The organism is Pseudomonas sp. LAM2023 (genome assembly GCF_016620375.1).
In the GTDB taxonomy this organism is placed as follows: Bacteria; Pseudomonadota; Gammaproteobacteria; order Pseudomonadales; family Pseudomonadaceae; genus Aquipseudomonas; species Aquipseudomonas anuradhapurensis.
In genome coordinates, this window is record NZ_JAENHV010000009.1 from 225,346 (window position 1) to 686,718 (window position 461,373).

The following is a 461,373-nucleotide window of genomic DNA, read 5'->3' on the forward strand; positions in this document are numbered from 1 at the left end:
GGTTCTTGCCGATCTCCCACATCAGCAGCTTGACCACTGCTTCGCGCTGCTCACGCATGCGCGCCAGGAACGCCTCGACATGCTGGATGCGCTCGGCCACGCGCAGGGTGGGCCAGGCGCCGCGGCCTTTGTCGTAGGCCTGTACGGCGGCATCGAGAGCGGTGAGCGCGGTATCGGCGTCGAGCAGCGGCGCGCTGCCCAGCACCACCTGGTGTTCTTCGTTGCCATCCTTGAGCCAGACCGGGCTGCGCACCGTGGCCAGGGGGCCGTCCCAGCGCCTGAGCTCGCCGTTCACCAGGTAGTCGCGTTGTTCCAGGGGGGCTTCCAGGCGCCAGGATTGCGGGATGTTTTCGGCACTGGGGAAGAGTGAATCGAGCAGACGGTCCATGGGTACTGCACCTCACATTACTGGGCGGGTTTAGAGCCGGGTGAAACGCTTCAGCTGCGAGCATGCACCGGCTGCCGGAAAAACACCAGTCTGGCCTAACCTGGCCATCAATGCCTGCCTGTTGTACAGGCAGGCGCGCAGGGCCATGTCAAAGCGGGAGGTTGAACAGGTTGTATGGCGGGTGCGTCAACCATTCCTGGCGCAGGGCCGGGTCTGCGTCGATCAACGCCAGGCGCCGCCAGAACTCGGCACGAGCATGTTGCGGATGGGACAGGAACGGTTCGCCTTCGAGCAACGGCCTGAGATCGCGACGATACTGCAGGGGTAACCGTTGCCACAGGGCCGCTTCGGCCGGGCCGGTCTGCTCGAAGAATTCCAGGTAGTCACCTGCGTTTACCAGCAGGTCCACCTGGTGCGTGGCGTTGTAGGCTTCGATCTGCGCAAGCACCGGGGCGCCCAGCCAGTCGCTTTCCAGGCGCAGCGCGTCTGCGACCGGCCGTGGCACGTTGAAACCCTCCGGCAACCGCAGCAGCTGATTGTCGCCAATGTCGAGGATGATCGGCTCGGTGACCAGCTCCAGGCCGCGCGGCAATTCGCTGAGCGTACAGTTGTTCAGGAACAGCGTTTTCAGATAAGCCAGCCCGCGCAGGTCCGGGGCCTGCAGCAAGGGGTTGCCCGACAGGTCCAGCACAACCAGGCCGAAGCAGCTGTCCAGGGTTTGCTGGGCCTGGGCATCCCAGGTGATACGGTTGCCTTCCATATCCAGCCAGCTTAGCTGGGCAGGGTTGCTCAGGCGCGGCAGTGTGTCGAAGCGGCAGTCAGTCAGCAGCAAGCGCTGCAGGTTGGGGAAGCGTTGGAAGAATCCGCCCGGCAACTGGCTGAGCGAACGGTTATAGCTCAAGGACAGGTGCTCGACATGGCTGAAGTCATTGGGTAGTGGCAGGCTGGCCAGGGCCTGGTTGTCCAGTTCCAGGCCGGACAGGTCCAGGCTGTGCAGGCGGCCACCGCCTTCCAGCGCTACGGTCGAGAGCCGTTGCCAGGCGTTGAGGATGGGGCGGATGGCCCGCTGCCTCTGGTGCGTGCGCTGTGGGTCGGGCCGGGCCCACTCCCGCAGGTCGCGGCGCAGGCTATCCAGACGCTGCTGCAGGTCGCGCAGCCGCTGGGTGGGGGAGCGAAGGTCATCGAGGTACGGGTTGTCCTCATCGTTGCCGAGCCAGTTTTCGAATTCCTGATCGCTGGCATCGGGGTACAGGCGGCGGTAGGCCCCGGCCAGCGACCCTGCCAGGCGCGGCTGATGGGGTTCGGGGGCAAGGGGCCGGCCGCCGTACAGGGCGCCCTTGGGCCTGCGCAGCAACGCGCGGTGCCCCCACAGCCGCTGTGCCAGTGTCGCCCTGTGCTGGTCGGCCCAGGCCAGCACACGCTGGCGTAGCGTGCTGCCATCTTCGGTGAGCAAACCCAGGGTCTGGCGTTGCGCGGCTGGCAGGGCCTGTTCTACCGCGCGGCACAGGTCGTGATCACGCAGTGCGGGTGCAGGGCGATCACCGAGATAGGCCTCATAGCCGTCGACGGTCTTGATCACACGGTACAGGGTAGTGGCCCGGTCGCTGCCGACCTGGTCCAGGCGGACGCCTGCTGGGCTGGCGCCGCACAACTCCAGGCGCACATCCCCAGGCCAGCCCGGCATGGCATCCAGTGCGCTGAACAACAGGCGTTCGCTGGCGCTGTTGGCCCGGGCTGGCTGAAGCAGGCCCTCCAGCGCGCGTACCAGCGGTAGCTCGCTGTGCACCTGCTCCAGCGATTGGCGAACCCGCACAGGCAACTGGCTGCGCTGTTGCCAGGCGAGCAGTTCGGCCTCATCCAGCGGTGCCAGCAAGCGCCTGGCCAGGGCAGGGGACAGCCGCGGGTAGGTATCGAGCAATTTCTGCGTCGGTGGAGTAATGGCTGCGTCACCGTTGTACAGCCGCTCGAACAAGCCAGGCGGGGCCTTGCCAGCCAAAACCTCGACCTCGGCTTGTGCCGCCATGCGTTGCAGCGCATCGAGCAACAGTGGCGGCGTGGCCAGGCCTTCCAGGTGCACCCGGCGCAACTGCGCGGCATCGATGCCACAAAGCCGTCCAGCCTGCGCCAACTGGTCTGGGGTGAAGGCGCGGTAGGCATCGCCCAGCCGGCGCGCCAGCTGGGCAAATGGCCACAGCTCGGGGTGCTCATGCTGGCCACGCCAGGCGCCTTGGCCATTATGCGTCAGCGGTGGCTGCCAGGCATCCGGTGTATCGGGGTGAACCACCCGCCATTGCTGCAGGTCATTGTCGAACCGTTGTTCGAACAGATGGCCGTCCATGCGGATGAAATGGCGGCCCTCGTACAGGTATTGGCCAAGTGGATTGGCCTGCAGGTGTTCGGGCAGAACCTGGGCACTGCGGTAGGGGGTGAGGTCTTCATTCCAGAGCCGGTAGCGCCCGTCGCGGCCGCGTACCTGCTGCAGGCTTTCCATCAATGGGCTGTTGAACAGCTTGGGGACCACCTTGGCAGCTGTCGCGAAGCCGCCAATCAGCGCCAGGTTCAGGCCGACCGCCTCCAGGTGGCGCAGCGCCAGGTGCCGGTCGCCTTCCTGCCAGGCCTCATAGCCCTCGAAGGCTTCGCCGAGCAACTGGCATGCGGTAACGGCCAGCATCAGGGTGCCTACCCCTGGAATGAAGAAACCGGCGATATTCAGTGCATCCAGGCCAAGGCTTTCCCATGCCTCCAGGCGCCTGGCCCGCGCGCTGGCATCGGCCGCGGCTGTCGGCACCGCCAGCAGGCTGGCTTCGTGCTTGAGACGGTCCAGGTGCAGGTCCTGGTAGTGGCCGAAAGGCTCGGCCGTGATCGCCAGGCGCGTGGGGCGCAGGTCGGCCTGTGCGGCACGCTGCCAGGTGCGGTCGGGGGCGCTGTTGCCGGTAGCGTCGAGGTTCTGCTGCAGCAGGTCGAGGAAGTGCGCGCGCTGGTCCTGGCTGATGTAGGCGCTGAAGGCCTGGCGGGCATCGGCTTCCAGCAGCAAGGTCGCCAGTGCATCGTGCACCGCCTCCAGGTTGCTGCACTGTCGCAGGGCTGGGTCATGGCCGGGCAGGTACAGGGCCAACCCTGCGCGGCCAGTATCGATCAGCATGACTTCGTGCAGGGTGATGCCGAACAGCGCCAGCTGCCAGCACTTCACCTCGCCACCCTGCAGCAGTTGCTCGACCTGATCACGCGTGCTGCCGTCGACCAGGTGCCGCAGGTAGGCAAGGTCGGCGGCCAGGCGCAGGCGGTTTTTCTGCACCTTGATGGCCAGCGCTCGGGTGGTGGGCCGGGCGAAGTGTTGTTCAAGGTGGGCCTGGTACGCACCCCCCAGGTCCAGTTCACGGCATAACGTGGCGAACGCGCTGGGGGCCAGCGGCAGGCGCTCCACCCGGTAGCGCTCGGACTTCAGCGGAAAGTGGGCCACAGGTACCTGCATACCCAATGTGACCGAACCTTGTACCTCGACTGCCGTCACCTGGATGTTGCCGCTCAAGGCAATGGCACTCTCGGCAGTGAACGCCTCGTCGTCGGCGAAGTTCTGCAGGGCGGCCTGGAGCAGGTTATGGCGCTGGTGGCGATAGAGATAGCGCATGCCGCCCCAATGCCAGGTGCGTTCGACCCGCAGTAACTCGGTGCTGCGCAGGGCCTGAATGCCATGGTGGGCAAGGCGGCCCTGCAGCAATGGCTCAGCGAATTCAGTGATCTGTTTCAGGCCTTGCAGTGAGTGGGCCAGGGCTGCTTGCGCGTGGAGCAGGCGCGTGCTGCTGGCGCGCACGGCCTGGCGCAGGTCTGGGGGGGAATTGGCGAACCAGTCCTGTGCCTGCCACGGGGCGACCTGGGTACGCGGTAACGTGGCCCACTGTTCGGGCGTTGCCTGGCGGGCCCACTGCGGTAGTTGCGCTTCGAGCACGGTCTGATGAGGGTTGTTGGCGGGCATGGCGATGCTCCTTCTCTGTAAGAGAAGGCATCAAACGTGATTTCTCGCTGGCCAAGTGGTAACGGGGTAACGCGCGAGCGCAGGGCCACAGAAGGTGTTCCGCGGATGCGCTGTTCATGCAGGAAATTTGACGCCATGAAACGTTGCAGCAGCCCGAACAGGCGTCAGGAAATGCAATCGAAGTGCCGCTTGCGAAACGCTTTGGGCACACCTTAAATTGTTAATCGATAGCACACTTTGTGGATAAAACGCGCAAATCCATAACCAGTCGTTGCTGAGCAGTGGTCCTTTTCCGATAGACCAAAGAGCACATCGAAGGACGTCGAAGAAGAAATGAAAGCGACCTTGACGGCTTTGGCGCGAAAACACTTGTCGCCCTCGATACGCTACGAAATCAGACACCTGGCCAGCAAACTGCGTGAAGGATTGGCGCGTGCCTGCTTCTGGCGCTGGGAAGTGGCCAGGTTCCGCTTGCAGCAGGAAAGCCCTTACGAGATTGTCTATGTCGGGCGCAAGCAGCAGAGAGAAATGGCCAAGCTGCTGATTGCCGGCAAGGGCCAGGGCAGCAATGCAATCATCGACAGCGCTTGCGCGACCACGGCAGCTGATCACCGGGTGGTGGTCAGCGAAATGCCGACGGCCGGGGCATTGTCGGTGCCTCATTACCTGAGCGCTGTGGTGCCGCTGGGCCGTCCGCTGGAGGACATCACGGCGCGCTACGACAGCGAGCTAAGACGCAGTATCCGCAAGCATCGCCCACTGTACCGCATGCGCCAGGCCCTGACGGACGAGGAAATCGCCATGGCTGACCGCGACCTTCTGCGCCCCTATGCCAGCGCCAGGCAGGGTATTCATGCAGCACAGTTCCCTACGCCGGAAGTGTTTCGCATTGCCAGAAGTGTCGGCCGGCTCGACCTGATCACGTTGAACGATGACGTGATTGGCTGCCACCTGGGCTGCGAAGTGGTGCGCGGCGGCAAGCGTTATTGGAGCACGTTGCGTTTCGGCTATTGCGAGGCGGTGTTTTCCGATGCCCGCAAGTTGCGCGAGGTGAACTCGATCACCACCTTCATGGCGCTGGAATGGGCCCTGGAGAAGGGCTTCGATTACTACGACATTGGCCTTTGCCTGGCGCGCCCGGATGACGGGCTGCTGAAATGGAAGCGCCGCCGCGGCGGCGACATCGACTCGCTTGGCAACCATGCCTGTCTGTTTGTTCGCTTACCGAGGACCGGCACCGCGAAGTTCCTCTGGGACACTCCGATGTTCGCCATCGAAGGCGACAAGCTCACGCTGCATCTGGGGTTGCCCGAAGGCCCGAGTGACGCGGAAGTCGCCAGCCGCTACCAGGAAATGGTGTTTGGCGGCCTGCACAAGATCTACCTCTACGGTCGCAGCGGTGCAGGCGAGCCATTCATGGAGAGCTTACGCAGCCGCTATGCCAGCCTGCAGTCACCGCCCAGCATGGAGCGGATCATGTGCAGTTGAAGGGCTGCCAGGGAGGCGTTGATCTGGCGCGCAACACCAGGTCTCTGGCCTCGTCAGCAAGGGAGGACGCCTCATGGGCAGCGACATCTCGCAGTGCAGTGCATCACCGCCGGCCAGGCAGCATACCTGGACCTTGGCCGCCTACCAGTACATGTTGCGCAAACGGCTGGGCAGGTGCAGCGTCATCGACCTGAAGAGCGTCGCGGCCAACAGCTGGGACATCGCGCCCGGTGAAGTCACGGTCTCGCCCCCGGCCATTTACCTGCCAGGCCAACTGGAGCGGGTGACCGGGTGGGAAGGCCAGCGGTTCTATCCGTACGTGCACCCGGGGCCGACCATGCGCGGCGGCATCAGCATGCAGCAGGGGCCGACCCGCGGCTACCTGATCAAGGATGTGTGGCTGGTAGAAGGGGCACTGTACAAGGGCAATGCCAGCCACTGGCTGTCGCTGAAGCCCAGCACTTTCCCGACCATCAGCGTGGACCACGAAGTTGATCGCGCGGCAATCTACTGCACGCAGAACGGTAATACCTGGTTCGGCAACTGGCTGACGGAGGATTGCCCGACCTACGCGTTGGCCTGCAACGAGGGCATACCGGTGACCACGGCACCTTCGGCCAGATTCCCGCTGTATCCCCAGGTGCCGGCCTATGAAGACTGGCTGGAGATGAGACCGCTGCGCTTGCGCAGTGCGTTCTTCCGGGAACTGGTGCTGTTCGATGATCTGTCCAACAACCGCAGCCGACATGCTCGCTACCGGGCCATGGGCGAAAAGTTGCTGGCGCATGTGGCGCATGCTTCCCACCCTGGTGTGTTCCTGCTGCGCGGTAGTGACGGTGACTTGCGCCTGTTGCGCAATGAGCTGGCGCTGGCCGAGCATTTGAGAGCAACCCGCGGCTTTCGCATTGTCAATCCGCTGAAGTGCGATGTACCCACTATCGTGGCGGCCTGTGCCGGGGCGAGGGTGGTGATGGGGGTGGAGGGTAGTCAGCTGGTGCACGGCGTGAACGTACTGCAACCCGGCGGCTGCCTGCTGACCTTGCAGCCGCCGAACCGGTTCGTCAGCTACTACAAGTACCTCACGGATCGTGACGACCAACATTTCGGCTTTGTGGTGGGGACACCGGAAGGCGATGGTTTTACGATTGATATTGGCGAAGTGGAACGAACACTCGACCTGTTTCCCCGGCATACTGTGTAGTATCCGGATGCATGACAGCGGCGAGCGGGGCGAGGGATGATCGAAGTATCAAGGTTCTGGCGTGATCCGGCGTTGCCCTTCGTCGAAGCGCGACGGGTAGGGGATGGGCGCCAGGTGTGTTACGCCGCGCACTCTCATGAAAGCTTTTCCCTCGGAGTGATCACCGGCGGGCGCAGCACCTACCTGAACGGTGACCGGCAGCTCGAGGTGGCAGCGGGTACCACGGTGCTGATGAACCCAGGCGTGGTGCATGCCTGCAACCCCATTGCCGGGGAAGCATGGTCGTACCTGATGCTGTTCGTCGACATGCCCTGGTTGCAGGCGCAGGGGTTTGCCTTGCCGGCCCAGGCCTGGAGTCGCTCGCCGGAATTGTACCGGCGGCTGTTACAGTTGTTTGCCGACCTGTTCGATGCCAGCGTGCCAGACCGCGAACACCGCCTGGCGGCGCTGTTTGCCGCGTTGCCGGGCCTGCTCGGCGGCCATAGCGGTGTGCCCGAGGAGGGCAACCCGCGGTTGGCCGCCGCGGCTGCATTCATCCGTGCCCATCGCAGCGACCCGCTGAGCCTGGAAGACATCTGCGCCGCCTGCGGTCTGTCACGCTCCTACCTGATCCGCGCATTCCGCCAGCGCTTCGGCCTGACGCCGCATGGCTACCTGCTCGACCAGCGCGTGCAACTGGCCAGGGCGCAGCTGCGCGAGGGCCGGGCGATTGCCGAGGTGGCGCAGGAAGCCGGGTTTGCCGACCAGGCACACCTGCAGCGGGCGTTCAAGCAGCACCTGGCGGCGACCCCCGGGCATTACCGCAATGCCGCCCCTTGCTGGCCTTGAAGGACCAGGTAGACCGCGCTACCCACCAACAACACGGCCAAGCCCCGATTCAGCCGGCGCAGTTGCCGTGGGTTGTCCAGATACTGCCGGATCACGCTGCCTGCCCACGCCCAGCTGCCCACCGAAAGGAAACAGATCGGCCCGTAGATCCAGGCAAACAGCCACAGCAAGTGCTGCTCGCCGCCGGTGTAGGCGCCAACCCCGGACACCGCTGCCAGCCAGGCCTTGGGATTGAGCCATTGCATTGCCGCGCCGTGCCACGCCGAAGGTGCGCGCAGCGGCTGCTTGCTGTCCAATTGCCCATCGTCGCCAGCCAGTTTCCAAGCCATGTACAGCAGGAACGCCACACCGCCCCAGTGCAACAGCAGGCCCAGTACCGGCCAGCGCAGCAGCAACTGGTGCAGGCCCAGGCCGACCAGCACCAGCAGCAGACAGAAGCCCAGCGTGGCGCCGGCCACGTGGGCCAGGCTGGCGCGCAGGCCATGGCGGGCACCGCTGCCCAGCGCGACGATGTTGACCGGGCCGGGGGAGATCGAAGCCGCCAGTGCGAAGGCGGCCATGGACAGGGACAGGCTCATGAGGAAATCCGTTTGGTTGGGAGAAGGCTTCATCCTCGGGTATCGACGGCCGGTGGTATTGAAGAAAAATACCCAACGTCGGGCCAGCGGTTTGCAGCGATCAGTGGTTACAGGTTTTGTAATAGTTTTCCGATATCAAGCGCAGCTGCCCAGTCTGTACGATCTCATTTCCTATTTGCTATCAAGGTCCCTATGAGCACCTTCGCGGAGCCCCCCAGTCCCCGGCTTTTACAGCCCTTCTTTCCTCGTCCTCGTGACGCTGCCCACCTGAGTATCCGCTAATGGAATGGCTAGCCGACCCCACGGCCTGGCTGGGCCTGTTGACGCTTATCGTCCTCGAATTGGTGCTGGGCATCGACAACCTGGTGTTCATCGCCATCCTGGCCGACAAGCTGCCGCCGCATCAGCGCGACCGTGCACGGGTGATCGGCCTGAGCCTGGCGCTGATCATGCGTCTGGGCCTGTTGGCCAGCATTTCCTGGATGGTCACCTTGACCGCGCCGTTGTTCGACGTGTTCGACAAGAGCTTCTCCGGCCGTGACCTGATCATGCTGTTCGGCGGCGTGTTCCTGCTGTTCAAGGCCACCATGGAGCTGCATGAACGCCTGGAAGGTCATGTGGCCCAGGCCAGCGGCGCGGTACGCCATGCCGCGTTCTGGCCGATCGTGGCGCAGATCGTGGTGCTCGACGCGGTGTTCTCGCTGGACGCGGTCATCACCGCTGTGGGCATGGTTGAACAGCTGTCGGTGATGATGATCGCGGTGATCTTCTCGATCGGCATCATGATTGTCGCCAGCAAGCCGCTGACCCGCTTCGTCAACGCCCACCCCACGGTGATCATGCTGTGCCTGGGCTTCCTGATGATGATCGGCTTCAGCCTGACCGCCGAAGGCCTCGGCTTCCATATCCCGAAGGGCTACCTGTACGCGGCGATCGGCTTCTCCATCCTGATCGAGCTGTTCAACCAGCTGGCCCGTGCCCGCCGCAAGCGCAGCCTGCAGCAGCATCGGCCATTGCGTGAGCGTACTGCGCATGCCGTGCTGCGCCTGCTGGGTGGCCGCCGGGTCGAGGCTGACGAGGTGGGCGAAGAAATCGCCGACCTGGTCGACGGCGGTGGGGAACAGGTCGTGTTCGACCGCCGTGAGCGGGTGATGATCAGCGGCGTGCTGAACCTGGCCGAGCGGCCGATCCGCACGGTGATGACGGCACGCGCCGAGGTCGATGTGATCGACCTGGCGCAGCCGGCCGACGCCATTGCCCAGGCCCTGGCCAATTCGCCGTACTCGCGCCTGCCGTTGATCCGCGATGGGCGCGTGGACGAGCCACTGGGCTTCGTGCACAAGAAGGAACTGCTCAAGGAACTGCTGTCGGGCAACCAGCCGGACCTGGAGGGCATGGCACGGGCGCCATTGAACCTGCTGGAAAGCTTCAGCATCCTCAACGCCCTGGAACAGATGCGTGGCCAGTCCACCCACATTGCCTTCGTGGTCAACGAGTTCGGTGACTTTACCGGCCTGCTGACCATGACCGACATCCTCGAGTCGATCGCCGGTGAATTGCCCGATGCCAGCGAGGTTGAAGGGCCGGGCATCGTCGAGGACGGTGAGGGCTTCGTGGTCAGCGGTGCGGTGAACCTGAGCCAGGTACAGGCACGCACGGGGTTCAGCGCCCGCGCCACCGAGGACTACCAGACCCTCGCGGGCCTGGTCATGAGCCTGCTTGACCGCCTGCCGGTGGTTGGCGACCGCCTGGCCTGGAACGGCTGGACGCTGGTCGTGGAGGCGGTTGAAGAACGGCGTGTGCGCCAGGTTCGGCTTACACCGAACGACGCCGTTGACGCAGCAGGTGCCTGAACCCTTCGAGGATCAGCACCAGTACCGCGGCCCAGATCGGCAGGTAGGTCAGCCACTGGTCCGGGCCGATGGTCTCGCCGAGCAGCAGCGCCACGCCCACCAGCAGCACGGGTTCGACATAGCTGAGCAGGCCGAACAGGCTGAAGGGCAGCAAGCGGCTGGCCAGCACATAGGCAATCAGCGCCGAGGCGCTGATTGCTCCGAGAATCGGGATCAGCGCATACAACCCGGGGTATGCCTGCAGGTCAGCCGTGGACAGCGGGCCCTGGATCACGAAATACAACGCCCACGGCAACAGCAGGCACATGTCGCACCACAGGCCACCGAGGTGGTCTGTGCGGCACCGCCGGCGCAACACGAAGTAGATCGGGTAGCCGATCGTCACCACCAGGGTTTCCCAGGCAAAACTGCCATGCTGGAACAGTTCGTGGCCTACGCCCAGCGCGGCACACGCCACCGCCACCTTTTGCAGGCGTGACAGCCGCTCGCCGTAGACCAGCCGCCCGGTCAGGACCATGGCCAGCGGTAGCAGGAAGTAGCCCATCGACACTTCCAGGCTGCGCCCGTGCAGGGGCGCCCAGAGGAACAGCCACAGCTGCACACCCATCAGCCACGATGTGCCGAGCATGCCCAGCGCCAGCAGCGGCGTGCGTCTTACCCGGGCGAGCAGTTCGGCAACCCGTTTCCAGTCCTGCGAGACCAGCATGAACAGCGTGAGGCAAGGCAAGGTCAGCAGCGTGCGCCAGCCGAAGATTTCCTCGCCGTCGAGTGGGGTGAGCAGCGAGGTATAGAAGTACATCACGGCGAACAGACAGGACGCCATGACCGACGAGAGAATGCCTTTTGACACGAATGCCTCGAATTGGGAGTTGAGCGGCTGGATCAGCCGCGCATGATCTCAGGGGGCGCAGCTTGCGGCAACCGCGATGCGCTCGCATGTGCGGCCAGCGCTTCGAGGAACGCGGCCGCCGGCATGGGCCTGGCGTACAGGTAGCCTTGCTGGTAGTCCACGTGGTGACGGGCCAGGTAGTCGCGCTGGGCTTCGGTTTCCACACCCTCGGCGACAATGCCCAGCCCCAGCTTGGCCGATAGCTCGATGATGGTGTCGAGGATATGCACCGACAGCGCGTCGCCACCGATCATGGCGACGAAGCTCTGGTCGATTTTCAGGTAGTCGACCTTGAACTGGCGCAAGTAGTTGAGGCTGGACTGGCCGGTACCGAAGTCGTCGAGGGCGATTTTCACGCCCATGGCGTCCAGCTTCTCGAACAGTTCCAGGGTCACCGGGGTGGCCTCGATCAGCTTGCGCTCGGTCAGCTCCAGGGTAAGCACCACCCGGCCAGGTGGGAAGTGCTGGAGGAAGGTACGGCAGTCATCCAGCAGGCTGAAGTCGCGACAATGGTCGGCGGTGATGTTGATGCCGATATGGAAACCGTCCTCCAGTAGCCCCGCATACGGCGCCAGGTTGCGCGCAGTGTGAGTCATCAGCGCGCGCGTCATGGCGACGATCTGCCCACTGTGTTCGGCGTAGGGGATGAACAGGTCGGGCCTCACCAGACCTTCCTGCGGATGGTTCCAGCGCATCAGCACTTCGGCGCCGGCCCAACGGTAATCACCCTTGCGCACGACCGGCTGGAAGAACGGCAGGAACTCGTCGGCCTCCAGGGCCCGGCGCAGCTCGGCACGGGGCGAGGTGATGCGGCGTATCTGCCAGCGGCATACCAGGGCGGACACCGCGCCCAGCACCAGCAGCAGGCCGAACAGGGCGGGGTAGTGGCTGCGCCATAGCTCGCCTGGCCTGTCGCTGCCATAACCACCCTGCACGCTGAACGGGTAACGCGTCGAGCCCACCTGCACATTCGCCTTGGCGGCGGCGGGGGGCTGGCCCTTGTGCACGATGCCATCCTTGCCCAGCCAGGCATTGCCCACGCGGATCTGCAGCGTTTCGTCGGGGCCGATCAGGCGCAGCGCCGTGAGCAGGTGCTCACCATCGACCGTGCTGATCGCGCCCTGGTCATCGTCGCTGGCCCGATAGACCAGCAGTGGATGGCCCGGGGTGACCGAGTTGCCATCCATCAGCCACAGCTTGCCGTCGGCATAATTACCAGCGTTGACGGGCTCGTCGAAGTCACCGAACAGCGAGGTGCAATAAAGGGTGTTGTGCCGGAACAGGTTGGTCGAGCGGACGAAGGCGTTGCGCGTGACCTCGGCGCGCAATCTGAGCTGGACCTGCTCGCACGGGCTGCCGGCAAGCGGCAGCAGGGAGTCGGCAGCACTGGACAGGTTGTCGAGAATACGTTCGACATGCGCCACCACCTGGCGAGTGGTGGCTTGGCTGCTGGCCTGCATTTCGCGTTCGATCTGCCAGTTCATCACGGCCAGGCCGCACACCACCGGCAGCACGCCGACGACCCAGGGCAGCAGGGTGCGCCAGGTCAGGCCGGCGCGGCGTTTGGCTGTAAGGGGCATGCTGGCTAATCTGCAAGAATAAAACCAGAGGATAGCCGTTTGTCGGCAGGCATGAGCAACTAAAAACGCGACAAACCAATTTACGCCCTGTAGAATCGATTTACGAATACAACAATAAGGTCCTTCAATGCCGAAGGATCAAGCCCGCCGAGAATGGGTCCATATGACATACCATGGGTTCAAGCTGATCATAGGTGATTTCCTCGCCCGCAGCGTGCGTGGAATCCCCTGCTCACCGCCGTTTCCGTCCGACATCCCACGCAATCATTAATTTTTCGCTGCAGATGAGGACACGAACATGGCTGATATCTTCGACAATCCAATGGGCCTGATGGGCTTCGAATTCATCGAGCTGGCTTCGCCGGCGCCTGGCGTACTCGAGCCGGTATTCCAGATGCTGGGCTTCACCAAGGTGGCTACCCACCGTTCCAAGGATGTGCACCTGTATCGCCAGGGCGGCATCAACCTGATCCTGAACAACGAACCCAAGAGCATCGCCTCGTACTTCGCCGCCGAACACGGCCCATCAGTGTGTGGCATGGCGTTCCGCGTGCGCAACGCCCATGAGGCCTATGCCCGTGCCCTGGAACTCGGCGCCCAGCCAGTGGAAATCGAAACCGGCCCGATGGAGCTGCGCCTGCCGGCCATCAAGGGTATCGGCGGAGCACCGTTGTACCTGATCGACCGCTTCGAAGAGGGCAGCTCGATCTACGATATCGACTTCAAGTTCATCGAAGGCGTGGACCGTAACCCGGTGGGTGCCGGCCTGAAGATCATCGATCACCTCACCCACAACGTTTATCGCGGGCGCATGGCGTACTGGGCCGGCTTCTACGAGAAATTGTTCAACTTCCGCGAGATTCGCTACTTCGACATCAAGGGCGAATACACCGGCCTGACATCCAAGGCCATGACCGCACCGGATGGCATGATCCGCATTCCCCTGAACGAAGAGTCTTCGAAGGGCGCCGGGCAGATCGAAGAGTTCCTGATGCAGTTCAACGGCGAAGGCATCCAGCACGTGGCCTTCCTCACCGATGACCTGCTCAAGACCTGGGATGCCCTGAAAGGCCTCGGCATGCGCTTCATGACGGCACCGCCGCAAACCTACTACGAAATGCTTGAGGAGCGCCTGCCTGGCCATGGCGAGCCAGTCGATGAACTGAAGGCGCGGGGCATTTTGCTGGATGGCGCCTCGCAACCTGGCGACAAGCGCTTGCTGTTGCAGATTTTTTCGGAAACTCTGCTCGGCCCGGTGTTCTTCGAGTTCATCCAGCGTAAGGGGGATGATGGCTTTGGTGAGGGCAACTTCAAGGCACTGTTCGAGTCCATCGAGCGTGACCAGGTACGCCGTGGTGTGCTGAGCACCGACTGATAGCCCAAGGGTTACCGCCGTCATGAATCGATGGCGGCGGTATCTGCCTTTCTCTTGTGCGTTCTGGGCAGGCCCAGGTATGTAATGAACATGCTGGCGACCCCGACCAGTACCAGCGAGGGGAGTACCTGATGCAGGGAAAGGCGGAACTCCTGGGCGGTATACCCATTGCCGTAGCCCCCGATCACCACGTAGCCATATTTTTCCGATACTGCTCGGTGGTTGTATTCGGCTTGCGAGGGACGTTGTGGGTCGCGGCTGTCGCCGTCGCTCCAGATGTACTGGTCGTTGAATTCCACCAGCAAGGTCAGGCCGTCCTGGAAACCGCGTAGTTCGTCGCGCAACAGTCGACCATAGGCGGTTGCGATTACACCGGGATCGCTGTGCGGTTTCTGGATCTTGATAATCGCCGCGTTGGGCGACGAAGGGGCGTCGAATACCAGCATCGCCCGCTGACCGGACTCGGAAAATGCGGAGATATACTCCAAGGGGTCCATGTCGGTCGCACAATACGCCTGTTTCCCGCGGGTCAGCGCCAACGAGCGAAGGTGTGGGCTGCTGGTGACGCTCTGGTCCAGCGCATCCAGCACTTCGGCACAGGGTTTGCCGGCCAGCGGCAGGATTGTCTCCAGGCTGGCCTCCATGCGGCCCAGCGCCTGGTCGATGCTGAAAACCGCCTCCTGAACGGAAATCTGGGCGTTCTCTTCAAGTTTCCTTTCCAGTTGGTAATTCATCATCAGCAACCCGGATAGCACGGGTATGACGCCGATGGCCAGAATCAGCAACAGTTTTCGCCAATTGATAGTTTGAATCATGATATTTGCCATAGGCGTGCCGCTCCGTTGACCCTTGCTGTTCGGGGTGAACAGGTCAGCATCGATCCTATGTGCTTGATGACAGGTCGGCTGTAGGCGACAAGTGTTGCAGCTTTACAGAAAAGCCGAAGCTCGTTGTCAGCTTCAACTCTGCTTCAGTTTCGCTAACACCTTTTCGGCCAGCAGGGCGGTGGAGGCCGGGTTCTGCCCGGTAATCAGCCGATCATCGACCACCACGTACGGCATCCACGGGTCCTCATGCTTGCTGTAGTGGCCGCCACGGGCACCCAGCTCGTTTTCCGTCAGGAACGGGACCACCTTGTCCAGCTCGGCGAGCTTTTCCTCGGTGTTGGAGAAGCCGGTTACCTTGCGCTCCTTCAGCAACAGGCTGTGGTCGCTGAGCTTGATGTTCAGCAGGCCGGCAACTCCGTGGCAGACTGCGGCGACAATGCCGCCGTTCTCATATACCTGGCGCGCCAGCTCCTGCAGCGCCTGGTTATCGGCAAAATCGTACATCACCCCATGGCCGCCGGTGTAGTAGATGACGCAGTATTCGGTGGCCTTCACCCGCCCAGGGCTCAAGGTGCTGCCCAGGCGCGACATGAAGCGTTTGTCGTCATACCACTGCCAGTCGAGGTCGGGGGCCATCTGCAGGCTGTGCGGGTCGACGGGGACGTAGCCGCCCAGCGGGCTGACATAATCGACCTTGTAGCCGGCGCTTTCGACTTTTTCGACAAAGTGCACGGCTTCCCCCAGCCACAATCCGGTTGCCCGCTTGAGGGTCGGATACTTGGCCGTATTGGTCAGCACCACCAGCATTTTCTTGCTCATGACCACGCTCCCGTCGGCAACCTGAGTGGGCCGTTGCTCCCTGGCCCCAGGGGAAACCTAATGAGCATAGCCGTCCTGTGCACGTGCGCCATAGCGCCTGGTGCATGCTGTGCTACCTTGAACGAAAACAATCATGCATCCTTGAGCTCAGCGGGAGTAAGGATAATTGGTCGCAAACGCTACGCCGCACGAACCTGCGTCGCAGGTCATCCTGCAACCGCCTGTTGCGCCATTGGCCGAAACGATGGCCGAGCGGATTTCGCAGTTCGATTGGGGGCGTACGTCGCTTGGGCCCTGGCCGCGCTGGCCGGCATCGCTGCGTATCGCCGTCGACATGATGCACTTGTCACCATTCCCATGTGCCGTGGCCTGGGGGCCGGATCTCAACGTGGTCCACAATGATGCCTACCGGGCGTTGCGGCCTGTTGCCCCGGATGCGTTGGGCATGGCCTTCGATGCATTGTGGAGCGATGTCTGGCCGCACATGGGGCCTTGGGTGTTCAAGGCCCTGGAGGGGCGCTCGAGTTTCGTCGAGGATCCCCCGCTGCGTATCGCCTGCAATGCCGGTACCGAGGCACTTTGGTGTGCGTTCGGCTATGCCCCGTTGCACGATGAGCTGGGCAGTGTGGCGGGGTTCCTGCACACCGTGATCGAGACCGCCACCGACGTCGAGGTCCACCGTCATTGGCGCGAACAGGCACGCAGTTTCGAATTGCAGATCGAGCGGCATGTGGCTGAGCGCGAGCAGTTCTGGCAGCTGTCGCGTGACGCGATGATGACCGTTACTCCCGAACTGAGGATGTGTGCCGCCAACCCCGCCTGGTACCGCATCCTGGGCTGGAGCGAGGAGCAAGTGCGCGATGCGCTGGTGCTGGACCTGGTGCATCCGGCCGACCGGGCAGAGGTGCAGGTGGCCGTCAGCGGGCTCCTGCAGTACCGCAACACCGAGCAGATAGAGACCCGCCTGCGCCACCGCGACGGCCATTATCACTGGTTTCGCTGGAGCGCGCGTTTCGATGGCAGCCTGCTGACTGCGGTCGGCCGGGACATCACCGAGGACCGTGAGGAAGCCGCTCGTCAATCCGAAGCACTGCTGCGCAACCACCAGCGCCTGGAGGTGGTTGGCCAGTTGGCCGGGGGCATCGGCCATGAAATGAACAATTTGCTGTCCGGCATCGGCCATGAAATGAACAATTTGCTGTCCGGTATCGGCCATGAAATGAACAATTTGCTGTCCGGTATCGGCGGTAGCCTCGAACTGTTGCAGCGCCGCTTTCAGGAAGGGCGCCTGGAACGGGTCGAGGCCTATGTGGAAGTGGCGCGCGATTCGGTGCAGCGCGCCATGGAGCTGACCCATCGCCTGCTGGCATTTTCGCGCCATCAGCCGCTGGCGCCGAAGCCGCTGGATTTCAACCGGCAGCTGCGCCTGAGTGAGCCGCTGCTGCTCAGGGCACTGGGCGCAGAGATGTGCCTGCACTGGCAGCTGGATGTTACACCGTGGGCGGTATGCCTCGATGTCGTCCAACTCGAAAATGCCTTGATCAACCTCTGCACCAATGCGCGCGAAGCCTGTCTGGAGCGGGGCAATGTCACAGTGCGTAGCGTCAACAGGCGGCTGACGGCCTGGTTCCCTGACGAACAGGGTCTGCCGCCGGGCGACTATGTCGCCTTGCATGTCGAGGATGATGGTCATGGCATGGCGGCAGCGGACATTGCCAGGGCCTTTGAGCCGTTTTTCACCAGCAAACCCATCGGGCGTGGGTCCGGGCTTGGCTTGTCGATGGTGTATGGCTTCGTCGGCCAGTCGGGGGGCTATGCCTGGATCGAATCGGCGCCGAACCAGGGCACCCGGGTCTCCATGCTGTTTCCAAGGTGCCGTGAGCCGGTTCCCGAGGTGCCTCGGGTGGTACAGCGCGCACAACGTATGTCACGCGGCGAGCGCTTGCTCCTGGTTGATGACGAGCTGGGCTTGCGCGCGGTCATGCGCGAGTACCTGGCCGAGCGTGGTTTCGACATCACTGAGGCCGGCGACGCCAATACTGCGCTGGAGCGCTTCCGCCATGACGGCCTGTTCGACCTGGTGATTACCGACATCGGTCTGCTGGGTGGTTTCAGTGGGCGACAAGTGGCCAAGGCCATGCGCATGCAGCTTCCACAGCAGAAGATCCTGTTCATCACCGGGTACGCAGACCAGCAGATCGAGGCGCAGTTGCTCGAACAGCCAGGCACGGCATTGATGAACAAACCGTTTTCGTTGGCGGACCTGGCGGACGAGGCACTGCGCCTGCTCGATGAGTAAAACAATCAGCTCAGGGCCGTCCCAGAATCTGGTTTACCAGCGTCTGCAATGCCTGCAGTTCGAACGGTTTGCCCAGCAGGTGCATGCCTGCTTCCAGGAACCCGTCCCGGGCCATGGCCGTTTCCGCGTAGCCGGTAATGAACAGAACCGACAAGCTCGGGCGCAGGTTACGGGCAATCTCGGCCAGTTGACGGCCGTTCATGCCCGGCAGGCCGACATCAGTGAGCAGCAGGTCAACGTGTCGGGTCGAGCGCAGTACCTTCAGCCCGTCACTGGCATTCGCGGCACTGTGGCAGGCGCAGCCATTTTCGCGCAGGGCCTGGCACAGCAATTGGCGCACATCCGGATCATCTTCGACCACCAGCACGCGACGGCCCCGACCATTCTGCACGGGCAGCATCGGCTCATCCGACGCCTGGGCTTGGCCCAGGTGGCGCGGCAGGTACAGTTCAACCTGGGTCCCTTGGCCGATCTGGCTATGCAGGGTGACATGTCCGCGTGACTGCTTGCTGAAACCGTACACCATCGACAAGCCCAGGCCGATACCCTGGCCGATCGCCTTGGTACTGAAGAACGGCTCGAAAGCGTGCTCCAGCGTCCTCTGCGCCATGCCCTGGCCGTCATCGATGACACGCAGGCGCACATAGTCACCGGCACACAGGGCACCGTCAGTGACATGCCCGGCACCAATAGACTGGTTACTCGCCTCGATGCGCAGGTGGCCACCACTGGGCATGGCTTCGCAGGCATTGAGTAGCAGGTTGTCGAGGGCTTCCTGTAATTGCGCGCCATCGGCTTCGACAGGCCACAAGCTCTGGGCGATGTCCACCTGCAGCGTCACGGCTGGGCTCACGCAGGCCATCAGGCGCTTCGATTGGAGCAGAGCGTGCAGGTCGACGCGCTGGCTGTGCAGCGATTGCCGGGAAGAGAACGCCAGTAGCCGGTGGGTCAGCCGGCTGGCGCGTGACACCGCTTCGCGGCCCATGCGCAGCATGGTGTCCACGCCGTCGCTGCGGCCTTGCTGCAGGCGTCGCTCGATCAGTTCGAGACTGCCGCCGATGCTGGTGAGCAGGTTGTTGAAATCATGTGCGACCCCTCCGGCCAATTGCCCGATGGCTTCCATTTTACGCGCTTGGTGGCGGGCGAACTCGCTACGCTCTCGGGCCTCGCCGGGCGTTATGCCCTGAGCTTGCAGGCGTAGCTGCAGGTCAAGCAATTGGTCGCGTACCAGGTACTGTCGGCGTCGGTTGCGCAGCGCGAACTGGGCCATCTGCAGCAGCTGAGCGTCTTCGAACGGTACAGCCAGCCGCATCAGATTGCCTTGCGGAAGGTGACACGAAGCCGTGACGCTGCGATCGCCCTGGGTGAGCAGCACGATGGGCAGGTCCGACCAGTTGGGTTGCTGGTCGAGGAACGCTTGCAGCAACGGACTCGGGCCTGGGTCGAAGACTTGCTCGGCAATGAACGCCAGGCCTGCGCCTTCAGCCAGTCCCGCCTGCAGTTGGGCCAGGTCCAGCGCGCACAGGTTATCGATGCCGGCACCGGCGAGCAACCGAGCGATGTCTGCGGCTAACGGCGACGGCGCCAGGATCAAGGCACGTTCGTCCAGCGCCAACGAACTGGCCAAAACGTTACTCCGATAAGGGTGGTCCGATACCCACTGGACCGTGGCCACGGTCTGGGGGTTCAACCCAGTTGCAACATTGCCTACAGGCCCTGTTGCAACACAGGGTCGTCCGGGTTCTGCTGTTCCAGTTCCGCCAGCAGCACCTGCACATTCTGCAACTGGCCGGTTTCTTTCCAGTACTGGATGAGCAACACTCGTGCCCGGCGATTGGCCGGCTGCCGGTTGATCACGGTTTCCAGTTGTTTTTGCGCCGCATCGTACTGTTCCAGTTCATGCAGGGTGATCGCCAGGGTGTAGCGGTAGTCGGTGTTGTCCGGGTCCAGCTCGACCGCACGGGACAAGGCCAGCAGGGCGTATTCACGCTGTTCGTGGCGGTTGAGCCAGAGGCCTAGCTCGTACTGCAAGAACGCCGAGTCGGGGCTGAGAGCCAGGGCCTTGGCCAGGACTTGCCGCGAGGCATCGTGATGACCCTGGCGTTCCAGCAGGCGGACCTGGGTCGCCAATGCATCGAGGTTGCCGGGGGCTACCGCCAGGGCGCGCTGCAGGGCCGCGGCGGCGTGCGTGTAGTCGTTTTCGTGCAGGTACAGGCGCGCCAGGTGTACTTGGGCGTCAGTATCCTCGGGCTGTTCCTCCAGGGCCTGTTGATACTGTTCGAGGGTGGCCTGCAGCGGGCCGAAATACAGGCCGATGGCTTCCGGGTCGAGGCCTAGCAGGGCGTCCACGGCGGCAAAGCGCACGCTTTGCTCGTCGTCATCCAGCAGCGGGCCGAGCACCAGGCTACGCTGCGCCGCAGGCAGCAGACGGCGGATGCTGGCGATGGCCGCCCGCCGTACCAGAGGGTCGCCGTGGTCGAGGTCCTGGCGGGCAAGTTTCAATGCCTGCGGCGAAGGATAGTTGGGCAATTCGGCGTACAAGGCGGCACGCCGAACCGCAGGCAGATCATTGCGTTGCAGCTGCTGGTACAGCACCCGCGCAGCGCCGGGCTGGCCTTCGTGGGCCTGGCGCAAGGCCTTGGCATAGCTGTGTGCAGGCAAGGGTGGCGGGGCTGGCTGGTCGTCGCGCCACAAGTATCCGAACAGGGCCGATACCAGGATCAACAGCAGCAGGGCGATCAGGTAGCGGTTGCGTCTGGGCATCGGACGATCCGTGGCGGCGGGAAGGGCAGAGCTTGGGGCAGGTGGGGGGGAAATGCAACCGGGTGGGGGCTGTCAGGTGCCTGGCTCGAGTTTAGCGGTGGGGCGGAAATCGAGCGCCCGATATACCCCCCGGACCATAAAAAAGCCCCGCGGGCCTTCGCCTGCGGGGCAAACGGTTGGGGGAGGTGCCAACCAAAGGAGTCGTTGAAACAGGTCGAATCAGCGGGCGCTGGCGACGGTCTCCGGTTGCCAGCCGCCGCCCAGGGCCTTGTAGATCGAGACGATGCCGCGGTACAGCTCGACCTCGCCCTGGGCTTGCGCATCTTCCGCACTGAGCCGCTCACGCTCGGCATCGAGCAGCACCAGGTAATCCACCGTACCTTCGCGGTAACGAATCGAAGCCAGCTCCGCTGCCTTGCGGCTGGCATCGCTCTGGCGCATCAGCGACAACAGCCGCTGTTGGGTCTTGTCGTAATCGCTGAAGGCATTGGCCGATTCTTCCAGGGCCAGCAACACCTGCTGTTCATAGTTGGCCAGCGCCCCTTCGGCATCGGCCTTGGCACCGCGCAGGCGGGCCCGCACGCTGCCCAGGTCGAAGGCCGCCCAGGTGATGCTCGGGCCCAGTGCCCAGGCGTTGGCCGCCGAGGAACCGATCTGCGAGCCGCGGGCGGCAGTAAAGCCAAGGAAGCCGCTGAGGCTGACGCGGGGGAACAAGTCGGCCGTGGCTACGCCGACATTGGCCGTGGCCGCCGCCAACTGGCGCTCGGCGCTACGGATGTCCGGGCGACGACGCAGCAGCTCTCCCGGGTCTCCCACCGGCAGAGCCTTGGCGATCGCCGGCAAGGCCTTGGGCGACAGATCGACGCTGAGCGCTTCGGGGCGTTGGCCAAGCAGGGTGGCGATACGGTGCCGGGCGCGGGCCTGTTCCGCCTGCAGTTGCGGCACCGTGGCTTCGACCCCGGCCAGGCGCGCATCGGCACGCACCACGTCGAGGTCATTGCCGACCCCGGCGTCACGCAGGGTTTCGGTGATGGCCCGCGATTCCTGTTGGGTCTTGAGGTTGGCCAGGGCAATTTTCTCGCGCAACTGCGCGCCGCGCAGCTGGCCGTAGGCATCGACCAGCTCGGCGATCAGGCTGACCTGCAACTGCTGCAGGTCGGCTGCCGCCACCGCTTCCTGGGCTTCGCTGGCCTCGATCTGGCGCTGGATGCGGCCGAACAGGTCAAGCTCCCAGGCCATGTCCAGGCCCAGGTCGTAGCGCTCGCTGTTCACCCGTTGCGTGGTCTGGCCGGGGATCTGGCCCTTGCCGATTTCACTGCTGGCGCGGCTGGTGACTACCGGGAACTGATCGTTCTCGGCGTCTTCAAGGATCGAGCGGGCCGATTTCAGCCGGGCGAAGGCCACGCGCAGGTCACGGTTGCCGTCCAGCGAAGCCTGCACCAACTGGTTCAGTACCGGGTCGTCGAACTGCTTCCACCACAGGCTTTCGAAGCGGCTACGGTCGTAGGCCTTGGCCTGTACGTCGCTGCTCAGCTGCGCGGGTTCGGTGGCCGGAGCCTGGTAGTCCGGGCCTACCGCGCAGGCCGCCAGGGCCAGCGCCAACAGGCTCGGGGTCAGGGGTTTGAGCAGGTTCATGCATGGCTCTCCAGCGAGTGAACGCGTTCGGCCTTGCGGGCCTGGCGGCGTTCGACGAAACGGCGGATCAGGAAGAAGAACACCGGGGTCAGGAACAGGCCGAACACGGTCACGCCGATCATCCCCGAGAACACCGCCACACCCATGGCATGGCGCATTTCCGAGCCGGCACCGGAGGAGAACACCAGCGGTACCACACCCATGATGAAGGCAATCGAGGTCATCAGGATCGGCCGCAGACGCAAGCGGCAGGCTTCCAGCACCGCGGCCAGCGGATCGAGGCCTTCGGCCTGCTTGTCCTTGGCGAACTCGACGATCAGGATCGCGTTCTTGCACGCCAGGCCGACCAGTACGATCAGGCCGATCTGGGTGAAGATGTTGTTGTCACCGCCGGAAATGATCACCCCGGTAATCGCCGACAGCAGGGTCATCGGCACGATCAGGATCACCGCCAGCGGCAGGCTCCAGCTTTCGTACTGAGCGGCCAGTACCAGGAACGCCAGCAGTACGCACAGCGGGAAGACGAACAGCGCGGTGTTGCCCGCCAGGATCTGCTGGTAGGTCAGGTCGGTCCATTCGAAGGTCATGCCGTTGGGCAATTCCTCTTTCAGCAGCTTCTCGATTGCCGCTTCGGCCTGGCCGGAGCTGTAACCTGGAGCCGCAGCGCCGTTGATTTCCGCAGTGATGAAGCCGTTGTAGTGCATGACCCGGTCCGGCCCGGAGGTGTCGCTGACCTTGAGGAAGGTCGCCAGCGGGATCATCTCGCCAAGGTTGTTGCGCACCTTCAACTGGCCGATCTGTTCGGCATCGAGGCGGAATTGCTGCTCGGCCTGGACATTGACCTGGTACGTGCGCCCAAAGCGGTTGAAGTCGTTGGTGTACAACGAGCCCAGGTAGACCTGCAGGGTGTCGAAGATGTCGGTGATCGCCACGCCGTGGGTCTTGGCCTTTTCCCGGTCGATGGCGGCATCCACCTGCGGCACGTTGACCTGGTAGCTGGTGAACAGGCCCGCCAGCTCCGGTACGTTGCGGCTCTTGGCGATGATGTTCTGGGTTTCCTTGTACAGCGCTTCGTAGCCCAGGTTGCCGCGGTCCTCGATCTGCAGGCGGAAGCCGCCGATGGTGCCCAGGCCTTGTACTGGCGGTGGCGGGAAGATCGCGATGTAGGCGTCCTGGATATCGGCGAACTGGGCATTCAGCGCGGCGGCGATCGCGGCGGCCGACTGGCTCGGGTCCTTGCGCTCGTCAAACGGCTTGAGCGGGGTGAACACGATGCCGCTGTTGGGGCTGTTGGTGAAGCCGTTGATCGACAGGCCAGGGAAGGCTACCGAGTCGGCCACGCCAGGTTGCTTCAGGGCGATCTCGCTCATGCGCTTGATCACCGCCTCGGTGCGGTCGAGGCTGGCCGCGTCAGGCAACTGGGCGAACGCTACCAGGTACTGCTTGTCCTGCGCCGGCACGAATCCGGTCGGGGTGGACGAGAAGCCCAGGTAGGTCAGGCCCATCAGGCCGGCATACACGAACAGGGCGATACCGCTGGAGCGGATGACCCGGCGCACGCCACCGACGTAGCGGTTGGAAGCACGGTCGAAGAAGCGGTTGAACGGCGCGAACAGCCAGCTGCCCAGCAGCCTTTCCAGGAACCGCGAGAAACGGTCCTTGGGCGCATGGTGATCCTTGAGCAGCACCGCTGCGAGGGCCGGCGACAGGGTCAGCGAGTTGAAGGCCGAGATCACCGTGGAGATCGCGATGGTCAGGGCGAACTGCTTGTAGAACTGCCCGGTGAGGCCGGAGATGAACGCGGCGGGCACGAACACGGCGCACAGGACCAGGGCGGTGGCGATGATCGGGCCGGTCACCTCGCTCATGGCCTTTTGCGTGGCATCCAGCGGTTTCAGGCCCAGGCCGATGTTGCGCTCGACGTTTTCCACCACCACGATGGCGTCGTCGACCACGATACCGATGGCCAGGACCAGGCCGAACAATGACAGCGCGTTGAGCGAGAAGCCGAACAGGTGCATGACCGCGAAGGTACCGATCAGCGAGACCGGCACGGCCAGCAGCGGGATGATCGAGGCGCGCCAGGTCTGCAGGAACAGGATCACCACCAGCACCACCAGCACCAGCGCTTCGAACAGGGTGTGCACGACCGCTTCGATCGAGCCACGGACGAACACGGTCGGGTCATAGACGATGCTGTAGTCCATGCCTTCGGGGAAGTCCTTCTTCAGCTCGGCCATTTTTGCCCGCACTTCGTCGGAAATCTCGATGGCATTGGAGCCTGGGCGCTGGAAGATCGGGATGGCCACCGCCGGCTGGTTGTTCAGCAGCGAGCGCAGGGCGTACTGGCTGGAGCCGAGTTCGACCCGGGCGATGTCCTTCAGGCGGGTGATTTCGCCATCGGCGCCGGCACGGATGATGATGTTCTCGAACTCTTCCTCGTTGACCAGGCGGCCCTGGGTGTTGATCGACAGCTGGAAGCTGGTCGAGCCCGGGGCGGGTGGGGCGCCCAGCTGGCCGGCGGCCACCTGGCGGTTCTGCTCGCGGATCGCCGCCACTACGTCGCTGGCAGTGAGGTTGCGCGAAGCGGTCTTGTTCGGGTCGAGCCACACGCGCAGCGAGTAGTCACCCATGCCGAACAGTTGTACGTCGCCCACGCCGCCCAGGCGCGCCAGCTCATCCTTGATGTTGAGGATGGCGTAGTTGGACAGGTAGAGCATGTCGTAACGGTTGTCCGGCGAGGTCAGGTGCACGACCATGGTCAGGTCGGGCGAGGCCTTGTCGACGGTGATACCGATGCGGGTCACTTCCTCGGGCAGCTTGGGCTGGGTACGGGTGACACGGTTCTGTACCTGCACCTGGGCATTGTCCAGGTCGGTGCCCAGGGCGAAGGTGATGGTCAGCGTCAGTTTGCCGTCAGCGGTGGATTGGGAAGACATGTACAGCATGTTCTCCACACCGGTGATGGCCTGCTCCAGCGGTGCCGCGACGGTTTCGCCGATGACCTTGGGGTTGGCGCCGGGGAAGTTGGCACGTACCACCACGGTCGGCGGCACGACTTCGGGGTATTCGCTGATCGGCAGCTGGAACAGCGAGATCGAACCCGCGATCAGCAGCACCAGCGACAGCACCGCGGCGAAGATCGGCCGGGTAATGAAGAATTTCGAAAAGTTCATCGGTGTGGTCCCTTAACCGCGTGGCGCCGGGGCGCTGGCGACTTTCACGTTGTTGCCCGCCACCTTCGGCGTCGGGTTGCTGGCCTCCAGCGCCTGGCGCTGCTGGGCGAGGGCGGCGAGGGTCTGTTCGCTGGCCATCGGGGTCTCTTCCGGGGTGACCGGCGAACCTGGGCGGACGCGCTGCAGGCCCTTGACCACGATACGGTCGTCCTTGCCCAGGCCGCTGCGCACGATGCGCAGGCCTTCCAGCTTCGGCCCCAGCTCCACGGCGCGGTAGGCGGCCTTGTTGTCCTTGTCCATCACCAGCACGAACTTCTTGCCAAGGTCGGTGCCCACGGCTTCGTCATTGATCAGCACGGCTTGGTACTGGGCGCTGCCGACGAGCTTCAGGCGCGCGTACAGGCCCGGGGTGAACTGGCCGTCGCTGTTGTCGAACACTGCGCGACCACGGATGGTGCCGGTGCGCGGGTTGACCTGGTTGTCGACGAAGTTCATCTGGCCCAGATGCGGGTTACCGGTTTCGTTGGTCAGGCCCAGGTACACCGGCGTGCTCTGGCCACGCTGGCCTTCGCGGGCCAGCTGGGTGTACTTGAGGTACACGCGCTCGTCGGCGTCGAAGTAGGCGTAGACCTTGTCGGTAGACACCACGCTGGTCAGCGGGGTGACATCGGCAGTGACGATGTTGCCGGCAGTGAACTGGGCACGGCTGATCCGGCCGCTGATGGGCGCGGTGACGCGGGTGAAGCTGAGGTTGAGGCGTGCCAGGTCAAGCTGGGCCTGGATCGCATCAACCCCGGCGCGGGCTTCGGCGGCGGCGCTGCTGCGCGATTCGGCAAGCTCCGCGGAGATGGCGTTGCTGTCCCGCAGGCGCTCGCCGCGGCGCGCTTCGTTGGCACTGCGGATGGCAGTGGCCTTGGCCTGCTGCAGTTGCGCTTCGAGGCGGCGGACCTCGGCCTGGAACGGGCGTGGGTCAATCTGGAACAGCAGGTCGCCTTTCTTGACCTGGGCGCCTTCGGTGAATGCCACCAGGTCGATCTGGCCGGACACCCGTGGGCGTACTTCGACGGTTTCCGGGGCCTCGAGGCGGCCGGTGAACTCGTCCCATTCGTTGATCGGTTGCTCGATTACCTTGGCCACACTGACCTTCGGCGCGGTGGGAGCCTGCACAGCGTCGGGGGTTCGGCCGCAAGCGCTGATCACCACCACTGCCAGGGCAGCGAGGGGAAAGCGCAAGGGTTTGAGTGATTGTTCCATGGAGAACTCCGCCAATGTATTAGTAGTGGGCGGAGTGTGAGTGTCTTGCGCGCGAGGCACGAATCGAACGAGACGAAGGTTATTATCACGCTGAATGATATCTGCGGACGATTCATCGACGGCGGCCATGGCGCGGCTGCCAGGCCGCGTGCCAGGGCGCCCTGCTGCGTGCAGTCAGGGCGCCGGCGCCTGGGTGCATTAGCCGGGTTCAGCGCGGCCACTGCAACCTGAGGCAGCCGGCAAATCGGCGCGTCAACGCTGACTGTCGCCGGTGCCCTGGCGCCCGGTGCCTTCCGAGCCACTGCCATCCATTCCCGGCAAGTCGCGGTTGTCGTTCTGCTTCGCCGGCGGGCTGTCGGGGTCGTTGCCCTTGATGCGCGGGTCGGTGTCCCGTGGCATGGGCTTCTCGATCGGGTTGAGGGTGCTGTCCACGCCCGGTTTCGGGGCCGGGTTGTGCGGGTCGTCGGGGTAGGTGGGGCCGGTACCGGCCGCCAGGGCCAGCGGCGTAGCGAGCAGGGCGATCAGCAGGATGCTTGGACGGTGCATGGCAGGCTCCTTTGCTTCGGGTAGGGCTGATACTTCCTTTCGGCCCTACCCGAAACGTCAGGGTGCCATTACCCCGATCAACGGTTACACCACCAGTGACAGCAACAGGATGAAGATGATGCCGACGATCGACAGGATGGTCTCCATCATGCTCCAGGTCTTGAAGGTTTCCGCCACGGTCATGTTGAAGTACTGCTTCACCAGCCAGAAGCCGGCGTCATTGACATGCGACAGGATCAGCGAGCCGGCACCGGTGGCCAGCACCAGCAACTCACGGTTCACCCCTGGCACCAGGTCGATTACTGGCGCAACGATACCGGCGCCAGTGATGGTGGCGACCGTGGCAGAACCCGTGGCGATGCGGATTACCGCAGCCACCAGCCAGGCCAGCAGGATCGGCGAAATCTCGGCCTGCACGGCCATCTGCCCGATCACGTTGCCCACGCCGGTATCGACCAGCATCTGCTTGAAACCACCGCCGGCACCGACGATCAGCACGATCGCGGCGGTCGGTGCCAGGCTCTGGTCGAGCATCTTCATGATCTGCTGGCGGTTGAAGCCACGGGCCGCGCCGAAGGTATAGAAGGCCAGCAGCAGGGCTGCGAGCAGGGCGGTGATGGGGTGGCCGATCAGGTCCATCCACTGGCGCACGATGTGCTCGGCGGGCAGCACCACGTCGGCGAAGGTCTTCAGCAGCATCAGCACCACTGGCAGCAGCACGGTGACCAAGGTGATGGTGAAGCTCGGCAGGTTGCCCTGGTCGGATTCCTTGGCGATCTGGTCCATCAGCTCCTGCGACGGGCTGCCCGGGATGTAGCGGGAGATGAAGTTACCGAACAGCGGGCCGGCGATGATGGCGGTCGGCAGGGCCACGATCAGGCCATAGAAGATGGTCTTGCCGATGTCGGCATGGAAGATGCCGATGGCCAGCAGCGGGCCCGGGTGCGGCGGGACCAGGCCGTGCACCACCGACAGGCCGGCCAGCAGCGGAATGCCGATCTTGATCAGCGACACCCCAGAGCGCCGGGCAACGATGAATACCAGCGGGATCAGCAGCACGAAGCCGATCTCGAAGAACAGCGGGATGCCCACCAGGAAGGCGGCGAACATCATGGCCCAGTGCACGTTCTTCTTGCCGAAGGCGCGAATCAGCGTTTGCGCGATCTGGTCGGCGCCGCCGGAGTCGGCCATCAGCTTGCCAAGCATGGTGCCCAGGGCGAGCACGATGCCGACGAAGCCCAGCACGCCACCAAAACCGTCCTGGAACGATTTCATCACCTTGGCCACCGGCATGCCGGAGGTCAGGCCAAGGAAGCCGGCCGCGAGGGTCAGGGCGACGAAGGGGTGGACTTTGAAGTGGGTGATCAGCAGGATCAGCCCGACGATGGTGACCAGCGCGTCGAGCAGCAGGAAGGTATCAGTAGCCAGTCCGAACATGGTTTGAAGGCCTCGGTATTATCGTTGTTTTGGCGTAGATTTTTGAAACTTTGCCCGCAGGTACGGGTCGGGTAGCGCTGTCTTTGCCAGGCCGATGAAGCCGCCGTCAGGCGGTTTGTGCCAGGCTCCGCTCACCGCGCTGCTTTAGCCAGCTGTCCACCGCCTCTGCAAGCGCATCGACCGGCTGGGTAGCGTCAAGTGCCAGGGTCAGGGGTTCGCCGCGGGGTGATTCGAGGGCGGCGAATTGGCTGTCAATGAGGCTTGCCGGCATGAAATGCCCAGGGCGAGCCAGCACGCGTTTTTCCGCCTCGGCGGGCGACAGTTCAAGGAACACGAACACCAGCCCGGGCATGGCCTGGCGCAGGGTTTCGCGGTAGCGGCGCTTGAGCGCCGAGCAGGTCAGGATCGGCCGCTCGCCCGCCTGGGTGGTCGCCTGCAGTTCCTGGCCGAGGCGCACCAGCCAGCCGGCACGGTCGCTGTCGTCCAGGGGAATGCCAGCGCTCATCTTGCGGATATTTTCGGCAGGGTGGAAAGCGTCGCCTTCGATCAGGCGGCCACCGCTTCGGGCGGCGATGGCAGCACCGATGCAGCTTTTGCCGCAACCGGCCACGCCCATCACCACGATGGCAGACAGGGGAGAATTCATCAGTACCTCCTGCGGGTGAGATAGCGCTGTCTCGTCGTCGACGAACAGACACCTCCCCGGTGTTATTGATCTTGTCCTTACGCAGTATGGACGCCCGGCGGCGAGCCGATGATGGCTGCGACCAAAGATTACATTGCCTGCATCCTGAGACAGCGCTACCTTAGTGGCCGTTCCCCTTCCTTGCAAGTAGTAAAATTACAACATTCATGTCCCGCACCGGCTCTCGTACCACAGGTCGTCCTACCCTGGCTGAAGTTGCCAGACATTCCGGGGTTTCCCCGATTACTGCATCGCGCGCCCTGCGTGGCGTCAGCACGGTTGCCCCGGAGCTGGTGGAGAAGGTCCTTGCCGCAGCGGCGAGCCTGGGCTATGTGGCGAACCCGGCAGCCCGTGCCCTGGCCTCGGCCCGCAGCCAGTCGGTGGTGGTGTTGATCCCGTCGTTGTCCAACCAGCTGTTCATCGACACCCTGGAAGCCATCCACGATGTCATGCGCCCGCGTGGCTTGGAGGTACTGATCGGCAACTACCACTATGATGTGGCCGAGGAAGAAAACCTGATCCGCAATTACCTGGCCTACCAGCCTTGCGGCATGCTGCTGACCGGTTTCGAGCGCAGCGAGGCGTCGCGGCAAATGCTGGCGGCCAGTGGTGTGCCTTGTGTGCACATGATGGAACTGAACGGCGATGCCGGGGCATTGTCGGTCGGTTTTTCCCAGCAGCAGGCCGGCCGCGCTGCGGCGCGCCATTTGATCGAACGCGGGCGCAAGCGCCTGGCGTTCATTGCTGCGCAGCTCGACCCACGGGTGATGCAGCGCGCCGAAGGCTTCCGCCAGGCGCTGGCCGAGGCCGGCTTGCAGGCGGCCGAGCTGGAAGTGCTGGCGCCGGAACCGTCTTCCATCGCCCTCGGTAGCGCGCTGTTCAGCCAATTGCTGCAACAGGCGCCGGATGTCGACGGCATCTTCTTCTGCAACGACGACCTGGCCCAGGGCGCGGTGCTGCAGGCGTTGCGCCAGGGGGTGGAAGTGCCGCGGCAGGTGGCGATGGTCGGTTTCAACGACCTGCCGGCTTCGGCGCACATGGTGCCGCGGCTGACCTCGATTCGCACGCCCAGGGCCGCCGTGGGGCGTGGTGCGGCACAGGCGCTGCTGGCGTTGCTGGATGGCAAGCGGGTGGCGAACGCCCAGCAGGACCTTGGCTTCGAACTGATGGTGCGGGAAAGTTCCTGATTCGCCTCTGGCTAAGTGCTGCGTTCGGTAACGCGCCTGTTGCGTGTACGCGCTGATAGCACTGTGCTTGCATGGCCCCGACGGCGATCTATGCTCAGGACACCGCGCATACAGGAGGCCGTCGCCATGTTCGATTTTCATCGCCAATCCGATCTGGTCGAGATCCAGCGCAGCCATAAGGCGTTGGCCGGTTTGCAGGCCAAGCTGGCGGCAATCAGCCGCGCCATGGCCATGATCGAATTCGCTCCCGACGGCACCATCCTCGACGCCAACGAGCGTTTCTCTCAGGCCATGGGCTACAGCGCCGACGAATTGCGTGGCAAGCACCACCGGCTGTTCTGCGATCCTGACTACGCAAAAAGCGCTGAATACCAGCAATTGTGGCGTGAACTGGGGCAGGGCAAAGCCATCAGCGGTACCTTCGAGCGCATCGACAAGGCGGGCCGCGAGGTCTGGCTGGAGGCCAGCTACATGCCAGTACTGGACGAGCAGCAGCAGGTCAGCAGCGTGATCAAGGTCGCGGCCGATATCAGCCAGCGGGTGGTCGAGGAACACGAAAGCGAAAGCTTGCTCAAGGCTATCAGCCGGTCGATGGCGGTGATCGAGTTCACCCCGCAAGGCCGGGTGATCACGGCCAACCAGAACTTTCTCGACACCATGGGCTATCGCCTGGAAGAGGTGGTCGGCCGCCATCACGGGCTGTTCTGCCTGGCGCAGGAGCGCGAGTCGGCCGGCTACCGCGAGTTCTGGGCGTCGCTCAACCGCGGCGAATACCATTCGCACCGCTTCGAGCGCGTCGACAAGCACGGCCGGACGGTCTATCTGGAGGCTTCCTACAACCCGATCTTCGACAGCAAGGGCCGCTTGTACAAGGTCGTCAAGTTCGCCCGCGACATCACCCGCCAGGTCAGTACCCAGCAAAGCGCTGCCGATGCCGCCCATGCCAGCTCGGTGCAGACCGATGCCTGCGCACGCAAGGGCACCCAGGTGGTGCAGCAAGCCGTGCAGGTGATTGAACAGATTTCCCAGGAGCTCAACGACGCCGCTCGCAGCATCGACGCGGTGAGCAAACAGTCGGATGTGATCGGCCAGATCGTGCTGACCATCCGCGGGATTGCCGACCAGACCAACCTGCTGGCGTTGAATGCGGCGATCGAGGCGGCCCGCGCCGGCGAGCACGGGCGCGGTTTCGCCGTGGTAGCCGATGAAGTGCGCAGCCTGGCGGCGCGGACCAGCAAGGCCACCCTGGACATTGTCGATGTGGTGCGGCAGAACCATGACCTGTCATTGTTGGCCGTGGCCAGTATGCAGTCCAGCCTGACCCGCACCGGGCATGGCGTGGCCCTGGCCAACGAGGCCGGCACGGTGATCATGGAAATTCAGCAGGGCTCCCGGCACGTGGTGGATGCCATCAGCCAGATCAGTTCGACGCTGCAATTGCACTGAGCGCATCGCCCAGTTCGCCTTGCAGGGCCTGCAAGCTGTGTTCCAGGTGCAGGCGTAGTTCCGCCGTTGGCAGGCCCTGGTCGTGGGCCTGTTCGATGGCTTCGCAGGCTTTGACCAGTGTGCGCATCCTGAGCATCTTCGCGCCGCCCTTGATCCGGTGGGCCAGGGCGCGCACAGCCTCGGCGGGGGCGTCTGCGGCCAGTGCGCGCAACGCGGCCAGGTCTTCGCTGACACTTTGCGACAGCTGTTCCAGCAAATGCCGCGTCAGTTGTTCATCGTCCTGGGTCAGGTGGCGCAGCTCGCCCAGGTCGAACCCGCTGACGGGGCTTGCCGGCGGCTGTTGCCCGGGCTGGGCCTGGGGTAAATGGGTCTTGAGCGTACGCAGGCCGATCGGTTTGAACAGGCATTCGTCCATGCCGCTGGCCAGGCAGCGGGCGCGCTCCTCTGCCTGGGCGTTGGCGGTCACGCCGAGAATCCGGCAAGGTGCCAGGCCGCGCTCGCCCTCGAGGCTGCGGATACGGCGGGTCAACTGGTGGCCGTCCATGACCGGCATGCTGCAATCGGTAATCACCAGGTCGAAGTGCGCGGCTTGCCAACGTGCCAACGCGATTTCGCCGTTTTCGGCCAATGTCACGCTGTGCCCCAGGCTGTGCAACTGGCGCTCCAGCAACAGCAGGTTGGCGGGGTAGTCGTCGACCACCAGTATGTTCAGCGGGCCGCTGCTGCTTTCCAGTGGCGGAGCTTGCTGTTCGGCCTGGATCGGTGCTGCACCGGCGGGCAGTTGCAGCTTGACCTGCACCTTGGTGCCCACACCTTCGACGCTCTGCAAGCTCAAGCTACCGCCCATCAACTCGACCAAGGTGCGGCTGATGACCAGGCCCAGGCCCGCGCCCTGACGGGCCCGGGGGCCGTCGGCCTGGACGAAGGCATTGAACAGCCGGGCTTGGTCGGCAGGGCTGATGCCGATGCCGGTGTCGCGCACCGTCAGTTCCACCGTCAGTTGGTCGCTGTCGCAGGCCAAGAGCAGCAGGCTGGCCTGGACCTCGCCGCGGTCGGTGAACTTGATGGCGTTGCTGATCAGGTTGGACAACACCTGCTTGAGGCGCAGCGGATCAGCCAGGACCCAGAGCGGCGCAGCAGGCAGTTCGCTGTGCAGATGCAGACCTTTGGCCCGCGCATTGCCTTCGAACACCCGTACACAGGCCCGTATCAGCTCGACCAGGTTGGTGGGCACAGGCTGCAGCGTGATGTGCCCGGATTCGATACGTGAGATGTCGAGAATATCGCCAATCAGCTCAAGCAAGCCGATGGCCGAATCGTGCGCGGTCTGCAGTGTCTGGGTGTCGCAGTGGCCGCTGCGGCTGTCCTCCAGGGCCAACTCGAGCAAGCCGATCACCGCATTCATCGGGGTACGGATTTCATGGCTCATGGTGGCCAGGAAGGTACTTTTGGTCTGGCTTGCCTGTTCGGCGTCGTCCTTGGCCTGACGCAGTTGCTCCAGCAGGCCTCGGCTGAGTGCCAACTGCGCTTGCAGGGCATGCTGGGCCTCGGTGCGCTGGTTGATCAGTTTGCGCAGGTAGCTGTTCCAGAACACCACCCCGGCCAGCAGCAAGGCCGACAGCACCAGTACCTGCAGGGCCAGGGTGCGGTAGTCGCGCCAGGGGCTGTCGCTGACCAGAGTACTGGTGCGCCAGCGGTTGATCAGCTGGTCCAGCTCGTCCGGGGGGATGCTTAGCAGGGCCTTGTCGAGGATCGCCTGCAGCTGCGGCTGGTCTGCGGCCACGGCAAAGGCCGCGACGGCTGGGTCGTCGTCGAGCACACTGGCGATGCGCAAGCGGTCCTTGAACACATGGCTGATGTAGTAGGCGGCATTGATATGGCTGCTCAGGGCGACGTCGGCGTCACCGTTGGCCACGGCTTCCATCAGGCCGAGCGGGTTATCCACTTCGACCAGCGTGGCCTGGGGGTAGCGCCGCTGCAACATGGCCCGTTGCGGCGAGCCGCGGACCAAGGCAATGCGCTGGCCCTGCAGCGTGTTGGCCTGGGTGGGTGAAGCGGGTTTGTTGCGGGTGACCAATACCCGCGGGCTGACCAGGTAGGGGCGGGTATAGCGCAGTTGTTTCGAACGGTCCGCACCGTAACCCAGGGCACCGATCATCTGTGCATCGCCGTGCATCAGGCGTTCGATCATTGCGTGCGCCGAAGGGCTTTCGACCGGCTTGAAGCGCAGCCCCGTGCGCAGCGATATCTGCTTGAGCAAATCGAGGGTGATGCCGCTGGGGTGATTTTGGGTATCGTTGAAGGTCAGTGGTGCCAGCGAGGTATTGACCAGTACACTGACATTGGGGTTGGCGGCGATCCAGGCCTCCTCTTCGTCGGTGAGGGCGGCGAGGTGGCGTTGCAGCAGCAGGCTGGTATTGCCGCTGCTCCAACGGCGCAGGATGTTCAGGCGCTCGCTTTCGCTGATGCGCGCCAGCGCCTCGTCGACCAGCCGATGCAGGCGTGGGTTGTCGTTGGCCAGGGCGAAGGCAAACGCCCCGGGCGCGACCTGACAGAAGTGGTCGATCTTCAACAGGCCCTGGTAGCTCTTGCCAATCGTGAAATCGGTACTGATGGCATCGCCGAGGTAGGCATCGGCCTCACCCAGTTCCACGGCAGCCAGGCCCGCGAGGGTGGAGCGATACAGGCTCAATTGCGCCTTGGGGTACAGGGCCCGGACACTGCTGGCGGGCAGGTAGTGGTCGACCATGGCCAGGCGCAGGCCAGCGAGATCGGAGCCGCTCTTCAAGCGCTGCCCCTCGCGGGTGACGATTACCGGCAGGTCATCAGCGTAGGGGGCGCTCAGGCTGAGCTGGGCATCGGCTGCCTCGAATGCGTTGGAACTGCCCAACAGGTCGATACGGCCATCGCGCAGTGCAGCGATGGCTTCGTGGCGGCTGTCGAAACGGCGCACTTCGATATCGACACCCAGCTGTTCGCCAATGATGCCTGCATAATCGGCGCTGAGGCCTTCATAGTCACGTTGGCTGACATTGATTTCCAGCGGTGGATAGTCGGGCCGCGAACTGCCCAGCAGCAGGCGCTGGCGTTGCTGCAACCATTGCCGGTCGTCGCTGGAGAGCGCCAGTGGTGCGGCGGCGCTGACCGAGCGGGCCAGCAACTGGCGGGGCTCGCTGTCGGCCAGCAGCGCACTGGAACTGGCCAGGGCGCTGACCAGAAGGGCGCTTGCCAGCAGGCGCTTCATGGCAAGGGCACGCTCACTGGACGCTGTTGCGTTTGGCCAGGTCGACCATTTCCACCAGGGATTCGGTCTTGAGCTTTTCCATGATGCGGCCCCGGTAGGTGCTGATGGTCTTGGCACTGAGGTTCATGCAAGTGCCGATGTTCTTGTTGTTCTCGCCGCGCGCCAGGCGCCGCAGCACTTCCATTTCACGGTTGGAGAGGCTGGCCAGGCGCACCGACTCGCTTTCCAGGGAGTTGCTGTTGACCGACATCGTGGGAAGGTCGAGTAGCCCTTGACCAAGGCCTTGAGGGCAAACAGCAATGCATCGTGGTCTTCTTCCTTGGTGACGAAGGCACCGATCCCTGCGTCCAGGCAGCGCCGCACGTACAGGTCGGTCGCCTGCCCGGTCAGGACCATGATCTTGGGCACGGGCTCCAGGCATTGCAGGCGTTTGATCACTTCCATGCCATCCAGGCCGGGCAGGCCGATATCGAGAATGACCACATCCGGGCGCAGTTCGCGCGCGACCTGCGCCACTTCACTGCCATTGCCGACCTCACCGACGACATCGAAGCGCTCGCGCTCGAGCAGTAGGCGCAAGGACAGCCGGACGATGGGATGGTCGTCAACGATCAGCACGGTTGTCATGAAGGAAACTCCTGTCGGGATGTGGTCCGCTTCCTGGAACACTCAGGAATACGTCTGAACAAGGGGGTTTATCGGAAGCGCTGCACGATACGACCATTCCCGAAGTTTGGTAATGCCGAGTATAGATGTGTTGAAAGTCCCAGTACTTGTTGTTGAAAATTCCTACAAATATGGGAAACATCACCCTACCAAAGCGGTGATGTCCACTTGTTGAGGCTGGTCAAGCGCAGGCGCCATGCGCCTTGTTCACCCGCAGGGTCGAGGCAGGGTTGTTGGCCAGTGCCTGGCCGACCCGCGTCGGGCGGACCACCAGCTGGCCGGTGCAGTTCGGGCAATGCCCGTGGAAACGGGTTTCGGCACAGGTGCGGCAGAACGTGCATTCGAACGAGCAGATCAACGCATCGGGGCTGTCACCCGGCAGGTTGGTATCGCAGCACTCGCAGTTGGGGCGTAGATCCAGCATTGGCATGACTCCTGTCGCAGGTCGGAACATGGAGTCTGCTATGCCTGCGGCGGACCTGGCAATGCTCAGTTCCCCGGGCGATACAGATGGGCGTGTCCGGCACGGTACAGGGCCGACTCGGCGAACGGTGTGTCGCCCAGGACATGCCCGACCAGGATCAGCGAGGTACGCTGAAAGTCCTTCGCTGCTACACGCTCAATGATATCGCCCAGGGTGCCACGCACCCAATCCTGGTCTGGCCAGGTGGCGCGATGCACCACCGCCACCGGGCACTGTGCGCCGTAGTGCGGCAGCAGTTCATCGACAATGCGCGGCAGGTGCCGGACCCCCAGGTGAATCGCCAGCGTGCTGCCATGCCGCGCCAGGTCGGCCAGTTGCTCGCCGGGTGGCATTGGCGAGCTGTCGCCATAGCGGGTCAGGATGACCGTCTGGGCGACTTGTGGCAGGGTCAGTTCGCAGCCGAGCAGGGCGGCGCTGGCCGCTGTGGCAGTGACCCCGGGAACGATCTGGTAGTCGATGCCCAGCGCCTGCAGCTGGCGAATCTGCTCGCCGATCGCGCCATACAGGCTGGGGTCGCCGCTGTGCACCCGGGCCACGTCCTGGCCTTGCTCGTGCGCGCTGCGCATGGCGGCGATGATTTGCTCCAGGTGCAGTTCGGCGCTGTTGATCACGGTCTCGGCCTGATGCCCCTCGAGCACCGCCGCAGGGACCAGCGAGCCGGCATAGATGATCACCGGGCATTGGCGGATCAGCCGTTGCCCCTTGACTGTGATCAGTTCCGGGTCGCCGGGGCCGGCGCCGATGAAATAGACCGTCATGGAAAGTCCTTGCAGAAAAGTGCCGGTGAAATCTTCAACAGGCCAGGGCGAGGGTCGCCGGGCCCAGTACCTGACGCGTCAGCAGCAACCTGGCGGTGCCACTTCGCTGGCTGGCCAACGCCAGGGCTGCGCTTTCTGCCACGCCCCAGCAGCCGCTGTGGGCATGGGCCGCAGCAGAGTGGTGGCTGAGCTGCGCCTGGTAGGCGTGTAGTTGCGCGGTAGGGTACAGCACCAAGGGCACGGCGAGGTGTTCGGCCAGCTGTTGCAGGCCGGGTTCGTCGGCCTTCAGGCTGATGCTGGCGATGCCATGCAGGTCGGCCAGTGCCAAGCGCTGAGTGCTCAGGGCCTGGCGGAGCAACGCTTCCAAGGCCTCCGCCGGGCAACCCCGGCGGCAGCCGAAGCCGGCATAGAAGGCCGCCATCAGGCCTGCTTGGCGCGGCGGAACAGCCAGGCGCTGAGCAGGCCCAAGGCCAGCCAGAAGGCGGCGTTGGTCAGCCACGAGGCGAGCTTGAACTGGGTTTCCAGCGCTTCGGGAGCCAGGCTTTCATGCACCTCGGGCTGTGGCGCGCCAATCACATGCGGGACCACCAGCAGGGCAACGCCCAGCACTTTCAGCAGCCAGTGGCGGGCGAACACCAGCAAGGCCAGGCCCAGGGCGGTAGCGCTGGCCGTGCCGATCCACCAGGCCTGGCGTTGGCCCAGGTCGGCGGCAGCGGTGCCTGGCAGCTCCGGCGGCAGGCCCAGGGTCGGGGCCAGGCAGAACACGGCGAAACCGGCCAGGCCCCAAAGTGCACCGGTGCCGATACGCCGCGGTTCGCGCAGGCTGTAAAGGGCGGCCAGGATCAGGGCAAAGCCGACTGCAACCACCAGGTTGCCGCCGGTGGTCGACAGCACGCGTTGCCAGCCGTCTTCCGGTGACCAGGCTTCGGCGCTGTGCTCATGGGCCGGCACCTCGCTGCCATGCTCGTGGTGAGCCACTGGTACCGACGACTCGTAGGTTTCCGCCTCGAGAATCAGCGGGGCGACCCAGAAGCTTTGCAGCAGGGTCAGCAACAAGGCCGCTAGCAGCCCGCTGAAGCCCGCGGTTCGGGCAATGCGCATGATCATCAGGCGTTCTCAGTGGCAGGGGAAGGCGGCGCTGTGGCGGGTGTCGTGAGCGGCGTTGTGCACGGCCTCGATGTGTGAGAAACCGGCGAAGTACACCAGGCACAGGCCCAGCAGGCTAGCGCCGACGGCGATGACGACACGCTGGCTGAGCGTGACGGGGGTGGCAAGGCTGTGTGGCTTGGCGCTGGTGACGGGCATGACGCGTTCCTCTGCTGTTTGGGCAACGGGCAAGCGCGGCAGCCCTGGGCGTATCTGCCCAGGGGGATGCAACAGCGCCCGCCCACCGCGGGGTGTTCATGAACGCCAGGCCGGTCTCCGGGCTTGCGAGGAGGAGCCAGGCTCCTGGAAAGCATCGCCTTCCCATGCCCGACTACAGGGCACAGTGGTATTGACGCTTCGCTCGCTTACCGTTGCGGGGGCAGCACCGGCTTTGTCCGGCCCTGCTGGAGGGCCTGTGACGCACCGGTTTCCCGTTTCACCCCTAAGGGGCACCTGAACGCGAGGTGTAAGAAGACCATGGGGCGGGCCTGGCGTCAATTGCCAAATGCCTCTGGGACCGTGTATTGACCAGCGTTGTGCTGGTGTCGCGAAGGGCTGCAAGGCAGCCCCGGGAATGTTCGGATGGCTGATCAGCCACGCGCAAATGCCGCCAGCTTGTCGCCATCCAGGCGATAGCGCACCCACTCATCCTGTGCCTCGGCCCCCAGCGATCGGTAGAACCCGATCGCCGGCTCGTTCCAGTCCAGTACGCTCCATTCAAGCCGTCCGCAGTGGTTGGCTACCGCTTCGCGGGCAATGTGCCGCAACAGTTGCCGACCGGCACCGTCGCCGCGTTGTTCAGGGGTCACGTACAGGTCCTCGAGATAGATACCGTTGCGCCCCAGCCAGGTCGAATAGCTGTAGAAATACACGGCAAAGCCGATTGCCCGGCCATCGCGCTCGCAGATCAGGCTGTGCACCGTGCTGCCTTCGCCGAACAGGCTGTGCTCGATATCGGCGACGCTGGCGATGACCTCGTGGCGGGCACGTTCGTACTCGGCCAGTTCGGTGATGAAGGCCAGGATCTGCTCGGCATCGGTGCGTACGGCAGGGCGAATGGTGACGGTCATGGTAAAGGCTTCCTTGGGCTCGTGGTGGCGGTACAGTAATGTGTATCTGAATAATTTATTGGAACTGTACCAGTCGCGAAGAACACAACTCCGCTAGTGTGGCAGCACCGATGAAGAAAATGGAATGCCCGCCATGCTTGCCTCTGCCGACCTGCTGACCGCCTTTGTGCTGTTCGCCTTCGTATCCTCGATCACGCCAGGGCCCAACAACACCATGCTGCTGGCGTCGGGGGTGAATTTTGGCGTGCGCCGCTCGATTCCGCACGCCATGGGCATCAGTGTCGGGTTCATGCTCATGGTGTTGGCCGTCGGCCTGGGCCTGGGTGAGGTGTTCAAGGCCTGGCCGATGCTGTACACGGTATTGCGCTACAGCGGCGCTGCCTACCTGCTGTACCTGGCGTGGAAGATCGCCACCTCCGGGCCGGTCGGCACGGCCTCGACCAGCGCCGGTAAACCGCTGGGGTTCTGGGGGGCTGCGGCATTTCAATGGGTCAACCCCAAGGCCTGGGTGATGGCGGTGGGGGCCATTACCACCTACACGCCGGCACAGGGCTATGTGGCCAACGTGATTGTCATTGCCGCCTTGTTCGCCCTGGTCAACCTGCCCAGCGTAGGGGTGTGGGTGATGTTCGGCAGCGCCCTGCGCAAGCTGTTGCAGAACCCGCGCTGGCTGATGCTGTTCAATGTCCTGATGGCCTTGCTGCTGGTGATTTCACTGTACCCGCTGCTGTTTGTAGAATCGGCATTTTCCTGACCCCGCGAGTACAGTAAGCCGATGCAGTTGATCCCCTGGTCCCATGAATGCACCGAAGGCTTCACCCTGCGTGGCTGGCGCACCCCGGCCAGTGGCCGGCCGTTGCTGCATTTCTTGCATGGCAACGGCTTTTGCTGCCTGGCTTATCAGCCGTTGCTGCTGCGGCTGGGCGAGCATTTCGACCTGTGGCTCAGCGATGTCCAGGGCCATGGCGACAGCGACCATGGTGGAACGTTTCGTGGCTGGAACCGTACCGCTGAGATGGCGGTGGAGGCTTTCGCAGCCGGGCGGGGCGAGTATGGTGACGTACCGCGATTTGCCGTGGGGCACAGCTTCGGGGGCGTGCTCACGGGCTTGATCCTGGCCAGTGAGCCGCAACTGTTCAGCCGTGCCGTGCTGCTTGATCCGGTGTTGTTCAGCCAGCGCATGCTCGGAGTAATGGGCGCGGCCGCATTGCTTGGCCTGCACCGGCGCCACGCGCTCGCACGCAAGGCCGCCAGCCGCCGCAGCCACTGGCCTGATCGAGAGACGGCGCTGGCTTCGCTGCACGGCCGCGGTATTTTCAAGGGGTGGACCGATGCAGCGTTGCAAGCCTATGTCGAGCATGCCATCGGTGATTGCGGTGAAGCGGTGGTACTCAAGTGCCGGCCCAGCCGCGAAGTGGAAATATTCAGCTCATTCCCGCGTCGCCTTTGGGCCAGCCTGGCGGCGATCCGCACACCCACGCAGGTCTTGTATGGCGAGCACACCTATCCCTTCGTGCCACATTCGGTCAAGCGCCTGACCGCGCTCAATCCTCAGGTGAGCGGCAAGCAGGTTGCTGGTGGGCACTGCTTCATGCAGGAATATCCCGAGGCTTGTGCCGATGCCGTGCGGGCCTTCCTGCTGTAGCAGCGGTCGGGATAGTGTTCCCAGACAGCACTGGGCAGGACCGCGTGCGCAACCTTGGGTTGCCCGAGCCGACGAACATGACTCGTCAGACCCCGCTACAGTGATTGATATCGCGGTACCCGGAGCATCCGATAGCGCATGCCGTGTCCTTCTGATTGTCCTTTGGGTAGAACGCTGCATGTCATTTCTGTCGGCTACTGCTTGATTGGCGTCGTTGGTAAGGTGATTCCAGCCAAGAGAGGAGCCTTCTCATGAAACGTATACTGGGTATCCACCGCAGCCCCCACGCCCATTGGGTGGGTGATGGCTTCCCGGTGCGTAGCCTGTTCACCTACGACAACCTGGCCAGCCAGATCAGCCCGTTCCTGTTGCTGGATTATGCCGGCCCTCATTCGTTCACCCCGACCAGCGCGCGGCGCGGCGTCGGTCAGCATCCTCACCGTGGCTTCGAGACCGTGACCATTGTCTACCAGGGCGAGCTGGAACACCGTGACTCCACTGGCGCTGGTGGCTTGATCGGCCCCGGTGACGTGCAATGGATGACCGCTGCCAACGGTATCCTCCATGAGGAGTTCCATTCCGCAGGTTTCGCCCGTAGCGGCGGTATGCTGGAAATGGTTCAGCTGTGGGTCAACCTGCCGGCGCGTGACAAGCGTGCAGCCGCCGGTTACCAGACGCTGCTGGCCAAGGACATCCCGGTGGTGACGCTGGACGGCGAGGGCGGTAGCCTGCGGGTGATCGCCGGTGACTATGTTGGGCACTCGGGGCCGGCGCGAACCTTTACGGCCATGGATGTCTGGGACTTGCGCCTGAATGCCGGTGCCAATCTACGCCTGCCGGTGGCCGCCGGGCGCAACGCGGCGCTGGTGGTGTTGCGCGGCACTGTGCGAATCAACCATGAGCGTGAAGCTGGCCCGGCCAGCCTGGTGTTGCTTGATCGGTCGGGTGAGGATGTTGTCGTCGAGGCACTGGATGGCGCCAGCGTGCTGCTGCTCAGCGGTGAGCCGATCGATGAGCCGATCGTGGGCTATGGTCCGTTCGTGATGAACAGTCAGGCGGAGATTGCCGAGTCGTTCGATGATTTCCATGCCGGGCGGTTCGGGCAGATGCACGAGGCGCGGGGCCCGGCAAAACCTTGATGGATGGACCGGTACCGTTGACAAGGCCGGTACACGCAACGCATTTGCTGGCATGATGCGGCCATGCCCAAGCTCACTTGCCTGCACAGGGTGCACCGATCGCTGCCCGGCGCCAGCCACCACACCCTGTGGCTTCGCTACCGTGCCCCTTACCATTGGCCGTCGACCCTGGCGTTCCTTGCCGCCCGCTGTATCGCCGGTGTCGAGACCTGTCTGGACGGCACTTACAGCCGAACCTTGGTGGCTGCCGGTCGGCATGCGGTTGTGCACGCTACGCCTTCGGCTAGGCAGTGCCTGCGCATCCGTGTTGAAGGCGTTCCGGCCCGGGCGCTGCCAGGTCTGATCGCCAGGTTGAGACGGGTCTTCGACCTGGATGCCGACCCCGCGCAGATCAACGCCGGGCTTGCCCGCGATCCGCTGATGGCCCGCTTGCTGCACAAGCGTCCGGGCCTGCGCGTGCCACAAGGCTGGGACGCTTGTGAGCAAGCCATGCGCACGGTGCTCGGCCAGCAGGTCAGCGTGGCCGGGGCCATGACCCTGGCCGGCCGCCTGGTGCAACGCTACGGTGAAGCCCTGCGCCTGGCCGTGCCGGGTTTGAGTCACGTTTTCCCGGCGCTGCCGGTATTGGCCGCTGCACAGTTCGAAGACATGGGCATGCCGCGTGCACGCGCAGCGACCCTGGCCACGCTGGCCAACGCCTTGCTCGCCGAGCCCGGACTGCTGCGGCGCGGGCAGCCGCTCGATGTGCTGCTGGGCAACCTGTACCGGCTCAAGGGTATCGGCCCTTGGAGTGCGCACTATCTGGCGCTGCGCCAGGTCGGCGCGGTCGATGCCTTGCCGTTGGGTGACGTGGCCTTGGTCAAGGCGTTGCGCAGGCTGGAAGGCGATCAAGCGCAGCTCGCCGAACGGGCTCTGGCCTGGCGGCCATGGCGGGCCTATGCAGCGCAGCACCTGTGGGCATCGTTGGGGACTGACGAGACCGCTCGTCGTTAAGTCTGCCATTACAACTGAACACTCGGCGCGCCCCGACAATCTTCCACTAAGGTGCTAAAGGATTCCCGCATGATCATTGCCTGGGCGCTATGGATGTTTACCCCAGCATGCGCAATATCAATTGGCACCCTGCCTGACAAAAGCGTACTCACACACAACAGGCCATCCACAGAGAGGGTCATACCATGTCGTTGATAGGAGTTTCGATGCTGGAGATGCGGCAGATGATCGAGCAGGCCTGCCTGCCCGACCGCTGTGAAGTCAGCTGCCCGGACGGCGCCAACCTGATCATCCGCCTGGGTCAGGGCCAGAGTCTCGATGAGGGCGTGACCCTGAGCGGAGTTCCGCTGCAAAGCCTTAACAGTTGCCGCGACCTGGTCAACCTGGTTGGGCAACTGCACGCGCTGCGTGACAGTCAACCCACACCCCTCAAGGCGATTGCCTGAGGGGGCATTTGCGCTCCGGTCAGCCCAGGCTGGCCGGACGCACATATTCTGGCATCAGGCCGTTGAACCAGAACAGGATCATCGCCACCAGGATGGTCACCAGCAGCAACAGACCTAGCCCCCACACACAGGTCGCGAACAGCAGGGCCTGTTCTTTCTTCAGTCGCAGGAAGGTCTGCAACCCGCCATACAGCAACACACTGGCATACGCCGACGCTGCCAAAAGCGCGACCACTGCCAGCCAGCGGATCGGCAGCAGGCCGACCGCCCCGGCAAAGAACCATGGCGTTGCGCAGTAGGCGGCAAAGCCGATGCACTGGTTGAGGCTGGGCTGGGCATCGAAACCTCGCGACATCCAGCGAATCATCACTCCCATCAGCATGACCCCGACCACCGTGGTGGCGTAGAGCAAGGCGGCCAGCTGCGCGGCACTGGCCAGGCTCAGGCGCACCCGCTCCTCGGCCGCCAGGCTCCAGCCGAACGTGGTGGTGCCGACGAACAGGCAGACGGCAGGGATCAACGCCAGGGCCAGCAGACGTGGCAGGTATTGCTGCGGGCGGTCTTCTTCGGCCCGGCGGATGTCCAGCCAGGCGTCGGCGGGGTGGGTGAAGAGCTTGAGCAACGGGCTGTTCATGACATTCTCCGGCAGGCGTGGGCTCTTTTGTATGGAGACGCGCCGTGCCCGGCAGGTTCAGCCGGGTTGGCCACCGTTGATCGGCTTCACTGCAGTTCCAGCAGCAGGTTCAGCCCGCCATCCCCGCACTTGCCCTGGTCGCGGACCACGCCGTGGTAGCTACGCCCATCCCAGACAAACGCCACGCTGTGGGCGCGCTCCACCTTGTCGGGCAAGGGCGGGCAGATGTGCAGGCGCAGGCCTGGGCGACCTTGCAGGTTGAGGGCGGCAATCTGGCACTGGCATTCCATGCTCTGCGCGACCGGGCCGAACAGGGTGTCGCGCACGTAATCGAGCTGCAGGGAGGCATTGGGCGCGCGGCAGGGCATTTTCATGGTCGCGCTGCTCCGGTGCAAAGGCGGCTGGCAGAGTACAGGTAGGGCATGGCGGGCTCCCGGCTGAAAATGGCATGGCCTATCTTTTGAAGCTTGCCAGGCCAAGATGTTCAACCTGTTTCATGCGCGTTCATCCAGTTTGCGCCGATGCTGCAGCCCAGGCCCGGTTCAGCGCCCGGCCTTGCGCAGGGTCAGGTTGATGCGCCGTTCACCCAGGCGCGGATGCACGCCGGGCTTGATCGGCAGCACGCCATGGAAGCGCAAGCGGTCTGTGCCACCCCAAACCAGTACATCGCCATGGCTCAGGGCGATGCGCCGGGTCTTGTCGGCGCGCTGCAAGCCACCGAACAGGAACACCGCCGGCAAACCCAGCGACAGTGACACGATCGGCTGGCCGAAGTCCTGCTCATCGCGGTCCTGGTGCAGGCTGAGGCGGGTACCGGGGAGGTAATGATTGACCAGGCAGGCATCCGGCACGAAACCGTCGAAGCCGGCCAGGGCCGCCGCGCGGTTGGCCAAGGCAAGCAGTACCGCGGGCAGGGCGGGCCAGGGTTGGCCGCTGAGCGGGTCGCAGTGGCTGTAACGGTAGCCCTGTTCATCGCTGACCCAACCCAGCGTGCCGCAGTTGCTGAGCGCTACGGCCATGCGCAGGCCACCCGGGGTGTACATGTGCCGGAACGGCGCGGCACGCAATACCGGGCGCAGGGCGTCGAGCACAGGCTCGACTTCAGCCAGGGCGAAGCCGGGCAGCAGCACGGTGTGGCTGGCCAGGCGTTGCGCCTGGGTGCCGAACAGGTCGAGGTCGGACTGGATCATTGGCTGAAGTATCGGGCCGGGTAGCAGCCATTGTACTGCGCTTGATGGGGCTGGCCTATTCATGCCCACCCCGCTGCAAACGATACATTATCGATAGTTTGCCATTTATTCATTATTATCAATCTCTTATTAGATTCTCTTAATGTTGAAGATCATTATCTGCACGGCCTGTCGACCAACGGCAGGTTGACGAACGCGCACAGTTTTGCTGTATTGAAACCGGTTTCATCGCTACCACAACAATCATAAGGAACAGCCCATGACCGACGCGCCTGCCCATGCCCGTGAACGAGTCACCATCAGCGAAGTCGCACGTGTCGCGGGCGTTTCCAAGGCCACCGTCTCGCGTTATATCGGTGGCGATCGGCAGTTGCTGGCCGAAGCCACTGCCAAGCGCCTGGAGCAGGTCATCGAGCGCCTCGGTTACCGCCCCAACCAGATGGCTCGTGGCTTGAAGCGCGGTCAGACGCGGCTGGTCGGCATGCTGGTAGCCGATATCCTCAATCCCTATTCGGTGGCCGTTATGCACGGCGTGGAAACCGCCTGCCGCCAGCACGGCTACAGCCTGGTGGTATGCAACACCAACCGCGACGACGAGCAGGAACGTCACCACTTGGTGGCATTGCAGTCGTACAACGTCGAAGGGCTGATCGTGAACACCCTCGGCCATCACCCCGGTGAACTGCTCAATCTGCAGCGCGACATCCCCATGGTGCTGGTCGACCGCCAACTGCCCGAGCTGAATGTCGACCTGGTGGGGCTGGACAATGCCGACGCGGTCGAGCAGGCCCTGGACCACCTGCAAGCCCAAGGCTACCGCGATATCCTTGCGGTCACCGAGCCGCTGGATGGCACCAGCTCACGCCTGGAGCGGGTTCAGGCGTTTGCCGCGTCGATCGGCCGTCGCCCTGGCATGCGCCAGCAGGTGCTGGAGAGCACCCCTGCCTTGAATGGCCAGCTGGCTTCGTTTCTCGCCGGTAATGGCCATGGCCCGCAGGCCATCTTCACTTTCAACGGCATCGCCACCCTGGCCGTGACCCGGGCCCTGCACGACGCCGGCTGCAATCTGTTCGCGGACGTCGGGCTGATTGCCCTGGACGACCTCGACTGGTACCCCTTGGTCGGCAGCGGCATCACCGCACTGGCCCAGCCCACCGAGCGTATCGGCGTGGCAGCATTCGACAGCCTGCTGGCTCGTCTGCGCGGCGGTAACGGTGCGGCCAGGCGCATCGACTTCAAGGCCAACCTGATCATCCGCGGTTCAACTCCCCGACAGTAACCAACGGCAGGTGACTGCCTGCTGGTGCCGTCAAAAAATGAAACCGGTTTCACAAGGACAACAACAATGTACGCGAACCCCGTTTCCATCAGCCTCTCCAGTTACGGTGCCGATTTTGTCAGGCAGCGTGGCCAGGAGCAGTTCCTTGACCTGCTGGCTGCCGCTGGCGTTAGCCGGGTGGAATTGCGCGAGGAACTGTTTACCTGTGCACCGGATACTGCAGCGCTGGCTGCGGCCATTGCCACGCTGCGCCTGGACTGCGTGTATTCCACACCACTTGAACTGTGGACGGCGCGAGGCCTGCCTGACCCACAACTGGTGCACAAGCTGGCAACCGCACACGCCCTTGGCGCGGTGGCACTCAAGGTTTCCCTGGGGCACTACCGGGAAGGTTGCGATATCGCGGCCCTGGCACGGCTGTTGCCAGGGCCCGGGCCGGTGTTGCTGGTGGAGAACGACCAGACCGTGCAGGGTGGCAGAATCCAGCCGCTGCAGCAGTTTTTCCAGCGTGCGGAAGACCATGGGCTGAGCCTGGGCATGACGTTCGACATTGGTAACTGGCAGTGGCAGGGCGAGCCTGCCCGGCAGGCCGCACGCCTGCTCGGCCGCTGGGTGCGTTACGTGCATTGCAAAGCCGTGCAGCGCCTGGCCGATGGCCGCCTGGTTGCCGTACCACCCCAGGCCGCGGACCTGCAGGAATGGGTTGCGCTGCTGGCCGAGTTCGTCCCCGGTGTGGTGCGCGCTGTCGAATATCCCTTGGCCGGCGATGATCTGCTGGTGCTGACCCGCACCCACGTGCGCAACTTGTCGGCGCTGGGGCGGCGTGCAACAGCGCACGAGGAGCCGAGCCATGCATGAACATGACGTGCTGTGTTTCGGTGAGACCATGGCCATGTTCGTCGCCGAGCAGACCGGTGACCTGGCCAGCGTCGACCAGTTCGGCAAACGCATCGCCGGTGCTGACAGCAACGTGGCCATCGGCCTGGCGCGGCTTGGCTTCAAGGTCCGCTGGCTGAGCCGGGTGGGTGACGATTCGCTGGGCCGTTTCGTGCTCGACAGCCTGCGCCGCGAAGGCCTGGATTGTTCGGGCGTGGAAGTCGATGCCAGCTATCCCACCGGCTTCCAGCTCAAGGCCCGCTGCGACGATGGCAGTGATCCGGCAGTGGAGTACTTCCGTCGTGGCTCGGCGGCCAGCCGACTGTCGCCGGCAATGATTCGCCCGGGCTGGCTGCAGGCTCGCCACCTGCACGCCACCGGGATCCCGCTGGCTCTGTCGGAAGGTTCTCGGGCGCTGTCCCATGCCCTGGTGGATGGCATGCGCGCCGCCGGGCGCAGCATTTCCTTCGATCCCAACCTGCGTCCCTCGCTGTGGCCTGACCAGGGCAGCATGGTGCGCGAAATCAATGCCCTGGCGGCCAAGGCTGACTGGGTGTTGCCAGGCCTGGAGGAGGGCCGGCTGCTGACCGGCCAGCAGACTCCGGCAGACATCGCGGCGTTCTACCTCGACCTGGGGGTGAACCGGGTGGTGATCAAGCTGGGCGAGGCGGGTGCCTACTTCCGCGGTGCCGAAGGCGAAGGCCTGGTCGCGCCGGTGCCGGTCAGCCGCGTAGTGGACACCGTCGGAGCCGGCGATGCCTTCGCTGTCGGCGTGCTCAGCGCGCTTCTGGAAGGCCTGCCCATGGCCGAGGCGGTGGCGCGTGGCAACTGGTGCGGCAGCCGCGCCGTGCAGTCGCGGGGCGACATGGAAGGGCTGCCGCTGCGCCATGAACTGGAGGCCCACGACCTGCGCAGAAGTGCCTGAACAGCTCATACCTCGAATCACCTGTTGCAACAAAAACAACAAGCTCAGGAGAAACACCCATGCAAAAGCACAACCTGGCCTCGCGCCGCTGGTGGTACATCATCCCGATCGTCTTCGTCACCTATAGCCTGGCGTACCTGGACCGCGCCAATTACGGCTTCGCCGCCGCTTCCGGGATGGCCGAAGACCTGCACATCACGCCCGTACTGTCGTCGCTGCTGGGGGCGCTGTTCTTCCTCGGCTACTTCTTCTTCCAGGTACCCGGCGCTATCTATGCCGAGAAGCGCAGTGTGAAGAAGCTGATCTTCGTCTGCCTGATCCTCTGGGGCGGCCTGGCCACGCTCACCGGTATGGTCAGCAACGTATACATGCTGGTCGGCATCCGTTTCCTGCTCGGGGTAGTGGAGGCGGCAGTGATGCCGGCGATGCTGGTGTACCTGTGCCACTGGTTCACCCGTGCCGAGCGTTCGCGTGCCAATACCTTCCTGATGCTTGGCAACCCGGTGACCATCCTGTGGATGTCGGTGGTGTCGGGCTATCTGATCAAGCATTACGACTGGCGCTGGATGTTCATCATCGAAGGCCTGCCTGCGGTGGTCTGGGCGTTCTGCTGGTGGCGCCTGGTCGACGACCGCCCGGCCCAGGTGGACTGGCTGAGCGAGCAGGAAAAGACCGCCCTGCAGCAGGCGCTGGCCGCCGAGCAGCAAGGCATCAGGCCGGTGAAGAACTACCGCGAGGCGTTCCGTTCGCCGCAAGTGATCATCCTCGCGCTGCAGTATTTCTGCTGGAGCATCGGCGTATACGGCTTCGTGCTGTGGCTGCCGTCGATCCTCAAGCAGGCGGCCAAGGTCGATATCGTACAGGCCGGCTGGCTGGCGTCAGTGCCGTACCTGGCGGCGGTATTGGCCATGGTTGGCGTGTCGTGGGCCTCTGACCGCCTGCAGAAGCGCAAGCGCTTCGTCTGGCCGCCGCTGCTGATCGCCGCCGTGGCCTTCTATGGCTCGTACGCCTTGGGTAGCCAGCACTTCTGGCTATCGTACGCGCTGCTGGTGCTGGCCGGCGCCTGCATGTACGCACCCTATGGGCCGTTCTTCGCGATCGTGCCGGAAATCCTCCCGGCCAATGTCGCTGGCGGCGCCATGGCGCTGATCAACAGCATGGGGGCGCTGGGCTCGTTCGGCGGTTCGTGGCTGGTGGGCTACCTCAATGGCGCCACTGGTGGGCCCGGTGCCTCTTACCTGTTCATGTGTGGCGCGCTGCTTGCCGCAGTGGCGCTGACCGCCGCACTGGACACTTCCCAGACGTCCGGCCGAGCCAAGCGCGGCGGTTCGCGTCTGGCCATGAGCCAATAGGAAACCTGCGATGAAGAAGCGAATCGTGTTGTACAAACGCCTGTCCGACGACCTGATGGCGCGCCTGCAGGCGCGCGTCGAGGTGACCCAGGTGGATATCAACCAGCCCGACGGCCTGGCCCGCCTGCGCGATGCCTTGCCGACGGCGCACGGGCTGCTGGGGGCCAGCCTGCGGCTGGACGCTGGCCTGCTCGACCTGGCACCACTGCTGGAAGTGGTTGCCAGCGTTTCGGTCGGTGTGGACAACTATGACATTGCCGAGCTGAGCCGGCGTGGGGTGATGCTGACCAACACCCCCGACGTGCTCACCGAGACCACCGCCGACACTGGCTTTGCCTTGATCCTCGCCACGGCCAGGCGGGTTGTGGAACTGGCGAACTGGGTTCGCGCCGGCCATTGGCAGGGGAGTCTGGGCGCAGCGCATTTCGGTTGTGATGTGCATGGCAAGACACTGGGCATCGTCGGGATGGGCCGCATTGGCGAGGCCTTGGCCCGGCGCGCCGCGGCTGGCTTCGGTATGCGTGTGCTGTATCACAGCCAGCGGGCCAAGCCCCAGGTGGAGGCGCGTTATGCTGCGCGTCAATGCAGCCTGGACGAGCTGTTGCAGCAGGCAGACTTCGTATGCCTGACCGTGCCGCTGAGCGCCGCCACCGAAGGCCTGATCGGTGCACGGGAGCTGGCGCTGATGAAGCCTGATGCCATCCTGGTGAACATTTCTCGCGGGCGGGTGGTGGATGAGGTCGCGCTGACTCAAGCACTGCGCGAGCGGCGCATACGCGGCGCCGGGCTGGATGTGTTCGTGCAGGAGCCGTTACCGCTGGACTCGCCACTGCTGCAGCTCGACAACGTGGTGGCGACCCCGCATCTTGGCTCGGCGACCGAGGAAACCCGCCAAGCCATGGCACGTTGCGCGGTGGACAACCTGCTCAGCGCCCTGGCGGGTGAGCGGCCAGCGAATCTGGTCAATGAGCTGCGCAGGGCTTGAGCGCAACGGGCCGCCATGCGGCCCATCGCCAGCAAGCCAGGCTCCCACAGGTACCGCACCGGCCTCGAGTGGAGCGCGCTCGAAGTGGGGGCTGGCTTACCGGCAGTTGCCCGCCTTGTGATAACCAGCCGCCTGCGCCTCACCCTCGGTAGCGAACGTGACCTGGTTCTTCGCCGTAACCTGGGCATACCCCGGGCAGCCGTTGGCCAGGTGATAAACGTGGCTGTTGCGGTTGCCAAGCACTGGCCCCAGCGACCCGCCGCTGGCCAGGCTCGGCTTGGCTTCGGCCTTGGCGGGCTTGGCCGTTACCGCCTGCACCACGCCGCTACCCACCGGCTTGTAGTCGGCTGTCCATTTGCGCTCCCCGGTCACGAACGGGTTGCTGTGCCCCATGATCGCAGCAATGCGGCGATCGCGCTCTTTTTCCCAGGCCGACACCGGGTATTGCCTGTCCCAGGCCATCAGCACCTGTTGCTGCTGGCGCGACAGGTTCAGCTTGTAGCGGTCGTACATGTAGAACGTCGTGCGCGCGACCAGCCCCTTGACTTCGTCCCGTGGCTCGGCAGCACGCTGCACGAAATCGACCTTGGTGCTGCACTGCCCGTATTGCCCGGCATTGCCATTGACCATGGCGTAGTTGAAGTTGCTGCGGTCACCGTTGACCTCGCCCACCGCCGGGTACAGGTTGAACAGGTCGGCTTCCATGGCGCGAAACACCGGGTCGTCGTCCACGCAGTGTTCGCGGCCGCCATTCTTCCAGCATTGGCGCTGGTTGCCGAAGGTGTAGGCGGGCACGATGTGCTCCCACTCGGTGCGTTCGGCGCGATTTTGCTGCTTGCGTGCCTGGTAGCCGCATGAGGCGGTATCGATACGCCCGCCGGACTTGCCCACCCAGGTCCACTTGCAGCCGCAGTACAGCTCGCCCATGGCGCTGCTGGCCTGGTCCATGTAGACCTTCTGCTTGGCCACTACCTTGGCTTCGGTGAAGGTCGCTGGCGGATTGGCCAGCGCAGGAAGGTTGAAGGAAAACAGTAAGGTTATGGCGTAAAGCAGTGATTTCATGGGGAAAACATATTTCAGGGAGGGGCTGGCATTGTAATGGTTTCGCCGAGGCTGACCAGCCCGCTGAACTTAATGCCCGCCTTTCATCCGCCGCGCCGCCAGGTAGATCAGCAGGCCGACCAAGGCGGCCGCCGCGCCGATGTAGCCGGTGCTGGTCCAGCCCATGCCGGCGCTGATCGCCATGCCACCCAACCATGGCCCAAGGGCATTGGCCAGGTTGAAGGCCGCATGGTTCGATGCTGCCGCGAGGCTCGGCGCTTGATGAGCGATGTCCATCAGGCGGATCTGCAGCGGTGCTGCCAAGGCAATCATGGTCCCGACCAGGCCAATGCCGAGCAGCAGGCTCCACAGTGCCTGGGCAGCGAAGGTGAAGAACAGCAACACGGCCATCGACCACATAAGCACCAGACCCACGGCGCGGAACTGCAGGCGATCGAACAGCTTGCCGCCAGCCAGGTTGCCGACGATGCCGCCTACGCCGAACGCAGCCAGGCCGAACGGAATCCACTGCGGCGACACCCGGGTCACCTGCAACATGGTCGGCGCCAGGTAGCTGAACACGCAGAACATACCGGCAAAGCCGATCGCGGCGATGGCCAGCGCCATCCATACCTGCGGCAGGGTAAAGGCTTGCAGTTCCTTGCGCGGGTCGCTGCGCACTTCATCGTGGCGCTGGGGCACGAAACGCCAGACCAGCGCCAGGGTGCACAGGGCGATAATGCCCACCAGCACGAATGCCGAACGCCAGCCGAAATACTGGCCCAGTAACGTGGCGACCGGGTTGCCGAGCAGCATGGCCAACGTCAGCCCCAGCATTACCCGTGCCACAGCCCCGGCCCGTTGGTTGTTCGCCACCATGCTCGAGGCAACCACCGCCGCGATACCGAAATAGGCACCATGGGGCAGGCCACTGATGAAGCGGAAAGCGACCAGGCCGCCGAACGAGGGGGCGAAGGCGGTCGCCAAGTTGCCGAGGGCATACAGTGCCATCAATAACAGCAACATGTGCTTGCGTAGCAGCCGGGCACCGAGAATGGCCAGTGTCGGGGCGCCGACCACTACCCCCAATGCATAGGCGCTGATAGCGTGGCCTACCTGGGGCTCACTCAGCTGCAGGTTGCTGGCGATGTCCGGCATCAGGCCCATGATGGCGAACTCGCCGGTGCCGATGGCAAAGCTGCCCAGCGCCATGGAGGCTTCCATTTTCACGACGGTACTTTTGTGCGGGAGAGGCGCTGATTCCTGAACTGACATCTGAATCCTTGTTGAAACATGCTGAAACGTTCAAGTCGGGGATCATAGTCAATTCAGGGCGGCAACGTCGATGAAATGCGCGGCTTGCCACTGACTTGAGCCGCGCAAGGGCCGGGCCGGCCTCAGCGCTCGAGGTAATGGGTTTGCGCGGCAAAGTCGATGAAGCGCTTGCTGGCCAGCGACAGGTATTCCCCCGAGCGCCAGCACAAGCGGAAGCTCATCAGCTGCGCTGGCCGGAACGGCACGCCGACGATGCCTGGCGTGCGCTGCTGCACCGAGCGCAGCAGGGTGGCCACACCCATGTTGTCCAGTGCGGCCTGCACCACCAGCGAGACGAAGTTGCTCTGCAGTGCCACCTGGTACGTGATGCCGTGTTCAGCGAAGAACGCGTCCAGCAGGTGGCGCTGCACGAAGGTGCGGTCGAACACCACCATATCGGTATTGCGCAGATCCTCGGCGGTGAGGAAGGCCTTGTCGGCATACGGGTGATCAGGGTGCATGCACGCCAGCATCTCGTCGCTGCCCAGCAGGATCGATTCCTTGTCGGGCGGCACGCGCCTGGACTCCAGCAGCGCCAGGTCGATTTCCCGTTGTTCCAGGCGCTGGCCAATGTCCTCGGCGCTGCCTTCGAATACGGTCATGGCGATGCCCGGGTACAACCGGCGGAAGGCGTTCATCAACCCGGGTACATAGTGCAGGCCGAACATTGGCGGGATACCCAGGCGGACTTCGCCGCGTTTGAGGTCGGCCATGTCGCGCAGTTCTTGTCGGGCCACGTCCATTTCGCGCAAGGCCGAGGCAATCCGTGGCAGGAACCGTTCGCCCTCGGCGGTGAGAATGACTTTGCGGGTTGTGCGGTTGAACAGGGTCACGCCCAATTCTTCTTCCAGGCGGGTAACGGCCATGCTCAGCGCCGGCTGGGCGATGTGCAGGTGCTGCGCGGCCTTGGTGAAGCTGCCCTGGCGAACGATTTCGACGCAGCAACGCAATGCCTTGAGATTCATTGTGGGGGACTACCAATCAGAGGAGTTGCATTCATAACGGACTGTGATGTCAGGCATCATAACAATATATTTATTATTATTAACCAGAGGGCCTACGATGCGCGCCACTGAGACATCCTGCAACATCTCAGTCACGCAGCTTGATAAATCTGCAATCCCACGAAGATTTTGAGGTAGTACCCTAAATGGCCAAGGCCGCCGATGTCGTTGTGCAATGCCTGGAAAACGAAGGTGTCGAGTATGTATTCGGCATTCCAGGTGAGGAAAACCTCGATTTGCTGGAATCCCTGCGCAAGTCGAAGATCAAACTGGTACTTACCCGTCACGAGCAGTCCGCAGGTTTCATGGCTGCCACCTACGGTCGCCTGACCGGCAAGACCGGCGTCAGCCTGTCCACCCTCGGCCCCGGCGCCACCAACCTGGTTACCGCCAGCGCCTATGCCTACCTGGGCGGCATGCCGATGATGATGATCACCGGCCAGAAGCCGATCAAGAAGTCCAAGCAGGGTCGTTTCCAGATCATCGACGTGTGCGGCATGATGGACCCCATCACCAAGTACACCCACCAGTTCGCCTCGGCCGACAACATCCCGGCCCGCATGCGCGAAGCCTTCCGCCTGGCTGAAGAAGAAAAGCCGGGTGCAGTCCACCTGGAACTGCCGGAAGACATCGCCGCCGAGCAGACCGACGCACTGCCGATTCCGCCAAGCCTGCACCGCCGCCCGCTGGCCGAGCACGTGGCCATCGAGGCTGCCGTGCGGAAGCTGCAGAACGCGCGCAACCCGATCCTGGTGATCGGTGCCGGCGCCAACCGCAAGATGACCGCCAAGGTCCTCAAGCAGTTGATCGACAAGACCGGTATTCCGTTCATCACCACCCAGATGGGTAAAGGTGTGGTCGACGAACGCCACCCGCGCTTCCTCGGCAACGCTGCGCTGTCGTCCGGTGACTTCGTCCACCGTGCGATCGAAGCGGCCGACCTGATCGTCAACATCGGCCACGACGTGATCGAGAAGCCGCCATTCTTCATGGTCCGTGGCGGCACCGAGGTCATCCACATCAACTTCCGCTCCGCTGAAGTGGATGCCGTGTACTTCCCGCAGGTGGAAGTGATCGGTGACATCGCCAACGCCGTCTGGCAGATCGGCGAAGCGCTGAGCGACACCTCGCACTGGGACTTCACCCGCCTGATGGCCATCCGTGAAGCCAACGAAGCGCAGATTGCCGAAGGCGCCGACGACAACCGCTTCCCGGTCTACCCGCAGCGCCTGGTGGCCGACATCCGTCGCGTGCTGCCGTCCGAAGGCATCGTCGCCCTGGACAACGGCATCTACAAGATCTGGTTCGCCCGCAACTACAAGGCGCACAAGCCCAATACCGTGCTGCTGGACAACGCCCTGGCGACCATGGGCGCCGGCCTGCCATCAGCGATGGCGGCGCACCTGGTGCACCCGGACCGCCCGGTGATTTCGGTGTGCGGTGACGGCGGCTTCATGATGAACAGCCAGGAGCTGGAAACTGCAGTACGCTTAGGGATGCACATCACCGTGGTGATCCTGCGTGACGACGGCTACGGCATGATCCGCTGGAAGCAGGCCAACATGGGCTTCACCGATTTCGGCCTGGACTATGGCAACCCGGACTTCGTCAAGTACGCCGAAGCCTATGGTGCCAACGGCCACCGCGTGGAAAGCGCCGACGGCCTGCTGCCGCTGCTCGAGCACTGCATCAAGACCCCGGGCGTACACGTGATCGACTGCCCGGTCGATTACAGCGAGAACGACCGCATCCTCAACAGCGAGCTGCGTGAACGCGCGCTGGCGGTGTAACGCCTGACAGGAGCGGCGCCAACTCGACACTGGCGCCGTTCCCCCTGCCTTGTAAACCCGCTATTCCCTCGCCCTGTTCAAACCCTTGCACCGATGCCGGAGTATCCTACGCTCTGAGAGAGCAGGGGAGCCTTGCAGCCATGCCTCGATCAATGGTCTCATCCTGCGCCTGAACCGACTGGTATCGAGCAATGACCCGCCCGCTGTTTGTTTCCCTCGATGGGCCCAAGGGTACCGGCAAGACCACGCTGCTTGAGGCCGTTACCAGAGCCTTGAGGGCAGCCAATCAAACCGTCATCCGGCTTAGCGAGAAGAAAAACGACCCCTGCCGGAGAGAAACCATGGCCCTCGTCAACCAGCTGGCCAGGCATCCCCGCCGGGACCTGGAGTTGAGCGTGTGCGAGCGCCTTGCCGAAAGCCGTGCCTGGATTTCCCGGCAGGTGCTGCCGGCGCAACCACCGGGCAGCATCATTCTGATTGATCGCTGGTATCCCTCGGACGCCGCATTCCGCCGCACAGTACCGTTCGACGAGATCCTACGGCTGAACATCGCACGAAGTGTGCGTGTGCCGGACTTGCATGTCGGGGTTGTCACCGCCGCTGCTACCTCATGGGCACGGGCGGCGGCTCGCACGCGAGGGTTGGGCAGTACGGTAATGCACCGCCTGGACGAGCAGGTGGCTTGTACCGAGGCGTTCGAACGTGCGGTTGTGGAGCATGGCTGGGTACTGTGCCGTAATGAAGGGCCGATCGAGCAGGCAACGCGGCAGATCGTGGCCGAGATCACCGCCTGCATCAATCGTCTCGCCTGATCTTGGCCCCATTTCTGTTGCAGGGAGAAATACGATGGCAATTGATTCGCTGGCGTTCACACCATGGTCCGCGCTGGCCGGTGGTGTGTTGATCGGGCTCGGCGCAGGCCTGTTCGCAGTGCTGAACGGCCGTATCGCCGGGATCAGCGGTTTGCTCGGTTCATTGTTGCAAGGTGGGCAAGGGCGCGGCGAGAAGCTGGCCTTTGTTCTGGGGTTGCTGGCTGCACCGCTGCTGTGGGGGATGTTCGCCACAGTGCCTGTCCCCCGATTCACCGCGGCAGCCGGCACGCTCGTGGTGGCTGGGCTGCTGGTCGGGCTTGGCACGCGCTACGGCAGCGGCTGTACCAGCGGCCATGGTGTCTGTGGCCTGTCGCGGCTGTCTCCCCGTTCAGCCGTGGCAACGCTGTGCTTCATGGCCAGTGGTTTCGCCACGGTGTATGTCGTCCGACACCTCGTACAAGGGGCCTGACATGCGTGCTCTCAGTGGGTTTATCGCCGGGCTGCTGTTCGGCGTAGGGTTGCTGCTGGCCGGGATGGCCAACCCGGCCAAGGTCCTTGCTTTCCTCGACATCGCCGGGCAGTGGGACCCTTCGCTGGCGCTGGTGATGATCGGCGCTATTGCTGCGGCATGGTTGCCGATGCGCTGGGCGCGCGGGCATTCGACGGCATTGCTGGGTGGGCCGATGCAGCTGCCTGACCGACGTGACGTGGATCGTCGTCTTGTTGGTGGCAGCCTGGTGTTCGGCATAGGCTGGGGGCTTGCCGGCATGTGCCCGGGGCCTGCGTTGGTGCTGCTGCCGGGAGGGTACTGGCAGGCGTGGCTGTTCGTGGCAGCGATGCTGGGCGGCATGGCTGTGTTCGAGTGGCTGCAGGTGCGCAGGCGGATGTAGATGTGCTCGCACGGTTCTGGTCCAACCAGGCCCGTATCGCCGACTGTCGAGTTGGTATTACCTGAGTCGCAGAAACGTGGGCTTTACCGAAGCCAACCGCAGGCCGGGACCTTCCGCTCCCGGTTGAGAGCGGATGGTGCCAGCCGGTTGCCACCCAGTGCGTATGGCGCGTCATTCCGTTCGGCCTGGTGACGGCCTGGCCGTGAATGGGGGCGGGTGGCCTGCGGGGCCAGTTCAGGCAACCGGGATCGGGTTGTCGACCAACGCCTGGTTGAACTGGTCGATCAGCGCGTGCTCGTTGATCCCCTGGTTGGCGCGCAGCGCGACCACTCGGTCCACCAGCACCTCGGTTGTTGCACTCTCGAGCTTGACCAGGGTTTCCTCAATGAAGGCATCGAGCGGCATGGCACGTTCATCGCCGCTTTTGTGGACCAGGTCGGTATCGACCCAAGGCGGGGCGATTTCCAGCACGTTCACGCTGGTGTCGCGCAGGCTGAAGCGCTGCGACAGGGAATAGGAGTGCAGCGCAGCCTTGGTCGCCGAATACAGTGCGGTGGCCGCCAGTGGCAAGTAGGCCAGCACCGAGCTGTTATTGATGATGTAGGCATCAGGCTGGCGTTTCAGATGCTCTACGAAAGCAGCGCTGACACGCACCGGGCCGAGCAGATTGGTCTGCAGCAGGCTCACTGCCTGGGCGTCGTCGTAGTCGCCCGATGCCGGGTTGTCGAAGGGCATGATACCGGCGTTGTTGATGATCACGTTCAGCGAAGGGTGGCGGCGGATGACTTCCTGGGCGACTTGCTTGATCTGCTGCGGGTCGTTGATGTCGAGCCTCACGGTATCGATACCGGGGTTGGCCTGGGCGATCTCGTCCAGCAGTGCCTGGCGGCGGCCCGCCACGATCACCTGGTTGCCACGCTGATGGAATGCCTCGGCCAGGGCACGACCGATACCCGAGGTGCCGCCGGTAATGAAAATGGTGTTGGCGCTGAGTTTCATGGGTGGGTTTCCTGTCCGGTCGATCAATTGGTGGCGTAGCGCGGGGCCAGCCGGTTGCTGGACAACTGGCTGAACAGGGCCTGACGGCTGGCTTCGTAGCGCTCGAACGCCTCGAGGTCATGCAGCGAAGGGATGGAGATCAGCTTGCCGGCGTCGAAATCCTGCAGGGCGCCGTCCACCAGGTCTTCGGCCGACATCACGATAGCGGGGTCCAGGTTTTCGACCGGCAAGCCGCCGATCTGCCAGAAGTCGGTCGCGGTGGCGCCGGGCAGTACCGCCTGGATCCTGATGCCTTGGTCGGCAAGTTCCCTGTGCAGGGAATGGCTGAAAGCGGTGACATAGGCCTTGCTGCCGCCATACACGCCATTGAGCCGCTCGGGGGCGAGGCTCACCACCGACGAAATGTTGATCACCGCACCTTGGCGGCGAGCGACAAAACCCGGGACTGCTGCGTAGGTCAGGCGGGTGAGGGCGGTGACGTTGAGGGTGATCATTTCGGCCATGCGCTCGACATCGCTGTCCAGCAGGCTGGTATGGGTGCCGATGCCGGCGTTGTTCACCAGCAGGCTGATACTGGCGTCTTCGCGCAGCTTGCGTTCTACCTTGGCCAGGTCATCCGCATTGGCCAGGTCTGCCGGAAACACTTCTACATTCTGTCGGGTTGCGGTGGTAAGGCGGCTGGCCAGGTCGTTCAGGCGCTCCCGGTTGCGCGCCACCAGTACCAGGTCGTAGCCGCGACGGGCCAGGCGTTCTGCGTAGATCGAACCGATTCCGGTGGACGCGCCGGTGATGAGCGCGGTGCCTTTGAATTGCTGCGTCATGGTCATGCTCCAGTGGTGGGTTGCGGTGTGCAGCCATGATGACAAGGCTTACGCTTGTCTCAAACGACGTATATGGTACGCTTTCGGGACATTGCAGCAGGAGTTTGGTGATGCACCGGGTCGGCTATTTGATGACCGAAGGCTTCCAGGTCATGTCCCTGGCGACGCAAGCCGTGTTCGAGTTTGCCAATATCGTCACGGGCGAAGCGGTCTACAGGATTCAGAACTTTTCCATTCACGGCGGCACCGTGCGCTCTTCCCTGGGCATGCACATCGATACGCTGCCCTTGGGTGCTCCAGGCCTGGCTGACACTTGGATGGTCACCGGTACCCTGACGCCCTTGACTGCCCCTGACGAGGCCGTGCTGGCCAGCGTGCGCGCTTTTGTCGAAGGCGCCCGGCGTACCGCTGGCCTGTGCACCGGCACCTTCGTCCTGGCCCATGCGGGAGTGCTGCAGGGGCGACGAGCGACGACGCACTGGGCCTATGCAAAAAAGCTGCGTGAAATGTATCCGCAGGTCGAGGTGGAGGAAGACCGCATTTTCATCGTAGATGGGCCGGTCTGGACCTCTGCCGGCATGACTGCCGCCCTGGACATGGCGCTGGGTATGGTAGAGAAAGACCTGGGCGCAGAGGTAGCCAGATCGGTGGCGCACAAGCTGGTCATGCACCAACGCCGCTCAGGCGGGCAATCCCAGCATTCCGAGCTGCTTGCGCTGTCGCCACGCTCGGACCGTATCCAGGCCGCGCTGGATTATGCCCGCAGGCACCTGAACCGTTCATTGAGCGTCGAGGAACTGGCCGGGGTAGTGCATCTGAGCCCGCGTCAGTTTACCCGGGTGTTCACCGCCGAAACCGGGCAATCACCGGCCAAGGCCGTGGAAAGCCTGCGCCTGGAGGCCGCTCGGTTGCTGATCGAGCAGAGCCGGCACAGCCTCGATGTGGTCGCCAGGGAGACTGGCTTCAGGGACCGTCGGCACCTGCGCGAGGTATTCATCCGCGGCTTCGGCGTGCCGCCGCAAGCGGTGCGCAGGGATGCCAGGCGGGTAGTTGCTGCATGAAGAACAGAGCCTAAAGGCTCTTCAACACCGAACCAGGAGCGTGCACATGGCAGCTGACGAGCAGAACAAGCTGTATTTCGAAGACCTTGCGGTAGGTGCGTCCTTTGCCAGCGAGTCCTATGAAATGACCACCGAGCGCATTTTGCAGTTCGCCTCCGAGTTCGACCCACAACCGTTCCATACCGATGCCGAGGCAGCGCAGGCGAGTTTTTTCAATGGCCTTGCGGCCAGCGGGTGGCACACGGCGGCGGTGACCATGCGCTTGCTGGTTGAAAGCGTTCCGCTGACTGGCGGGCTGATCGGTGCAGGCAGCGAGATCAGCTGGCCGCGGGCCGTGCGTCCGGGCGATTGGTTGCGGGTCAGGACGACGGTGAAGGAACTGATCACTTCCAAGTCCAGGCCAGAGCGGGGCATGGCGGTGCTGGAAAGCGAAACCTGCAACCAGGACGGTGCCGTCTGCCAGCGCAGCGTGGCCAGGGTGCTGGTGTTTCGCCGCGAACCAGAATTGCTACCAGAATCTGGAGCTGCTCAGTGACAGCGTCGGGCTGCCCTTCACCAGTAGGGCGCAAGGGTGTAGCGCTGGAGCTGGTCGAGTTTCGCAGGCTTGCCGTCCTTGCGACGCCTCCTTGGCAGATACTGGCGCAAACACTCGGTAGGTGGGCCAACAGCGACTTGGGGCACAAGCCCTTATAACATTTTTTCCAACCCAATCGTGCTGCTGAGCCATGAGTTGAAACGTCGCCACCATCCCCCCGGCTCCTTGTACAACGTATGTTGTTTGCCATTGTCTTCGGTGACCCAGACCAGATCGTCATTTTCCAGCCGGACGTGATAACTGAGAGCCGGTGTCATCCCTTCGAGGGCCAATCTGCGCACCTGCCCGGCGAGCGCTGGATCATCGACCAGAACCCCCACCTCGGTGTTCCACAGCAATGAGCGTGAGTCGAAATTGAACGAACCGATAAACGCTTTATGCTGGTCGAAAACCATCGCCTTGGTGTGCAGGCTGGAGTCGGAACTACTGGCGGAACCCTTATGCCAGAGGCGCGGCCTTTCCTGGTCATGGTCACCCGATTGGCGGCGTAATTCGAACAACTGCACACCATGCTCCAGCAAGGTTTTGCGATAAGGCGCGTAAGCACCCTGGGTGGCGGGCACGTCGTTGGCTTCCAGTGAGTTGGTGAGCAAGCTGATCGACACCCCAGCGTCGGCACGGCGGGTCAAGTACAGCACTCCCGGTTGGCCGGGCACCATGTAGGCCGAGACCAGGATCAGCTCCTTGTTGACCCCGTTAAGCTCGGGTTCCAGCTGGGTGGCCAATAGTAAGTACGGGGCGGGTTCGCCACTTGACAGGACTTTGGTCGGTGCATCCCACATCGCTTTGTTCCAGGCCCAAATCAACCCCCGTCGCCAGTTGTTCAGGCGTGGCTGCGTGATATACCTCATCAGTTTGCTATACAGCGCAGGGTTCTGTTTGCGCGTTTCCTCGAGCGATTCGTCGAGCTGGGCCCGAAGTTTGGTCAGGTCCGGGGCCTTCGGTTTGATTGTAGTGAACTGCTCGATGGGCTTGCTCAGGACACTGTTCCAGTACTGGTCAAAGCACTGTCCCAACTGTTGTGCAACAGGGCCGACACTGAGCATGTCGATATCAGTGAAGTTCCTGTTGGGCTCGGCATCGAAGTACTCGTCGCCCAGATTGCGTCCTCCGACGATGGCCACGCTGTTGTCCACCAGCCACAGTTTATTGTGCATACGCCGGTGCTGCTGCGACAGGTTGAACAACCGGCCCAGTGTACGTGTCACCACGGTACTGCGGCCCAAGTGCAGCGGGTTGAACACACGGATCTGTATGTGCTGATGCGCCGCCATGGTTGCGATTATGCGCCCCAGGTCATCACTGGCGGTGTCATCGAGCAAGATTCTCACGCGGACGCCGCGATCGGCGGCGGCGAGCAATTCGCGCATCAGTATCCGTGTAGTGAAACCGTCGTGGACGATGTAGTACTGCAAATCGATGCTGCTTTGCGCGTTGCGAATCAGTTCGGCGCGGGCGGCGAAAGCCTCGGCACTATCGGGAAACAAGCGAAAGCCCGATTGACCTTGATGGGGCGCAACCTGGGCCTGGATCGAACGACCGAACGCCGAATCGTCCGCCGGCAGGGCCTGGCTCGGTTCGAGCGCGACTTCGGGTGTCGTACAGCCGCCAGACAGCAGTATGAGCAACAGTAGCAGGGGCTGGTTGGTTATCACGGAGCGTACCCGGCTGATGGTGATGAAGGTATCGGATTCCGAAGAATGGCCATTCCCTTACCACCAGCATTGGGCCGTCACGACCGTGTGCAATGGTTCTTCGATCTGCGCTGTTGTTTGAAAAGCTTAGTTCAACCCGTGGTGGTTGCTGTGCTGGCGCTGGGCAACAGTCTAGTGGTGGACGACCGGGGGCCAAGCGCCACCCGGGCAGCCCGGCGCAAGTCAGCCAGGCCGGGCTGGCGCTCGCTTATCGGCTGGGGTTGGCTAGGTTCTGTGTGAAAAGTCTTGAGACGAAGGTCAGGCAAGGCGAAAACAGCCGAGGAAGCGGAGTTTACGGGTTGTAAATGAGCATTCCGAGGCTGTTTTCAACGCAGCATCACCGAGTATCAAGGCTTTTCACACAGAGCCTAGGGCAAAGTGTCTGGAAAGAGCGGGAGTGTAGGCTACTCAGCACGTTCAAGGCTCGGCTGCTGCGGCCTGTCATTCGCCGCCAAGGGTTTTGTACAAAGTCGCCCGGCTCGGTGTTCTTGCAAGTGAAGGCTGGGCGGAATTCTACAATGTCGCTACCCTTGGGCCCTCACGCCCAGGTCAAGAATTGTCCACTGTGAAGAAAATAGTTCGGGTTGATGATCTTCAGGTTTTCGTCACCACAGCGTCTGCAGGGAGTTTCTCGGCAGCGGCCAGGTTGCTGGATATCTCGCCGGCACTGGCCAGCGGGGCTGTCCAGCGTCTGGAGGGCAGCCTGGGCGCCAGGCTGTTCGTGCGCTCCACGCGGCGTTTGCGCCTATCGGACGATGGCGAGCGATACCTGGCCCATGCTCGCCAGGCCCTGGAGGCACTGGGTAACGGTGAGGTTGCCCTGACCGAAGGGCGCGATGAAATCGCCGGGGTCCTGCGCCTGTCCATGCCTTCGGATATCGGCAGAAATGTGCTCCTGCCCTGGCTTGACGAGTTCCAGCAATTGCATCCGAGGTTGCAAATGCAACTGCGGGTCAGCGATCAGGTGGCTGACCTTGTTGGCCAGCAACTGGATGCGAGTATCAGGTACGGGCAGCTTGCAGATTCCAGCCTTGTCTCGCTGATGCTCGTTGCGAACAATCGCCGAACGGTGTGCGCTTCACCCGGCTATATCGCTCGACATGGCGCGCCAGCCACTCTGGAAGATCTGGCCAGGCACAACTGCCTGCGCTATGTGATGGGCGAACAGACCTACGAGCGATGGAGCTTCGATACGCACGATGGGCTCAGGACCATGCCGGTGATCGGTGACCGCGTCAGCGACGACGCCGACATCGTAAGGCGCTGGGGCGTTGCAGGGTTTGGCATCGTCTACAAATCCAGGCTGGACGTTCTGGCGGACCTGCGCGCAGGGCGCCTGATCGAGCTGTTCCCTGGTGACTGCGGTCAACCCGCACCCTTGCAACTGGTATGCGCTCACCGAACAGCGCTCACGCCGGCTGTCCAAGCGCTGAGAGCGTTCCTGACGGAGCGTTTCGAGCAGGTCCTGGCGGGTGGCGGAGGGGGCTGACGGGGTGCTGGCCCCGTCACGCCATGCCGTGCTCTCAATACGTCCGTGCGGGCCCGGCGTCGATCTTCACGCGCATCAGGCTGTAGGGCTTCACGCGTTTGTCTTGTCCGTCGTTGAAGCCTGCTGACCGATGCAGTTGATTGGCGGTGAAGTAAAGGTAACCATCCGGGCCGATGGACAAGGTGTCCGGCCAAAGCACCCGGGAATCCTCGACCAGGGTCTGCCAGCTGCCATCGGCGTGGCGTTTGCGAATAGCGTTATGTTCGTAATCGCCAGCATAGACAGCGCCATTGGCATCGGCCTCGAGTCCGTCCGAAGCACCTTTCTCACCGAGGTCGACAACCGCTCGTTCGAGCTCGGCGTCGCTTAATGATGGATCGCGCAGCAACTGCGTGGGCACCGAGTAAAGATGTCGACTCGACAACGGGCAGAAATAAAGGGTCCGGCCGTCACTGGAAAGTGCGATACCGTCCGAAGCCACGGTCAACAGGCCAGCCTCGCCGCTGGCGTTACGTATGACCAGCGCCGGTTTGCCTTCCACGACCGGAACGAATGCAGGGTCCGCCGAAGTGGACTTGGCACCGCTCAGACGTCGTACAGCATTGCCGCTGGCAAGATCGACGACAATGATCCCGCCCGGGCCGCTGATCGAAGAGTCCGTTATATACGCCGTACCTTCATCGCCCACCCGAAAGTCGAAGCGGACATCGTTCACATAGGTACTCGGCAGGATGACCGAGTCGGGGAAAACCACCGTCTTCACAGGCTTGTTGGTGGCCAGGTCGATGGCGACCAGCTTCGCGCCACCCCGTGTGGGTTGGGCGAACTTCGGCGCGGCCGTGTCGAGAATCCAGACGCGGCCTCTGCCATCGGCCACCACGCTTTGCACACTGATGAAGTTTTTAGCCGGATGCGCAAGATCAGCCACGTTGGTCTGCAAGTCAGGGTAGGGCACCAGGCGCCCTTGAGCGACTTCTGCCACCGTGTACGGAACATCATCACCCCATCTTGGGAAGTTCACGAATATCCGCCCCGTTTCGCTCACCGTCACGCCGGTCGGCATTGCCCCGTTGAAGGCGTAGACGCGTTCGAGGCGTGCCCCGGTGCCGCTAGCACTGGCTGCGACCGCCACACCATTGAAGGTGACAGCCAGTGCCAGGCCAGCCATCTTGAACCATGTGTTCATTGTCCAGTCCTTGTGTGGATGAATGATCAGAAGCCTTCCAGGACAATCTTGCCTTTCGCCTTGCCGCTTTCGATCAGCGCGTGGGCCCGTTTGAGGTTGCTGGCACTGATGCTGCCGAAGTGCTCGCCGACGGTAGTCCGGATTACCCCGTCATCGATCAGTGACGATATCTTCTCCAGCAGTTGGTGCTGCTTGATCATGTCTTCGGTCTGGTACAACGAGCGGGTGAACATGAGCTCCCAGTGCACCGACAGCGATTTGCGCTTGAACGGCACCACGTCCAGCTGCGCTGGGTCGTCGATCAGTGCGAGCTTGCCCTGCGGGCGCAGTACTTCGACGATCTGCGTGAGATAACTGTCGGTGTGGGTCAGGCTTATCACGTAATCCACAGCGTGGAGCCCGAGTTGCTGCAGTTGCGGGGCAATGGCTGCCGAATGATCGATGACGTGATGCGCGCCGAGCTCAGTGACCCATGCCCGGGTTTCAGGGCGCGAAGCGCTGCCGATCACCTGCAGCTGGGTGAGCTTGCGGGCGAGCTGCAGCAGGATCGAGCCGACACCGCCGCTGGCGCCGATGATCAGCAGGCTCTGACCGGCACCGCCATTTTCCTCTACACCCAGGCGGTCGAACAGCAGCTCCCAGGCGGTGATGGAGGTCAGCGGCAAGGCGGCGGCGCTGGCGTTGTCCAGCGTACGCGGCTTGTGCCCGACGATGCGCTCGTCGACCAGGTGAAATTCGCTGTAGGTACCAGGGCGGTCGATGGCGCCGGCATAGAACACTTCGTCGCCAGGCTGGAACAACGATACCCCGGCGCCGACTTCGCGAACGATACCGACTGCATCCCAACCCAACACTTGAGGACAGTCGCCGCCACGGCTGGCTCTGACCTTGGTGTCGACCGGGTTGACCGCGATGGCCTTGACTTCGACCAGCAGATCCCTGGCGCCCGGTGTCGGCTTGGGCAGTTCGTTCTCGAACAGCGACTGCGGATCTTCAATCGGAAGGCCTGGGGTGTCGTAGACGATGGCTTTCATTCGGAGGTGTCCTTGCAGGTGAGAAGTGGTGACAGGCTAGCCGTTGGGCGTTTTCTGAAAAACAAGGCGATTGCCGGAAGACTTTCCGCGTTTTGCTGAAGATCTGAATGCTGGCGCCCTCGTTGATTCGCAGCGTCCAGGCCTCTGGTTCGGGCTCGCTGTGCTGCTGGGGATATGTGAGGCGGCATCCAGTTGATCATGTCGCCAGCCGCGTGCGTTATCACCTTTCGGGATGGTAGCCACCGATGGCCATCGCAGCTCTTAGGGCCGCCAGGTGAGTCAAGCCCTGCGGAAGGTTGCCCAGATACTGCCCCGTCTGCGGATCGACCATCTCCGAGTAGATGCCTACCCCGTGTGCTAGCCCTTTCAAAGCGTCTGAATAGGCGGCCACCGCGCGATCCTGGTCACCCAGAATGGCCCAGGCTTCGATCAACCAGAATGTGCAGGCCAGGAAGCAACCTTCCTCTCCCTGTGCATCGGTGTAGCGATAGTGGAAAGCGCCGGCTTTTAGATCATGGTCGAGGGCGTCCAGCGTGCTGCGTAGACGTTTCTTGCTGGGGTAGCCGAACCTGACGGCCAATGCCAGCGAGGCGTCCAGCCGCTCGCTGTCTGGATGGAAAACATAGGCCTGGCGTTCCTCATTCCAGCAGTGCACCTCAATCCATTCCTGGATACGCTGCCGCTCGCGATCCCAGCGTTCCCGGCAGGTGGTGGGAAGATGGCCTCCATCTGCCAGTTCGATGGCTCGGCTCAATGCTTGCCAGCAACTGATCTTGGACATCGTGTAGTGCTGCTTTTCCGGCAATTCCCAGATACCGGCGTCCTGCTGGCGCCAACCGTCGGCGCACTGGTCGGCAAGGCCTGAGAGGAGCATGGCGCTCGGGGCATCGAGAATGTTGCCGCTGTCGATGAAGCAGCGCGCTGTTTCGAAGATGTCACCGAACACCCCGTGTTGAAGTTGGTCGCGGGCGTCGTTGCCGACAACGGGTGGCGAGTTCTTGTAGCCAGGCAGAGCGACCGGGCGCAGGCAATCACCGATTGCACCGTCGAGGGTATAGAACACCCGCGGCCCATGTTCATCCAGCCGGCGCAATAGCCAGGTAAAAGCAGCCTTGGCTTCTGGCTGAGCGCCGATGCCCAGAAACGCTTCGATGGTGTAGCCGGCATCGCGTATCCAGGCGAAGCGGTAGTCGTAGTTCTTGCCGCCGCCAATCCGTTCGGGAAGGGACGAGGTCGCTGCCGCCATGATCGAACCACTCGGAGAGGACAGCAGCAGTTTGAGGGCCAGCGCATTTCGGATGACCTGGGCCTGATACGGGCCGTCGTAGAGCAGCCCCCTTGACCATTGGCACCACTCCCGATGCGAGCCGTCGATGCGTTCATCGATCAGGGCCAATGGCGGTACCACCAGCGGCTCATCACGCCCCGCGATGATTGCGACCACCGAGCGTTGCCCCGCAGCAAGGTGAAGTACAGCACGGACGCCCATGTCGTCCTTGCGTTGGATGTGCACATGATGGTCGTGCAGGAACATGCCGAGTATTCGGCCCGCATGAAAAACGCAGGCATTGTCATTCGGCGCCACGTAGGGGCTTACCGTGTCGGCTTGGGTTCCGAAGTCGATGGCGATCTCGAAGTCGACCCTACCCTCGATACCTTCGATGCGCCTGGCAAGTTCGCCCCAGGGCAAACGCCCGGCAGGGCCACTGTTCAAGGACTCGGTCAGCCGCGCACGACCGTCGTCGGTCGTGAAGAGTGTCTCGAGGACGTTGCTGCCTGGCAGGTAGCGCCGCTCAGCAACGAACGGCTGGTTGGGGGTAATGGAAAAGTAGCCTCCTGTTTGGGGAGCCAGCAGCTTGTCGAACAGGGGGGGGGAGTCCATGTGCGGCACACACCACCAGTCGATGGAACCGTCCAGACCAGTCAGTGCCACAGAGCGCCCATCGCCGAGCGCAGCATACTGCTCCAGGGGCAACCATCCACCCTCATCTCGCTGAGCTGCACCCTGTTGAGCCTCTACCGGTTCTCTTTCCATCGGTGTGCCTTTGATATCACCTGTTCCGATTCCGACACGGCGATCCGGCGTCTGGTTCGCCTTAGAGGAAAATGAACTTTGTCCGCGCTTGGGCTTCCCTTGTTCAAAGGCTGAAATTCGGAGCGCAAGATGAAGAAAGAGAGTGATAGGCAGAAGGCAGGCGCGCAGACGAAGCCGCATGGGGAAGAGGAACGAGACAACGATGCCCATCGTCCGGATGGATCCACGGGTACAGCCCATGATTCGACAGCGCAGAAAACGGCCCGTGATCACGTTCAGCACAAACGCTGATACTGCCATGCAAAAGCGAAAGGCTCGCCAGCCCGGCGAGCCTTTCGCCAAGGATCGTCGCTAAAGGATCGGTTTGCCGCCAGTCACTGCGTAACGTGAGCCACTGATGTAACTGGCCTCGTCGGAGCCCAGCAGCACGTAGATCGGCGCGACTTCGACCGGCTGCCCCGGTCGCCCCATCGGATAGCTGGAGCCAAAATTCCTGACGGCCTCGTCCGGCATGGTTGCCGGAATCAAAGGCGTCCAGATAGGGCCTGGCGCGACGCTGTTGACCCGAATGCCTTTCTTGCCAAGCAGCTGAGCCAGGCCAGCAGTGAAGTTGGCAATGGCCCCTTTGGTCGCGGCGTAGGCCAGCAGGCTGGGGGACGGATCGTCGGAATTGACCGAGCTCGTATTGATGATCGAACTGCCCTTGGGCATGGAAGGCAGTGCCGCCTGGCAGATACGGAAGATGGCGGTGATATTGGTATCGAAGGTCTTCACCCATTCATCATCGTCAATCTCTTCCAGGGACTCATGGGCCATCTGAAACGCCGCGTTGTTGACCAGGATGTCGATACGCCCGAACTGGTTCACTGTCTTTTCGACGATGTCGTAGCAGTGCTGTTTCTGCGCCAGGTCTCCGGGTAAAAGCAGGCATTGACGGCCTGCGGCTTCGACCCAGCGTGCGGTTTCTTGCGCGTCTTCATGTTCATTCAGATAAGCGATGGCGACGTCGGCACCTTCACGGGCATAGGCAATCGCTACTGCCCGTCCGATGCCGCTGTCTGCTCCGGTAATCAGTGCAATCTTGCCTTCGAGGCGATTGTGGCCGGTGTACGACTGCTCACCACAATCCGGGTGGGGCTCCATCTTGCGCTGTGAGCCAGGGACACTCTGAGGCTGAGAAGGAAACGGCGGGGTAGGGAAGTCTCGCATGGTAGAAGCTCCTGCAGTTGAGAACATTCATACCGGTTCGAGAGGCCTGGCCCCGGCGTGTTGGTTTCAATCTGCAGTTGGTACGACGAGCGGTGCGGGACATCATTCCAACTGAATTCCACGTCCCATCGCCTGTTCTACCGCACTCAGGTCCAAACTCATCCCGTAGCTCGGAGGCCAATTCTCATAACCCTGGATGTTCAGCATGGGCACAACAAGCTTCGCCTTACGAGACTGCAGGCACGTCGTACATTCCTGTCGCTGCCGCCATCAGCGTATCCGCGCGGGGTAAGGCGTCAGCGCCAGGCGAGCGCTGCCATCGCCATGCTGATTCAAAGAATATTGTGTTGTTCTATGGGACAGCGACGAAGGTGGCGATAATGGGGGCGATTCCCAGGGGCCATGCCATGCTGATCATCTCCAATAACGTACATCTGCCAGATGCCGAAATCGAACTGACCTACATCCGCGCGCAAGGCGCGGGTGGGCAGAATGTCAACAAGGTGTCCAGCGCTGTGCACCTGCGCTTCGACATCCCGGCCTCATCCTTGCCCGAGTTCTACAAGGAGCGGCTGCTGGCGCTGCGTGACAGTCGCATCACTGGCGACGGCGTGTTGATCATCAAGGCGCAGCAGTACCGCACCCAGGAGCAGAACCGGGCCGACGCATTGGCGCGTCTTGCCGAGTTGATCATCGCTGCCGGCAAGACCGAGAAGAAACGCCGCCCCACCAAACCGACCCTCGGCTCGAAGACCCGCCGCCTCGAGGGGAAAGCCAGGCGCAGCACGGTCAAGGCGGGGCGGGGGAAGGTGGATTTCTAATCCGCATCGACTTCATGTGAAGCAACTTTTGCCTGAAGTTCTTCGTTGCCTATGAGACCGAGCACCGCCCGCGCGGCGCTCGGTCTCATAGGCGCTACATACCCCAAGGCGAACATTTGTCCAGGCTCAGAGCACCTTGAACCCATGGGTGCCATCACGCTCGAGTTGGGCTATCAGCCCAAACTCCCAATCCCAGATAGCCCCTGTATCGCCTCGTGGGGATTGTCCATGCCCTCGTACGGGCGTCGGTAGCGATCGCAGCGTGGAACGGCAAGCCGCGTTTTGCCGGTTTCCAGCGGTTGCCCGGCAGCGATCCAGCGTGCGGTACCGCCTTCGAGCAAAGCCTTTATGAGCCGGCGCAGAATTAGTCAGCGTATGTATAGGCTGCCTGCTGACCGGAACACCGATCCGCAGGCTTACCGACACCTGGCTCTGGAAACAACCGTAACGGCCTGCTTTCTCGCCCTCGCCTAGGCCATCAAGGAATTGAGCACTGCCTGCAAGCGCTCTGCTGTGAAAAGTGTGCAAGGCTGCATCGGTTCCCGCACTTCGTTGACGATCAGCCCCTGCATGCCCAACGCAGCTTTCACGACTGCTGGATTCGGTTCGATGAAGGCTGTCTGAATCCACGGTAAAAGTCGATTGAACGTGGCCCGGGCTGCGAAGACGTCATTTCTGTTCACCTCCTGCATCATCTTGACGAAGAGATCTGGGCGGATGTGTGCTGAAACAGCAATCGCACCGGCACCGCCCAGAGCGAGGTTGTTGAAGATCTGGATATCCTCGCCTGTCAGCACCTCGGCATGGCCATCGCTGATCAGTGCCAGTGTGGTCTCGATATCCCCACTGCAATCCTTCACAGCGGCAATTTTTGGATGGTGCACGATCCTTCTCAGCGTCTCTCGGTCAATCCTCACACCTGTCCGGTAGGGGATGTCGTAAAGCACTACGGGGACTGATGAGGCATCAGCGACTTTTTGGAAGAACGACTCGATGCCTTGTTGTGATGGGCGGATGTAGTAGGGGGCTGGAACCAGGACGCCGGCGATATCACGGCTCTGAATCGATTGCTGGAACGCCAGGACTTCCCGCAGGTTGTTACCCGATAGCCCCATGATCACTTGGCCAGGCTCGGCGACCTGCAGAACTGCATCCAGTACCGCGAGTTGCTCATCTCTGCTCATGGCTGCGGCTTCGCCCGTGGTACCGCATACCACGAGGCCTCTCACACCATCAGCGAGGAGCTTCTTGGCCAAGCCCTGGAGGGCGTGGAAATCGACCTGTCCCGAATGGAATGGTGTGACCAGTGCAACCCAGATACCGTGAAAATTAGACATGCATTTCTCCTCAGGCAGACCGATTGGTCGACGTCAGAGGAGGGGATGGGAATCAAGCGGGGAGGAGACCTTTCGCTATCTGTCCTGTCAGCTCATCTGACGGGACAGCGCCCCGGTCAAATGAGCGGCTGTTTCTTGGATTTTTTGGCAACGGACATGCATGCGCATGCCTGGGCAGAGAGGCCCTTGGCAGTCAGCATGTGGTCAGCGGTGAGCGTCATGGGTGATCCGTTGCGAAGATTCACGATCGGATAGTGCGCAAGGCAACGACGTTTCGTCAACAGGCAATATCAGGCAAGAGTGTTATAGGTCAACCAGACGGTACTAATCTCGTCGTACATCTGCTTTACGGGAAGAGGCCTGTGTGTACCGTCCCAGCAGTTTTCCAGCTCGATAGCGTTAACCTTTTCCCCGCAAAACGGCACAAAAGCAGTGTGCGCCCGCGCTCAGCACGGCGCAGCAGCTGTGCGGCCAGCCCCTTTGAACATGATCAGAAAAGTCATGACCTGGATCGCTGAGAACGAGAACAAGTTTGAGATCCTTGTCCGCAAGCACGTGACAGAAAGCTTCAACTACGCTGACGGCAGCAAGCTTGCAGGAGTGAATGCTGCGATGTTCTTCGGTCAGCCTGGTAGTCGAGTCGAGGTACGGCTAGCTGAAGTGCGTATGGTGTGAGGACTGGTGATGGATAGCGAGCTGAACGGAGGTTTGTGAAACCGAGTGAAGGCAGGAGAGACAGGTGACGATGGGTAAATGGTTGATTTTTCAAAAACGGGTGTAAACGTTGAAATAAAATCGGACGCCCACAATCCCTTTTAAAAACAATATGTTAACCCTTCCTGTCGCTATATCGGCGGAAAAACGAAGTCTTTTTTCCGGGCTTATCCCGCATAAGAGTCTGTCTTCCGGTCTTATGTCACACGGGTTCGATGTACTCCTGAGCCCGCAGTGTGATTCCAGGTGCGCAGGTGTTTCATGGATTGGTTGGATAGCCTAATGGGCGTACCGATAAAACTCTACGATCCAAGACGTCTTTCTCAGGGGATCCCATTGCACTCGAAAGCCCGTGAACCGGGAGGAAAGTGGTGATGTGTATGGCGCCAACACCAGATAAGCCGTTGAAGATTGTTAGCGCTTGGTAGCCCGCAAGCCCTGAAACCTGGGACGTAACCGAAATGACAAGGTGTGCGCCTTCTACTCGCCCAGCACGGTGCGTTCAAGAATGAACAACAAGAACGCAGTACCTACACCAGATTCGTCACAACTCTTCCCTCGTTCCGCCCACCGCAGGTAGCTACCAGGAACCAATCGTCGTCCCAAGCCGAGAAACACACCGGCCCCAACGGCAGATCCACAAGCGCACTTTTATGCGTATGTCGCAATACGACAGGTATGGGAAATGCCATTCCCGTCCAAGATGTGCTCCAACGACCGAATATTTACGTTCGGAGGTTAGACGGTTTAGGAATGAAAAAGGCGAGCTTTATGTTCAGGACTTAATCATTCGGGTTAAATATATATTGAATGTGCGTGAATTTCGTGATTTTTAACTTGATGATCTCTATAAGCTTTTTTTAGTTGGAGTTTTTTTGTAATTTCTGAAGAAATGTCAATATATCTAATACTCAACTTACTCCTGGCCTTGCCACCGCTTGGAAGCTGCCTAGCCGAAATTTGCGTGCATCTACCACTCCACTATCCTCACCTGTCAAATCATCGGATTAGTACCGGATAAGATGGATAAAGAACTCAACCTGCCTGCAGCGCCTAGCGATTCGGAAGAAAAAGCAAAGGTAAGAGTACCCAGAGACTGGAAAGAGTCAGGAGTACCTCCTGGAGGTGAGTACATTCCCTACCAGGAAAGAACTTATGACGCGCGCGAGCAAGAAGTGGCTAAAGAGCGCGCATCCGTTTTTGACCAGGTCATTGAGCGGTTTAACGGGATGACCGTCAAGCGAGGCATGGAAGTTCTTGGCCTCGGCCACTCTCAATTTTATAACTTGCTGCGCAAGCACAGAAAAGAAGAAAGTATCCAGCGAAACAAGAAAGGCAGGGTTATAGGAAGTTGCTGGGCCAGTGATGCACAAATCGCTGCTCTTGAAGAAGCCTACGAGAAGAAATTTGAAGGCCCCAAGGCATCCCTCAGTAAGCTCCACCAGTGGGCGCGGGAGTACTTCAAGGGAGAGGGTGAAAATGTCACGCGCTATAGGGCCAGGCAATTCTTAATGTCCAAGCCGGAAAGAGAGGTTTATTTCAAGCGGTACGGGAAAGAAAAGACGGATCATAAATATGGATTCAAGCCTCACAAGTTTGTGATCGATGGGCTTTTGCACAGAGTATCGATGGATCACACGATGGTCGACATCTTGTTGGTCGACGAGCAGAACAGAAATATTATCATCGGTAGGCCATGGGTAACGATGTTAATCTGCGATAAGTCGAGAGTGATCTTAGGTTTTTTTCTTAGTCTAGATCCCCCTAACCTTGATACCGTCGCTGCCGCCCTTGCTTTTGCAGTGATGAACAAAGATTTTCATCTATTCCGCTTCTTGACTAATCCGAATGAGTATCCATTCTTTGGTATTCCATTTGTTATATTTACCGACAATGCCGCTGAGTTTACAAGTGAAAAGTTCATTGAGCAGTGCAAGGCGTGGGGTATGGATTGGGAACACCGCCCTATAGGGAAAAAATGGTATGGAGGCATTATAGAACGCTTGATTGGCACGTTTATGACGACAGAAGTCCACTTCCTTCCCGGCGCAACCGGGAGTAACGTCGTTCAGCGAGAGGACTTCAATAGCGAATATAATGCAACGATGGATTATGAGCAGTTCGCTGTATGGTTCCTAAATCAAGTAACTGTTTATCATGGCAAAATCCACTCGTCGCTAAAATGCACTCCGCGTGAAGCTTGGAATCATTACGTTAATCAAGGTCTTTATGATCATGATCGTGTCATTGCATCAAACGATCAAATGAGGTTTTTGATTGATTTCTCACCGACAAGCTTCGATCACAAGGTGCATCCCTACGGAATAAATTTTGCTGGCCGTAGATACGCATGTTACGAGCTTGCCCCCTACGTGGGTCAGCGTTTTGATATCAAGTACCTTCGGCACGATCTGAGCTACGTCTGGGTCAAGCTCCCAGGCAAATTTCTGAAAGTTCCTTGTAGTTATAATCGGGTGGGGCTAGCTAACACTTGGGATTCCTACTCGAACCATAAACAACTTTCGAAGCGTAAAGCACTACTCAAAGACCTGCCCCCTGGCACTGTCGACGATGAGTTCGCGCACGCTGCTCTTGCCAATCAGACAGTGATCGTTCAAGAGGCCGTTGACCTTAAAACTGCTTTCATGGCCAATCTACCGCCTAAAGGTCTGCCCGCTCCACAGAGCACTCTAATCCCTGCAACCGAAGCAGTAACCAATGAACCCGTTGAGGACTGGCTTATCGAAGACACGCAAGACTTTATCCCGACAATCTTAACCCAGGACGAAAACGCTCACGATGTTTTTGTGCCGCGCATCATAAGAGAGCATTCAGATCAGCCTGATTTTCTTCCTGTAATTATATTTGATAAGCATAAAGACTAACTTGGAGAGCTATGATGGCTTACGAACATATCAAGCACGATCTTAGAAATAACGCTGATCTGCCTGCGAAGGAGCGAATTAAGATATGTCGACATGATATATGGATTGATACGCCTCGCTACGCGCCTCTTTTCGAAAGCTTGAGGAACATGCTCTATACCGATAACCAGATCCAGTCCGCTAGCATTTTCATCCATGGGGATGGAGGCGACGGTAAAACGGCCTTATTCAACCGGCTTAAGGCTCTCGGTGAGCTTGAAGGTAAAAGGTTCGTGTTTATTACACTTACCGAAAACGTTAACCGTTTTAAATTACACGATGCATTGTGCGATGTCTTCGATGTTCCGATTGGCAAGCGTGGCACTGCGGTCAATCGTGTTAAGCTCATCATACAGAAGATAAAGGCCCTTGGAATCGGCGCGATCGTTGTTGATGAGTTGTCTGATTGCATGCTCGAAGCGTATTCCCATAAAAAATCTATATTGTCGCTGCTTCGTGGACTCGCAGAGGGTGATGGTAAGCTCTGTGTTATTGCGTTCGGGAACTCAGTTGCGAGTGAAATCATCTCACTGGATCGAATAATTGATCGGCGATTCGTGCCGTGGCATCTGAAGCCTTGGAAACTTGATCAGGATTTTGTGGATTTCATTGCTACATACGAGACCTACCTTCCACTCAAATTGCCCTCTAACCTTGCAAGCCCTAAGCTGCGAACGCTTATTCATGTGAACTCACACGGGATCCTTGACAATATCGTCAAAATTATCAAGTCCACTGCTATGGATGCAATCAAGCATGGGACGGAGCAGATTACGCCGAGTCAGTTCCAGAATCTTGAACCGATGACCAGGCTCTATGGTTACAAACTGCACCATCCCAAGGATAAGGAGGTTTCAGAATGACATTGGCGCCTTTCCAAGCCGTTGCTGTGAAAAGTGTAGTTTCTGCGCTGAAGGACGGTAGCGTGGTATGCCATTTGATGTCTGATCCTGGCAATGGTCTGACCACCTGCACCAATGCCGTTCTGAGCCAAATTACCGGCTCTACAGTCTTTGTTGGGGATCACGTAGACCTTGCGGGACTGGATTTGCTGGGTCAGTTCTATGAAGAGATACACGTTGATTTTGAGTTTCAGCCACAGTCGGGTGTTCCTGCATTGGTTACTGAGCTTTGCGCCATGAAAGGAGATCCGACCATATTCATCCACGACTTCGAAAAATTTGCCCTCACGGCGCTTGCCAAAGAAAAGTCATTGAAGCAACTGGGATGGCTGCTGAAGGCGCTTCCTGATAGTAGTTTTGTCATCGTCAGCAGTCCTGACTATCAGGCTGAGATGGTCGGACTGTGTCGAGCTCACGAGCGTGCCTACTCGCCTGTTGAGTTAGGGTCATTCGCGGATCGGACAGAGTTTACAGCCTTTTTTGAAGCATTGATTGATCAGAAGTCAGGACTGGGACGAGCAGCTGACAAGCTGTTGCTGCATGACATTTATCATCGACGAAACGGCAATTTGGCGTGGACGATGCTGGAGCTCTTCCATCCAGGCTATCGCAGTCAACGGGAGTCATCCCTTCAATGAATGCTCCTGATGTCCCCATTTTTGATGGTGAGGCTTTCTCTTACTGGGTTTACAGGCAAAGCCTATGTTCCCAGCATACATTGCTCGATAGGAGCAGGCTTGCGGAGCTTTGGCATGCGTGCGTACAGTCAGAAGACTTTGACCCTGACTTTACGCACGATGCCAAATTCTCACGAGCGGCGTGCGAAATGCTGGATATTCCAAGGGAGGAGCAGGCAAAGATCTTCCAGCCGAATAGTCAATGGGTTATACCTCGATACTTCAGACGCAGCTTTTGCTACAGCTGCATGAAGGAGCACATTGCGAATTTTTCACTCCCTTCATACAGGAAAGAGTGGTGCTCTGTTGGTGTGGTCGTATGTCAAATTCACAAGTGTTCCCTGCTCGATGCAAGTGGTATTGTTGCTTCAAGTCCGAGTATGGCCATGCGCATCCTCAAGGCATATTCCGAGGATCCTTCTCAATGCGTTGCTGCGTCTCGTAGCCATGATGCTGACGAACAATTTACTGCGCTTTATAAGACTCAACTATTTTTTCAAACCTTGGAAGCTTCTCAGCAGCAAGCTGATCAAAACGGAATGTGGTCATGCAGTGAGCCGCATACGGGACTGCCACGCCTTTTGCTGTCAATTTTTTTGTATCCACGATTTGGCTTGGTGAATCGTTTTATAGCTTCTCGAAGCTCATATCGTATTACTACCCTATTTCAACAGACTCTTAACGCTGGGCCATTGGTTGCAGGAATAGCTCAAAGATGGGCTGGCATGCTGATGCTCGGATGGCTATTTGAGCTATTTACACCCCGCGAGAGCACTGATGTTGAATCGTTCATCGAGCGCGCAGGTGCTATAGCAGGATTTCATGATGCACGCAGCTTGGGAGCAGCATGTAATGTGTTCAATAGCCTGCACAGTGACGTTATAGCTAGACGACTGCGCGAGTGGATGCCAAATCCTAGTCCTGCTCTGTTGCAACAATTCATCGAAGGATTTTCTGAGGTATCTATTCGGTCGTGAGTATAGAATGTTTGGGAGCTGTCATGCCAGTAAAATACTCCTATATAGGGAATGTGACACTACCTTTGGGTGTTGTCGGTGTTGGAGTTGGTGGTTTGAATCATGAGGCTTGGCTTTCGTGTACCATTTCCCTGCCAACGATACACGTCTTCCAGTACTCGATACATTGGGGCTCAAAGGCTGCGCGGGCTGAAGTCCTTCACAAAGCATGTACAGCTATTGGGTTGATCCCAGCAGTTAAACATAGCGGTTCAAACTGGCTATTGAATCGTCAGGATATCTACTCGCCCTGGCCAGCCGGTGAAGCATATCGTTCAATAAGAGAATTTTCGGATTTCATTCTCTTTGAGTTCTATCAATGGGGGCCAGGCATGTTTGGCTCTCGCGCAGCGTTCTATCAGGCAAGCATACATAAAATTCACCTGAGGGTCGCTGCGGCTCTCGCGAAATCTCATGGTATCCGAATGGGAGCTAGTTAGAGCATAGTGTCAATCGATTAATCAATCACTTGGCTTCAAGTAACATCCCAATGCGCAACAGCGGGTAGACTTACGAGACCAGCGTTTGGCTGTCACACGCTTTGATTCCACACATTCCAGTCGAACAGACGTTTATCGCGAGAGATAGCGTCTCGCCCCCAGTCTGTGGCATATAGCCAGTAACATTGCGTTTGGCCAGGACTCCACGAAGCCAACACTGGCCAAAAGAGGCCAGCAGAAGCGAGAAGTGGCCAATAGCGCCGACAGAAGCCAGGCTTAGGGAGAAGTGGGGATGTATCTTTCAGCGCTGTCGATCCGTAATTTCCGCCAGTTTGGCGATCTGACTCCGGGTTTCACCCTCCACTTCAACGAGGGCGTCACTGCGCTTGTAGGCGAGAATGATGCTGGGAAGACTGCGGTGATCGACGCCATCCGGCATGTCCTGCAAACCCGGGATTCAGACTTCCTGCGACTAGAGCTCGAGGACTTCCATGTCGGGAGTGACGGCGAGCCTGCGACCGACATTACTATGGTTTGCACGCTGGCAGGGCTGACCACACTGGAACTTGGAGCCTTCGCCGAATACGTCACGTTTTCACGCGGGGAGGGGCTGCTCCAAGTGCACTGGTCGGCGCGTCGACTCGCGATGCCGACAGCGTCGCGTCGCTGGGTGGACATCCAGGTTCGCTGTGGTGAGCGGGGAGAAGGGCCTGCCTTGGACATCGGCGCGCGCCAGTTGCTGGCAACCGCATACCTGAAGCCATTGCGAGATGCCGAACGGGAGATGTCACCGGGTCGCAACTCGCGCTTGTCCCAAGTCCTGTCGAGCTTCCCGGGTATAGACGCCGGTGAGCCCTATGTCGATATTGCTCCACCGGCGTCGGCAGCTGAAGCCACTGGCCTGAGCATTGCGGGCATGGGTGATTACATGCGCGAGCTGGTCAGAGGACATCAAGCCATCAAGGTTGCCCAGGCGACAATCAACGACCGCTATCTGGAGCCTCTCTCTTTAGCAGGACAGCCGCTTCATAGCCATCTTGGCTTCGGCGATACCGGCAGTGAAACCACAAAGCTCAAGCAGATCCTTGAGCGCCTCGAGTTGGGATTGCTGGACAAGGGATCGGGGAGTGCGAGGGGGAGCTATGGTTTGGGCTCGAATAACCTGTTGTTCATGGCCTGCGAACTCTTGCTGCTCGGCAAGGAACCGGATGGGTTGCCGTTGCTGCTGATCGAGGAGCCGGAGGCGCATCTTCACCCACAGCGCCAACTTAGACTGATGGAGTTCCTGGAGCGCGCATCGCAGCCTCTCCCCCAACAGCAAGACCAAACCCAAGCACACGAACAAACCCGGGCGCACGGACAGACCCAAGCGGAACCAGCGCATACACGTCCCGTGCAGGTGATCCTCACCACACATAGTCCCAACCTGAGCTCCAAGATTGCCTTGGAGAATCTGGTGCTCATACATGGTCAGCGTGCCTTCTCTATGGCACAGGAGCGAACCCGGCTGTCAGCTGACGACTATCGCTTCCTGAGTCGTTTTCTGGATGTCACCAAGGCAAGCCTGTTCTTTGCGAAAGGGCTGCTCATCGTTGAAGGGGATGCAGAGGCGATCCTGCTGCCGGCACTGGCCAGGCTGCTTGGGCGTGACTTGACCGAGCATGGTGTTTCAATCGTCAATGTAGGTGGCGTTGGCTTACGCCGTTACGCACACATCATGCAGCGAGCTGATGCTACAGAGGGAATAATCCAGATCCCAACGGCCTGCATCACCGATATGGATGTGATGCCAGATTGCGCGCCGGCCATCATGGGGCTGGATCCGCACAAGCTCAACGCCAAGGGTAAACCGGCGCGTCGTCAATGGCGGATGCTCAGTGACTTTGGCGCTACCGAGATTGAGCGCGAACCGAAGCTTGCGGCTCATCGTCAGAAACGGACACGTGGCGATGGTCAAAACGTGAAGACCTTCGTGGCCGATCATTGGACGCTCGAGTATGACCTGGCTGTCGAAGGGCTTATGGATTGGGTACACCGTGCCGCCGCCTTGGCCTTGCATGATGTAAAAATGAACGAAAAGAAGCTGACGCGACAGAAAGTCCTCGAGAGGGCGACGAAGGCGCTGGCGGCACTTAAGTCTCAGTATCTCACCAATGAAGAGCGTGCCACCGAGGTTTACCGGCAGGTTGATTCGGGCTCCAAGTCGATTACCGCCCAGCATCTGGTCGACCTGCTGCAGTCGGCATTTGATGAAGGTGAGCTCGACCAGGCAAGCTTGCGTGCAGCGTTACCGCCCTACGTGGTTGAAGCGATCGAATACGCGACAAGAGGCCAGATCATGCCGTCGGCGCCGGAGCAGCCGGCCACAAACATCGCGGAGACGCCGCTAGAGGCGCTTGAAGCAGGGGAGTTGGCGTAATGCGGCTCCAGGATCTTGTGCCTCCAGTCACGGATGCAGACATCGAGTGGGTGAGCGCGCTTTTGTCGTTGCGCGACCTGGATGAACCTCGGAGGGAGTTCCTCAAGCGTCTCGATACGCTTGATGTGGCAGCATGCCCGGGTAGCGGCAAGACCACCCTGGTGGTGGCTAAACTCGCCATCCTTGGTCGTCACTGGCGCAGTCGAACGCAGGGGATCTGCGTGCTATCGCACACCAATGCGGCGCGCGAGGAAATCGAGAGCCGGCTGGGCGCTACAGAGGTTGGCCAGAGGCTGCTGCGATACCCACATTTCATCGACACCATCCACGGTTTTGTCATGCGGTTTCTGGCCTCACCTTGGCTGAGATCGAACGGTCATGCGTTGGTTATGGTTGATGATGAGGCGACCGGGCGTGCCAGGGGACGGGCGTTGGGGCGCGAGCGAAGAAGTATGGAGAGCTGGCTTGGTAACAAAGACAAAACGCTTGCTGATCTTCGTCTTCAAACCGCTGATTTTTCGGATCCGCTTGGAGGCGTGCATTACATTTGTTCGCCCAAAGCTCCATCACACGGAAAACTAGGCAGGGCTATGGGCGCTGCCGCGTCGGAAGGCTATTTTTGCTACGACGAGGTTTTCACACTCGGCCAGGCCATGATCGAGCAAGAGCCGAATGTTGCTGAGTCGCTGCAAGCCCGGTTCCCCTGCGTGCTCATCGACGAGATGCAAGACACGGACGTGGAGCAGAACCGCCTCTTGAACCACGTATTCCCACTCGATGCAGTGAATACAGTCGTGGTCAGGGTGGGGGATCCCAACCAGCAGATCTTTGAGGGCGACGGCGAGTCCGATGGTGCCTTCCCTCATGGCGCGACGATCGATATCTCCACGAGCTTCCGATTCAACCAGGCCATTGCCACCCTGGCGAACAGCTTTGCAGTCGCTCCAATTATTGGGGGATTGATCGGTCGGGGCAGGACGGGTGATGGCTGTCCAAACACGATCTTTGTCTTCCCTGACGACGATACAAGCGGAGTTCTCGGTGCGTTTGCGAGACTGGTTTCTCGTTGCCTACCTGTTGCCGAACGTAAGGATGGGGTGCATGCAGTCGGTGCCGTCCACCGATTGAAGAGGTACAACGACGACCAATTCCCAAAAGCTCTGGAGCACTATTGGAGCGCCTACCGTTCGGATGCTAATAGCTCGACGTATGCGCCTAAGACGTTCGTTGAGGGTATTCGTAGGGCGAGGGCACACCTGGCCATCAGCGGTCACGCGTACGAAAGCGTTGAGATGATCGCCAAGTGCCTGCTTCATCTCGCTGAACGTAGTGGGTTGAGGAAACCTGTCCAGATCAGGACAAGGCTTCACCGCTACATAGAGCGAAGCTTGGCATCTAACGCGAAGCTTATGAAAGCCTACCAACGAGGCATCTACCTCTATTTGTTCTTCCCACATCCGCTGCGAGAGAAACGGTGGGTTGAGACTCATGTTGGGCTTCTCAAGCGTCTGATCGAGGAGCTGCACCCTGGGGAGGAAATTTCACTGAACTCCGAGGTAGAAGCCTACTTGGCGTGGACAGAGCCAGGCGATACGGTATATGCCGAGTCCGAGGTTCCTCGCAAGACCATCAACACATACCGATTCGAGGATGGCGGGGACGACACCGTCGACATCCAGCTGGCGTCCATGCACTCCGTCAAGGGGAAGACTCATTCGGCGACGCTGATCTTGGAAACGTTCAGTGGTCAGCATGTCTTGGAGATGATGTTGCCCTGGCTCGAGGGTAAGCCGCTGGTGAAGAAAGAACACCTGGTGACTTACCGGAAGAACAGGATGCTCATGTACGTTGGCATGACGCGACCCACGCATCTGCTGTGCCTGGCTATTCGAAGCAGCGCGCTGGGTGACGGGGAGGCGAGAGCTGAGCGAAGGGCCGCGCTGGAGGCGCAGGGTTGGGTAATCAAAGAACTCTTTGCGCGAGGTACTCTGTAAGCCGCGCCGGTGGCGCTTGTAGCAATCTGGAAGGCACTCGAATGTAGCGCGACACTCTAATGTGCAGGCCTGATCACGCTAAGAAAAGGGTTGGACGCTGACTGCGACAGTGAGCATCCAGCCCATTGAGCACGATCGCAGGTGTTACGCTGCGATAGTATGACCGAGCTTGTCGGTCAGCAACTCGTAAAACTTCACGCGGGTACGTGGGTTCTCAAGCTCCTCACAGGCTTCGTCCAGTGCCTGAATGGCGTCCTCGTGCGTGATCTTCTTTTTCTCGATCAGCGGTTTGAGCTTTTCAGTGTAGATGTAGCTCAACTCGTTGTAGTCATCGCACTGAGCACACGACACAAGTTTTGCGTCCCGCTTGCCGCCCGGATTCTCGTCCTTGTAGTGGTACTTGCTGTTGATATCACTGATGGTCTTAGCCTTGGCCATGTCTTTTATTCCTGGGCCGGGCGATCCTGGGAAGTCCTTATCGCAACCGGTCAGACAGAAATGGTGGCTGTTTGCCGGTATTCAAGGAGCAGAAACAACTGGTTACCACTATGACAGTTTGGTGTTCGATCACTATGGAATGGAAGGAGGGAGGCACAGGAGTGCAGCATTCGTGGATGCAGGCCACCATTGAGATGGCGCACACCGTAGCTGTCTTACAGATCAGACTAAAATTCAAGGAAATTCGGGAAGCTCACCATTTTGAAGGAATTCCATCACATCAGCATCCTCCAGCAAGGAGCGATATACGACAGCGTCCCAGCTGTTTACCCCTTTCCCAACTTGCAGCTGATATGCGCTTTGGATGGCTGTAGCAACTGTAATCATGCCGGCCTCTCGGGTATCGCTCGCCATACGAATGACATTCAAGTAGCTACTCTCGAAATACTCCTTGAAACGCTCCCAAAAACTGATCCCGTCCAAATGTGACGCCACTAGGTCTTGCAGACCCCGGGGTAGGTCGTTCCGGATTTCAAAAGTAATCACGGGTGTGAGATAGGGAGCTTGTAGCATTATCGAATAGAGGGGCCTATTAACTTCATCGTAGTACGGATGCAAAAAACTTCTAGTGCCAGCAGCATTCTGGTAGTCCGCAAGCTTTTCACCCTGGCACCAGTCGCATGCGGGCACAAGATTAAGCAGGTTAATGGCAAACTCTGGATATGTGGTTTTCGGTAAGCAGTGATCAAGTGTCCTCGGTCTTCCAAGCTCACCGCACACAGGGCAAGCGAGAAGCTTGTTTTTCTTTCTCAGTTTTTCCAGCTCATTGTATGGGTATTTGTCTTCTGCAGGGTCGTAAAGTCCTATCAGTGATTTTTTTCGTGCGGTCTCTTCGTTATCGGTATCTACGTAATCTCTCAGCGACAAGGGCGGCATGCCGGATGGGCAGCCCTTTTGGTCGTCGTACTGTTGGTACCGAGCAGTAAGGTCTGGCGCTATTCGACCATAAAACTTCTTGTACTTCACGCGCTCGCCTAGTACAAGCTTCAAGACGTCGATGCTATTGTCTTCGGGTTTCGGGATTTTAGCGACCATCAGACACGCTCGAGTTGAGGATTTTGATAGTCATTTCTTCATTAAGCTCGTCTTTGAGCTTTTCTAGCAGTTTTTTGGGGCTTCCAGCTTCTTCAATGGCACTTTCGATCCACTGTGCGAACGGCTTGGCGACTTTACTATCACCGAAAACATAAGACGAGATTCGCTGCATGTTTCCACCAAAAGTCTCAAATGGTGGGTGATCAATCTCCAAGCCATGCTGTCCATTGCGATAAACATGCATGCAGTTCGCTGGGATTTCACGAGCAATGGCAAGTGAGTGTGTCGCAAGAATCGCTTTTGAATTGAATGCAGTCAGCACCTTTTTGAGCAGTGTGATGAACTCGACCTCGAATGTCGGATGCAGGAAAAGCTCTGGCTCGTCTACGATGATCAAGCTCTCCGCTTTGATTTGGCCTACGATATTTATGACCATGTAGACGAATAGACGCTGACCGGAACTGAGGTCTAACCTTTCAGTGCCATTCAAGAAGATAATTCCAGCTTTAGTATTGATTACATTGAATAGCTCATCCTTGAGCTTTAGCAGCCTCGGGTGAGAAATTGGTGTAATCTGAATGTAGTTGTTGCCAGCTTCGTCCTGAAGTAGAAGGGACTTCAGGAAAAGAGGAAGCTCAGCCTTTGGGTTTATCTCTACTGCAATTTTTTCAAAATTGAGTGCGGGCTGCAACACATCCACAATGGTTTGAAATTTGGATGTCCAGGTGCTGAGAAAACCGAAAGCATCGTCGTCGGCTAAAGCTTTGAACATCGAGTCGACCGAATCGCTAGCGGGCAGGTTGCGGCTGATGGTGCTCTGTCGCTTGCCCAATGTGGACATTGAGCTCCTTCGGAAACCGAAATATTTATATGCGGTTTTGTCTTTTAAGGTGGTATTAGACAAATCTAATACGAAATCTTCGAAAGGGCTGTAAGAAATCAAGATCAACCTTGAAATATTCGGGTTGATATCGAACGGCTGGTGCTTGGACTTAATAAGCTGTCTTTGCGAGCCGGCAGCCATTCCTAGCCAGTAAGCTACAAGATTTTTAAGTGTATGAGATTTGCCGACTCCGTTCGGCCCGATCAGGACGTTGATGTCGTAGGGAAGGGTGTTGGAGTTAAATTTGAATCTGACTGGCGTAACGGCTTCTGCGCCGCGACCTGGCAAGTTCAATGTGAAATCTTTGATTGATTGAGAATTCCCAGAAAATGCTTTCCACCCATCATAGAAAGATTTCCGCGCACCGGCTTCTCGCAGCGGAGAACTAGCAAAATTTTCCACTTCGGTCAGTTTTTTTGCAGCTTCGTCTTGAGTGATATTTAAGAGATAGCCTGCGTCTCGAATTAATAACAGGGCTTCACGAGCGTCCTGCATGCCCAGCTTCGTGATGAGCGCGTCGTAAAACTCAATGTCGCTCGGGACAGACACGTAGTTTGTATCTGGAATCGGGAAATAGCCATCCCAGCCTTCCTTTCGTAAGGCGTTCAGCTTAACTGGTGAATTAGTGTCGTCTTCTATCAGTAGCTTGAGATTGAAGTCAAAAATTCGTTCGCCATTGTAATAGAAGGCCGCGTTGAGGGTAGTACGTACCGAATAATCATCCCAATTGTTATAGCAGAGTGCTAATAGTGTTCTTTCGGTTTTTGTTGCGGGTGGGATTCTGTTCCAATCAGTGCCAGAGTGAAAATAAACTTTCAAAAAACACCTTCCGTGAAAATGTTGAGGCGGCATAAGAATGCCTCCCGCCCGCGAGGATTCATTGCCTGGATAGATGGCAGGCGCAGTGCAATGGTTCGCCTAGTAAGCCCTGTCTATTTGACTTCTGACGCTGGCTTGGCGCTTATGAGAAAGTGCGATTATATCTTCTTTCGCACGTCTGTGAATGGTCTTGCAGCAATAAAATAAATATATTTTATGGCGGCAATTTATTGGCGTTTTCGATGCTTCGGGTTGGGGTGCTAGTGCAAGGCGAGCAGCATTTCGAAACTTTTCTGCGCAGCGACAAGTGTTTTCTGGCTGCGCATCGCAAAAATTAGCTCCGCGGGATTAGAGGTGTGCTGATTTTTTTCAGAGGTACAAGTTGGATTTTGCAATCCTGATCATCTGCGCTCCATCAATCAAAGCGTAGAAGCTTATGTGGCAGAGGAGCTTGATGGTGAGGTTAGGTGTTCAGAAAATATGAACAGCTCGTAATACAAATCGCCAATCAATCAAGCTCCGAAATAGTTATGAGATTCAGAGGTCGTAAATACCCATTACCAATGCCTCCCCACCGTCTGCTTAGAAACCCCGAGCTCCCGAGCCACCTCGGCCCTGGTCAACCCTTGACCCTTCAGGCGCTGCACCTCTTCCCGACGCTCATTGGCCGCTGCCACCCGGGAGTGTGTCCTGGACTCAGGTTTGATCGCGAGCGGGGCTATTGACCCACCCAGGGTAGCCACCTCTTTTGACACCTGCTTCAGGAGATCTGTGGGCCGGACAACCTCATCTGCTCCATAGGCCAGCGCGAGGAGGGTGAGGGGATGCACACCAAGCTGCCGCGCGATCTCGTCAAGCTTTTCAACAGTGACACCACGCTCACTGCGCTCGACGCGACTGAGGTGGCCTGCGGTTACGCCTTCCTCAAGATCAGTCAGAAGTACTTGCTGTTGCTGGCGAACGTGGGTCAACGCTGCGGCGATCGCTTGCCTGAGCATTCGGGGGTATCCCTAAAATCCGACTGTATGCCCGGTTTGCGCAGTTCCATTCAATGTCGTATAGTCAAATGAGTGGAACTGTTGCGATTTGCTGCGCGTCCGCGAGGGCAGGTTGGCCCGCCCAAACGCAAGCCAGGGGCAATCTCAATATATCGCTTAATCGAAGACACGGGGCTGGAGTCAGCCCTGCGGGTAGCTGTATGAAAATTTTGGTCTATTCCGATTTACACACCGAATTCGAGGCGTTCACACCGCCGGCCACGGACGCTGAGCTGGTCATCCTGGCCGGTGACATAGGCACCAAAGCACGGGGTGTAAAGTGGGCCAACGAGACGTTCAGTTGCCCGGTCATTTACACCTGTGGAAATCACGAATTCTATGGTGGTCACCTGGATAAAACGCTCGAAAAAATGAAGGCGGTCGCAGCACCACACGTGCACGTCTTGGAGAACGAATGCTGGATTTGGAAACAAACCCGGTTCCTGGGCGCGACAACGTGGACTGACTTTTCATCAACGGGCTCAAGGGATCTTGGGATGCGAACGGCCCATGAGCGAATGAATGACTTTATGGCCATTCGCGTCGATACCAGCGACCGCCGCTTAACGCCTGCAGATCTGGTCGCGCGCAATGCAGCATCGCGCGCCTGGCTTGCCCAGCAGCTAAGCACTCCGTTTCCTGGGCGTACGGTAGTGGTAACACACCATGCCCCGCTGATCGGTTTAGTTGGTGGGCCGCGTGAGCACCTGATGGCAGCCTACGCCAATCATTGGCCGGATCTCGTTGCGCAGGCAGATCTTTGGGTCTTTGGTCACACACATCACCCGGTCGACCTCGTGAAGTATGGCTGCCGTGTGGTGTCGAATCCGAGGGGCTATCCCGGTGAGGGGCTGAAGTTCCACCCTGGGTTCGAGGTTGAGATCTGATGGATGAGCGTCGATGAAGCATTGAGAAGCTTGCGTGAGAATTTGGTATGTGGTGGTGCACTCCTTGTGCGCCGCAGATGATAGCGACGTCTAAAGGCGTCGGATCAGATGACAGGAAAGGTGGGACAGTGGAAGCAGCACAGTTGGCGTATTTTCTACTCGACGGCGCAGAGCATGTGGAGGGGCTGCCATTGCCGGACGATGAATTGATTGGCTTGGCGAAGCGGCGCTCGGGGGATCGACCTTTTTGTGTGATCCGCAATTGGATCATCCTCGATGTAATGGTATCGGCCAGCGACGAAAAGTCATTGGAAGCTCATGGGCTTCAACCGACCGTGATGTTGGGGCGGGAAATTGTTTTCGACAGTCGCAACCAGGGCTCACGACCTGGAGGGCTCAGATCGAGCTTCCAGTATTCATTCGTCGAATCGGTGTTCGCGAGCAAGGACACGCTTTACTACCTCGCAGGGCCTGGATTTCGCAAGCACACGAGTCTAACGGCAGTGCTGACCCTGGATAACGTTGGGTAGCGTTTTACCCGAGACGTGACTGGAAGAAGCGACTCACCCTACGATACACGGAGCACGGGTACCTGATGAGGATTCTGATCTACTCAGACTTGCACTTGGAGTTTGTTGGCTTTGAGCCACCTCTGGTAGAGGCTGATCTGGTCGTGTTAGCTGGCGACATATCGGTGCGTTGTCGCGGGGTGACGTGGGCAAATGAGACGTTTAAGTGCCAGGTGATTTACGTCTGCGGCAACCACGAGTTTTACAAGGGGCACATTGATCGAACGCTTTCCAAGATGCGAGACGCAGCTGCGACGCATGTCCACATCCTGGACAACCAAAGCCTCGTCGTTGGGGACACTCGGTTTCTGGTGGCTACTGGGTGGACAGACTTCACCTCGACTGGGGACTACAGAGCAGCGATGAGGGAATGTGCGCAATGGATGAACGACTTCAAGCGAATCCGAATCGGAGACGGCTATCGCAAACTGAGACCCGCCGACCTCATTGCCCGGAACATCGCTTCCCGCGAGTTCCTCGTTTCCGAACTCGCTAAGCCGTTTGACGGCAAGACGGTAGTTGTTACACACCACTGCCCGATAACTGAGGTCGCCGGGGATGGCCATGTAGGGCACCTAGCCGCGGCTTACTCCAACCAATGGCACGATATGCTTGAGCTGGCGGATGCGTGGTTCTTTGGTCATACGCACAATGCTGTTGATACAGAGATCTCAGGCTGCCGACTCGTCTCGAATCCCAAGGGGTATCCTGGTGAGCGAACAGGATTCGCTCCTGATTTCTTGATAGAGATCTGACTATGAGTTGCCTGGTTAAAGTGTCCTGCGTAGTGGCATAACCACGCGAGTATGAAAGCGCCAGGGCGCCTCCGTCGGTGTTTCGTCCTAGCTAGCAAGACTCAGATGTGGCATATAGCCGCTATCGAAACGTGCGTATCTTTCAGAGGGGCGCATATAGATTGGTGGCTAGGTAGTCCGCCCGCAGCGTGACACGGACGGCCGGGATTGGGATCAAGGTAGATGCTTGAGCATTGGAAACGTCAATTGGAGCGTTTGTGGACTGCATTGGACGCGGGAATCTGTCAAGCGATCAAGGCATACCATAGACCTCCGCTGCCCAAGAGCGATGAGACTTTTTTCGAGCCGTTGACACCCGTCCGCTTGAACGAAAAGATTTCGGGCAGGTATGAGCGAGAGCTAAGGCGCGCGCTTGAGAACCCAGACATCCTAAACATCGCAGTCACTGGCAGTTACGGCGCCGGCAAGAGCAGTGTCTTGAAGACGTTCTTCGAGAATTACCCTTGCTACAAGCACACCTATGTTTCCTTGGCGACTTTTACCAAGACCGATCCAGTCGAAGCGCCCGGCCCTATAGAAAAGTCCGATGCACCGCCCGAAGTACCTACAGGTGCAGCAGCATTTGAGCCTAAGGCTGACAAGGATAAGGAAGGCAAGGGTGAGAAGGCGGACAAGGATAGCCTCATCAATCGCATCGAAGAGACGATTGTTCAGCAACTGCTGTACGCCGTGCCGGCGAGTAAGGTTCCCAAAACACGTCTGAAGCGCATTACGCAGATCTCAAATTTTCATTTGTGTCGACGCACCGGCGCAATGGCAGCAATCGCCGTCTGCGCGTTGAGATTTTACAGCCCTACGATAGCCAATAACTCGAGCGTCGCTTCGAGCTGGCTACTTGAGAAGCTCTTGTTGATCCCCGAGCCTTTGGCCATGGTCGTCCTGGCTGCTGGATGTGTCTGGTTGCTTCACACCGCTCTGAAGCTCCTGTCGTTATTCAGCATCGATGGGTTAACGCTCAAGGGGGGCAAGCTTGAGGCTACCCAGCATGGCTCGGTGCTTCACAAAAATGTGGATGAGATCGTCTACTGCTTTGAGCGCAGCGACGTCGATGTGGTGGTGATCGAGGATCTGGATAGGTTCGATGTCCAGGAAATCTTTTTCCGGCTGAGGGAAATCAATTTCATCATCCGCAACTCTCCTCAGGTGAAGCGGCCTGTCCGCTTTGTGTACGCAATTCGGGATGAAATGTTTGCCGTGGGTGACAAGACCAAGTTTTTCGACCTCATCATTCCGATCATCCCAGTTGTACATGGGGATAACTCCAACGAGCTCCTTTCCAAGTTGCTTGGCAAAGATAGGATTTCAAGCGATCGGCTGCCCCATCGGCTACATGAGCGGCTCATTGACAATGTCGGCTACTACATTGATGACATGCGGCTGATCAAGAACCTCGTCAACGAGTACACGATCTATGAGAGCCTGCTTGTCTCAGGTGAAGTGAAGCTCGATCTGAACAAGCTCTTTGCTATGGTTGCGATTCGGAATCTGTATCCCGGCGCCTTTGCAGGCCTGGTGAAGCGACGGGGTAAACTCTATTCAATTTTCGAAGGGTACCCCGCATGGGTGGCTGAGCAGTTCAAGTCAAAGACCGTAGAGGTTGATGCTCTGACGGTTCGCCGCGTAGCCCGCCAGCACGATTATGCGAACGATGTGTTAGAGCTGCGTACCCGCGTCTGGTATGAGGTAATAAGACGTGGAGGAGCGTGGAGTGCGAACACCCTGCTGCTAGATGGTTCCTCCTACATAACGCTGAACGAAATCATCGAAGACGACGGCTTTTCGCGATTTGAAGCGGCCAGAAACGCTGTGCCATTGCTGCAACAGAATCCCTCCATCCAAGGGAGCACACAGCAACCCGGTGTGATTCTTGCTGAGATGAATTACAAAGCACGCGCTAAGGTGCTGGATGATTCGTTGACCGAGCTTGATGCTCAGATTGCCAAGCTGGAGCGTGAGATTCGTCACCTCAAAGCGGTACCTTTCAGGATTGCTGTCAAAAAGGCTTATAGCGGTGTAGTTAGGGAAAAGCTAACTGACTTCAAGATGGTGATTTTCCTCGTGCTCAAGGGCTACCTGGAGACCGATTACGCAGACTACCTCGGGTATTTTTACGAAGGCTCGCTGACCCAGGCTGATAAAAACTTCATGCTCGCGCTCGGTCGTGATGAGTTGCTTGAGATCCGCACCGAGGTTGAAAAGCCTGAACGCGTCGTCAGAGCGCTCGACCATGAGTCTTTGAGCCAAGGGCGTGGGATATTGGTCAACCTGATCAACGAGCTGCTCAAGCCAAGACCTCTGGAGCGAGAGGAACGGGAAGAACGAGCAGAGAAGCTCGCGGTGATACTCAAAGGGGGCCATGAGGAGCCCGAGCGACTGGGAGAAGCGGTTGAGATTTTTGTCGACGCTGAGAAGGGTAACGAGCTTGTGCGAGCGTTGCATACTGCAGATGGCCAGCTGATTCTTAAAGTGCTGAGCGGACAGCGGTTTACTACGGACGGGGCAAGGGCCCGCTGGCTCTATCATGTCCTAGATACCCTGACAGCTGACGAGGTGGCCAAGCTGGACGAGGACGGCATACTCTCAACTTGGGTTGAAGAGCTCGAGGACATATCAGCCTGGATCCCGCGCATGAGCGCGAGTGAGAGTGGTTGGCAATGGTTACGAAGCAAACCCGTCCAGTTTTCGAATATTAGCAAGGAGATCAGCCCGGATGACCTCAAAGCGCTGGTCACGTGGCGCTGCTTGAAGCTAGATCTTCGCATGCTACGACTCCTTTGCCAGGTTGCTGATGGGAATGTTGAGGACGAAGCTGTTAGTTACGAAAGGCTAGTTCAGCTGGATGTTCCGAATCTCAAAGAGCAACTCGACGAGGACATCGTTGCTATCGTCGAGCAGCTCATGCAGCAGGAAGGGATGCTGGATGAGTCGTCCGATACATTACGGGCTCTGTTAGAGCTGCTCAGTACACAGCCATACAAGATGCGTGCACTGTTCAGCCGTACCCAGTGTTCATTGCGGGGCCTCGAAGAACCTCTGCGGGAGGTTTGGCTTCTGGCTATGGCGGATGATCGTATCGATCTCCAAGGTATGCCCCGTGCAGTTTGGACAGTATTCAGTGAGATCTTGAATGGAGGTGAGGGGGCATCAGCCGAAGACCAAGACCTCAATGCAGAGGCGGTATTCCTAGACTACATCCAGCGGAACGCCGAAGAACTTGCTCATGACCTATGGAATCAGTCAGACCAGCAGATCAATCTGCAGCGATACCTTCTGTGCAACGAGCGGGTGAAGGCTGAAACATTGTCCAGCCTGTTCGCCTCCATAAAGATTGATCTCTCCATCTTTGATTCATCGATACCCGCTTCGAGGTGGGCGTTCATCTCTGAGGCTGAATGTGTGCCCTACAGCCGAATCGGTCTGGACATCTTCAGGAGTCATGCACCTCATCTCGAGCTAGCTTACCTTCTGAAACGCTGGGCAGCGGCGAGGCACATGCTGGACTTTGCTGACATTCCGATCGATTTAACCATCGGCCTTAGCAAGTCTGGAGTTCCGTCCATAGAAGAGGTTATGCAGCTATGGTCAGTGGTTTCTGCCGATGTTTTTGCGAATAATTCCGAGGCAGCTGTCGAACTCGCAAATGCATGTTCGCGAGCGAGCGAGGAAGGAACGCGGTTCCCTGACAGCTATCTGCCTGTCTTGATACTGATGGCCGGAAATCAGTTCCTCAGTCAGCAAAACCGTATCGACGTGATGATCCACACGCTGGTCATGGGCTGTGATTGGTTGACCATCGCAGTTGGCTTGCCACATCTAGGGGCTGAGTTTGCGGCCCTTGCTGGACAACGGCGCGTGATAAATCTGCCCGCGTCGGGTGAGAACGTGAAATTGATTGATGCTCTGAAGCGCCGTGGCTTCGTCCGCACCAGAACTCTCGATACGTTGATTTTTGTCTGCCGGAAGAAAAGCACCTATTAAGGGGGAGGGGCGACGCCCCGCCTTAGGTAGGATAGGCTCTCAACTCTGGCATCTACTCACATCTACACCAAGGACAACATTGGCATGGTGATAAAGGAAAACATTGGCCCACACAGCGGAGCAGTCATAAATGATCTGACGTTTGATCAGGCCTTTGACCTGGCCACCCAGGAGCCTGATCGGCAATACCATACTGGCGGGAACGCCACGCCTTTTACGGTTCAAGCACGCATCACCACGAAAGGTGAACATCGTGGTAGCCGTGTGATTATTTTCCGCTCCGACGACCAAGAGCGTGCCCGCGCCTATCCTTGCTGCTGGGGTGCGAGAACCAATTGCAACAGCACTCACATCGAGCCTTACACCGCTCAAATGAGGCTTTAGGCCGAAATACGTATCAAGTACCTTGCGGCCCAAGATAGGGCCGCAATCAGAACCGACCCTTCCTCAGGGTCAGCCCCTTCCTTTGGCAGCATCTTCGAAGGTGGACACAAGCTGTTTTGCGAGGTTGATAAAGCCAACGACATCTTCAGGAGACGCCTCGAACTCCTCTTCATGAGCTGCTTTGGCTCGCATCAAACGCAACGTCATAAAGGTCTGCTCGAGAGATAGTGGCAACGCACCAAAATTCACTAACTCTCTGAACATCATGACATCGCTAGGCCTCATGTTTTTCCTCGCGCCCCTGTGCGCCGATGTCGTAGTGGTGTAAGCCTTGTACAGCCTGAACAGGGCGTTCTCTACCTTGATCCAGGCGCTGATTACACTACCGCGTGGATGGATTACAGCCTCTTCAGCATCAGCTGGCTTGACCGGTTCTTCAGGGGTGTCTGGCTGGATGGCTGGATCGGCGGTGGCTTCTGCTTCTCGGAGCAAATCTCCAAATTCTGCCTCGGAGTTGCCCGCCTTGAATCGTTTTAGGCGCCCTAACAGCAAGGCGATCTCTTGCTTGAAGTAGTAAGCGACTACTACCGCCGCGATTGGCCATGCAATGCTTGCGAGAATTTTGGCCAGTGAATCCAGCAGGGTAGCAACCGCGCTCACGATAGCTGTGTACCCACTCGATTGCTCCTGGTTACTTCCCTTTACAGGTGAATCGGTTTTCTTGGCCGTTTCTGGTTGTGGCGTGCAAAAAACCAAAGCAGTGGAAACGTGTTGCTCGACCGGTTTATCGAAATCAACTGACCCGGGAGTAATCGATGGCGATGCTGTTGCTGTTCGAGGAGATACAGAACGGTGAGTTGGACACTCGACAGTGTCCGAGGCTAGGACGCTTTGGACGGCTAGGGAGAGCGCGACGCTTAGCAGTAAGGCAAGGCGGGATGTCAAAAGCACTGTCTTTGCGATGTGAGTAAGGGAGTGATTTTGGAAGGTATCATTTCGCCAGCTTCGGGGATAGGGGCTGTGGGGGCGTGATGGGGCGTTGCACAGTTATCTAATGCTCAGGGGGGCTTGATTGCAGGCAGACCCTGGGGTGCTCTGGTATCCTTCACTTGATCAAACGCCGTTCGGCTATGTAAGACTCACTGTCGCGGCTTGGCCAAGACTGCGGACATTGCTTGCGCTTTCGAAACGAAGGATGGCGCGTCGGCAGTTACTGAGCACTGTGTGGTCAAGACGACGAGTTGACAGTCATGAATCTAGCGAACTCAGCCAGCGACCACATCCTGATGCGGTGTTCGGTGTACTCGACTGTCGCGAAGAACGGCAACAACTCCGGCGCCTCCGGGACATCGACAGCCAGGTTGATGAAGGTGCTCACCCCGTAAATCCGGGACATCATCACCAGCACGTGCCTCCCCTCCGGCGTGAAGACCGCACTCAGCGCAAATACATGCTGGTCTGCTGGTACGTGGTTAAAAATGGCGGTCATGCCCGCCTGGGTCACCGGAACCATCTGAATCGCCGGATGGCCTTCGAGAATTGCTGATTTCACGGGATCGAAGGCTGTGTGCCGTATGTAGGCACCGCCGAGGTAGAAGGCGGCAATGTTGAGTCCGATTTTTGCGATCACTCGCTCCATCACACCTAGGCGCATAGTCATACGGACGTTGACTAATGGATTGACTACAGTGCCTTCGATGCAGTTTTCCAACCGGATTTGTTGGCAGGCAAGACGATAGAATGCAACCGCTTGCTCTATCGTCACGCCTCCCAGTTTCACCACCACCTGGCCTCGCGATGTCCGGAAAATGGTTGCCAGTGCAGGGGTTTCACGACTGGGCTGGGTTGAGGCTTCCTCAATCCAGAGTGCGTTGCTCGGCGGCTTGGCCAAGCGCTGGCTTGTTGGAGATCGTGTGTATTGGCCATCGCAATGGCATAGGGTGTACACCTCGAAAGGGTACTCCCCAGCATCTGGCAGTTTACGAATACAGAGCAAAGGGGAGGAGGCCAGTAGCTCAGTCAGTCGGGACACGAACGCTGTCAGGTCTTCGATGCATTCTGCCGTGCTGGCAAACTCTTTGTCATCGATCATGGTCAGTTGCGGAAGGACGATAGGTTTGCCGTGCTGACCAAAGTCAATTTCGTTCGGATGGCCATACTTGTTGATGATTTGCTTGAGCTGCGCTTCGACCTTTGGAGGACAGGTTTCTTTGCCGCGCTTGCGACCGCTTGGCTGCATAAATGATCGCGCGATAGCGACCGGAGAACTGCGCATGAACTCGCGCTCTAGAGGGGCGAACACCTTCGTGTTGCAGTTAGCACATACCGTATCCCTCAAGAGAAACCGCTTATCGTCTCCGCCAAGGCCGGCGCAAATCATGTGCTCATCCGAGAAAGGGCCGCTGCTTCCACAGTACATGCAAGTAGATGCTTCAATGCTTGGCACGGCTACCATCCAGCTTTCTCCCTATGTGATCGCGGTAGATCATGGCCGCTTTGCGGGTCTGTATGCACTATGCTGCTTCGAAGCTTCCATCGACAACCCACTTCATTGGCAGATCTGGAGAGACACGCATGAAGAGGGATTATTTAAAGATCTACGAGGACAGCTTGCCACTCTCAGAGCTGGCCATCGCAGCTATGCGGCGTCTGCACGAAGCTGAAGCTGCAGGCCTACCGGATGTCGAAGTAGCGCGGCTTCGGGCGGAAGCCGAGAGCTTGTTTCAGGCAGTATCCGATTACCAGCTGCGCGCGATGGGCTTACCATCTCCGACCCTTCAGTAGTAAGCATGCCTTTAACCGACACGTGCGCGGTACCAATCAGGCGCCCAAACCATGATCCATGCGATCCAGCATTACATGCACCTGGACGGAGACGCCTTTACTCTCCGCGTGCTGGCGCGGCGAATGCCTCCTAGCGCTTTCAAGGGCTTATCAAGCCAGGCTTCTGATTTAGCTTAGGAATCAAACACGCGCTCCGCGTGAGCATGGATCTGTGCGATGGGGTTCGCTTCTGCGTTCATGATTCGTCTCGCCAGCTTATCCGTCTTCGTCACGCACCCAGCAGGGTAGCGCCTCCGTATACTGTGTTGCACCCACAACCCTGGAGGCCAGAACGTGCTGGTCGAGCTGGATCTCAATTTCAACGATTTGGAAGCGTTGCTTCGGCATGCGCAAGAATTTCAGCCGGCCTCGGGTGACGCCCGAGAAGACCGCCGCTTGCGCGATGCTCTGGATACCTTGGTGGATGCGCTGGAGCAAGGTGCTACAGGTGGCGAACCTGAAGCTGGATGTCTTTAGGCCATTATTGATGCACACTGGCGTTTAAATCGGGATCAGCAGGCGTGCGTGGCGCGGTACATCGAAACGTTAGGTGGATGGCTTTTGACTCACGATGAGACATGCCGTGTCTGGCATCAGGCTGCTCGGGTACTCGATGGGCGATTGACTAACGAGCTTGAGCACCTGCTGGACGCTTATGTCAGAGCTCCGGGACTAGACCAGCCCATGCGGCTGCACGCATCGCACATTTCACCGGCGAGCTTTAGCGCGCTCTGCTCGGCATTGCAAAAACGACGACTGAATGTGCGAGCAGTGGAGAGAGGCTGTTACGTTGAGCTGCGCTCCGGTCTGTCTGACTACCTAGCTGAACGGCTGCTGCAGAGCTTGGTAAGTGCGAGCCAAGGTAGCGAGTCAATGGATGAGCAGCAGCTCGCGGTTGACCTCAACCTCTGACCCTAAACTCAGCGACGATTGATGCGCCTTGGAGCGCCTATTCTGACCTGGCGTGATCCAACACGTTTGCTCTAGACGGAGCTATCCGTGACCATCAACTCAAGAGCGGCGCCGATCTCAATATAGTAGCGAGCGAATAATCTTTGAACCCAAAGGGAAAAGCAGCGGCAGCTGAAGCTGCCGAATTGGCGGTCTCCCCCCTGAGCCCGAGGGGCTCAGCTTAGGTGAGTTGTTCATGAAGCCTCGCAGCTAGGCAAAATCCAAAAAGCAAATGCACAGAAGCGAAAGCGGCTGAGAACAGCGTGTCACGGTGAAAATGGAGGGGGTAGGGGGATCGCTGCTTTTTCATTGGTCTCAAATATATAACTCCGTTTCTTTTTTTAAAATGACAGAGTGGCCCCTCCAGTTTGGGTGGTAAATATGACGTGCGTCACATAAATTCATGCATTTATTGGGTGTCATTGGGTCGGAGTGCTCTGTGAAATTGAGACGCGTGCGCCTAGTGGGTCAGGCTGATTGCGGCTTCGCGTGGAGGAAATCCGACCATGAAAAAAGGCCCCGCAGGGCCTTTTAGGTGCAACAGCAGGACGGTCAGGCTACCCAGCTCTCCACTTCGTCGCTACCCCACTTGGCTTTCCATTCCTTGAGGGTGCGGTGGTTGCCGCCTTTGGTCTCAACAATCTCGCCGTTATGGGGATTGCGATAGGTTTTCACCTGGCGTGGTTTGCGATGGCCCTTGGATTCTGCAGCGGCAGGGGGGCGGCGGCTCACCGATTGCGGGTCAAGAATATCGATCACGTTGCGAAGGCTGTAACCAAACTCACCAAGGAGGCTGCGCAGTTTGGTTTCAAATTCAATTTCTTTTTTCAAGCTCTCATCATTCTTCAGCGACTCGAGTTCAGCGAGCTGTGCTGCAAGTTGCTGCTCGAGAGCGCGGTATTGGGCTAAGCGGGACATTGTGACACCTCACTGACGGAATGGGACTATTTTAGAGAAAGTGATCTAAAAATGTAAAATAACATTTGAGAAAGTTTGAGCGCATTCTGATGCACTGGAGCATGGCTGTAGCGCTGGTCAGCCGCGCTTGGCTAGGATGCTCTATCTATAACGACTATGTAGATGTGTATAGGTTGGATTCGAGCCCTGTCAGCGGGGTGCCGGTGCTAGCGGCGCGCTCAGCTTTGATGTTGCCCGGGTGGTGGCATGCTTGCCTGACAACTTTTTGATGCTAGGATTCGTGCTCGCAGAGAGAGGCCAAGTCGCTGTGGAAGCTCACTGGCATCACGAGGTGAGGGCTGCCTTGCTTATGCCGATTTGGCGACCAGTTTTCCAGTGAGGTAATCCATCGATGAAGGGAATGCTTGATAAGCAAATCTGGTTGGAACAGTTTAACAAAAGCCGTGATGATCAGGCTACTGCCAAGAATATGCTCTCTAACTTGGTTTATATTGATCATGATAGTCTAAAGTTTGTTCTGGATAGGCAGATCCATGAGTGCATGATGGCGGGCGGAATTTCAGCTATTTTTGTTGAAAGGGAGCTTCCCAAAACAAAGGGCCGTCATCCTCCCGCGATGTATAAGGAAGTCAAGGTGAGGAGGCCGGGCTTTCGTGAGTATAGGGTCAGGGCTGAAGGGGCCGCCCAGCAGGTAGTACAATCCTTACGGTACAATCGCCAGGAAGTAGGCAGTGAAGGCATCATCGCACAGCATATGTCTTCACTTTGTAAAGCACACAAAACGGAGCTAATGTTTCAGCCGTCGGCGGATGAAATACGCAAGTTCAAAGCCAGGCGAATTGTTGTGGTTACGGACTTCATTGGGAGTGGTGAGCGCATAAACCGAATGTTGAGTTCGTTCTGGCGAGTCAGGTCGATCAGGAGTTGGGTATCCTCCAAACTCGTGAAGATGGTTGTTGTCTGTGTCTCCGGTACTGATAAAGGGCTTGCCAGAGTAAGACGCCACCCTTCAAGGCCTGGAGTTATTTTACAGTATGAATGCCCAACTATTTTCAATTCATTCTCCCGCGAAGAATCGGCTGCAGTTCTCGATCTATGCTCTCGTTACGGTAGCTTTGACAAGGCGCCATTGGGATACGGCGAAGTAGGAGCACTAATTGCGTTTGAGCATTCGGCACCCAATAATATGCCCGCTGTATTTGCGCGTGAAAACAAAAGCAGGACTTCGCCGTGGAGGCCTTTATTTCCTGAGAGACGAACCGAAGTGTTATGGCGAGGAAATATAGCGATTGAAGAGTTAATGCAGGAGGCTTTTGGGGTGCTGGATCTTGAAGTAATTACGAAGCTGAAGCTCTATAAGGATATAAACTGGCGCCTAAGGAAGGCTTTATTAATAGCCGCTGCCATCTATAAAGGGCGGCGCGAGATGACTCAGATAATCGCTTTGACTAACATGTCAGTAGCTTCCATTTCCGAAGCAGTGAAGGATGCTCGGGACTTCGACTGGATTACATCAAAAAATCGCATGACGGATAGTGGGCGCAAGCTGGTTTCAAGCCTCTGCGCAGCGCCAGCTTCAAAGGTGGTGACAGCAGCTCCGCTGGTCGAGTACTATCCGTCCCAGCTGAGGGCTCCAACTTAGCGAAATCTAGAATCCTCTAGACTCTAGAGGCTGTAGGAAGCAGGTTATGCTATCCATAGGAAGAACCCCCGCTGAACAGGAGGTTGAGCGCCTCGCTCTTACGCTGGTGTATGCCTTGCGGTCTCGAGGCGCTCATCCGCCTGGGCGGAATCTAAGGTAGATGAATCGCTGGAGCCCTCAGCGCTATAAAAGCGCCGGATTAAACCAAAACGTCGATAAGGGCGTTTTGGACAATGCACTGCGTACCGCGCAACTGCTACATGCAAACTTTCCATTACTGCCCCCTATCTTGACATTGAGGCACTTGGCCCATGAAACAGGCGTGTCCTACGGATTTCTGAGAGGCGTGGCCGCCAGGAGTGAGCGAGTTGAGCCTTACAAGGTTTTCAAGCTGAAGAAAAATGTTGTTAGCTTCGGCGCAAACCGATTCAGGTATATTTGTGCTCCTCATCCTTCGTTGCTGAAAGTGCAGCGGTGGATCCATAAAAATATTCTGATGCACGTTCACTCGCATCCGGCCAGTTACGCCTACAAGGAAAAAACATCCCCGCGCGATGCTGCAGCCATGCACGCTGGATGCAAGTGGATGATCAAGCTGGATGCTACGAATTTCTTTGAGTCGATCTTGGAACCTGACGTTTATTGCGTATTCCGAGAGATGGGCTATCAAGCGCTTGTAGCCTTTGAACTGGCTCGCATTTGTACACGAGTGCGTCCTACGGGCAATCCGGTTAAAACTGATCGTTTCAAGGACGGGATGGGCAACCTACCGTACAAGAATGTTGCGATTGGTCACCTTCCGCAAGGAGCAGCAACCAGTCCTTTGTTGTCGAATCTTGTAGCCCGCACGCTTGATCATTCGCTTGCTGAGTTTGCAAATAGCAAAGATCTCGCCTATACGCGATATGCGGATGATCTTACGTTTTCCTCCTTCGGTACGTTTAACCGAGATGGCGCTGAAAATATTGTTCGCGAAATTTATGAAATCATGCGAGCACATGGGCTGTGGCCAAATAAAAGTAAAACTAAAATTATCCCGCCTGGCGCGAGAAAGGTTGTCTTAGGCCTATTGGTGGATGGGCATGTGCCTAAGCTGACAAAAGAGTTCAAAGCTGAGGTGCGCACTCATATCCATTTTATGCTAAGACCGGATGTTGGCGTGTCTAACCATCGCAAGGCTCGTAAGTTCGATAGCTCGTGGGGACTGAAAAACTTCATCTTTGGCAAGCTTGCTTATGCTCAAGCAATCGAGCCTATTTGGACGTCACGTATGCGAGACCTCTTTATGAAAATCGATTGGGATAGTTAGAAAGTGTGCATCCCTCACCTGGGTAACCTGCGGCGTATCGAGCCAATCGATTGCCCCGCAGCGATTAGCTTCCGGATAGGGTAAGAGAGTTCTTGCCCAGGCATGTAGCTGCGCTGCTTAGGCTTCAGCCCAGAGGCTCCTGGCTGGCCTAGATCCCGCCGGCGCTTCTCGGGGTTCTTGTAGTAAGTCCCCATTTTACTACCGCAATGCGCCGCAGGGCCGCGGTCAACTGCGCTCTTCGAGGTCTTTTCAAAATATTGCCTTCGCCCGCCTGCAGCAAGGGATTTCTGCTAGCCGCGGGATGAGCGTAGCTACTGCCCACCTGATTGGGAGGTGTCGCTTTGGACACGGCCTTGCGGGGTCTGATTAAAATAGATGATGGGGAGTGAGATGCTCCCCATAGTCGCGCAAATTCAGTTTTCGCGCTTTGCCTTTTTCGGCTTATAGATATTCACAATGTCCGGCATCGTTGAAACACCATTGAGAAGTACCTGCTGAACGACGATGTAGCAAGCTGCAGCCATTTCTGCGTCCTCGCTTGAGAAGCTACCTCCTTCAAGGCCGTGGGCAATTATGTTTCTGTCTGCTGTGCATTGTTTAGTCAGGCGCGTGAGATCGTTCCACACGGGCAACGATATGAGCTTGTCAGTGTTGAAGGCGTGCTTGCCAGCGACTTTTACTTTCTCAGGCAGCGTGGAACGCTCAAGCTTGTTGGCTTCTTCCTCAGTGCAGCCCTGTTTTACTTTGTCGATGATTGACCGGACTATCGCCTCGACGGCAGAAAAATACATGAAGAAAGCCAGTTTGTAATTTCCCTCTTGATGCAAGAGGTAACCCTCGATAGCAAGTGCCTCATGAAGAGCAAGCGCGTCGTAATCCTCTTTCTCAATCGCTTCAATTTTTACGAGGCATTCGGCGTCCATGTCCATTTCTGCATAGCTGCCGGTGAGGACACCTCGCAGATAGATTTTTGCCCGGCGCTGATCAAGGCTTTTTAACGAGTAGCTGATGCCGCGACCGTCGTTAAAGTCTGTGATGAAGTTCTCGTCATCACGATATCCATATTCCTCTAAGTCTGCTTTGAGTAAAAATGGGTATTCTTCATGGAGGTCAAGCTTGTCTTCAACCACATACTCCTTGTCGACATGCTTGTCATGTTTGATCAGATCCGTATCTGGATGAAGATTGATAGGACGCTCTACAGTGTACGGCCTGAGCGTACTGATGGTGCTAATAGGGAGGGCGCTATGCTTTGAAATCAGCTTGAGTAGGTCGTTCATGCTCAGTCCTTGGCTGTGATTGAATGCCGCCATTGATAGCGTGCAGTTCGATTTATCGTACTAGGACTTTACAGTTTTGAGGAGGAGCTATCAAACAATTGGGCTAAGAGAGGAGCTAGGCGTTAGATGCTGAAAAGCTTTTTGAGAAATCTCTCTATCACTGTCACGTAAGGGCCTGGCAATGATTTGCCTGATGAGAGGGATATTTTCATGTCTCTCAGCATTTTTGTAAAATGGTATTCTGATTGACATGCGGCAGCTAGATGGGCGAGCGATGCACTCGCGTGGAATGGGCATGAATCGCCCCTGGTTCCCTAGACACTCTCCAAGCTCAGAAAATAGCGTTTCTCATACTCTACCGGCGACAGCTGCATAGCACTGCTGTGTCGACGCTTGGGGTTATAGAACATCTCGATGTAATCGAAAATATCACTTCGGGCTTCGTCACGCGTTGCGTAGATCTTTCGTCGGATTCGCTCCCGCTTCAAAAGCTGGAAAAAGCTCTCGGCTACGGCATTGTCGTGACAGTTTCCCCTTCGGCTCATGCTACTGATCACATTGTTGGCTTTCAGGAAGCTTTGCCAATCTGAGCTACTGAACTGACTGCCTTGGTCTGAGTGAATCATCACTCGCTGCTGTGGCTTGCGTCGCCACACGGCCATCAGCATGGCGTCGATGGCTAGGTCGCTGCTCATCCTGGGCTTCATTGACCAACCAATGACTTGGCGAGAGAACAGATCCAGCACTACCGCCAGATACAGCCACCCTTCGTAGGTGCGGATGTAGGTGATATCGGTCACCCAGACCTTATTCGGCTCACTGACCTTGAACTGCCTGGCCAGATGGTTGGGCGATGCCGCTTTTGGTTTTCCGCCATAAAACCCAGTACGACGGCGATAGCCCGTTTGCGAACGCAGCCCCTCTGCCTGCATCAAGCGACCGACTCGATTTCGCCCACAGATCTCTCCTAGCTCTCGCAGGTCATCGTGAATCTTGCGATAGCCATACACGCCGCCGCTTTCTAACCAGGCCTGCTTGATCAAGCCAAGCAGGCGCTGATCTTCTTTGGCTCGGGCAGATTGAGGCTCGGCCAGCCAAGCGTAGTAGCCGCTGGGATGCACCTTGAGGGTTTGGCAAAGGCGACGCACTGGGTAATCCGTCGAGTGCTTGTTGATGAAGGCGTACTTCAGCCGCACTCCTTGGCAAAGTACGCGGCGGCCTTCTTTAATATGTCTCGCTCTTCTGTCACCCGCTTGAGTTCAGCGCGCAGCTTGCGCAGTTCAGCCTGCTGATCATTGTCTTGCTGACGCTGCTCTTGGGGCTTGCTGTAGACCTTGATCCAGGCGTAAAGGCTGTGCACGGACATGCCCAGGCGCTGGGCGACCTCGGCGACAGGTTTGCCTTTTTCGGTCACTTGCTTGACCGCTTCGATCTTGAATTCTTCAGGGTAACGCTGACGACTCATGGCACCTCCTATTTGGGCCTCATTATGAGGCTTGGAGGTGTCTACGAAACCAGGGGCGATTCAATCTCGCACACTCGTGTATCACACAGAGGGTCTGTGTTCTGTTCAAATGCTGGCGAGTTCTGGCCGCTACCTTTACTTTCGTATTAGCTGATCGGGTGAGCGAAAGATCGTGAAGCGCAACGTGTCGTGGAATAAAGGTTGCGACACAGCTTGGGCCGCTATTCACAATCGGAGCGCGGCTAACCGGCTACCAAGAGAGGCAGGCGCTGCCGGATGTCGGCGATGAGCCGCCGACCTTCTGCCTCCATCAGATCGCCATAATTGGCGATGGCGCCACACTCTCGACACGTGAGGATGGCCTTCTTCTTCAACCTCTGTGGTTTCACAAGGTCTTGCCCACCGCATTTGAGACATCTCAAACTGACGCTCACAGCTTTCCTCTCCATGGATGTTGATCAGGATCCTTCCGTCGCCGTGCTGTTCGCTAAACACGGTGCGGTACATGGAGTGCCGTAGTGTGCTGAACGTTCACTTCGAGACGAGGCTACCTCGCCCAGTCCGCTCGTGGAGGATGCCATTCCGGCCCTGCTGGATTGTGCGGCGTATCCACATAGCCCATAGCCATCCAATGGCGATGCTCGTTGTTCTTTGCAAAACCTTACCGAATGCCGCAAGCGGATGGCATATGGCTATCGCTTTGCCTACAATCCGGGCTTGCCTCTCATCGCGATGGATCCGCGTAGTCGACGATTCGATCGCCTCAGAAAATGGATTTAGCTCATGTGGCACGATAACGAAACCACGACGGACTACCTGAATTTTGGGGTGGTCGCTGACGCTTGCGCGAGCCTTTTGAGACAGAGTGCCGGCGAGCCCATCTCGATCGGCGTTTCTGGCGGCTGGGGTGCGGGCAAATCCTCCTTGGTGAAGATGATTGCTTCGCGCCTGGAAAATCTACCAGCTGCTGGCGCAATCCCTGCTACTGCAGGCCAAGCAGGTGCTGCAGACACTCCTCAGAACACCCGCTACGTCGTCATCACGTTCAACCCCTGGCTTTACCAAGATTTTGAGAGCGCTCGCAGTGCATTGCTGCAAATCGTCGGCGATGAGGTGCTCAAGTTAGCCAAAGGTGATCAAACCCTCTGGAACAAAGCTGTCGACCTGATGCGCAGGATCAACTTGCTCAAGCTGGTACAGGTCAGCACTGAGGCCGCGCTCACTATCAAGACCGGGTTGCCCATAGGCTCAGTGGGTAAAGCAGTCGTGAAGGCCATGGGCTGGTTCAAATCCTCACCAGGGGATGCTGGAGATGACCAGGCGGCTGGCGCAAAAGGCGCAGAGGCTGAGGACGGCGATGACGAAGGGGCTGCAAACTATTTTGGTCTCAAATCGCTCGGCATTTTGAACCCGGCTAATCCGATGTCTCTTCCGAACGAGATTCAGGCATTCCGCGATGCGCTGGAGCAGTTGCTCGGGGAGCTCGGGGTGACCTTGGTGGTGTTTGTCGACGACCTGGACAGGTGTCTGCCTGAAACGGCTATCTCGACGCTGGAGTCGATCCGGCTTTTGCTGTTCCTAAAGCGCACGGCATTCGTGATCGCAGCCGACAATGACTTTATTCGCGGGGCGGTCAAGAAGCACTTCGAGGGTACCGATATCAACGACGATATCGCGACCAACTACTTTGACAAGCTTATTCAGGTACCCCTGCACGTGCCTCGTTTGGGTGTAAACGAGGCCAAAGCTTACCTGGTGCTGCTATTACTCGAGCGCGAGGCCAGGGCTGGGTCGTTCGCGCAAGACAAGTTTGAGAATGCCAAACAGCTCATCCCGAAAAGGCTGAGTCAAAGCTGGCAGGGTGAGACGATCACCAGCGATTTTTTATTTGAGCTCGTCGATGGTGAACTCAGACTGCAGGAACTCATGCAGCTTGCTGAAGGTCTGGCACCGCTGATGTTCAACTCCACCGCCATCAGCGCCAACCCTCGACTGATGAAGCGCTTCCTGAACACGGTGTTTCTGCGTCAGTCACTGGCAGCGCCCCAAGGGATCACGTTGGATGTCCCAGCGTTGGCCAAGTGGCACCTGCTTGAACGCTGCAATGAAGACCTCGCCAAAACGCTGTCCTCCTTGGTGAATTCGGACAATGACGGCGAGGTCGCCATTCTCTTGGAAGCTGAGTCTCTTGCCGCCGGCGGCGGAGAACTGCCTGAGAATTTCCCGGATGAGTTTTTTGTCAGGGAGTGGCTGCAACTAGCCCCTGCGTTGGGGGCTAGGGACTTGCGCCCACTGCTTCACCTCAGTCGCGACTCGGCAACCCGAGACTTCGGCGATGACAACATGACACCTGCTTCGCGACAGCTCCGGGACATGCTGAAGACAGCCTCAGGCGGCAACGAACCGTTGACCAATGCAATCCGTGCCCTGGATACCACGCAGGCTGAACTCGCGATGGTCAAGGCTTGGCAGGGCACCGCTACGTCTCGCACTTGGAAAGGCAAATCCGAGTTGGTCATGCTGATCGAACCTTGCAAAGTGCACCCATCTTTGGGCAAGCGAGCATCTATTTTGCTTGCCCAAGCGCCATCGAAAGCGGTCGGGCCGGGAATCATTCCGTCGCTTGCCAACCAACCATGGGCAACTGATGTACTGAAGTCTTGGAAGGACAACCCCGAGGTCGGCAAGAACACGAAAAACGCAATCGATTTGGCGCTAAGGAAGGCAAACTGATGGGTACCTCAACCTCAAGCAGTGGTGGTAAAGCAGGCTCACCCTTCGACCCAGAATGGCTGGATCAAGGGGATGGCAGTGCCACGGGAACAGGGCCTGGTGACGATGCCACCGATGCGGGTGACTCCGAAGGTGTGCCTGATGGCCAAGACGGTAATGCCGAGACAGCCCAGGAATGCGATGTAGCCCCTGATCGTCGTTTCATGCCGGCCCGCGCCAAACTGGGTAAGTACCTGTCAGGGGGCGGCAGAGATGCACTTCGCGGCGCCGCCAGCAGCATGATCAACAAAGGCATGGGGGGTTCGGCTCGAGCAGCGCGCACCATGGGCGGTGCCGCTCAAGGTGCCGGGCGTCTCGGGGAGTTCTTGGGTGCCGTCCGTGATGGCGCCACGCAGCAAGCCATTGACTGGCGACAGCGCGTACGTGGACAAAACCTTTCGGCAGCTGATCTTGCGCTGGAGCTCATCAAGGAAGTCTTGCCCGATACGGGCAGCATGGATGAGGAGTCGCTGCGTAATGCTGCTTCAGACGCGCTGGGACAGTTGTATGAGCTAGACCCAAACGTCGATATTTTCTCTCTGACCGATGAGCAAATTGCCTCGGTAATCGGGTTCACAATCGGCAACGAGGTGTGCAACCGGATGGATGAGCAGTTAGGACAGGCCTACGAAAAATTGAAGTATTCACCGGTTCAGGTGCAAGAGCTACGAAACGATATCCGGGAATGGGTGCAAGGGGAGGTAGAGCGGATTATGGAAGGCCTTGCAGGACTGAGACTGGACTGCCAGACGCTGGCGCAAACTGTTCTTACGAGCGCCCTGGAGGTCTTTGCCGAATGATCAAGGTAATTTGTGCCCGCGCAGACCTGCTGCCCGCTGAACTACAACCGGGTGAACGCGCCTTTTCGTACTTCAAGTCTGCCCGACGTGATGGCGTTGGTACCATCGCCAAAGGCTGGCATGGCTCTCTCAAGCGCAAGGGTTTCCGGCCTAGTCCTGCAACTTGGGATTTCGTTCAGCTCTGCCTGGCTGTATGCGCCACTGATCTCTGTAGCATGCGCAAGACCAGCGCCGATGGTTGGACGCGAACAATTGAGCTGAGTGTAGGCCTCCACGAGCCACTTCGATGGGAACCTTACAAAACCGAACTGGAGCAGTTGCTCAAGGTACTGACGGGAGACTACTGGAGGCTAAACTTCACTGGCGCCGGCATGCCACCACCTGAAGGGACATTCGTTGCAAAACCTCAGGACTGTGTTTCGTTGCTATCCGGAGGGCTGGATAGCTTGATCGGTGGACTTGATCTAGTCGCTCAGGGGCGACGCCCCTTGTTTGTCTCTCAGCTGGCGCATGAGGACTCGCAGCGCCAGCGCGCTTATGCGCAGCTGTTAGGCGGCGATGGCGCCCACTACCAGTGGAGTCACGGCATTAGCTTCAAAGGCCCCAAAGAACCTTCAACGCGTGCCCGATCGTTGGCGTTTTATGCCTTTGCCGTACTTGCGGCATCGCGATTGAACGACCCTCGCCCTACGTTGTTCATTCCTGAGAACGGATTTATCTGTGTGAATCCGCCGCTTGTTCCGGGTCGCGTATCGAGCTTGAGCACCCGCACTACACATCCACTGTTCATCAGCAAGCTTCAGCAGGTGCTGGATGGTGTAGGTGTCCATGTCCAGCTGGAATTGCCCTATCGGTTCAAGACCAAGGGCGAAATGATGAACGACTGCCTTGACCCGGTGCGTCTTCGCCAGTTGGCATCAGATACTACAAGCTGCGGTCGATTCCGCACCTACAACCGCACGCACTGCGGGCGTTGCGTGCCTTGTATGATTCGTCGCGCTGCGTTCACCGCATGGACAGGCGGAAATGACGGCACCAGGTATGTGTATCCAAGCCTGGTTGGAAGCGACAAGTCGAGTGGCCCTGATGATCCGATGGCTGTAGCCTTGGCCATCTTGACGACCAGGTCGAAGGGCATAGACAGGTTCTTGGGTGCATCGCTCGCGTTTGCCTCTGTCGAGGAGCGTCCGCAGTATCGCTCAGTGCTCACGAATGGTATTCAAGAGCTTGAAGCTTTGCTGATTGGAGACGGCGTACTTTGATGGATTTCCACTGCCACCTCGACCTGTACCCGAATGCCCGCGATGTTTATGCGCAGGCACGCGACAGGAATGAGTTCACGTGGCTTGTCACCACGAGCCCCCGTGCATTCACTGCAACGAGCAAAGTGCTCGGTGGCAGCGACAAGGTGCTGATCACCCCCGGATTGCACCCGGAGATCGTCGGCACCCGTCACGCGGAGCTCGACATGCTGCTTGAGCAGATCAGGCAGGTAAGGGCAGTGGGAGAGGTCGGCCTGGACGGTTCCAAGCGCTTCCAAACCAGCTACGACGTGCAACGCAAAGTGTTCGTCGCCGTCGTGGCACAGTGCGCTGCCCTCGGCGGTCGCGTGCTGAGCATCCATTCACGCCAGGCCGTGAAGGATGTGCTGGCGGTTCTGGACGATCATCCTGGTTACGGGACTGCGGTGCTGCACTGGTTTACAGGATCCGCCTCAGAGCTCAAGGCTGCGGCAGGACAAGGCTGTTGGTTCAGCATTGGCCCTGCAGCCTTCAACTCAGCAGCGGGCCAGGCCCTGGCCAAGAAACTCCCACGCGATCGGGTCGTCCCCGAAAGCGATGGGCCATTTGCTCAGGTTGATGGCGCCAGCGTCATGCCCTGGAGTGCAGTCCAGACCGCTCAGTTGCTGGCAGCCGCTTGGGACGTTACGCCTGCTGAGGCCATGCATGTTCTGGAGTCGAATTCGCGCAGGCTAATCAGCCTCATCCACTCGGAAAGCTGAACCGCGGTAACGAGGGTGTTATTCAGAACTCAAGGACAGAACCTAATGATGGAACAGCTGAACAGAGCCAAGCGCTATCTGAGTAGGATCGAGCGTTTGTACGCAGGCGTCTTCTCTTCACTTGGCCATGATGAAGAGGCATATTTCGATGATGTCCTTTCGTTCTTCATACATTGTCACCACGTCAGGGACTGGGCACTCCACCAAGACAGGACATCTATGAAAGCCCGAGATATCGATGCGTTCATCGATCTCAATGAGCCGCTTAGAATTTGTGCCGATCTAGCGAATGGCTCCAAGCACTGCAAGCTCACGCGCACACCACGTTCCAGCCATCAGCCTACGATTTCAGAACCACAGACACATTACTCTACGTGGCTCGTAGGTAATGGAGGTGGACAGGTGCTGCAGTGCAGCTACAGCGTCGAGAGCAACGGCCAGCCATTCGACGTTCAAGAGCTTGCCCGAGAGTGCATCATCTTGTGGGAACAGTTCCTGACTGCTCCCTGACGGATGGATTGATTCACTGAGCTCGTTGGCCAAGAAGTTGAAACACCACAGCTGCCACATTTCTCGCATCATCGGTACCGCGATGGTAGGTACCATCCCACACCAATCCTAGTGGCTCGACAGTGGGCTTCAGACCACCAGGCCATTCCCCATGCACCTGCTCAAACCAGTCCTTCACGTTAAAGTAGGGAATGCTTTCGAGGAGGCTACTGACCTGATTGATTGTTCCGTCGGCGTATCTGCGTCGCATCATACTTGCCCCAAGACAGCCAAGCAGCGCCGGTGTAGCCGCTCGCGAAATCATTGAGTCGCTGCATGGCCTCGGCAAAGTCAGGAGCAGTATCAATGTCACTCTGTTCAATGGTCGTGAGGTGCTTGCAAAACGGCGTGAGCTGGGGGTGTAGGCGGGGGCGGACGAAGCTCTGGAACATGACCACCATGCGACGCTGTTGTTGATCAATAACGACTAGACCAAGCTCGATGGTTTCCATCTTATCAGGGATACGTGCGACTGATGTGTCCGAAGTCGCGCTGCGAGATATGTCGCTTGCTCCGAATAGCTTTGAGGACTGTGGCGAACGACGTTTTCAGCGTCATATGCAGTACCTGTGCTTACCCAATTGTCATGCCCTCAGTGATTTCCACGTTTCGGCTCAACCTCAGTGAGAAGGGGCCCTCAAGCGCGTGCTAGAGCGGGAAACACTCTATCACGAGGCTTCAAACTGCAGCCTCCGCGCTACCAGGTATCTCAGCATGGAACGCTCCATCGCATCGAGGAGCTGTTTATTCATACAGTATATGTCGCTAAGCTCGAAAGGTGAACATTTGTACTCCATTCTGTTGACGAGTTCCGCCATGACACACCACGAAGACATCGCTGACGATAGCTTTGCCTTTTTTTCACGAGAGGAGTTGCTGGAGCAGCAGTGCCTGCTACTTGAGAGTGAGCTGGCGGTCATGGGCGAAGAGCTGAGCGCCAGCCGCGAGAAAATCGCCACGCTGGTGTTGATGTGGACGGGAGTCAGAAATGAGGTTCGCCAGGCTGAGGCCGAGCTGTCTCAGGCGAAGAACCAGCTTCAGACAAGCGCTGGCGCGTGCTGACGTGTATGACTGGGCCGTTAGGCACTGGAGGGAGGAGCACCTCTTGATAACATTTGCATTGGAGTAAAGTGATTGGTGCTTGGGCATCTGCGACTGCTTTAGTCCGAGCAGTAGCCCTAAACAACACTGCAACTCTCCACAAGCCTTTCCAATTTGTGCATCCCAAGGATGAGCGGCTACGCTTGACCGCACTGGGCCATCAGTCAGGTGCACAATGCGGATCGAGCGCTTACTGGTAAGGAATTTTCGGGGTATCAAGAACCTCGATTGGTCGCTGCAGGGGCAATCCATTTGCTGCCTTATCGGCGTCGGCGACAGCGCCAAGACCACGGTTCTAGATGCTGCAGAAGCTGCTTTGTCTCCGCGCTGGATCACCTTCAACGAAGCTGATTTCCATGAGGTCGACACAAGCCAAGAGATCCTGGTTGAGGTCACGATTAGCGAGCTTTCGAATACGCTGCTCTCCGACGGCAGGTTCGGGCTGTACCTACGTGGCCTTGCCACTGATGGTAACATCAATGATGAGCCGGAGGATGCTGATCAGCCGGTACTGACGGTTCGTCTGTCTGTCGACGCCACGATGGAGCCCGTCTGGTCGCTTGTTTGTGATCGTTATCCTGTCCCCAGGATACTGTCCAACAGGGACAGGGCGATGTTCTGCCTCGTCCGCCTGGCTGGCGATGAGGCAAGGCACCTTACGTGGGCTCAGGGCTCCGTGCTTTCAAAGATCACTGGCGCGAACGATGAAACCGCTCAGTTGCTTGCCCAGGCTTATCGGACGGCCAGGACAAGCGCCAACTTGAAGTCGGTGCCTGAGCTTTCTCAGGCGGCCAGCGAGGCCGAAAAAGCCGCGCGTAAGCTCGGTGCATATGTCAGCTCCGAGTACGGCCCTGACTTGGAGCTGGGCCGAGGTGGATTCAACGCAGGTTCAATTGCCCTGCATGATGGCGTGGTGCCCCTCCGGCTTGCAGGTCTAGGTACGCGACGGCTGGCCACGTTGGCCGTCCAACGTTCTGCGATCAGTGAAGGTGCCATCGTGCTGGTTGATGAGCTTGAGCAGGGCCTTGAGCCGCATCGCGTCATGGGGGCAATGGCACAGCTACGAAAGTGGCAAGCAGAAGCAGAGGCGAGTTACCTCCCCAGAGGACAGATCCTCATGACGACCCACTCAGATGTCGTCATTGGCGAGCTCCCACCACCGGCGCTGTTCGTGGCACACCGAACACCCCAGTCCTCTTCCGAAATCAAACAGGCCAGCAAAGGAGGGGAATTATCACGGATCATGAAGCACGCGCCCCGTGCCTTGTTCGCCCGACGGATCCTGATTTGCGAGGGGGCCACTGAGCTAGGGCTCATGCTCGGATTACGAGACACCTATGCAGGCAGGCATGCCGATGTGCCGATCGAACAACTAGGCGGCGCCATTATTAATGGACAGGGTGCTGCGGCCCCACCCTTGGCCGCAGCTCTGGCAGGGCTGGGCTACCAGGTCGCATTGTTCAGAGACTCGGACAGAGTGTTGGATCAAAGGTGGGCCGCGTATCTCGCGAGCGTGCAGGTGCGCGTGCTTGAGTATGTAAACGCTCTTAATACTGAGCAGGCCGTGTTTCTGGCGGCTTCTGACCGCAGTGTGGAAGATCTCTTTGGCGTCGTTGTAGAGGGTATCAGTGAGCCAACCCTGCTTGATCATCTACGTGGTGCGTTCCCCGGGGTTACGGTCGATGAAGACTTTGGTGCCTGGGGCCCAGAAGGTAGCGGTTGGGCACATCGACAAACCTTGGCGGCCCTGGCGATCGATAAGCGATGGTTAAAAAACGAAGAGCGCGGTCGAGCAATAGCGCCTGTAGTGCTGAAAATCATCCAGGAAAATCCTGGCTCACCGCTGGCGCAGTGTCTCCTAAGTATTGAGCAGTGGTTCTATGTCGACGCCTGAAGCCATTCTCGCGCTGAGTCGCCAAGCCGTCATCGCCCCAGCCGGACATGGCAAGACAGAACTCATCGCCAAGACTGCAGCCCTGGGACAGCGAACATTGGTATTGACTCATACCCACGCCGGTGTCCATGCAATAAGGGCAAGGCTCAAGCGCCTGCTTGTTCCAAGCCAGGCTGTCTCGGTGGACACCATCGCTTCTTGGGCATGCCGCTACGTACAAGCTTTCCCGCGCCGTGCGAATCAGCCCCCGCTCAATCCCAGGGGGCGGGACTGGGATGCCGTCTATCTGGGCGCTTTAGCGATGCTCACTAGCCCGGTTGTCCAGCGAGTGATCCGGGCCTCATATGATCGGATCCTGATCGATGAGTATCAGGACTGCGAGCAACACCAGCACGCGATTGCGATGCAGCTATCGTCCATCGTCCCCACGGTGATCTTTGGGGATCCGATGCAAGGTATTTTCGAGTTCGTATCCTCCAGGATCAGTTGGGCTGGCAGTGTTGAAAACTACTTCAGCCACGCCTACGAGCTGCAGGTGCCGCATCGCTGGGCAAACAGCAATCCAGCTCTAGGCGATTGGATTGCACAAACCAGGCTGAAGCTTCAGAACGGTCAGGCTATCGATCTGCGCGACGGGCCGCTGACGTATGTACAGAGCAGTGATCCGTTCGACATGAGCCTGTTCTTCGATGGTATGAATGAGCGCGTCGGTTCGACCGCCGCCATTTACTGCTGGCGCAATACATGCAACGAGCTCGCGAAGGTAACGCGTGGTGCCTATCAGTCCATTGAGGAAATTGCAGCGCAGCGACTGATCGATTTCGCGTTGGCATGGGACGCGGCGCAGGAAAATCCCCACATGCGCGGTCAGGCGCTAAGGACGTTGCTGGAAGACGTCATGACCCATGCTCCGACGACGGCGGTTACCCTGGACGCAACGCTGCCAGCTGCTTGGCACCATCTCTGTCAGACGGGCCTGGCACGTGATGCGCTTGAGGTGATCAGGCTAGAGCGAGCGCAAGTCACCGCCCGCGCTTTCCGTGGTGAGTTGCTTGGTGATGCGAGGCGGGCGATCAGCGATGTGGCCGCCAGTAGGCATAGCAGTATGGTCGCAGCGTGCGAAGCAGTAAGGCACCGCTTGAGCATTGTGGGCAGGGCGCCTGTTGCTCGAACGATATCGACCCCGCTGTTGCTCAAAGGGTTGGAGTTTGATCATGTTCTGATCCCGGATGCTAACCACTTCGTCAGGCAGCAATTCGCTGCAGCAAAGCTGTTTTACGTGGCCATCTCCAGGGCTAGGCATTCGCTCACCATTTCCTCCCGCAGCCCGATACTCCAGTTTCCGGTGCCGAACTTGTAAAGCCCGGTGACATCACCGCTTGATGCCTAGAGAGGTGGAACGCAACCACTCTTCGGTATGGCCGACGGCTGCCGCCTGACTCCATCTCTATTAATGAAGAGTGCCACATGATTTTCGCTGCAGTGGTTAGTAGCACTGAAGCTAGAGACGTCATGCCATAATGCCGGCACCCACAAGGACGATCCAGGCCCTGCCATGATTCCCGCACTCGATCCCGCTAAAGTCTCACTATTCCAGCGTTTGAACATTACACCTCCAACCACCTGGGCTGGCGCATCACCGCACGACTGGGCGGAGTCTGTGCAGCCCGGACTGGGCAGCTTGCATGGCCTGTCCAAGATCCCACTATCCCGTTCGGCATTGAGAGCGCTTTGGGCAAATACCTCAGCCTCGGTCGAAACCTGCTTTTTAAGCACGATGGCTTGGGGAGGGATGCAGCGGGGTAACGGTCGGCGGATCTGGGCTGCGCGCGAAAACTGCCTAGCGGTCTGTACCGATGTGCGGGCAGGGCGGCATACCCCCGCCTCAGGATTTCAGGCGTTCTCACTGCTCAGGGACAAGAAAAGCCTGCCAGGCATGGGGCCCGCCTACTTCACCAAGATTCTGTTTTTTGCTGCGCCATCGCAGAACGCTTACATCCTGGATCAATGGACAGCGCGAAGCATGCACCTACTGAGTGGCCAGGGTGCGTACCCAGCGGTACGTAAGGATTACACCTCGGCAGCGAAAGCTCAGAGACTCAAAGCCCCTGAAGTGCTTCGTGTAATCGTCGACGATAAAGTGACATCAGCTGATTATGTGGACTACTGCAATCAGGTGAATGGACTGGCGGCGAGCCTCGGATGGCCTGCTCACCAAGTCGAGGAACGGCTGTTCAGCAGCGGAGGAAAGGTACCTCACCCATGGCGAGCTGAGGTGATGGCTGGTTGGACTGGGCCAACCTGGAACTTCTACCCTTAAGGAATTGCCTGACAGGCGTCATCGAGAAAACCCGCGAACCTTTGCTGTTAAGGTTCGCGGGCGGAGCTCAGGACAACAATCATGTACCGAAGCATGACCTGCTTGTTTACACATCACGAAGATGTAGGTGGCTAACCTTCCAGCCTCCGGACGAGTCCCCCGAACTGCTGCGCCGGCTCGACATAGCGTAAGGCGGACTTGAGGTCGCTCCAGCCCACGTATTCCATCAACGTCTTCGTGTCCCAGCCCGAACTCGCCGCCCAGGTGGCAAAGCCCCTGCGCATCGAATGCGCACTGTAGATCTCGGAGGGAAGACCGCACCGCTCCAGCGTCCCCCTTAGCAATGGAATCAAGCTGTGAGCTGCAAGGGCTGTCTCACTGAGATTGCCCCACCGATCAATCCCCCTGAACACAGGGCCTCGCACAATGCCGGCAGCTTCAATCCAGTTCAGGTAGGCCTCAACAGGGCACAGCGTGTTGAGTGAGGGCGTTTTGTATTCGCGCCCAACGTTCTGTCGATCGCTCTTGCTGTGGGCCAGGTAGAACCTGATCCCCACGTAACGCTCCGCGTGAGTGTTCTCGACTGTCAGCCTGGACAGCTCATCACCTCGAAAGCCTCGCCAGAAACCGATCGTGAGCAGTGCTATGTCCCGGGTCGACTTCAACACGCCCTGCATATCGCCATTGGCTCGCGCATCAACCGCTTCCCGCTCCAGGAAAGCAACGGCCTTTTCCAGCTGCGTTAAGGGCAGGGGAGCCGCCTGCTTTTGCTGGACGGGATGAAGCATACGGATGCCCTTGAGGAGCTGTCGCACCTTAGGCGCCTTGGTTGGATCGGGGAACCCATGGGTCTGGTGCCAGTTAGCCAATGCAGCTAGGCGCTGCTTCAGCGTGCTGATGGCCAACTGATCGGCGTACTCAGCGATGTAGCGCACGACAGATTCGGCCGTAGTGGGCAAGAAGCCGCCCCACGCCACCTCGAAGTGGTTGATCGCAGCTGCGTAGCTCTTTGAGGTGTTAACCCGAACGCTGGCTTCTAAATACCGATCCGCCTTGCTCATGCCCCTACCTTGCAATGGTGCGCCAGCAGGCCACCGTCGCGCTATCTAGCCCTGAATACTGCATTACCACCCATTTTACCCCCCATCAGATAGCTGACAAGAGATAATGCTCGATTATGTCTTATCAGATTTCATGGATATCAACGCATTCATTGATGATAAAATTGCACGTAATTACATGACACGTAACACAGTACGAAATAGTAGGAGCTGAGATGGCTAGAGGCGGCATAAATCTGGTTCTGGTGCGCAAGGCGCGCGAGGCACTGCTGTCCAGAGGGCAAAACCCCAGTATCGATGCAGTCCGCATTGAGCTGGGAAATACCGGCTCGAAAACAACAATTCAGCGCTATTTGAAGGAAATAGAAGCTTTTGATTCGCGCCCAGCGTCTTCTCCTGCGCGCTTGAGTGACGAGCTAAACGCGATCGTGGGGTCGCTACTTCAGCGCCTGCTTGAGGAAGGAAACGAAGCGCTTGCTCAGGAGCGCGTCGCGTTTGCGCACGAGCGCAAGCAGCTGGAAGAGGGCAAGTGGGCACTGGAAGTACAGCTTGAGAAAAGCCAGCAAGAAGCCTCCAGACTCCAGTTGGCTCTTCAGGCTCAGGGCGAAGAGCTTAAGACCACTCAATCCACCTTACAGTCAGAGATCACACGCAACGCCCGGATCAGCCAAAGCTGCACCGATCTGGAAGTGCGCGTACAAGAGAAAGATCAACAGATCCGTTCACTGGAAGAAAAACACACGCATGCCCGGGATGCCCTCGAGCACTACCGAACTGCAGCGAAAGACCAACGTGACCAGGATGAGCGCCGGCACGAGTCTCAGCTTCATCAGGTACAGCAAGAGCTCACGCTGCTGCAGCAGACTTTGATAGTAAAACAGGACGAGCTGACTCGAATGATTCGGGATAACGAGCGTTTGATCGGAGAAAGCCGCCAGCAAGCTCGGGAAGGGGCACAGCACCGAGATACCATCGAACGCCTGAGGGCAGATATCGGCATCGCCAATGCCGCTACCGCACGTGCCGAGGGCGCTCGAGAATTGCTCCAACAGCAGATGTCGACACTTGCCACTGCCTCCGACGAGTTGCGCGCTACCATCACGTCCCTGGAGATCCGTGACAAGCAAACGGCACAGCTGCTCGATCAGGCCAAGGCTGAGAATGAAGCGCTACGCACCGCGGCGTCAGCTCAGTAGCGCGAAGGGAAGAGGAGAATTAGGCGGGCGACACGAAGCGCTCAATTGCTTCTTCGAAGTCAAACAATTCGCCCCCGCCGCCTGAAGAGACAAATTCAATTACTCGACCGCTTGGGCCCATGCGAACCTTAAACTGCACGTCCTGATCGGCACCACCGGCAGCCCCCATCAGCAGCCTTAGTTTCTCGATGGCCAACGGGTGAGTGATCCAGCCAAGCGGCGCCACATTTACAAACGCTGCCAATTTATCTTTGAGCTCCGTGCGGGACGCATAGCTGTGCGGGCCAAGCTTGAAGGACACTTCTTGACCCATGGCACCGGCGCTTTCCGTTGCGCGATACAACTCTTGTATCTCGCGGTGCTCGTAGGTGCGATTCCACACCCTGAAGCCTCGCTCAGCGCACCGCTTGACCCAGGCACTTTCAGCGGTCAATGCCGACTCCTTGGATTCACAGAACTCGACAGCCTTAAACGCAGGCTCGCGGCCTGTCGCTAAAATTTCAGCCATCTTGGCTGCTGCTCGCTTGCTTCTTTTTGCAGCGGGTAGGTCAGCCTGTCTTTGAGCGCTGCGCAGATGCGCGATTTTGCGTCGTTCAAAGTCGTTGGTCTCACCAACGTAGAAGGGCTCATCGGTCTCAGGATCGATGATCAGATACACAATGTGCTGCTTCGCTATAGAAAGCTCTTCCAGCGCTGGTTGCGACACTGGCGCAGACGGGGTCGGCTCAAATTCGGATCGGAAGTGATAAACCACTGAGCGGAGAGACTGAGGCCCGGTGGAGGCCTGCCGGTACCACTCTTCAGCCAGCGGGAGTGTGCTGAAACCCCTGTAAGAAGCGCCTGGGAAGCCATCAGTGGAAAGGCGTGCCCCCCCGTCCCACTTGTCAAAAATCCCTGGCTTCCTTCCTTTTACAACTGCGTAGAAACGGGGCTTCTTAGCCATCTTGGCCTACCTTATTCCTGTGTTGCGACACTCTCGGGATGCCCCTCATAGCTCAGACCAGTTCACCTGCGGCAGCCCCAATCCGGGGATTCAGGGCTCAGGTGCCTCGCAAATGGTATTTGAGCATAAATCTGCGCCATCACCTTCGCGTTCTCGTAAAAAGGTTCATCGACGCGGAGGTGCTCAATTGTATCAGAGAGAGAGATGGCCCCCCGAATCCCGCACTCAATGAACGGGACGATCTGCCGATTGCCTAGCTTACCCCGACACTCATCCCACCCTATGATCTGCGGGTAGGCTTGCGCCCTCAAAAACAGGATCACCAACGGCTTTGCAGCCTCGGCATGAGCCCATTAAGGTCGCTTGTGATGCGAGGAATCGCATCCATGTGTCTACTCAAATGATTGCCATCCTCTGAGACGCTCCACCAACGGCGCTTCGCGCCAGCAACCTAGACCGGTACCTGAATCGAAGATTGCAGGCGGAGAATGCCATTGCCCATGCTTTCTTTAAATCCAGTCCGGCTTGCGCTTATGCTCCTGAGCATCATGTTCGATGGCTTCTGCAGAGAGGTGATAGAGCCGGACGGGTTGGATTTCCGGGTGCTCATAAACGCTGTAATTTCGGTTTGCTGCAGATTAGCCAGGCCACTGAGGCATCGGTGTGCAAGCCAACCATCTGTTAGCCCCTGTTCCAGATGTCGTTGACCGTTGACCTTGGAATACCGAGCGCTTCTGCCACCTCACGCTTGGATTGGCCGGCAGCTTTTGCATCCAAAACCGCTTTGACCTTTGCAGGATCTGTCCGACGCCCAGGACTGTGCGTAACGACATCGCCGTCCCGGTAATGCTGCTCGATATGCTCTTCGATTCCAAGATCGGTAATTTTCCGCATCTGGGTTTGCAAATAAGCCATGTATTGATCAGCAGAAGTGCCTTTCTCCAGCCGAGAGGCGTAGGCAAGCAGTGCCACCGGATCGATATCCAGGCGCTCGGCTAGCGTCTCAAGCGTGGAAATGGTGGCGCTGGCCTTCGCATTTTCGAGGTTATGAATATGACGTGCCTCAACCGACCCGGAGAACTGCTCTTGCGACAAGCCACGCGCAACGCGGACAAGCCGAAGCACGGCGGCAAGGGGGCGCATCAATGGCATGACGATTCCTCAAAACTGAGGATGGAGCCACATTGCCACCTACGGAACTATGCAATATAGTGCCATTTACCGCATGGCATTAGGCCATGCGCCACGTGCTTGGCGGATTACAGGGTAGTCGTCTGCAAAGCCGCCGCGCCAACCGCTCGCATGGCACGGCCCGTGTTTAAAAGACCCCTTTTCAAGGTGCCCGCCTGTGTCACAACGGCCAGGCAGGGTTTCGTTTGGGCGTCATTGAGCCGAGTTGGCTCAGGACGCCAAGTCAATGGAGTGGAAACATGTCCGACGTCAGCTTCGTAACCGGGAAATTAGAAGTTGTAGGCCCATCGAGCGATAAGCCTGACGGCTCTGAGTACACCTACCTTAGATTCACGCTGAAGGCAGGCGGTACCAAATTGATGAAGAAAATTGGGGTAGGGCAGTTGGTGGAGTCCTACCTGCGACCGGGCATGGAGGGCAAGTTTTTCTTTGTAAAACTCGGTCGTCTCGGCCACATCCTGTTCGCGATCCAGACAACGGACGGGCAAAAAATCTATGAGGAAAACGGCTTCGCAAGCTGGATCAGAAAAATGCGCTGGAGCGCCTTCGTACTCGCATTGCTCTTCCTGCCTCTGAGCTTCGTCGGATTGCTGATGGGTGGGTACCTAGGGGTCATCGTCCCCGTTGGTTTCATCTACGTCATCTGGAAACTGTCCGTAGCCTTTCCCAAGGTGTTAAAGGAGAGCTACCTCCGCTTCCAACTCAACCAGCTCGGCTTCAGTTGAGCGACCAGAGCTTCGCTCACAGCATTCGCTCACGTCCTTTCAGCCCGCACCACTGAATTGATGGCGCCACGGTGAACACAAATCACCAGGAGTACGGATGTACTCCTGGTGCAATTCGCTACAATGCCAGCGGCTGAAGCAGTGCCGCAGCTAGCCCCTTGCTTCAGCCATTCGGACGCTTCGTGAAACTGACTGAGAAGAGGTGCAAGGATGTATTGGCTAGGGCCGTTCGAGTATCCCTCGAAGCAAGCGTTGCTCGATGGATTAAAAGAGTTTCTACGTAAAGCGCCGCTGGGGAGGATCCGCAACTCAGAAGCCATCCAAAAACTCCACCTACTGCTGGCGCTGCATCCTGACGCTGAACGGAAGATCGGTGTTGGAGTCGATCATTTTCTCATCGCGAGGAACACTCTCGCCGGGCGTGGATTGAGGCTGGTGCGCACTGATGGAAGCGAGGACAGTTTTTCGTACAAGAAATGCATCACCGGCGTAGCGCAGTCTGCACACGGCAAGGTTTGTGAGGCGTTAAGATTCGCTGTCAGGCCTCAGCTTGATTCATTCCGAGCTCGGCTGACCTACCCAGTGGAATGCGCCATCAGTCACGAAATGATTGTTCATCCCAATGATCTCCACGTCGATCACAGCGAGCCTTTCTGGCAACTGCTTGCTCATTTCTGCAGAACGCACCAAATCGATTTGTCCTCGCTGGAGACAACAGGGAATGGAATGAACCTGGCTCTGGTCGATCATTCAATCTCAGACGCCTTCGTGGAGTATCATCTTAAGCATGCGCACCTCCAACCCAGTCGCAAATCTGCAAACCTGCTCAAGGGTGGCGCACTCCCTGAGCGTGTCGACCAGGTATGAACGTTGACTTGGGTTAGCTTCAGCGATCTGACTGCAGATTTTCCGCACTCCAGATAACACTGAGTAACCTTGCTTGTAGTGACGCTCGGATGAGGTCAAACGCCTTCATCGGGCGTTTCATTTCTGCATCAGGGAAGTGACTGTGAGCTTCATCAGGCAGTTGCCAGGGTACCCGAGCCGATTAGCTAGGTCATCGCGGTCAGTCCCATCCTCGGGACAGTAGCTCGGTCGATGGGCACAGGGCTGTCGGCAATAGGGAGGTTTTTAATCTACATCTCAGCTCAGCTCGCCAACTGCTCCGGCTTAATTAGCGTACCGGCGGGTTCATGAGCTCAGAATGATGGCGGATAGCCATGTCATCAATGTACGATCCACGCTTGGTCACAGACATGGATAGCTGCTAATGGAGCTTCTGGCACTAATTGTAGGCATAACAGCCTGCGCGTTCCTGGTTCAAAGCATCAGGGCAAAGGGGAAGATCAGCCAGCTGAGAATGGAGCTGACGGCCAGGCAAAACGATCTCAAGCTTACCGAGGAAGAATCTGCTGCGTTGAAGCTGAGTCTGGATCGAGCGCTGACTGAGCTAGATCGTTTCAAGGACATTCTTGATGCCGAAGCGGAAGCAGCAAGGATCCTTGATGAGACCAAAGCGGAGCGTGACCAGCTTCTCCTGCTAGCCAAGTCGAAAGTGGATCTGGCTGAAAGACGTCTGAAGCAGGCTATAGCTGACGCTGAAGTACAAGCAGCTCAAATCCTGGGCAAAACCAAATCGGAACGTGAGCGGCTATTGCAGCAGGCCCAGGCGAAAGTGGATCTGGCCGAAAGCCGTCTGCAGCAGGCCGTAGCAGATGCCGCGAAGATAGTTGCCGATGCCCAGGTGCGCGCCGAGCAGGTGGCTGGAGATGCCCTGGCTGCTATGGGCAAAGCCAAGCACTATGCTGATGCCGCCCAGGCCATGAAGAACGTTGTGGATGGGTATGGCGATGCTTACATCGTTCCGACCTACAACCTTCTGGACGACCTGGCAGAGGAGTTTGGTTTCACCGAGGCCGGCCAGAAGCTCAAAGCGGCCCGAGACTTCACACGCGTGATGGTCAAGACGGGAAGAGCCGCGGCATGTGATTACGTAGAGGCGAACCGTCGCGACACTGCTGTGCGGTTCGTGGTGGATGCGTTCAATGGCAAGGTCGATTCCATCCTTTCTCGCTCCAAGTCCGACAATCACGGCAAGCTCGAGCAAGAGATTCGCGATGCTGCTGCCCTGGTCAACCTCAACGGCGCTCCATTCCGCAATGCTCGAGTCAACGAAGAATATCTGGCTGCACGTTTGGAGGAGCTGCGTTGGGCGGTGACGGCGAAGCTGCTCAAAGACCAGGATCGTGAAGAGCAACGTCAACTGCGCGAGCAAATCCGCGAAGAGGAAAAGGCGCGCCGGGAGTATGAGCGAGCGATAAAGGAGGCCGCCAAAGAAGAGGCCGCCTTGCGCAAAGCCCTGGAGAAAGCTCAAGAGCAAGTGGCTGCGGCTAGCGCCGCCGAGCGAGCCGAATTCGAGACGCGGCTGGCGCTGCTTCAGGAACAACTGCAGGCCGCAGAAGACAAGAACCAACGCGCGCTTTCCATGGCTCAACAGACTCGCGCTGGCCACGTGTACGTCATTTCCAACATCGGCTCGTTCGGTGAGCAGGTGTTCAAAATCGGCATGACCCGTCGTCTTGAACCGTTGGATCGTGTGCGTGAACTCGGCGATGCGAGCGTTCCCTTCGAGTTTGACGTTCACGCCATGATCTTCAGTGATGACGCACCTGGCCTTGAAAAACAGCTCCACCGTCACTTCCTGCGAGAGCAGGTGAACAAGGTCAACCCGCGTAAGGAGTTCTTCCGCATCGGCCTGCCGGCGATACGCGCGGAGCTCGAGAAATTGGGCGTCGAAACTCAATGGACGATGAGCGCTAAGGCGCTTGAGTTCAAAGAGACCCAGCGCATCGAGCAGCAGATAATCGAAAACCCTGCCATCGCAGCGGAGTGGACACGTCATCAGCTTGAGGTAGAGGAGGCTATCGAGCAGTCAGAAGAAGAGGCCTTGGCTTCGGCCTAAATCGTCGTCGCGAAACTGGGAAATGTTTCAACGCATCCGAGCCAGGCAGCAAATTGATGATGCCTGGCATCAACACACAGGAGTTGTAAGTGGCTAAGTTTTTCTGGGTCGTAACCATCATCATGTCGCTCTTCGGCGGGCTGTTCGCTTTCGTAGGAATCTACACCGCTAATGGGGCTCCACAGGAGGCTGCCTCGGCAGCGGTTGGGCTTGCCTGCGCAGTGATCCCATACTGCATTGCTCGCGCGTTCACCGAGATGCGCTCGCTCGATTGAACTTCCTGGTTCCCCAACTGTTCGCCAAGTCGGCCTGCCCGCTCGTTGCTTTCAGCCTACAGAGATAGTTAATCCATCATGTGGCGGCGATCACCCCTCTCTCTTGGGAGTGCCCTAGAAAAGCGGGCCGCTAGATAAACCTACCGCTCGCTAGCGGCCTCCACCATCCTGAAGGCGACGCACTGGGTAATCCGTCGAGTGCTTCTTGATGAAGGCGTACTTCAGCTGCACTCCCAGGCAAAGTACGCGGCGGCCTTCGTTAAGATGCCTCTCATTCCCGTCACACGCTTGAGTCCGGCGCGTAGGAGTGTTGCCCGATCTCACTGGCTCGCTGTGTCGGCAGCCGTGTCAGCACATCTTTGAGATAGGCATACGAATCATGCCCATTCATGCGCGCCGACTGGATCAAACGTATGATCGCAGCCGCCCGTTTTCCACTGCGCAGCGACCCGGCAAACAGCCAGTTTTAGCGCCCGAGTGCTCATGGCCGTATCTAGTTCTCGACTTGGTTGTTATCGATGGGCACAGCTCCATTGTCCAGGTAGCGCGTTAGCGCTACCCAGCGTTTGAGGCTGTAGTCGATTTGATGTGCGCGAAGAGACACCGTAAGAACGACTCGCTACAATCTGGATTTCTCATGATGGCCTAAAGCAATTACCGCAGACGGGCCCGGCACTAGCAAATCTACGGGGGAAACATGGATCTGGTTGTTCCACGAAACCGGTCACTCGAAGACCTGTTGTCGAATGCATCAAGCGCTGATTTGGACGTATTGGCTGACCTCATTACCGATAACGGCAAGGGCAGGGTAGCTCTTGACAGCAAGGTCAAGGCCACCATTCTCAATCGCAAGGCGCAGGGTAAGCTGCAATCGATTCCTGATGTGCTTGAGGCCGAAATCCGTTCGTTTGGCAGCAACAGCATCGCCACGTTCTTCAGATCGAGTGGAGTCGCATACATTGAACTCGCGACGGATGTGGCGAAAAAGCTGGATGGAAAACCCGGTTCATCTGACGACATCTATGCCATTGAAGAAATGATCATCAGCCTGGCAGTCAAGAAATACATCGGGGACGTGGCGGCGGTGGACTACCAGGATATCGCAAAGCTTTCGGCGTACATCGCTCAGATCGTGAAAGGCTTGATTTCCGCCGCGGGCGCTATTGGCGGCATTGCGGCCACAGGTGGAGCTGCGGGCGTGGCTGGGGCCGTGGGTGGTCGCCTGCTTTCGCTGGCAGCCCCTCCATTGGCGATTGGCGCTGCTGGCGCTGCGATCTACCAAGCCACGTCACCGGCATTTCGCATCACCACTCCCGCGGTGCTTCAGGTGGCCAAAATTCGTAGGGCCCGATATGAAGCAGATTTCGCAACCTATTCGGAGAAACTACGCACATGTCTGTGATAAATGAAGAACTGCTGCGCTCCCTTCCAAACCTTCCGGATATCCTAGCCAAGCTCAAAAGCGGGGAGTATGAGTTATTTGGCGGTGTGGTTCGCCATGCCAAAGGGACTGAGAGAGGCGGGCAGATCGTTGGGCACCTTCTCTTCCCAGGAGATAGCCAACAAACCCAAGCGCAACTCCAACAGCTCCAGGACACCCTCTCGAATGGGTTGGGTTCGCTTCAAACCGGGATGGATCACCTGCAGCAGAGCATGAGCGTGCTGCAAGGCTTGCAGACAGCCAATCTGGTTATGACCGGCCTGAACCTCGCGGTGACCACAGCAGGGTTTGTGATCGTATGTCAAAAGCTGAACAAGATCAGCTCACAGATCCAGGCTCAATCTCAGACTATTGCTGAGACATGGAAATTGGTCAGCGAGGCTCACGAGCGTGGCCAGCTAGCGGATGAAGCGCAGTTTCGATCGTTGCTGCTTTCCGCCCGGCAGTTCTGTGAAGAGGGAGACGTCCAGCAGCTCAAAGCGCTCATCCCTGCTTTCCACAAGGAGTATCAATTCACGAAGCTCATTCTTGAGCGGCACGCCGCTATACCTGCAAGCACCGTTCAGCGCCTGAGTGACATCAAGTTGCTGCAAGATCGCCTAGTTAACCTTGGCCTTGCGTTGTCACACGTTCAGGCTAAATCAGGCGCGGTGAAATACGCTCATGAGTCGCTAGCCCAGCTAGAGGCGGATATCCGGACGTTGAATACTAACCGCATTGAGGGTTTGACCAGCGACCGCGCCGCCGCGTCCGCGATCTCCCAAAAGCAATTCGCCGATGTGACAGACTTCTTGCAGCACGGGAAGCAGATGATGCCCGCGCTGGCCTACCAGGCCGAGGTCATTACCCTGGAAACCCAGCACCCAGGCTTACTGCAGAAGGCATCCACCTCGAGAGAGATCATGTTCCTGGCGGCCTGAGTCGTATCAACCTTAGAGCAAGGTTTGCAGCACCGTCGAGTCGAATGCGATGGTGTTCGTTAGAACACCATCTGTTTGCCACCAAGCTAGTGGCGTGGATCAGCTACCACGTCTTACTGAATCGCCCTTGGTTTTCTATCCGAGCCCAAAGTGAGGCAGTTGCACAGGCATAGCCCGCAGCAGAAATCGAATCCCTCCGCCTTGAGGCTGATCATCTCTACCAGACCGTGATCGACTACCAATTGCACAAGGCCGGCACCTTAGGTGAGCCGATACATTGGCAAGAGAGGCTCCAGTGGTGATCAGTCATGACTCGTCGCAGAGCAATGAGATCGCGGCGGAGGAGGCGCAATGTACAAAGACGTCACGCTCACCGTTCAAGAGCTATTTGAGAGAGTTTGGAAAAAACCAGTTGTGCATTTGGCGCGAGAAATAGGTGTTTCGGACGTGGCCTTCAGCAAGGCCTGCAGGAAAGCGGGAATCCAACTCCCGAAACCCGGCCACTGGGTAAAAGCAGAAGTGAAAAGGCCTGGCAAACCGGCGCCACCCACCTCGAACGGTTCAATAACGTTTCGGGTGTTAGATCGTTCGCTGTTTCAGCCGCAACCACCCAGTGCGGAAAGGCCATCACCCAAGCCCTCGAAGCTTCTGATCCCAAGCAAGCTGAGCAACCCCCATCCACTCGTTCAGAAATGGCTGCAGGCAGTCAAACAAGCCAGGGTTGTGGAAGGCCCCCTTGAACTTAGGCAAACACATGTTCTGAACACGCGCATATCTCGTGAGATGGTCGACCGCTCAGCACTCCTGTTGGACACCCTGATCAAGCACACGGAGCAGTGCCACTGTGCGTGGACGGTGGATGAGTACCGCACTGCTGTTACGCTTGAAGAAGAGACCTTCTATGTGACCTTACGAGAAAGGATCACCAAAACGCTTCCTTCCTCGCTATTAGATTCCAAGCGCCGTGGATCCTGGGAGCTCATGCTTCCACTGGGTTGGCGTGATCAGATTGTGTATGCCTCAACCGGTGAATTGACGCTTTCTATCCGGGAGCATCCCGACTATGGATGCCAGAGAACCTGGTCGGATAGCAAAACCTGCCAGCTCGAGGGCAAGCTCCACCTGTTCGTTGAGGGCCACATCAAGCTAATCAGCTGGATTAGGGCTGTAAGGTTGAGCGATGAGGCGCAGCAGCGGGAGTTCTTGGAGGAGGACAGTGTTCGTCGTGAAGTGCACATGGTGGAAGAGCGTCAACGAGCCCTGCAAAAACGCTTGCTTGAGAACATGGAGAGATGGGAGCGAGCGGAGCGCCTACGCCGTTTCATCAACGCGGTGGCCGTCGGCGCCGGTGCTTTTACTGAAGAGGAGCGGCGCCAGGCTGATGCGTGGGCAGAGTGGGCGAGGGCGCAGGTAGATTCAATCGATCCTGTCCTGCAATCAGATACAACATCTCTGGAAATGTGAGCACAGCGGCTGTGCTTAGAAACAAAGAGTACAAATGTACTCATCATGCGGCGGAGGTACTCGACGACCAGTTCATGACGCCTGGTTGGGCTTCTCATGAAAGGTGCCATGTCGTGGTGCCTAACGCCTGCGCCACCTCGTGCATTTTTCAGCTTACGATGTGGTATCTAAATGTCTCTTATCCCCGAAGGGGCTGTCCGCCGCAATGGATCACTTCATGCTGGCCGCAACCTACTCAGCGATGCCAGTTCGCACCGCGTCGACAAATACTCGTCCCTAGAAGACCATGCGGGTGATGCGGAAGCCGGCGGGTGCGCCCGGACACTCCAGGCCTAGGTACATCGGTGCGCCTAAGGTGCGAGGCGGTTATGCTTTTCTCAAGATCAGTCAGCAATACCTGCGTTTGCTGGCGAGCGCGACTTTGCAGCGATCAGCCTCGCTGAGTGAGTATTCGCGGTCAACCGTATGATCCACTCTAGGCCACGTTTGCGTGATTCCACTCGGTATCGTATAGTCAAATGAATGGAACTGATGGGAATGGCTTTGCTTTAACAGCTGATAAGCCGGTTCATTGCGTAGGCGAGGGGAACTCGTAATCGGAGCAGCAATGAAATTTGAGGAGCTGATTCAACGTCAGGCCGAGCGGGTGTTCGGTAGCAAAGCCAAAGCCGACGTTTGGTTGACTCACCCACGGGTCGAATTCGGTGGTTTAACAGCTCTGAAGTATGTACGCAATGAGGCTGAATATCTGAAGGTGAAGGCTTTGCTCGACCGGATTGATCACGGATATGGCTGCTGATGGAAACGATGCTTTGGCTTGGTGGATCCTAGGGGCTCAGAGCCACGCGATGATCCACCACGAGGTAACACTTCCACGGATTGAAAAATAAGCAGATGAGGCCAGCCGACTTGCCTAATGATCCAACTATTGAGCCTGCCCTTGTTACGCTTTCTCACGAGCAAGACAGGGCTAGAAGCCATGACTGGGCCCGATTTTGCTTGCGCCATCGGGGAGTTGAAGAAACCTTAGATACTGGCTGCACCCATGCTGAGCTTCCCCAAGTTGATGGGGTTACGCAAATTCGAGTAGCGGTCAGTTTCACTGGCGGCAAGCAAATGCGTTGTACGCTGTTTTTCGTATCTCCGGGCGTGGCCGATCCTCTCCCTGTGACATTTTCCCAGAGCAAGACAATCGCGGATTTGAGGGGAGGGCATTGCTTGCTGGTGCCTATATCTGAGGATATGGAATGGACTGACAATGTGTGGCCCAGGTCACTGCAGGAGCTAGAAGGGCTCATTTCTGATTCCACCGGGTGCCCCCGCTTCTTTGAGAATTGGGTTGATGAGAAAAGCCGCGAATCCAATAAATTGCTGATGGTAGTGGCCGTTAGAAGCGATTGTTGCTATGGGTACCTGTTAGGTTCACCAAAAATTGCAGGGTACACTGGGACTCGGGTAGTCCCTGTTTTCTTTGATCGTATTGGTGTGCTGGCACTAGACTTCCCCGTGCCGTTTGAGCTGGCAGTCAGTAGCAAAAATCTCGAGGCGCTTCTCAAGCATGCGCGTAGCTTCCAGCCTCATTCTGGAGACGCCCAGGAAGATATCCGTTTGCGCCAAGCCCTTAATGAGCTGGCTGATGCCTTGGAAAAGGGTGCTAGCCAATCTCGGCAGGTTTGAGATCTGCGCGGTTTATTCGTGTTGCCGAGAAGATAGCCTCTAGCGCACTCGGAGACACAACGTGGCGCGATTGTGTTGTCCGAGCCCGGTAAGTATTTCTAACCTGTAATGGGTCAATGTCAATCGTCATGCGGTTGTACAGGCGCATGCTCCACAGTATCCTGAAATAAAATAATAATAAAAAGGAGCGCCCAAATGCCCGAGTTTAAAATCCTCATCGAAGTTATCGGTGACAGGCTGAATGTTCGGCATACCATAGAGAAACGCGACACTGAAAAGCTCTCCAAATTTCAGGCCTTAGGTCTTCTTTATCACATGATTGATTCAGTCACTCAGCTCGATGCGGGGCTCGAACATTCAGCCGTAGTGGTTGCCCGAGAAATTTTTAGCAGGGAAGGTTGGGAGGACGAAGTCATAGAGCTGTTACTCGCAGCTCAGAACTGGGAAGACCGGATGATCGCTGCATGGAACGCTGTGGACGAGGATGCCAGGAAGGCGGCGCTCTCGTTGGATTACCAGTCCTTCCAGAACTATTGGCCTAGTCTGGATTTCTGCCTACCGGGGTGGGACGTTGCGGTAAATTCAAGCTCTGTCTCGGCGGCCCGCCGGGAAAGCCAGAAAGCCACCGGAACTACATTACACTAGTGAACCTTGAACCTGTGTCGTTAAATGAGGCGGTTGGCCACCATTGGAGGCTTGGGTAAGCAAACCGGGAGCCGCCCGGGATGAGCGCATCGATCAATCCCCGGGCCCTATAGGGACTATGAGCCCATATCGCAGGAGATGAAGGCTGATGGATATGATGCGTTTTCACGACCTTTATCTGCGCCTGTACACCGAAGACCTTCAGACTAACGGCAAGGAATTGCTCGACCAGTTCTTTGCTCTTTGGAGCGAGGCAGAGGAGAGCGGGATTGACCTGGACAGCCTCAATGAAGAGGCCGACGACTGCTTCCATCGTATCGCCGAAACCCGGCTATTTCCGTTGGCTGTTTGTAAGTGGGTCGGAGAGCTGGGGCATAAGGGCATCAGCAGGCAGTTGCTTCATCATGTGAGCGTGCGCTACCTGCAGCACTCAGAATTGCTCAGGTTTCTGTTGCCTGAGGAGGCGGAGCAATCTGCCCTGAAGGCGGCCAGCCGCATGTGCGTAATGAGTGTGCCGGTACCTGTATCCCTCGGTTGGATTCTCAGCCTTAATGAAGAACTACCCGCCAGTTCGCGGCTCACCAGCATTACCAGAATGGTTGTGGGGCTCCTGACTTCTGAGTATCCGGGCACATGCATGCGCCTTCTTAAGTCGGAAAAATCACCGTTCGCGCAGTCACGGGTGGCGCAGGAAGCCTTGCAGCGGCTTGTCGCTGCAGATGCCACCCTGGATAACCTTCGTTATCTGACCGAGCTTGAGATGCCACCTGCGATGGAGCGCAGTTTCCGATATTTACGCCGCGACGAGAGCCGATCGGTGACAGACCAGGCGCATGAGCATGCATTGTTCGGCACGGTCACAGCAAAACACTTCAAATACGCAACCAGGATCGCCATGGAGTACGTAGGGAATGACGAAGCTGGCGACATGACCATTCCAATGTTCACGCACGAAATGAGTTTCGAGTTGCCGCAGACATGGGTCGCCGACCCACTGCGCTACGCGCTGATGATGAACGCTCTCTGGAACGGATCTGACGAATGAGTATCCAGCTCGTGCTCTCTCATTACCTCTCTGGACTTCGCGAGCGAGAAGAGCTGGACGCGCTTCTGCCCGATCTACTGATGGCCATGGGGCACTGGGTCGAAAGCAGCCCTCAGGTTGGCGTCAATCAGGGCGGGGTCGATGTTCTGTCTACCCTTACCGACGCTGACGGAGCTGTGGAAGCATTCCTGTACGTGATCAAATTTGGCAACGTAAGCCGCAGTGACTTCTACAGCGGTCAACAGGCGATCCAGCCCAGCGTGCGCCAGGCTGCCTCGGAATACATCCAGAATCGATTGCCGGCGAAACTGCGACGGTGCAAGAAAACGATCGTCATTGTGTCCAATGGTGAGCTTAAGCAAGACGCACAGTCAGACTACGCCGCGCTCACCAAAGAAGTCGCCGAGATCAACCCGCTGTGCTCGCTGGATTTTTGGGGCATCAATCGACTCAGTCCGCTCATTGAGCAGCATCTGTTTGATGATGCCTTGCTTCTAGACAGGGGCAAATCCGATCTCAGAGCCGCCCTGGCTGGTCTGGAAGACACGCAAGCGTCCTTCAGTCGCTTCATCAGGTTTGTTGAGGACTGTGTAGCAGCGCCTGAGGGGGCCGCTGAGGGCTCAGCGAACACACGAAAAAAACGGTTTCTGAAACGCGCTGCCGCTGCGGCCATGGGCTGGGCTGTGCTTCTGGTGTGGGGCCAGACTGAAAATAATCAGAAGCCTGGTGTGCTCGCCGGCGAATATCTTCTGCTACGGCTGTGGAGCGAGGCGATAACGCTCGACGTCCAGCAGGACAAACAGTTCCTCAAGCGCTTTGAGACCCTTGCGAGGCTTCACCTGAGCGCGCTGAATCGGTATTACGATCGCATATTCCCCTCGCTTCTCAACCTTCGCAGGGTTCTTCGGTACCGCCCAGATCACGTGCTGTACATGGATTTGGCGTGCGAGGAGCTCGGGCGCTTGGGTACGGCCTCACTCTTGGCCCAGGCGATTAATGCCGGCGAGTCGGAGCGCGCCCTGCTTCATGCGCAACTGATCAGCTTCATAAGCGTACATCAAGGCTGTCGGATGCCGGTCTACGATGGTCAGGCGATCGACATGTCACTGGCAATGGCTGCTCTGTTCGCTAAAGGCGATACAGCAAACATCAGAGCGGTCTTGGGCGAATGCGTCGACCGCTTCAGTGCGGCGCTCCGAGAGAGGCACTTTATGCCGGTCGACACTGATGACCTGGAAGACGCTATGGCGCTTCACAATGGTAAGGAAGGACATCACGGTCGCTTCTTCAAAACCACGACTTGGATACCGCTTCTGGGTACCGTTGCAGCAATGCTGGACGACCAGAAAAGCCTTCACAAGCTGTCGACCCGAATTGTTCCCCAACTGAAGGGGGTGACCATGGAGCGCTGGTACCCAAGCATTGGATTGCAAACACTCACAGGCTCAAGAACGGCACTAAATACGGTTGGCGTTTCCCGGGCCATTTCAGAGTTTCGCAATACGCCGGAGGAGGAGGTCAGTGCGTCATTGCACCTGCCGCCACACAGCGCGGCGCCCAATGAGTTCGAGTGGCACAACACGCCGTGGGATGTGCTGATCGCTATCTCCGCCAGAATCCATCGTCATCCATTGCCAACCTGGTACCTGCAGAAATGTACTGCCAGCCAGGCTACTGCCTGAACCGAGCCGTAAACCCTTGCGAGTGGAAGGGGGATCCAGCGGCTTGCGAGAGGGCGGGGACGTCAAAGGAGTACAAATGTTGCCTCTGCGCGCTTCTAAGATGAGGGGGTGCGCAGGGCCAACTCCTACTATTTGGTTAACCTTAGAAGCACCTTGGAAGCACCTCTTCCACGGACGTGCCAGCGTTGTGAAAATCTCGGCCCGCAACCGTTTTCCAGGAGCTGTTCGAATGGGGTCGGGCTGGTCACCGAGAGCGAGGCTGATAATTTGCCGAGGACTTGATGGTCTCCCTGCGTGATTCTCGCCAGAAAGCTCGACTCCAGTAGGGCTGCAGCCCCCGACCCGAGGCGCTGTAGCCGTCGTGTAGCTCGACACAACAGCAGTACTCGCAGCCCTATGCCTTATCTACTGCCGATGCACCACCAGGAAATGCGATGCTTGATCAATTTATTTCGGCGCATCCGCAGAAGATATATTAATTATTCGCACGCATCCTAGCTCTCTAGCTCTCTAGCCCAGCATTTAAAATAATACGAGCAAGCAATCTAAGGCTTTTAACAATATATATGTAAAGCGAGCCGACCGTTCGTCGCTTGCTGCGAGCAAAATTAATGAGGATGACTACGCTCGAAAAAAACACAGGAGATGGATTATGAAAATGATGACGCGGAAAGAGTTTCTAGAGTGGTTCTCCGGCAAGGTAGATTGTTACGAGCATGCAAACGATCCGACCACTTCGGGGGTGCCATTCACTACAGCCCTCGAGCGTTGGAGGGTGGCAAAATCGATGCACCAGCCGAATAAAGTTAATGGGCGTCATTCTGTCAAGCCGAGAAGAGGAGTTCTTTGATGTTGAAAACTATCGCTTCTTCATTACAGGTTAAAGGTTTAGTCATAGATGAATGTGAAACCGTAGCACTACGACCGACCTTTATATCGCTTTTGGATACTGCGAACGTTAGCAGTGCCGTGTTCAATGCTGCTTATCAGAGAGGGGTTTCGCTTGAGCAGATCGACCGTATTTGGCGATTGGCTGATGACCAACTTGAAAATGTCAAGCTTTTCGAGCTTTTTAGTTCCATGGCCATACGCACTGACATACGTTGGTTAGAATGGGCCGGTCGTAGCATGGTGGGTCAGCGTGATACGATGAACGGTGGAGAAAAGTGCATCCCCTTTAGGATTTTAGGCGAAATTTTGCACAAGACGTTGCTGGCCCAGCGCGAGGGCACCTTGCCTATCCCCGACTTTACTCAAGACGTAAGTTGGTCGAGTTTTACTTTTGAATTGCTGGCTTTGATCACTTCCCGCGGACTTACGGATGAGGCGCTGACGGCAACATCGCTCGAGTTCGAACTTGGGCTTTGATTTCTTTCTCAACGACTTAGAGAGCCATCAATGAAAAAAACCACTATAGAATGTGAAGAATTTCGTTTTGCCAGCACAACACCAAAGCGGATTGTACTTCAGCTTTCACTGCAGTACTATCGCCGACGCACCGTTGCGGCATATGGACTGCATGACAGCACGGAAGTCGCAGGGGCACTTGGTCTATCCGCTTCTTTAAACTGCCTGACATTTACTTCTATTTTGACAAGTACACCAAGACCATCCTTGAGTATCACCTCAAGCCACTCGACGAAGGGCAAAAACACGTGCGCACGCGCTTTATTTAGTGATCATTGAAAACATTAAGAAGCTTATGATTATTCTCAATCAATTTTCTGTAAGCTGATTTACACCAGCCCCTTATTCTAGCTGTTCGTAAGATTGACTTTTCCCAAGAATCCTCAAACACATGAAAGGGAGTCCAATAACTATTGATCGCCAATCGTGAGATCGAGTTAAACCTGGGTTGGGCACTCCCGCCGCGCCATGATGCTGGTGGACTCATACAGAACCTCAAAAAGTCTTTGGCATCATTCTTGGTGAGAGCGCTAATAGGTTTGTCAGTGAAGTAAATCGCCCAAAGTAGCCACTTCTCCAGAGCGGCTAGCTTCAATCGCTCCTTATTCAATCGAGCGTACGAGCGGATCATATCTAAGGCCTCCAGTGCCCGCCCCCTCAAGTGAGATGGAAAGTTTTTGTCCACATAGCTGTCCGCGAGTTCCGACGATATTATCAGGGTTTCACGTATGTCCAAGGCGAACAGGGGAGGAGGTGAGGGCGCATTTTCAGGATATGCACGGGCTCCTGAGTATTCAGGCAGCAACTTTGCTTGAGCAATCGACTTTCTTTCCCAGTGCACTCTACCCAAGCGATTCGCCTCGACTCTATTACGATTACGCCGAGCCTCATGCGGGTTGGTATTTGTCCGATATCTAATAGCTCTTTTAAGGATAATCGCTGGCGAGTAAGGTAACTCTTGCATCCAAGGCAATCTTGTAATGAAGCGCTTAAAATTATTAGTTGACCACAGCGGCTCGACCTCGCTGCATGATGGAATTAGTGGAAGTCGCATATAGGTGCGATATCGTTTTATATAGAATATTAGCGGTAACGGCACTTCCAGGCTGTAAGAGCTTTGAACGCCTCGCATTAAGAATTTTGCTTTATCAGCATCCGAAAACCTGAAGCAGGCCATACAAAAAATCTCGCAATTCGAAATAAGCTCCAGCGCGGGGATATTCAAATAGAAGCATGTCGCATAAAGGAACAGGCTTCGTTCCATTCGCTCGTTAGACCTATGAAAGGTGGCCACATATTCTAAATACCGCTCCGCATTTATCTCATCCTGCTCAACATATGGATCCTGTAACTCTACCCAGTGTTCGGAAGGACTAATTCTCAGCTGAAACTCTAGCTGCGGTGAAATTTCACTCATGAATCTATTCAACCTGTAAACATAACTGCTTAACGCGATGTTTATCGGTCGAACAAATGGCCTCCAATAAGGGTTGTGCTCTAATGCTGATTGCCTTTCCGTAAACCTGGGGGCGCGCGCTCCACACCAACCGTGAGGTGGGGAATTGCAAAATTCAGAAAACTCTCTCAAATCGGATAGGCTTAACTCTTTTAGGGATTTCTGCGCTACGCATAATATCCACAATACGTATTTTTCAAGGAACCTACCAGCTACATCACCGGCGCTGTTATGGAGTGAGAAACGATTGATGTGCTGGGCAAACAGCCTATAGGTCTCGAATGCATCAATTTCTTCGGGAAAAGTGCCAAGATACGCCCACACAAGCCGCTCCTCATCCAGGACACTAGCAGGATCGCTACCATTTATAGAAGCGAACTGAAACGGAACTCCAGACTCGCTGAGGATCGATCTAGGTGACTGGTTCATAAGAATAGATGCGTAGGCGGAATAGTGATGGAGACTTGAATTAATAGCTCAGCAATCAAGTCCGCGCAAGAGCCATATCCAAACGAAATCGGCACCGCCTTGCAAATAGTGCGTAAGCACCGCCTGGCGCGAAGAACGTTCGATGATTTTTCCGATTTTATTCCGACAGGTGATTTTTTTGAATTGAATGGCTACGTCTAAGAATTCCGCAAACTCAGCAGTTTAGATGGCCGTAGGCTGACGCCACGAATCTTTCTTCTGATTTTATTCCGAATGGTAGGTTAAGGCGCTCACAGGATCCGGCAATTTCGACGGAATCAGCAAAAGCGTCCTCAGTTCAACGAGTTAGCGAAATCTGCCGTCCGATCTGATTTCAACGGCTGACCTGGCCTCAAGGAGAATTGACCTTAAGCGCGGGACGTAAGGGTGCACGGGAACTGAGATTCCGGTCACTTCAGCGGATTCCACTTTGATTTCAACGGTTACAACGGGGTTTTGTTAAAATCTCAACGGAGGTTAGTGAAAGCGGACACCTGTGAGCAGGAGCACCAATATACATCATTTAACATAATACTCATTATGCGCAAATTCATATTTCCCACATTGGCCGCTACCCAGGTACATTTGAACGCTGGAAACCCTCGTGAACGTCCCACCTTCACAGTCAAGGATGCCCAGTCCATGCCGTATCATCCATCCGCCAATCAGATCATCAGTCTCTACGATCGCCACGCATCGATCTGGAATGACCTGCGCTCCGATCATTTCGTTGATCGCAAATGGATCGAACGCTTCCGCTCGTTACTGCCACCAACAGCAATCGTGCTGGATCTGGGCTGCGGCTCAGGTCAACCTGTGGCACGCCATCTGATCGACGCCGGCCTGTCTGTTGTCGGTGTAGATTCGTCCACGCAAATGCTCGCCTTGTGCAGAAAACGTTTCCCAACGCAGGAATGGATTCATCAGGACATGCGCACGCTAGCGCTCGGTCGGCAGTTTCTCGGCATTCTGGCCTGGAACAGCTTGTTCCATCTCAAGCCCGACGATCAACGCCAGATGTTTCTTATATTCCAGCGCCACGCTGCACCTGGTGCGTTGCTGATGTTTACCAGTGGGCCCGCACATGGCGAAGCCTTGGGTGAATTACAGGGTGAAACGCTCTATCACGCCAGCCTGGATCCTGAGGAATACACCGCTCGATTGAACGACCACGGTTTCGGAGTGCTGGAGCACATCGTGGAGGATGCGGAATGTGGCGGACAAACGGTTTGGCTGGCCCGTCGCCTGCTTCGCTGATATGCATTTCAGATATAACTACACTAAATGTTCATTTAGCGTAGTTATATCTGAGCAGTCCCTACAACAGCCCGCCAAAACGCTTGTAGAACCCTTCATTCACATCCGGCAACGGCCCATCAGCCGTCTCCAACGCCGCGTTCAGCCACTCTTCAGCCTTGGCGAACACCAGGCGATACAGGTTACGGCACAACTGCCGCGCGGCCCTTCCCTCCCAATCCCCTGGCAGCAGTTCGTCCGGCAGTTGCGGATCGCGTAGCAACAGTCGGCGGTATTCGTGAATCAGCAGCGTACGGGCCAGGAAGCAGTCCTGCGCATCGAGTTGTTGCTGTTCTTTCAAGCCTTGCCATAGTGGCCGGAACAGCTGAATGAATTCACTGTACTGCTGCCCCAGTTCGTCGATACGCCAGCTTTCCCGGACCTGGGCGCGCATGGCCTTGGAGGCAAGCACTTCCTGAGTGTGGGTTTCGAAGACAATGCTGTCGTCAGCGGCATCCAGCTCGCGCAAGGTGGCCGTCAGGTCGACGCGGTCTGCCCGTGGGCAACCCAGCAGGTTTGGCGCCATGGCACCAAACCCCTGCCACTCCAGTTCTTCACGCAACGCTTTGCGCTTGCCTGCCTCGAGTTGCGACAGCAATACCAAGGTCCAGGCGCCGTCCCAGGCAGGTTGGCTGGGGCTGTAGACCCTTTTGAAAGCTTTCTCGAAGCGCCGCCGGCCAGTACCCGTCAGGCTGTAATAGCTGCGCCGGCCAACCTTCTCGGCGGTCAGCCAGCCTTCCTTGGTCAGGCGGAAGATCGACGTGCGAATCAGCCGCTCGTTGATGCCGACCGGCTCCAGCAGGTTGATCAGGCTGCCCAGCCAGACGGTGCCGCCGTGGGGCTCGATGGCGTCGCCGTACAAAGTGATGATCAGCGAACTGGCGCGGATCGGCGTCTGTTCCTGGAAGCGGGTGATCAGGTTGTTCAGTGGGGCGAGATTGCTCATGGGCGAACTGTGCGCGGATAAAGCACCGACTATACCTGTGCGGCGGACCGTCTGACCATGGCGTGACGCTGCCAGGCTCATGCCGGTGCCATACCTTTGGGCCTGACACCGGTGTCTTCCATGCGTGGGCGCTCGGGCTCGGCTTCGTTCAGTGGCAGACATTCAACCATGGTATTCATGCAGCGCTGTGCCAGGTGTTGGTACTCGGCGGTGCCGCGCTGCTTCCAGGCCAGCTCCTGTTCGCTCAGCGAGCGTTTGACCTGGGCTGGCGCGCCCATCACCAGGCTTTGTGCTGCGCATTCGAAACCCGCTTTGACGAATGCGGTGGCCGCGACGATGCAGCGTGGTCCCACTCGGGCACCGTCCATGACCACGGCGTTCATGCCAATCAAGGCGTCTTCACCGATCCGGCAGCCGTGCAACACGGCGCCGTGCCCGACGTGTCCGTTACGTTCGACCACCGTGTCACCGCCGGGAAAGCCATGCATCACACAGGTGTCCTGCAGGTTGGCACCCTCCTCCAGCACGATGCGGCCGAAATCCCCTCGCAGCGATGCCAGTGGGCCCACATAGCAGCGGGGGCCGATGATCACGTCGCCAATCAGCACGGCGCTGGGGTGCACATAGGCTGTGGGATGAACCACGGGCGTCAGGCCGTCCAGTCGGTAGCAAGGCATGGCAAAAGCTCCTGAAGTGATAAGACATTCTGTTAGATCTTGTATCGCATTATGTCGGCCGTCAATTACTCAGTTGATGTATCACTTTTTCTACCGAAACTTACCTTCGGAAACCGTCCGAATTGGGGTTGTAGCCCGCGCTGCACATCGTTATTGCGCCTCTGCAGAGCCGCTATCGTGTTCGTCTTACACCCTAAAAGGATACATCATCGTCATTATGATGTTGCGTAAATGTATCAAATGATGCATATACTGGTGCCACCTGGACGTGACCCCCGCATTACGTCCCTGCAGACAATTCCAAGAAATGCCGGCCCCACGATGTGCCGTGCGTGCAGCCAGAGGAACCCGACATGCCGCGATATCTCGCCGTGCAGGCGCCCGAACAGGGTATCCAGCTCATCACCCTGCAGCGGCCCGAGGCCCTGAACGCCCTGTGCACCGAGTTGCTGGCAGAACTGGCCGCTGCACTCAGGGCGGCTGAGCACGATGAACTGACCCGCGTGGTAATCATCACCGGTGATCGCAAGGCGTTCGCCGCGGGCGCCGATATCCGCGAGATGGCCGAGCGCGATCTGGTGGGCATTCTCAATGACCCGCGCGTTGCGCACTGGCAAGGCATCGCTGCTTTCAGCAAGCCACTGATCGCGGCGGTCGACGGCTATGCCCTGGGCGGTGGGTGTGAGCTGATGATGTGCGCCGACATCGTCATCGCCGGCACCGATGCGCGCTTCGGCCAGCCGGAAATCAACCTCGGCATCATCCCAGGCGCCGGCGGCACCCAACGCCTGCTGCGCGCCGTAGGCAAGCCGCTGGCCATGCAAATGGTCCTGACTGGCGAGACCATCACCGCTCGCCACGCCCTGCAGGCGGGCCTGGTCAGCGAAGTCACCCAGCCCGAATTGACTGTAGAACGCGCCATGCAGGTCGCCCGCAGCATCGCCGCCAAGGCGCCGCTGGCGGTGCGCCTGGCCAAGGAAGCGCTGCTGAAGGCCGCGGACACCGACCTGGCCAGCGGCCTGCGCTTCGAGCGTCATGCCTTCACCTTGCTGGCCGGCACCGCTGACCGCGACGAAGGCATTCGCGCCTTCCAGGAAAAACGCCAGGCCCGCTTCCAGGGCCGCTGATCATCCTTCCCTAGCCTGACGAAGCGAGTCTGTCATGACCTTCCAGCACATCCTGTTTTCCATCGAGGACGGCGTCGCCCTCCTCTCCTTGAACCGCCCCGAACAGCTGAACAGCTTTAATGCCGCCATGCATCTGGAAGTGCGCGAAGCGCTCAAGCAGGTGCGCCAGAGCAGTGATGCACGGGTGCTGCTGTTTACGGCTGAGGGCCGCGGCTTCTGTGCCGGCCAGGACCTGTCCGAGCGCAATGTCGCACCCGGCGCCGAGATGCCGGACCTGGGCGAATCAATCGAACGCTTCTACAACCCGCTGGTGCGTACCCTGCGGGACTTGCCCTTGCCGGTGGTCTGCGCGGTCAATGGCGTGGCAGCCGGCGCCGGTGCCAATATCCCGCTGGCCTGCGACCTGGTGCTGGCGGCCCGGTCGGCAAGCTTCATCCAGGCTTTCTGCAAGATCGGCCTGGTGCCGGACTCCGGGGGTACCTGGCTGCTGCCGCGCCTTGTCGGCATGGCACGGGCCAAGGCCCTGGCCCTGCTGGGCGAACGCCTCGGCGCGGAACAGGCTCAGCAATGGGGGCTGATCCATCGCGTGGTGGATGATGCTGCCCTGCGCGACGAGGCCCTCACCTTCGCCCGCCAGCTCGCCACCCAGCCAACCTATGGCCTGGCCCTGATCAAGCGCGCCCTCAACGCCAGCTTCGACAATGGTTTCGATGAGCAGCTGGAGCTGGAACGCGACCTGCAACGCCTGGCCGGGCGCAGCGAGGACTACCGTGAAGGCGTGAGTGCCTTCATCGACAAACGTACGCCGGTATTCAAGGGGCGTTGAGCATGAGTGCACTTGCAAGCAATACGCCGGTGGCGGTGATCGGCGCGGGCGCGATGGGGGCTGGCATCGCCCAGGTCGCGGCACAGGCCGGCCACCCGGTCAGACTCTACGACAACCGCCCTGGCGCTGCTGTGCAGGCGGTGGCCGGTATCGATCGGCAACTTGCCCGGCTGGTGGAAAAAGGCACCTTGCAGCCCGTCGAACGGGAAGCGATCAGCGCCCGGCTGTGCCCGGTGGAGCGTATTGAAGCCTTGGCCGATGCACGCCTGGTGATCGAGGCCATCGTCGAGAACCTGCACGTCAAGCAAGCGTTGTTCAGCCAGCTGGAAGCCCTGTGTGCTGCCGACTGCATCCTTGCCAGCAACACCTCGTCGCTGTCCATCACCAGCCTCGCCGCCGGGCTGCAACGCCCGCAACAGCTGGTCGGCATGCACTTCTTCAACCCCGCACCGCTGATGGCGCTGGTTGAAGTGGTCTCGGGCCTGGCTACTGCCCCGGCCGTTGCCGCGTGCATTCATGCCACCGCCAAGGCCTGGGGCAAGCAGCCGGTGCATGCGCGCTCCACGCCGGGTTTCATCGTCAACCGCGTGGCGCGGCCATTCTACGCGGAAAGCCTGCGTCTGCTGCAGGAAGGCGCAGCCGATTGCGCAACGCTGGACGCGCTATTACGGGATGCCGGCGGTTTCCGCATGGGCGCGTTCGAGCTGACCGACCTGATTGGCCAAGACGTTAATTACGCGGTCACCTGCTCGGTATTCGAAGCATTTTATGGTGATTCCCGCTTCCAGCCTTCGTTGGTGCAAAAAGAACTGGTCGACGCCGGTCGCCTCGGTCGAAAGAGCGGCCAGGGCTTCTATAGCTATGCCGAGGGGGCCGTGCGTCCGCAGCCGCTTGAGCTGCACAGCCCTGCCTCAGCCGAGGCCTGCGTCGTCGAAGGCCATCTCGGGGTGCTGCAGCCGCTGGTCGAGCGCTTGCGCCGAAGCGGCATCACCGTGACCCAGCGTGCCGGTAGCGGCCTGATTCAGGCAGGCGAAGCCACCATCGCGCTGTCAGATGGCCGCCTGGCCAGCCAGCGTGCGCGGGAGGACGGCCTGCGTAACCTGGTGCTGCTGGACTTGGCACTGGACTACGGTACCGCCACACGCATTGCCATCAGCTGGTCGGCGGACACCAGCGACAACGCCCGTGACCAGGCGGTGGCCTTGCTGCAGCGTGCCGGCCTGCGGATTACCCCTGTCGCCGACCTGCCGGGCCTGGTGGTGCTGCGTACCGTGGCTATGCTCGCCAACGAGGCCGCCGATGCGGTATTGCAAGGCGTCGGCAGCGCCGCCGACATCGACCTGGCCATGCGCGCGGGCGTCAACTACCCCTGCGGCCCGTTGGCCTGGGCCACTCATCTCGGCATCCGCCAGACCCTGCGTGTGCTCGACAACTTGCAGCGCAGCTACGGCGAGAGCCGCTACCGCCCTTCCCTGCTGTTACGCCGCTGCGAAGCCAAAGGAGGCACCCTGCATGACTGAAGTCGAGCTGGCACAAGCCTGTGCCGATGCCATGTACGCCCGCGACCTGGCCACCCAGGGCCTGGGCATCCAGCTGCTGGCCGCTGGCCCCGGCCAGGCATCCCTGCGCATGCCGGTACGCGCCGACATGATCCAGGGCCATGGTACCTGCCACGGCGGCTACCTGTTCGCCTTGGCCGATTCGGCATTTGCTTTCGCCTGCAACAGTTACGACCAGGCCACTGTCGCCCAAGGCTGCAGCATCGATTACCTGGCCCCGGCACTGCGCGATGACCTGCTCACCGCCCAGGCCAGCGAGATCAGCCGCAAGGGCCGCACTGGCCTGTACCAGGTCCGCATCGAGAACCAGCGCGGTGAGTTGCTGGCGATGTTCCATGGCAAATCCTACAAAGTGCGCGGCACCGTGCTGGCGCAGGAGACGCAAGATGACTGAACACACCCTGGCCGACGCCTTGATCATCGACGCCGTACGCACCCCCATTGGCCGATATGCCGGAGCCTTGAGCAGTGTGCGGGCCGATGACCTGGCGGCCATCCCGCTCAAGGCGCTTATCCGCCGCCACCCGCAACTGGAGTGGAAAGCCATCGACGACGTGATCCTCGGTTGTGCCAACCAGGCTGGCGAGGACAACCGCAACGTGGCGCACATGGCCAGCCTGCTGGCCGGGCTGCCCATCGAGGTGCCCGGCACCACCATCAACCGCCTGTGCGGTTCCGGCCTCGACGCCATTGGCACTGCTGCGCGCGCCCTGCGCTGCGGCGAAGCCGGGTTGATGCTGGCCGGCGGCGTGGAGTCGATGTCGCGTGCGCCGTTCGTCATGGGCAAGCCGGAGCAGGCGTTCGGGCGCGCGGCCGAGCTGTTCGACACCACCATCGGCTGGCGTTTCGTCAACCCGTTGCTCAAGGCGGCCTTCGGCACCGATTCCATGCCGGAAACCGCCGAGAACGTTGCCCAGCAGTTCGGCATTTCCCGCACCGACCAGGACGCGTTCGCCCTGCGCAGCCAGCACAAGGCCGCCGCAGCCCAAGCGCGTGGCCGCCTGGCACGGGAAATCGTGCCGGTCGAGGTCGCACAACGCAAAGGCCCGGCCAAAGTGGTCGAGCACGACGAGCACCCGCGTGGTGATACCACCCTGGAGCAACTGGCCAGGCTTGGCACCCCGTTCCGTGAAGGTGGCAGCGTCACCGCCGGCAATGCCTCCGGGGTCAACGACGGCGCCTGTGCGCTGTTGCTGGCCAGCGGCACCGCCGCCCGTCGCCATGGCCTCAAGGCCCGAGGGCGCATCGTCGGCATGGCTGTGGCCGGGGTCGAACCGCGGCTGATGGGCATGGGACCGGTACCGGCTACCCGCAAGGTCCTCGAGCTGACCGGGCTGTCGTTGGCCGACATGGATGTCATCGAACTCAACGAGGCCTTTGCTGCCCAGGGCCTGGCGGTGCTGCGCGAGCTGGGCCTGGCCGATGACGACAAGCGGGTCAACCCCAACGGCGGAGCCATCGCCCTGGGCCATCCGCTGGGCATGAGCGGCGCACGCCTGGTCACCACTGCCCTGCACGAGCTGGAGGAAACCGCCGGGCGCTACGCCCTGTGCACCATGTGCATTGGTGTAGGGCAAGGCATCGCGATGGTCATCGAGCGCCTTTGAGCGGCTCCGACCATCGGCCCGTTACCGAACCGAATGCAGCCGTATATGCTGCGTCCATGACACTCACCGCGCACCTGCAACCGCTGCCGCGCGGCGTACAAGAACAATTCGAGTGAAGCCATGAACATGTACCATGATGCCGATCGTGCCCAGCTGGACCCGATGGAAACCGCCAGCGTCGACGCCCTGCGCCACCACCAGCTGGAGCGCCTGCGCTGGAGCCTGAAGCACGCCTACGACAACGTCCCGCTGTACCGCCAGCGCTTTGCCGAGTGCGGCGCCCACCCTGATGATCTCGAGTGCCTCGAAGACCTGGCGAAGTTCCCCTTCACTGGCAAGAACGACCTGCGCGACAACTACCCCTACGGCATGTTCGCCGTGCCCCAGCAGGAGGTGGTGCGCCTGCACGCCTCCAGCGGCACGACCGGCAAGCCGACGGTGGTCGGTTACACCCAGAACGACATCGATACCTGGGCCAACGTGGTGGCTCGCTCGATCCGCGCTGCTGGCGGCCGCAAGGGCGACAAGGTGCATGTGTCCTATGGCTATGGCCTATTTACCGGCGGGCTGGGGGCGCATTATGGTGCCGAGCGCCTGGGCTGCACGGTGATTCCCATGTCTGGCGGCCAGACCGAGAAGCAGGTGCAGCTGATCCGCGACTTCCAGCCCGATATCATCATGGTCACCCCGTCCTACATGCTCAACCTGGCCGACGAGATCGAGCGCCAGGGCATCGACCCGCACGCGCTCAAGCTGCGCCTGGGCATTTTTGGTGCCGAGCCCTGGACCGACGAGCTGCGTCGCTCGATCGAACAGCGCCTGGGCATCGATGCCCTCGACATCTATGGCCTGTCAGAAATCATGGGCCCGGGGGTGGCGATGGAATGCCTCGAGACCAAGGACGGCCCGACCATCTGGGAAGACCACTTCTACCCCGAGATCATCGATCCGGTCACTGGCCAGGTGTTGCCAGATGGCGAGCTGGGCGAACTGGTATTCACCTCGCTGAGCAAGGAAGCGTTGCCCATGGTGCGCTACCGCACCCGCGACCTGACCCGGTTGTTGCCCGGCACTGCCCGGCCGATGCGGCGGATCGGCAAGATCACCGGTCGCAGCGACGACATGCTCATCATTCGCGGGGTCAATGTGTTCCCGACCCAGATCGAGGAGCAAGTACTAAAAATAAAACAGCTGTCTGAGCTTTATGAAATATATCTGTATCGCAATGGAAATCTGGACAGCGTGGAAGTGCATGTGGAGTTGCGTGCGGAGTGCCAACACCTTGATGAAGGCCAGCGCAAGTTGCTGGTTGGCGAGTTGACCCGGCAGATCAAGACCTACATCGGCATCAGCACCCAGGTACGCCTGCAGCCCTGCGGCACGCTCAAGCGGTCCGAAGGCAAGGCTTGTCACGTATTCGACAAACGGTTGGCCAGCTGATTCATTCAGCTGCCTGTTTGGCCCCGGCATCGTCCGGGGCTTTTTTTGCCTGGAGTTTGCTGGGGGCGCTTTGCGCCCCTTTCGCGACGCAAGGCCGCTCCTACAGCAGATTGCGTTTCTGTGTAGGAGCGGCCTTGCGTCGCGAAAGGGCTGCAAAGCAGCCCCCTCGGCCAGCAAAGCGATACATAAATCTTATTTGATACACGCAAATATGTTTGACGATTAGTTTTGTATCGCTTACAAATGACTCATGCCTTAGCAGGAGTCGCAGCACATGTACGCACAGCTAGTGGAAACCGGAGTCAAGCGCGTCAAGTCGCTGGAAGAGATGTCGCCCGAAGAGCGCAACTTCCAGGAAAAGATCGACGCCGAAATCAAGATCGAAGCCAAGAACTGGATGCCCGAGGCCTACCGCCAGACCCTGATCCGGCAGATCTCCCAACATGCCCATTCGGAAATCGTCGGCATGCTCCCCGAAGGCAACTGGGTGACCCGCGCCCCCAGCCTCAAGCGCAAGCTGCAGCTGATGGCCAAGATCCAGGACGAAGCCGGCCACGGCCTGTACCTGTACAGCGCCATGGAAACCCTGGGCGCCGACCGCGACGAAGAAGTCGCCAAGCTGCACAGCGGCAGGGCCAAGTATTCGAGCATCTTCAACTACCCCACCCTCAGCTGGGCCGACATGGGCGCGGTGGGCTGGCTGGTGGATGGCGCCGCCATCGTCAACCAGGTGGTGCTGCAGCGCACCTCCTATGGCCCTTATTCGCGCGCCATGATTCGCATCTGCAAGGAAGAGAGCTTCCACCAGCGCCAGGGCTACGAAATGCTCCTGACCATGATGCGCCACGGCACCCAGGCCCAGCGCGACATGGTCCAGGACGCCATCAATCGCCTGTGGTGGCCGGCGCTGATGATGTTCGGCCCCAGCGACGAACATTCCCCCAACAGCGCCCAGTCCATGGCCTGGAAAATCAAGCGCCAGACCAACGACGAGCTGCGCCAGCGCTTCATCGACCAGACCGTGCCGCAGCTCGAGCTGCTCGGCTGTACCGCCCCCGACCCCGAGCTGAAGTGGAACGCCGAACGCGGCCACTACGATTTCGGCGAGATCCAGTGGGACGAATTCTACGAAGTGATCAAGGGCAATGGCCCGTGCAACCAGGAACGTATCGCCACCCGGCGCAAGGCTATCGAGGACGGCGCCTGGGTACGCGAGGCGGCGGTGGCCTACGCACGCAAGCAACAGAACAAGAACGCCGCCTGAGCGGCGATTGATGCGGAGATCGAAAATGTCTGTCTGGACCCTCTACGAAGTGTTCGTGCGCAGCAAGCACGGCCTTAACCACAAGCATGTCGGCAGCGTGCACGCTGCCGATGCGGCCATGGCCATCGAGAACGCCCGCGAGCTGTATACCCGCCGCAGCGAGGGGGTAAGCCTGTGGGTGGTACCCTCGGCCCTGATCACCGCCTCCTCCCCCGACGACAAAGACCCGCTGTTCGCCCCGGCGGACGACAAGGTCTATCGCCATGCCAGCTTCTACGAACTGCCCGACGAAGTCGGGCACATGTGAGGTTGGCCATGCACAAGCACGATCTGATTCCCTACCTGCTGCTGCTCGGCGACAGTGCCCTGGTGCAGGGCCAGCGCCTCTGCGAATGGTGTGGCCGGGCCCCGGCCATCGAAGAAGAACTGGCCCTGATGAACGTGGGCCTCGACCTGGTCGGCCAGGCGCGCAACTGGCTGGAATATGCCGCCGAGCTGCTGGATGACGGCCGCGACGCCGATGCCCTCGTCTTCCGTCGCGACGAGCGGGCCTACCGCAACCTGCTGCTGGTCGAGCAACCCAATGGCGATTTCGCCGTGACCATGACCAAGCAGTTCCTTTATGACACCTGGCATTTCGCTGTGCTCCAGGGCCTGGCCGGTTCTCGCGACGAGCGAATTGCCGGTATCGCTGGCAAAGCCCTGAAAGAAGTCACCTACCACCTGCGCCGTTCCAGCGAATGGGTACAGCGCCTGGGTGGCGGCACCGAAGAAAGCCGCCAGCGCATGCTTTCCGCCATCCCGGCCCTGTGGCGCTTCACCGTTGAACTCACGGCCGGCAGCGACAACGAGGTACGACTGGCCCATGCAGGTATCGCCGCCGATCCGGCCAGCGTCGGCGCAGGCTGGCTGAAGCAGGTTGGCGAAGTCTTCGCTTCAGTCGAGCTGCCGCTGCCCAAAGCTGCCAGCCAGTTCTACCTGGATGGCCGCAGAGGTCTTCACACCGAGCACCTTGGTCTGCTGCTGGCCGAGATGCAGTTCCTGCCAAGGGCCTACCCCGATGCAACCTGGTGAGCTGATTGCCGGCGACCGTGGCGCCCGCGCAGCACGCGCGGACGACCTGGCACGTGCCTGGGCGGTGCTGGCCCAGGTCATGGACCCGGAAGTGCCGGTGGTCAGCGTGGTCGACCTGGGCATCGTCCGTGGCCTCGACTGGCGTGCTGGCCATCTGCACCTGGTAGTGACGCCGACCTACTCCGGCTGCCCGGCCACCGAGGTGATCGAGGCGGATATTTGCCTGGCGTTGGAGCAGGCGGGTTTCCCGGCGCCTGCGCTGGAGCGCCGGCTGACGCCGGCCTGGACGACCGACTGGATCAGCGAACTGGGCCGCGAACGCCTGCGAGCCTATGGCATCGCCCCGCCGCAAGCCAGTAGCAGCAAGCGCAGCCTGCTCGGCGAGGCGCCCCAGGTGTGCTGCCCGCAGTGCGGCAGCGCCCAGACCGAATTGCTCAGCCAGTTCGGCTCCACCGCTTGCAAGGCACTGTACCGCTGCCGCGAGTGCCTGGAGCCGTTCGACTATTTCAAATGCCTTTGAGCCGTGGAGAACGCCATGAGCCCGTTTCACAGCCTGACCATCAAGCAAGTGCGCAACGAGACCCGTGATGCGGTATCGATTGCCTTCGACGTGCCCGAGCACCTGTGCGAGACGTTCCGCTTCACCCAGGGCCAGTACCTGGTCATGCGTACCCAGCTGGACAACGAAGAAGTCCGCCGCTCCTATTCCATCTGCAGCGCCGTGCAGGACGGCGAGCTGCGCGTGGCGGTCAAGCGCGTGCCTGGCGGACGTTTCTCGGCGTTTGCCAATGACGTGCTCAAGGCCGGCCAGCAGCTGGACGTGATGCCGCCGTCGGGCAGCTTCTTCGTGCCGCTGGACACGGCTCGCCAGGGCAACTACCTGGGGGTCGCCGCCGGCAGCGGCATTACCCCGATCCTGTCGATCATCGCCACCACCCTGGCCAGCGAGCCGCACAGCCGCTTCACCCTGCTGTACGGCAACCGCTCCAGCTCCGGGGCGCTGTTCCGCGACAAGCTCGAAGACCTGAAGAACCGTTACCTCGACCGCCTGAACCTGATTTTCGTGTTCAGCCGCGAACAGCAGGATGTCGACCTGTACAACGGCCGCATCAATGCCGACAAGTGCGGCCAGCTGTTCTCGCGCTGGCTGGATGTAGCCAGCCTGGATGCGGCGTTCATCTGTGGCCCTCAGGCGATGACCGAGACCGTACGCGACAGCCTCAAGGCCAATGGCATGGCCAAGGACCGCATCCACTTCGAACTGTTTACCGCCGCCGGCAGCGAAGCCCGACGCGAGGCCCGCGAAGCGGCGCGCCAGGTGGACTCGGCGCTCAGTCACATCACCGTGATCAGCGACGGCCGCGCACTTACCTTCGACCTGCCACGCAACACCCAGAACGTGCTTGACGCCGGCAATGCCATCGGCGCCGAGCTGCCGTACTCGTGCAAGGCTGGGGTGTGTTCCACCTGCAAGTGCCGGGTCATCGAAGGCGAGGTGGAAATGGACAGCAACCATGCCTTGGAGGATTACGAAGTGGCGGCCGGGTACGTGCTGTCGTGCCAGACCTACCCGGTAAGCGACAAGGTGGTGCTCGACTTCGACCAGCTGTAGGCCCAAGCCCCTCTCAGGCTGCTGACGCGGTTTGTGTGGGAGCAGCCTCGTGTCGCGAAAGGGCCGTAACGCGGCCCCAGGATCCCGGCCCTGATCATGGATTGCCGGGGCTGCTGCGCAGCCCTTTCGCGACACAAGGCCGCTCCTACAAAGGCCGCTCCAACAACAATGCAACACCCGCGTGACCTCAACAAAACAATTACAACACCCAGAGATCGCAACCCATGACCCCCGAACGCATCGAAAGCATCGTCAACCACCCCGACTTCCAGCACCTGGTGCGGCGCAAACGCCGCCTCAACGGCGGCCTGACGCTGGCCATGCTGGTGACCTACTATGGCTTCGTCCTGCTGGTGGCGTTTTCCCCCAGCACCCTCGGCCAGTCCCTCCGCGGTGGCGTGACTACCGTCGGCATGCTGGTGGGCGTGCTGATGGTACTGCTGTCCTTCGGACTGACCGGCATCTACGTGCATCGTGCCAACAACGTGCTCGACCCGCTCAACGACAAGGTCAAGCAGGAGTGCGCACAATGAACTGGACAGCCATCTCGATGTTCATGGTGTTCGTCTGCTTCACCCTGCTGGTCACCCGCTGGGCTGCGCTGCGCACCCGCTCGGCCAGTGACTTCTATACCGCCGGCGGAGGCCTGAGCGGCATGCAGAACGGCCTGGCCATCGCCGGCGACATGATCAGCGCCGCCTCGTTCCTGGGCATTTCGGCGATGATGTTCATGAACGGCTACGACGGCCTGCTGTACGCGCTGGGCGTGCTCGCCGGCTGGCCGATCATCCTGTTCCTGATTGCCGAACGCCTGCGCAACCTGGGCAAGTACACCTTCGCCGACGTGGTCAGCTACCGCCTGGCACAGACCCCGGTGCGCCTCACCTCGGCGTTCGGCACCCTGGTGGTGGCGCTGATGTACCTGGTGGCGCAGATGGTCGGCGCCGGCAAGCTGATCGAACTGCTGTTCGGCATCAGCTACCTGTATGCGGTAATGCTGGTCGGCGTGCTGATGGTCGCCTACGTCACCTTCGGTGGCATGCTCGCCACCACCTGGGTGCAGATCATCAAGGCGGTGATGCTGCTGTCGGGCACCAGCTTCATGGCATTCATGGTGCTCAGGCACTTCGGCTTCAGCACCGAGGCGATGTTCGCCAGTGCCGTGGCCGTGCATGCCAAGGGCCAGGCGATCATGGCCCCGGGCGGTTTGCTGTCCAACCCGGTGGATGCCATTTCGCTGGGGTTGGGCATGATGTTCGGCACGGCCGGCCTGCCGCATATCCTGATGCGCTTCTTTACCGTCAGCGATGCCAAGGAAGCGCGCAAGAGCGTGTTCTATGCCACCGGCTTCATCGGCTATTTCTACTTGCTGCTGATTGTCATCGGCTTTGGCGCCATCGTCAAGGTCGGCACCGAGCCCACCTACCGCGATGCCACCGGCGCGATCATCGGCGGTGGCAACATGGTCGCCGTGCACCTGGCCCAGGCGGTGGGCGGCAACCTGTTCCTCGGTTTCATCTCCGCCGTGGCCTTCGCCACCATCCTCGCCGTGGTTGCCGGCCTGGCGTTGTCCGGGGCTTCGGCCGTATCCCACGACCTGTATGCCTGCGTGATGCGCCAGGGCAAGGCCAGCGAGCAGGATGAAATGCGTGTGTCGCGCCTCGCCACCCTGTTGATCGGTTTGCTGGCGGTGATCCTCGGCCTGCTGTTCGAGTCGCAGAACATCGCCTTCCTCTCCGGCCTAGTGTTGGCGGTGGCGGCCTCGGTCAACTTCCCGGTACTGCTGCTTTCGATGTTCTGGAAAGGCCTGACCACCCGTGGCGCAGTGTGCGGCAGCATGGCCGGGCTGGTCTCGGCAGTGCTGCTGGTAGTGCTGGGCCCGGCGGTGTGGGTCAATGTGCTGCATCACGAAAAGGCACTGGTCCCCTACAGCAACCCCGCGCTGTTCTCCATGAGCCTGGCGTTCCTCGGCGCCTGGGCGTTCTCGGTCACCGACAATTCCGCACGCGCCAGCCAGGAACGTGGCCGCTACCTGGCGCAGTTCATCCGTTCCATGACCGGTATCGGCGCTGCCGGCGCCAGCAAGCACTGACTCCAAGGAAGAACAACCATGTCGGGTAAAACAACAACAATGAACCGTACACACTTCATGTCGGCCGCCTGGCTGGCCACCCTGGCCCTGCCGCTGCCGGCGCTGGCCGACTTCGTCGGTGACAGCCACGCCCGGCTGGAGCTGCGCAACCACTACCTCAACCGCGACTTCCGCCAGAGCAACGCGGCGCAGGCCAAGGCCGAGGAATGGGGCCAGGGCTTCACCGCCAAGCTGGAATCGGGCTTCACCGAGGGCACGCTCGGCTTTGGCATCGATGCCATGGGGCAACTGGGTATCAAGCTCGACTCCAGCCGCGACCGTCGCAACACTGGCCTGCTGCCCTTTGGCCCGAACAGCCATGAGCCGGTCGACGACTACAGTGAACTGGGCCTGACCGGCAAACTGCGGCTGGCCAAGAGCACCCTGCGCCTGGGCACCCTGCAACCGATCCTGCCAGTGGTGGTGTACAACGACACCCGCCTGCTGGCCTCCACCTTCCAGGGCGGCCTGCTGACCAGCCAGGACCTCGCCGGCCTGACCTTCAACGCCGGCCGCCTGAGCAAGGCCAACCTGCGTGACTCCTCGGGCCGCGATGACATCGGCTACGGCGCCGCCAGCAGCGACCATCTCGACTTCGGCGGCGGCAGCTATGCCATCACCCCGCAAACCAGCGTCAGCTACTACTACGCCAAGCTCGAGGATATCTATCGCCAGCAGTTCGTCGGCCTGGTCGATACCCGCTCGCTGGGCGAGGGCCTGAGCCTGCGCAGCGACTTGCGCTACTTCGACAGCCGCGAAGACGGCGCCGAGCGTGCCGGCACCATCGACAACCGCAACTTCAACGCCATGTTCACCCTCGGTGTGCGGGCCCACAAGTTCACCGCCACCTGGCAACAGATGTCCGGTGACAGCGCGTTCCCGTTCGTCAACGGTGGCGACCCGTTCACCGTCAACCTGGTTACCTACAACACCTTCACCCGCGCCGGCCTGGATTCCTGGCAACTGCGCTACGACTACGACTTCGTCGCCCTGGGCATTCCCGGCCTGAGCTTCATGACCCGCTACACCGACGGCCGCCACGCCGAAACCGCCACGCTCAGCAACGGCCGTGAGCGCGAGCGCGACACCGACATCACCTACGTCATCCAGAGCGGCCCGTTCAAGGACGTCAGCCTGCGCTGGCGCAACGTCACCTTCCGCTCTGGCAATGGCCTGACCAACGCCGTGGACGAAAACCGCCTGATTATCGGCTACACCCTGGCGCTGTGGTAACAGCGCCCTCCCCACCTCTGAACAGCATGGAGAACAGTATGTCTGCCGCCCCTACCCTGCAAAGCTTCATCGCCGGCCGCTGGCTCGGCCAGCACGGCGCCCAGGCCTTGCGCAGCGCCCTCGACGGCCACGTGCTCGCCTATAGCCATGAGGAACGCCCGGACTTCGCCGAGGCCGTGGATTTCGCCCGGGCCCGTGGCCTGGCCAGCCTGATGGGCATGGACTTCCAGCAGCGCGCTGCGCGCCTGAAAGCCCTCGCCTTGTACCTGGCCGAGCGCAAGGAGCAGCTCTACGCCCTGTCCCACCACAGCGGCGCCACCCGTGCCGACAGCTGGATCGACATCGAAGGTGGCAATGCCACGCTGTTCTCGTACGCCGGCATCGGCAGCCGCGAATTACCGTCGGGCAACCTGGTGCACGAAGGCCCGGCCATGCCGTTGGGCAAGCAAGGCCACTTCGCCGGCAGCCATATCCTGGTGCCGCGCGCCGGCGTGGCGGTGCACATCAACGCCTTCAACTTCCCCATCTGGGGCATGCTGGAGAAATTCGCCCCTACCTTCCTGGCCGGCATGCCCTGCATCGTCAAGCCGGCGACCTCGACCAGCTACCTGACCGAAGCCGTGGTGCGCCTGATGCATGCCTCTGGCCTGTTGCCGGAAGGCAGCCTGCAACTGGTAATCGGCAGTACCGGCGACCTGCTCGACCGCCTGCAGGGCCAGGACGTGGTGACCTTCACCGGTTCTGCCGACACCGCCGCGAAGCTGCGCGTCACGCCTAACCTGGTGCGCAACTCGGTGCCGTTCAGCGCCGAAGCCGACTCGTTGAACTGCGCCATCCTCGGCCCGGACGTGACCCCGGACAGCGAGGAATTCGAGCTGTACATCAAGGAAGTGGTGCGGGAAATGACCACCAAGGCCGGGCAGAAGTGCACCGCCATCCGCCGCGCCATCGTCCCGGCCAAGCACATCGATGCGGTTGCCACGCGCCTGCGCGAGCGGCTCGCCAAGGTGGTGGTCGGCGACCCTTCGCTGGAAGGCGTGCGCATGGGCGCCCTGGCCTCTCATGACCAGCAGCACGACGTGGCCGAGCGCGTGCGCAGCCTGTTGCACAGTTGCGACCAGCTGTTCGGCGCCAGTGACGGCTTTGCGCCACGTGGCGAGGGTGTGGCCGAAGGTGCGTTCTTCGCCCCGACCCTGCTGCAGGCGCGCGACCCGCATGCCGAGGGTGGTGCCCACGATATCGAAGCGTTCGGCCCGGTCAGCACCCTGATGGCCTATGACGACCTCGACGAAGCCCTGGTGCTGGCCGCCCGTGGCAAAGGCAGCCTGGTGGCCACCCTGGTCACCGCCGAGCGCAGCATCGCCGCCAAGGCCATCCCGGCCGCCGCTGCCTGGCATGGCCGGCTGCTGGTGCTCGACCGCGAAGCGGCCAAGGAATCCACCGGCCACGGCTCGCCATTACCGCAACTCAAGCACGGTGGCCCGGGCCGCGCCGGCGGTGGCGAAGAGCTGGGTGGCCTGCGTGCGGTCAAGCACTACTTGCAACGCGCTGCGGTGCAGGGATCGCCAAGCATGCTCACAGCGGTTACCGGCGAGTACGTGCGCGGTGGCGCAGTGATCGAAAGCGAAGTGCACCCGTTCCGCCGTTACTTCGAGCAACTGCGCATCGGCGAATCGCTGCTCACCCACCGCCGCACCGTGACCGAAGCCGACCTGGTCAACTTCGGCTGCCTGTCGGGCGACCACTTCTACATGCATTTCGACGAGATCGCCGCCAGGGAATCGCAGTTCGGCAAGCGTATCGCCCACGGTTACTTCGTGTTGTCGGCGGCAGCCGGGCTGTTCGTGTCCCCGGGTGCAGGGCCGGTATTGGCCAACTACGGCCTGGATACCCTGCGCTTCATCAACCCGGTGGGCATCGGCGATACCATCCAGGCGCGGCTGACCTGCAAGCGCAAGATCGACCAGGGCAAGACCAGCCCGCTGGGGCAACCGCAGGGTGTGGTGGCATGGGACGTCGAGGTCACCAACCAGCTGGGCGAGCTGGTGGCGAGCTACGACATTCTGACCCTGGTGTTGAAAATGCCGGGGGCATGACCGCTGCCATTGGTCGGCCTTTGCCTCGACGCGACCGATCGGTCCCGACGTCGGCGGGTTCTGATGGCATGAGGGGTGGTCAATGGCTTCGCCTCTCACTCCTGTGTTGGCCCGCCAGCCTGGCGGGCCTTTTTTACCGAAACGGAGGCCGAGGGCATGAACGACAAGCAGTGGACGGGCGGCGGCAATGCGCAGGATGACTGGCCGGAACTGGATCCGGACGCGCGCAACGACAAGGTGGACGACCCCGATACCGACCCGAACCTGACGGATGATGACCAGAACCGGCCTGGGGTGCCTGCCAGCGATCCTGAATCCGGGGCCTGAGCTGCCCGGGTGGCGGCGAAATCGGGTCAGGCAGTGGTAACAGGGTCTTCCAGCGACTGGCCAGGCTTGCTGCCGGAGGCTCGCCAGCTGACCTCTGTCACCCCATAGCGTTCGGCCATGGGTTTGCTCACCTTGCGGATCTTCTCGCGGCCGAACTTGGGGATGATGCCGATACCGGCGTCGCAGCTGGCCCAATGCCAGGCTTCGGCATTGTCCATACGTTCCAGGCGGATGATGAAGCTGCGCGGTTTGCCGTGTAACCGGTAGTCGATGATGTACAACTGCGGATTAGGCATCGCGTGGCCCTCCTCTTTTCCATGGATGACTTCGTGTTGAGTCGAGCGCGCCGCGAAGATTCAAAAAGATTGTGAAACGCTTCGCAACAAAGGTGGCCCAGCGCAATGTGCGCCGGGCCACCGCCGCTGTTGCCAGCCGCTGCGTTACTGGTTGCGGCCGCCGCCGTGGCTGTTCTGGCCACCTTTGCGGCCTGCTTCCGAGGCGCGTTCGCGGTCATTGGCGAAATTGCCGCCGGAGGCCTGGCCACCTTTCTGCCCGGCGCGGGACGCTTTTTCGCGGTCGTTGGCGAAATTGCCCGGGTTGGTTTCCTTGGTGCCGCCACGTTGGCTGGTTTGATCTTGATCGCGAGCCATGTCGTTTCTCCTTGCGGTTGGAATGGTAGTCACGGTCGTATACCGTGCCCTTACTCCGAGCCCAGGCGGCGCTGGGCGCTCACTCCAATGCGTGGTTTGTGGACGAGTGGCGCCAAATGACTGGCAGGTCGCAAATTGGCGCACTGCCTTTTGGCTCTCTGTCCAACCCCTCGCGATTGCCGCGCCAGCCTGCCTATAATGGCCTTTCACAAGCCCGGCGATGCGTCGATGGGCCGTCTGTCAGGTCTGTACAAGGCACCGCCATGAAGTCGTCTGCTAACCAGCCCGCCTCGCCGCAAAACCCCAACCTGAGCCCAAGCCATCTGGACTTCCCCGTGGTCGGCATAGGCGCCTCGGCAGGTGGCCTCGAGGCCTTGTGCACGTTGTTCCGGCAAATGCCGGCCGATTCTGGCATGGCCTTCGTCATCGTCCTGCACCTGTCTCCCGATCACCAGAGTGTGGCGGACCGCATCATCCAGGAAACCACCGCGATGCCGGTGCGCCAGGTGACCGAGCCAGTGCCGATCGAGCGCAACCATGTGTACGTGATATCGCCCGCCAACCGCTTGTCGACCAATGACGGTTACCTGCGGGTGACCCCAGCCAACCGGCGGCGCGGCGACCACGTGGCCATCGACCTGTTCTTTCGCGACCTGGCTGACGTGCACAAGGACCATGCCTTTTGCGTGGTGCTGTCCGGTAGCGGTGCCGACGGCGCGGTCGGGCTGTCGCGCATCAAGGAGCAAGGCGGCGTCACGCTGGTGCAGGCGCCCGATGACGCACAGTACGACAGCATGCCCCGCGCGGCCATAGACACCGGTATGGTCGATATCGTCCTGCCGGCCGCGGAAATCCCCCAGAAACTGCTGGAGCTATGGCAGAACGCTAGCCAGGTAAAGCTGCCGCGGATCGATGACGATACCCTGCCACCCGCGCTGGGCAGTCGCGCAGGCGACCCGCAGGCCTCCGAGCCGCTGCTGGAGGAGATTCTCCTGCAGTTGCGCAGTGTCACCGGGCATGACTTCCAGCATTACAAGCGCGCCACCGTGCTGCGGCGCATCGAGCGCCGGCTGCACGTGACCGGGCAGGCCGACCTTGGCGCCTACCTGCGCTACCTGGAAGACCACCGCGAAGAGGCCACGGCCTTGTTGGCCGACATGCTGATCGGTGTCACCAACTTCTTCCGTGACCGCGAGGCCTTCGAGGCGCTGGAACGCCATGTGCTGCCGCAGCTGGTCAGCGAGCCCGAGCCAACCGAGGGCGCTGGCGAAATACGCATCTGGTCGGCCGGCTGCTCCACCGGCGAAGAAGCCTACAGCCTGGCCATGCTCGCCTGCGAGCAACTGGCCGTGGAACAGCGAGCCAGCCAAGTCCAGGTGTTTGCCACCGACCTCGATGAGCGTGCCATCAGCATTGCCCGGGGTGGTTCGTATCCGGAGGCGATCGTCACCGACGTGCCACCCTCGCGGCTGCGCCAGTTCTTCGTCAAGGAAGACCAGCACTACCGGGTACGCAAGGAAATTCGCGAGAAAGTCCTGTTCGCCCGGCACAACCTGCTGTCCGACCCGCCGTTCTCGCAGATCGGCCTGATCGTCTGCCGCAACCTGCTGATCTACCTCGACCGCGAGATCCAGCAGGACATTCTGCAGATGTTCCATTTCGCCTTGCGGCCCGGGGGGTTCCTGTTCCTGGGCTCAGCCGAGTCTGCCGACCTGGCCAGTGAACTGTTCGCCGTGGTCGACAAGCGCAACCGTATCTACCGAGCCCGCGACGTCAGCACCCTGGGCCGCCGCTCGGGCCGCCAGTTGCCGGGGCCGGACCTCACCAGCCCGCCCCAGGTCGCACGCGGGCAGGACAAGCCCGGGCGCAAACCCGTCTACGCCGAAGTGCACCACCGGGCCTTGGCGCGCCGGAACCCGCCCAGCCTGATCATCGACGGCGAAGGTACGATCCTGCACCTGAGCGAGGGCGTTGGCCGCTTCATGCAACTGGCCGGCGGTGAACTCAGTCGTAACCTGTTGAGCCTGGTGCTGCCGAGCTTGCGCCTGGCCCTGCGCAGCACCTTGTTCCAGGCCCGCCAGGGTACCGAGGCGGTGACCTCGCGGCCGGTGGAACTCGGCGAAGGTGCCGACCGGGTGCAGGTGGAAATCACCGTGCAGCCGCACAAGGACCAAGTGAGCGCTGGCGAATACCTGCTGGTGGTTTTCGAAGAGCGCGCAGCCGGCCCGTCGTTGCCCATTGCCGAGTCGCTTCGCCAGACCGACAGCATGGTCTTGCACAACCTCGAGCACGAGCTGCAGCGCACCCGCCTGCAATTGCAGGAAACCATCGAACAATGGGAAATCTCCAGCCAGGAACTGACCGCCTCCAATGAAGAAATGCAGGCCATCAACGAAGAACTGCGCTCTGCCAGCGAAGAGCTGGGCACCAGCAAGGAAGAGCTGCAGTCGATCAACGAGGAATTGCTGACGGTCAACTTCGAGCTGAAGAACAAGGTCGAGGAAACCGACAAGGTCAACGATTACCTCAGCAACCTGATCGCCAGTACCGATATCGCCACGGTGTTCGTCGACCGCAACCTGCATATCCGCTGGTTCACCCCGCGTGCCACCGACTTGTTCAACATGCTGCCGGTCGACACCGGCCGCTCGCTGCTCGACATCACCCATCGCCTCGACTACCCCGCGCTGGCCGAGGATGCCCGTACCGTGGCCCAGGGCGAACACATCATCGAACGCGAGGTCGGCGGCCACGACCAACGCTGGTATCTGGCGCGGTTGCTGCCGTACCGCTCGAGCGAGCAGGACAGCGATGGCACGGTGCTGACCTTCATCGACATCAGCAAGAGCCGGGCGGCGGAGGAACGCGTGCGCCTGGGTGAGGAGCGCATGCGCGTGGTGGCCGAAAGCACCCACGATTTCGCCATCATCCTGCTCGACGAACAGGGCCTGATCACCGACTGGAACACTGGCGCCAGCCTGATGTTCGGCCACAGCAAGGCGGATGTGCTGGGCCAGCATTACCGCTTGATCTTCACCGAAGAGGACCGTGCGCGCGGCGTTCCCGAACAGGAACTGCATGCCGCCCGGGTCAATGAGCGCGACCAGGACGAGCGCTGGCATGTGCGCAAGGATGGCAGCCGCTTCTACTCCAGCGGCGAGATATCCCAGCTCAAGGGCAGCACCCTGCGCGGCTTCGTGAAGATCGCCCGCGACCTCACGGGGCACAAGCGCCGGCATGACGAGCAGAGCAAGCAACTGGCCGAGTCGCAGAGCAGCAGCCACATGAAGGACGAGTTTTTCGCCATCATGTCCCACGAACTCAAGCACCCGCTCAACCTGATCCAGCTCAATGCGGAAATCCTCCGGCGCTTGCCGACGATCGCCCACAGCGCAGCGGCGAGCAAGGCTGTGGCCAGCATCCGCGAGGCGGTCAACAGCCAGGCGCGAATCATCGACGACTTGCTCGATGTCGCCCGTATTCGTACCGGCAAGCTGAAGCTCAAGACCGAAGCGGTGGATATCCGCGCCATCCTGCAGGGCATCCATGCACTGGTGCAGAGTGAACAACCTGCCTGCAATGTGCTCCTGGAGCTGCCGGCTGACGGCTTGCCCTTGATTATCGAAGGCGACAGCACGCGGCTGGAACAGGTGGTCTGGAACCTGCTGAACAACGCGCTCAAGTTCAGCCCGCCGGGTGGCCTTGTCCGCTTGGTATTGAGCCATGATCAAGCGCAGGTATGGCTGCGCGTCATTGACCAGGGGGTTGGCCTGACAGCAGATAGCCTGGAGCACATTTTCGACCTGTTCAGCCAGGCCGCACCGCAAGTGGGCGACCATCCGCGCGAAGGCCTGGGTATTGGCCTGTCCCTGGTTCGCCAGTTGGTCGAAGCCCACGGTGGTAGGGTGAGTGCTGATTCGGCAGGCATCGGCCAGGGCTGCACCTTCACCGTCAGCCTGCCCTGCTCGGACAGCGGTCAGCGCCCCGCCGTGGCGCCAGCGGATGCGACAACCGATGGCCGCTTGAGCGGCATCCGGGTCCTGTTGGTCGACGATTCGCCAGACGTGCTGGAAGTGATGCAGCAGTTGTTGGAAATGGAGTGCGCCGAGGTCAGTGCGTTCAGCGATCCACGCCAGGCGCTGGAAGCAGCCGCGGCCGCCAGCTACGACATCATTCTGTCTGACATCGGCATGCCGGTCATGGACGGCCACGCCCTGATCAAAGCCTTGCGTAGCCTGAGCCACTTGCAGCACACCCCGGCGATCGCCTTGACGGGCTACGGCGCCAGCGCCGACCAGCACAAGTCACGCCAGTCGGGCTTCGACCGGCATTTGAACAAGCCGGTCGGTTACGACGAACTGGTCGAGGCGATCGAGGCCCTGTACGGGTCCTTGCCCTACTGACCACCCATCTTGTTCTGTTCATATAAACACAACGTTCATTGCGCGCCTGGTGACTAATTCCGTATAGGAATAGCTTCACCAGGAGGTCGCATGAAACCGGTCAAAGCACGCGCAACCGTTATTTGCCGTCACGCCAAGCACGCCCATAAATGGCTCTGGGTCAGAAAACCCAAAGCCCCGTGGACCCTGCCAGGCGGCAAAGTCGAGCCCGGCGAAACGCCAGTGCAGGCGGCCGAGCGCGAGCTGCTTGAAGAAACTGGCTTGCAAGCCGAAACAATGACCTTGTTGATGCGCCACGAAACCCCAGAGCGCATGCATTATGTCTTCGAAGCCGAGTTCGCCGACGCGCCCCACCCCACCGCCCAGCACGAAATTGCCGACTGCTGCTTCGCCCATATCGACCAGGTGCCGATGCTCAAGGATGACATCAAGCTGCTGATCCGCTCGCTGCTGGCCTGTGACCAGGCCACAGCCGCTTCCATTCGCTAGCGCATGGCACCGGCGCAGCCGGTGCCGTTGTTCAGGCCGTGGCCTAGTCAGGCGTGCACGCTCCACTGGCAGGCATCGGCTTCGATGGGCAGTTCGTCTATGGCGTGGATCATGCCGCTCTCCAGCGCCTCGCGCGGGCCCAGAATGCGCGGATAGGCCATCAGGTAACGGGGCACGTCCAGCACCTCGCTGCTGCCCTCGGTCCGCTCGGCGACAATCTGCGCGTACAGGCGCAAATCGTAATCCAGGCTCATGGCGTATTCGGCCATGCGCGAATGGTCCACCGAACCGTGCAGGGTCCAGTGGAACGGATGGAACAGGAACTTGCTGTGGGCGCAGGCGGTACGGTGCTCGCCGGCCAGGAACAGAATGTTACCCATCGACTCCACGGTCCCCAGGTTATGCGTGTGCAGGGGGATCGGCAGCCCGCGCAGGAAGTTGTACAAGGTGAAGCCATAGCTGCATTCACCACCCATGGTGGCGATGTTCAGCTGCAGCAGCTCGGCGCCCTGTTGCAGGGCTTTGGCACAGGTGCCGATGAGATTGCCACAGGTGGAAGAATTGATCGGGCCGGTAAAGTGGATGATGTGTCTGGGCATGCTTGCCTCCAGGTGTCAGCGGTGTTCATTCCAGTGAAATGGGCAGGCCTTCAGTCTGCGGGCGGGTCACTGCGCTGCACGCGACCCTCCTCGCGCTCGCCCATGCGTTGGTACTGCTTGCGCAGCGCATGCAGTTCGGCAGGGTCCATGTCCTCCAGGTCGAGCAGCGCCTTGTGCGCGCGTCTGGTCGTGCGCAGCAGTTCGTTGATCTTGATGTGCAGTTCGTCGTTGTCGCGGTTTTGCGTGTTCTGGATGAGGAACACCATCAGGAACGTGATGATGGTGGTCGAGGTGTTGATCACCAGTTGCCAGGTGTCGTTGTAATCAAACAACGGCCCGGTCAAGGCCCAGGCCATTATCAGCAATAGGGCAATGGCGAAACTCAGCGGGCGGCCGGTCCAGTTCGCCAGCCATTGCGCGAAACGGTCGAATTTCATGGCATCGCTCCTCACCGTAACCACAGCGGGGGCAGCATCCACCACCCTCAGGCTGCTAAAGGGTGGAATCGCCGCTGGCGGCAAAGTTCAATCCGGCGCTGGCTGCGCCGTCGATCAATCCTGCTTGAACCCTCGCACGGCTGCACCGGTCGCAACTGATGAACTGGTGCAACAAGCAATTAGGAGGCAGCGTGAGCGAAGTGCGCATTGGCATTTCAGGATGGCGCTACGGCCCCTGGCGCAAGGACTTCTACCCCAAGGGCTTACCCCAGGACGACGAGCTGGCGTTTGCTTCGCGGGCAGTGAATACCATCGAGATCAATGGGTCGTTCTATAGCTTGCAGACACCAGAGCGCTATCGCAGCTGGGCTCAGGCGACCCCGGAAGATTTCGTCTTCTCGGTCAAGGCACCGCGCTACATCACCCATATACGGCGCCTGAAGAATATCGAACAGCCGCTGGCCAACTTCTTTGCATCCGGCCCTCTGCTGCTCGGGGACAAGCTGGGGCCGTTCCTGTGGCAGTTCCCGCCCAGCATGAAGTTCGATGAAGCGCTGTTCCAGGCGTTTCTCGAACGGCTGCCGCACGACCGCGCCGCTGCGCGTCGGTGTGCCGAAGGATGTGCCGAGCGCCTGCAAGGCAACGGCGGCACCGCCATCGAGGGCAACCGGCGCCTGCGCCATGCGGTGGAAATACGCCATGAGAGTTTCCTCTGCGAAGCCTTCGTGCACCTGCTGCGCAAGCATCAGGTGGCGCTGGTGGTGGCCGACAGTGCCGGTAAATGGCCGTACGTGGAAGACGTGACTGCCGACTTCGTCTACATGCGCCTGCATGGCGACGTCGAGTTGTACAGCAGCGGTTATACGTCACGCGCGTTGCGCCGCTGGAAAGAGCGCATCGTGCACTGGAGCGAAGGCCGCCAGGCCGAGGACGCCGAGCTGATCGTGCCCGGGCCGCCGCCAAGTCATCGGCCGCGTGACGTCTATTGCTATTTCGACAATGACCAGAAGGTGCACGCTCCCTATGACGCCCGACGCCTGCTGGAAAAGCTCCATCTGGATCACCACCTGATGACTGAACCCGGCGTGGAACCCGAGGTGGACCTGTGAACAAGACCTTGCCCACCCCCCGTTGCATCATCGACAAGATCACCGCCGTGCATCGGCTGAACGTGCTTACGCTCAACGTGCACAAGGGGTTCACCTTCTTCAACCGGCGTTTCATTCTGCCCGAGCTGCGCGAAGCCGTACGCGCCACCGGCGCCGACCTGGTGTTCCTGCAGGAAGTGCACGGCAGCCACCAGCAGCATGCCATCCGTCACCCGGCATGGCCGGACACGCCGCAATACGAATTCCTGGCCGACAGCATGTGGCCGCAGTTCGCCTATGGACGCAACGCCGTCTACCCGCATGGCGATCACGGCAATGCGCTGCTGTCGAAGTTCCCGATTACCCGCTTCGACAACCTGGACGTTTCTGTCCACGGCAACGAACAGCGCGGCCTGCTGCATTGTCAACTGGAGGTGCCCGGGCATGAACAGGTGCATGCCGTGTGCGTGCACCTCGGCCTGCGCGAGGCGCATCGGCAGAGCCAGGTGAAACTGTTGCTGGAATTGCTCGACCGTCTGCCAGCACACGCGCCGGTGATCATCGCCGGTGACTTCAATGACTGGCGGCTCAAGGCTGATGCGGTGCTGTCCCGGCGCCTGGTCGAAGCCTTTGGCGAGCGGTTCGGTACCCCAGCCCGCAGTTTTCCTGCGCGCATGCCGCTATTGCGGCTGGATCGCATCTACTTGCGCAATGCCATGCCCTGCAAGGCGCAAGTGCTGTCCAGCTACCCGTGGTCGCACCTGTCCGACCACGCGCCCCTGGCTGCGGAGATCACGCTGTGAAAAGACCCTGGGTGGATGGCAACAGCGTAGAGCTGTTGATCAACGGCGAAGCGTTCTACCCCCGTGTATTCGAGGCCATCGGCCAGGCGCGGGAAGAAGTCCTGCTGGAAACTTTCATCATCTTCGACGACAAGGTCGGCCAACAGCTGCAACGGGTGCTGATCGATGCGGCACGTCGCGGTGTGCGGGTGGAGGTAGTGGCCGATGGCTACGGTACCGCCGACCTGCCGGGCAGCTTCATTGCCGCGATGACCGATGCCGGGGTCAGCTTTCACCTGTTCGATCCGCAGCCGCGCCTGGCGGGCATGCGCACCAACCTGTTCCGGCGCCTGCACCGCAAGATCGTGGTCATCGACGGCGAACGGGCGTTTATCGGCGGTATCAACTACAGCGCAGACCACCTGGGCGATTTCGGGCCCATGGCCAAGCAGGACTATGCCGTGGAAGTCACCGGCCCGGTGGTGGCGCAGGTGCATGCCGTCAGCCGTCGCCTGATGTCGCCGGTGCTCGAACCGCCCAGCGAGGTACGCCCGGTCACCGCTCCCACCGGTGATATCACTGCGGTACTGGTCGAGCGTGACAACGGGCAGCGCAGTAATGCCATCGAAGCGTATTACCTGGAAGCCTTGCGCAATGCGCGCCGACGCGTCGTGGTGGCCAATGCCTACTTCTTCCCCGGTTATCGGCTGTTGCGCGAGCTGCGCAATGCCGCCCGGCGTGGTGTCGAGGTTTCCCTGATCATGCAGGGTCAGCCGGACATGCGCTGGGTCCGGGCGCTTTCCCGGCTGCTGTACAACTACCTGCTGCGCGATGGCGTGCGCATTCATGAATATTGCGAAAGGCCCCTGCACGGCAAGGTTGCCCTGGTGGACGACGAGTGGTCCACGGTCGGCTCCAGCAACCTCGACCCGTTGAGCCTGGCCTTCAATCTCGAGGCCAACCTGTTCATCCGCGACCGCCGCTTCAACCAGCAGTTGCATCAGCACCTGACTTCGTTGGCCAACGAACAATGCAAGCCCGTCACCCTCGAGCGCATGGTACGTGGCTACTGGTGGCGGGCGCCGTTGATATTCCTGTGCTTCCACGTGATCCGCCATTTCCCGCGCATTGCCGGCTGGCTACCCGCGCACCGCAAGCGCCTGAAGTCGTTGCAGCCGGAAGTCGAGACCCAAGGCAACCTGCACGAGGGCAATACCTGATGGAGCGAAAGCGTTGGCATACCTGGGCAAAGCGCCTGTTCACCCTGCTGTTCCTGGTGCTCATCCCGGTGCTGCTGTTTACCCTGGCACGCAACCTGGACTGGAACGAAGTGCGGCAGTCCTTGCTCGGCTACAAGCCTGGCAGCCTGGCGATCGGGCTGGCAATGGCGCTGTGCAGCTTCCTGATCTTTGCCAGCTATGACCTGCTGGCGCGCAGCTACACCGGCCATACCCTGCCCGCCCGGCAGGTGCTGCCGGTGGCCTTCGTGTGCTATGCCTTCAACCTCAATTTCACCACCTGGGTCGGCGGCGTGGCCTTGCGTTACCGGCTGTACAGCCGGCTCGGGCTGGATACGCCTACCATCACCCGCATCCTCACTCTCGGCCTGCTGACCAACTGGATGGGCTACATGCTGCTTGCCGGCGGTGTGTTCGCCTTGCGCCTGGTGGAGCTGCCGTCCAGTTGGCCGGTCGGCACCGGCGGGCTGCAGCTGATCGGCTTCGTGCTGCTGGCCATCACCTTGGCCTACCTGCTGGCCTGTGGTTTGGCCAAGAAGCGCACCTGGCAATGGCGCGACCATGAGCTGACCCTGCCTTCGCTGCGCCTGGCGTCATGCCAGGTGGCGCTCGGTGCCAGCAACTGGGCGATGATGGCGTTGCTGATCGACTGGCTATTACCTGAGCAGGCGTTCTACCCGTCGGTCCTTGGCGTGCTGCTGATCAGCTGCGTGGCGGGCGTGGTGGCGCACATCCCGGCCGGGCTGGGCGTGCTGGAAACCGTTTTCCTCGGCTTGCTCCATGGCCAGTTCGGCCAAGGCAGCCTGGTGGCGGCCCTGCTGGCGTACCGCACCTTGTATTACCTGATCCCGCTGGTGCTGGCGGTGATGACCTACCTGATTCTGGAAAAGCGCGCCAAGGCCATGCGCCGGCGCGAAAAAACAGCTTGAATGTCGACGACGGCCCAGGGGCCGGGAGGTGACCATGCGTATTGCCTGGGTGACATTGATAGTCATGAGCCTGGTCAGCGGCAGGGTGCTGGCAGAGGCCTGCGACGTGATGACCCGATCGTCCAGCGAAGCGGTGCGGCCGGTGGAGCAGCACACCTGCTACACCTACGGCAACATGCCGCCTGAAGCGATCAACTGGTCGTGCAGCAACCAGAGCAAGGACATGCTCAGTGCGGAGAAGCACAAAGTGGCGCGTTGCGCCGACGGTAGCGTGGGCAGCTGCATTGCCCCGCTGACCCAGGAAGCCTTGGCCAACCCCAAGGCAGCGGGGAATGACCAGCCCTCCACCCGTCCGGGCCTGCCCAAGGATGCACGGGTGGTGACCTACTACTACGATACCCCGAGCCTGGGCCAGGCACGCTCGGACTGCGAGCGCAGTAACGGTATCTGGCAGACCCATTGAAGCCATGTTGCCGGCTGCCTTGCGTTCCTTCGCGGGCCTTCCCGCGAAGGAACGCAAAGCAGTCCCCGCAATTGGGCTTGTCACGGCGAAATCGGATCACTCGCCGGAAAGGTTTCGTCCAGGGCGTTGTCCACATTGCTCTCCTTCGGCTGCGCGGCCTGCGCGCAGTTGCAGCCAGGCATGCGGCACGGTTCACCGTTGCGGTGCCCGGTAGCACAGGCCTCACAGCAGTAGGCCTTGCCATCCTGGGGGGCGGCGTCCACCGTACAGGTACATTCGCTACAGGCGCATCGTAATTCGCTCATGGCTTGCCCTCCTCGTCTTCGTCGATTACATCATCACTCCACGGCTGGCCATCCAGCGGCGCGGAGCGGGCCAGCTCGGCTTCATCGAGTCCGATGCCGCCGCCAATCTCCCCGGCGTCAACATGGCGCAGGGACTTGTCGGCCGGGCCGCCATGGCCTGGCTCGTGCGGGTCACGCGCCCCAGATTCGTCCAGCAGGGTGTCCGGGCTGAGGTCGTCGTAAGTCACGTTGTCTTCGTGCAAGCTGTCGCTCAGCGTCTCGCCACCGGTCATGCCACTTTGCGCAACGCGGCGGGCCGGGAACTCCTGGGCGACTTCCTGCGGCGGTCGCTCATCACCCGCTCGCCCTTCGCGATCGTCGAGGCGGTCACTGAAGTCCAGCTCGTGCACACTGCCCATGCGGTCTTCGGTATCGTCGATTTCGGTCGGCGTGTAGGGTTTGGGATCATCAGGTCTGGACATCGATAGTCTTCCTCCGTTGGCTTACTCACGGTCGACTCCGCCAAGCGCCGGAAGATTCAGAGTTTCTTGTATACCTGCAGCGGCTTTTTTTTGAACTCCCCCTGCTTCAGCTGTCTCCCAACGATAAGACAGCGAATTGCCCCGGAGCCTGCCATGGCCAAGCCCCTCGAGGAATACGCACGCAAACGCGATTTCAACGCCACGCCCGAACCCAGTGGCAAGCAGAAGCGCACCCAGCGCGCCCACGCCCTGCAGTTCTGCATCCAGAAGCACGATGCCAGCCACCTGCATTATGATTTCCGCCTGGAACTGGACGGCACGCTGAAAAGCTGGGCCATCCCGAAAGGCCCATCGCTCGACCCCAAGGTGCGCCGCCTGGCCGTGCACGTCGAAGACCATCCGCTGGACTACGCCGACTTCGAAGGCCACATCCCCGAAGGGCATTATGGTGCCGGCGATGTGATTGTCTGGGATCGCGGCATCTGGGAGCCGGAGGGGGACGCCCGCGAGGCCTATGCCAAAGGCAAGCTGCGTTTCCGCCTGCAGGGCGAAAAGCTCAGCGGGGTATGGAACCTGTTCCGCACGCACATGGCCGGCAAGAAGGAGCAGTGGATGCTGGTCAAGTCCCACGACAGCCAGGCGCGCAGCGAAAGCGAATACAGCATCGTCGACGCGCAGCCAGATAGCGTGCTCAGCGACCGTACCCTGCTACCCAAGCGCAGCAGCGGCAAGCCGGCCAAGGCCAAGCCTGCGGCCGGCAAACGCTCGGCCACTGGCAAGGCAGCGCCGCTGCCAGAGCTGTTGCAGCCGCAGCTGGCCACGCTGGTCGACTCGCCACCGGCGGGTGACTGGCGCTACGAAGTGAAGTTCGACGGCTACCGCATCCTGGCGCGCATCGAAGGCGATGACATTCGCCTGTTCACCCGCAACGGCCATGACTGGAGCGCCAAGATGCCGCGCCAGGTGGCTGCGCTGCGCCAGCTTGGGGTCGATTCGGCCTGGCTGGATGGCGAGATGGTAGTGAACAACGAGCAAGGGGTGGCAGACTTCCAGGCGCTGCAGAACGCATTCGATACCGATCACGACGAACAGATCACCTATTACCTGTTCGACCTGCCCTTTCTCGGCGGCCGTGACCTGCGCCAGGTGCCGCTGCAGGACCGCCGCGACACGCTGCGCCAGCTGCTCGAAGCGAATGAAGCCGACAACCTGGTGTTTTCTGCCGATTTCGACCAGCCGGTGGAGTCGTTGCTGGACAGTGCCTGCCGCCTGGACCTGGAGGGCTTGATCGGCAAACGCGTGGACAGCACCTACGTCGGCCGGCGTAGTGCTGACTGGATCAAGCTCAAGTGCAAGAAACGCCAGGAGTTCGTGATCGTCGGCTTTACCGAGCCGAAAGGTAGCCGCAACGGCTTCGGAGCGCTGCTGCTGGCGCTGCATGACAACGACAGCGGTGAGTTGCGCTACGCCGGCAAGGTCGGCACCGGCTTCAGCGCCACCACGCTGGACAGCATCCATGCGCGGCTCAAACCGCTCGAAATCGCCAAGCCCGCCCTGGCCAAGCCGCCTGGCGGGGCCGAGGCACGCGGCGTGCACTGGCTGAAGCCACAGTTGCTGGCGGAAGTCGCCTACGCGCAGATGACCCGCGAAGGGATCGTGCGCCATTCGGTATTTCACGGCCTGCGCGACGACAAACCTGCCACCGCCATTGACCTGGAGCGTGCCATGCCCGGCAAGACCCTGCCCAAATCCAAGCCCGCCAAGGCCACGGAGCACTTCGGTGACTTGCGCCTGACCCACCCCGAGCGCGTCATCGACGCCAGCAGCGGCGCCACCAAGCGCGACGTGGCGGAATATTACGCCGAGGTCAGCCAGTGGATCCTGCCGCAGCTCAAGGACCGCCCGGTGGCCTTGGTGCGCGCCCCTGACGGGTTGGCGGGCGAGCTGTTCTTCCAGAAAAATGCCGGCCAGCTGCACATCCCCAACGTGCTCAGCTACGACAAAGCCGAGGCAGGCCAGGCGGCGATGATCATCAATCGCCCCGACACCTTGCTGGGCGCGGTGCAGATGAACATGCTCGAACTGCACACCTGGAACGGCACCGACAAGGATTTCGACAAGCCCGACCGCTTCGTCCTCGACCTCGACCCGGACCCCGCCCTGCCCTGGAAAGCCATGCTGGAGGCTACCCAGCTGACCCTGACCCTGCTCGACGAGCTGGGCCTGAAGGTGTTTCTGAAGACCAGCGGCGGCAAAGGTATCCATGTGGTCGTGCCGCTGACGCGCAAAGCCAGTTGGGACGAGGTGAAAGACTTCAGCCACGCCATCGTCAATTACCTGGCCAGGCTGTTCCCGGAGCGCCTGAGCGCCGTGTCCGGGCCGAAAAACCGCGTGGGCCGCATCTTCATCGACTACCTGCGCAACGGCAAGGGCGCCACCACTGCCTGCGCCTATTCGCTGCGGGCGCGCGAGGGGTTGCCGGTTTCGGTACCGATCTGGCGTGAAGAGCTCACCCAGCTCAAGGGCGCCAACCAATGGAACATCAACAACCTGCGCGAACGCCTGGCAGAGGTCGACGATCCTTGGGCAGACATGGGCAAGGTACGCCAGTCCATCACCGCACGGATGCGCAAGCTGCTGGGCCAGTAAGGGCTGGCCCGGCAGCTTGCACGGATAAAGGCCTTCAGGACGCCTTGCGCGTCCGTTTGGCGGGCTTCTTTTCTGGCGCTGGCTTTTTCTTGCCTGCCGCGCCGCCCTTGCCGCCAAGGCTGCGCTTGAGCAGCTCGGTAAGGTCGATGATGTCCGCGCCTTTCTCGCTCCCGCTGGCCTCGCCTGTTTCCACCGTTTCGATCTTGCCTTTGCTGGCCTTTTCTTCCACCAGGTCGAGAATGGTCTGGCGGAAGGCGTCATGATAGTCGTCAGGCGACCAGGCGCCGGTCATGTCCTCGACCAGCCGTTTGGCCATGTCCAGTTCGCGCTTGTCCACCTTGGCTTCGGTAACGCTGCTGTCCAGCTCCAGCGTTTCCAGGCCACGCACCTCTTCCGGCCAGCGCAGGGTGATCATCACCAGCGCCTCCTCCAGCGGCCGCAGCAAGGCCAGATGCTGACGGGTATGCAGCACCACCGTGGCCAGCGCCACCTTGCCGGTGCTGGCCAGGGTCTCGCGCAGCAGCGCATACACCTTGCCACCTCGCCGGTCCGGGCTGAGGTAGTACGGCGTGTCGAAATGCTGCAGAGGGATATCGCCGGCGTCGACGAACGAAAAGATATCGATGGTCTGGGTCGCCTCGGGGCGCGCCTTGCGGATCTCTTCTTCGCTGATCACCACATAGCGGCCTTTTTCGTACTCGACCCCTTTGACGATGTTCTCCTTGTCGATGTCCTTGCCGGTGACCTTGTTCACCCGCTTGTAGCCCACCGGCTCCATGCTGCGCTTGTCGAGCCAGTCGAAGTCGACGCGCTCGGTGCGCACTGCGGTATTGAGGGCCACAGGGATGTGCACGAGGCCAAAGCTGATGGCGCCTTTCCAGATTGCCCTTGCCATGAATCTGCCCCCAGGTTGCCTGCCGATACCACAAGTGACTGCACCGAGCCGCGAAGGTTTAGCCGGCCAGCCCTATGGCAACGGGTTGCCGCCGGTGACGCCGAACACCTCGCCGGTGATGTAGCTGGACTCCTGGCTGGCCAGCAGGACATACACCGGCGCGCACTCGGCCGGCTGGCCCGGGCGCTTCATCGGCGTTTGTGCGCCGAATTCGGGGATTTTCTCCGGTGGCTGGCCGCCGCTGGGCTGCAGTACGGTCCAGATCGGCCCCGGGGCCACGGCGTTGACCCGGATGCCGCGTTCGATCACCTGCTTGGCCAAGGCCTTGGTAAAGGCGACGATGGCGGCCTTGGTGGTGGCATAGTCGAGCAAGGTGGCCGACGGCTGGTAGGACTGGATCGAGGCCGTGTTGATGATGGTAGCGCCCGCCGGCATCAGCGGCACCGCCGCCTGGCACAGCCAGAACAGCGCGTAGACGTTGGTTTTCAGGGTATGGTCGAACTGCTCGTGGGTGATCTGGCTGATGTCCTTGCGCGCCTCCTGCTTGCCGGCGACGTTGACCAGGATGTCCAGGCCACCGAGCTGTTCGTGGGCCTGCTCGACCAGCTCCTTGCAGAACTGCTCGTCCTTGAGATCGCCGGCAATCGCGACCACCTTGCGGCCTTCGGCTTCGATCAGCTTGATCACTTCGCGGGCATCGGGTTGTTCGATGGGCATGTAGTTCAGCGCAATGTCGGCCCCCTCGCGGGCGAAGGCAATGGCAACTGCGCGGCCGATACCCGAATCTGCGCCGGTGATCAGTGCCTTGCGCCCGGCCAGGCGGCCGAAGCCCTTGTAGCTGGCTTCGCCGTGGTCGGGCTTGGGCTGCATGTTGACGTCCAGGCCCGGCGCAGGCTGGCCCTGGGCCGGGAACGGTGGGTGCGGGTACTGGGTCAGCGGGTTCTGCATGCTGAACTGGTCGTGGGGTTTGTTGGGCATGGGGGGCCACTCCTCTGCTGAAACCGGGCTGGCCCGTAACAGGGCCGATACCGGTTTCGAGAAGCCCCCCTGGGCGATGGTTTGCTCCAGCTGGCAACACCGCCGACCAGCGGTCACGCTGGGTTGAACAGCACCCGCTGGAATGCCTCTGCGGCCAGGTGTACCTGCACCGCCCAGTCGCCGGCCGCATCGCTGCCGGCATCGTCGGAGATGTATTTCAGGCAGACAAAGGGAATGCCCTCGCTGCGTGCGATCAAGGCCAGCACATAGGCCTCCATGTCGACCACGTCGTACGGTGCGTCGCCGTGGTTGATCTCGAAGCTGTCGCCGCTGCCGCAGGTTTCCACGGGCAGGCCGGGGATCACCACGCCGTGCTCCAGCAGCACCGGGATATCCGACAGCGGCGTTTCGTAACGGGCGAAGCCCAGCGGGGTCACGTCCATGTCACGTTGCACGAAGCGGGTGCAGCACACCACTGCGCCCTTGCCGTGCCGCAGGCTGCCAGCCGACCCGAGGTTGACGATCAGCCTGGGCCTGTTGGCGGCGATAGCCCGCGTCAGGGCGATGGCGGCATTGACCTTGCCGATGCCGGTGAACACGCTGTTCATCCCGGCGAACACGCTCCCCGCCTCGGCCTCGAGGGCGAAGACGAACAAGGTGTCAGCCAGGGAAATATCAGGGAATTGCTGGGTCAAGATCATCGTGCGGAGTATCCGGATGGCTGGCAAATGGCGCCGCCATTGTCGTTCAACCCTGCGCGAATGCAAGTGCCGTGGGGGGGTGAAGAGGATATTTGCCGCCCTCCTCCAGCACCTGGTCCACGACCAGGCGTAGCGCTTGCGGTGTCGTCCTGCCGCTGGCTCGGGCGCCCTCGAAACAGGCCAGCTGGCGATCGGCGCTGGTCCCGTGCTCCAGGATCCATCGTGCCCGCAGCAATGCACGCTCGGCATCGGCCGTGTCGACGGGAAACGCAGCATGCAGCTGGGCCAGCCAGCCGCGAGCGGAAACGCCCTGTTGCTGCTGCTGGCCGATGAAGGTGCCGTGGCGGCCGTGGCGCATGGCGCGCCAGTAGTTTTCCTGGGCGACCCAGCGCAGCTCGCGGGTCAGCGGTTCGGGGTCGTGCCCCCAGCGTACGCAGTGCTCGACCATATGCCGGAACAACCCGGCGATGCACAGCACATCTTCCAGGTCCGGGCACGCATCACAGATGCGCAGCTCAACGGTCGGGTAGCGCCGCGACGGGCGCACGGCCCACCAGAAGTCACCATCCTTGGCCAGCGACCCGGTACGTTGCAGCAAGGCCCGGTAGCGCTCGTAGGCGGACCAGTCAGGCAGAGGCTCGGGCAAGCCCATGTGCGGCCACTCGCCACAGATCACCCGGCGGTAGCTCAGGTAGCCCGTACCCTGGCCGCACCATAACGGCGACGAAGTGCTCAGTACCAGCAGCAGCGGCAGCCACGGCAGCAGGCGATTGATCAGCTGCATCCGGTCGCAACCTGCCGGCACACCGACATGCACATGCAGGCCATTGACCAGGCTGCGTCGCGCCACGTGCTGGTAGTCATCGAACAACTGCCGGTAATGCGCCGCAGAGGCTGCTTTCTGCTTCTGCCACGGGGCAAACGGATGGCTGGCCGCGCCGTATAGGCCCATGCCTTCCTCGGCCAGGGCCTGGCCAAGGCGCTGACGGCTCTGGGCGAGGTATTCCCGTGCCTGGTGCGTGTTATCGAATACCGGGGACACCACTTCGATCTGGCTACGGAACATTTCCTGGGCAAATTGCTCGCCCAGCAGCTCGCGGCAGCGCCTGACCACCCCCGGCGAAGGGGTGGCCGGAACCCGACCGCTGGCAAGGTCGACTAGCAGGTATTCTTCTTCGATGCCGAAGGTGCAAGGCGCTGGCATATCGGCTCAGCCGCTGCGGGTGACGGTGAGTGTGACTGCGGCGATGCGCTCGACCTGTTCGTAGCCGCGCTCGCCCAATTGCTCACCGAACACGTCCGGGTCGACCTCGCGGTAGACCCACGACCACCCAGGCCCCGCCAGGCGCAGGCGGATGGCTTCGAGCAAGGGGTCCCTGCCTTCAATGATCGCTACACCGGTATACAGCAACAGTGAGCCACCGGGGGCAAGCCGCTCGCGGGCCTGTTCGACGATGCGCAACGACAGCTCGGCGCCCAGCGCGCCACCACCGTGACGGTAGGTGCGCTCTTGCACATCGAGCATGTACGGCGGGTTGGTGATGATCAGGTCGAACAGGCCGGTAATGCCGTCGAGCAGGTCACTTGGCTCCACCGAGACATTGCTCACGCCTGCCAGGGCCGCATTGATCGCTGTGTAGCGCAGCGCAAGCGGATTGATGTCCACGGCGGTAACCTGGGCGTGCGGTACCGCCTGGGCCACCAGCAAGGCACCGACACCGGTGCCGCAGCCAATGTCCACGGCATGCTCGACGCGCTTCGGGGTGCGTTGCAGGTGGTCGTGGATCACCTGGGCGAAACGGTAGCTGTCCGGGCCGAAGAACACCGCGTCGCTGGCGTCGGTGGGGTACGCCGAGTGCACCAGCAGCAAGTCTTCGAGGGTGGCCCAGCGGACCGTACTCACCAACCACTCGCCACGCGTCGCCAATACCTGCGCCTGGCGTAGCTGGTCCAGCTCGTCGGCGGAAACCAGCGAGGGCGGAAACGGGCGGCTCCAGCCGAACACATCGCGCAGTGTCCTGGCCCGCTCCGCCCCTGGGCGGGCGTTGACCCGGGCGTGGGTGGCCGGTGTGACACAGGTGAAGCGGTAGCCGTCGGCACGCAGGCGCTTGCCCAATTGCAGCAACGCCTGGTCTGCCTGGATCTGTTGTGGGTCAAGCTGCATCAGCGCGGTTCCTCCTGGGCCAGGCCGGTGGCACGCAGGTAGCCCTGGGTCGCCAGCAATCCTTCCGGTGTGGCATGACGGTTGCCGGCCATGTTGTCGATCAAGGTCTCGATGTCAGTTTCCTGTGCCGTACCCTGCAGTGGTGTATCCAGCTGCAATGGCTCCTCCCAGCTGCCAGGCATCACCCGTGAACCAGGGGCTTGCCAGCCCGCGGCGATCCAGTCGTGCCACAGCTGTTTCTCGTAGGCGGTGAACACGCCGTACATGGGCGCCGACGGGCCTTCGACAAGGCGCCACCAGCGGCTGTTGGCGGGGGCCTCTCCCCGGCGGATCCAGCCCTGCGCCTGCAAGGCTTCGAGGAACGCCGGCATGCCGCCTGGCTCGGCCAGCCACTGGTTGACCGTGCGTTTCTGCAGGCGGCAATGATCGGAATGCATGAACTGGCCGAAATGCCGCTTGTGCTCCAGGGCCATCAGCAGCTCCGCCTGCAGGTCGAAACTGTCGATCAGGCTGGGGGTATCCACCCCCAGGTCATTCAGGCGATAGCCCTGGCGTACACGTTGGTAGAACCTGCACAGGTCGTCTGCCGGACACAGCTGGCGTAGCGCCTGGATGGACAGGTGGGCATGCCCGCTGGCGGCATTGTCGATGGTCACGTGCAGCTGGAAGTAATGGCCGTCGATGCCCAGTTCTGCCAGTTCGTAGGTGGTGATCAGCAAATGCAGCGGCGGTTGTTCGTAGCCCAGGTTGTAGCCGATGACCTCGGGCAGAAACGCGTCGGCATGGTGCCCCAGGGCCAGTTGCAAGGCCCCTTGCAGGTAGCGTTGGTCATCCAGTTCGGGTAGGTCCAGACAGCCCAGCCGGCTCAGCAGGCGTTGATAGATCAGCACGTGGTTGCAGCGCGGATCACCGCTGCCCAGCTCTTCCAGGTAAGTGCGGATCAGGCCATGGTAGCGCGGGTCACGCCAATGGCGCAGGGTGCCGTGCAGCCACGCGCCATCCACCGCCTTGGTGGGCGCGACCTGCTGCAGGAACCACAGCGCCTGGGCGCGATTGGCGAAGTAGCGCCGTGGGCTGCCCTGGCGGCGTTGCGCCAGGTAGGCGGCGTAGGCTGCAGCGACCGCGGCAGCATGCCGGGCACTCCAGGCTTCCAGCTGTGCTGGGTCAGCAGGCAAGTCGTCCGGCAAACCTTGCACCTGAGCCAACTGTTCGTTCAACCATGCGGCGCTGACCGCATCCGCACCGCCCAGCAGTGCGTGGTAACGGTCGTACAGGCTTGGCCCATTGGTCGAGGCCGGTACCATCGCGGCGGTCTTGCAGGTCATGACCGTCATGCCGTATTCCTTGTGCGCGTGTTATTGGCTGGGTTTCTGCCCGGGCATCGGCTCAGGGCCTGGCGCAGGTTGTGAAGCAGGCTTGTCGTCGGGTTGCTGCATCTGCAGGGACGGTTTGCTTTGGTCGGCATCTTTCGCCGGGTGGTCTTTGTCGCGGTCGAAACAGCCGCCGACCAGGGTGAAGGCGCCCATCAGGGCTATCAGGGGGAGCAATCGCATGGGGCACTCCTTTTTGCGCAAAATCGCAGTGCCAGGCTAACCCGGCACTGCGTAGCCTCACTTACGAACGGCCGCCTTTGCGGCTCGATTCACTGCTGCGGCCGCCACCGGAATGCTGGCCGCCCTTGCGTCCAGCTTCGGAGGCTTTCTCGCGGTCATTGGCAAAGTTGCCTGGGTTCTTGTTACCACCCTGGCTGCCTTGTTGATTGCCGGTACGGCTGTTCTCTTTGTTGGCCATGGTCTTAAACCTCGTATGACTTCGGAATGCACGGCATTACCTGCCGTACACCTGTTCGGAGTTCGGTCATATCGAGGGATTCGGTTTATTGCGAAGCGTTCGGACCAGCGGCATTAAATAAGCGGCAACGCCATATTTGGCGCGCCACAGAGTCGCACGGAGGGGCCTGCTGAATGGGCAGCGCAGCGGCAGCCTTGCGCCACCGCAGAGCCCCTGGCGAATGTGCCAAGGGCGGGATGTTCAGCTGTCAGGCCGACAGCAACAGGCGCAGGTCGACACCGGTGTCGGTCATCGGTGGGCACCAGTAATAGCCACCAGTGAGCGGCCGGCTGAAGCGGTACAGGCCGTCAATGATGCCGTCCTCCAGGCCGCTCATGCGTCGCAGCTGCACCTCGAAGGCGTCGAAGCTGCGGCCCAGCGCGACGAAGGCCAGGCCCGCGCCACGGGTGTCTGCCCAGGACACCGAGCGACGTACCATGAACGCCTCCGGCGCGAAGCTCTCCTGGGCGGTTCGCTTGACGTGTGCAGACTCCGGCGCGTCATCCAGTTCTTCGTTGTCGCTCAGGCGGCGGCCGATGATGTCGTCCTGTGCGTGCTGGGGCAGCGACTTGAAGTACTGCAAGTCGTGCTTCCACAGCTGGAATGCCGCAAAGCACGACCCGTCGAGGCCAGGCTGCGCAGCCTTGAGGATGGCCGCCTCGACGGCGGCCTCATCACGTGGGTTTTCGGTACCGTCTTCATAACCGGTGAGGTCACGCCCGCCCTGGTGGAGAAAACCGTCCACCTGGTCCACCAGGCTGAATGCCGGGCTCAACAGCTGTTCCAGGGCCTGGGCCCGCAGGTACAGGTCGCCACGCTCTTCCCCGCGCAGCCACAGCCACAGGGCATGCTGGGTGCTGGGGTTTTCCACCACGGCGTCCAGTTGCGGGAAAGGCTTCAGGCCATCGACCTGGCTGCCCAGGGCTTTTGCCAACGGTGCACCGACGCCCAGCGTCAGGCGCACGCCGTCGACATGGCCCGCCAGCGCATCCAGGGCTGCCGGCAGCGCTTCCAGTGCTTCGATGGCAAAGAACAGGTGGCGGGCGTGAACCGGCACCGGTGTGGCAAGCAGACCTTGCTGAAACGGCATGACAGGCTAATCCTCGGTAAAACCGGGAATGCTACTGCGCCGGCAGGCGTGCTGCAACGCGACATGTGGCCCCGCCGGCTGCTGACATCTAGCATCTGGCAACAAATGGTTACCAAAGCTGGCGCTTTGCGCTTAGCGCTCGATCAGCCGCGGCCTACACTTCTGGCGATCGTTCGCCCAGGGGGCCCGCCATGACTGCTTCACCCTTGCTCACTGCCGTTCTGCCGCTGGCCCTGGGCATCATCATGCTCGGCCTCGGCTTGTCGCTGACCCTGGCCGATTTCGCCCGCGTGGTGAAATATCCCAAGCCGGTGCTGGTCGGCCTGGCCTGCCAGATCCTGCTGCTGCCACTGGTGTGCTTCCTGATTGCCAACGGCTTTGCCCTGGCGCCAGCGCTGGCGGTGGGGCTGATGCTACTGGCCGCCTCGCCAGGTGGCACCACCGCCAACCTGTTCAGCCACCTGGCGCACGGCGACGTGGCATTGAACATCACCCTGACTGCGGTCAACTCGCTGATCGCGATCCTGACCATGCCATTACTGGTGAACCTGTCGCTGAGCTGGTTCATGGCCTCGGACCAGGCTATCCCGCTGCAGTTCGCCAAGGTCATGCAGGTGTTTGCCATCGTGCTGCTGCCCGTGGCGCTGGGCATGCTGGTTCGTCATTTCGCGCCCGCGTTTGCCGCACGCATGGAAAAGCCGATGAAGCTGGTAGCGGCGCTGTTCCTGGCCTTCACCATCGTGTTGGCCCTGGCCAAGGACTGGCAGACAGTGCTCGAGTACGCGCCGCTGGTGGGCCTGGCCGCACTGCTGTTCAACCTGCTGAGCCTGGCCACGGGCTACTGGGTGCCGCGCCTGATGGCGATTCCCAAACGCCAGGCGATTGCCATCGGCATGGAGATCGGCATCCACAACGGCACCTTGGCGATTGCCCTGGCGTTGAGCCCTTCACTGCTGAACAACGCGACCATGGCCGTACCGGCGGCGCTGTATAGCCTGATCATGTTCTTCACGGCGGCGGGGTTCGGCTGGTGGGTCAGCCGCGGGCATGTGGCGCTACAGGCCAAGGGTGAGGCAGTGAATTGAAGGCATTGCCGCAGGCAAGGCCAGTCGCGATTGTCACGGCTGGCTGCGCCTGCTGCGCAACTGCTGTTTCAAAACCCGCAACGGCGGTGCATAGAAGAACCCGAACGATACACTCCCGGTGCGTCCCTTCACCGCATGGTGCAAGCGGTGCGCGCGGTGCAGGCGCTTGAGGTAGCGGTTGACCGGGCGTGGCTTACGTGGCCAGTGCCGATGAAACAACCCGTCATGGGCCACGACATACAGTACCCCGTAGCCCGCCACGCCAGCGCCAACCCACTGCAATGGCGCATAACTGCCCTTGCCCAGGGCAACCAGCGCCGTGGCGATCAACCCCAGGGCCAGCAGGTACAGGTCGTTGGTTTCCAGCATGCCCAGTTGTGGCTCATGGTGCGAGCGGTGCAGCCACCAACCCCAGCCATGCATGATGTACTTGTGGGCCAACGTGCCAACACCCTCCATGGCCACCAGGGTGCCGAACAGCACGGCAAGATTGAACAGCATGGAACAGTCCGGTGGATGGCGAATGAAGGCGCAAGGGTACCGATTGCCTGGCATTTTTTCCATGCAGGCGTGACCGGTTGCTGGTGCTGGCTGATGAAGCCATTGTCACGTTTCAGCCCTTGACCGGCTGCGCGCTTCGGATTAAGACGTAGCGCTTTGCAAGGAGTGAGTCCATGCCCATCCGCCCTACCCTCGAGCGCGATATCCAATGGCTGCCGGCGGTAGAACGCTCGGCTGCCCAGGCTTTCGCTGACTGGCCGGCACTGGCGTGGCTGGCGCAGGCCGATGTGCTGGACGTTGATGCGCACCGCGCATTCGTCGCCGCAGGCGCCAGCTGGGTTGCCGACGACCTGCAAGGGCATGTGCTCGGTTTCGCCTGTGCCCGGTTCGAGCGGCAGGCGCTGCACCTGTGCGAGATTTCGGTGGAACGCCAGGCCCAGGGGCAAGGCGTCGGCCGCGCCTTGCTGCGGCAGGTGGTGGATGCCGCGCGCCAGGCGGGTGCCCGCGAGCTGACCTTGACCACGTTTGCCGATGTGCCGTGGAATGCGCCGTTCTACGCACGTTTCGGCTTCGAAAGAATTGACGAGGAACGGCTGGATACACGCCTGCGTGGCATCCTTGCCGATGAGCTTGCCCATGGCCTCGTCGGGCGCTGCGCGATGCGCCTGGGTCTAGGGCGATGAGCCCGGGCGCGCAACGCGCCCCTGCCGCTCGCCAGCAGGCTCAGGAATCCGCACTTGCCCAGCTGTCCTGCGCCACGCAGTACCTGTCCCGGCCTTGACGTTTGGCCTCATACAAAGCCGCATCCGCTGCCGCCATCAGCCGCTCGGCGGTCACCTCCTCCCGCGCCGGATCCCCCGTGGCGATGCCGGCACTGCACGATAACCGCCCCAACGGGCTGCCTGCATGCTCCAGCATCTGCCGGCGCAACAGCTGCTGTACCTCGTCCACTAGCAGTTCCGCCCCGCGGGCATCGGTGTCGGGCAGCAGCAGGGTGAACTCCTCGCCACCGTAGCGCACTGCCAGGTCGGCCGGCCGTTTCAGCGCCTGTTGCAGCACTTCGCCAAAGCGCCGCAGGCACTGGTCGCCCGCCGGGTGGCCATAGCGGTCGTTGTAGGCCTTGAAGTAGTCCAGGTCGAGCATCACCAGGGTCAGCGAATAGCCCTGGCGCCGCGCCCGACGCAGTTCCGCTTCGAACACCGCATCCAGCCGCCGGCGGTTGCCCAGCCCGGTCAGGCTATCGGTCAAGGCCAGCGACTTGAGCGTCTGGTGCGCCTGGTGCAGCGCCCGCTCGATGAAAATACGCTCGCGCAACTGGCGCAGTACCACACCACCAAATGCCGCCAGCCCTAACAGCAAAAGCAGCAGCACGGCCATTGATTTGATCGCATCGTGCCGCCAGGGTGCGACGATCGACTCGCGCGACAAGCCGGCCTCCACCACCAACGGATAGCTCGCCAGCGCGCGATAGGCATACAGCCGTGGCGTGCCGTCTACCACCGCAACCGCTTCTACCAGCCCCTCTGCGGCGTAGGGCAGATGGTTGCGGAATATCTCGCTCTTGGCCAGGCTGCTCCCCACTACCCTCTCGACGAAAGGCCGCCGAACCAGGATGGTGCCGTCGCGCAGGGCCAGTACCAGCGCGCCGCGTTCGTCGATCTTGAAGTCGCCGTAGTAATGCACGAACCAGTCCACCTTGATGGTGCCCAGCAATACCCCGGCGAAGCTGCCGTCGGCATGTTCCAGACGCCGGGAAATGGGAATGATCAAGTCAGCCGTGGAGCGGCTGCGCACCACCGAGCCGATGTGTACGCCACGGTCGCTGTGGGTGCGGTGGTAGATGAAGTAGTCACGGTCGGCATTGTTGGCCTTGGGCGGTATTGCTGCCTGGTCGGTAACGATCCAGTTGCCCTCGGCGTCATACACGAACAATCCATGCAGCTGCGGCATGATGTTCTTTTGCTGTACCAGCAAGGCATGCAAGCGCGGCCGGTCGATATGCCCGAAGCCATCGCCTTCCAGGCGCTCGGCCAGGGCTGCGGTGATGGCATCCACCTGGCGGATGGCATCTTCAGCATGTTGCGCCGTGGCCCTGGCCAGGTTGGTGACCATGTTCTCGGCATTGGTAAAGGCATAGCGGTAGTCGCGCCAGATGCGCCAGCCTTCGACCACGACGAAAGCCAGCATCACCATCAGCATGAACGCCAGAACCAGACGGAACAGCGCCACGGCACGGCCCTCACCGGTTATGGCGAAAAGCCCCTCTTCGTCCTTATTCCTGGCTGCGTACATTGAAATCCCTGGCCACCCCGCGCTTGCCGCTGTTCACTATAGTTGACCAGCATGTGGACACCGCCGACGAGGAAAAAGATTAAACCTTTGCCCTGCTTTCACCCTCAACCGTACGCGACACTGAGGTCGCGTCACGGTTTAAGGAGTGAAGCATGAGCAATCTCTTCATCAAGCGCGTCGGTTTTTCCATGGTGCTGGGCCTGGCATCGGTACATGCCCTGGCGGCGAGTTCCGATGACTTTGTCGAGGCGGCCACCGAGTCCGGCATTGCCGAAGTGGTTACCGGTAAGCTGGCCCAGGAGAAAAGCCAGAACACCGAGATCAAGACATTCGCCCAGCAAATGGTCACTGACCACACCCAGGCCAACCAGAAACTCGGTGACATCGCTCGCAAGCTGGACATTTCCGTACCCGATGAAGCGGCGATCACTGACAAGGTCAAGAAAATGATCCTGGAATGGCGCGAGGAGTCCTTCGACAAGGCCTACATCAACAACCAGGTGGATGCTCACGAAAAGGCGGTGGAACTGTTCAAGAAAGAGGCCGCCTCGTCTGACAAGGCCGAACTGAAGGCCTTCGCCAGCGAAACCCTGCCCAAGCTCGAACAGCATCTGGAGCACGCCAAGGCACTTCAGGCCAAGCACGGCAAGTGAGGCCCGCCATGAGTAACGATGCATTGAAGGCCGAGGTTCTGACCCGCCTGCTGCACGCCCACCCTCAAGGGCTCGGCAAGGAGGTGCTGGACAACTACCGCGGCGAGAAAGCGGTGGCCGGTATGCTCAAGACCTTGCAGGAGGCCGGTTTGATCCAGGACGGCAGTGTGGCGGTCGGCAGCGACCACCAGATCAGTGTCAACTACCCGATCAAGCTGTCGGCGGCGGGTGTGGAGGCTGCCAGGCAAGCCGACACTTGAGTGTTGCTTGCCTGGCCCGCCCTGTCGCCGGTAAGCCAGTGCCCCATCGGCCGCGCCTGGTATCAGAGGCGGCCGATGGGGTGGCTGGTTTGCCGGCGATGGCTGCTAGCCAGAGCCTATGGTTTTTTCTCAACGTCTCTGGGGGGCTTGGCCGGCCCTTGCGGGTCGACTTGCGGGTCTTCTGCATCCGGTGAATCCGGGTCGAAACCCAGGTCGACCTTCTTATCGGCCTGCTCGGACGAGTGAGGCCCCTCTTTGCGTTCGGGTGGCGATTCGGGCATGGCACTATCTCCAGGGAATGTATAGGGAAGAAAGCACCCACCCGAAAAAGTTTGATCAATCTGCAGCCTGGGGCAGTTGCGCCTTGCACTGTGCCAGTGCTTCATCACGTTCCTTCAACTGCTCATCAAGGCGCTGCAGTTGCCGCGCCATTTCGGCGCACTGGTCGCGGCGCTGCTCCAGGCTCTGCGCCTGAGCCTCCAGCTGCCGACGCATCTCCTCGCTGGCACCCTGCGCCTGGGCCAGGATCGTGCGCAGGCCCTGGATCTGCGCATCACGCTGCTCCAGTAGTTGTTCCTGCGCCCTGCAGGCACCGGAGGCCTGGCGGTGTTCCCCGAGCAACCGCTCGTTATCGCGGTGCAGGCGGGTCAGTTCGTCCTGCTTGACGACCATGCCCTGCTGCAACTGGCGCACTTCCACCTGCAACTGCTGCAGTTGCGCTTCGTGGCGGCGTTGTTCCTGTTCGCGCTGTTCGCGGCTGGCATTGCGGTAGTGCTCCAGCGCGTCGCGGGCATGGCGGTGCTTGTCCTCCAGCGACTTCACTTGCTCGTCCTTGTCCGCCAGGCGCACCTGCAGCTCGCCGAGCGCCTGGTTGAGGCTGGCACTGCGCAGCTGTTCGGCTTGCAGGGTGCTTTGGGTGGAGCGCAGCTTTTCCGCTTCGGCGGCCAAGGCGGCCGCGTCGATCTGATGCTGTTGATGCGCGGCCGCCAAAGCCTGCCGAGCGATTGCCAGCTGCGCTTCGAGCTGCTCGCGCTGTTCGATGAAGCGGCTTTCGGCCTGCTCGATCTTCAGGTCAGCCTCGTCCTGCAACTGGGTTGCCAGCTGCCCGACCATTCGGCTGAGCACGTCGCTCAGTGCCATGCCGCCCTCGGCGGCGACGGGCTGCTGGCCGTTCAGCTCCTTCAGGTAGCGGTGGATCGTGGTCTTGGAGCCGGTATTGCCCAGCTCGATACGAATGGCATCGATGCTGGGGTTTTCGCCCCGGGCAATCAGTGCCTGCCGCGCTTGCTGCACTACCACCTTGTTGATACCGCCCCGGGCCATGCCTGCTCCTACGATTTTGTACTGTGTTATGTACCATGTAATTACATACCAATTATGCCGATATGCAAGCGTGCCTGGAAAGCGTTGCTAAGAAAGAATAATCACGGCTTATCGCATGTGATAGGAAAAAACTGCCTGTCCTGCGCTCAGGCAAGCGTACGAAGCCGGCCGGCAAGGCGCCTTGTGTCGGTTACGCTTTGCCGCCACCATGGTGCCTGGCCTCCGATCATCGACAGAAAATGACCCTGGAAAACTACAAGGCAATCGCCGACAGCATCGCGCTGCTGCTGTACCCGCACGCTGAAGTCATCGTTCACGAACTGCGCAGCCAGACCGTCGTTCACATCGCCAACAATTTCTCCCAGCGCAAACTGGGCGATGAATCGGCGATCGACCATGAGCTGGAGGACCTGTTGAACGGGGTCAACCTGGGCCCCTACGAAAAGCTCAACTGGAACGGCCAGAAGATCCGCTCGATCAGTACCGTGCTGCGCAACCAGGCCGGTGAAGCCGAGCACCTGATGTGCATCAACCTGAATGTTTCGGTACTGGAGCAGGCACGCGCAGCGCTGGATGCCTTCTTCCAGATGAGCCGGCTGGTGCCGCAGCCCGACTCGCTGTTCCGCAACGACTGGCAGGAACGCATCAACACCTTCCTGCATGCCTGGCTTCGACAACGCAACCTGTCCCTGCAAACGTTGCAGGCAAAAGACAAGCGCAGCCTGGTGCAGGCGTTGCATGCCGAGGGCGCGTTCGAAGGGCGTAGCGCTGCCGACTACATCGCCAAAGTGCTCAATATGGGCCGCGCCACGGTGTACAAGTACCTGAAGGAACTGCGCGCCTAGGCGCAGGCAGCGCCTTGCTTTTCGTTCCATGACGCTGGCGAGCCAGGCAGTGGCGCGGGTGGGCGGGCTCACCCTCTTGTCATTAATGGACAATATGTCTATGGTGGACTAACTTTCTACGATTGTTCAGGAGTGCAATCATGTCCACCGCCACAGGTTCGCCCACCGTCGATGCCACTTACCTCGACACGCTGTACCAGGCGATCAAGGATGCCCATGTGGCGCTACGCCCGGCCGTCAGCATCACACCGCTGACTTGCAGTGCCCGGCTGTCGGCAATCAGCGGCTGCCAGGTGCTGCTCAAGTGCGAGCACCTGCAGCACACCGGCTCGTTCAAGTTTCGTGGGGCCAGCAACAAGATCCGCCTGTTGCCGGAGGACCAGCGTACCCACGGGGTGATTGCCGCTTCTTCCGGCAACCACGGCCAGGCGCTGGCACTGGCAGGTAAAGCAGCTGGGGTGCCGGTCACCGTGTACACCAGCAATGGCGCTTCTGCCTACAAAGTACAGGCCATGCGCGCACTTGGCGCAGAGGTGATCGGCTTGCCCACCGACCCGTTGGGCGCCGAACTGGAGGCTGCCAGGCAGGCCCAGGCCCAGGGCAAGCCATTCGTCTCACCCTACAACGACCCGCAGGTCATTGCCGGGCAAGGCACCATCGGCTTCGAGCTGTTCGAGCAGGCACCCGACCTGGACGCGGTGTTCGTTGCCGTTGGTGGTGGCGGGATGATCTCCGGCATTGCTGCAGCCCTGCGGGTACTCAAGCCGGGTACCGATATCATCGGCTGCTGGCCAGAAAACGACCCGGCGCTGGAGCAGTCGCTCAAGGCCGGCGAGATCATCGAGGTGAATGCCACCGACACGCTGTCCGACGGTACCGCTGGCGGCGTCGAGCCTGGCAGCATTACCTTCCCGCTGTGCCAGGCGTTGCTGACCGACACCGTGCTGGTCAGCGAAGCCGAAATCAAAGTTGCCATGCGCGAGATCGCCAGCAGTGAACGCTGGATCATCGAAGGGGCCGCGGCGGTCGCCGTCGCCGGCATGCAGAAGCTGGCCGAGCGTTACCGCGGCAAGCGCGTCGCGGTCATCCTGTGTGGCCGCAACATCGTGCTGGACGCATTCCTCAGGGCGGTCCAGTGAGGTGCTTCAGCAAGGCCCGGATCATTGCCAGCCTCGACCCCGAGCTCGCTCTGCACTGCCTGGAACAAGGCTTCATCGCCTTCTCCGCAGGCAAGGTACAGGTACCACCGATCCAGGGCTTCAGTTTCCCAGGGGCGAACGGCGACTGCTGCGTGAAGTCGGCCTATATAGAAGACAGCGCCACGTTCACTGTCAAAATCTCCACCGGCTTCTATGACAATCCGGGCACAGGCCTGCCGAGCAACGATGGCTTGATGCTGGTGCTGTCTGCGCACACCGGGCAGCCGTTGGCGCTGCTGCATGACGAGGGTTGGCTGACCGGCATGCGCACTGCCCTGGCCGGGCGTATTGCCGCACGGTTGCTGGCACCGCCGCGGGTCAGTGCGATCGGCATACTGGGCACGGGCATGCAGGCGCGGATGCAGCTTGAACAGCTGGGCGCCATCACCGAGTGCCGTCAGGTCGTGGTCTGGGGGCGGCAGGACAGCGGGCTGGCTGCCTACCGTGCGTTTGCCCGCGCACTGGGTTATCAGGTGCGCACCACGCAGGACGCCGCCGAGGTTGCGGCGGCGGCCAACCTGATTGTCTGCACCACCCCTTCGCGCCAGCCGCTGTTGTTCAGCGAGTGGGTCCGGCCCGGCACGCACATTACCGCTGTGGGTGCCGACGGGCCAGGCAAGCAGGAGCTGGACCCGGCGCTGGTGGCCAGGGCAGAACGCATCGTCGTCGACTCGGTCGCCCAGTGCAGCCAGTACGGCGAAGTTGCCCACGCCTTGCGCAGCGGCCAGATCGACACGACGCAACTGATCGAGCTGGGTACCTTGCTCGCCAGCGGCGCCCCTGGGCGGCAGCACGCTGACCAGATTACCCTGGCGGACCTGACCGGTGTGGCGGTGCAGGACGCCCAGATCTCGAGCTGCGCGCTGGCGGCGATGACCGCCTGAGGCCACGCCGTTTCAGGTAAAGCGCTGAACTTGCGCTGGTGTGCGCTGCATCAGCACCTTGCCGTGCCGCACCGACACCAGCGCATGCCCCTGGCTGCGTACCATTTCGTAATCATCCGCTGCCGACAGCAGTAGCAGGTTCGCCGGTCGCCCTGCCTCGATACCGTAGCCCTCCCCCAGGTTCAAGGTTCGGGCGCTATTGTCGGTGATCAGGTCCAGGCAGCGCTGCAGGTCTTCATAACCGAGCATGTGGCAGATGTGCAGGCCGGCCTCGAGAATGCGCAGGATGTTGCCGTTGCCCAACGGGTACCAAGGGTCGACGATGGAGTCCTGGCCAAAGCACACGTTCATCCCGGCGCGATCGATCTCGGCCACGCGGGTGACGCCACGGCGTTTCGGGTAGTTGTCGAAACGCCCTTGCAGGTGAATGCTCTCGGTCGGGCAGGAGACGAAATTGATACCGGACAGCTTCAGCAGGCGAAACAGCTTGTAGCAGTAGGCATTGTCGTAGGAACCCATGGCCACCGTGTGGCTGGCGGTAACCCGCGGCCCCATGCCGCGCACCCGGGCCTCTTCGGCCAGCACTTCAAGGAAGCGCGACTGCGGATCGTCGGTTTCGTCGCAGTGCACGTCCACCAGGCAGCCGGTACGTTCGGCCAGGTCCATCAGGAACTTCACCGACGACACGCCCTGGTCGCGGGTGTTCTCGAAATGCGGAATACCACCAACCACATCGGCGCCGATGGCCACCGCTTCGCTCATCAGCGCCCGGCCGTTGGCATACGACTCGATGCCCTCCTGGGGGAACGCAACGATCTGCAGGTCGACCAGGTGACGCACTTCGTCACGCACCTCGACCATGGCCTTGAGCGCGGTAAGGGTCGGGTCGGTAACATCGACGTGGGTGCGGACATGCTGGATGCCATGCTCCACCAGCATGTCGATGGTCTTCTTCGCACGGGTCTTGATGTCGTCGTGGGTGGTGATCTGCTTGCGCTCGGCCCAGCGCTCGATGCCTTCGAACAGGGTACCGCTCATGTTCCACTGCGGCTCGCCGGCGGTCAGCGTGGCATCGAGGTGAATGTGCGGTTCGACGAAAGGTGCTATCACCAGGTTTTGCCGCGCATCCAGGTCGCCCACATTGCCGGGCGTCACCACCTTGGCCTGGGCGACGATGGCGGCAATGCGCTCGCCGTCCAGTTCGATGCGGAACAATCCGGGCTTGCCGCGCAGGCGTGCGTTGATAACGTTCATCTTGTTACTCCTTGCCGTGGTCTTCGCTCATGCGCCATATCAACAGGGCGACGGAAGCATTCATGCGAAAAAGCGGGTCGTCGAGAGACTGCCCGCTAAGTTGTTCGATGCGCAGGATGCGCTGGTTGACGGTGTTGCGGTGCAGCCCCAGGCGCTGTGCGGCCTTGAAACCGTTGCCATTTTCCATGAGCAGGGCGTCCAGGGTGTGCACCAGCGCATGGGCACGTTTGCGCCCGGGGCTGATCAGCGGGCCGAGGGTGCGGCTGACGAAATCGTCGATCAGCGAGCGGTCGAAAATGCCTTGTAGCAGGCGTAGAACACCCAGTTCGCTGAAGTTGCAGTAGCCGTTGGCCGGACGCAAGTGCCGCGCTACATCCAGCGCCTGGCGCGCCTCGTTGAGGGCCTGGCGGTAGTGCGCGCAATCGTCGGCCAGGGCCGACAGGCCCATGTACAGCTGCAGTTCGCCGGTCGCCGCCTGCAACTGCCGGTAGAGAGTAGCCAGTACCTCGGGCAGGTCGCGGCTGTCGGCCAGCAGCACCACGAACAGGTCGCCGGGCAACTGCGCGGTGACACTGCCCGGATGTTGCCGGCACCAGGCTTCGAGCTGGTCTTCCAGGGCCTGGCGGATAGCCTGCCAGGCACGTTCACCCAGTACCAGGCCGTGGCGCTCGAACACCTCATCCACACCTGACAGGCGCAAGGCCAGCAGGCGCCGCGGCTCATCCAGGGCCAATCGCAGGTGCGCTGCCCGTTGCCGGGCAATCGCCAGGCTCGGGTAGTCGCCGGTGAGCAGCTGGCCCAGTATGTCATTGCGCGAGCGGCGCGCCTGGCTGGTCTGCACCAGCGCCGTGCCGATCAGGTGGGTCACCACCACCATCTTCAGCGCATACGGTTGCTCGATCAGCGGCAGGCCCAACTGTTCGGCACGGGCGATGACCGCTGGCGGGATGACCTGGATGAAACTGTCGCCGGTGAGAATGACCATGCCGGCAATACCCACAGCATCGCCATCCTCTATCAGGCTCAGCAGGTTGGCCTCGCCGCGTGGGTGGTTTATACCGGTGACGAACACCAGTTCGCCGCCCATCACCCATTCGGCGATGCCTTCGTTTTCTGCCACGTACGGCCAACGCACCCGGCGGTGCAGGCTGCGCGCCCCGGCCCGCACGCTCAGTTGGTGCAGGCCGGGCAACTGCAGGATCTCCTCCAGCGCCAGGCTCACGGCTCGACGCCTGCCTGGCCTGGCGCGCGGCGCCGAGCAGCCAGTTCGACGAAGGCGATGTAGCACAGTGCCGAAGCGCCGATGCCTACCAGCGGGGCGATCCACGGCGAGGCGCAGGCCAGCACCGCGCCCACGGCATAGGCAGACAGCCCGGTCAGGTTGTAGCGTGGCAGGCGTGCCGTGCCGAGGGCCGGGAACCTGCCGCGGTGGCGGTACCAGAAATCGGCCATGATCACCCCACCCAGTGGCGGAATGATCGAGCCCAGCAGCACCAGGAACGGGATCAGCAATTCGTACATGCCGCCGATCGCCAGCACAATCCCGACGCCGGCGGCCACCAGCGTTGCGGTACGCCGGCGCTCGCTGCGCAGCAGGTGGCAGGCAGCCGCCGACACGTTGTAGATGGTCGGCCCCTGGATCGTCCACAGGTTCAGGCAGAGCATGACCACCGCCGCGAACGACAGCCCTTGCAGCACCATTACCTCGACGATATCGGCCTGCTGGTAGACCATCGCGCACCAGGCCCCGGCCACTACCATCAGGCCGTTGCCGAGCAGGAATGCGACCACGCTGGCAATGACCGCCACCCGGCCGCTACGGGCCAGCCGGGTCCAATTGGTCGCCTGGGTGGCACCACTGGCGAAGGTACCGAAGACCATGGTTACCGCTGCTGAAAAGGTCATGGCCTCATGCGGCACCACCGCGGCCAGGCCGGCAAGCCCCCCGGCATCGCGGGTAGCGATGTACATCGATACCACCAGCAGGCCGAACATCAGCGGCACCGATACCCGCGACAGTACATCCAGGCCCTTGAAGCCAATGATGGCCGTGAGGCTGAAGCCCAGGCCAAACAGCACCATCAACGGCATGCCTAAGCCTTCCGCCAGCCCCAGCAGCCTGACCAGCACGATGGCCACCGTGGCCGTGCCCCAGGCGTACCAGCCCAGTTCGGCGAAACCCAGCAGGAAATCGGAGAGCCGGCTACCCGCTTCACCGAAACAGAAGCGCCCCATCAACACGGTGTTCAGCCCGCTGCGCGCGGCGATGAACGCGAGTGCTGCGGCATACAGGGCCAGCAGGCTGTTGCCGATGGCCGCCACCCATAGCATGTCGACAAAATTGAAGGCCATGCCCAGCTTGCCGCCGGCGAACATCGTGCCGGTAAAGAAGGTGAAGCTGAACAGGACCATCGCGATCGGCAGCAAGCCCTTGCGGGCGGACTGCGGGGCTTCGCTGAGCGGGAATTCGCTGGATGAGCTCATTGCACGGGGCTCCAGGTTGTAGTCGGGAGCAGGGAGAGCAAGATACAGGCCGCTTTTCACCCAGTGGGAGAAGCCGCTCGGAACGGGCGCATGGCACTACCGCCTATGTGCATGCTGAACAGTTAAGTGCAAAAAATACGAAGTGAAAGTGTGCCCGATGACTTTATTTGAGGCGCAGGCGCACCAAAGCAGGTCGGTGTTGGGTAGTTGGTTCCCAGGCAGACGGGGCTTGGAGGAGCAGCCTGTCGCCAGGTCGTTTGTGGCCTTCGCACCAGGGAAATCCTTAAAGGCAATTAGCCATCAGTCATGAGGATGTCATCTTACTGTCGTATTTTTCGACCATTACCCAGGGTCGGGAACTACCAGCAGTGATTCGCCGTTCGCTTTCATCCGCCAGCCTTCTCCGCCTGCTGATCCTGATGCTGTGTGCAGCGACCCTGGCGTTCCTCTGGGGGCTGCACGTGTCGCAAAGGGCTACTGCAAGGCAGGATGCGCTGGCGGCCAAGGCTGCCGAACACCAGAACCTGGCCAGCCTGGTCGGCGAAAGCCTGCGTCAGCTGGTCGACCGCGCACAGGCGCTGGGCCGGGTTACCCAGGATGACCTGGAGGCCCTGCGCCAGGGCAATGTCAGCCTGCCGAAGCTGCTTGCCGAAGACCCGCTGCTCAAGCGCATGAGCCTGTACGACCGGCGGGGCCGGCTACTGTCGGCCAGCCATGCCGAGGTGGCTGCCGAGTTGCCCGAAGCCTGGCTGCAGGAGCTGCAACGGCACGTGTCGCGCTATGGTTTCAGGCCCTTCCTGGCCAGCCTGCAACCCCCCACCCAGCCGGCTACCCTGCCCGACCGGCAGCTAGCCTTTCTGCTGCCGCTGACCGATCCGCCCGGCCACGACCTTGCCAGCATCCTGGTGGTGCAGCTGGATATCGGCCACCTGGCGGTGCTGCTGCAGCACATCGACCTGGGCAGCAGCGGGCTGGTGCGGTTGCTGCAGGAAGATGGCCTGGAACGCTTGCGCATTGACGCCCGCGGCATGGCCGTGGCCACTGCTGCGCTGCAGCCTGTGCTGCCCGGCAACGCCAATGAAGCGGGCAAGCTGACGCAGTACGCGGCCGGCGTCCCCTACCAGAGCCTGTACCGGCGCCTACCCGAGCGCGGCTTCAGCGTGGTGGTCAGCCAGCGGCAGGACGAGGTCCTGGCACCTGCTGCACTGGCCAACACCCGGCAATTCTGGCTGACCCTGGGCATGACCCTGATGATCCTCGCCAGCCTGCTGTGGACCTTGCGCCTGTTGCGCAAACGCCAGGAGGCGTTCAGTGCGCTGGAGCAGGCTCAGCAGGTCAACCAGCAACTGATCGAGTGCCTTGAGGAGGAACACCGGCGCAGCAGCCACGCCGCTGCCACCGACCACCTCAGCGGCCTGCACAACCGCCGCCAGTTCGTCGAAGTGGCCGGCCAGGCACTGACCCGCCAGCGCGGCAAACGGCGCCTGATGGCAATTCTGTTCATCGACATGGACCGCTTCAAATCGATCAACGATTCGCTGGGGCACAAGGTCGGCGACCTGCTGTTGCAGGCCGTGGCCGGGCGTATCCAGCGCCTGCTGGCGCCCGGCGACGAGGCTTCGCGCTTTGGTGGCGACGAGTTCGTGGTGTTGCTGGCAGGTGAGCGCAGCGAGGAACAGATCAATGCCTGGGTCCGCCAACTGGTGCAGAAACTTTCGGCCACCTACGCCCTGGACGGCCAGGAGGTCAACACCAGCCCCAGCGTAGGCGTGAGCATCTGCCCGCGCGATGGCCAGGACATCGACAGCCTGATCCGCAGCGCCGATGCCGCGATGTATTCAGCCAAGCAGGCCGGGCGTGCCCAATACCGTTTCTTCGACCCGTCGCTGAACCTGGCCGATATCCAGGCCTTCACCCTCGAACAGGCCTTCGGCGGCGCCCTGGCCGAACGCCAGTTCGTGCTCCACTACCAGCCGCAGATCCGTCTCGACACCCAGCAGGTGCTGGGCTATGAAGCCTTGGTACGCTGGGACCACCCCGAATTCGGTCTCCTCTACCCGGACCGCTTCATCGGCCTTGCCGAGCGCAGCGGCTTCATCGTCGAGCTGGGCTGGGAGGTGCTGCGCCTGGCCTGCGAGGCGTTGGCAGCGTGGGCCAGCCAGGGCCGTGAGACGCGGCTGGCGGTGAACGTATCTGCCCTGCAACTGCGTCAGCCGGGTTTCGCGGCGCAGTTGTTGGCCAAACTGCAACAGCACGGCATCGAGCCACAGCGGCTGGAGCTGGAAATCACTGAAACCACCATTCTTGATCCTGAAGGCACGTCAGTGGCGCAGCTACACAGCTTGCGCGGTGCCGGCCTGGGTATCAGCCTGGACGACTTCGGCCGTGGTTACGCTGGCTTTGCCCACCTGCACACGTTGCCGCTGAGCAAGCTGAAGATCGACCGCTCGCTGGTCGCAGCATTGTCCAACAGCCATGACGACAGCCCGATCGTGTCCTCCACCATCATTTTGGCCAAACGCCTGGGCCTGGAAGTGGTAGCCGAGGGCGTGGAAACCCGCGAACAGGTGGTATGCCTGAAACTCGCCGGCTGCGATATCGCCCAGGGCTACCACTTCAGTCGGCCACTGTCGCCGGCGCAGCTGCGCGACTACGCGCCCTTCAACGGCCTCCAGGCCAAGGCTTGCGTCTGACCCGGGTGCCCACAGCGCAGGACAGCCAAACCCTTTTCGGTTTATTGTGTGCTCATTGCCCATCGACACCGCACCATGACCGACATCGAGCGCTACCTGCGTGCCGCCACGCGTGACAACACCCGGCGCAGCTACCAGGCCGCCATCGCGCATTTCGAAACCCACTGGGGTGGCTTTCTCCCGGCCACGGCCGAGAGCATTGCCCGCTACCTGGCCGAGCATGCCGACCTGCATGCCGTCAGCACCTTGCGCCAGCGCCTGGCTGCGCTCAGCCAATGGCACGTTGCGCAAGGTTTCCCCGACCCGACCAAGGCACCGTTGGTGCGCCAGGTGCTGCGCGGTATCCGCACCTTGCACCCGACACCGCCGAAGCAGGCCGCGCCGTTGTTGCTGCAGCACCTGCAAAGCGCCGTAGCATGTTTCGAAGAAGAAGCCCGCCAGGCCCGGCAACGGCATGACCTGGCCGCCCTGCGCCGCGCCCGTCGCGATGCGGCCTTGCTGTTGCTGGGCTTCTGGCGCGGTTTTCGTGGCGATGAGCTGGCGCGGCTGCGTATCGAGCACATCCATGCCGAGGCCGGTGTCGGCATTACCCTGTTCCTCCCGCGCAGCAAGGGCGACCGCGAAGCGCTGGGGGTGCAGCACCGCACGCCGGCGCTGAAGGCGCTGTGCCCGGTCACGGCCTACCTGCAATGGCTGGAGGTGGCCGGCATCGCCCACGGGCCGGTGTTCCGCAAGCTGGACCGCTGGGGCAACCTGGGTGACGCCGCGCTCAACAGCAACAGCCTGGTCGGCCTGCTGCGGCGCATGCTGGCGCGCGCCGAGGTGCCGGCGGCGCTGTATACCGGCCACTCGCTGCGCCGTGGTTTCGCCACCTGGGCCACGGCCAACGGCTGGGAACTGAAATCGCTGATGAGCTACGTGGGCTGGAAGGACGCCAAATCCGCATTGCGCTACATCGACTCGGCGCAGCGCTTTGGCGAACTGGCCGTGCTACCGGCCAGCCAGGCGCAAGCGTTGATTCCCTGACGCCTCGCTGGCGGCTGGCCGTGCTGCCGAGCGTACGGGGCAGCGCTTTTCCTGCGCGAACGGGCAGCCGCAGCAGCGATCAGCTTCGCCTTGCGCTGTGCCACAAACGGCCAATGTCACAGGCCCGCGCGCGCAGCAGGCTGGCAGCATCGGCACAGGCCTGTTCCAGGCTCATCGGCCCGCTGGCCAAGGCAAAGGCCGCATCGACCCCATGGGCATACAGCTGCTGGTAGCCTTCACCCAGGGTCCCGGCCAGCACCACCACCGGCACGCCATGGCGCTTGGCCAGGCGCGCCACGCCCATGGGGGTCTTGCCGCGCAAGGTCTGCGCATCGAAACGCCCTTCGCCGGTTATCACCAGGTCGGCGCCCTGCACCAAGGCCTCCAGGCCGGCCAGTTCGGCCACCACTTCCACCCCGGGGCGGAACTGCGCGGCCATGAAGGCCCGGGCCGCGAATCCCATGCCGCCGGCAGCGCCACAACCAGGGTAGTCGCGCACATCCTTGCCCAGCAGCTGCGCGCAATGGTTGGCAAAATGCCCCAGGGCCTGGTCCAGCGCCTGTACCTGCTGCGCATTGGCACCCTTCTGCGGACCAAAGATCACCGACGCACCATTGCTACCACACAGCGGGTTGTCGACATCCGCGGCGACCTCGAACGCTACTTCGGCCAGGCGCGGGTCGAGGTCGCTGGCGTCGATGCGGGCCAGCCTGGCCAGGGCCAGGCCGCCCTCCTCCAGCGCTTGCCCGTCAGCGTCCAGCAGGCGCAGGCCGAGTGCCCGCAGCATGCCGCTGCCGGCATCGTTGGTGGCGCTACCACCGATTGCCAACACCACCCGCTGCGCGCCGGCGGCCAAGGCGGCAGCGATCAGCTCACCGGTCCCCCAGCTGCTGCTGCGACAGGCATCGCGCTGGCCGCTGGGCACCAGTTGCAGGCCACTGGCCTGGGCCATTTCGATGATTGCTGTGCGGCTCTGTGGCAACCAGCCCCAACCGGCTTCGACGCTTTGCCCCAGGGGACCACGCACGGTCTGCCGGCGCAGTTCGCCGTGGCTGGCGGCAAGAATCGCCTGCATGGTGCCCTCGCCGCCGTCAGCCATCGGGCATTCACGCAGTTCGGCGTCCGGCCAGGCCTCGCCCAGGCCCGCGGCGATGGCACGGGCGACAGCGGCAGCGTCGAGGCTGTCCTTGAACGAGTCGGGGGCGATGACGATCTTCATGGGGCTTCTCCTGTCCTGATCAGCGGCATGCTGACAGGTGGCTGCCACGCTGGCCTCGGTCGCTTGCACAAAATGCTCTGCGGGTTGTTTGGGCAAATGCCTTCGTGCGCCGGCGCAGGCCTTTTCTGGCGGCGCGATCGGGCCGCACGGCCCCGGCTCGATTGGCGGCAGTGACAAGGCCGGGGTTCCGCTCTGCGGCCCGATCGCGACGCCAGGCCGCGCCTACAACGATCGCATCACCGTCAGTCGGCGGGCAGTAACTGCAGCGCCAGGTACAAGCTGAGCATACCCTCCATGCGCAGCGGGTCCACTTCGCCCAGCTCGGCGATGCGCTCCAGGCGGTAGCGCAAGCTGTTGCGGTGGATACCCAGTGCATCGGCACAGGCCTGGCTCTGGCCATCATGGGCACACCAGGCACGCAGGGTGGCGAGCAGCTGGCCGTTGCTGTCCTTGGCGCGAATACGCTGCAACGGTTCCAGCAATTCATCCAGCGCATCATCGTTGCGGTGCCGCCATAGCAGGGCTGGCAGCCGGTAGCGCTGCAGGCTGAGCAGGCGCTCGTCAGGCACCACCTCGCGGCCATAGGCCAGCAAGTCACGTACCCGGCGGTAGCCCCGGCGCAGTTGTTCCAGGCTTTGCGCCGCACTGCCCAGGGCCAGGCGCGCGACCAGCCAGCCATGGCGTTCCAGACGTTCCAGCAGGCGCGGCGCATCGAGTGCCAGTGCCGCGGGGCGGCACCACAACAAGGACTCGCGCGCGGGGCTTACGCACCAGCTGTCCGGATAACGGCTCGTCAACCACCCGGCCAACGCTTCGGCAGTTGCCCCCGAGGCCAGTTCGAACAGGCAGGGTACCCGCGGCAACTGCGGCTTGAGCCCCAGTTGCCGGGCTTCGTCGAGCAGCCGGGGCGAATCACCGCTGCCGCCCAGCAGCAACGCCAGCAGGTCATCACAGCGCTGCCGCCGCCATTGCTGGTCGGCCTGCAGATGGCGCTGGGCCAGGAGCATTTCGGCGGTCATGCGTACCAGCTCACCATAGGTACGCAGCTGCTGTGGGTCGCCGGTCAGGCCAAGCACGCCCATCAACCTGCCATCGAACATCAGCGGCAGGTTCACCCCCGGTTGCACGCCCTTCAGGCACTTGGCCGCGTCGCTGTCCAGTTCGACGATGCGGCCGTTGGCCAGCACCAGTTGCGCCCCCTCGTGGCGGGTGTTGATACGCTCCGGTTCGCCACTGCCCAGGATCAACCCCTGGCTGTCCATCACATTGACGTTGCACGGCAAGATGGCCATCGCCCGGTCAACGATATCCTGTGCCAGGTCATGGTCGAGTTCGAACATTCAACGGTCCTTGGGGTGGTAGGCTTTTGGGCTCGGGCACAGCCGCGCAGCGCCAGCGCTGTGCAAAAGCACAAAGACAGGCTCGCCGCCGTCCCCGAGACTCGTCAGGGCGAGCGCCGGAACAGGCGACGCGGCGACAACCATAACAACAGAGAACCCGATCATGGCATACAGCCCCGCCCCTGACCAAGGCACGGACACCAACCGCGACGCGCTGTACCGGCGCATCACCCTGCGGCTGATTCCGTTCATTTTCATCTGCTACCTGTTCAACTACCTGGACCGCGTCAACGTCGGCTTTGCCAAGCTGCAGATGCTCGACGCGCTGCAATTCAGCGAAACGGTGTACGGCCTTGGCGCCGGCATCTTCTTCATCGGCTACGTGCTCTGCGGCCTGCCGAGCAACCTGGCGCTCAACCGCTTCGGCCCACGGCGCTGGATCGCGCTGATGATGATCGCCTGGGGTAGCCTCTCCACCTGCCTGCTGTTCGTTACCACGCCTACCGAGTTCTACACGTTGCGCCTGCTGACCGGCGCCGCCGAAGCCGGCTTTTTCCCCGGCGTGGTGCTGTACCTCTCGCGCTGGTTCCCGGCCGCCCGGCGAGGCCGCATCATGGCCCTGTTCATGTCGGCGATCCCGGTATCGGGCCTGCTCGGCGGGCCGTTCTCCGGCTGGATCCTGGAGCACTTCGCGGCCGGTCAGCACGGCCTGGCCGGCTGGCAGTGGATGTTCCTGATCCAGGGCCTGCCAACCGTCGCCCTGGGGGTATTGGCGGTGTTCCTGCTCAGTGATGGCTACCAGAAAGCCAACTGGCTGAGCCCCGCACAGCGCCAACTGATTGCCGCCGACCTGCAGGCCGAGGCCGCCAGCAAGCCGAGTACCCGCGGCGACGGCGTGCTCGCCGTGCTCGGCAACCCGCTGGTCTGGACGTTCGGTTTCGTCTACTTCTGCATCCAGAGCGGCGTGTACGCAATCAACTTCTGGCTGCCGTCGATCATCAAGAACATGGGCTTCGACAACCCATTGCTGATTGGCTGGCTCAGCGCCATCCCGTATTTGCTGGCCGGTGTGTTCATGATCCTCTGCGGGCGCTCGGCCGACCTGCGCAACGAACGCCGCTGGCACCTGGTGGTACCGATGCTGATGGGCGCCATCGGCCTGCTGATCGCGGTGAATTTCGCCGGCAACCCGACCGTCGCCATCCTCGGTCTGTCGATCGCCACCATGGGCGCACTTACCGGCCTGCCGATGTTCTGGCCGATGCCGACCGCGCTGCTCAGCGCCAGCGCGGCAGTGGCCGGGCTGGCGATCATCAACTCGGTGGGCCAGATGGCCGGTTTCCTCAGCCCGTACCTGGTCGGCTTCATCAAGGACCAGACCGGCTCCACCGATGCTGCGCTGTATTCGCTGGCAGCGCTGATCGTGCTCGGTAGCCTGGTGGCCTTGCGAGTGACGCGTGCGGCTGCACTGGATACCGCACGGGCGAGTTGAACCCTTTCCTGGGTAAACCCGCTTCCGCGGGGTACTGCGCTGGCTTCGAATTGCCGCGGCTTCAGCCGCGGACACCGGCAGAGCCGGTGCCAGCCACCGCGTCGCCTGCTTCGCGGATAAATCCGCTCCGACATTCGAGCCGACGCTCACAGTGGCTTGCCCCTCCGATCGTCGGCTCGACGCATCGCCACCACCGTCCAGGCGTCAAATGATTCCAAAGGCCCCTTTGGAGAATTCCATGACCGAGCACGCCGTGGCCCGCCTGGCCGAGCTTGACCAACATCGCCCCCTGCGCGTCCAGGCCGGCAGCGAGGAACTCATCCTGATCCGTCAAGGCGACCAGGTGCATGCCTACCAGGGCAACTGTCCCCACGAAGGTGCTCCGCTCGACCAAGGCGTAGTCTGCGGCGGCCTGCTGGTCTGCCCATGGCACAAGGCCGCGTTCGCCGTCGACGAAGGCGCGGTGTGCGAGCCGCCGGCCCTGGCCGACCTGCGCCGCTACAAGGCCTGGGTCAAAGGCGACGAGGTCTGGGTCGATGATCAACCGCTGCCGGCCATCGATCCACCCAGGCACAGCGATGCCCGATGCTTCGTGGTGGTCGGCGCCGGTGCAGCCGGCAGTGCCGCAGTCGCCACGCTGCTGGCCCATGGTTTCGCCGGGCGCCTGATCTGGGTCGACCAGGAACGCCAGCCAGGCTATGACCGCACGGCGCTCAGCAAATTCGTCATCGCCGGACAGATGTCACCCGACGAAGTACCTGCCCTGCTCGACCCCAACGCCCTGCGCAAGGGCCAGTTGCAGCGCAGGCATGGCAAGGTCCGCACATTGAACAGCCAGAAGCGCCAGCTGACCCTGGCCGACGGCCAGCAGATCGACTACGACGCCTGCCTGCTGGCCACTGGTGGCAAGGCGCTGCGCCCCGAAATTCCGGGGGTCGAGCTGCCTGGGGTGTTCACCCTGCGTTCACGGGAGGATGCCGCGCAGTTGCTCGATGCTGCCGAACCCGGGCAGCCGGTGGTAATCGTCGGCGATGGCTTTATCGGCCTGGAAGCCGCCTCGGCCTTGCGCAAATACGGCGTGCAGGTGCACCTGGTCAGCCGCCATGAAGTGCCCTTGGCCCGCCAGTTGGGTGAGCGCATCGGCCGCACTATCCGTGCCCTGCATGAACGCAAAGGGGTGGTCTTCCATGGCCCCACCGAGGTCGAGCGCATCGACGGCAATGGCAAGGTCGAAGCCGTGCTGCTGGCGAACGGTGTACGGCTGCACACGCCCCTGGTCTTGCTCGGCACCGGGGTCAAGCCAGCCACCGGGTTCATTCAGGGCGTGCAGCTGAGGGAAGACAAATCGGTGCAGGTCGATGCCGAAATGCGTGCTGCAGATGGCCTGTGGGCCGCGGGCGATATCGCCACCTTCCCGCTCACCGGGCGCCCGGTGCGCATCGAGCATTGGCGCCTGGCCCAGCAACACGGGGTGATCGCCGCCGCGAACATGCTCGGCGAACAGCGCCGCTACGCCGACGTGCCGTTCTTCTGGACCTACCAGCACGGCCGCACCTACGAGGTACTGGGCCATGCGCAGGAATGGAACCATATCGAGTTCGTCGGCGCCCCGGAGCAAGGTGACTTCATCGCCTTGCAATGCCTGGACGAGCGGGTCGAGGCGGTAATCGCCAAGGGCTACTCGGATGCCATGGCGACACTGTCGCAACGCATGATGCGCCCGTTGAGCCTGCAGGAGGCACGGCTGCTGATCGGCTGAGGTGCGCCTTTCAATGCGCACCGGTTGTGTGTAAAACAGGCAGCTCAGCCGACTGCAAAAGGAACCACGCGCATGATTTATCGCCCCCTCGGCCACAGTGGCCTGCAGGTTTCCGCTCTGACCCTTGGCAGCATGATGTTCGGCGAACAGACCAGCACCGAAGACGCCCTGCGCATCATCGACAAGGCCTGGGACCAAGGTATCAACTTCATCGACACCGCCGATGTCTACAATGCCGGGCGCTCGGAAGAAATCGTCGGCGAGGCGGTGGCCCGCCATCGTCATGACTGGATCGTCGCCAGCAAGGTCGGCTTCGGCCCGGCAGACGGCTTGCCCAACCGCAGCGGGCTGTCGCGCAAGCATATCTTCAATGCCCTGCATGCCACCTTGACGCGCATGGACATGGACTACCTGGACATCTACTACCTGCACCGCGAAGACCACAAGGTGCCACTGGAAGAAAGCGTGCAGGCGATCGGCGACCTGCTGCGCCAGGGCAAGATTCGCTACTGGGGCGTATCCAACTTCCGCGGTTGGCGGATCGCCGAGGTATGCCACATTGCTGAACGCCTGGGCATTCCCAGGCCGGTGATCAGCCAACCGCTGTACAACATCGTCAACCGCCAGGCAGAAGCCGAGCAACTGACGGCTGCCGGTGCCCACGGCCTGGGTGTGGTGCCCTACAGCCCGCTGGCGCGCGGCGTGCTCAGCGGCAAGTATGCACCGGGTGCCACGCCGGACTCAGGTAGCCGGGCCGGGCGCCAGGACAAACGCATCATGGAGGTGGAGTGGCGCCAGGAGTCGCTGGCCATTGCCCGACAGATCCAGGCCTACGTGCAGGCCAAGGGCGTCGGCATGGTCGAGTTCGCGATCGCCTGGGTGCTGAACAACCAGCTGGTCAGCTCGGCGATTGTCGGCCCGCGCACCGAGGAGCAGTGGGCCACCTATGGTGGCGCACTGGCAGTGGAGATCACCGCCGAGGACGAGGCATTCATCGATTCGCTGGTGACGCCGGGGCATGCGTCGACGCCAGGCTTCAATGATGTGGCGCATTATGTGAGCGGGCGGCTCGCGCGCAGCTGACTGCCGTACTGTTCTGCCCCCTTCGCAAGTGAGCCCGCTCAGGCATCAGCCATTGGCAGCTCAGCGTCCACGCTCAGCGGTGCTGACGCCTAGGTAACGGTCGGTCCACGCAGCCAGCGGTAACGGCGGCTGCTGGTCGACGATACGTCGCCAGATCAGCACCAGGTCACCGCCATTGAACATCGACCCAGGCCCGGCGCCCTGCCACATCGAGGGGACGTCGGCCCTCCAGCGCCCCTGGCCGTCGCGATGGGCCATGGTGAAACGGAACGTGTAGTTTCCCGGAATACCCATGCGCAGGTCGGTGACCACCAGCGCATCGTCGATCTGGTCATAGCGCAGCCAGTCATCGGTAAACCAGCGCAAGCGCGCGTGCAGTGGCTGGTCGGCAAGCACCTTGGCCAGTTCAAGGTTACGTGGCAAGCGCTGCATTTCTGGCGCTTGCCGGTCAAACCCGCTGCTGATGCCTTCGTAGTAATCGCCATCCGGAGTCTTGGCCAGCACCCGCCAGACCAGGCTGTTGAAGGCGATCGGCACGGCGCGTACTTCGCTGGCGACAAGGCCTTGCTGGTCGAGCGCCGCCTGGAAGCGCTGCTCGGCCGCCATGCGCCCGGCCAGGCCGAAACCCAGGTAGGCCGCGCCGAATAGCAGGGCCAGGGTCAGCAGCCGCGTGGCCTTGCGAGTCAGCCCTTGGCAGCTGGCGTAGATCACCGCCGCCAGCAGCGGCAGGGTGTAGACCGGGTCGATGATGAAGACCGCAGCCCAGCTCTGCGGGGTAGTCTGCAAAGGCCAGAACAACTGCGTGCCATACACCGTGAAGGCATCGAGCAATGGGTGGGTGACCAGTACCAGCCAGAACGCCAGGAACAGCCTGGGCAAGGTGTAGCCCTTGCCTGGCCAGCAGGTGTTGACCAGCCAGGCCAGCAGCCAGGCCAGCCCAGTCAGCACGAACAGCGAGTGGGAGAAGCCGCGGTGATAGGTCATCTGCGACACCGGATCGGCGTAGCGGATGATCACGTCCAGGTCGGGGAGCGTGGCCAGCGCCGCACCATACAGCAGCGAACGCCGCCCCTGGAGGCGGCCGAGCACGGTACCTTGCAAGGCGGCGCCGAGTACGGCTTGGGTAATGGAGTCCACGGATGGCATTCCTGAAAGGTAGGTTTGCAAAACCTACCCTCATCCAGCTGCGAGACGCAATTCCCGGATCTAGAACAATTGCCAGGTGTAAACCAGCGTCAGGCGATTCTCGTCGATATCGCTGCGGTAGTTCGACCGTGCCATGGCATTGCGCACCCGGATGCCCAGCCCCTTCAGCACCCCACTCTGTACCGCATAGCCGATGTCCAGGTCTCGCTCACGATCACGTCCTTCATATCCGTGCCCGGTGTCGACGTTGTTACCGCTGATATAGCGCACGGTCGCAGTCAGCCCCGGCACACCCATGGCCGCAAAGTTGTAGTCATAGCGCACCTGGTAAGAGCGTTCGTCGGTGTAGGCGAACTCGTAGGTCGGCACCTCGTTACCCAGCGGCGAGATGTTGGCGAATACCCGTGGGAACGGGCTGTCACCATAGATACCCTGGTAGCCAGCATGAAAACTGTGCCCGCCATGGCGGGCCGTGAACAGCGAAAAGAACGCCTGGTTGTCGATATTGCCCAACAACGCATCGCCCTCCTCGCGGGCCGTGAAGTACCCCAGGTTGGCCGCGAGCACCCAGTCGCCCAGAGGTTTGCTGTGCTTGAAGCCGACAAAGCCCTGGGCGTAGATGTCCTCCAGCTGCCCGTACCAGAGGCTGACACTGCTCTGGTTGGCATTGAACGTATAATCCCCGCCCAGGTAGTTGAAGGCATCACTGGCAGCCTGGCGCATCGGCACATGGCCGAGCATGGCGTTCATCTTGCCGTCCCCGCCTTCGTTGCGCAGGTGGGTGCTGTTCAGGTGCCCGGCCTGCAGGGTCAGCCCGTCGATATCCGCCGAGCTCAGGCTGGCGCCCTGGTAGGTTGGGGGAAGCAGGCGGATGTCACTGAAGGTCAGCACGGGCAGGTTCGGTTGCAGTTCGCCGACGCGCAGTTCGGTTTTCGACACGCGAGCCTTGAAGGTCGGCGCCAGGCGGCTGTACTCGTCGGCGGCCCGGCCGTCGCCATGCACCGGCAACAGGCCGGTGTTGGTGCGCTCGGGGCTGCTGTCGAGCTTGATGCCCAGCAGGCCCAAGGCATCCACACCAAAGCCGACGGTGCCGGGCGTGTATCCCGACTTGAAGTCGAGGATGAAACCTTGCGCCCACTCTTCGGCCTTGGATTGCCGGTTGGCCCCGACAATGTCCGAGAAGTCGCGGCTGAAGTAGTAGTTTCGAGCACTCAGGCTGGCCTTCGCATCCTCGAAGAAACCGCCTTCAGCGGCCAGCAAGGGTTGGCTGAGCAACGTCAGGCCTAGGGCGACGCAAGGGGTGTGGTTCATTCCGAAGCTCTCTTGATCTTGTTTTTATGGATAAAGCGTTGGAAACACGGCGGTTCATGGGGATGCAGCAGGCGCCCCTGGCGCACAGCGAGCTGTCCTTGATCAGGGCTTTGATGAAGCGTCTCGCAAGGCAGCCAGCCTTGGTGGCCGGGCCTTGTCTTGTACTGGCAGCTTCGCGGGCTCGCCCGCTCCCACCGGACCCTGCAGGTTCGAGGCCGGTGCGGGACCTATGGAGCGAGCATGCCCGCGGAAATACCGACTCGGTCGATCAGGCCTGCTGCAAAGCCCGCGGCCGCGCACTGCGCTGCTCGTCTGCACCGCCCTGGGCCTGCTGCAACTGGAAGTCGAACTTCAATTCGCCATGCCGCCCGGCCGGCCCTTCGACGAACACCACCTCCCCCACCAGCCCGGCCCGCGTGGCATAGGCAAAGTCGTCCCACAGGTATTGATCGCCGGCCAGGTTGATCTGCGTGGTCAGGTGCCGGTGCCCCGGCGCCGAAATGAAGAAGTGCACATGTGCCGGGCGCTGGCCATGGCGGCCCAGCAGGTCCAGGCATTCCTGGGTCGGCCCCTGCGGGTCGCAACCGTAGCCCGATGGCACGATGGAGCGCGCCCGGTAGCGCCCTTCGGCGTCGGTAACGATGCGCCGGCGCAGGTTGTACTCGGACTGGCTCTGGTCGAAGAACGAATAGGTGCCGCGAGTATTGGCATGCCAAAGGTCAACCGTGGCGCCTGGCAGCGGTCGGCCCTGCGGGTCGAGCACCTGGCCTTCCAGGAACAGCACCGTGGCCACGCCCTCCTCGCTGCCATCGTCCATGCGCACTTCACCTTCGGCGATCGGCGCGCCGGCGACATACAGCGGGCCTTCGATGGTGCGTGGAGTGCCGCCGACAAGGCCGGCCTGCTGGTCCTTGGCATCCTGCAGCAGGTCGAGGAAGTGCTCGATGCCCAGGCCGGCCACCAGCAGCCCGGCCTCGCCGCGCCCGCCCAGGCGGTTGAGGTAGTCGACGGCGTGCCAGAACTCGTCCTCGCTGATCTCCAGGTCTTCGATCAGCCGCGCGGTGTCTTGCAGTACGCGCTGCACAATACGCTTCAGGCGCGGGCTGCCAGCATCATTGCCCAGGCCAGCGGCCTCTTCGAAGAACTGCTGTACCTCGGCAGTGTGGGAAATTTTCACGGTCATGATGGTTTACCTCGTCTTGTTCTGTTCGGGTCAAGCCTGCGCCGCCACGGCCTGGGCATGTCGCCGGCCGCTGGCCAGGTGCACGGCCATGGCCAGTGCGGCGATCGCACCCGGGATGGCGAAAGCGATGAAATTGAGTTGCAGGGGCAGGTTGATGCCCATCAGTGCACCGCCCAGCAGCGGGCCGACGATGGCGCCGTTGCGGCCGATGCCCGAGGCCCAGCCCAGCCCGGTGGAACGCACCGACAGCCCGTACATCTGCGCGGCACCGGCATACAGCAGGATCTGCGTGCCGATGGTGCTGGCGCCGGCGATGAAGATCAGCAGGTACAGCACCGGCATCGGGCTGTTGACGCCCAGCAGGCTGATCGACAACGCAGCCGCCAGGAAGAACGCCACCTTGACCTTGACCAGGTTGTAGCGATCGCCCAGCCAACCACCGAGAATCGCCCCGGCCATGCCGCCGAAGTTCAGTGCCAGCAGGAACGACAGGCTCGAGCCCAGGCTGTAGCCGGCACTGGCCATCAGCTTCGGCAACCAGGAACTGAGCGCGTAGACCATCAGCAGGCAGCAGAAGAACGCCAGCCACAGCGCCAGGGTGCGGATCGCCAGGCCGTTGCGGAACAGCTCCAGCACAGACGCGCCGTTGCCCTTGCGGTCGGCCGCCTGCAACAGGTCATCAGCCTGCACATCACAATCCGGATCCAGGCGCTTGAGCAGCTTGCGCGCTTCTTCGCTACGGCCGCGGCGCACCAGGAAGCCGATCGATTCGGGCAGGTAATGGAGAATCACCGGCAACAGCAGCAGTGGCACGGCAGCGGCAAAGAACATCGATTCCCAGCCGAAACGCGGCAGCATGAAGATACCGACGCCGGCCGAGAGCATGCCGCCCAGCGAATAGCCACTGAACATGATCGCCACCAGTGTGCTGCGCAGGCGCTTGGGTGCGTATTCGTTCATCAGCGCCACGGCGTTGGGCATCAGCCCGCCGCAACCCAGGCCGGCAATGAAGCGGTAGATGCCGAACTCGCTGGGGCTGCTGGCGAAGCCATTGAGGATGGTCGCCCCGGAGAACAGGGCAAAACAGATGGCAATCCCCTTCTTGCGCCCGATGCGGTCCGCCAGGCTGCCGAAGGCCAGGGCGCCGAACATCATGCCGAACAGCGCGTAGCTGCCCAGTGCGCCCGCCTGCAAAGGGGTCAGGCCCCACGCCTTCATGATCTCCGGTAGTACCACGCCGTAGATGAACAGGTCATATCCGTCGAAGATCAGCAGCAGGCCACACCAGGCCATGACCATCCAGTGGAAACGGGTAAAACGCGCATTGTCGATGATCGGGTGTATGTCCAGGTTTCGCATGGCAGCTATCACTCTTGTTTTTGTTGTGAAAGAAAGCTTTTTGCCTTGGGCACTGCTCAGCCGAGGTCGCCACCCCCAACCGGCAAGGTCACGCCGGTGATGTACGAGGCCTCGTCGGAAGCGAGGAACAGAATGGCGCCCACCTGCTCGTCGATGCTGCCGTAGCGGTGCATCAGGCTGCTGTCGAGGGTCTGGTCGACGATCTGCTGGTACCAGCGCTGTTCCTGTTCGGTCTGTTCGGCGCTGTTGCGCGGCACCCGCCGGGGTGGCGCTTCAGTGCCACCGGGGGCAGTGGCGTTGACCCGGATGCCGCGGCCGGCCGTTTCGAACGCCAGGCAGGCCGTGAGCGCGTTGACGCCGCCCTTGGCCGCCCCGTAAGGCACGCGGTTGATGCCGCGGGTGGCGATGGACGAGACATTGACGATGGCGCCGCTGCCGCGTTCGAGCATGTAAGGCAAGGCGGCGTGGCAGCACCACAGGGTGGGGAACAGCGAGCGGCGCACTTCGGCTTCGATCTGCTCCACCTGGTAATGCTCGAACGGTTTGGCCCAGATGGTGCCGCCGACGTTGTTGACCAGGATGTCGAGGCGGCCGAAGGTGGCTACCGCGCTGGCCATGACCCGCGCGCAGTCGGCATGCTGTTCGAGGTCGGCAGTGAGGGTGAGCATGCCCTCGCCGGCCAGTTCGTGGACCAGTTCGGAGCGGTCTACCGCGACCACTTGCGCGCCTTCGGCCTTGAGCCGCCAGCACACGCCACGGCCGATGCCCTGGGCGGCGCCGGTGACCAGGGCGACCTTGCCTTGGAATCTGTTGTTCATATCCATCTCTCCGGTTCGCCATAGCACCTGTGGGAGCGGGCATGCCCGCGAACGCATCCGGCCAGACAACGTCGGTGAACTCGCTGGCCTCTTCGCGGGCACGCCCGCTCCCACAGGGTTGGCGTATTGCTTGCGATGAAAGAAGCGGTCAGGCCGCTGCCGCGAATTTCTCGTAGTAGAAGTTCGCCGGGGTGATGCCCTGCTCACGCACGTACTGGCTCACCGCCTCGACCATCGGCGGCGGGCCGCACAGGTACAGGTCGACATCGCCATCGTTGAGGTGGCGCGGCTCGATGTGCTGGGTCACGTAACCCTTGCGCGGGTATTGGCTGTCGGGGTTGGCTACGCAGGCGCTGAAGGTGAAGTTGGGGATGCGCGCCGCCAAGGCCTGCAGGCGGTCGAGCTCGACCAGGTCGAAGTCGTTGGTCACCCCGTAGACCAGGTGCAACGGGTGCTCGCTGCCCTGCTCGGCGATCTTCTCCAGCATTGCCGTGAACGGTGCCAGGCCGGTACCACCAGCCAGCAACAGCAGCGGGCGCTGGATTGGCCGCAGGTAGAAGCTGCCCAGCGGCCCGGCCAGGGTCATGCTGTCGCCGGCCTTGGCCAGGTTGGTCAGGAAACTGCTCATCAGCCCGCCCGGCACGTTACGGATCAGGAAGCTGACTTCGCCGTCCTTCTGCAGCGAGCTGAACGAATAGGCGCGGCTCTGCTCGCTGCCCGGTACCTTGAGGTTGACGTATTGCCCGGGCAGGAACGCCAGGCGGCTGAGGGCCTCACCCCTGAGCGACAGGGCGATGGTACTGGCCGACAGCTGGCGCACAGCGCTGATCGCGGCCTCGAAACAGGCCTGCTCGGTCTTGCACAGCTGTGACGAGGCCGGAATGCGGATCACGCAGTCACTTGTCGCGCGCATCTGGCAGGTCAGCACGTAGCCTTCGGCGACTTCGTCTTCGCTCAGGGCATCCTCGATGAAGTTGTCACCCAGCTCGTAACGGCCGGACTCGGCCTTGCACTTGCAGGTCCCGCAGGCGCCGTCGCGGCAGTCCAGCGGAATGTTGATGCCCTGGCGGTAGGCAGCATCGGCCACGGTTTCATGGCCAGTGGCTTCGATGAAGCGGGTTACCCCGTCTTCGAAATTCAGTGCGATCTGGTAGCTCATGTTGCACCTCGCGGGCGAGCCGGGCCACGGCGCATCGCAGGAAGCACCGGGCAGCACTCGCAAAACCCTGGTTCAGATGTGGTAGATGTCGATGACCTGGCGCACGTAGTCGTTCTTCAGCACCACCTTCTTGGCCTTGATCAGCGGCTGCTCGCCGCGCAGGTCGAGGGTGTAGAAACTGCTGCCGAAGTAGCTGTCGGTGGTCTTGTAGCGGAAGCTCAGGGTGTGCCAGTTGAAGCGCACCTGGCACAGCCCGTCAGCCTGCCCGACGATCTCGATGTTGCTGATGTTGTGCGAGGTGCGGGTGTCGGGCACGGTCGCGCTGGAACGCTCGGTCTTGATCCGGAACACGCGGTCTTCCAGGCCTCCGCGGTTGCCATACCAGATCAACGAGATTTCGCTTTGCGGGTCCTCGGTCAGGGTGTCGTCATCGTCCCAGCTCGGCATCCAGAAAGTGGCATCGCTGGCATACAGTTCCAGCCACTGGTCCCATTGGGCGTCGTCCAGGTAGCGCACCTCGCGGTAGAGGAAGTCGCGCACGGTGTCATACAGGCTCATTGCACGGCCTCCACGGGAATCAGTTGCTGTTCGTCCTTCAGGGCCTGGATCATGGTGTCCTGCCAGTATTTGTGTTGCAGCACGAACAAGCCTTCGTCCTCGGTGCGCACGCCAGACAACAGCGGCTTCAGCGCAATCTCCCTGGCCGCCTCGTCGGCGCCTTGCACCCAGTGCGCAGCCCCGCGGGACATGTCGTTCCAGCCAATACCGCCGCCGTAGCCGGTCTGGCACGAGCGGAACTCTTCGAGGTCGTCCGGGGTGGCCATGCCGCTGACGTTGAAGAAATCTTCGTACTGGCGAATGCGCTTGGCGCGGGCATCGGCGCTCTCGCCTTTGGGCGCGATGCAATAGATGGTGATTTCGGTCTTGTTCACCGAAATCGGCCGGGCGATGCGGATCTGCGAGCTGAACTGGTCCATCAGGTACACATTCGGGTACAGGCACAGGTTGCGCGAGTTCTCGATCATCCAGTCGGCACGCGCTTGGCCGAAATCGGCCGCCAGCTGTTCACGGCGCTCGTAGGCCGGGCGGTCCTCCGGGTTGGCCCAGCGGGTCCACAGCAGCAGGTGGCCGTGGTCGAAGGAGTAGAAACCACCGCCCTGCTTGGCCCAGGCCCCGGCGCTCATGGTCTTGATCTCCTCGCCCGCCTCGCGCTGCTTGCGCTGGTTCTGGGTGGCGGCGTAGTTCCAGTGCACGGAACTGACGTGGTAACCGTCGGCGCCGTTTTCGGCAGTGAGCTTCCAGTTGCCTTCGTAGATATACGAACTGGCCCCACGCAACACTTCCAGGCCTTGTGGCGACTGGTCGACGATCATGTCGATGATTTTCGCCGACTCGCCCAGGTGTTCGACCAGCGGTTTGACGTCGGCCTTCAGGCTGCCGAACAGAAAGCCCCGGTACGACTCGAAGCGCGCCACCCTGGTCAGGTCGTGGGAGCCATCGCAGTTGAAGCTGGCGGGGTAGCCGGCATTGCCTGGGTCCTTCACTTTCAGCAGCTTGCCGCTGTTGTTGAACGTCCAGCCGTGGAATGGGCAGGTGTAGCTGGAGCGGTTGCCGCGCTTGTGCCGGCAGAGCATGGCGCCACGGTGGCTGCAGGCGTTGAGGAAGGCATTCAGCTCACCGTCCTTGTTGCGCGCGATGAAGATCGGCTGGCGCCCCATGGTCAGGGTGAGGAAGTCGTTGTTCTCGGGGATCTGGCTTTCGTGGGCCAGGTAGATCCAGTTGCCCTCGAAGATGTGTTTCATCTCCAGATCGAACAGGCGTGGGTCGGTGAACATCTCGCGCTTGCAGCGGTAGATGCCCTTTTCACGGTCGTCCTCGAGCAAGGCATTGAGGTAGTCGAATCCCAGGGACATGGCCAGGGTCTCCCTTGTTATTGTTTGGACCTGGTCAGGTTAGGGATTGGTAGGCGGCGGCAATATCCGCTTTGTGCGCAGTGCTATCCGTTTTGTGCAGGCAGTGGCTGGTTCAGCGCCGATTGCGCAAGGTTTCCGAGGGCAGCTCGCCAAACTGCTGCCGATACACCTCGGAAAACCGCCCCAGGTGCAGGAAGCCGTAGTCCATGGCCAGTTCGGTCACGCTGTGCACGCTGCAACTGGCATCGCCCAGGCAGGCATGCACCTGCGCCAGCTTGCGCTGGCGCACATACTGCTTGGGCGTGGTGCCCAGGTGGCGGTCGAACAGTGCATACAACGAGCGCAGGCTCATGCATGCCTGCTCTGCCAACGCTTCGGCGGAAAGTTCGAGCCTTAGGTTGCGTTCGATGTAGTCGAGGATTCGTTCCAGGCTTGCTCCGGGTGAACCCAGGCGCTCGCGACGGATATTGGTAGTCATCAGCGTCAGCAACTTGCTGGCGACGATCTGGCTGTAATGGCCCTGTACCCTTGGCAGCGAATCGCTCACTTCCGCTTCATGGCACACCATCGCCAGCAGGTTGACGAAACCGTCCAGCTCATCCAGCCGATAATGGTTGCGCAGGAAGCGCACACCGCCATCGGGCCGCTGCCAGCGCTGTTCGTCGCAGATCGAGTCGAGCAGCCGGGCCGGCACCTTGAGGATGAATTTCTCGCAGTCTTCCGAATAGGTCAGGTCGACCGGATCATCCGGGTTGATCAGCAGCAGCTCGCCCGGTACCAGGTGCTGCTCGCGCTTGGGCCCACGCCACAAGCAGTTGCCGTTGAGCAACAGCTGCAGGTGGTAGATGGTTTCCAGTGCTGGCGAGGTGACGCGTACGCTGCCGCCATAGCTGATGCGGCACAGGTCCAGTTCAGCGAACTTGCGGTGGCTGAGGCTGGCCTGGGGATGGGTGGTGCGGGACAGACCGATGCAATGCTGGCCTACATGCTGGTTCACATAATCGGACACAGCATAAGGGTCGGCGTGATGAAACACGCTACTGCGCTCGCTCAGCAGGCGGCTTTCCATAGGCAAGGCACTCGGTATCGTTGTTGTTCTGGTCGCCGCGCCCTACAGCCAGACAGGCGGTGATTGCGGTCGTCACGGTCATTCTATCGAGCCGGCTGGTGGGCGCAGGGGGCAGGCGACAACCGGTGAATGCCCCCACTTAAGCAAAATGGCCGGGGATGGGCAATGCGCGGCAGGCAATGGCCGGGCGGATAGCGGACAGCCGACGGCCATGGGCGTGCGGTTATCGCACGCTCAGTGCTGCACCCTCACTGTACTGGCAGGAAGTTCATCAACAACAGGCTCTGCGCGTAATTCAGGCCAATCCGCCGATAGCGTTCGTCAAGCAGCTCGGCCAGCAAATCCAGGCGCGCCACGATCTTGCCGAACTCCACGGCAAAGCTGAGGTTGCTGCCTTCCTCGGAAATTTCATTGGAGAACAGCAACAGCTCCCCATTGGCATCTTGTCGCTGGCTCAGCATCCAGGTGGCTTTTTCGATGTTGCGCGCAGCGTTGTTGACGAACAGCGGATCGATGGTATCGGTCATGTAGAACTCGGTACGCCCGCCATGCGCGGTGATCAGCATGCTGCCGATGGCGTAGATGAACGCGCCGACCCGATCGCCGCGGAACTCCGGGCTCAAGGCATAACTCAAGGCCGCCAGGTCACGGCGCTTGCCCAGTTGCGGCAGCGGCTGGCGTTGTTCGATGGCGATGCGGATCTGCCGCTCGGCAGTGGCGGCATCGACGTAGCCGGAAAGCTTCCACTGGTTGGGGTTGCGCAGGTACAGCTTGTTCATCAACAGGTACAGGCTCTGCAGATTGTCGCGCATGGCCAGCGTGGCCATGCGGTCGACGCTGGTCTGGAACAGCTCGCTGGGCTTGCCGTTGCCGAGCTGATCGAGCATGCCGCGCCCCTGCTCCTGGGTGCAGGCGCACAGGCAGCTGAAGGCGCCAACCAGCAGCAGGCACGAGAAGATTTTGGTATTGCTTGCAACCATCGGCACCGGGTCGATATTCGGCGGCCGCTCCGGGTATCGGTGCGGCTTGGCCAAGAATAGAGCGCGGAAATTCCAAAAAGTGCGAAATGCAGGTAACCAGGATCGCCGAACGCACGGCTACTAGCCGCCGTAGAGTAGGTCACCTGATATATTTGCCAGTTTCGGGTTTGCTCAGGATGGAGAAATACTCTGCGCCCCAACGGAGGATTCACCATGAGCAAATATGCAAAGAACCCCGGTGAACTGGATACTGACTTTGGCATTGACGGTTATGCCAGACTCCCTGTCCCCCAAGACGCCCTATCTTCGGGCGGGGTGTACTCAACAACAATCGATTCAGCGAACCGTATAACCTGGGTCGGCGGCGCTCCGATCGACGGCGAGGATTTCTATTTTTTTGCAAGGCTGGATGCCAAGGGCATCTGGGAGGCTGATCCAGGCTTCGTCGCAATTGAAGATCCTGCGTTGGATCCGTCGCTCTCCTATGGACAGGAGTTCCATTTCATTACGCCCGCGACACCTGCACTGGACTCGAATTATATCGCGCATTCAAAATGTGCAACATGGACCGGTGAGGATTGGCTCTGGCAAGCGGCTGTCGGCCAATACCAAAACAACTTCGCACCGCTGGACGGCTTCGGCGTGAAAGGGATGATGCTCGTCCGGCCTGACAGCCAGCGCATACCAACAGCAACATCCACCGCCAAGCACGAACAACGGCCGAAAACAAAGCCTGCCCATGAGGCAAAGATTCCGAAAAATCTGAAGAACAGATATAAGGATGAGGTATTTGCACCCGCTACCCGTAGCGTATTGCTAGGCAACACGATCAAAACCTTGTACGCCTCTTCGCTCGATGGCCAGCCGAACAGTCAAAGGCTGTGGGTCGCGCTGCACGATGCCGAGACTGGAGCCCCGGTAACCGGTCTTGGTCCAGATGGCACTCAAAGCCAATGGCTCATTCCGAATTTTCTGGGTGAGACGTTCGAGCCGTGGGGTTGTCACTTCTTCAAGGACGGTGGTTTTGTTCTGGCAGGCAAAGAAGGTGCACCCGGCATCGTCGCCAGATACAAGAGCAACGGCGAGCTGGATACGGACTTCAACCAGGCCGGCTTTATTGAACTCGCTAACCGCAGCATTCAATTGGGGGCGGACGAAAGTAGGATCATTATCAGCCAAGGCACTTATTTCACTAGCGAGGCTGGACGCACAATCAACCTGACGATTCGTGTGTACAACAAGCAAACCGGCTTACCGGATACGCAGTTCAACGGAGACGGTGTGCTCAGTATCGATATCGACCCTGGTGCTGATATCAGGGCCCTCACAACGGAAGCCATCCTCGTTGCACCCGAAGGGTCGATCTATATCGCAGGAAACTTGCTTCACATGGAACAGTCCAGTTTCTACCAGCAAGGTATCATCCACAAGGTCACCCAAGATGGCAGACTGGACGCTAACTTCGCTTCCGAAGGACGCTACCTGGTTCCAACAGATCGATTGAACACCTTGCGCGCAGCATACCTGGGGGCGGACGGACTCCGTTTCATCTCCCAACTGAATGAGGGTGGTCGCTGTGCCATGAAACTCTTTATCTGATTGCCGCCAAACCTGGCAGGCCTTTGAACACAGTGGCTTGCCGGGTTTGGCGTTAGGTTCTGTATGAAAAGTCTTGAAACGAAGGTCAGGCAAGGCGAAAACAACCGAGGAAGCGGAGTTTACGGGTTGTAAATGAGCATACCGACGCTGTTTTCAACGCAGCATCACCGTGTATCAAGGCTTTTCCTACAGAGCCTAGCGCCTGTTCACTGCTGGTGGCGCAACATATCCACGACCAGTGCATGCAGCGCCGGGTCACCGCAAGCCACTACGCAGCCACCATTCTGCGCGCTGCTGCCGTCCCACGCGGTGATCACCCCACCCGCCCCTTCGATGATCGGCATCAGCGCCTGGACGTCATACGGCTGCAGGCTGGCCTCGACGATCACGTCGACAAACCCGCTGGCCAGCATGCAATAGGCATAGCAATCGCCGCCGTAGCGCATCAGCCGCGCCTTGCCGGCAACCGCCTCGAACGCCGCCTTGCGTTCAGCGGTATCGAACATGTCCGGGGTGGTGCACATCAGCGTGGCCGAAGCCAGGTCGCCGCAGGCGCGGGTTTTCAACGGCGTACCGTTGCGCCAGGCGCCTTCCGGTGTGCCGACAAACCGTTCACCAGTGAATGGCTGGTTCATCACCCCTACCACCGGCTGCGCGCCGTCGTTGAGGGCGATCAGCGTGCCCCACAGCGGCAGGCCGGTGATAAAGGCGCGGGTACCGTCGATCGGGTCGAGCACCCAGGTCAGCGGGCTGCTGCCGACAGCCACCCCGGCTTCCTCGCCGAGAATGCCGTGCTCGGGGTAACGGGCCTGGATCAGCGCGCGCATGGCGTCTTCGGCCGCCTTGTCGGCCACGGTCACCGGGTCGTACAGGCGCCCGCCCTTGTCCTCGACATCCAGGCTGGCGCGAAAGTAGGGCTTGATCGCTTCAGCAGCAGCATCGGCCAACTGCTCGGCAAAGGCGCGGTACTCGCCGATCTGTTCAGCACTCAGGGACATGGGACGGGCCTCGTGACAAAGATGGGGCACGCATCATACCTGACACATCGCCCCGCTGTACGTGGCAGCGGTCTAGACTGAACATGACCAGATCACCGGGGGGGCTGCCACACGTGGAGGTGTGCGATGAGCCAGTTCAAGCGTCTGTTCGTCATGCTCGGCCCGCAGATGCGTCACACGCCGGCGCTGCAACGCGCGGCGGCGTTGGCGGAATCCAACGGTGCCTTGCTGGATATCAATGTGTTCGTCGACGATGTCGACACCTTCGGCTTGATGAGCGATAGCCGCGAACGCGAACGGCTGCTCAGCGACAACCGCCAATGGCTGGCGGACGAAGCCGAACAACTGGTCAACGCCGGCCTGGACGTGTCCACCGAGCTGCTGCTGACCCGTGACCCGCTGGGCAGTGTGCTGGAACGGGTCGAACGCCTGGGGTGCGACCTGCTGATCAAGGACGTGCAGCACGAACCGGTGCTCAAGCGCCTGCTGGTGACGCCACTGGACTGGCAGCTGCTCAAGGACAGCCCGATCGCCGTGCACCTGGTCAGCGATATCCGCCTGCCCCTGCCCCGGCAGATCGCTGCCGCTGTGGACCTGAACAGCCATGGCGCTGGCGAGCATCTGGACGAACAGGTGATCCACTGCGCCCATGCCCTGGCCCTGCAGTGCAACGCCGAGCTGCACCTGCTGCATGTATGCGACGCAGCGAAGACCCACATTGCCGACTTCGGTGCCGGAACGGTCACCATGCCCGGCTTCGATGGCAACCTGCGGGCTGCGCAGCGAGCGGCGTTCAACCGCCTGGGCGACCACCATCAGATTCCGTTGGAGCGTCGGCACTTCCTGGAAGGCCCTGCAATCAAGGCCATTGCCCAGTTCGTCGGTCATAGCCGGGCCGACGTGATCGTGATGGGCAGCCACCGGCATGACGCCCTGCAGACCTTCCTGGGCGGGACCACGGCGCATGTACTGGAGCACCCGCTGTGCAATGTATTGGCAATCAAGGCGGTCCGCTGAGTGCTGGTTAGCTGATCCGGGCTATTCGCGGACACGCCCGCTCCCACAGCTCATCGAAATTGCCAGAACCCGAGACGCACCTGTGGGAGCGGGCGTGCCCGCGAAGGCGCCCAGCACCGATTGGCCTGCCCGGTATCTGGCACAGCAGTGCCACATAAAAATAATGCATCTGATAATGATTCGTAGTAGTTTTGCGCCGCTTTCGCCCCTTTCCTTCAGCGCCCTACTCCAGGATCGTCCCGTCGATGCGCCGTACGTTCGTTTCGCTTTGTGTGCTTCATGCCGTCTCCCCGTTGGCCTTTGCCGAGCCCGAGCCGCTCGGCGCCCCCGCCCAGATCGAACTGCAGGCCCTGAGCATTACCGGCAATGCCGACAGCGAGCGTGCCGATGGCCCCGTCGACGGCTACAAGGCCAGCCGTTCGGCCAGCGCCACCCGCACCGACACCGCGCTGCATGAAACCCCGCAATCGGTCAGCGTGGTGCCCAAGGACGTGCTGCAAGACACTGGCGCCACCCGCCTGCAGGACGGCCTGGACTATGCCGGTGGTGTCGGGCGCGCCAACAACTTCGGCGGCCAGGGCCTGACCACCTTCACCGTGCGCGGCTTCACCACCGGTGAGTTCTACCGCAACGGCTTCCCGATCAACCGTGGCTACCCCAACGCCCCGGACGCCAACACGGTCGAACGCCTGGAGGTGATCCGTGGCCCGGCCAGCAGCCTGTATGGCCGAGGTGACCCCGGTGGTACCTTCAACGTGGTCAGCAAGCAGCCTTTGCCCGAGTCGAAGGTCACCCTGGGCAGCCAGTTCGATGACCAGGGCATGCACCGCGCCACCCTGGACGCTAGCGGGCCGCTGAACCAGGACGGCTCGCTGGCCTACCGCCTCAACCTGCTGGGCGAAGGCGGCGACAGCTTCCGTGACGATGTGGAAAGTGAGCGCTATGACGTGGCGCCGGTCGTCAGCTGGCAGGTCAATGACAGCACCAAGGTCGTCTTCGAGGGCGACTTCATGCGCAACAACCACCCCCTCGACAGGGGCCTGACCCGCTATCCCACCCAAACTGGCAGCGCGTCGCGGGACACCTACATCTGGGAAAAAGGCAGCGACAACCTGCTGCACAACGACAACAACATGACCCAACTGCGCTTCGAGCACCTGCTCAACGAAGACTGGACGCTGGGTGGTGGCTTCCAGTACCTCGATGGCTCGCTCAAGGGTAATGCTGTCGAGGGCACGAAATTACAGGCAGATGGCCGTACGCTTGATCGCAACTTCAACTACCGCAAGCTGGAGTGGACCGACCGCGACTGGCAGTTGAACCTGACCGGGCATTTCGATACCGGTACGCTCAGCCATACCCTGCTGACCGGCATCGAGTACGAAAACTACCACTACAGTTCGATTATCCGTCGTTCCTCCGCGCCCTACCCGATCGACATCTACGACCCGGTTCTGGGCCAACCGCGGCCGGCGCTGAATGCGACGCCAACGACCTGGGACAATGAAAAGCTGCAGACCTGGGCTTTCTTCATCCAGGACCAGGTGGCGCTGACCGAACGTCTGAAGGCGTTGGCCGGTGTGCGCTTCGAGCGCTTCGAGCACGACTACGACGACCGCCGTGCCGCCAACCGCGACTTCCAGAAGGGTGAGAACGGCGTCACGCCACGCTTCGGCCTGATCTACGACCTGACCGACACTGTGGCGGTCTATGCCAATACCGCGCGCTCGTTCAAGCCCAACACTGGCACGCCCGCCGGCAACGGTAGCAGTGGCTTCGACCCAGAGAAAGGCAAGTCCTACGAGCTGGGTGTGAAATGGGAAGCACTCGATCGTCAGCTGAGCGTCGACGCGGCGATCTACCACATCGTCAAGGAAAACGTACTGGCCAACGACCCGAACGACGCCACCGGTACCTACAAGATCGCGGCCGGCGAAGTTCGTAGCCGTGGCCTGGATATCAATGTCGCCGGCAACCTCACCCCCGAATGGCGCGTGATCGGTGGCTATGCCTACGTGGACGCCGAAGTGACCAAGGACACGAGCCTGCCCAAGGGCACCCACCTGGCCAACATCCCGCGCAACAGCTTCAGCCTGCTGAACACCTACGAGTTCCAGGATGGCCTGGCCAAGGGGCTGGGGTTGGGCGTTGGCGTGAAGTACGTGGATGACCGGGCCGGGCAAACGGCGGCCAGTACCTACAGCATGGAAAGCTACAGCGTGGTGGACCTGTTGAGCTTCTATCAGGTCAACGAACATGTGCGGCTGAACCTGGACGTGAAGAACCTGTTCAACAAAGGTTATGACGAGGGAGCGTTCAACAGCTACGTCTACCCAGGCGCGCCACGGACGGTTCAGGCTGGCGTTTCCTATACCTTCTGAATCGCCGGGGCTGCCTTGCAGCCCATCGCGACACAAGGCCGCTCCTACAGAATGAACGCGTCTGTAGGAGCGGCCTTGTGTCGCGATGGGCCGCAAAGCGGCCCCCGGCCTCAGAAGCCTTTGCTGTAGAACAGCGAGTACGATTCGATGCCGTCGTTAGGCTGCTTGAGCCCCGCGTTGGAATAATGCATCGCGCGGATCCCCACCTTCTGCTCCCCCGGCAATTTCAGGCCAAAGCCGATGCGGTCCTCGAAGTTGAGCGCCGACCCCAGGCGCTGGTCGCCCACGTCGGTCTTGGAGAACGCCGCCAGGCCAATGCCGGCCTCAATGTAGGGGGTGTAACGGAAACCGCTGAATTCATAGGTGAACACCGGGCTGACCGAAAGCGAATGGGCGCCACTGGCCTCACCGCCTTCCCAATAGGTGTAGGCCGCATCCCAGTATCCGCTGAGGTAGCCGGAGCTGCTTTCCAGCCATTTCTTGTCCCAGTCGAACGACAGGCCGATACGGTAGGTCATGTCGCCTTGGCCAGTTGCGCCAACGGCACCGGACACCTGCGCTGCCTGGGCCATGTTGGCCGCGGCAAAGGCCAGCACTGCGGCAGCCAGCGAAGCTGCGAAACGGGTTTTCATCAATGACTTCTCCTGATGGTCGATACGGCAAGCGGGGGCTCGAGCCCCTCGATTTATGGTGACCGGACCATCCAGCCCGGTCACACCAAGTAATACTTTTCTGATTATTGTCCAGATAATCAGAAAGTTGGAAGTGAATTGCCACTATTGGCTAATCCCTTCGACTTGCATCGACCTTCCGGTTACCGCTACTCAGTCATATTCCGCTTCGTCATGCTCGCCGAGCAAACGCCGTTGTCGGGGCGTGGCCGCCTCCAGCACCTGCGGGTTGAAGCGCCAGTCCAGATAAGGAGAAAACTTCTGCGCCACCATGCGCCGGCCATAGTGCACTTGCAGCATGTCACGCACACGTGTCTGGCTGTTGTTGGCCCCGCCGCGGTGCCAGACATCGCTGCGAAATACCAGCGCATCGCCTGCCTGGCACAGCAGCGGTACTGCCTGGCGGCCCTGCCACTGGTCCTCACCAGGCTGCGGAGGCCGCCCAGCACGATGGCTAGCGGGCACGATCCAGGTCGGCCCGATGTCCTGGTCAATGTCGCTGAGGTACAACTGCGCCGTCAGGATCTGCGCAGGTTGGACGAAGTCGCCGCGTTCGCTGAGCCAGTCGGGCAGCTGCATGGGCAGGTGGTCCAGATGCAGGGCCATGCCGGGGTAGCCGGGGTGGCTACGCCAGGCGGTCTGGCCGATTACATGGCAGTCGGCGCCCAGCGCCGCTTCGGCCAGGGCAATCAGCGCAGGCAGGTCGAGAAAGGGTAGCCACAGCGGGTTGCGGTTGAACACGCACTTGTAATGTTCCAGCAGCCCCTGATAGTCCCAGTGGATGGGTTGCAGGTCGTCGATGGCGCAGCGCAACAAGGCGATGCGCAAGGGCTCGAGCACAGCGGGGAGCAGCACGTAGCCCTGCTCGTCCAAGCTTTGCAACTGCAGGTCCAGGCTCATGATGACACGCCTTGTGCAGGCAGGAGTACAACTGTACTCCTGCCGTATTTTCCATCAATGCCAGTTCAGATTCACGGTCGCAGGCGACTTGCCGTTGACGGTGACCATTTGTTGCACCGTTTCGCCCTGAGCATTGCCAGTGACTTTGTACTTGCCCGGCGGCAACTGCACGTACAGCAGCGGCCCGGCATCCGAGATGCTGAGCACGGGCTGACCCTGGGCATTCTGGATATCCACGCTGGCACCGCTTTGGAACTTGCCTTCCGGGCCGGTCGAGAGTTCGACGTGGAGGTCATAGCCCGGGGTCTTGCGCAGGGCATTGGCCTCGTCCTGGCCGATGCCCCCTTGCAGGTAGCGCACGCCGTTCTGCTCCTGGGGCTGCAGCTGCACAGCCTGCATGTCGATCCGGGCATTCAGGTCGGCGGCAGCCGCCAGGGTCCAGGGCAGCGCCAGGGCGACCAGCAGTGCGGCACCGAGGGCATAGTGATGATTACGCATGGTACGACCCTCCGTTCGAGGATGGCTTACCTATTATCTGATCGTTCTGGCGAAACAGTGTTCGTACAGACGCGTGGTCGCCTGGATGAAATTCGCTTTAACAAACAAGTTTTTTGAGCAGAAACATCAGCTTGCGCGGCCTTCTTCGAGTAATTTCACGAACATGCTCAAGCTGCGTGACACCGTGCCCCGTCGCCAAACCAGCCAGGTTTTCAGGTAGCGGAAATCCTCCGACATTGGCCAGGCGCTGACGGTGCTGCAACCAGGCATGTTGTCGAGCATGCTGCGCGGCATCATGGCCAGCCCGGCGCCGGCGCTGACACAGGCCAGCATGCCGTGGTACGACTCCATTTCGTGGATCTTGCCCGGTACCGCCTGGTCCTGCACGAACCAGTTCTCGAAGTGGTGGCGGTACGAACAGTTGGCGCGGAAAGCGTAGATGTTTTCGCCGTTGACGTCCTGGGCGCGGTGCACCGGGGCATGGTTGAGTGGCGCAATGACCATCATTTCTTCCTCGAATACCGGCATACCCTCCAGCGTCGGGTGCAGTACCGGCCCGTCGACGAACGCCGCCACCAGGCGCCCGGACAGCACGCCCTCGAGCATGGTCCCGGATGGCCCGGTGGACAGGTCCAGGTCGACCTTGGGGTAGCGCTGGTTGTACGCCGCCAGCAAGGCCGGGATGCGCACTGCCGCCGTGCTTTCCAGCGAGCCCAGGGCGAAGGTGCCTTGCGGATCCTCGCCGGCCACCGTCAGGCGCGCCTCGTGAACCAGGTCGAGGATACGCCGGGTGTATTCGAGAAAGTTCCAGCCTGCCGGTGACAGGCGCAGGCGGCTCTTTTCCCGAATGAACAGTTCCACGCCAAGGTCTTCCTCCAGCTGCTTGATGCGTGTAGTCAGGTTCGACGGTACCCGATGGATGTGCTGCGCGGCGGCGCTGATACTGCCCTGCTCGGCGACCGCCTTGAAGATTTCCAGTTGCACCAGGTCCACAGTCTTTCTCCAAACGTGAATGTTTCGCTCATTATTATTCAGTTTTCATTAAAGCCCTAGCCCATTAGTCTGACGTCTCGGATCAATGACAACGAGAGTGTCCCGCCATGAGCGCGATCAGCAGCCTGACCCACGCCATCTCCCTCGACCCGTACAGCGGCGAGCAGATCGGCGCCTACCCGTTCGACAGCGACGCCGCAGTGGAAGCGGCGCTGCAACGTGCCAAGGTTGGCTTCGGCCAGTGGCGCCAGGTGTCGCTGGGTCAGCGCAGCGAGTACTTGCTGGCCCTGGCCAGCACCCTCGAAGGCAAGGCCGAAGCCTTCGCGCAGATGATCAGCCGCGAAATCGGCAAACCGATCGCCCAGGCCCGTGGCGAGGTCAGCAAATGTGTCGGCCTGTGCCGCTGGTACGCCGAGCACGGCCCGGCAATGCTCGCTGCCGAGCCGACCCAGGTGGAAAAGGCCCGCATCGAATACCGCCCGCTGGGCCCGATCCTGGCGGTGATGCCGTGGAACTTCCCGGTATGGCAGGTACTGCGCGGCGCCGTGCCGGCGATCCTGGCCGGCAATACCTACGTGCTCAAGCATGCCCCGAACGTGATGGGCAGCGCTTACCTGCTGGGTGAGCTGTTCAAGGATGCCGGCCTGCCAGAAGGCGTGTTCGAGGTACTGAACGTGACCCCGGACGGTGTCACCCGTGCCATCAACGACCCGCGCATTGCCGCCGTCACCCTCACCGGCAGCGTGCGGGCCGGCATGGCCATTGGTGCGCAGGCTGGCGCGGCGCTGAAGAAGTGCGTACTGGAACTGGGCGGCTCCGACCCGTTCATCGTGCTGGCCGACGCCGACCTGGATGCTGCCGTGAAGGCGGCGGTGATCGGCCGCTACCAGAACACCGGCCAGGTCTGTGCAGCGGCCAAGCGCCTGATCGTCGAAGCCAGCGTCGTGGAGGAATTCACCCGCAGGTTCGTCGACGCCACGCGTGAGCTGAAGGTGGGCAACCCGCTGGAAGACGATACCTACATCGGCCCGATGGCCCGTTACGACCTGCGTGACGAGCTGGATGGCCAGGTCCAGGCGAGCATCGCCGAAGGCGCTACCCTGCTGCTGGGCGGGCACAAGGTCGAAGGTGTGGCCAACTTCTACGCGCCGACCGTGCTGGCCAACGTCACCCCGGACATGACGGCGTTCCGCCAGGAGCTGTTCGGGCCGGTAGCGGCGATCATCAGCGCCCGCGATGCGGACCACGCGGTGGAGCTGGCCAACGACAGCGACTTCGGCCTGGCTTCGACCATCTACACCGCCGACTACGCGTTGGCCGAGCGCATGACTGCAGCCCTGGATACCGGTGGCGTGTTCATCAACGGCTACTGCGCTTCCGACCCCCGCGTGGCGTTCGGCGGGGTGAAGAAGAGCGGTTTCGGGCGCGAGCTGTCGCACTTTGGCGTGCGTGAGTTCACCAATGCGCAGACGGTTTGGCTGGATCGTAACTGATCGGTGCCTTGGGGCTGCTTTGCATCCCATCGCGACGCAAGGCCACTCCTACCGATCCGCCCCCCGCGTGGTTCGAGCAGGTTCGGGTAGGAGCGGCCTTGCGTCGCGATGGGCCGCTAAGCGGCCCCGAATATCTCAATCCCGAACCTGGTCCTTGACCCAGTCCAGCATTCCCCCCGGCACGATCAGTTCATGCCGCGCCCGCGAACAGGCGGTGTACAACCCGGCCAACATCCGCGCACGCTCGTTGCGGTTACCGGCCACCTGCGGCGCCACCATCAGCTCCGGCGATACCATCACCCGGGCAAATTCCATGTTCTTCACATCCCGCACCCGCCCCAGGAACAGCTTGGGCGCCTTGTCCCAGCGGTAACGGCTCTTGGCCCTGGCGAAGTGCTCCGGCGTGTAGCCCTTGCGCAGCATGTTGGCCACGGCAACGAAGGCCTTGTCATCGCCCTTGTCCTGCTCCAGTGCCTGCCAACTGGCATAACGGAACAGCATCGGGTGGCGTGGCCGGGTGCCATGGCGATACAGCTCGATGCAGTCCTCGACGAACAGCTCGAAGTCCTTGCGCGCGCTTTTCAGCAGCACGAACGGCACGCCCTGGTGCGTCAGGCGCTGGAACCAGCCGAACAAGCCCCATTCGTCGTCGACGATCAGCGCGGTGGGCTGTTCGGGAACGCTGACGGCATCGAAGAAGCTGACCCGGGTGTAATGCTCGGCGCTGCCGCTGAAAGCCCCCTGGATCGCCGCCGGGTGGGCCTGGATCAATGGGTTGAGCACGTTGTCCATGGCCGGCCCGGCGCGCAGTGAGCGGTCGATGCAGCGCTGGCGAATGAAGCTGCCGTGGTGCGGGCTGAGGCCGTTGAGGTTCTGCAGCTCGTCACCCAGGGCAATGATCGACTGCGGGCTGCGGTCGAGCACGGCGAGCATCGGCGCCGACAGCTCGTGGGCCTCGTCGACGATGACATGGGTGTAGCGGCTGTCGATCACATCCGCAGTCAGCGACAGCAACTTGACCCGGTGATAGTCGCGTACCGGCAACTGGATTTCCCGGGCTGACGGGCGAATCAGTTCCTGCCAGTACAACCGTGCCTTTTCCAGCAGCACCTCCTGGTCCAGCGGCGTAGTCCCCGGCCCGGCCCACGGCAGATGGTGCAGTTGCAGCTGGCTATCGGCGCTGTGGCAGAAGCTCCGCACGGCACGAATGCACAAGGCCACCACCTCACGGGCAGCAAGCGGGCCGATGTCGGGGATGCCCAGCCAGCGGACCACCTGCGCATCCTGCGGGCGCCACGACAGTTTGGTGCGATACGGGTCACGCAGGCGCCAACCGTTGCTGGTGAGGTCGCGGTTGAGCAGCTCGTCGGCCAATTGGCCGAAGGTCAGCGCCGTGTAGGCGGCGGCGTCCTTGACGCGCGCCTGCAAGGCTCGCAACTGGCCTTCGGTCAATGCCAGCAATAGCGTACGCTGGGGGTCGAGCAGGCGGGCGAACTGATGAATCAGGAAGGTCTTGCCGGTGCCGGCGAAGCCCTGCACGGCCACCGATTCGTCGACCCCACTGAGAAACTCGCGCAACAGCCGGTTCTGCTGGTCGCTGAGCATCAGGTCGCTGGCCAGCGACGGCAGGTACACCGGGTGCAATGGCGTTGCGCGCTGGCGATAGCTGGCGGCGAACTGGAAGTTCCACTGGCCTTCGGCGTCCAGCAGCTCGTCGGCCTGGTACGGCACCTCGCCGGACAACAGTGCGATCCCGTTCTCGCCGAGCATGCCCAGGCCCATCGCGAAGGCTTCACGGTCGAAGTGCTGCGCCACCTGGCCCTGGAAACGCCCGGGTGCGGCGCTCTCGACCTCGTTGGCGATGCGCACGATTTCAGCGAAACGGCGTTCCTGCGCGTCCGCCGAGGCCGTGGCGGGCTGGCGCGGCAGGTTTTGCACGAACAGCACTGTAGCGGCTTCCAGCAGGCTGGCGGTACTGAAGAACTCGGTAGCAGGCGCGCTGGCGAGGCGGTCGGCCTGGTCGCTGGGCAAAGGCAGGTAGAACATCGGCACCTCGGGTGGAAACAGGGCGGCACGATAGCAATTTTTGTGCTGCGATGCTGGGTTCAGTAGCGCCTGGGGCCAGCCCTTGCGCGGGCAACCCCGCCGCCACAGGGTCACCACGGGTTTGGGAGCGGGTTTACCCGCCAAAGGGCCAGCAGCTATTCGCAATACTCAACCCCTGCCCCGCTTCAATGTCTCGCTGGGAAACTCCTTGAACAACTGGCGGTAACTCTCTGAAAACCTTCCCAAATGCCAGAACGACCAGCGCATCGCCACCTCGGCCACCGTCACCCCGCCGTTGCGCAACAGGTCGCGCCGCGCACCGTTGAGCCGACGCAGACGCAACCAGTGCGCCGGCGACATGCCGGTAAACGCCTTGAATGCCTGCTGCAGCTGGCGCAGGGAAACCCCGGCAACCGCCGCCAGTTCCACAAGGTTCAGAGTCTCCTCCGGGCAGTCGGCCGCCCACTCACTGACCCGGCGCATGATCGCCCGTTCCTCGTCGCGCCGCCCCAGGGCCACGCCCTGCAAGCGTTGGCAGGCATTGTCGAGGATGAACAGGCAGTCATCCAGCAGCTGCTCCGCCAGGGCCTGCCCCTGCAATGGGCAATCGGCCTCGCCCAGGCGGGTCAGCGTGGCACTCAGCCAACTGCCGAACAGCGCATTCTGGCCGCTGCCCAACGGCACCATGAACAACCCTTCGAGGCGCTGCGGGTCCAGGCCATGACCGGCCAGGAACGCCTGGTCGAACACCACCGCCACTTCCTCGTAGTTCTCCGGCGTGATCCAGATGTTGCGGCTCTGTTCGTTCAGCAGGTACAGGCTGTTCTCGCTGCGGTCGAAGCAGAACGCCAGCGCACCGCTCGGCGCCCGGAAGAATTGCTCCACCCGGGTGTTCAAGCGCTCCTCGTACACTTGCACCCCCTCCAACCCCAGGCAACGCAGCTCACCGCTGAAATGCCCGGGCGACATCTGCCGATACTGCTGCTGCCAGGCAGGGGTGGCACGCACCTGCTCGGTGACGTCAGTGGTATGAAAGGCCTGGACTTGCAAGGCATTGGCGGTCGTCACGCGCGGTCCTAGTTGCACTCTTATGGTGCATTCGTTGCCGGAGAAAGTGGATAGATCGGCCACAGGGGCTGCGACCAAGATAGTCTCCAGTGCGTCAACTGGGAAGCGCAACGCCTTCGAAACCCGTAACGGGTTTCAACGCAAACCCGCTCCCCCACCGAAACCCAACCAAGAGGTCTGTATGAACGCCCCCTTCGATCAGCTGTCCACCTGGCTGAAAGAACACCGCATCACCGAAGTCGAATGCGTGATCAGCGACCTGACCGGCATCGCCCGCGGCAAGATCGCACCCACCGCCAAGTTTCTTCACGAGCGCGGCATGCGCCTGCCCGAGAGCGTGCTGCTGCAGACGGTCACCGGCGACTACGTTGACGATGACATCTATTACAACCTGCTCGACGCCGCCGACATCGACATGGTCTGCCGCCCTGACCCGACTGCCGTCTACCAGATCCCGTGGGCCATCGAGCCGACCGCGATCGTGATTCACGACACCTTCGACAAGCAAGGCAACCCCATCGAACTGTCGCCGCGCAACGTACTGAAGAAGGTGCTCAAGCTGTATGCCGACCATGGCTGGCAGCCGATCGTGGCACCCGAGATGGAGTTCTACCTGACTCAGCGCTGCGAAGACCCGGACCTGCCGCTGCAGGTACCCCTGGGGCGCTCCGGCCGGGCCGAAAGCGGCCGCCAGTCGTTCTCCATCGATGCCGCCAACGAATTCGACCCACTGTTCGAAGATGTCTACGACTGGTGCGAGATCCAGGGCCTGGACCTGGATACGCTGATTCACGAAGACGGCCCGGCGCAGATGGAGATCAACTTCCGTCACGGCGACGCGCTGGACCTGGCCGACCAGATCACGGTGTTCAAGCGCACCATGCGCGAGGCGGCGCTCAAGCACAATGTCGCTGCCACGTTCATGGCCAAACCGATCACCGACGAACCGGGCAGCGCCATGCACCTGCACCAGAGCGTGGTCGACATCGCCACCGGCAAGCCGATCTTCGCCAATGATGATGGCAGCATGAGCCAGCTGTTCCTGTACCACATCGGTGGCCTGCAGAAGTACATCCCCAAGCTGCTGCCGATGTTCGCCCCCAACGTCAACTCGTTCCGCCGCTTCCTGCCGGACACCTCGGCACCGGTGAACGTCGAATGGGGTGAAGAAAACCGCACCGCCGGCCTGCGCGTGCCCACCTCCAGCCCCGAGTCGATGCGCGTGGAAAACCGCCTGCCCGGCGCCGATGCCAACCCGTACCTGGCCATCGCTGCCAGCTTGCTGTGCGGCTACCTGGGCATGGTCGAGCGCATCGAACCCAGCGCCCCAGTGCAGGGCCGCGCCTACGAACGGCGCAACCTGCGCCTGCCGATCACCATCGAAGACGCCTTGCAGCACATGGAGGACTGCGAAACCGTGCAGCAGTACCTGGGCAAGCAGTTCGTCCAGGGCTATGTGGCGGTCAAGCGTGCCGAGCACGAGAACTACAAACGGGTGATCAGCTCGTGGGAGCGTGAATTCCTCATGCTCAGCGTCTGAACCGGCCCCTGGCCGCACCTATGCGGCTTGTTGTAGGAGCGGCCTTGCGTCGCGATGGGCTGCAAAGCAGCCCCAAGGCCTCAGCACATGAGGCATAGATTGTTGGGGCTGCTGCGCAGCCCATCGCGACGCAAGGCCGCTCCTACACACGGCAACACTCCAGCGAACTCGAAAAACAAGACCAACGAGGTGTCCCCATGCGTCATCTGCAAACCCTGATCCCCGCCGCCTTCACCCTGCTGTTCGCCAGTACCAGCCACGCCACCCCCTCGGTCAGCGTGTACAACTGGACCGACTACATCGGCGACACCACCTTGGCCGATTTCCAGGCCAGCAGCGGAATCAAGGTGATATATGACGTGTTCGACTCCAACGAAACCCTCGAAGGCAAGCTGCTGGCCGGGCGCACGGGTTATGACGTGGTGGTACCCTCCAACCACTTCCTCGCGCGCCAGGCCCAGGCCGGTGCCTTCCTGCCGCTGGACCGCAGCAAGCTGCCCAACTGGCGGCACCTGGACCCCAAGTTGCTCAAGCAGCTTGAGCAGAACGACCCCGGCAACCGCTATGCCGTGCCCTACCTGTGGGGCACCAACGGCATCGGCTATAACGTCGACAAGGTCAAGGCGGCCCTCGGCGTCGATCATATCGACTCGTGGGCGGTGCTGTTCGAGCCCGAAAACCTGAAGAAGCTCAAGCAGTGCGGGGTGGCGTTCATGGACTCGCCCGACGAACTGTTCCCCGCCGTGCTCAACTACCTGGGCATGAACCCGCGCAGCGAGCAGCCGGCCGACTACGCCAAGGCCGAAGCCCGGCTGCTCGAACTGCGCCCCTACATCACCTACTTCCACTCCTCCAAGTACGTTGCCGACCTGGCCAATGGTGATGTCTGCGTGGCCTTCGGTTATTCCGGCGATGTGTTCCAGGCCGCCAACCGCGCCGTGGAGGCGAACAACGGCGTAAAGGTCGCCTATAGCATCCCCAAGGAAGGCAGCAACCTCTGGTTCGACCTGCTGGCCATCCCCAAGGACGCCAACAACCCTGAACAGGCCCTGGCGTTCATCAACTACCTGCTCGACCCCAAGGTGATCGCCAAGGTCAGTGCCACTGTCGGCTACGCCAACGCCAACCCTGATGCCCAGGCCTACATGGACGCCTCGCTGGTCAACAACCCCGAGGTCTACCCACCCCAGGCAGTGCTGGACAAGCTGTATATCTCCAGTACCCCGAGCCCAAAGATCATGCGCGTCATGACCCGCTCCTGGAGCAAGATCAAGTCCAACCGCTGAGCCGAGAATACCCATGTCTTTCACGACCCAACACGCCGCCTCGTACTACGCCGCCACGGCACGCGATGCGGCGCCCTACCCCAGCCTGGACGGCGAGCTGACGGCCGACGTGTGCGTGGTTGGCGGCGGGCTGACCGGCGTCAACACCGCCCTGGAGCTGGCCGAGCGCGGCCTGTCGGTGGTACTGCTGGAAGCCCGGCGCATCGGCTGGGGCGCCAGCGGGCGCAACGGCGGCCAGCTGATCCGCGGCATCGGCCATGATGTCAGCGGCTTTGCCCGTCATGTCGGCCAGGACGGCGTGCGTTATCTCAAGCAGGCCGGCATCGATTCGGTAGCACTGGTGGCCAGCCGCATCGCGCAGTACGGCATTGCCTGCGACCTGCGCTGGGGCTTCTGCGAACTGGCCAATACGCCCGCCCAGTTCACTGCATTCGAGGATGAGCTGTACGACCTGGCTGCCCTCGGCTACCGCCCTGAAACCCGCCTGGTCGGCGCCAACCAGCTGCACGAGATCGTCGCCAGCGACCAGTACGCCGGTGGCCTGGTAGACATGGGCTCGGGCCACCTGCACCCGCTCGACCTGGTCCAGGGCGAAGCACGTGCCGCCCACGGCCTGGGCGTGCGCATCTTCGAGCAGAGCCCGGTGCTGCGCATCGAGCACGGCGCCCAGGTCGTCCTGCATGCGCCGCGTGGCAAGGTGCGCGCGAGCAGCCTGGTGCTGGGCTGCAACGCCCACCTCGACGAGCTGGAACCGCGCCTGAGCGGCAAGGTGCTACCTGCCGGCAGCTACGTGGTGGCCACCGAGCCTTTGCCCGAGGCGCTGGCCAGCCGCCTGATCCCGCAGAACATGGCGCTGTGCGACCAGAAAGTCGGCCTGGACTACTACCGCCTCACGGCGGACCGGCGCCTGCTGTTCGGCGGTGCCTGCCATTATTCCGGTCGCGACCCCAAGGACATCGCTGCCTACATGCGGCCCAAGGTACTCAAGGTGTTCCCGCAATTGGCCAACGTGCAGATCGACTACCAGTGGGGCGGCATGATCGGCATCACCGCCAACCGTTTTCCCCAGGTCGGCCGCCTCAGCCAGCAGCGCAACGTGTACTACGCCCAGGGCTATTCCGGGCATGGGCTGAACGTGACGCACTGGACCGCCAGGCTGCTCGCCGAAAGCATTGCGCTCGGCCACAGCCGCGGGCTGGATGTATTCAGTGCGGTGCCGCACCTGACCTTCCCTGGCGGCAAGGCACTGCGCTCGCCGCTACTGGCGCTGGGGATGTTGTGGTACCGCTTGCGCGAGGCGCTGGGCTGAACAGCCGCGACAGCGGGGCCATTTTTCATGGCGATTGAACTCAGCCACTGGCCATCTGTCGCGCACCTGCTAGCGTTGTTCTGGCCGACTCCACATGGATGCATGTTGATCATGAAATCACTGCCTCGCATTACCCTGTTGTGCGCCGCATTGCTCGCCGTTGCTGCCTGCTCCAGCAACCGCGTGGACCCCAAGGACTACTCCGGCTTCCTCAAGGACTACAGCCGGCTGGCAGAAGCCAAGAGCCCCTCGGGTGACCCGGTGATGCGCTGGATCGACCCCAAGGTCAACGTCAACCAGTACAGCCAGGTCTACATCGAGCCCAGCCAGTTCTACCCCAAGCCACAGCCGACAGAGGTCATCTCGGCGCAGACGCTGCAGGAAATCACCCGCTACTTCAATGAGGCCCTGCGCCGTGAAATGGGCAGCGTCGTGCCCCTGGCCAAGGGCCCCGGCCCGGGGGTAATGGTGGTGCGCCCGGCCATCACTGCAGTGTCCACCAGCAACGAAGGCCTCAAGCCTTACGAGATCATTCCCATCGCGTTGATCTCGGCCGGCGTGAACACCGCCATGGGCGGCCGCGACCAGGAGGTGGATGTTGGCGTCGAGGCGGCCTTCCTCGATGGTGCCAGCCAGAAGGTGCTGGCCCAGGTGGTGCGCAAGGGAACAGGACAGGAACTGGAAAACAAGACCACCAAGCTGACCCTGAACGATGTCAAGCCGGTGCTGGATGGCTGGGCCAAGGACATGCGCGCGAGCTTCCTGGCAGCGAAACAAAAAGCCCGCCAATAACCACCCGTTGCAGGGGCCTTGTGTCGCGAAAGGGCCGCAAAGCGGCCCCGGGATTTCAATGCAGATAGATGAGACGGGGCTGCTTTGCAGCCCTTTCGCGACACAAGGCCGCTCCTACAAAAGCGCGGTAGGCGATGAGGTTACTCAACACTCCACGAACGCAACAGCCAAACCGCCGCGCGAGGTTTCCTTGTAGTTGGCGTGCATGTCCGCCCCGGTATCGCGCATGGTGCGGATGACCCGGTCGAGCGAGATGAAATGCTCGCCATCCCCGCGCAAGGCCATCTGCACGGCGTTGATCGCTTTCACGGCGGCGATCGCGTTGCGCTCGATGCAGGGCACCTGCACCAGCCCACCCACCGGGTCGCAGGTCAGGCCAAGGTTGTGCTCCAGGGCAATTTCGGCGGCGTTTTCCAGTTGCGGCGGCGTCGCGCCAAGTACCTGGGCCAGACCGGCAGCGGCCATCGAACAGGCCGAGCCCACTTCGCCCTGGCAGCCCACCTCTGCCCCGGAAATCGACGCGTTCTTCTTGCACAGGATACCGACTGCCGCTGCGCCCAGCAGGAAGTCCACCACATCCGCGTCGCAGGCGCCGGGGTTGAACTTCATGTAGTAGTGCAATACCGCCGGGATGATGCCGGCCGCGCCATTGGTCGGCGCGGTCACCATGCGCCCGCCGGCGGCGTTCTCTTCGTTCACCGCCAGGGCGAACAGGTTGACCCATTCCATGGCACTGAGGGTGGAACCGATCACGTTGGGTTTGCCCAGCTCCTGCAGGCTGCGATGCAACCGTGCCGCGCGCCGCTTGACCTGCAGCCCGCCGGGCAGGATGCCTTCGTTGCGCAGGCCGTTGTCGACGCATTCACGCATGGCCGCCCAGATCCGCAGCAGGCCCTCGCGGACTTCGGCCTCCGGGCGCCAGGCGCACTCGTTGGCCATCATCAATTGCGCCACGCTCAAACCATGGGTTTTGCACAAGGCCAGCAACTGCGCAGCGCTATCGAACTCGTACGGCAGCTGCACCGCGTTCGCTGCGCCTGGTGGCGCATCGATATCGGCTTGCTCGACGATAAAGCCACCACCCACCGAATAGTAGGTCTGGCGCAACAGGCTGGCCTGCCCGTCCAGGGCTTCCAGGCTCATGGCGTTGGGGTGGTAAGGCAGGTTTTCGTCGAGCAGTAGCAGGTCTCGGCTGTACTCGAACGGCAGCGAGTGGCTGCCATCGAGCATCAGGCATTGCGCCTGCATGACCTGGGCGATACGCGCCTCGATGGTGGCCGGGTCGATACGGTCGGGCCACTGTCCCATCAGGCCGAGCAGGCAGGCGCGGTCGGTGGCGTGGCCAACGCCGGTGGCCGACAACGAGCCATACAGGCGCACCTCGACACGCCTTACCCGGCCCAGCAGCCCTTGCTCACGCAGGGCCTGGGCAAAGGTCGCTGCTGCCCGCATCGGGCCGACGGTATGGGAGCTGGACGGGCCGATGCCGATTTTGAAAAGGTCGAAAACACTGATAGCCATGCTAATGCCTGAGCGTACCCGGCCATGTAGCCGCGGCACGGTAATCGGAAAAAATTGAGCGGTATTGCGAAGTTGCGCGATACTGCCGCGCTGGCTCATGGATGACCAACGAAACTTTCTAAGCAAGGCTTTAGCGGTACTAAACGATGCGTCGACAACTCAATGGCCAGGTGTTCGTCTGGCTGCATGTATTTGCCTGTGCGGCCCGGCACTTGTCCTTCACCCGCTGCGCCGAAGAACTGCACATTACCCCCGGTGCGGTCAGCCAGCAGATGCGCCAGCTCGAAGAGCGCCTGGGCTATCGCTTGTTCCTGCGCCGGGCGCGCGGCGTCGAACTGAGCGCCGAAGGGCAGCGCCTGGCACAGACGGTGGCCGAAGCCTACGGCAGCATCGAAGCCGAACTGTTGCGCCTGGACGCGGGCGAAATCCGCGGCACCTTGCGCTTGCGTTCGATCCCGTCGTTCCTGGCCAAATGGCTCACGCCGCGCCTGCCGCGTTTCCAGCAGCGCTACCCGGACATCGAGCTGCGCCTGGTCGCCGAAGACAGCGCCCAGGCCTTGACCCCGGGTGATTTCGACCTGGCCATCGACCTGAACGATGGCAGCTACCCCGGCATGCTCTCGACGCCACTGCTGGACGAGCAGATCTTCCCGGTGTGTTCCCCCACCCTGCTGCGCGGCCGCCCGCCGCTGCACGGGCCGGCAGACCTGGCGCATTATCCGCTGCTGCATGACATCACTGCCTGGCGCGGCAGTTCGGAGTACGCCGAATGGGAGTTCTACCTGGAGGGCATCGGCGCTGCTGGCCTGGATGTACGGCGCGGGCACACGTTCAACCGTAACCACCTGACCATCGAGGCAGCGATTGCCGGCATTGGCGTGGCGATTGCGCGACGCACACTGCTCAACGACGAACTGGAGCGCGGGGCACTGATCGTGCCGTTCGGGGTGCCGATTGCCAACCACAAGCGCTACGTGGTGCATTACCCGCCAGGTGGGTTGAACCAGCCGGGGGCGCGGGCGGTACATGACTGGCTGGTGGAAGAAGCGCGAGGGTTCAGGGAGTTGCACCCGCTAAGCAAGGACCAACCAACCTGAACGCGGTCTTTGTAGCGGCCTTGTGTTGCGATGGGGCGCGCAGCGGCCCCGGAAATCCGTGCGTCGACGCCGAAATCACCGGGGCCGCTGCGCGCCCCATCGCGACACAAGGCCGCTCCTACAACAAGCCAGCTCAATAAGCCTGCTTGCCGGTAAACGCGTTCAGCGTGCGTACCAGGATCACGAAATCCAGCCACAGCGACCAGTTGTTGATGTATTCGATGTCCGAGTCGACCCGCTGGATCATCTGCTCGATATCCTTGGTCTCGCCGCGGAACCCGCGCACCTGGGCCAGGCCGGTCATGCCTGGCTTGATGTTGTGGCGGGCGAAGTAATCGACGATGTCCTGCGAATACAGCGTGTCATGTTGCAAGGCATGCGGCCGTGGCCCGACCAGCGACATTTCGCCGGTCAGCACATTGAACAACTGCGGCAACTCATCCAGGCTGGTGCGGCGGATAAAGGCACCGACCCGTGTCAGCCGCGGGTCATTGCGCTGCGCCTGGCGGATCACGCCCTGCTCCGGCTGGTGCACGTGCATGCTCCTGAACTTCCAGATACGGAACGCTTCCCCGGTCCAGCCGGTGCGCTCCTGGCGAAAGAACACCGGGCCGCGGCTATCGAGCTTGATCGCCAGCGCCACGGCAAGCAGCAACGGCGATGCCAGCAGCAGGATCAGCGCCGCCAACACCCGGTCTTCGAGGTTCTTCAGGAACAGGCTCATGCCGGTCAAGGGGGTTTCCGACAAGGTCAGCACCGGGATGCCGGCGATTTCCCGCACGCTGTGGTTGATCAGGCGCAAGGAGAAGATATCCGGCACCCAGTTCACCGCAATGCACTTGTCGAGCAGCTTGAAGTACACATCGTTGATCACCTCGGAACCGCCTAGCGGCGTCACCAGGTACACCGTGCGGATGGCGTGCCGGGCGACGATCTCGTCCAGCTCGGCAATCTGCCCCAGCACCGGCAGGCGTGGCTTGCCTTCGGCACCCTCGCGCCCCGGCTCGTCGAGCTTGTCGATCAGCACGCAACCCAGCACACGTTCGCCGAACCAGGGGTTGTTGCTGATTTTCTGGTAGAGAAAGTTGGCCAGGTCACCGGCGCCGATGATCAGGGCATTGTCCAGGCGTGCATGCGCGCTAAAGCGCTTTTGCAGCTCGCGCACGGCAAAGTGCAGAAACAGCTGGGCGATGTAGCCGATGATGAACAGCTGCACGACCAGCAGCCGCGAATAGGTTTCGCTCTGTTTGGTCAGGAAGGCCATGACCACCAGGAAGCAAAAGGTCGCCGACCACGCCTTGAACAGCCGGAAAGCCTTGATGGAAAGCCCGACGTTGGTGCGGTAGATCGCATAGTGGTCGTAGATGACTGCCAGCGCGCCAACCAGCAACAGCAGCATGATCACGTAGTCGGAGGTGATATAGCCAAACTGGTCGTAGATCAGATACCAGGCGATGCCGGTGACTGCGATGCCATCGAGGCCGGCCTGGATGGCGTTGCTGACGCTGCTTCTTCGCTGAAGCAAGGAACGACTGCTCCTGGGTTCGAAGACCATTTCAGACCTCTTCAATTCGAGCGCAGCAAGTGCCTTTGATCCAACCGCAAGCCTTGAAAACGGCCCATATGCAAAGCCAGCGAAACAGGATCGTGCCGCCCACGACCCTTGCTCTCACTGTAGCAGCCAACCGCCACCAGTGTGCCGGCAACGCCGCTGGCGTACCTTCCAGCCGGCCTACCGGGCGAGCCTGCCTGCGCCTTTGCTGCGGCGGTACAGCAGGGTACGCAGCAGGAACAACGGGTTGCCCACCACATAACGGGTGAACAGGCGCTTGGGTTCACGCGACAGCCGGTACAGCCACTCCCCCCCCAACCCTCGCAGCCACTTCGGTGCGCGGCTGACCTTGCCACCGAGAAAGTCCAGGATGGCCCCGCCGCAGACGATCAGGCACGGCCCGCCAGTGGCCACCAGCCGCGCCGCCACGGCCTCCTGCCTGGGCATGCCCATGCCCAGCACGATCAACTCCGGTTGCCGCTCCCTGGCCAGTTGCAGATAGGTTTCGATGCTGGCAAAGCCATCGTGAACCGACACCGGCAGCACCCCGAACAATGCCGCGCAGCGTTGCACGGCCTGGTCCAGGTACGGTTGCCGGGTCCCCCAGAAGGCCACCCGCCGCCCGCGGTAGGCAGCCATCAGCTGGGGAATAAAGTCGGTGCCATTCATGTTGCGGCCGGGCTCGAGGCCGAGGTGACGATACAGCATCGCCATGCCGGCACCGTCGCGCAGCAGCACGTCGGCCGCCGACAATGCCTGGCTGTAGGCGCGATCGCGTACCACCAGGTTCATCGCATGGGCATTGACGAAACCCAGCACCGTTGGCGCTTGCGCAACGGCGAGGCGCTCGAGCAGGCGCTGCGTTGCAGCGTCGTCGGCCACCGTTTCAAGCTTGCCGATGATGCTGTCCCAGCGTGTCAGCCAGGCGGCCATCAGTCGTCATCCCGTTTCGAACGAACCCAGTCAACCTGGCGCTTGATCAGGAACCCGAGGTACATGGGGACTTTCCTTGCCGCGTAGAACGGCGCGTACAGCAGCACGGAAAACGGGATCAGTTCGCGACAGAAACGCGCCCACGCCAGCGCGACCGCCAGGCCGAGCAAGGCCAACCCGCACAGGGCGATCCATGCCGGTGCCGCCACGCCGAACAGCAGGTAGGCCAGCCAGGCCAGCAGGTTGACCGCGACCAGAGCCAGCACCAGCAAGGCCAAGGGCGGCACCAGCAAGTCCAGGGTCATGGCCAGCAAGCTGCCGTTACCGTGCTTGAGGGCGGCCAGCGCGCGCCTGGGCGCATCGCTCAGCATCAGCCCCAGGTGGCCATGCTCCCAGCGGGTGCGCTGGCTGTTCAGGCCTTGCTCGTTGGCTGGGAACTGGCTGGTGACCAAGGCCTCGGGGCAGAAGATCGGCGGCTTGCCTTGCTGGCACAGGTCCAGGCCCAGCTTCACATCCTCCACCAGGTGACCATTGGCCAGGTCGACCAGGGCCAGGTCATGCCAGCCGAACGCCATGCCGGCGCCCATCAACTGGCACGGCAGGCCCAACCGGGACCAGCCACGTGGGCGGACCAGGTTCTTGACCCGCCAGGCGAATTCAGCGACTTGCACTTTCGGCCCGGCCCCCGCCGGGGCATGGGTCAGGTACAACGCCTGGACCGGGCGGGCGACTTGCTGGCAGCGCAGCGCCAGGCGTTCGATCGCACCCTCGCCCACCCGGCAATCGGCATCCACCACGATCACTACCTCGGGCGGCTGGCGCGCCAGGTGCCGCACGCCAAAGTCCAAGGCGTAACCCTTGCCACGCAGGTGCAGATCGTGCCGCTCCACGACCTCGGCGCCGGCCTCGCGCGCCAGTTGCGCGGTATCGTCGGTACAGTTGTCGGCCACCACCAGCAGGCGGTCGCCAGGCTGCAATTGTGGGGTGATGCTCGCCAGCGTGGCGCGGATGATCGAAGCTTCGTCATGGGCTGGCACCAGTACAGCCACCTGCGCACGCCTGCTGCTGGCGAACGGCTGTACCGGCCTGGGCAGGCAAGCCAGCAGCACTTGCAGCAACAGCAACAGCACCGGTAGCAGGACGATGATCGCCAGCAGGCCGAGAAACCAAGCCAATACACTTATCATGCGGATGCCTTGAAATAGCTGGCCAGCCGGGCCGCCTCGGTGTCGATATCATGCCGTTGCAGCACACGTTGGCGGGCCGCCTCGCCCATCCGCTGCAGCACTTCGACAGGTTGCGCCAGGCACTCGGCCATGGCTGTCGCCAGTTCGTCCACCGCGCCGGCGGGAAACAACCAGCCATTCTCGCCCGGCTGCACCAGCTCGGGAATGCCTGCCACATAGGTGGTCAGCACCGGCCGGCGCAACGCCATGGCTTCCATGATCACCACCGGCAAACCCTCGGCGAAGCTGGGCAGCACCAACGCGCGGGCGGCCAGGATTTCCCCACGCACCTGCGCGCTGCTGATCCAGCCGGTGATACGCACGTGCTGCTGCAAGCCGTAGCGGGCAATCAATGCCTCGATCTGCCCGCGCATGTCGCCGTCACCGGCCAGCACCAGCTCGAAGCTGATTGGCCGTGCCGCCAGTAGCCGTGCTGCTTCAAGCAACAACAACTGGCCTTTCTGTTCACACAAGCGCCCTACGCACACCAGGCGCAGCGCCGCCGGTACGCTGGCTGGCGCCACATCGTGGAAACTGCGCTCGAGGCCACAATGCACCACCTGCACCTTGGCCCACTGGTCGTGTGCCACCCAGCGGAACAGCTGGCTGCGCCCGTACGAACTGACCGCCACGACAAAAGCGGCGCGCTGCACCTTCTCGCCGAGGTGCAGCAACTGTGCTTTGTCGAATTCTTCCGGGCCGTGCACGGTAAAGCTGTAGGCCGGCCCGCCCAATACATGGGCCAGCATCACCACCTCGGTGGAGTTGGTACCGAAATGCGCGTGCACATGTTGCGCCTCGCCGGCATGCAACCATTGCAGCAGCTGGCAGGCCTCGGCCAGGTAGACCAGGTGGTAGGGCCAGCCGCGATCGGCCCGCAAGCCTAGGCGCATGGCCAGCCACAGCGCGCGGCAGAAGCGCCGTGGCTGCCTGCGCAGCACTTGCCAGGTGGGTTGCAGCAAACCCTTGATGCCGCTTTGCAACACATAGCGGGTGTTGCTACGTTCCATCGCGTCTTCGGCGTCCTGCAGCTCGGCGTCCCAGCCGCGCAAGGCAATACGTTGCACCGTAAGCCCCTGCCGCTCCAGCGCGAGGATCTCGCGACGGATGAAACTGTGGCTGACTTTCGGGTACTGGTTGATGAAATAGGCAATGCGCATAGAAATCCAGATCAAGACCCGCATGATGAACCTTCTGACCCGCCGCAGTAGCCGCAGCTGTCACTTCAAGCTGTCGACTACCGGCGGCTGGCGCCCCGCCGATGCCCCTTGGTCAGGTGCATCCCCCTGCTTCTCTTGTAGCCCAAGGTTGTGACCGTTGCCTGCCAAAGCAGCCTGCAAGCGCGCGAAAACATCCTCGAGCAGTACCTGGCGACGGCGGTACATCGCTCGTTTCTTGCTCGGGATGTCCTCGTTCGCGCGTTGTACCGGAGCCATTGGCAGGGCAAAAAAATCCGCACGCTCGCTGGCAATGGCGCCGTGCTCCTGCCAGATCGCATCATAGTTGGCGACCAGGTCCTCGCCCTTGTCATGGCCGAAATACGCGTGCCGGTGGTGGCGGCAGGCATCCCGGACGGCATACAGATGCACCACGCGCAAGGTCCTGGCCAGGCACTTCAGCGCTTCGAGCAGCAGGCTGCGCGGGCGCAGCCCCTCGAAGTCCTTGGTCAGGTCGCGGTAGATGGCCAGCGAGGTTGCGCTGTCGACGCCCTTGTGAATGCCCTGCACGGCACCGATGAACAGGCACAGCTCGCCCTGGCTGCGGCACAAGGTGAATGCCAGGGAGGCGACGCGCAGGTCGTTGCGGAACAGGTTCAGCACCAGCTCGCCTTCCCGCTTGAACCAGATCGGCCGGTCAAGGACCAGGCGGCAGCCGGGGGAATAATTGGACAGCTCGCACACTACCTGGCTGGCTGTCCGTTCCAGCAGCAACAGGGCCGGAAACTGCCCGGCCACCACCTCGAAGTGCGAGGCCACCACCTCCAGGCGCTGGGGTGCTTCCCAGCATCTGCTGATGTAGGGCCACTGCACCACGCCGATGCAATCCACGCCCAGCCGTCGCCAGCGCGCCTCGCCCAGGGCCAACCTCATGCGCTGCACAAAGGCGTTCAGTTGCGGCCATTGCCGGGCAATCTGACCCATCAACCGGTACTTGTTGTTCAACGCCCGCAACGAGTAGCCCGGTTGCAGGGTGAACACGCTTTTCACGATCGTGCCAAGCATCCATGGTCCCTCTTGCTTGTATTCGATCAAGGCCGGCGTGCCGGCCACGAAGCGCTGCTGCAGGAACCGCAGCTGCCCGAGCATTTCCGGGAACTTGCCCAACACCAGGAACACTGCCTGCAGCCAGTTCTGCCGCGCCGACCTGCCACCGCGGCGGGCCAGGCGCACGACCTGCAGCGGGTAGACCAGCAGCAACAGCAGGCCCCAGCTGCCCAATGCCAGGCAGGCCAGCAACGTCGCCACGGGGATGCCCAGGCCCCAGACCCAGGCGCGGCGCGATTCGCGCAGCCAGTGCCGCTCGGGCGCCCGCCCATGCAGGTAAGCCCCTTCTGCGTAGGCATGGCCGGCGCGCAGGCTGCGCCGCCACCATTGACTGAAACGGCTGATGGCGGCGTCGTGCAGGGTCATCTCGGCGTCCAGACGCCAGATTTTCCACCCCTGGGCGCGCAGGCGGACGCACAGCTCAGGCTCTTCGCCAGCGATCAGCCCGGCGCAGAAGCCGCCGGCAGCGGCAAACGCATCTGCCCGCATCAGGGCATCGCCACCACAGGCCTTGGCCTCACCGATCGGGGTATCCCATTCCAGCTCGCACAACAGGTTGTATACCGAACGCTCGGGGAAACGCTCACGTCGCCGGCCACACACCACCGCCACGTCGGGGTGGCTGTCGAGAAACGCCTGCGCCACCGCCAGCCAGCCAGCGGCGACCTCGCAATCGCCGTCGACGAACTGCACCAGGCGCAGCGACGGCAGCAGCTGTTGCAAGGCGGCAAAGCCTTCGTTGCGCGCGCGGGCGGCGGTGAACGGCTGGCCCATGTCCAGCGCCAGCACCTCCACCCCCAGGCTGCGAGCCAGTTGCGGTGAGCCGTCGCAAGACCCCGAGTCGACGTACAGCACCTGGTCCGCGCCATGCATCAGCGAACGCAAGCAACGCTCGAGGCGCTGGCCTTCGTTGCGGCCAATCACCACCACGCCGATCCCGCTCGCCATGGGTTTCACTCGACCGGCACCGTGCTGGCCACTTGCCGGGCCTTGATGGTGGCCGGCACCCCCACCGCCAGCGAGTTGTCCGGCACATCCACCAGCACCACGGCATTGGCACCGATCACCACGTTGTTGCCAATGCGGATGCTGCCCAGCACCTTGGCCCCACTGCCGATATCGACATTGTTGCCGAACACCGGTGCAATCGGCTCGCTGACGTTCTTCAGGCCCACCACCACGCCGTTGCGGATGCGACAGTCATCGCCAAACCGGGCATAGCCGCTGATCACGATGCCGCCAAAATGGTCGATGACGAAGTTGCGGCCAATCACCACTTCGCACGGCAACTCCACGCCGGTGAGGATCTGCACGCATTTGAACAACACTTTGTACAGCAGCGAAAACAGCTTGCGCAGCGGTGCCGGGCGCACGCCATAGCGCCAGCGGCCGAAGCGGTACACCAGCAATACCCAGAAGCCCTGGGCACCCCAGTCGCCCCCATGGGCCCGCAGGTCGGCACGTACATTTTCGAACATGGCTCCACCTACCTTGTCGGTTGGCTGGCGTACCGGGTCTTGAACAACAGTGACCAGGTCGCCCGGCAGTGACGCCAACAGGCGCGTATCGCGCCCCAGCCGCGTCGTTTCAACAGCGCCTTGAGTGCCAGCACCAGGTCGCCGAGGGTCACCAGCAGCATGTGCAGGGCCAGCCCGGCCAAGCCGTGATGCTTGCGAAAGTACAGCAGTTCGCTTTCGATCTGGTACGCCGAGATCTGCCGGCTGGCTGCCTCCAGTTCGGCGACCGAGCGCGAGCTCTCGCCACCGATGTGCACCACTGTGGTGTGCGGGTAGAACACCACCTTCCAGCCCGCCGCCTTCACCCGCTTGCAGTGGTCGACCTCTTCGTAATAGAGAAAGTAGCGCGGGTCGAACAGCCCCACCTGGTCGAGCACTTCGCGGCGCACCAGGTAGAAGCAGCCAGGCAGCCAGTCGCATTCGCGCACCGATGCGTGGTCCCAGTCCATCTCGTCGACCATCTTCAGCCCCGGGAACAAGCGCCCCAGCCCGGTGCGCCCGACAAACACGTTGAGCGGTGTCGGAAAGTAGCGGCAACTGGGCTGCAGATCGCCGTCGCGGCCCTCCAGGCGCACACCCAGCACGCCGCACTCGGGGTGCGCCTCCATGTACTCGAGGGTCTTCTGCAAGGAGTCGGCAGCCACGAAGGCGTCGGTGTTCAGCAGCAAGGCGTACTTGCCCTGCAGGTGCGCCAGCAGCTGGTTGTTGGCCCGGCCGAAACCCACGTTGTGCTTGTTGCTCAGCAACAGCGCCTGCGGGCACACCGTGGCCATGCGCTGCAGCGAGTCATCCATCGAGGCGTTGTCCACCACCAGGTAGTTGGCCAGCCGTTCGCCGTCGGCCCGGCGCAGCGCATCGAACATCGGCTGCAGCAGCCCGGCCGTGTTGAAGTTGACCACCAGGACATCGACCGGTTTGCTAGCCATTGCTGCCATCCCCGAAGAAGTACTGGCGCCGTTGCGCCATCAGCAGCGGCTCCAGCTCGGGGTCATAGGCGCCGTTGCGCTGCTTGACCAGGTCGATCCACGGGTAGGCTTCGCAACGTGCCTCGACCCGTTTGATCAACTCTTCGGTGGTACAGATGAATTCTGCCGGGTTGCCACCAAACACCGTGCCTGGCGGCACGTCCTTGGTCACAACCGCGCCGGCGGCGACGATCGACTCCGGCCCGATGGTCACGCGCGGCATGATGATCGCGCCATGGCCGATGAAGCAGTTGTCCTTGATGTCGATATAGCCGACCGAATCCAGGTGCTTGCCGAAGCGGTGCTCGATCAGCAATACCACCCCGTCATGACCGATCAGTGTGCAGTCGGCCAGGCCCACACTGTTGCCGATACGCACCAATGAAGGGTCGAGGAACTTGCTGCCTGGGTTGGCGTGAAAGTGGCTGCCCACCGAATGAAAGTTGCCCCAGCGGCTGAGGTACGCGCCCCACTCGAGCGCTGTGGGCCTGCAAAACCTGCGGTAGAACGAGCTACCGCGCCCGGTTGCATGGACATACTGCGCCACGGCCTTGCGTATCCATCCGTTCATGCTGCCAGCCTCGCAATCAAAGCAATCTGGACTGTTCCTGAGGCGCATCCGGTCTCGTTCTTGTAGGTGCTGACCGCAACGCACTCAACCTGTTCACAACATTTATCACCCCACTGCATCCCTGGCAGCGCTCATCCTGGCATCGAGGTGGTCGGCCAGGCGCAAGGCAAATTGCAACAACGGCAAGGTCGGATTGGAGGCACCGCCCGTGGCGAAGATGCTGCTGCCTGCGATGTAGAGGTTGGCAATTCCGAATACCTTGCAGTTGCGGTCGACGACACCGGTTTGTGGGGAGGACGCCATGCGCGTGGTCCCCATGTGGTGGGCATGGGGTGACAACCTCAACGGTATCGAGGTGTCATAGACGTAGTCATTGAGCTTGATGAAACCCAGGTCCATGTCGGCCCACTGCTTGGCCAGTTCGCTGCCAATGCACTTGATGGTGTGTCGGTCGTCAGCGGTCAGGACCCAGTTGACGTTGACCTTCGCCACACCGAGTGCATCCCTCTCGTCCAACAGCGAAATGCGGCTGTGCAGGTTGGGAAACTGCTCGATCAGGGTGCTGATAAGGCCGTCGCCTGGGCAACTGAACCGGGCCACGAAGGCGATCTTGCTGGCGACCCCCATGTCGCAGGCTAGGTTTTCCAGGAAGTGCTTTACCTCGGCCGTGCGCCCGTAGGTCTGCACTTCGGCCAGCAGGGCGGCCCTGACATTGCCCTTGCCGGCCTTGTATTCGCCGATGAAGGCATCGGTGGTGAAGTACTCGCGTGGCTCCGGGGCCAGCCCCGACTTGAGGATGAAGGTGCCCAGGTCGATGTTCAGGTGCTCCATGAAACAGCTCCCGACCAGCCCATCCTTGCTCACGATGCCCGCACTCAGCAACGATTCGCTGTTGAGCAGTTGCCTGGCATTCTCGATGCCGCCGGTGGCCAGCACGAAGGTTCTCGCCACCAGGCGCTGGCGGTTGCGCTGGTAATCGGACAGGACCACCGCAGCCAGGCTGCCGGTGGCCTCGTCGTACTCCAGGTCCACGCAATTGCAGTTGATGAACACGTCCAGGCCGTCGGTCTGCTCAAGGGCGGCGGCGTATTTCTGCGCAAACCGCGTGGGCGGGCTGAGCAGGAAGCGGTCCGGTTCGAATTCGTCGCCACCGAGCCCGCTGTTGATTGCCTCGAAATCCGACCCAGGTGGCAAGTCGACGATGTCCATGGCGGCAGGCAGGTAGCTGGCAATTTCCGCATAGGGGATCGGCCAGCCAGGCAAGCCACCGATCGGCGGAAGGGCGAAATCCGAGGCAGTGAACGGCCTGCAACGGCCTGCCCAGTGGTTGGAGGTGCCACCCAGGTAACGCAGGCGGGACTCCTTGGCATACAGCTCCAGGCCGGTGGACTTGCAGGCATACAGGTCTTGCGAAAGCGATGAATACTCGCGCCCGCCCCCTTCGGCAAGCAGCACGCGCCAGCCAGCGGCAGCCAGGCGCAGGGCCAGGGTGATGCCGGCCGGGCCAGCGCCGATGATGCAGACGTCGTAGCTGTCGCGCAGGGTCTTCTGCTGTTGGTAATCCTTGATCATGCTTGCTCGTTCCGGAAGTAACGGGACGGCAACACCCAGCCATTGATCAACACGTGCCCGTGCTTGCCGCCACGTTCGCTGCCAATGGCTGTTGCAGTAGCGAACACTGCCCCGCCGACGCCCAGCAAGACACAACTCTGGATAAAGCCCCTGCGCCCGAACTGCCCAGCACAAAAAGTCAACTTGTCCATGGCCCGGCCTGTGCCCTTGAAAGTCTTTCTCGGCAAACCGCATCACAGCCAGTTGAAAAAGGCTGTCAGCAGCGCCCCGCAAAGCGCGCCGAGCAGTAGCATCGGCAGCACCATCAGCTCACGTTTGAGGCTGAAGATATCCAGCTTGCAATTCACGTACACAATCAGCACCAGCGTCGGCAGGGTGTGCAGGGCCACCCCCCAGATCGCCCAGTCCACACCGCCAAGCATCAGCAACAACGGCAGCAGCCCCCACAGCGAGACCAGGCGGATGATGTTGTCGATGGCCTGGTACTTGGTCAGGCCCAGGGCAATCCACACCTGATGTGCCAAGGTATAGCGCAATGTGAGGAACGACAGCGAAAGAATAGCCAGCATCGGGCCAGCTTCACGATAGCGGTCGTCGTACATCCAGCCGATAAGCAACGGGCTGGCAGTGAGGAACCCGCCACAAATGAACAGTACCAGTAGGTCGACCAGCAGGCGGAAGCGGTGATACAACGCCTTCAGGCGCTCCTTGTCGCCGGCCCGGGCTGCTTCGCTGAAAGCAGGGAGCGCCACCGCCCCGAAAATCTTCATCAGGGCGGTCTGCACGGCCCCCAGGATGAGCACGGCGATCGAATAAACCCCCAGTTGTGCGGTCGTCATGCTGGCACCGAACCAGATGCGGTCGCCATACATGGCCAGCACACCAACCATCGACGACAACAGGATCCAGCGGCCAAACACGATCAGTTCGTTCAACGCACTGCGGTCCCACTGCAGGCGGTTGCGCGGCCCCTCTAGGACCGTGTGCCCGAGCAGGGTCCAGGCCAGGGCCGACACCAGGCCGGCGATGACCAGTGCCCAGACCGAGTGGGTCAGGTAACCCAGCACCAGCATCACCACCAGGCCGACCACTTGCGAGGCCAGGTCGACCAGCGCCACGCGCTTCTGTTGGAAAGTGCGCACAGCCACATCTATCTTGGTGGACTGGAAACCCCAGATCACCGCCGACAGCGCGGTGGCCGCCAGCACCATCGGCAGCTCGGGTTCGGCATAGGTGGAATCTGCCGGCCACACCTCGGCGCGCTGGGCAAGCCAGGCCGCCAGGGCCAGCAGTACGGTCAGGACGAACAGCACCAGGCCGCGGATGATCTGCACCGTCCAGGCGGTATTGAGAAACTGCGGGTCATCGCCGCGCTGGCTCTGCACGATGTTCTGCCGCAGGCCGACATCGGACAACAGATGCAGGAGTACCGAAACGGTGTTGGCAATGACCATCACCCCGAACATTTCCGGCACCAGCAGGCGGGCCATGAGCAGATTGCCGCCAAGGCGCATCGCTTGTGACGCCACCTGCGAGACCAGGTTCCACGACCCGGCCTTGAGGGCCCGCTTGCGCAGGCTCGCGGCGGCTGACACATCAATCGACGGCATGACATCAATCTCTGACTGACTAAAAAGTCACTATAGTTTCAATTAGCCACGATGCTAGCCGTTGCCCACCGAGGGAAAGGTGCCCATAGCCGATGCCTGAACATTTGCGTGCGTTGATCGTCATCCTGTTCCTGGCTAGCGTGGTCTTTCTGCTGGCCCGGCGGCCTGCCTGCGACCTTATCCCGCTGCGCGACTTCAAGCGCCGGCGCAACCTGTGGTTCCTGCTGACCCTGCTGGCCTTCTTCTCGCACAGTTTCTGGCTGTACCTGGGCGCAGGCGCAGTCATCCTGTACATCGCCGGGCGCCGCGAGCACAACCCCATGGCGCTGTTCTACCTGCTGCTGTTCCTGATCCCGCCGGCTTCGCTGCAGGTGCCGGGGTTCGGCCTGGTCAACTTCCTGGTCGAACTCAACCATATCCGCCTGTTGAGCGTGTGCGTGCTGTTGCCGGCAGCGCTGGCCCTGCGCCGCCAAGGCGACACCCTGCGCTTCGGCCGCACCTGGCCCGACAGGCTGCTGGCGGCGGGGCTGCTGCTGATGAGCGTGCTGTACCTGCGCGAAACCACCCTGACCGACACCCTGCGCCAGACGTTTTACCTGTATATCGACGTGCTCCTGCCGTACTACGTGGCCAGCCGTGGCCTGCGCCAGATCAGCGATTTCAAGGACACCCTGCTGGCCTTCGTGCTCGCCTCCTTCCTGCTGGCCCTGATCGGTGTCGCCGAGTATGTGCGCCACTGGCTGCTGTACAGTGCCCTGGTCGACGCCATGGGCGTGCCATGGAGCATGTCCGGCTACCTGGACCGCGGCGGTTCGCTGCGCGCCAGTGTCACCACCGGGCAGGCCATTGTGCTGGGTTATGTGATGAGCGTGGCCATTGGCCTGTTCCTCTTCGTCCAGGGTTACGTACGCCGCCCCTGGCAGCGTTTGATGGGAGCCCTGCTGCTGGCCGCCGGGCTGTTCGCGCCGCTGTCGCGCGGCCCGTGGATCGGGGCCATGGTCATCGTTGTGGTATTCGTCGCCCTCGGCAAAGGTGCGCTCAGGCGCCTGGCACTGCTGGCTGCGGCCGGCATGCTGGCCCTGCCCCTGCTGACCGCCGTGCCCGGTGGCGACAAGGTCCTGGACCTGTTGCCGTACATCGGCAACGTGGACAAGGACAACATCACATACCGCGAGCGGCTGATGGACAATGCGTGGATCGTCATCCAGCGCAACCCGCTGTTCGGCTCGTTCGATTTCCGCAATACCCCGGAAATGCAATCGATGATCCAGGGTGAAGGCATCATCGACATCGTCAACACCTACATCAATGTGGCGCTGCGGGTCGGGCTGGTCGGGCTCGGCCTGTTCCTGGCGTTCTTCGCCAGCGTGCTGCTCGGCCTGCGCAAGGCCATGCGCAGTTTCCCCGACAAGGACGACGAGCGACGCCAGCTCGGCCGAGCGTTGCTGGCGACGCTGGCCGGCATCCTGGTGATCATCTTCACCGTCAGCAGCATCACCTTCATCCCAGTGGTGTACTGGACGATCGCCGGGCTGGGCGTGGGCTATAGCCAGATGGTACGGCGGCTTCACGACAGCCAGGTCAGCGAGCTGGCCGGCTCAGGCCTTCAAACCGGGTAATGCCTATGAACCTGCTTCTGCTGCGCCGCTCGGCCCTGCAAACCCTGCGCGTTTCGGCCCTGGCCGGCCTGGCCCTGCTGCCATCTGGCGGCTGGGCATCGGCGTGGCAAGTCAGTGTCGATGAACAGAATGGCCTGCCCATGGTGACCCTCGGCGGCGGGCCGGTGATGAAAGCCAAGTTCGACTTCTGGGCGGCCAACTGGAGCTGGACCGGCTTCGACACCGCGGTCAAGGTCAATGGCCCCTACCACTACACGCTGCAGGGCAGCAACAAGGCGCTGGATTTCGACCTGGCGGCGGATATACGCAAGGAGCAGGCGCAAACCCTGAGCTGGGTTTTCGACCTTGCCGCGCACAGCCGCCAGGCCGGGGTGATGGGCGGTGGCATGGTGTTCCAGTTCGACCCGGGGCAAATTGCCGGGGGCATGGGGGCGCCGCAGTTGCTGCCCGGCAACCGTGGCTGGTCGTGGGGCAAGGCTGAGCAGGGTCGACGCATCGAGATGCGCTTCGACCCGCCGCTGGCCAAGGTGTATTTCGAGCGCGGCAACCCGTCCGAATTGCGTGCGTTTCTCTACGGCGACCCGATCAACGCCGGCCAGCAGCAGATCAAGGCGGTACTGAACGTCAGCGGTGACATCGAGCTGGGGCCTACGCCCAGCGAACGCTTCGGCCTGACCGACCCCAACCGTTGGCCGGATGACCATCTGGACTGGCGCACCTCGCCGGTCGACCTGTCGTTCCTCAACGCTGCGGAAAAGCCCGCGGGCAAGCGCGGCTTCGTCAGGGCTGTCGGCGAACAGCTGCTGTTCGAGGACAACACCCCGGCGCGCTTCTGGGGTACCAACCTGTCCGCCTATGCATTGTTCAAAAGCCCGGACGAAGAAATCCGCCACCAGGCCAAGCGCCTGTCGGCGCTGGGCTTCAACCTGGTACGCCTGCACCACCACGACTCGCCGTGGGTCAGCCCGAACGTGTTCGGCGACGCCACCGTGGTACGCGATACCCGCCAACTCGATGCCGAGTCGATGCGCAAGCTCGACCTGTGGATCAAGGCGCTAAAGGACGAAGGCATCTACGTCTGGCTGGACATGCACGTCCAGCGCGCGCTTACCGCCAACGACGACATTGACGACTTCCAGGAGATCGCCAAGGGCCAGGATCATGTCGACCTGAAGGGCTACGCCTATGTCAACCGCAGCATCCAGCAGGCCATGAAGCGCTTTGCCGAGCAGTACCTGGGCCATGTGAACCCGTACACCGGCCTGGCCTACAAGGATGACCCGGCGATTGCCGCGGTGCTGATCACCAACGAGGACGACCTCACCCAGCACTACGGCAACGCCTTGCTGCCAGACAAGGACGTGCCCCGCCACAGCGCACGCTACATGGACGCTGCCAAGGCGTTCGCCCGCCAGCATGGGCTGCCGAGCGACCTTACCTGGCATGCCTGGGAGCATGGCCCGTCGAAGCTGTTCCTCAACGACCTGGAACAACGTTTCAATGCCGACATGATTGCGCACCTGCGCAACCTCGGCGTGAAAGTACCGATCGCTACCACCAGCACCTGGGGCGGCAATGGCCTGAGTGCGCTGCCAGCGCTGAGCGCAGGCGATGTAATCGATGCCCACAGCTACGGCGCCAATGGCCAGCTGGAGAAGAACCCACTGACCAGCGACGGCATGATCGACTGGCTCGCTGCCGCCCAGGTGGTCGGCAAGCCGATGACCGTCAGCGAGTGGAACGCCGAGCCCTTCCCGCTGCCCGATCGTCATTCGTTGCCGCTGTATGTGGCCGCTACCGCCAGCCACCAGGGCTGGGACGCCATGCTGCAGTATGCCTACAGCCAGCAAGCCTTCAATCCAGGCTGGCGCACGGCGGACAACTGGCACGCCTACAACGACCCGGCGATGCTCGCTACCCTGCCCGCTGCCGCCCTGCTCTACCGCCGTGCGGACGTGCACCCGGCCACCACCCGTTACGTGTTCGCACCGACGCCTGCCACGCTGTACGGCCAGGAAATCACCCCGCGCAATTCCGTGCTGCTGCGCACGGCCATGGAAAAGGGCCAATTGCAGATCGCCCTGCCGCAAACGCCGGAACTGCCCTGGCTGAAACCTGCCGCCATCCCGGCCGATGCGCAGGTGCTGAACGACCCGGGGCAAGCCTTGCTGGCGGCCAACGCCAACGAGGCAGTTACCGACACGGGTGAACTCAAACGCAACTGGCAACAAGGCATCTACACCATCGACACCGCGCTGACCCAAGCCGCCAGCGGTTGGCTGGGTGGCCGCTCGATCAGCCTTGACGCCATCCAGGTGCAGGCACAGACACCCTATGCCAGCGTCGTGGTGCAAAGCCTGGACGGTCGCCCCTTGGGCCAGTCGCGCGAGCTGCTGGTGTCGCTGGGCACCCGGGCCATGCCCAAAGCCGATGCCAACACAGCGTTCAACGTCGAGCCGCTTGCCGGCACCTTGAACATCAAGGCGCCTGCTGGCCTGAAACTGTACGCCCGGGAGCCAGCGGCACAACTCAAGGCCTTGCCCGTGGCCTACCAGGATGGGCATTACCGCATCACCTTCGATGGCCAGTACATGTCCAATTGGCTGTTCTTGAAATAGGGCATATGGCCATCTACCCTCAAACAGACCTGTAGCTGAAGCGCCCGCCCGGTCTTGACCAGGGATGATTCACTGCGGCTGAACAACAGCAGAGTCCAGGAGGCTTGGATGAAGTTTCTGGTTGTCGGTGGCGCAGGCTACATTGGCTCGCACATGGTCAAGCATCTGCTCGGTACTGGCCATGAGGTGGTAGTGGCCGATCTGGTCTCACCCAGCCCTGGTGTGCAGTGGGCGAAACTGGACATCGCCGACGAGCCGGCCCTGGATGTGCTGTTCGCTGTTTGCCGCTTCGATGCGGTGTTCCACTTTGCCTCGTACATCCAGGTGGGCGAGTCGGTCAGCGTGCCCGGCAAGTACTACCAGAACAATGTCGCGGCGACCCTCAGCCTGCTGCAGGCCATGGTCAATGCCGGCATACGGCACCTGGTGTTTTCTTCCAGCGCTGCCGTCTACGGTAACCCGCAGTATGTGCCGATCGACGAAGCGCATGCCAAGGGGCCGATCAACCCCTATGGGCTGAGCAAGTGGATGGTCGAACAGATTCTCGAGGACTTCGACCGCGCCTACGGCCTGAAGTCGGTGTGCCTGCGCTATTTCAACGCCGCCGGCGCTGACCCGCAGGGCCAGTTGGGGGAATGCCATGACCCGGAAACCCACCTGATCCCGCTGATCCTGCAGGCCGCTTCGGGCCGGCGTGAAGCGATCACGGTGTTTGGCCGCGACTACGACACGCCGGATGGCACCTGCATCCGCGACTACGTGCATGTGGCCGACCTGGCGACGGCCCATGCGCTGGCGGTGGATTACCTGCTGGCAGGTGGCGAACGCACCGCGTTCAACCTGGGCAATGGGCTGGGCTTCTCGGTGCAGCAGGTTATCGATACCGCCGGTGGCGTGACCGGCCGACGGATTCGCAGCCTCGATGCCCCGCGCCGTGCGGGCGACCCGCCGCGGCTGGTGGCGGATGCTGGCAAGGCCATGCGTGTACTGGGCTGGCGCCCGCAGTTTGCCGAGCTGGAACAGATCGTGCGGCATGCGTGGCAGTGGGAGTTGCAGTATCCATGGCTGATGCGCCAGCGCTAGGGCACGCCGGGCACACCTGTGGCAGCGGGTATGCGCTATGCCTGCCTGGCAGCAAATGGTTCAGTAATAGGTTCGCGGTTGCTCGTCTGCCTTGTTCAACACCGTTCCGACCAGGTTCACCCTGGCCAGGTGGTGCAGGCAATCCTCGATTTCCTTCTTGTTGTTCATGCCGTTGGCCACCACCAGCAATACACAATCGAACTTGGGTATCACGGTGATCGCATCGTCAGAGCTGAGCAACGGTGGCAAATCGAAAATGCAGATGCGCGACTCATAGCGGTTGCGCAGGTCGCTGACCAGGTTGCTCACCTTGGGCGACGACAGCATTTCGGTGGACATCGGCACCGGCACCCGCGTGGGCAGTACCACGAAGCGTGGCAGCGTCGGGTTGACCAGGCAGTCCTGCAACTCGGCCTGGTCGCTCAGGAACTCGTTCAATGACTGCTCCATGGGCAGGCCCAGGCTGCTGCCGACCTTGGGCCGACGCAGGTCGAAGTCCACCAGCAATGCAGTCCTGGTGGTGTGGTGGGCGATACTCATGGCCAGGTTGATGGCCAGCACGGTCTTGCCCGCTTCAGGCGTTGGCGAGGTGATGGCCAGGGTGCGCCAGCCATTCTCGTCCATCGCCCTGAGCACTTGCGTGCGCAGCAGGTCGATCGGCCCGTTCATGCTGGAGTTCTTGTTGTACGCGACGATGCGGTGACGCTCCAGGTGCTCGGCGCGCAGCGGCACCACCTTGGTGTTGACGTAGTCGAACTCGCCAGGCATTTCCCTCAGCGCCGTGCCAGGGGCTGGAGACAATGCCTGCGGGGTACCCGGGGTCACCGGGTGAAGCGTGTGGCCAACAGCCGGCTTGGTCCCGTCCATCGCTGCTTTCCTTATGCAAACCGAGACATGACTTTGAACAACAGCACATCCAGTGGCAGGTAGAACACGTGCACCAGCACCATCAGGATAGCCACCAGTACCAGCGCCGCCAGCAACAGCCAGTTGCGCCAACGCTTGCGCCGGGCCACGTCGGCCTTGGTATCGATGTATGGCAGCGCCACCAGCACGCGTCTGCCCAGCAGGTTCTCCAGGGCGCCGACGCCGCGAATACGCTGGTTGAACATTTCCAGCAGCATCACCAGCGCACCACCCCCGGCCGGTGCCAGCACCAGGCCCAGGGCGGCGATCTTCTTGCGGTTGGGCTTGATCGGCTTCTCGGGCAGCAGCGGTGGTTCCAGCAGCACAAAGCGCTCGGCCTTGTTTTCCTGCTCGAGGCTCTCGGTGATCTTCGCGCCCATCTCCTTGGCACGGATTTCCTCGTACTTCTTGCGCGCGTTGTCATGGTCACGCATCAAGGTCACCAGGCCACGCTCGACCTGCGGCGCCTCGAGAATCTCGGCCTCGTAGCCTTCCATCTTCCTGGTCAGTTCGCGTTTTTGCTCGGCCAGCGACGCGATGCGCTCCTGTGCCGCGCTGATCTTGGCCCGCACGCGCGCGGCATCGAGGTTGCCGGTGGAAACCGCCGCTGTTGCGTTGCCGCTGGCCTGGAGTGCCTGGATCTTGCGCTTGACCGCCACCACGTCGGGGTGGGCTTCCTTGTAGCGGCTCAGCAGCCGGGCATACTCGGCCTTCAGGCTTGGCAGGTCCTGGGGCTCGTCGGCAGTCGTCGCCCGCGGGCCCTCGCCAACCTTGGTGGCCAGCCCGGCATTGGCCGCGGACAATTCCAGCTCCAGGTAACGCAGCTCTTCCTGGGCGGCCTTGTAGTCGCGGTCGACTTCGCGGAATTCCAGCTCCGAGCGCGACAGCATGTTCATGCGCAGGGTCTGGTGCTCGGGCAAGGCGTTGGCATGGGCCTGCTTGAAGTCTGCCAGCTGGTTCTCCAGGCTGGCCAGTTCGGCCCCCAGCTTGTTCGCTTCCTGGGTCAGGAACTCGGTGGTTTCGTTGGCGCGCTCGGTGCGCTGCTTGAGGTTCTCGTCGAGGAACAGCGTGACCAGGTCATCAGCGACTTGCTTGGCCACTTGCGCTTGCCTGTGCTCGAACGACACATTGAACGCCACGGTCGCTTCCCCCCGCCCGCGTACATAGGTGGTAAGCGGCTGGACCACGATGGCACTGCGCATCTGGTCGATCCTGTCGCTTTCGCTGAAACGCTCGTCGGCGAACAGGTTGTACTTGTCGATGATGCGGAGCAGGTTCTCGCGGGTCATCACTCGTTGGCGAATCACCTCGATGCGTTCGTCGGCAAAGCTGGTGTTGTTGGTCGACACCAGCTCGGGGGAAATCTGCTGCGACTCCACCAGGATGGTGCCGGCCGACTGATAGATCGGTGGCACCATCACCGCGACTGCGACGGTCGCCGCCAGAATGACTACGATACTCACCACCAATAACAGGGCACGGTCCTTGATAATGGCGATGTAATCTCTGAGGGACAGTTCGTAGTCAGACTTCATGGGGCCACCTGCCTGAAGTTCAGATGTCGGGGTACCTGTACGTCAACGTCAAACCCACGATCGTAGCGCTCGCATCGGCTTCGCGATCCTGCTGCCGTTGCTTGTACATCAGCGACAGGCGCAGGTCCCAGTACGGCGAAAACTCGCGGCTGGCCCACACGCTGTAGGTCTGCAGGGTGTTGGGTGTCTGCCCTTTGCTGTCCTGCCAGGCGGCGTCCGCCCCCACCCGGGTCAGCTCGCTGACCGCGTAACTCCATACACCGCGCACCTGGTCCAGCTGGGCGAAGCCGCCCTCGGCGCTGGCCACCGTGCTGCGCTCGGCAGTGAAGCTGGCAAGGGCACGCGCACCGGTGTACAGCAGCGCCACACCGCCCTCGCCACGCCCACCGCCTTCGTTACCGGAGACTTCAGTGGCACCGACGTGGACATCGGCGCTGAGGCGTTCGGACAACTGATACTTGACGCCAATCGCCGGGCTGTAACTGTTCGAAGCCGTTGCCGTCTGGTCCTGCTCGGGCTCGTAGCGGCGCACGTCAAAGCGGCTGTACACATCGGCCCGCTCGCTCCAGGCGTAGGTCCAGGTGAACACGTTGCCCAGTTCGTCGTAACCGGTCAGCGTGCTGATGTCATAACGCGCCCGGTTGTAGGTGGTCTCGTTGCTCAAGGTGCTACGTTCGGTGACTGCCTGGCTCCAGTTGCCGGTCAGGGTATAGAGCTTCTGCGTGCCATCGGTGGTGACCACACCGGTATCCAGCACTGTCCCCGACAGCGTCGAACTTTCGTTGTAGCGCGCCAGCAGGCCAAAGCGCCCACGTTCGGTCTGGCGTTGCCAGCCCAGGCTCACATCCGGGTCCTCACGGTTGTCCACCACGGCCGTGTCGGACGAACGCATGACATGCATGCCCAGCCCCAAGCGCAATTCATCACGGTCGAAAGTGCCGATCAGGGTGTAATCGGGCGCGATGATCGTGCGCGTTATGCCCTTTTCATCCGACGACAGCAGCAAAGGGTTGCTGTCGTATTCGACGGAGGTCGGTACTACCACCGTCGACTGCCAATTTGCCGCCAGGGCGGCGTCGGTAAATGGCAAGACCAAGATTGCCGTTGCAATGCGAGTTGTTCTAAGAAGAGGCATTAAGTGTTCTTATTAAAGGCAAGATCAAGGAACGACCAGCGTATCGCCAGCCTGAAGTTGGATGTTGGTGGACATGTCCCTGCCCGACACCAGGTCTTTATATCGCACAGGCAGGATTTTTTGGGAAGCGCCGGCACCCCGCACGACTTTGATTTCGCTTTCATCGGCAAACTTGTCCAGGCCGCCGGACATGCTCAGGGCCTGCAGCACTGCAGTAGGGCCGGCCATTTGTACCGGCCCGGGCTTGATCACTTTGCCCTGAACATAAACCAGGTTGCCGGCGATGCTCTTGACGACCACACTGACGTTCGGGTCGGGGAGGAATTTCTCGAGTTTGGCGGCCACTTGTTTTTCCACCGCCGTTACATCCAGCCCGGCAACTTCGATACGCCCGGCCAGGGGAAAGGTAATACTGCCATCGGGCAGTACCGTGGCTTCCTGACGCAGGCTGTCTTCCTGCCACACCGAAACCATCACCACATCGCCGGGGCTGAGCAGGTAGGTACTGTTCGGTTCGGCATTGCTGGCACCGGCCCCCAGCATCAACAGGCAGAACGCGGCAAACATTGAACGCACCATGAGGGTCCCTCCGGCCCAAAGGCCCGACGAAGAGCACTGAATGAGAACAGCCCACCAACGCTCGCTCCGCATTGCGGCATACGCCCGCCGCGACCGCCTCACCTGCCTGGAGGCCTTCACCTTGACGCTGTGCAGCCTGGGCTACGCTGCCAGCAACCGTGGACCTTCAAGGGCTACTGGCAATATAGCAACGGATGGCAAATTGACAAGGAAGGCGCGGCCGCAGCCGCTCAGATCTTCCTTCTATTGGCAACTGCCACAAAACCAACGACGGCAAAGGCAAACAGCCAACCTGCGGTTGACACGGGGATGACACTGTTCTGGTTGATATATAAATCCGCTGCGCGCGCCGCGCCACTTAACAGCGCCAGCAAAGACATCGATTTGATTATCAGAGCCGTGCGCATACGCCCCTCCTTTAAAGAGGAAAATCAATAAGTTATTGGCGTGGTAGTGCAGGAGTTGTTCGCTGTTGAATTGAGCTTATGAGCACAATGGCAATGCGTCAATGATTCGACACAATAATAAAATTCAATAGGCGCCCGAGCGATTCGTCAAAAAAACGACAGACAAATTGTGCATGCCCGTGCTCCGTCGGCGCTGATAGCGTTTCATCGCTGAGAAAGGCAACGGCCGGGGCACTACGGCTCCGTGGCTTCATTCATCGGCGTGGTGCACCACCACCAGCAACTGCGCTGGCAACGGCCCCACCGAGCGCAACCGATGCGGTGTCTGGGCGTTGAAATGCAGGGCATCGCCTTGCTCCAGCAGCACCCGTTCGTTCATGAAGTCCACTTCTACCTGGCCGGCGTGGACGAACAAGAACTCCTCGCCAAGGTGTTCCTTGAAGGTGGGGTCGCTGAACTCGAGCGGGGGCTGGATCAGGAATGGCAACAGGCTGCGTTGCCCGACCTGGCTGGTCAAGGCCGCGTACCCCGGCCCTGCCCCGTCACCCACCAGGGCTTGGCGCTGGGCATGGCGCACCAGGCTGTAACGGTGTTGGCCGGCCTGTTCTTCGGCGAACAGCTCTTCGACATTGACGTTCAGCGCCCGCGCCAGTTTCAGCGCGGCGGCGATCGACGGTGTGTTCAGGCCACGCTCGACCTTGGACAGGTAGCTTTTGGTCATGGCGGTCTTTTCGGCCAGCGTTTCCAGGGTCATCCCCAGTTTCTTGCGCAGCAGTTTCAATCGGATAGACATATAAACGCGGATTCCCAGGCGAAAGCAGCCGGGCAATGATACGTGGACTGCCAAGGAAATGCTGGGGCTACTGCGCAGGCCATCGCCGGCAAGCCGGCTCCCACAGTGGCTGCGCATGGCTTGAGATCGATGCGGCCAAAGTGGGAGCCGGTTTGGCGCGCCGGGGCGCGAAGCGCCCCCGGCTTCAGGGCATTACCGGCGGCACATACTGCAGTGTGGTACCCAGTGCCCACAGCAGCACCAGCACCAGCGGCACATGCACCAGCAACTGCACGAACGAGAAGCCGATCAGGTCGCGCGCCTTCAGTCCCAGCACGCCCAGCAGTGGCAGCATGTAGAACGGATTGATCAGGTTCGGCAGGGCTTCGGCGGCGTTGTAGATCTGTACCGCCCAGCCCAGGTGGTACTGCAGGTCGTTGGCCACCAGCATCACGTAGGGGGCCTCGATGATCCACTTGCCGCCCCCCGAGGGGATGAAGAAGCCCAGTACTGCCGAATACACCCCCATCAGTACGGCGTAGGTGTCATGGGTTGCGATCTGGGTGAAGAACAAGGAAATATGATGGGCCAGGGTCTGTTCATCGACCCCCTTCACCTGGGTGAGGATGGCCGCGATCGAACCATACAAGGGGAACTGGATCAGCACCCCGGTGGTGGTCGGGACCGCACGGGCTACTGCATCCAGGAAGCTGCGTGGGCGCCAGTGCAGCAAGGCACCGAGCATGAGGAACAGCAGGTTGTAGGTGTTCAGCCCGGAAATGGCGGTAATTGCCGGCTTGGTGGCGAACTCCTGGTACAGCCAGCCGGCAGCCAGCGCGACCAGCAGCAGGATCAGGATCGGGCTGTGCTCCAGCCACTCGCCCGGGCGGGTGCGCTGGGGTGCCGGTGGCGCGCTGAAACTGGGGTCGACCCCACAGTCCTGGGCACTGCGCGCGCTGTTCGGGCCAGGCGCGGTGGCGTAGGCGATCACCAGCGAGACCACTACCAGCGCGGCCAGCATCACCCCGGACCGCCAGAGGAAGATGGTTTCGGTGAACGGGATCACCCCGGTTATCGACAGGATTGACGGTGGCAGGCTGGCCGGGTTGGCCTGCAGCTGCGCCGCCGACGACGACAGCCCCAGCGCCCAGACGGCGCCCAGGCCCAGGTAGGCAGCGGCACCGGCGGCGCGGTAGTCCATCTGCAGCTCGGTACGCCGCGCCAGCGCGCGCACCAGCAGGCCGCCGAACACCAGCGACAGGCCCCAGTTGAGCAACGACGCCAGCATCGAGATGAGTGCCACCCAGCACACCGCCGAGCGGCCATTGCCGGGAATGCGCGCCAGACGATCGATCAGCCGCGCGGCGGGCGGCGAACTGGCCACCACGTAGCCGCCGATGACCACGAAGGCCATTTGCATGGTGAACGGGATCAGGCTCCAGAAGCCATCGCCAAACGCCTTGGCAGTGTCGGTCGGCTTGGCGCCCATGGCCAGGGCGCCGATGCCCACCAGCATCACCGCCAGGGCAGCGAATACCCAGGAGTCAGGGAACCAGCGTTCGGCCCAGTTGGAGCAGCGCAAGGCAAAGCGGGCGGAGCGGCTGTCTTGAATTTCAGCGGCCACGGTTCAATTCCTTTTATTGGTTTTATTGGATACAACAGCAACGCAAAAAACCCGTAGGAACGGCCTTGTGTCGCGAAAGGGCGTTCCTACGGGGGCAGTTTGCGGCGAATGATTAGAAGGTCATTTCCTTCACATCATCCGGCACGATCAGCTTGCCGGCGGTCTTCTCGATGATTTCTTCAACGCTCACCCCGGGCGCGGTCTCACGCAGGATGAAGGCGCCATCTGCGATTTCCAGGTAGGCCAGGTCGGTCAGCACCTTGCGAATGCAGCCGGCACCGGTCAGCGGCAAGCTGCACTGCGGCAGCAGCTTGGACTCGCCATCCTTGGAGGCGTGGGTCATGGTGACGATGATGTTCTCGGCACCGGCCACCAGGTCCATGGCGCCGCCCATGCCCTTCACCAGCTTGCCGGGGATCATCCACGAGGCAATGTTGCCGTGCACGTCCACCTCGAACGCGCCCAGCACGGTCAGGTCGACGTGGCCGCCACGGATCATGGCGAAGGATTGCGCCGAGTCGAAGATCGAGGCGCCACGACGGGCGGTGACGGTCTGTTTGCCGGCGTTGATCATGTCGGCATCCAGGGTGCTCTCGGTGGGGAACTCGCCCATGCCGAGCAGGCCGTTTTCCGATTGCAGCATCACATCCATGTCGGCGGGTACATAGTTGGCCACCAGGGTCGGAATGCCGATACCGAGGTTGACGTAATAGCCGTCTTTCAATTCACGGGCGACGCGTTGCGCCATCTGTTCGCGGGTCAGTGCCATGGTCAGGGTCTCTTTGTTGTTCTGATGGATGGCGCTCAGGCCTTGACGGTGCGCTTTTCGATACGCTTCTCGAAAGTGCCGACGATGACGCGGTCGACGTAGATGCCCGGGGTATGGATTTCACTGGGCAGCAGTACGCCGGGCTCGACGATTTCTTCCACTTCGACCACGGTGATCTTGCCGGCGGTGGCCGCCAGCGGGTTGAAGTTTTGTGCCGTGTTGCGGTACACCACGTTACCGTAGTGGTCGGCCTTCCAGCCCTTGACGATGGCGAAATCACCGGTGATGGATTCTTCGAGGATGTACTTGCGGCCGTTGAACTCGCGCACTTCCTTGCCTTCGGCTACCGGGGTACCGTAGCCGGTGGCCGTGTAGAAGGCCGGGATGCCGGCACCGCCAGCGCGCATCTTCTCGGCGAGGGTGCCCTGCGGGGTCAGTTCCACTTCCAGCTCGCCGCTGAGCAACTGGCGCTCGAATTCGGCGTTTTCGCCCACGTACGAGGCGACCATCTTGCGGATCTGCCGGTCTTCCAGCAGCACGCCAAGGCCGAAGCCATCGACACCGCAGTTGTTGGAGACCACGGTCAGGCCCTTGACGCCACGCCGCTTGATTTCGTTGATGAGGTTTTCCGGAATGCCGCACAGGCCAAAACCGCCTGCCAGTACCGTCATGTTGTCGGTCAGGCCTTCGAGGGCCTGTTCATAGGTTGCAACGCGCTTGTCCAGTCCGGCCATGCTGATCCGCCTTTTGTAGTTGTTTAACCGACGAGGCTGTCGGTGAGCGTGTGGAGGACATCTTCACCGCAAGCGACTGATTTGTTAATTTTGTTTTCGTCATCGATTGATAATTTTTACAAAACAACCAGCAGGCCCGTCATGAATGTCAAGCAACTGCGCGCCTTTGTCGCCGTGGCCAAGTACCAGAGCTTCGCCCAGGCCGGTGAGCACCTGCATGTCTCGCAACCGGCCCTGAGCCTGACCATCAAGGCCCTGGAGGAGAACCTGGGGGGCGCCCTGCTCAGCCGTACCACCCGCAGCGTCAGCCTGACCGCCGAAGGTGAGGTGCTGCTGCCGTTGGCTCGGCGCCTGCTGGCCGACTGGGACGACACCGAAGAGCTGCTGCGCCAGCGCTTCACCCTGCAACTGGGCCGGGTTTCGGTAGCGGCCATGCCGTCCTTCGCCGGCAACCTGTTGCCACATGCGCTCAAGGTGTTTCGCCAGCGCTACCCGAAGGTCAACGTCACCGTGCACGATGTGATCAACGAGCAGGTACTGGAACTGGTGCGCCATCGGCGCGTCGAACTGGGCATCGGCTTCGAACCGGAAAACATCGATGGCCTGGACTTCCACCCCCTGTACATGGACCGTTTCGTTGCTGTGGTGCCGGCCGATTCACCGCTGGCCCGATTGCCCCAGGTCAGCTGGGCGCAACTGCTGGGCGAAGACTTCGTGGCCTTGCAGCGCCCTTCGGCGGTGCGCCTGCTGATGGAGCAGAACGTTGCCGCACGGCACGGCAAACTGGCGGTGGCGTTCGAGAGCCACCAGCTTTCCACCATCGGCCGCATGGTCGCCAGTGGCCTGGGGGTCAGTGCCGTGCCGGCGTTGTGTATCAACCAGATGCAGGAGCTTGGCGCCCGCTGCGTGGCCCTGGTCGAGCCCACGGTCGAGCGCCGCATCGGCGTGATTGCCCTTAGCGAACACAAGCTTTCCACGGCGGCGCAGGCGCTGCTCGAGGTGCTGCTTTCCAATACCCGCATTCCGGAGGTGACATGCGTTACGTGACACTGGCAGGTTCGAGCGTTCCGGCCATCGGCCAAGGCACCTGGTACATGGGTGAAGATCCAGGCCGCCGGGCAGCCGAGGTGGCGGCCCTGCAACAAGGCATCGAGCTTGGCCTGAGCCTGATCGATACCGCCGAGATGTATGCCGAAGGTGGTGCGGAAGAAGTGGTTGGCCAGGCCATTGCCGGGCGCCGCGACCAGGTGTTCCTGGTCAGCAAGGTGTACCCACACAATGCCAGCCGGCGCGGTATGGCGGCTGCCTGCGAGCGCAGCCTTACGCGCCTGGGCACCGATTGCATCGACCTGTATTTGCTGCACTGGCGAGGCCAGCACCCGCTGGAAGAAACCGTCGAAGCCTTCGAGCGCTTGCGCGAGCAAGGCAAGATCAGGCGTTGGGGCGTTTCCAATTTCGACGTCGACGACTTGCGCGAATTGCACAACCCCGATTGCGCGACCAACCAGGTGTTGTACAACCCGGCGCAGCGGGGCATCGAGTTCGACTTGTTGCCGTGGTGCGAACAGCGCGCCCTGCCGACCATGGCTTATTGCCCGCTGGCCCAGGCTGGGCGCCTGTTGCAGCACCCGGTGCTGGCGCAAATCGGTGAACGGCACGGCGCCACAGCAGCCCAGGTCAGCCTGGCCTGGGTGACCCGTAACGACGGGGTGATCGCCATCCCCAAGGCCGTGGCGCCCGAGCATGTGCGGCTGAATGCGGCGGCGGGTTCGCTGACCTTGACCAGCGAGGACCTGCGGGCAATCGACCGCGCGTTCCCGCCGCCGACGCGCAAGCAGCGCCTGGCGATGGTCTGACGGGCAACACCAGGCTTACTTGTAGGAGCGGCCTTGTGTCGCGAAAGGGCCGCAGAGCGGCCCCGGCAATCTTGCGGTGATGCACAGCCTTGGGGGCGCTTCGCACCCCTTTCGCGACACAAGGCCGCTCCTACAAGGGACCTCGCAGGCATGGCGTACTGGGGCCTGGGCCTAATGGAAATCGCGGCTGCGCACATCCAGCCCCTGCAGCAACTGGCTGACATCTTCCAGCCGTCGCGCAATCAAGTGACGCACGCCGTCGGCCTGCTCCAGCCGCCCGCCGACCTTGAGCAACTGCGCCCCCACCAGTGCCCGTCGCTGCCGCTCGGCCAGGTCGCGCCACACCACGACATTGAGCATGCCGTGCTCATCCTCCAGGGTGACGAAGGTCACGCCACTGGCCGTCTGTGGCCGCTGGCGGCCCACCACCAGCCCGGCCACGGCAATGTTGTCGCCATGCTCGACACCTTGCAGTTCGGCCGAACTGCGACAGCCCAGCGCCCTCAGCCGTGAACGCAACAAGGCCAGCGGATGCGGCCCAAGCGTGGTGCCCAGGGTCTGGTAATCGGCCATCAGGTTCTCCGCCACACTGGGGACAGGCAGTTCAACGGTGTCTTCCGGCACAGCTTCCACGTCGGCGAACAACGGCAGCTGCGGCTGCACCGCCGCCACCTGCCAGCGCGCCTGATGGCGATCACGAGCCAAGGCGCGCAGCGCGCCAGCATCGGCCAGCTGGGCGCGGGCACGCGCGTCGAGCCCTGCGCGCAGGCACACGTCCTCGACATCACGCCATGCCCGCTGCGCCCTCGCCTGCATCAGGCGCCTGGCATCGGCCTCGGCAAAACCACGCACCAGACGCAACCCCATGCGGATGGCCAGGGCCGCGCCCGCGTCAGGCTCAAGCGTGCAGTCCCAGTCACTGTGGCAGACATCCACTGGCCTGACCTCGATGCCCTGGCGTCGAGCCTCTTGCAGCAACTGGTCGGGGCTGTAAAAACCCATGGGCCAGCTGTTGACCAGCGCACAGGTAAAGATCGCCGGTTCATGGCACTTGAGCCAACTGCTGGCATAACACAGCAAGGCAAAGCTGGCCGCGTGCGATTCCGGGAAGCCATAACTGCCAAAGCCCTTGATCTGCTCGAAGATGCGCTCGGCAAATGCCAGCTCGTAACCATTGCGCAACATACCCTGTACCAGCCGCTGGCGGTGCGGCTCCAGGCCGCCGTGGCGCTTCCAGGCAGCCATGCTGCGGCGCAACTGGTCAGCCTCGCCGGGGCTGTAGTCGGCTGCGACCATGGCCAACTCCATCACCTGCTCCTGGAACAACGGCACCCCCAGGGTGCGCTCGAACACGGCCTTGAGCTGCGGCGAGGGGTAGGTCACTGGCTCCTGCTTCAGGCGCCGGCGCAGGTAAGGATGGACCATGTCCCCCTGGATCGGCCCAGGGCGGACAATGGCCACCTCGATGACCAGGTCATAGAAGGTTACCGGGCGCAGCCGAGGCAGCATGGCCATTTGCGCGCGCGACTCGATCTGGAACACGCCCATGGTCTCGGCACGGCTGATCATCGCGTAGGTGGCCGGGTCTTCAGCGGGGATGGTCGCCAGGGTCAAGTGCCGGCCGCGGTGGCGGTACAGCAGGTCGAAGCAACGGCGCAGGGCACTGAGCATGCCCAGCGCCAGCACGTCGACCTTGAGCAGGCCGACCATGTCCAGGTCGTCCTTGTCCCACTGGATTACCGTGCGTTCCGGCATCGCGGCATTTTCCACCGGCACCAGTTCGTCCAGCGGTTGCTGCGAAATGACGAAGCCGCCCGGGTGCTGCGACAGGTGCCGGGGGAAACCGATCAACTCACCGGCCAGCACCAGCACCCGCCGCAGCGAAGGGCTGCCCGGCTCGAAACCGGCCTCGGCCAGGCGCTGGTCATCGGGTATGCGATCGCTCCAGCGGCCACAGCATTTGGCCAGTGCATCCACCTGGTCGGCGGGCAACCCCAGCACCCGCGCCACATCCCGCACCGCACCGGCGGCATGATAGGTGTTGACCACCGCGGTAAGCGCCGCTCGGTGCCGACCGTAGCGGCGAAACACATACTGGATCACTTCTTCGCGGCGATCGTGCTCGAAGTCCACATCGATATCCGGCGGCTCGTTGCGCTCGCGCGAGAGAAAGCGCTCGAACAGCAGGCGGTGTTCCATGGGGTCGAGTTCGGTGATGCCGAGGACGAAACACACCACCGAGTTGGCAGCCGACCCGCGGCCCTGGCAAAGAATCCCCTGCCTGCGGGCGAAGGCGACGATGTCGTGCACGGTCAGGAAATAGCTCTCGTAGCCCAGCTCCTCGATCAGCGCCAATTCCTTGGCCAGCACTTCCCGCACCTTGCCACTCGCCCCGCCCGGCCAGCGCGACGGCAACCCCTGCTCGCACAGCGCCCGCAGCCAGCTCGCCGGGGTATGCCCCTCGGGCACCAGTTCGCGTGGGTACTGGTATTTCAACTCGCTCAGCTCGAAGCGGCAGCGCGCAGCGATGGCCAAGGTCTCGGCCAGCAGGTCGGCTGGATAGAGTTCGCCCAGTTGCGCCTGGCTGCGCAGGTGACGTTCGCCGTTGGCAAACAGAAAGTACCCGGCTTCCGCCACCTGGCAATGCTGGCGGATGGCGGCCATGCAATCCTGCAGGGCGCGGCGGCCGCGTATGTGCATGTGCACGTCGCCGCAGGCCACGGCACGAATACCGACCCTGGCTGCCAGGCTGCGCAGGCGCTCGAGACGCACGGCATCGTCACTGCCCCGGTGCAGGTGCACCGCCAGCCACAGGCGCTCAGCGAACACGCTGTACAGCCACTGCCCCGCAGCGCTATCGCCGCTGTCATCGGCCACCCACAGGGCCAGCAGGCCCTGGTGGTGCTGCTGCAGGTCATCGCGAAACAGCTGGTACTCGCCCTTCTGTGCGCGCCGCCGGGCCCGGGTGATCAGCGCGCAGAGGTTCTGGTAGCCCGCCAGGTCCTGCACCAGCAGCACCAGCTTGGGGCCGTCCTGCAGCTGGACTTCACTGCCCACGATCAACTGCAGCTGGTGTTCCTTTGCCGCCTGCCAAGCCCGGACGATGCCGGCCAGGGTGCACTCGTCGGTGATCGCCAGGGCCTGGTAGCCCTGCTCGCGGGCACGCCGGAACAGCTCGTCGGCACTCGACGCGCCGCGCTGGAAGCTGAAGTTGGACAGGCAATGCAGCTCGGCATAACCCGGGGCGTTCATGCAAACCAGCCTTGCAGCCACAACGGGCCGGCCTGGCTCAGGTCGCGGTAGGCCCAGCCGCGCAGACCGTCGCGGGTTTCGATACGGTAGTAGTCACGGCGCACGTCGCTGCCATCCCACCAACCCGACTCGATGCGCTCGGCATGGCCTTGCACGCGGTAGCCGGTTTCGTCCAGCCTCATCGGCGCCGGCAGCAACCAGCCCGGGCGGCTGCCAGGGGCCACCGGCAGGTTGCCCTGCCCGCCCTGCGCTACCGGCTGCCAAGCGTATTCGGGGCGGTGGTCGGCGGCTACGCTCAGGCTCTTGACCGCCTCGTCGCCCAGGCGCGCGCGCAGCCGTTCACGCAGTTGCTCCCAGGGCTGCGCCTGTTGCGCCCGCGGGTCGAACAATGCCTGGTGCTGTGGGACGAAAGGTGGCAGGTCCTCGGCTACCAGCCGCAGGTTACGCACCGGGGCGGGAATGCGTAGCGACTCCAGGCGCCCGCGGGCCAGCTCGAACAGCCTCGCGGCATCGCGTTCGGCGGCTAGCAGGCCCACTTTGAGCAAGGTATCCGGCCCGTCGGCGTGCTCCAGGTACAGGCAGAACCGCTGCACGCCGCAATCACGCCCGGCGAGGAATGCGGCAAGGTCGTTGAGCATGCGCCGCAACGGGAACAGCAGGGCCTGGTGTGATTCGACATCGAAGTTCAGCTCCAGGCGGGTTTCGAAACGGTCCGGGGGTTGGTAGAAGGCCAGCCCCAGGTTGCGCAGGCCAAGCAACTGGTCAAGGTGCAGCTGCACCTGGGCCGCAAAGCGTCTGGCCAAGGTGTCGCGAGGCAAGGCCAGGACCTGGCCCAACTGTCGCAGGCCCATGCGCGCAAAGGCCTCGGCAGCCTGCGCAGGCAGGCCGATACGCTCGATGGGCATGCCCAGCAGCGCCACTCGGGTGGCCTCGGCATCACCTGCGGCCAGGCCGTCGTGGCGGTTGGCGAGGATGCGCGCCGCCACCGGATTGCTGGCCAGGACGATACGCTGGCGCAGCCCCAGCTCCGCCAGTTCCTGGCGCAGGCGTGCCTCGAACACCGGCCAGGGACCGAACAGTTGCAGGCTGGAGCCCACCTCCAGCAACAACGCGCGTGGGTAGTGCAGGCTGACCTGGGCACTGAAGCGGTAGGCCCAGGCCGCCAGCAACTGTTGCACCTGGTCGATGCGCCTGGGGTCGGCTTCGACACAGCTGAACCCCTCGGCCAGGGCACGCGCGGCGGTCAGGGTTTGCCCGGCCCGCAGGCCGAGTGAGGCCGCTGCCGAGTTGACCGCCTGCAGCACCCGCCGTTGGCTCGGCCCACCAAGTAGCACCAAGGGGGTATCGGGGTCGTCACGCTCACGCAGGACCGTGTCCAGCGCCAGCTGCGGAAACAGGATGCAGGCCCAGAGCATGGTGCATCAGCCCAGCCGTGGGCAGGCGATAGGCAGCGCCGGTGGCATGCCGCCACGGCTTTTCAGCACACGCCATTGTGCCGGGCGGGTATCGACGGCAATGCGCAGCGCGGCGGGTGAAGGGTTGTGCGCCGCCTGTTGCGGCCGACAGGCAAAGGCCAGCGCCTGGCCGGTTTCGGCGGCCACCTGCAGGCGCCGCAGGGCGCGGTCGTCGGCACGTTCCGGCCAGCACAGTACCGCCGCGCAACTGCCGGAGCGCAGGCACTGTTCGGCGGCCCACAAGGCATCGGCGGGTTCGGCATCCACCTGCACCAGCCAGCGCAGGTCCACCCCGGCAGCCTGCCAGGCCGGGGCGTACGGGATGAAGGGCGGCGCCACCAGCACCACCCGGCCAGCGTCAGCACTCAAGCGGGCCAGCGTTGGCCACAGCAAGTGCAATTCGCCACAGCCAGGGCTGGCCAGCAACAGCTCACTGAGGGCCGCTGCCGGCCAACCACCTTCCGGCAGGCGTTCGTCGAGCGCGGCATGGCCGGTGGGCTGCAGCCCGAGTGGCCGCGCCTGGGCCTGCCGGCCGCGCCATACCCGGCGCTGGTCGAGCAGCCTGTCGAGATCGACCACCGCGCCCATCAGTCACGCCTCAGCAAGCCGCAGAATACGCCTTCGATGAAGAACTCCTGTTCAGGCCGCACATCGATGGGCGCATAGGCCGGGTTGCGCGGCAACAGCCGATAACCGCTGCCCTGGCGCTGCAGGCGCTTGATGGTCACTTCGCCATCCAGGCGCGCGACCACGATCTGCCCGTCGCGGGCGTCGGCCTGCTGCAGGATGCCGACCAGGTCGCCGTCGAAGATGCCGTCGTCGATCATCGAGTCGCCACGCACTTTCAGCAGGTAGTCGGGGGTGCGGCGAAACAGGCTGGGGTCGAGCAGCAGCTGCTCGTGGATGTCGAGGTCCGGGCCGATGGGGGCACCTGCCGCCACCTGGCCGAGCACCGGTACTTCGAGGATTTCCGGCCGGCGCAGCGGTTCGGCCAGGCGAATGCCGCGCGCCTGGTTCGGCGTGACGTCGATGTAGCCGGCCTGGCACAGGGCGGTGATGTGCTTGCGGGCGACGCTGCGCGAGGCAAAACCGAAGCGCGTGGCGATATCGGCCAGGCTCGGTGGCTGGCCGTGGTCGGCGATGCGCTCGCGGATGAAGTCGAAGATCGCGCGGCGTTTGGGGGTCAGAGTATCCATGGATCACATTTGTACTCTTTTCGGAGCACGCTGAACAGCCCCCTTCGTCGTCAGCTTTCGCTATCATGCCCAGGCGCGTGGTTTTTTATCTGGATACCCAATGCTGACTGCCCTGCTGTTCGACCTCGACGGAACCCTCACCGACACCGACACCCTGCACCTGCAGGCGTTTCGCCAGCTGCTGCACGAGCATGACGGCCGCGAACTGAGCCAGGCACAGTTCGAGGCCCAGGTCAGCGGCCGCGCCAATGGCGAGCTGTTCGCCGAGCTGTTTGTCGGCGCCAGTGCCGAGCAATGCCGGGCACTGGCCGAGCGCAAGGAGGCGCTGTTCCGCGCCCTGTCGCCCAGCCTGGAGCCGATGCCCGGCCTGCTGCGCCTGCTGGAACATGCCCGCGCTCATGCCCTGGGCCTGTGCGTGGTGACCAACGCACCGCGGCTCAATGCCGAACACATGCTGGGCGCCATGGGCCTGGGCCGGCATTTCGAGCACGTGCTGGTGGCCGAGGAACTGGCGCGGCCCAAGCCGGACCCGCTGCCCTACCTGACCGGGCTGCAGCGGCTGGGTGCCGAGGCCGGGCAGGCACTGGCCTTCGAGGACTCGCTGCCAGGGGTGGCGGCGGCGAGCGGCGCGGGGATCTTCACCGTGGGCGTGGCCACGACCCAGACGCCGGAACGGTTGCTGGCGGCGGGGGCTGGGTTGGTGGTCGATGATTTCAATGATCCGCGATTGTGGGCGTTGATCGAGCGCAGGGTTTGAGATGTGTGGTGTGTTCGAGATCGAGCGCCGCCCGCGCGGCGCTCGATCTCAACGCCACCATAAACCCGATGCCGCCCCCCATGCACATCGACAAAGAACAGACCCTCAGGAGAACTTCCGCGTCTGCGTTCTACATCCACCAGGCCAGCACCACTGGCAGCCAGGCAAACGACAGTACCGTCGAGCACATCACCAGGTTCGCCACCTGCTCCGGCTCGCGGTTGGCGCGTACTGCCATCAGGTAGTTGAACACCGCCACCGGCATCGCCGATTGCACCACCAGCACCGCGCGCGCCAGGTCGTCCAGGCCCAGCGCCACGCCCACCGCCCAGCCCACCGCAGCCCCCAGGCCAATGCGCAAGCCACCCAGCAGCAAGCCGCTGCCCACCTGGCGCAGGCGGATGCTGGCCAGCGACACACCCAGGGTGAGCAACATCAGGGGGATGGTCATGCCGCCCAGCAGGTTGACGGTATTGGCCAGCCAACGGGGCAGTTCAAAGTCGAGAAAGATGATCGGCATGGCCCCGGCCAGGCTGATCACGATGGGGTTGCGCAGCAATGCCTTGAACGAAGCAGCCGTACCTGAAATCGCCATGCCGAGGGTGAACTGCACGATCGACAATGTCAGGAAGAACGCCACGGCCAGGGCCAGGCCATGTTCGCCGAAGGCATACAGGCTGATTGGCAGGCCCATGTTGCCAGTGTTGGGGAACATGAACGCCGGCAACAGCACCCGCCAGTGTCGGCCCGTAACGCGGCACACCAGCCAGCCGGCCAGGGCCATGCCCAGGGTGCACAGCAGGCAGGCCATGGCCATGCTGGCGAAGGCGCTCGGCTGCAGTTCGGTACGGCTCAGGGTAGACAGTACCAAGGACGGCGTGCCAATGCTCATCACCACCCGGGCGATGAATTCGGTGGGGTAGTCCAGGCCCTTGCGGGCCCAGCCATAGCCGATGCCGGCAACCACGAAAACCGGGGCCAGGACTGCGAACAACGAGGCGAACATGGGGCCTGCCTTGCTTGGGGATGGGGGCAGCATTATGCCGCAGGCTGCGGCGTCTCGTCGCATGCTCGGCCCCCTTGGGCAAAACCTGCGAAGCCCTTAGAATCGCGCGTCCTTTTCGCCTGCCGCCCTGGCGGGCCGATCCCACTCGAGGTACCTATGTCTCCGCGTTTGCTGGCCATGGCGCTGGCGCCCCTGCTCGGGCTGTTCATCATCGCCCTGGGCAACGGCTTCATGTCTTCCCTGACCACCCTGCGCCTGGGCGCTGCCGGCGAATCGGCCACCACCATCGGTATCGTCTCGTCGACCTATTTCATCGGCCTGACCCTGGGCGCCATCTTCAACGACCGGCTGATCCTGCGCATCGGCCATATCCGCGCCTACACCAGCTTCGCCGCGCTGATCGCGGTGACCATCCTGCTGCAAGGCCTGTTCTACGAGGTCACCTGGTGGTCGCTGCTACGCCTGATCAACGGCTGGGCAGCGGTGGGCGTGTTCCTGGTGATCGAAAGCTGGCTGTTGCTGGCCGGTGACGCCAAGATCCGTGGCCGCCTCCTGGCGCTATACATGATCGCCTTCTACGGGGCGGGGGTGATCGCCCAGGCGGGCCTGGGCGAAATCACCCACCTGGGTGACACCGCGCCGTTCATGCTGGCTGGCGTGCTGGCCGCGCTGTCGGTGCTGCCGATCGTGATCCTGCCACGGGTATCGCCGCTGCTGGACCAGGTCGAACCGCTCAAGCCGCGGCAATTGCTGGGCGTGGCACCATCGGGCCTGGTCGGCTGCTTTGGTTCGGGTGTGGCCATTGCCGGCATCTACACCCTGCTGCCGCTGTACCTGCAACGCATCGGCCTGGATGTAGGCGAGGTCGGCAACATGATGGCCTGGGTGATCCTCGGCGCCATGCTGCTGCAATACCCGGTCGGGCGTTGGTCCGACCGCAAGGACCGCCAGGATGTACTGATCGCCTTGGCTGCGCTGTGCATGCTGCTGTCGCTGGTGACGGTGTTCCTGCCGTCGGACTCGGCCCTGCTGCCGGCCATGTTGTTCCTGCTGGGCGGCGGCGTATTCACCCTGTACCCGGTGGCGGTCAGCCATGCAGCCGACCGGGCGCCGTCCGATGCACTGGTGCCGATGATTCAGGGCCTGCTGCTGATCAACTCGCTGGGCTCGGCCATGGCACCGGTGGCGATCTCGCCGGTGATGACCGAATTTGGCGAGGCCGGGTTGTTCTGGGCCTTTGCCGTGGTCAACCTGGCCATGGTGTGCTTCTTCATGTGGCGCCGTGGCAAGCGCCCGGCGGCCGAGCACCCGGCGCCGTTCACCGCTTCGACCACCTTCTCGCCGACCGGTGCCGAGCTGCGGGTGACTGAAGACCTGATGCATGCAGCACAGGAGCACCCGCCGCTGACGCCCGCCGAGCCCGTAGCGGCTAACCACAGCGAAACCCACTGAGCCTGGGGGGCTGCTGCGCAGCCCCGTTACCACTCGTCGCGCGGAAGGCACCGCGCCTCGCTCCCCCAGCCCAACGAATGACAGATCATCCACCCAGGAGTTTTGCCATGATCCGCATTCGCCCTCTCTCGCTGTCCCTCGCCCTGGCCTTGGCCGCCCTGGCCGGTACCAGCTTCGCTGCCACCGAAAGCACCCACACCGACACCCATCCGCAAACCGACCAGAGCGGTGGCAAGACCGCCGGTGAAGGCAGCAGCGTCAACAGCCCTGGCAGCAGCACCGACAACGACAGCAGCGACACTGGCAGTAACAGCGATGCAGCCGACGGCGCCGCGGGCGGCTCCAACAGCACCGGCGAAGCCACTGGCTCGGGCGCGGGCCATACCGGTGGCAATGCCGAAGACCAGGACAGCCATTGAGGTGGACCGGGGCTTTGCGCCATGCCGTAGAAAACAAATGATCACCGCGATGGCATTTATCCATTGAATGGCCCAGCCGAACTGAAGTAAGCTCGGGCTCATTCATTGGAGAGCAGCATGCCGAAACACAACCGCAACCACGCCAACCACACCGGTCGCACCCTGCGCCCTGTGCTGGCTGTTGCCGGCTGCGTGGCACCTGCCAGCTATTACTTCGGGTATTGGTTTAGCCACTAGGCGCCGATACCCATGCGGCGCCCACCTTCGAGGGGCCGCCGAACATGAGCATACTCAAACCCCCGGTCGGCCTCCCGACCGGGGGTTTTGCTTTTCCGGCCTTTTGCACAACACCGATTCACATTGAGGACCGATTCATGAACTACGCCACTTATTACTCCGCCAACACCTACGCCTGGCGATTTAGCCAATCCCGTTCGGGCCAGCCTGCCGCCTCCGTTCGGTCTTGCACAGGTGGCAATGCAACAGCCAATAGCAATTCAACGATCTGTCGAACACCTCGATAGGGCCGACAGCGCGGGCCACAACCCGCCGTCCGCCCAGGGAAAAACGCCATGCAAGCTTCCAGCCTCGCCCTGCCCCTGACCCAGCCGCAAGCGGCCAATACCAGCGTCAGCCAGCGCCTGCCCAGCCCGCACCTGCTCAAGCAGCAAATGCCGCTGTCCAGCGCACTGGCCCAGCAAGTCCATGCCCACCGCCAGGCCATCCGCGATATCCTCGACGGCCACGACCAGCGCCTGCTGGTGATCGTCGGCCCATGCTCGATCCACGACCCACGCTCGGCCCTGGAATACGCCGATCGCCTTGCCGCCCTCAGCCGCGAAGTCGACGACCAGCTGCTGCTGGTGATGCGCGCCTACGTCGAAAAACCCCGTACCACGGTCGGCTGGAAAGGCCTGGCCTACGACCCGCACCTCGACGGTAGCGACGACATGCATGCCGGCATCGCCCTGTCCCGCGGGTTGATGCTGAACATGCTCGAACGCGGCCTGCCGATTGCCACCGAGTTGCTGCAACCGATGGCCGCCGGCTACTTCGATGACCTGCTGGCCTGGGCCGCGATTGGCGCGCGTACCACCGAATCGCAGATCCACCGCGAACTGGTCAGTGGCCTGGAGCTGCCGGTAGGCTTCAAGAACGGTACCGACGGCGGCACCGCCATCGCCAGCGACGCGATGCGCAGCGCCGCCCATCCGCACCGCCACTTCGGCATGGATGCGCAGGGCTACCCGGCCATCATCGAAACCCTGGGCAACCCGGATACCCACCTGGTGCTGCGTGGCGGCCACACCGGCCCGAACCACGATGCCGAGAGCATCGCCATGGCCCGCCAGGCATTGGCCAAGGCCGGGTTGCAGGCGCGCATCATGGTCGACTGCAGCCACGCCAACAGCGGCAAGGACCCCGCGCGCCAACCTGCCGTGTTCGACAACGTGCTGGCCCAGCGCCTGACCGGCGACCGCTCGATCGTCGGGGTCATGCTCGAGGGCCACCTGTTCGATGGCTGCCAGGCGCTGGGCAAGGGCCCACTGGCATACGGCGTGTCGATCACCGACGGCTGCCTGGGCTGGGCGTCGACCGAGACCCTGTTGCGCCAGGCGGCGGAAAAACTCCGGTAGGCCGCTTGCAAGCCTGGCGAGACATACCCCGGACAAGTGCGCTAGGCTTGCCTTTTTTACCCCCAAGGAGCAGTACCCATGGCCCGTGCAACCGCCCGCCACATCCTGGTCAGCAGCGAAGAGAAATGCAACGAACTGAAAGCGCAGATCGAAGCCGGTGCCGACTTCGCTGAAATCGCCAAGGCCAACTCCACCTGCCCGTCCAGCCGCCAGGGCGGTGACCTGGGCTCGTTCGGCCCGGGCCAGATGGTCAAGGAGTTCGACACCGTGGTCTTCAGCGCCCCGGTCAACACCGTGCAAGGCCCGGTGAAGACCCAGTTCGGCTACCACCTGCTGGAAGTGACCAGCCGCCAGGACTAAGCCCTCGCAGGCGATGAAGGCCCCGGTAGCAGCGGGTTCACCCGCGAATGTGTCAGTTCAGGCAACAAGATTGCCTGCACGGGCGCATTCGCGGGTGAACCCGCTGCCACGGTGGTTGCGTTGTCTGCTCCTGCTTGGTCTTGCCTTCAACGCCCACGCCACCCCCACCCACGCCCTCACCGTCTACGGCGAAGCCTCCCGCTACGCCGCCAGCTTCCAGCACTTCGACTACGTCAACCCCGACGCTCCCAAGGGCGGCATCCTGCGCCGCTCGGCGATCGAGATCGGCCAGTTCGACCATATCCTGCCGTACATCGACAAAGGCATCGGCGTCAGCGAGGTCGATGGCCTGCTCTATGCACCCTTGGCCATGCGTTCGTTCGATGAACCCTATACCGTCTATGGCCTGATTGCCCGGCGCATGGAGCGCGGCCCGGATGACGCCTGGCTGCGTTTCGAGATCGACCCGCGCGCAACCTTCGCCGATGGTCAGCCGGTACGTGCCGCAGACGTACGCTTCACCTTCGAGCTGCTGATGAACAAGGGCAGCCTCAAGTACCGCACCCAGTTCGCCGATGTGGCCGGGGTAACCGTGGAAGGCCCGCAGCGTGTGCGTTTCGACCTCAAGCCCGGGCATGGCCGCACCCTGGCACTGGACCTCGCCAGCCTGCCGGTGCTGCCCGAGCACGATTGGCAACAGCGCGATTTCGCCAACGGCGCCGGCTTCGACAAGCCGGTGGGCAGCGGGCCGTACCGTATCGGGCGCATCGACAATGGCCGCAGCATCACCTTCGAGCGTGACCCCAACTGGTGGGCGCGGGACCTGCCGGTCAGCCGTGGCCGCTACAATTTCGACAAGTTGCGCATCGAGTACTTCGGCGACACCGAAGTGGCGCGGCAGGTGCTCAAGGGCGGGGGCTACGACTACAATCGCGAATTCTCCGCCACCGCCTACACACTGGGCTACGCCGGCGCGCAACTGGATGACGGGCGTCTGCAGCGCGCTCACCTGGGCCCGGCCAAGCCGCAGGTTGCCCAGGGCTTCGTGTTCAATCTCGACCAGCCGCCGTTCAAGGACCGCCGCGTGCGCCAGGCGCTGGGCATGCTGTGGGATTTCGAATGGAGCAACCGGCAGATGATGCGCAACCTGTACATTCGCCAGCAAAGCGTGTTTTCCAACACCCCGCTGGCCGCCCGCCAGTTACCCGATGCCGGTGAGCTGCAACTGCTCGAGCCGCTGCGTGGCCAGGTGCCGGACGAGGTCTTCAGCAAGGTATTCAGCGCGCCGGTCACCGATGGCTCAGGGATCATTCGCCAGCAGCAGTTGCAGGCCCTGGCCCTGCTCGAGCAGGCCGGCTGGCACCCGCAGGGCGACCGCCTGGTCGACCGCCAAGGCACGCCGTTGGCGTTCACCTTTCTCAATGGCCAGGCGGGCATGGAGCGCCTGCTGCTGCCGTGGAAGCGCAACCTGGCGCAGATCGGCATCACCCTGAACATCCGCAATGTCGACTCGGCCCAGTACGTCAACCGCCTGATGGCCCGCGATTACGACATGATCGTCACCGGCTACCCGGTCACCCTGTCGCCTGGCGCCGAGCTGTACAACTACTTTGGCTCGGCAGCGGCCCATGACCCCGGTTCCAACAACCTGATGGTGCTTCAGGACCCTGCCGTGGACCGCCTGGTCGACGGCCTGGTGCGCGCCGCCAGCCAGGCCGACATGCTGCAGCATGCCCGCGCCCTGGACCGGGTGCTGCAATGGAACTACTACTGGATCCCCAACTATTACCCGCCGGGCAGCTCCACCGTGTGGTGGAACCGCTTCGGCCGGCCCAAGGTCCAGGCGGCCTATGACGAAGGCCTGGACACCTGGTGGGAGGTCAGCCCCAGCGCGCTGACCAATGCGCAGATGGCCGAGCGCCTGAAGGCTTCGCCATGACCAGCTACATTCTGCGGCGCCTGTTGCTGATCATCCCGACGTTGTTGGCGATCCTGCTGGTCAACTTCGCCATCGTCCAGGCGGCACCGGGCGGCCCGGTGGAACAGGCGGTGGCGCGCCTGCAAGGCCTTGGCGCCGGTGCGCCCGCTGCCCGCGCCGAGGTGGTGCATGGCGAGTCCCGCGCCAGCCGCGGCCTGGACCCGAAACTGATCGAAGAGATCAAGCGCCAATACGGCTTCGACAAGAGCGCCCCCGAGCGCCTGTGGCTGATGCTCGGCCAATACGCCCGGCTGGACTTCGGCAACAGCTTCTTCCGCGGCGCCAAGGTCACCCAGCTGATCCTCGACAAGCTGCCGGTTACCCTGTCGCTGGGCTTGTGGGCCACGCTGATCACCTACCTGGTCTCGATCCCGCTGGGCATCCGCAAGGCGGTACGCCATGGCAGCCGCTTCGATGCCTGGAGCAGCGCGCTGATCGTGGTCGGCTACGCCCTGCCCTCGTTCCTGTTCGCCCTGCTGCTGATCGTGGTGTTCGCCGGCGGCACCTCGCTCAACTGGTTCCCGGTGCGCGGCCTGGTTTCGGACAACTTCGACGAACTCAGCCTGCTGGGCCAGGTGGCAGACTACTTCTGGCACCTGGTGCTACCGGTCGGCGCCTTGGTCATCGGCGGCTTCGCCACCCTGACCCTGCTGACCAAGAACGCCTTCCTCGACGAGATTGCCCGGCAATACGTGGTCACCGCCCGCGCCAAGGGCCTGAGCGAGCGCCGGGTGCTGTATGGCCATGTGCTGCGCAATGCCATGCTGCTGGTAGTGGCCGGGTTGCCGCAGGCGTTGATCACGGTGTTCTTCGCCGGCTCGTTGCTGATCGAGGTGATCTTCTCGCTCGATGGCCTGGGCCGCATGAGCTATGACGCGGCGCTATCGCGCGATTACCCGGTGGTGTTCGGCACGCTGTTCATCTTTACCCTGGCGGGCCTGTTGATCCGCCTGATCGGCGACCTGTCGTATACCTTGCTCGACCCGCGTATCGACTTCGACACGAGGGCGCACTGATGCTTTCACCGGTATCGCGCCGTCGCCTGCAACGCTTTCGCCGCAACCGCCTTGGCTGGGTCTCGCTGTGGCTGTTCGCCTGCCTGCTGCTACTGAGCCTGGGTGCCGAACTGGTGGCCAACGACAAGCCGCTGCTGCTGGGCTACAAGGGTGAATTGTACGTGCCGGCGCTCAAGCGCTACAGCGAACAGCAGTTCGGCGGCCAGCTGCCGTTCCAGCCGGATTACCGCAGCGCCTACGTGCGCCAACTGATCGCCGACCAGGGCGGCTGGATGCTGTTCGCGCCCATCCCGTTCAGTGCCGATACGCCCAACTACGACTTGCAGGTACCCACGCCCAGCCCGCCCAGCCCCAGCAACTGGCTGGGCACCGACGACCAGGGCCGCGACGTGCTGGCCCGTGTGTTGTATGGCACTCGGGTATCGTTGCTGTTCGCCTTTGCCCTGACCGTGGTCAGCGTCCTCATCGGCGTGGCGGCCGGCGCCCTGCAGGGCTACCACGGCGGCTGGGTCGACCTGCTCGGGCAGCGCCTGCTGGAGGTATGGTCGGGGCTGCCGGTGCTGTACCTGCTGATCATCCTCAGCGGCTTTGTCGAACCGGACTTCTGGTGGTTGCTGGGGATCATGGCGCTGTTTTCCTGGCTGACCCTGGTCGATGTGGTGCGCGCCGAGTTCCTGCGCGGGCGCAACCTGGAATACGTCAAGGCGGCTCGGGCGCTGGGGTTGCCGGACAACCAGGTGATGCTGCGGCACATACTGCCCAATGCGATGAACGCCACGCTCACCTATGTACCGTTCATGCTGACCGGGGCGATCACGACCCTGACGGCACTGGATTTTCTCGGCTTCGGCATGCCGGCCGGGAGCGCTTCGCTGGGTGAGCTGGTGACCCAGGGCAAGCAACACCTGGAGGCGCCGTGGCTGGGCTTTACCGCGTTCTTTGCACTGGCGGTGATCCTGTCGTTGCTGGTGTTTATCGGCGATGCCTTGCGCGAGGCGTTCGACCCCAGAGGGTAGGCTTTCAAGCCTGGCCTGTTCGCGGGTAAACCCGCTGCCACAGGTATCCCACGGAATTCAGCCTTCACGTTGAGCCGGCGGGAACGGGTTTACCCGTGAACAGGCCGGCACTGCTTTTACATGATTCGGAACTTGACCCATGCACGACAGCGACAGCCTCAAGGACTACCCCCAGGTACGGCAACTGGCGATCCGCTCGCTGTTCGAGATCATCGAACAGTCCAGCGAAGGCACGGTGATCGTCGACCGCCAGGCACGCATCGTGTGGATGAACGAACGCTATGCCCGGCGTTTTGGCCTGGCCGATGCCGCCGGCGCCATCGGCCAGCCGTGCGAGGCAGTGATACCGGGTAGCCTGATGCGCGAGGTGGTGAACAATGGCCGGCCGATCCTGCTCGACATGCTCGATACCTCCAACGAGCCGCTGGTGGTCATGCGCCTGCCCATCCACGATGACCAGGGCACGCTGATCGGTGCCATCGGCTTTGCCCTGTTCGATCAACTGCGCAGCTTGTCGCCCCTGCTCAAACGCTACTCCAGCATGCAGCAGGAACTGGCCTCGACCCGCTCGCAGCTACGCGCCCGCCAGGCCAAATACAGCTTCGCCCAGTTCGTTGGCAGCAGCGCTGCCAGCCTGGAGGCCAAGCGCCGCGCCCGGCGTGGCGCCAGCAGTGATTCGCCGGTGTTGCTGCTGGGCGAAACCGGCACCGGCAAGGAGCTGCTGGCCCACGCCATCCACGCAGCATCGGCGCGCGCGCACAAGGCCTTTGTCAGCATCAACAGCGCAGCGATCCCGGAAACGCTGCTGGAGGCCGAATTCTTCGGTACCGCCCCCGGCGCCTTCACTGGCGCCGACCGCAAGGGCCGCAGTGGCAAGCTGCAACTGGCCGAAGGCGGCACGCTGTTTCTCGACGAGATCGGTGACATGCCGCTGGCGCTGCAAAGCAAGCTGTTGCGCGTGCTGCAGGAGAAGGAATACGAACCGGTTGGTTCCAACCAGATGCTGCGCAGCGACGTGCGCATCATAGCCGCCACCTCGATCGACCTGCAGGCCGCCATCGCCCGCGGCGCGTTCCGTGCCGACCTGTATTACCGGCTCAACGTGCTACCGATCGAGGTGCCACCGCTGCGACAACGGCTGGAGGACCTGCCGGCACTGTGCGAGGCCATCCTCAGCGAGCTCGGCAGCCAGTACGAGCTGGAGCCTGAAGCGCAGCAACTGCTGGCGCGACATGCCTGGCCGGGGAATATCCGCGAATTGCGCAATGTGCTGGAGCGGGCCGCCTTGCTGGCAGACCAGCCGCGGCTCGGGGCTGGCGACCTGCGTACGGCGTTGGGGCCGTTGAGCCCGGCGGCGGAGGCGCCCGTGCGCCAGAGCTATCGTGAGGCCTGTGCGCAGTTCGAGCGCGAGTTGATTGCCAGGGCACTGGCCGAGCATGAAGGAAATGTGCCAGAGGCTGCAGCCGCGTTGGGGCTGGGTCGATCGACCTTGTACAAGAAGATGGTAGCGCTTGGTCTCTAATTTGAGACTTTCTTTTCTATCTGGAGATTGCTGCGAAAGCTGCGCCCACGATCGCGACATGAGGCCGCCCCTACAGGTTATCGCGGTGTCTGTGTAGGAGCGGCCTTGCGTCGCGATGGCCGCAAAGCGGTCAGAAAAATCTCAAATCAGAGACAAAAACCAAGTTAAAAACAAATTAACCATAAAATTCAATAACTTAGAAACTGGCACGATTCCCGCTAATGCCTGGGCACCGATAAAAACAAGACTCACCCAGGAGACCCACCCCGATGACCGTGCTCATCGCCCTCGCCGCCTTGGCCCTGCTGATGCTCGCCGCCTACCGTGGCTACAGCGTAATCCTCTTCGCCCCGATCGCCGCCCTCGGCGCCGTGCTGCTCACCGACCCGTCTGCCGTAGCGCCTGCTTTCACCGGGGTGTTCATGGAAAAAATGGTCGGTTTCATCAAACTCTACTTCCCGGTGTTCCTGCTGGGGGCGGTGTTCGGCAAGCTGATCGAGCTGTCGGGCTTCTCCCGCTCGATCGTCGCCGCGGCCATCCGCGTGCTCGGCACCCGCCAGGCGATGCTGGTGATCGTGCTGGTCTGCGCCCTGCTCACCTACGGCGGTGTTTCGCTATTCGTGGTGGTGTTCGCGGTGTACCCGTTCGCCGCCGAGATGTTCCGCCAGAGCAACATCCCCAAACGACTGATTCCGGCCACCATCGCCCTGGGCGCATTCTCGTTCACCATGGACGCCCTGCCCGGCACCCCGCAGATCCAGAACATCATCCCCAGCACCTTCTTCAACACCACCGCCTGGGCCGCGCCCTGGCTGGGCCTGATCGGCACGCTGTTCGTGTTCTGTGCGGGCATGGCCTACCTGCAGCGCCAGCGCAACAAGGCACAACGTGCCGGTGAAGGCTACGGCAGCAACTTGCGCAACGAACCGGAAACCGCTGCCGACCTGGCCTTGCCCAACCCCTGGCTGGCCTTGTCGCCGCTGCTGCTGGTGGGGGTGATGAACCTGCTCTTCACCCACTGGATCCCGCAATGGTACGGCTCCAGCCACAGCCTGCAACTGCCTGGCATGAGCGCACCGGTGCAAAGCGACGTGGCCAAGCTGACAGCGATCTGGGCGGTGCAGGCGGCCTTGCTGGTAGGCATCCTGATGGTGCTGGTGTGTGCCTTCGGCGCCATTCGCACACGCCTGGCCGAAGGCAGCAAGAGTGCCGTGGCCGGCGCCTTGCTGGCGGCCATGAACACCGCCTCGGAATACGGTTTTGGCGCGGTGATCGCCTCGCTGCCGGGCTTCCTGGTGCTGGCCGACGCCCTGCGCGGCATCCCCAACCCGCTGGTCAACGAGGCCATCACCGTGACCTTGCTGGCCGGGATCACCGGGTCTGCCTCGGGCGGCATGAGCATCGCCCTGGCGGCCATGGGCGACAGTTTCATTGCCGCGGCCAATGCCGCCCACATTCCGCTGGAAGTGCTGCACCGGGTAGCGGCCATGGCCAGCGGCGGCATGGACACCCTGCCGCACAATGGCGCAGTCATCACCTTGCTGGCGGTGACCGGGCTGACCCACCGCGAGGCCTACAAGGACATTTTCGGTATCACCCTGATCAAGACCCTGGCGGTGTTCGTGGTCATCACCACGTTCTACGCCACCGGTATCGTCTAAGGAGCATTGCATGACCCTCAATGGCAAGACTGCACTCGTGACCGGCTCGACCAGCGGCATCGGCCTGGGCATTGCCCAGGTGCTGGCCCGCGCGGGCGCCAACATCGTGCTCAATGGCTTTGGCGACCCGACGGCGGCGCTGGCCGAGATCGCCCGGTACGGGGTGAAGGGGGTCCATCACCCGGCCGACCTGTCGGACGTGGCCCAGATCGAGGCGCTGTTCACCCAGGCCGAGCAGGCGTTCGGCGGCGTCGACATCCTCGTCAACAACGCCGGGATCCAGCATGTGGCGCCGGTGGAGCAGTTTCCGCCAGAAAGCTGGGACAAGATCATCGCCCTCAACCTGTCAGCCGTGTTTCACGGTACACGGCTGGCCTTGCCTGGCATGCGCACCCGCAACTGGGGACGCATCATCAACATCGCTTCGGTGCATGGCCTGGTCGGCTCGACCGGCAAGGCGGCCTATGTGGCGGCCAAGCACGGCGTGGTCGGCCTGACCAAGGTGGTGGGCCTGGAAACCGCCACCAGCAACGTCACCTGCAATGCCATCTGCCCAGGCTGGGTGCTGACCCCGCTGGTGCAGAAGCAGATCGACGATCGTGCCGCCAACGGCGGCGATCCGCTACAAGCGCAACATGATCTGCTGGCTGAAAAGCAACCCTCACTGGCCTTCGTTACCCCCGAGCACCTGGGCGAGCTGGTACTATTCCTGTGCAGCGAGGCCGCAAGCCAGGTTCGCGGTGCCGCGTGGAACGTCGATGGTGGCTGGTTGGCCCAGTGACGGGCGGCCTGGTCCTGGCGCTGGCCTGGCATTCGTCTATCTGCAAGGAGGCCCTATGCGCCCAACCCCGATGACCGCAATCCTGACCCTGACCCTGGCGGCTGCCACGCAAGCGTCAGCTACCAGCCTGAAAGATGTCGCGCCCTACCCCGAGGCGGAAAAAGGCTTCACCCGGCAAGTCATTCACCTGCCGGCTCAGGCCGATGAATCGGCCTACCAACTGGAAATCCTCGCCGGCAAGACCCTGCAGGTGGACTGCAACCGTCAACGCCTGGGCGGCAGCCTGGAAGAACGTACCCTGGAAGGCTGGGGTTACAGCTACTACCGCCTGGACAAGGTCAGCGGCCCGGCCAGCACCCTGATGGCCTGCCCGGATGGCAAGCACACCGAGGCCTTCGTGCCGGTGGTCGGTGAAGGCTTCATGCTGCGCTACAACAGCAAACTGCCGGTGGTGGTGTATGTGCCCAAGGATGTCGAAGTGCGCTACCGCATCTGGAGCGCATCGCAGGACGTGCAAAGGGCTAAAGTAGAGTAAACACCGTTCCTTGTAGGAGCGGCCTTGCGTCGCGATGGGCTGCGAAGCAGGCCCGGATTTTCAGCTTCGCAGCACAAATTGTCGGGGCTGCTTCGCAGCCCATCGCGACGCAAGGCCGCTCCTACAGGTTCAGGCCCACATCTGGCAGTAGCAGGAGGTACGGCATGAACGATGTGCTCTGGCGCCCCTCCACGGCGCAGATCGCGGCCAGCCGGATGGACGCTTTCCGCCGCTGGGTCAACCTGCGCTACAACCTGCAGCTCGACGACTACCACGCGCTGCACCGCTGGAGCAACGAACAGCGCCCGGCCTTCTGGCAAACCCTCGCCGACTATTTCCACGTTCACTGGCATACCCCGCCGAGCCAGGTGCTCAGCGAAGGTGCGCAAATGCCCGATGCCCGCTGGTTCAACCAGGCCACACTGAACTTCGCCGAACACCTGCTGCGCCGCCGTGATGACCGCCCGGCCCTGGTCAGCGTGCGTGAAGACGGGCAACGCCAGGTACTGACCCATGCCCAGCTGGCAGCTCAGGTGGGCGGGTTGCAAAAAGCCTTCAAGGCAGCCGGCATCGGCCCCGGCGACCGGGTCGCCGCGATCATGCCCAATACCTGGCAAACTCTGGTCGCCATGCTGGCCTGCACTGGCCTCGGCGCCGTCTGGTCCAGTTCGTCGCCCGAGTTCGGTGTACACGGCATCATCGATCGCTTCGGCCAGATCGAACCCAGGCTGCTGATCGCCTGTGCCGGTTACCAATACGCCGGCAAGGACATCGACCAGGTAGACAAGGTCAACCAGGTGTGCGCGCAGTTGCCCGGGCTGCAACAGCTGATCGTGGTCCCCCATACCCGCAGCGGTACGCGTGGCGACGAGTTCCAGGCTGCCAACGTCAGCTTGTGGGACGAGTACTTCCAGCCTGGCGGCGAACCCTGCTTCACCCCACTGCCGTTCGATCATCCGCTGTACATCCTGTATTCCAGCGGCACCACTGGCGCGCCCAAGTGCATCGTCCACCGCGCGGGCGGGGTGTTGTTGCAACACCTCAAGGAACACGGCCTGCACAATGACCTGAAGGCCGATGATGTGCTGTTCTACTACACCACCTGCGGCTGGATGATGTGGAACTGGCTGGCCAGCGGCCTGGCCGTGGGTACAACGCTGGTGCTGTATGACGGCTCGCCCTTTCACCCTGGCCCCGAACGGCTGCTCGACCTGATCGACGCCGAGGGCATCCAGGCCTTCGGTACCAGTGCCAAGTACCTGGCGGCTCTGGAACAGGCAGGCCTGGAACCGGCGGCAAGCCATCGCCTGACCAGCTTGCGGCTGTTGCTGTCCACTGGCTCGCCGTTGTCGCCACACAGCTACGATTACGTGTACCGCAAGGTCAAGGCCGACCTGTGCCTGGCGTCCATGTCCGGCGGCACCGACATTGTCTCCTGCTTCGTGCTGGGCAACCCGACCCTGCCGGTGCGCCGTGGCGAAATCCAGTGCAAGGGCCTGGGCATGGCAGTGGAAGTGTGGAACGAGCACGGTCAGCCGGTACTGGGCGAAAAAGGCGAACTGGTGTGCACGCACCATTTCCCGTCAATGCCGCTGGGGTTCTGGCATGACCCGGACGGCAGCCGTTATCACGACGCCTATTTCAGCCAGTTCCCCGGGGTGTGGGCCCAGGGCGACTACGCCGAACAGCGCGCCGACGGTGGGTTGGTGATCCATGGCCGCTCCGATGCCGTGCTCAACCCCGGTGGCGTGCGCATTGGCACGGCGGAGATCTACCGCCAGGTGGAAAAGGTCGCGCAGGTACTGGAAAGCGTGGCCATCGGCCAGGACTGGAACGGCGATGTGCGGGTGGTGCTGTTCGTGCGCCTGCGTGACGGCCTGCAGCTGGACGATGCCCTGCGCCAGCAGATCCGCCAGGTGATCCGTCAGTACACCACGCCGCGCCATGTGCCGGCGGTGATCGCCCAGGTCGATGACATCCCGCGGACCATCAGCGGCAAGGTGGTGGAGCTGGCGGTGCGCAATGTGGTGCATGGCCTGCCGGTGAAGAATACCGACGCCCTGGCCAACCCGGAGGCACTGGAGCAGTTTCGTGGACGCAAGGAATTGCAAAGCTGACGTTTATGCCTGGCAATTGTAGGAGCGGCCTTGCGTCGCGATGGGCTGCGCAGCAGCCCCGTCAATCTGTGCTGCGGAGCTGAAAACCTGGGGCCGCTGCGCAGCCCATCGCGACGCAAGGCCGCTCCTACAGGGCATGCGTAATGGCTTCAAGCGGGGTAAGTCGGGCATAATGTGCGCCTTTTGCACCCGCGAAGCACAGGTACTGTACTGCCATGAAAGCCCAAGCCCGCCACATCCTGGTCAAGACCGCTGACGAAGCCGAAAAGCTCAAGCAGCGCATCGCCAATGGCGAGGCTTTCGACGTCCTGGCAAAAAAATTCTCGACCTGCCCCTCAGGCAAGCGCGGCGGTGACCTGGGCGAGATCCGCCCAGGGCAGATGGTCGGCGCCATCGACCAGGTGATTTTCAAGAAGCCCCTGCGCGTGGTCCACGGGCCGATCAAGAGCAAGTTCGGCTATCACCTGGTGCAAACCTTCTATCGCGACTGATGGCCGCCTAGCGGCGCGCAGCCAGCAGGCCGAGGCCGGCACAGCCCAGCAGGGAGGCGCTGATCCGGTTGAACAGCCGGCGTGGGCCGGGCTGGCTGAACCAGCGCTGCAGGTAGGCACCGAGGCCGGCGTAGATGGCGATGGCGGCCCACTCCAACAGCAGGAACAATACCCCCAGCCAGAGGAACTGCTCGCTCACCGGCGTGGCACTGCCGACCGAGACGAACTGCGGCAGGAAGGCGGTGAAGATCAGAATCGCCTTGGGGTTGCCGGCTGCTACCCAGAACTCCTGGCGCGCCAGGCGCCAGGTGCCGCGCGGGTGATCTGCGGCCACCAGCGCTTCGCCCACCGGCGCCCGCCACAGCTGCCAGGCGATGTAGAACAGGTACCCTGCCCCGAGCACCTTGATGGCCAGAAACAGGTACTCGCTGGTATGCAGCACCACGGCCAGGCCCATGGCAGCCAGGGCGATCATGCCGCTGAAGGCGACGATGCGCCCGCCACCGGCCACACATGCCGTGCGCAGGCCGTAGCGGCTGGCGTTGTGCAGCGACAGCAGGTTGTTCGGCCCCGGTGCCATGTTCAAGGCAAAGCAGGCGGGGATGAACAGCAGCAGGCTTGAAAGGTCCATTGTCTTTCCTCTGGCGAACAGGCGTCTATTGCGGCGGATACGGGCCTGACGGTCAAGTTACAGCCAGCGGAAAAAACTGTATGGGTGCGCCGCGCCTGATAAGCTGCCGGCCATGCCGAGGATTACCATGATGCCCCGTTCCCATGCCACGCTGTGGCGCGACCCGGCCCTGCCGCATGTCGAAAGCCGCCGCGCCTGCCATAGCCGGGCCTGCTACAAGGCCCATAGCCACCCGACGTTCTCCATCGGTGCGGTGGATGCTGGCGTCAGTCACTTTACCGGCGCTGGTAACGGGCAGGAACGCCTTACGCCCGGAACGCTGGTCATGGTCCCGGCCCGCTGTGTGCATGCCTGCAACCCCGAGCCCGGGCAGGCCTGGAGCTACCAGATGCTGCATGTAGCGGCCGACTGGCTGGCCCGTTTGCGCCAGGAGTCGGCGCTGACCGGTGAAGAACACGGTGGAGGACCCGGTGGACCGGCACGCATCTGTCGCGACCCTGAGGTATACCGACAGTTCTGCGAGCTGAACCGGTTATTGTTTTCCAGCGCCAGCAGTGGCGAAAAGGATGCCGCGCTGGTTGCCTTCCTGGGTGACCTGGATTTTACCGCGCATCCACCGCTGGCACCGGCACCCGCCCTGGGGGCGAATGCTTTGAGCGGGTTGATCGCAGCTATAGAGGGCCTTGACCCGGCACAGTTGAATCTCGATGCACTGGCCCGAAAAGCCGGGGTTGGCCGATATCAGTTGATCCGCGCCTTTCGCGCGGCCACTGGCTTTACCCCGCATGCCTACCTGGTCAATGCACGGGTCAACCGTGGCCGGGCGCTGCTGGGTGAAGGGCAGGCGCTGGCAGAGGTCGCCTACCGGCTGGGCTTTGCCGACCAGAGCCATTTCCAGCGGGTGTTCAAGGCCCATGTGGGGGTGACCCCAGGGCAATATCGAGGGGCTGAATAGCGATACGGACAGCCGCTGCTGACCGGGTTTGCAATATTGTTCAATACGGGGTGGCTGGCGCAGGGCAGAGTTCGGCTTTTCCACCAGAGCAGCCCACCCATGCAGCCGTTCCTGATCGTCGCCCTCGCCCACTTCCTCGCCCTGCTTTCCCCCGGCCCGGACTTCTTCCTGGTCGCGCGCACCTCGATCAACAGTGGCTGGCGGGTTGCCAGCGGCGCCTGCCTGGGTATCGCCCTGGCCAATGGCATGTTCATCGTCGTGGCCTTCACCGGCCTGTCGGTGCTCCAGCAAGGCAGCCTGCTGTTCAGCACCCTGCAACTGGCCGGTGCCGGCTACCTGTTGTACCTCGGCGTGCTGTTCCTGCGCCACGCCGGGCAACCCAGCCTGGGCAGCGTGGCCGGTAACCAGGCCGTGGCAGGCTGGTGGCGCAGCCTGGGTACGGGTTTTCTGTCGGGCGTGCTCAACCCCAAGAACGGGTTGTTCTATGCCAGCCTGGCCAGCATGTTCAGCAGCGCCAGTGCCGGCTGGAAAGCAGCCTGCGCCGTGTGGATGTTCAGCATCGTGCTGCTGTGGGACCTGCTGGTGGCCGTGGCCATCGGCAACCCCTTGGTGTTGCGCCGTTTCGCCCGCAGCCTGCCGTGGCTGGAACGGGCCTCGGGGGTCATGCTGGTGGTGTTGGCCATGGCGCTGTTGCTGCACCTGGCGCAGCGCTGAGCAGCTGCAGCGTGGCCAGGTCCATGAGGCTGAAATGGCCGCTGGCCCAACCCCCGGTATCCAGGTGCCAGACATTCCCCAGCTGTTTCGCCCGCAATACCGGCGTGTGGCCGACCAGCAAGGCCCGCAAGCCCTTCACCGGCCGGGTGTCGCCTTCCTTCAAGCGCCGCCGCGACCACTGGCACACCTCCAGCACCTCGGGGTCGTCATCCAGCTCCAGCCAGGTACGCAACAGCTCCCAGTCGGCAAACGGACTGTCGGCATGCAGCAGGCCAACCGGGCCGTTGGCGGTTTCCACCTCCAGGGCGATCGGCAGTTGCTCGAAGCGTTCGACGTAACGCAACTGCTCCCCCGGCGGCAGGTCGAGAAACCAGCCGCCGCCGGCCGCGCGATACATGTCCAGGTCGAGCCGCCCACCGCGCAGGCGGGTGATCGCCAAGGCTTCGTGGTTACCCTGCACCGCATGCAGCCAGGGCTGCGCCAGCCAGTCCAGCACTGCTTCGCTGTGCGGCCCGCGGTCGACCAGGTCACCGACACTAAACAGGCGGTCCACCGCCGGGTCGAACCCGACCGCCTCAAGGCATGCCTGCAGGCGCTGGAAGTGACCGTGGATATCGCCCACCGCCAGGTCCCGCCCGCGGGTATTGGCAGCCACCCGCCGAAAGCGTTCCATTACACTCGTCCTCTGTTGCTGCGGCACGCCCGAGCCACTGCTGGCACCAACACCTGCGTACCGCCCTGAAGGGCCATGCGCATGGCCCTGTTAAGCCACAGCATGGCACAAGCCGCCCCGGCCGCGCAGATGAAGTGCGCTTCGATCGCCCAACGGCCCGGCCCGGCGACGGGTTTGCGCGCTTTGCCACGCCCCCGCTTACCTGAAAAACACTTCACTGGATCGCACTCTGCCGAGCAGCGTATCCTCAGCGTTTCGGCCTGGACCAGGGAGGGTGTTTGATGAAGCTGTGCGCCGTACAACTGGCATCGCTCAAGGGCGATGTGCCAGCCAACCTCGAACGCCACCTGGCCTGCATTGACCAGGCTGCCGCCCTTGGCGCGCAACTGGTAGTGTTCCCTGAACTGTCGCTGAGCGGCTATGAGCCAACCCTTGCGCAACAGACCGCGTTGGCCGTCAATGCTGCGCAACTCGACCCGCTGCAGGCCGCCTGTGACCGGCTTGGCATCAGCGTAGCCGTGGGCCTGCCGCTGCCGGCAGCCGAGGGTATCCGCATCGGCATGCCGATCTTCAGCCCCGGTGTACCGCGCCAGGCTTATGCCAAGCAGCGGCTGCATGACGATGAACTGCCCTGGTTCACCCCGGGCGACCAGGCCTTGCTGCTGCAACTGGGGGCACACCGGATAGCGCCAGCAATCTGTTACGAATCGATGTTCATGGCCCATGCGGCCAGCGCGCGGGAGCAAGGTGCCGACCTTTACCTGGTCAGCGTGGCGAAAACCGCCAAAGGCATTCGCGAGGGCTACGCACACTACCCCAAACTGGCTCGGCAACTGGCTATGCCGGTGTTGCTGGCCAACTGCGTAGGGCCGGCCGACACATTCATCGGCGCGGGTGGTTCGGCGGCCTGGGACAGCCAAGGGCGCCTGCTGGCCAACCTGGATGATCGTAACGAAGGGTTGATAGTGCTGGACACCAGCACCGCCAGTGCCATGGCTGTACCCCTGAGCCGGCACTCGCCATGAGCTATGTGTTTCTGGCCGTGCTGAGCTATGCCTGCACCTATTACCTGACCGGCCTGCTGATCCAGGGACAGTTGGCCGATATTGCCGAGGGCTTGCGCCAGCGCCCCGATGCGCCGCCACCTGGCGAATACCTGCGCGCCGTCAGGTCCCATGCACGTCGGGCCCAGCGGCGCTACACCATGATGGCCGGTTCGCTGCTGGCGGTGTTGGCCTGCCTGGTCGCCAGCTGGTTCTAAACCGCTACAGGTCCAGCGCCAGGCTTTGCCGCCCCTCCAGCGCCAACAGGTACTGCTTGGCCGCCAGGCCGCCGGCAAACCCGGTCAGGCTGCCCGAGGCGCCGATCACGCGGTGGCATGGGGCGATGATCGAGATCGGGTTGCGGCCATTGGCAGCACCGACCGCACGCACCGCGGCAGGGTTGCCGATGTGCCGGGCAATGTCGCTGTAGCTGCGCGTTTCACCAAAGGGTATCTCCAGCAGCGCGGCCCATACCTGGCGCTGGAATTCGGTGCCGGCAAAATCCAGCGCCAGGTCGAAACGCTGGCGCTTGCCGGCAAAGTATTCACCGAGCTGGCGGGCGGTTTCCAGCAATACCGGGCACTGGTCGTCGCGGTGCAAGGCGCCGAGACGCACACGGTTTTCCCGCTCCGCCTCCCACAGTACGGCTGCCAGGCACTCGCCACGGGCCACCAGGGTCAAGGTGCCGACGGGAGATTGCATGAAGGTGAAGGCGCTGGACATGACGGGCTCCTGCCAGGGTGCGATCAGCTCACTGTACGCATCCACAGCCTTGCCTGCATCCGCTTTCTTGCTCAGGCAATCGCGCAGCCGGCGATGCGCCGTGCCTGCTCGAGATCGACCTTGGGGATCAGCTCGGCTGGAATGCGCGAAGTTGCCGACAGGTTGTAGACCTGGAAGTGTTCGTTGACCACCTCCCTGGCCATCAACGTCAGCGACGGCAGGATGCGGCTGTCCCAGTGCTGGTCCAGCCCGCACGGCGAACGCTGGCCCTGGCCGCTCTCATAGAAGCGGCCAGCGGTCTGGTCGAGGTCCACCCCGACCAGCAGCACCTTGTCGAAGCCCAGGTGATAGGCCAGTTGCAAGGCGACGTAGGCCACCGTGCGGGCATCGTAGAAGCCCTGGGCCAGGTCCTTGCTGAAGGCAATCGAGCGGGCACGCTTGCTCCACAGTGCGCGGCTGCACACGTAGCTGTCACCATGGCCGCGCAAACCGCCCAGCAGCCCCGGTGCGTCAGCCTTGTGCAAGGCATAGCACGCGGTGCTGGCTGGCACCTCGGCACCGGCATATTGCTCCGGCCACAGTGCCAGGCGTTCGCTGTCGCGCAGGGCAGTGGCGAACAAGGCCGGCTGCTGCTCGCGAAAGCTCTTGTCCGTGCACAGGTAGAAGAACGGCCTGATAGCGTGCTCGGCGGTCATGGCCACCGAGCCGTTCATGGCGATGATCGGCAGGTGGGCGAACTCGGCCAGCGGGAAGTGCCTGGCTGAAGCACCCGAGGCCAGAATCACGACAGGGCCCTGCTGGGTATTGCGACATGCCTCGAAGCTGCAGAACGCCCCGCGTTCAACGCCGGGCTGCGATGAAAATGTACTGATCAATGGCATCTCTGGAATGGACAGTGCAACCACACAACGGAAGCTGCGGCCCCTTTTACCCGACCACTTGACGTCGGTCAACCGCATGGCCGCCGCCTGATCGGGCCTCAGGCCCGCAGCCTGAGCCTGTCGCCAGTACGCCAGCGACAGGGTCGAGGCCCGCCATCACTCAGCTGAGCCCCTGGCGGATGCGCTTCTTGTCGATCTTGCCGACGCTGGTTTTGGGGATCTCCAGCACACAACGCAACTGCCGGGGTATTGCCCATTTGTTGAGCTGCCCCTGGTCGACAAACGGCTGCAAGTGCCCAGCCAGTGTCGGCTGATCAAACTGCATGCCCTCACGACACACCACCAATGCCAGCGGTTGCTCGCCCCACTGAGGGTCCGGGATGCCGATCACCGCCACCGAAGCGACAGACGGGTGCTGGCTGATGAGGTTTTCCAGGGCCACCGAACTGACCCATTCACCGCCGGTCTTGATCACATCCTTGATCCGGTCGCGAATACGTACCACCCCTGCCGCGTCGATGCAGGCCAGGTCACCGGTGTGCATCCAGCCGCCCAGCCACAAGGCGGCGCCCTGCTGCGGTTCGTGGAGGTAGCCCTGGGTCAGCCATGGCGCGCGCACCACGATTTCGCCCAGGCTTTCGCCGTCGTGTGGCACCTCCCTGCCCTCGCTGTCGACGATGCGCAGGTCGACCAGGGCAATCGGCACGCCGGCGTCGATACGCAGCGGCAGCTGTTGTGCCATGGGCAGTGCCAGCAGCTCGGCACTGAGGTGGGTGATGCTGAGCAGCGGGCAGCTTTCCGACATGCCGTAGCCACAGTGCACGCTGATGCCGCGCGCGCTGGCGCGCTGCGCCAGGCCCAAGGTCAGTGCGCTGCCGCCCAGCAGCATCTTCCAGCCGCTCAGGTCGGATCGTCGCCCTTCGTCGCTGTCCAGCATCATCTGTAGCACCGTGGGCACGCAATGAGAAAACGTCACGCCCTCGTCGCGGTACAGGCGCACCAGCCGGTTGGGCTCGTAACGCCCAGGGTAGACCTGCTTGATCCCCAGCGCCGTGGCCACATAGGGTATGCCCCAGGCATGCACGTGGAACATCGGCGTGATGGGCATGTACACATCGCCACTGCGCAGCAGCGGCAGCTCGCCGCAGGCCGCCAGGGTGCCCTGCTCGACCAGGGTATGCAGCACCAGTTGCCGGTGGCTGAAATACACCCCCTTGGGGTTGCCGGTGGTCCCGCTGGTATAGAACAGCGTGGCCAGCGAATGCTCGTCGAAATCGGCAAACTCGAACTGCGGCTTGGCAGCTGCCAACAACCCTTCGTACTCACCCAGCAGCGGTACGCCCTGCGCGTCGCGGTCACCGTCGCTGAGGCGGATGAAGCCCCGGACCGTCGGCAGGTCAGCGCGTAACTGCGCCATCAACGGCAGGAAGTCGTCGTGCACCAGTACCAGGCGGTCCTCGGCATGGTTCATGGTGTAGCGCACTTGCTCGCTGGACAGCCGTACGTTCACCGTATGCAATACCGCGCCCAGCATCGGCACGGCAAAGAAGCATTCCAGCGCACGGTGGCTGTCCCAGTCGAGCAAGGCCACGGTGTCGCCTGGCTTCACCCCGGCAGCGGTCAGCACATTGGCCAGCCGCCGGATGCGTTCGAGCAACGTGGTGTAGCTGTAGCGCAGCTTGTCGGCGTAGACGATTTCCTGGTTGGGCTGGTAGCGCACGCCCGACAGCAGCAGGCGCTTGACCAGCAGTGGGTAGGCATAGGCCTGCTCGGCCGCAGGCATGATACGGGTGGTGGCCGTGCTGATGCTGTTCATAGCTGGCCGGCCTCGAGCAGGTACAGGCTGTCGCTGCCGGCCCTGACACTGGCGCTCAGCGAATGGATGCGCGGCAGCAGCCGTGCAAAGTAGAAGCGAGCGGTGCCCAGCTTGCCCTGGTGCAACGGCTCGGGCGCCGGGTGGCCCTGGCATACCACTGCCATGCGTGCCCACAGGTAGGCGTAGAAGGTGTAGCCAAATACGTGCAGGTACTCCACCGCCGCCGCACCCAGCTCGCGCGGGTTGGCCTGGGCGCGGTCGAGCAACCAGGCGGTCAGCTCGTCGAGGTTGCGCAGCGCAGCCAGCAGCGGCGCGCCGAACTCGGCACAGGCTGCCGGCAACGCCTCGGCGAACGCGCCGATTTCGGCGGACACACTGCGATAGGCCTGGCCGCCATCGGCCAGCAGCTTGCGCCCCACCAGGTCGAGCGCCTGGATGCCGTTGGTGCCTTCGTAGATCTGGGTAATGCGACAGTCGCGGACCAATTGCTCCTGGCCCCATTCACGGATATAGCCATGGCCGCCCAGTACCTGCTGGCCGTGCACGGTGGTCTCCAGCGCCATGTCGGTGAGGAACGCCTTGGCCACCGGAGTGAGCAATGCCACCCTGGCCTCGGCACCGGCACGCGCGACAGGGTCTTCGCTGTACTTGGCCAGGTCCAGTTGCAGCGCCACATACGTGGAAAACGCCCTCCCACCTTCGTTCAGCGCTTTCATGGTCAGCAGCATGCGCCGCACGTCCGGGTGGACGACGATCGGGTCGGCACTTTGCCCCGGCGCTTCGGCGCCCGTCGGCGCGCGGCCCTGCAGGCGGTCGCGGGCGTAGGCGATGGCGCCCTGGTAGGACCGTTCGCCCAGGGCCAGGCCCTGGATACCCACACCCAGACGCTCGTAGTTCATCATGGTGAACATGGCATTGAGGCCCTTGTTCGGCTCGCCGATCAGGTAGCCGATGGCAGCGTCGAAGTTCATCACGCAGGTGGCCGAAGCCTTGATGCCCATCTTGTGCTCGATCGAACCGCAACTCAGCGTATTGGCCGCGCCCAGCGCACCGTCGGCATCGACCAGCACCTTGGGCACCAGGAACAGCGAGATGCCCTTCGGCCCGGCGGGCGCATCCGGCAACCGCGCCAGCACCAGGTGGATGATGTTCTCGGTCAGGTCCTGCTCACCGCCCGTGATGAAGATCTTGGTCCCGGTTATGCGGTAGCGGCCATCGGCGCCTGGTTCGGCACGGGTGCGGATCAGACCCAGGTCGGTACCGGCATGGGGCTCGGTGAGGCACATCGAACCCGCCCAGCGCCCTTGGTACATGGGCGGCAGGTACAGCGCCTTCAACGGCTCGCTGGCATGGTTGAGCAGCGCCAGGCAGGCCCCGGCCGTCAGCATCGGGTACAGGCCGAACGACAGGTTGGCGGCATTGAGCATTTCTTCGAGCTGGGCACCGATCACTTTCGGCATGCCCATGCCCCCGTACTCGGGGGCGCCCGCTACGCCGACCCAGCCATCGGCGGCGAAGGCCCGGTAGGCGTCGGCGAAGCCATCGGGGGTCCGTACCTGGCCGGCGTCCCAGCGGCAGCCTTGCTCGTCGCCACTGCGGTTGAGCGGCGCCACCACCTCGGCAATCAGGCGCCCGGCCTGTTCGAGCACGGCCCGGGCCGTGTCGCCATCGACCTGCTCGGCCAGGGCGGGGGTTTGCGCCCACCAGGCCGGGATGTCGAACACTTCGTTGAACAGAAAATCCATGTCGCGCAGTGGCGGAAAGTAATCAGACATGAGGCGAGCACTCGGTTGCTTGGGTTTGCGGAAGCGGCGTGGCCTGGGCCTCGGCAGGCACCGCAGCGGCCTGACCACGCAAGAGGAAATGCGATAACGCGGGGATCAGCACCAGCGCGCCAAGCATGTTCCACAGGAACATGAAGGTCAGCAGCAGGCCCATGTCGGCCTGGAACTTGATTGGCGACCAGGCCCAGCCAACCACCCCGGCGGCCAGGGTGATGCCGACCAGCCCCACCACCCGACCAGTGAAGGCCACGGCTTTCTGGTAGGCCTGGGCCAGGCTCAGCCCGGTGCGCTGGTAGTGCAGTTGCACGCTGAGCAGGTACAGCGCATAGTCCACGCCGATGCCCACGCCAAGGGCGATCACCGGTAAGGTGGCAACCTTGACGCCGATGCCCATGGCCACCATCAGCGCTTCGCACAGCACCGAGGTGAGCATCAGCGGCAGGATCGCGACCAACGTGGCGCGCCAGCTGCGGAAGGTGAACAGGCAGAACAGCGTGACCGCCAGGTATACCAGTAACAGCATGCGATGGTTGGCCTCGCGCACCACCACGTTGGTGGCGGCCTCGATGCCGGCGCTGCCGGCAGCCAGCAGGAACTGCTGTTCGGCGTTGCTGTTGGCCTGGGCAAAGCGCTCGGCCACGGCAGCCACCTGGGCCAGGGTGTCGGCACGGTGGTCCTTCAGGTAGGCAATGACCGGCATCAACGAGCAATCGTTGTTGAACAGCTCCGGGGCATTGACCGAGGCCTGCTGGGCGGCATAGTTGAGCACGTCCTGGTTGTGCTGCAGGCTGTTCAGGCGCGGGTTGCCTTCGTAGGTACCGGCGGTGATCTGGCGCACGGCGTTGGCCAGCGACACGGTGGTCTGCACGCCTGGCAATTGCTGCAGTTCCCAGGCCAGGCGGTCGGCCAGGACCAGCGTCTGGTATTGCAGGCAGCCTTCCGGGGCGGTCTTGACCATCACCGCGAAGGTGTCGCTGGACAGCGCGTAATGCTGGGTGATGTAGGCGTTGTCGAGGTTGTAGCGCGAGTCCGCGCGCAGCTCGGGTGCGCCACTGTCCAGGTCACCGATCTGCAGTTGCAGGCTGCCCCGGATGCCGAGTACCGCCAGCACCAGGGCGGCCAGCAAAGCGGCGCTGGCCCATTTGCGTTCGGTGAAACGGTCGAGCAGGTCCCAAAGCCGGCCGAAGCCTCGATGCCGCGCGGCACGGGCGTCGATAGCCAGCGCTCGCTCGGCAGCCTTGCGGCCGACCCCGACATACGACAGCGCCACCGGCATCAACAGCAACGAGGTGAAGATCAACACCGCCACACCAATGCTGGCGGTGATGGCCAGGTCCTGGATCACCGGGATATCGATCAGCATCAACACGGCAAAGCCCACCGCATCGGCCAGCAAAGCAGTAACCCCGGCAACGAACAGGCGGCGGAAGGTATAACGCGCAGCCACCTGGCGGTGGGTGCCACGGCCAATGTCCTGGAGAATGCCGTTCATCTTCTGCGCGGCGTGCGACACGCCGATGGCGAAGATCAGGAACGGCACCAGGATCGAATACGGGTCGATGGCATAGCCCAGCCAGGCAACGATGCCCAGCTGCCACACCACTGCTGTCAGCGAACACAGCACCACCAACAGGGTACTGCGCACGCAGCGGGTGTAGCAGTAGATGATCACCAGGCTGGTCAGCAGCGCCAGGGCGAAGAACGCCATCATCTGGATCAGCCCGTCGATCAGGTCGCCCACCAGCTTGGCGAAGCCGATCACATGGATACGGTACTGGCCGCTGGCCTGGTACTGGCTGCGCAACTGTTCGAGCTTTTCCGAGAAGGCGTGGTAGTCGAGGCCTTTGCCCGTGGCCGAATCCTGGTCGAGCAACGGCACGATCAGCATGCTCGACTTGAAATCACGCGCCACCAGGCTGCCGACGATGTTGGCGCGCTCGATATTCTGCCGCAGTTGTTCGATATCAGCTGCCGCCCCCTGGTAGCCGTCTGGCATCACCGGGCCGCCCTGGAAGCCCTCTTCGGTTACCTCGGTCCAGCGCACCGCCGGGCTCCACAGCGATTTCACCCAGGCCCGGTCCACGCCCTGGCTGAGGAACAGTTCGTCGTTTATGTGCCGCAGGGTCTGCAAGTAGCCGGGGTCGAAGATGTCGCCCTGGGTATTCTCCACCACTACCCGCACCGCGTTACCCAGGCCACGCAGCGATGAGCGGTTTTCCAGGTAGTTGTGGATATAGGGGTGGCTCTGCGGCAGCATCTTGTCGAAGCTGGGGCGCAGCTCCAGGCGGGTCAGGGCCATGTAGCCCAGCACCAGCGTGACCAACAGCATGCCCAGCACGAACGACAGGCGATGGTTGAACACCAGGCGCTCCAGCGCGTTGCCCGAGCGTGGGTCGAACGCATCGAGATCGCGGATTACCGGCAGGGTGTCTTGGCGGATAGCGGCCATCAGGGTCTTCTCTTGTTATGGGTGCAACGTGGGAATACCGGCCTGGGTGCGCACGCCGCGTTCGCCAACCAGCACCAGGCCGTGGCCGGCATCGGTGGCAAGCGCAGTCACCGGACCGCGCGCACTTTGCGCCAGCGGGCTGAAACGGGCGCCCTCATCCCGGCTGAGCAACAGGTCGCCGGCCTGGCTGGCCAGCCACAGCTGCCCGTCACGGTCGATGCCGGCGGCGGTCAGGCTGGTGTGGATGCCGGTGTTTACCGGCTGCCATTGCTGGCCGCCGTCGGTGCTGCGGTAGGCGTGCCCACGCAGGCCATACACCAGCAGCCAGCCGGGCTTGCCAACCGCGCCGAACAACGTGCCGGTATAAGGTGTTGCGACACGAATGAAGCGCTCACCGTCGCGCTTGAGCAGCAGGCCTTGCTCGCCGGTGATGTACAGTTCATCACCGACGGCGGCCAGGCTGGTCAGGTGCAGGCCTTGCGGGTTGTCGCTGTGTTCCAGCCAGGGTTGCCAGTGCTCGCCGCCATCCGTGGTATGCAGCAGCAGGTTGAACAGGCCCACCGCATAGCCGTTGCCGGCATCACTGAACCACACATCGAGCAAGACGTTGTCGCTGCCCACTTCCGGCAGCCGCTCGGCCAGCGTCCGGCCATCCAGCTGTTTGTGCCAGTGCACACCGCCATCGCGGCTGTGCAGCACCACACCGTCGTGGCCGACCGCCCAGCCCAGTTCGGCGTTGACGAAGCTCACGGCGTTCAGGTCGGCGCTGACCGGCACCTGGGCCTGCTGCCAGTGCGCGCCGTGGTCATCGGAATACACGATGTGCCCGCGCGGGCCCACCGCGACCAGGCGCTGCCCGGCCATGGCCACATCGCGCAAGGCGCTGCTGGCGGCCAGCGTGGTGGGCATGGCCGGCAGGTCCAGCACATCGGTGAAGGGCGCCGCCTGCACCGCGCCCTGCAGCGTGGCCAGAGCCAGTAACACCACGCTGCATCGTTTGAACACAGACATTGCCACCTCTGCTCGGTAGGTTCAGCGAATGCCGTTGCCGGCCAGCGATTCGGGTGACCACTGGGTTTTCGACAATGGCTCGATGTAGCGGATGCCGCCATAGGCCCCCACCACACCGTTGAGGTTGTAGGTGCCGCCGATCAGGTCGTAGATCATGAACGGCGTGGCATCCGGGGTCTGCTTGTCGTAGCTCTGGGTGAGGAAGGCGAACGAACCGCGGTACAGCTGGCCACGGGCGTCGTACTGGTCCGAAGCCAGGGCGATCCAGCTGTCTTCGTCAAGGTAGAAGCGGCGTTTGTGGTAGATGTGGCGTGCGCCGTCCTTGAGCTTGCCTTCCACCACCCATACCCGGTGCTTCTCCCAACGCACGAACTGCGGCGCCAGGTGGTTGGGCGTGATCACCTGCTTGACGTCGGTGTTGTAGGTCAGCTGGTAGGTGTTGTATGGCACGTACATTTCCTGCTTGCCGACCAGGGTCCAGTCGTAGCGGTCCAGCGCACCGTTGAAGACGAACACGTCATCGTAGGTACCCGAGCCAGAGGTACCCGGGTTGGGCGTGTCATAGGCCAGGTTCGGTGCCAGCTTTACCCGGCGCTGGCCAGGCAGGTACTGCCAGGCGCTGCGTGGCTGCACCAGCGGGTTGGCGGCATCGCGCAGCATCATCGCTTCGCCGGCGCGGCGTGCGGGCCCGGTGTACACCAGCTTCATCTGGTAATAGGTGTCCTTGGCGCCGATCGGCTTGGCCATGTCCTCGTAGATCGGGTAGCTGATGTTGGCCTGGCCGGTAGTGGAGAGTGATGGCTTGCCGGCGGCATCGACGTTCCACGAGTCGTACTTGGCGGTCATGCTCACGCCCTGGTAGCGCAGCAGGAAGTTCCACATGGCCTCGGCGCCGTTCTGCGGAATGGGGAACGGAATGCCCGGCAGCACGTTGTCCACCGCCGTGCCGCCCTCCTTGCTGTTGGCGGCAGTGGCGTTCTTGCGGGTGTTGTCCAGTACCGCTTGCGGCAGCGCCACGCTACGGTGGGTCGGGTACACATCGACGCGGTAGCTGGGGTAGCGCTTTAGCAGTTCCAGAGTGGTGGCGGTCAGCTGGCCCTTGTACTGCTCGGCGTTCTTGCCGTCGATGACCAGCAGCGGCTTGTCGCTGGCGAACGGATCGGGGCGCATGCTGGCGCCGTTCTGGTAGCTGGCTGGCGGCGTCAGCAGGCCGCCCTGGTAGGCCGGGATGGAGCCATCGGCATTGCCGGCCTTCTCCGCGCCAACGGCGGTCAGGCTGGTATCCAGGCGCGCGGCCTGGTCATTGGAAACAGCGGCCTGGGCAGCGTTCAGCGCAGCCAAGGACAGGCACGAGGCCAGCAGGGTACGTACGAAGTTCATGATGGTTGTGTTCCTGTGCAGGCTCTGGGAAAGAGGACTCAGAAGGTGGTCTTGACGGTCAGATACAGGGCGCCACGGTCCTCGGTGGTGGCACCACTACCGGACAAGGAGGCATAGCCACCGCCGTAGCAGGTGTAATCCTGTTCGCCGTCGAGGGCGTTGGGGGTGCTGCCATCGGTCTGGCCATCCTTGCAGGCCTTGGTCTCACCGAAGCTGTCGACGTACTTGAGGTCGACGAAGTACTGGTTGTAGATCGCGGCGCTGACGCCCACCGCGTAGTTGCCGGTGTTCTCGGCGCCGCCGCCTTGCACCGGCGACACGCCGTCGAGGCCGACGTTGACCGACAGCGGCATGCTCAGGTCCATGCCCGGCAGCACCTGGTACCAGGTGGGGGTGAAGTTGACGGCGATGCCCCAGTTGTCGCGGGTGGCCTTGTCGATGCCGCGGTAGCTGCCCTTGCCCTTGTACAAGGCCGCGTTGTGGCTATCGAGCTTGAGCAGGTTGCTGTAGAACAGCTCGCCAAGCAGGGTTGCCGAGTCGAACAGCGGCGTGTCACCCAGGGTCATCAGGCCGTTCAAGGTCCAGTGCAGGGTGTCACCGGTGGCGCCCATGCCGTCACCGTCGCTGGGCACGTCGTAGATCACCCCGCTGCTGGGCAGGCGGGCCGGCAGCAGGCCGAAGCCGCCCCCCAGGCCGCCGCGGCCAGGCGCGCTGACGATGGCCGGGATGCTTGCCAGGGGCATGTTGTGGCGGATATTCAGGTCGCTACCGACGCTGATGCCGGCCACATCCTTGGACAGGCTCAGGCCGTAGATGTCGATGTTGTCGGCGTAGGCGAACTGGTACGTGGTGCCCTGCAACGAGTTGTACAGGTTGCCGACCGCGCCCTGACGGCTGCCCGGCGGGTTGCCGAACGGGCCGTTGGCGACAGTCATGCCGCGTGCATCGAGCCACGCCTGCGGCAGTATTTCGGAAGTCTTGCGGTAGTAGAAGCCGAGGGTGCCGCCCAGCCACTCGGGCGACCATTTGGCCATGATGCCCCAGTCGCCGCTCTTGCCAGGCTGCAGGTCGTGGCCACGGCGGATGCTGGTCAGCGCGCCACGCACCGGTATCAGCCCCGGGGTGCCGGTGTGGCCGAGCAGGAAGCTCTGCGCGCCCTCACCTACCACATCCGAACCGCCATAGTAGGTGCCGGCCTCGGGCAGACGGGCGGCGTCCCAGTCGAAGAAGTACTGGGCGCCCAGGGTCAGTTCGGAGTTGACCAGGAACGAGGTCGACAGCTGGTTGCGCGGCACGAACAGCTCCTTGGCCTCGGTGCCCGGCGAGGCGGCCAGCTTGGCCAGGTCGAGGCCCGACTGGCCGTAGCTCAACGAGTGCACCGGGTTGAGCAGGGTTTCACCCCAGAACAGGTTGTGCTGGCCGAGCTTGGCGCTGACCTGCGAGGCCTCGCCGACTTCACGGCTGAAGAACACGAAGGCATCCAGCACTTCACCTGAAGGCCCGCTGTAGTAACGCTGGGCGTAATTGCTCAGGTGCGGGCTACCCAGCGGCACACCGGTGCCGGGCAGGCCATTGAGGCTGGGATTGATGCCGGACTGGTCACCGTTGCCGTTGACGAAAGGGTTGCTATTGGAACCGGTGTTGTCATAGGCCTTGTCGTACCAGCTGGCGGTGCTGACCCGGAAACCGGTATTGCCCTGGTAAACCACATCCAGTTCGGTCAGCAGGTCGACACGGTTGGTGATGTTGGTGCCGGCCTTGCGGAAGTTGTAGTCACCGTCGTTGCTGTTGGGCGTGCCCAACAGGTGCTGGTCGGCGCTTTCGGTGCGCACGCCGTAGTTGTACTTGACGGTGTTGTCGAAGCGTACGGCCCAGCTTTCATTGCCGGTGTCGACTTCCAATGCTTGGGCGGCGGGTAGCGCGAGCAGGCTGACGGCGCAAGCGAGCAGGCAGCGCTGTGGCTTCACAGCACGGTGAATGCGGGTTACTGGCATTACGATGGCTCCACGTATTGTTATTGTTTTTACGCCACCCGTCTTTTTGCGGGCGTGGCTGGGGCGTCCATGCGCTATTGCAGGTTCGGGTTATCCAGGCGGCGGACCAGGGCTTCGGCCAGCGGCCAATGGCCGAAACCGGACGCTGGGTTGAGGTGGCCAACGGCCCCCAGGTTGATCAGTTCACTGCCCCAACGACGGGCCAGGTCGCCAGCCGCGGCGTAGCTGGCCAGGTGGTCATTGCTGCTAGCAGCGACAATGCTCGGGAATGGCAATGGCGCGTCCGGCACCGGCGCCCAGCCATGCTCAGCCATGCTGGCCGGGCTTGGGTATTGGGCTGGCCATGGCGCGTTCAGGTCCGGTGGTGCCGCCAGCAACGCACCCTTGACTGGCCGCTGGTAGCGCGCCGCCCAGTGGGCGACCATCAATACCCCGGCGCTGTGCGCCACCAACAGCACCTCGCCGTCGATCTGCTCCAGCTCACGCTGGATCGCTTCGACCCGGGCCATGCAGCTCAGGCCGTCAACCTGCAGCGGCGGGACGCTGCGAACCTTGGCCAGGCGGTTGGCGAGCAAGGTCTGCCAGTGCTCGGCGACATGCTCGCGCAAGCCAGGGACAATCAACACGGTGGCAGTGGTTTGCAGTTTTTCCACGGTGAACCTCGTCTCGGGATGCAGCTCTTGAGATTCACAGTAAACAGCGCGCTCTCGGGGTGCTTCACATTGGGCGTCAGAGCCTTTTCATTTGATGACAACGGGCCCCAAGGGCTTTGCTTTTCAATTCATGACACGCAGTCTATAAGACACAGAACGCATGTCGGCATACCAATATGGAAAACAACAAGAATGCCTGCCCTCGTCCGTGCCGCCAGTTTGACCAACTACCTCGAAGTGTCCCGCCACCTGGGCCTGAACCCGCAGGCATTGCTGGCGCAGGTAGGCCTGAGTGCCGCGTTGCTCGATGACCCCAACCGGCGTATCCCGGTTGCCAGTGTCATTGCCTTGCTGGAAGCCTCGGCCAGCGCCAGCTACTGCGAAAGCTTCGGCCTGCGCATGGCCGAATTGCGGCAATTGTCGGATTTTGGCGAAATCAGCCTGCTGCTCAGCCACCAGCGCAGCCTGCGCGATGCATTGCAGGTGATCGTGCAATACCGACACCTGCTCAATGACGCCCTGGCCATTCATATCGAGGAAGCCGGCAAGACCGTGATCATTCGCGAAGAGGTGATCAACGAGCGCGCGCCCTGCAGCCGCCAGGCCACCGAGCTGGCCATCGGCGTGATGATGCGCCTGTGCGCAGCCTTGCTAGGCGCCCACTGGCACCCGATTAGCGCCAACTTCACCCATGCGGCCCCGGCCGACCTGGCGACCCACCGGCGCATTTTCGGCTGCACCCTGGTGTTCGGCAGCGAGTTCAACGGCATTGTCTGCCCCGCCGCCGATCTCGACAGCGCCAGCCCCCAGGCCAACGAAGCCATGGCTCGCCTGGCGCAGCGTTACCTGGACAGCCTGCCGGTGGGCGGCACCCCGTCGCTGGAGCTGGAGCTGCGCAAGACCATCTACCTGCTGTTGCCCATGGGCCGCGCCACCATTGAACAGGTGGCGCAGACGCAGGGCATGAACGTGCGTACCCTGCAGCGGCGTCTCGAGGAAAACGGGTTGACCTTCAAGGACCTGATCAACAGCGTGCGCCGCGACCTGGTGATGCGTTACCTGGAAAACCCCGGCTATTCGCTGGGGCGCATTGCCGACATGCTCGGTTATTCCATGCCCAGCTCATTCACTCGCTGGTTCATCGCCCAGTTCGGCATGCCACCGGCCAGCTGGCGGGCCCGGCACGATGAAGTGTAGGAGCGGATTCATCCGCGCAGCAGGCGACGCGGTGGATGGCACCGGCTTTGCCGGTGATCGCTGCTGCAGCCGCTCCTACCAGTGAGTGCGTCAGGCGGAAGGTTGCAGCCCCACGTGCATCAGCGCCAGCACCAACAGCACCAGAAACACGCTCTCCCCGACCATCAGTGCAATGGGTTTGAAGCCGACCGAGGCCAGCGCCTTGAGCTGGGTCTTCATACCCAGGGCACTGATCGCCACCACCAGGCAGCCACGCGATAGCTCATTGATGCCGCCCTGCACCGCCGCTGGCACCCACCCTGTGCTGTTGACGCAGGCTAGAAGCAGGAAGCCGACCGCAAACCAGGGCAGCAAGGGTGGCCGCTGACCACCTGCTTCAAGGCCCTGGTGGCGGGTAATCATGGCCGCGCAGACAATGACCGGCAACAGCATCGCCACCCGCATCAGCTTGACCACTGTGGCAATGTCGCCGGTCTCGGTAGACAGGCTGTAGCCCGCCCCCACCACCTGCGCCACATCGTGGATCGTCGCGCCAAGGAAGACCCCGGCCTGCCCGGGGGACAAGTGCAGCCACTGGGCAATCATCGGGTACAGGATCATCGCCAGGGTCGACAGCGCTGAAACGCCGATCACGGTGAACAGCGTCGCATGCTCCTTGCGCGGGTGCTGGGGCAAGGCGGCGGCCAGCGCCAGCGCCGCCGAGGCGCCACAAATGGCCGTCGCACCGCCGGTAAGCAGGCCGAACAGCCGTGAAAAGCCCAGCGCCTTGGCCACCACTACCGCGGCCAGGATCGTTACCACCACCAAACTAACCACCAGGGCCACCGGTTTCCAGCCCAGGCTGGCGATCTGGTCCAGGGTGATGCGCATGCCGAGCAAGGCCACACCCAGGCGCAGTACCGTGCGGGCGGTAAATTCGATGCCGGCCTTGCAGGGACCATCGACCGCCAGAAAGTTCAGTGCCATCCCCAGTAACAGGGCAAACAGCATGACCGGCGCTGCATAGTGTTCGCTGAGAAAACTGGCCGCGGCACCGACGATCAGGCTGACCACCACCCCGGGGGCAAGCGTGCGGATACGTTGCTGGGTAGCACTCAGTGCCAGAGTAATCATCGCCCAGCCTCCTCGTTGTCGAACACGATGTAGACTTGCCCGCCCTGCTGCTCGACCGGGTAGCTGGTGACCTTCAGCGCCCTGGAATTGACCAGGTAGCCGCTGGCCAGGTCAAACCGCAAGCCATGCGCGCAGCACTGGATGACCCGGCCTTCGAGCCGCCCACCGCACAACGACGCGCCCTGGTGCGGGCAACTGTCATCGATGGCATAGAGCGCGTCGGCAACGTTGAACAGCGCCACGCTGCGGCCTTCACAGGTCAGCAGTACACGACCGTTACGTTGCGGTACCTGGCCGGGACCTACTGCAATACGCCGGCTCATGCCCGTTCGACCTGTTGCAACGCGTCTGTCATGGCGGCGAACAGCACCTCGGCAGGCTGGGCGCCAGCAATCAGCGGCCCCTGGTTGACGCGAAAACGCGGCACGCTGCTGCCTGCGCGCCCTGCCCCATCAAGGAACGGACTGCCATCGTCACGCAGGCAACCGGCTACCTGCGCCGCTTCCAGCCCGCAACGCTGGGCGATGTCGAGCAGGACGCGGCTATCCCCCAGGTCGCGGCCCTGGTGGAAATAGGCAATGAACAATTGCGCCAGCAACGCTTCCTGTCGCGCTGCGTCCAGCAACCCGGCGGCCCGTTGCAGTAGCCGGTGGGCATTGCCGGTATTGGGCATGCGACGAATACGCGAGAAGTCGATGTCCTCGCCGACCACGCAGGCGGCAGCACGCACCTGGGCCTGGCGCTCGCGTACCGCCTCCTCGCTGCCCAGGCGCTGCAGGTAGAACGCATGGAACGGCAGGCCACTGGCTGGCAAGCCAGGCAACAACTGCACCCCGCGCCATTGCAAGTGCACGCGCACCTGTGGCCGTTCGCGCTGCAACAGCAACAGCGCAGCCTGCAGGTGCCGCTGGCCAATCAGACACCACGGACACACAAAATCGAAGAACACTTCGACGGATAACAATAGCTTCACGGTTTCAACTCCCGGGGTGCGTCAGCCATGTGATGGGCCGGCGCATGCAGACGCTCCATGTCAGGTTGGTAATGCCGTTTGGCAAGGAAGAACACCAGTGCCGCGCCGAGGCTCATCAGCGGCACCAGCTGGAAGGCGGCCTGCAGGCCGATCAGGTCGGAAACGCGCCCGGTGATCAGTGGCCCGGTGGCCAGGCCCAGCAGGTTGTTGGCCAGGGTCAGGGTGGCAAACGCGGTGCCGTGCACCGCGGCGTGGGTGAGGTTGGCGACCATGGCACTGGATGGGCCGTTGGTGCCGGCGGCAATCATCATGCCCAGGCCGATCAGTATCAGTTGCGCGGTACCTGCTGGTAGCGCAAAAGCAAGCGACAGCAACGCGCAACTGCCCAGGCAATAGGCAATGGCCAGGCTGATCTTGCGATCAGGGTGCTGCCGCCCGAGGCGGTCACAGAGCATGGCGCAGAGGATCATGCCGATGCCGCTGCACAGCACGATGATTGCGGCAATCGCCCCGGCGCGGTCAGTGCCCATGGCGTAATAGCGGTTCAGGTAGCTGGGCATCCACACGATCACGGTGCCACCGACAAACAGCTGCAGGCCACTGCCGACATAGGCGGCGATCACCGAACGGCTGTTGTACAGACTGCGCAGCGGTCGGCCGGCGTTGCCCTGCAACTGCTGCGCGCACTTCGGCGCTATGCGCGCCTCCTTGACGATCAGCGGGTACAGCATCGCCAGCACCAGACCGAACAAGGCCATGCCGGCGAAGGCCCAGCGCCAACCCAGGTGCTGGGCCAACACGCCGCCCAACGCCATGCCCAGGACCGAGCCGAACATGCCACCGGCCATGAACGCACCGGCCAGGGTCGAGCGCATGTCACGGGGGAACACGGCAACCACCACGGCGATGCCGACACTGCCATAAGCGGCCTCGCCCACCCCGACCAGAAAGCGTGCGATGAACATTTGCGGGTAGTCCTGTGCCAAGCCGCAGCCGAGGGTGGCCAGGCTCCACAGTACCGCCATCAGCACCAGGCTGCGCACCCGGCCGAAACGGTCGGCCAGCAGCGACAGCGGGAAGGTCAGCAGGCCGACCATCAGCGCGACGATACCGCTGAGCAGGCCGAGCTGGCTGTCGCTCAATGCCCATTCGCCCTTGAGCAGCGGGAACACCGCGTTGAGCACCTGGCGTGACATGTAGTCGGAGATCAGCAGGCCGAAGGTCAGGGCGAACACCACCCAGGCATAGCGCCGAGGGACGCTGTGGGCGGTGTCGGTGCCGGAATATTCGGCACTGGCGAGGTAGGTGGCCATGTTGCCTCCTTGGGTGCGGGGCGTGAGGTTGTTCTTGTTGTTATGGACTACAGCCAACATTCATGTTGCTTTTGCGGGCCTCTTCGCGGGCTCGCCCGCTCCCACAGGGACTGCGTCGACCTTTGGGCCAGTGCCGCACCTGTGGGAGCGGGCATGCCCGCGAAGAGGCCAGGCCTGCCGTATCAGCATCAGCCGCGCTGCGGCACACCCCTCACACCCGGCTGGCGGTTGGGCGCCATGCCATTGGCCTTGAGGGTCTGCTCGATGCTGTCGTACTGCTGGCCGATGCGGTAGATAGCGCGGGCTTCCTTGCCCGTGGCGATCTCCCGACCCAGCTCGTGGGCTACGCGCACGGTCTGCTGGATCTGCTGCACCGAGGTGAAGCGCTTGCCCCGCTGGTCGATGATGGTGTCTTCGTTGCCGCAGCGCGGGTGCAGGCCCATGGCCAGGGCCATGGTGTTGAACGGCAGCACATTCTTCAGCAGCGATTCGGCGGTGAGGGTACAACCGTCTGGCGCACGGTGGATGAAGTTGAAGAAGTTGAACGGGTTGGGGCCGTCGAAACCGCCGCCAATGCCGATCCAGGTCAGGTTCAGCGGGCCCATGTAGTCACCGCGGCGAACGATGCGCTCGAGGGTCTCCAGGGCGTGCATGCCGGTCAGCTGGAAATGCGGCTGGATGTTGCTGGCCTGCAGGCGACGCAGGTGTTCGCGGACCCAGGCCGGGCCGGCCGGCACGGTCATCTCGCTGTAGGCGGCATGGATCGCCGGGCTGGCCAACGAGGTGCCGTGCAGGTATTCAGGGTACAGCAGCTCCATGATGTTCATCTGCGTGGTGTTGATGGCCACGGTCACCTGGTCGGGGCGTGGCGTCAGCTCGGCGAGCATGTGCCGGGTGTCGTCCGACAGCCACTGGGCCGCCTCGCCCTCGCTTTCCGGGGCGAAGGAAATCGACCCGCCGACCTGGATGATCATGTCCGGCACCGCTTCGCGCACCCCGGCAATCAGCTCGTTGAACTTGGACAGGCGCTTGGAGCCTTTGCCGTCCAGCTCACGCACGTGCAGGTGCAACACGGTGGCGCCTGCTTCATAGCAGTCGACGGCCTTCTGCACCTGCTCGTCCATGGTCAGCGGGATATCTTCGGGGAAGTCTTCGGGCATCCACTCCGGGCCATAGGGGGCCACGGTGATCACCACCTTTTCCATGTTTTCCGGGTGCAACGAATCGTCGAAGAATTGCATGCTGTAATCCTCGCTATTGTTATTGTGCGGTTGCCGCCGATCATGGCGGCCGACCTAGAACGTAGCGCTGCCCTTGATCCCGGCGCGCTCCATCTTGCGATGGCACGGTGGGTAGTCCATGACGGCGTAGTGCTGGGTGCTGCGGTTGTCCCAGATCGCCACGCTGTTGGGCGTCCAGCGCCAGCGCACCTGGTACTCGGGCAGGTAGGCCTGGCTGATCAGGTAGCGCAGCAGGTCGCCAGCGCCGGGGTTGGCATCCTGGCCGAAGCGCACCCGCTGCGGGGTGTGGTAATTGCTGAAATGGGTGGTGAAAGCGTTGACGAACAACACCTTCTCGCCGGTTTCCGGGTGCGTGCGCACCACCGGGTGCTCGGCATCAGGGAACTGCGCCTTCAACGCCAGGCGCTTTTCCAGTGGCATGGCCGCGCCAAAGCTGGCCTCGATGCTGTGGCGGGCGCGCAGGCCTTCGATCCTGGCCTTCACATCGTCTGGCAGGTTTTCATAGGCCAGCACCATGTTCGCCCACATCGTGTCGCCACCCACTGGCGGGCATTCGATGCAACGCAGCACACAGCCCATGGGCGGTGCCTCGCGCCAGGTGGCATCGGTGTGCCAGGCATTTTCATAGCGGTCGTTGGCTTGGTCCGGGCGCTTGTAGATCTGCACCAGCCCCGGGTGCTCCGGGTCGCTGCCGGCCACCGGGTGGTCTTCCAGGTCGCCGAAGCGGCGGGCAAAGGCGACGTGTTCGGCGCGGCTGAAGTGCTGGTCGCGCAGGAACAACACACGGTGGCGGAGCAACTGTGCGCGCAGCTCGGCGAACAGGTCGTCGTCATGGACCGCATCGGCCAGGTTGACCCCAGCCACCTCCGCACCGATCGCGCAGGTCAGTTGTTCGATGTGCATGCTGTTGCCCTCTTCAGATGACGAAGATCGACGAGCCGGTGGTCTTGCGCGCTTCCAGGTCACGGTGGGCCTGGACGGCATCCTGCAACGCGTAATGCTGGTTGATTTCGATACGGATGCGCCCGCTACTGACGTGATCGAACAGCTCGCCGGCCAGGTCGGCCTTTTCTGCCGGGTCGGCGATGAAGTCGGCCAACGCCGGGCGAGTGAGCTGCAGCGAGCCCTTGATCGCCAGCAGCTGCGGATCGAAGGGCGGGATCGTGCCCGAAGCGGTGCCGACGCAGACCATCAGGCCACGGCGCTTGAGTGAATCGAGCGAGCCCATGAAGGTGCTCTTGCCGACGCTGTCGAACACCACGTTGACCCCTACCCCGTCGGTCAGCTCACGCACGCGCGTGGCCACGTCCTCGACGCTGTAGTTGATGACATGGGTGCAGCCATGCGCGCGGGCCACTTCGGCCTTGGCCTCGGTGGACACGGTGCCGATCACGTTCAGCCCGAGCAAGCGCGCCCACTGCGCGACGATCAGGCCAACCCCGCCCGCGGCAGCGTGCAACAGCAGGCTGTCGCCAGGCTTGAAGTCATGCAGCCGCCGCAACAGGTAGGCGCTGGTCAGCCCACGCATGGTCATGGCGGCGGCCGTTTCGAAAGCGATGGTGTCCGGCAGTTTGATCAGCACAGCCGCCGGAATCAGGCGCTCGGTGCAATAGGCACCGAGGGTATTGAGAAAGCCGGTGTAGGTGACCCGGTCACCGACCGCGACCTGGCTCACGCCCTCACCCACTGCCTCTACCACGCCGGCAGCTTCCACGCCAATGCCGTTGGGCAGCGGGATCGGGTAGGTACCGTTGCGAAAATAGGTGTCGGCGTAGTTCAGGCCGACCGCCACCTGGCGCAAGCGCACCTGCCCCGGGCCGGGCTCACCGACTTCAACGTCCTCGTAGCGCAGTACCTCGGGGCCACCGGTCTGATGGAAACGTACGACTTTGGACATGCTTGTCTCTCCAATCATCGATCTGGACGCGAGGCGTCAGTTCTGGGTGATTGGACTGTATGCCCTTGGCGTCGAGGGTGCTTCGCATCGGACGACAGCGGGTTTTCATTTCATGACAGCTGGACGGTCGAGCCGCACTGCGCGCCCTGCCATTTATTCATGAGCTGCCTTGATGGTTACCCTTGGCCAGACTAATACTTAAAGCTCTGCCTGGGGAGGCACACAACATGCAACCAAGATTCGTCATCGTTCCGGCTGTGCCGATCGAAAAGGAGTCGTTCAGCCTGGGTGGCCGCGATTACCTCGCGACCGTTTGCCCAGGCTTCGACATCTACGACAACCAGGCCAAGGAACGGCTCAAGCCCAGCTATCCCAGCAGGAGCGACGCGCAGCTGCAGTGCGAGCGAATGAACAAGCGCTTTGATGTCGGATGATCGCGGCCGTCAGGCGCTATGCCCGGCTAACTGGCGTGGTCGGCTCAGGCTATCGAACTCAGTCCAGGCATTCCTTGGCGGCCTGCCGCAATTTGTCGCCTGACAGGAAGCTGCCTTTGTAGAAGGTAGCGCGGCTGCCCTGGCGATAGTCGACCACGTCCAGCACATCGTCGGATGCCACGGCGCTGGGTGCTGTCAGTCGATAACCGTGGGCGATGGACTTTTGTGTCGCCTGAGGCGCCAGCGCTTGCCATCTCGGCAGTACACAGGCGGCATATTGCTGGGGCGATTTGTGGGTCAGCTTGCTGGCGGTGGGTTTGCCAGGGGTCGCGCAACCGACAAGGCCGGTAGCCAGCACCGAGACGAGAAAGATACGAAAGGTAGACATTTGCAATTGGCCGTGGAGAACACGCGGTATTCTAACGGGGGCCGAGCGCGGATACTAATCAACCAAAGTTGATGGACCTGGCCAATGCACCAAGGGCCGGTCCCGCAGGTCAGTGAGCACTTGCGGGGCGGCCGGTTCGCTTCAATCCAGGGCGCCGTGCAATACCTCGTAGATAATCCCAGTCGCGACTGCCACCAGGATCAGGTCCACACCTGCCTGCATCCACTCATAACCGTCGTAATGCGGCAGCTGCCCCAACAGCCGGCCATCGAGCTTCTTGGCGATACCCGGCGGCAGTGGTTTGCCACGGGCCAGGTTCTTCTGGATACCCGGGGGCAGTGCCGGCCCGGCGTTCCAGTAACTGCGGTGGCCGGCCAGGATGTCGAGCACGTAGCCATGGTCGATCGAAGGGTGGCCATACCCGCCACTACCGCCACCATGGCCTTGACCTTGCTGGCCTTGGCCCTGACCCTGCCCGTGTTGGCCCTGGACATGCTGGTTCTTGCCATGGCCCTGCCCCTTACCGTTACCCGGGTCGGCAAAGGAAAGGGAAGGCCCCACTGCCAAGGCGATCGAGGTAACCAGTGCAACTACCGACCATCGACGCTTTGCCATATCTGTTTCCTTACGCTAGGGAGTCGTTCCAGTACTGTAGACCAAGCACCGGTGCCGGCACAGCCTGGCTCGAGCGCGAAGGCCTGGGCGTTGTACACCGGCAGAACCCAGCTGTATCGCCCTCGTCCGCACGTTTCCCGGGTCAGGCCGAACGGGCCTGACGGATAGGCAGCTCAACCCTGAATGTCGTACCGACACCCACCTCGCTGGCCACGTGGATCTCACCACCATGGCGCCTGATGATGCCGTAAGAAAGTGACAGCCCCAACCCGGTGCCCTGGCCGACGGGCTTCGTCGTGTAGAACGGGTCGAAGATCTTCTGCAGGCTCTCGGCAGGAATGCCACAGCCGTTATCCGCGACTTCGATCCACACCCACTCGTCATTGGCGCCGGTTCGCAGGGTAATCCTGCCGCGTTCGGCGCCCATCGCCTGGGTGGCATTGACCAGCAGGTTCATCACCACCTGATTGATCTGCGACGGCAGGCATTCCACCTGCGGCAATGGCTGGTAGTCCTTGACCAGCTCCGCCTTGTGCTTGAGTTCGCTGGCAACGATGTTCAAGGTCGACTCGATGCCTTGATGCAGGTCTGCCAGCTGCCAGTCCTGGCTGGCGTCTACCCGGGAAAAGTCCTTGAGGTCCTTGACGATCCGCGCAACGCGACTGATGCCATCCTTGGATTCGCGGATCAGCGCCGGGATGTCCTCCAGCAGGTAGTCCAGTTCGATTTCCGTGCGCAATTTCGCCAGCTTCGCGCTGAGGCCCTCCGGAACCAGGTTGTTTTCCGCGTCGGCATAGGCCTTGAGTATGTTTTGCAAACGGCCGAAATAGTCATCCAGCGCGCCGAGGTTGGATGAAACGAAGCCAATCGGGTTGTTGACCTCATGGGCGACGCCGGCAGCCAGTTGGCCAAGCGAGGCGAGCTTTTCCGACTGGACCAACTGGTTCTCGAGCAGCCGGCGTTCATCCACCTCACGTTGCAGTGCTGCGCTAGCCTGGCTAAGGGCCTGGGTGCGCCGTTCAACCCGCTGCTCCAGTTCGTCATTGGCGCTGAGCAGCGCTCGGTTCACCCGGTTTATTTCGGCATAGCTGCGCATCAGCCACACCCCCATGTACAGCAGCAGCAAAACCAGCAGGGTGGAAAACACCAGCAGGTAGAAATGGTATCGCTGAGACGTGAGCAACGCGGCCTGCTCGTCGTGGTCCAGCATCAGGGCAATGGCGTCCAGACGCTCGGCGATCGGCACCGCCTCGATCGCTTCCAGCAATTGATCGACCTTGGGTTGTTCGCGCAGGATCAATTCTATGTGTTTGCTGATGGTATCGATGGGTACCTGAAAATCGACAGGCAAGCGCTCCTTGTTGACCGCAAGATCGTTCAAGCCAACGAGGATATCGGCAGCTTTGTCATCGGTCGTGGTTTGGGCAAACTCCAGGCTGCTGAGCATCAAGTCATAGGTGTCGCTGGTGATCCTGCGCAGGCGAAGCGTGTCGGCATCGACCAGTTGGCCTAGATGCGCCTGGATGACATCGGCTGCACCCGGGAGAAAAGCCAGTGAGTTGCGCAGAATCGCATTGTGCGTCTTGAAGCGCGACACCAGCAGGACCTTGTCGTCAAAGGCCTGTTGGTAGTCGCGAATGGCCGCTTGCCAGGCAGGCGTGGCCGTTTTCTGGTGGCGCCCTTCCAGCTTGTGGAACGCCTGCCACAGCCGCTTCATGTCCATCAACGGCAGCACCAGCGGGTCATAATTGTAATTGGTGGTGGTGCGTGCCTTCAGCACTGCGCTCTCCCACTGGGCGTCGTATTGCTTGATCTGGCGAATCAGGTCACGCGCCTGGGCATAGGTACCGCTCTCATCGGACCTGGACATCCAGTACAGATAGACCAATACGGACGCCAGCAACATCACGCAGGTAGCCAACAGCAGCAGACTGCGCCGGGCATTGAGCTTCATAGCGGTTTGCCCTCCCATTGGCCGGTGAGGGTCTGGAGAAACTTGATGATCAGCGCTTTGTCACCGTCTCTTGGCGTGCGCCCCAACTGATAATGGAACATGGCGTCGACAGCGGCTTCCAGGGTAGGTGCCGAACCGTCATGAAAGTAAGGGGCAGTGACCGCTACGTTTCGCAGGCTGGGGACCTTGAACAGGTACAGGTCCTCCGGGTCGCCGGTCACGTTGTAGCGCCCTTTATCCGCCTGCGTAACGTTGCCACGGTTGGCGAAATAATCATCGAAAACGCCGAATTTTTGCAGCATGTTGCCCCCAATGTTCACGCCTTGGTGGCAGGCGATACATCCGTATTCCTGGAAGCGTTGGTAGCCATGCTTCTCATCCAGGCTGAGGCTGCTGGTGTCTCCCTGCAGGTATCGATCAAAGCGTGAATCCGGTGTCAACAGGGTGCGCTGGTAGGCAACCAGTGCGTCTTCGATGCCGCGGGCGGTCACTGGCTGGCGATAGGCGTCGGCAAACCCGGCGCGATAGGCCGGGTCGTTGGCAATGCGTTGGACGACCGCTCCCCAGTCATTGTCCTTTTCGGTCGAACTGCCGCTAACCAGGTGTACCAGCCCCTCAAACGATTGCGCACGCCCATCCCAGAACTGCAGGAAGTTCAGGCTGGCATTAAAAACGCTGGGGGTATTGACCGCCAAAGGCTTGCCATCGGCACCTGACGAGCGGGCCTGCCCGTCAGCGCCCCCCCGATCCAGGCGATGGCAATCGGCGCAGGATTGGCTGTTGTCAGGCGACAATCGTGCGTCATTGAACAACTTGCGGCCCAGCTCTACCCGCGCGGGGTCAAGCTTCGGTACTGCCGGCAGCGGCGTGAGTGGCCCACCGATGTTCTGGGCCAACGCCAATGCCGGCAACGGCACAAGCAGCGTGGCAATGATGCGAAGCTGCAGACTGGTCGGCACAGCACAACCCTCCCTGGCGAGATGCACGTTGCCTCCGAGCATAGTGAGGCCAACCGACAAAAGCTAACGGCAGAAGCAAATGTCATCTAGGCTGTAGCCAGGGAGCAGTCTGGCTGAAACCGGCAAGGAGCGATTCATGGAGCAACCCGTTACCGATGGCACCACAGACAAGCCCGTAGTACTTCTGGTGGACGACGAACCCTCGATTCTCAACAGCCTACGTCGTTTGCTACGCAGCCAGCCGTACGAAGTCCTCCTCGCCGAAAGCGGCGCCGATGCCCTGCAGCTTCTCCAACAGCGCCCGATCAACCTGGTGATGAGCGATGCACGTATGCCGAACATGGACGGTGCCACGCTATTGGCGCACGTGCATGAGCGGTATCCCGACACGTTGCGCATTCTGCTGACCGGTTACGCTGATACCGACACCATCGCGAAGGCCATCAACGACGGGCATATCTATCGTTACATCAGCAAACCCTGGAATGACGAAGAGCTGCTGGTCGCCTTGCGTCAGGCGCTGGCCCACCAACATTCGGAAAGCGAGCGAAAACGCCTGGAACAACTCACTCGGGTTCAGCTCCAGCAACTCAAGGCACTCAACGAGAGCCTTGAACAGCGCGTAGCCGCACGCACCGCCGAATTGCAGCAGACCGCCGACATGCTTGACCTTGCCTATGAAGAGCTCAAGCGCAGTTACGTGACCAGCACCGAATTCTTTTCGCAATTGGGCAACATGCGCCTGCCCAAGGCCAAGCAGACCAACCGGCAAGTCATCGACCTGATACAGGTGTACTGCACCAGCCATAAGCTGGACGACGCGACCTGCCGCAACCTGACCATGGCGGCTGCGCTGTACAACATCGGCAAGATGAGCTGGACCGACAGCATGCTCACCTGCCCAGCCGACCTCATTGCACCCCAGGAACGCGAACTGTACCGCTCATACCCGAAACAGAGCGAAGCGCTGGTCATGACCCTGGACCCCATGAAAGAAGCCGCGCAACTCATCCTGCACCACCAGGAACGCTGGGACGGCAGCGGTTTTCCGGGCCATCTAAAGGGCGAGGCAATTCCATTGGGGGCCCGCTGGCTGAAAATGGCCGTGGACTTCATCGAGTTGCAGCGCGGGCTGGTCCTGGAGCGCCAGCTCAATAGCGATGAAGCCCTGCTGTACATTCGCAAATATGCCGGAAAGTTGTACGACCCAGAGCTGGTGGAAGATTTCGTCAACGTCTGCGCCGAGTATATGCGCGACATCACCTTGACCGACCCGGCCATCAAGGTGTTGGGCACGCACGAGTTGGCCGAAGGCATGATATTGGCGCGTAACCTTCATGCCGACAACGGCATGCTGCTGTTGAATGCCGGCAAGGTCCTGAGCGGCCTGCTGGTAAAGAAACTGATTGCCTTCGAAGAAATGGAAGGCGGCAAATACAGCGTGTTCGTCAGGATTCCCGAGGAGGCCGGCAGCGCTCAGCCAGCACCCGCAGTGGCAGGCTGACCCAAGGGTTCCAGCCAGCACAACGCAAAGACGATTGGCCCGTCACAAGAGCGCCCTGCGCACCCCCTCGTCGATCACCTGCGCCTTGTAAGGGTTGTCACCGTTCTCTTGAATGATGATGCCAAGCACCATCGCCCGCAGCGTAGCGGGGTGCCTGAGGTCGATCGGCTCGGTGCTGCGCACGCCCAGGTTGCGGGCCACCGCTTCGGCATAGGCGCGAGTGTCGTTCTCGCTAGTCGGCGCCCAGCGGCTGATGGCCTCGAGCACGGTATCGATGCCTTTTGCGCCCAAGCCGGGCATACCGTCCTTGCCGCGATAGTTGATGAGCAGCTTGGCAAGGGCGCGGATGCCGTTTTCCGGCTGGTCGAAACGCGCGAAGCGCGGCCGCGCCACGCCCTCTTCCATGCCCAGCTGCCCTTGCCAGGGGTTGCGCGGGTTGAAGTCGATGTTGCCGGGGTTGTTGTTGCGTATGCCACGTGGCGTACTCATCAGGAGCCCTCCTGTACCGCTTGATCCGTACTGCCGTCACTGCTGTTGATGACGGCGCAACCCATGAGTTTTCTCCAGGCAGGAAAATCCCCGCCAAATGGCAGCTTGCCGCAATCTGCTCGTCATTCCGCCCGGCACCACCAGGACTGGGCGAACAGCACGCCGTCGATCTCCTCGACGCCATTGATGTTCATCCCGAGCTGGGCCATGCCGTTGACCTTGGCATCGTGCAGCCGCGGAATGATGTCGGGCCCGGGCGTCGGGTTGAACACCCAGGCCTGGGTGGAAACCCGCCCCAGCGGTTCGCTGTGGTGATCGCCAATGTGAACGTCGGCGCGTAATGCCGGCACCTTTCTCAACTGGTCGGACGGTATGGCGATGCCGCGCGCCCGGCGGCGTACGATGAGGAAATACATGCTGCACCAGATACTGTATATCGATACAGTATTTGAGCACCCGCAGACAGCACCGCACCAGTACCATTCGGCGGGCTATGCTTACTCGCCAAGGCAAGAGGGCGACGTATGTGTGGCAGGCTCAGCCAGTACCGCGGCATCCATGACTTCGTTACCACCCTGAGCTTGCCGGGGGCCTGGCAGAACAATGTCGGCGAGCAGCCCCTGGGTCGCTACAACATCGCGCCGACAACGCCGGTGGCCGTGCTGCGGGTGGATCACGGAGGCCTGCGCGCAGACCTGGTGAAATGGGGATGGCGGCCACACTGGGCGACTGACCGCGCAGCGCCGATCAATGCCCGTGTGGAAAAAGTGGCGCACGGCGCTTTCTTCCGGGCTATCTGGCCGTACCGGGCGATCACGCCAGTCGACGGCTGGTATGAATGGGTCGATGAAGGCGGGCCGCGGAAACAGCCCTATTACATCCGCCGCCGGGATGGGCGCCCTGCCCTGTGTGCATCGATTGGCCAATTTGCCGGCACCGCCTGCGACGGCTTCGTGATCATCACCGCCGATGCCCAAGGCGGCCTGGTGGATGTGCACGACCGCAGGCCTGTCGTGCTCTCGCCAGAACTGGCTCGCGCGTGGATCGTCGCCGCCATGCCGAGCGAGCAGGCGGAGCAACTGGTGCTCAACCTGGGTGAGCCCGCAGAGCACTTCGAATGGTACCGGGTGAGCCCGGCCGTGGGAAATGTGCGCAACCAGGGCGCTGAACTTATCGTTCCGCTGTCATGACCTATGCTGTGCTTGTTTTATCGTCGTACCTAGATGCCAGCTCCAGAAGCAGCGAACCGAGGAATGGAGACCTGATATGCCAGCTTGCCCCTTGCCCGTAGACGAAGCGCTGCGCCAGCGCACACTCGACGACATGAACCTGGTCGACACGCCTGCCGAGCATTACCTCGATACCCTGGTGCGGCTCACCCAGGACCTGGCCCACGTCGACACGGTGCTTATCAGCCTCATCGATCAGGACCGCCAGTGGTTCAAGGCGCGTATAGGGCTCGAGGCCAGCGAGACGACGCGCAGTGTCTCCTTCTGCGGCTACGCCATTCTCGGCGAAGATACCTTGATGGTCCCGGATGCCAGGCACGATACGCGCTTCGTCGACAACCCGCTGGTACTCAACGCACCCTATATCCGCTTCTATGCCGGCCACCCCTTGCGCGCCGGAAACGGCAAAGCCATCGGTACGCTGTGCATGTTCGACCCTCGCCCGCGTGAGCTCAGCAAAGCCCAGCAAGCGAATTTCAAGGACCTGGCCACACTCGCGGAAGGCTACCTGCAACTACGGGCCCTGGCGCAGGTCAACCGCGATCTACGCCTTGAAATGGATCGCGAGCAGCGCAAAGCCTTGCTCGATCCGCTGACTCAACTGTGGAACCGCGGCGCGTTGGCGGCCTTTGAAGGGCATCAGCGGCGATTGGCCGAACAGAATGGCTTACAGCTGGGTGCAATTTATGCAGACCTGGATCATTTCAAATCCATCAATGACCGGTACGGCCATTCCGGCGGCGACAAAGTGCTCTGCGAATGTGCCCGGCGTCTGCGCGCGGCACTTCGCCCCGATGACCTGCTGGTGCGCCATGGCGGTGAAGAATTTGTCGCCATATTGCAGGTCAAGGACGGCGAAGAGCTGCGGCGCATCGCCGAACGAATCCGTGAACTGGTCGGTAGCGCACCGATGCAGTTGGCCAATGGTCAATTGAACGTCAGCCTGAGCATAGGCTGCACCCTGTTCGCCAACGCCGAAACGATGGAGGATGCGCTGAACCGCGCCGACACAGGGCTCTACATGGCCAAACAGCAAGGGCGTGACCAGGTCGTCTACCGGGCGCCGCCGGCATGAGCGGAGCGTGGTTCCGGGGCTGGCAACAGGCGGCTGTGCTCCCTGTGCCTCTCGTCATAACGTAAAAGACGCCCGGAATTGGTCAACACCAGCAATGTGCTGAGGTTGTGCAACAACGCCGCGACCATTGCCCCTGCTGCCCCGAGGATGCCAAACGCTGCCGCCACGACAATGGCCAAGGTCCAGCCCAGGCCGATCAGCACGTTCACCTGCAGGGTGCGGCGGCAGCGGCGGCTGAGGCGGATGCAGGTGCCCAGGCGCCGCAGGTCACCGTTGATCAGCACGATATCCGCTGCGGCCAGCGCGATATCAGCGCCGCCCGCACCGATCGCCACCCCCACCACACCGGCTTTCAGCGCCAGTGAATCATTGATGCCATCTCCGACTACCAGCGGCCGCAGGCCAATCTGCAGCTCATGGTTGACCTGATGCATTTTGTCTTCTGGCAGTGCTTCGGCTACCACCCGCGCGATACCAACCTGGGCGGCGATCGATTCGGCCACACGCTTGCGGTCACCGGTCAACAGCAATTGGCGCTCAAGGCCCAGTTCTCGCAACTGCTGCATCGCCTCGGCGGCTTCGGCGCGCACATTGTCGGCCAGGAGCAGCCAGGCCAGAAACCGGCCATTCAGGGCCAAGCCAGCAATCGGGCCATCATGTTCAGGCAGCGTGGGCACTTCAATGCCCAACTGGCTGAACAGCTCCGGGCGGCCCAATGCGGCTTCGCCCTCGACCGCGCGGGCCACTACGCCAAAGCCCTGGCGCTCCTGAACATCCACCAGCGGCAGATGCCGGTCGTGCGTCACCAACGACGCCAGGGCCCGGCTGACCGGGTGGCTGCTGGCCGCACCGAGACTGGCGGCCAGCTCGATGACAGCGGCCTGCGACAACTGGCTCGAGAGGCCGACCACGCTGTGCAGGCGCAGGTCGCCGTAGGTCAGGGTGCCAGTCTTGTCGATCACCAGCGAAGACAGGTCGGCGAGCTCTTCGAGAAAGGCCGACCCGCGAATCAGGATGCCGTGCCGAGCAGCAACGGCAATGCCTGCCACCGCTGTCGCCGGCGCGGACAGCACCAATGCACACGGGCAAGCCGCCACCAACACGGCCAGCATGGCCTGCGCATCGCGGGTAATGAACCAGGTCGCGGCGGCGATCAGCAGCACCAGAACCATGTAGCGCCCAGCGTACCGCTCGAGCAGCCGCGTGATTGGCGGCTTGGCCTGTTCGGCGCGCTGCATCAGCGCGATCACCTTGCCCAAGGTAGAGTCCTCGCCGACGCGGGTCACCTCCACGCGCAACAGGCCATCGAGGTTGATCGAGCCACCATGGATATCCATGCCAGGGCTGACTTCCTGCGGGACCGACTCACCGGTGATGGCCGCAGTATCGAGGCTGGCCTGCCCTGCGACGACCCGGCCATCGGCGGGCACACGGTCGCCGGCACGGACCTCGACCTGGTCGCCAGGCGCAAGGCTGGCGTTATCGACCTCGCGCACCTGGCCATCGGCACCGATCAGGCGCGCATGGCTGCGGGTCAGTTGCCCAAGCGCGGCAATGGCTTCCTGCGCACCCAGCACGCTGCGCTCTTCGAGGACATGGCCAAAGATCATGATGATTGGCAGCAGTGCCGCGGTGGCCAGGTCACCGGTCGCCCAGGCGCCCAGCATGGCCAAGCCGATAAGCTGGTCGGTGATACCGTGCAGGCTAGGATGCAGCAGGCTGTGCCACGACGCGCGCAAAACCGGGATGGCTACCAGTAGCGAGGCAACGCCCAGGAGCATCTGGCTGACCCCTTCCTGGGTCGGTGCCAGCCAGCGCCAGACCAGCCCCAACCCCAGAAGCCCCAGCGCCAGCATTGCCAGGATCAGCTGGCGGCCGGCCGTGCGTCGTTCGGCCTGCGACAGCAAGCCCGAGGTGAGGTGGGTGTGAGCATGATGGTGATGCCCATGGCCATGGCAGTGATGGGTACTCATCGCGAGCAGCTCCAGAAATGAACGTGAACCGGGGCGGGCCGGCAAGGAACGAGTGGGCAAGGCACTGCGCTCATGGCTTTGGCCCCTGCAAGATCATGTGCCCGGCATCATCCTTGTTGACGGTGGTAACCGCGCCTGCACGGGCAAGAATTGCCGGTACGCGCTCCTGGTAGAGGCGTTGCAACAGTTGCGGATCCTGCTGTTGCGTCAAACCGACGATCGTCGCCGTCTCGGCCTGGGCTCGCGCCAGGCGCTCACTGGCCTCGGCCTGGGCCACCTGTACGGTGCGGTCTGCTGCCTGGGTGGCCTGCTGCAGTTGCCGTGCGGCGTCCTTGCGGGCTTTTGCCACCGCCTGCTCGGCCTGCTGGCTGGCGGTGAGCACAGCGTTGAACGCACTGACCGCGGACCAAGGCAAGGAGGACTGGATGTCGACCCGCGCCACTTCGACCCCCAGGCTGGCCCCGGCCGAGCGCAGGCGCGCCAGGCTGGCATTGATGCCCTGCTGGAGGTCGCCGCGAAGTTGTTCGCGGTGCTCGGCCACTTGGGCATCCGTCCCAACCAGTTCAGGGCGCGCCACCAGGATCGCATCCATGTCGCGCGAGGCGCAGATCAGCACCGCGTTACGCTCTACCAGGCGGTCCAGGGCGGCCTCGACATGCGGCCGCTGGCGCGCGAAAGCATACGGGTCAGTCACGGTGTAGAACACCCGCACGTCCATCTGCACGGCGCCGGCATCGCCGGTCAGGAGAAAGCCGGAGCCTGCCGTGGCGTCACTGGCCAGGGTGCCGTCCTTGTCGGACTTCTGCGCCAGCTCGGAGCGCAGCAGCACCTCGACCCGACGCTCGGTAACCCGCCCCGCCGAGGGCAACATCACCACCTGCTCGAACGGTTGTGGCCATGCCAGCAGCAAGCCGGCATTCTGGATGCGCGCTTCGGCGCCGAGGCGCAACACCACTGCGCGGCTTTCCGGACCCACCTGGCGCACATTGCCGAACAGCCAGCCCACTGCCGCCAGCAGGGTCACCGCGTAGAGCACCAGGAAGCCGATGCGCGCGGACTGCAACCACGGGCCGTCGGGTAACCGCGACGACAGCTGTTCAGCGATGGCCATGGTCAGCTCCAGCCGGCAACGCCGGCCCCTCCACCAGCGCACGGAACGGCGCCGCGTCGGTGCGCAACACCAGGCGCGTAGCAGGGTTGATCACCGAGCCCAGGGTATCCAGCGAGCGCAGCAAGGTGTACAGCTCTGGCGCACCGGCGTATGCCTTGCCATAGATGTCCGCCGCCTGTACTTGCGACTGGGCCTGGATCTGCGCGGCCTTCACGTTCGCGTCGGCTTGCAGGATCCTGGCGTCACGCTCGGCGGCCGACTGGATTTCCGCAGCCTTGCGCTTGCCTTCAGCAGTGCGCTCGGTGGCGATGGTTTCGCGCTCGGCACGCATACGGTCGACGGTGGCATCGAGGGTAACCTTGGGCAGGGTCAGGCGCTCGATCCCCACCTGCACCACACGTACCCCATAAGTGTTGAGCAGTTGCTGATCGATCCGGTCCTGCAGGCGCTGCTCGAACGCATCGATACGCACCCGGCTGGCGTCGACATTGACCAGGTCTGCCAATTCGAAGCCACTGGCCGTGGTTTCCAGTGCCGAACCCACCAGGGTGCGAATCTGCCGCGCCGCCTCGTCCGGCTGGTTCTGCACCGAGCGCATGAACAGCTGGATGCGCTGTGGGTCGGGTGCTACCTGCCAGGCGATGTAGGCCTGGACAATGATGCGCAGGCCATCGCGGGTACCGACATCCTGCAGCCCGCTCGAGGTGGTGCGCAGGCGCAGGTCGACCGGTACCGCTGCCTCGAACGGCACCGGCCAGCGCCAGGCCAGGCCAGGCTCCATCAGCACGCGTGAGGGGTTGCCGAAGCGCGTGATGACGGTTGCCTCGCCTACCCGCACCTGGACAAAACACGCTGTCGCCGCCATCACCAGGACAAGCAGCAATGCCACGCCAAGGCGCAGCCAGGCCGGCCGGGCAACTGCGGGGGCATGATCATGGTCATGCTCATGACCGTGGCTATGGCTGTGGTCATGGCTGTGGTCATGACCATGGGTAGAATGGGAATTCACTGGTTACGCTCCTGGGTGCGTCCGGATGCAGGTACTGCCGGTGTAGGGTCGACAGGCACAGCGAAGCTGCGCAGGTCCAAGGTCGGTGCCTGGGTTGCCGCCAGGCGGTGGTCGATAATCAGGCTGCTTGCCCCGGCCATCCCCTGGGACAAACGCTCCAGGTACTGCTCCAGCAGAAAAGCCTGGCCAGCGTGCTGCCACGCGGTACGTTCGGCGGCGAATCGCAGCGCGGCGGTGTTGGCCGCGGTTTCGGTTTCGTGCGCCTCGGCAGTGGCCTTGTCGGTCAGCGATGTTGCCGTGAAGCGCGCCTGGTTGAGCGTCTGCATGGCCTGCCCACGATCGCGGGCGATCAGCGCCTGGGCGGTGATCTGCGCAGCCTGCACGGCATGGTAGGCATGAGCCGCGCCCGCTGGCGGGTGAATTGCCTCCACTGAGGTGGCCAGCAGTTCCACGCCGCTGTCCATTCGGTCCAGGTCGGCCTGCACCGCACGGCCTATGTCCCGGCCGAGCGCCGCACGCTCGGCGCCGAGCAAGCCATCCAGCGACCGGCCAGCGAAATCGTGGACCAGCACGCGGTTGGCAACGCTGCGCAACAGTTGTGCAACGTCGGTGCTGTGGTAGGTTGCCGCGAGGGCCGCCGCGTCACTCATGCCGATACGGTAGATGAAACGCACGTCCATGTTCACGATCTGCAAGCCCTGGCGCCCGCCCTCGGCGCCGGCAATCACCTGTGAGTTCTCGCTCAGGTGGGTGGCATCCCACAGCCGGTTGGCCGCTGCCGGCGCTGGCCCTTCGGCGGCGGCCAAGGTGTCCGCCGCCTTGGCCGCGCCGGAGGTGGCCAGCTCATGGATGATGCTGTTGTCTACCTCCAGTACCTTGCCAAAAGGCCAAGGCAGGCCGACATGCAGGCCCGGCTGATACACCTCCAGCGGCTTGCCAAAACGTTCATATACGCCGCGATTGTTCATCGGCACTTCGACGATGCCGGTCAACAACCAACCGACCACCGCCACTAGCGCCGCTACCGGCACGAACGCTTTGCGCATGAAGGCAAAGGCCCATACCTGGCGCAAGTCGATACCCAGGCACTGATGCCATTCGTTCTGCAGCACGGTGATCGGGCGCGGTGGCCATTGCAGCATGTCGCCGACCAGGCTGCGCGCTACCAGCGCAGGCTCTTCGCCTGGGCGCCAGGGGCGAAACAGCGCCAGCCCTGCCCGCGACAACAGCTCGAGCGCTGCCAGCCCAGGCAGCACACTGATCAAAACCGCCAGGCGCGCCGGCCACAGGCGTTCGCCGTCAATGAAGGCCAGGCAGCCAATGGTCACTACCTGCACGGCGATGACTACCCGTATCATCGCCGCGAGAGCCCTGGCCTCGGGCCAGGTCGCTGCGCTTTCGCCCATCAGGTGGCGCTCGGCCACAACCAGGCAGAACGCGAACACGGCCAGGATGCCGATCGCCACCCAGGTCACCTGGCCGGCAACCAGCGGTACAGGCAAATCGAGGCGCCAGGCATTGTTGACCAACAGCAGCGCCAGCCCTGCCAGGCCAACAAGCCAAGGCGTCTCTGCGCCAAGCTTGTGCAATTGCCGCCGGCACGCTTCGCCAACCTGCGCACACCAGCGATCGAAACGGCTGAGCGATTGCGACTCGGCCGTTTCCACCGCAGCGCTGCGCCAGAACGCCAGCTGCGACGGCGTCTCGCCCAGCAGGGTCGCGCGCCAGTTGGCTACCCGCCAGGCAGATTGCGCAGCCGCAGCCAACAGCAACAGCGCAGCGGCATTGACGGCGAGCAGGACCAACCAATGGGAGTCCGGGCTGAATACCCCGACCAGGCCCTGTAGCATCATCAGCAGCGTGGCGATTGCCAGTGCCAGATAGGTCAACTGCACCAGTTTGCGCGCGTGCGCCGGCGCGCGCTGGAAACGGGGGAACCCATCGAGGGCAGTGGCCTCGGTGTCTAGATCGACGCTCATGAACACTCCTGAAAATACCGGCCACCGCGAGTCAGCTCCTCGGAAGACCGGTAACAATTTGCAACAGCTCCGTAACGTTATAACAAAGGATGTAAAAAATCTGTTTAACGTTGAGCGATGGCTACTGCTGCTGAACGAGCAGGATATTCGGTGGATTGGAGCAGACATGCCAAGCGAGCACGCCGGGCAACGGATGCTCAATCTCGGCGCACCGGCCGAGACCTTTGAGTGCCACCAGGTGAGCACGGCCGTTGGCAATGTGCGAAGCGAGGAATCTACGTTGGTTGAGGGTCAATCAGCGCAACCGGAAGGCTGACCTCGGGTGGGCTTCCAGCGGCAAGTCATCTTTGGCAGTTCGACTCTGCTGACTATCAGAATTGTCTGATTAAGCGTATGGCGGGTCTCGGCGTAACTTGGCGCATCCATTTACCGAGCATGCACCATGCGAGACTCAAGGCAAACTTATAAGCAAGCAAGCAAGCAAGCATTATGATGGCTGGAATATAGTTATATCAAGTATATTCTTAACTATTTCTGCGTGCGTTTCATTATCTCATGACACCTTAAACGAAACATCTAGCGAGACAGAGAGCATCCGCTTAAACGAGGCTTACCATCGTTTAACGACCGAGCACCCCGAATTCAACTGGAAATTCGTTGAGGGGCTCGGCAAATGATTAAACCTATTACATCACTGGCAGCTTGTATTTTTTTCGCTGCACCTTCGCTCTCGTTTGCAGCGTGCGCGTTTTACGACGGCCATTCACAAAAACAGATAAGTATAAGTATACCCTCCACGCTTTCCATCCCCAGAGACGCAGCGGTCAACACCGTGATTTACGAATCCCCGGCTAAAACTTTTAATGGCAGTGCATCGTTTAATTGCACAACCACATTCACGACCGGGGTTAAAAACAATATAGGAACGGACTCAACGTCAACTTATTTCCCAATAGGAAGTACGGGGCTTTCGTGGCAATGGATTTATGATGGTAAAGGATATAATGGATTTGGCAGCGGAATCACTCAAAACCCTGGAGGATACGGTTTCAATAACACTACACACGCCCTACGCATAGTTAAAACTGGAGATATTTCACCAGGCGCAACCATTCCGGCTGGGACCCTAGGGTATATGCAAGTAGAATCGGCGAGCTTAAGACCTTTAGCCATGACGATAGACAAAAGCTCCTCCATTATACTTCAATCGTGCGAAACTCCAAACATTGCCGTTGATATGGGCGAGCACAACCTTAGCGTATTTTCAAGAAGTGGAAATGCCACACCACCCAAAGCCTTCAATATAAAACTAAACAACTGCCCGAGCGGAATCAGAAAAGTGAGCTATAGCTTGTCTGCCACCTCAGGCGCCCCTGCAGTGGACGGCGCACTCGGCATTATCAAATTAAATACAAGCTCAACAGCAAAAGGTATAGCACTGCAATTGCTTGACGGCAATCAGACCCCCATACAACTCGACAAAACCTATGTCTTCAATGAATACTCAACAGACGGTGGAAACTTCTCCATACCCCTCAGTGCCAAGTATATTCGTACCCTGCCGAATGGGGATGCCGGCCAATACGATGAGGGAATGAGCGCGGGTTCCGCCAACAGCGAAGTGACCTTCGTTATGAACTATTTGTGACTACTGCCTGGGCGTGGCGGTTTCCCGATAGCGGTGAACGTCAGTGCGCTTTACGTTTAGCCACTTCCCTGCCACGTGGCGGTGAGCGGATCAGTGTGTCATATCCCGGCCAGATCGTAACGTTGTCGCCGGCGGCGCTCATACGTTTTATGGGGATTGTCGCTGTGCTGGCTGCCGTTATCCAGCAGCACAGTCGGCAGAGCCAGCGCAAGGTCTTAGTTGCCATCCCGCGCAGCGCGGAGAACTTCGCCACCTGATCCAGGTTATCCCGTCGCTGGTCGTCGGTAAGCTCGGTGATGCGCAGGTTTCTCAGCTTCTGTCCGGTGCTGCGGAACACCTTGCGAACGTTTCGCCCTAACTCCTCCATGGCCACGCCGGTCTGCTCATGCGGTGGGACCCAGCGGTAGCCACGCCCTCGTACCGACTGCAGGCAAACCTGATGATTGCACGGATGGCTATCACCGAAATCGGCTGCATTGGCCCATGCTCGCCGCAAGTGCTTCGACCTGCATGTGGCGAATATGTGTTTGTCGGACGCTTACCAAGTACCCGCTAAGGGGTAGTGTTCAATACGGCACTCATGGGGATGACCATCGCCCTTACACGTCCCATCCAGATATCGGTAGTTGATGTGCATCAACTGGCCTTTTTTGGGCCACTGCCTGCGTGGGAGCGTGCTTTGGTAATCAGCAGTTTCCGGTACGAATGTGATAGTCGCCCCCTTTTCCGGGCATTCTGCCGTGATCGATGCCTGGCTTACCTTCACGACCTGGGCCTGTAGCTTTGGATAGGGACGCTTCAACACATCAGTGATATGTAGCTCCATACGGCAAATTTGCCACGTCGATGCTTGTACTGGCTGGCACATTGCGAAGAAGGGAATGGCAAATACGGCGTAGCGAGTTGCACGGTAGTCCATTATTGGCCCTGCGTTGAATATTGATATCCGAGGCATTATCAGACGTGGACTCACCGAATCATAGGGCGATCCTGTCTCGCGCGCATTCAGCCAAGTCGATGCGCGCCCAAGCCATGCAAGGTGACTTCAGCGAACGCTTACGGTTGATACGCGCGCCCGGCGCGACCTTGAAGCTTTTCGGGAACCGCAACGTCATGACTCGACTCCTTGAGGAAGGCAATGGGCCTTCATCCCCCAAAGGTAGCGTTGTGCCTTCCAACGAACCGCACCCAGTCCATTGCCGGAAAGCCCATGGACTGGGGATGATGACCTAGGCGGTCAATGTGCAAGATGAAAACGGGAAAATCGCTCAGCAGAAAGCTGAGTTGAGCCGCCTGAAGGATGAATTCGAAGCATTGAAGGCCGGCAACGCAGCAGCTCTCGCCTCAATTTCAGCGGCCCTACGTGAAATCCCAGGCTACACCAAGGTCATGGAGTAGATGCTTACTCATACCCTTAAGCATGGGTGGCCGCTTACGAACATCCCGAACAACGAAGTAACCGAGACAGCGTTTTCCGCTCCGCTTCGATTCCTGCTGAATGATCAGCAAGAGGCGCGCTCGTTCTTCCGCGGAAAGTGATTTCAGGGAACATAATCGTTCCTTTTCGTAAATCGACACGCAAGCCATGAACCGAAACCAGCACGAACGGATCATGGCTTTCCTTTGTGGTTTGATGGCCTGCCCTACTCCGCTGCCTCGGCCATCACTGTCAGCGCCTCGTTCTCCATGAGGCGAAGATCGTGAAAGGCCTCAGACAAATCAATCCTCTTGGCCCAGTATCTTGGCGGCCCCGGGGATCGCGGCGTAATCGAGCCCTGACGGCCCGCCCGGCCCCAAGCGCCATTGGGTGCCCAGCGCTTCAAATAGGCAGAACGCCCTGGCTGCCGGTGATGGTTGCGCGCTCTTGCCGGCTTACGCTCCCTTGCGGGCACGGTTACAGCTGCCAGCACGCTCGAGGAAAGAGGTCGATCCCTTTACCTTGGACGAGGCGAATCTGATCATTGCCGAGCTGTACAAGCACCCTCACTGGCCGAGCCAGATATATGCGGCAAAGGGCAATTCACCGAATCGCCGTTCGTCTTCCCGCCTGGGAAGAATGGGGAGCACGTCAAGCAGACGTCGGACCTGCACCATCAGTGGCGCCTGTCCTCAAAGGTCTGGGGATCAAATATCGCCCCCCGTATAACTGTCGCCACACCTATGCGACAATATGCTTAATGTCTGGTCTCAACCCCGCATTTATCGCCCAACAGCTGGGTCACAGCGTCCAAATGCTGCTGTCGACGTATGCCCGTTGGCTCAACTCAAGCTCCGACTGGAGCGAGCTGGAAAAACTCAGAATTGGTATCAAATCGGTATCAGCGTGAAAGCCAGCTCTGTAAGTGACTGATAGGTAAGCCCTTTGATCTCCACCGCCAACATCACCATGCAGTTCGGCTCCAAGCCGCTGTTCGAAAACGTTTCCGTCAAATTCAACAACGGCAATCGCTACGGCCTGATCGGCGCCAACGGTTGCGGCAAGTCGACCTTCATGAAGATCCTCGGCGGTGACCTGGAGCCGTCCGCCGGCCAGGTCATGCTCGAGCCGAACACGCGCCTGGGCAAGCTGCGCCAGGACCAGTTCGCCTACGAGGAATTCACCGTGATCGACACGGTGATCATGGGCCACGCCCAACTGTGGAAGGTCAAGGCCGAACGCGACCGCATCTATTCGCTGCCGGAAATGACCGAGGAAGACGGCATGGCCGTCGCCGAGCTGGAAACCGAGTTCGCCGAAATGGACGGCTACACCGCCGAATCACGCGCCGGTGAACTGCTGCTGGGCCTGGGTATTCCGCTGGAGCAGCACTTCGGCCCGATGAGCGAAGTGGCCCCTGGCTGGAAGCTGCGTGTGCTGCTGGCCCAGGCGCTGTTCTCGGACCCGGACGTGCTGCTGCTCGACGAACCGACCAACCACCTGGATATCAACACCATCCGCTGGCTGGAAAACATCCTCACCGCGCGTAACAGCACCATGGTGATCATTTCCCACGACCGCCACTTCCTCAACAGTGTCTGCACCCACATGGCCGACCTGGACTACGGCGAGCTGCGCCTGTTCCCAGGCAACTACGACGAATACATGACCGCCGCTACCCAGGCGCGCGAGCAACTGCTGGCCGACAACGCCAAGAAAAAGGCGCAGATCGCCGAGCTGCAGACCTTCGTCAGCCGCTTCTCGGCCAACGCCTCCAAGGCCAAGCAGGCCACCTCGCGGGCCAAGCAGATCGACAAGATCCAGCTGGCCGAGGTCAAGCCATCGAGCCGGGTGAGCCCGTTCATCCGCTTCGAGCAGACCAAGAAGCTGCACCGCCAGGCCGTGACCGTCGAGAAAATGTCCAAGGCGTTCGACGACAAGGTGCTGTTCAAGGACCTGGGCTTCACCATCGAAGCCGGCGAGCGCGTGGCGATCATCGGCCCCAACGGTATCGGCAAGACCACCCTGCTGCGCACCCTCGTCGGTGAAATGACCCCGGACAAAGGCGAAGTGAAGTGGACCGATAGCGCCGAAGTGGGCTACTACGCCCAGGACCACGCTCACGACTTCGAAGAAGACATGACCCTGTTCGACTGGATGGGCCAGTGGACTTCCGGCGAGCAGGTGATCCGCGGCACCCTCGGGCGCATGCTGTTCTCCAACGACGAGATCCTCAAGTCGGTGAAGGTGATCTCCGGTGGTGAGCAAGGCCGCATGCTGTTTGGCAAGCTGATCCTGCAGAAGCCGAACGTGCTGGTCATGGACGAGCCGACCAACCACCTGGACATGGAATCGATCGAGGCGCTGAACCTGGCGCTGGAAAACTACCCGGGCACCCTGCTGTTCGTCAGCCACGACCGGGAGTTCGTGTCATCGCTGGCCACCCGCATCATCGAACTGTCGGCCGATGGCGTGGTGGACTTCAGCGGCACCTACGATGATTACCTGCGTAGCCAGGGTGTGCTGGTCTGATTGAAGGCTCAGGCCTGGCCATTTGCCTGGCCGGGCCGGCCTCTTCCCGCTCCCACAAGGCGCCTGCGGGCCCTGTGTGAGCGGTTTACCCGCGAACAATCCGCCACCGATGCCACAAGCGGGCACTCCGGACGAATAATTCGTTAGCCTGCTTTCTTTTCCTTTGCGCAACGGCCATGATGGGACCACGCCCAACCGCCCGCCCGCGAACGAGCCCATGACCGCGCAACAACCTGCCGCCGGCATCACCCTGCAGATCCTGTCGATCGTCTTCTACACCTTCATTGCCTTTCTGTGCATCGGCCTGCCGATCGCCGTGCTGCCCAGCCATGTGCATGACCAGCTGGGCTACGGCGCCATCGTCGCCGGTGCGACCATCGGCCTGCAGTACCTGGCCACCCTGCTCAGCCGCCCGTTTGCCGGGCGCGTGGCAGACAACCTGGGCGGTAAACGCGCCATTCGCTTCGGCCTGCTGGGGATTGCCGGCTGCGGGCTACTGACCTGGTTGTCGGCCCTGACCCTGGCCCTGCCGCCGCTGAGCCTGGCACTGTTGCTCGGCGGTCGCTTGCTGTTGGGTATCGCTCAAGGGCTGATAGGCGTGGCCACGTTGAGCTGGGGCATCAGCCAGGTCGGCCCCGAGCACACCGCGCGGGTGATCTCCTGGAACGGTATTGCCTCCTATGGCGCCATCGCGCTTGGCGCGCCCTTGGGCGTGCTGGCGGTGGATGGGCTGGGCTTCAGCGTACTGGGGCCAGTGCTGCTGGCGCTGGCGCTGTCGGCGCTGCTGGTGCTGCGCAAGCGCGCGGACGTGGTCGTGGCACGCGGCGAGCGCCTACCGTTCTGGTCGGCCTTCGCACGGGTCGCGCCGTGCGGCCTCGGCCTGACCCTGGCCTCGATCGGCTACGGCACCCTGACTACCTTCGTCACCCTGTACTACCTGGAGCGTGGCTGGCTCGGCGCAGCCTGGTGCCTGAGTGCCTTTGGCACCTGTTTCATCATTTCGCGGCTGCTGTTCGTCAACGCTGTCAACCGGTTTGGCGGCTACAACGTCGCCATGGCCTGCATGGCCACCGAAGTGCTCGGCCTGAGCCTACTGTGGTTGGCAGCCGCGCCGCCTTGGGCGCTGGTTGGTGCCGGGCTGACCGGGTTCGGCCTGTCGTTGGTGTACCCTGCGCTGGGGGTGGAGGCAATCAGGCAGGTACCTGCCAGCAGTCGCGGCGCCGGGCTGGGTGCCTACGCGGTGTTCTTCGACATGGCCCTGGCCATCGCCGGGCCGCTGATGGGAGCAGTTGCCGTGCACCTGGGCTATGCCTTGGTCTTCGCAGTGGCGGCCCTGCTGGCCCTGGCCGGCGTCGGCCTAACGCTGTGGCTGGCGCGGCATGCTGGCCGCGGCTGAGCGCTCGGCCGGCTGCGGCGCGCCCAGCGCCTGGCTGAAGAACGCCGCTGTCTCGCGCTGCAGCGAATGGTGGATATCGCGGCGGTCCACGCCTTCGGCGTCCTTGCACAGCGTCGGCATGCGCGCGTATTGCTCGCTGTCGCAATGGGCCATGAACACAAAATGCCCGGCGCCGGCCAGCAGGCGGTAGTCCGGGGTCAGCGGCAGCTTGCGGGCCAAGGCTTCGGCATTACGATCCACTGCTACCAGCTGGTCGCTGTCACCGCTGTAGATCAACACCGGCAAACGCACCCCGGCCAGGGTATGGCGGTCGAACAACAAGCTCAGCGGTGCCATCAACATCACCGCGCCCACCCGTTGGTCGGCCATGGGCGCCAACTCGCTGCGGTCGGCAATCAATATCCCGTGCGTCCTGCAGGCGTCGGCATCGTTCGGGCGCTCCAGGCAATACTGGCGCAGGCGGTCGACGTCAGGGCGGGCACCGGAAACAATCAAGGCGGTTTCGCCACCGGCCGAATAGCCGATCAGCCCGACCTTGCCATGGTTCAGGTAAGGCCCCAACAAGGCATCGTCGCGGGCTGCGGTGATCGCCGCACTGACTTGCAGCGGCCGGCCATACAGGTTGCTCAGGGTACCCAGGCGGCTGTGATCGCGGGCGTTGTCCCCCGGGTGGACCACGGCTACCACCACGAACCCACGACGCGCCAGCGAGGTGGCCAGGTAGTGCAAGGCCAGCGGGCTGCCGGTATTGCCATGCGACAGCACCAGCAAGGGGAACTGGCCCAACGCTACCGGCGCTTCTTCAGCCACGTCGATCGGGTAGCCATCCATGCGGCTGCTGCGGGTTTTGCCAACAGCCGGGTAGAACGCCAGCGCCTGCATGGGCTGGCCGTCGACCGGGTCGGCCAGGCTCATGTGGTGCAGGCCGGCAACCCAAGGCGCAGCCTCGGCATGGGTAAGCAAGCCGGCGAACAGGGCCAGGGCCAGCACGCAACGTGAAAGGGTCATCGGCCAGCGGTTCCTTGCGGGGCGAAGCGATGATCCAGCATAGAACCGGGCTGGCCAGTGGCGGATGAAACCTGGATGAAACCGCCGTCATGCACAACGCGCTCGCGCATTGTGCATTTGCGCTTTTTATCGAACCCATGGCATAGATGCTGGTCGAGGTCTTCATGCGCTCATTTCGCGCCATTCAAGGAGATTCATGCATGAGCAAGCCCGCCTATGTGCCACCCAAGGTCTGGCGCAACGATGCGGCGTCCGGCGGCCAATTCGCCAGCATCAACCGCCCGGTTGCCGGCCCGACGCACGACAAGGACCTGCCGCTGGGCAAGCACCCGCTGCAGCTGTACTCGCTGGCCACGCCCAATGGCGTCAAGGTCACCATCGCCCTGGAAGAACTGCTCGCCCTGGGCCACCAGGGGGCCGAATATGACGCCTGGCTGATCCGCATCGGCGAGGGAGAGCAATTTTCCAGCGGCTTCGTCCAGGTCAACCCCAACTCGAAGATCCCCGCATTGCTCGACCGCAGCGTCGAGCCGCCGGTGCGGGTGTTCGAGTCGGGCTCGATCCTGCTGTACCTGGCAGAGAAATTCGGTGCCCTGCTGCCCGAGGCGCCGGCGGCCCGCACCGAAAGCCTGAACTGGCTGTTCTGGCAGATGGGCGCTGCACCGTACCTGGGCGGTGGCTTTGGCCACTTCTATGTCTATGCGCCGGAAAAGTTCGAGTACGCGATCAACCGCTTCACCATGGAAGCCAAGCGCCAGCTGGATGTGCTCGATCGGCGCCTGGCGGAAAGCCGCTACCTGGGCGGCGAGCAATACAGCATCGCCGATATCGCCGTGTGGCCATGGTATGGCCAGTTGGTGCGCGGCAACCTGTATGGTGCGGCGGAGTTCCTGGCGGTGGACGAATACCCGCATGTCCAACGCTGGGCCGAGGAAATTGCCCTGCGGCCGGCAGTCCAGCGCGGAACCCGGGTAAACCGCACCTGGGGCGATGAAAACAGCCAGGTGCCAGAGCGACACGCGGCGTCCGACCTGGACTGACAGGCAGTCGGGGCCGTTACGCGGCCCCGTCAATGCCCGCCTGCACAAAACCATTTGCCCGCGCGCAAACCTGCGCCCGCCAGGCCCTTCTTGTACACTCCTCGCATTAGCCCCCACCTGCACATTTTTTGGTGAAAGCATGATCGAGGTAACCGAGGTTTCCATTGCCGAGCTGCGCGACGCACTCGAGTCGGGCCGCACGACGGCGGTCGAGCTGGTCAAGGCCTACCTGGCGCGTATCGACGCCTATGACGGTGCCGACACCGCCACCGCCTTGAACGCCGTGGTAGTGCGCAACCCGCAGGCGCTGGCCGAGGCCGAGGCCTCCGACGCCCGCCGCAGCAAAGGCCAGCTGCTGAGCCCGCTGGACGGCATCCCCTACACCGCCAAGGACAGCTACCTGGTCAAGGGCCTGACCGCTGCTTCCGGCAGCCCGGCGTTCAAGGACCTGGTGGCGCAGCGTGACGCCTTCACCATCGAGCGCCTGCGTGCCGCCGGCGCCATCTGCCTGGGCAAGACCAACATGCCACCGATGGCCAACGGCGGCATGCAGCGCGGGGTGTACGGCCGTGCCGAAAGCCCTTACAACGCCAATTACCTGACCGCACCGTTCGCCTCGGGCTCATCCAACGGTGCCGGCACCGCCACCGCAGCCAGCTTCAGCGCTTTCGGCCTGGCCGAGGAGACCTGGTCCAGCGGCCGTGGCCCGGCGTCCAACAACGGCTTGTGCGCCTACACGCCGTCGCGCGGGGTGATCTCGGTGCGCGGTAACTGGCCGCTGACGCCGACCATGGACGTGGTGGTGCCGTACGCCCGCACCATGGCCGACCTGCTGGAAATCCTCGACGTGGTGGTCGCCGACGACGCCGACAAGCGCGGCGACCTGTGGCGCCTGCAACCCTGGGTGCCGATCCCGGCAGCGTCCCAGGTGCGCCCCGCCAGCTACCTCGACCTGGCCGTGGATGCCAGCGCGCTCAAGGACAAGCGTTTTGGCGTGCCGCGCATGTACATCAATGCCGACCCCGAGGCTGGCACGTCCGAGAAGCCTGGCATTGGCGGCCCGACCGGCCAGCGCATCAACACCCGCGCCAGCGTGATCGACCTGTGGCAACAGGCACGCCAGGCGCTCGAAGCAGCCGGCGCCGAAGTACTGGAAGTGGACTTCCCGTTAGTGTCCAACTGCGAAGGCGACCGCCCGGGCGCACCGACCGTGTACAACCGCGGCATCGTCAGCAAGGCGTTCCTGCATGACGAACTGTGGGAACTGTCCGGCTGGGCATTCGACGACTTCCTGCGCGCCAATGACGACCCCAAGCTCAACCGCCTTGCCGATGTCGATGGCGCGCTGATCTTCCCCCACGACCCGGGCACCCTGCCCAACCGTGAGGACGACCTGGCCGCCGGCATGGACGAATATGTCAACATGGCCAAGCGCGGCCTGAAGACCTGGGACCAGATCGAGACCCTGCCCGATGGCCTGCGCGGCCTGGAGCAGACCCGCAAGATCGACCTGGAAGACTGGATGGACAACCTGGGCCTGGACGCAGTGCTGTTCCCCACCGTGGCCGACGTGGGCCCCGCGGATGCCGATGTCAACCCGGTATCGGCCGACATCGCCTGGAGCAATGGTATCTGGGTGGCCAACGGCAACCTGGCGATCCGCCACCTGGGCGTACCGACCGTGACCGTGCCGATGGGCGTCATGGCCGATATCGGCATGCCGGTGGGGCTGACCTTCGCTGGTCGGGCTTATAGCGACAACGCGCTCCTCAGCTTCGGTGCAGCCTTCGAGGCGACCGGCTCGCGCCGGATGATCCCGCCGCGTACCCCGCCCCTGGGCTGAGGGTTGAAGGGGCCGCTTTGCGGCCCATTCGCGGGTAAACCCGCTCTCACAGCTTCACCACAGGTATTGAATACCGTGGGGTCCATGTGGGAGCGGGTTTACCCGCGAATGGGCCTGAAAAAGCAAATCGCCCAATTCAACTTTATGTGTAAAAATACACAAAACGTTGATTTGCGATTTGCCATGCCCCTGACGCCCGAAGCAGAACGCCAGCTCACCCTCACCGTCCTCAAGGCCGCCATCCAGGCCATGGGCAGCGTTGCCCCAGGCAACCTGGAAATCCTCCTGCACGACCTCGATCACCCGGAACACTCCGTGGTAGCGATCGTCAACGGCCACCTTTCCGGCCGCAGCGTCGGCAGCCCGATCCTTGCCGCCCCGGAACAGGACCAGGGCTTCAAGGCGCTCATGCAAGCCTCGGCCGACCAGCAAGGCTGCGCGCCGGTGGTCGTCCCCGATTACGCCACCAGCCTCAAAGGCCGCACCTTGCGCAGCGCCACGGCGATCTTCCGCGACAGCACCGGCCACCCCTTCGCCAGCCTTTGCGTCAACAGCGATGTGACCGGCCTGGACGCCGCCATGAGCTTCCTCCAGCAGTTGCAGCCATCAGCAACGGCCCCCTCCGTCAACGAGCCCGCCGACATGGGGCTGCTGATGAGCGAAATCATCCAGGCCGCGCTGCAGCGCAGCGGCCAGGGGCGGATGAACAAGCAGGCCAAGGTCGAAGCCGTGCGGGTGATGCAGGAACGCGGCCTGTTCATCGTCAAAGGCGGAGTGGAAAAAGCAGCCAGTGCCCTGGGGGTGACCCGCTACACCATTTACAACTATCTCGAGCAACTGCGTGGAGCCAGCCGATGACCTTGCATATCCCTACCCCCTTGATCGAATCCCGCCCGCTGTCGCTGGCAGCCGAATGCAACATCTGGCTCAAGCTCGACGCCCTGCAGCCCTGCGGTTCGTTCAAGTTGCGCGGTGTCGGCCATGCCTGCGAAGTGCAGCATGCCCGTGGCGCGCGGCATTTCGTGTCCTCCTCGGGAGGCAATGCAGGCCTGGCGGTCGCCTATGCCGGGCGCAAGCTGGGCGTGCCGGTAACCGTGGTGGTGCCGGAGACCACCACCGAACGGGCCAAGGAGCTGCTACGCCTGGAAAGCGCCAAGGTGGTGGTACACGGCAGCTCCTGGCAGGAGGCCAACACCCTGGCGCAAACGCTGGTCGGCCAGGGTGATGCTTTCATCCACCCGTTCGACGACCCATTGCTGTGGGCTGGCCATGCCAGCCTGGTGGACGAGGTTGCCGAAGCCGGCCTGAAGCCGGATGCCGTGGTGCTGTCGGTAGGCGGTGGTGGCCTGCTTTGCGGAGTGGTCGAGGGCCTGCAACGTAACGGCTGGGGCGATGTGCCGGTGCTGGCAGTGGAAACCACGGGCGCGGCGTCGCTGCATGCGGCCTTGCAGGCAGGGCACCCGGTCGAGCTGGAGCGTATCGATTCAGTAGCCACGTCACTGGGGGCCAAGCGTGTCACCGACCAGGCACTGGCCTGCGCCGGCCAGCACCCTGTGCATAGCCATGTGGTCAGTGACCGTGCCGCACTCGAAGCCTGCGAGCGGTTCCTGCTCGATCATCGTGTGCTGGTGGAGCCGGCCTGCGGTGCCGCGCTGGCATTGGCCTATGACGCGGTCGCGCTGGCCGGTTACGGTAACGTGCTGGTGGTCGTGTGTGGCGGGGCCACCGCTACCCTGGCGCAGATCCACGCCTGGCTGGCCGCGGCCGACTGAAGCGCGACCGCGGCGAAGTCAACCTTCGCCGCGCCGACGCGAACCGCCGTGGCTGTGTTGCCCACCCACACGCGCCTTTTCCGCACGGTCCTGTTTCAGGTCCTTGCCAGACCCACCCTTGCGCCCCGCGTCATGGACCCGTTGTGGGTCATCGGCAAAACCGTGGCCGTTGTCGTGATGCTTGGTCATGCTATGTCTCCCTGAGTCAAAGAATGCCCAATATTGGAGATCAGCGCAGGATCGATGATTGCCTTGCCCTGACCAATGGCTCAGGGCAACCAGCAAGGTCATGGATAATGACCAGGACGGTCACATGAGCATGTTCTACTGAGCCCGCCACAACCGCAAAAGCCACTGCAACGTCAGCAACCCTGACGAAATGCATATCCCACCCTTTCGGTCTGCGGCAAGTGAAGGCACAATGCGTGTCCTTTTTTTGGCCGGCCTGGCCGGGGGCCTTTAAATGATCAAGACGCCGTATTACCTCATCGATAAAACCAAGCTGCTGGGCAACATGGAGAAGATCGCCTACGTGCGCGAACACTCCGGTGCCAAGGCACTGCTCGCCCTCAAGTGCTTTGCCACCTGGTCGGTCTTCGACCTGATGCAACAGTACATGGACGGCACCACCTCTTCCTCGCTGTACGAGCTCAAGCTTGGCCGCCAGAAGTTCGCCGGCGAGACCCACGCCTACAGCGTGGCCTGGGCCGACGACGAGGTCGAGGAAATGCTCGAGAACTGCGACAAGATCATCTTCAACTCGATCGGCCAGCTGCAGCGCTTCGCCGAACAGTCCGAAGGCAAGGTCCGCGGCCTGCGTGTCAACCCGCAGGTCAGCAGTTCCGACTACCTGCTGGCCGACCCGGCCCGCCCGTTCAGCCGCCTGGGCGAATGGGACCCGGCCAAGGTCGAACAGGTGATTTCGCAGATCTCCGGCTTCATGTTCCACAACAACTGCGAAAACGGCGACTTCGGCCTGTTCGACAAGATGCTCAGCCACATCGAAGAACGCTTCGGCCACCTGCTGCACCAGGTCGAATGGGTCAGCCTCGGTGGCGGCATCCACTTCACCGGTGAAGACTATGCCCTGGACGCCTTCTGCGCGCGCCTGAAAGCCTTCTCGGAAAAATACGGCGTACAGGTGTACCTGGAGCCGGGCGAAGCGGCCATCACCAACAGCGCCTCGCTGGAAGTGACCGTGCTCGACACGCTGTACAACGGCAAGCACCTGGCCGTGGTCGACAGCTCGATCGAAGCGCACATGCTCGACCTGCTGATCTATCGCCTCAACGCCAAGATGGCCCCGAACGATGGTGCGCATACCTACATGGTCTGCGGCAAGTCGTGCCTGGCCGGCGACATCTTCGGCGAATATCAGTTCGACCGCCCGCTGGCCATCGGCGATCGCCTGTCGTTCGTCGACGCGGCGGGTTACACCATGGTCAAGAAAAACTGGTTCAACGGTCTGAAAATGCCATCCATCGTGGTCAAGCAACTCGACGGCAGCGTCGAAGTGGTGCGCGAGTTCGGTTTCGAAGACTACGTTTCCAGCCTGTCGTAAGACCGGCTTTCAGTAAGGAGCAAGGGATAAATTGAAGAAGAACGTTCTTATCATTGGTGCAGGAGGTGTCGCCAAGGTGGTGGCCCACAAGTGCGCGCAGCATAACGACGAACTGGGTCGTATCGCTATCGCGTCACGGAACATCTCCAAATGCCAGGCCATCATCGACAGCGTCAAGGCCAAGGGTAGCCTCAAGGTACCCGCCGACATCCAGGCCTTCTCGCTCAATGCCCTCGATGTCGAGGCGACCAAGGCACTGATCCGCGAGACCGAATCGCAGATCGTGATCAACGTCGGTTCCGCCTTCCTCAACATGTCGGTGCTGCGTGCCTGCATCGATACCGGTGTCGCCTACCTGGACACCGCCATCCACGAAGAACCGGGGAAGATCTGCGAGACCCCGCCATGGTACGGCAACTACGAGTGGAAACACCTCGAGGAGTGCCAGGCCAAGAACATCACCGCCATTCTCGGCGTCGGTTTCGACCCGGGTGTGGTGAACAGTTACGCCAAGCTGGCGCAGCAACAGTATTTCGACAGCATTGATTCGATCGACATTCTCGACGTCAATGCCGGTTCGCATGGCAAGTACTTTGCCACCAACTTCGACCCGGAAATCAACTTCCGTGAATTCACCGGGCAAGTCTGGAGCTGGCAGAACAGCCAGTGGACCAGCAACAGCATGTTCGAAGTCAAGCGTACCGACGACCTGCCGGTGGTCGGTTCACAGAACCTGTACCTGACCGGCCATGATGAAGTTCATTCGCTTTCGAAGAACCTCAACGTGCCGAACGTGCGTTTCTGGATGAGCTTCGGCGAACACTATATCAACGTGTTCACCGTGCTGAAGAACCTGGGCCTGCTCTCCGAGCAACCGGTAAAAACCGCCGAAGGCCTGGAAGTGGTACCGCTGAAGGTGGTCAAGGCGGTGCTGCCGGACCCTGCCTCGCTGGCCCCGGGCTACACCGGCAAGACCTGCATCGGCGACCTGGTCAAGGGCACCAAGAACGGCCAGCCGCGCGAAGTGTTCATCTACAACGTGGCCGACCACGAAGAAGCCTACGCCGAGACCGACAGCCAGGGCATTTCCTACACTGCCGGTGTTCCGCCGGTGGCTGCCGCCCTGCTGGTTGCCCGTGGCGAGTGGGATGCCAAGCGCATGGTCAACGTCGAGGAGCTGCCAGCCGAGCCGTTCCTCAAGGCGCTGGACGTAATGGGCCTGCCGACCCGCATCAAGGATGAAAAAGGCGATCGTCCTTGGGACGCTGAAGCCTAAGCGGCAAAAAAGGGGGCGCCATTCAGGCGCCCCTTCTTTTTGCCCGTCGCGGCCTCATCGCCGGCAAGCCAGGCGCTCACAGCTGGTGCGCTGGCTTCGAGCTGACGGCTTCTCCTTATTTCCTGGCCTCGAGGATCAGGTTGAACGGTGTCTGCGTCGCCCGCCGAAACTGGCTGAACCCCGCCTCCTCGAACACCGCACGCAAGCGCGCCTCCCCAGCTTGGGCGCCCAGCCCCAAGCCCACCTCCTGGGATAACGAGTTCGGTGTGCAGATGAACGTCGAGGCGGCATAGAACAAGCGCCCGACCGGCGTCAGGTTGCCCTCCAGCGAATCTTCGGCATAAGGTTCCACCAGCATCACCGTGCCGTCCGCCTTCAACGCGCGGTAGGCATGTTTCGCCGCGCCCACCGGGTCCCCCATGTCGTGCAGGCAATCGAAGAAGCACACCAGGTCATAGTCATGCCCCGGATAGTCCTTGGCGCTGGCCTGCTGGAATGTCACCCGGCCCACCAACCCCGCTTCGCGTGCGCGTTCGTTGGCCGTGGTGATGGAAGGCCCGTGGTAGTCGTAGCCAATGAAAGTGGAGGCCGGAAATGCCTCGGCCATGACCAGCGTCGAAGCACCATGCCCGCAACCGACGTCAGCTACCTTGGCACCCGCCTGCAACTTGGCGACCACGCCCTCGAGCGCCGGTAGCCACTCCGACACCAGGAAAGTGCGGTAACCCGGCCGGAAGAACCGCTCGGTACCGCTGAACATGCAGGGGTGATGGTCACCCCAGGCCAGCCCGCCGTCACCGCGCATTGCCGCAACCAGTTTGTCCTTGTCATGGAACAGTGCCGCCACTACCGCCGCGCCACCGGCCATGTAGGCCGGGGAATCTTCCAGCGCCAAAGCCAGGGCCTGTTCTTCGGGCAATACGAAGCGGCCCTGATCGTGCACCATGTAGCCCGACGCGGCCTGGGCGTTGAGCCACTCGCGCACCAGCCGTGGGTGGCAACCGGTCTTCGCCGCCAGTGCCTCGGGGGTGGTCGGTTGGCTGTCGGCCATGGCCCGGTACAACCCCAGTTCGTCGCCGAGTATCACATTGGCCAGGGTCGCCGCCGCGCCCATGTCGCCCACCAGCTTGCCCATGAAATCGTGAAGCCTTGCCTCGTCCATGACCTGCCCTCCTCTGCAAGAAGGCCATCGCCAGCGAGGGACGTCCGCTCCGGGGAGGCGGTGGTCGGTTGGATGGTGTTGGCCTGGCGAGCGTTAGCCGCTGCAGGCCACTTGTAAGTTTAGATGCCCTGTCCGGGGCGCTGTGGCTGTTCGGCCAACTTTTCCAGCAGCGCCTTGGCCAGGATCTTGTCCGAGAACGGGTTCTGCCCGGTAATCAGTTCGCGGTCCACCACCACGTTGGGTTGCCAGGCCTTGGCGTAGCCCATGTCGCCGCCTGCAATCGCCATGGCACTCGCCGGGTAGAACAACAGGCGCTGGCCCTTGAGCGAACCCTCGAATACCTGCTCTTCCGGGTCGGAGAAGATGGTCATCCGGTAGCCCTGGTACAACCAGTCAGTGGCTGCAGGCTTGTCGCCACGTGCCAGCGCGGCCTGATAGCCTACCGGGTCCTGCTGGGCCGAGAGCAAGGCGATGGGGCCGTGGCAGATGGCCGCGGTAGGTTTGCCAGCCTGGTGGAAATGCCGCAGCAAGGCGCCCACGTCCGGGTTGTTGGCCAGGTCGATCAACGGCGCATGGCCGCCGGGGATGAACAGCCCGGCATAACGGCCCAGATCGCCTGCCAGCACCTCCTTCAACGACAGGGTATCGTCGATACCAGGCAGGCTTTGGACGACCCTTTCGATACGCTTCATCTCGGCCGCATCGCCAGCAAAATAGCTCGGATCGATCGAACGCGGGTCGACGCTTGGTGCATTGCCCCTGGGCGTTACCAGTACCAGCTTGTAGCCAGCCTTGAGCAACTGGTCGGCTGGCACGCCGAACTCGTTGAGGTAGTAACCGGTGGCGTAGCGCTTGCCGTCCTGCAACGGTAGCTGGTGCTCGCTGGACAACAGCACCAGCACCTCGCCCTTGGGCGCGGCCTGGGTGCCAGCAGCGAGCAGGGTGGCAGCCACGACAAGGGCAAGCCTGGACATCTGGATCATGCAGCAATCTCCTCGATCAACCCATGGGCCATCCGTACAGGGCGGCCCGATGCGCTCATGCTAGTGGCCAGGCTATGATTCGATAATTCGAAAGCTTGCATGCCTGTAATCCAGAAAATGAATATCGCCAGCAAAGACTTCAACCTGCTGTACCTGTTCCATGTGCTGTATCAGGAACGCAACGCCACCCTCGCCGCCCAGCGCATGGCGCTGAGCCAGCCTGCGCTCAGCCACAAGCTCAACAAGCTGCGCCATCAGTTCGGCGACCCCTTGTTCGTGCGCGCACCCCGCGGCCTGACCCCCACGCCGCGTGCTCACGAACTGGCGCCCCAGGTGGAACGCCTGGTAGTGAGCCTGGAAGGCTTTTATGAACGCTGCGAAGGCCAGGACTTTCTCGCCCGCCCGGCCCGGCTGCACCTGTACAGCACCGATTACGTCGAACAGACCCTGTTACCCAGGCTGCTGCCGGTCCTGCGCAGCCAGGCGCCAAACCTGACCCTGGTCACCCACAACACCCGTGGCCAGCTCCCCCGCGAAGCGCTGGAGAAAGGCACTTGCGACCTGGCCGTTGCCGGGTTCTATACCGACCTGCCGGACACCTTCCACCAGCAGCGCCTGCTCAGCGAATCGCTGGTCGTGTTGGCGTCACGCAGCCATCCAGGCCTGGACCAGGGCCTGGACCTCGACACCTTCCTCGCCAGCGACCATTTGCTCACCACCCTTACCGGCGACCTCGACGGCCTGGTCGATCGCGCCCTGCGCAGCCAAGGCAAGCAACGGCGGGTGGTAGCTGGCTTGTCCAGTTTCATCGCCCCGGCGCGCTTGCTGCGCGGCACCGACTTGCTGCTGACCTGCCTGCGCTCACTGGCCGTCGAAGCCAGCGCACGCGATGACGACCTGGTCATGTACCCGCTGCCGCTGGCCCTGCCGGTAATCGAGGTGATGCAGATCTGGCACGAACGCACGCATGCCGATCCCCTGCGGCGGTGGTTCCGCCAACAGCTATGGACGGTCGCCCAGCAATCGGCAGTCAGTACGGGTAACAATTCCTAAACAACAATGTGACATTTTTTTTCAGCTTTCTCGCCAAGGAGCTGTCAAATGAAGGTCACGGTTTTCGGTACCGGTTATGTTGGCCTCACCCAGGCAGTGTGCCTGGCCCAGGTGGGGCATTCGGTGTTGTGCATGGATGTCGACGCCGCACGGGTCGCCACCCTCAATGAAGGCCACTGCCCGATCTTCGAGCCCGGCCTGGCGCCAATGCTGGCGAACAACCTGGCTTGTGGTCGGCTGCGCTTCACCACCGACGCCAGTGAAGCGGCCAACTATGCCAGGTTGCAGTTCATCGCGGTCGGTACCCCCCCGCAGGCCGATGGCAGCGCCGACCTCAGGCACGTGTTCGCCGTGGTCGACAGCATTCTCGAACACGCCGACGCCGCCAAGGTGATCGTCAACAAATCCACTGTCCCGGTCGGCACGGTGCAGCGCATCAAGGCGCGCATCGCCCAGGCCGTGGCCGACACTCGCCGCTTCCAGGTCATCAGCAACCCCGAGTTCCTCAAGGAGGGCTCGGCCGTGGACGATTGCATGCGCCCGGAGCGCATCATCATCGGTGGCGCGGAACCTGCCGAGGTGGAGCTGCTGCGCGAGCTGTACCTGCCGTTCAGCCGCAACCGCGAAAAGCTCATGGTGATGGACGCGCGCAGCGCCGAGCTGACCAAGTACGCGGCCAACTGCATGCTGGCGACCAAGATCTCGTTCATCAACGAAATCGCCAACCTGGCCGAGCACCTGGGCGCCGACATCGAGATGGTGCGCCGCGGCATCGGTTCGGACCCGCGCATCGGCTACGACTTCATCTATGCCGGCTGCGGTTTCGGCGGCTCGTGCTTCCCCAAGGATTTGCAGGCCCTGCGCCGCAGCGCCGAGGCCGAAGGCTTCGAGCCGCAGCTGCTGCGTGCGGTTGAGGCGGTCAACGAGCGGCAAAAGGGCCGGCTGTTCAGCAAGATCCAGCGCCATTACCCAGGTGGCCTGCGAGGCAAGGTGTTCGCCCTGTGGGGGTTGTCGTTCAAGCCCAACACCAACGACATTCGCGAAGCCTCCAGCCGGGTGCTGCTGGAAGCATTGTGGGCTGCCGGTGCGCGGGTACAGGCACATGATCCACAGGCCATGGACGAGATCCAGCGGCACTATGGCACGCGCCGTGACCTGCGCCTGGTGCCCTGCAAGGACGATGCGCTACGCGGCGCCGATGCCTTGGTGATCGTCACCGAATGGCAGGATTACCGCGTGCTCGACCTGGACAAGGTGCTCCAGCAATTGGCCGACCGCGTGGTATTCGACGGGCGCAACCTGTTCGAGCCGGAGCACATGGCCGCCGCTGGCCTGACTTACTACGGCATCGGCCGTGGCCAGAGGCAACCCGCATGCCCGTACTGATCAGCGGCGTGGCCGGGTTCATCGGCTACCACGTGGCGCGGCGCCTGTGCGAGGCGGGCATCGAGGTGGTCGGCATCGATAACCTCAGTGCCTACTACAGCGTCAAGTTGAAGCTGGCACGCTTGCAACAGCTGTTCGACTTCGCCAACTTCCGCTTCCATACCCTCGACATTACCCACCCGGCAGAGCTGCAACAGTTGTTCGCCGCGCAGCCGTTCAGTGAAGTGATTCATCTGGCGGCGCAGGCCGGGGTGCGGTATTCGCTGGATAATCCCGGAGCCTACGGCCAGGCAAACCTGGTTGGCTTTCTCAATATGCTCGAGGCCTGCCGCCAGCAGCCACCACGCCACTTCATCTATGCCTCCAGCAGTTCGGTGTACGGTGACAACGCCAAGCTGCCGTTCAGCGTCGACGACCCGGTCGAGCATCCACTGTCGCTGTACGCCGCCAGCAAACGCGCCAACGAACTGATGGCGCACAGCTATGCCCACCTGTACCAGTTGCCGACTTCCGGGCTGCGTTTGTTCACTGTCTATGGGCCCTGGGGCCGCCCCGACATGGCCCTGTTCACGTTTACCCGGGCCATCCTCGAAGGCCGGCCGATCGCGGTCTACAACGACGGCCTGATGGCGCGCGACTTTACCTATATCGACGACATCGTCGAAAGCATCGTGCGCTTGCGCCTGAAGCCGCCACAGCCGGCCGAGGGGCTACCGCCCTGCCAGTTGTTCAACATCGGCCGCGGCCAGCCGGTACGGCTGCTGCAGTTCGTCGAATGCCTGGAGGATGCCTTGGGCACCAAGGCCCAGCGTGACTACCTGCCGCTGCAACCCGGCGACGTGCTGCAAACCTGGGCCGATGTCGACGCCCTGGCGCGCTGGATCGGCTATGCCCCAGGCACCTCACTGGCGCACGGCGTCAATGCCTTCGTCGCCTGGTACCGGGATTACTACCAGGTCTGAACCGCACCACCACAACAGGATCACAAGCGCCCCATGACAGCCCCACTTGAGTTATCGGTACTGATTCCCGCCAGGAACGAGGCCGACAACCTGCCGGCACTGCTGCAGGAAATCCGCGCGGCACTGGCAACCCTGGACTACGAAATAGTGGTGGTCGATGACGGCAGCAGCGACCACACCCTGAGCGCCCTGCAACAGGTGAAGAACCAGGGCTACCCGCAACTGCGCATCCTTCGCCACGCGCACTCGCTGGGCCAGAGCACTTCACTGTGGCACGCCGCCGAAGCGGCGCGCGGCCAGTGGCTGGCCACCCTTGACGGCGATGGGCAGAACGACCCGGCGGATATCCCCGGCATGCTGGCCCTGGTACGCGCCAACCCGCACCTGGCAGGCAACCTCAAGCTGGTGGCCGGGCACCGGGTCAACCGCCGTGACAGCGCCAGCAAGCGCTGGGCCTCGCGCCTTGCCAACGGCCTGCGCAGCCGTCTGCTCGGCGACGCCACGCCTGACACTGGCTGCGGGCTGAAACTGGTCGAACGCGCGGCCTTCCTGCGCCTGCCCTACTTCGACCATATGCACCGCTTCATTCCGGCGCTGATCCTGCGCCACAACGGCCGCATGCTGGTGCACCCGGTCAACCACCGGCCACGTCAGGCCGGGGTGTCCAAGTATGGCAACCTGGACCGCGCCCTGGTTGGCATTCTCGACCTGTTCGGGGTCTGGTGGCTGATCCGCCGTACCCGCCTGGACACGCGCCCGCAGGAGCTCGAAGGATGACCCGTGAAAGCTTGTGGCTGATCGTCGGTTTCGCCGGCCAGGCCGTGTTCACCGGGCGCTTCGTACTGCAGTGGCTGTACAGCGAGTTCAAGCGCCGCAGCCTCATCCCGGTAGGCTTCTGGTACCTGAGCATGCTCGGCAGCGCGTTGCTGCTGGCCTACGCCATCTATCGCCAGGACCCGGTGTTCATCATTGGCCAGAGCTTCGGTTTGCTGGTCTACCTGCGCAACCTGCAGCTGATCGCCCGCCACCCGCAACAGAAGGAATAGCCCGTGCCAAGGTTCGACTCGCTCATGGCCGAACGCCTGGCCCTGATGGCCCTGGCGCTGCTGCTGGTGGGTGCCGGTATCGGCTGGCGCCAGCCGATGAATGTGGATGAGGAGCGCTTCCTCGGCGTTGCCCTGGAAATGCTGCACAGCGGCCACTGGTTCATCCCGCACCGGGCGGCAGAAATCTATGGTGACAAGCCGCCGCTGTTCATGTGGACCGTAGCCCTCTTCGCCAACCTGACCGGCACGCCCAGCATCGCCCTGTACCTGCCCGGACTGTTATCGGCAGCGACCATCACCTGGGTGCTGCACGACCTGGGGCGGCGCCTGTGGAACCGGCGTGTCGGGGTGATCGCTGCTCTGCTGTTCCTGGCGACCTACCAAAGCTACAGCATCCTGCGCACCGGGCAGATCGACAGCTTCCTGTGCCTGTGGGTGGCGCTGGGCCTCTATGGCCTGTTGCGCCACCTGCTGCTGGGGCCGGCCTGGGGCTGGTTCTACCTGGCTTGCGCGGCGATGGGCCTGGGTATCATCAGCAAGGGCGTGGGCTTTGTCCCAGCGCTGGTACTGCTGCCGTATGCCTGGGCGGTGCGCCAGCATTGGCACGGCGTGGTGGTGATGCCCGGCCAGGCCCGGCGCTGGAGCCTGGGCTTGTTATGCCTGCTGGCCGGTTGCGCGGTGTGGCTGTTGCCGCTGCTGGTGTCGATTGCCCAGGGCGGCGGCGCGGCAGAACTGGCCTACCTGAAGGAAATCCTGCTGCGCCAGACCGCCAGCCGCTATGCCAATGCCTGGGACCACCGTGAGCCGTTCTGGTACTTCTTCGTCAAGGTCATCCCCAAGTACTGGCTGCCGCTGGTGCTGGCCTTGCCCTGGCTGGTACCGGCCTGGTATCGGCAACTGCACAAGCGCGACGGGCGCTTTCTGTTGCTGCTCGGCTGGGTAGCGCTGGTGCTGTTGTTCTTCAGCCTCAGCAGCGGCAAGCGCAAGCTGTATATCTTCCCGGCACTGCCGGGCCTGGTGCTGGCCATCGCGCCGCTGCTGCCCTGGCTGCTCAAACGCTGGCTACAGCGCCGGCCGGCCTGGCGCAAGGGGTTCACCGCCGTAGCCCTGGCATGGTTCGCGCTATGGTTCGCGCGCGGCTGGGTCGAGCCATTGCAAGAAGGCCGCAACCCACATGACACCTTGATGAGCGAAGCCGCGCGCGTCACCAGCGGAGCCGAACTGGTGCTGGTTGACTGGCGCGAGGGGCACTGGCTGTTTGCCCGGCAACCTATCGTGCATTTCGGCTTCAGCGGGCAATCCAGGGCAGATGCGGCCGCCTACTGGCTGCGCCAGCATCCTGCAGCCTACGCCTTGATCCCGGGCTCCGCACTGGGCCGCTGCTTCAGTGCCGAGAAGGCGCGCAGGCTCGGCGAAACCTCGCGCGCCGAGTGGTATGTGGTCGCCGCCGATGCAGACACTGGCCAATGCCAAGCAGCAGCGCCCAGCCATGTCTATCACTTCGCCTGGGCGAGCCCTGCCAGTAACCCGCCGCAACCCCAGGGTGCAGCGACGCGACGCTGGCAGGAGTATTGAGCGCCACACCTTCTGCGCGCGGTTGAGGTGACCGTTCGGGCGAGTGGCACAGGACACTATGATCGCCTGGACTTCAAATGCACTTGCAATCGGCGCCTTCTCAAAATACTGTATGAATAATCAGTATACGGTATGACGCCATGCAACTCATTGCCAAACTCGGCATCCTCGCCGACGCCGCCAAGTACGACGCCTCCTGCGCCAGCAGCGGCGCGCCCAAGCGCAATTCGCGGGGCGGTGATGGCCTGGGTGCCACCAACGGCATGGGCATCTGCCACAGCTACACCCCCGACGGCCGCTGCGTGTCGCTGCTCAAGGTGCTGCTGACCAACTTCTGCCTGTACGACTGCCAGTACTGCGTGAACCGCCGCTCCAGCAACGTGCCCCGCGCCCGTTTCACCCCCGAGGAAGTGGTGCGCCTGACCCTGGATTTCTACCGGCGCAACTGCATCAGCGGCCTGTTCCTCAGTTCCGGCATCATCCGCTCGGCCGACTACACCATGGAGCAGTTGATCCGCGTGGCCCGGCTATTGCGTGAGGAACACCACTTCCGTGGCTACATCCACCTCAAGACCATTCCCGATGCCGACCCGCTGTTGATCGAAGAGGCCGGTCGCCTGGCCGACCGCCTCAGTGTCAACATCGAACTGCCCACCGACGCCAGCCTCAAGCGCCTGGCGCCGGAAAAGCAGGCCCACACCATTCGCCAGGCCATGGGCGTCATCCACCAGGGCCAGCAAGCCGTGGCCAACGAACCCAAGGCCCCGCGCTTCACCCCCGCCGGGCAGAGTACCCAAGTGATTGTTGGTGCCGACAATACCGACGACAGCACCCTGCTGCGCAATGCCGAGTCGCTGTACCAGGGCTACGGCCTCAAGCGCGTATACTACTCCGCCTTCAGCCCGATCCCCGACAGCCCGGGCAGCGTGCCGTTGGCGGCACCGCCGCTGCTGCGCGAACACCGCCTGTACCAGGCCGACTTCCTGTTGCGTGGTTATGGCTACCAGGCCGGGGAGCTGCTCGGCCAGGGTGATAACCTGGCATTGGACATCGACCCCAAGCTGGCCTGGGCACTGGCCAACCGTGAGGTCTTCCCGCTGGATGTGAACCGCGCAGAACCGGCACTGCTGGCGCGCATCCCGGGTATCGGCCTGCGTAGCGTACAGCGCCTGGTCGCGTTGCGACACGAGCGGCGCATTCGCTATGACGACTTGATCCAGTTGCGTTGTGTGCTGGACAAGGCGCGGCCGTTCATTGTCACCAGCGACTACCGTCCGGCCCAGGCCGAACTGCGCAGCGGCCTGTTGCGAGCCCGTCTACGGGAGCCACAGGCACCGGTACAGATGGGGTTGTGGGGATGATCGCGCTGGACTGCGATGACCTGTTCGCAACCTGGCGTGAGCAGGCGCGCGTACTGTTGGGGCATGGTATCGACCCTGCGGAGGTCACTTGGTCGCAGGGGCCGATGGCTGACTTGCTGGCCGTACCCACTCCGCTCCCGGAAGGCCCTGGTCCTTTCCGGGCCAAGGTACCGGCGCCGCTGCTGACCCTGCTGGAACAGGCCGCCCGCTACCGTGGCGAGCAACGCTGGAACCTGCTGTATGAGGTGCTCTGGCGTGTGGCCCACGGCGACCGCACCGCAATGCTGGCGGGGGATCGGCTGGGCAGCGAACTGCATCGGCGGATCAAGCAGGTCAGCCGCGAGGCGCACCACCTGCACGCCTTTGTCCGCTTCGTGCCATTGCCGGACGCCGTGGCGGCCCACCTGCAGCTGGACCTTGTGGCTTACCACGAGCCGGCCCATGACATCCTCGAAAGCGCCAGCCCGCACTTCGCCGACCGCCTGGGGCGCCTGCGTTGGTTGATCGCCACCCCAGGCGATGGCATACGCTTCGACGGCCAGGCGTTCGAATACCACCGGCAATGCCCCGACAGCTGGCGCCACTGGGCGCGCAACGCCGATGACCCGGGTGCCGAGCTATGGCGCACCTATTACCGCCATACCTTCAACCCTGCCCGCCTCAACCCCGATGCCTTGCGTCTGCACATGCCGGGACGGTTCTGGCGACACTTGCCAGAGGGCATGTTGATACCCCAACTCGAAGGTCTGGCGCGCCAGGGCAAGCAACGCGACGGCCAGGCGCTGGAAGTGGCAGCGCAGGCTGGCAAACAAATCAGCAAGCCAACACGGTCGGTGTAGGAGCGGGCTCGCCCGCGAAACAGGCGGCACGGTGGTTGGGTTGCCACAGGTCCCCTGGTAAGCCGTCAGCGTCAATCCAGCATCCAGCCCGCATCGCCCCCTTCCAGCACGCCACCGTGGTCGGTTCGATCCCCCTTGCGCGCCACGGCTGCACCTTCAATCAGAAAGTTCGCGGCACCGCTGATTATTACAGCGCCACACGTGGTGCGGTCCCCCACTCTGGCAACCGGCCTGCCATTGAAAGTGTACGCGGAACTGCCGCTTTCCACCTGGTTGCTGCCATGCAGCGGGCAGACATGCCGATGGCCTACGAGTATCACGGGTTTCATCGGGCCTCACCTTCACACGGGGCAGTTCGAGATTCACGGTCAATGTCTTGCGGCCAAAGAACCTTTGGTGCAAGGCAATGCATGTGGCTCAGGCCATCGTCATCGTTCCAGTCACGGGGTGGATGGACGAACTTCGGCAGCGCTTCAGGGCCTTGTTGCATGAACAGCCGGGCGATGGCCCAGTAGGCTTCGCCGTGGCGGAGGTCATGGGTGAAGAACACGCGGTCGATGACTTCGTTGGTGTCTGGGTTGCGGACCGACAGCATGACGTTTTCGATCAGGCCACCGTGGCCGGGGGCGTAGACTCGGTAGACTTCGGCGGTTACGTCGTCCCAGTTGTAGGCGACCGGTTTGACGCCCCAGTGTTTGCGGCTAAACAAATAGATATAGTGGAATCTGAATTGATAGAGATAGATTTTGCGTCGCAAACGGTTGAAGCGGATGGGTTCGTCCCGTGGGAGCAGCAGGTCCATCTTTACATATGTCGCAGTAGCCCACATGCCAACCAGAAGCGCTAGCGATACGAGGATGTCAACGACCCAATTATCCGACCAGTAGACATCTACAAACCTCCAGTGCATATAGATAAATGCAACTATAGAAAAAGCCAGGATCGGCCCACCTATCAGTACTGCGATACCACGCAAACTGACAGTGGCTCGGGGAAGTTCTAGGAATACATCGTCACAATAATTTGGGGACGGATCTATATCTTCAAAGCTTAAGCGTGGAACTGCATCCGAACCAACGCCAGGCAGATCATAACTCCAACACAAAGCCCGCTCCGAAAGAATCCTGGACTTATTTTTCATTCATTGACTTCCTTGATGCAGACCTCAACATACGCATCTGGCATCCTTCTATCTGGCCAATAACTCACCAGCAATGTTGCGGCTCTAATTGTATGCGACCCAATAGACGTCGTCAGCTCTAACGTGCCAGTGGTTTCCAGCCAAGTCGTTGCGAGGTCACCTGAGCCTGACGTCTGTCGATTTCTATTCAACGAAAATTCACTTTTATAGTCAGGCTGACGTGGCTTGGAAAAGTCGGAAAATTTCGAGGATGGCGTGAGCGCCTCAATCGAGACAGCTTGATGCTCTTCTACCAACAGTGTCTCACCACCAATGAAATCGGGGAAAGTCCCGTCACCTTGACGATGCACTATTACAACCCAACGAAAAGCCGAGTGCTCGTCATCATATTTAGGTAATACGATTTGGAATTTAAGTTTGCGTTCTAACTCGACATTGACTAGGCCGCCTATCTTAGAACCCGCTGGATCGTTCGAGCGTTTGGATTCAAAGTGGATCCCCGCACGCATGCCGAGCGTAGCCGCATTAAGCTCTGCAAATGCAATGTCTGTATATTCAGGAGAAGCCCAATGTACAGCAGGCTTTTCGTCAGCCTTCCCAAAACAGCAACGTCGCGCCCACCGTTCAAACGCAGTAGATTCGCTTTCGCCAGCTGACTTGGCCAGGGCGTAAGCAATAAGTGCCAGTGTTATAGCCAGACCTAAAGGGCCTAACAGTGCGGGCTTAAATACTGCATAGACAAACATGCCGGTTGAGGAAAAGTACGCAAGACCTGCAAATGAATAATATGCCTCTGATAGTTTATCCCCAGTTGCTCGTGCACGTTTAGCCGCGGAAAATGCTTGTGCCGTGTCAAAGACCCCAGCTATCGCACTTATCATGGCACCGAATTTTATCAGCGACACTCCAGTACCTGACGCACTTTTAGCCCACGGTTTGCCAATATGCTGGGTACTTGCCCTCAAAATGAGCCCCACCAGCTCAATTTGCCCTCCCAACACGCCCAACTGAGATCCTTGCAACGCCAACTTGGCCTCATGCGCCTTCGGCCCAATTTCCTCTTCCGCCTTTTCCTGATTCCTACCCAGGCTGTCCTGCTGCAGATACAACCCACCTATCGCCAGCAGGAGTTCCCAGCTGCCAGCCACCCCGCGCAACCCGGAAAACCCAGTCCTTACCAATCGCGCCGCCTGCTGCGAGGTGATCTTCATGCCGTGCAACAACCTGCGCGCATCACTTTCCAACGTCCCCGCCGCCACCGAGATATCCACCAGGGCAAGCTGCGCCGCGCTGCTCGCCTGGTTCACGCCAATGCGGGCTTCCTTGAACAACCGCCCATGCACCTCTTCGGCGGTGCCCTCGACCCAAACCGTCACGCTGATCATCGTGTGGGTGAAGCGCGGGTCGAGCACGGCCAGGCTCATCAGCCCGTGCTGGATGATCGGCCGCACCTTGCGCATCGACTTCATCGAGCCAAACTCGAAATCGTCAAGGTTGCGCTGCATCCGGTCCCGCGCCGCGGCAATGGAGGCGTTGGCCTTGTGCTGTAATTCCCGCAAATGCTGGCTCTGCAGGGCGTAGTACTCGCCCAGCTTCATCTTCACTTCCAGCTCGATCAACTGCACGCCGTTGTAGAGATACTGCGTGGCGCTGTTCAGATGCCGCACGGCTTTCCGGATGCCAGGCGACAGGCAGGGCGCCAGGCGCTGGCTGGCCGCGTTGAGCGCGCTTTGCGTTTCGGCGATGGCCTGCTTGAGGGTAGTGCGCAGGCGCAAGCCGGCGTCGTCGCTGGCAATGATCTTGCTCAGCATGCTGTAGAGCTTGTCACTGTCGTTCCAGTTGATGCCGCCGTCAGCGGCAAAGCTCGGCAGCAACCCGGCCAGCAACGCCCGGTCGCGCATCAACAAGGCGCGGTAGGGTGGGCTGTCAGGGTCCTGCAGCCATTTCAGCCAGAGGGCCTCGCTGGTTCCCGCTGCAGGAATACGCGACTCAGTGGCCGGCACCATGGCTTCGGTAACACCTCCGCCCAGGCACAGCGCCAGGGTCTTGGCATACGCCACGCCGGATTCGCGGTCGTTACCGTCGTAGTCGTACGCCTCGACCACCTTGAACATGGGCGTATCGAACAAGGCAACGTACGCCTGCGCGTCCTGGTCGATGTAACGCTGAAACTCGCCTTCCTGCTGGTCGTAAGCCGCCTGGAACGCCGCGCGCTGCGGTTCGTGGTAACGCTGCTCCAGCCGCTCGTCACTCGCCTGCTGCGCACGCTCGACCAACTGTTGTCGCGCGACTGCCGGGTCGGTGAACACCGGGGGGCCATCACCGGTCATCGGCTCCAGCGACGGCACTTCCTGCGCGGCCCGTTCCCTGTTGGTGGCACGAATGATCTGCAGGATCTGCGAGGTCTGCAGCTGATAGGCCCGCATCGGCTCTTCGCGCCAGGCCTGACGCTTCAGTACCCAATTCAGGCGCTGATGGTTGTATTCCTGGATCAGCCCGACGGTGTCGTCGAGCACCACGGCCAGCACGCCGTTTTCCAGCTGGTGGCGGTTCATCGCATTGATCAGGTAGCCACGCAGGGCGAACCGGCGCAGCCAGCGGCTGTGGAAACCGTGCGCGCTGTCGAACGGGGAACACGCCTGCTGTGCGTACTCGAAAACCTGCTTGTCGACCTGCAAGTTGTCGGGCGTCATGGCGATGCCCAGCAGTTCGGGATGGTTGCGCGCCTGGATCAGGTCCAGCCCTTCGAAACGCTGCGCCGGCGCCTGGCCCCGCTTGTAGGCGTTCAGCACACTGACCGGCCAGGCGTCGCTGGAAAAGGCCAGCCAGGCGCTGCTGTATCGGTCGGTGTCGATGTTGAGAAAGGCCGAGGGGATGTCATGGTCTTCATGCACGCACTTTTCCGGCAGTGGCCTTGGCGGGCCATCCGGTGGCTCGTAGGGGTTGAAGCGGCGCAAATGGCCCTGTGCGCTGACGGCATAGGCCTGCCAGACCTGCTGGTCGAGCAACACGTACAGGTAGCCCATGCGCAAGGTGCGCAGGCCGATCCTGGTCGAGATATGCAGGTTATCCGCGACGGTGACGACACACTCGGGGCGGGTGTCTGGCACCAGCGCGCGGCGCAGCGGCAGGATCGGCAGGCCCTGGCGTTCACAGGACATGCACTGGTCGTGCGGCAGGCCGGCTTCGGCTGCGGCGATGGCGATGCGTTGACTGATGCTCATGGGCGACTCTCGGATTTCGGCAGGAATTCGGTCAGCCGGCGCCATTGCTCCTCGGAGTAACACGCCAGTGCAGGTGCAAGGGGACGCTGTTGCCGAACGACTGAGCTGATCAGTTCACGAACCGCAGCAATGTTGCGCAACTCGGGATGCACACACAGCTGATGGAGGGCAAAAACCACGATATCCTCCGCTTCGCTCAACCCCAGCGCCCGCGCATCATCGATGTGGTTCGATGCACGCACGGCGGCAAACGGCGGAATCGCACAGGGGTAGGCGTCGCTCGCTCCCGCTCGCAACACTTTCCAGATGCCCAGCACACGCTCTACCAGCGCCGCATCCTCCTGGATCCGCTGGGCAGGCGCTGGCAGGGGATGACGCTGCTTACCCTGCCCTTTCAGGTTTACCAGCCGTCCTCCACTGCTCAGGAACAACCATTTGCCGATCGGCCACCAAGGACCGTGCTCAACCTGCTGGTAGGTCGCTGCAAGCAGCTCCAGGCGAACCGGTTCATAGATTGGATGGAAACTGAATGCCCCTTTGCCATTGGGTAACCGGCACAAGGCCGCCAGGTGCACAGCAATGGTGGCCGACGGCGCCTCACTGAACAGCCAGCCGCACAGGTAGCGCCGGCGCTGATACAAACCTTTCTGCGCTGCCCGCGTTGTCTGTTCCAGCAATGAGCGACTGGGCGCGGTTCCAGGCATCGCCAGACAAACCAGGACGGGATGCAAATGGGGCGCATGGGCTAGATCGGCCCTTGGCACCTGGGTCAGTGCACCTTCGCCCAAGGCGCTGCGCAGCTGCGCAAGCAAGGCGTGGTCGCCATTGTCAGGAATTGCGAGCGGGTCGATCAGCACATGGCAATGCAAATGGGGCTCGTACTGTTTTTCAATGAGGCTGGCCAAACCTTCGCAGTCCATCAGAGCTGGCCCTCACACTTGTCGCTGGCGTTCGGCGTCAGCAACAGTGACTGGGCAACGCCTGCGCCTTTGGCGACCGCCGTGGCCTGCCCCTGCAGGTCGAGTGCCAGCCCACTGATGGTGATGCCTCGCTCATCCAGGATGATGCTGCCACCCGCGGTTCTGAATTCGATGCGTTCGCTGGCCCGCACCTGGTAGATCGTCGTGTGGTGCTCCATACCCCGCCCGACAGTGACCTTTTGCATACCTTTGACGACAAGCTCGCTGTCATTGCCGACAGACACCTGCTGATTGCCACCCGTTGATTCGCTCCGGTTGTTGCCGACCTTCTCGACCAGGTCCTGCCTGATGTCCATGCGGCAGGTCTGCCCGACCAAGCGGGTATGGTCGCGCCCTATCTCTTCGCGCAAGTCATTGCCGATGCTGGATTGCTCGTCATGCCCCACCTGCTCGACACGGTTGCGCCCGACACGCGTGGTCTCATCATTGCCAACTACATTGTTCTGGTCCCGCTGGGCGTGGATGAACACCTCCTCCTTGCCCAGTTCATCCTCGAAACGCAGTTCGTTGAAGCCTTTGCCCTTGTGCGTCTGGCTCTTGATGGTCATGCGCGTCTTGTGCTTGGGCAAGTCATAGGGCGGCAGCTGGTCGCCACAGTAAGTCCGCCCGATGATCAGCGGCTGGTCGGGGTCGCTGTTGACATACTGGATGATCACGTCCTGGCCGATGCGCGGGATGGCCATCGAGCCCCAGCTGCCGCCCGCCCAGCCCTGCGAAACGCGCACCCAGCAGGAACTGAATTCGTTGTCCCGGCTCTCGCGGTCCCAAGGGAAGCTGACCTTGACCCGCCCCCATTCGTCGCAATGGATTTCTTCACCAGGCGGGCCGACGACGGTGGCCATGTGCGGGCCGTCGATACGCGGTTTGGGCAACGGTGCCGGGCGCCACTCAGTTCTTCCCGGCACCAGCACCGCTGCCTGCTGGTAATGCGTGCCTTGCGCACTGCCAGCAGCCTCCTCCTGCAGGCTGGTGAACTGAGTGCCCTGGTGGTGCACGCGGATCGTGCGCCAATGCACATTGAGGTCCTCGCGAGGGTGTTCGACGAGGGTGAAGCTCAACCCCGGTTGCAGGCGCACATCGTCACCCTCCACCTCGGCAAGGCGGGCGTCATGGCGCAGGGCCGTGAGGCGGGTGGCGGTGAAGGGGATACCGACCGCATCGCGCTTGTAGCGGCCTGGGTAGTCGAAACGCTCATAGTCCAGCGACTGGTGGGTGATGCTGCTGTCACCGGCGCTGTGCTCCTGGCGGTACTGTGGGTGGGTGAAGGTGTAGTCCCGCTGCACCTGCTTCGCGGTACGCACCTGTTCGCTGTAGCGCAGGCTCCACAGGCACGGGCGTGCCTGATCGCCACCGCTGTTGGCGCGGTACAGCACCTGGTCGGGACCGATGTCATCCGCTTCATGAAGACCGTCGTCATCTTCATCCGGCTTTATGGCGCCGAGGCTGATCGTACCCAGCGCCAACAGCCGGTCGCTGATGACCAGCTGGTGATATTTCGGCGTGTGTTCGAAGCGGTAGACGAACCCCTCCTCGGCGGCCAGGCGGGCCATGAAATCGAGGTCGGTTTCACCGGCCTGCACGCAGAACTCGCGCACCTGATGTGCGCCGATACTCTTGATTTCAAAACGGCTGATGCCCTGGCGCTGGAGCATCAGTTCGAGGATCTGCGGCACGCTCTTGTGCTGGAAGATGCGCCAGTTCGAACGCAGCCCGGCCCGCGCCAGCGCGGGTTCGACCAGCGCGGGTTCGACCAGCGCGCGGTAACGGGTACGGAAGTGGCCTGTCTCGCCCTGGCTGAAGCGGCTGACCAGGCCGTGCACATAACGTAGCGGGCGTTCGCCGCGCCACAGGGTGAACAATGCCGGTTTGTCGAGCAACGCGCCGAAGTCGACGTCGCTGTCGAAACTGATCAGTTCCAGGCTCAGCTGGAACGGTGAGCTGAGCGCTTCGTCGTGTTCGAACGAAACCACTTCGAACTCCAGCCGGCTCGCCAGCGGCTGAAAGGTAAAACGCAACTCGGATTGGCTAGGCATGCAGGTTTCCCCTGGCTACGGCTGCAGGATGATGCTGTCGAGTGCCTCCAGAACCTCGCTGGTGATCAGGCTCAGGCGGTAGCTGTAGTAGCAGTAGGCACAGACCATGGCCACGGCAGACACCACCAGCGGGCTCCACCAGGGCCAGTTCCAGCGCCGCCGGCGATAGGGACGATCGACAATGTTGGTGTAGGGGTCGCACACGCTTTCGGGGGTGGGACCACGCAGTTCGCGAAGTACCTTGTGCATGCGTGAAATCAGCGCATTGATCAGGTCATCGCCCTTGGGATCGAGCGCGTACTTGCCCTTCAGGCCCAGGCAGAAACAGAAGTACAGGAACTCCAGCACATCCTGGAATTCTGCAGGCGACTGCATCATCCGCTCCAGCAGCACGAAGATTTTCTCGCCGCCGTGGGTTTCGTGGTGGAACACACTCAACAACGGTTCATGGCTCCAGCACGAATTGCAGCCCCAGGGGCGGCTCATTACCGCCTCGTCCAGGTATAGGCACAGCGCGTAGGAGTAAACTTCGAGATGCGCCTCGGCATAGCCGTGCTGCTGGATTTCCTCGCGGATGGCGCTGACCTGCGTTTGCAGGGTCTTGTGCACGTATTCGATGTTCGGCAGTTCATCCAGGGTGCGCAGGCGGATGACCAGGCCGAACAACGGGTTTGCCGCGTCGAGCATCAGGTTGTCGAAGCCGCCACGTAGCTGGAACTCAGGGTCGGCCGGGTAGCCTGCCAGCCCTGCTGCCGCAGCCAGGTAGGGCGAGTGAGCTTCCTGCGGGGCCTCGAGCATGGTGTGCAAGCTGTTTTCCATGACGTCGTGAGCGGCCTTGGCGCCCACGATTTCTTCAGGCGGGATGGAGCGTGGCCGGGGCATGAGAAGGTCCTTGTCTTCCAGCAGACTGAAGACATGAACGCTATCGGGGAAGCCATTCTGTGAGAAGTCGGGGCCTTCCCGCGCCGTTGTAGGACATTTCGACCGGCCTGTTTCCAGGCATGGGTGCAGGCCCCAAACGCATCGCGACAACGAACGCAACCAAGTGAAACGTTCCGCCTGCAAAGCCGTCATAACCTGAGCCGGTGAACGCAATGAGGAAGCGCAATGACCCAGCCCGACCCGTCCTATGTCAAATGGCTCGAAGAGCGCGCCATGCTTCAGGCAGCCCAGCAGCGTACCCACCTGTACGCAGGCCAGTCGCGCCTGTGGCAGCAGCCCTACGCCGAAGCCCAGCCGCGCCGGGCCATCGAGATCGCCTCGGTCTGGCTGACGGTCTACCCTGACGCCATCATCGCCCCCGAGGGCTGTTCGGTACTCGGCGCCCTGGCCCACGAAGCGCTGTGGAAACGCCTGTCGGAGATCGGCATCCAAGGCCTGCACACCGGCCCGATCAAGCGCTCCGGCGGCATTCAAGGCCGCGAACTCACGCCCAGCGTGGACGGCAACTTCGACCGCATCAGCTTCGACATCGACCCGCTGTACGGCAGCGAGCAGGAGCTGATCCAGATGAGCCGCATGGCCGCCGCCCACAACGCCGTGACCATCGACGACCTGATTCCCTCGCACACTGGCAAGGGCGCCGACTTCCGCCTGGCCGAGCTGGCCTACGGCCCCTACCCGGGGCTGTACCACATGGTCGAGATCCGCGAGGAAGACTGGCCCCTGCTGCCCGAAGTGCCGGCCGGACGCGACGCGGTCAACCTGCTGCCGGCACAATGTGACGAACTCAAGGCCCGGCATTACATCGTCGGCCAGCTGCAACGGGTGATCTTCTTCGAGCCGGGTGTGAAGGAAACCGACTGGAGCGCTACGCCGCCGGTGACCGGGGTGGACGGCAAGACGCGGCGCTGGGTATACCTGCACTACTTCAAGGAGGGCCAGCCGTCACTGAACTGGCTGGACCCGACCTTCGCCGCCCAGCAAATGATCATTGGCGATGCCCTGCACGCCCTGGACTGCCTGGGGGCCCGCGGCCTGCGCCTGGATGCCAACGGCTTCCTCGGCGTGGAAACGCGTACCAACGGCACAGCCTGGTCGGAAAGCCACCCACTGTCGCTGGTCGGCAACCAGCTGATCGGCGGCATGATCCGCAAGGCCGGCGGCTTCAGTTTCCAGGAACTGAACCTGACGCTCGACGATATCGCGCAGATGTCCAAGGGCGGTGCCGACCTGTCCTATGACTTCGTCACCCGGCCCGCCTACCAGCATGCTCTGCTGACCGGCGACACCGAGTTCCTGCGCTTGATGCTGAAAGAGATGCATGCCTTCGGCATCGACCCGGCCTCGCTGATCCATGCCCTGCAGAACCACGACGAAGTGACCGTGGAACTGGTGCATTTCTGGACCCTGCACGCCCATGACATGTACCTGTACAAGGGCCAGACCCTGCCTGGCGGCATCCTCCGTGAGCACATCCGCGAAGAAATCTACGAGCGGCTGTCGGGCGAACACGCGCCCTACAACCTGCGCTTCGTCACCAATGGCATCGCCTGCACCACGGTCAGCCTGATCACCGCGGCACTGGGCATCCGCGACCTTGGGCAGATCGGCCCGGCAGAGGTCGAGCTGATCCAGAAGGTGCACTTGTTGCTGGTCATGTACAACGCCATGCAACCGGGGGTCGTGGCGCTGTCCGGCTGGGACCTGGTGGGCGCCCTGCCCTTGCCCGCCGAAGCGGTGGCAGAGCGGATGATGGATGGCGATACCCGCTGGATTCACCGGGGCGCTTACGACCTGGCCGGGCTCGCCCCCCAGGCCGAGGCATCGGTGCGTGGCCTGCCGCGGGCGCGGGCCCTGTATGGCAGCCTGGACAGCCAGCTGGAAAACGGCGATTCGTTCGCCTGCAAGGTGAAAAAGCTGCTGGCGGTGCGCCAGGCCTATGGTATCGCCAGCAGCCGCCAGCTGCTGGTACCCGACGTCAGCAGCCCCGGGTTGCTGGTGATGGTGCATGAGCTGCCGGCCGGGCGCGGCATCCAGATCAGTGCGCTGAACTTTGGCCGGGAAGTGATTGCCGAGCAATTGCAGCTGACCGGGTTCACCCCGGGGCCTGTGGTAGACATGATCAATGAGACGGTCGAGGGTGACCTGACCGAGGACGGGCGGCTGATGGTCAACCTGGACCCGTACGAGGCGCTGTGCCTGCGTATCGTCAATAGCAGCGGGCATGTCTGAACCGGGCTGGCCGCTCTTGCATTTGCCGCGCCATGGGCATAGCGTTCGGGAGTTTTCTTTCTCTGTGCCCAGGAGCAACCCATGTATACCGGCATCGTCCAGGCCGTCCGCCCCCTGCTTGAAGTGACCAGCTACCCGGGCCACAACCAGTTCACCATCGACCTGACCCCGGAGTTGCTCGACGAGCTGAAGATCGGCGCCAGCGTCAGTGTCGAAGGGACTTGCCTCTCGGTCACCGAGATTGACGGCAGCCGGGTCAGGTTCGACGCCATGACCGCCACCCTCGAGCGTACCAACCTGCGCTTCTTCAAGGCGGGCCAGGGTGTCAACATCGAACGTTCGGCGAAGATGAATGCCGAAGTCGGCGGCCACCTGATGGCAGGCCACATCGCCACCACCGCCGAGATCGTCGAGCTGTCGATCCAGCCGAGCGGCGCCTTCATCCGGTTCCGCATGCCCGCGCAATGGGGCAAGTACGTGTTCCCGCGCGGTTTCATCGGGGTCAACGGCTGCAGCTTGACGGTCGCCGATGTCGAAGACAACGTGGTCACTATCAACCTGATCCCCGAAACCCTGCGCCAGACCACTTTCGCCCGTTACCAGGTCGGTGAACTGCTGAATATCGAGGTCGACCACCAGACCATGGTGCTGGTGGATGTGGTAGAACGCACCATCAAGAGCACCCTCGCCCGCGAATTGCCCCGCTGAGGTACCTGCATGCTGCCCAACGCCCTTCCTGCACGCACGGCCCGGCGGCTGCGCCTGCAGATCCTGCGTGGCCGTGTCGGCCTTGGCCTGGTTGCCGGGCTGTCGGTACTGGCCGGCATGACCGATGCGATCGGCCTGCTGGCACTGGGCGACTTCGTCTCGTTCATGAGCGGCAACACCACGCGCCTGGCGGTGGCCATCAGTGAAGCGGACCTGGCCATGGTGCTGCGCCTGAGCGGAGCCGTCCTCGGCTTTGTCGCCGGCAACGCACTGGGTGTGCTGTTGGCGCGCGCCTTCCGCCGGCGGGCTTGGCCAGTGCTGCTGGTGGTCGCCGTACTGCTGGCCTTCGCCGCTGGCTGGCGCTTGGCAAATACCTTCCCGGCGCTGCTGGCCGCCACCTTGGCCATGGGCATGATCAATGCCGTGGTCGAACAGGTGAACGGCCTGCCGATCGGCCTGACCTACGTCACCGGCGCCCTGTCACGCTTCGGCCGCGGCTTGGGGCGCTGGCTGTTGGGTGAGCGGCGCAACGGCTGGCGCGTGCAACTGGTCCCGTGGGCCGGCATGCTGCTAGGCGCTGCGCTGGGGGCCTGGCTGGAGCAACGCCTGGGCCTGCAGGCGCTGGCCGGCAGCTGCTCGCTGGCCTGCGTGCTGGCCCTGGTGTCGCGCTTCATTCCCCGCTCCTGGCAGCGTGGCTACATGCCACGCTGATCAGTCGATGCGCGGATGTTGTTGCACCAGCAACTTGCGCTTGGCCTCCAGCTCGGCAATCTGCGCATCGATGTCCTCGATCTTCTGCTCGATATTGTCATGGTGCTCTTGCAGCAGCTCGCGCGCTTCCTCGATATCCGATGCGGCCGGTGCCGCGCCGCGCAGCGGCTTGTTGGCGGTTTCCTTCATGGTCAGGCCGGTGACCAGCCCCACGGCAGCAATCACCATCAGGTAGTACGCCGGCATGTACAGGTTGCCGCTGCTCTCCACCAGCCAGGCCGCCAGGGTCGGTGTAAGCCCGGCAATCAGTACCGAGATGTTGAAGGCGCTGGCCAGGGCGCTGTAGCGGATATGCGTGGGGAACATGGCCGGTAGTGTCGAGGCCATCACGCCGATGAAGAAGTTCAGCAGCACGGCAATGATCAGCAGCCCGGCAAAAATCACCCCCAGCACGCCGCTGTTGATCAGCATGAAGGCAGGGATGGCCAGCACGAAAAGGCCGACACTGCCGACGATGATGAACGGTCGCCGGCCGAACTTGTCGCTGAGCAGGCCGATCATCGGCTGCACGAACAGCATGCCGACCATGATCGCAATGATGATCAGCACGCCATGGTCTTCGCTGTAGTGCAGGTTGTGCGACAGGTAGCTGGGCATGTAGGTGAGCAGCATGTAGTAGGTGACGTTGGTGGCGATCACCACGCCGATGCAGGTCACCAGGCTGCGCCAGTGCTGGGTGGCGACTTCCTTGAACGAGACCTTGGGCCCGGCGGCCAGCCCTTCGCGGTCGCCTTGCTCCAGCTTGTCGACGTGCTGCTGGAAGGCTGGGGTCTCCTCCAGCGCATGGCGCAGGTAGAGGCCGATGATGCCCAGCGGCAGGGCGAGGAAGAACGGCAGGCGCCAGCCCCATTCGAGGAACTTGTCCTCACCCAGCACGGTGGAGATCAGCACCACCACGCCGGCCCCCAGCACAAACCCGGCAATCGAGCCAAAGTCCAGCCAGCTGCCGAGAAACCCGCGCTTGCGGTCGGGCGCGTATTCGGCGACGAAGATCGACGCGCCGGTGTATTCGCCCCCTACCGAGAAGCCCTGGGCCATCTTCGCCAGCAGCAACAGGATCGGCGCCCAGATGCCGATGCTGGCATAGGACGGTATCAGGCCAATGGCGAAGGTGCTGAGCGACATGATGACGATGGTTGCCGCGAGGATCTTCTGCCGCCCGAAACGGTCGCCCAGGGCACCGAAGAACAGCCCGCCCAATGGCCTGATCAGAAACGGTACGGAGAACGTGGCCAACGCCGCGATCATCTGCACGCCCGGGTCGGCATTGGGGAAGAATACCTTGCCCAGGGCATAGGCGACGAAGCCGTAGACACCGAAATCGAACCACTCCATGGCATTGCCCAGGGCGGCTGCGGTAATCGCCTTGCGCATCTTCGCGTCGTCGACGATGGTGATGTCCTTGAGGCCGATTGGCTGGACGCTTTTCTTGCGAGGTTTCATGTCCGTATCCCTGTCGATGAATGCTCTAAGGGATGAGATACAACGGGACACTAAATAATTCAGCGCTTACTGCTTTTTCGTGCTTTCTCGGCAGCTGCTGCGCATTGGAGGAAAGCCGCTGCGATGGCAGCGGCTTACATGGGCAAAGACCCCGGTCAGATACCGTCGCGGGCCAGGTCCATGGCGAAGTAGGTGAGGATCAGGTCGGCACCGGCACGTTTGATCGCGCCGATGCTTTCACGCACTACCCGGCCTTCATCGATGGCGCCAGCCAGGCCGCCGAACTTGATCATCGCGTATTCGCCACTGACCTGGTATGCGGCCAGCGGCAGGCGCGAGGCGGCACGGATATCGGCAATCACGTCGAGGTAGGCGCCGGCCGGCTTGACCATCAACACGTCGGCCCCTTCCTGCTCGTCGAGCAACGACTCGCGCACCGCTTCGCGGCGGTTCATGGGGTTCATCTGATAGCTCTTGCGGTCGCCCTTCAGCGCGGTACCACCGGCTTCGCGGAACGGGCCATACAGTGACGAAGCGAACTTGGTGGAATAGGCCATGATCGCGGTGTCATGGAAACCGGCGCCGTCCAGCGCGCTGCGGATGGCCTGCACCTGGCCGTCCATTGCCGCCGAAGGGGCGATGAAATCGGCACCGGCAGCGGCGGCGATGACCGCCTGCTTGCCCAGGTTGGCGAGTGTGGCGTCATTGTCCACGCCGTGGTCATGCAACACACCGCAGTGGCCGTGGCTGGTGTATTCGCAGAAGCAGGTGTCGGACATTACTACCATTTCCGGCACGGTGTCCTTGCAGATCCGCGACATCCGCGCAACCAGGCCGTTTTCGTTCCAGGTGTCGCTGCCAACGGCGTCCAGGTTGTGCGAAACGCCAAAGGTCATCACCGACTTGATGCCGGCGCGGGCATAGCGCTCGATTTCCTGGGCCAGCAGCTTCTCCGGGATGCGGTTGACACCCGGCATGCTGGTGATCGGCACGAAGTCGTCGATGCCTTCTTCGACGAAGATTGGCAGGATCAGGTCTTCAAGGCGGAACTCGGTTTCCTGGAAGATCGTGCGCAGGGACTCGTTCTGGCGCAAGCGGCGAGGACGAACGGACGGGAATTGGTTGGACATGACTGCTCCAGGGTATTTGAACGGCGTATACCTTATGCCTGTCGCGCGCCAGTGAAAAGGCCAAATGACGAGATATTGTCTTGCGTCAAAGGCAATGGCTGCATTTTTCCTGTGCCAGCCTCTTCGCGGGTAAACCCGCTCCCACAGGATTCGCGCTGTACTTGTGGGTGCGGGTTTACCCGCGAAGAAACCACTGCAGGCAACCTGTTACTGAAGCCAGGGCGGCGCTGGCTCCTCTGCCCGGGCCACCCCTTGCTCGGCCTCGGCCCGCGCGGCGCGCCGGCGCGCATCATCCCGTCGGGCTGCATCGATCTCGCGCATCACGCCGGCCACATCGACGTCATGCTCGTCGTCATCGAACAGCCCCGTCAGCGGACTGTCCGAGCGCAGTTCGCCCGCCTCGTACAAAGCCCACATTTCCTGCGCGTACCGGGTATTTTTCAGCTCCGGCGCAAAACGCCCGAAATAGTGCGCCATGTTGGCCACATCGCGCTGCAGCATGCTGAAGGCATGGTTGTTGGCTGCAGCATCCACGGCCTGCGGCAGGTCGATGATCACCGGGCCGTCGGAGCCGAGCAGCACGTTGAACTCCGACAGGTCGCCATGCACCAGCCCGGCACACAGCATCAGCACGATCTGGCGGATGACGAAGGCATGGAAGGTGCGGGCTTCCTCGGCCTCCAGGTGCACATCGTTCAGGCGCGGTGCCGCATCGCCGTCGGCGTCGGTCACCAGCTCCATCAACAGCACGCCGTCCTGGAAGTCGTAGGGCCGTGGCACGCGTACGCCAGCAGCGGCCAGCCGGAACAGCGCCGCCACTTCGGCGTTCTGCCAGGCATCCTCGGCTTCCTTGCGGCCATACTTGCTGCCCTTGGCCATGGCCCGTGCCTGACGGCTGTTGCGGACCTTGCGGCCTTCCTGGTACTCGGCAGCCTGGCGAAAACTGCGCTTGCTGGCTTCTTTATATACCTTCGCGCAGCGTACCTGGCTGCCGCAGCGCACGACATACACGGCAGCTTCCTTGCCACTCATCAACGGCCGCAGTACTTCATCGACCAGGCCGTCTTCGATCAGGGGTTCGATTCTTTTCGGTGTCTTCATCAGGCTGCGTTCGGGGTCCTGGCTGTGATGGGGGACATCCTCTCACAGCCGGCAGCGACTTGCTCGCCTGTCTTCAGCGCGCCTGTGTCAGGCGCCCTGCCCCACACCCCCTGGCACCATCCCGCGTGCCCGGCGCCGGGTAACCAGCAGGCCGGAACACACCACCAGCAGCGCCAGTACCATGGTCGATACGACCTCTATGCGGTGGTCCGGGCGGAACAACATCAACACCAGTACCGCGCTGATGAACAGGATCACCGCCCAGGTCAGCCACGGGAACAGCCACATGCGGTAACCCAAGGTCTTGCCCTGGGCAATCAGGCGCTGGCGCAGGCGCAACTGGGAAATGGCAATCACCAGGTACACCAGCAAGGCAATCGCGCCGGAGCTGGCCATGAGGAAGCCGAATACCTTGGCCGGCACCAGGTAGTTGGCAATGACCGCCAGGAACGCCGCACCGGTGGACAGCAACACCGCCACCACCGGCGTGCCACTGCGGCTGGTCAGCTGGGCGCAGGCCGGTGCATCACCGCGGCGGCTCAGCGAATAGACCATGCGCGAGGCGGTGTACAGCGACGAGTTGAGGCAACTGGTGACCGAAGTCAGCACGACGAAGTCGATGATCGCCTTGGCATGCGGCACGCCGAGGGTGTCCAGCACCGTGACATAGGAGCCTTCGCTGGCCAGGCGCGGGTCAGTCCACGGCACCAGGGCGATGACGATGAAGATCGACAGGATATAGAACAGCGTGATTCGCCAGATCACCGAGTTGGTGGCCCTGGAGATGTGCTTGCCCGCTTCGTCGGACTCGGCTGCGGCGATGGTCACCACCTCGGCACCGAGGAACGAGAACATGGTGATGAGCATGGCACTGAGCACCGCGCCGAAGCCGTTGGGCATGAAACCGCCCGTGTCCCACAGGCGCGACACGCCGCTGACACCAGAGCCCGGCAGCAGGCCGAAGATGGCGCACACCCCCAGCGCGATGAAACCGACGATGGCCAGCACCTTGACCAGCGCCAGCCAGAACTCGAATTCACCATAGTTCTTTACGCTGAACAGGTTGGTAGCGGTCAGCAGCAAGGTGATGACCAGCGACAGCACCCAGATTTCCAGCTGCGGAACCCAGGAATTGATGATAGTGGCGGCGATGTTGGCCTCGATCGGGATGATCAGCACCCAGAACCACCAGTACAGCCAGCCAATGGTATAGCCGGCCCATTTGCCGATGGCGAGGTCGGCATAGGTGGAAAACGAACCGGTGTCCGGCGAGGCCACCGCCATTTCCGCCAGCATGCGCATTACCAGCACCACCAGGGCACCGGCCAGGATATAGGCGAGGATGGTGGCCGGCCCGGCTTCGGCGATCGCCCGGCCGGAGCCGACGAACAGGCCGGCACCGATCACGCCGGCGATGGACAGCATGGTGACATGCCGTGATTTCAATCCATGACTCAAATTGTTGTTGTGGGTTTGCATGGCGTTACCTTGTTGTTTTTGTCATGCCCACGCAGGGGCCGTCGGCTTGCACGTCACCGACGCAGGCGCGAAAAAGCCCGCCCTGCCCTAGATGGTGAGTAGGGCAGTACGGGTTGAGTAAACGAAACCGCAGGAGGTGCTACGGGTGCTTCAGCCGGCTGCCCGCCGGCGCGGCGCCAGGTCGGCCTTGGGCGCAGCGCTGCCTTGCCGGCTGACTTGCTCACAGACCTTCTCGACGATGTAGGCACCGATCGGAATGGCCGACGTGGCAGCTGGCGACGGCGCATTGCAGACGTTGACGCTGCGCGCAGTGTTGACGAACAGGAAGTCGTCGATCAGCTTGCCGTCACGCGACACGGCCTGGGCACGCACGCCGGCCGGGTAAGGCGTAAGGTCGGCCTTGGTGATGCTCGGGCAGTACTTCTGCACCTGCTTGAGGTAGCCGCCCTTGAACAGCGAGTTCTTCATCTCGATCAGGCCCGGGCGGAAGTTCTTCGCCAGTACCTTGAGAATGCCCGGGGTGGTCAGGGTCTGGAACAGGTCGCCAGGGCTGATGTCGGTCTTGCGATAGCCCTCGCGCTTCATCGCCAGCACGGCGTTGGGGCCGACGGTGACGGTGCCGTCGATCATGCGCGTCAGGTGCACGCCGAGGAACGGCATGGACGGGTCGGGAATCGGGTAGATCAGGTGGTTGACGATCTGGTTGTGCTGCTTGGGCAGCAGGTAGTACTCACCGCGGAACGGGCAGATGACGAAGTCGGTGCGCAGGCCCAGCATGCTCACCACGCGGTCGGCCATCAGGCCCGAACAGGTCACCAGGAAACGGCTGCGCAGCTCGTCGCCATGCGTACGCACGATCACTTCACTGGCCAGTTCCTGCAAGCCGACCACCTCGGCGCCATAACGGATTTCGCCACCGGCACGCTGGAACTCAGCGCCCATTGCCGCCGTCACCTGGGCGTAATTGACGATGCCGCTGGAGGGCACGAAGATGCCGCCCATGCCCACGATGTTCGGCTCGCGCTCGCGCAGCTCGGACGCCGTTAGCCAATAGCGTTCCAGGCCATTGGCCGCGGTGCGCTCCCACAGCGCCTTCATGCGCTGCATTTCCAGTTCGTTGGTGGCTACCAGCAGCTTGCCGCACTCGTCGAAGCGGATGCCGTGCTCGGTGCAGAAGGCCTTGGTGGCCTTGTTGCCTTCCAGGCAGAAGCGCGCCTTGAGACTACCCGGGGTGTAATAGACGCCGGCGTGGATCACGCCGCTGTTGTGGCCGGTCTGGTGGCGGGCCGGGCCGGACTCTTTCTCCAGCAGGAGAATCTTCGCATCCGGGTAGACCTTGATCAGGTGCATGGCCGTGGACATGCCCACAATGCCACCGCCGATGATGATGAAATCGTACACAGCCTTACCTCACACGCAGTCATTGCCTGGCTGGCTCACCAAGGCCCGCAGGGGCCCTGGTGGCATCGTTTGCTACATGGACGCATGGGCGGGCGCCCGCCCCACGCCCTGTCATTATTGCCCGCGCTGGTACAGCGGTTTGGGGAAGGCAAGGTAACCGCGCTGGCGCATCAGCTCGCGGCGCAGGCCTTCGTGTGGCGTGAAACGATCGCGGCCATGCAGCCAGAACAGGTTGTTGATCAGCAGGAAGCTGCCCACGCCCACCGGTACCGAAAGCTTCTTCGCGCTGCCTTCCAGCGATTCGGACAAGGCGTTCAGCCAGATGCCTTCCTCAAAGTTTTCCGGCTGCACGAACTGGTCAATGTAGCGCATGGTCGGGCGGCCTTCAGCATCAGTGTCGAATACCGCGTGGAACACATCCTCGGACACCTTCTTGCTCGGTGGTGCGGTCCAGCGCATCTCGCGACGGGCCAGTGGGTGGCGGAAGAACTCGTCGCACTGCTCCCAGTCGTCCAGGTGCAGCAGCAGCGAGTTGCCGCCTTCCATGTTCTTTTCGTCGATTTTCAGCATCAGCACGTAGTCGGTGATCTGGTTGACGAAGGTGCCGTCGTTGTGCAGCTCCATGACCCTGTGCGGCTGGCGCAGGTAGCTGTCGGAGTTGTCGGTATTGACCACCACGAAGCGGGCATAGAACTGCCCGCTCATGGCGTCGTAGTTGCTGCGCCCGATCAGGTGCGCACAGGCGGTGGTGAACTTGACCATGTCTTCGGCCTGGCTCACGTCATCCAGCCCGACCGGGGTGATCAGCATGCCACCGCTGGCGCGGTTGAGGATGGTGTTGAGCAGCACCGGGCGCAGGGTGCCTTGGCACAGCTGGTCGAGGATCTCACCCACCCGAAAACGCAGGAACGACTTGTACTCCAGCGCCTGCACCGGCCACTGGGCAACGGCCTGGACGAACGCTTCGACCGTTTCGCGGGCAAAGGTGATCTCCAGCAGGCGCGGCGACTGCTTCGAAGGGGCGATGGTGTAACCATGCGGTTCGAGCGGCAGTGGCATCACAAGTTCGTCGATCTGCGTAAATGCGTTCATGGCAAGGTCCTGGCAAAGAAAGTGAATGGCGCCGTCCGGTCATGACCTGGATCAGTGCGGGCGAGAGAAAAATATCGCCACAAACACAAAATGTCTACATTTTTATTTTTCAGCGATGTTTTGCTTGTTTGTCCATTGTTTTTCGCCAGCCGGCGCTTTCGGTATGATCGGCAAAACGGTTTGAGGAAACAGGACCTTGGAAGCGCTCGCCCCCCGACAAAACTCAGCATTCAGCGGGTATGAGAGGCTCAAGAAGGACATCATCCGCGGCGTCTTCAAGCCCGGGGAAAAGCTGTTGATGAGCACCCTGAAGGAACGCTACGACCTGGGCGTCGGCCCGTTGCGCGAAGCGCTGTCGCAACTGGTGGCCGAGCACCTGGTCAACGCGATCAGCCAGAAGGGCTACCGCGTGGCACCCATGTCGCTGGAGGAGATGAACGACATCTACGATGCCCGCGCCAACCTGGAGGCGATGATCATCACCCTGGCCATCGAGCGCGGCGACGATGCCTGGGAAGCGTCGGTATTGGCCCACTCGCATACCCTGGCCAAGGTGATGGAGGTGAAAACCCGCGAGCAGCGCCTGGATGTCTGGGATGAACGGCACAAGGCATTCCACACCGCGATCGCGTCGGGTTGCGGCTCCCGGCATCTGCTACAGGCGCGCACCTACCTGTTCGACCAGGCCGAGCGCTACCGGCACCTGTGGCTGACCCAGACGGTGTTTTCCGAGCAGGCCCTGGAACTCAAGCGCCAGGAACATGCGGCACTGGTCGAAGCGCTTCTCGCCCGGGACGCCAAGCGTGCCAGCGCCATGATGCGTTCGCACCTGATGACCCCGGTGCCGATCATTGCCCAGATCATGCATGCCGAAGGCATCGGCGCACGCTGACCGCTTTGCCCTGGCCTGCGCGGTCCCGTGTAGGAGCGGCCTTGTGTCGCGAAAGGGCTGCGCAGCAGCCCCAGGATTTCAGTGCAAATGCACAAATTGCCGGGGGCTGCTGCGCAGCCCTTTCGCGACACAAGGCCGCTCCTACAAGGGGGTGTCGGCCGGTCGGGTGGCCAGATGAATTTTTCTTAAATCGCCGGTTGGCTATTCTTTGGCACAATCAACTCTCCATCAGATGCCCGGAAACCAGCATGCCTCGCGTACTGACCATCGAAGACGACGCCGTCACCGGCCAGGAAATCGTCGCCGAACTTACCAGCCACGGCCTGGAAGTGGATTGGGCCGACAATGGCCGTGAAGGCCTTTCCAAAGCCATTGCCGGCGGCTACGACCTGATCACCCTCGACCGCATGCTGCCCGAGGTCGACGGGCTGACCATCGTCACGACCCTGCGCAACCTCAAGATCACCACGCCGATCCTGATGATCAGTGCCCTGTCGGATGTCGACGAGCGAGTGCGCGGCCTGCGTGCCGGTGGTGACGACTACCTGACCAAACCGTTCGCCTCCGATGAGATGGCTGCACGGGTCGAGGTCCTGCTGCGCCGCAACAGCGTGCCGGTCACCCAGACCCGCCTGCAGGTAGCCGACCTGCAACTGGACCTGATCAGCCACGAGGCCCGGCGCGGCGATCAGACGCTCAACCTGCTGCCCACCGAGTACAAGCTGCTGGAATACCTCATGCGCCACAGCGGCCAGGTGATCACCCGCATGATGATTTTCGAAGAAGTCTGGGGCTACCACTTCGACCCGGGTACCAACCTGATCGACGTGCACATTGGCCGCCTGCGCAAGAAGATCGACTCACCCGGCCAGTCGCCGCTGATCCGTACGGTACGGGGCTCCGGCTATGCCATTGCTGAACCCGTCTAAAGGCTGGAGCTCCTCGACCAGCCGCCTGCTGGCGCTGTACAGCTTTCTGTTCGTGGCCTGGAGCAGCATCCTCATGGGGGTGCTGTACTTCGAGGTGTCCAGCTACCTGAACAAACTCACCCGTCATTCCATGCTGCAGCGCCAGCACCTGTTCGCCCACATGAGCGGCAAGCAGCTGGATGATGCCCTGGTCGCCAGCCAGGCCCTGGAAGAGCGCAGCTTCGATGCCTATGGCCTGTTCGACAGCCAGCTCAACCCGATTGGCGGGCGCATTCGCGCGCTTCCGCCGGAGTTGCGGCTCGATGGCAAGGTTCATGAACTCAAGCGCTGCCTGGACGCCGACGACCCGCACATGCCGCGTGACAGTTGTGATGCCGTGGCGATCAAGGTGCAGGACGGCCGCTGGCTGGTGCTGGTGCGTGACAACGGCTCGCTGTTCGTGGTTACCCGGATCATCCTGCATGCACTGCTCTGGGGTATCTCGCTGACCCTGATCCCAGGCTTTGCCGGCTGGTACCTGCTGCGCCGCAGGCCGCTCAAGCGCATCCGTGCGATCCAGGCCCAGGCCGAGCTGATCGTCGCCGGCGACCTCACCCACCGCCTGCCGTTGTCGGCCCGGCGTGACGAACTGGACATGCTGGCAGCCATCGTCAATGCCATGCTCGACCGCATCGAGCGATTGATGCACGAGGTCAAGGGTGTGTGCGACAACATCGCCCACGACCTGCGCACCCCACTCACGCGCCTGCGCGCCCAGCTGTACCGCATTCGCCAGCAGAGCGACAGCGACTCCACCCAGGCCGAGGCGCTGGACCAGGCCATCGGCGAAACCGACACCTTGATGGCGCGTTTTCGCGGGCTGTTGCGCATCAGCGAACTGGAAGACCGCCAACGGCGCGCCGGTTTCGTCCAGCTGGACCCACACGCGTTGCTGGTGGAGCTGCATGACTTCTACCTGCCGTTGGCCGAGGATGGCGGTATTCGCCTGGAATTGCAGCAGCCCGCAGAACTGCCGGCACTGCATGGTGACCGCGAGCTGTTGTTCGAAGCCTTGGCTAACCTGGTGGGCAATGCTATCAAGTTCACCCCGGAGGGTGGCCAGGTGCGGATCAGCGCCACGCAGGACGACAATGGCCTGCAGCTGGCCATCGAGGACAGCGGGCCGGGTATTCCCGAAGAAGAACGGGCTGCGGTACTGAAGCGCTTCTATCGCAGCGAAGAAGGCCATCGCCATGCGGGGTTCGGGCTGGGGCTGTCGATCGTTGCGGCGATCGTCGACCTGCACGGGTTCGGGCTGGAAGTGGGGGCAAGCGAGTTGGGTGGGGCCAGGCTGGTTCTGGATTGCCCGCTGGCCGCGTCAGGCAAGTAGACAATGGGGCTGCTCTGCAGCCCATCGCGACACAAGGCCGCTCCTACAGGGGCGACGCAAGCATCCGATGCTGCGCTACTCCTGTAGGAGCGGCCTCGTGTCGCGATGGGCCGCAAAGCGGCCCCGTCTGTACGGATCAGTCAGCCAGACGCCAGGTAGTACTACCCTTGCTGTCCTCCAGCACAACCCCCATGGCGGTCAGCTGGTCGCGAATACGGTCGGATTCGGCCCAGTTCTTGTCCGCACGCGCCTGCAGGCGCGCCTGGATCAAGCCCTCGACCGCAGCAGCATCGACCTTGCCTTCGGCACCGGCACGCAGGAAGTCATCGGCTTCCAGCTGCAGCACACCCAGCACGTCACCGAGCTCGCGCAGGCGACCCGCCAGGCCGGCAGCCGCATCCGGGTCGCTGTCGCGCAGGCGGTTGATCTCGCGCACCAGGTCGAACAGCACGGCGCAGGCTTCGGGGGTGCCGAAGTCGTCGTTCATCGCCACGCTGAAACGCTCGACAAACGCTTCGCCGCCCTTGGCTGCAACCCGCGGCAGGCCACGCAAGGCGTGGTAGAAGCGCTCCAGGGCACCCTTGGCATCGCGCAGGCTGTCTTCCGAGTAGTTGATCGCGCTGCGGTAGTGGCTGGCCACCAGCAGGTAACGCACCACTTCCGGGTGGTACTTTTCGAGCACGTCGCGGATGGTGAAGAAGTTGTTCAACGACTTGGACATCTTCTCGCCGTTGATACGGATCATGCCGCAGTGCATCCAGGCGTTGGCGTACTGCTTGCCGGTGGCCGCCTCGCTCTGGGCGATCTCGTTCTCGTGGTGCGGGAACTCCAGGTCGCTGCCACCGCCGTGAATGTCGAAGCTTTCGCCCAGGCAGCAGGTCGACATCACCGAGCACTCGATGTGCCAGCCCGGACGCCCCGGCCCCCATGGCGATTCCCAGCTCGGCTCGCCCGGCTTGGCGCCTTTCCACAGGACGAAATCCAGCGGGTCCTGCTTGGCTTCATCAACTTCGATGCGCGCACCGATACGCAGGTCTTCGATTTTCTTGCGCGACAGCTTGCCGTAGCCGACGAACTTGCCGACACGGTAGTACACGTCGCCATTGCCCGGGGCGTAGGCGTAGCCCTTGTCGATCAGGGTCTGGATCATCGCGTGCATGCCGGCGATATGGTCGGTGGCACGCGGTTCCTGGTCCGGCGGCAGGATGTTCAGGCGCCGCTCGTCTTCGTGCATCGCGTCGATCATGCGCGCGGTCAGGGCGTCGAAGGTCTCGCCGTTCTCGTTGGCCCGGTTGATGATCTTGTCATCGATGTCGGTGATGTTGCGCACGTAGGTCAGCTCGTAGCCGCTCTTGCGCAGCCAGCGCGTGACCAGGTCGAAGGCCACCATGCTGCGGCCATGGCCCAGGTGGCAGTAGTCGTACACGGTCATGCCGCACACGTACATGCGCACCTTGTTGCCATCCAGCGGCTTGAAGACTTCCTTGGCTTTGCTCAGGGTGTTGTAGATGGTAAGCACGGCGGTTCCTCAGCTGCCCCAGGAGTCACGCAGGGTGACAGTGCGGTTGAACACCGGGCGGCCCGGCTGGCTGTCTTTCAGGTCGGCGCAGAAGTAGCCTTCGCGCTCGAACTGGAAGCGGTCCTCGGGCTGGGCCTGGGCCAGCGATGGCTCGGCACGGCAGCCGCGCAGCACCTGCAGCGAATCCGGGTTGATGTTGTCCAGGAAGCTGCCGCCCTCCTCGGTCTTTTCCGGGTTCGGCGAGCGGAACAGGCGGTCGTACAGGCGCACTTCGCACTCGACGCTGCCCTCGGCCGGCACCCAGTGGATCACGCCCTTGACCTTGCGCCCTTCAGGGTTCTTGCCCAGGGTGTCCGGGTCGTACGAGCAGCGCAGCTCGACGATGTTGCCGTCGGCATCCTTGATGGCCTCGTCGGCGCGGATCACGTAGCTGCCGCGCAGGCGCACTTCGCCGGCCGGTTCCAGGCGCTTGTAGCCCTTCGGCGGCTCTTCCATGAAGTCGTCGCGGTCGATGTACAGCTCGCGGGAGAACGGCAGCACGCGTACGCCCATGTCTTCCTTCGGGTGGCGCGGCAGCTCGAGCTGCTCGACCTGGCCTTGCGGGTAGTTGGTGATGACCACCTTCAGCGGGCGCAGCACGCACATGGCGCGTGGTGCAGTACGGTCCAGGTCGTCACGGATACTGAACTCCAGCATCGACATGTCGACCACGCCGTCGGAGCGGTTGGTGCCGATCATTTCGCAGAAGTTGCGGATCGAGGCCGGGGTGTAGCCACGGCGACGGAAACCGGACAGGGTCGACATGCGTGGGTCGTCCCAGGCTTCGACGTGCTTTTCGTCGACCAGCTGCTTGAGCTTGCGCTTGGAAGTGATGGTGTAGTTCAGGTTCAGGCGGCTGAACTCATACTGGCGCGGGTGGGCCGGCACCGGCAGGTTGTCGAGGAACCAGTCGTACAGCGGACGATGCCCTTCGAATTCCAGGGTGCAGATCGAGTGGGTGATGCCCTCGATGGCGTCCGACTGGCCGTGGGTAAAGTCGTAGTTGGGGTAGATGCACCACTTGTCACCGGTCTGGTGGTGGTGGGCATGGCGGATGCGGTACAGGATCGGGTCGCGCAGGTTCATGTTCGGCGACGCCATGTCGATCTTGGCCCGCAGCACGCGCTCGCCGTCCTTGAACTCACCGGCCTTCATGCGGGCGAACAGGTCAAGGTTCTCCTCCACGCTGCGCTCGCGGAACGGGCTGTTCTTGCCTGGCTCCTTGAGGCTGCCGCGGTATTCCTTGGCCTGCTCGGGGGTAAGGTCGCAGACGTAGGCCTTGCCGCGCTTGATCAGCTCGACCGCCCAGTCGTGCAACTGGTCGAAGTAATCCGAGGCGTAGCGCACATCGCCGGCCCACTCGAAACCCAGCCACTTGACATCGCTCTGGATGGCGTCGATGTATTCCTGGTCTTCCTTGGCCGGGTTGGTATCGTCGAAACGCAGGTGACAGACGCCCCCGAACTCCTTGGCCAGGCCGAAGTTCACGCAGATCGACTTGGCGTGGCCGATGTGCAGGTAACCATTGGGCTCCGGCGGGAAACGGGTGACGATACGGCTGTGCTTGCCCGAGTCCAGGTCGGCCTGGATGATCGGCCGCAGGAAGTTCGCAGGGACAGCGGGGGCGCCTTTGGCAGCGGCGTTGGGCGCGTTGTCGGCAGTGGGCTTGCTCATAGGATCCTTGAATGCACGTGGCCGGCCTGGGTAGGCCGATTGAATCAAAGGGCATATCATAGCCGAAGCAGTCAAGCTGCTGACAGTCGGGCCCGGACAAACAGGCGTGATTTATCACGGCTTTTTGCCGCAGCCTGGCAAAATGGCCAGTGCGCGCCATGTGTCGCGACCGCCTGATCCTGCGTCAGGTGGTAACCCCGCGCCCTGCGCACCCTAATTCCCGATTGCCTTGAAAGAGCGAGTTTCAGCATGTCCAAAGTCAAACTGAGCACCAACCACGGCGACATCGTCCTGCAACTGGACGCCGAAAAAGCGCCGCTGACTACCGAAAACTTCGTTCAGTACGTCAAGGATGGCCACTACAACGGCACCGTGTTCCACCGCGTGATCAAGGGCTTCATGATCCAGGGCGGTGGCTTCGAGCCTGGCATGAGCCAGAAGAAAACCCGCGCCAGCATCCAGAACGAAGCCGACAACGGCCTGAAGAACAAGAAGTACAGCATCGCCATGGCCCGTACCATGGAGCCGCACTCCGCCTCGGCGCAGTTCTTCATCAACGCCGCCGACAACGACTTCCTCAACCACAGCGGCAAGAACGTGCAGGGCTGGGGCTACGCGGTGTTCGGCGAAGTGATCGAAGGCCGTGAAATCGTCGATGCCATCGAGAAGGTCGCGACCGGTTCCAGGGCTGGCCACCAGGACGTGCCAAAAGACGACGTGATCATCGAGAAAGCCGAGATCATTGAGTGATCCTGCTGATCTCCGATCTGCACCTGCAAGAAGAACGCCCGGATATCACCCGGGCGTTTCTGGATTTGCTCGATGGCCGTGCCCGCCACGCCGAGGCCTTGTATATTCTCGGCGACTTCTTCGAAGCGTGGATCGGCGACGATGCCATGACGCCGTTCCAGCAGTCGATCTGCCAGGCCATGCGCCGCTTGAGCGACAGCGGTACGGCCATCTACCTGATGCATGGCAACCGTGATTTCCTGATTGGCCAGGCCTTCTGTGTCGCCGCAGGTTGCACGTTGCTGGCCGATCCCAGCGTCATCGAACTCGGCGGCGAACCGGTGTTGCTGATGCATGGCGACACCTTGTGCACCCGCGACCTGGGCTACATGAAGATGCGCCGCTTGCTGCGCAACCCGCTGAGCCTGTGGATCCTGCGTCACCTGCCGCTGGCGGCGCGCTACAAGCTGGCGCGCAAGCTGCGCAGCGAAAGCCGCACGCAAACGCGGATGAAGGCCACCGATATCGTCGATGTCACCCCGGAGGAAGTGCCGCAGGTGATGGCCGTGCATGGCGTGCGCACGCTGGTGCATGGCCATACCCACCGGCCGGCAATCCACAAACTGGTGGTCGATGGGCAACCGGCACGGCGCATCGTGCTGGGTGACTGGGACCGCCGGGGCTGGGTGTTGCAGGTTGACGAGCAAGGCTTTCAGCTGGCGCCGTTCGAGTTTTCCTGACGCTGTAGCGCTGGCAAATACTGGCCGCTTCGCGAGTAAATCCGCCCGCACAGGGACTGCACCGCTTGCGGTCATGGTGCAGTGCCTGTGCGAGCGCCTCAAGGCTGGCTGGCCAGCGCGCCCTTGTCCCCCTCGCTGATCACATACTGCCGGTATTCGGGGTCGGCCTGGATTTGTGCCTCGGTAAACGGTAATGGCAGCAGTTGCTTGGCCGAGAAGGCCTTGGTCTGGTCGCCGAAGTGTGCCGAACCGGCTTCGCTGGACTGCGAGAACGCCAGCAACCCGCGCGCCTCCGGCCCCTTGTCGGTAAAGCTGACCAGTTGCAGGTAGCTGGTACCACTGACCACCAGCCGCTTGCCCTGCCCGTGCGGCACGCTGTGGATCGCGTTGTACACGCCCAACGCTTGCGGGCCGCCCGGCACCGGGGTGCCATCGACTGCCTGCTGTACCTGGCCCCAGCGCACCTGCCCTGCCACACCACTCTCATTCACCTGCCTGAGCGACGCCAGCGCCGCCTGGTGCAGCCGTTTGCGCACCGCTGCCTGCTCGACCGCCAGGCCACGCGGGGTGTGCTGTGGGTCGGCCGGGTCGAAGGCCACCCGCCAGCTTTCCGGGTGCTCGGCCAATGCCTCGAACAGGTTGTTGAAGTGCACCAGGCCAATGCCACTGTCGAGGTCGGCCTTGCCGTTCCAGGTCGCCAGGCTGCTGCATACGGCCTGTACCTCGGCAGCGGCGCCCTGGCACCATTGCAGCAGGTCTGGCAGCACCAGGATGGCCAGGTAGACCTCATCGTCGGTGACCATGCGTTGCAAATCGTCGATCGCCAAGCGGGCCTTGCCCTGCAGGCGTTGCAGGGCAAAACGGCCGCGCATGCCCAGCGGCTGGTCACTGCGGCTTACCAGCGGCGAGTAGCCGGTCAGCGGCTGCGCCGGGTTGGTCATCCAGGCCGGGTCATTGGAGTTCTGCACGAAATCCGTGCGCTGCAGGCTCGGCAGCAGGCGTGCCGGGAAGATCCCCGGCTGTGCCGCCTGCGCATCCACTTTCCACGCACACGCACTGCGCGAGCCATCCAGCACTACCAGGCGACCCTCGGCCTGCGAACTGCTGCAGGTGTCCAGCAACGGCTGATCGACATAGGGCACCACCGACTGGTTCAAGTACAAGGCCTGGCCGCCCTGGTCGACCGCCAGCGTGTTGACCCAAGGAATGCCCTGCAACCGTTCGACCGCCCGCTGCAGCGCCGCCACGCTGTCGGCGCGGTTGATCTGGTACCACTGCTGCAATACCCGGGTGTTCTCCAGGTTGGCATCACGCAAGCTGTAGGCCGTGCGGCTGTCCCAGTCCAGGCGCCCGGGCCATTGCACCACCGGGCCGAAACGCGAACTGTAGACCTGGCGTTGTACCTGGCTCAGGCTGCCATCCTCGGCCTTGACTGCAACGCTGATGGTCTGCCGGACCAGCGGCAGCGACTTGCCATCGAGCAGGTAGCGGGTCGGGTCCTTGGGATCGAGTTGCAGGCGGTAGAGGGTAAAGTGCTGCGACGTATCGACAGTGTGCGTCCAGGCCAGGTGCTGGTTGAAACCGATATTGACCACAGGTAGCCCCGGCAATGCTGCCCCCATCACATCGAGCTTGCCGGGGATGGTCAACTGCATCTGGTAGAAGCGCATGCCGCCCATCCACGGGAAGTGCGGGTTGGCCAGCAACAGGCCGCGACCATTGGCCGAACGCCGGGCTCCCAAGGCCACCGCATTGCTACCGCGCTCCAGGGCAAAACGTTCCTGCCGGGCCAGGGCCGAGGCATAGCCGCTAGCGGCCTGCCGGTTGGCCAGACTGGGCGGTTGCGCACCCACCAGGGCTTCGACGAACTGCCCGACACCCCCTTCGGCCAACAGCCGGCGGGTCAGCTTGACCAGGTCTTCGCTACTGATCGGGCGCAGCCACTCGCCATTGCCGCACTCGGCGGGCAACCCTTGGCCACGGCGCTCGGCCAGGGCCCGGTTGTAGCCACTGGCATAACCCGCCAACAGCGCCTGGACCGAGGCCGGTTGCGCCTGCAAGAACGCGTTGATGGCCGAGGGGCTGTTGAGCCAGGTGAAGAACAGGTCACTCGCCAGGTTGTCGCGCTGCTCCAGAGTCTTGCCGTTGGCACCGAAATATCGGGACCGTTCGCCGCTGACGGTCAGCACCTCGTTACCTAGCAGGCACAGATTGTCCTGGGCATAGGCATAGCCGATACCGTAGCCCAGGCCGCGCTCGTCCTTGGCCACGATATGCGGCACGCCGTAGCTGGTGCGGCGAATCTGCGCGCTGGCATCGACTGCGGCGGACTGCGCCGCTGCGCCTGCATTGAAGGCTACCAGAGCGATGGCCAGGCCAGCGCAAGTCATGGGACGGGAAAATGGAAACACGGGCATTCCTCGAATTCGGGGTCATCCCGTGCAGACGAATGGCCAGATGAAAATTTTACCTGTGAGCGGCGGATGAAACGTCTTGAACAAAAACCGGCATTTTTTTGCGAATGGGCTGCAGTTTTTGTCTTCTCATTCGTCCTAGTCATTGAGGCACCCATATTTCGGGTTCGTCGACGAAAAGGAGCATTCACATGTACAACCCGCAATCCTCGATCCAGGCTGGCCACCGCCCGGACAAGGCGCCCCAGGGACAGGACGCCGTGGCCGACGAACGTACCGGCAACGAACAGATCCGCGCGTTGTTGCGCACCTTCGGCCTGCGCACCAGCCTGATCCGCCTCAAGGTGATCGACGCCTTGCACGTCGCCCAGCGTAACGGCCGCAGCATTGGCGTGCGCGGCGTGCATGCGCAACTGCAGCAACTGGATATCCCGCTGTCGTTCCTCAGCGTGCGCGAAGTCCTCAAGCGGCTATGCGCCGAGGGCGTCATCCAACTGGGCAGCGACAAGTGCTACAGCCTCGACCCACAGGCGCGTGCCGTGCTGGAGCAAACGCCTTCGCGTTGAGGGCACGGCCGGCCACAGTTGGCCGGCCCGCACCGGTCAGGGCTTGACCTTGCGCCGCAAGATGCCGTTGATGACCACGACCACCACGGCAATCGCAATCGCCAGCATCTGGAAGGTCTGCTCACTGATCGTACCCTGCTTCTGCAAGTGGGACAGGCCCAGCATCAGGCCCAGTACGACCAGGATGATCAGAAGGGAGTATTTGAGGCGCTGCACATGTGTCATCGAAGGTTCCTTGCAACATCTGGGGCAAATGGCTCGCAACGAGCCGCGGCAATCATACAACGGCCACCGGCCCCGGCGCTGCATTTCCTGCTGGGTGAGGCGGCGGCGGCCTGCAAGCATGGCGCTCCCAAGCTGTCGCCGCCGGAGGCACCATGTACAAACCCCTGCTGTTCGCATCGCTGCTTTTGACCCCCCTTTCCCTTCATGCATTGGACACCCACGAGGCCTCGACCGGGCAATTGCTCGACCTGGGCCGCAACCTGGCCGCCCAGGCTGGGTCCAGCCAGTGGCAGCAACTCTGGCAACGCGTGCGCCAGGCCGGCTACCTGCAGGCAAACGGTGATTCGCTGCATTTCACCGTAGCGCCGGCATTGCTGCCCGAGCTGGCCCGGCAAACCCTGGGCCGGGCAGACCAGGTACAGGCGCTGCAGTACACCCAGGCGCTGTACCGACGCCACTTTGCCGACCAGGTCATCGGCCAGCGCAATGGCCAGCCGCTGCATGCGCTGTGCTTGCTGGTCGATTGGCGCACGCTGCCACAAGGCATGCTTCACAGCCCCGAGGCGTACCTGCGTGGCGCCAGCCTGCTGAGCAGCTATCCGTGCGAGTGAGGGTTACCAGACCCAACAGGCAGGACTGGATGAGGCTCGATGGGAAGCCACCCGCTGCAGCCAGTTGTTGAAGCCATCTCCTACAGCGCCGGATATCGCTGCCTGCAATACCTGTTCTCCGAGGCTACAAGTCCCAACCCCTATGTCGCCTAGCGACCGGCTTTGTCCGTCGCCGAGAATTCAGCCACACCGTCGACATAACGCCGCTGGTGATCGGGTAGTAATCCCATCCATCCCCAAGGAGCGCCACATGGAATTGCCAGACTTGAGCCACATCGATATCAGCCAATTGCCCCATTCGTTGCAGGCACTGATCGACTGCATCGGCATCGACAACGCCTACCAGCTCACCTGTGCCTACGGCGGCAGGCCGAAGTACATCCCCAAGCACCGCGAACGCACCAAGCTCGCCGATGTGCTGCCGGCCGACGCGCTTGATGCACTGATCAAGCGCTTTGCCGGGGTCGCCCTGGAGATCCCCAAGGCTGACCACTTCCTGCGCCAGTTGCGCAACCAGCAAATCCAGAAAGAAAGCGCCAGCGGCTTGTCACGCAGCCTGCTGGCCAACAAATACGGCCTCAGCCTGCGCCAGATCGGCAACATTCGTCGCCAGGAAGCGTGCGCTCGCTGAGGCCCCCCCGTGGCCGGTCGCTAACGATCGCTTGTCACACCCAACCAGAAAGAGAGACCAGTCATGATAGATAACAGCCTCATTGGATCCGTGATCAACTCCTTGCCGATGGATCGCATGATTGCCGGCCCGCTGCAAGCGATGGTCCAGGCCCAGGTCACCGCAAGCAAGTCATACGCCGACTTCCTGATGCAAGTCTGCATACAGGACGGCAAGGCGGTCGCCATCCAGTTCGACTACGACGAAACCATCGTCGACGAACAAGGTGAATACAAGGGCGTGGTCAGCAAGACCATGAAAGTGCCGCTGCTGGCGGCCATCACCCACCCGAACATTGCCATCGAAGAAGGCAAGGTCGAATTCGAACTGACCATCCAGCAGTCGGCTGAAGACACTTCCAGCAGCGAAAAGAGCGGCACGATGGCCGCCTCGCTGGGCTGGGGTCCGTTCCGACTGAACATGAAAGGCAGCATCAGCCACAAGTCCACGCAAACCCGCAAGACCGATACCCGCGCCCGCTATGCCTTCAACACCACCATCAAGCGCCAGGAACCACCAGAAGCGCTGATGCGGGTAATCGACTTCCTTACCGACGCCGCCACCAAACCGACCGTCGTCAACTCGGCAAAACTGGAAAGCCCCGAGGCAATCTCGAAGGCCGACACGCTAAATAACAAGGGCATCAGCGCTGGAGCCGGTGCTGGTGCTGGTGCTGGTGCTGGTGCTGGAGCCGCAGCTCCTTGAGCCACAGAAACCCGCACCTCCCCCATCCGTGTGGTGGGGGAACTACCTGCCCAGAGGAGCCAAGTGAGTGAGCAAAGTTCCCGCCCCGATGACTTCCATTGACCTGCGTGAAATTACCCGTGGCCTGCAAGAAGCCGCCAGCGCTACCAATAGCCTTATCGCGCAGCAGTACATCAACCTGTTCGACCAGTTCTTCGATTGCGACACCGAAACCTTGGGCGCGCCCATGAAAGCCAAGATGGTCGAGGTAGCCATGGACGGCCAGCACATCATGCGCGTGCCGCTGTTCGCGCTGGTCTCGCCCAAGGGCCTGGCCCTGGAGCGTATGCAGGTCGACCTGTCGGTCCGGGTCAAAGGCACCGAAGCCCAACAGGCACTGCTGACCGCTGGCGAACACAATGCGGCGAGCTTCAAGGTCACGATCGGTGGCCAGAGCCGTCAAGGCGAAAGCCGTGACCCCGACGAAGTGCAGATCCGCATGCAGTTCCAGGCCAGCGAACCACCTGAAGCACTCAGCCGGCTGATCGAGCAGTACACCAACCTGATCATTCCGGTACGTGCCCCCAGTCCGCCACCCTCGCCCGATACCAACGAGTTCATCGAGGCGGCCACCGTCCGTTGACCGCCGCCCCTTGCGCGGCTCAGAAGTCGCGCTTGTAGAAGATGTCCAGGGAACTGGCCAGCCCACTGGCAGCTTCGAGGTAGACCTTCTTGCTCAGCTTGTAGCGCAACGCAATGGTGTTGGCGGGCTCGAATACCCCTACCCCATAGCGCAGGCTCAGCTTCTCGGTGAGATTGCCGCTGGCGACCACGCTGGTGGTGGTGCCGGAACCTTCCGTGTCCAGCTGGAAATCATCGATCCCCAAACTCGAAGCCAGGCTGCCGGTGATGCCGGCGCTACCGGCCAGGCCCAGGCCCAAAGCCGCCTCGGCAAGCATGTTGCTGTCTTCGCCGGAAGCGCCCAGTGGCCGTCCCAGCACCAGGTATGACAATGCCTGTTCCTGGCTCATGGCCGGCTCCGAGAACACCTTGGTAGTGGGTTGCTCTGCACTGCCGGTGAGGCGGATACCGGCGATCACGTCGTCAACCTTGCGGATTGCTTCGATGTCCAGGTACGGCTGGTCGATCGGCCCGGCAAACAGTAGCCGCGCGCGGCGAATGGTCAGGCGCTGGCCATAGGCACGGTAGCGGCCATCGGCCAGGCTCAGTTCGCCACGGGTATCAAGGTTGTCGCCGATGTGTACATGGCCGAGCAGGTTGGCCTTCAGCCCAAAGCCGCTGAACGACAGCTTTTCGCGCCCCACTTCGACGTCGATGTCCATGGCCATCGCCATGGGCGCTGTGCCCTCCTCGGTCTGGTGGCCGACGATCACCGTGTCATCCGACACTTTGACCGTGGACGGCGGCAGCTCACGCACGGTGATCGTGCCTTTGGGTACCTGAACCTTGCCGGTAACCGCCAGCTTGTCGTCGATCAGGCGCAGGGTGAGGTCCGGGGCGACCTCCAGCGTTGCATAGGGTTCCACGGTAACCGGCAACTGCTGGCCTTGCAGGCGCAGGTCCATGCCCAGTGCCTGGCCCCAGGTGAGGTTGCCACGCAACTGGCCACGCCCCGCCTCGCCACTGCGCCAGTCACCTTCGAGCTGTACCTGCTCACCGGCTATCAACGCCTGCAACGACAGGTTCTCGAAGCTGACCGGCAATTCGGCACCACTGACCTCGCCGCCGCGCAGCATCAGGTTGCCGTTGACCTGCGGCGCCAACAGGGTGCCCGACAGCCGCCCGCTGCCATTGAGCTGCCCGGCCAGGCGCTCGACCATCGGCAGGAACGGCCGCGCCACTGACAGATCGACACCGGCCAGGTGGAAATTCCCTGACAACGGCTTGCTCCTGCCCAGCGGGTCGAGGCGGGTATTGACGTTCAGCTCACCCAGGCGCTGGCCACGGAACACCAGGCGGGTATCGATACGCCGCGGCGCCAGCGTGCTGTCCAGGCGCAGGGCCTGGTAGGGGAAATCGACCCAGCGCTCCTTGTCACGCACGCGCAGGGTACCGCCACTGGCGTCGACGACGATGCTGCCCTTGGGGCCGCTGGCCGGAATATCCAGATTGATGTCGGCGTTGAGCAGGCCCTGCCAGGCGAAGTCTTTCGGTAACCACTGGGCCAGGCTGTCCAGCGGGAACCGCTTGAGGTGGTAGCGCAAGCGTGGCTCGGGGGCCAGGCGCTGATCGTCGCCGCACAGGCTGGCCTGGCCGGAGCGCCAGCAATGGGCGCCGAAGTCCAGCTGGCCGCTGGCCAGCCGCTGCAGGCGCGCCGGTGCCTGCAACTGCCAGTCCTGGCCACCGGCCTGGACCCGCCCGCTGGCCAGGCGCCCACGCCAGTCGCCCTTGTTCAGCTGGCCATCCAGGCCCAGGTCGAGCTTCAGTTGCGGGCCGTCCAGCGCCACGGTCAGGGCTTGCTGGCGAATGTCGCCCTTGCCGTTGGCCTGCAGGTCACCCAATGCCGTGTCACCCAGGTGGATGCCGCTGGCCTTGAGCGCGACCACGCCGCGCTGGGCGTTGTCCAGGCGGGCATCCAGGCCCAGCTGCTGCAGGCGGTTGTCGGCCAGGGCCAACCGTTGGCCTTGCACGGCCAGGGTACCTTGCGGGGCCTGCAAGGTACCGGCGACGTCCAGCCGGCCCTTGACCTGGCCCTGCAGCCTTGGCCACAACTGGCCCAGCCGCGGCAGGTCGAGGTCAATCCGCCCGGCCAGGCGCTGCTGCAGGCTGCCACTGCCATTGATCCGGTTATCACCCAGTTGCACGGCCAAGGCGGCCAGCGTCCAACGCTCCCCTGCCCCTTGGGCGTCGACCTTGAGCACTGCCGGCTGGCCGCGCAGACGGCCCTTCAGGTCAAGCTGAGCCTCCAGGCTCAGCGCATCACCTTTGAGCTCGCCCTTGCTGCGCAGCGGCCCGGCCAAGGCGCCTGGCAGCTCGGCCAGCCAATAAGCTGGGTCGAGCGCCGAAAGCTGCAGGGCAACGTCCCATGCCAGGTGCTCGGCAAAACCCACGGCGACGCTGCCTTCAGCCTTGCCTTGCCCGGCGCTAAGCGCCAACTGCGGCAGCTTGACCTGGCTCAGGTCCCCTTGGAACGGGCTGGCCAGGCTGAACGGCCCGGCCGGGCCGTCCAGGTCGCCATTGAAAGTACCTTGGTAATTGCCATCGCGGTAATGCACCTGGGCACTGAAGCGCTTGAGCGTGACCTGAGGCGGCGTTTCCAGCGGGTACAGGCGCAGCCACGGGAAGTCCTGCCAGTCCAGTTGCGCGTCGCTGACCAGGCCCTGCTGCCAGTCGGCGCTGGCCTGCAGCTTGACGCGCTGGCTGTCGCTGGCGCTCAGGTCCAGAGCATCCAGCCTGGCCCCTTTGCTGTCGACCACGCCAGACAACAGCAAGGCCACTGGCGACTGCTCGGCGGGCAGGCTGGCAGAGCCCGACACCTTGTAACCCGTGAGCAGGTTGCCCTTGGCATCGAGGCTGAGCTGGTTGAACTGCAAGGTGTCGGGTAGCGCACCGGCTGGCTTGAATGCCTCGGAGCGAATCTGCAAGGTTGCCGGCAGATGCTCGGCCAGCGCCTGCAGTTGGCCGTTCAATGTGGCGTCGAGGTAACCGCTGCTGCTACCGGTGAGCGCCAAGGTGCTCTGCAAACCGCCGCTGGCGCTCAACGCCAGCTGCCAGGGCTTGCCGTCTAGCGCAGGCAGCTGCACCTGTGCCTGGAGTTGCACCGGCCAGTCACCCTCGGGCTGCAGGTTACCCTGCAGCTTCAACTGCAGCTCGTCGCGCTGCAGCTGCAGGCTGTCGATGCGCATCCCGCTGCTGGTCCAGTGCGCTGCCAGTTGCACGTCGCCAAGCAGGTCGCTGCCGTCCAGGCGCAACTGGCCAACCTTGACTTCCCCCAACTCGACAGCCACCGGCAAGCGCAAGGCCGGCAACTGCAGCGGGCCGCTCTCGGCCGGCTCGGCACCGGGTGCAAAGGCCATGTCAATGCGTTGTGCCTGCAACTGGCCGATGCACAAGGTGGCTCGCAGCAGGCAGGCAGGCGACCAGGCCAGCAACGCTGCCTGCACTTCGACCTTGCTGTCACCGTCGGCCCAGACCAACTGGCTGGCTTGCCAGCGACCGGCCAGACGGCCCTGGAAGTCAGTCACTTCAAGCCCTGGCACCTGGCCCAGCACCCAGCGGCTGCCAGCCTCGGTCCCCAACAGCAGGCCCACTGCAATGCCCAGGCTCGCAATTACCCCGAGCAGGCCGATAAGCAGATACTTAATTACACGTTTCACAGCTCGGGCCCCATGGAAAAGTGCAGGCGAATGCCGCCGTCGTCATCCAGCGCCCTGGCCAGGTCCAGGCGCAACGGCCCGACCGGCGATACCCAGCGCACACCAAAGCCGACGCCGGTCTTCAGGCTCGGCAGCTCAAGGTCGTTGAACGAGTTGCCCTGGTCGACGAAGGTCGCCAGGCGCCACTTTTCGGTCAGCGAATACTGGTACTCGACGCTGCCGGCTACCAGGTAGCGCCCACCAATGCGGTCGCCGTCGCTGTTTTTAGGCGACAGGGTCTGGTAGTCGTAGCCGCGCACGCTCTGGTCGCCACCGGCGAAAAAGCGTAGTGACGGCGGCACGTTGTTCTTGAAACCATTGGTTGCACTGCCCCCGAACTGCACCCGGCCGAGCAGCCGGTGGTTGTGACCAAGGGTGGTCAGGCCCTTGAGCAGCACGTTGCCATGCAGCAGGTTGGTATCCGAAACCAACCCTTCCTTGGCGGCCTGCACATCGAACTGCAGGCGGTAGCCGTTGTGCGGGTCGATGCGGTTGTCACTGCGCAAGAAGGAAAAGCTCACGCCCGGCATCAGCAGGTTGCTCAACCCGGAATCGTCGCCCAGGCGATACTCCTCGCGCTGGTATTTGAGCGAGATTACCCGCTGCCAGCCGCTGGGCAGCTTGCTGTGCCACTCGGGGCCGACCGTCAGCAGTTTACTGAGCGTATCGGTGCCGGCGATTTCCTCGTTCTGGTAGCCGCCGGCAAAGCGCAGCTTGTCGGTCAGCGGCGGGTCGAGCGGGATGTCGTACCACAGGCCGACGTTCTGCCGAGGGGCCGACAGTTCGGTTTCCCAGCCATAGCTGTGGCCTTGCGGGTTGACCCAGTGGCGGGTCCAGTTGGCCTTGCCACGAGGGCCAACGTCGGTCGAGAAACCCAGGCCCAGGCCCAGGGTGCGCGGTTTGCGTGTCTGCAGGTGGACATCCACCGGGACTTCCTCTCCGACGGCCGCGGTGGGCGCCGCATCCACCCGCACACCTTCGAAGTAGCCGCTCGACTGCAGGTCGTTGTTCAGTTCGGCGACCAGCTCGGAGTCGTAGGGTGTACCTGGCTTGAACGAGACCATGCGCTGCAGCAGGTCATCGTCCAGCGGGGTGTCGCCGCCAAAGGTGACGGCGCCCAGGCGGTAGCGTGGGCCGCTCTGGTAGACCAGTTCGATGTCGGCCACGCCAGCCTGGGGGTCGACCGCCAGGCGCTGGCGGCTGAAGCGCCCACTGAAGAAGCCATAGCGCGACGCCTGGTTTTGGATCAGCCGTTTGGCATCTTCGTAATGGCCATGGTTGAGTTGTTCCCCTGCCCGTAGCGCCTTGCTGTCGGGCACGCGAAAAGCCTTCAGCTCGCTGGCCGGGCCTTCGATGCGCACGGTCACGTTGCGCAGGCGAATCGGCTCGCCCGGGTCGATGCTGATGATCAGTTGCGGGGAACGGTCAGCCGCGCCGGCAGGCTTGACCTCGGTATCGATCTGGGCCTGATAGTAGCCAAGTGCCTGTGCGGCTTTGCGCGCCTGCTCCTGGGCGCCGCGACTGAAACGCAGCAGCGCTTCTTCATCGCGGTCGCCAAGGGTACCGATGTAGCCTTCGACATTGGCCTTGAGCGCTTTGTTGGCCGGTTTTACCTTCACCAGCAACTCGCTCTGGCCCCATGCTGCGAAACTGGCGGCCCAGATAACCAGGCCCCAGGTCAATCTTCCTGAATACGTCATGCGGCGCATGCTACCAGAGCCGCGCGCTCAAGTGAGCCGCTGCGCTGCCCGCTCAGGCGAAAGCAGAATCGGAAGAGACCGGGTTGGGATGAAAGAACACCCTCTCTCGGATTGGCCCTACAGCCACCTCTCCAATTTCTTCATAGCCCTGGCGCTGGTAGAACGCCAGGTAGTGCTCGTTGCCGGTGTCCAGCACCACGCCCTGGGTGCTGGCGTCCGCAGCGCACCAGTCGTGCACGGCTTGCAACAATTGCTCGCCATACTGCTTGCCCTGAAACTGCGGGTGCACCCCCAGCAGCGGCAGTACGTGGACCTTATCGGTGGGCAGGCAGCTGGCCAGGGCCGCCTGGTAGTCCATGTAGCGGCGGGTGCAGCGCAGGCCGGTGCCCAGCATCATGCGCAGGCGCCAGGCCCAGCTGTCGGCCACGCCCAACCGCCGTAGCGGCGGCACGATCAGGGCCAGGGCGATCAGGCGGTCCTCCAGCAGCAGGCCGATGGCCGGCAGTTGCAGGTAGAAGTGCTGGCGCACCCACTCGCGCACCATCACCCGCAGGCGCCGCTCATACCCCGGGCGCTGGGCCTCGAAGATATAGGCGAAGGTCGGTTCGTGGCGATAGGCGTTGTACAACAGTGAACGCGCTTCACGGCTGTAGCCGTCGTCGAGCAGGCAGACACGCGCCGGAGCGGCAGTGGTTTCGGGCATTGCGGGCAAACCTCCTGGAATGGGCAGACAGTGCCTTGGAGGTGCCTCAGCGTGCATCGTTCACCCCCTGCAAAGCACGTTAGCAGCCGCCCCGCGAAGCCGCCATGCTGGTGGTGGCAGGCGATGTCGGCTAGCATCGCGGCTTTTACCGGGATTGTCTTTCCATGAAGATCGTCTGTTTCAACATCAACGGCCTGCGAGCCCGCCCGCACCAGCTGGCGGCGCTGATCGAAAAGCACCAGCCGGACGTGATCGGCCTGCAGGAAACCAAGGTCAGCGACGATCAGTTCCCGCAGGCCGACGTACAGGCACTGGGTTACCACGTGCATTACCACGGCCAGAAAGGCCATTATGGCGTCGCACTGCTGTCGCGCCAGGCGCCGCTGAGCCTGCACAAGGGCTTTGCCACCGATGAGGAAGACGCCCAGCGCCGCTTCATCTGGGGCACCTTCGCCGATGCCGACGGCAACCCGATCACCATCATGAACGGCTACTTTCCCCAAGGCGAGAGCCGCGACCACCCCACCAAGTTCCCGGCCAAGCAGCGCTTCTACGGTGACCTGCAGGCACTGCTCGAAGGCCAGTTCCGCAACGACCAGCCACTGCTGGTGATGGGCGACATGAATATCTCGCCGCAGGACTGCGACATCGGCATCGGCCCGGACAATGCCAAGCGCTGGCTCAAGACCGGCAAATGCAGCTTCCTGCCGGAGGAGCGGGAGTGGCTTGAGCGCCTGAAGGGCTGGGGCCTGGTCGACAGCTTCCGCCACCTGCACCCGGACGTGGCCGACCGCTTCAGCTGGTTCGACTACCGCAGCCGTGGTTTCGAGGACGAACCCAAGCGCGGCCTGCGCATCGACCTGATCATGGCGTCGCAGCACCTGGTGCCACGGCTCAAGGCCGCCGGTGTGGACTACGAGCTGCGCGGGATGGAAAAGCCTTCGGACCATGCGCCGATCTGGCTGGAATTGAGCTGATCGCCGGGGCTGCTGCGCAGCCCCCAAGTGGTTGAACCGAATGCGTCAAGGGCAAGCGAGCGCCGAGCTCGATCTGCTCGTTCACAACCCCAAGCGCAACGCCTCCCCCACCCCAGCGCCGCGCACATCGTCCGCGGCGCTGACCAAGGCAAAGTTGTACGCCCCGTGCGACCAGTACCGCGCCTGCAGCTGGCCATCCACCCGCTGCCCATCCGGCATGCGCCGGTACTGCTCGCCCGGTGAACGCAGGAACAGGCTGATGCGCTGCCCCTTGCCATCCTCGAACACCAGTAGCGCCGCCGGCCCTTGCTCATTGCTGAGCAGGCGCGCGCCCAGCGGTTTGAAACCATACCCTGCCAGGTCCGGCAACTGGCCCACGCGGTTGAAATGCCGGCCCAGCCAGGCGCGCAACTGCGCCGGGTCGCTGGCCTGGATATCCAGCGCCTCGCTGCCGGCAAACAGGCGGTGCGCCTGCACCGCATCGGCCATCGGCAGCATCGCCTGCGCCAGGGTCGCCTCGCGCACCTGCCAACCGCCCAGCCCGCCCACCCCCAGTGCCAGCAACAGCACCGCCGCCGTGGCCCAGTGGCGCTGACGGCGCTGGCGTACTTGCTGCTGCAACCGGTCCAGGTCCAGTTGCGCCGCCGCAGGCAGGTCGGCAAAGCCGGCCAACGCCGCGCGCAAGCGGCGGGCATCGGCACGCCAGCCCTCGACCTTGGCCGCTGCCTGCGGGTTGGCCGCCAGCCAGGCCTGCACTTCGGCGCGGCGCGCAGGCTCCAGGCGCTCATCGACATAAGCGTGCAATTCGTCTTCGCTGGGGATCAGGCGCGTCATTTCAGTCTCCGCAAGGCTGGTGGCTGGTGGTCACCCTCGGTCAGTTGGCGCAAGGCATTGCGTGCGCGCGACAGGCGCGACATCACGGTGCCGATGGGGATGCCAAGCGCCTCGGCGGCCTCCTTGTAGCTCAGGCCTTCGACAGTCACCAGCAGCAGCAAGGCACGCTGCTCCGCCGTCAACCGGGCAAACGCCTGCAGGTCGGCCTGGGCCTGGACGATGGCCTCGAGGTTGTCGCCAACCGGCTCTTCATCACGTTCGCCCCGGCCAAACCAGGACAGCCAGCGTGCATGCAGGCGCTCGCGACGTTTACCGTCGAGAAACAGCCGATAAAGAATGGTGAACAGCCAGGCGCGCAGCGCATCGGCGTCACGCTGTTGACCGCGCCGGCTCAGGGCCCGCTCGACCGTGGCCTGCACCAGGTCATCGGCGCTGCCCGGCTCGCGGGTCAGCCACACGGCAAAGCGGCGCAGGCGGGCAAGCAGTTCGCGCCACTGGTGGTCGTCCAGGTCGTGCATGGCAAGGTCCGGCCTCTGGGTTGGTCAGTGTAGGTAGCAGACGCCCGTGCGCAAATTCTATTCCCCTCGAGGGAATAAGTTTTACCCGACGCCGTCGTACCGGCACCTTCACTGAACCGGACCCTGACCATGAAATCACCCCTGCACGGCCAAGCCCTGGCCCTGCGCCTGGCCGCCATCGGCGCCGTGGTGCTGGCCGCCGGCGCCAGCTTTGCCTATGCCGCCGGCTGGCTCAGCCAACCTCGGCTGACCCCGCAACGGATCATCGACACGTTCGAAGCGCAGGCCGGGCATTACCCGGGCTACCGCAAGAACCACGCCAAGGGCCTGTGCGTCAGTGGCTACTTCCAGGCCAGCGGCCAGGCCGCCAGCCTGTCTACAGCGCGCGCGTTCAGCCAGCAACGGGTGCCGGTGACTGGCCGTTTCGCCATCGGCGGTGCCAACCCGTTCGCCCCGGACACCGGCATACCGGTACGCAGCCTGGCCATCCAGCTCAGCACCGACGACGGCCAGGTCTGGCGTACCGGCATGAACAACCCGCCGGTGCTGGCGGTCAGCACACCGCAGGGGTTTTATGAGCAAGTGCTGGCAAGCGCGCCCGACCCGGCCACCGGCAAACCGGACCCAGGCAAACTGCAGGCGTTCTTCGCCGCCCATCCGGAAAGTGCAGCATTTCGCCAATGGGCGGCCAGCTACAAGCCAAGCAACAGCTTTGCCAGCACGCAGTACCACAGCATCAATGCCTTCCGCCTGATCGACAGCGCCGGCACCGCCCACCCGGTACGCTGGCAACTTGAGCCGCACAGCGCGTTTGCCGCGTTGCCTGCCCAGGTCGATGACAAGCAGTACCTGCAACACGACCTGCAGCAGCGCCTGGCCCAGGGCCCATTGCGCTGGACCCTGCGCCTGGTCCTGGCCGACCCGGGCGATGCGCTGGACGACCCTGCCCGCCCCTGGCCCGCCGAACGGCGCAGCGTGGATGCCGGCACCCTGGTACTGGAACAGGTCGATGCCCCCGAACAAGGTGCCTGCCGTGACCTCAACTTCGACCCGCTGATCCTGCCCACAGGTATAGAAGCGTCCAACGACCCGATCCTCGCCGCTCGCTCCTCTGCCTATTCGGAATCCTTCAACCGCCGCAGCCGTGAATCGCTCAGCACTGGAGCCCAGCCATGAGACCCGAAGCCTTCCACCCGCTCGCCCGCCTGTTGCATTGGTTGATGGCGCTACTGATCCTGGCCATGTTGTTCATCGGTGTGAGCATGGTCGTGGACCTGTCGCCACGCCATACCGTGCTGCTCAGCCTGCACAAGGCCACCGGCCTGGCCCTGCTGCTGCTGGTCGTGCTGCGCATCGCGGTACGCCTGGGCGTGCCTCACCCGCCGTTGCCGCACGATCTGCCGGCGCCACAGCGCTGGGCCGCCGCGGCTTCGCATGTGCTGCTCTATGGCCTGATGCTGGGCATGCCACTGTTGGGCTGGGCCATGCTGTCTGCAGGTGGTTACCCACCCCCGCTGGGTTTGCCGGCAATCGCCCCACACGACCTGCAGCTGTATGCCGTGCTGCGCCAGGCCCACGGCTGGGCCGGCTACCTGCTGTTTGCCGCCGTGCTGGTGCACGTGGCCGCAGCATTGATGCATGCGTGGGTGCGCCGTGACGGCGTGTTGCGTAGCATGTGGCCAGGCCCCCTGCGCCGCAACCCGTGACCGCCAGCAGACAGGGCCTTCGACAATCGATGATAATGCCCGCCCACTCGGCTTACTGTTTGCCGTACTGCCCTGGACTGCCTGATGAACCTCGCAAAGGACCCTGCCACTCTGCTGCCTGCCAGCACGCTGGATTTACGCCCGCTGTTGCTGGCCAACATGGCCTGCACCTTGTCGATGATGGCTTTTGTCGCGCTGATCGGCCCGCTTGCCCGCCAGCTTGGCATGGCTACCTGGCAAGCCGGTGCCGCAGTGACCGTGGCGGGTGTGGTCTGGGTGCTGCTGGCACGCCCTTGGGGGCGCGCGGCGGACTGCCTCGGCCGCCGACGTGTGCTGCTGCTGGGCAGTGCCGGCTTCACCCTGGGGTACTGGCTGTTGTGCCTGTTCGTCGAAGGCGCTCTGCGCTGGCTGCCTGGAGCGACCCTGGCGTTCATCGGCCTGACCGTGGCACGCGCTTGCATCGGCGCCTTCTATGCCGCCATCCCGGTGGGCTGCAACGCGCTGATCGCCGACCATGTCGAACCCCAACGCCGGGCCCGCGCCATGGCCGCGCTGGGCGCTGCCAATGCCGTCGGCCTGGTGGTCGGGCCAGCGCTGGCAGCGCTGCTGGCACGGCATAGCCTGAGCCTGCCGTTCCACCTCCTGTCGCTGTTGCCGGCCATTGCCTTTCTGCTTCTGCTGTTGCGCCTCAAACCGCAGGCGCTGGCGCAGCGCCATGCCCCCAGCCCGGTGCGGCTGACCGACCCGCGCCTGCGCCGGCCGCTGCTGGTGGCATTCTGCGCCATGCTCAGTGTCACGGTATCGCAGATCATCGTTGGTTTCTTCGCCCTCGACCGCCTGCACCTGGGCCCGACCGAAGCCGCCCAGGCTGCCGGGATTGCCCTGACCACGGTGGGCGTGGCGCTGATCCTGGCACAGGTGTTGTTGCGCCAGCTGGAATGGCCGCCGCTGAAAATGATCCGGGTCGGTGCCACGCTGTCGGCCCTGGGCTTTGCCTGCGGCGCGCTGGCAACCACCGCGCCGTGGCTGTGGGCCTGCTACTTTGTCGCGGCAGCGGGCATGGGCTTCGTGTTCCCGGCATTTTCCGCGCTGGCGGCAAACGCCATGCACGCCTCGGAACAAGGCGCCACAGCCGGTTCCATCGGCGCGGCGCAGGGCATGGGCGCGGTGGTCGGGCCGCTGGCAGGCACCCTGGTGTATGCGCTGGATCCACGCTTGCCGTTCCTCGCCGTTGCGGCCCTGTTGCTATTGGTCGGGCTGTGGCCGATGCCCCGCGAACAAAGGGCCTGACAAGCACAGCGCGCAAGCGAGCAGAGTGTGTTTTAATGCGCATCGCTCATTATTTTTGACACCTCTTGATAACAAGGCGGCTATGGACACGGGGACGCGACTCAAACTGGTGCGTGAACGCAACAACCTCTCCCAACGGGAACTGGCCCGCCGCAGCGGGCTGACCAATTCGACGATCTCGCAGATCGAACAGAATCGCGTCAGCCCTTCGGTCAGCTCCCTGAAAAAACTGCTCGAAGGCATTCCCATGAGCCTGGCGGAGTTCTTCAGCTTCGACGAACCGGTGCGCGAAGAACGCTACGTATTCCGTGCTGGCGAACAGCCAGACCTGGGGCGCAACGGCCTGCGCATGCTGCTGGTCGGTGCCAGTGTCGAAGGCCGGCAGATGCGTATGCTGCGCGAGCTGTATGCACCGGGCGCTGACTCGGGCGAGCCGATCGTGCATGCCGAGGGTGAAGAGTGTGGCCTGGTCACCCGCGGCACTGTCGAGTTGTGGGTCGATGGGCAGGTCAGCGTGCTCAACTCGGGCGATGGCTACTACATTCCCACCACCTTGCCGCACAGTTTCAAGAATATCGGCCCGGACGAGGCCGAGATCATCAGCGCCAACACCCCGGCGAATTTCTGACCTTGCTGAACAGGCCCTGAATGAAGCGGATCACTATGCTGCTGGGGCTGATGCTGGGGCTGGCCCAGCCTGCGCTGGCCGGCCAGGCTTGCCCGCCCGGGCAGTATCAGGTCTGCCTGATGGGCTGCTTCTGCGCCCCAATCGACCCCGGCCAGGCCGGGCAGATCCTCAAGGATGTGGAGAGCGTGGCCTCGTCCAGCCTGACCTACGCCTTGCAGCAAGCCCGTGACGAGGCCACCGCCAACGGCGTGCAACCGATCCCGTTGCACATCCGCGCGCAGCTCGAACCCTGGTATGACTTTGCCGTGCTCGACGCGGCGCGCTACCGGGTAGGTGACGAGCAGCAAATGAGCGCGGCCAATGCGCTGCTGCAGAACCCTGACGTGAACGCCGTGACGCTGATCGACACGATCATCTTCCGCCGCCCCTCCGATGCCGAGGACAACGTGGCCTTGTGGGCACACGAGCTCAAACATGTGCAGCAGTATCAGCAGCTGGGTGTGGAAGAGTTCGCCCGGCGCTACACGCGCAACTACGACGACCTGGAAGCGCCGGCCTACAAGACCGAGGCTGAAGTGCGCAAGGCGCTGCGCGAGCGTGGTTCAGGGCAGGCCCGGTAAGCCAGCTGCCACCAGGATAGCCCATGATGGGATCGATGCGCTCGAGGTGGGGGCTGGCTTACCGGCGACAGGCCCTGTCAGGATGTCGCCGAAGCCTCTCCAGCCGCCTGCTCGCGGCTGGCATAACGTTGCGCCAGCACCGCACAGACCATCAGCTGGATTTGGTGGAACAGCATCAGCGGCAAGATCATCGCGCCGATGCCACTGCCAACGAACAGCACCTGGGCCATCGGTACCCCGGTGGCCAGGCTTTTCTTCGAGCCGGCGAACAGGATGGTGATGCGGTCCTCCAGGGCAAAGCCCAGCAGCTTGCCCAACTGGCGGGTACCAAACAGCACCACCGCCAGCAGGATCGCGCATACGGCAAACAATCCGGCCAAGTGCTGCGGCGATACCGTGTGCCACAAGCCGGTGACCACCGCCTCGCTGAAGGCGGTATACACCACCAGCAGGATCGAGCCCTGGTCCACTACCTTCAACCAGCGTGCATTGCGCTTGACCCAGGCGCCGATCCAGCGCCGCGCGAGCTGCCCGGCCACGAACGGCACCAGCAGCTGCAGGGTGATCTTCAGCACCGCATCCAGGCCTGAGCCGGTATCACCGCTGGCGCCCAGCAGCAGCATGACCAGCAAGGGCGTGAGGAAGATGCCCAGCAGGCTCGATGCCGCCGCGCTGCAGATGGCTGCCGGCACGTTACCGCGTGCCAGCGAAGTGAAGGCAATGGCTGACTGCACGGTGGCCGGCAAGGCACACAGGTACAAGACGCCCAGGTACAGCTCGTTGCCCACCAGCGGTACGAACAGCGGCTTGAACGCCAGGCCCAGCAGCGGGAACAGCACGAAGGTGCAGGCGAACACCAGCCCATGCAGGCGCCAGTGCCCGGCACCGGCGATGATCGCCTCGCGCGACAGTTTGGCCCCATGCAGGAAGAACAGCAGGCCGATGGCCAGGTTGGTCAGCCAGCCGAAATACACCGCGCCGTCGCCCGAGCAGGGCAGCACGGTGGCAATCAGGACCACCCCGAGCAACGCCAGGGTGAAGTTGTCGAACAGCATGCGCAAATACTTCATTACCGTTTCCGTCTTGTCATTGGGCAAGGGCAGACGATAAGGTCTTCGGCTTTTCACCGCTAACGCCGGAACCCCCACCGGTATCGCTCAACGGACACTTCCCGCAAAGGACCCGCCCATGCCCTTCCCCCGCCTGGCCGCAGTTGCAGCCGCCCTCACCCTCGCTCTAGGCCACAGCGCCGCCGAAGCCGATGACCAGCTGCAGGCCAAGGTCGACCGGATCATCCGTCCGCTGATGCAGGAACAAGGCATTTCCGGGATGGCCGTGGCGCTCTATGCCCGCGACCACGCGCACTATTTCAACTACGGCGTGGCGAGCAAGGACGACCCTGTACCGGTCAGCCGCGACACGCTGTTTGAAATCGGTTCGCTGAGCAAGACCTACACCGCTACCCTGGCCGCACTGGCCAGTGCCGAGGGCAAACTGGACCTCGGCGCCCCGGCCAAGCGCTATCACCCTGCGCTGGCCGGGGCGCCTCTCGGCGAGGCAAGCGTGCTGGACCTGGGCACCTATAGCGCCGACTGCCTGCCGTTGCAGTTCCCGGACACGGTGCAGACCGCACAGCAGGTAGTCGATTTCTTCCGTCACTGGCAGCCCCGGGCCAAAGCGGGCACCCAGCGCTGCTATTCCAACCCCAGCCTGGGGCTGTTCGGCGACCTGGCCGCTCGCGCCCAGCATCAACCGTTCTCGGCCCTGATGAGTGAAGGCCTGCTGGCGAAAATGGGCCTGCAGAACACCTACCTGCAGGTCCCGGCCGATGCCCAGGGGCTGTATGCCCAAGGCTACGACGCCAGCGACAGGCCGGTACGGGTCGGCCCCGGTCCCTACGCAGATGAGGCGTACGGCATCAAGACCAGCGCCAGCGACCTGTTGCGCTATGTGCGCCTCTACATGCAACCGGAAGGCCTGCCCCCTGCTCTGCTGCAGGCCACAACCATTACCCGACAGGGCTACTTCCAGGTTGGCGCCATGACCCAGGGCCTGGGTTGGGAGCGTTACCCGTATCCGGTCACGCTGGCTACCCTGGTCGACGGCAACAGCCCGCGACTCATTCGCGAACCGCAGGCAGCCACACGCTTGCAACCTGCCCTGCCCGCGTTGTCGGCGGCCTGGTACAACAAGACCGGCTCGACCAATGGTTTCGGTGCCTACGCCGCGTTCGTGCCCTCCGAGCAACTGGCGATCGTGTTACTGGCCAACCGCAACTACCCCAACGAAGCCCGCGTACGCGCCGCCTTCGAGATCCTTTCAGGACTGTAGCGGCGGCAGCAATTGTCGAACAAAACGACACGATGTAGTGAGAAAAAATATTCACTACAAAATGGTTGACGCCGTTCATCGCCCTTGGGCATGATGAAGCCGTCTCTCTGATCGGGAGCGGTGGCAAGGGTGTTCCAGACGGCCTGCGCGGTAACGCAGGCCGTCCGTGGAGAGGGAAACTGTCCAAAAGGCAGCGTGAGAAAGCCCCTGTTGCGATGCTGCTGTAGCAGCCTTGGTAGTGCGCTACACCGTGGTAGCGCCAACTGTGAAAATCACTACGACTGGGTAATGGGGGCTTTATGATGAACTTGAACAACAATCCGACTATCGACCAATTGGCCCAGCTGTTCGCCATGCGCAAGGACAGCCTTGACGACCACCTGCTGTGGGTCAGCCAAACCGGTGAAGTGCGCCTCGACCGCCTGCCACCGAATACCGTCGAAGATGAATTCGAAGAGCACCTGCCGAGCATGCGTGCCCGCTTCAAGGTCTACCGCCGTGGGCAGGGCTACGTCGGCAAGAAGGCCGCCGCTGACACCGAGTTCGTCGGCCGCGTCCTGCAGACCCTGCAACAAGAATGGCCCGCTGTTCGCGAACAGCAGGCCGTCAAGGTGATCGATTCGATCAATTGAGGATCCGCCTCCTTGAACAAGCCCGGCCCGCAAAGGCCGGGCTTTTTCATGCCTGGCGCCGACGGTGGCGGGCTTCCGGCAAAGGCAAGGCCCCGGTGGCCATCGCCCGCGCACGGTCGACACCCCAGACCAGGGCGCGGGTCATGGTCTCGCCAGGCCGCGCGGGGTAATACTCCTCCAGCAGTGCCCGACCGTCCCCGGCATACAACCCCAGGAACAACTGGGTCGCCCCCAGCCGTGACAGGCGCACCTGCACGTCCAGCGTGGTACCGTCACTGAGCGCTTCATCATGGCTGCGGCTATGCAATTGGGCGTCAGCCCACCGCCAATAAGTCTCTTCCCTGACTCGCATGAGCATTCAATCCTCCGTTGCGCAATGCGGCGTCAGGAAATCACAGTCTTGGCCATCCGGCGAGTGCTACCCGGCAATGCCATGAGGCGGATCAACGAATAGCAACAAAAACCCCGCCGTTCGGCGGGGTCTTGTTGGGGCGGGTCACTTCTTCAGTGGCACCCGCGGCATGAAGCGGCCTTTTTTGCTGCGCTGCAGGTGGGCGGGTTGGAGCTGTTCGGAATCATCCAGCGTCATGTGGGCGAAACCCAGGCGGAATGCCGCCTGGCCGCAACGCACCTGGCTGTTGATCGGGAACGCGTCGTTCAGGTCTTCGAAAAAGGATTCGCTCATGCCCTGTCTCCCTCCAGTGGCGGACGCGCCGGCAACCAGAAGGGTTGCCCAGGTAAACGCGACCAGTGGAAATGAGACTAGCTGGTCATTTGCGGACCGCCCAGACTGAAATGCCGGGCCCGACCAGCGGCTGAACGCGCTACTTCAGGCGCACCGCCGTGCCGGTGGCAAATACCACGACCATGCCGCCCTGTACCGATGGCATGCTGATCTCGAAATCCACCCCCACTACAGCATCGGCTTGCAACTGGCGTGCCCGCGCTTTCAATTCTTCGGTGGCCTGCTCCCGCGCCTCGCGCAGTGCGCTTTCCAGGGTTTGCGAGCGGCCGCCGAAGAAGTCGCGGAAACGTGCAAAGAAATCGCGCACGAAGTTGATACCCTGCACCGATTCGGAGCTGACCACGCCCAGATAGTCGGCAATCGGGCGGCCTTCAAGCTGGCTGGTGGTGGAAATGATCATGGGTGCACTCCATTGGCCTGGCAAAAGAGGCCGATTCTACCAGAGTGCAGCACCGCCGATTCATGCGCTGACCGCGCGCAAGCGCTGGCCGATGCGCGCACCGAACACGTTTACCAGCAACCCTGCCATCACCAGCAAGGCACCCCAACCCTGCGTTACCGTCAGACGCTCGCCCAGCAACAGCGCCGATGAACTCAAGCCGATCACCGGCACCAGCAGCGAGAACGGTGCCACTTTGCCAGCTGGATGACGCGACAGCAGCTTGCTCCACAGGCTGTAGCCCAGCATGGTGGCGACGAACGCCAGGTAGGCCAGGGCCAGCACCGAACTCCAACCGATGTTGGCCAAGGCATGACCAATGCGCTCAGGCCCTTCCAGCCACCAGGACAATACCAGGAACGGCAGCGGCGGAATCAGCCCGCCCCAGATCACCAGCGCCACCAGGTCAACCGAGCCAAAGCGGCGGGTAATGATGTTGCCCAGGCCCCACATGGCGCCGCCGCACAGGGTCAGCACCAGCGCCAGCATCGGTACATGGCCACCGTCTTCGCTGCCGATGAGGGCCAGGCCGCTGGCGGCCACCAATAGCCCGAGCACGCTCGCCAGGCGCAGCCGCTCGCCCAGGAACAGGGCAGCAAAACCCAGCGTGAAGAACGCCTGTGATTGCAGGATCAGCGAAGCCAGCCCTGGTGGCATGCCGCTGTACATGGCCTGGAACAGGAAGGCGAACTGGCCCAGGGAAATGGTCGCACCGTAGGCGATCAGCCAGCGCCAGGGCAACCTGGGCCGCCTGACCAACAGGATGGCCGGAAACGCCACCAGCAAGAAGCGCAATGCCCCCAGCAACATCGGCGGCAAGCCATCGAGGCCAACCTTGATGACCACGAAGTTGACTCCCCAGGCGACGATCACCACCAGGGCGATCAGCAGGTCCTTGAGCGGCATTGCAGCATCCTTCTTCCAGGCTTTTTAGACATATTTCGTTACAGCATAAGGCTATTCCTTCACTGGGGACCGGCACAGTTGCAGCCCATCATTGCGCAACAGTGCCACTGTTCCATTCGCGACACCCTCGCTTGACCCTGCTTGTATATACATGCTCACATGACGCCAACGTCATCCGCCCCGTGCCCCATCGATGACTGACTCGCTTACACAAATACAATGAAGCGGAGCCACCGAATGACCAGCAAACCCGTATTCGAGCGGCGCTCGATCGACTACATCCCCGAAACTGAACGCCATGGGCGCGTGTACAGCCAGTTCACCCTGTGGCTCGGCGCCAACCTGCAGATCACTGCGATCGTGACCGGCGCGCTGGCCGTGGTGCTCGGTGGCGATGTGTTCTGGTCATTGATTGGCCTGTTGCTCGGCCAATTGATCGGTGGCGCGGTAATGGCCCTGCATGCAGCCCAGGGCCCACGCCTCGGGCTGCCGCAGATGATTTCCAGCCGCGTGCAGTTCGGGGTCTATGGCGCAGCCATACCGATGGTGCTGGTGTGCCTGATGTACCTGGGCTTTACCGCTACCGGCACGGTACTCTCCGGGCAGGCAATCGGCCAACTGTTGGACGTCAGCGACAGCGCCGGCATCCTGATTTTCGCCAGCGTCATCGTTCTCGCCACCTTGGCCGGCTACCGGGTGATCCACTGGATCGGGCGAGTCGCCAGCGTGCTGGGGATCATTGCCTTCGTCTACCTGTTCAGCCGCATCCTGATGCTGGCCGACATCGGGCAACTACTGGACAACCGCCACTTCAGCTGGGCATCGTTCATGCTCGCGGTGTCACTTGCGGCGTCCTGGCAGATCGCCTTCGGCCCTTATGTCGCCGACTATTCGCGCTACCTGCCAAGCAGCACCTCGCCAGGCAAGACTTTCCTCGCTGCCGGGTTGGGCTCGGTGATCGGCGCGCAAGCATCAATGGTGCTCGGGGTATTTGCCGTGGCTATCGCCGGTGGCCAGTTCGCCGGCCATGAAGTGGCATACATCGTTGGCCTGGGCGGTGCCGGCAGCAGCGCAGCGCTGCTGTATTTCTGCATCGCCTTCGGCAAGGTGACCATCTCGACGCTGAATTCCTATGGCAGCTTCATGTGCATTGCCACCATCATCAGTGGCTTTCGCGGCCACCTGGCGATCAGTCGGCTACAGCGCCTGCTGTTCGTCCTGGCAATCGTCGGCGCCGCGACCCTGGTGGCCCTGCTTGGCCAGCATTCGTTTCTCAGCGCGTTCAAGTCGTTCATCCTGTTCCTGCTGACGTTCTTCGTGCCGTGGAGCGCGGTCAACCTGGTCGACTACTACTTCATCACCAAGGAACGTTACGACATCCCTGCCCTCGCCGACCCACAGGGCCGCTATGGCCGCTGGAACTGGCCGGGGATCATCGTCTACAGCGTCGGCGTGCTGGTCCAGATGCCGTTCATCGACACCAAGCTGTACACGGGGCCGATGGTCGAGCACCTGGGCGGTGTGGATGTATCGTGGCTGATCGGCCTGGTAGTACCGAGCGTGCTGTACTACCTGGCGGCACGCCAGCGGGCCCACCACGCGCCCGTGTCGATGATCGTGCCTGAGAGTCACTGAGCCGCGCAGAAACGCGCCTGTATCAACCGACAGGCCGACGCGGTTATGCAGCGAAGAGCCGCAAGACGGCCCCAGTTTCAGCGTTATCGCCGAGACCTCCGGGGTCGCCTTGCGGCTCTTTCGCGACACAAGGCCGCTGTTACAGCGTCAGCGTTTGGTACCTGACTCAGGCAGCCGCAAACAGTTCGTTGGCAATTTGCGCCTGGGCAGCGTCGATCGCCTGGCTGCGCTGCTCAGGGCCGTAGGCCAGGCCATGGGCGCGGACGATTTCCAGGTCGGTGATGCCGATGAAGCCCAGGAACACCTTGAGGAAGTCCTCATGCCCGGCACCGCTCGGCTGGCCAGCGTGCAGGCCACCGGCGGTGGACACCAGCACGACTTTCTTGTTGCCGCACAGGCCTTCCGGGCCGGCTTCGGTGTAGCGGAAGGTCTTGCCGGCGACGGCAACGCGGTCGATCCAGGCCTTGAGCTGGGTCGGCACGGTGAAGTTGTACATCGGCGCGCCGATCACCACGGCATCCGCCGCCAGGAACTCTTCCAGGGTTTCTGCGCTGAGCTTGGCCTCGAAGGCCTGGGCTGCATCGCGCACGTCTTCCGGGGTGCCCGCCGCTACCAGGGTGGCTGCAGAGAAGTGGGCGATGGCGTCGGCGGCCAGGTCGCGGTACACCACCTCCACGCTCGGGTCGGCAGCTTTCCAGGCTTCGACCACTTCGCGGCTCAGTTGGCGGGAGGCGGAATTGTCGCCCAGGATGCTCGAATCGATGTGCAACAGTTTCATGGGACTCTCCTGTGAATGACGACCGCGACAGTGGGCGATCACGATGGAGAGAATCCTACCGAGGGAGCCAATGGCTGATAAGTCAGCAAAAATGCGTTAGTTTGTCCCACAGATGGAACAGTGAGACATACCCATGCAAGACCTCAACGACCTTTTCTATTTTGCCCGCGTAGTCGAGGCCGGCGGTTTCGCCGCAGCCGGTCGCCAACTGGGCATCCCCAAGTCGCGGCTGTCGCGGCGCATTGCCGAGCTGGAAGAACGCCTGGGCACTCGCCTGCTGCAGCGCACCACGCGGCAACTGAAGCTCACCGCCGTTGGCGAGCGCTACCTGCACCACTGCCAGGCCATGCTGCTTGAGGCCGAAGCCGCCGACGAAGCGGTGGCCAGCATGAGCAGCGAACCGCGTGGGCGCTTGCGGGTGTCCTGCCCGGTGGCGTTGGCCCATGCCTTTCTGCCTGAGGTGATCAGCCGCTTTCTTGAGCAATACCCGCTGGTGCAGCTGGACATGGTGCTGCTCAACCGCCGGGTCGACCTGATTTCGGAAGGCATCGACGTGGCGCTGCGGGTGCGCGACCTGGGCGATGAAGACCCGGCCCTGGTTACCCGGCGCCTGCGCCAGGCGCAGATGCAACTGGTTGCCGCGCCCGGTTTCGCCGACCACATTCGCGACCCCGCCGAACTGGCGTCGTTACCCGTACTGGGCGCTGCCGAAGCGGACCGGCTGGTACACTTCCGGCTGTTCGGCCCTCACGGCAAACAGCAGGAAATCGCCTTGGAACCACGCCTGGCGATCGATGATTTCGTAGTACGTAATGCTGCTGTACGGGCAGGCCTCGGGTTCACCGCGCTGCCCAGCATGTTCTGCGAGGAAGAACTGGCACGCGGCGAACTGGTGCGCCTGCTGCCGGACTGGTCGTTACCGGGTGGCTACCTGCAGGCGGTATATCCGCACCGGCGTGGCGTGCTGCCTGCGGTACGGGTGTGGATCGACCACCTGGCCGCCTCGTTCGAGGCCTGTGGAGAACAGTATGTCTGAACGGCACATGAGCGAAACCGAGGTGGCGGCGTACTGCCTGAGCCTGCCCGGGGCGCGGGAAGACTACAAATGGGGTGGCATCCGGGTGTTCTCGGTGGCGGGCAACAAGATGTTCGCGGTGCTCGACCTGGCGGGCGCTGGCTTGTCGTTCAAGGTCGCCGACGAGCTGTTTCTCGGCTATTGCGATCGCCCGGGGGTGCGGCCTGCGCCGTATCTGGCGCGGGCGCGGTGGATCAGCATGGCGCCGCCCTATCCGATGGGGCGCGACGAGCTGTGTGATTTGCTGCGGCGCTCGCACCAGCTGGTGGTCCAGCGCTTGCCCAAACGACTGCAGGCAGGGCTACTGCTTTGATCTATCTCTGCTGGCCTCTTCGCGGCTTCACCTGTAAGAGCAGGGTTACCGCGAAGAGGGCTGGCACAGCGGCGTATCAGCCAACGGCCAGATAACGCCCGCCAAGCAACAGCCAGTCCGCCCAGAACACCTGGTGCAGCAGCACGATCCCCCAGCACACCAGCTGATACGAGACCTTGCGGGTCTTGTGGCGGAACAGCTGTTGCGCCAGCAGTGCCCCCGGCCAGCCACCCAGCAGCTCACTGGCATGCAGCACCTTTTCTGGCGTACGCCAGGCCTGGGTGCGGGCCTGTTGCTTGTCCTGCCAGTACAGCAGCAGGCTGATCAGGCTCATCGCCGGGTACAACGCCAGTGGCCACCAGGCCTGGTCGACCCAGGCCATGCGCGCCGCGCCGAGGCCCGGCAGCAGGCACAGCAGGCCCAACAACAGCAGCTTCAGGCGCGCGTTGCGTACGCCTTCCAGGCGTACACCCCTGGCCGCCTCAGCCATGTGCGGTGGCCCAGTCAACCCAACCGAACTGCCAGGTCGCCAGGATCAGCAGGCCGAAGGCGATGCGATACCAGGCAAATGCCGCGTAGCTGTGGTTGGCAATGAACTTCAGCAGCGCGCGCACGGCGATCATGGCAAAAATGAACGAGGTCACGAAGCCAAGGGCAAACACCGGCAGGTCGCCGGGCTGGAACAGATCGCGGTACTTGTAGCCCGAATACACCGCTGCGCCCACCATGGTCGGCATCGCCAGGAAAAACGAGAACTCGGTCGCTGCCTTGCGCGACAGGCCGAACAGCAGCCCACCGATAATGGTCGAGCCGGAGCGCGAAGTGCCCGGGATCATCGCCAGGCACTGGATGAAGCCGATCTTCAAGGCATGGCTCCAGCGCATGTCGTCTACATGGTCGACCTCCACGCGATGCTCGCGACGCTCGGCCCAGAGCATGATCACCCCACCCACCACCAGTGCCGCTGCCACGGTAATCGGGTTGAACAGGTAGGCATGGATCAGGTCGGCGAACAGCACGCCCAGTACCACCGCCGGCAGGAACGCCAGCAACAGGTTGCCGGTGAAACGCCGCGCCGTCGGCTGGCTGGCCAGGCCGAAGACCACGTCGAGGATCTTGCTACGAAACTCCCACACCACCGCCAGGATCGCCGCCAGCTGAATGATGATGTTGAAAGCCATGGCCCGTTCGCCAGCAAACCCGATCAGGTCGGCGACGATGATCTGGTGGCCGGTACTGGATATCGGCAGAAACTCCGTCAGCCCTTCGACCACACCCAAGATGATTGCCTGAAAGGCAGTCCAAAAATCCATCATTCCCCCGCTGAGGCGCTGCTCGTTGCAGGCCCCTTGTTCTTGATTTGCTTGAAATTGCCGCGCGCGGCCCGGCTGTTTTACAGCGTCTGTTGGGCGCAATGCCAGCAGAAAAGTTCGCCCCGCCTAAAGGTTTCATCTTGCGCGGCCGACATCCTAGCAGAGCGCCTTTGCAATCGCCTTGTACGACCGCTGCAGACTATCAGTCGCATAGCACTTAGCCATTAGTCGAGTACGGCCATGGCGTAAAGCATGCTTGGATGCACCTGAATAACAAGAACAATGCGGGAGCTGTGGATGAAAACCCTGAGATCGATGTCTATCAGCCGCCGCCTGTGGCTGATCCTGCTGGTCGCGGTGGCCATGCTGCTGGTGCTGGGCCTGCTGATGCTGCGCCAGATCCATGGCGACCTGTACCAGGCCAAAGCGGAAAAGACCCGCCACGTGGTGCAGACTGCCGCCGGTGTACTGGCCTATTACCAAGGCCTGGAGGCAGCCGGCACGCTCAGCCGCGAGGCGGCCCAGCAACAGGCATTGCAAGTGGTGCGCGCGCTGCGCTACGACCATGACGACTACTTCTGGATCAACGACCTGGGGCCGAAGATGATCATGCATCCGGCCAACCCCAAGCTCGACGGCCAGGACCTGTCGGGCATCCGTGACCCCGACGGCTTTGCCTTGTTCAACGAGATGGTCGCACTGGCCCGCAAACAGGATGCCGGGCCGGTCAACTACCGCTGGCCCAAGCCCGGTGCCAGCGAGCCGGTGGCCAAGACGTCGTATATCCAGCTGTTCAAGCCGTGGGGCTGGATCATTGGCTCGGGCGTCTACGTCGATGACGTGCAGGCCGAGTTCAACCGCCAGTTGCGCGACGCCTCGCTGGTCGGCCTGGCCATTGCCGTGCTGATGGCGCTGGTGGTGATGCTGATTGCCCGCAGCATCGCGCGCCCGCTGCAGGAAGCGGTGCAGGCCATGGGCAACATCGCCAGCGGCGAAAGCGACCTGACCCGGCGCCTGGACACCCACGGCCGCGACGAAATCACCCACCTGGGCGAGCACTTCAACCGCTTCAACGGCAAGCTGCAAGGTGTGGTCGGCCAGTTGCAGGGGGCAGCCCATGCTTTGGCCCAGTCGGCCGGGCATGTGGGTGACAATGCCGGCGCCGCGCAGCAGCACAGCGCCCAGCAATCGCTGCAGATGGACCAAGTGGCGACCGCCGTCAACGAGGTCACCTACGCCGTGCAGGACGTGGCCAAGACCGCTGAGCAGGCCGCCGGGGAAATGCGTACAGCGCAGCAGCAGGTGGCGCACGGCCAGCAGGCCATCCACGGCAGCCTGGCGCAGATCGACCAGCTGTCGCTGACCATTGACCAGGCCGTGCAGGTGATCCGTGAGCTGGCCGGGCACAGCACCCGCATCGGTGGCGTGCTGGACGTTATCCGCTCCATCGCCGAACAGACCAACCTGTTGGCGCTGAACGCGGCCATCGAGGCGGCACGGGCCGGCGAGCAAGGCCGTGGCTTTGCCGTGGTCGCCGACGAGGTACGCCTGCTGGCCCAGCGCACGGCGCAGTCGACGGCCGAGATCCACACCATGATCGAGCACCTGCAAAGCCAGTCGGACGCGGCAGTCAAGGCCATCGACACCAGCAGCGAAGCCTCGCGCCAGACGGTCGAACAAGCCCGTGAAGCCGGTGCCAGCCTGGACGCCATCAACCAGGCACTGAACAACCTCACCGCCTTGAACGCCTCGATTGCCAGCGCCACCTTGCAGCAGTCGCATGTAGTCGAGGAGATCAACCGCAACGTGCTGGATACCGCCGGCTTGTCGCAACAGACCGCCGATGCCGCGCGCCAGTCCAGTGAAGCCGGAGTGGCGCTGGGGCGTTTGAGCGAAGAGCTGGAGCAGCTGTTGCGGCAATTCCGGGTTTAAGGTCGAGAACGCCGGGGCTGCTTTGCAGCCCCCGCTTCGCCGACGCCCTACACCTTGTCCTGGCGACCCGCTACAATCGCCGCCCTCTCCGATAATCTTTCCAAGGATCGCCGATGTCCGGCCTTGAACTCATCGCCGCCGTCCTCGGCGTCATCGCTGTCTGGCTCACGGTCAAGCAGAACGCCTGGTGCTGGCCGATCGGCCTGGTCATGGTGCTGATCTATGGCTGGTTGTTCTACGAAGTGAAACTGTATTCGGGCATGCTGCTGCAACTGGCCTACGCCATCCTGCAACTGTACGGCTGGTGGCAATGGAAACGTCCGGGCCATGTTGAAGATGCCCGCCAGGTTTCACGCCTGCAGCGCCCTGCACTGCTCAGCGGCCTGGCCGCCGGAGTACTGCTGAGCGCCACGCTGGGCGCCGCCATGGCCAACTGGACCGACGCCGCCCTGCCCTGGCTGGACGCCAGCCTGACCGGGTTCAGCCTGGTTGCGCAATTGTGGATGGCGCAAAAACGCCTGCAGTGCTGGCCGCTTTGGGTGGTGGTGGACATCATCTACGTCGGCCAGTACCTGCACCAGCAGCTGTACTTCACCGCCGGCTTCTTCGCCGTGCTCACCCTGATCGCCGTGCGCGGCTGGCTGGAATGGCAACGCGACCCGGCACTGGTACAAGCATGACCACGCCGCAGGAAATGAAGGTGCTGGTGCTGTGCGGCCCGGAATCCAGCGGCAAAAGCTGGCTCAGCGGGGTGATCCAGGCGCGTTTCGGCGGCTTGGTGGTGGCCGAATACGTGCGCCACTTCATCGACCAGGAATGCCGCGACACCTGCTATGCCGATATTCCCACCATCGCGCACGGCCAACTGGCCTGGGAAGACAGTGCCCGTGCAAAAGCACCGCCACTGCTGATCCTCGATACCCACCTGTTGAGCAACATGCTGTGGAGCCAGGCGCTGTTCGGTGACTGCCCGCCCTGGTTGGAGCAGGCGTTGCTGGCACGGCATTACCACCTGCACCTGTTGCTTAGCCCGCAAGGGGTGGACTGGGTTGCCGATGGCCAGCGCAGCCAGCCAGAACTGAGCGACCGCCAGCGTTTCTTCGACGACAGCCTGCACTGGTTGCAACGGCATGATCAGGCGTACGAAATAATTGCAGGCGATTGGCCACAACGCCAGTTGCTGGCGCTGCAAACAGTCGCTAGGCTGATTGATAGCGATACGCCAGCCAGTTTCACAGAGTGTTAAATCCTCGACACACTTCGTTGGACCAAAAGCCCCGAAATAGCGGGGCCTTCGCCCTGTTTCGCGGGCACTGTCAACGTGCTGAAACACCCCGGCAAAAATCCCCTTGCCGTCGAAGCCGCCACCGGCTTGACCGGTAACACCCCGCGGCGCCTGTTTCACGGCTGAGACAGAATACGCCGCAGTTTGTCATCCCCTTGCCCTAACCAGTTGATCCACCACGCTTTTTCAAAAGCGGCACACCTTCTGCTGTCCCGTTCGCATCGCTGAACCGGACCAGCGCTCAAAAAAAGGAGCTGCCGTCGTGAGGAAAACTGACAAAGGCTTTCACCATCTGTTGCTGTTCTGCCTGTTCGCTGCATTGAGCCTGACTGCCCAGGCGGACAAAGGCATCATCATCATCACCCGCGACGTGCAGACGCGTAACGCAACGGTCCCGCCGCTGATTCCCGACCCGACTCCCACCACCGTCAATGCCAACCCGTCGGCCCAGGTGCTCAGGCAAACCAACGAGCTGAGTGACGGCGACTTCGCCAGCATCAGCAGTGGCGCGGGGATCAGCAGCATGATCACCCAGCAGACCAACAACCTGGGCGGCAATCTCGGCCAGCAGACACAACTGCCCAACCTTTCCGGCGGACGCGGCACAGGCTCGGGCAACGGCATCTCCAACATGGTCAATTCCAGCGTGCAGCGTGGCCTCGCCCCGCTGCAGATCCTGACTGGCGGGAGCAAGTGAGATGAAGCCCATGCTGCTGATCCTGGCCACCCTGTGCAGTGCCTCGGCCCTCGCCCAATCGCCAGCCCCTGTGCTCGACAATGCCGACATCGACAGTTCCGGCAGCCACTACCAAGGCAACCTCTCGGTCAACCAGGCTGCAGGTGACCAGCAACAGCAGGCGAATGCGCGGGCCATTGCCGTCGGGCCTGCAGCGAACGCCAGCACGCAGATACGGCAACGCCTGGCGACGCCGGCCAATCCTGCGCTGGACGCCCGCGCGCAGATCCAGGGCAATGCCTTCAGCAACGGCAGCGGCGCCCTCGGGGTCAACCAGAGCGCTGGCGCCAATACCCAGCAAGCGAACGCACTGAGCATCAGTATCGGTGCCCAGCCGCAAAGCATCGACGACAGCGTCCTCCTGCAGCAGAACGTGGCGCTGCTCAACAACTCCGGTGCAATTGACACCCCAACAGGCCATCGCCAGGTCACTACCAGTGACCAGGCCTTCACCGGTAGCCGTGGGGTGATCCAGTTGAACCAGAGTGCCGGGGTGGGAAACCGCATGGCCAACACCCTGAGCATCCGGGTCGCGGATTGACCCATTCAGTCAAGAACGACACTTAACCAATAACGTACGGAGAATCACCATGAAACCCTCGATGGCAATCAAGCCTCTGGTTTTCGCAATTGCTGCGGTCATGGCTGTTGCTGTACAAGCTGATCAGAACGACCGGAGTGGCGGGCACCACAATGGTCACCATAATAACGGGCACCACAAGCCTCCTCCCACCAGGATCCCTGTGTTTGCCACGGCCAACGCCATTGACAGCCAGCGCAGTACAGGCAACAAAATCACCAACCAAGGTACCGTCAATGCGGCCGAGATGAGCAGTTCGGCCGCCGGTGCCAGCGGCAACGTGGGTGTCAACGTGGCGGCCGGCAACGGCAACCAGCAGGACAACGCCGCGGCCATTGCCAACGCATCGTCCGAGTCCAGCCTGGACAACAGCTTCGTGTTCGGCACCGCCGAAGCCACCGCTGATGTCCGCCAGTTCAGCAACAACAACCGCGTCGACAACTGGTCCACGCAAAGCTCGGCAATCATGACCGGCTCGGCCGATGGTGCAGAGGGCAACGTCGGCGTCAACATCGCCGGCGGCGACCTGAACCAGCAGAAGAACACCATGGCCATCGCCAATACCGGTGCCCCGCTGGGCAATGCCACGGCCACCGCCTCGGCCGAGCAGAATGGCCCGGGCCTGGTGGTGAACAATAGTGCCGACCGCACCTACCGCGTGGATACGCTGACCATCACCACCAGCAAGAGCGGTTCGAGTTCGCGTGAGGGCACGTTCAACTCGTCCGACGACCGCAGCTCGTCCTCGAGCTTCAGCGTGGCCGGCGCGCAAAGCGCCAGCTCCAGCGGCTCCAATGGCTGGAGTTCCAGCGGGTCGAGCAGCAGCAATGCCAGCGGCTCGCACAGCGCCACGGCCAGCGGTTCCAACAGCTGGAATGCCAGTGGCTCGGTGGCCGGCAACGCCAGTTCGTCCAGCAGCTCCAGCCTGAGTGCCTCCCTGGCTGCCGCTGCCGACGCTACCCGCACCGTGACGACCGATGACGGCCGCCGCGAGCGCACACGCACCGACAGCTTCGATGGCTCGCTCAATGCCTCGCTCAATGTCGACGTCGACCGTTCGCGGGAAAGCGCGTACGACGCATCGTTCGAGAAGGCATTCGACTCGTCGTATGACAAGTCTCGCCAATCGAGCTACGACAAGTCTCGCGACTCCTCGTATGAAAAAGCTCACGAGTCGTCCTATGCCAATGCATCGGAATCGGCGTTTGAAAAGTCTGGCGAGAAATCGTCGCAATCTTCGAACGACGTGGCGAAGAGCTACAGCGAAAGCAGCGCCTACGACTTGAGCAATACCGTGTCCTTCCAAGTGCTGACCCCGACCGGCTGGGCCAACCCTGTGACCAACACTGCGACCCTTAGCGGCTCGGTGAATGGTGGCAGCGGCAACCTGGGCGTGAACGTGGCAGCCGGTGTGGGTAACCAGCAAAGCAACTCGCTGGCGATCTCCAACACCTCGTTCTGATCGCTGTGCTCGAGGCCCCCTGCGGGGGGCCTTTTCACCACAGAAAGGGAAGGCATCCGATCATGCGTATTGTCGCCTTGGCGTGTCTGCTGTGCCTGGCCAGCGTGAATGAGGCTGCGCAAATGCCACTGTCCGTGCTGCCCGGTGGCGCGGTGGTGTTCAAACCCATCCAGAGCGTACGCGAGCGCAAGTTCGCCGACCTGGTGCAACAGAAAACCGACTTCAGCTGCGGCGCCGCTGCACTGGCCACCATCCTGCGCCAGGCCTACTGGCTGGACGTGAACGAGCAACAGATCATCGAAGGCATGCTGGCCCACGCCGACCAGGACCTGGTCCGCACCCAAGGCTTCTCGATGCTGGACATGAAACGCTACGTGGAAAGCCTTGGCATGCGCGCCCGCGGCTACCGGGTGGCGCCCGAGACCCTGCACAGCGTTCGCATCCCGGTGGTGGTGCTGATGGAGGTGCGCGGCTACAAGCACTTCGTGGTCATGCAGAAGGTCGACCGCGGCTGGGTGTACATCGGTGACCCGGTGCTGGGCCACAAGCGCTATAAAATCGACGATTTTCTCAAAGGCTGGAACGGCATCATCTTCGCCGTGATCGGCCAGGGCTACGACAAGCACAACGTCTTGCTCGACCCGCCCCTGCCACTGACCGCCAAGGGTCGGGTGAACGACTTCGCCCCGGTGCAGGACGCAGAGCTGCTGGATTTCGGTTTCATCAAAAGCGACTTCTTCTAACGACGCGTCGAACGATAAGGGGCATGACGCTCCGGGGAGTACCCATGAAGCATCCACTGTGGCTCGCAATGGCCTGCCTGGCAGCCAGCCTGCCAATCCAGGCAGAGACTTTCAGACCCATCGAACTGAAGGACCAGGAACTGGCGAGCTTGCGTGGCCGTTATGTGATGCCGGGGCGAATCGTCAGTTTCGGCATCGTCATGTCCAGCACCTGGCAGAATGCCAAAGGCGATGTGATCGGCGCGACCAGCACCCTGCAGATACAGCAGTCGACCATCAAGCCGCAATTCTATGTCTCGCTGATTGACGAGAAAGGCACCGGCACGGCATCAGCCGGCGCATCTGCACCCGGTACCGGTAGCGTGACCGGCGGCGCCGGGCTCGGCACCACTGAAGGCGTGACCCAGGTGGTCCGCGCAGCTGGCGACAACAACAGCGCCTACAACAACGTCGACATCAACGTGACCAAGGCCAGCCAGGCTCCCACCACACAGCCGCAGGGCCAGGCGCTGGCCGCCGGCCAGACGCTGACGGGCGCGAACGGCGCAGGCGCGCTGAGCGTATCCGCCAGCGGTGTCGGTGTGCAGCTCAATATCGATGCCAGCAACAACCAGGGCAGCAGCGTGCAGCGCCTGGCCCAGGGTGGCCTGATGCAGAACGCCACTCTGCTGGGCAGCGGCAACCGCGTCAATAACATCACCTCGCTCAACGTGGTGATGCGCGAAAGCGTGCCGACAGCGGCTTCGCTGAATGGCAGTCTCGACCAGCTCAAAGGTCTTCGCACATTCGGATATTGATCTACGCTCAGTTTCACAAAAATGAGTCGGTAGGGACGGCAATTCCATGCACCGATCGATAACGCTGAAAGCTGTTGTGTGTTTGGCCAGCTTGGCCCCGGTTACAGTGCTCCATGCAGCCACCGACCCGCAGGTCGAGGCCCTCAAGCAGGAACTGACTGAACTGAAACGCCGCTACGAAGCCCAGCAGCAGGCGCTGATGGTGCTGGAGCAGCGCGTGCGCCAGGTCGAGGAAACCCCTGCCACACCCCCGCCCAAACGCCTGGTCAAATCCCCCGCCGAAGGGGTCAAGGGCGCGCAGACCGTCGCATCCGGTGCGCCGGGTACTACCGGTAGCTCCTATGGCCAGGCGCTGACAGCCGACTCCGAGCCGGCGCAGAGCGTGTCCAACCTGTATGACGAGGCCAGCGGCTTTTTCGGCGGCGGCAAATTCAGCTTCGAGACCGGCATTACCTATACCCATTACGATACCCGCGCCCTGGTGCTCAACGGCTTCCTGGCGCTGGACTCGATCTTCCTCGGCAGCATCAATCTTGACCGGATCAAGGCGGATAACTGGACCCTGGACATGACCGCCCGTTACAACCTGGCACAGCGTTGGCAGTTTGATATCAATGTCCCGGTGGTGTACCGCGAGTCCACCTATTCTTCCGGTGGTGCCGGTGGCGCCGGGGCGAGCACGTCAGATGAAACGGTGACCCGCGACCCGGAAATCGGCGACATCAACGTCGGCGTCGCCTACAAGTTCCTCGACGAAGACGAGACCTGGCCCGATGCCGTGGCCACCCTGCGCATCAAGGCCCCCACCGGCAAGGACCCCTACGGCATCAAACTGCGTGAAGTGCCCGGCAACGACAACCTGTCGGTACCGGAAAGCCTGCCGACCGGCAACGGCGTCTGGTCGATCACCCCGGGCATCTCGCTGGTCAAGACCTTCGACCCAGCCGTACTGTTCGGCAGCCTGTCCTACACCTACAACATGCAGGACTCGTTCAGCGACATCAGCCCGCAGATCAACAGCAAGGTGCCGGGTGACGTGAAGCTGGGCGACTCCTGGCAGATCGGCGGCGGTATTGCCTTTGCCCTGAACGAGAAGATGAGCATGTCGTTCTCGGTGTCCGACCAGTTCGCCAGCAAAAGCAAGATCAAACCGGATGGCGGCGACTGGCAGTCGATCTCCAACAGCGACTACAACGCGGCCAACTTCAATATCGGCATGACCTTCGCCGCCACCGACAACCTGACCATCGTACCCAACCTGTCCATTGGTCTGACCGACGATGCGCCGGACTTTTCCTTCAGCCTGAAATTCCCGTACTACTTCTGATACTTGCCAAGGTCCGGGCCCGCGCGCGCGGCCCGGATTTTGGTTACCAACCTTGTAGCGAACCGTGTTCCCCGCCGCAGGCTGTTATCATCCAGCACAGATGCATGACGATTTGATGGCAAAAGGGAATTTTTTGTGAACAACCTGTCAGACCACCTACCTACCCGGTTTGCCGCCTTGGCAAGCCTGGTGCTGGTGATCCCACTGGGTACGCGCGCCATGCTGGGTTGGTCCAACCCGCTCGGTTACCTGTCCGACATGGCCCTCGGCAGCCTGCTGGTCCTGCTGCTGCACCGCCGGCCCTGGTGGCTGGCCTTGCCCGTGCTACTGGCATGGGCTGCGCTGTGGCTGGCCTCGGCCGAACTGGTGAGTGCGGTGGGCAGGTTGCCCACCACAGCCGACCTGGCCTACCTGGCCGACCCGCAATTCATCGAGAATTCAACTGGCGGCGGTCTCGCCCATGCCTGGCTGCCCTGGGCGCTGGGTGCCGGCCTGCTGGTCTGGCTGGCCAGCGCCTGGCGCCAGCGCAGCCAACGCAGCCAGCCGCTGCCCCGCAAGGCCTGGGCCATCCCGCTGTTGCTGTTCGCTGGCCATTGGGGTAGCCAGCAACTGGCACCTGCCGATGCCGAGCAATGGCGGCTCTACAACCTCCCCCACCAGCTGATGTCGGCCGCCGCCGGCGACCTCGGGCGCCACGTCGAAGGCTGGACGGGGCAGACGCAAACCTTCACGCCGCTGGCCAGCAGTGGCCTGACCCAATCCGACCTGCATGGTCAGCGCCTGCTGGCCGGGCCCGGCAACGCCCGCAACCTGCTGGTCATTACCCTGGAAGGTATCCCCGGTGCCTACCTGCGGCCCAACCGCCAGGCGCTGCACAGCCGCTTCGACGAAGACCTGATGCCCAGGCTCAGCCAATGGGCCGAACGCGGCATGAACACCCCGGACTACGTGCTGCACACCCACCAGACCATCCGTGGCCTTTATTCCATGCTCTGCGGTGACTACGACAAGCTGGCCAACGGCACGCCCAAGGGGGTCGAGCTGCTGACCCAGAACGAACGCAACCAGGCCTGCCTGCCGGCGCAGCTGCGCCAGGCCGGTTTCACCACTCACTACCTGCAGGGGGCCGGCCTGCGCTTCATGGCCAAGGACCGCATCATGCCGCACATCGGCTTTGATGCCGTGCATGGCCAGGAGTGGTTCCGCAACAAGAACTACCTGGACTTCCCCTGGGGCAAGGACGACCGGGCCTTCTTCGAAGGTGCCCTGGGCTATGTCGGCCAGTTGCAGAAGCAGGACAAGCCGTGGATGCTCACCCTGCTCACCGTCGGCACCCACCAGCCGTACTCGGCCCCCGCCGAATACCTCGAGCGCTACGACACGCCGAAACAGGCAGCAGTCGCCTACCTCGACGACGCGCTCGGCGCCTTCCTCGACAACCTTGAGCGTCAGGGCGTACTCAAGGACACCCTGGTGGTGGTCACCTCCGACGAGTCCCACGGCATCGATGGCGTGCGCCTGGCCTCATCGTGGGGCTTCAACCTCACCCTGGCGCCGGAGCAGGCGCAACTGCCACGCATCAAGCACGGCACCTACGGCCATGTCGACCTGGCCACCTCGCTGCTCGACTACTTTGCCCTGCCCATTCCCATGGCGCTCGGCGGCCGCTCGCTGTACCGCGACTACGACACCGGCCGCGAAATGATTTCCTATACCAACGGCATGCTGCGCTATCACGACGGCCATGGCGTGTTCACCGAGTGCGACTTCCAGCAGCGTTGCCGACGTTATGCCAGCGAAGGTTTCATCGCCGACCAGGCACGTTACCTGGGCCCGGGCGACAACCTGCTCGGGGAACAGATCGGCGCACTCGCCACAGTGCTCGACCAGTCCCTGCAGCACACCCCGCTGAACTTGCGCTACCAGTTCGGTGGCCCTGCGCCGATCCGCCTGCACAAGCGCATTCACGACGACTGGGCGGACAACCTGATTGGTGCGCAATACCTGGAAATGCCCGAGGGCTCGCACACCCGCGTGCGGGTCAAGGTACGCTCGCTCGACCCGAAACGTGCAGCCTATATCCAGCTCAAGGCCAAGCAGTTGGAACAGGACGTACCTTTGGGCTTGCCTGATGAGATAAAAGTCACGGCAGACCAACCCCTGGAGATCGAGTTCAGCTTTGACAACCCGACCGCACGCAAGGCGTTTTCCTTCCATCTGCTGGGCTATGGCGGTGGCCAGGTGGAAGTGAGCGACTTCAGCGTGATCACCGCGCTGCCCGGCGACGACGACGCACTGGATGAAATGGCCGATGGGCCTATCGCCCATTCGGGCTGAAATCCGCTACCGCTCATCGCCCGGCCAGCGCTGCCTGTCGATTCGCCCCGCCGGTGCTCGACCAGTGTGTGAACCCCAAGCATGGAGACATCACCATGAGCACCCACGAAAACAGGCATCCCGTGGTTTCCCGCAGCCAGTGGCTGGCGGCACGCCGGCAACTATGGCTGCACGAGAAGGCCGTTACCCACCACCGCGACGCGCTGGCGGCGGCCCGTCGCGCCTTACCCTGGGTCAAGGTCGAGCAGAACTATCGCTTTCACGGCGCCGATGGCGAACTGAGCCTGGCGGAACTGTTCGCCGGTCGCAGCCAACTGCTGGTTTACCACTTCATGTTCGCCGAGGGCTGGGCCGAAGGCTGCCACGGCTGTTCATTCCTGGCCGACCACTTTGACGGCGCCAACCTGCACCTGGCGCACCACGACGTGTCGCTGGTGGCGGTGTCGCGAGCGCCCTACGCGCAATTCCAGGCATTTCGCCAGCGCATGGGCTGGCGCTTCCCCTGGTATTCATCGCACGGCAGCAGCTTCAACGAGGACTTCGGCGTGAGTGTTGGCGACCAAGGCCAGCGCCAGTACAACTACGAGCCGTATGCCGGTGATGAAAGCGAGTTGCCCGGGCTCAGCGCGTTCTACCGCGAGCCCGATGGCAGCCTTTACCACACCTATTCCACCTATGCCCGCGGGCTGGATATCCTGGTCAATACCTACAATTTCCTCGACATCGCGCCATTGGGGCGCAACGAAGCGGGGACCATGGACTGGGTGCGACACCATGACCGCTATGAAGGGCAAGCAGACACAGGCCATTGCTGCCATAAATGACCCAAGCCGAGCACAGGCCTTGTAGGAGCGGCCTTGCGTCGCGATGGGCTGCGCAGCAGCCCCGGCAATCTGTGCTGCGGGCTGAAATTCCGGGGCCGCTGCGCAGCCCATCGCGACGCAAGGCCGCTCCTACAAGCAGTCCACATCAGCCGCGCACTCCCAGCATGCCGCGCTCGACGATGAAGTCGATCACCGCCTGCAACCCTTCGCCCTTCTTCAGGTTGCTGAAGGTCCACGGGCGCTGCGGGCGCATGCGTTGGGTATCGCGTTCCATCACCTCCAGCGAAGCCCCCACATAAGGCGCCAGGTCGGTCTTGTTGATGACCAGGAAGTCCGACTTGGTGATCCCCGGGCCGCCCTTGCGCGGTATCTTTTCGCCTTCGGCCACGTCGATCACGTAGATGGTCAGGTCAGCCAGCTCCGGGCTGAAGGTAGCGCTGAGGTTGTCACCGCCACTTTCGACGAAAATCACCTCAAGGTTGCCAAACTTGCGCGCCAACGCTTCGACCGCCGCCAGGTTCATCGAGGCGTCCTCGCGTATCGCCGTGTGCGGGCAGCCGCCGGTCTCCACGCCAACAATGCGCTCCGGCTCAAGGGCACCGGCTTCGGTAAGGATGCGCTGGTCTTCCTTGGTGTAGATGTCGTTGGTCACCACCGCGATCTGGTAGTGGTCACGCATGGCCTTGCACAAGGCCTCGAGCAATGCGGTCTTGCCGGAGCCGACCGGGCCGCCGACACCGACGCGCAGGGGTTGTTGATAGCTTTGCATGCAGGCAGTCCTCAAGAACGGAACAAACGGGTGTATTGGGTTTCGTGACGCGATGAGGCGATGGCCAACAACGGCAGGCCGCTGCCGAGCTGGTCATCGCCCAGGGCCAAGGCCTGGTCGAGTGCGGCCGGCAAACCTGCGCCCAGATCGCGCAGCAAGGTCTGGGCAGCCTGCTGGCCGAACGGCACCAGCTTGACCCCGGCCATTACCGCGCCCTCCAGCCAGGCAAAGCCATGGCCCAAAGCCAACTGGCGCAGCGGGATTGCCCAGTGCGCGGCCAGCCAGGCCATGCCGCCCAGCTGGGTAAGTTCAAGGCTGGTACGCCAGGCTGGATCCTGGCCCAGTTGCCAGCCGTCGAGCAGACGTGCCAACGCCGCACCGCGCTGCTGTTCTTCCAGGCGCAACTCGGCGGTTTCGCGGTTGGCCAGCAGGAACCGGCTCCAGTGGCCGAACGCCTCGGCATCCTCGGCCTGGCAGGCGCGATACAGGCGGGCCAGTACCGGCCAGTCGAGGCCGGCCAGAGTGTCGTCGATCTGTTCACGCTGCCAGGCAGTGAAGCCGTCCACACCCCGTACCCAACCCGCCTCGACCGCCCATTCCAGGCCCTGCGAATAGGTGAAGCCGCCCACCGGCAAGCCGGGGCTGGCCAACTGCAGCAGGCGCAGTAACGCCAGGTCGCTGTCCATCAACCGGCCAGCACCAGCGCGGCGCCGGCCAGCAGGCCGCCGCCAAAGGCTTTCTGCAGGCCGCTGTGCCGGCGCAACAGGCAACCGATGGCAAAGCCTGCCGCCAGCAACAGCCCGCTGACCGCAACAAAACCTGCGCTGAACTGCCAGAACGCGCTTGGCGTCGCTTCCACACCATGGGCCCAGCCATGGAACAGGGCGAACACCGGCATGGCCATGGCCAACAGCAGCTGCCGAGCGGGCAGCAACACGGCGGCGGCCGCCACCAGCAGCGATACGGCGATCAGGGTTTCCATGCCCAGCACATCGCCGAACAGATGGCCACACACGGCACCGCCGAACATGGCTGCCAGGGTAGCCGCCGGCAATGCCAGGCTGCGCCGGGTCAACGCGGCAAGCACGCCGGTACCGAGCAACATCAGCAGGTGGTCAAGGCCGGTCAGCGGGTGCAGCAAGCCATCCTGCAGCGGCTGGCTGTCGTGGCCCGGGTGGGCGAAGGCTGGCAGCGCCAGCATCAGCAGGAACAGGGCGAAAGTGTTTTTCATCAGTGGCTCCAGGTCGGTCAGGAATGGGCGGGCAGGCGCACGAACGGGTGGTCGTGCGCATGAGCATGGCTGTGGCTGTGCGCTGCGCTCTGATAGGCGCCCGCCTCCGGCTCGAACGGAGCCTGCTCGGCCTCCACCGTCAGGCCCAGGCCACGCAGCATGTCGTCCAGCACATGGTCATGCTGGAAGCGCAACAGGCCGGGCTCGATCTGCAGCGGCACATGGCGGTTGCCCAGGTGGTAGGCCGCACGGGCCAGCAGGTGCGGGTCGGCACAACGCACCGTCGATACCGCCTCGGGCGCCGCCAGCACGCGGATCAACTGGGTGCCCTCGGCATCGGCCAGCAGTTCGCCGCCGCGCAGCAGGTGGCCGCGCTCAAGCATCAGCCCGGCTTCGCGGCCATCGTCCAGGGTTACCCGCAGGCGGCTTTTGATCCGGCTGTCGACATCAAGGGTGACGCTGCCGGTTTCGCCCAGCGGGCCGGGTTCGGTGATTCGGCGGGTCAAGACAATCATCGGTCCTCCTTCAGAACAGGAAATAGCGCTGGGCCAGCGGCAGTTCGCTGGCCGGCTCGCACACCAGCAGTTCGCCATCGGCACGCACCTGGTAGGTCTGCGCGTCGACTTCGATCAGCGGTTGCAGGGTGTTGTGGAGCATGTCGGGCTTGCGTACCCGGCGGCAGCCATGGGCCACGCCGATCAGGCTGCGCAGGTTGAGTTGTTCGGCCAGGCCGCGGTCGATCGCCGCCTGCGGCAGGAAGGTCATGCGAGTGGCATGTCGCGCCGCGCCGAGGGCGCCGAACATGGGCCGGTAGTGCACCGGCTGCGGCGTAGGAATGGAACCGTTGACGTCGCCCATGGGGGCGGTGACGATCATTCCGCCCTTGATCACCAGCGCCGGCTTGACCGCAAAGAACGCCGGTGCCCACAGCACCAGGTCGGCCAGCTTGCCCGCTTCCACCGAGCCCACTTCGTGGCCGATGCCATGGGTCAGCGCCGGGTTGATGGTGTACTTGGCGATGTAGCGCTTGACCCGGAAGTTGTCGCTGTAGGGGGTATCCGGCGCCAGTGGCCCACGGCGCAGCTTCATCTGGTGGGCGACCTGCCAGGTGCGCAGCACCACCTCGCCGACCCGACCCATGGCCTGCGAGTCGGACGAAGTCATGGCGAAGGCGCCCATGTCGTGGAGGATGTCTTCTGCGGCAATGGTCTCGCGGCGGATGCGCGACTCGGCGAAGGCCACATCCTCGGCGATGCTCGGGTCCAGGTGGTGGCAGACCATGAGCATGTCCAGGTGCTCGTCCACGGTGTTGACCGTGTACGGCAGGGTCGGGTTGGTCGAGGACGGCAACACGTTGGCCTGGCCCGCCGCGCGGATGATGTCTGGCGCATGCCCACCGCCGGCCCCTTCGGTGTGGAAGGTGTGGATGGTGCGTTCGCCAATGGCCGCCAGGGTGTCTTCGATGCAGCCGGATTCATTCAGGGTGTCGGTGTGGATCGCCACCTGGATGTCCATTTCCTCGGCAACCCCCAGGCAGCAGTCGATGGCCGCCGGTGTCGAGCCCCAGTCCTCGTGCAGCTTGAGGCCCACGGCGCCGGCGGCGATCTGCTCGCGCAGCGCCTCGGGCCGCGAGGCGTTGCCCTTGCCCAGCAAGCCGATATTGATCGGCAGGCTGTCGGCGGCCTGGAGCATGCGTGCCAGGTACCAGGGGCCGGGCGTACAGGTGGTGGCGTTGGTGCCGGTGGCCGGCCCGGTGCCGCCGCCGATGAAGGTGGTGACACCGCTGTTGAGCGCCTCGTCCACTTGCTGCGGGCAGATGAAATGGATATGCGAATCGACGCCGCCTGCGGTGACGATCTTGCCCTCGGCCGCGATCACCTCGGTACCGGGCCCCACCGGCACAGTGACCCCCGGCTGCACATCGGGGTTGCCGGCCTTGCCGATTACCGCGATGCGCCCGTGCTTGATGCCGATATCGGCCTTGACGATGCCCCAGTGGTCAATGATCAGGGCATTGGTCAGGACCAGGTCCATGGCCTCGGCGGCCAGCATCTGGCCCTGCCCCATGCCATCGCGGATGACCTTGCCGCCACCGAACTTGACCTCTTCGCCATAGACCGTGAAGTCCTGCTCCACCTCGACCCATAGGGCGGTATCGGCCAGGCGCACGCGGTCGCCTACGGTAGGGCCGAACATGTCGGCATAGGCCCGGCGGGAAATACGGCTCATGCCCGGCCCTCCAGCGCGCCCATCACCTTGCCCTGAAAGCCGTACACTTCGCGCTTGCCGGCGTAGGCCACCAGTTGCACGGTGCGCGCCTGGCCGGGCTCGAAACGCACCGCGGTGCCGGCGGGGATGTCCAGGCGAAAGCCCAGGGTCGGCGCACGATCGAACACCAGCGCCTGGTTGACTTCATAAAAATGATAGTGCGAACCGACCTGCACCGGCCGGTCGCCATGGTTGGCCACGCTGACGCTGACCGTCGCGCGGCCGCTGTTCATTTCGATGTCGCCGTCGGCGACCTGGATTTCACCTGGGATCATGCGGGGCTCCTGGGCAATTTCAGACGATGGGGTCATGCACGGTCACCAGCTTGGTGCCATCCGGGAAGGTCGCTTCGACCTGCACGTCGTGGAGCATTTCGGCAATGCCGGGCATTACCTGCTCGCGGCTCAGCACTTCACGGCCCAGGCTCATCAGGTCGGCGACGCTGCGGCCATCGCGAGCGCCTTCGAGTACGGCGGCACTGATCAGCGCGACCGCTTCCGGGTAGTTGAGTTTCAAGCCACGGGCCAGGCGCCGCTCCGCCAGCAAGGCGGCGGTGAACAGCAGCAGTTTGTCTTTCTCTCTCGGGGTCAGCTCCATGGCGCTCTCTCAGGTGGCCCAGATACGCGGGGGACAGGCTGGCAAGCCAAGGACGGCCGGGCGCAGCACATGCCACAGGCGTTGCAGGGTGCGTTGCAGGTGTTGGTTGTCATGGTCGAGCAGGCGGATCACCAGCAACGACCCGAGCAGGGTCGCGCCGGCCGGATTGCCCAGTTGTTCAAGCAGCAGGCGAACCTGCTCCAGCACGCCCTGGTCGGCAGGTGCGGCGCAGAACGTGGCCACCAGCGGATGCCCGCCAAGCTTGGCCAGGTGCCCGCCTTCCAGGCGCAGGCGCTCATGCAGGCCGACCTCGCCAGGCAGTTCGATGCGCAAGCGGCTGTCCAGGGCGCCATGCTCGAAACGCTCGTTCATCACCGGCCGCCCCAGGCACAAGGTTTCCCACGCCAGCAGGCGCGCCCCGGGGTCAAGGGTGAAACGGCTGTCGAGGCTGGCGCGGGCGCCGGAGAACAAAATGCTGTCCTGGGGCAGCCATTCCAGGGTGCTGTCGGCCGCCAGGTGAAAACGCTGGGTCAGCCGTGCAGTCGGGCCGATGCTGCGGTAGAACTTGCTGGCCCCGGGCATGGTCAGCAAGGCATGGCTGCCCGGCTCCAGCTGGATATCCAGCTCCAGGCGGTCGCCGGCGACAATCCCGCCCGGGGGATGCAGCACGTAGACATGGCACGGGGCCCCCTCGGGGTAGAACGGCCGCTGCACCAAAAGAGGTCCGAAATGCCGCCGCGCACCAAGGCGGGTCAGTGCATCGCGCCTGACGAAGCGCAACTGCAGGTAGGCGCTCCAGCCTGCGTCGTCTTGTGGTTGTTCGATCTGCTCCGCGAGCGACATCCTGCGGCCCCTGAAATCCGTGGCCTGCTGGCCGTTTAGAGGGCAAGGCATGCACGGCGACAGCGCGCGCGGCCTGACCACTCGATCAAATTCTCAGGCTGGATATAGCAGGTTGCGGGCCAACTCCGCAGGTGAACGAAGATGAAACATCTGCGCGCGCCGCTCTGGTATCGGGCATACGAGCGGCTGGCGCACAAAGCGGGGGCGTACTCGGGCCCTGTTCAGGTGCTCGGGCGGCGCCCTGTAGGAGCGGCCTTGTGTCGCGATGGGCCGCAGAGCGGCCCCGGTGATTCAGTGGTAAGCACAGATAGACTGGGGCTGCTCTGCAGCCCATCGCGACACAAGGCCGCTCCTACGCGGGTCGCGTCAACCGGTAAGGTAATCAGTAGTCGAAGCGGTCCACCGCGCGCCGACGCTCGTTGTCATCGCGCCGGTCATAGATGGCCGTGGTCTGGATATTGGCGTGGTGCGCCAGCTTCTGCGCAATCGACAGGTCGTGCTCTTCGATCACCCGGGTAATGAAGGCCCGGCGGAAGTCGTGCGGCATGATCTTCACGCCCACCTGGGCACCGCGCTGGCGAGCGATGTAGTAGATGGCATGCTTGGTGATACGCGCCCGGGTGATGTGGCTGCCCCGGCGGATGCGGTTGAACAGGAACGGGTCGTCCTCGGTGCCTGCCGGCAGGTCCTGGCGGCGCAGGTCGAGCCACGCCTGCAACTTCTCGAACGCCCACGGTGGCGCGTACTTGATCAGCTGGCGGTTGCCCTTGCCCACTACCTGCAGGCTGCGCGCCTCGAAGTCGACCTGGTCGAGGTCGATGTCCACCGATTCGGACTTGCGCATGCCGGTGCCATACAGCAAGGCGATGATCGCCGCATCACGGACACCCTGTGGCCGGGGGTCGGCTGCACACACATCCATCAGTTCGCGAATCAGGCTCCGCCGCAGGTTACGCCCCGGCGGCAGGCGGCTGCCGCTGTCCGGCTTGACTTCGCGGATGCGCAGCAACTGTTCATGTTCGATCAGCCCCTGGCGCCAGGCTTCGTTCATCACCCCGCGGATGGCATTGACGTACAGCGACGAACTGTTGGGCGCATAGCCGTCGGTGCGCAGGGCCGCGACCAGAGCGATCACATGACCGGGTTCAAGCCGGTGCCAGGGCACATCGACGATATTGCAGTCGACAAAACCCAGCCGGTCGGCAGCGTCCTGGAGAATGTAGCGCATGGTTTGCTGGCTGGATGGGGCCAGGCGGGCCATGTACTGCAGCAGCGGGTTTTTGGAGAGATCGGACACAACGTGAATCCTGTAGCGAAGCGTTGGCCAGCGGCGAACCGGCCGGCCCCTGAAGCAAGTCAAAACGACATACCAGCGAGTCGGTATGACTGCGCTGTACGCAAGTCATTTGGACCCAGAGAGGTGCCATCACCTTGATATACAAGGGCTTTACAGCTGGCACGGTTCGTGATCTTACCGCAATTGAAGCCCACTCACGAATCCAGGTCCGCCCATGCTCGTGCAACCGATCGATTCACGCCCACGCCAGGCCGTCTGGGGCCTGGGTTTTCGCCCATTGTTTCTCGGCGGCAGCCTGTTTGCCCTGCTCGCCGTGCTGCTGTGGGCCGGGGTACTTGCCGGCGTCATTGCCCCAACACCCGCCGGCGGCATGCTGGCCTGGCATCGCCACGAGATGCTCTACGGCTTCGCCGCAGCCATCGTCGCCGGCTTCCTGCTGACTGCGGTGCAGAACTGGAGCGGCATCCCGGGCCTGCATGGGCGTGCGTTACAAGGCCTGTTCCTGCTGTGGCTGCTGGGCCGGGCGAGTTGGTTTGTAGCGCTGCCGGGCAGCTTGCTGGTGCTGATCGAAGGGAGCTTTCTGCCCCTGGTGGCGTTGGCCCTGGCACGGCCAATCGTGCAACGGCGCTTGCGCAACAACTATCCCATTGTCGGCCTGGTGCTGCTGATTGCCGCTTGCCAGTGGCTGACCCTGGCCGGCTGGCTGCGCCAGGACGAGCTGTGGCAACGGCGGGGAGTGTTCGCCGGCTTGTGGCTGGTGGCCGCGATGATGACCATGCTGGGCGGGCGAGTCATCCCGTTCTTCACCCTGCGTGGGTTGGGCAACATGACCCCGGCTCCTGCCCGCCCCTGGCAGGATCGGGCCTGCCTGCTGCTGAGCGTGGCGGTACCGCTGGCCTTCGTCGCGGGCCTGGCCGACACGCCGAATATCGGCCTGGCACTGCTGTTCGGCGCCTTGTTCGCGCTGCAGGCCACCCGCCTGGTGCAATGGCATGATCGCGGCCTGTGGCGGGTACCTCTGCTGTGGTCGCTGCACCTGGCCTATGCCTGGCTGGCCATTGCCTGCCTGGGCATGGCGCTATGGCATGCAGGGGTAGCGCTGAACCCCAGCCTGGTCACCCATGCCTTGACTGTCGGGGCCATGAGCGGGCTGATCCTGGCAATGATGGCACGGGTCAGCCTGGGCCATACCGGCAGGCCGCTGCAGGTACCGAAACGCGTTGCCTGGGCGTTTGCCCTGATGCAGCTGGCGACGCTGGCGCGGGTGCTGCTGGCAGTGTTCACGCCGTTGGGGGTGAGCCTTGCGGCGCTGTGCTGGAGCCTGGCCTTGTTGTTGTTCCTGCAACACTACCTGCCTATCCTGCTGCGGCCACGTGCCGATGGCATGCCGGGTTAACCTGCGCCCAGCTGTTCGGCCACTGGCCACCACCCCGGGAACATCTGCTGCACCCGGGGTTCGGCGAAGCGTTCGTCGATCAGCACCAGTACGCCACGGTCCTGATCACCGCGGATAACCCGGCCCGCCGCCTGGATGACCTTGCGCACGCCCGGGTAGAGATAGGCGTAATCGAACCCCGCACCAAACTGCCGCCCCAGGCGCTGCTTGAACTGCTCGTTGACCGGGTTCACCTGGGGCAGCCCGAGCGTGGCGACGAACGCACCGATCAACCGCGTGCCCGGCAAATCCACGCCCTCGCCAAAAGCGCCGCCCAGGACTGCAAAACCGACGCCACGGCCATCCGCCACAAAGCGGTCGAGGAAGCCTTGGCGGGCGGCTTCGTCCATGCCGGGCTCCTGGCACCACAAGGGAATCTGTGCATGCTGCTCGGCCAACAGCCCGGCCACCTGCTGCAGGTACTCGAAACTGCTGAAGAAAGCCAGGTAGTTACCGGGCATTCGCGCATACTGCTCGGCAATCAGCTGGACGATCGGCGCCAGCGAGGCCTGGCGTTGCTGGTAGCGGGTGGACACCTGGCTGGCGATGCGCACTTGCAGCTGTTCGGCGCGAAACGGCGCCGCCACTTCCAGCCAGGCGGTATCCGCCGGCATGCCCAGCAGGTCGCTGTAGAAATGCCGTGGGCTCAGCGTCGCCGAAAACAGCGTCACGCTTCGCGCCGCCTGCATGCGCGGGGCCAACAGCCGCGCCGGAGTGACGTTACGCAGGCTCAGGGTGGCCAGCCGCCGCTGGCGTGGCCCCTGGCGCTGGCTGATGTCGAACAGGAAGTGCTCGTCGAACAGCTCGGCGACGCGGCTGAACTGCAGGGCCTGGTAGAAGAACTGCAGGACCTGCGGGTCGATTTGCGCAGGCGCCTGGTTCATCTGTTCCTGGATCAGCCCGATGCACTGCTGCAAGGCACGCAGCAGGCCTTCCGGCAGCGACTCGCTGGCCTGGTAAGGCGCCCGCTGTTCCTTGTAGAGCGCGTTCCACTGCCGGTTCAGGCGGTCCAGTGCACCGACCAGCCCGGCTGGCTTGCTTTGGCGCAGGGCCAGCAGCTGGCCCTGGTCGAGGCTGGCGCTGTACATGCCACGCCCGCGCTCGACCAAGTTGTGCGCCTCATCCACCAGCACCGCGACCTGCCACTGGTTGACCAGAGTGAGGCCGAACAACAGGGCGTGGGCATCGAAGTAGTAGTTGTAGTCCGCCACCAGCACGTCTACCCAGCGCGCCATTTCCTGGCCCAGGTAATACGGGCACACCTGGTGCGCCAAGGCCACCTCACGCAGCTGCGCGCGGTCCAGCAATGGCAGCGCGGCGGCCGCTTCGCGCGCGGCAGGCAGGCGGTCGTAGAAGCCCGCTGCTAATGGGCAGGACTCGCCGTGGCAGGCCTTGTCGGGGTATTCGCAGGCCTTGTCACGGGCAATCAGTTCCAGGGTGCGCAAGGCCGGTTGCGGCGTGGCGTCGGTGATCTGGCGCATGGCATCGAGGGCCAGGGCCCGCCCCGGCGTCTTGGCAGTCAGGAAGAACAGCTTGTCCAGGCGCTGCGGCGCCATGGCCTTGAGCAGCGGGAACAAGGTACCGAGGGTTTTGCCGATGCCAGTGCTGGCCTGGGCCATCAGGCAACGGCCGGTGCTCACCGCCTTGTACAGGGTTTCCGCCAGTTGCCGCTGACCCTGGCGAAACGCCGGATACGGAAAGGCCAATGCCTGCAGGCCACGGTCACGCTCGGCCAGGCGCTGCTCCTGCCGTTGTGCCCAGGCCAGGAAGCGCTGGCACTGGGTTTCGAAGAAAGCCTGCAGTTCGCTGGCGGTACAGTGCTCGCTGAGCAGCGTCTGGCCGTCGCTGTCCACGTCCAGGTACACCAGCGCCACCTCGATGGCCGGCAGTTGCCGTGCCTGGCACATCAACCAGCCATAGACCTTGGCCTGCGCCCAGTGCAACTGGCGATGGTTGGCCGGCTGGCGCGCGAGGTCGCCACGGTGGGTCTTGATTTCTTCCAGGCGATTGCAGGCGGGGTCATAGCCATCGGCACGGCCACGCACCTTCAGGGTTTCGAACTGGCCTTCGAGGGTGATTTCCGACTCGTAGCCCGCCGCGCGCCGTGCCACCACCCGCCGATGCCCCTCGATCCCCTCCTGGGCGGTAGGCGATGGTGTGAAACGCAGGTCCAGGTCGCCGACCTTGGCGCTGAACTCGCACAGTGCACGCACCGCCACGCTGTAGCTCACGGTGTTTCGCTCCAGCGCACATGGCACACCGCGACGGGCAGCCCATGGGCCCGGCAGAATTCCAGCCAGCGTAGCTGGTTATCCTGCAGTCGGTCGCCCGGCCCCTTGACCTCGACCATGCGGTAGCGGCCCTGCCCAGGCCAGAACTGGATCAGGTCGGGCATGCCGGCGCGGTTGTTGCGGATGTCCTGCAACAGGCGCAGGAAACACTGCTTCAAGTGCGCCGCGGGCAGGCAGGCCAGCGCCTGTTGTAGCAGCGTCTCGCTGAGCATGGACCAGAACACGAACGGCGACTGCAAGCCCTGCTTGGTGGCGTAGCAGTCGAGAATGGCCTGGTGATGGCTGCCGTCGTCGAGCCGCCCCAGACAACGCTCGAACTGTGCACTGCGGCGGTGCTGGAAGTCGCTGTCATGCAAGTCCTGGGGCGCCGCCTGGAACGGGTTGAAGAACGCGCCGGGCACCGGGGCGAAGATCGCTTCCCAGCACAGCAGGCCGAACAGGCTGTTGAACAGCGTGTTCTCCACGTAATGCACCGGCCCATCCGCTTCGGCCAGGTGTTGCCGCACGGCCTCCTCCACGCCCAGCGCGGCGTGTTCGCGTGGCAGTTCCAGTTCGATCAGCTCCAGGGCGGCCGCACGCTGGCGCGGTTGTGGTGGGCCACCGAGCTTGCGGGCCAGGCGTGGCAGCATGCGCTCCAGCGCCTGCACTTCCAGCGCGTTGGCCGGTGCCGCCGCCAGTTGCAGTGCCAGGGCATGCGCCTGGGGCCATTGCTCGCTGCGCTCGAGCACCCGCACCTGGCGGATGCGCGCCTGGGCATGGCTGCACTGGGCGTAGACGGCCATGGCCTGCGCCCAGTCGCCTTGGCGCTCGCACTGCTGGCCCAGGGCAAATTGCAGGCGCGCATAACGCCGGGCCAGCCATGGGTTGTCGCTGTGCAGGCCGTGCAGGGTCGCGAGGATCGCGCTTGGGTCGTCGCCTTGGTCCAGGCGTTCGGCACAATGATGCAGGGCCATGGCCAGGTCGACCTCGGCGCGCTGCTGCAAGGCACGCGAATCGGTGCTGAACGGCACCTGTTCGTAGCGCAACAGGCCAAGATCGGCGAGGACGAAGTCCGACCAGTCCTGATACAGGTTGCCGAAAAACAGCAGGCGCATGCGGTCGCACAGCGGTTGCCGGCACCACTGCAAGATGCGCAGGTCGCTGCCCGGGCACCACTCGGCCAATGGCCGGGGCTCCAGGCCCAGCGGTTGCAGTTGGGCCAGCAACTGCTGCTTGGCAGCGCGCGGGTGGCTCAGGTAGCGGGCAAGACAGCGGGCAAGCTCGTCCTTGCGCAACAAGGCGAACAGCTGCTCCAGCGCCAGGTGTGCAGGTTCCTGCACCCAGCCGAGGGCCAGCAACGGCTGCAGCGCCTGGCCGGTGTCGCCGATCTCGGCATAGTCGAGGCGGTCGCTGCGAAACAGCTCGCCTTTGCGCATGACCATGCGCACCATCAGCGCCTGCGCCGGGGCGGCCAGTTGGCTGAAGGTGCGGATGAAAGCCAGTTCCTGGTCGTCAAGCAGGTCTGCGTAGCGTTGTTCGACCCACAGCAGCACCTGGCGGAAATTGTGCAGGTAGTAGAACGGGTCATCGACGGAATGGGCGATCACTGGAAATGGGGTCAGGCGGCTGGAGTAGATACTGGTTATACATACAGATCAGCCCGCCTGGCAAGTGCCGTGGGTCGTGCCGTGTTCAACCCACAATGCTGGCGGGCCGCCCGCAACGCAGCTCCAGTGCCTGGGCCAGGCGCTCCACAGCCTGGTGCAAGGCCTCCGTCTGCTCCCCCACCCACACCAACGCCAGATACTGCTGATACTGCCCCTGCTGGCTGAACTGCCCGCCGGGTAGCGCATGCAGTGCCGAACCCGCCAAGGCCGCGGCGATCCCCTCCCACACCAACGGCTGGCGAAAACGCACCCAGAGTGCCTGGCCCCCCTCAGGCATTTCCAGCACCACGCGCGTGCCGAACTGCAGCTCCAGCGCGTGTGCCAGGCATAGTGCGCGCCTTTGCAGGTCTGAGCGCAAGCGTACCAGTTGTGCTTCTATCTCCCGTCTGCCGAGCATTTGCGCAAGCGCCTGCAGGCGCAGTGGCGCAAGCCGAAACGCACGCTCGGCGAACGTACCGGCCAATACCGCATCCTGGGCCAGGACATAGGCGTAGGGTGCCTCGGCCCCGACTAACGCTTCGAACGCCCCCATCACCAGCAGCCAGCGTGGATCGACCCAGTCACGCAGGCGCTGGGTCGGCGGCCCGCTGTAGCAATGCTCGCTGTCCAGGTCGTTCTCCAGCAGCCATACCGGGTGGCGGGCCAACAACTGGCCAAGCTGGCGCTGGTAGTACGGCGCCACCAGGCGCCCTTGCGGCATGCCAAGGCACGACGGCATGACCATCATGGACACCGGCTCGCTCCCCAGCAGCCGGGCCACGGCGCGCAAGTCGGGGTTGCCATGCGGGTCTGCCGGCACGTCCAGCACGCGCATGCTGGCACGCGCCAGGGCGCGCAGCACTTGTGGGCAACAGGGCGCATGCACCAGCACGGTTCCCCCTCGCAAGGCCAGCGCAGCCAGCAGTGTTTCCAATAGCGCCGGGACATCCGGGGCCAGTTGCACATCCTCGGCACGCCAGTACAGGCTGGAGGAGCGGGTATAGCGCTGTGCCAGCGCATGGCGCAGGCGGGCGCTGCCGAGTTCCGCCCAGGCGCTGGCACTGTGCGTGCGCTGGCGCGCCAGGCGCCGCTCGTGGTTGAACAGGGCACGCTCAAGGCTTGGCTGCGCAGGCAAGGGGGCCTGCGCGGGCATGCTCACGGCCTCGCCCTTGGCAGCCTCGTGGATGAAGTATCCCGATCTTGGCAGGCAGCGAACCCGGCCCTCCTCCTCCAGCAGGTTGTAGGCGCTCTGCACGGTGGCCAACGATACTCGCAGCCGGCGCGACAGCGCTCGCAGCGACGGCAAGCGGCATGGGCTTGCGCCAGGTGCTTCGTCGATCAGCGCTATCAGGTAGCGGTACACCTTGCGATAGGCAAACTCGCTCCGTACGGCCCGCGTTTTCATCAGGGCTGCCCTGCCGCACCGCGCCGCCGCCCTGCCGCGCCGGGCGGCAACCAGCGCAAATGGATATCGCGTTGCGCCAGGTTGCTCATCAGGCGCCAGGCCGCCAGGCGCAAGCGCCCGTCATAGATCGCCCGCAATTGCGCCAGCGACAGGCCACTGGTGGTTACCAGCCAGTCCTTGACCGCCTCTGGGCAGGTTTTGCCCTGCAGGGCTCGGTGCAGGTACGGCAACGCCACCAGCATGTCGGGATGCCGGCACTGCAGGAACCGCTCGAGGTTCTTCCCCTGCCTGGCAAACGGGCTGAACAGGACGCACACCAGTTGGGTCTGGTTGATACCGTAGGCTTTGCCAAACTGCATCTGCTGTGCATCGGCGGGCCGGCTGCCGGCCAGGCGTAGCGCTGGCCGACCGGCCTGGGGCTCCAGGCTGCGGGCGCGCAGTTCGTGCAATTGGGCCAAGGCCGATGGGTCGATGAACGCCGCCAGCGCCCAGGTATCCTGAGCGGCGGCGAAGCCACAGCCGAGCATGAGGTCGAGTTGTTGCCCTTCGAGCAAATGCGGCAGCAAGTCATCGATGACAAACATCCGCACGGGCGCATCCTCGGCCGCCACGCCCGCTGTCGCCTCGCCCTGGGGTTCGAGTGCCCCGCCGACGCTACCGTGCAGCCAGCCCAGCCCCTGGCTCAGCGTCGCCAGGCACTGATGGCCGCGGTGCGAGCCCTGCGCCCCCGCCAGGCGCAGGCTGCGCCGGGCCCAGGCCAGGTAGCGCCGGCGCAGGTGCGCCGGGACGGCAGTAACCAGTACGTCGGCAGGTGCCTGGGCCTGCAGCGCGGCGCCCACGGCATCCGCCAGCTCCAGGTGCAGGCGGCTACCCAACAGGGCTTCGGGCCTGGCATCGACCAGGTGGCCAAATATCAGCAGGGCATCTCGCGCTTGCAACCGTCGTTCGTACGCTGCCGAGGGCTGGCGACTGAACGGCACTACTTCGCGCCCCTCGATCATCTGGAGCTGCACCCGCGGGTCGTCCTGCAGGAACAGCGCGCTGAAGCTGCGCTCATGGTTTTCCAGCGTAGCGCTGTCGGCGGCAGGCAAGCTGACCACCAGCACCCGTATTTGGAACGTGACTGGTGCACGCAAGGCAATGCTCAATTGCGCGGCACGCAGCATGGCCAGCAGCCGGGCACTGCGACGGTCGCTGCCCTGCAATACCAGCAGGCGGAGAGTGCCAATGTATTCGGGCCCGCCTGCAGCGACCAGCAAGCGCTGTATCAGCAACTGCAGAGAGGCACGCTGGGCCTTGGACATGTGGTTCAGCAAACGCTCGAGCACTTGCTGGTAGATATAGTGCATTGCCTGGTCGTGAATAGCCGTCACGGAGTCACCTCATCAACTTCAAACAGCCGATGCATGCCGAACAACACCCTGCTCGAACACATGTCTCGACCTTTCCCGAAGATATTTCCTACAAACGAAAGGAAGTAATGACGTAACTATTCGCTGTCGCCAGGCCATCGAGAAAAATGCAGCCCTGCGACTGCGCGGCGCTGGCAAACACCGCCCTGGCTTGTGCATAGCCCTGCTCATCCCACATTCCTTGCGCAAACTATCATTGGGCCATTATCGAGCGATGCAAAGCGAATGGAAGATACAGATCAGCGTATAAAAACCATTCAGAAAAAATGAAAAATCACATTGACTGCGGTGTAAATACAATACAAGGCGAAAAACATGCCGAAATATTTCGATAGAGCAGGAAAACCGCCGCAGACATGTAGTCCGATTCGCGCAGTATTGTAAGTAACTTCTGGTTTTTACCTATCAGGCATTTTTCGAGGCACAAAAAAACCCGGGGGCAGCCCCGGGTTTTCCGACCATCGAACAACCGTCAGTGTCAGTGGCGCCCCATATTCAACACCACACGCCCACCGCACGGGCACTGGTCCATGTAGCGGTGCGCCTCCACCACCTGCTCGAAGGGGTACACCTTGATAATCTGCGGTGTCAGCAACTGGTCGGCAGTGAACTGGTTGATATCGCGCAGGGCGCGCTGCAGCGCGACCTGGTCCTGGCTGATACCCAGCTCCGGCTTGCCGGTGAAGTTACCGATGCAATGCACATAGAACTGGATGTTCTTCTGGAACGCCGCACAGGCCGGGAACGGCGTCTGGTTGCCGCCTTGCAGGCCATACAGCACCAGGCTTCCACGCGGAGCCAGAACATCGCCCAGCAATGACATCTGCGGCCCGCCCATGCCGTCGAGGACCATGTCCACGCCACGGCCGTCGGTGTACTTGCCAACCTGCAGCAGCAAATCCTGTTCTTCGGTGACGATCACCTTATCGGCGCCCAGACCCAGCAGGTACTCACGCTGTTCCGCTTCCTTGGTAGCGGCAAACACTTTCAAGCCCAGGGCCTTGCCCAGTTGCACGAAGGCCGGGCCCGCGCAATGGCTGGCATCGGTGACCAGCGCGGTCTGCCCGGCTTTGGCCCGGGCCAGGTCGACGTAGGCGAAATAGGCGATCAGCAGCGGCGTGTAGTGCACGCTGGCCTCGATCGGCGTGAGTACATCCGGGTAGCGGGTAATGGCAGTGCGTGGCAGGACGATGACATCGCCATACACCGGGTGGTCGTTGGCACTGGTCGCCGGGAAACTGGCCACCCGGTCGCCTACCGCGATGTCTTCGACGCCTTCGCCGACCGCCGTCACCACCCCGGCCATCTCATGGCCGATCCCCGCCGGCAGGCGTGCCTGGGACGGTGCCAGGTTCTGCCGCCAGAGCACGTCATACCAACTGACGCCAATCGCTTCGACGCGGATCTGCACCTCGTCGGCAGCGGGTGACGGTTCGGCCTGCTCCTCGCAGCGGAGCACATCGGCAGCGCCGAACTTGTGGAAACGGATCATGCGGGACATCGCATACCTCGCCATTGTGAACCTCTAATTACCACGAACTCTATCCGGGCTTTACCGGTTAGACCATCAGTGGTCATTAATAGTCGACATGCTTGTCATCGATTGGGCACCTGACTTTCCTTGCGATTGGCCCCCGTAAACCCGTGCAGGGTACCAGCCTTTGGCCTTAAGATTCACCCCTGCACCCTTTCAGGCGAAGCGCCCCGATGAATCGAAACGACCTGCGTCGCGTAGACCTCAACCTGCTGATTGTGTTCGAAACGCTGATGCACGAGCGCAGCGTGACCCGTGCCGCGGAAAAGCTGTTCCTCGGCCAGCCCGCCATCAGCGCGGCCCTGTCACGCCTGCGCAACCTGTTCGACGACCCGCTGTTCGTGCGTACCGGCCGTAGCATGGAGCCCTCGGCCCGGGCGCACGAGATCTTCGCCCTGCTGTCTCCCGCGCTGGACTCGATTTCCACCGCCGTCAGCCGCGCAGCCGAATTCGACCCGGCCACCAGCAATGCGGTGTTCCGCATCGGCCTGTCGGACGACGCCGAATTCGCCCTGCTGCCGCAGTTGCTCAAGCGTATCCGTGCCGAAGCGCCGGGCATCGTGCTGGTGGTGCGCCGGGTCAACTACCTGCTGATGCCGACGCTGCTGGCTTCGGGCGAGATCTCGGTGGGGGTCAGCTACACCAGCGAGCTGCCCGCCAACGCCAAGCGCAAGGTGCTGCGCCGCAGCATGCCCAAGCTGTTGCGCGCCGACAGCGTCCCCGGCGCCATTACCCTGGACGACTTCTGTGCTCGGCCGCACGCGCTGGTGTCGTTCGCCGGTGACCTGTCGGGGTTCATCGACGAAGCCCTGGAGGAAATTGGCCGCAAGCGCCATGTGGTGCTGGCGGTGCCGCAATTCAACGGCCTGGGGAGTTTGCTGGCGGGCACGGATATCGTGGCCACGGTGCCGGACTACACGGCTGATGCGCTGACCGCAGCGGGTGGGCTGCGGGCGGAGGACTTGCCACTTGAGGTGCGCAGTTTCGAACTGCACATGGCCTGGCGCGGGGCCCAGGACAACGACCCGGCGGAGCGCTGGTTGCGCTCGCGGATACAGATGTTCTTCGGCGATCCGGACAGTCTTTAAGCGCGCACCGGAAACGAACCTTGACCACGATGCCCGGCGCCACAGCCATCGTCGAAGCCGACGCCCACCGTGTGTTCACGCTGCTCTGCGAAACATCAGGTTTGGCACTTTTCGTTCATCTGACGGTGTTTGTTCGGTAGACTACCGGATGGGTGCCAACTGCACGGTGCAGAGAGGCAGGTTAAAGAACAGCGCAGGTCGGGCCGCCATGCGGGAGTACTTGCGCCTATGCAAAAAAAGGAATTGCCTCGCGCCCAGCAACTGGCCGAGCGTGCCTTCGCCAACCTTGAACGCTTCGTACACATTGAAGCAGTCAGCGGCATTGTCCTACTGCTTGCCGCTGTGGCGGCACTGATCTGGGCGAACTCTCCAGCTGCCGACAGCTACGACAGCCTTTGGCACACGCCGTTGACGATCGGTGTTGGCTCGCTGGTCTATTCACAGTCCCTGCATTTCTGGATCAACGATGGCTTGATGACCATCTTTTTCCTGGTCGTCGGCATGGAGATCCGTCGCGAAATCCACGAGGGCGCACTGTCCAGCCTGCGTCAAGCCACGCTACCCATGGCAGCCGCCGTCGGCGGTGTCGCCGTGCCCGCCCTCCTCTATCTGGGTTTTGGCCACGCATCGGCAGAACAACAAGGTTGGGCCGTCCCGACGGCTACGGATATCGCCTTTGCGGTAGGGGTTCTGGCGCTGCTCGGCAAGTCGATCCCGTCCAACGTCCGCGTGTTCCTGCTGGCCCTGGCGATCATCGATGACATCATCGCAGTGCTGATCATCGCGTTCTTCTATTCAGGTGGCCTGGATTACAGCGGTTTCGGCGTTGCAGTGATCGGCCTGCTGATGGTGATCGGGCTTCAGAAGATCGGTGTGGGTGCCGCCTACGCCTATATCATTCCTGGCGCAATCACTTGGCTGGGTGTCTTGTTGACCGGAGCCCACCCGACCCTCGCCGGCGTTGTGTTGGGCCTGATGACGCCTGTAGCCGCAATGCCGATGCGCGAGCGCCCGCTGGATGCAGTTACCCGCTTTACCGGAGAACTGCTGGGACGCGCCAGGGCGCCAGAGCGGGATGCCAGCGACCTCATGGACCCGTTGAAACGGCTGCGCTTGGCCCAGCGTGAACTGGTGCCGCCGGTGGTGCGCATGCAAGGTACCCTGCATCCCTGGGTAGCTTTCGGCATCATGCCAGTGTTTGCCTTGGCCAACGCCGGGGTAAATCTATCAGGTGTCGATCTGTCTGCCGAGGCCCCGCAATGGGTAATGATCGCCGTCACTGTCGCCCTGGTAGCTGGCAAACCCTTGGGCATCGTCGGCGTCAGTTGGCTGATGGTGCGCTTGGGCTGGTGCGCGCTTCCCGCCGAGGTAGGCTGGCGCAGCATTTTCTTGATCGGGTTGCTGGCCGGCATCGGTTTTACCATGTCGATCTTCATTGCCAATCTTGCCTTCGCCGAGCCAGGCGCGCTGGCGGCGGCCAAACTTGGCGTGCTTTCCGCCTCGGTGCTGGCGGCACTGTTAGGCCTGGCCTGGGGGGCGTATAACCTGCGCAGGGCACCTACCGTGAGCAAAGCCGGTTCGACCGTCTAGCAGTATCAACTGGCGATCCACTGCAATTGGGCAAGCGGATCGCCACGCCTGACACAGCTACCCACTGTGTCAGGCGGGCCACCACATATCCTGCCCATGGCGTTTCGGTCAACCGTGTTCGGACACCCGTCCATGACGGCTTCCGGCAATACAAAGCCGCTATCACTGTGGGTTCACATGCCCAACATCTCAGGCAACACCAGCGCGATCCAAGGCACGTAAGTCACCAGGATCAGGAACAACAGCAGGATCAGCAACCAGGGCATTGCTGCACGCACGGTGTCCACCAGTGGCATGCCGGTCACGGCAGAGGTGACGAACAGGTTGAGCCCAACCGGGGGGGTAATCAGGCCGATTTCCAGGTTGATCACCATGATGATGCCAAGGTGCACCGGATCGATGCCCAGTCGCGTGGCGATCGGGAACAGGATCGGCGCCAGGATCAGGATGATCGCCGATGGCTCCATGAACGCGCCAGCCACCAGCAGCACCACGTTGACCACCAGCAGGAAGGTCACGGGGGTAAGCCCGGCCTCGATGACCCAGGCGGTAATCTGCTGCGGTAATTGTTCGGTGGTCAGCACATGGGCGAAAAGCATGGCGTTGGCGATGATGAACATCAGCATGATGCTCAGCCGGGCGGACTCCAGCAGTACCTTCGGTGCTTCGCGCCAGGACATGTCGCGGTACACGAACAGCGCGATGAAGGCCGAATACACCGCCGCGACCGCAGCCGCCTCGGTTGGGGTGAACATTCCGCTGTAGATGCCACCGAGAATGATCAGGATCAGCAGCAGCCCCCAGATTGCATTGCGCGCCGCGCTCAGCCACTCGCTGAACGTAGCCCGGGGCAACGCCGGCAGGTTGCGTTTCACCGCCACGATGTAGATGACAATCATCAGGATCAGCCCGAGCATCAACCCCGGCACCACCCCTGCCATGAACAACTTGCCGACCGAAGTCTCGGTAGCGGCGGCGTATACCACCATCACGATCGAGGGTGGAATCAGGATGCCCAGAGTGCCTGCGTTGCAGATGATGCCTGCGCCGAAAGCGGTTGGATAACCCGAGCGCACCATACCGGCGATGGCGATCGAACCGACGGCGGCGACCGTCGCCGGGCTGGAACCGGAAAGCGCGGCGAACAGGACGCAGGCCAGCACCGCCGCGATGGCCAGGCCACCGCGCACATGGCCGATGCAGGCGTTGGCGAAGTCGATCAGGCGGCGGGCTACACCACCGGTGGTCATGAATGCTCCGGCCAGCAGGAAGAACGGAATGGCCAGCAAGGTGTAGTGCTCGGAGGTTTCGAACAGTTTGATCGCCAGCGAGCGCACCGAGTCCTGGCTGAACAACATGATCGCCAGTGAGCCCGCCAACCCCAGGGAAATGGCGATCGGCACGCCGATGAACATCAGCACGAACAAGGCCGTGAACAAGAACAGGACGGTCATGGTTTATCTTCCTCGTGCTCGGTCAGCTTCATGGCCTCGGCGGCTTCATCCGCAAGGCCCAGCCCCACCTGGCGGCCCATGAGGATGCGCACCATGATTTCGCCGAAGCGGATGAATACCAGGGTGAAGCCCAGCGGCACGATCAGGCCGATGTGCCACTGCATGATGCCAATATGACCAAGGTCTTCGGCGCCGATGCTGGCGGTCAGCAAGGTCTCGATCCACTCGAAGCTGGCGACGCTCAGCAGCCCGGCATAAACCATGCAGCTGGCGCAGGCTACTACACCGATAATGCGTTGTACCGGCTTGCTGGCCCGCTTGACCAGCGCATCGACGCCAATATGGCCGGCGGTGCGCACGCCATAGGCCAGGCCGAAGAATATCAACCAGGCAAACAAAGCCTTGGTCAGCGCATTGCTCCAGGTCATGGCCTGGGCGGCGTCCATCACTTGGTCGCCAACGGCGTTGAACAGGTCGGCTGCCCCTGGCCAATGCTCAGCCACGCTGTAGAACAGGGTGTAGAGGTTGTTGAGGATCACGTAGACGAAGGTCACCAGGGTCATGGCGGCCAGGAGAAAGACGATGAAACCTTCCTCGAAATGTTCCCAGATACGTCTGAGGGCGTGCATGGCGCGATCTCCAGAGCGAAGCCGGCCCCACTCGCGCAGGGCCGGCTACTGCCTTACTGAGGCGTGTTGGCGGCTTCGGCGGCCTTGATCAGGTCAGCACCGATCTCACCTTCGAACTTCTTCCACACAGGTTTCATCGCATCACGCCACGCTTCGCGTTGCTCCGGGGTCAGGGTGATGATCTCGGTGGTCTTGGCATCAATGATGCGCTGCTTGTCGCCCTGGTTGAGCGCCTCGGCTTGCTTGTTCACTTCGGTGGTGACCTCGCCGACGATCTTCTCCAGTACCGGTTTCACGTCTGCTGGCAGGCCGTTCCAGAACTTGGTGTTGGTGATCAGCATGTAGTCCAGCACGCCGTGGTTGGACTCGGTGATGTACTTCTGCACCTCATGCATTTTTTGGCTGTAGATGTTCGAGTACGGGTTCTCCGCGCCATTCACTACACCAGTCTGCAGGCCTTGGTAGACCTCGGCAAAGCTCATTTTCCGCGGGTTGGCCCGCAAGGCCTTGAATTGCTCCTCGAGCACGGCCGAAGCCTGTACACGGAATTTCAGGCCACGGGCATCCTTCGGCTCGCGCAGTGGTTTGTTGGCCGACAATTGCTTCATGCCGTTGTGCCAATAGGCCAGGCCGGTGATGCCTTTGCTTTCCATGGACTTGAGCAAGCCTTGGCCGGCCGGGCTCATCTGGAAGCGGTCGACGGCATGGATGTCGTCGAACAGGAACGGCAAGTCGAACAACTGGATCTGTTTGGTGTACTGCTCGAACTTGGCCAGCGACGGCGCAATAATCTGTACGTCACCGAGCAGCAAGGCCTCCATTTCCTTGCCATCACCGAACAACGATGAGTTGGGGTAAACCTCGACCTTGACTTCGCCGGGCAAGCGCTCTTCCACCAGCTTCTTGAACAACAGCGCGCCCTGGCCCTTGGGCGTGTGTTCGGCGACAACATGGGAGAACTTGATGGTAATCGGCTCAGCCGCCTGGGCCAGGCCAGTGGCGCTCAAGGCAAACGCGCAGAATAAAGCTTTGATCGCAGGAGTGAACATCCGATGAATCCTCTTTATTGTTGTTGTGGCCACGTGACCTTCAGAGTCTAGGCGGCATTTGCCAGTTGTTCTCGCAATCGCCCTCAAGCCCCAGCAGCCGCTGGGGTCAGTAGCGCCGCTGCGTGCCTGGCGCGGGCCACCCTCGGTGGCACGCAATAGTCTTCGGGCAAGCGACTATTCCCCTTGCCGATCGCCACCGGGTGCCCGTGCCGGCGCGGCATACCAGCGCTCTGGCGGCACCCATTTCTCATGCGCGGGGTCGCCCAGGTAGTGCGGCGACATGATCTGCACCCCGTACTCGTTGAACACATCCTGGATGTTGGCGTGCAGCAGGCTCAGCAGTTCTGCCCGGGGCCTGGGTTCACTCGGCACCGCCTGGGCTACCAGGCGGTATTCGGGGTAGAAATCCGACAGGCCGGTCTGGAACACTTGCGGCCTGGGTTTTTCCAGTACGCCGTCGGTACGCCTGGCAGCTTCCACCAGCATCGCTTCGACCTGGCGCCAGGGCGTGTCATAACCGATGGTCACCACGGTATCGACGATGTACCCCTGCCCTTGCACCACACGTGAAAAGTTGCGCGTCACAGAGCCGGTGATCATCGAGTTGGGCAAGGTCAGCACCTCGCCCAGGCCGGTGCGGATGGTGGTGTTGAACATGCCGACTTCGCTCACCGTGCCTTCGTGGTCACCGACCCGCACATACTCGCCGGCCTTCAAGGTGCGGGAATAGGTGAGGATCAGGCCCGCTGCCGCCTGCCCCACTATGCTCGAAGCGCCGAGCGAGATCATCAGCCCGAGCAGCACCGACAGCCCCTTGAAGGCGTCGGTACCGGAGCCCGGCAGGTACGGGTAGGCCATGACCAGAGCGAACAGCCAGATGGCCAGCGAGGTCAGGCGGGTGGTCGGTTGCAGGGTTTCTTCGGTCAGCCACTTGAGGTTTCCCGGCCGGGCCATGCGCTGTAGCAGGCGGCGACTGAAGCCGCTGATCCCGCGGGCGACGAAAAAGATCATGATCGCCACGGCGATACCCGGGATCGCGTCCATGATGCCTTGCAGCAGGTAACGCAACAGGTCGAGCAGGTAGACGTTGAGGCTTTCACCCCATGGCCGGGTGTAGGGGAATTGCGACAGTACGAAGCTCAACCACTGGTAACTCAGCAGCAACACCACGGCCCAGTGCAACAGCCGCAGCAGGCGCTCGATCAAGCCGTAGACCAGTTGCATGTCGAACAGCGGCATCTGCCCGAAGCGGATCTGCCGGGCACGCTCGCGCATCAGCTGCGGCAACAGGCCTTGCAGTTTGCGCCGTGCCAGGTTGGTCGCTTTCAACAAGGCCAGGTAGATCAGCGTCGCCAGCGTCGAATAGCCGGCCGCCTTCAACAGGAAGTGCAGGCTGCGCGCCTGACCGGTCTCCTCGACCACCTGGCGCAGCATCGTGGCAGCCTGCTCGGCCGCTGCGCGGGTATCGCCGTCATCCGGGCCCAGGTCACGCGGAGCAATGATGAAGGCGCGTCGCCCGCCCAACAGCACCAGATGGCTATTGAGGATGGGGTCGACAGTGACCTTGAGCTCATCCGTGCCGCGCAAGGCTTCGTCGATCACCGCGGTAGCCCGCTGTACCCGCGCAGCTGGCGTTTCCCCAAGCAAGGTGGCGTGGAAGGTGAAGATGCTGCGGTTGGCGATGGTCAACTGGGCGGGTTCGGCGGGTATGCCATCGGTGGCACTGCCTGTTGCCTGGTCGCCATGGCCGACCATGGGCCGCACGCTCAACAGGATCAACAGCAGGCAGAAAAGGCGCTTCATCATGAAATTCCTGGTCCCTGACCAAAGGCATGCCGGTAGTGATAGCACAGCGGCCGCCGGCCCGCGTCCCGCAAAGGTGTTGACGGGTGCGAATCTTGCGCCTGAGCGTGGCTACTGCATTTCAACGCCCCCCACGGTATGATTGGCCCACGCCAGGATTGGCGATGTGCCATGGCCCTCAGCAGGATCGCCAGCGCGGAAAATCGGATTTTCATCAAGTTCTATCGTGAAACGTGACATTCTCCTCGTTGTTCCACTGCCCTCGGCCATCCGTCGCTCACCCGCTTCGTTACCCCATTGCGAAGCGCCCCTGCCTATCGGCTGAATCCGGCACACGCGGCTACCGCTCGCGCTCCCCCATGGCTTTCACGAGACGACCTCCTTGGCAAATTCAAGGCCCCTCGCTTCCCATCACCGTGCCCTCGACTGGCTGAACTTCTTCCTTGCCGACGTACGCGACGGCCTCGGCCCTTACCTGGCCATCTACCTGCTCGCCGTGCACCAGTGGCAGCCGGCCAACATCGGCCTGCTGATGAGCCTGGCCGGCATCGTCGCGCTGCTGGCGCAGACGCCGGCCGGGGCCTTGATCGACCACACCCCGGCCAAGCGCGCGGTGCTGGTGATCGCTGCCCTGCTGGTAACCGGCAGTTGCCTGTTGCTGCCGCTGATTTCGTCGTTCGCCTGGGTGGCCTTGACCCAGACGCTCAGTGCCCTGGCAGGCTCGGTGTTCGCCCCGGCGATAGCCGCGATCTCGCTGGGTATCACCGGCCCCAAGGCGTTCACCCAGCGGGTCGGGCGCAACGAAACCTTCAACCACGCCGGCAATGCCTGCTCGGCACTGCTGGCCGGCGGCCTGGCCTACCTGTTCGGCCCGGTGGTGGTGTTCTACCTCATGGCGGTCATGACCGTGGCCAGCATCGTCGCCGTCGCGCGCGTGCCCGCCGCAGCGATCGACCACCAGCTGGCGCGCGGCCTGGCCCATGGCCCAAGCGGTGATGACCACCCTGCCGGGTTCAAGCTGCTGCTGCACAACCGCACCCTGCTGGTTTTCGCGGTGTGCTGCGCGTTGTTCCACCTGGCCAATGCGGCGATGCTGCCCCTGGTGAGCCAGAAGCTGTCGCAGGTCGACCTGCGCCTGGCCACCCCGCTCACCTCCGCCTGCATCGTCGCGGCGCAGCTGGTGATGGTACCCATGGCGCTGCTGGTGGGGGCCAAGGCCGAGCACTGGGGGCGCAAGCCGTTCCTGCTGGCCGGCTTTCTCATCCTGCCCCTGCGCGGGGCCTTGTACGTGGTGTCCGACAACCCGTTCTGGCTGGTCGGTGTGCAGCTGCTCGACGGTGTCGGCGCGGGTATCTTCGGCGCGCTGTTCCCTGTCGTGGTCAAGGACTTGACCGACGGCACCGGGCGCTTCAATGTCAGCCTCGGTGCGCTGGCGGCGGTATTCGGCCTGGGCGCCGCGCTCAGCCCGGGCATCGCCGGGCTGGTGCTGCAGGCCGCTGGCTATGATGCGGCATTCCTGACCTTGGCCGCGATTGCCCTCGCCGCCTTCGTGCTGGTGCTGGTCGCCCTGCCCGAGACCCAGCCCGACGCTTCGCCATCCCCCTCCTTGCCTACCCTTGCCGGAAACTGAACAGCCCATGCCAGTCAGCGAACACGCATCGATCATCTGGGCCATAGCCGCCCTGGCCACCGCTGGCGTCATCTTGCGCCCCTGGCGTATCCCTGAATACGTCTGGGCCATGGGCGGCGCCTTGCTGCTGGTCGGCCTGGGCCTGATCACAGCGCACAGCGCCCTGGCCGCGGTGGCCGAGGGCAGCGACGTCTACCTGTTCCTGGTCGGCATGATGGTGCTGGCCGAGCTGGCCCGCCAGGAGGGGCTGTTCGACTGGCTGGCGCGCTACGCCGTGCAGCACGCGCAGGGCTCCGGGCAACGGCTGTTCGACCTGGTGTTCCTGGTCGGTACGCTGGTCACCGTGTTCCTCTCCAACGATGCCACGGCGGTGGTGCTCACGCCGGCAGTGTATGCAGCGTGCAAGGCGGCCAAAGCCGAGCCTTTACCGTACCTGTTCATTTGCGCATTCATTGCCAACGCGGCCAGCTTCGTGCTGCCGATCTCCAACCCGGCCAACCTGGTGGTATTCGGCAGCCAGATGCCACCGCTGCCAGACTGGCTCCGGCAGTTCACCCTGCCATCGCTGGCAGCCATCGCCCTGACCTACCTGATGCTGCGCCTGGCCCAGCGCCGGCAGATCAATCAGCCGCTGGCCCTGAGCGTGCACACCCAGCCGCTATCGGCCGGCGCCCGCCTGTGTGCGCTGGGCATCGCACTGACCGCAGCCTTGCTGCTGGGGGCCTCGGCACTGGACATGGCGCTGGGCCTGCCGACGTTCGCTGCCGGCGTCGCGATCACGGCGCTGATCCACCTGCGCCAGCGGCGCAGCCCGATGCCGGTACTGCGTCACGTCGCCTGGGGGGTGCTGCCGCTGGTGGCGGGCTTGTTCGTACTGGTCGAAGCGGTTGCCCAGACCGGCCTGGTCGTGCGCCTGGCCCAGGCGCTGGCCACGCTGGCAGAGGCAGCGCCGGGCCAGGCCAGCTGGCTGGCAGGCGTGGCTGTTGCCCTCGCCAGCAACCTGATGAACAACCTGCCCACCGGGTTGATGGCCGGGTCCATGGGTTCACTGGTGCAACTGCCGCAACAGACAACGGCTGCGCTGCTGATCGGTGTCGACCTGGGGCCGAACCTGTCGATTACCGGCTCGCTGGCGACGCTGCTGTGGCTGGTCGCGATCCGTCGCGAAGGCGAGCATGTCAGTGCCTGGCAGTTCCTGCGCCTGGGGCTGCTGGTGATGCCCCCGGCCCTGGTGGCGGCGCTGCTGGCGCTGTGGGTGTGATCAACGGGTAGGCAAAGGCGCCCGTGAACGGCGCCGTTTGCTGCTACGCTTTGAATACCTGTCCAGGAATCCGTCACGCTGGATTTGCCGGCTTAGCACAGCTGAGTTCCGTTGTTCTTCAGGCCTACCTTCTGCACATGACCTTTGCCCATCAAAGGTGCCGATATGTCTGAGCCCAAGAAACGTCCGAGCAAACGCAAGCCCAAGGCGATTGAAGACCTCCGGGAAGACAGGAACTTCCAATCGCGCAAGCAGCGGCTCGAGGCCGGCAAGCGCTTGCGCGACAGTGTTCCACGGGCGGCACATGCAACGTGGAAACCTTCCTCGAAGCAGCGTGACCCAGTCGCGTTGCTGGAACAGTCCAACCGTCACCGGCATCCCGAACTGGTGCCTGTCCGTTACGGTCGCATGCTGCGCAGCCCCTTCACCTTCCTGCGTGGCTCGGCCGGCCTGATGGCGCGGGACCTTGCCAGCCTCCCCAGTACCGGCATCCGCGTGCAAGCCTGCGGCGACTGCCATTTACTGAACTTTGGTCTGTTCGCTACTCCTGAGCGCAACCTGATCTTCGATATCAATGATTTTGACGAAACCCTGCCCGCGCCCTGGGAATGGGACATCAAACGGTTGGCGGTCAGTTTTGCCGTCGCGGCCCTGGACAATCGACTCGAGCGCAAGCAGGCCCGGCAGTTGGCCATGGCCTGTGTCAGTGCCTACCGCAAACGCATGCGTGAGCTGTCGCTGATGAGCCCGCTGGACGTATGGTACGACCGCCTGGATGCGCAAACGCTGATCGACATGGCGCCCAATGCTGCGTACCGCAAGGCACGCGAAGCGTTGATGGCCAAAGCCCGGACGCGCATCGGCGATTACCTGTACCCGCAGATCAGCGATGAAGTGGGTGGCCGGCGGCGTCTGGTCGACCAGCCGCCGATCCTGTTCCATGTGCGTGAGGCCGATTTTGCCAAGCGCGTAAAACTGGCGCTCGAGGACTACCGTAACTCCCTGCTGCCGGAACGCCGGGTGCTGTATGACCGCTATCGCCTGGAAGACATTGCCGTGAAGGCCGTCGGCATCGGCAGTGTAGGCACGTTCTGCTTTGTCGGCCTGTTTTTCTCGGCAGAAAACAATCCGTTACTGCTGCAGTTCAAGGAGGCCTGCCCGTCGGTGCTGGCGCCCTACGCCGGCGCCAGCGAATTCGCCAACCAGGGCCAGCGCGTGGTCACCGGCCAGCGCCTGTCGCAATCGGCCAGCGACATCTTTCTGGGCTGGACGGAAGGCAGCAAGGGCCGGCAGTTCTTCGTCAGGCAGTTGCGTGACATGAAGATGTCACTGCCGGTCGAAGGTGCGTCGTTCGAGCAGATGGCGATGTATGCCGAAGTGTGCGGGATGACCTTGGCGCGGGCGCACGCCAAATCCGGCGACGCCGCGTTGATCAGCGGCTATCTGGGCAAATCGGACGCCTTCGATACCGCCATTGGCAGCTTTGCCCTGGCCTATGCCGGGCAGAATGCGAAGGATTACCGGGCGCTGGTCGACGCCGAAAGGAAAGGCCGGATCAAGGCGCTGCGTGAGGTAGACGATTAGGCACGCTCAAGCCTGAGCGCTGGTGAATGACCCGCTTGCATTTACCCGGGTGCGACAGATGAAGCAGCAGCGTTTTTCCGAATCGCGGGCAAACTCAGGTCGATGTCAACGTGCCGTGCTGGTCGCCGCCACCCTGTTGGTGGCCGCCTGTTCGACACTGGGCCCCACCACCATCGAGCGTGATCGAACGGACTATGCGGGGGTCATAGCCACCACCTGGAAAGAACAGACCTTGCTCAATATCGTCAAGCTGCGGTACGCCGATGCACCGGTCTATCTTGAGGTTTCGTCGGTGATCAGCTCCACCGCCATCCAGAGCCAGGTGAACCTGTCCGCCAGCTGGTTCAGCGGTTTGCCTGCCGACGGCAATAGCCAGGCAATCGGCGCCTCCGGTGTCTACACGGATCGCCCGACCATCAGCTACACGCCGCTGTCTGGCGAGCGGTTTTCCCGCTATCTGCTTACCCCGCTGTCGCCAGCAGCGGTATTTTCCCTGATCCAGGCGGGCTATCCGGTGGACCGCGTACTGCATCTGACCACACGCGCCGCGAACGGCCTCTACAACCGTTCGAATTCGCCGTCCCGATTGCGTGCAGCAGACCCCCGCTTCTACGCCGTGCTGGATGCGCTTCGTCGCATCCAGCGCTCGGAAAAACTCGGCATGCGTATCAGCCAGCGCAGCGGCGATGACAGTGAATTGTTCCTGATCGCCGACACCACGTCAGCACAGCTCGAGGACGACCGTCGACTGGTGCGTGAGTACCTGCGCCTGCAGCCCGACAAGGAAGTCCTGCATCTGACCTTCGGCTCCGTGCAGAGGAGCGATACCGAAGTGGCGCTGCTGACCCGGTCGATGTCGGAAATCTTTGCGGAAATCGCCGCCACGATCGAGGCGCCCGCCATCCATGTACAAGAAGGGCGGGCCAACCCTGCACCCACCCTGCCAGTTACCAGCGAGTGGGACGCCCCGCTGGTGCGCATCCATTCCAGCGCGCACCAGCCAGGCGATGCCTATGCCGCCGTGCACTATCGCGACTACTGGTTCTGGATTGACGACCGCGACATGAAGTCCAAGTCCGAATTCCTGTTCATCCTGGTGCTGCTTTCCCTGGCTGAAACGGGCGTGGCCCCGGAAGTCCCGGTCATCACGGTACCGGCCAATTAATCCGGCAGAGGATAAAGGCTTTGCAACAGGCGGTCCTGGGCCGACAACGGGCCCAGGTAGCGCACGAACAGTTCCTCACCCCGCGCCCCCGCCAGCGCCTTGCTCAAGGCGCTGTCGACCAATAGGCGGAAATCGTCATCCCCGCGTGCCATGGGTAGCGCCACCCGGCTCATGACAAACATCCGCTCCGGAACCCACAACTGCTCACGCTCGGCTTGGCGCGCCTGATAGGCCAGCAGAACGACCCGGTCCCCCAGCAATGCGTCGACCTTGCGCTCGGCCACCCGCTGCACGCCTTCCTCGTAGGTCGACACCTCCTCAAGGGTGGATTGCAAGCCAAGCTGGCGTATCCGTTCATGGGCCCAGCGGCTGCTCAATGTGCCACGCAATACGGCAAAGCTGTGTTTGCTCAGCCCTGCGTTGATGGTTGCACGCCAGCGTGGGCCGCTGTCCTGCGCCTTGCCACTGAGTGGCCCCAGCAAGGTAGCCGGTGCGTCACGCCTGACCAGCACAGCCAGGCCTGAGGTAAAGACCGGGATGGAAAAATCCGCCACGGCACGTCGGCCAACGGTTTCCACCATCGGCGTACACACCAGGTCGACCTGCCCATCAGTCAAGGCTGGAACCACCTGTGCCTCTGCCAAAGCGCGCCAGCGCACCTGCAGGCCAGCAAGCCCAGGCGCCTGACGGATCCGCTCGACCACCGCCATGCACAGTTCCACGGCGTATCCCTGCGGGGATTGCTCACTACCTGACGAGAACGGCGCAAGGCCGTCCATGAACCCCAGGGTCAGCACCTGGCTGTGCCGTAACCGGTCCAGGACATCTGCAGTTGCCAATTCGCTGGCCGCTGCCCCGTACAACAACAGGCTTGCCAGGCACAAACCGGCGACTTTCGCACGATTTTTCACGACGCACCCCCGATCGTGTCCAGCACCTTGACGAAACGCTTGGCAATGAAGCCGAACAGCAGGTAGCCCAGCGCCATGATCAGCGCGGCGCCAAACACTGCCTCCAGGCCCGAGGCATACAGGGCGTAGAAGCAGTAGCACACGGCGACCACCATGATGATGGCGTTACGGCGAAAAATGTTCAGCGGCACCTGAGCCTTGTACATGATCACCAGCAATCCGGTGAGCGAGGTGATGTAGGGGATGATGTTGGTCACTGCCGCCAGGTTGACCAGCTTGCTGAACTGGGCAGTAGCATTCGGCGAAAGCGTCGACAGTGCGATCAGGCTTTGCAGCACGGCACAGGTCAACAAGCCCGCCAACGGCACGCCGCGCGCTGTGACGCGGGTGAAGAGCCGGGGAAACAGCCCCTCACCGGCGGTAACCTTGGCGGTTTCGGCCAGGGTGAATTGCCAGCCAAGCAATGACCCCACGCAGGCGATCACCGCCAGCCCCATGATCACGCTGCCGACAGTGTCGTTGAACATGCGCGCGTAGACCATGGCGAAGGGCGCGCTGGCATTGGCCAGCTCGGGGTTGGGCACGATCCCTTGAATGACACTGGTCGACAAGATGTACACCACGGCTGCGCCAAGGGTGCCGAACAGGCAAGCCAGGGGCACATTGCGCTTGGGGTTTTCCACCGCATCGGAGTTCTGCGCGGCCGACTCCATGCCGAGAAAGGCCCACAGCGTCAGCGGGATGCTGCTGGTAATGGCCTGGGCAACTGGCATCTGCCCTGGGTTCCATGCCTCCTCGAAGATGGCCGGGCTGAACCAGTGCCAGCCGATCAGGCTCAGCCCGGCAACCGGCACGATCACCCCCCACACGCTGATCGCCCCGAGCCGACCGGTGATCTTGGCGCCGCCCAGGTTGGCCAGGGTAGTGAACCAGATCAGCATGACCGCCCCCGCCAGCAGCGGCGCAGCACCGCTGCCTAGCCACGGGAAGAACGGCGTGAGGTAGCCCACCGCAGAGATGCCGATCGCCACGTTGCCGATCATCAACGAAAGAAAATACAGATACGAACACAGGAAAAAGGCCGACTTGCCGTGCGCTTGCTCGCTGTAGGCGGACATCCCGCCAGAACGCGTACAGTAGATGCCGCATTGGGCAAAACAGTAGGCGATGGCCATCGAACCCACAGCGGTGATCAGCCAGGACAGCAGCGACACCGCTCCGATCTGGGCCATGCTTGCCGGCAGCATGATGATGCCCGACCCCATCATGTTCACCGTTACCAGAGTGGTGAGCCCGACCAGGCTCATTTTCTTTGCTGGATCATCCATGCTGCTCACCTTCAGCCAAGCGTATCGATAGAACCGGCGATCGCGCACCACGCCATCATTCAGCGCTGCGCCCGAGCCGGCGAGCCCCTGGCAACGCACTCATCCCATGCAGTACCACGCTGAGCATGACGCAAGCGATGGTAGTAGCGATGATGGTAGCGCCTTCTTGCAATTGCGCATCCAGCACCAGCACGGCAAAGACGATGGAAGCAAGGCCGCGGGGCCCGAACCAGCCGATGAACAAACGGCTCTCGGCGGTGAGCGCGCTACCGCTCAAGCTGATCCAGACAGGTAGCATGCGCACCAGCGACAGGCTTGACAGGGCGTAGAACCATACCGAGGGCGACAGAATCTGCGATGCCTTGGGCGCCACGTAGGCACCGAACACCACCCAGGTCAGCAGTGACAACGCTTCAGCACAAGACTCGCCGGTGGCGAGCAGCGGCTGGGTTTCCTGCTTGAACCGGCAACCTGTCAGCAGCCCGGCACAGAATGCGGCGATGAAGCCACTGCCGCCCAATGCCTGGGCGCAGGCGAAACTCAGCAACGCCAGCGCCGGCATCACCAGCTGTTGCCACGCCTCGATCTGCAGGCAATGGCGTTGCGACAGGCGCAACAGCCCGCCCACCAGCAAGGCCAGCGCCACGCCCGTCAGGACACCGACGCCCAACTCCTCCAGGAACAGGTAACCGGCCAGGGCAAAAGGTACCGTCGAGTGCGCTTCCGTCACCAGGGCCAGCAGCAAGAGCAGCACCGGCACACAGATGCCGTCATTCAAACCGCTTTCGACATTCAGGCTTTCGCGCACATTGGCTGGAACCTCCGGGTTGCTGACCACGGCCTTGCCGAGGGCGGCATCGGTTGGCGCCAGTATCGTTGCCAGCAGCGCCATTTCCAGCCAGGGCATTTGCGGAAAGATCAGCCACGCGGCAAACCATCCCGCGATCAGCGTCAGCGGCAGGCCTATGGTCAGCAAGCGCAGCGGCAGGCTGCGGTAGTGGCGCAGCTGCGCCAGGTCGGCCTTGGCGGCATCACTGAACAGCAGGATGGCAAGGGTGAGTTCGGCCAGCAGGCGCAGATCGTTGCGGTCCAGCGCAAGGTTCAGCAGCCCAAGCCCGGAGGGGCCGACCGCCAGACCCGCCAGCAAAAACAGCAGAGGCCCGTTGATGGGTCTGGATTCAAGCGCGCCGGCCAGGCTGGCGTAGAGCACCAGCAAGGCGGCCAGAACAGCCAGGTTCTGATACATGGCCACGCCCCGAAAGCAAAAGCCTATGCAAGAACGCTATCACTGCATCTGCGGCGCGACGATGGAAAAAACGGCAGAAGTTATCCTAGGTCAATATTGCCGGTGATCAACACCTGCCAACTGCCGGCGGAGCACTTCGCCCTGGCTGGAATGGCCATTAGTTAACTTTTATCAAGCCCGCCCTGCGCTGCCTGGGTAAGGTGCACTGACCCATGTCCGGTGAAGGCACAGACCATGAACAGCACGCCTCCTACAAGAGTTCGCCTGTATGACGAGGAAGAACTGGACACAGTGCTGCGCGCGATGGCCCACCAGGCGTTGGCCTGCTTGCCTGCGTCCCGGCTGGCGCTGGTGGGCATCCAACGGCGCGGCGAGCCTTTGGCACAGCGCCTGCAATTGCACCTGCAGCAACTGACCGGTGCAGCGCCGTTGCCGCTCTATCCGGTCAAGGTCAAGCGCTATGCCGATGACCTCAGCATCCTGCACGCCCATACGCAGCTCACTGGCAACCCGGAACTCGGCAACCTCGACCTTGCCGGTACCACCCTGCTGGTTGTCGATGACGTGCTCTATGAAGGGTACTCGCTGCTGCGCACCTGCGCCTACCTGGCCGAACTGGGCGCGCGCCAGGTACTCAGCGCAGTGCTTGTCGACCGGCACGTCTGCCGCCAGCCGGTGCATGCCGATATCGTCGGCATTCACCTGCAGCTAGCGGCGCAGGATATCGTCGAATGCCATGTGCCGCCCTACGAGGCGCAATTCTGCGTGGAAGTGCTGCGCCACGGTCGAGCAGGCGATACCGCCTGACTCAGCGGGCAGCCGTGGGCCTGACCGTAAGGATGCTGCAGGGTGCCTGGCTGACCAGCCGTTCGGTGGTATCACCGATCAGTTTCGCCCAACGCTTGGCTTGCACCACGCCAACCACCACCACATCGATGTTCAAAGCGACAATTTGAGCCTTGATCACGCGCAACGGCGCGCCTTCGCTGAAATGCCGATGAGCGTGCACGATGCCATGGGCATCGGCCAACGCGTCGAAGGGCTGCTGGCGGGCGTCGCGCACCTCGTCGGCCCAGGGGCCGGCGAGGTCGGGATTGGCCAGCATGGCGATCGGCAGGTCGTAAGCAGAGAGCAGATGCAACTGCCCCCTGCACTGCGCCACCAGTTGTTGGCCTGCCGCCAGCAGCGCATGGTTGAGTGCATCATTTTCCGGCGAAGGGTTGGCAACATCTACCGCTACCAGGACGTTGCCAGGCACGGCCGGGGCGTTCGCCGGGACGAACAGCAGCGGCGCCGCGCTCGCGTGCAGCAGCACCTGGTCCAGCGAGTTGCGGGCGATCTGGTCGAGCAACGAGCAGCCGGGGCAAGCCTTGATCACCAGGTCAGGTGCATAGCGGGCGATGCAGGCAGGCAACAGGTCACGCGGGCTGAGGCTTTCGACGGCCTCGAAACTCAGCTGCAGCCCCAGCGCTGGCTGCTCGTCAAGCAGTGCCTGCAAGCCGGTACTGAAGTGCACGAAAGCGGCCGAAGGCAGCGGCGATTCCTGCAACGCGTGACGCAGCTGCAGCTCATTGGGTTCATGAATGCCCAGCACATGCAAGGACGCGCCTGAGGTCGTCGCCAAGGCCATGGCGCGATACAGTGCGGCGTTGGCCTGGACTTCGGTCATGATCAGCAGAATCCGGCGATACCGGTTCATCGGCCACCTCCCGGCGCGGAAACAAGGTTGTGCGCCCTTGCCATTGTCGGCGCGGGTGCTGGGCCATTCTTGATAAATATCAAGGCACCCGAGCGCCATCGCGCCACCCTACCCTTGAACCGCTGTGCCGTCATCGTGGCGGCCATCGCTGTGGAGGCCCTCATGAACGCTCTGTCGCGACTGTTACTGATCTGCCACCCAGACCTGCACCCCTCGCCTGCCTTGGCGCGTGCCCAAGCGTTGGCCAAGGCGACAGGCGCTACCTTGCACCTGGTGGTGCTGAGCCAACTGCCATCCCGCCTGGCCACCCTGGACCACGTGTTGCGCGGCAATGTCCGCAGGCAGGATGCCGAGCACCGCAAGGCCTGGCTGAACGACCAGGTCAAGGCGCTTGGCGAGCTAGGCACGACTGCCTATGCCGAAACCCTGGATGACGAAGACCCGCTCAAGGATCTGATCCGGCTGGCCCAGCTGCATCGGGTCGAGATGCTGATCAAGGATGTCCGCCACGAAACCCTCGTCAGCCGCGCCCTGCTTACACCCCTGGACTGGCAACTGTTGCGCCGCTGCCCGATCCCGCTGCACCTGGTGGCCCAGGCAGACACCACACTGCCAGCCCGGGTGCTGGCGGCAGTGGATCTGGTCGAGGACGACCACGCGGTGGCCAAGATCAACGAGCGCATCCTGCAACATGCACAGGTGTTGGCGCAGCGCTGCAAGGCGCAATTGCATGTGCTGCAGGCGTATGAGCCTGGCCCCAGCTTCCTGGCCTATGCCGCCGCGCCAGTGGCGTGGACCGAGGACCGCGTCGAGGAAATGACCGGTCGGGCGCGCGAACGCCTGGCGAAGTTCGCCAGCCACTACGGTATCAAGCCGGATCACCTGCATCTGGTGCGAGGCCCCGCGCGCAATGTTGTCAGCGAATACGCCAACCAGCATGCCTTCGATGTGGTGGTCATGGGGACGGTTTACCATGAGGGCATGACCAAGGTCATCGGCAGCACCACCGAGCAAAGCCTGTACAAGGTGCACTCCAGCCTACTGGCGATCCATGGTTGATTCACCGCCTGGTGTGCACGGCATCCTTGCGCAGGCAACCAGGCGGCAGGTTTCAATCGCGATGCCAGTCGACGCTCAGATACACCTCGCTGTCACTGTAACGGTAACTGCAGGTGCCGTCATAGGCGGCTTCCAGGTCATGGCCGATGCGGTTGGCCAGGTGCGTACCCGTGGTAGTCGCCAGCAGTTCGTCATCCTTGCAATCGACCGCGATCAGCCGTTCAAGCACATGCGTCTGCCGTTCTTGCTGTTCCGCATGGTGTATCAGCTGGCGGATCTCTTGCTCATGGGTTGCCAGGAAACGCCCGGATATGCGCACTTGTCCGGCCGCGGCACGGTCCTCGATACGGCGGCAGGCCGGGCAGACCGTCGCGTCCACCGGGCCGGGGCCAACAGGCCCATGCAGGTGCCATTCACCCTCGTGGTAGGCGGCACCACATTGCGGGCAACGCGCGCTACCGCCCGGGCGAAGCGGTGTGGCATAAGGATCGAAAGGGTGGGACTTGAACAATTTGTCCTTGCGGCTTTTCTGATACTTGTCCATCGGCGTGCTCACTTTGCAGGTTGTGAGGATCGCAGCCCTTGGCATGCGTTGACCTGCCCAGTGTCTGCCGGCCGGCGACACAGGACTTGATAATGGTCAAATCAAGGGGTACCCACGCTTTCGGGGTGCCGGCCATGAACGACGGAGCACAGTACATGAACCACATACCGCCTTTACTGTTTGCCTTGCAAGGTAGCGAGGGCTACGGCAGTGCCGTGGCGCAGCGTCTGGGCTGCAGGTTGTCGGCACATGAAGAACGGGACTACGAGGACGGTGAACACAAATGCTGGCCGAGCGAAGCGGTCGCAGGCCGAAGCGTCATCGTGGTTCATTCGCTCTATGGTGATACGCGCCACAGCGCCCACGACAAGCTGTGCCGGCTGCTGTTTTTCTGCGCGGCAATCAAGGATGCCGGTGCCATTCAGGTGACAGCGCTGACGCCTTATCTGTGTTATGGCCGCAAGGACCGCAAGGTAGAATTCCAGGATTCCACCATCACCCGCCATGTGGCCCGCCTGATGGAAAGCTGCGGCATCGACCGGGTGCTGGCGCTGGACGTGCATAACCCCAGCGCGTTCGACAATGCCTACCGCATCCCAGCCTGGAACCTGTCATGCGTGCAATTGTTTGCCCAGCGCATTGCCCCGCTGCTGGCAGAACAGCCGGTCACGGTAGTGTCGCCGGACATCGGCGGCGTCAAGCGCGCCGAGCACTTTCGCCAGGCGCTGGCACAATTGCTCGGCCGCCCGGTCAGCACCGCCCTGATGGAAAAGCACCGCCAGCACGAGGCCCTTAGCGGGGACTACCTGGTAGGCGATGTGACCGCAAGCACCGTGGTCATTTTCGATGACATGATCAGCACCGGCCAGACCCTTCTGCACGCTGCGCAGGCCTGCCGGCAGGCTGGCGCGACCCGTCTGCTGGCCGCCGCTACCCACGGCCTGTTCACCGCCGCAGCCCAGTTGTTCGACAGCAGCATGTTCGAGCGGATCCTGGTCAGCGACAGCATCGAGCCCTTTCGCCTGCCAGCGCATTGTCGGCAGGCACTGGTTATCGTCGACACCAGCGCCCTGGTCGCCACGCACCTGGCCCGCGGTCTCGGGCCAGCGGCATGAACAGGCGCATGCCGCTACACCACCAGGATGTTGCAGGGTACCTGGTACAGCACATGCTCGGTGGTGCTGCCGAACAGGCGGTCCAGCCCACGGGCCAGCGGCCGTCCCATGACAATGACGTCCACGGCTTGTGACTCGGCGTATTCGCCCAGCACCGCGACCGGCCGACCCAGTACGAAGTGGCGGCGTTCGGGCGGTGCTCCGAAACGCTCGGCCAGCGCCCTGAAATCGTCCTCGAGTGCCTGCCGCAAGGGGCCGGCGATATCGCCGATGGCCCAGGCGGAATAACCCATGTCACCCATGTAGGCCATCGACAGGTCACAGGCATGCAGCAGATCCAGTTGCGCCCCGGTCTGCAAGGCCAGGGCACTGGCTTGCCGGACGATACTGTCGTTGCGCGCCAGCCCTTCGTCCGAGGTATCGGCCACATCCACCGCGGCCACGACCTGGCGCGGCAATGCCGGCCTGGCGGCGCCCAGCAGGTAGACCGGGGTCGGGCAGTGGCGCAGCAACTGCCAGTCCAGCGGGGTGAAGAACGCGCGCTTGAGCACCGGCTCATGCTCGACCTGCTTGAGCAGCAGGTCGGGCTGCATCTCCTGCACATGCGCCAATATGTCGTCCTGCACGTCGCTGCTCCAGGCAACCTCGGTCGTGACCTGCACGCCCGAGGCGCGCAAGGCACTCACCTGGTTTTCCAGTTGTTCGTGTTGGGTTGCCAGATAGGCCTGCCTGGCAGCTTGATGATCACCCGTTTCCAGCAGCCTGAGTTTGTCCAGTGACTCCAGCAGGGCGACAATGTGCAGGCTGGCAGAACTTGAACGGGCCAGCGCAGCCGCCTGCTCCAGGGCGCCAGACTGGCGCAGCAGCGGGCGCATTACCAGCAGCAGGCGTTGATAGTGGCTCATGATTGCCTCCAACGGTCGGTTGGCCTGTCACTCAGGCAGCGGGGGTTGCATGGAAGGGGGGTTCTTTTCAGGGATATCGGTCATGGTGGCTTCGGTCAGCAGCAGGATGCTGGCGACCGAGACCGCATTTTCCAGGGCGATGCGCACTACCTTGGTGGGGTCGATGATGCCCGCCTCGTACAGGTCGACATAAGCGTTGGCTGCGGCATCGAAACCGATGCTACCCGTTTCGGCGAGCATCCGAGCCACCACCACGCCGGCATCCACGGCGGAATTCTCGGCGATCATCCGCGCCGGCGCTTCCAATGCACGCCGCAGAATCTGCAAGCCTGTACGCGTATCGCCTTCGCTGCCCGCCTCTTCGGCAAGCAATGCTGGCACCGCCTTGAGCAAGGCAAGGCCAGCGCCTGGCACGATGCCTTCGGCGATCGCCGCACGGGTGGCAGACAAGGCATCGTCCAAGGCGTCCTTGCGCGCCTTCATCTCGGCTTCGGAGGGCGCGCCAACGCGAATCACCGCAACCCCGCCGGCAAGCCTGGCCAGGCGTTCCTGCAGTTTTTCCCGGTCGTAATCACTGCTGCTCGCGTCGATCTGTGCACGGATCTGCGAAACGCGGGCAGCAACCGCTTGCTGGGTGCCCTTGCCGCCGATCAGCGCGGTGCTGTCCTTCAACACCACGGCGCGGTGAACCTGACCCAGCTGGGACAGTTGCAGATGTTCGAGATTGACGCCCAGCTCTGCCGATACCACGGTGGCGCCAGTGAGCACGGCAATGTCCTGGAGCATTTCCTTGCGCCGTTCACCAAAGCCTGGTGCTTTTACGGCTACCGCGCGCAACACGCCGCGAATCTGGTTGACCACCAACGTGGTCAGCGCCTCGCCGTCGATATCCTCGGCAATCACCACCAACGGCTGGCCGCTCTTCGCCACTTGCTCGAGCAGTGGCAGCAGGTCGGCCAATGCGCCAATCTTGTGGTCGCACAGCAGCACGCAGGCATCGGTCAGCTCGACCTGCATCTTCTCGGTATCGGTGACAAAGTACGGCGAAACATAACCTCTGTCGAAGCGCATGCCATCCATGATGTCGACCACTGTCTCGGTGGTCTTGGATTCCTCCACGCTCACTACACCTTCCACCCCGACCTTCTCCAGCGCATCGGCGACCAGCTGCCCGATCAAGGGATCGTTGTGCGCCGACAACGTGGCCACCTGGGCCTTTTCCTTGAGCGTACTGACCGCGCGTGACTGCGCCAGCAATGCCGCCATTACCAGCGCAAGGCCTTTGTCCAGGCCACGCTTGAGGTCGATGGCACTGGCGCCGGCCACCACATTACGCACGCCATCGGCCAGGATTGCATGGGCAAGTACCGTCGCGGTGCTGGTGCCATCGCCAACCGCCTCTCCGGTGCGCTCGGCCGCTTGGCGCAGCATCTGCGCCCCCAGGTTTTCCTCGGGGTCCTGCAGGTCGACCCGCTTGGCGATGGACACTCCGTCATTGCACACCGTCGGCCGTCCCCAGCTGTTTTGCATCAGTACCGATTTCGACTTGGGACCCAGGGTGACGCGCACGGCATCGGCGAGCTGGGTGGCGCCACTGAGGATTTTTTCCCGCGCAGCCGATCGGAAGAGGATTTTGCTATGCGGCATGATTTCGACTCCCGTACAGGCCAGGGGATGGACCACTCTGATGCTGCCAGCATCCCCTTCCCCTTCGCCTGGCGCTTGATTTTTATCAATCGCACCGGGTCATCACGCGCTTCAGCGCCGGTCCAGATGCCGGTACAAGGCGTCCTCCTGTTCAAAATGCAGCTTCACCAACGTGTCCAGGCGAATAAGCTGATGCTGGATCTCCTCGGCACTTGGCGTGGCTGCTGCCTGTGCGAAATCCCCGCTCATGCGCGCCAACAAATGGATCAACCGGAAAATTTCCCGGTGCGTGTGGCTCATCGCCGCAAGCGGATCCTCACCGCCTATGTACCGGCTCAGCAGTGGGTATAACCGACGCTCGTCATCCCGCTCATGCCGCTCCAGCACGTCATGTAATGCGGCAATGAGCGCAGCCAGGTCGGTGCGCGCCTGAAGCACAGGGCGGCTGGAAAAATCCCGAGCCATCTGGCTCAGGTCTGTCAAAAGGCTCTGCAGCTGCCGATGCTCGTCCTGCAGGCGGTCCAGGTCACCACTGGCAAGCCCGTTGCGGCCATCGCCGCCCCAGGGCCCGAGCGCGCGCAATGCATTGAGGATGATCAGCAGGTCGATGCCTTCCTGCAGCACGGCACCCATCACCGCTGGCAGGTAGCCTGCTGCGGCAATGAGCATCGCCAGCATTGACAAGCTCATGCCAACCCACACACCCTGCCGGGCGATATGCACGGCATTGCGGGCAATGTCCAGTGCCTCGACCAGGCGGCCCAGCCGGTCGACCAGCAGGACCACGCCGGCCGCCTGCGCCGAGGCAGTCACCCCCGCGGCCCCCATGGCTACACCGACATCGGCCGCAGCAAGCGCCGGTGCATCATTGATGCCATCGCCAACCATCAGTGTCGGCCTTTCGCGGCAACCTTCCCGCACCAGACGCGTCTTGTCTTCAGGCGAAAGGCCGGAACGCAGTTCATCAATACCCGCCCTCAAGGCAATCGTTTCGGCCGTTTGCGCCCGATCGCCCGTCAACATGACGATCTTGTCGATCCCCCGCGACCGCAGCAGGCGCAGGGTCTGAGGGGTCTCCTGGCGTACATCGTCGGCCAGCCGCAACATCGCTTTCAACTCGCCATCTATCGCCACGAAACTGCCACTGCTGGCCAGATAATCCAGTTGCCGCAAGCGCGCCTGCACCCAGCGATCATGGTCTTCCGCGCCCTGCACGTAGGCCAGGGTACCCAGGCGCACGGCCCTGCCCTGCACCTGGCCGGCAAGCCCCTGGCCTGGGCTTTCCTCTACCTGTTCCGGCGCCGTCAGCGCCAGGTCGCGCGAGCGGGCAGCGTGAACGACAGCCTGGGCAATCGGATGGGTGGATGCCTGGGCCAACGAAGCTGCCCATTGCAGTACCTGCAGCGGCATACCCTCCCCCTTGAGCTCAATCGACTGCAAGCGGGCTTGGCCGCTGGTCAAAGTGCCAGTCTTGTCGAGAAACACCTGGCGGACCCCGGCAAGCGCTTCCAGTACCTCACCGTCACGGACGAGGATATTGCGCCGAGCCGCGCGCGAAATGCCCGACAGAATGGCAATCGGTACAGCCAGGATCAGCGGGCATGGGGTGGCGACCACCAGCACGGCCAGCACCCTCTGGACGTCGCCACTGGCCCACCAGGCGAACGCCGCGAGCAGCACCGTCAGCGGAATGAACGCCAACGCGTAACGGTCGGCCAGGCGCACGAACGGTGCCCGCGACTGGCGTGCCGCCTCGGCCAGGCGCACGATGCCGGCATAGGTGCTGTGCGCCGCGGTATGTGTTGCCAGCAGCAATAGCGGCGCGCCGACATTGACCACTCCACTGGCAACCCGCTCGCCGGCATGGCGCGTTACCGGTAACGATTCGCCGGTCAATGCGGCCTCGTCCAGCGTTGCGTGAGCGCTCTGTAGCCGGCCATCCACCGGTACTATTTCGCCCAGGCGCACCAGCACGGTCTGCGCAGGTTGCACCTGATCCACCGCAACTTCACGCAGGCCGTCCTGTTCCTGAACCCAGGCATGCTGGGGCGCGCGATCGATCAGTGCGCGCAACTCACGCTCTGCATGCTGCAGGCTGAACGATTCCAGCGCACGACCAGTGGCCAGCATCAGTGCGAGCACGGCAGCCACCAGCATTTGCTCCAACGCCAAAGCGGCGGCGATTGACAGTAACGCAATCAGGTCGATGCCGGCTTGGCCCTTCGCCAGGCGCCTGGCCATTTCCACCGCCAGCACCAAGGCCATGATGGTGCCACCCGCCGCCCAGGCCACAGCGGCCCACGCAGGCCGTTGGACCGCATAGGCCATCCCCCCGGCCGCCAATGCCAGTACACAGGCCAGCAGCAGGCCGGGGTTCAACCATCGTAGCGCCATGGCGGCTACTTGCGTCTGGCCTGTTGCAGCAGTTGCTGGACCTGCTCCTGGGCCTGCGTCGCCCTGCGCAGCGCTTCGTTGGCCGTCTGCTCGACCAGGTCGATGCGGTAGCACACCTGGTCGGCACGCAAGCGGGCAGTGGCAGCGTTGTCCTCTGCCGACTCCAGGCGCGCGTCGTACTCTTCAGCGTGCCATGGGGTACAGGCGGCGCTGGCCAGCAGCAGGCTCGCCCACCCCACAAGCAGATAGCGTTGCATGGCCATACCCTCACGCGTGGCGGAATACCCCAAGTATCGGTGGCGAGGCCTGCGGTGGCCTGACATTTGTCAACCTGCGAAGGCGCGTGCAAGTTGTTCTGGCTGTCTTGACCTTTATCAATCACGCCGTTCGGCGCAAGGGTAGAAACAAAGACTCAGGGCCACCCGGCCCACCTCTTGACCTGCTACCGGAGCCGAACATGAACGACCTTGACTTGCGAGACCTGGTGCTCGAAGAGCTGGAATTCAAACCCGATATCAATGCCGCCAGCATCGGTGTGACTGTGCAGGACGGTGTGGTCACGCTGTCCGGCCATGTCAACAGCTACGCCCAGAAAGTCAGTGCCGAGCGCACCGTCAAAGCCATCAAAGGCGTGCGTGGGCTGGCCGAGGAAATCGAGGTACGCCTGAACAAGCTTGAAGGTACGGCGGACGACACGATTGCCAGTCGCGCCCTGAAAATCATCGCCTGGAGTTCGGATGCCAATGTGGAAGGCATCAAGGTCACCGTGCACAAAGGTACCGTGACCCTGGAAGGCCAACTCGACTGGCAATACCAGAAGGAGGAGCTCGAACAGGCGGTCTGGCGGCTGTCCGGCGTGGTCGGCGTGCACAACCGCATCACCCTCAAAGCCCGGGCTGACGTGGGTGATATCAAACGCCATATCGAAGACGCGCTCAAACGCAGTGCGGAAATCCAGGCCGAAGGCATTCGCGTCAGCGTCAACGGCGGCGTAGTCAGGCTGGAAGGCAAGGTGCACCTGCTGCGCGAGCGGGAGGTAGTCGAACGCGCAGCCTGGTCGGTGCCTGGTGTGAGCAAGGTCGAAGACTATCTGCTGATCGCCTAGCCTTGCAGCGTGGTGGAGGGATGAGCATGAACAAGGACCAGCCCTGGAAGTTCTATCTGCTGGCAGTCGGCTTGTCGGTGCTGGCGGCGGTCCAGTTCGGTCTGTTCAGCCAACCGTCGGTGCAGGCCATCCCTTACAGCCAGTTCCTGCAGTTGCTGGAACAGCAGAAGGTCAGTGACCTGCGCGTCGAGC

Annotated in this window: 408 protein-coding genes, 12 pseudogenes and 1 riboswitch (2 of these 421 cut by a window edge); of the genes and pseudogenes, 207 read left to right on the top strand and 213 right to left on the bottom strand. The window is 62.3% G+C overall.

Going from position 1 to position 461,373, the window contains the following annotated elements; genetic code table 11:
* Both JKP78_RS01090 and JKP78_RS01095 read right to left on the bottom strand, forming a co-directional pair.
* Positions 1–388: the 5' portion of an NADP-dependent glyceraldehyde-3-phosphate dehydrogenase gene (locus JKP78_RS01090; protein WP_170030128.1), read on the bottom strand. It extends 1,232 nt beyond the left edge of the window; 388 of the gene's 1,620 nt are visible here — the first part of the coding sequence; its start codon is at positions 386–388; the stop codon falls past the left edge of the window.
* A gap of 148 nt (positions 389–536) precedes the next feature.
* Positions 537–4,361: a leucine-rich repeat domain-containing protein gene (locus JKP78_RS01095; RefSeq protein WP_186685768.1), complete on the bottom strand. Its 3,825-nt coding sequence runs from the start codon at positions 4,359–4,361 to the stop codon at positions 537–539.
* Positions 4,362–4,694: 333 nt separating this feature from the next.
* On the opposite strand from JKP78_RS01095, the gene JKP78_RS01100 reads away from it, so the two are divergent.
* The 3 genes from JKP78_RS01100 (at position 4,695) to JKP78_RS01110 (ending at position 7,878) form a co-directional block, all read left to right on the top strand.
* Complete coding sequence (locus JKP78_RS01100; RefSeq protein WP_200625869.1) at positions 4,695–5,849, top strand: hypothetical protein; 1,155 nt, start codon at positions 4,695–4,697, stop codon at positions 5,847–5,849.
* 73 nt (positions 5,850–5,922) lie between these two features.
* On the top strand, positions 5,923–7,050 hold the full coding sequence (locus tag JKP78_RS01105) for a glycosyltransferase family 61 protein (RefSeq protein WP_200625870.1): 1,128 nt from the start codon (positions 5,923–5,925) through the stop codon (positions 7,048–7,050).
* A 36-nt stretch (positions 7,051–7,086) separates the two neighbouring features.
* On the top strand, positions 7,087–7,878 hold the full coding sequence (locus JKP78_RS01110) for an AraC family transcriptional regulator (RefSeq protein ID WP_200625871.1): 792 nt from the start codon (positions 7,087–7,089) through the stop codon (positions 7,876–7,878).
* Here JKP78_RS01110 and JKP78_RS01115 read toward each other — a convergent pair.
* Positions 7,848–8,456: a LysE family translocator gene (locus JKP78_RS01115; RefSeq protein ID WP_200625872.1), complete on the bottom strand. Its 609-nt coding sequence runs from the start codon at positions 8,454–8,456 to the stop codon at positions 7,848–7,850. The genes JKP78_RS01110 and JKP78_RS01115 overlap by 31 nt on opposite strands.
* 281 nt (positions 8,457–8,737) lie before the next feature.
* Here JKP78_RS01115 and JKP78_RS01120 point away from each other — a divergent pair, with 281 nt between their 5' ends.
* Entirely contained in the window at positions 8,738–10,309 is a 1,572-nt protein-coding gene (locus JKP78_RS01120) for a TerC family protein (protein ID WP_200625873.1), read from the top strand.
* On the opposite strand, the gene rarD is transcribed toward JKP78_RS01120, so the two are convergent.
* Together rarD and JKP78_RS01130 are read right to left on the bottom strand one after the other, a co-directional pair.
* Positions 10,272–11,159: an EamA family transporter RarD gene (rarD, locus tag JKP78_RS01125; RefSeq protein ID WP_170030121.1), complete on the bottom strand. Its 888-nt coding sequence runs from the start codon at positions 11,157–11,159 to the stop codon at positions 10,272–10,274. The genes JKP78_RS01120 and rarD overlap by 38 nt on opposite strands.
* Positions 11,160–11,191: 32 nt before the next feature.
* On the bottom strand, positions 11,192–12,778 hold the full coding sequence (locus JKP78_RS01130) for an EAL domain-containing protein (protein WP_200625874.1): 1,587 nt from the start codon (positions 12,776–12,778) through the stop codon (positions 11,192–11,194).
* 298 nt (positions 12,779–13,076) lie between these two features.
* On the opposite strand from JKP78_RS01130, the gene hppD reads away from it, so the two are divergent.
* On the top strand, positions 13,077–14,153 hold the full coding sequence (gene hppD, locus JKP78_RS01135) for a 4-hydroxyphenylpyruvate dioxygenase (protein WP_186685793.1): 1,077 nt from the start codon (positions 13,077–13,079) through the stop codon (positions 14,151–14,153).
* A 20-nt stretch (positions 14,154–14,173) separates the two neighbouring features.
* On the opposite strand, the gene JKP78_RS01140 is transcribed toward hppD, so the two are convergent.
* Together JKP78_RS01140 and JKP78_RS01145 are read right to left on the bottom strand one after the other, a co-directional pair.
* Positions 14,174–14,980, bottom strand: coding sequence for a CSS-motif domain-containing protein (locus JKP78_RS01140; protein ID WP_200625875.1), 807 nt, complete (start codon positions 14,978–14,980; stop codon positions 14,174–14,176).
* 132 nt (positions 14,981–15,112) lie between these two features.
* The gene (locus JKP78_RS01145) at positions 15,113–15,799 is read right to left on the bottom strand and encodes a type 1 glutamine amidotransferase domain-containing protein (protein ID WP_186685799.1); all 687 of its coding nucleotides are present in this window, start codon (positions 15,797–15,799) and stop codon (positions 15,113–15,115) included.
* A 60-nt stretch (positions 15,800–15,859) separates the two neighbouring features.
* Here JKP78_RS01145 and JKP78_RS01150 point away from each other — a divergent pair.
* A pseudogene (locus tag JKP78_RS01150) lies at positions 15,860–18,098 on the top strand (ATP-binding protein).
* A gap of 10 nt (positions 18,099–18,108) precedes the next feature.
* On the opposite strand, the gene JKP78_RS01155 reads toward JKP78_RS01150, so the two are convergent.
* The 8 genes from JKP78_RS01155 to JKP78_RS01190 form a co-directional block, all read right to left on the bottom strand.
* Positions 18,109–19,725 carry a response regulator gene (locus JKP78_RS01155; RefSeq protein ID WP_200625877.1) on the bottom strand — a complete coding sequence of 539 codons (1,617 nt, stop codon included), beginning with the start codon at positions 19,723–19,725 and terminating at the stop codon, positions 18,109–18,111.
* 80 nt (positions 19,726–19,805) lie between these two features.
* On the bottom strand, positions 19,806–20,861 hold the full coding sequence (locus tag JKP78_RS01160; protein ID WP_186685806.1) for a HEAT repeat domain-containing protein: 1,056 nt from the start codon (positions 20,859–20,861) through the stop codon (positions 19,806–19,808).
* Positions 20,862–21,080: 219 nt separating this feature from the next.
* Entirely contained in the window at positions 21,081–22,496 is a 1,416-nt protein-coding gene (locus JKP78_RS01165) for an efflux transporter outer membrane subunit (protein WP_186685807.1), read from the bottom strand.
* Entirely contained in the window at positions 22,493–25,672 is a 3,180-nt protein-coding gene (locus tag JKP78_RS01170; protein ID WP_186685808.1) for an efflux RND transporter permease subunit, read from the bottom strand. The genes JKP78_RS01165 and JKP78_RS01170 overlap by 4 nt, the downstream gene beginning before the upstream one ends.
* A 12-nt stretch (positions 25,673–25,684) precedes the next feature.
* Entirely contained in the window at positions 25,685–26,926 is a 1,242-nt protein-coding gene (mexE, locus tag JKP78_RS01175; RefSeq protein ID WP_200625878.1) for a multidrug efflux RND transporter periplasmic adaptor subunit MexE, read from the bottom strand.
* Positions 26,927–27,178: 252 nt separating this feature from the next.
* Positions 27,179–27,472: a hypothetical protein gene (locus JKP78_RS01180; protein ID WP_170030111.1), complete on the bottom strand. Its 294-nt coding sequence runs from the start codon at positions 27,470–27,472 to the stop codon at positions 27,179–27,181.
* Positions 27,473–27,556: 84 nt separating this feature from the next.
* Positions 27,557–28,909: a GntP family permease gene (locus JKP78_RS01185; protein WP_170030110.1), complete on the bottom strand. Its 1,353-nt coding sequence runs from the start codon at positions 28,907–28,909 to the stop codon at positions 27,557–27,559.
* 106 nt (positions 28,910–29,015) lie between these two features.
* Positions 29,016–29,555 (bottom strand): gluconokinase, encoded by a 540-nt coding sequence (locus JKP78_RS01190; RefSeq protein ID WP_170030109.1) that lies wholly within the window; start codon positions 29,553–29,555, stop codon positions 29,016–29,018.
* Positions 29,556–29,761: 206 nt separating this feature from the next.
* Between JKP78_RS01190 and JKP78_RS01195 the strand changes: the two genes are divergently transcribed.
* The 3 genes and pseudogenes from JKP78_RS01195 to JKP78_RS25335 all read left to right on the top strand — a co-directional run.
* Positions 29,762–30,781: a LacI family DNA-binding transcriptional regulator gene (locus JKP78_RS01195; RefSeq protein WP_186685810.1), complete on the top strand. Its 1,020-nt coding sequence runs from the start codon at positions 29,762–29,764 to the stop codon at positions 30,779–30,781.
* A 231-nt stretch (positions 30,782–31,012) separates the two neighbouring features.
* Positions 31,013–31,690 (top strand): annotated as a pseudogene (locus JKP78_RS25330) (PAS domain-containing protein); the annotation flags it as partial.
* A gap of 105 nt (positions 31,691–31,795) precedes the next feature.
* A pseudogene (locus JKP78_RS25335) lies at positions 31,796–32,227 on the top strand (methyl-accepting chemotaxis protein); the annotation flags it as partial.
* Here the strand turns inward: JKP78_RS25335 and JKP78_RS01205 are convergent.
* The 8 genes and pseudogenes from JKP78_RS01205 to JKP78_RS01240 form a co-directional block, all read right to left on the bottom strand.
* Positions 32,202–35,471 (bottom strand): transporter substrate-binding domain-containing protein, encoded by a 3,270-nt coding sequence (locus tag JKP78_RS01205; RefSeq protein ID WP_186685814.1) that lies wholly within the window; start codon positions 35,469–35,471, stop codon positions 32,202–32,204. The pseudogene JKP78_RS25335 and the gene JKP78_RS01205 overlap by 26 nt on opposite strands.
* 13 nt (positions 35,472–35,484) lie before the next feature.
* Positions 35,485–36,098, bottom strand: a pseudogene (locus JKP78_RS01210) (response regulator).
* 220 nt (positions 36,099–36,318) lie between these two features.
* The gene (locus tag JKP78_RS01215; protein WP_186685820.1) at positions 36,319–36,561 is read right to left on the bottom strand and encodes a DUF1272 domain-containing protein; all 243 of its coding nucleotides are present in this window, start codon (positions 36,559–36,561) and stop codon (positions 36,319–36,321) included.
* Positions 36,562–36,626: 65 nt separating this feature from the next.
* Positions 36,627–37,379, bottom strand: coding sequence for a precorrin-4 C(11)-methyltransferase (gene cobM, locus JKP78_RS01220; protein WP_186685823.1), 753 nt, complete (start codon positions 37,377–37,379; stop codon positions 36,627–36,629).
* Between the two features lie 34 nt (positions 37,380–37,413).
* Positions 37,414–37,800, bottom strand: coding sequence for a cobalamin biosynthesis protein (locus JKP78_RS01225; RefSeq protein ID WP_186685826.1), 387 nt, complete (start codon positions 37,798–37,800; stop codon positions 37,414–37,416).
* A complete protein-coding gene (locus tag JKP78_RS01230) occupies positions 37,800–38,486 on the bottom strand; it encodes a CbtA family protein (protein WP_186685829.1) in 687 nt (228 codons plus the stop codon). The genes JKP78_RS01225 and JKP78_RS01230 overlap by 1 nt, the downstream gene beginning before the upstream one ends.
* 9 nt (positions 38,487–38,495) lie before the next feature.
* A complete protein-coding gene (locus tag JKP78_RS01235) occupies positions 38,496–38,684 on the bottom strand; it encodes a CbtB domain-containing protein (RefSeq protein ID WP_110742999.1) in 189 nt (62 codons plus the stop codon).
* 91 nt (positions 38,685–38,775) lie between these two features.
* Positions 38,776–38,997, bottom strand: a riboswitch (cobalamin riboswitch).
* A 118-nt stretch (positions 38,998–39,115) separates the two neighbouring features.
* On the bottom strand, positions 39,116–39,595 hold the full coding sequence (locus JKP78_RS01240) for a GNAT family N-acetyltransferase (RefSeq protein WP_186685831.1): 480 nt from the start codon (positions 39,593–39,595) through the stop codon (positions 39,116–39,118).
* A 124-nt stretch (positions 39,596–39,719) separates the two neighbouring features.
* Here JKP78_RS01240 and JKP78_RS01245 point away from each other — a divergent pair, with 124 nt between their 5' ends.
* The 5 genes from JKP78_RS01245 to JKP78_RS01265 all read left to right on the top strand — a co-directional run bounded on the left by JKP78_RS01245 (position 39,720) and on the right by JKP78_RS01265 (position 43,818).
* The gene (locus JKP78_RS01245) at positions 39,720–40,349 is read left to right on the top strand and encodes a LysE family translocator (protein WP_186685833.1); all 630 of its coding nucleotides are present in this window, start codon (positions 39,720–39,722) and stop codon (positions 40,347–40,349) included.
* Positions 40,350–40,370: 21 nt separating this feature from the next.
* Positions 40,371–41,240, top strand: coding sequence for an alpha/beta fold hydrolase (locus JKP78_RS01250; RefSeq protein ID WP_186685835.1), 870 nt, complete (start codon positions 40,371–40,373; stop codon positions 41,238–41,240).
* Between the two features lie 251 nt (positions 41,241–41,491).
* Complete coding sequence (locus tag JKP78_RS01255; protein ID WP_200625879.1) at positions 41,492–42,379, top strand: pirin family protein; 888 nt, start codon at positions 41,492–41,494, stop codon at positions 42,377–42,379.
* Between the two features lie 63 nt (positions 42,380–42,442).
* Entirely contained in the window at positions 42,443–43,372 is a 930-nt protein-coding gene (locus tag JKP78_RS01260; protein ID WP_200625880.1) for a DNA-3-methyladenine glycosylase family protein, read from the top strand.
* A gap of 185 nt (positions 43,373–43,557) precedes the next feature.
* A complete protein-coding gene (locus JKP78_RS01265) occupies positions 43,558–43,818 on the top strand; it encodes a DUF1652 domain-containing protein (protein ID WP_186685841.1) in 261 nt (86 codons plus the stop codon).
* Between the two features lie 19 nt (positions 43,819–43,837).
* On the opposite strand, the gene JKP78_RS01270 is transcribed toward JKP78_RS01265, so the two are convergent.
* The 3 genes from JKP78_RS01270 to alkB form a co-directional block, all read right to left on the bottom strand.
* Positions 43,838–44,452: a Yip1 family protein gene (locus JKP78_RS01270; RefSeq protein WP_200625881.1), complete on the bottom strand. Its 615-nt coding sequence runs from the start codon at positions 44,450–44,452 to the stop codon at positions 43,838–43,840.
* A gap of 86 nt (positions 44,453–44,538) precedes the next feature.
* On the bottom strand, positions 44,539–44,826 hold the full coding sequence (locus tag JKP78_RS01275; protein ID WP_170030093.1) for a hypothetical protein: 288 nt from the start codon (positions 44,824–44,826) through the stop codon (positions 44,539–44,541).
* A gap of 168 nt (positions 44,827–44,994) precedes the next feature.
* Complete coding sequence (alkB, locus tag JKP78_RS01280; RefSeq protein WP_200625882.1) at positions 44,995–45,642, bottom strand: DNA oxidative demethylase AlkB; 648 nt, start codon at positions 45,640–45,642, stop codon at positions 44,995–44,997.
* Positions 45,643–45,901: 259 nt separating this feature from the next.
* Here alkB and JKP78_RS01285 point away from each other — a divergent pair, with 259 nt between their 5' ends.
* The 5 genes from JKP78_RS01285 to JKP78_RS01305 all read left to right on the top strand — a co-directional run bounded on the left by JKP78_RS01285 (position 45,902) and on the right by JKP78_RS01305 (position 51,059).
* Positions 45,902–46,921 (top strand): LacI family DNA-binding transcriptional regulator, encoded by a 1,020-nt coding sequence (locus tag JKP78_RS01285; protein ID WP_186685849.1) that lies wholly within the window; start codon positions 45,902–45,904, stop codon positions 46,919–46,921.
* Positions 46,922–46,987: 66 nt separating this feature from the next.
* Complete coding sequence (locus JKP78_RS01290; protein WP_186676882.1) at positions 46,988–47,779, top strand: AP endonuclease; 792 nt, start codon at positions 46,988–46,990, stop codon at positions 47,777–47,779.
* Positions 47,772–48,722 carry a sugar kinase gene (locus JKP78_RS01295; protein ID WP_186685851.1) on the top strand — a complete coding sequence of 317 codons (951 nt, stop codon included), beginning with the start codon at positions 47,772–47,774 and terminating at the stop codon, positions 48,720–48,722. The genes JKP78_RS01290 and JKP78_RS01295 overlap by 8 nt, the downstream gene beginning before the upstream one ends.
* 59 nt (positions 48,723–48,781) lie before the next feature.
* Positions 48,782–50,074, top strand: a complete 1,293-nt coding sequence (locus JKP78_RS01300; protein ID WP_186685853.1) for an MFS transporter — start codon at positions 48,782–48,784, stop codon at positions 50,072–50,074.
* A gap of 10 nt (positions 50,075–50,084) precedes the next feature.
* Positions 50,085–51,059 (top strand): 2-hydroxyacid dehydrogenase, encoded by a 975-nt coding sequence (locus JKP78_RS01305; RefSeq protein WP_186685855.1) that lies wholly within the window; start codon positions 50,085–50,087, stop codon positions 51,057–51,059.
* A gap of 96 nt (positions 51,060–51,155) precedes the next feature.
* Here the strand turns inward: JKP78_RS01305 and JKP78_RS01310 are convergent, their stop codons facing one another.
* From JKP78_RS01310 to JKP78_RS01320, 3 genes are all read right to left on the bottom strand, one after another.
* Positions 51,156–52,121, bottom strand: a complete 966-nt coding sequence (locus JKP78_RS01310) for an endonuclease (RefSeq protein ID WP_200625883.1) — start codon at positions 52,119–52,121, stop codon at positions 51,156–51,158.
* Positions 52,122–52,190: 69 nt separating this feature from the next.
* Positions 52,191–53,375 (bottom strand): MFS transporter, encoded by a 1,185-nt coding sequence (locus JKP78_RS01315; RefSeq protein WP_186685858.1) that lies wholly within the window; start codon positions 53,373–53,375, stop codon positions 52,191–52,193.
* A 122-nt stretch (positions 53,376–53,497) separates the two neighbouring features.
* A complete protein-coding gene (locus JKP78_RS01320; RefSeq protein WP_186685860.1) occupies positions 53,498–54,379 on the bottom strand; it encodes a LysR family transcriptional regulator in 882 nt (293 codons plus the stop codon).
* 185 nt (positions 54,380–54,564) lie between these two features.
* On the opposite strand from JKP78_RS01320, the gene JKP78_RS01325 reads away from it, so the two are divergent.
* The 4 genes from JKP78_RS01325 (at position 54,565) to JKP78_RS01340 (ending at position 57,910) form a co-directional block, all read left to right on the top strand.
* Positions 54,565–56,208: an acetolactate synthase large subunit gene (locus tag JKP78_RS01325; protein ID WP_200625884.1), complete on the top strand. Its 1,644-nt coding sequence runs from the start codon at positions 54,565–54,567 to the stop codon at positions 56,206–56,208.
* A gap of 191 nt (positions 56,209–56,399) precedes the next feature.
* Complete coding sequence (locus JKP78_RS01330) at positions 56,400–57,020, top strand: thymidylate kinase (protein ID WP_186685862.1); 621 nt, start codon at positions 56,400–56,402, stop codon at positions 57,018–57,020.
* A gap of 34 nt (positions 57,021–57,054) precedes the next feature.
* A complete protein-coding gene (locus JKP78_RS01335; protein ID WP_186685864.1) occupies positions 57,055–57,489 on the top strand; it encodes a YeeE/YedE family protein in 435 nt (144 codons plus the stop codon).
* Position 57,490: 1 nt separating this feature from the next.
* Entirely contained in the window at positions 57,491–57,910 is a 420-nt protein-coding gene (locus JKP78_RS01340; RefSeq protein ID WP_186685866.1) for a DUF6691 family protein, read from the top strand.
* A gap of 234 nt (positions 57,911–58,144) precedes the next feature.
* Here JKP78_RS01340 and JKP78_RS01345 read toward each other — a convergent pair whose 3' ends face one another.
* Complete coding sequence (locus tag JKP78_RS01345) at positions 58,145–58,909, bottom strand: SDR family oxidoreductase (RefSeq protein ID WP_186685868.1); 765 nt, start codon at positions 58,907–58,909, stop codon at positions 58,145–58,147.
* 23 nt (positions 58,910–58,932) lie between these two features.
* Positions 58,933–59,730, bottom strand: coding sequence for an SDR family NAD(P)-dependent oxidoreductase (locus tag JKP78_RS01350; RefSeq protein ID WP_186685869.1), 798 nt, complete (start codon positions 59,728–59,730; stop codon positions 58,933–58,935).
* 110 nt (positions 59,731–59,840) lie between these two features.
* Between JKP78_RS01350 and JKP78_RS01355 the strand changes: the two genes are divergently transcribed.
* Together JKP78_RS01355 and JKP78_RS01360 are read left to right on the top strand one after the other, a co-directional pair.
* Complete coding sequence (locus JKP78_RS01355; protein ID WP_186685870.1) at positions 59,841–60,791, top strand: GlxA family transcriptional regulator; 951 nt, start codon at positions 59,841–59,843, stop codon at positions 60,789–60,791.
* Positions 60,792–60,837: 46 nt separating this feature from the next.
* On the top strand, positions 60,838–61,326 hold the full coding sequence (locus JKP78_RS01360; protein WP_200625885.1) for a MaoC family dehydratase: 489 nt from the start codon (positions 60,838–60,840) through the stop codon (positions 61,324–61,326).
* Between the two features lie 152 nt (positions 61,327–61,478).
* Here JKP78_RS01360 and JKP78_RS01365 read toward each other — a convergent pair whose 3' ends face one another.
* On the bottom strand, positions 61,479–63,041 hold the full coding sequence (locus tag JKP78_RS01365; protein WP_200625886.1) for a phospholipase D family protein: 1,563 nt from the start codon (positions 63,039–63,041) through the stop codon (positions 61,479–61,481).
* A 613-nt stretch (positions 63,042–63,654) separates the two neighbouring features.
* On the opposite strand from JKP78_RS01365, the gene JKP78_RS01370 reads away from it, so the two are divergent.
* Complete coding sequence (locus JKP78_RS01370; RefSeq protein WP_200626149.1) at positions 63,655–64,569, top strand: LysR family transcriptional regulator; 915 nt, start codon at positions 63,655–63,657, stop codon at positions 64,567–64,569.
* Positions 64,570–64,603: 34 nt separating this feature from the next.
* Here JKP78_RS01370 and JKP78_RS01375 read toward each other — a convergent pair whose 3' ends face one another.
* The 4 genes from JKP78_RS01375 to JKP78_RS01390 form a co-directional block, all read right to left on the bottom strand.
* Positions 64,604–65,755 (bottom strand): L-dopachrome tautomerase-related protein, encoded by a 1,152-nt coding sequence (locus tag JKP78_RS01375; RefSeq protein ID WP_186685875.1) that lies wholly within the window; start codon positions 65,753–65,755, stop codon positions 64,604–64,606.
* A gap of 26 nt (positions 65,756–65,781) precedes the next feature.
* A complete protein-coding gene (locus JKP78_RS01380) occupies positions 65,782–66,789 on the bottom strand; it encodes a zinc-binding alcohol dehydrogenase family protein (RefSeq protein WP_186685876.1) in 1,008 nt (335 codons plus the stop codon).
* Positions 66,790–67,009: 220 nt separating this feature from the next.
* A complete protein-coding gene (locus tag JKP78_RS01385; RefSeq protein ID WP_200626150.1) occupies positions 67,010–68,764 on the bottom strand; it encodes a glycoside hydrolase family 15 protein in 1,755 nt (584 codons plus the stop codon).
* Positions 68,765–69,175: 411 nt separating this feature from the next.
* A complete protein-coding gene (locus JKP78_RS01390) occupies positions 69,176–70,033 on the bottom strand; it encodes an SDR family oxidoreductase (RefSeq protein WP_200625887.1) in 858 nt (285 codons plus the stop codon).
* A 407-nt stretch (positions 70,034–70,440) separates the two neighbouring features.
* On the opposite strand from JKP78_RS01390, the gene arfB reads away from it, so the two are divergent.
* On the top strand, positions 70,441–70,854 hold the full coding sequence (gene arfB / locus JKP78_RS01395) for an alternative ribosome rescue aminoacyl-tRNA hydrolase ArfB (RefSeq protein ID WP_186685878.1): 414 nt from the start codon (positions 70,441–70,443) through the stop codon (positions 70,852–70,854).
* 126 nt (positions 70,855–70,980) lie between these two features.
* On the opposite strand, the pseudogene JKP78_RS24965 reads toward arfB, so the two are convergent.
* Together JKP78_RS24965 and dapA are read right to left on the bottom strand one after the other, a co-directional pair.
* Positions 70,981–71,195, bottom strand: a pseudogene (locus tag JKP78_RS24965) (rhodanese-related sulfurtransferase); the annotation flags it as partial.
* 129 nt (positions 71,196–71,324) lie between these two features.
* A complete protein-coding gene (gene dapA, locus JKP78_RS01400) occupies positions 71,325–72,191 on the bottom strand; it encodes a 4-hydroxy-tetrahydrodipicolinate synthase (protein WP_186685881.1) in 867 nt (288 codons plus the stop codon).
* Between the two features lie 501 nt (positions 72,192–72,692).
* Between dapA and JKP78_RS01405 the strand changes: the two genes are divergently transcribed.
* The 7 genes from JKP78_RS01405 to JKP78_RS01435 all read left to right on the top strand — a co-directional run bounded on the left by JKP78_RS01405 (position 72,693) and on the right by JKP78_RS01435 (position 83,277).
* On the top strand, positions 72,693–72,866 hold the full coding sequence (locus tag JKP78_RS01405; RefSeq protein ID WP_186685884.1) for a hypothetical protein: 174 nt from the start codon (positions 72,693–72,695) through the stop codon (positions 72,864–72,866).
* Positions 72,867–73,927: 1,061 nt separating this feature from the next.
* Positions 73,928–75,790 carry a Mu transposase C-terminal domain-containing protein gene (locus JKP78_RS01410; protein WP_200625888.1) on the top strand — a complete coding sequence of 621 codons (1,863 nt, stop codon included), beginning with the start codon at positions 73,928–73,930 and terminating at the stop codon, positions 75,788–75,790.
* Positions 75,791–75,804: 14 nt separating this feature from the next.
* On the top strand, positions 75,805–76,692 hold the full coding sequence (locus JKP78_RS01415) for an ATP-binding protein (protein WP_060511532.1): 888 nt from the start codon (positions 75,805–75,807) through the stop codon (positions 76,690–76,692).
* On the top strand, positions 76,689–77,369 hold the full coding sequence (locus tag JKP78_RS01420) for a hypothetical protein (RefSeq protein WP_060511530.1): 681 nt from the start codon (positions 76,689–76,691) through the stop codon (positions 77,367–77,369). Before JKP78_RS01415 ends, JKP78_RS01420 begins: the two co-directional genes overlap by 4 nt.
* Positions 77,366–78,385, top strand: a complete 1,020-nt coding sequence (locus JKP78_RS01425; protein ID WP_200625889.1) for a hypothetical protein — start codon at positions 77,366–77,368, stop codon at positions 78,383–78,385. Before JKP78_RS01420 ends, JKP78_RS01425 begins: the two co-directional genes overlap by 4 nt.
* 771 nt (positions 78,386–79,156) lie before the next feature.
* On the top strand, positions 79,157–81,283 hold the full coding sequence (locus JKP78_RS01430; protein WP_200625890.1) for an ATP-dependent nuclease: 2,127 nt from the start codon (positions 79,157–79,159) through the stop codon (positions 81,281–81,283).
* The gene (locus tag JKP78_RS01435; protein WP_200625891.1) at positions 81,283–83,277 is read left to right on the top strand and encodes a UvrD-helicase domain-containing protein; all 1,995 of its coding nucleotides are present in this window, start codon (positions 81,283–81,285) and stop codon (positions 83,275–83,277) included. Before JKP78_RS01430 ends, JKP78_RS01435 begins: the two co-directional genes overlap by 1 nt.
* Before the next feature lie 144 nt (positions 83,278–83,421).
* Here the strand turns inward: JKP78_RS01435 and JKP78_RS01440 are convergent, their stop codons facing one another.
* The 3 genes from JKP78_RS01440 to JKP78_RS01450 form a co-directional block, all read right to left on the bottom strand.
* Entirely contained in the window at positions 83,422–83,715 is a 294-nt protein-coding gene (locus tag JKP78_RS01440) for a hypothetical protein (RefSeq protein ID WP_200625892.1), read from the bottom strand.
* A 234-nt stretch (positions 83,716–83,949) separates the two neighbouring features.
* On the bottom strand, positions 83,950–84,810 hold the full coding sequence (locus tag JKP78_RS01445) for a hypothetical protein (RefSeq protein ID WP_200625893.1): 861 nt from the start codon (positions 84,808–84,810) through the stop codon (positions 83,950–83,952).
* Complete coding sequence (locus tag JKP78_RS01450) at positions 84,800–86,512, bottom strand: AAA family ATPase (protein ID WP_200625894.1); 1,713 nt, start codon at positions 86,510–86,512, stop codon at positions 84,800–84,802. Before JKP78_RS01450 ends, JKP78_RS01445 begins: the two co-directional genes overlap by 11 nt.
* 824 nt (positions 86,513–87,336) lie before the next feature.
* Between JKP78_RS01450 and JKP78_RS01455 the strand changes: the two genes are divergently transcribed.
* The 5 genes from JKP78_RS01455 (at position 87,337) to JKP78_RS01475 (ending at position 93,798) form a co-directional block, all read left to right on the top strand.
* Positions 87,337–87,582 (top strand): hypothetical protein, encoded by a 246-nt coding sequence (locus tag JKP78_RS01455; protein ID WP_200625895.1) that lies wholly within the window; start codon positions 87,337–87,339, stop codon positions 87,580–87,582.
* Between the two features lie 128 nt (positions 87,583–87,710).
* Positions 87,711–88,436 carry a metallophosphoesterase family protein gene (locus JKP78_RS01460; RefSeq protein WP_200625896.1) on the top strand — a complete coding sequence of 242 codons (726 nt, stop codon included), beginning with the start codon at positions 87,711–87,713 and terminating at the stop codon, positions 88,434–88,436.
* Between the two features lie 128 nt (positions 88,437–88,564).
* Positions 88,565–88,966, top strand: coding sequence for a DUF6957 family protein (locus tag JKP78_RS01465; protein WP_200625897.1), 402 nt, complete (start codon positions 88,565–88,567; stop codon positions 88,964–88,966).
* Positions 88,967–89,031: 65 nt separating this feature from the next.
* A complete protein-coding gene (locus JKP78_RS01470) occupies positions 89,032–89,760 on the top strand; it encodes a metallophosphoesterase family protein (RefSeq protein WP_200625898.1) in 729 nt (242 codons plus the stop codon).
* 222 nt (positions 89,761–89,982) lie between these two features.
* Entirely contained in the window at positions 89,983–93,798 is a 3,816-nt protein-coding gene (locus JKP78_RS01475) for a YobI family P-loop NTPase (protein ID WP_200625899.1), read from the top strand.
* 453 nt (positions 93,799–94,251) lie between these two features.
* On the opposite strand, the gene JKP78_RS01480 is transcribed toward JKP78_RS01475, so the two are convergent.
* Together JKP78_RS01480 and JKP78_RS01485 are read right to left on the bottom strand one after the other, a co-directional pair.
* Complete coding sequence (locus tag JKP78_RS01480; protein ID WP_200625900.1) at positions 94,252–94,842, bottom strand: hypothetical protein; 591 nt, start codon at positions 94,840–94,842, stop codon at positions 94,252–94,254.
* A gap of 568 nt (positions 94,843–95,410) precedes the next feature.
* Positions 95,411–96,457 carry a hypothetical protein gene (locus tag JKP78_RS01485; RefSeq protein WP_200625901.1) on the bottom strand — a complete coding sequence of 349 codons (1,047 nt, stop codon included), beginning with the start codon at positions 96,455–96,457 and terminating at the stop codon, positions 95,411–95,413.
* Positions 96,458–97,299: 842 nt separating this feature from the next.
* Here JKP78_RS01485 and JKP78_RS01490 point away from each other — a divergent pair.
* Entirely contained in the window at positions 97,300–97,482 is a 183-nt protein-coding gene (locus tag JKP78_RS01490; RefSeq protein ID WP_200625902.1) for a hypothetical protein, read from the top strand.
* 1,026 nt (positions 97,483–98,508) lie between these two features.
* Here the strand turns inward: JKP78_RS01490 and JKP78_RS01495 are convergent.
* Positions 98,509–98,874 carry a histone-like nucleoid-structuring protein, MvaT/MvaU family gene (locus JKP78_RS01495; protein WP_200625903.1) on the bottom strand — a complete coding sequence of 122 codons (366 nt, stop codon included), beginning with the start codon at positions 98,872–98,874 and terminating at the stop codon, positions 98,509–98,511.
* A gap of 391 nt (positions 98,875–99,265) precedes the next feature.
* Here JKP78_RS01495 and JKP78_RS01500 point away from each other — a divergent pair, with 391 nt between their 5' ends.
* Together JKP78_RS01500 and JKP78_RS01505 are read left to right on the top strand one after the other, a co-directional pair.
* Positions 99,266–100,516 carry a phosphoribosyltransferase-like protein gene (locus JKP78_RS01500; RefSeq protein WP_200625904.1) on the top strand — a complete coding sequence of 417 codons (1,251 nt, stop codon included), beginning with the start codon at positions 99,266–99,268 and terminating at the stop codon, positions 100,514–100,516.
* Between the two features lie 160 nt (positions 100,517–100,676).
* Positions 100,677–101,825 (top strand): reverse transcriptase family protein, encoded by a 1,149-nt coding sequence (locus JKP78_RS01505; protein WP_234454425.1) that lies wholly within the window; start codon positions 100,677–100,679, stop codon positions 101,823–101,825.
* Between the two features lie 413 nt (positions 101,826–102,238).
* On the opposite strand, the gene JKP78_RS01510 is transcribed toward JKP78_RS01505, so the two are convergent.
* Together JKP78_RS01510 and JKP78_RS01515 are read right to left on the bottom strand one after the other, a co-directional pair.
* Positions 102,239–103,105, bottom strand: coding sequence for a hypothetical protein (locus JKP78_RS01510; protein ID WP_200625905.1), 867 nt, complete (start codon positions 103,103–103,105; stop codon positions 102,239–102,241).
* Between the two features lie 314 nt (positions 103,106–103,419).
* A protein-coding gene (locus JKP78_RS01515) for an IS3 family transposase (RefSeq protein WP_200625906.1) occupies positions 103,420–104,570 on the bottom strand; the annotation gives its coding sequence in 2 pieces (ribosomal slippage) (positions 103,420–104,333 and positions 104,333–104,570; 1,152 coding nt in all).
* Between the two features lie 783 nt (positions 104,571–105,353).
* Between JKP78_RS01515 and JKP78_RS01520 the strand changes: the two genes are divergently transcribed.
* From JKP78_RS01520 to JKP78_RS01540, 5 genes are read left to right on the top strand one after another with little or no spacing between them, the layout of a single operon-like run.
* Positions 105,354–107,303, top strand: a complete 1,950-nt coding sequence (locus JKP78_RS01520) for a KAP family P-loop NTPase fold protein (protein WP_200625907.1) — start codon at positions 105,354–105,356, stop codon at positions 107,301–107,303.
* Complete coding sequence (gene qatB / locus JKP78_RS01525) at positions 107,303–108,142, top strand: Qat anti-phage system associated protein QatB (protein WP_200625908.1); 840 nt, start codon at positions 107,303–107,305, stop codon at positions 108,140–108,142. Before JKP78_RS01520 ends, qatB begins: the two co-directional genes overlap by 1 nt.
* Positions 108,139–109,404 carry a Qat anti-phage system QueC-like protein QatC gene (qatC, locus tag JKP78_RS01530; RefSeq protein WP_200625909.1) on the top strand — a complete coding sequence of 422 codons (1,266 nt, stop codon included), beginning with the start codon at positions 108,139–108,141 and terminating at the stop codon, positions 109,402–109,404. The genes qatB and qatC overlap by 4 nt, the downstream gene beginning before the upstream one ends.
* Positions 109,404–110,144: a Qat anti-phage system TatD family nuclease QatD gene (gene qatD / locus JKP78_RS01535; RefSeq protein ID WP_200625910.1), complete on the top strand. Its 741-nt coding sequence runs from the start codon at positions 109,404–109,406 to the stop codon at positions 110,142–110,144. The genes qatC and qatD overlap by 1 nt, the downstream gene beginning before the upstream one ends.
* A gap of 45 nt (positions 110,145–110,189) precedes the next feature.
* Positions 110,190–110,654: a hypothetical protein gene (locus JKP78_RS01540; RefSeq protein WP_200625911.1), complete on the top strand. Its 465-nt coding sequence runs from the start codon at positions 110,190–110,192 to the stop codon at positions 110,652–110,654.
* A 206-nt stretch (positions 110,655–110,860) separates the two neighbouring features.
* Here the strand turns inward: JKP78_RS01540 and JKP78_RS24975 are convergent, their stop codons facing one another.
* Positions 110,861–111,145, bottom strand: coding sequence for a 3'-5' exonuclease (locus JKP78_RS24975; protein WP_234454428.1), 285 nt, complete (start codon positions 111,143–111,145; stop codon positions 110,861–110,863).
* Positions 111,146–111,407: 262 nt separating this feature from the next.
* Here JKP78_RS24975 and JKP78_RS01550 point away from each other — a divergent pair, with 262 nt between their 5' ends.
* From JKP78_RS01550 to JKP78_RS01565, 4 genes are all read left to right on the top strand, one after another.
* A complete protein-coding gene (locus JKP78_RS01550) occupies positions 111,408–111,755 on the top strand; it encodes a hypothetical protein (protein ID WP_234454430.1) in 348 nt (115 codons plus the stop codon).
* Positions 111,756–111,969: 214 nt separating this feature from the next.
* Positions 111,970–113,688 carry an ATP-dependent nuclease gene (locus JKP78_RS01555; protein ID WP_200625912.1) on the top strand — a complete coding sequence of 573 codons (1,719 nt, stop codon included), beginning with the start codon at positions 111,970–111,972 and terminating at the stop codon, positions 113,686–113,688.
* Positions 113,675–115,048, top strand: a complete 1,374-nt coding sequence (locus tag JKP78_RS01560) for a UvrD-helicase domain-containing protein (protein WP_200625913.1) — start codon at positions 113,675–113,677, stop codon at positions 115,046–115,048. Before JKP78_RS01555 ends, JKP78_RS01560 begins: the two co-directional genes overlap by 14 nt.
* 195 nt (positions 115,049–115,243) lie before the next feature.
* On the top strand, positions 115,244–116,008 hold the full coding sequence (locus JKP78_RS01565) for an 8-oxoguanine DNA glycosylase OGG fold protein (protein ID WP_200625914.1): 765 nt from the start codon (positions 115,244–115,246) through the stop codon (positions 116,006–116,008).
* Positions 116,009–116,139: 131 nt separating this feature from the next.
* Here JKP78_RS01565 and JKP78_RS01570 read toward each other — a convergent pair whose 3' ends face one another.
* The gene (locus JKP78_RS01570) at positions 116,140–117,069 is read right to left on the bottom strand and encodes a tyrosine-type recombinase/integrase (RefSeq protein ID WP_200625915.1); all 930 of its coding nucleotides are present in this window, start codon (positions 117,067–117,069) and stop codon (positions 116,140–116,142) included.
* Between the two features lie 215 nt (positions 117,070–117,284).
* On the opposite strand from JKP78_RS01570, the gene JKP78_RS01575 reads away from it, so the two are divergent.
* Entirely contained in the window at positions 117,285–118,265 is a 981-nt protein-coding gene (locus JKP78_RS01575) for a DNA-binding protein (RefSeq protein ID WP_200625916.1), read from the top strand.
* 19 nt (positions 118,266–118,284) lie between these two features.
* Here the strand turns inward: JKP78_RS01575 and JKP78_RS01580 are convergent, their stop codons facing one another.
* Both JKP78_RS01580 and JKP78_RS01585 read right to left on the bottom strand, forming a co-directional pair.
* The gene (locus JKP78_RS01580; protein WP_200625917.1) at positions 118,285–119,208 is read right to left on the bottom strand and encodes a ribonuclease H1 domain-containing protein; all 924 of its coding nucleotides are present in this window, start codon (positions 119,206–119,208) and stop codon (positions 118,285–118,287) included.
* A gap of 681 nt (positions 119,209–119,889) precedes the next feature.
* Positions 119,890–120,360, bottom strand: a complete 471-nt coding sequence (locus tag JKP78_RS01585; RefSeq protein WP_200625918.1) for a helix-turn-helix domain-containing protein — start codon at positions 120,358–120,360, stop codon at positions 119,890–119,892.
* 278 nt (positions 120,361–120,638) lie between these two features.
* Between JKP78_RS01585 and JKP78_RS01590 the strand changes: the two genes are divergently transcribed.
* The 4 genes from JKP78_RS01590 to JKP78_RS01605 all read left to right on the top strand — a co-directional run bounded on the left by JKP78_RS01590 (position 120,639) and on the right by JKP78_RS01605 (position 124,361).
* On the top strand, positions 120,639–121,124 hold the full coding sequence (locus JKP78_RS01590; protein WP_200625919.1) for a hypothetical protein: 486 nt from the start codon (positions 120,639–120,641) through the stop codon (positions 121,122–121,124).
* Between the two features lie 210 nt (positions 121,125–121,334).
* On the top strand, positions 121,335–121,991 hold the full coding sequence (locus JKP78_RS01595; protein ID WP_200625920.1) for a DCL family protein: 657 nt from the start codon (positions 121,335–121,337) through the stop codon (positions 121,989–121,991).
* A gap of 403 nt (positions 121,992–122,394) precedes the next feature.
* Positions 122,395–124,086: a DUF4041 domain-containing protein gene (locus JKP78_RS01600; protein ID WP_200625921.1), complete on the top strand. Its 1,692-nt coding sequence runs from the start codon at positions 122,395–122,397 to the stop codon at positions 124,084–124,086.
* Between the two features lie 89 nt (positions 124,087–124,175).
* On the top strand, positions 124,176–124,361 hold the full coding sequence (locus tag JKP78_RS01605; RefSeq protein WP_200625922.1) for a hypothetical protein: 186 nt from the start codon (positions 124,176–124,178) through the stop codon (positions 124,359–124,361).
* Positions 124,362–124,532: 171 nt separating this feature from the next.
* Here the strand turns inward: JKP78_RS01605 and JKP78_RS25340 are convergent.
* Both JKP78_RS25340 and JKP78_RS01610 read right to left on the bottom strand, forming a co-directional pair.
* Positions 124,533–124,666, bottom strand: a pseudogene (locus tag JKP78_RS25340) (IS3 family transposase); the annotation flags it as partial.
* A pseudogene (locus JKP78_RS01610) lies at positions 124,642–124,953 on the bottom strand (IS66 family transposase); the annotation flags it as partial. The pseudogenes JKP78_RS01610 and JKP78_RS25340, both read right to left, overlap by 25 nt.
* Before the next feature lie 105 nt (positions 124,954–125,058).
* Here JKP78_RS01610 and JKP78_RS01615 point away from each other — a divergent pair.
* The 9 genes from JKP78_RS01615 to JKP78_RS01655 all read left to right on the top strand — a co-directional run bounded on the left by JKP78_RS01615 (position 125,059) and on the right by JKP78_RS01655 (position 134,603).
* Positions 125,059–125,763 (top strand): hypothetical protein, encoded by a 705-nt coding sequence (locus JKP78_RS01615; RefSeq protein WP_200625923.1) that lies wholly within the window; start codon positions 125,059–125,061, stop codon positions 125,761–125,763.
* On the top strand, positions 125,754–126,722 hold the full coding sequence (locus tag JKP78_RS01620; RefSeq protein ID WP_200625924.1) for a hypothetical protein: 969 nt from the start codon (positions 125,754–125,756) through the stop codon (positions 126,720–126,722). Before JKP78_RS01615 ends, JKP78_RS01620 begins: the two co-directional genes overlap by 10 nt.
* 351 nt (positions 126,723–127,073) lie before the next feature.
* Positions 127,074–128,186 (top strand): hypothetical protein, encoded by a 1,113-nt coding sequence (locus JKP78_RS01625; protein ID WP_200625925.1) that lies wholly within the window; start codon positions 127,074–127,076, stop codon positions 128,184–128,186.
* Positions 128,187–128,793: 607 nt separating this feature from the next.
* Complete coding sequence (locus JKP78_RS01630) at positions 128,794–128,985, top strand: MbcA/ParS/Xre antitoxin family protein (protein ID WP_200625926.1); 192 nt, start codon at positions 128,794–128,796, stop codon at positions 128,983–128,985.
* A 110-nt stretch (positions 128,986–129,095) separates the two neighbouring features.
* Positions 129,096–129,863 (top strand): hypothetical protein, encoded by a 768-nt coding sequence (locus tag JKP78_RS01635; RefSeq protein ID WP_200626163.1) that lies wholly within the window; start codon positions 129,096–129,098, stop codon positions 129,861–129,863.
* Positions 129,864–130,058: 195 nt separating this feature from the next.
* Entirely contained in the window at positions 130,059–130,508 is a 450-nt protein-coding gene (locus JKP78_RS01640; RefSeq protein ID WP_200625927.1) for a hypothetical protein, read from the top strand.
* A gap of 148 nt (positions 130,509–130,656) precedes the next feature.
* Positions 130,657–131,553 (top strand): hypothetical protein, encoded by an 897-nt coding sequence (locus tag JKP78_RS01645; protein WP_200625928.1) that lies wholly within the window; start codon positions 130,657–130,659, stop codon positions 131,551–131,553.
* Positions 131,550–133,235 carry a hypothetical protein gene (locus JKP78_RS01650; protein ID WP_060507003.1) on the top strand — a complete coding sequence of 562 codons (1,686 nt, stop codon included), beginning with the start codon at positions 131,550–131,552 and terminating at the stop codon, positions 133,233–133,235. Before JKP78_RS01645 ends, JKP78_RS01650 begins: the two co-directional genes overlap by 4 nt.
* 849 nt (positions 133,236–134,084) lie before the next feature.
* The gene (locus tag JKP78_RS01655) at positions 134,085–134,603 is read left to right on the top strand and encodes a hypothetical protein (protein WP_200625929.1); all 519 of its coding nucleotides are present in this window, start codon (positions 134,085–134,087) and stop codon (positions 134,601–134,603) included.
* Between the two features lie 304 nt (positions 134,604–134,907).
* On the opposite strand, the gene JKP78_RS01660 is transcribed toward JKP78_RS01655, so the two are convergent.
* On the bottom strand, positions 134,908–136,059 hold the full coding sequence (locus JKP78_RS01660; protein ID WP_200625930.1) for a hypothetical protein: 1,152 nt from the start codon (positions 136,057–136,059) through the stop codon (positions 134,908–134,910).
* 1,149 nt (positions 136,060–137,208) lie between these two features.
* On the opposite strand from JKP78_RS01660, the gene JKP78_RS01665 reads away from it, so the two are divergent.
* Positions 137,209–137,823: a class I SAM-dependent DNA methyltransferase gene (locus JKP78_RS01665; RefSeq protein WP_186685886.1), complete on the top strand. Its 615-nt coding sequence runs from the start codon at positions 137,209–137,211 to the stop codon at positions 137,821–137,823.
* A 61-nt stretch (positions 137,824–137,884) separates the two neighbouring features.
* On the opposite strand, the gene paaX is transcribed toward JKP78_RS01665, so the two are convergent.
* Both paaX and paaY read right to left on the bottom strand, forming a co-directional pair.
* Positions 137,885–138,808 carry a phenylacetic acid degradation operon negative regulatory protein PaaX gene (gene paaX / locus JKP78_RS01670; protein ID WP_186685887.1) on the bottom strand — a complete coding sequence of 308 codons (924 nt, stop codon included), beginning with the start codon at positions 138,806–138,808 and terminating at the stop codon, positions 137,885–137,887.
* Positions 138,809–138,885: 77 nt separating this feature from the next.
* Positions 138,886–139,485: a phenylacetic acid degradation protein PaaY gene (gene paaY, locus JKP78_RS01675; RefSeq protein WP_186685888.1), complete on the bottom strand. Its 600-nt coding sequence runs from the start codon at positions 139,483–139,485 to the stop codon at positions 138,886–138,888.
* A 353-nt stretch (positions 139,486–139,838) separates the two neighbouring features.
* Between paaY and paaF the strand changes: the two genes are divergently transcribed.
* The 16 genes and pseudogenes from paaF to JKP78_RS01755 all read left to right on the top strand — a co-directional run bounded on the left by paaF (position 139,839) and on the right by JKP78_RS01755 (position 155,781).
* On the top strand, positions 139,839–140,612 hold the full coding sequence (gene paaF, locus JKP78_RS01680; RefSeq protein ID WP_200625931.1) for a 2,3-dehydroadipyl-CoA hydratase PaaF: 774 nt from the start codon (positions 139,839–139,841) through the stop codon (positions 140,610–140,612).
* Positions 140,613–140,646: 34 nt separating this feature from the next.
* Positions 140,647–141,438 carry a 2-(1,2-epoxy-1,2-dihydrophenyl)acetyl-CoA isomerase PaaG gene (gene paaG / locus JKP78_RS01685; RefSeq protein WP_186685890.1) on the top strand — a complete coding sequence of 264 codons (792 nt, stop codon included), beginning with the start codon at positions 140,647–140,649 and terminating at the stop codon, positions 141,436–141,438.
* A gap of 2 nt (positions 141,439–141,440) precedes the next feature.
* Positions 141,441–142,958: a 3-hydroxyacyl-CoA dehydrogenase PaaH gene (gene paaH / locus JKP78_RS01690; protein WP_186685891.1), complete on the top strand. Its 1,518-nt coding sequence runs from the start codon at positions 141,441–141,443 to the stop codon at positions 142,956–142,958.
* Positions 142,951–143,391 (top strand): hydroxyphenylacetyl-CoA thioesterase PaaI, encoded by a 441-nt coding sequence (paaI, locus tag JKP78_RS01695; RefSeq protein WP_186685892.1) that lies wholly within the window; start codon positions 142,951–142,953, stop codon positions 143,389–143,391. The genes paaH and paaI overlap by 8 nt, the downstream gene beginning before the upstream one ends.
* Positions 143,384–144,604, top strand: coding sequence for a 3-oxoadipyl-CoA thiolase (gene pcaF, locus JKP78_RS01700; protein WP_200625932.1), 1,221 nt, complete (start codon positions 143,384–143,386; stop codon positions 144,602–144,604). Before paaI ends, pcaF begins: the two co-directional genes overlap by 8 nt.
* 120 nt (positions 144,605–144,724) lie before the next feature.
* A complete protein-coding gene (paaK, locus tag JKP78_RS01705) occupies positions 144,725–146,044 on the top strand; it encodes a phenylacetate--CoA ligase PaaK (RefSeq protein WP_186685896.1) in 1,320 nt (439 codons plus the stop codon).
* Positions 146,045–146,318: 274 nt separating this feature from the next.
* Positions 146,319–147,308, top strand: coding sequence for a 1,2-phenylacetyl-CoA epoxidase subunit PaaA (paaA, locus tag JKP78_RS01710; protein WP_200625933.1), 990 nt, complete (start codon positions 146,319–146,321; stop codon positions 147,306–147,308).
* 25 nt (positions 147,309–147,333) lie between these two features.
* Positions 147,334–147,615 (top strand): 1,2-phenylacetyl-CoA epoxidase subunit PaaB, encoded by a 282-nt coding sequence (gene paaB, locus JKP78_RS01715; RefSeq protein WP_170029893.1) that lies wholly within the window; start codon positions 147,334–147,336, stop codon positions 147,613–147,615.
* A gap of 8 nt (positions 147,616–147,623) precedes the next feature.
* Positions 147,624–148,382, top strand: a complete 759-nt coding sequence (gene paaC, locus JKP78_RS01720) for a 1,2-phenylacetyl-CoA epoxidase subunit PaaC (protein ID WP_186685899.1) — start codon at positions 147,624–147,626, stop codon at positions 148,380–148,382.
* Positions 148,369–148,902, top strand: a complete 534-nt coding sequence (gene paaD / locus JKP78_RS01725; protein WP_186685900.1) for a 1,2-phenylacetyl-CoA epoxidase subunit PaaD — start codon at positions 148,369–148,371, stop codon at positions 148,900–148,902. The genes paaC and paaD overlap by 14 nt, the downstream gene beginning before the upstream one ends.
* Before the next feature lie 15 nt (positions 148,903–148,917).
* Positions 148,918–149,994 carry a 1,2-phenylacetyl-CoA epoxidase subunit PaaE gene (paaE, locus tag JKP78_RS01730; protein WP_200625934.1) on the top strand — a complete coding sequence of 359 codons (1,077 nt, stop codon included), beginning with the start codon at positions 148,918–148,920 and terminating at the stop codon, positions 149,992–149,994.
* Positions 149,995–150,218: 224 nt separating this feature from the next.
* Entirely contained in the window at positions 150,219–150,527 is a 309-nt protein-coding gene (locus JKP78_RS01735; protein ID WP_200625935.1) for a DUF485 domain-containing protein, read from the top strand.
* Positions 150,518–152,086, top strand: a pseudogene (locus JKP78_RS01740) (cation acetate symporter); the annotation flags it as partial. The gene JKP78_RS01735 and the pseudogene JKP78_RS01740, both read left to right, overlap by 10 nt.
* Before the next feature lie 39 nt (positions 152,087–152,125).
* Entirely contained in the window at positions 152,126–153,358 is a 1,233-nt protein-coding gene (locus tag JKP78_RS01745) for an OprD family porin (RefSeq protein ID WP_186685905.1), read from the top strand.
* Between the two features lie 38 nt (positions 153,359–153,396).
* Positions 153,397–155,454 carry a phenylacetic acid degradation bifunctional protein PaaZ gene (gene paaZ, locus JKP78_RS01750; protein ID WP_200625937.1) on the top strand — a complete coding sequence of 686 codons (2,058 nt, stop codon included), beginning with the start codon at positions 153,397–153,399 and terminating at the stop codon, positions 155,452–155,454.
* A gap of 156 nt (positions 155,455–155,610) precedes the next feature.
* Entirely contained in the window at positions 155,611–155,781 is a 171-nt protein-coding gene (locus JKP78_RS01755; RefSeq protein ID WP_186685911.1) for a hypothetical protein, read from the top strand.
* 26 nt (positions 155,782–155,807) lie between these two features.
* On the opposite strand, the gene JKP78_RS01760 is transcribed toward JKP78_RS01755, so the two are convergent.
* Both JKP78_RS01760 and JKP78_RS01765 read right to left on the bottom strand, forming a co-directional pair.
* Complete coding sequence (locus JKP78_RS01760) at positions 155,808–156,077, bottom strand: DUF6555 family protein (RefSeq protein ID WP_186685914.1); 270 nt, start codon at positions 156,075–156,077, stop codon at positions 155,808–155,810.
* A 144-nt stretch (positions 156,078–156,221) separates the two neighbouring features.
* Entirely contained in the window at positions 156,222–156,431 is a 210-nt protein-coding gene (locus JKP78_RS01765; protein ID WP_114170448.1) for a general stress protein, read from the bottom strand.
* A gap of 263 nt (positions 156,432–156,694) precedes the next feature.
* Here JKP78_RS01765 and JKP78_RS01770 point away from each other — a divergent pair, with 263 nt between their 5' ends.
* Positions 156,695–160,834 (top strand): CheR family methyltransferase, encoded by a 4,140-nt coding sequence (locus JKP78_RS01770; RefSeq protein WP_200625938.1) that lies wholly within the window; start codon positions 156,695–156,697, stop codon positions 160,832–160,834.
* A gap of 90 nt (positions 160,835–160,924) precedes the next feature.
* Entirely contained in the window at positions 160,925–161,323 is a 399-nt protein-coding gene (locus JKP78_RS01775) for an NUDIX hydrolase (protein ID WP_170029903.1), read from the top strand.
* Between the two features lie 47 nt (positions 161,324–161,370).
* On the opposite strand, the gene JKP78_RS01780 is transcribed toward JKP78_RS01775, so the two are convergent.
* Together JKP78_RS01780 and JKP78_RS01785 are read right to left on the bottom strand one after the other, a co-directional pair.
* On the bottom strand, positions 161,371–161,922 hold the full coding sequence (locus JKP78_RS01780) for an ATP-dependent Clp protease proteolytic subunit (protein ID WP_170029904.1): 552 nt from the start codon (positions 161,920–161,922) through the stop codon (positions 161,371–161,373).
* Positions 161,923–161,972: 50 nt separating this feature from the next.
* Entirely contained in the window at positions 161,973–162,359 is a 387-nt protein-coding gene (locus JKP78_RS01785; protein ID WP_200625939.1) for a low affinity iron permease family protein, read from the bottom strand.
* A gap of 191 nt (positions 162,360–162,550) precedes the next feature.
* Between JKP78_RS01785 and JKP78_RS01790 the strand changes: the two genes are divergently transcribed.
* The 5 genes from JKP78_RS01790 to JKP78_RS01810 are packed head-to-tail and all read left to right on the top strand — an operon-like array spanning position 162,551 to position 166,859.
* Complete coding sequence (locus JKP78_RS01790) at positions 162,551–163,468, top strand: DUF72 domain-containing protein (protein ID WP_186685922.1); 918 nt, start codon at positions 162,551–162,553, stop codon at positions 163,466–163,468.
* The gene (locus JKP78_RS01795) at positions 163,465–164,250 is read left to right on the top strand and encodes an endonuclease/exonuclease/phosphatase family protein (protein WP_186685925.1); all 786 of its coding nucleotides are present in this window, start codon (positions 163,465–163,467) and stop codon (positions 164,248–164,250) included. The genes JKP78_RS01790 and JKP78_RS01795 overlap by 4 nt, the downstream gene beginning before the upstream one ends.
* Positions 164,247–165,449 (top strand): cardiolipin synthase ClsB, encoded by a 1,203-nt coding sequence (gene clsB / locus JKP78_RS01800; protein ID WP_170029908.1) that lies wholly within the window; start codon positions 164,247–164,249, stop codon positions 165,447–165,449. Before JKP78_RS01795 ends, clsB begins: the two co-directional genes overlap by 4 nt.
* A complete protein-coding gene (locus JKP78_RS01805; protein WP_170029909.1) occupies positions 165,449–166,396 on the top strand; it encodes a lysylphosphatidylglycerol synthase domain-containing protein in 948 nt (315 codons plus the stop codon). The genes clsB and JKP78_RS01805 overlap by 1 nt, the downstream gene beginning before the upstream one ends.
* Positions 166,397–166,430: 34 nt before the next feature.
* The gene (locus tag JKP78_RS01810) at positions 166,431–166,859 is read left to right on the top strand and encodes a hypothetical protein (RefSeq protein ID WP_200625940.1); all 429 of its coding nucleotides are present in this window, start codon (positions 166,431–166,433) and stop codon (positions 166,857–166,859) included.
* An 80-nt stretch (positions 166,860–166,939) separates the two neighbouring features.
* Here the strand turns inward: JKP78_RS01810 and JKP78_RS01815 are convergent, their stop codons facing one another.
* Together JKP78_RS01815 and JKP78_RS01820 are read right to left on the bottom strand one after the other, a co-directional pair.
* Positions 166,940–167,164 carry a metallothionein gene (locus tag JKP78_RS01815; protein WP_186674130.1) on the bottom strand — a complete coding sequence of 75 codons (225 nt, stop codon included), beginning with the start codon at positions 167,162–167,164 and terminating at the stop codon, positions 166,940–166,942.
* Positions 167,161–167,625: a phosphotransferase system, HPr-related protein gene (locus JKP78_RS01820; RefSeq protein ID WP_170029912.1), complete on the bottom strand. Its 465-nt coding sequence runs from the start codon at positions 167,623–167,625 to the stop codon at positions 167,161–167,163. The genes JKP78_RS01815 and JKP78_RS01820 overlap by 4 nt, the downstream gene beginning before the upstream one ends.
* Positions 167,626–167,778: 153 nt before the next feature.
* Between JKP78_RS01820 and ligD the strand changes: the two genes are divergently transcribed.
* Positions 167,779–170,274, top strand: a complete 2,496-nt coding sequence (gene ligD, locus JKP78_RS01825; protein ID WP_186685931.1) for a DNA ligase D — start codon at positions 167,779–167,781, stop codon at positions 170,272–170,274.
* Positions 170,275–170,308: 34 nt separating this feature from the next.
* On the opposite strand, the gene ku is transcribed toward ligD, so the two are convergent.
* The 9 genes and pseudogenes from ku to JKP78_RS01870 form a co-directional block, all read right to left on the bottom strand.
* The gene (ku, locus tag JKP78_RS01830; protein WP_200625941.1) at positions 170,309–171,169 is read right to left on the bottom strand and encodes a non-homologous end joining protein Ku; all 861 of its coding nucleotides are present in this window, start codon (positions 171,167–171,169) and stop codon (positions 170,309–170,311) included.
* A gap of 72 nt (positions 171,170–171,241) precedes the next feature.
* Positions 171,242–172,147, bottom strand: coding sequence for an SDR family oxidoreductase (locus JKP78_RS01835; protein WP_170029915.1), 906 nt, complete (start codon positions 172,145–172,147; stop codon positions 171,242–171,244).
* A 113-nt stretch (positions 172,148–172,260) separates the two neighbouring features.
* Complete coding sequence (locus tag JKP78_RS01840) at positions 172,261–172,848, bottom strand: 5'-methylthioadenosine/S-adenosylhomocysteine nucleosidase family protein (protein WP_200625942.1); 588 nt, start codon at positions 172,846–172,848, stop codon at positions 172,261–172,263.
* Positions 172,849–172,894: 46 nt separating this feature from the next.
* Positions 172,895–174,052, bottom strand: coding sequence for a carboxylate-amine ligase (locus JKP78_RS01845; RefSeq protein WP_200625943.1), 1,158 nt, complete (start codon positions 174,050–174,052; stop codon positions 172,895–172,897).
* Positions 174,053–174,058: 6 nt separating this feature from the next.
* A complete protein-coding gene (locus JKP78_RS01850) occupies positions 174,059–175,012 on the bottom strand; it encodes a methyltransferase (protein ID WP_200625944.1) in 954 nt (317 codons plus the stop codon).
* Entirely contained in the window at positions 175,012–176,346 is a 1,335-nt protein-coding gene (locus tag JKP78_RS01855) for an iron-containing redox enzyme family protein (protein ID WP_200625945.1), read from the bottom strand. The genes JKP78_RS01850 and JKP78_RS01855 overlap by 1 nt, the downstream gene beginning before the upstream one ends.
* Before the next feature lie 21 nt (positions 176,347–176,367).
* Positions 176,368–176,565, bottom strand: coding sequence for a hypothetical protein (locus JKP78_RS01860; RefSeq protein WP_186685945.1), 198 nt, complete (start codon positions 176,563–176,565; stop codon positions 176,368–176,370).
* Between the two features lie 61 nt (positions 176,566–176,626).
* A pseudogene (locus JKP78_RS01865) lies at positions 176,627–176,746 on the bottom strand (KGG domain-containing protein); the annotation flags it as partial.
* A gap of 304 nt (positions 176,747–177,050) precedes the next feature.
* On the bottom strand, positions 177,051–177,932 hold the full coding sequence (locus JKP78_RS01870; RefSeq protein WP_200625946.1) for a Dyp-type peroxidase: 882 nt from the start codon (positions 177,930–177,932) through the stop codon (positions 177,051–177,053).
* A gap of 191 nt (positions 177,933–178,123) precedes the next feature.
* Here JKP78_RS01870 and JKP78_RS01875 point away from each other — a divergent pair, with 191 nt between their 5' ends.
* Positions 178,124–179,017, top strand: a complete 894-nt coding sequence (locus JKP78_RS01875) for a bile acid:sodium symporter family protein (protein WP_200625947.1) — start codon at positions 178,124–178,126, stop codon at positions 179,015–179,017.
* A 33-nt stretch (positions 179,018–179,050) separates the two neighbouring features.
* Here JKP78_RS01875 and JKP78_RS01880 read toward each other — a convergent pair whose 3' ends face one another.
* Positions 179,051–179,518 (bottom strand): sterol desaturase family protein, encoded by a 468-nt coding sequence (locus tag JKP78_RS01880; RefSeq protein ID WP_170029924.1) that lies wholly within the window; start codon positions 179,516–179,518, stop codon positions 179,051–179,053.
* Positions 179,519–179,691: 173 nt separating this feature from the next.
* Between JKP78_RS01880 and JKP78_RS01885 the strand changes: the two genes are divergently transcribed.
* Positions 179,692–180,201, top strand: coding sequence for a GNAT family N-acetyltransferase (locus JKP78_RS01885; protein WP_170029925.1), 510 nt, complete (start codon positions 179,692–179,694; stop codon positions 180,199–180,201).
* Positions 180,202–180,241: 40 nt separating this feature from the next.
* On the opposite strand, the gene JKP78_RS01890 is transcribed toward JKP78_RS01885, so the two are convergent.
* Positions 180,242–181,810 (bottom strand): sensor domain-containing diguanylate cyclase, encoded by a 1,569-nt coding sequence (locus JKP78_RS01890; RefSeq protein WP_200625948.1) that lies wholly within the window; start codon positions 181,808–181,810, stop codon positions 180,242–180,244.
* A gap of 152 nt (positions 181,811–181,962) precedes the next feature.
* On the opposite strand from JKP78_RS01890, the gene JKP78_RS01895 reads away from it, so the two are divergent.
* Both JKP78_RS01895 and JKP78_RS01900 read left to right on the top strand, forming a co-directional pair.
* A complete protein-coding gene (locus JKP78_RS01895) occupies positions 181,963–182,463 on the top strand; it encodes a DUF4142 domain-containing protein (protein ID WP_170029928.1) in 501 nt (166 codons plus the stop codon).
* A gap of 8 nt (positions 182,464–182,471) precedes the next feature.
* Positions 182,472–182,723 (top strand): hypothetical protein, encoded by a 252-nt coding sequence (locus JKP78_RS01900; protein ID WP_170029929.1) that lies wholly within the window; start codon positions 182,472–182,474, stop codon positions 182,721–182,723.
* A 116-nt stretch (positions 182,724–182,839) separates the two neighbouring features.
* Here JKP78_RS01900 and JKP78_RS24980 read toward each other — a convergent pair whose 3' ends face one another.
* Both JKP78_RS24980 and JKP78_RS01905 read right to left on the bottom strand, forming a co-directional pair.
* Positions 182,840–183,004 carry a DUF6021 family protein gene (locus JKP78_RS24980; RefSeq protein WP_225931950.1) on the bottom strand — a complete coding sequence of 55 codons (165 nt, stop codon included), beginning with the start codon at positions 183,002–183,004 and terminating at the stop codon, positions 182,840–182,842.
* Between the two features lie 55 nt (positions 183,005–183,059).
* Positions 183,060–184,046: a DNA-binding protein gene (locus JKP78_RS01905; RefSeq protein WP_170029933.1), complete on the bottom strand. Its 987-nt coding sequence runs from the start codon at positions 184,044–184,046 to the stop codon at positions 183,060–183,062.
* 239 nt (positions 184,047–184,285) lie between these two features.
* Between JKP78_RS01905 and JKP78_RS01910 the strand changes: the two genes are divergently transcribed.
* The 3 genes from JKP78_RS01910 (at position 184,286) to JKP78_RS01920 (ending at position 186,974) form a co-directional block, all read left to right on the top strand.
* Positions 184,286–184,891 (top strand): helix-turn-helix transcriptional regulator, encoded by a 606-nt coding sequence (locus JKP78_RS01910; protein WP_186685954.1) that lies wholly within the window; start codon positions 184,286–184,288, stop codon positions 184,889–184,891.
* A gap of 140 nt (positions 184,892–185,031) precedes the next feature.
* Entirely contained in the window at positions 185,032–186,030 is a 999-nt protein-coding gene (locus JKP78_RS01915) for a threonine/serine dehydratase (protein WP_200625949.1), read from the top strand.
* A complete protein-coding gene (locus JKP78_RS01920) occupies positions 186,027–186,974 on the top strand; it encodes an ornithine cyclodeaminase family protein (RefSeq protein WP_200625950.1) in 948 nt (315 codons plus the stop codon). Before JKP78_RS01915 ends, JKP78_RS01920 begins: the two co-directional genes overlap by 4 nt.
* Before the next feature lie 12 nt (positions 186,975–186,986).
* On the opposite strand, the gene codA is transcribed toward JKP78_RS01920, so the two are convergent.
* Genes codA through codB form a run of 3 tightly spaced genes read right to left on the bottom strand, consistent with a single transcriptional unit; the run spans position 186,987 to position 190,712 of the window.
* Positions 186,987–188,228 carry a cytosine deaminase gene (gene codA, locus JKP78_RS01925; RefSeq protein ID WP_200625951.1) on the bottom strand — a complete coding sequence of 414 codons (1,242 nt, stop codon included), beginning with the start codon at positions 188,226–188,228 and terminating at the stop codon, positions 186,987–186,989.
* Positions 188,229–188,232: 4 nt separating this feature from the next.
* On the bottom strand, positions 188,233–189,450 hold the full coding sequence (locus JKP78_RS01930) for a PucR family transcriptional regulator (RefSeq protein ID WP_186685962.1): 1,218 nt from the start codon (positions 189,448–189,450) through the stop codon (positions 188,233–188,235).
* Positions 189,447–190,712 carry a cytosine permease gene (codB, locus tag JKP78_RS01935; protein ID WP_186685964.1) on the bottom strand — a complete coding sequence of 422 codons (1,266 nt, stop codon included), beginning with the start codon at positions 190,710–190,712 and terminating at the stop codon, positions 189,447–189,449. Before codB ends, JKP78_RS01930 begins: the two co-directional genes overlap by 4 nt.
* A gap of 368 nt (positions 190,713–191,080) precedes the next feature.
* Here codB and JKP78_RS01940 point away from each other — a divergent pair, with 368 nt between their 5' ends.
* Both JKP78_RS01940 and JKP78_RS01945 read left to right on the top strand, forming a co-directional pair.
* Positions 191,081–193,405 (top strand): putative bifunctional diguanylate cyclase/phosphodiesterase, encoded by a 2,325-nt coding sequence (locus JKP78_RS01940; RefSeq protein WP_200625952.1) that lies wholly within the window; start codon positions 191,081–191,083, stop codon positions 193,403–193,405.
* 75 nt (positions 193,406–193,480) lie between these two features.
* Positions 193,481–194,431 carry a tyrosine-type recombinase/integrase gene (locus JKP78_RS01945; RefSeq protein WP_186685968.1) on the top strand — a complete coding sequence of 317 codons (951 nt, stop codon included), beginning with the start codon at positions 193,481–193,483 and terminating at the stop codon, positions 194,429–194,431.
* A 79-nt stretch (positions 194,432–194,510) separates the two neighbouring features.
* Here the strand turns inward: JKP78_RS01945 and JKP78_RS01950 are convergent, their stop codons facing one another.
* Together JKP78_RS01950 and JKP78_RS01955 are read right to left on the bottom strand one after the other, a co-directional pair.
* The gene (locus JKP78_RS01950) at positions 194,511–195,650 is read right to left on the bottom strand and encodes a glycerate kinase (RefSeq protein WP_186685970.1); all 1,140 of its coding nucleotides are present in this window, start codon (positions 195,648–195,650) and stop codon (positions 194,511–194,513) included.
* A 242-nt stretch (positions 195,651–195,892) separates the two neighbouring features.
* Positions 195,893–196,990, bottom strand: a complete 1,098-nt coding sequence (locus tag JKP78_RS01955; protein WP_170029946.1) for a sugar diacid recognition domain-containing protein — start codon at positions 196,988–196,990, stop codon at positions 195,893–195,895.
* Between the two features lie 163 nt (positions 196,991–197,153).
* Between JKP78_RS01955 and JKP78_RS01960 the strand changes: the two genes are divergently transcribed.
* The 3 genes from JKP78_RS01960 to JKP78_RS01970 all read left to right on the top strand — a co-directional run bounded on the left by JKP78_RS01960 (position 197,154) and on the right by JKP78_RS01970 (position 201,324).
* On the top strand, positions 197,154–198,482 hold the full coding sequence (locus JKP78_RS01960) for an MFS transporter (RefSeq protein ID WP_200625953.1): 1,329 nt from the start codon (positions 197,154–197,156) through the stop codon (positions 198,480–198,482).
* 238 nt (positions 198,483–198,720) lie between these two features.
* Positions 198,721–200,241, top strand: a complete 1,521-nt coding sequence (locus JKP78_RS01965) for an FAD-dependent oxidoreductase (RefSeq protein ID WP_200625954.1) — start codon at positions 198,721–198,723, stop codon at positions 200,239–200,241.
* 72 nt (positions 200,242–200,313) lie between these two features.
* Positions 200,314–201,324, top strand: coding sequence for an aldo/keto reductase (locus JKP78_RS01970; protein WP_186685976.1), 1,011 nt, complete (start codon positions 200,314–200,316; stop codon positions 201,322–201,324).
* Positions 201,325–201,384: 60 nt separating this feature from the next.
* Here the strand turns inward: JKP78_RS01970 and JKP78_RS01975 are convergent, their stop codons facing one another.
* The 10 genes from JKP78_RS01975 to JKP78_RS02020 form a co-directional block, all read right to left on the bottom strand.
* Positions 201,385–202,461 carry a metal-dependent hydrolase gene (locus JKP78_RS01975; RefSeq protein ID WP_200625955.1) on the bottom strand — a complete coding sequence of 359 codons (1,077 nt, stop codon included), beginning with the start codon at positions 202,459–202,461 and terminating at the stop codon, positions 201,385–201,387.
* Positions 202,462–202,530: 69 nt separating this feature from the next.
* On the bottom strand, positions 202,531–203,781 hold the full coding sequence (locus JKP78_RS01980) for an OprD family porin (RefSeq protein WP_186685979.1): 1,251 nt from the start codon (positions 203,779–203,781) through the stop codon (positions 202,531–202,533).
* A gap of 268 nt (positions 203,782–204,049) precedes the next feature.
* The gene (gene catA, locus JKP78_RS01985; RefSeq protein ID WP_200625956.1) at positions 204,050–204,964 is read right to left on the bottom strand and encodes a catechol 1,2-dioxygenase; all 915 of its coding nucleotides are present in this window, start codon (positions 204,962–204,964) and stop codon (positions 204,050–204,052) included.
* A 30-nt stretch (positions 204,965–204,994) separates the two neighbouring features.
* Positions 204,995–206,323: an MFS transporter gene (locus JKP78_RS01990; protein WP_186685984.1), complete on the bottom strand. Its 1,329-nt coding sequence runs from the start codon at positions 206,321–206,323 to the stop codon at positions 204,995–204,997.
* Between the two features lie 56 nt (positions 206,324–206,379).
* Entirely contained in the window at positions 206,380–207,141 is a 762-nt protein-coding gene (locus tag JKP78_RS01995) for a 1,6-dihydroxycyclohexa-2,4-diene-1-carboxylate dehydrogenase (RefSeq protein WP_186685986.1), read from the bottom strand.
* 148 nt (positions 207,142–207,289) lie between these two features.
* Entirely contained in the window at positions 207,290–208,300 is a 1,011-nt protein-coding gene (gene benC / locus JKP78_RS02000) for a benzoate 1,2-dioxygenase electron transfer component BenC (protein WP_200625957.1), read from the bottom strand.
* Positions 208,301–208,372: 72 nt separating this feature from the next.
* Complete coding sequence (gene benB / locus JKP78_RS02005; protein WP_186685990.1) at positions 208,373–208,858, bottom strand: benzoate 1,2-dioxygenase small subunit; 486 nt, start codon at positions 208,856–208,858, stop codon at positions 208,373–208,375.
* A complete protein-coding gene (benA, locus tag JKP78_RS02010) occupies positions 208,855–210,213 on the bottom strand; it encodes a benzoate 1,2-dioxygenase large subunit (RefSeq protein WP_186685992.1) in 1,359 nt (452 codons plus the stop codon). The genes benB and benA overlap by 4 nt, the downstream gene beginning before the upstream one ends.
* Positions 210,214–210,325: 112 nt before the next feature.
* Positions 210,326–211,282, bottom strand: a complete 957-nt coding sequence (locus JKP78_RS02015; RefSeq protein ID WP_200625958.1) for a helix-turn-helix transcriptional regulator — start codon at positions 211,280–211,282, stop codon at positions 210,326–210,328.
* A gap of 248 nt (positions 211,283–211,530) precedes the next feature.
* Positions 211,531–212,262, bottom strand: a complete 732-nt coding sequence (locus JKP78_RS02020; protein ID WP_200625959.1) for a hypothetical protein — start codon at positions 212,260–212,262, stop codon at positions 211,531–211,533.
* 213 nt (positions 212,263–212,475) lie between these two features.
* On the opposite strand from JKP78_RS02020, the gene JKP78_RS02025 reads away from it, so the two are divergent.
* Positions 212,476–213,861 carry a hypothetical protein gene (locus JKP78_RS02025; protein ID WP_200625960.1) on the top strand — a complete coding sequence of 462 codons (1,386 nt, stop codon included), beginning with the start codon at positions 212,476–212,478 and terminating at the stop codon, positions 213,859–213,861.
* Positions 213,862–214,067: 206 nt separating this feature from the next.
* Here the strand turns inward: JKP78_RS02025 and hisN are convergent, their stop codons facing one another.
* The gene (gene hisN / locus JKP78_RS02030) at positions 214,068–214,859 is read right to left on the bottom strand and encodes a histidinol-phosphatase (RefSeq protein ID WP_186686001.1); all 792 of its coding nucleotides are present in this window, start codon (positions 214,857–214,859) and stop codon (positions 214,068–214,070) included.
* 126 nt (positions 214,860–214,985) lie between these two features.
* Here hisN and JKP78_RS02035 point away from each other — a divergent pair, with 126 nt between their 5' ends.
* Both JKP78_RS02035 and JKP78_RS02040 read left to right on the top strand, forming a co-directional pair.
* A complete protein-coding gene (locus tag JKP78_RS02035; protein WP_186686004.1) occupies positions 214,986–215,876 on the top strand; it encodes a universal stress protein in 891 nt (296 codons plus the stop codon).
* A 245-nt stretch (positions 215,877–216,121) separates the two neighbouring features.
* Positions 216,122–218,257 carry a TonB-dependent siderophore receptor gene (locus JKP78_RS02040; RefSeq protein ID WP_200625961.1) on the top strand — a complete coding sequence of 712 codons (2,136 nt, stop codon included), beginning with the start codon at positions 216,122–216,124 and terminating at the stop codon, positions 218,255–218,257.
* A 110-nt stretch (positions 218,258–218,367) separates the two neighbouring features.
* Here the strand turns inward: JKP78_RS02040 and JKP78_RS02045 are convergent, their stop codons facing one another.
* The 4 genes from JKP78_RS02045 to ptrR all read right to left on the bottom strand — a co-directional run bounded on the left by JKP78_RS02045 (position 218,368) and on the right by ptrR (position 221,319).
* Positions 218,368–218,829 carry an acyloxyacyl hydrolase gene (locus JKP78_RS02045; RefSeq protein ID WP_420831056.1) on the bottom strand — a complete coding sequence of 154 codons (462 nt, stop codon included), beginning with the start codon at positions 218,827–218,829 and terminating at the stop codon, positions 218,368–218,370.
* A gap of 252 nt (positions 218,830–219,081) precedes the next feature.
* Positions 219,082–219,828: a phytanoyl-CoA dioxygenase family protein gene (locus JKP78_RS02050; RefSeq protein WP_186686015.1), complete on the bottom strand. Its 747-nt coding sequence runs from the start codon at positions 219,826–219,828 to the stop codon at positions 219,082–219,084.
* A 54-nt stretch (positions 219,829–219,882) separates the two neighbouring features.
* Positions 219,883–220,326 carry a carboxypeptidase regulatory-like domain-containing protein gene (locus JKP78_RS02055; protein WP_186686018.1) on the bottom strand — a complete coding sequence of 148 codons (444 nt, stop codon included), beginning with the start codon at positions 220,324–220,326 and terminating at the stop codon, positions 219,883–219,885.
* Positions 220,327–220,452: 126 nt separating this feature from the next.
* A complete protein-coding gene (gene ptrR, locus JKP78_RS02060; RefSeq protein WP_186686021.1) occupies positions 220,453–221,319 on the bottom strand; it encodes a putrescine utilization regulator PtrR in 867 nt (288 codons plus the stop codon).
* A gap of 107 nt (positions 221,320–221,426) precedes the next feature.
* Between ptrR and JKP78_RS02065 the strand changes: the two genes are divergently transcribed.
* A complete protein-coding gene (locus JKP78_RS02065; protein WP_186686024.1) occupies positions 221,427–222,812 on the top strand; it encodes an aldehyde dehydrogenase family protein in 1,386 nt (461 codons plus the stop codon).
* Between the two features lie 135 nt (positions 222,813–222,947).
* Here the strand turns inward: JKP78_RS02065 and JKP78_RS02070 are convergent, their stop codons facing one another.
* The gene (locus JKP78_RS02070) at positions 222,948–224,858 is read right to left on the bottom strand and encodes an AAA family ATPase (protein ID WP_200625962.1); all 1,911 of its coding nucleotides are present in this window, start codon (positions 224,856–224,858) and stop codon (positions 222,948–222,950) included.
* 168 nt (positions 224,859–225,026) lie between these two features.
* Entirely contained in the window at positions 225,027–225,926 is a 900-nt protein-coding gene (locus tag JKP78_RS02075) for a helix-turn-helix domain-containing protein (protein WP_170029994.1), read from the bottom strand.
* 181 nt (positions 225,927–226,107) lie between these two features.
* Between JKP78_RS02075 and JKP78_RS02080 the strand changes: the two genes are divergently transcribed.
* The 4 genes from JKP78_RS02080 (at position 226,108) to JKP78_RS02095 (ending at position 230,853) form a co-directional block, all read left to right on the top strand.
* Positions 226,108–227,466, top strand: a complete 1,359-nt coding sequence (locus JKP78_RS02080) for a glutamine synthetase family protein (RefSeq protein WP_186686028.1) — start codon at positions 226,108–226,110, stop codon at positions 227,464–227,466.
* A gap of 197 nt (positions 227,467–227,663) precedes the next feature.
* Entirely contained in the window at positions 227,664–228,752 is a 1,089-nt protein-coding gene (locus JKP78_RS02085) for a polyamine ABC transporter substrate-binding protein (RefSeq protein ID WP_186690304.1), read from the top strand.
* 13 nt (positions 228,753–228,765) lie between these two features.
* Positions 228,766–230,061, top strand: a complete 1,296-nt coding sequence (locus tag JKP78_RS02090) for an NAD(P)/FAD-dependent oxidoreductase (protein WP_200625963.1) — start codon at positions 228,766–228,768, stop codon at positions 230,059–230,061.
* A 111-nt stretch (positions 230,062–230,172) separates the two neighbouring features.
* Positions 230,173–230,853, top strand: coding sequence for a DUF3313 domain-containing protein (locus tag JKP78_RS02095; protein WP_170030002.1), 681 nt, complete (start codon positions 230,173–230,175; stop codon positions 230,851–230,853).
* Positions 230,854–230,997: 144 nt separating this feature from the next.
* On the opposite strand, the gene JKP78_RS02100 is transcribed toward JKP78_RS02095, so the two are convergent.
* Positions 230,998–232,374: an L-serine ammonia-lyase gene (locus JKP78_RS02100; RefSeq protein ID WP_186690308.1), complete on the bottom strand. Its 1,377-nt coding sequence runs from the start codon at positions 232,372–232,374 to the stop codon at positions 230,998–231,000.
* 146 nt (positions 232,375–232,520) lie between these two features.
* Between JKP78_RS02100 and JKP78_RS02105 the strand changes: the two genes are divergently transcribed.
* Complete coding sequence (locus JKP78_RS02105; RefSeq protein WP_186690310.1) at positions 232,521–233,471, top strand: LysR substrate-binding domain-containing protein; 951 nt, start codon at positions 232,521–232,523, stop codon at positions 233,469–233,471.
* 133 nt (positions 233,472–233,604) lie between these two features.
* Here JKP78_RS02105 and JKP78_RS02110 read toward each other — a convergent pair whose 3' ends face one another.
* From JKP78_RS02110 to JKP78_RS02165, 12 genes and pseudogenes are all read right to left on the bottom strand, one after another.
* Positions 233,605–235,026: an undecaprenyl-phosphate glucose phosphotransferase gene (locus JKP78_RS02110; RefSeq protein WP_186690313.1), complete on the bottom strand. Its 1,422-nt coding sequence runs from the start codon at positions 235,024–235,026 to the stop codon at positions 233,605–233,607.
* A gap of 177 nt (positions 235,027–235,203) precedes the next feature.
* Complete coding sequence (locus JKP78_RS02115) at positions 235,204–235,956, bottom strand: WecB/TagA/CpsF family glycosyltransferase (protein WP_170030010.1); 753 nt, start codon at positions 235,954–235,956, stop codon at positions 235,204–235,206.
* Positions 235,956–237,143, bottom strand: a complete 1,188-nt coding sequence (locus tag JKP78_RS02120; protein WP_186690315.1) for a glycosyltransferase family 2 protein — start codon at positions 237,141–237,143, stop codon at positions 235,956–235,958. Before JKP78_RS02120 ends, JKP78_RS02115 begins: the two co-directional genes overlap by 1 nt.
* Positions 237,140–238,342, bottom strand: a complete 1,203-nt coding sequence (locus JKP78_RS02125; RefSeq protein ID WP_200626153.1) for a glycosyltransferase family 4 protein — start codon at positions 238,340–238,342, stop codon at positions 237,140–237,142. Before JKP78_RS02125 ends, JKP78_RS02120 begins: the two co-directional genes overlap by 4 nt.
* Positions 238,343–238,402: 60 nt before the next feature.
* Complete coding sequence (locus JKP78_RS02130) at positions 238,403–239,404, bottom strand: DUF535 family protein (RefSeq protein WP_200626154.1); 1,002 nt, start codon at positions 239,402–239,404, stop codon at positions 238,403–238,405.
* Between the two features lie 15 nt (positions 239,405–239,419).
* Positions 239,420–240,394 (bottom strand): annotated as a pseudogene (locus JKP78_RS02135) (glycosyltransferase family 2 protein); the annotation flags it as partial.
* A gap of 5 nt (positions 240,395–240,399) precedes the next feature.
* A complete protein-coding gene (locus JKP78_RS02140; protein ID WP_186690317.1) occupies positions 240,400–240,924 on the bottom strand; it encodes a serine O-acetyltransferase in 525 nt (174 codons plus the stop codon).
* An 8-nt stretch (positions 240,925–240,932) separates the two neighbouring features.
* A complete protein-coding gene (locus JKP78_RS02145) occupies positions 240,933–241,889 on the bottom strand; it encodes a glycosyltransferase family 2 protein (RefSeq protein ID WP_200625964.1) in 957 nt (318 codons plus the stop codon).
* Positions 241,882–242,499 carry an acyltransferase gene (locus JKP78_RS02150; protein WP_200625965.1) on the bottom strand — a complete coding sequence of 206 codons (618 nt, stop codon included), beginning with the start codon at positions 242,497–242,499 and terminating at the stop codon, positions 241,882–241,884. Before JKP78_RS02150 ends, JKP78_RS02145 begins: the two co-directional genes overlap by 8 nt.
* 105 nt (positions 242,500–242,604) lie before the next feature.
* Positions 242,605–244,071, bottom strand: a complete 1,467-nt coding sequence (locus JKP78_RS02155) for an FAD-dependent oxidoreductase (protein ID WP_200625966.1) — start codon at positions 244,069–244,071, stop codon at positions 242,605–242,607.
* Positions 244,068–244,262 carry a hypothetical protein gene (locus JKP78_RS02160; RefSeq protein WP_200625967.1) on the bottom strand — a complete coding sequence of 65 codons (195 nt, stop codon included), beginning with the start codon at positions 244,260–244,262 and terminating at the stop codon, positions 244,068–244,070. Before JKP78_RS02160 ends, JKP78_RS02155 begins: the two co-directional genes overlap by 4 nt.
* Positions 244,263–244,304: 42 nt before the next feature.
* The gene (locus JKP78_RS02165) at positions 244,305–245,681 is read right to left on the bottom strand and encodes an oligosaccharide flippase family protein (RefSeq protein ID WP_200625968.1); all 1,377 of its coding nucleotides are present in this window, start codon (positions 245,679–245,681) and stop codon (positions 244,305–244,307) included.
* A 92-nt stretch (positions 245,682–245,773) separates the two neighbouring features.
* On the opposite strand from JKP78_RS02165, the gene JKP78_RS02170 reads away from it, so the two are divergent.
* The 3 genes from JKP78_RS02170 to galE all read left to right on the top strand — a co-directional run bounded on the left by JKP78_RS02170 (position 245,774) and on the right by galE (position 251,001).
* On the top strand, positions 245,774–247,300 hold the full coding sequence (locus JKP78_RS02170) for an O-antigen ligase family protein (RefSeq protein ID WP_200625969.1): 1,527 nt from the start codon (positions 245,774–245,776) through the stop codon (positions 247,298–247,300).
* Positions 247,301–247,305: 5 nt separating this feature from the next.
* The gene (locus JKP78_RS02175; RefSeq protein ID WP_442793957.1) at positions 247,306–249,918 is read left to right on the top strand and encodes a cellulase family glycosylhydrolase; all 2,613 of its coding nucleotides are present in this window, start codon (positions 247,306–247,308) and stop codon (positions 249,916–249,918) included.
* 108 nt (positions 249,919–250,026) lie between these two features.
* Complete coding sequence (gene galE / locus JKP78_RS02180) at positions 250,027–251,001, top strand: UDP-glucose 4-epimerase GalE (protein ID WP_186690331.1); 975 nt, start codon at positions 250,027–250,029, stop codon at positions 250,999–251,001.
* A gap of 60 nt (positions 251,002–251,061) precedes the next feature.
* Here the strand turns inward: galE and JKP78_RS02185 are convergent, their stop codons facing one another.
* The 9 genes from JKP78_RS02185 to JKP78_RS02225 all read right to left on the bottom strand — a co-directional run bounded on the left by JKP78_RS02185 (position 251,062) and on the right by JKP78_RS02225 (position 259,462).
* Entirely contained in the window at positions 251,062–251,868 is an 807-nt protein-coding gene (locus JKP78_RS02185; protein WP_186690333.1) for a CpsD/CapB family tyrosine-protein kinase, read from the bottom strand.
* An 11-nt stretch (positions 251,869–251,879) separates the two neighbouring features.
* Positions 251,880–253,442, bottom strand: a complete 1,563-nt coding sequence (locus tag JKP78_RS02190) for a GumC family protein (protein WP_186690335.1) — start codon at positions 253,440–253,442, stop codon at positions 251,880–251,882.
* A gap of 19 nt (positions 253,443–253,461) precedes the next feature.
* Complete coding sequence (locus JKP78_RS02195; protein ID WP_186690337.1) at positions 253,462–254,577, bottom strand: hypothetical protein; 1,116 nt, start codon at positions 254,575–254,577, stop codon at positions 253,462–253,464.
* A gap of 24 nt (positions 254,578–254,601) precedes the next feature.
* Complete coding sequence (locus JKP78_RS02200; RefSeq protein WP_170030037.1) at positions 254,602–255,156, bottom strand: polysaccharide biosynthesis/export family protein; 555 nt, start codon at positions 255,154–255,156, stop codon at positions 254,602–254,604.
* A gap of 230 nt (positions 255,157–255,386) precedes the next feature.
* Positions 255,387–255,563 carry an EPS-associated small membrane protein EppA gene (eppA, locus tag JKP78_RS02205; protein WP_186690340.1) on the bottom strand — a complete coding sequence of 59 codons (177 nt, stop codon included), beginning with the start codon at positions 255,561–255,563 and terminating at the stop codon, positions 255,387–255,389.
* 250 nt (positions 255,564–255,813) lie between these two features.
* On the bottom strand, positions 255,814–256,356 hold the full coding sequence (locus tag JKP78_RS02210; RefSeq protein ID WP_186690342.1) for a helix-turn-helix domain-containing protein: 543 nt from the start codon (positions 256,354–256,356) through the stop codon (positions 255,814–255,816).
* 184 nt (positions 256,357–256,540) lie between these two features.
* A complete protein-coding gene (locus tag JKP78_RS02215) occupies positions 256,541–257,959 on the bottom strand; it encodes a short-chain fatty acid transporter (protein WP_200625971.1) in 1,419 nt (472 codons plus the stop codon).
* Between the two features lie 112 nt (positions 257,960–258,071).
* Positions 258,072–258,728: a CoA transferase subunit B gene (locus tag JKP78_RS02220; RefSeq protein ID WP_186690346.1), complete on the bottom strand. Its 657-nt coding sequence runs from the start codon at positions 258,726–258,728 to the stop codon at positions 258,072–258,074.
* Between the two features lie 35 nt (positions 258,729–258,763).
* Positions 258,764–259,462 carry a CoA transferase subunit A gene (locus tag JKP78_RS02225; protein ID WP_170030045.1) on the bottom strand — a complete coding sequence of 233 codons (699 nt, stop codon included), beginning with the start codon at positions 259,460–259,462 and terminating at the stop codon, positions 258,764–258,766.
* Between the two features lie 141 nt (positions 259,463–259,603).
* On the opposite strand from JKP78_RS02225, the gene JKP78_RS02230 reads away from it, so the two are divergent.
* Positions 259,604–260,509 (top strand): LysR family transcriptional regulator, encoded by a 906-nt coding sequence (locus tag JKP78_RS02230; RefSeq protein ID WP_186690348.1) that lies wholly within the window; start codon positions 259,604–259,606, stop codon positions 260,507–260,509.
* Positions 260,497–261,318, top strand: a complete 822-nt coding sequence (locus JKP78_RS02235; protein WP_186690350.1) for an aldo/keto reductase — start codon at positions 260,497–260,499, stop codon at positions 261,316–261,318. Before JKP78_RS02230 ends, JKP78_RS02235 begins: the two co-directional genes overlap by 13 nt.
* A gap of 171 nt (positions 261,319–261,489) precedes the next feature.
* Here the strand turns inward: JKP78_RS02235 and JKP78_RS02240 are convergent, their stop codons facing one another.
* The 4 genes from JKP78_RS02240 to lexA are packed head-to-tail and all read right to left on the bottom strand — an operon-like array spanning position 261,490 to position 267,220.
* Entirely contained in the window at positions 261,490–264,570 is a 3,081-nt protein-coding gene (locus tag JKP78_RS02240) for an error-prone DNA polymerase (protein WP_186690352.1), read from the bottom strand.
* Positions 264,567–265,985: a Y-family DNA polymerase gene (locus tag JKP78_RS02245; RefSeq protein ID WP_186690354.1), complete on the bottom strand. Its 1,419-nt coding sequence runs from the start codon at positions 265,983–265,985 to the stop codon at positions 264,567–264,569. Before JKP78_RS02245 ends, JKP78_RS02240 begins: the two co-directional genes overlap by 4 nt.
* A gap of 6 nt (positions 265,986–265,991) precedes the next feature.
* The gene (imuA, locus tag JKP78_RS02250; RefSeq protein WP_186690356.1) at positions 265,992–266,612 is read right to left on the bottom strand and encodes a translesion DNA synthesis-associated protein ImuA; all 621 of its coding nucleotides are present in this window, start codon (positions 266,610–266,612) and stop codon (positions 265,992–265,994) included.
* Positions 266,612–267,220 (bottom strand): transcriptional repressor LexA, encoded by a 609-nt coding sequence (lexA, locus tag JKP78_RS02255; protein WP_200625972.1) that lies wholly within the window; start codon positions 267,218–267,220, stop codon positions 266,612–266,614. The genes imuA and lexA overlap by 1 nt, the downstream gene beginning before the upstream one ends.
* Before the next feature lie 100 nt (positions 267,221–267,320).
* On the opposite strand from lexA, the gene JKP78_RS02260 reads away from it, so the two are divergent.
* On the top strand, positions 267,321–267,977 hold the full coding sequence (locus JKP78_RS02260) for an HAD family hydrolase (RefSeq protein ID WP_186690358.1): 657 nt from the start codon (positions 267,321–267,323) through the stop codon (positions 267,975–267,977).
* Between the two features lie 130 nt (positions 267,978–268,107).
* Here JKP78_RS02260 and JKP78_RS02265 read toward each other — a convergent pair whose 3' ends face one another.
* Positions 268,108–268,983 (bottom strand): AEC family transporter, encoded by an 876-nt coding sequence (locus JKP78_RS02265; RefSeq protein WP_186690360.1) that lies wholly within the window; start codon positions 268,981–268,983, stop codon positions 268,108–268,110.
* 156 nt (positions 268,984–269,139) lie between these two features.
* On the opposite strand from JKP78_RS02265, the gene JKP78_RS02270 reads away from it, so the two are divergent.
* From JKP78_RS02270 to JKP78_RS02330, 13 genes are all read left to right on the top strand, one after another.
* Positions 269,140–270,435, top strand: coding sequence for an MFS transporter (locus JKP78_RS02270; RefSeq protein WP_186690362.1), 1,296 nt, complete (start codon positions 269,140–269,142; stop codon positions 270,433–270,435).
* 107 nt (positions 270,436–270,542) lie between these two features.
* Positions 270,543–270,854 carry a hypothetical protein gene (locus tag JKP78_RS02275; protein WP_186690364.1) on the top strand — a complete coding sequence of 104 codons (312 nt, stop codon included), beginning with the start codon at positions 270,543–270,545 and terminating at the stop codon, positions 270,852–270,854.
* Between the two features lie 572 nt (positions 270,855–271,426).
* A complete protein-coding gene (locus tag JKP78_RS02280) occupies positions 271,427–272,491 on the top strand; it encodes a 3-deoxy-7-phosphoheptulonate synthase (RefSeq protein ID WP_200625973.1) in 1,065 nt (354 codons plus the stop codon).
* A 78-nt stretch (positions 272,492–272,569) separates the two neighbouring features.
* Positions 272,570–272,851 carry a peptidylprolyl isomerase gene (locus JKP78_RS02285; RefSeq protein WP_003258780.1) on the top strand — a complete coding sequence of 94 codons (282 nt, stop codon included), beginning with the start codon at positions 272,570–272,572 and terminating at the stop codon, positions 272,849–272,851.
* A 13-nt stretch (positions 272,852–272,864) separates the two neighbouring features.
* Positions 272,865–274,790: an extracellular solute-binding protein gene (locus tag JKP78_RS02290; protein WP_200625974.1), complete on the top strand. Its 1,926-nt coding sequence runs from the start codon at positions 272,865–272,867 to the stop codon at positions 274,788–274,790.
* Positions 274,787–275,845 carry a microcin C ABC transporter permease YejB gene (locus JKP78_RS02295; RefSeq protein ID WP_186690370.1) on the top strand — a complete coding sequence of 353 codons (1,059 nt, stop codon included), beginning with the start codon at positions 274,787–274,789 and terminating at the stop codon, positions 275,843–275,845. Before JKP78_RS02290 ends, JKP78_RS02295 begins: the two co-directional genes overlap by 4 nt.
* Positions 275,845–276,861: an ABC transporter permease gene (locus tag JKP78_RS02300; protein WP_186690372.1), complete on the top strand. Its 1,017-nt coding sequence runs from the start codon at positions 275,845–275,847 to the stop codon at positions 276,859–276,861. Before JKP78_RS02295 ends, JKP78_RS02300 begins: the two co-directional genes overlap by 1 nt.
* A 139-nt stretch (positions 276,862–277,000) precedes the next feature.
* Positions 277,001–278,383, top strand: a complete 1,383-nt coding sequence (locus JKP78_RS02305; RefSeq protein ID WP_200625975.1) for a sigma-54 interaction domain-containing protein — start codon at positions 277,001–277,003, stop codon at positions 278,381–278,383.
* Positions 278,384–278,652: 269 nt separating this feature from the next.
* On the top strand, positions 278,653–280,044 hold the full coding sequence (locus JKP78_RS02310) for a GntP family permease (RefSeq protein WP_200625976.1): 1,392 nt from the start codon (positions 278,653–278,655) through the stop codon (positions 280,042–280,044).
* A gap of 10 nt (positions 280,045–280,054) precedes the next feature.
* Positions 280,055–280,825, top strand: coding sequence for a 3-hydroxybutyrate dehydrogenase (gene hbdH, locus JKP78_RS02315; protein ID WP_186690377.1), 771 nt, complete (start codon positions 280,055–280,057; stop codon positions 280,823–280,825).
* A 55-nt stretch (positions 280,826–280,880) separates the two neighbouring features.
* The gene (eco, locus tag JKP78_RS02320; RefSeq protein WP_186690378.1) at positions 280,881–281,360 is read left to right on the top strand and encodes a serine protease inhibitor ecotin; all 480 of its coding nucleotides are present in this window, start codon (positions 280,881–280,883) and stop codon (positions 281,358–281,360) included.
* 164 nt (positions 281,361–281,524) lie between these two features.
* Complete coding sequence (locus JKP78_RS02325) at positions 281,525–283,477, top strand: acetoacetate--CoA ligase (protein WP_200625977.1); 1,953 nt, start codon at positions 281,525–281,527, stop codon at positions 283,475–283,477.
* A gap of 215 nt (positions 283,478–283,692) precedes the next feature.
* The gene (locus JKP78_RS02330) at positions 283,693–283,968 is read left to right on the top strand and encodes a peptidylprolyl isomerase (protein WP_013972552.1); all 276 of its coding nucleotides are present in this window, start codon (positions 283,693–283,695) and stop codon (positions 283,966–283,968) included.
* 7 nt (positions 283,969–283,975) lie between these two features.
* Here JKP78_RS02330 and JKP78_RS02335 read toward each other — a convergent pair whose 3' ends face one another.
* Positions 283,976–284,599 carry a LysE family translocator gene (locus JKP78_RS02335; RefSeq protein ID WP_200625978.1) on the bottom strand — a complete coding sequence of 208 codons (624 nt, stop codon included), beginning with the start codon at positions 284,597–284,599 and terminating at the stop codon, positions 283,976–283,978.
* A gap of 130 nt (positions 284,600–284,729) precedes the next feature.
* On the opposite strand from JKP78_RS02335, the gene JKP78_RS02340 reads away from it, so the two are divergent.
* Both JKP78_RS02340 and JKP78_RS02345 read left to right on the top strand, forming a co-directional pair.
* Positions 284,730–285,554 carry an AraC family transcriptional regulator gene (locus tag JKP78_RS02340; RefSeq protein ID WP_200625979.1) on the top strand — a complete coding sequence of 275 codons (825 nt, stop codon included), beginning with the start codon at positions 284,730–284,732 and terminating at the stop codon, positions 285,552–285,554.
* A 99-nt stretch (positions 285,555–285,653) separates the two neighbouring features.
* Positions 285,654–286,268, top strand: a complete 615-nt coding sequence (locus tag JKP78_RS02345) for a LysE family translocator (protein ID WP_186685041.1) — start codon at positions 285,654–285,656, stop codon at positions 286,266–286,268.
* On the opposite strand, the gene JKP78_RS02350 is transcribed toward JKP78_RS02345, so the two are convergent.
* Positions 286,216–286,941, bottom strand: coding sequence for a metallophosphoesterase (locus JKP78_RS02350; protein WP_200625980.1), 726 nt, complete (start codon positions 286,939–286,941; stop codon positions 286,216–286,218). The two genes, JKP78_RS02345 and JKP78_RS02350, sit on opposite strands and share 53 nt — an antisense overlap.
* 281 nt (positions 286,942–287,222) lie before the next feature.
* On the opposite strand from JKP78_RS02350, the gene JKP78_RS02355 reads away from it, so the two are divergent.
* On the top strand, positions 287,223–287,966 hold the full coding sequence (locus tag JKP78_RS02355; RefSeq protein WP_186685037.1) for a carbon-nitrogen hydrolase family protein: 744 nt from the start codon (positions 287,223–287,225) through the stop codon (positions 287,964–287,966).
* Positions 287,963–288,202 carry a hypothetical protein gene (locus tag JKP78_RS02360; protein WP_170030077.1) on the top strand — a complete coding sequence of 80 codons (240 nt, stop codon included), beginning with the start codon at positions 287,963–287,965 and terminating at the stop codon, positions 288,200–288,202. The genes JKP78_RS02355 and JKP78_RS02360 overlap by 4 nt, the downstream gene beginning before the upstream one ends.
* Before the next feature lie 4 nt (positions 288,203–288,206).
* Here the strand turns inward: JKP78_RS02360 and JKP78_RS02365 are convergent, their stop codons facing one another.
* The 9 genes from JKP78_RS02365 to JKP78_RS02405 all read right to left on the bottom strand — a co-directional run bounded on the left by JKP78_RS02365 (position 288,207) and on the right by JKP78_RS02405 (position 300,675).
* Complete coding sequence (locus tag JKP78_RS02365) at positions 288,207–288,707, bottom strand: methylated-DNA--[protein]-cysteine S-methyltransferase (protein ID WP_186685035.1); 501 nt, start codon at positions 288,705–288,707, stop codon at positions 288,207–288,209.
* A 71-nt stretch (positions 288,708–288,778) separates the two neighbouring features.
* On the bottom strand, positions 288,779–289,579 hold the full coding sequence (locus tag JKP78_RS02370; RefSeq protein ID WP_186685075.1) for a lipopolysaccharide biosynthesis protein: 801 nt from the start codon (positions 289,577–289,579) through the stop codon (positions 288,779–288,781).
* 169 nt (positions 289,580–289,748) lie between these two features.
* Complete coding sequence (locus JKP78_RS02375; protein WP_200625981.1) at positions 289,749–291,404, bottom strand: fatty acid--CoA ligase; 1,656 nt, start codon at positions 291,402–291,404, stop codon at positions 289,749–289,751.
* Positions 291,401–293,179 carry an acyl-CoA dehydrogenase C-terminal domain-containing protein gene (locus JKP78_RS02380; RefSeq protein ID WP_200625982.1) on the bottom strand — a complete coding sequence of 593 codons (1,779 nt, stop codon included), beginning with the start codon at positions 293,177–293,179 and terminating at the stop codon, positions 291,401–291,403. Before JKP78_RS02380 ends, JKP78_RS02375 begins: the two co-directional genes overlap by 4 nt.
* Positions 293,172–295,637 (bottom strand): efflux RND transporter permease subunit, encoded by a 2,466-nt coding sequence (locus tag JKP78_RS02385; protein ID WP_200625983.1) that lies wholly within the window; start codon positions 295,635–295,637, stop codon positions 293,172–293,174. Before JKP78_RS02385 ends, JKP78_RS02380 begins: the two co-directional genes overlap by 8 nt.
* A 15-nt stretch (positions 295,638–295,652) precedes the next feature.
* On the bottom strand, positions 295,653–296,648 hold the full coding sequence (locus JKP78_RS02390) for a WD40/YVTN/BNR-like repeat-containing protein (protein ID WP_200625984.1): 996 nt from the start codon (positions 296,646–296,648) through the stop codon (positions 295,653–295,655).
* Between the two features lie 21 nt (positions 296,649–296,669).
* Positions 296,670–298,028 carry a DUF1329 domain-containing protein gene (locus JKP78_RS02395; RefSeq protein WP_186685025.1) on the bottom strand — a complete coding sequence of 453 codons (1,359 nt, stop codon included), beginning with the start codon at positions 298,026–298,028 and terminating at the stop codon, positions 296,670–296,672.
* Positions 298,029–298,066: 38 nt separating this feature from the next.
* A complete protein-coding gene (locus JKP78_RS02400) occupies positions 298,067–300,022 on the bottom strand; it encodes a DUF1302 domain-containing protein (protein WP_200625985.1) in 1,956 nt (651 codons plus the stop codon).
* A 74-nt stretch (positions 300,023–300,096) separates the two neighbouring features.
* Complete coding sequence (locus JKP78_RS02405) at positions 300,097–300,675, bottom strand: RBBP9/YdeN family alpha/beta hydrolase (protein WP_200625986.1); 579 nt, start codon at positions 300,673–300,675, stop codon at positions 300,097–300,099.
* Between the two features lie 192 nt (positions 300,676–300,867).
* On the opposite strand from JKP78_RS02405, the gene JKP78_RS02410 reads away from it, so the two are divergent.
* A complete protein-coding gene (locus tag JKP78_RS02410) occupies positions 300,868–301,872 on the top strand; it encodes an AraC family transcriptional regulator (protein ID WP_200625987.1) in 1,005 nt (334 codons plus the stop codon).
* A 90-nt stretch (positions 301,873–301,962) separates the two neighbouring features.
* On the opposite strand, the gene JKP78_RS02415 is transcribed toward JKP78_RS02410, so the two are convergent.
* The 7 genes from JKP78_RS02415 to JKP78_RS02445 all read right to left on the bottom strand — a co-directional run bounded on the left by JKP78_RS02415 (position 301,963) and on the right by JKP78_RS02445 (position 308,409).
* Positions 301,963–302,985 carry a YeiH family protein gene (locus JKP78_RS02415; RefSeq protein ID WP_186685017.1) on the bottom strand — a complete coding sequence of 341 codons (1,023 nt, stop codon included), beginning with the start codon at positions 302,983–302,985 and terminating at the stop codon, positions 301,963–301,965.
* The gene (locus JKP78_RS02420; RefSeq protein ID WP_186685015.1) at positions 302,982–303,308 is read right to left on the bottom strand and encodes a Rieske (2Fe-2S) protein; all 327 of its coding nucleotides are present in this window, start codon (positions 303,306–303,308) and stop codon (positions 302,982–302,984) included. Before JKP78_RS02420 ends, JKP78_RS02415 begins: the two co-directional genes overlap by 4 nt.
* Positions 303,305–303,958: a DsbA family oxidoreductase gene (locus tag JKP78_RS02425; RefSeq protein WP_200625988.1), complete on the bottom strand. Its 654-nt coding sequence runs from the start codon at positions 303,956–303,958 to the stop codon at positions 303,305–303,307. Before JKP78_RS02425 ends, JKP78_RS02420 begins: the two co-directional genes overlap by 4 nt.
* Positions 303,955–305,271 (bottom strand): MFS transporter, encoded by a 1,317-nt coding sequence (locus JKP78_RS02430; protein ID WP_200625989.1) that lies wholly within the window; start codon positions 305,269–305,271, stop codon positions 303,955–303,957. The genes JKP78_RS02425 and JKP78_RS02430 overlap by 4 nt, the downstream gene beginning before the upstream one ends.
* A 188-nt stretch (positions 305,272–305,459) precedes the next feature.
* The gene (locus JKP78_RS02435) at positions 305,460–306,512 is read right to left on the bottom strand and encodes a 3-keto-5-aminohexanoate cleavage protein (RefSeq protein ID WP_200625990.1); all 1,053 of its coding nucleotides are present in this window, start codon (positions 306,510–306,512) and stop codon (positions 305,460–305,462) included.
* Between the two features lie 54 nt (positions 306,513–306,566).
* Positions 306,567–307,415, bottom strand: a complete 849-nt coding sequence (locus tag JKP78_RS02440; RefSeq protein ID WP_186685007.1) for a TauD/TfdA dioxygenase family protein — start codon at positions 307,413–307,415, stop codon at positions 306,567–306,569.
* Between the two features lie 13 nt (positions 307,416–307,428).
* A complete protein-coding gene (locus JKP78_RS02445) occupies positions 307,429–308,409 on the bottom strand; it encodes a quinone oxidoreductase family protein (protein WP_200625991.1) in 981 nt (326 codons plus the stop codon).
* Between the two features lie 227 nt (positions 308,410–308,636).
* On the opposite strand from JKP78_RS02445, the gene JKP78_RS02450 reads away from it, so the two are divergent.
* On the top strand, positions 308,637–308,843 hold the full coding sequence (locus JKP78_RS02450) for a hypothetical protein (protein ID WP_186685004.1): 207 nt from the start codon (positions 308,637–308,639) through the stop codon (positions 308,841–308,843).
* A 58-nt stretch (positions 308,844–308,901) separates the two neighbouring features.
* Here the strand turns inward: JKP78_RS02450 and JKP78_RS02455 are convergent, their stop codons facing one another.
* The 4 genes from JKP78_RS02455 to JKP78_RS02470 all read right to left on the bottom strand — a co-directional run bounded on the left by JKP78_RS02455 (position 308,902) and on the right by JKP78_RS02470 (position 312,801).
* On the bottom strand, positions 308,902–309,231 hold the full coding sequence (locus tag JKP78_RS02455; RefSeq protein WP_189665669.1) for a hypothetical protein: 330 nt from the start codon (positions 309,229–309,231) through the stop codon (positions 308,902–308,904).
* Between the two features lie 141 nt (positions 309,232–309,372).
* Complete coding sequence (locus JKP78_RS02460) at positions 309,373–309,846, bottom strand: anti-virulence regulator CigR family protein (protein WP_186685003.1); 474 nt, start codon at positions 309,844–309,846, stop codon at positions 309,373–309,375.
* Positions 309,847–309,988: 142 nt separating this feature from the next.
* A complete protein-coding gene (locus JKP78_RS02465; RefSeq protein ID WP_200625992.1) occupies positions 309,989–311,800 on the bottom strand; it encodes a DAHL domain-containing protein in 1,812 nt (603 codons plus the stop codon).
* The gene (locus tag JKP78_RS02470; RefSeq protein ID WP_200625993.1) at positions 311,797–312,801 is read right to left on the bottom strand and encodes a cytochrome c peroxidase; all 1,005 of its coding nucleotides are present in this window, start codon (positions 312,799–312,801) and stop codon (positions 311,797–311,799) included. Before JKP78_RS02470 ends, JKP78_RS02465 begins: the two co-directional genes overlap by 4 nt.
* Positions 312,802–312,895: 94 nt before the next feature.
* Between JKP78_RS02470 and JKP78_RS02475 the strand changes: the two genes are divergently transcribed.
* The gene (locus JKP78_RS02475; RefSeq protein WP_186685000.1) at positions 312,896–314,263 is read left to right on the top strand and encodes an HD domain-containing phosphohydrolase; all 1,368 of its coding nucleotides are present in this window, start codon (positions 312,896–312,898) and stop codon (positions 314,261–314,263) included.
* Between the two features lie 42 nt (positions 314,264–314,305).
* On the opposite strand, the gene JKP78_RS02480 is transcribed toward JKP78_RS02475, so the two are convergent.
* Both JKP78_RS02480 and JKP78_RS02485 read right to left on the bottom strand, forming a co-directional pair.
* Positions 314,306–314,752 (bottom strand): structural protein P5, encoded by a 447-nt coding sequence (locus tag JKP78_RS02480; RefSeq protein ID WP_186684999.1) that lies wholly within the window; start codon positions 314,750–314,752, stop codon positions 314,306–314,308.
* A gap of 122 nt (positions 314,753–314,874) precedes the next feature.
* Positions 314,875–315,168 (bottom strand): hypothetical protein, encoded by a 294-nt coding sequence (locus JKP78_RS02485; RefSeq protein ID WP_186684998.1) that lies wholly within the window; start codon positions 315,166–315,168, stop codon positions 314,875–314,877.
* 108 nt (positions 315,169–315,276) lie between these two features.
* Here JKP78_RS02485 and JKP78_RS02490 point away from each other — a divergent pair, with 108 nt between their 5' ends.
* Together JKP78_RS02490 and JKP78_RS02495 are read left to right on the top strand one after the other, a co-directional pair.
* Positions 315,277–315,942, top strand: a complete 666-nt coding sequence (locus JKP78_RS02490; RefSeq protein ID WP_200625994.1) for an SOS response-associated peptidase — start codon at positions 315,277–315,279, stop codon at positions 315,940–315,942.
* A gap of 76 nt (positions 315,943–316,018) precedes the next feature.
* Positions 316,019–317,056 (top strand): GGDEF domain-containing protein, encoded by a 1,038-nt coding sequence (locus JKP78_RS02495; RefSeq protein WP_186684994.1) that lies wholly within the window; start codon positions 316,019–316,021, stop codon positions 317,054–317,056.
* Here JKP78_RS02495 and JKP78_RS02500 read toward each other — a convergent pair.
* The 4 genes from JKP78_RS02500 to hflK (JKP78_RS02515) form a co-directional block, all read right to left on the bottom strand.
* Positions 317,035–319,029: a heavy metal translocating P-type ATPase gene (locus JKP78_RS02500; protein WP_200625995.1), complete on the bottom strand. Its 1,995-nt coding sequence runs from the start codon at positions 319,027–319,029 to the stop codon at positions 317,035–317,037. The two genes, JKP78_RS02495 and JKP78_RS02500, sit on opposite strands and share 22 nt — an antisense overlap.
* A gap of 70 nt (positions 319,030–319,099) precedes the next feature.
* Positions 319,100–320,140, bottom strand: coding sequence for a protease modulator HflK (gene hflK / locus JKP78_RS02505; RefSeq protein WP_200625996.1), 1,041 nt, complete (start codon positions 320,138–320,140; stop codon positions 319,100–319,102).
* Positions 320,127–321,149 (bottom strand): protease modulator HflC, encoded by a 1,023-nt coding sequence (gene hflC, locus JKP78_RS02510; RefSeq protein ID WP_200625997.1) that lies wholly within the window; start codon positions 321,147–321,149, stop codon positions 320,127–320,129. The genes hflK (JKP78_RS02505) and hflC overlap by 14 nt, the downstream gene beginning before the upstream one ends.
* Positions 321,146–323,128 (bottom strand): protease modulator HflK, encoded by a 1,983-nt coding sequence (gene hflK, locus JKP78_RS02515; RefSeq protein WP_200625998.1) that lies wholly within the window; start codon positions 323,126–323,128, stop codon positions 321,146–321,148. Before hflK (JKP78_RS02515) ends, hflC begins: the two co-directional genes overlap by 4 nt.
* Between hflK (JKP78_RS02515) and JKP78_RS02520 the strand changes: the two genes are divergently transcribed.
* Positions 323,127–323,444, top strand: coding sequence for a hypothetical protein (locus tag JKP78_RS02520; protein ID WP_200625999.1), 318 nt, complete (start codon positions 323,127–323,129; stop codon positions 323,442–323,444). The genes hflK (JKP78_RS02515) and JKP78_RS02520 overlap by 2 nt on opposite strands.
* A gap of 357 nt (positions 323,445–323,801) precedes the next feature.
* The gene (locus JKP78_RS24985; RefSeq protein WP_234454433.1) at positions 323,802–324,776 is read left to right on the top strand and encodes a fimbrial protein; all 975 of its coding nucleotides are present in this window, start codon (positions 323,802–323,804) and stop codon (positions 324,774–324,776) included.
* 40 nt (positions 324,777–324,816) lie between these two features.
* Here JKP78_RS24985 and JKP78_RS24990 read toward each other — a convergent pair whose 3' ends face one another.
* Entirely contained in the window at positions 324,817–325,149 is a 333-nt protein-coding gene (locus tag JKP78_RS24990) for a hypothetical protein (RefSeq protein WP_234454437.1), read from the bottom strand.
* Positions 325,150–326,018: 869 nt separating this feature from the next.
* On the opposite strand from JKP78_RS24990, the gene JKP78_RS02535 reads away from it, so the two are divergent.
* A complete protein-coding gene (locus tag JKP78_RS02535) occupies positions 326,019–326,174 on the top strand; it encodes a hypothetical protein (RefSeq protein ID WP_186684981.1) in 156 nt (51 codons plus the stop codon).
* A 321-nt stretch (positions 326,175–326,495) separates the two neighbouring features.
* Here the strand turns inward: JKP78_RS02535 and JKP78_RS25000 are convergent, their stop codons facing one another.
* A complete protein-coding gene (locus JKP78_RS25000; RefSeq protein ID WP_234454526.1) occupies positions 326,496–326,573 on the bottom strand; it encodes a DUF1799 domain-containing protein in 78 nt (25 codons plus the stop codon).
* A gap of 97 nt (positions 326,574–326,670) precedes the next feature.
* Here JKP78_RS25000 and JKP78_RS25005 point away from each other — a divergent pair.
* The 3 genes and pseudogenes from JKP78_RS25005 to JKP78_RS02550 all read left to right on the top strand — a co-directional run.
* Positions 326,671–327,103: pseudogene (locus JKP78_RS25005) on the top strand (site-specific integrase); the annotation flags it as partial.
* A 35-nt stretch (positions 327,104–327,138) separates the two neighbouring features.
* Positions 327,139–328,725, top strand: a complete 1,587-nt coding sequence (locus JKP78_RS02545; protein WP_170029732.1) for an ABC-F family ATPase — start codon at positions 327,139–327,141, stop codon at positions 328,723–328,725.
* A gap of 217 nt (positions 328,726–328,942) precedes the next feature.
* Positions 328,943–330,121, top strand: coding sequence for an MFS transporter (locus tag JKP78_RS02550; RefSeq protein WP_200626000.1), 1,179 nt, complete (start codon positions 328,943–328,945; stop codon positions 330,119–330,121).
* Here JKP78_RS02550 and JKP78_RS02555 read toward each other — a convergent pair.
* The gene (locus JKP78_RS02555) at positions 330,083–331,129 is read right to left on the bottom strand and encodes an alpha/beta hydrolase family protein (protein ID WP_200626001.1); all 1,047 of its coding nucleotides are present in this window, start codon (positions 331,127–331,129) and stop codon (positions 330,083–330,085) included. The genes JKP78_RS02550 and JKP78_RS02555 overlap by 39 nt on opposite strands.
* 200 nt (positions 331,130–331,329) lie before the next feature.
* Here JKP78_RS02555 and yghU point away from each other — a divergent pair, with 200 nt between their 5' ends.
* From yghU to JKP78_RS02575, 4 genes are all read left to right on the top strand, one after another.
* The gene (gene yghU, locus JKP78_RS02560) at positions 331,330–332,169 is read left to right on the top strand and encodes a glutathione-dependent disulfide-bond oxidoreductase (RefSeq protein ID WP_200626002.1); all 840 of its coding nucleotides are present in this window, start codon (positions 331,330–331,332) and stop codon (positions 332,167–332,169) included.
* A 139-nt stretch (positions 332,170–332,308) separates the two neighbouring features.
* Positions 332,309–334,012 carry an amidase gene (locus JKP78_RS02565; RefSeq protein ID WP_200626003.1) on the top strand — a complete coding sequence of 568 codons (1,704 nt, stop codon included), beginning with the start codon at positions 332,309–332,311 and terminating at the stop codon, positions 334,010–334,012.
* Between the two features lie 183 nt (positions 334,013–334,195).
* The gene (locus JKP78_RS02570; protein WP_186684976.1) at positions 334,196–334,870 is read left to right on the top strand and encodes a helix-turn-helix transcriptional regulator; all 675 of its coding nucleotides are present in this window, start codon (positions 334,196–334,198) and stop codon (positions 334,868–334,870) included.
* Complete coding sequence (locus JKP78_RS02575; protein WP_186684974.1) at positions 334,867–335,784, top strand: pyridoxal-phosphate dependent enzyme; 918 nt, start codon at positions 334,867–334,869, stop codon at positions 335,782–335,784. The genes JKP78_RS02570 and JKP78_RS02575 overlap by 4 nt, the downstream gene beginning before the upstream one ends.
* An 18-nt stretch (positions 335,785–335,802) precedes the next feature.
* Here JKP78_RS02575 and JKP78_RS02580 read toward each other — a convergent pair whose 3' ends face one another.
* Complete coding sequence (locus JKP78_RS02580; protein ID WP_170029725.1) at positions 335,803–335,973, bottom strand: KGG domain-containing protein; 171 nt, start codon at positions 335,971–335,973, stop codon at positions 335,803–335,805.
* Between the two features lie 274 nt (positions 335,974–336,247).
* On the opposite strand from JKP78_RS02580, the gene nspC reads away from it, so the two are divergent.
* Both nspC and JKP78_RS02590 read left to right on the top strand, forming a co-directional pair.
* Positions 336,248–337,345, top strand: coding sequence for a carboxynorspermidine decarboxylase (gene nspC, locus JKP78_RS02585; protein WP_186684973.1), 1,098 nt, complete (start codon positions 336,248–336,250; stop codon positions 337,343–337,345).
* Between the two features lie 31 nt (positions 337,346–337,376).
* Positions 337,377–338,621 (top strand): saccharopine dehydrogenase family protein, encoded by a 1,245-nt coding sequence (locus tag JKP78_RS02590; RefSeq protein WP_186684972.1) that lies wholly within the window; start codon positions 337,377–337,379, stop codon positions 338,619–338,621.
* 115 nt (positions 338,622–338,736) lie between these two features.
* Here the strand turns inward: JKP78_RS02590 and JKP78_RS02595 are convergent, their stop codons facing one another.
* Together JKP78_RS02595 and JKP78_RS02600 are read right to left on the bottom strand one after the other, a co-directional pair.
* Positions 338,737–339,783: a class I SAM-dependent methyltransferase gene (locus JKP78_RS02595; protein ID WP_200626004.1), complete on the bottom strand. Its 1,047-nt coding sequence runs from the start codon at positions 339,781–339,783 to the stop codon at positions 338,737–338,739.
* A gap of 119 nt (positions 339,784–339,902) precedes the next feature.
* Positions 339,903–340,766 (bottom strand): type 1 glutamine amidotransferase domain-containing protein, encoded by an 864-nt coding sequence (locus JKP78_RS02600; protein ID WP_200626005.1) that lies wholly within the window; start codon positions 340,764–340,766, stop codon positions 339,903–339,905.
* 117 nt (positions 340,767–340,883) lie between these two features.
* Between JKP78_RS02600 and JKP78_RS02605 the strand changes: the two genes are divergently transcribed.
* The 8 genes from JKP78_RS02605 (at position 340,884) to JKP78_RS02640 (ending at position 348,988) form a co-directional block, all read left to right on the top strand.
* Complete coding sequence (locus JKP78_RS02605; protein WP_200626156.1) at positions 340,884–341,819, top strand: LysR family transcriptional regulator; 936 nt, start codon at positions 340,884–340,886, stop codon at positions 341,817–341,819.
* Between the two features lie 48 nt (positions 341,820–341,867).
* Positions 341,868–343,205, top strand: coding sequence for a UDP-glucose dehydrogenase family protein (locus JKP78_RS02610; protein WP_200626006.1), 1,338 nt, complete (start codon positions 341,868–341,870; stop codon positions 343,203–343,205).
* Positions 343,193–344,167 carry an NAD-dependent epimerase/dehydratase family protein gene (locus JKP78_RS02615; RefSeq protein ID WP_200626007.1) on the top strand — a complete coding sequence of 325 codons (975 nt, stop codon included), beginning with the start codon at positions 343,193–343,195 and terminating at the stop codon, positions 344,165–344,167. The genes JKP78_RS02610 and JKP78_RS02615 overlap by 13 nt, the downstream gene beginning before the upstream one ends.
* A 33-nt stretch (positions 344,168–344,200) precedes the next feature.
* Positions 344,201–344,944 carry a glycosyltransferase family 2 protein gene (locus JKP78_RS02620; RefSeq protein WP_200626008.1) on the top strand — a complete coding sequence of 248 codons (744 nt, stop codon included), beginning with the start codon at positions 344,201–344,203 and terminating at the stop codon, positions 344,942–344,944.
* Complete coding sequence (locus JKP78_RS02625; protein WP_170029716.1) at positions 344,941–345,213, top strand: lipid-A-disaccharide synthase N-terminal domain-containing protein; 273 nt, start codon at positions 344,941–344,943, stop codon at positions 345,211–345,213. The genes JKP78_RS02620 and JKP78_RS02625 overlap by 4 nt, the downstream gene beginning before the upstream one ends.
* Positions 345,214–345,237: 24 nt before the next feature.
* Positions 345,238–346,788 (top strand): ArnT family glycosyltransferase, encoded by a 1,551-nt coding sequence (locus JKP78_RS02630; RefSeq protein ID WP_189665706.1) that lies wholly within the window; start codon positions 345,238–345,240, stop codon positions 346,786–346,788.
* Positions 346,789–346,928: 140 nt separating this feature from the next.
* Positions 346,929–348,149, top strand: a complete 1,221-nt coding sequence (locus JKP78_RS02635; RefSeq protein WP_200626009.1) for a putative DNA modification/repair radical SAM protein — start codon at positions 346,929–346,931, stop codon at positions 348,147–348,149.
* Positions 348,140–348,988: a TIGR03915 family putative DNA repair protein gene (locus JKP78_RS02640; protein ID WP_200626010.1), complete on the top strand. Its 849-nt coding sequence runs from the start codon at positions 348,140–348,142 to the stop codon at positions 348,986–348,988. Before JKP78_RS02635 ends, JKP78_RS02640 begins: the two co-directional genes overlap by 10 nt.
* A 71-nt stretch (positions 348,989–349,059) precedes the next feature.
* Here JKP78_RS02640 and JKP78_RS02645 read toward each other — a convergent pair whose 3' ends face one another.
* Genes JKP78_RS02645 through icmH form a run of 6 tightly spaced genes read right to left on the bottom strand, consistent with a single transcriptional unit; the run spans position 349,060 to position 357,248 of the window.
* Entirely contained in the window at positions 349,060–349,317 is a 258-nt protein-coding gene (locus JKP78_RS02645) for a PAAR domain-containing protein (RefSeq protein WP_186684954.1), read from the bottom strand.
* Positions 349,314–350,129 (bottom strand): DUF6708 domain-containing protein, encoded by an 816-nt coding sequence (locus JKP78_RS25010; protein ID WP_234454441.1) that lies wholly within the window; start codon positions 350,127–350,129, stop codon positions 349,314–349,316. The genes JKP78_RS02645 and JKP78_RS25010 overlap by 4 nt, the downstream gene beginning before the upstream one ends.
* The gene (locus JKP78_RS02655) at positions 350,126–353,353 is read right to left on the bottom strand and encodes a T6SS effector BTH_I2691 family protein (protein WP_200626011.1); all 3,228 of its coding nucleotides are present in this window, start codon (positions 353,351–353,353) and stop codon (positions 350,126–350,128) included. The genes JKP78_RS25010 and JKP78_RS02655 overlap by 4 nt, the downstream gene beginning before the upstream one ends.
* The gene (locus JKP78_RS02660) at positions 353,350–354,258 is read right to left on the bottom strand and encodes a hypothetical protein (RefSeq protein ID WP_325166767.1); all 909 of its coding nucleotides are present in this window, start codon (positions 354,256–354,258) and stop codon (positions 353,350–353,352) included. The genes JKP78_RS02655 and JKP78_RS02660 overlap by 4 nt, the downstream gene beginning before the upstream one ends.
* A 14-nt stretch (positions 354,259–354,272) precedes the next feature.
* Entirely contained in the window at positions 354,273–356,366 is a 2,094-nt protein-coding gene (locus JKP78_RS02665; protein WP_200626013.1) for a type VI secretion system Vgr family protein, read from the bottom strand.
* 15 nt (positions 356,367–356,381) lie between these two features.
* Positions 356,382–357,248: a type IVB secretion system protein IcmH/DotU gene (gene icmH / locus JKP78_RS02670; protein ID WP_186684950.1), complete on the bottom strand. Its 867-nt coding sequence runs from the start codon at positions 357,246–357,248 to the stop codon at positions 356,382–356,384.
* 225 nt (positions 357,249–357,473) lie between these two features.
* Here icmH and treS point away from each other — a divergent pair, with 225 nt between their 5' ends.
* From treS to JKP78_RS02685, 3 genes are all read left to right on the top strand, one after another.
* A complete protein-coding gene (treS, locus tag JKP78_RS02675; protein WP_186684949.1) occupies positions 357,474–359,540 on the top strand; it encodes a maltose alpha-D-glucosyltransferase in 2,067 nt (688 codons plus the stop codon).
* An 81-nt stretch (positions 359,541–359,621) separates the two neighbouring features.
* The gene (locus JKP78_RS02680) at positions 359,622–360,248 is read left to right on the top strand and encodes a riboflavin synthase subunit alpha (protein WP_186684948.1); all 627 of its coding nucleotides are present in this window, start codon (positions 359,622–359,624) and stop codon (positions 360,246–360,248) included.
* 9 nt (positions 360,249–360,257) lie between these two features.
* Entirely contained in the window at positions 360,258–360,959 is a 702-nt protein-coding gene (locus JKP78_RS02685) for a YoaK family protein (protein WP_170029705.1), read from the top strand.
* Here JKP78_RS02685 and proP read toward each other — a convergent pair whose 3' ends face one another.
* The 6 genes from proP to glaH form a co-directional block, all read right to left on the bottom strand.
* The gene (proP, locus tag JKP78_RS02690) at positions 360,960–362,462 is read right to left on the bottom strand and encodes a glycine betaine/L-proline transporter ProP (RefSeq protein WP_170029704.1); all 1,503 of its coding nucleotides are present in this window, start codon (positions 362,460–362,462) and stop codon (positions 360,960–360,962) included.
* A gap of 155 nt (positions 362,463–362,617) precedes the next feature.
* Entirely contained in the window at positions 362,618–363,592 is a 975-nt protein-coding gene (gene hemB, locus JKP78_RS02695) for a porphobilinogen synthase (RefSeq protein WP_186674304.1), read from the bottom strand.
* A 207-nt stretch (positions 363,593–363,799) separates the two neighbouring features.
* The gene (locus tag JKP78_RS02700) at positions 363,800–364,693 is read right to left on the bottom strand and encodes a PA4780 family RIO1-like protein kinase (RefSeq protein ID WP_200626014.1); all 894 of its coding nucleotides are present in this window, start codon (positions 364,691–364,693) and stop codon (positions 363,800–363,802) included.
* 87 nt (positions 364,694–364,780) lie between these two features.
* Positions 364,781–366,172, bottom strand: a complete 1,392-nt coding sequence (gene gabP / locus JKP78_RS02705; protein ID WP_200626015.1) for a GABA permease — start codon at positions 366,170–366,172, stop codon at positions 364,781–364,783.
* Positions 366,173–366,322: 150 nt separating this feature from the next.
* Positions 366,323–367,573: an L-2-hydroxyglutarate oxidase gene (lhgO, locus tag JKP78_RS02710; protein WP_200626016.1), complete on the bottom strand. Its 1,251-nt coding sequence runs from the start codon at positions 367,571–367,573 to the stop codon at positions 366,323–366,325.
* Positions 367,574–367,687: 114 nt separating this feature from the next.
* Positions 367,688–368,665, bottom strand: coding sequence for a glutarate dioxygenase GlaH (glaH, locus tag JKP78_RS02715; protein WP_170029699.1), 978 nt, complete (start codon positions 368,663–368,665; stop codon positions 367,688–367,690).
* Positions 368,666–368,861: 196 nt separating this feature from the next.
* Between glaH and csiR the strand changes: the two genes are divergently transcribed.
* The 3 genes from csiR (at position 368,862) to JKP78_RS02730 (ending at position 371,855) form a co-directional block, all read left to right on the top strand.
* Positions 368,862–369,557: a DNA-binding transcriptional regulator CsiR gene (csiR, locus tag JKP78_RS02720; protein WP_170029698.1), complete on the top strand. Its 696-nt coding sequence runs from the start codon at positions 368,862–368,864 to the stop codon at positions 369,555–369,557.
* Positions 369,558–369,805: 248 nt separating this feature from the next.
* The gene (locus JKP78_RS02725) at positions 369,806–370,486 is read left to right on the top strand and encodes a response regulator transcription factor (RefSeq protein ID WP_170029697.1); all 681 of its coding nucleotides are present in this window, start codon (positions 369,806–369,808) and stop codon (positions 370,484–370,486) included.
* The gene (locus tag JKP78_RS02730; RefSeq protein WP_186684944.1) at positions 370,464–371,855 is read left to right on the top strand and encodes a sensor histidine kinase; all 1,392 of its coding nucleotides are present in this window, start codon (positions 370,464–370,466) and stop codon (positions 371,853–371,855) included. The genes JKP78_RS02725 and JKP78_RS02730 overlap by 23 nt, the downstream gene beginning before the upstream one ends.
* A 136-nt stretch (positions 371,856–371,991) precedes the next feature.
* Here JKP78_RS02730 and cysS read toward each other — a convergent pair whose 3' ends face one another.
* Positions 371,992–373,374, bottom strand: coding sequence for a cysteine--tRNA ligase (gene cysS, locus JKP78_RS02735; RefSeq protein ID WP_186684941.1), 1,383 nt, complete (start codon positions 373,372–373,374; stop codon positions 371,992–371,994).
* 9 nt (positions 373,375–373,383) lie between these two features.
* On the bottom strand, positions 373,384–375,087 hold the full coding sequence (locus JKP78_RS02740; protein WP_186684939.1) for a glutamine--tRNA ligase/YqeY domain fusion protein: 1,704 nt from the start codon (positions 375,085–375,087) through the stop codon (positions 373,384–373,386).
* Between the two features lie 249 nt (positions 375,088–375,336).
* Here JKP78_RS02740 and JKP78_RS02745 point away from each other — a divergent pair, with 249 nt between their 5' ends.
* A complete protein-coding gene (locus JKP78_RS02745; RefSeq protein WP_200626017.1) occupies positions 375,337–375,837 on the top strand; it encodes a peptidylprolyl isomerase in 501 nt (166 codons plus the stop codon).
* The gene (lpxH, locus tag JKP78_RS02750) at positions 375,834–376,556 is read left to right on the top strand and encodes a UDP-2,3-diacylglucosamine diphosphatase (protein ID WP_200626018.1); all 723 of its coding nucleotides are present in this window, start codon (positions 375,834–375,836) and stop codon (positions 376,554–376,556) included. The genes JKP78_RS02745 and lpxH overlap by 4 nt, the downstream gene beginning before the upstream one ends.
* A 98-nt stretch (positions 376,557–376,654) precedes the next feature.
* Here lpxH and pvdQ read toward each other — a convergent pair whose 3' ends face one another.
* Positions 376,655–378,967, bottom strand: coding sequence for a bifunctional acylase PvdQ (pvdQ, locus tag JKP78_RS02755; protein ID WP_442793958.1), 2,313 nt, complete (start codon positions 378,965–378,967; stop codon positions 376,655–376,657).
* A 194-nt stretch (positions 378,968–379,161) separates the two neighbouring features.
* On the opposite strand from pvdQ, the gene JKP78_RS02760 reads away from it, so the two are divergent.
* Entirely contained in the window at positions 379,162–379,536 is a 375-nt protein-coding gene (locus tag JKP78_RS02760; RefSeq protein WP_186684935.1) for a fe2+ zn2+ uptake regulation protein, read from the top strand.
* A 36-nt stretch (positions 379,537–379,572) separates the two neighbouring features.
* On the opposite strand, the gene JKP78_RS02765 is transcribed toward JKP78_RS02760, so the two are convergent.
* Positions 379,573–379,761 (bottom strand): hypothetical protein, encoded by a 189-nt coding sequence (locus JKP78_RS02765; protein WP_003248064.1) that lies wholly within the window; start codon positions 379,759–379,761, stop codon positions 379,573–379,575.
* 152 nt (positions 379,762–379,913) lie between these two features.
* Here JKP78_RS02765 and JKP78_RS02770 point away from each other — a divergent pair, with 152 nt between their 5' ends.
* The 4 genes from JKP78_RS02770 to JKP78_RS02785 all read left to right on the top strand — a co-directional run bounded on the left by JKP78_RS02770 (position 379,914) and on the right by JKP78_RS02785 (position 382,369).
* Entirely contained in the window at positions 379,914–380,372 is a 459-nt protein-coding gene (locus JKP78_RS02770) for a hypothetical protein (RefSeq protein WP_200626019.1), read from the top strand.
* Positions 380,373–380,622: 250 nt separating this feature from the next.
* The gene (locus JKP78_RS02775; RefSeq protein WP_186684933.1) at positions 380,623–381,003 is read left to right on the top strand and encodes a Mor transcription activator family protein; all 381 of its coding nucleotides are present in this window, start codon (positions 380,623–380,625) and stop codon (positions 381,001–381,003) included.
* A gap of 63 nt (positions 381,004–381,066) precedes the next feature.
* Positions 381,067–381,747 (top strand): DUF2589 domain-containing protein, encoded by a 681-nt coding sequence (locus tag JKP78_RS02780; RefSeq protein ID WP_200626020.1) that lies wholly within the window; start codon positions 381,067–381,069, stop codon positions 381,745–381,747.
* Between the two features lie 67 nt (positions 381,748–381,814).
* Positions 381,815–382,369, top strand: coding sequence for a DUF2589 domain-containing protein (locus tag JKP78_RS02785; RefSeq protein WP_200626021.1), 555 nt, complete (start codon positions 381,815–381,817; stop codon positions 382,367–382,369).
* 19 nt (positions 382,370–382,388) lie between these two features.
* Here the strand turns inward: JKP78_RS02785 and JKP78_RS02790 are convergent, their stop codons facing one another.
* The 3 genes from JKP78_RS02790 to JKP78_RS02800 are packed head-to-tail and all read right to left on the bottom strand — an operon-like array spanning position 382,389 to position 388,505.
* Positions 382,389–386,063, bottom strand: a complete 3,675-nt coding sequence (locus tag JKP78_RS02790; protein WP_186684930.1) for a translocation/assembly module TamB domain-containing protein — start codon at positions 386,061–386,063, stop codon at positions 382,389–382,391.
* Positions 386,060–387,802, bottom strand: coding sequence for an autotransporter assembly complex protein TamA (locus tag JKP78_RS02795; RefSeq protein ID WP_200626022.1), 1,743 nt, complete (start codon positions 387,800–387,802; stop codon positions 386,060–386,062). Before JKP78_RS02795 ends, JKP78_RS02790 begins: the two co-directional genes overlap by 4 nt.
* Positions 387,803–387,854: 52 nt before the next feature.
* Positions 387,855–388,505 (bottom strand): GNAT family N-acetyltransferase, encoded by a 651-nt coding sequence (locus JKP78_RS02800; protein WP_170029684.1) that lies wholly within the window; start codon positions 388,503–388,505, stop codon positions 387,855–387,857.
* A 164-nt stretch (positions 388,506–388,669) separates the two neighbouring features.
* Between JKP78_RS02800 and xthA the strand changes: the two genes are divergently transcribed.
* Positions 388,670–389,482 carry an exodeoxyribonuclease III gene (xthA, locus tag JKP78_RS02805; protein ID WP_186684928.1) on the top strand — a complete coding sequence of 271 codons (813 nt, stop codon included), beginning with the start codon at positions 388,670–388,672 and terminating at the stop codon, positions 389,480–389,482.
* 81 nt (positions 389,483–389,563) lie between these two features.
* Here xthA and JKP78_RS02810 read toward each other — a convergent pair whose 3' ends face one another.
* Together JKP78_RS02810 and JKP78_RS02815 are read right to left on the bottom strand one after the other, a co-directional pair.
* Positions 389,564–390,316, bottom strand: coding sequence for an anti-sigma factor family protein (locus tag JKP78_RS02810; protein ID WP_186684926.1), 753 nt, complete (start codon positions 390,314–390,316; stop codon positions 389,564–389,566).
* Positions 390,313–390,834 (bottom strand): sigma-70 family RNA polymerase sigma factor, encoded by a 522-nt coding sequence (locus JKP78_RS02815; RefSeq protein WP_200626023.1) that lies wholly within the window; start codon positions 390,832–390,834, stop codon positions 390,313–390,315. The genes JKP78_RS02810 and JKP78_RS02815 overlap by 4 nt, the downstream gene beginning before the upstream one ends.
* Before the next feature lie 123 nt (positions 390,835–390,957).
* On the opposite strand from JKP78_RS02815, the gene JKP78_RS02820 reads away from it, so the two are divergent.
* From JKP78_RS02820 to JKP78_RS02840, 5 genes are all read left to right on the top strand, one after another.
* Positions 390,958–392,010, top strand: a complete 1,053-nt coding sequence (locus JKP78_RS02820; RefSeq protein ID WP_200626157.1) for a catalase family peroxidase — start codon at positions 390,958–390,960, stop codon at positions 392,008–392,010.
* Entirely contained in the window at positions 392,007–392,540 is a 534-nt protein-coding gene (locus JKP78_RS02825; RefSeq protein ID WP_186684923.1) for a cytochrome b, read from the top strand. The genes JKP78_RS02820 and JKP78_RS02825 overlap by 4 nt, the downstream gene beginning before the upstream one ends.
* 84 nt (positions 392,541–392,624) lie before the next feature.
* Positions 392,625–393,830, top strand: coding sequence for an MFS transporter (locus tag JKP78_RS02830; RefSeq protein WP_186684922.1), 1,206 nt, complete (start codon positions 392,625–392,627; stop codon positions 393,828–393,830).
* A gap of 82 nt (positions 393,831–393,912) precedes the next feature.
* A complete protein-coding gene (locus JKP78_RS02835; protein ID WP_087500627.1) occupies positions 393,913–394,458 on the top strand; it encodes a cupin domain-containing protein in 546 nt (181 codons plus the stop codon).
* 20 nt (positions 394,459–394,478) lie between these two features.
* Complete coding sequence (locus JKP78_RS02840) at positions 394,479–395,078, top strand: eCIS core domain-containing protein (protein ID WP_186684921.1); 600 nt, start codon at positions 394,479–394,481, stop codon at positions 395,076–395,078.
* Positions 395,079–395,155: 77 nt separating this feature from the next.
* Here the strand turns inward: JKP78_RS02840 and JKP78_RS02845 are convergent, their stop codons facing one another.
* Positions 395,156–396,148 carry a bile acid:sodium symporter family protein gene (locus tag JKP78_RS02845; RefSeq protein ID WP_200626024.1) on the bottom strand — a complete coding sequence of 331 codons (993 nt, stop codon included), beginning with the start codon at positions 396,146–396,148 and terminating at the stop codon, positions 395,156–395,158.
* Between the two features lie 118 nt (positions 396,149–396,266).
* On the opposite strand from JKP78_RS02845, the gene ampC reads away from it, so the two are divergent.
* Both ampC and JKP78_RS02855 read left to right on the top strand, forming a co-directional pair.
* Complete coding sequence (gene ampC, locus JKP78_RS02850; protein WP_186684918.1) at positions 396,267–397,409, top strand: class C beta-lactamase; 1,143 nt, start codon at positions 396,267–396,269, stop codon at positions 397,407–397,409.
* A gap of 299 nt (positions 397,410–397,708) precedes the next feature.
* Positions 397,709–398,041: a hypothetical protein gene (locus JKP78_RS02855; RefSeq protein WP_186684916.1), complete on the top strand. Its 333-nt coding sequence runs from the start codon at positions 397,709–397,711 to the stop codon at positions 398,039–398,041.
* A gap of 46 nt (positions 398,042–398,087) precedes the next feature.
* Here JKP78_RS02855 and JKP78_RS02860 read toward each other — a convergent pair whose 3' ends face one another.
* The 4 genes from JKP78_RS02860 to JKP78_RS02875 all read right to left on the bottom strand — a co-directional run bounded on the left by JKP78_RS02860 (position 398,088) and on the right by JKP78_RS02875 (position 400,131).
* Positions 398,088–398,399 (bottom strand): hypothetical protein, encoded by a 312-nt coding sequence (locus JKP78_RS02860; protein WP_186684915.1) that lies wholly within the window; start codon positions 398,397–398,399, stop codon positions 398,088–398,090.
* A gap of 138 nt (positions 398,400–398,537) precedes the next feature.
* Positions 398,538–398,726 carry a hypothetical protein gene (locus JKP78_RS02865; protein WP_003253897.1) on the bottom strand — a complete coding sequence of 63 codons (189 nt, stop codon included), beginning with the start codon at positions 398,724–398,726 and terminating at the stop codon, positions 398,538–398,540.
* A gap of 139 nt (positions 398,727–398,865) precedes the next feature.
* On the bottom strand, positions 398,866–399,186 hold the full coding sequence (locus JKP78_RS02870) for a YbjQ family protein (RefSeq protein WP_119713840.1): 321 nt from the start codon (positions 399,184–399,186) through the stop codon (positions 398,866–398,868).
* A 60-nt stretch (positions 399,187–399,246) separates the two neighbouring features.
* Positions 399,247–400,131, bottom strand: coding sequence for an EamA family transporter (locus JKP78_RS02875; protein WP_186684914.1), 885 nt, complete (start codon positions 400,129–400,131; stop codon positions 399,247–399,249).
* 237 nt (positions 400,132–400,368) lie between these two features.
* On the opposite strand from JKP78_RS02875, the gene JKP78_RS02880 reads away from it, so the two are divergent.
* Positions 400,369–401,766 carry a purine-cytosine permease family protein gene (locus JKP78_RS02880; RefSeq protein WP_200626025.1) on the top strand — a complete coding sequence of 466 codons (1,398 nt, stop codon included), beginning with the start codon at positions 400,369–400,371 and terminating at the stop codon, positions 401,764–401,766.
* A gap of 166 nt (positions 401,767–401,932) precedes the next feature.
* On the opposite strand, the gene JKP78_RS02885 is transcribed toward JKP78_RS02880, so the two are convergent.
* Entirely contained in the window at positions 401,933–402,544 is a 612-nt protein-coding gene (locus tag JKP78_RS02885) for an FMN-dependent NADH-azoreductase (protein ID WP_200626026.1), read from the bottom strand.
* Between the two features lie 133 nt (positions 402,545–402,677).
* On the opposite strand from JKP78_RS02885, the gene JKP78_RS02890 reads away from it, so the two are divergent.
* Positions 402,678–403,580, top strand: coding sequence for a LysR substrate-binding domain-containing protein (locus tag JKP78_RS02890; RefSeq protein WP_200626027.1), 903 nt, complete (start codon positions 402,678–402,680; stop codon positions 403,578–403,580).
* Complete coding sequence (locus JKP78_RS02895; RefSeq protein WP_200626028.1) at positions 403,573–403,932, top strand: MmcQ/YjbR family DNA-binding protein; 360 nt, start codon at positions 403,573–403,575, stop codon at positions 403,930–403,932. Before JKP78_RS02890 ends, JKP78_RS02895 begins: the two co-directional genes overlap by 8 nt.
* Before the next feature lie 76 nt (positions 403,933–404,008).
* Here JKP78_RS02895 and JKP78_RS02900 read toward each other — a convergent pair whose 3' ends face one another.
* Together JKP78_RS02900 and JKP78_RS02905 are read right to left on the bottom strand one after the other, a co-directional pair.
* On the bottom strand, positions 404,009–404,422 hold the full coding sequence (locus JKP78_RS02900; RefSeq protein ID WP_186684910.1) for a DUF1294 domain-containing protein: 414 nt from the start codon (positions 404,420–404,422) through the stop codon (positions 404,009–404,011).
* On the bottom strand, positions 404,415–405,245 hold the full coding sequence (locus tag JKP78_RS02905) for an undecaprenyl-diphosphate phosphatase (RefSeq protein WP_170029668.1): 831 nt from the start codon (positions 405,243–405,245) through the stop codon (positions 404,415–404,417). Before JKP78_RS02905 ends, JKP78_RS02900 begins: the two co-directional genes overlap by 8 nt.
* Positions 405,246–405,632: 387 nt before the next feature.
* Between JKP78_RS02905 and JKP78_RS25345 the strand changes: the two are divergent.
* The 12 genes and pseudogenes from JKP78_RS25345 to JKP78_RS02960 all read left to right on the top strand — a co-directional run.
* Positions 405,633–406,304 (top strand): annotated as a pseudogene (locus JKP78_RS25345) (cache domain-containing protein); the annotation flags it as partial.
* A 138-nt stretch (positions 406,305–406,442) separates the two neighbouring features.
* On the top strand, positions 406,443–407,177 hold the full coding sequence (locus JKP78_RS25350; RefSeq protein WP_420831055.1) for a methyl-accepting chemotaxis protein: 735 nt from the start codon (positions 406,443–406,445) through the stop codon (positions 407,175–407,177).
* A gap of 113 nt (positions 407,178–407,290) precedes the next feature.
* Positions 407,291–407,857, top strand: a complete 567-nt coding sequence (pnuC, locus tag JKP78_RS02915) for a nicotinamide riboside transporter PnuC (RefSeq protein WP_200626029.1) — start codon at positions 407,291–407,293, stop codon at positions 407,855–407,857.
* A complete protein-coding gene (locus tag JKP78_RS02920; RefSeq protein WP_186684903.1) occupies positions 407,854–408,423 on the top strand; it encodes an AAA family ATPase in 570 nt (189 codons plus the stop codon). The genes pnuC and JKP78_RS02920 overlap by 4 nt, the downstream gene beginning before the upstream one ends.
* Positions 408,424–408,724: 301 nt before the next feature.
* A complete protein-coding gene (locus JKP78_RS02925) occupies positions 408,725–409,159 on the top strand; it encodes a hypothetical protein (protein WP_186684901.1) in 435 nt (144 codons plus the stop codon).
* 1 nt (position 409,160) lies between these two features.
* A complete protein-coding gene (locus tag JKP78_RS02930; protein WP_186684899.1) occupies positions 409,161–409,739 on the top strand; it encodes an adhesin in 579 nt (192 codons plus the stop codon).
* A gap of 49 nt (positions 409,740–409,788) precedes the next feature.
* Complete coding sequence (locus JKP78_RS02935) at positions 409,789–411,240, top strand: heme utilization protein (protein WP_186684897.1); 1,452 nt, start codon at positions 409,789–409,791, stop codon at positions 411,238–411,240.
* A 62-nt stretch (positions 411,241–411,302) separates the two neighbouring features.
* Positions 411,303–411,983 carry a C39 family peptidase gene (locus JKP78_RS02940; RefSeq protein WP_186684895.1) on the top strand — a complete coding sequence of 227 codons (681 nt, stop codon included), beginning with the start codon at positions 411,303–411,305 and terminating at the stop codon, positions 411,981–411,983.
* A 44-nt stretch (positions 411,984–412,027) separates the two neighbouring features.
* Complete coding sequence (locus tag JKP78_RS02945; RefSeq protein WP_200626030.1) at positions 412,028–412,780, top strand: hypothetical protein; 753 nt, start codon at positions 412,028–412,030, stop codon at positions 412,778–412,780.
* 46 nt (positions 412,781–412,826) lie between these two features.
* A complete protein-coding gene (locus JKP78_RS02950) occupies positions 412,827–414,107 on the top strand; it encodes a hypothetical protein (protein WP_200626031.1) in 1,281 nt (426 codons plus the stop codon).
* 135 nt (positions 414,108–414,242) lie between these two features.
* Positions 414,243–416,444 (top strand): LTA synthase family protein, encoded by a 2,202-nt coding sequence (locus JKP78_RS02955; protein ID WP_200626032.1) that lies wholly within the window; start codon positions 414,243–414,245, stop codon positions 416,442–416,444.
* A gap of 95 nt (positions 416,445–416,539) precedes the next feature.
* The gene (locus JKP78_RS02960) at positions 416,540–417,268 is read left to right on the top strand and encodes a DUF899 domain-containing protein (protein WP_186684889.1); all 729 of its coding nucleotides are present in this window, start codon (positions 416,540–416,542) and stop codon (positions 417,266–417,268) included.
* Positions 417,269–417,413: 145 nt separating this feature from the next.
* On the opposite strand, the gene ureG is transcribed toward JKP78_RS02960, so the two are convergent.
* From ureG to JKP78_RS03005, 9 genes are all read right to left on the bottom strand, one after another.
* On the bottom strand, positions 417,414–418,037 hold the full coding sequence (ureG, locus tag JKP78_RS02965; RefSeq protein WP_010953755.1) for an urease accessory protein UreG: 624 nt from the start codon (positions 418,035–418,037) through the stop codon (positions 417,414–417,416).
* Between the two features lie 11 nt (positions 418,038–418,048).
* Positions 418,049–418,723 carry an urease accessory protein UreF gene (locus tag JKP78_RS02970; RefSeq protein ID WP_186684888.1) on the bottom strand — a complete coding sequence of 225 codons (675 nt, stop codon included), beginning with the start codon at positions 418,721–418,723 and terminating at the stop codon, positions 418,049–418,051.
* A complete protein-coding gene (locus JKP78_RS02975) occupies positions 418,723–419,268 on the bottom strand; it encodes a HupE/UreJ family protein (RefSeq protein WP_186684887.1) in 546 nt (181 codons plus the stop codon). The genes JKP78_RS02970 and JKP78_RS02975 overlap by 1 nt, the downstream gene beginning before the upstream one ends.
* A gap of 17 nt (positions 419,269–419,285) precedes the next feature.
* A complete protein-coding gene (gene ureE, locus JKP78_RS02980; protein ID WP_170029654.1) occupies positions 419,286–419,783 on the bottom strand; it encodes an urease accessory protein UreE in 498 nt (165 codons plus the stop codon).
* 10 nt (positions 419,784–419,793) lie between these two features.
* Positions 419,794–421,497, bottom strand: coding sequence for an urease subunit alpha (gene ureC / locus JKP78_RS02985; RefSeq protein ID WP_186684886.1), 1,704 nt, complete (start codon positions 421,495–421,497; stop codon positions 419,794–419,796).
* Positions 421,494–421,811, bottom strand: coding sequence for an urease subunit beta (locus tag JKP78_RS02990; protein ID WP_200626033.1), 318 nt, complete (start codon positions 421,809–421,811; stop codon positions 421,494–421,496). Before JKP78_RS02990 ends, ureC begins: the two co-directional genes overlap by 4 nt.
* Before the next feature lie 19 nt (positions 421,812–421,830).
* A complete protein-coding gene (locus JKP78_RS02995) occupies positions 421,831–422,133 on the bottom strand; it encodes an urease subunit gamma (protein ID WP_186684885.1) in 303 nt (100 codons plus the stop codon).
* Between the two features lie 9 nt (positions 422,134–422,142).
* A complete protein-coding gene (locus JKP78_RS03000; RefSeq protein ID WP_200626034.1) occupies positions 422,143–422,976 on the bottom strand; it encodes an urease accessory protein UreD in 834 nt (277 codons plus the stop codon).
* Between the two features lie 382 nt (positions 422,977–423,358).
* The gene (locus JKP78_RS03005; protein ID WP_186684881.1) at positions 423,359–424,273 is read right to left on the bottom strand and encodes a site-specific integrase; all 915 of its coding nucleotides are present in this window, start codon (positions 424,271–424,273) and stop codon (positions 423,359–423,361) included.
* Positions 424,274–424,487: 214 nt separating this feature from the next.
* On the opposite strand from JKP78_RS03005, the gene JKP78_RS03010 reads away from it, so the two are divergent.
* Complete coding sequence (locus tag JKP78_RS03010; RefSeq protein WP_186684879.1) at positions 424,488–425,669, top strand: NnrS family protein; 1,182 nt, start codon at positions 424,488–424,490, stop codon at positions 425,667–425,669.
* Here the strand turns inward: JKP78_RS03010 and JKP78_RS03015 are convergent.
* From JKP78_RS03015 to JKP78_RS03035, 5 genes are all read right to left on the bottom strand, one after another.
* Complete coding sequence (locus JKP78_RS03015) at positions 425,666–427,939, bottom strand: ATP-dependent DNA helicase (protein ID WP_200626035.1); 2,274 nt, start codon at positions 427,937–427,939, stop codon at positions 425,666–425,668. The two genes, JKP78_RS03010 and JKP78_RS03015, sit on opposite strands and share 4 nt — an antisense overlap.
* Positions 427,936–429,585: a VRR-NUC domain-containing protein gene (locus JKP78_RS03020; protein WP_200626036.1), complete on the bottom strand. Its 1,650-nt coding sequence runs from the start codon at positions 429,583–429,585 to the stop codon at positions 427,936–427,938. Before JKP78_RS03020 ends, JKP78_RS03015 begins: the two co-directional genes overlap by 4 nt.
* Positions 429,586–429,670: 85 nt before the next feature.
* Positions 429,671–431,029 (bottom strand): GntR family transcriptional regulator, encoded by a 1,359-nt coding sequence (locus tag JKP78_RS03025; protein WP_200626037.1) that lies wholly within the window; start codon positions 431,027–431,029, stop codon positions 429,671–429,673.
* Positions 431,029–432,402: a hypothetical protein gene (locus JKP78_RS03030; RefSeq protein ID WP_186684871.1), complete on the bottom strand. Its 1,374-nt coding sequence runs from the start codon at positions 432,400–432,402 to the stop codon at positions 431,029–431,031. The genes JKP78_RS03025 and JKP78_RS03030 overlap by 1 nt, the downstream gene beginning before the upstream one ends.
* A 517-nt stretch (positions 432,403–432,919) precedes the next feature.
* A complete protein-coding gene (locus JKP78_RS03035) occupies positions 432,920–433,942 on the bottom strand; it encodes a zinc-dependent alcohol dehydrogenase family protein (RefSeq protein ID WP_186684869.1) in 1,023 nt (340 codons plus the stop codon).
* A 206-nt stretch (positions 433,943–434,148) separates the two neighbouring features.
* On the opposite strand from JKP78_RS03035, the gene JKP78_RS03040 reads away from it, so the two are divergent.
* Complete coding sequence (locus tag JKP78_RS03040) at positions 434,149–435,063, top strand: LysR family transcriptional regulator (protein WP_112249302.1); 915 nt, start codon at positions 434,149–434,151, stop codon at positions 435,061–435,063.
* A gap of 228 nt (positions 435,064–435,291) precedes the next feature.
* The gene (nhaA, locus tag JKP78_RS03045; protein ID WP_186685067.1) at positions 435,292–436,653 is read left to right on the top strand and encodes a Na+/H+ antiporter NhaA; all 1,362 of its coding nucleotides are present in this window, start codon (positions 435,292–435,294) and stop codon (positions 436,651–436,653) included.
* A gap of 173 nt (positions 436,654–436,826) precedes the next feature.
* On the opposite strand, the gene dctM is transcribed toward nhaA, so the two are convergent.
* The 4 genes from dctM to JKP78_RS03065 all read right to left on the bottom strand — a co-directional run bounded on the left by dctM (position 436,827) and on the right by JKP78_RS03065 (position 441,588).
* On the bottom strand, positions 436,827–438,107 hold the full coding sequence (dctM, locus tag JKP78_RS03050) for a C4-dicarboxylate TRAP transporter large permease protein DctM (RefSeq protein ID WP_200626038.1): 1,281 nt from the start codon (positions 438,105–438,107) through the stop codon (positions 436,827–436,829).
* On the bottom strand, positions 438,104–438,736 hold the full coding sequence (locus JKP78_RS03055; RefSeq protein ID WP_186684867.1) for a TRAP transporter small permease: 633 nt from the start codon (positions 438,734–438,736) through the stop codon (positions 438,104–438,106). Before JKP78_RS03055 ends, dctM begins: the two co-directional genes overlap by 4 nt.
* Positions 438,737–438,789: 53 nt before the next feature.
* On the bottom strand, positions 438,790–439,785 hold the full coding sequence (dctP, locus tag JKP78_RS03060) for a C4-dicarboxylate TRAP substrate-binding protein DctP (RefSeq protein WP_200626039.1): 996 nt from the start codon (positions 439,783–439,785) through the stop codon (positions 438,790–438,792).
* Between the two features lie 174 nt (positions 439,786–439,959).
* The gene (locus tag JKP78_RS03065) at positions 439,960–441,588 is read right to left on the bottom strand and encodes a mechanosensitive ion channel family protein (protein ID WP_186685065.1); all 1,629 of its coding nucleotides are present in this window, start codon (positions 441,586–441,588) and stop codon (positions 439,960–439,962) included.
* A 382-nt stretch (positions 441,589–441,970) separates the two neighbouring features.
* On the opposite strand from JKP78_RS03065, the gene JKP78_RS03070 reads away from it, so the two are divergent.
* From JKP78_RS03070 to JKP78_RS03085, 4 genes are all read left to right on the top strand, one after another.
* Positions 441,971–443,218 carry an MFS transporter gene (locus JKP78_RS03070; protein ID WP_200626040.1) on the top strand — a complete coding sequence of 416 codons (1,248 nt, stop codon included), beginning with the start codon at positions 441,971–441,973 and terminating at the stop codon, positions 443,216–443,218.
* Between the two features lie 7 nt (positions 443,219–443,225).
* Positions 443,226–444,479: an arsenic transporter gene (locus JKP78_RS03075; protein WP_200626041.1), complete on the top strand. Its 1,254-nt coding sequence runs from the start codon at positions 443,226–443,228 to the stop codon at positions 444,477–444,479.
* Positions 444,480–444,644: 165 nt separating this feature from the next.
* Positions 444,645–446,063 carry a DUF2252 domain-containing protein gene (locus JKP78_RS03080; RefSeq protein WP_186684864.1) on the top strand — a complete coding sequence of 473 codons (1,419 nt, stop codon included), beginning with the start codon at positions 444,645–444,647 and terminating at the stop codon, positions 446,061–446,063.
* Between the two features lie 58 nt (positions 446,064–446,121).
* On the top strand, positions 446,122–447,228 hold the full coding sequence (locus JKP78_RS03085) for a hypothetical protein (protein ID WP_225931947.1): 1,107 nt from the start codon (positions 446,122–446,124) through the stop codon (positions 447,226–447,228).
* Here JKP78_RS03085 and JKP78_RS03090 read toward each other — a convergent pair.
* The 3 genes from JKP78_RS03090 to JKP78_RS03100 are packed head-to-tail and all read right to left on the bottom strand — an operon-like array spanning position 447,225 to position 450,713.
* A complete protein-coding gene (locus JKP78_RS03090; protein ID WP_325166768.1) occupies positions 447,225–448,139 on the bottom strand; it encodes a transporter substrate-binding domain-containing protein in 915 nt (304 codons plus the stop codon). The two genes, JKP78_RS03085 and JKP78_RS03090, sit on opposite strands and share 4 nt — an antisense overlap.
* Positions 448,136–449,467 (bottom strand): putrescine-ornithine antiporter, encoded by a 1,332-nt coding sequence (gene potE, locus JKP78_RS03095; RefSeq protein WP_200626042.1) that lies wholly within the window; start codon positions 449,465–449,467, stop codon positions 448,136–448,138. Before potE ends, JKP78_RS03090 begins: the two co-directional genes overlap by 4 nt.
* A 55-nt stretch (positions 449,468–449,522) precedes the next feature.
* Positions 449,523–450,713, bottom strand: a complete 1,191-nt coding sequence (locus JKP78_RS03100) for a cation:proton antiporter (RefSeq protein ID WP_200626043.1) — start codon at positions 450,711–450,713, stop codon at positions 449,523–449,525.
* Between the two features lie 234 nt (positions 450,714–450,947).
* Between JKP78_RS03100 and JKP78_RS03105 the strand changes: the two genes are divergently transcribed.
* Positions 450,948–451,520 (top strand): phosphoribosyltransferase family protein, encoded by a 573-nt coding sequence (locus JKP78_RS03105; protein WP_186684859.1) that lies wholly within the window; start codon positions 450,948–450,950, stop codon positions 451,518–451,520.
* 1 nt (position 451,521) lies between these two features.
* Here the strand turns inward: JKP78_RS03105 and JKP78_RS03110 are convergent, their stop codons facing one another.
* The gene (locus JKP78_RS03110; RefSeq protein WP_186684857.1) at positions 451,522–452,412 is read right to left on the bottom strand and encodes a universal stress protein; all 891 of its coding nucleotides are present in this window, start codon (positions 452,410–452,412) and stop codon (positions 451,522–451,524) included.
* 69 nt (positions 452,413–452,481) lie between these two features.
* Between JKP78_RS03110 and JKP78_RS03115 the strand changes: the two genes are divergently transcribed.
* Positions 452,482–453,471, top strand: coding sequence for a universal stress protein (locus JKP78_RS03115; RefSeq protein ID WP_200626044.1), 990 nt, complete (start codon positions 452,482–452,484; stop codon positions 453,469–453,471).
* Positions 453,472–453,523: 52 nt separating this feature from the next.
* On the opposite strand, the gene JKP78_RS03120 is transcribed toward JKP78_RS03115, so the two are convergent.
* Positions 453,524–454,015 (bottom strand): BCAM0308 family protein, encoded by a 492-nt coding sequence (locus JKP78_RS03120; protein ID WP_225931945.1) that lies wholly within the window; start codon positions 454,013–454,015, stop codon positions 453,524–453,526.
* Between the two features lie 155 nt (positions 454,016–454,170).
* Here JKP78_RS03120 and JKP78_RS03125 point away from each other — a divergent pair, with 155 nt between their 5' ends.
* Complete coding sequence (locus tag JKP78_RS03125) at positions 454,171–455,130, top strand: ribose-phosphate diphosphokinase (RefSeq protein WP_200626158.1); 960 nt, start codon at positions 454,171–454,173, stop codon at positions 455,128–455,130.
* 14 nt (positions 455,131–455,144) lie between these two features.
* On the opposite strand, the gene JKP78_RS03130 is transcribed toward JKP78_RS03125, so the two are convergent.
* The 4 genes from JKP78_RS03130 to JKP78_RS03145 form a co-directional block, all read right to left on the bottom strand.
* Positions 455,145–456,035 (bottom strand): universal stress protein, encoded by an 891-nt coding sequence (locus JKP78_RS03130; RefSeq protein ID WP_170029630.1) that lies wholly within the window; start codon positions 456,033–456,035, stop codon positions 455,145–455,147.
* Between the two features lie 27 nt (positions 456,036–456,062).
* Positions 456,063–457,682 (bottom strand): chaperonin GroEL, encoded by a 1,620-nt coding sequence (gene groL / locus JKP78_RS03135; protein ID WP_186674385.1) that lies wholly within the window; start codon positions 457,680–457,682, stop codon positions 456,063–456,065.
* A gap of 111 nt (positions 457,683–457,793) precedes the next feature.
* The gene (locus JKP78_RS03140) at positions 457,794–460,076 is read right to left on the bottom strand and encodes a heavy metal translocating P-type ATPase (protein WP_200626045.1); all 2,283 of its coding nucleotides are present in this window, start codon (positions 460,074–460,076) and stop codon (positions 457,794–457,796) included.
* Positions 460,077–460,081: 5 nt separating this feature from the next.
* Positions 460,082–460,333, bottom strand: coding sequence for a hypothetical protein (locus JKP78_RS03145; protein WP_170029627.1), 252 nt, complete (start codon positions 460,331–460,333; stop codon positions 460,082–460,084).
* A gap of 200 nt (positions 460,334–460,533) precedes the next feature.
* Between JKP78_RS03145 and JKP78_RS03150 the strand changes: the two genes are divergently transcribed.
* Positions 460,534–461,181 carry a BON domain-containing protein gene (locus JKP78_RS03150; protein WP_170029626.1) on the top strand — a complete coding sequence of 216 codons (648 nt, stop codon included), beginning with the start codon at positions 460,534–460,536 and terminating at the stop codon, positions 461,179–461,181.
* A gap of 20 nt (positions 461,182–461,201) precedes the next feature.
* On the top strand, positions 461,202–461,373 hold the 5' portion of the coding sequence (ftsH, locus tag JKP78_RS03155) for an ATP-dependent zinc metalloprotease FtsH (protein ID WP_186684848.1). Its footprint extends 1,676 nt past the window's final position; only the first 172 of its 1,848 coding nucleotides appear in the window; it begins with the start codon at positions 461,202–461,204; its stop codon lies off the right edge, out of view.

Coding starts and splice junctions, on each gene's coding strand:
- JKP78_RS01995 (WP_186685986.1), bottom strand. CDS start 207,141: ATGAACAACAGATTCCAAGGCAAGGTCGCCCTGGTCACCGGCGCCGCC.
- JKP78_RS01265 (WP_186685841.1), top strand. CDS start 43,558: ATGTCGTTGATAGGAGTTTCGATGCTGGAGATGCGGCAGATGATCGAG.
- JKP78_RS02305 (WP_200625975.1), top strand. CDS start 277,001: ATGCACGACAGCGACAGCCTCAAGGACTACCCCCAGGTACGGCAACTG.
- JKP78_RS02445 (WP_200625991.1), bottom strand. CDS start 308,409: ATGTCCAAAGTCGTACGTTTCCATCAGACCGGTGGCCCCGAGGTACTG.
- JKP78_RS01645 (WP_200625928.1), top strand. CDS start 130,657: ATGGATATGATGCGTTTTCACGACCTTTATCTGCGCCTGTACACCGAA.
- ureC (WP_186684886.1), bottom strand. CDS start 421,497: ATGAGCCGTATTTCCCGCCGGGCCTATGCCGACATGTTCGGCCCTACC.
- JKP78_RS02175 (WP_442793957.1), top strand. CDS start 247,306: ATGAACCTGCTTCTGCTGCGCCGCTCGGCCCTGCAAACCCTGCGCGTT.
- JKP78_RS02940 (WP_186684895.1), top strand. CDS start 411,303: ATGCGTATTGTCGCCTTGGCGTGTCTGCTGTGCCTGGCCAGCGTGAAT.
- JKP78_RS02665 (WP_200626013.1), bottom strand. CDS start 356,366: ATGCCTAGCCAATCCGAGTTGCGTTTTACCTTTCAGCCGCTGGCGAGC.
- JKP78_RS02930 (WP_186684899.1), top strand. CDS start 409,161: ATGAAGCCCATGCTGCTGATCCTGGCCACCCTGTGCAGTGCCTCGGCC.
- JKP78_RS02160 (WP_200625967.1), bottom strand. CDS start 244,262: ATGGACAAGTTGACTTTTTGTGCTGGGCAGTTCGGGCGCAGGGGCTTT.
- JKP78_RS03110 (WP_186684857.1), bottom strand. CDS start 452,412: ATGAACCGGTATCGCCGGATTCTGCTGATCATGACCGAAGTCCAGGCC.
- JKP78_RS03120 (WP_225931945.1), bottom strand. CDS start 454,015: ATGGACAAGTATCAGAAAAGCCGCAAGGACAAATTGTTCAAGTCCCAC.
- JKP78_RS02110 (WP_186690313.1), bottom strand. CDS start 235,026: ATGGTCTTCGAACCCAGGAGCAGTCGTTCCTTGCTTCAGCGAAGAAGC.
- JKP78_RS02500 (WP_200625995.1), bottom strand. CDS start 319,029: ATGAGTACCCATCACTGCCATGGCCATGGGCATCACCATCATGCTCAC.
- JKP78_RS02900 (WP_186684910.1), bottom strand. CDS start 404,422: ATGGCTGAGGCGGCCAGGGGTGTACGCCTGGAAGGCGTACGCAACGCG.
- JKP78_RS01390 (WP_200625887.1), bottom strand. CDS start 70,033: ATGCGAGACTTCCCTACCCCGCCGTTTCCTTCTCAGCCTCAGAGTGTC.
- JKP78_RS02635 (WP_200626009.1), top strand. CDS start 346,929: ATGCAACTCATTGCCAAACTCGGCATCCTCGCCGACGCCGCCAAGTAC.
- JKP78_RS01305 (WP_186685855.1), top strand. CDS start 50,085: ATGAAGAAGCGAATCGTGTTGTACAAACGCCTGTCCGACGACCTGATG.
- JKP78_RS02740 (WP_186684939.1), bottom strand. CDS start 375,087: ATGAGCAAGCCCACTGCCGACAACGCGCCCAACGCCGCTGCCAAAGGC.
- JKP78_RS02565 (WP_200626003.1), top strand. CDS start 332,309: ATGATCGAGGTAACCGAGGTTTCCATTGCCGAGCTGCGCGACGCACTC.
- JKP78_RS03100 (WP_200626043.1), bottom strand. CDS start 450,713: ATGTATCAGAACCTGGCTGTTCTGGCCGCCTTGCTGGTGCTCTACGCC.
- JKP78_RS02840 (WP_186684921.1), top strand. CDS start 394,479: ATGAAGCGGATCACTATGCTGCTGGGGCTGATGCTGGGGCTGGCCCAG.
- catA (WP_200625956.1), bottom strand. CDS start 204,964: ATGACCGTGAAAATTTCCCACACTGCCGAGGTACAGCAGTTCTTCGAA.
- arfB (WP_186685878.1), top strand. CDS start 70,441: ATGCTGATCATCTCCAATAACGTACATCTGCCAGATGCCGAAATCGAA.
- JKP78_RS01885 (WP_170029925.1), top strand. CDS start 179,692: ATGCCCATCCGCCCTACCCTCGAGCGCGATATCCAATGGCTGCCGGCG.
- JKP78_RS02945 (WP_200626030.1), top strand. CDS start 412,028: ATGAAGCATCCACTGTGGCTCGCAATGGCCTGCCTGGCAGCCAGCCTG.
- eco (WP_186690378.1), top strand. CDS start 280,881: ATGCGCCCAACCCCGATGACCGCAATCCTGACCCTGACCCTGGCGGCT.
- dapA (WP_186685881.1), bottom strand. CDS start 72,191: ATGTCTAATTTTCACGGTATCTGGGTTGCACTGGTCACACCATTCCAT.
- JKP78_RS01770 (WP_200625938.1), top strand. CDS start 156,695: ATGAAGTCGTCTGCTAACCAGCCCGCCTCGCCGCAAAACCCCAACCTG.
- JKP78_RS01270 (WP_200625881.1), bottom strand. CDS start 44,452: ATGAACAGCCCGTTGCTCAAGCTCTTCACCCACCCCGCCGACGCCTGG.
- JKP78_RS02130 (WP_200626154.1), bottom strand. CDS start 239,404: ATGCTTGGCACGATCGTGAAAAGCGTGTTCACCCTGCAACCGGGCTAC.
- JKP78_RS02760 (WP_186684935.1), top strand. CDS start 379,162: ATGTACAACCCGCAATCCTCGATCCAGGCTGGCCACCGCCCGGACAAG.
- JKP78_RS02020 (WP_200625959.1), bottom strand. CDS start 212,262: ATGGTTGCAAGCAATACCAAAATCTTCTCGTGCCTGCTGCTGGTTGGC.
- JKP78_RS01810 (WP_200625940.1), top strand. CDS start 166,431: ATGCGTATTGCCTGGGTGACATTGATAGTCATGAGCCTGGTCAGCGGC.
- JKP78_RS01140 (WP_200625875.1), bottom strand. CDS start 14,980: ATGGCAAATATCATGATTCAAACTATCAATTGGCGAAAACTGTTGCTG.
- qatC (WP_200625909.1), top strand. CDS start 108,139: ATGATCAAGGTAATTTGTGCCCGCGCAGACCTGCTGCCCGCTGAACTA.
- benB (WP_186685990.1), bottom strand. CDS start 208,858: ATGAGCCTGTATGACACCGTGCGCGACTTCCTCTACCGCGAGGTGCGC.
- JKP78_RS03055 (WP_186684867.1), bottom strand. CDS start 438,736: ATGCACGCCCTCAGACGTATCTGGGAACATTTCGAGGAAGGTTTCATC.
- ku (WP_200625941.1), bottom strand. CDS start 171,169: ATGGCAAGGGCAATCTGGAAAGGCGCCATCAGCTTTGGCCTCGTGCAC.
- JKP78_RS02600 (WP_200626005.1), bottom strand. CDS start 340,766: ATGATCCAGATGTCCAGGCTTGCCCTTGTCGTGGCTGCCACCCTGCTC.
- JKP78_RS01330 (WP_186685862.1), top strand. CDS start 56,400: ATGACCCGCCCGCTGTTTGTTTCCCTCGATGGGCCCAAGGGTACCGGC.
- JKP78_RS03150 (WP_170029626.1), top strand. CDS start 460,534: ATGAACGACCTTGACTTGCGAGACCTGGTGCTCGAAGAGCTGGAATTC.
- JKP78_RS01660 (WP_200625930.1), bottom strand. CDS start 136,059: ATGAGTGAAATTTCACCGCAGCTAGAGTTTCAGCTGAGAATTAGTCCT.
- JKP78_RS02825 (WP_186684923.1), top strand. CDS start 392,007: ATGAGACCCGAAGCCTTCCACCCGCTCGCCCGCCTGTTGCATTGGTTG.
- JKP78_RS02115 (WP_170030010.1), bottom strand. CDS start 235,956: ATGGCCGCCTGGCTGACACGCTGGGACAGCATCATCGGCAAGCTTGAA.
- JKP78_RS01630 (WP_200625926.1), top strand. CDS start 128,794: ATGAAATTTGAGGAGCTGATTCAACGTCAGGCCGAGCGGGTGTTCGGT.
- JKP78_RS02090 (WP_200625963.1), top strand. CDS start 228,766: ATGTCTTTCACGACCCAACACGCCGCCTCGTACTACGCCGCCACGGCA.
- JKP78_RS02725 (WP_170029697.1), top strand. CDS start 369,806: ATGCCTCGCGTACTGACCATCGAAGACGACGCCGTCACCGGCCAGGAA.
- JKP78_RS03130 (WP_170029630.1), bottom strand. CDS start 456,035: ATGAGCCACTATCAACGCCTGCTGCTGGTAATGCGCCCGCTGCTGCGC.
- paaC (WP_186685899.1), top strand. CDS start 147,624: ATGCACAAGCACGATCTGATTCCCTACCTGCTGCTGCTCGGCGACAGT.
- JKP78_RS02240 (WP_186690352.1), bottom strand. CDS start 264,570: ATGAACGCCCCGGGTTATGCCGAGCTGCATTGCCTGTCCAACTTCAGC.
- JKP78_RS02155 (WP_200625966.1), bottom strand. CDS start 244,071: ATGATCAAGGATTACCAACAGCAGAAGACCCTGCGCGACAGCTACGAC.
- JKP78_RS02830 (WP_186684922.1), top strand. CDS start 392,625: ATGAACCTCGCAAAGGACCCTGCCACTCTGCTGCCTGCCAGCACGCTG.
- JKP78_RS02625 (WP_170029716.1), top strand. CDS start 344,941: ATGACCCGTGAAAGCTTGTGGCTGATCGTCGGTTTCGCCGGCCAGGCC.
- JKP78_RS01160 (WP_186685806.1), bottom strand. CDS start 20,861: ATGCCCAGACGCAACCGCTACCTGATCGCCCTGCTGCTGTTGATCCTG.
- JKP78_RS03085 (WP_225931947.1), top strand. CDS start 446,122: ATGAAGCAGCAGCGTTTTTCCGAATCGCGGGCAAACTCAGGTCGATGT.
- JKP78_RS02870 (WP_119713840.1), bottom strand. CDS start 399,186: ATGATCATTTCCACCACCAGCCAGCTTGAAGGCCGCCCGATTGCCGAC.
- JKP78_RS02225 (WP_170030045.1), bottom strand. CDS start 259,462: ATGGCCGGACTGGACAAGCGCGTTGCAACCTATGAACAGGCCCTCGAA.
- JKP78_RS01870 (WP_200625946.1), bottom strand. CDS start 177,932: ATGCCGTTTCAGCAAGGTCTGCTTGCCACACCGGTGCCGGTTCACGCC.
- JKP78_RS02775 (WP_186684933.1), top strand. CDS start 380,623: ATGGAATTGCCAGACTTGAGCCACATCGATATCAGCCAATTGCCCCAT.
- nspC (WP_186684973.1), top strand. CDS start 336,248: ATGATCAAGACGCCGTATTACCTCATCGATAAAACCAAGCTGCTGGGC.
- JKP78_RS02845 (WP_200626024.1), bottom strand. CDS start 396,148: ATGAAGTATTTGCGCATGCTGTTCGACAACTTCACCCTGGCGTTGCTC.
- galE (WP_186690331.1), top strand. CDS start 250,027: ATGAAGTTTCTGGTTGTCGGTGGCGCAGGCTACATTGGCTCGCACATG.
- JKP78_RS01145 (WP_186685799.1), bottom strand. CDS start 15,799: ATGAGCAAGAAAATGCTGGTGGTGCTGACCAATACGGCCAAGTATCCG.
- JKP78_RS25350 (WP_420831055.1), top strand. CDS start 406,443: ATGGACCAAGTGGCGACCGCCGTCAACGAGGTCACCTACGCCGTGCAG.
- JKP78_RS02880 (WP_200626025.1), top strand. CDS start 400,369: ATGACCAGCAAACCCGTATTCGAGCGGCGCTCGATCGACTACATCCCC.
- JKP78_RS01570 (WP_200625915.1), bottom strand. CDS start 117,069: ATGAGCAAGGCGGATCGGTATTTAGAAGCCAGCGTTCGGGTTAACACC.
- JKP78_RS01460 (WP_200625896.1), top strand. CDS start 87,711: ATGAAAATTTTGGTCTATTCCGATTTACACACCGAATTCGAGGCGTTC.
- alkB (WP_200625882.1), bottom strand. CDS start 45,642: ATGATCCAGTCCGACCTCGACCTGTTCGGCACCCAGGCGCAACGCCTG.
- eppA (WP_186690340.1), bottom strand. CDS start 255,563: ATGCGCACGGCTCTGATAATCAAATCGATGTCTTTGCTGGCGCTGTTA.
- JKP78_RS02095 (WP_170030002.1), top strand. CDS start 230,173: ATGAAATCACTGCCTCGCATTACCCTGTTGTGCGCCGCATTGCTCGCC.
- JKP78_RS01510 (WP_200625905.1), bottom strand. CDS start 103,105: ATGAACGACCTACTCAAGCTGATTTCAAAGCATAGCGCCCTCCCTATT.
- JKP78_RS02475 (WP_186685000.1), top strand. CDS start 312,896: ATGGAGCAACCCGTTACCGATGGCACCACAGACAAGCCCGTAGTACTT.
- JKP78_RS01485 (WP_200625901.1), bottom strand. CDS start 96,457: ATGCGCAGTTCTCCGGTCGCTATCGCGCGATCATTTATGCAGCCAAGC.
- JKP78_RS02170 (WP_200625969.1), top strand. CDS start 245,774: ATGCCTGAACATTTGCGTGCGTTGATCGTCATCCTGTTCCTGGCTAGC.
- JKP78_RS02040 (WP_200625961.1), top strand. CDS start 216,122: ATGCGCCGTACGTTCGTTTCGCTTTGTGTGCTTCATGCCGTCTCCCCG.
- JKP78_RS02310 (WP_200625976.1), top strand. CDS start 278,653: ATGACCGTGCTCATCGCCCTCGCCGCCTTGGCCCTGCTGATGCTCGCC.
- JKP78_RS02015 (WP_200625958.1), bottom strand. CDS start 211,282: ATGGAAAGCCGCCTGCTGAGCGAGCGCAGTAGCGTGTTTCATCACGCC.
- potE (WP_200626042.1), bottom strand. CDS start 449,467: ATGGATGATCCAGCAAAGAAAATGAGCCTGGTCGGGCTCACCACTCTG.
- JKP78_RS02270 (WP_186690362.1), top strand. CDS start 269,140: ATGTCTCCGCGTTTGCTGGCCATGGCGCTGGCGCCCCTGCTCGGGCTG.
- JKP78_RS02430 (WP_200625989.1), bottom strand. CDS start 305,271: ATGGCCACCTACCTCGCCAGTGCCGAATATTCCGGCACCGACACCGCC.
- JKP78_RS02300 (WP_186690372.1), top strand. CDS start 275,845: ATGCTTTCACCGGTATCGCGCCGTCGCCTGCAACGCTTTCGCCGCAAC.
- JKP78_RS02200 (WP_170030037.1), bottom strand. CDS start 255,156: ATGGTGCGTTCAATGTTTGCCGCGTTCTGCCTGTTGATGCTGGGGGCC.
- JKP78_RS01455 (WP_200625895.1), top strand. CDS start 87,337: ATGCACACCAAGCTGCCGCGCGATCTCGTCAAGCTTTTCAACAGTGAC.
- JKP78_RS01310 (WP_200625883.1), bottom strand. CDS start 52,121: ATGAAATCACTGCTTTACGCCATAACCTTACTGTTTTCCTTCAACCTT.
- JKP78_RS02580 (WP_170029725.1), bottom strand. CDS start 335,973: ATGACCAAGCATCACGACAACGGCCACGGTTTTGCCGATGACCCACAA.
- qatB (WP_200625908.1), top strand. CDS start 107,303: ATGGGTACCTCAACCTCAAGCAGTGGTGGTAAAGCAGGCTCACCCTTC.
- ureE (WP_170029654.1), bottom strand. CDS start 419,783: ATGATTGTCTTGACCCGCCGAATCACCGAACCCGGCCCGCTGGGCGAA.
- dctP (WP_200626039.1), bottom strand. CDS start 439,785: ATGTTCACTCCTGCGATCAAAGCTTTATTCTGCGCGTTTGCCTTGAGC.
- JKP78_RS01275 (WP_170030093.1), bottom strand. CDS start 44,826: ATGAAAATGCCCTGCCGCGCGCCCAATGCCTCCCTGCAGCTCGATTAC.
- mexE (WP_200625878.1), bottom strand. CDS start 26,926: ATGGAACAATCACTCAAACCCTTGCGCTTTCCCCTCGCTGCCCTGGCA.
- JKP78_RS01895 (WP_170029928.1), top strand. CDS start 181,963: ATGAGCAATCTCTTCATCAAGCGCGTCGGTTTTTCCATGGTGCTGGGC.
- hbdH (WP_186690377.1), top strand. CDS start 280,055: ATGACCCTCAATGGCAAGACTGCACTCGTGACCGGCTCGACCAGCGGC.
- JKP78_RS02145 (WP_200625964.1), bottom strand. CDS start 241,889: ATGGCTAGCAAACCGGTCGATGTCCTGGTGGTCAACTTCAACACGGCC.
- JKP78_RS01235 (WP_110742999.1), bottom strand. CDS start 38,684: ATGCCCGTCACCAGCGCCAAGCCACACAGCCTTGCCACCCCCGTCACG.
- JKP78_RS02415 (WP_186685017.1), bottom strand. CDS start 302,985: ATGATTACTCTGGCACTGAGTGCTACCCAGCAACGTATCCGCACGCTT.
- JKP78_RS01620 (WP_200625924.1), top strand. CDS start 125,754: ATGTCTGTGATAAATGAAGAACTGCTGCGCTCCCTTCCAAACCTTCCG.
- JKP78_RS02400 (WP_200625985.1), bottom strand. CDS start 300,022: ATGCCAGTAACCCGCATTCACCGTGCTGTGAAGCCACAGCGCTGCCTG.
- JKP78_RS01440 (WP_200625892.1), bottom strand. CDS start 83,715: ATGGCCAAGGCTAAGACCATCAGTGATATCAACAGCAAGTACCACTAC.
- JKP78_RS02835 (WP_087500627.1), top strand. CDS start 393,913: ATGGACACGGGGACGCGACTCAAACTGGTGCGTGAACGCAACAACCTC.
- JKP78_RS03025 (WP_200626037.1), bottom strand. CDS start 431,029: ATGAAAACGCGGGCCGTACGGAGCGAGTTTGCCTATCGCAAGGTGTAC.
- JKP78_RS02950 (WP_200626031.1), top strand. CDS start 412,827: ATGCACCGATCGATAACGCTGAAAGCTGTTGTGTGTTTGGCCAGCTTG.
- JKP78_RS01435 (WP_200625891.1), top strand. CDS start 81,283: ATGCGGCTCCAGGATCTTGTGCCTCCAGTCACGGATGCAGACATCGAG.
- JKP78_RS02520 (WP_200625999.1), top strand. CDS start 323,127: ATGAACACTCCTGAAAATACCGGCCACCGCGAGTCAGCTCCTCGGAAG.
- JKP78_RS01505 (WP_234454425.1), top strand. CDS start 100,677: ATGAATCGCTGGAGCCCTCAGCGCTATAAAAGCGCCGGATTAAACCAA.
- JKP78_RS02395 (WP_186685025.1), bottom strand. CDS start 298,028: ATGAACTTCGTACGTACCCTGCTGGCCTCGTGCCTGTCCTTGGCTGCG.
- JKP78_RS02185 (WP_186690333.1), bottom strand. CDS start 251,868: ATGGACGGGACCAAGCCGGCTGTTGGCCACACGCTTCACCCGGTGACC.
- JKP78_RS02410 (WP_200625987.1), top strand. CDS start 300,868: ATGCCTGCCCTCGTCCGTGCCGCCAGTTTGACCAACTACCTCGAAGTG.
- JKP78_RS02470 (WP_200625993.1), bottom strand. CDS start 312,801: ATGCTCGGAGGCAACGTGCATCTCGCCAGGGAGGGTTGTGCTGTGCCG.
- JKP78_RS02730 (WP_186684944.1), top strand. CDS start 370,464: ATGCCATTGCTGAACCCGTCTAAAGGCTGGAGCTCCTCGACCAGCCGC.
- JKP78_RS02960 (WP_186684889.1), top strand. CDS start 416,540: ATGAGCACCCACGAAAACAGGCATCCCGTGGTTTCCCGCAGCCAGTGG.
- ampC (WP_186684918.1), top strand. CDS start 396,267: ATGCCCTTCCCCCGCCTGGCCGCAGTTGCAGCCGCCCTCACCCTCGCT.
- JKP78_RS01765 (WP_114170448.1), bottom strand. CDS start 156,431: ATGGCTCGCGATCAAGATCAAACCAGCCAACGTGGCGGCACCAAGGAA.
- JKP78_RS03145 (WP_170029627.1), bottom strand. CDS start 460,333: ATGCAACGCTATCTGCTTGTGGGGTGGGCGAGCCTGCTGCTGGCCAGC.
- JKP78_RS01590 (WP_200625919.1), top strand. CDS start 120,639: ATGTCCGACGTCAGCTTCGTAACCGGGAAATTAGAAGTTGTAGGCCCA.
- JKP78_RS02195 (WP_186690337.1), bottom strand. CDS start 254,577: ATGCCTCTTCTTAGAACAACTCGCATTGCAACGGCAATCTTGGTCTTG.
- JKP78_RS02680 (WP_186684948.1), top strand. CDS start 359,622: ATGTATACCGGCATCGTCCAGGCCGTCCGCCCCCTGCTTGAAGTGACC.
- JKP78_RS01355 (WP_186685870.1), top strand. CDS start 59,841: ATGCACCGGGTCGGCTATTTGATGACCGAAGGCTTCCAGGTCATGTCC.
- JKP78_RS02645 (WP_186684954.1), bottom strand. CDS start 349,317: ATGAAACCCGTGATACTCGTAGGCCATCGGCATGTCTGCCCGCTGCAT.
- paaZ (WP_200625937.1), top strand. CDS start 153,397: ATGTCTGCCGCCCCTACCCTGCAAAGCTTCATCGCCGGCCGCTGGCTC.
- JKP78_RS01430 (WP_200625890.1), top strand. CDS start 79,157: ATGTATCTTTCAGCGCTGTCGATCCGTAATTTCCGCCAGTTTGGCGAT.
- JKP78_RS02865 (WP_003253897.1), bottom strand. CDS start 398,726: ATGAGCGAATCCTTTTTCGAAGACCTGAACGACGCGTTCCCGATCAAC.
- JKP78_RS02140 (WP_186690317.1), bottom strand. CDS start 240,924: ATGTTCGAAAATGTACGTGCCGACCTGCGGGCCCATGGGGGCGACTGG.
- JKP78_RS02770 (WP_200626019.1), top strand. CDS start 379,914: ATGTACAAACCCCTGCTGTTCGCATCGCTGCTTTTGACCCCCCTTTCC.
- JKP78_RS02265 (WP_186690360.1), bottom strand. CDS start 268,983: ATGTTCGCCTCGTTGTTCGCAGTCCTGGCCCCGGTTTTCGTGGTTGCC.
- JKP78_RS01225 (WP_186685826.1), bottom strand. CDS start 37,800: ATGGCGGCCTTCTATGCCGGCTTCGGCTGCCGCCGGGGTTGCCCGGCG.
- paaK (WP_186685896.1), top strand. CDS start 144,725: ATGAACATGTACCATGATGCCGATCGTGCCCAGCTGGACCCGATGGAA.
- JKP78_RS01325 (WP_200625884.1), top strand. CDS start 54,565: ATGGCCAAGGCCGCCGATGTCGTTGTGCAATGCCTGGAAAACGAAGGT.
- JKP78_RS02855 (WP_186684916.1), top strand. CDS start 397,709: ATGATGAACTTGAACAACAATCCGACTATCGACCAATTGGCCCAGCTG.
- JKP78_RS01195 (WP_186685810.1), top strand. CDS start 29,762: ATGTCCCGCACCGGCTCTCGTACCACAGGTCGTCCTACCCTGGCTGAA.
- JKP78_RS01300 (WP_186685853.1), top strand. CDS start 48,782: ATGCAAAAGCACAACCTGGCCTCGCGCCGCTGGTGGTACATCATCCCG.
- JKP78_RS02815 (WP_200626023.1), bottom strand. CDS start 390,834: ATGCACGACCTGGACGACCACCAGTGGCGCGAACTGCTTGCCCGCCTG.
- JKP78_RS02385 (WP_200625983.1), bottom strand. CDS start 295,637: ATGGCCGCTATCCGCCAAGACACCCTGCCGGTAATCCGCGATCTCGAT.
- JKP78_RS01760 (WP_186685914.1), bottom strand. CDS start 156,077: ATGCCTAATCCGCAGTTGTACATCATCGACTACCGGTTACACGGCAAA.
- dctM (WP_200626038.1), bottom strand. CDS start 438,107: ATGACCGTCCTGTTCTTGTTCACGGCCTTGTTCGTGCTGATGTTCATC.
- JKP78_RS01255 (WP_200625879.1), top strand. CDS start 41,492: ATGAAACGTATACTGGGTATCCACCGCAGCCCCCACGCCCATTGGGTG.
- JKP78_RS01960 (WP_200625953.1), top strand. CDS start 197,154: ATGGCATACAGCCCCGCCCCTGACCAAGGCACGGACACCAACCGCGAC.
- JKP78_RS01405 (WP_186685884.1), top strand. CDS start 72,693: ATGACCTGGATCGCTGAGAACGAGAACAAGTTTGAGATCCTTGTCCGC.
- JKP78_RS02190 (WP_186690335.1), bottom strand. CDS start 253,442: ATGAAGTCTGACTACGAACTGTCCCTCAGAGATTACATCGCCATTATC.
- JKP78_RS01475 (WP_200625899.1), top strand. CDS start 89,983: ATGCTTGAGCATTGGAAACGTCAATTGGAGCGTTTGTGGACTGCATTG.
- JKP78_RS01215 (WP_186685820.1), bottom strand. CDS start 36,561: ATGCTGGATCTACGCCCCAACTGCGAGTGCTGCGATACCAACCTGCCG.
- JKP78_RS01230 (WP_186685829.1), bottom strand. CDS start 38,486: ATGATCATGCGCATTGCCCGAACCGCGGGCTTCAGCGGGCTGCTAGCG.
- JKP78_RS02570 (WP_186684976.1), top strand. CDS start 334,196: ATGCCCCTGACGCCCGAAGCAGAACGCCAGCTCACCCTCACCGTCCTC.
- JKP78_RS02700 (WP_200626014.1), bottom strand. CDS start 364,693: ATGAAGACACCGAAAAGAATCGAACCCCTGATCGAAGACGGCCTGGTC.
- JKP78_RS01625 (WP_200625925.1), top strand. CDS start 127,074: ATGTACAAAGACGTCACGCTCACCGTTCAAGAGCTATTTGAGAGAGTT.
- JKP78_RS02920 (WP_186684903.1), top strand. CDS start 407,854: ATGACCACGCCGCAGGAAATGAAGGTGCTGGTGCTGTGCGGCCCGGAA.
- JKP78_RS02610 (WP_200626006.1), top strand. CDS start 341,868: ATGAAGGTCACGGTTTTCGGTACCGGTTATGTTGGCCTCACCCAGGCA.
- JKP78_RS02435 (WP_200625990.1), bottom strand. CDS start 306,512: ATGCAATTCTTCGACGATTCGTTGCACCCGGAAAACATGGAAAAGGTG.
- JKP78_RS01285 (WP_186685849.1), top strand. CDS start 45,902: ATGACCGACGCGCCTGCCCATGCCCGTGAACGAGTCACCATCAGCGAA.
- JKP78_RS02595 (WP_200626004.1), bottom strand. CDS start 339,783: ATGGACGAGGCAAGGCTTCACGATTTCATGGGCAAGCTGGTGGGCGAC.
- JKP78_RS01665 (WP_186685886.1), top strand. CDS start 137,209: ATGCCGTATCATCCATCCGCCAATCAGATCATCAGTCTCTACGATCGC.
- JKP78_RS02605 (WP_200626156.1), top strand. CDS start 340,884: ATGAATATCGCCAGCAAAGACTTCAACCTGCTGTACCTGTTCCATGTG.
- JKP78_RS02045 (WP_420831056.1), bottom strand. CDS start 218,829: ATGGCCCAGGCAGCGCAGGTGTCCGGTGCCGTTGGCGCAACTGGCCAA.
- JKP78_RS02340 (WP_200625979.1), top strand. CDS start 284,730: ATGCCCCGTTCCCATGCCACGCTGTGGCGCGACCCGGCCCTGCCGCAT.
- JKP78_RS02285 (WP_003258780.1), top strand. CDS start 272,570: ATGGCCCGTGCAACCGCCCGCCACATCCTGGTCAGCAGCGAAGAGAAA.
- JKP78_RS02905 (WP_170029668.1), bottom strand. CDS start 405,245: ATGGATTTTTGGACTGCCTTTCAGGCAATCATCTTGGGTGTGGTCGAA.
- JKP78_RS01245 (WP_186685833.1), top strand. CDS start 39,720: ATGCCCGCCATGCTTGCCTCTGCCGACCTGCTGACCGCCTTTGTGCTG.
- JKP78_RS02420 (WP_186685015.1), bottom strand. CDS start 303,308: ATGAGCCGGCGTATTGCAGTAGGTCCCGGCCAGGTACCGCAACGTAAC.
- JKP78_RS01095 (WP_186685768.1), bottom strand. CDS start 4,361: ATGCCCGCCAACAACCCTCATCAGACCGTGCTCGAAGCGCAACTACCG.
- codB (WP_186685964.1), bottom strand. CDS start 190,712: ATGAGCTCATCCAGCGAATTCCCGCTCAGCGAAGCCCCGCAGTCCGCC.
- JKP78_RS01815 (WP_186674130.1), bottom strand. CDS start 167,164: ATGAGCGAATTACGATGCGCCTGTAGCGAATGTACCTGTACGGTGGAC.
- JKP78_RS01290 (WP_186676882.1), top strand. CDS start 46,988: ATGTACGCGAACCCCGTTTCCATCAGCCTCTCCAGTTACGGTGCCGAT.
- JKP78_RS01615 (WP_200625923.1), top strand. CDS start 125,059: ATGGATCTGGTTGTTCCACGAAACCGGTCACTCGAAGACCTGTTGTCG.
- hflK (WP_200625998.1), bottom strand. CDS start 323,128: ATGAGCGTCGATCTAGACACCGAGGCCACTGCCCTCGATGGGTTCCCC.
- JKP78_RS02050 (WP_186686015.1), bottom strand. CDS start 219,828: ATGAGCCTGGACCTGCAGTTGCAAAGCTTGGACGAGCAGGGCTACGTG.
- JKP78_RS02885 (WP_200626026.1), bottom strand. CDS start 402,544: ATGAAACTGTTGCACATCGATTCGAGCATCCTGGGCGACAATTCCGCC.
- JKP78_RS02935 (WP_186684897.1), top strand. CDS start 409,789: ATGAAACCCTCGATGGCAATCAAGCCTCTGGTTTTCGCAATTGCTGCG.
- cobM (WP_186685823.1), bottom strand. CDS start 37,379: ATGACGGTCTATTTCATCGGCGCCGGCCCCGGCGACCCGGAACTGATC.
- JKP78_RS01970 (WP_186685976.1), top strand. CDS start 200,314: ATGATTTATCGCCCCCTCGGCCACAGTGGCCTGCAGGTTTCCGCTCTG.
- JKP78_RS02260 (WP_186690358.1), top strand. CDS start 267,321: ATGCTGACTGCCCTGCTGTTCGACCTCGACGGAACCCTCACCGACACC.
- JKP78_RS02080 (WP_186686028.1), top strand. CDS start 226,108: ATGAACGCCCCCTTCGATCAGCTGTCCACCTGGCTGAAAGAACACCGC.
- JKP78_RS01585 (WP_200625918.1), bottom strand. CDS start 120,360: ATGCCATTGATGCGCCCCCTTGCCGCCGTGCTTCGGCTTGTCCGCGTT.
- ureG (WP_010953755.1), bottom strand. CDS start 418,037: ATGCAAAGCTATCAACAACCCCTGCGCGTCGGTGTCGGCGGCCCGGTC.
- JKP78_RS01755 (WP_186685911.1), top strand. CDS start 155,611: ATGAACGACAAGCAGTGGACGGGCGGCGGCAATGCGCAGGATGACTGG.
- JKP78_RS01990 (WP_186685984.1), bottom strand. CDS start 206,323: ATGCGAAACCTGGACATACACCCGATCATCGACAATGCGCGTTTTACC.
- JKP78_RS02325 (WP_200625977.1), top strand. CDS start 281,525: ATGAACGATGTGCTCTGGCGCCCCTCCACGGCGCAGATCGCGGCCAGC.
- ligD (WP_186685931.1), top strand. CDS start 167,779: ATGGCCAAGCCCCTCGAGGAATACGCACGCAAACGCGATTTCAACGCC.
- JKP78_RS01850 (WP_200625944.1), bottom strand. CDS start 175,012: ATGCAGCTTGACCCACAACAGATCCAGGCAGACCAGGCGTTGCTGCAA.
- JKP78_RS02375 (WP_200625981.1), bottom strand. CDS start 291,404: ATGAACAGCATCAGCACGGCCACCACCCGTATCATGCCTGCGGCCGAG.
- JKP78_RS01560 (WP_200625913.1), top strand. CDS start 113,675: ATGTCGACGCCTGAAGCCATTCTCGCGCTGAGTCGCCAAGCCGTCATC.
- JKP78_RS02745 (WP_200626017.1), top strand. CDS start 375,337: ATGTCCAAAGTCAAACTGAGCACCAACCACGGCGACATCGTCCTGCAA.
- JKP78_RS01945 (WP_186685968.1), top strand. CDS start 193,481: ATGACCGACATCGAGCGCTACCTGCGTGCCGCCACGCGTGACAACACC.
- paaH (WP_186685891.1), top strand. CDS start 141,441: ATGAGTGCACTTGCAAGCAATACGCCGGTGGCGGTGATCGGCGCGGGC.
- JKP78_RS02295 (WP_186690370.1), top strand. CDS start 274,787: ATGACCAGCTACATTCTGCGGCGCCTGTTGCTGATCATCCCGACGTTG.
- JKP78_RS02035 (WP_186686004.1), top strand. CDS start 214,986: ATGAGCCAGTTCAAGCGTCTGTTCGTCATGCTCGGCCCGCAGATGCGT.
- JKP78_RS01445 (WP_200625893.1), bottom strand. CDS start 84,810: ATGGTCGCTAAAATCCCGAAACCCGAAGACAATAGCATCGACGTCTTG.
- JKP78_RS01345 (WP_186685868.1), bottom strand. CDS start 58,909: ATGAAACTCAGCGCCAACACCATTTTCATTACCGGCGGCACCTCGGGT.
- JKP78_RS02800 (WP_170029684.1), bottom strand. CDS start 388,505: ATGCCCGAAACCACTGCCGCTCCGGCGCGTGTCTGCCTGCTCGACGAC.
- JKP78_RS02615 (WP_200626007.1), top strand. CDS start 343,193: ATGCCCGTACTGATCAGCGGCGTGGCCGGGTTCATCGGCTACCACGTG.
- JKP78_RS02995 (WP_186684885.1), bottom strand. CDS start 422,133: ATGGAGCTGACCCCGAGAGAGAAAGACAAACTGCTGCTGTTCACCGCC.
- JKP78_RS02890 (WP_200626027.1), top strand. CDS start 402,678: ATGCAAGACCTCAACGACCTTTTCTATTTTGCCCGCGTAGTCGAGGCC.
- JKP78_RS01655 (WP_200625929.1), top strand. CDS start 134,085: ATGTTGAAAACTATCGCTTCTTCATTACAGGTTAAAGGTTTAGTCATA.
- JKP78_RS01860 (WP_186685945.1), bottom strand. CDS start 176,565: ATGCGATTGCTCCCCCTGATAGCCCTGATGGGCGCCTTCACCCTGGTC.
- JKP78_RS01580 (WP_200625917.1), bottom strand. CDS start 119,208: ATGGCTAAGAAGCCCCGTTTCTACGCAGTTGTAAAAGGAAGGAAGCCA.
- JKP78_RS01775 (WP_170029903.1), top strand. CDS start 160,925: ATGAAACCGGTCAAAGCACGCGCAACCGTTATTTGCCGTCACGCCAAG.
- JKP78_RS01820 (WP_170029912.1), bottom strand. CDS start 167,625: ATGTCCAGACCTGATGATCCCAAACCCTACACGCCGACCGAAATCGAC.
- JKP78_RS02390 (WP_200625984.1), bottom strand. CDS start 296,648: ATGTCTGTGTTCAAACGATGCAGCGTGGTGTTACTGGCTCTGGCCACG.
- JKP78_RS01320 (WP_186685860.1), bottom strand. CDS start 54,379: ATGAATCTCAAGGCATTGCGTTGCTGCGTCGAAATCGTTCGCCAGGGC.
- paaE (WP_200625934.1), top strand. CDS start 148,918: ATGAGCCCGTTTCACAGCCTGACCATCAAGCAAGTGCGCAACGAGACC.
- hppD (WP_186685793.1), top strand. CDS start 13,077: ATGGCTGATATCTTCGACAATCCAATGGGCCTGATGGGCTTCGAATTC.
- JKP78_RS03010 (WP_186684879.1), top strand. CDS start 424,488: ATGCTCGTGCAACCGATCGATTCACGCCCACGCCAGGCCGTCTGGGGC.
- JKP78_RS02630 (WP_189665706.1), top strand. CDS start 345,238: ATGGCCGAACGCCTGGCCCTGATGGCCCTGGCGCTGCTGCTGGTGGGT.
- JKP78_RS02330 (WP_013972552.1), top strand. CDS start 283,693: ATGAAAGCCCAAGCCCGCCACATCCTGGTCAAGACCGCTGACGAAGCC.
- hisN (WP_186686001.1), bottom strand. CDS start 214,859: ATGTCCCTGAGTGCTGAACAGATCGGCGAGTACCGCGCCTTTGCCGAG.
- JKP78_RS01180 (WP_170030111.1), bottom strand. CDS start 27,472: ATGCACCGTCCAAGCATCCTGCTGATCGCCCTGCTCGCTACGCCGCTG.
- JKP78_RS01420 (WP_060511530.1), top strand. CDS start 76,689: ATGACATTGGCGCCTTTCCAAGCCGTTGCTGTGAAAAGTGTAGTTTCT.
- benC (WP_200625957.1), bottom strand. CDS start 208,300: ATGAGCTACCAGATCGCACTGAATTTCGAAGACGGGGTAACCCGCTTC.
- JKP78_RS01900 (WP_170029929.1), top strand. CDS start 182,472: ATGAGTAACGATGCATTGAAGGCCGAGGTTCTGACCCGCCTGCTGCAC.
- yghU (WP_200626002.1), top strand. CDS start 331,330: ATGAGCAAGCCCGCCTATGTGCCACCCAAGGTCTGGCGCAACGATGCG.
- JKP78_RS01375 (WP_186685875.1), bottom strand. CDS start 65,755: ATGAACACATGGTTCAAGATGGCTGGCCTGGCACTGGCTGTCACCTTC.
- JKP78_RS24975 (WP_234454428.1), bottom strand. CDS start 111,145: ATGGAAACCATCGAGCTTGGTCTAGTCGTTATTGATCAACAACAGCGT.
- treS (WP_186684949.1), top strand. CDS start 357,474: ATGACCCAGCCCGACCCGTCCTATGTCAAATGGCTCGAAGAGCGCGCC.
- JKP78_RS02025 (WP_200625960.1), top strand. CDS start 212,476: ATGAGCAAATATGCAAAGAACCCCGGTGAACTGGATACTGACTTTGGC.
- JKP78_RS03105 (WP_186684859.1), top strand. CDS start 450,948: ATGAACAGCACGCCTCCTACAAGAGTTCGCCTGTATGACGAGGAAGAA.
- JKP78_RS03125 (WP_200626158.1), top strand. CDS start 454,171: ATGAACCACATACCGCCTTTACTGTTTGCCTTGCAAGGTAGCGAGGGC.
- JKP78_RS01120 (WP_200625873.1), top strand. CDS start 8,738: ATGGAATGGCTAGCCGACCCCACGGCCTGGCTGGGCCTGTTGACGCTT.
- JKP78_RS01855 (WP_200625945.1), bottom strand. CDS start 176,346: ATGACGGTCATGACCTGCAAGACCGCCGCGATGGTACCGGCCTCGACC.
- JKP78_RS01745 (WP_186685905.1), top strand. CDS start 152,126: ATGAACCGTACACACTTCATGTCGGCCGCCTGGCTGGCCACCCTGGCC.
- JKP78_RS01495 (WP_200625903.1), bottom strand. CDS start 98,874: ATGTCCCGCTTAGCCCAATACCGCGCTCTCGAGCAGCAACTTGCAGCA.
- paaA (WP_200625933.1), top strand. CDS start 146,319: ATGTACGCACAGCTAGTGGAAACCGGAGTCAAGCGCGTCAAGTCGCTG.
- JKP78_RS01640 (WP_200625927.1), top strand. CDS start 130,059: ATGCCCGAGTTTAAAATCCTCATCGAAGTTATCGGTGACAGGCTGAAT.
- JKP78_RS01100 (WP_200625869.1), top strand. CDS start 4,695: ATGAAAGCGACCTTGACGGCTTTGGCGCGAAAACACTTGTCGCCCTCG.
- JKP78_RS01555 (WP_200625912.1), top strand. CDS start 111,970: ATGCGGATCGAGCGCTTACTGGTAAGGAATTTTCGGGGTATCAAGAAC.
- JKP78_RS01340 (WP_186685866.1), top strand. CDS start 57,491: ATGCGTGCTCTCAGTGGGTTTATCGCCGGGCTGCTGTTCGGCGTAGGG.
- JKP78_RS01470 (WP_200625898.1), top strand. CDS start 89,032: ATGAGGATTCTGATCTACTCAGACTTGCACTTGGAGTTTGTTGGCTTT.
- JKP78_RS02125 (WP_200626153.1), bottom strand. CDS start 238,342: ATGCGCATTGCCTATTTCATCAACCAGTACCCGAAAGTCAGCCACAGT.
- groL (WP_186674385.1), bottom strand. CDS start 457,682: ATGCCGCATAGCAAAATCCTCTTCCGATCGGCTGCGCGGGAAAAAATC.
- JKP78_RS02245 (WP_186690354.1), bottom strand. CDS start 265,985: ATGCTCTGGGCCTGCATCCTGTTTCCGCAGCTGGCGCTGGACACGGTC.
- JKP78_RS03075 (WP_200626041.1), top strand. CDS start 443,226: ATGCCAGTCAGCGAACACGCATCGATCATCTGGGCCATAGCCGCCCTG.
- JKP78_RS01185 (WP_170030110.1), bottom strand. CDS start 28,909: ATGTTCGGACTGGCTACTGATACCTTCCTGCTGCTCGACGCGCTGGTC.
- JKP78_RS02365 (WP_186685035.1), bottom strand. CDS start 288,707: ATGTCCAGCGCCTTCACCTTCATGCAATCTCCCGTCGGCACCTTGACC.
- pcaF (WP_200625932.1), top strand. CDS start 143,384: ATGACTGAACACACCCTGGCCGACGCCTTGATCATCGACGCCGTACGC.
- JKP78_RS02210 (WP_186690342.1), bottom strand. CDS start 256,356: ATGTCTATCCGATTGAAACTGCTGCGCAAGAAACTGGGGATGACCCTG.
- JKP78_RS02480 (WP_186684999.1), bottom strand. CDS start 314,752: ATGAGTACGCCACGTGGCATACGCAACAACAACCCCGGCAACATCGAC.
- JKP78_RS01350 (WP_186685869.1), bottom strand. CDS start 59,730: ATGACGCAGCAATTCAAAGGCACCGCGCTCATCACCGGCGCGTCCACC.
- JKP78_RS01735 (WP_200625935.1), top strand. CDS start 150,219: ATGACCCCCGAACGCATCGAAAGCATCGTCAACCACCCCGACTTCCAG.
- JKP78_RS03000 (WP_200626034.1), bottom strand. CDS start 422,976: ATGTCGCTCGCGGAGCAGATCGAACAACCACAAGACGACGCAGGCTGG.
- JKP78_RS01805 (WP_170029909.1), top strand. CDS start 165,449: ATGGAGCGAAAGCGTTGGCATACCTGGGCAAAGCGCCTGTTCACCCTG.
- JKP78_RS03080 (WP_186684864.1), top strand. CDS start 444,645: ATGTCTGAGCCCAAGAAACGTCCGAGCAAACGCAAGCCCAAGGCGATT.
- paaI (WP_186685892.1), top strand. CDS start 142,951: ATGACTGAAGTCGAGCTGGCACAAGCCTGTGCCGATGCCATGTACGCC.
- JKP78_RS01115 (WP_200625872.1), bottom strand. CDS start 8,456: ATGAGCCTGTCCCTGTCCATGGCCGCCTTCGCACTGGCGGCTTCGATC.
- JKP78_RS02220 (WP_186690346.1), bottom strand. CDS start 258,728: ATGGCACTGACCCGCGAACAGATGGCGCAACGCGTCGCCCGTGAATTG.
- JKP78_RS02065 (WP_186686024.1), top strand. CDS start 221,427: ATGAGCGCGATCAGCAGCCTGACCCACGCCATCTCCCTCGACCCGTAC.
- pnuC (WP_200626029.1), top strand. CDS start 407,291: ATGTCCGGCCTTGAACTCATCGCCGCCGTCCTCGGCGTCATCGCTGTC.
- JKP78_RS02555 (WP_200626001.1), bottom strand. CDS start 331,129: ATGACCCTTTCACGTTGCGTGCTGGCCCTGGCCCTGTTCGCCGGCTTG.
- JKP78_RS02335 (WP_200625978.1), bottom strand. CDS start 284,599: ATGGACCTTTCAAGCCTGCTGCTGTTCATCCCCGCCTGCTTTGCCTTG.
- JKP78_RS02235 (WP_186690350.1), top strand. CDS start 260,497: ATGCGTTACGTGACACTGGCAGGTTCGAGCGTTCCGGCCATCGGCCAA.
- JKP78_RS01955 (WP_170029946.1), bottom strand. CDS start 196,990: ATGTTCGAACTCGACCATGACCTGGCACAGGATATCGTTGACCGGGCG.
- JKP78_RS02795 (WP_200626022.1), bottom strand. CDS start 387,802: ATGACGTATTCAGGAAGATTGACCTGGGGCCTGGTTATCTGGGCCGCC.
- JKP78_RS01785 (WP_200625939.1), bottom strand. CDS start 162,359: ATGAAATTCGACCGTTTCGCGCAATGGCTGGCGAACTGGACCGGCCGC.
- JKP78_RS02450 (WP_186685004.1), top strand. CDS start 308,637: ATGCAACCAAGATTCGTCATCGTTCCGGCTGTGCCGATCGAAAAGGAG.
- JKP78_RS02055 (WP_186686018.1), bottom strand. CDS start 220,326: ATGCGTAATCATCACTATGCCCTCGGTGCCGCACTGCTGGTCGCCCTG.
- JKP78_RS01190 (WP_170030109.1), bottom strand. CDS start 29,555: ATGAATTCTCCCCTGTCTGCCATCGTGGTGATGGGCGTGGCCGGTTGC.
- JKP78_RS01905 (WP_170029933.1), bottom strand. CDS start 184,046: ATGGCCCGGGGCGGTATCAACAAGGTGGTAGTGCAGCAAGCGCGGCAG.
- JKP78_RS01840 (WP_200625942.1), bottom strand. CDS start 172,848: ATGATCTTGACCCAGCAATTCCCTGATATTTCCCTGGCTGACACCTTG.
- JKP78_RS02150 (WP_200625965.1), bottom strand. CDS start 242,499: ATGAACGGATGGATACGCAAGGCCGTGGCGCAGTATGTCCATGCAACC.
- JKP78_RS01315 (WP_186685858.1), bottom strand. CDS start 53,375: ATGTCAGTTCAGGAATCAGCGCCTCTCCCGCACAAAAGTACCGTCGTG.
- JKP78_RS01650 (WP_060507003.1), top strand. CDS start 131,550: ATGAGTATCCAGCTCGTGCTCTCTCATTACCTCTCTGGACTTCGCGAG.
- JKP78_RS01965 (WP_200625954.1), top strand. CDS start 198,721: ATGACCGAGCACGCCGTGGCCCGCCTGGCCGAGCTTGACCAACATCGC.
- JKP78_RS01110 (WP_200625871.1), top strand. CDS start 7,087: ATGATCGAAGTATCAAGGTTCTGGCGTGATCCGGCGTTGCCCTTCGTC.
- JKP78_RS03035 (WP_186684869.1), bottom strand. CDS start 433,942: ATGTCCCGCATGATCCGTTTCCACAAGTTCGGCGCTGCCGATGTGCTC.
- nhaA (WP_186685067.1), top strand. CDS start 435,292: ATGCAAAAAAAGGAATTGCCTCGCGCCCAGCAACTGGCCGAGCGTGCC.
- JKP78_RS02440 (WP_186685007.1), bottom strand. CDS start 307,415: ATGCACATCGAACAACTGACCTGCGCGATCGGTGCGGAGGTGGCTGGG.
- JKP78_RS01425 (WP_200625889.1), top strand. CDS start 77,366: ATGAATGCTCCTGATGTCCCCATTTTTGATGGTGAGGCTTTCTCTTAC.
- JKP78_RS02360 (WP_170030077.1), top strand. CDS start 287,963: ATGAGCTATGTGTTTCTGGCCGTGCTGAGCTATGCCTGCACCTATTAC.
- hemB (WP_186674304.1), bottom strand. CDS start 363,592: ATGTCCAACCAATTCCCGTCCGTTCGTCCTCGCCGCTTGCGCCAGAAC.
- JKP78_RS02350 (WP_200625980.1), bottom strand. CDS start 286,941: ATGGAACGCTTTCGGCGGGTGGCTGCCAATACCCGCGGGCGGGACCTG.
- JKP78_RS02355 (WP_186685037.1), top strand. CDS start 287,223: ATGAAGCTGTGCGCCGTACAACTGGCATCGCTCAAGGGCGATGTGCCA.
- JKP78_RS01875 (WP_200625947.1), top strand. CDS start 178,124: ATGACTGCTTCACCCTTGCTCACTGCCGTTCTGCCGCTGGCCCTGGGC.
- lexA (WP_200625972.1), bottom strand. CDS start 267,220: ATGGATACTCTGACCCCCAAACGCCGCGCGATCTTCGACTTCATCCGC.
- JKP78_RS02970 (WP_186684888.1), bottom strand. CDS start 418,723: ATGGACAGCGACCTGGCGTTACTGCGCCTGCTGCAGTTGGCCAGCCCC.
- glaH (WP_170029699.1), bottom strand. CDS start 368,665: ATGAACGCATTTACGCAGATCGACGAACTTGTGATGCCACTGCCGCTC.
- JKP78_RS02465 (WP_200625992.1), bottom strand. CDS start 311,800: ATGAAGCTCAATGCCCGGCGCAGTCTGCTGCTGTTGGCTACCTGCGTG.
- JKP78_RS01910 (WP_186685954.1), top strand. CDS start 184,286: ATGACCCTGGAAAACTACAAGGCAATCGCCGACAGCATCGCGCTGCTG.
- imuA (WP_186690356.1), bottom strand. CDS start 266,612: ATGGGCGCGGTGGTCGATCTCGACAGGCTGCTCGACCAGCGCCGGGTA.
- JKP78_RS01980 (WP_186685979.1), bottom strand. CDS start 203,781: ATGAACCACACCCCTTGCGTCGCCCTAGGCCTGACGTTGCTCAGCCAA.
- JKP78_RS02655 (WP_200626011.1), bottom strand. CDS start 353,353: ATGAGCATCAGTCAACGCATCGCCATCGCCGCAGCCGAAGCCGGCCTG.
- JKP78_RS01845 (WP_200625943.1), bottom strand. CDS start 174,052: ATGCCAGCGCCTTGCACCTTCGGCATCGAAGAAGAATACCTGCTAGTC.
- JKP78_RS01105 (WP_200625870.1), top strand. CDS start 5,923: ATGGGCAGCGACATCTCGCAGTGCAGTGCATCACCGCCGGCCAGGCAG.
- JKP78_RS01295 (WP_186685851.1), top strand. CDS start 47,772: ATGCATGAACATGACGTGCTGTGTTTCGGTGAGACCATGGCCATGTTC.
- JKP78_RS25010 (WP_234454441.1), bottom strand. CDS start 350,129: ATGAAAAATAAGTCCAGGATTCTTTCGGAGCGGGCTTTGTGTTGGAGT.
- JKP78_RS01915 (WP_200625949.1), top strand. CDS start 185,032: ATGTCCACCGCCACAGGTTCGCCCACCGTCGATGCCACTTACCTCGAC.
- JKP78_RS02165 (WP_200625968.1), bottom strand. CDS start 245,681: ATGCCGTCGATTGATGTGTCAGCCGCCGCGAGCCTGCGCAAGCGGGCC.
- JKP78_RS01250 (WP_186685835.1), top strand. CDS start 40,371: ATGCAGTTGATCCCCTGGTCCCATGAATGCACCGAAGGCTTCACCCTG.
- JKP78_RS01575 (WP_200625916.1), top strand. CDS start 117,285: ATGGCTAGAGGCGGCATAAATCTGGTTCTGGTGCGCAAGGCGCGCGAG.
- JKP78_RS01835 (WP_170029915.1), bottom strand. CDS start 172,147: ATGCCCAACAAACCCCACGACCAGTTCAGCATGCAGAACCCGCTGACC.
- JKP78_RS02280 (WP_200625973.1), top strand. CDS start 271,427: ATGCAAGCTTCCAGCCTCGCCCTGCCCCTGACCCAGCCGCAAGCGGCC.
- xthA (WP_186684928.1), top strand. CDS start 388,670: ATGAAGATCGTCTGTTTCAACATCAACGGCCTGCGAGCCCGCCCGCAC.
- JKP78_RS01335 (WP_186685864.1), top strand. CDS start 57,055: ATGGCAATTGATTCGCTGGCGTTCACACCATGGTCCGCGCTGGCCGGT.
- JKP78_RS02990 (WP_200626033.1), bottom strand. CDS start 421,811: ATGATCCCAGGTGAAATCCAGGTCGCCGACGGCGACATCGAAATGAAC.
- JKP78_RS01950 (WP_186685970.1), bottom strand. CDS start 195,650: ATGAAGATCGTCATCGCCCCCGACTCGTTCAAGGACAGCCTCGACGCT.
- JKP78_RS02345 (WP_186685041.1), top strand. CDS start 285,654: ATGCAGCCGTTCCTGATCGTCGCCCTCGCCCACTTCCTCGCCCTGCTT.
- JKP78_RS02085 (WP_186690304.1), top strand. CDS start 227,664: ATGCGTCATCTGCAAACCCTGATCCCCGCCGCCTTCACCCTGCTGTTC.
- JKP78_RS02230 (WP_186690348.1), top strand. CDS start 259,604: ATGAATGTCAAGCAACTGCGCGCCTTTGTCGCCGTGGCCAAGTACCAG.
- JKP78_RS01520 (WP_200625907.1), top strand. CDS start 105,354: ATGTGGCACGATAACGAAACCACGACGGACTACCTGAATTTTGGGGTG.
- JKP78_RS01540 (WP_200625911.1), top strand. CDS start 110,190: ATGATGGAACAGCTGAACAGAGCCAAGCGCTATCTGAGTAGGATCGAG.
- JKP78_RS01880 (WP_170029924.1), bottom strand. CDS start 179,518: ATGCTGTTCAATCTTGCCGTGCTGTTCGGCACCCTGGTGGCCATGGAG.
- JKP78_RS02975 (WP_186684887.1), bottom strand. CDS start 419,268: ATGAAAAACACTTTCGCCCTGTTCCTGCTGATGCTGGCGCTGCCAGCC.
- JKP78_RS01165 (WP_186685807.1), bottom strand. CDS start 22,496: ATGAACCTGCTCAAACCCCTGACCCCGAGCCTGTTGGCGCTGGCCCTG.
- JKP78_RS03065 (WP_186685065.1), bottom strand. CDS start 441,588: ATGAAGCGCCTTTTCTGCCTGCTGTTGATCCTGTTGAGCGTGCGGCCC.
- JKP78_RS02810 (WP_186684926.1), bottom strand. CDS start 390,316: ATGACGCGCCTGATCCCCAGCGAAGACGAATTGCACGCTTATGTCGAT.
- JKP78_RS02620 (WP_200626008.1), top strand. CDS start 344,201: ATGACAGCCCCACTTGAGTTATCGGTACTGATTCCCGCCAGGAACGAG.
- paaG (WP_186685890.1), top strand. CDS start 140,647: ATGACCTTCCAGCACATCCTGTTTTCCATCGAGGACGGCGTCGCCCTC.
- JKP78_RS02380 (WP_200625982.1), bottom strand. CDS start 293,179: ATGTCTGATTACTTTCCGCCACTGCGCGACATGGATTTTCTGTTCAAC.
- JKP78_RS02495 (WP_186684994.1), top strand. CDS start 316,019: ATGCCAGCTTGCCCCTTGCCCGTAGACGAAGCGCTGCGCCAGCGCACA.
- JKP78_RS01205 (WP_186685814.1), bottom strand. CDS start 35,471: ATGAAGCGCCTGCTGGCAAGCGCCCTTCTGGTCAGCGCCCTGGCCAGT.
- JKP78_RS01260 (WP_200625880.1), top strand. CDS start 42,443: ATGCCCAAGCTCACTTGCCTGCACAGGGTGCACCGATCGCTGCCCGGC.
- JKP78_RS01410 (WP_200625888.1), top strand. CDS start 73,928: ATGGATAAAGAACTCAACCTGCCTGCAGCGCCTAGCGATTCGGAAGAA.
- benA (WP_186685992.1), bottom strand. CDS start 210,213: ATGTCCCTGGGATTCGACTACCTCAATGCCTTGCTCGAGGACGACCGT.
- JKP78_RS02120 (WP_186690315.1), bottom strand. CDS start 237,143: ATGATAAGTGTATTGGCTTGGTTTCTCGGCCTGCTGGCGATCATCGTC.
- paaB (WP_170029893.1), top strand. CDS start 147,334: ATGTCTGTCTGGACCCTCTACGAAGTGTTCGTGCGCAGCAAGCACGGC.
- JKP78_RS01130 (WP_200625874.1), bottom strand. CDS start 12,778: ATGCCCCTTACAGCCAAACGCCGCGCCGGCCTGACCTGGCGCACCCTG.
- JKP78_RS03140 (WP_200626045.1), bottom strand. CDS start 460,076: ATGGCGCTACGATGGTTGAACCCCGGCCTGCTGCTGGCCTGTGTACTG.
- JKP78_RS01170 (WP_186685808.1), bottom strand. CDS start 25,672: ATGAACTTTTCGAAATTCTTCATTACCCGGCCGATCTTCGCCGCGGTG.
- codA (WP_200625951.1), bottom strand. CDS start 188,228: ATGAACGTTATCAACGCACGCCTGCGCGGCAAGCCCGGATTGTTCCGC.
- JKP78_RS01360 (WP_200625885.1), top strand. CDS start 60,838: ATGGCAGCTGACGAGCAGAACAAGCTGTATTTCGAAGACCTTGCGGTA.
- JKP78_RS03040 (WP_112249302.1), top strand. CDS start 434,149: ATGAATCGAAACGACCTGCGTCGCGTAGACCTCAACCTGCTGATTGTG.
- JKP78_RS02550 (WP_200626000.1), top strand. CDS start 328,943: ATGACCGCGCAACAACCTGCCGCCGGCATCACCCTGCAGATCCTGTCG.
- paaF (WP_200625931.1), top strand. CDS start 139,839: ATGCCGCGATATCTCGCCGTGCAGGCGCCCGAACAGGGTATCCAGCTC.
- JKP78_RS01890 (WP_200625948.1), bottom strand. CDS start 181,810: ATGTACGCAGCCAGGAATAAGGACGAAGAGGGGCTTTTCGCCATAACC.
- JKP78_RS02100 (WP_186690308.1), bottom strand. CDS start 232,374: ATGGCTATCAGTGTTTTCGACCTTTTCAAAATCGGCATCGGCCCGTCC.
- JKP78_RS02685 (WP_170029705.1), top strand. CDS start 360,258: ATGCTGCCCAACGCCCTTCCTGCACGCACGGCCCGGCGGCTGCGCCTG.
- JKP78_RS02575 (WP_186684974.1), top strand. CDS start 334,867: ATGACCTTGCATATCCCTACCCCCTTGATCGAATCCCGCCCGCTGTCG.
- JKP78_RS01415 (WP_060511532.1), top strand. CDS start 75,805: ATGGCTTACGAACATATCAAGCACGATCTTAGAAATAACGCTGATCTG.
- JKP78_RS02485 (WP_186684998.1), bottom strand. CDS start 315,168: ATGTATTTCCTCATCGTACGCCGCCGGGCGCGCGGCATCGCCATACCG.
- JKP78_RS24980 (WP_225931950.1), bottom strand. CDS start 183,004: ATGCCCGAATCGCCACCCGAACGCAAAGAGGGGCCTCACTCGTCCGAG.
- JKP78_RS01240 (WP_186685831.1), bottom strand. CDS start 39,595: ATGACCGTCACCATTCGCCCTGCCGTACGCACCGATGCCGAGCAGATC.
- JKP78_RS02895 (WP_200626028.1), top strand. CDS start 403,573: ATGTCTGAACGGCACATGAGCGAAACCGAGGTGGCGGCGTACTGCCTG.
- paaD (WP_186685900.1), top strand. CDS start 148,369: ATGCAACCTGGTGAGCTGATTGCCGGCGACCGTGGCGCCCGCGCAGCA.
- JKP78_RS01380 (WP_186685876.1), bottom strand. CDS start 66,789: ATGAAAGCCATCGTCTACGACACCCCAGGCCTTCCGATTGAAGATCCG.
- hflK (WP_200625996.1), bottom strand. CDS start 320,140: ATGGCCATCGCTGAACAGCTGTCGTCGCGGTTACCCGACGGCCCGTGG.
- JKP78_RS01500 (WP_200625904.1), top strand. CDS start 99,266: ATGAAGGGAATGCTTGATAAGCAAATCTGGTTGGAACAGTTTAACAAA.
- proP (WP_170029704.1), bottom strand. CDS start 362,462: ATGAAACCTCGCAAGAAAAGCGTCCAGCCAATCGGCCTCAAGGACATC.
- JKP78_RS01600 (WP_200625921.1), top strand. CDS start 122,395: ATGGAGCTTCTGGCACTAATTGTAGGCATAACAGCCTGCGCGTTCCTG.
- qatD (WP_200625910.1), top strand. CDS start 109,404: ATGGATTTCCACTGCCACCTCGACCTGTACCCGAATGCCCGCGATGTT.
- JKP78_RS02455 (WP_189665669.1), bottom strand. CDS start 309,231: ATGTCTACCTTTCGTATCTTTCTCGTCTCGGTGCTGGCTACCGGCCTT.
- JKP78_RS02290 (WP_200625974.1), top strand. CDS start 272,865: ATGAAGGCCCCGGTAGCAGCGGGTTCACCCGCGAATGTGTCAGTTCAG.
- JKP78_RS02105 (WP_186690310.1), top strand. CDS start 232,521: ATGCGTCGACAACTCAATGGCCAGGTGTTCGTCTGGCTGCATGTATTT.
- JKP78_RS01780 (WP_170029904.1), bottom strand. CDS start 161,922: ATGCCCAGACACATCATCCACTTTACCGGCCCGATCAATTCTTCCACC.
- JKP78_RS02275 (WP_186690364.1), top strand. CDS start 270,543: ATGATCCGCATTCGCCCTCTCTCGCTGTCCCTCGCCCTGGCCTTGGCC.
- JKP78_RS24985 (WP_234454433.1), top strand. CDS start 323,802: ATGATTAAACCTATTACATCACTGGCAGCTTGTATTTTTTTCGCTGCA.
- JKP78_RS01595 (WP_200625920.1), top strand. CDS start 121,335: ATGTATTGGCTAGGGCCGTTCGAGTATCCCTCGAAGCAAGCGTTGCTC.
- JKP78_RS01550 (WP_234454430.1), top strand. CDS start 111,408: ATGGAACGCTCCATCGCATCGAGGAGCTGTTTATTCATACAGTATATG.
- JKP78_RS02460 (WP_186685003.1), bottom strand. CDS start 309,846: ATGGCAAAGCGTCGATGGTCGGTAGTTGCACTGGTTACCTCGATCGCC.
- JKP78_RS02490 (WP_200625994.1), top strand. CDS start 315,277: ATGTGTGGCAGGCTCAGCCAGTACCGCGGCATCCATGACTTCGTTACC.
- icmH (WP_186684950.1), bottom strand. CDS start 357,248: ATGCCCCGGCCACGCTCCATCCCGCCTGAAGAAATCGTGGGCGCCAAG.
- JKP78_RS02765 (WP_003248064.1), bottom strand. CDS start 379,761: ATGACACATGTGCAGCGCCTCAAATACTCCCTTCTGATCATCCTGGTC.
- paaX (WP_186685887.1), bottom strand. CDS start 138,808: ATGAGCAATCTCGCCCCACTGAACAACCTGATCACCCGCTTCCAGGAA.
- JKP78_RS01565 (WP_200625914.1), top strand. CDS start 115,244: ATGATTCCCGCACTCGATCCCGCTAAAGTCTCACTATTCCAGCGTTTG.
- JKP78_RS02070 (WP_200625962.1), bottom strand. CDS start 224,858: ATGTTCTACCTGCCTTTGCCCAGCGACCAGGCCGACCGCCTCGCCAGC.
- JKP78_RS02860 (WP_186684915.1), bottom strand. CDS start 398,399: ATGCTCATGCGAGTCAGGGAAGAGACTTATTGGCGGTGGGCTGACGCC.
- gabP (WP_200626015.1), bottom strand. CDS start 366,172: ATGCAAACCCACAACAACAATTTGAGTCATGGATTGAAATCACGGCAT.
- paaY (WP_186685888.1), bottom strand. CDS start 139,485: ATGCCTTGCTACCGACTGGACGGCCTGACGCCCGTGGTTCATCCCACA.
- JKP78_RS02780 (WP_200626020.1), top strand. CDS start 381,067: ATGATAGATAACAGCCTCATTGGATCCGTGATCAACTCCTTGCCGATG.
- JKP78_RS02875 (WP_186684914.1), bottom strand. CDS start 400,131: ATGCCGCTCAAGGACCTGCTGATCGCCCTGGTGGTGATCGTCGCCTGG.